The sequence below is a fragment of the Kosakonia sp. MUSA4 genome (genome assembly GCF_013085925.1).
GTDB classification, from domain to species: Bacteria; Pseudomonadota; Gammaproteobacteria; order Enterobacterales; family Enterobacteriaceae; genus Kosakonia; species Kosakonia sacchari_B.
Genome location: NZ_CP025697.1, coordinates 2603250 through 3064622 on the forward strand (window position 1 = coordinate 2603250; position 461373 = coordinate 3064622).

The 461373-nt window shown below is 54.2% G+C and carries 428 protein-coding genes, 3 tRNA genes, 2 other RNA genes, 7 pseudogenes and 1 other annotated feature (2 of these 441 running past the window's edge); of the genes and pseudogenes, 204 read left to right on the plus strand and 236 right to left on the minus strand.

Translation table 11 applies throughout. From position 1 onward, the window contains the following. The 3 genes from C0557_RS12340 to tehB all read right to left on the minus strand — a co-directional run. Positions 1-511, minus strand: the 5' portion of a protein-coding gene (locus C0557_RS12340; protein ID WP_208658655.1) for a NagC family transcriptional regulator. It extends 509 nt beyond the left edge of the window; the window shows 511 of its 1020 coding nt (coding positions 1-511); its start codon is at positions 509-511; the stop codon falls past the left edge of the window. A gap of 52 nt (positions 512-563) precedes the next feature. After that, on the minus strand, positions 564-2084 hold the full coding sequence (locus C0557_RS12345) for a nucleoside hydrolase-like domain-containing protein (protein WP_253073813.1): 1521 nt from the start codon (positions 2082-2084) through the stop codon (positions 564-566). A gap of 143 nt (positions 2085-2227) precedes the next feature. Beyond that, a complete protein-coding gene (gene tehB / locus C0557_RS12350) occupies positions 2228-2824 on the minus strand; it encodes a tellurite resistance methyltransferase TehB (protein WP_208658656.1) in 597 nt (198 codons plus the stop codon). 114 nt (positions 2825-2938) lie between these two features. On the opposite strand from tehB, the gene ydcK reads away from it, so the two are divergent. The 7 genes from ydcK (at position 2939) to C0557_RS12385 (ending at position 9719) form a co-directional block, all read left to right on the plus strand. Next, on the plus strand, positions 2939-3919 hold the full coding sequence (gene ydcK, locus C0557_RS12355) for a YdcK family protein (protein WP_208658657.1): 981 nt from the start codon (positions 2939-2941) through the stop codon (positions 3917-3919). A 228-nt stretch (positions 3920-4147) separates the two neighbouring features. After that, the gene (locus C0557_RS12360; RefSeq protein ID WP_208658658.1) at positions 4148-5758 is read left to right on the plus strand and encodes a glycoside hydrolase family 19 protein; all 1611 of its coding nucleotides are present in this window, start codon (positions 4148-4150) and stop codon (positions 5756-5758) included. 245 nt (positions 5759-6003) lie between these two features. Next, a complete protein-coding gene (locus C0557_RS12365) occupies positions 6004-6762 on the plus strand; it encodes an SDR family oxidoreductase (RefSeq protein ID WP_208658659.1) in 759 nt (252 codons plus the stop codon). A 106-nt stretch (positions 6763-6868) separates the two neighbouring features. Continuing rightward, positions 6869-7921 (plus strand): catalase family peroxidase, encoded by a 1053-nt coding sequence (locus C0557_RS12370; protein WP_208658660.1) that lies wholly within the window; start codon positions 6869-6871, stop codon positions 7919-7921. Next, positions 7921-8460 carry a cytochrome b gene (locus tag C0557_RS12375; RefSeq protein WP_208658661.1) on the plus strand — a complete coding sequence of 180 codons (540 nt, stop codon included), beginning with the start codon at positions 7921-7923 and terminating at the stop codon, positions 8458-8460. Before C0557_RS12370 ends, C0557_RS12375 begins: the two co-directional genes overlap by 1 nt. A 9-nt stretch (positions 8461-8469) precedes the next feature. Beyond that, on the plus strand, positions 8470-8976 hold the full coding sequence (locus C0557_RS12380) for an RNA polymerase sigma factor (protein WP_208658662.1): 507 nt from the start codon (positions 8470-8472) through the stop codon (positions 8974-8976). Then, the gene (locus C0557_RS12385; protein WP_074776544.1) at positions 8973-9719 is read left to right on the plus strand and encodes an anti-sigma factor; all 747 of its coding nucleotides are present in this window, start codon (positions 8973-8975) and stop codon (positions 9717-9719) included. Before C0557_RS12380 ends, C0557_RS12385 begins: the two co-directional genes overlap by 4 nt. On the opposite strand, the gene C0557_RS12390 is transcribed toward C0557_RS12385, so the two are convergent. Further along, entirely contained in the window at positions 9716-10243 is a 528-nt protein-coding gene (locus tag C0557_RS12390) for a nuclear transport factor 2 family protein (protein ID WP_208658663.1), read from the minus strand. The genes C0557_RS12385 and C0557_RS12390 overlap by 4 nt on opposite strands. A gap of 116 nt (positions 10244-10359) precedes the next feature. Here C0557_RS12390 and C0557_RS12395 point away from each other — a divergent pair, with 116 nt between their 5' ends. Next, positions 10360-11253: a LysR family transcriptional regulator gene (locus C0557_RS12395; RefSeq protein ID WP_208658664.1), complete on the plus strand. Its 894-nt coding sequence runs from the start codon at positions 10360-10362 to the stop codon at positions 11251-11253. Here the strand turns inward: C0557_RS12395 and rimL are convergent. After that, the gene (gene rimL / locus C0557_RS12400; protein WP_208658665.1) at positions 11250-11816 is read right to left on the minus strand and encodes a 50S ribosomal protein L7/L12-serine acetyltransferase; all 567 of its coding nucleotides are present in this window, start codon (positions 11814-11816) and stop codon (positions 11250-11252) included. The two genes, C0557_RS12395 and rimL, sit on opposite strands and share 4 nt — an antisense overlap. A 45-nt stretch (positions 11817-11861) precedes the next feature. Continuing rightward, positions 11862-13517, minus strand: coding sequence for a glucan biosynthesis protein D (locus C0557_RS12405; protein WP_208658666.1), 1656 nt, complete (start codon positions 13515-13517; stop codon positions 11862-11864). Between the two features lie 371 nt (positions 13518-13888). Here C0557_RS12405 and C0557_RS12410 point away from each other — a divergent pair, with 371 nt between their 5' ends. Beyond that, complete coding sequence (locus C0557_RS12410) at positions 13889-14914, plus strand: methyltransferase (protein ID WP_208658667.1); 1026 nt, start codon at positions 13889-13891, stop codon at positions 14912-14914. Between the two features lie 61 nt (positions 14915-14975). Here the strand turns inward: C0557_RS12410 and C0557_RS12415 are convergent, their stop codons facing one another. Both C0557_RS12415 and C0557_RS12420 read right to left on the minus strand, forming a co-directional pair. Further along, on the minus strand, positions 14976-15755 hold the full coding sequence (locus C0557_RS12415) for an ABC transporter substrate-binding protein (RefSeq protein WP_074776549.1): 780 nt from the start codon (positions 15753-15755) through the stop codon (positions 14976-14978). A gap of 12 nt (positions 15756-15767) precedes the next feature. Continuing rightward, positions 15768-16937 carry a pyridoxal phosphate-dependent aminotransferase gene (locus tag C0557_RS12420; RefSeq protein WP_208658668.1) on the minus strand — a complete coding sequence of 390 codons (1170 nt, stop codon included), beginning with the start codon at positions 16935-16937 and terminating at the stop codon, positions 15768-15770. Between the two features lie 111 nt (positions 16938-17048). Here C0557_RS12420 and C0557_RS12425 point away from each other — a divergent pair, with 111 nt between their 5' ends. Beyond that, positions 17049-17900, plus strand: a complete 852-nt coding sequence (locus tag C0557_RS12425; protein ID WP_208658669.1) for a LysR family transcriptional regulator — start codon at positions 17049-17051, stop codon at positions 17898-17900. On the opposite strand, the gene C0557_RS12430 is transcribed toward C0557_RS12425, so the two are convergent. Further along, positions 17887-19395: a carboxylesterase/lipase family protein gene (locus C0557_RS12430; RefSeq protein WP_208658670.1), complete on the minus strand. Its 1509-nt coding sequence runs from the start codon at positions 19393-19395 to the stop codon at positions 17887-17889. The genes C0557_RS12425 and C0557_RS12430 overlap by 14 nt on opposite strands. Before the next feature lie 45 nt (positions 19396-19440). Beyond that, positions 19441-20784, minus strand: a complete 1344-nt coding sequence (locus C0557_RS12435; RefSeq protein WP_208658671.1) for a VOC family protein — start codon at positions 20782-20784, stop codon at positions 19441-19443. 297 nt (positions 20785-21081) lie between these two features. Here C0557_RS12435 and C0557_RS12440 point away from each other — a divergent pair, with 297 nt between their 5' ends. From C0557_RS12440 to C0557_RS12455, 4 genes are all read left to right on the plus strand, one after another. Further along, positions 21082-22005: a LysR substrate-binding domain-containing protein gene (locus tag C0557_RS12440; RefSeq protein WP_074776554.1), complete on the plus strand. Its 924-nt coding sequence runs from the start codon at positions 21082-21084 to the stop codon at positions 22003-22005. Positions 22006-22144: 139 nt separating this feature from the next. After that, positions 22145-24442 (plus strand): FdhF/YdeP family oxidoreductase, encoded by a 2298-nt coding sequence (locus C0557_RS12445; protein ID WP_208658672.1) that lies wholly within the window; start codon positions 22145-22147, stop codon positions 24440-24442. 256 nt (positions 24443-24698) lie between these two features. Continuing rightward, positions 24699-27080 (plus strand): membrane-bound PQQ-dependent dehydrogenase, glucose/quinate/shikimate family, encoded by a 2382-nt coding sequence (locus C0557_RS12450; protein ID WP_208658673.1) that lies wholly within the window; start codon positions 24699-24701, stop codon positions 27078-27080. Between the two features lie 208 nt (positions 27081-27288). Then, positions 27289-27975 carry a DUF2076 domain-containing protein gene (locus C0557_RS12455; RefSeq protein ID WP_208658674.1) on the plus strand — a complete coding sequence of 229 codons (687 nt, stop codon included), beginning with the start codon at positions 27289-27291 and terminating at the stop codon, positions 27973-27975. Positions 27976-28028: 53 nt separating this feature from the next. Here the strand turns inward: C0557_RS12455 and C0557_RS12460 are convergent, their stop codons facing one another. The 3 genes from C0557_RS12460 to C0557_RS12470 all read right to left on the minus strand — a co-directional run bounded on the left by C0557_RS12460 (position 28029) and on the right by C0557_RS12470 (position 31294). After that, entirely contained in the window at positions 28029-29714 is a 1686-nt protein-coding gene (locus C0557_RS12460; RefSeq protein ID WP_208658675.1) for a methyl-accepting chemotaxis protein, read from the minus strand. Between the two features lie 153 nt (positions 29715-29867). Then, positions 29868-30986 carry an S-(hydroxymethyl)glutathione dehydrogenase/class III alcohol dehydrogenase gene (locus C0557_RS12465; RefSeq protein WP_007372008.1) on the minus strand — a complete coding sequence of 373 codons (1119 nt, stop codon included), beginning with the start codon at positions 30984-30986 and terminating at the stop codon, positions 29868-29870. A 32-nt stretch (positions 30987-31018) separates the two neighbouring features. Continuing rightward, positions 31019-31294: a metal/formaldehyde-sensitive transcriptional repressor gene (locus tag C0557_RS12470; protein ID WP_090120487.1), complete on the minus strand. Its 276-nt coding sequence runs from the start codon at positions 31292-31294 to the stop codon at positions 31019-31021. Positions 31295-31834: 540 nt separating this feature from the next. On the opposite strand from C0557_RS12470, the gene C0557_RS27665 reads away from it, so the two are divergent. Continuing rightward, positions 31835-31987, plus strand: a complete 153-nt coding sequence (locus C0557_RS27665; protein WP_371813256.1) for a transmembrane anchored protein — start codon at positions 31835-31837, stop codon at positions 31985-31987. Between the two features lie 81 nt (positions 31988-32068). Next, positions 32069-32533 carry a hypothetical protein gene (locus C0557_RS12475; RefSeq protein ID WP_208658676.1) on the plus strand — a complete coding sequence of 155 codons (465 nt, stop codon included), beginning with the start codon at positions 32069-32071 and terminating at the stop codon, positions 32531-32533. Positions 32534-32566: 33 nt separating this feature from the next. On the opposite strand, the gene C0557_RS12480 is transcribed toward C0557_RS12475, so the two are convergent. Both C0557_RS12480 and C0557_RS12485 read right to left on the minus strand, forming a co-directional pair. Next, positions 32567-33031, minus strand: coding sequence for a hypothetical protein (locus C0557_RS12480; protein ID WP_208658677.1), 465 nt, complete (start codon positions 33029-33031; stop codon positions 32567-32569). 193 nt (positions 33032-33224) lie between these two features. Beyond that, a pseudogene (locus C0557_RS12485) lies at positions 33225-33479 on the minus strand (DUF4113 domain-containing protein); the annotation flags it as partial. A gap of 186 nt (positions 33480-33665) precedes the next feature. Between C0557_RS12485 and C0557_RS12490 the strand changes: the two are divergent. Next, positions 33666-34625, plus strand: a complete 960-nt coding sequence (locus tag C0557_RS12490) for a glycosyltransferase (RefSeq protein ID WP_253073814.1) — start codon at positions 33666-33668, stop codon at positions 34623-34625. Between the two features lies 1 nt (position 34626). Here the strand turns inward: C0557_RS12490 and C0557_RS12495 are convergent, their stop codons facing one another. Together C0557_RS12495 and C0557_RS12500 are read right to left on the minus strand one after the other, a co-directional pair. Further along, positions 34627-34803, minus strand: a complete 177-nt coding sequence (locus C0557_RS12495; protein WP_208658679.1) for a hypothetical protein — start codon at positions 34801-34803, stop codon at positions 34627-34629. Positions 34804-35256: 453 nt separating this feature from the next. After that, positions 35257-35490: a hypothetical protein gene (locus C0557_RS12500; RefSeq protein ID WP_208658680.1), complete on the minus strand. Its 234-nt coding sequence runs from the start codon at positions 35488-35490 to the stop codon at positions 35257-35259. A gap of 233 nt (positions 35491-35723) precedes the next feature. Here C0557_RS12500 and C0557_RS12505 point away from each other — a divergent pair. Next, positions 35724-35951 (plus strand): annotated as a pseudogene (locus C0557_RS12505) (tyrosine-type recombinase/integrase); the annotation flags it as partial. 261 nt (positions 35952-36212) lie between these two features. Here C0557_RS12505 and C0557_RS12510 read toward each other — a convergent pair. From C0557_RS12510 to C0557_RS12540, 7 genes are all read right to left on the minus strand, one after another. Continuing rightward, complete coding sequence (locus tag C0557_RS12510) at positions 36213-37232, minus strand: C45 family peptidase (RefSeq protein ID WP_208658681.1); 1020 nt, start codon at positions 37230-37232, stop codon at positions 36213-36215. 19 nt (positions 37233-37251) lie between these two features. Beyond that, entirely contained in the window at positions 37252-37974 is a 723-nt protein-coding gene (glnQ, locus tag C0557_RS12515) for a glutamine ABC transporter ATP-binding protein GlnQ (RefSeq protein ID WP_208662928.1), read from the minus strand. Positions 37975-37976: 2 nt separating this feature from the next. Next, entirely contained in the window at positions 37977-38633 is a 657-nt protein-coding gene (gene glnP / locus C0557_RS12520; protein WP_208658682.1) for a glutamine ABC transporter permease GlnP, read from the minus strand. A 53-nt stretch (positions 38634-38686) separates the two neighbouring features. Then, entirely contained in the window at positions 38687-39439 is a 753-nt protein-coding gene (gene glnH / locus C0557_RS12525; protein WP_208658683.1) for a glutamine ABC transporter substrate-binding protein GlnH, read from the minus strand. 131 nt (positions 39440-39570) lie between these two features. Further along, positions 39571-40122, minus strand: coding sequence for a carboxymuconolactone decarboxylase family protein (locus tag C0557_RS12530; protein ID WP_208658684.1), 552 nt, complete (start codon positions 40120-40122; stop codon positions 39571-39573). Continuing rightward, a complete protein-coding gene (locus C0557_RS12535; RefSeq protein WP_208658685.1) occupies positions 40119-41462 on the minus strand; it encodes an aspartate aminotransferase family protein in 1344 nt (447 codons plus the stop codon). The genes C0557_RS12530 and C0557_RS12535 overlap by 4 nt, the downstream gene beginning before the upstream one ends. Positions 41463-41595: 133 nt before the next feature. After that, entirely contained in the window at positions 41596-42453 is an 858-nt protein-coding gene (locus tag C0557_RS12540) for a MurR/RpiR family transcriptional regulator (protein ID WP_208658686.1), read from the minus strand. Positions 42454-42959: 506 nt separating this feature from the next. On the opposite strand from C0557_RS12540, the gene C0557_RS12545 reads away from it, so the two are divergent. Further along, on the plus strand, positions 42960-43301 hold the full coding sequence (locus tag C0557_RS12545) for an anti-adapter protein iraM (RefSeq protein ID WP_208658687.1): 342 nt from the start codon (positions 42960-42962) through the stop codon (positions 43299-43301). 125 nt (positions 43302-43426) lie between these two features. Here the strand turns inward: C0557_RS12545 and C0557_RS12550 are convergent, their stop codons facing one another. Continuing rightward, positions 43427-44752: an MFS transporter gene (locus C0557_RS12550; protein WP_208658688.1), complete on the minus strand. Its 1326-nt coding sequence runs from the start codon at positions 44750-44752 to the stop codon at positions 43427-43429. A 221-nt stretch (positions 44753-44973) separates the two neighbouring features. Then, positions 44974-45504, minus strand: a complete 531-nt coding sequence (gene cybB / locus C0557_RS12555; RefSeq protein ID WP_208658689.1) for a cytochrome b561 — start codon at positions 45502-45504, stop codon at positions 44974-44976. A 187-nt stretch (positions 45505-45691) separates the two neighbouring features. Between cybB (C0557_RS12555) and gap (C0557_RS12560) the strand changes: the two genes are divergently transcribed. Together gap (C0557_RS12560) and C0557_RS12565 are read left to right on the plus strand one after the other, a co-directional pair. Next, a complete protein-coding gene (gene gap, locus C0557_RS12560; RefSeq protein WP_074776563.1) occupies positions 45692-46693 on the plus strand; it encodes a type I glyceraldehyde-3-phosphate dehydrogenase in 1002 nt (333 codons plus the stop codon). A gap of 89 nt (positions 46694-46782) precedes the next feature. Then, positions 46783-47709 carry an alpha/beta hydrolase gene (locus tag C0557_RS12565; RefSeq protein ID WP_208658690.1) on the plus strand — a complete coding sequence of 309 codons (927 nt, stop codon included), beginning with the start codon at positions 46783-46785 and terminating at the stop codon, positions 47707-47709. Between the two features lie 34 nt (positions 47710-47743). Here C0557_RS12565 and aldA read toward each other — a convergent pair whose 3' ends face one another. The 3 genes from aldA to C0557_RS12580 form a co-directional block, all read right to left on the minus strand. Then, complete coding sequence (gene aldA, locus C0557_RS12570) at positions 47744-49183, minus strand: aldehyde dehydrogenase (RefSeq protein WP_208658691.1); 1440 nt, start codon at positions 49181-49183, stop codon at positions 47744-47746. 199 nt (positions 49184-49382) lie between these two features. Then, the gene (locus C0557_RS12575) at positions 49383-50183 is read right to left on the minus strand and encodes a YdcF family protein (RefSeq protein WP_208658692.1); all 801 of its coding nucleotides are present in this window, start codon (positions 50181-50183) and stop codon (positions 49383-49385) included. Between the two features lie 271 nt (positions 50184-50454). Then, entirely contained in the window at positions 50455-51468 is a 1014-nt protein-coding gene (locus tag C0557_RS12580; protein WP_208658693.1) for a hypothetical protein, read from the minus strand. A gap of 800 nt (positions 51469-52268) precedes the next feature. On the opposite strand from C0557_RS12580, the gene C0557_RS12585 reads away from it, so the two are divergent. The 4 genes from C0557_RS12585 to C0557_RS12600 are packed head-to-tail and all read left to right on the plus strand — an operon-like array spanning position 52269 to position 57083. Continuing rightward, a complete protein-coding gene (locus tag C0557_RS12585; protein WP_208658694.1) occupies positions 52269-53921 on the plus strand; it encodes an MFS transporter in 1653 nt (550 codons plus the stop codon). A gap of 19 nt (positions 53922-53940) precedes the next feature. Then, positions 53941-55023: an HlyD family secretion protein gene (locus C0557_RS12590; protein WP_208658695.1), complete on the plus strand. Its 1083-nt coding sequence runs from the start codon at positions 53941-53943 to the stop codon at positions 55021-55023. After that, positions 55020-56396 carry an efflux transporter outer membrane subunit gene (locus tag C0557_RS12595; protein ID WP_208658696.1) on the plus strand — a complete coding sequence of 459 codons (1377 nt, stop codon included), beginning with the start codon at positions 55020-55022 and terminating at the stop codon, positions 56394-56396. Before C0557_RS12590 ends, C0557_RS12595 begins: the two co-directional genes overlap by 4 nt. 24 nt (positions 56397-56420) lie before the next feature. Further along, entirely contained in the window at positions 56421-57083 is a 663-nt protein-coding gene (locus C0557_RS12600) for an O-methyltransferase (RefSeq protein ID WP_208658697.1), read from the plus strand. A 93-nt stretch (positions 57084-57176) separates the two neighbouring features. Here C0557_RS12600 and hrpA read toward each other — a convergent pair whose 3' ends face one another. Further along, positions 57177-61079 carry an ATP-dependent RNA helicase HrpA gene (gene hrpA, locus C0557_RS12605; protein WP_208658698.1) on the minus strand — a complete coding sequence of 1301 codons (3903 nt, stop codon included), beginning with the start codon at positions 61077-61079 and terminating at the stop codon, positions 57177-57179. Positions 61080-61278: 199 nt separating this feature from the next. Between hrpA and azoR the strand changes: the two genes are divergently transcribed. Beyond that, complete coding sequence (azoR, locus tag C0557_RS12610) at positions 61279-61884, plus strand: FMN-dependent NADH-azoreductase (RefSeq protein WP_007371993.1); 606 nt, start codon at positions 61279-61281, stop codon at positions 61882-61884. Between the two features lie 44 nt (positions 61885-61928). Here the strand turns inward: azoR and C0557_RS12615 are convergent, their stop codons facing one another. Next, on the minus strand, positions 61929-62360 hold the full coding sequence (locus C0557_RS12615) for a MarR family winged helix-turn-helix transcriptional regulator (protein WP_074776573.1): 432 nt from the start codon (positions 62358-62360) through the stop codon (positions 61929-61931). Between the two features lie 236 nt (positions 62361-62596). On the opposite strand from C0557_RS12615, the gene C0557_RS12620 reads away from it, so the two are divergent. After that, on the plus strand, positions 62597-63511 hold the full coding sequence (locus tag C0557_RS12620; protein ID WP_208658699.1) for a LysR family transcriptional regulator: 915 nt from the start codon (positions 62597-62599) through the stop codon (positions 63509-63511). Here the strand turns inward: C0557_RS12620 and C0557_RS12625 are convergent. Genes C0557_RS12625 through C0557_RS12635 form a run of 3 tightly spaced genes read right to left on the minus strand, consistent with a single transcriptional unit; the run spans position 63471 to position 66647 of the window. Next, the gene (locus tag C0557_RS12625) at positions 63471-63809 is read right to left on the minus strand and encodes a YdbL family protein (RefSeq protein WP_074776575.1); all 339 of its coding nucleotides are present in this window, start codon (positions 63807-63809) and stop codon (positions 63471-63473) included. The genes C0557_RS12620 and C0557_RS12625 overlap by 41 nt on opposite strands. 10 nt (positions 63810-63819) lie before the next feature. Beyond that, positions 63820-64011 (minus strand): YnbE family lipoprotein, encoded by a 192-nt coding sequence (locus C0557_RS12630; protein ID WP_007371989.1) that lies wholly within the window; start codon positions 64009-64011, stop codon positions 63820-63822. Next, on the minus strand, positions 64008-66647 hold the full coding sequence (locus C0557_RS12635; protein WP_208658700.1) for a YdbH family protein: 2640 nt from the start codon (positions 66645-66647) through the stop codon (positions 64008-64010). The genes C0557_RS12630 and C0557_RS12635 overlap by 4 nt, the downstream gene beginning before the upstream one ends. A 171-nt stretch (positions 66648-66818) precedes the next feature. On the opposite strand from C0557_RS12635, the gene C0557_RS12640 reads away from it, so the two are divergent. From C0557_RS12640 to hslJ, 3 genes are all read left to right on the plus strand, one after another. Continuing rightward, on the plus strand, positions 66819-67004 hold the full coding sequence (locus C0557_RS12640) for a hypothetical protein (RefSeq protein ID WP_064566136.1): 186 nt from the start codon (positions 66819-66821) through the stop codon (positions 67002-67004). A 134-nt stretch (positions 67005-67138) separates the two neighbouring features. Further along, positions 67139-68128, plus strand: a complete 990-nt coding sequence (locus tag C0557_RS12645) for a 2-hydroxyacid dehydrogenase (protein ID WP_208658701.1) — start codon at positions 67139-67141, stop codon at positions 68126-68128. Positions 68129-68241: 113 nt separating this feature from the next. Then, complete coding sequence (gene hslJ, locus C0557_RS12650; protein ID WP_208658702.1) at positions 68242-68670, plus strand: heat shock protein HslJ; 429 nt, start codon at positions 68242-68244, stop codon at positions 68668-68670. Here hslJ and C0557_RS12655 read toward each other — a convergent pair. The 3 genes from C0557_RS12655 to cspA form a co-directional block, all read right to left on the minus strand. Beyond that, on the minus strand, positions 68664-68930 hold the full coding sequence (locus tag C0557_RS12655) for a DUF333 domain-containing protein (RefSeq protein ID WP_007371984.1): 267 nt from the start codon (positions 68928-68930) through the stop codon (positions 68664-68666). The two genes, hslJ and C0557_RS12655, sit on opposite strands and share 7 nt — an antisense overlap. Positions 68931-69782: 852 nt before the next feature. After that, a tRNA-Asp gene (locus C0557_RS12660) sits at positions 69783-69860 on the minus strand. Positions 69861-69874: 14 nt separating this feature from the next. Beyond that, entirely contained in the window at positions 69875-70087 is a 213-nt protein-coding gene (cspA, locus tag C0557_RS12665; protein ID WP_043953526.1) for an RNA chaperone/antiterminator CspA, read from the minus strand. 933 nt (positions 70088-71020) lie between these two features. Between cspA and nifJ the strand changes: the two genes are divergently transcribed. The 3 genes from nifJ to C0557_RS12680 all read left to right on the plus strand — a co-directional run bounded on the left by nifJ (position 71021) and on the right by C0557_RS12680 (position 75275). Continuing rightward, positions 71021-74545: a pyruvate:ferredoxin (flavodoxin) oxidoreductase gene (nifJ, locus tag C0557_RS12670; protein ID WP_208658703.1), complete on the plus strand. Its 3525-nt coding sequence runs from the start codon at positions 71021-71023 to the stop codon at positions 74543-74545. A gap of 121 nt (positions 74546-74666) precedes the next feature. After that, positions 74667-74879 (plus strand): KTSC domain-containing protein, encoded by a 213-nt coding sequence (locus C0557_RS12675; RefSeq protein ID WP_208658704.1) that lies wholly within the window; start codon positions 74667-74669, stop codon positions 74877-74879. A gap of 69 nt (positions 74880-74948) precedes the next feature. Further along, positions 74949-75275, plus strand: a complete 327-nt coding sequence (locus tag C0557_RS12680; protein WP_074776582.1) for an antibiotic biosynthesis monooxygenase — start codon at positions 74949-74951, stop codon at positions 75273-75275. 97 nt (positions 75276-75372) lie between these two features. On the opposite strand, the gene C0557_RS12685 is transcribed toward C0557_RS12680, so the two are convergent. Further along, positions 75373-76662: an AppA family phytase/histidine-type acid phosphatase gene (locus C0557_RS12685; RefSeq protein ID WP_208658705.1), complete on the minus strand. Its 1290-nt coding sequence runs from the start codon at positions 76660-76662 to the stop codon at positions 75373-75375. Positions 76663-77099: 437 nt separating this feature from the next. Here C0557_RS12685 and ttcA point away from each other — a divergent pair, with 437 nt between their 5' ends. Then, positions 77100-78035 (plus strand): tRNA 2-thiocytidine(32) synthetase TtcA, encoded by a 936-nt coding sequence (gene ttcA / locus C0557_RS12690; protein WP_208658706.1) that lies wholly within the window; start codon positions 77100-77102, stop codon positions 78033-78035. Positions 78036-78071: 36 nt separating this feature from the next. On the opposite strand, the gene dbpA is transcribed toward ttcA, so the two are convergent. The 4 genes from dbpA to C0557_RS12710 all read right to left on the minus strand — a co-directional run bounded on the left by dbpA (position 78072) and on the right by C0557_RS12710 (position 82221). Beyond that, the gene (gene dbpA, locus C0557_RS12695; protein WP_074776585.1) at positions 78072-79442 is read right to left on the minus strand and encodes an ATP-dependent RNA helicase DbpA; all 1371 of its coding nucleotides are present in this window, start codon (positions 79440-79442) and stop codon (positions 78072-78074) included. Positions 79443-79471: 29 nt separating this feature from the next. Beyond that, the gene (locus C0557_RS12700) at positions 79472-79639 is read right to left on the minus strand and encodes a hypothetical protein (protein WP_208658707.1); all 168 of its coding nucleotides are present in this window, start codon (positions 79637-79639) and stop codon (positions 79472-79474) included. Positions 79640-79911: 272 nt separating this feature from the next. Next, complete coding sequence (gene zntB / locus C0557_RS12705; RefSeq protein WP_208658708.1) at positions 79912-80895, minus strand: zinc transporter ZntB; 984 nt, start codon at positions 80893-80895, stop codon at positions 79912-79914. Between the two features lie 147 nt (positions 80896-81042). Beyond that, positions 81043-82221, minus strand: a complete 1179-nt coding sequence (locus C0557_RS12710; protein ID WP_208658709.1) for a methyl-accepting chemotaxis protein — start codon at positions 82219-82221, stop codon at positions 81043-81045. A gap of 452 nt (positions 82222-82673) precedes the next feature. On the opposite strand from C0557_RS12710, the gene C0557_RS12715 reads away from it, so the two are divergent. Both C0557_RS12715 and C0557_RS12720 read left to right on the plus strand, forming a co-directional pair. Further along, a complete protein-coding gene (locus C0557_RS12715; RefSeq protein ID WP_208658710.1) occupies positions 82674-84809 on the plus strand; it encodes a bifunctional diguanylate cyclase/phosphodiesterase in 2136 nt (711 codons plus the stop codon). Positions 84810-84905: 96 nt separating this feature from the next. After that, entirely contained in the window at positions 84906-86129 is a 1224-nt protein-coding gene (locus C0557_RS12720; RefSeq protein ID WP_208658711.1) for a sensor domain-containing diguanylate cyclase, read from the plus strand. Between the two features lie 52 nt (positions 86130-86181). On the opposite strand, the gene C0557_RS12725 is transcribed toward C0557_RS12720, so the two are convergent. Together C0557_RS12725 and C0557_RS12730 are read right to left on the minus strand one after the other, a co-directional pair. Continuing rightward, on the minus strand, positions 86182-86370 hold the full coding sequence (locus C0557_RS12725; protein WP_007371969.1) for a YdiH family protein: 189 nt from the start codon (positions 86368-86370) through the stop codon (positions 86182-86184). 427 nt (positions 86371-86797) lie between these two features. Further along, complete coding sequence (locus C0557_RS12730; RefSeq protein WP_208658712.1) at positions 86798-88414, minus strand: ABC transporter substrate-binding protein; 1617 nt, start codon at positions 88412-88414, stop codon at positions 86798-86800. 189 nt (positions 88415-88603) lie between these two features. On the opposite strand from C0557_RS12730, the gene mpaA reads away from it, so the two are divergent. Then, positions 88604-89317 carry a murein tripeptide amidase MpaA gene (gene mpaA / locus C0557_RS12735; RefSeq protein WP_074776591.1) on the plus strand — a complete coding sequence of 238 codons (714 nt, stop codon included), beginning with the start codon at positions 88604-88606 and terminating at the stop codon, positions 89315-89317. On the opposite strand, the gene ycjG is transcribed toward mpaA, so the two are convergent. Next, positions 89308-90273 carry an L-Ala-D/L-Glu epimerase gene (gene ycjG, locus C0557_RS12740; protein ID WP_074776592.1) on the minus strand — a complete coding sequence of 322 codons (966 nt, stop codon included), beginning with the start codon at positions 90271-90273 and terminating at the stop codon, positions 89308-89310. The genes mpaA and ycjG overlap by 10 nt on opposite strands. 116 nt (positions 90274-90389) lie before the next feature. Here ycjG and tpx point away from each other — a divergent pair, with 116 nt between their 5' ends. Beyond that, entirely contained in the window at positions 90390-90896 is a 507-nt protein-coding gene (tpx, locus tag C0557_RS12745; RefSeq protein WP_074776593.1) for a thiol peroxidase, read from the plus strand. 36 nt (positions 90897-90932) lie between these two features. Here tpx and tyrR read toward each other — a convergent pair whose 3' ends face one another. The 7 genes from tyrR to pspA all read right to left on the minus strand — a co-directional run bounded on the left by tyrR (position 90933) and on the right by pspA (position 96757). Then, on the minus strand, positions 90933-92474 hold the full coding sequence (gene tyrR / locus C0557_RS12750; protein ID WP_208658713.1) for a transcriptional regulator TyrR: 1542 nt from the start codon (positions 92472-92474) through the stop codon (positions 90933-90935). A 144-nt stretch (positions 92475-92618) separates the two neighbouring features. Then, a complete protein-coding gene (locus C0557_RS12755) occupies positions 92619-93668 on the minus strand; it encodes a YcjF family protein (RefSeq protein WP_208658714.1) in 1050 nt (349 codons plus the stop codon). Next, complete coding sequence (locus C0557_RS12760) at positions 93665-95170, minus strand: YcjX family protein (RefSeq protein WP_208662930.1); 1506 nt, start codon at positions 95168-95170, stop codon at positions 93665-93667. Before C0557_RS12760 ends, C0557_RS12755 begins: the two co-directional genes overlap by 4 nt. 40 nt (positions 95171-95210) lie before the next feature. After that, positions 95211-95447, minus strand: coding sequence for a phage shock protein PspD (gene pspD / locus C0557_RS12765; RefSeq protein ID WP_007371961.1), 237 nt, complete (start codon positions 95445-95447; stop codon positions 95211-95213). Between the two features lie 10 nt (positions 95448-95457). After that, entirely contained in the window at positions 95458-95817 is a 360-nt protein-coding gene (gene pspC, locus C0557_RS12770; RefSeq protein WP_043953511.1) for an envelope stress response membrane protein PspC, read from the minus strand. Further along, positions 95817-96038 carry an envelope stress response membrane protein PspB gene (gene pspB, locus C0557_RS12775; RefSeq protein ID WP_064566099.1) on the minus strand — a complete coding sequence of 74 codons (222 nt, stop codon included), beginning with the start codon at positions 96036-96038 and terminating at the stop codon, positions 95817-95819. Before pspB ends, pspC begins: the two co-directional genes overlap by 1 nt. A gap of 50 nt (positions 96039-96088) precedes the next feature. Continuing rightward, positions 96089-96757: a phage shock protein PspA gene (pspA, locus tag C0557_RS12780; protein ID WP_035885550.1), complete on the minus strand. Its 669-nt coding sequence runs from the start codon at positions 96755-96757 to the stop codon at positions 96089-96091. Positions 96758-96909: 152 nt separating this feature from the next. On the opposite strand from pspA, the gene pspF reads away from it, so the two are divergent. From pspF to pdeR, 10 genes are all read left to right on the plus strand, one after another. Continuing rightward, complete coding sequence (pspF, locus tag C0557_RS12785; RefSeq protein ID WP_208658715.1) at positions 96910-97896, plus strand: phage shock protein operon transcriptional activator; 987 nt, start codon at positions 96910-96912, stop codon at positions 97894-97896. Positions 97897-97994: 98 nt separating this feature from the next. Continuing rightward, positions 97995-99635 carry an ABC transporter substrate-binding protein SapA gene (sapA, locus tag C0557_RS12790; protein WP_074776597.1) on the plus strand — a complete coding sequence of 547 codons (1641 nt, stop codon included), beginning with the start codon at positions 97995-97997 and terminating at the stop codon, positions 99633-99635. Beyond that, positions 99632-100597 carry a putrescine export ABC transporter permease SapB gene (sapB, locus tag C0557_RS12795; protein WP_074776598.1) on the plus strand — a complete coding sequence of 322 codons (966 nt, stop codon included), beginning with the start codon at positions 99632-99634 and terminating at the stop codon, positions 100595-100597. Before sapA ends, sapB begins: the two co-directional genes overlap by 4 nt. Next, positions 100584-101474, plus strand: coding sequence for a putrescine export ABC transporter permease SapC (sapC, locus tag C0557_RS12800; protein ID WP_208658716.1), 891 nt, complete (start codon positions 100584-100586; stop codon positions 101472-101474). The genes sapB and sapC overlap by 14 nt, the downstream gene beginning before the upstream one ends. Next, a complete protein-coding gene (sapD, locus tag C0557_RS12805; protein ID WP_208658717.1) occupies positions 101474-102466 on the plus strand; it encodes a putrescine export ABC transporter ATP-binding protein SapD in 993 nt (330 codons plus the stop codon). Before sapC ends, sapD begins: the two co-directional genes overlap by 1 nt. Continuing rightward, positions 102466-103272 (plus strand): putrescine export ABC transporter ATP-binding protein SapF, encoded by an 807-nt coding sequence (sapF, locus tag C0557_RS12810; RefSeq protein ID WP_043956859.1) that lies wholly within the window; start codon positions 102466-102468, stop codon positions 103270-103272. Before sapD ends, sapF begins: the two co-directional genes overlap by 1 nt. Positions 103273-103394: 122 nt before the next feature. Beyond that, positions 103395-104183, plus strand: coding sequence for an enoyl-ACP reductase FabI (gene fabI, locus C0557_RS12815; protein ID WP_007371951.1), 789 nt, complete (start codon positions 103395-103397; stop codon positions 104181-104183). A gap of 179 nt (positions 104184-104362) precedes the next feature. Further along, positions 104363-105535, plus strand: a complete 1173-nt coding sequence (locus tag C0557_RS12820) for a CMD domain-containing protein (protein WP_208658718.1) — start codon at positions 104363-104365, stop codon at positions 105533-105535. Between the two features lie 122 nt (positions 105536-105657). Further along, complete coding sequence (locus tag C0557_RS12825) at positions 105658-107592, plus strand: exoribonuclease II (RefSeq protein ID WP_208658719.1); 1935 nt, start codon at positions 105658-105660, stop codon at positions 107590-107592. 296 nt (positions 107593-107888) lie between these two features. Continuing rightward, the gene (gene pdeR / locus C0557_RS12830; protein ID WP_208658720.1) at positions 107889-109880 is read left to right on the plus strand and encodes a cyclic di-GMP phosphodiesterase; all 1992 of its coding nucleotides are present in this window, start codon (positions 107889-107891) and stop codon (positions 109878-109880) included. Here pdeR and C0557_RS12835 read toward each other — a convergent pair. Beyond that, the gene (locus C0557_RS12835) at positions 109877-110746 is read right to left on the minus strand and encodes a crotonase/enoyl-CoA hydratase family protein (RefSeq protein ID WP_208658721.1); all 870 of its coding nucleotides are present in this window, start codon (positions 110744-110746) and stop codon (positions 109877-109879) included. The two genes, pdeR and C0557_RS12835, sit on opposite strands and share 4 nt — an antisense overlap. A 192-nt stretch (positions 110747-110938) precedes the next feature. Here C0557_RS12835 and C0557_RS12840 point away from each other — a divergent pair, with 192 nt between their 5' ends. From C0557_RS12840 to osmB, 3 genes are all read left to right on the plus strand, one after another. Continuing rightward, entirely contained in the window at positions 110939-111121 is a 183-nt protein-coding gene (locus tag C0557_RS12840; protein WP_007371946.1) for a hypothetical protein, read from the plus strand. Between the two features lie 87 nt (positions 111122-111208). Then, complete coding sequence (locus tag C0557_RS12845; protein WP_208658722.1) at positions 111209-111967, plus strand: DNA-binding transcriptional regulator YciT; 759 nt, start codon at positions 111209-111211, stop codon at positions 111965-111967. Positions 111968-112222: 255 nt separating this feature from the next. Beyond that, positions 112223-112441 (plus strand): osmotically-inducible lipoprotein OsmB, encoded by a 219-nt coding sequence (osmB, locus tag C0557_RS12850; protein WP_035885807.1) that lies wholly within the window; start codon positions 112223-112225, stop codon positions 112439-112441. Between the two features lie 107 nt (positions 112442-112548). Here osmB and yciH read toward each other — a convergent pair whose 3' ends face one another. From yciH to pgpB, 5 genes are all read right to left on the minus strand, one after another. Next, positions 112549-112875, minus strand: a complete 327-nt coding sequence (gene yciH / locus C0557_RS12855; RefSeq protein WP_208658723.1) for a stress response translation initiation inhibitor YciH — start codon at positions 112873-112875, stop codon at positions 112549-112551. Further along, a complete protein-coding gene (pyrF, locus tag C0557_RS12860) occupies positions 112875-113612 on the minus strand; it encodes an orotidine-5'-phosphate decarboxylase (RefSeq protein WP_208658724.1) in 738 nt (245 codons plus the stop codon). The genes yciH and pyrF overlap by 1 nt, the downstream gene beginning before the upstream one ends. A gap of 188 nt (positions 113613-113800) precedes the next feature. After that, positions 113801-114970 carry a lipopolysaccharide assembly protein LapB gene (lapB, locus tag C0557_RS12865; protein WP_074776608.1) on the minus strand — a complete coding sequence of 390 codons (1170 nt, stop codon included), beginning with the start codon at positions 114968-114970 and terminating at the stop codon, positions 113801-113803. A 6-nt stretch (positions 114971-114976) separates the two neighbouring features. After that, positions 114977-115285 (minus strand): LapA family protein, encoded by a 309-nt coding sequence (locus C0557_RS12870; protein ID WP_007371940.1) that lies wholly within the window; start codon positions 115283-115285, stop codon positions 114977-114979. A gap of 140 nt (positions 115286-115425) precedes the next feature. Continuing rightward, positions 115426-116190: a phosphatidylglycerophosphatase B gene (pgpB, locus tag C0557_RS12875; RefSeq protein WP_208658725.1), complete on the minus strand. Its 765-nt coding sequence runs from the start codon at positions 116188-116190 to the stop codon at positions 115426-115428. A gap of 196 nt (positions 116191-116386) precedes the next feature. On the opposite strand from pgpB, the gene ribA reads away from it, so the two are divergent. After that, positions 116387-116974 carry a GTP cyclohydrolase II gene (ribA, locus tag C0557_RS12880; RefSeq protein ID WP_007371938.1) on the plus strand — a complete coding sequence of 196 codons (588 nt, stop codon included), beginning with the start codon at positions 116387-116389 and terminating at the stop codon, positions 116972-116974. Positions 116975-117020: 46 nt separating this feature from the next. Here the strand turns inward: ribA and acnA are convergent, their stop codons facing one another. The 6 genes from acnA to topA all read right to left on the minus strand — a co-directional run bounded on the left by acnA (position 117021) and on the right by topA (position 124512). After that, positions 117021-119696, minus strand: a complete 2676-nt coding sequence (gene acnA, locus C0557_RS12885) for an aconitate hydratase AcnA (protein ID WP_208658726.1) — start codon at positions 119694-119696, stop codon at positions 117021-117023. 172 nt (positions 119697-119868) lie between these two features. Further along, a complete protein-coding gene (ymiC, locus tag C0557_RS27455) occupies positions 119869-119967 on the minus strand; it encodes a small membrane protein YmiC (protein WP_253073815.1) in 99 nt (32 codons plus the stop codon). 138 nt (positions 119968-120105) lie between these two features. Further along, complete coding sequence (locus C0557_RS12890) at positions 120106-120276, minus strand: hypothetical protein (protein ID WP_007371935.1); 171 nt, start codon at positions 120274-120276, stop codon at positions 120106-120108. 1 nt (position 120277) lies between these two features. Further along, positions 120278-120439: a YmiA family putative membrane protein gene (locus C0557_RS12895; RefSeq protein ID WP_072439810.1), complete on the minus strand. Its 162-nt coding sequence runs from the start codon at positions 120437-120439 to the stop codon at positions 120278-120280. A gap of 318 nt (positions 120440-120757) precedes the next feature. After that, positions 120758-121732, minus strand: coding sequence for an HTH-type transcriptional regulator CysB (cysB, locus tag C0557_RS12900; RefSeq protein ID WP_007371933.1), 975 nt, complete (start codon positions 121730-121732; stop codon positions 120758-120760). 182 nt (positions 121733-121914) lie between these two features. After that, positions 121915-124512, minus strand: coding sequence for a type I DNA topoisomerase (topA, locus tag C0557_RS12905; RefSeq protein WP_208658727.1), 2598 nt, complete (start codon positions 124510-124512; stop codon positions 121915-121917). A 395-nt stretch (positions 124513-124907) separates the two neighbouring features. Here topA and C0557_RS12910 point away from each other — a divergent pair, with 395 nt between their 5' ends. After that, positions 124908-125159: a YciN family protein gene (locus C0557_RS12910; protein ID WP_007371930.1), complete on the plus strand. Its 252-nt coding sequence runs from the start codon at positions 124908-124910 to the stop codon at positions 125157-125159. Between the two features lie 34 nt (positions 125160-125193). On the opposite strand, the gene sohB is transcribed toward C0557_RS12910, so the two are convergent. Beyond that, positions 125194-126240, minus strand: coding sequence for a protease SohB (sohB, locus tag C0557_RS12915; RefSeq protein ID WP_007371929.1), 1047 nt, complete (start codon positions 126238-126240; stop codon positions 125194-125196). A 224-nt stretch (positions 126241-126464) separates the two neighbouring features. Here sohB and C0557_RS12920 point away from each other — a divergent pair, with 224 nt between their 5' ends. Then, on the plus strand, positions 126465-127220 hold the full coding sequence (locus C0557_RS12920) for a YciK family oxidoreductase (RefSeq protein WP_074776613.1): 756 nt from the start codon (positions 126465-126467) through the stop codon (positions 127218-127220). Then, a complete protein-coding gene (cobO, locus tag C0557_RS12925; RefSeq protein ID WP_007371927.1) occupies positions 127217-127807 on the plus strand; it encodes a cob(I)yrinic acid a,c-diamide adenosyltransferase in 591 nt (196 codons plus the stop codon). Before C0557_RS12920 ends, cobO begins: the two co-directional genes overlap by 4 nt. A gap of 87 nt (positions 127808-127894) precedes the next feature. Here the strand turns inward: cobO and rluB are convergent, their stop codons facing one another. The 3 genes from rluB to rnm all read right to left on the minus strand — a co-directional run bounded on the left by rluB (position 127895) and on the right by rnm (position 130371). Beyond that, the gene (gene rluB, locus C0557_RS12930) at positions 127895-128773 is read right to left on the minus strand and encodes a 23S rRNA pseudouridine(2605) synthase RluB (RefSeq protein WP_007371926.1); all 879 of its coding nucleotides are present in this window, start codon (positions 128771-128773) and stop codon (positions 127895-127897) included. Between the two features lie 98 nt (positions 128774-128871). Beyond that, complete coding sequence (locus C0557_RS12935; protein ID WP_208658728.1) at positions 128872-129492, minus strand: L-threonylcarbamoyladenylate synthase; 621 nt, start codon at positions 129490-129492, stop codon at positions 128872-128874. Between the two features lie 18 nt (positions 129493-129510). Further along, positions 129511-130371 carry an RNase AM gene (rnm, locus tag C0557_RS12940; RefSeq protein WP_208658729.1) on the minus strand — a complete coding sequence of 287 codons (861 nt, stop codon included), beginning with the start codon at positions 130369-130371 and terminating at the stop codon, positions 129511-129513. Positions 130372-130532: 161 nt separating this feature from the next. Beyond that, positions 130533-130627 (plus strand) — a sequence feature (Trp leader region). 22 nt (positions 130628-130649) lie between these two features. On the opposite strand from rnm, the gene C0557_RS12945 reads away from it, so the two are divergent. The 5 genes from C0557_RS12945 to trpA are packed head-to-tail and all read left to right on the plus strand — an operon-like array spanning position 130650 to position 137184. Then, on the plus strand, positions 130650-132212 hold the full coding sequence (locus C0557_RS12945; protein WP_208658730.1) for an anthranilate synthase component 1: 1563 nt from the start codon (positions 130650-130652) through the stop codon (positions 132210-132212). Next, a complete protein-coding gene (gene trpD, locus C0557_RS12950; RefSeq protein ID WP_072439816.1) occupies positions 132212-133807 on the plus strand; it encodes a bifunctional anthranilate synthase glutamate amidotransferase component TrpG/anthranilate phosphoribosyltransferase TrpD in 1596 nt (531 codons plus the stop codon). Before C0557_RS12945 ends, trpD begins: the two co-directional genes overlap by 1 nt. A gap of 3 nt (positions 133808-133810) precedes the next feature. Further along, a complete protein-coding gene (gene trpCF / locus C0557_RS12955; protein ID WP_208658731.1) occupies positions 133811-135169 on the plus strand; it encodes a bifunctional indole-3-glycerol-phosphate synthase TrpC/phosphoribosylanthranilate isomerase TrpF in 1359 nt (452 codons plus the stop codon). A gap of 12 nt (positions 135170-135181) precedes the next feature. Continuing rightward, the gene (gene trpB, locus C0557_RS12960; protein ID WP_064566050.1) at positions 135182-136375 is read left to right on the plus strand and encodes a tryptophan synthase subunit beta; all 1194 of its coding nucleotides are present in this window, start codon (positions 135182-135184) and stop codon (positions 136373-136375) included. Further along, positions 136375-137184: a tryptophan synthase subunit alpha gene (trpA, locus tag C0557_RS12965; RefSeq protein ID WP_208658732.1), complete on the plus strand. Its 810-nt coding sequence runs from the start codon at positions 136375-136377 to the stop codon at positions 137182-137184. Before trpB ends, trpA begins: the two co-directional genes overlap by 1 nt. A gap of 20 nt (positions 137185-137204) precedes the next feature. On the opposite strand, the gene C0557_RS12970 is transcribed toward trpA, so the two are convergent. Continuing rightward, positions 137205-137669, minus strand: coding sequence for a MarR family winged helix-turn-helix transcriptional regulator (locus C0557_RS12970; RefSeq protein ID WP_208658733.1), 465 nt, complete (start codon positions 137667-137669; stop codon positions 137205-137207). Positions 137670-137743: 74 nt separating this feature from the next. On the opposite strand from C0557_RS12970, the gene C0557_RS12975 reads away from it, so the two are divergent. Further along, a complete protein-coding gene (locus C0557_RS12975) occupies positions 137744-138682 on the plus strand; it encodes a zinc-binding alcohol dehydrogenase family protein (RefSeq protein ID WP_208658734.1) in 939 nt (312 codons plus the stop codon). Between the two features lie 10 nt (positions 138683-138692). Then, complete coding sequence (locus tag C0557_RS12980) at positions 138693-139997, plus strand: chloride channel protein (protein WP_208658735.1); 1305 nt, start codon at positions 138693-138695, stop codon at positions 139995-139997. Positions 139998-140108: 111 nt separating this feature from the next. On the opposite strand, the gene ompW is transcribed toward C0557_RS12980, so the two are convergent. Further along, positions 140109-140744 (minus strand): outer membrane protein OmpW, encoded by a 636-nt coding sequence (ompW, locus tag C0557_RS12985; RefSeq protein WP_074776624.1) that lies wholly within the window; start codon positions 140742-140744, stop codon positions 140109-140111. Between the two features lie 280 nt (positions 140745-141024). Between ompW and C0557_RS12990 the strand changes: the two genes are divergently transcribed. The 4 genes from C0557_RS12990 to yciA all read left to right on the plus strand — a co-directional run bounded on the left by C0557_RS12990 (position 141025) and on the right by yciA (position 143288). Then, the gene (locus tag C0557_RS12990; RefSeq protein WP_208658736.1) at positions 141025-141429 is read left to right on the plus strand and encodes a YkgJ family cysteine cluster protein; all 405 of its coding nucleotides are present in this window, start codon (positions 141025-141027) and stop codon (positions 141427-141429) included. A gap of 24 nt (positions 141430-141453) precedes the next feature. Further along, positions 141454-142194, plus strand: a complete 741-nt coding sequence (locus C0557_RS12995; protein ID WP_035885517.1) for a YciC family protein — start codon at positions 141454-141456, stop codon at positions 142192-142194. 51 nt (positions 142195-142245) lie between these two features. Continuing rightward, positions 142246-142788: a septation protein A gene (locus C0557_RS13000; RefSeq protein WP_208658737.1), complete on the plus strand. Its 543-nt coding sequence runs from the start codon at positions 142246-142248 to the stop codon at positions 142786-142788. A 98-nt stretch (positions 142789-142886) separates the two neighbouring features. Continuing rightward, a complete protein-coding gene (gene yciA, locus C0557_RS13005; protein WP_074776628.1) occupies positions 142887-143288 on the plus strand; it encodes an acyl-CoA thioester hydrolase YciA in 402 nt (133 codons plus the stop codon). 26 nt (positions 143289-143314) lie between these two features. On the opposite strand, the gene tonB is transcribed toward yciA, so the two are convergent. Then, positions 143315-144034, minus strand: a complete 720-nt coding sequence (gene tonB / locus C0557_RS13010) for a TonB system transport protein TonB (RefSeq protein ID WP_208662932.1) — start codon at positions 144032-144034, stop codon at positions 143315-143317. Between the two features lie 219 nt (positions 144035-144253). On the opposite strand from tonB, the gene C0557_RS13015 reads away from it, so the two are divergent. After that, positions 144254-144550, plus strand: coding sequence for a YciI family protein (locus C0557_RS13015; protein ID WP_208658738.1), 297 nt, complete (start codon positions 144254-144256; stop codon positions 144548-144550). 45 nt (positions 144551-144595) lie between these two features. On the opposite strand, the gene C0557_RS13020 is transcribed toward C0557_RS13015, so the two are convergent. The 3 genes from C0557_RS13020 to C0557_RS13030 all read right to left on the minus strand — a co-directional run bounded on the left by C0557_RS13020 (position 144596) and on the right by C0557_RS13030 (position 145813). Continuing rightward, a complete protein-coding gene (locus C0557_RS13020) occupies positions 144596-144934 on the minus strand; it encodes an SMR family transporter (protein WP_043953473.1) in 339 nt (112 codons plus the stop codon). Positions 144935-144952: 18 nt separating this feature from the next. After that, complete coding sequence (locus C0557_RS13025; RefSeq protein ID WP_208658739.1) at positions 144953-145573, minus strand: LysE family translocator; 621 nt, start codon at positions 145571-145573, stop codon at positions 144953-144955. 66 nt (positions 145574-145639) lie between these two features. Then, positions 145640-145813, minus strand: a complete 174-nt coding sequence (locus C0557_RS13030; protein WP_208658740.1) for a YciY family protein — start codon at positions 145811-145813, stop codon at positions 145640-145642. Between the two features lie 139 nt (positions 145814-145952). Here C0557_RS13030 and cls point away from each other — a divergent pair, with 139 nt between their 5' ends. Together cls and C0557_RS13040 are read left to right on the plus strand one after the other, a co-directional pair. Further along, positions 145953-147413, plus strand: coding sequence for a cardiolipin synthase (cls, locus tag C0557_RS13035; protein WP_074780555.1), 1461 nt, complete (start codon positions 145953-145955; stop codon positions 147411-147413). 31 nt (positions 147414-147444) lie between these two features. Next, positions 147445-147774: an HI1450 family dsDNA-mimic protein gene (locus C0557_RS13040; RefSeq protein WP_007371902.1), complete on the plus strand. Its 330-nt coding sequence runs from the start codon at positions 147445-147447 to the stop codon at positions 147772-147774. A gap of 54 nt (positions 147775-147828) precedes the next feature. On the opposite strand, the gene oppF is transcribed toward C0557_RS13040, so the two are convergent. The 6 genes from oppF to C0557_RS13070 all read right to left on the minus strand — a co-directional run bounded on the left by oppF (position 147829) and on the right by C0557_RS13070 (position 154936). After that, complete coding sequence (oppF, locus tag C0557_RS13045; RefSeq protein ID WP_074780552.1) at positions 147829-148833, minus strand: murein tripeptide/oligopeptide ABC transporter ATP-binding protein OppF; 1005 nt, start codon at positions 148831-148833, stop codon at positions 147829-147831. Then, positions 148830-149843 (minus strand): ABC transporter ATP-binding protein, encoded by a 1014-nt coding sequence (locus tag C0557_RS13050; RefSeq protein ID WP_074780549.1) that lies wholly within the window; start codon positions 149841-149843, stop codon positions 148830-148832. The genes oppF and C0557_RS13050 overlap by 4 nt, the downstream gene beginning before the upstream one ends. Positions 149844-149854: 11 nt before the next feature. Next, positions 149855-150763 carry an oligopeptide ABC transporter permease OppC gene (gene oppC, locus C0557_RS13055; RefSeq protein WP_007371899.1) on the minus strand — a complete coding sequence of 303 codons (909 nt, stop codon included), beginning with the start codon at positions 150761-150763 and terminating at the stop codon, positions 149855-149857. Between the two features lie 14 nt (positions 150764-150777). After that, the gene (oppB, locus tag C0557_RS13060; RefSeq protein WP_007371898.1) at positions 150778-151698 is read right to left on the minus strand and encodes an oligopeptide ABC transporter permease OppB; all 921 of its coding nucleotides are present in this window, start codon (positions 151696-151698) and stop codon (positions 150778-150780) included. Between the two features lie 135 nt (positions 151699-151833). Beyond that, positions 151834-153465 (minus strand): oligopeptide ABC transporter substrate-binding protein OppA, encoded by a 1632-nt coding sequence (gene oppA / locus C0557_RS13065; RefSeq protein ID WP_208658741.1) that lies wholly within the window; start codon positions 153463-153465, stop codon positions 151834-151836. A gap of 826 nt (positions 153466-154291) precedes the next feature. Beyond that, on the minus strand, positions 154292-154936 hold the full coding sequence (locus C0557_RS13070; protein WP_007371895.1) for a YchE family NAAT transporter: 645 nt from the start codon (positions 154934-154936) through the stop codon (positions 154292-154294). Positions 154937-155413: 477 nt separating this feature from the next. On the opposite strand from C0557_RS13070, the gene adhE reads away from it, so the two are divergent. Next, positions 155414-158101: a bifunctional acetaldehyde-CoA/alcohol dehydrogenase gene (gene adhE, locus C0557_RS13075; RefSeq protein ID WP_074780541.1), complete on the plus strand. Its 2688-nt coding sequence runs from the start codon at positions 155414-155416 to the stop codon at positions 158099-158101. Between the two features lie 58 nt (positions 158102-158159). Here the strand turns inward: adhE and tdk are convergent, their stop codons facing one another. Next, positions 158160-158789, minus strand: a complete 630-nt coding sequence (gene tdk, locus C0557_RS13080; RefSeq protein WP_074780538.1) for a thymidine kinase — start codon at positions 158787-158789, stop codon at positions 158160-158162. Between the two features lie 536 nt (positions 158790-159325). Here tdk and hns point away from each other — a divergent pair. Further along, positions 159326-159739, plus strand: coding sequence for a histone-like nucleoid-structuring protein H-NS (gene hns, locus C0557_RS13085; RefSeq protein WP_074780535.1), 414 nt, complete (start codon positions 159326-159328; stop codon positions 159737-159739). 274 nt (positions 159740-160013) lie between these two features. On the opposite strand, the gene galU is transcribed toward hns, so the two are convergent. From galU to rssA, 3 genes are all read right to left on the minus strand, one after another. Further along, positions 160014-160925, minus strand: coding sequence for a UTP--glucose-1-phosphate uridylyltransferase GalU (galU, locus tag C0557_RS13090; protein ID WP_035885501.1), 912 nt, complete (start codon positions 160923-160925; stop codon positions 160014-160016). Positions 160926-161122: 197 nt separating this feature from the next. Further along, complete coding sequence (gene rssB, locus C0557_RS13095) at positions 161123-162136, minus strand: two-component system response regulator RssB (protein ID WP_208658742.1); 1014 nt, start codon at positions 162134-162136, stop codon at positions 161123-161125. An 88-nt stretch (positions 162137-162224) separates the two neighbouring features. Next, the gene (gene rssA / locus C0557_RS13100; protein WP_208658743.1) at positions 162225-163133 is read right to left on the minus strand and encodes a patatin-like phospholipase RssA; all 909 of its coding nucleotides are present in this window, start codon (positions 163131-163133) and stop codon (positions 162225-162227) included. 110 nt (positions 163134-163243) lie between these two features. Between rssA and C0557_RS13105 the strand changes: the two genes are divergently transcribed. From C0557_RS13105 to C0557_RS13130, 6 genes are all read left to right on the plus strand, one after another. Beyond that, complete coding sequence (locus C0557_RS13105; protein WP_208658744.1) at positions 163244-163702, plus strand: YchJ family protein; 459 nt, start codon at positions 163244-163246, stop codon at positions 163700-163702. Positions 163703-163750: 48 nt separating this feature from the next. Beyond that, entirely contained in the window at positions 163751-164593 is an 843-nt protein-coding gene (gene purU / locus C0557_RS13110; RefSeq protein WP_208658745.1) for a formyltetrahydrofolate deformylase, read from the plus strand. A 174-nt stretch (positions 164594-164767) separates the two neighbouring features. Then, positions 164768-164907: non-coding RNA, RtT sRNA (locus tag C0557_RS13115), on the plus strand. A gap of 26 nt (positions 164908-164933) precedes the next feature. Continuing rightward, a tRNA-Tyr gene (locus C0557_RS13120) sits at positions 164934-165018 on the plus strand. A 36-nt stretch (positions 165019-165054) separates the two neighbouring features. Next, a tRNA-Tyr gene (locus tag C0557_RS13125) sits at positions 165055-165139 on the plus strand. 45 nt (positions 165140-165184) lie between these two features. Beyond that, positions 165185-165316, plus strand: a non-coding RNA gene (locus C0557_RS13130) — RtT sRNA. Positions 165317-165375: 59 nt separating this feature from the next. Here the strand turns inward: C0557_RS13130 and C0557_RS13135 are convergent. Beyond that, positions 165376-165819 carry an Lrp/AsnC family transcriptional regulator gene (locus tag C0557_RS13135; protein WP_208658746.1) on the minus strand — a complete coding sequence of 148 codons (444 nt, stop codon included), beginning with the start codon at positions 165817-165819 and terminating at the stop codon, positions 165376-165378. Positions 165820-165928: 109 nt separating this feature from the next. Between C0557_RS13135 and C0557_RS13140 the strand changes: the two genes are divergently transcribed. Beyond that, on the plus strand, positions 165929-166813 hold the full coding sequence (locus C0557_RS13140) for a DMT family transporter (protein WP_208658747.1): 885 nt from the start codon (positions 165929-165931) through the stop codon (positions 166811-166813). A gap of 30 nt (positions 166814-166843) precedes the next feature. Here C0557_RS13140 and narI read toward each other — a convergent pair whose 3' ends face one another. The 6 genes from narI to C0557_RS13170 all read right to left on the minus strand — a co-directional run bounded on the left by narI (position 166844) and on the right by C0557_RS13170 (position 175684). Next, a complete protein-coding gene (gene narI, locus C0557_RS13145; protein WP_208658748.1) occupies positions 166844-167521 on the minus strand; it encodes a respiratory nitrate reductase subunit gamma in 678 nt (225 codons plus the stop codon). Further along, complete coding sequence (gene narJ, locus C0557_RS13150) at positions 167521-168231, minus strand: nitrate reductase molybdenum cofactor assembly chaperone (RefSeq protein WP_208658749.1); 711 nt, start codon at positions 168229-168231, stop codon at positions 167521-167523. The genes narI and narJ overlap by 1 nt, the downstream gene beginning before the upstream one ends. Next, positions 168228-169763, minus strand: a complete 1536-nt coding sequence (narH, locus tag C0557_RS13155) for a nitrate reductase subunit beta (protein WP_208658750.1) — start codon at positions 169761-169763, stop codon at positions 168228-168230. Before narH ends, narJ begins: the two co-directional genes overlap by 4 nt. Next, positions 169760-173503: a nitrate reductase subunit alpha gene (locus C0557_RS13160; RefSeq protein WP_208658751.1), complete on the minus strand. Its 3744-nt coding sequence runs from the start codon at positions 173501-173503 to the stop codon at positions 169760-169762. The genes narH and C0557_RS13160 overlap by 4 nt, the downstream gene beginning before the upstream one ends. A gap of 392 nt (positions 173504-173895) precedes the next feature. Next, positions 173896-175287 carry a NarK family nitrate/nitrite MFS transporter gene (locus C0557_RS13165; RefSeq protein ID WP_208658752.1) on the minus strand — a complete coding sequence of 464 codons (1392 nt, stop codon included), beginning with the start codon at positions 175285-175287 and terminating at the stop codon, positions 173896-173898. Then, positions 175223-175684, minus strand: a complete 462-nt coding sequence (locus C0557_RS13170) for a hypothetical protein (protein WP_208657066.1) — start codon at positions 175682-175684, stop codon at positions 175223-175225. The genes C0557_RS13165 and C0557_RS13170 overlap by 65 nt, the downstream gene beginning before the upstream one ends. Here C0557_RS13170 and narX point away from each other — a divergent pair. Both narX and narL read left to right on the plus strand, forming a co-directional pair. After that, positions 175596-177395, plus strand: a complete 1800-nt coding sequence (narX, locus tag C0557_RS13175) for a nitrate/nitrite two-component system sensor histidine kinase NarX (protein ID WP_208658753.1) — start codon at positions 175596-175598, stop codon at positions 177393-177395. The genes C0557_RS13170 and narX overlap by 89 nt on opposite strands. Then, positions 177388-178038: a two-component system response regulator NarL gene (narL, locus tag C0557_RS13180; RefSeq protein ID WP_035889835.1), complete on the plus strand. Its 651-nt coding sequence runs from the start codon at positions 177388-177390 to the stop codon at positions 178036-178038. The genes narX and narL overlap by 8 nt, the downstream gene beginning before the upstream one ends. A 3-nt stretch (positions 178039-178041) precedes the next feature. Here narL and C0557_RS13185 read toward each other — a convergent pair whose 3' ends face one another. After that, on the minus strand, positions 178042-179445 hold the full coding sequence (locus tag C0557_RS13185; RefSeq protein WP_208658754.1) for a YchO/YchP family invasin: 1404 nt from the start codon (positions 179443-179445) through the stop codon (positions 178042-178044). A 172-nt stretch (positions 179446-179617) separates the two neighbouring features. Between C0557_RS13185 and C0557_RS13190 the strand changes: the two genes are divergently transcribed. The 4 genes from C0557_RS13190 to C0557_RS13205 all read left to right on the plus strand — a co-directional run bounded on the left by C0557_RS13190 (position 179618) and on the right by C0557_RS13205 (position 182975). Beyond that, positions 179618-180169 carry a YbhB/YbcL family Raf kinase inhibitor-like protein gene (locus C0557_RS13190; RefSeq protein ID WP_208658755.1) on the plus strand — a complete coding sequence of 184 codons (552 nt, stop codon included), beginning with the start codon at positions 179618-179620 and terminating at the stop codon, positions 180167-180169. Between the two features lie 99 nt (positions 180170-180268). Beyond that, positions 180269-180622 (plus strand): DsrE/DsrF/TusD sulfur relay family protein, encoded by a 354-nt coding sequence (locus C0557_RS13195; RefSeq protein ID WP_007371869.1) that lies wholly within the window; start codon positions 180269-180271, stop codon positions 180620-180622. A 107-nt stretch (positions 180623-180729) separates the two neighbouring features. Continuing rightward, positions 180730-182514: a methyl-accepting chemotaxis protein gene (locus C0557_RS13200; protein ID WP_208658756.1), complete on the plus strand. Its 1785-nt coding sequence runs from the start codon at positions 180730-180732 to the stop codon at positions 182512-182514. A 215-nt stretch (positions 182515-182729) separates the two neighbouring features. Then, a complete protein-coding gene (locus C0557_RS13205) occupies positions 182730-182975 on the plus strand; it encodes a DUF1883 domain-containing protein (protein ID WP_208658757.1) in 246 nt (81 codons plus the stop codon). Between the two features lie 4 nt (positions 182976-182979). Here the strand turns inward: C0557_RS13205 and C0557_RS13210 are convergent, their stop codons facing one another. Beyond that, positions 182980-183678, minus strand: a complete 699-nt coding sequence (locus C0557_RS13210; protein ID WP_208658758.1) for a gamma-glutamylcyclotransferase — start codon at positions 183676-183678, stop codon at positions 182980-182982. A 172-nt stretch (positions 183679-183850) separates the two neighbouring features. Next, on the minus strand, positions 183851-184081 hold the full coding sequence (chaB, locus tag C0557_RS13215) for a putative cation transport regulator ChaB (RefSeq protein WP_043953447.1): 231 nt from the start codon (positions 184079-184081) through the stop codon (positions 183851-183853). A 275-nt stretch (positions 184082-184356) separates the two neighbouring features. Here chaB and chaA point away from each other — a divergent pair, with 275 nt between their 5' ends. Then, the gene (gene chaA, locus C0557_RS13220) at positions 184357-185457 is read left to right on the plus strand and encodes a sodium-potassium/proton antiporter ChaA (RefSeq protein ID WP_208658759.1); all 1101 of its coding nucleotides are present in this window, start codon (positions 184357-184359) and stop codon (positions 185455-185457) included. 52 nt (positions 185458-185509) lie between these two features. On the opposite strand, the gene kdsA is transcribed toward chaA, so the two are convergent. Genes kdsA through hemA form a run of 6 tightly spaced genes read right to left on the minus strand, consistent with a single transcriptional unit; the run spans position 185510 to position 190830 of the window. After that, positions 185510-186361 carry a 3-deoxy-8-phosphooctulonate synthase gene (gene kdsA, locus C0557_RS13225; RefSeq protein ID WP_208658760.1) on the minus strand — a complete coding sequence of 284 codons (852 nt, stop codon included), beginning with the start codon at positions 186359-186361 and terminating at the stop codon, positions 185510-185512. A gap of 36 nt (positions 186362-186397) precedes the next feature. After that, entirely contained in the window at positions 186398-187207 is an 810-nt protein-coding gene (sirB1, locus tag C0557_RS13230; RefSeq protein ID WP_064566004.1) for an invasion regulator SirB1, read from the minus strand. Between the two features lie 3 nt (positions 187208-187210). Then, entirely contained in the window at positions 187211-187603 is a 393-nt protein-coding gene (gene sirB2 / locus C0557_RS13235) for an invasion regulator SirB2 (RefSeq protein ID WP_074779097.1), read from the minus strand. Between the two features lie 6 nt (positions 187604-187609). After that, positions 187610-188449, minus strand: coding sequence for a peptide chain release factor N(5)-glutamine methyltransferase (prmC, locus tag C0557_RS13240; protein WP_208658761.1), 840 nt, complete (start codon positions 188447-188449; stop codon positions 187610-187612). Beyond that, on the minus strand, positions 188449-189531 hold the full coding sequence (prfA, locus tag C0557_RS13245) for a peptide chain release factor 1 (RefSeq protein ID WP_064566000.1): 1083 nt from the start codon (positions 189529-189531) through the stop codon (positions 188449-188451). The genes prmC and prfA overlap by 1 nt, the downstream gene beginning before the upstream one ends. Before the next feature lie 42 nt (positions 189532-189573). Continuing rightward, positions 189574-190830, minus strand: a complete 1257-nt coding sequence (hemA, locus tag C0557_RS13250; RefSeq protein WP_035889882.1) for a glutamyl-tRNA reductase — start codon at positions 190828-190830, stop codon at positions 189574-189576. Between the two features lie 201 nt (positions 190831-191031). On the opposite strand from hemA, the gene lolB reads away from it, so the two are divergent. The 4 genes from lolB (at position 191032) to dauA (ending at position 195376) form a co-directional block, all read left to right on the plus strand. Further along, positions 191032-191655: a lipoprotein insertase outer membrane protein LolB gene (gene lolB, locus C0557_RS13255; protein WP_007371857.1), complete on the plus strand. Its 624-nt coding sequence runs from the start codon at positions 191032-191034 to the stop codon at positions 191653-191655. Then, positions 191652-192518, plus strand: a complete 867-nt coding sequence (gene ispE, locus C0557_RS13260; RefSeq protein ID WP_208658762.1) for a 4-(cytidine 5'-diphospho)-2-C-methyl-D-erythritol kinase — start codon at positions 191652-191654, stop codon at positions 192516-192518. The genes lolB and ispE overlap by 4 nt, the downstream gene beginning before the upstream one ends. A 123-nt stretch (positions 192519-192641) precedes the next feature. Further along, a complete protein-coding gene (gene prs / locus C0557_RS13265; RefSeq protein WP_017457137.1) occupies positions 192642-193589 on the plus strand; it encodes a ribose-phosphate diphosphokinase in 948 nt (315 codons plus the stop codon). Between the two features lie 107 nt (positions 193590-193696). After that, on the plus strand, positions 193697-195376 hold the full coding sequence (gene dauA / locus C0557_RS13270) for a C4-dicarboxylic acid transporter DauA (protein ID WP_208658763.1): 1680 nt from the start codon (positions 193697-193699) through the stop codon (positions 195374-195376). Here dauA and C0557_RS13275 read toward each other — a convergent pair. Both C0557_RS13275 and ychH read right to left on the minus strand, forming a co-directional pair. Next, on the minus strand, positions 195345-195578 hold the full coding sequence (locus C0557_RS13275; protein WP_371813257.1) for a hypothetical protein: 234 nt from the start codon (positions 195576-195578) through the stop codon (positions 195345-195347). The genes dauA and C0557_RS13275 overlap by 32 nt on opposite strands. 111 nt (positions 195579-195689) lie before the next feature. Next, complete coding sequence (gene ychH, locus C0557_RS13280) at positions 195690-195965, minus strand: stress-induced protein YchH (RefSeq protein ID WP_043953438.1); 276 nt, start codon at positions 195963-195965, stop codon at positions 195690-195692. Between the two features lie 271 nt (positions 195966-196236). On the opposite strand from ychH, the gene pth reads away from it, so the two are divergent. From pth to C0557_RS13295, 3 genes and pseudogenes are all read left to right on the plus strand, one after another. Continuing rightward, a complete protein-coding gene (gene pth / locus C0557_RS13285; protein ID WP_007371851.1) occupies positions 196237-196821 on the plus strand; it encodes an aminoacyl-tRNA hydrolase in 585 nt (194 codons plus the stop codon). Between the two features lie 126 nt (positions 196822-196947). After that, positions 196948-198039, plus strand: coding sequence for a redox-regulated ATPase YchF (gene ychF / locus C0557_RS13290; RefSeq protein WP_043953437.1), 1092 nt, complete (start codon positions 196948-196950; stop codon positions 198037-198039). 214 nt (positions 198040-198253) lie between these two features. Further along, positions 198254-198940, plus strand: a pseudogene (locus C0557_RS13295) (tyrosine-type recombinase/integrase); the annotation flags it as partial. Positions 198941-199253: 313 nt separating this feature from the next. On the opposite strand, the gene C0557_RS13300 reads toward C0557_RS13295, so the two are convergent. Continuing rightward, positions 199254-199499: an Imm74 family immunity protein gene (locus C0557_RS13300; RefSeq protein ID WP_208658764.1), complete on the minus strand. Its 246-nt coding sequence runs from the start codon at positions 199497-199499 to the stop codon at positions 199254-199256. 406 nt (positions 199500-199905) lie between these two features. Then, complete coding sequence (locus C0557_RS13305) at positions 199906-200388, minus strand: RES family NAD+ phosphorylase (RefSeq protein ID WP_208658765.1); 483 nt, start codon at positions 200386-200388, stop codon at positions 199906-199908. A gap of 343 nt (positions 200389-200731) precedes the next feature. On the opposite strand from C0557_RS13305, the gene C0557_RS13310 reads away from it, so the two are divergent. The 5 genes from C0557_RS13310 (at position 200732) to C0557_RS13330 (ending at position 206282) form a co-directional block, all read left to right on the plus strand. Further along, positions 200732-200896 carry a Rid family hydrolase gene (locus tag C0557_RS13310; protein ID WP_371813266.1) on the plus strand — a complete coding sequence of 55 codons (165 nt, stop codon included), beginning with the start codon at positions 200732-200734 and terminating at the stop codon, positions 200894-200896. 253 nt (positions 200897-201149) lie between these two features. Further along, positions 201150-201938, plus strand: a complete 789-nt coding sequence (locus C0557_RS13315) for an IclR family transcriptional regulator (protein WP_208658766.1) — start codon at positions 201150-201152, stop codon at positions 201936-201938. A 4-nt stretch (positions 201939-201942) separates the two neighbouring features. Next, positions 201943-202848 (plus strand): dihydrodipicolinate synthase family protein, encoded by a 906-nt coding sequence (locus C0557_RS13320; RefSeq protein WP_208658767.1) that lies wholly within the window; start codon positions 201943-201945, stop codon positions 202846-202848. A 10-nt stretch (positions 202849-202858) separates the two neighbouring features. After that, positions 202859-204826 (plus strand): YjhG/YagF family D-xylonate dehydratase, encoded by a 1968-nt coding sequence (gene yjhG / locus C0557_RS13325; protein ID WP_208658768.1) that lies wholly within the window; start codon positions 202859-202861, stop codon positions 204824-204826. Positions 204827-204932: 106 nt separating this feature from the next. Further along, positions 204933-206282: a GntP family permease gene (locus tag C0557_RS13330; protein ID WP_208658769.1), complete on the plus strand. Its 1350-nt coding sequence runs from the start codon at positions 204933-204935 to the stop codon at positions 206280-206282. An 850-nt stretch (positions 206283-207132) separates the two neighbouring features. Here the strand turns inward: C0557_RS13330 and C0557_RS13335 are convergent. Further along, the gene (locus C0557_RS13335) at positions 207133-208077 is read right to left on the minus strand and encodes an MFS transporter (protein WP_208658770.1); all 945 of its coding nucleotides are present in this window, start codon (positions 208075-208077) and stop codon (positions 207133-207135) included. A 248-nt stretch (positions 208078-208325) separates the two neighbouring features. Here C0557_RS13335 and C0557_RS13340 point away from each other — a divergent pair, with 248 nt between their 5' ends. Beyond that, on the plus strand, positions 208326-208676 hold the full coding sequence (locus C0557_RS13340; RefSeq protein ID WP_253073816.1) for a DUF1304 domain-containing protein: 351 nt from the start codon (positions 208326-208328) through the stop codon (positions 208674-208676). A gap of 1 nt (position 208677) precedes the next feature. On the opposite strand, the pseudogene C0557_RS27460 reads toward C0557_RS13340, so the two are convergent. Both C0557_RS27460 and C0557_RS13350 read right to left on the minus strand, forming a co-directional pair. After that, positions 208678-208818, minus strand: a pseudogene (locus C0557_RS27460) (Arm DNA-binding domain-containing protein); the annotation flags it as partial. A gap of 431 nt (positions 208819-209249) precedes the next feature. Further along, positions 209250-209585: pseudogene (locus tag C0557_RS13350) on the minus strand (efflux RND transporter permease subunit); the annotation flags it as partial. A gap of 129 nt (positions 209586-209714) precedes the next feature. Here C0557_RS13350 and silR point away from each other — a divergent pair. The 4 genes from silR to C0557_RS13370 all read left to right on the plus strand — a co-directional run bounded on the left by silR (position 209715) and on the right by C0557_RS13370 (position 213041). After that, positions 209715-210395 carry a copper/silver response regulator transcription factor gene (silR, locus tag C0557_RS13355; RefSeq protein ID WP_208658772.1) on the plus strand — a complete coding sequence of 227 codons (681 nt, stop codon included), beginning with the start codon at positions 209715-209717 and terminating at the stop codon, positions 210393-210395. Beyond that, positions 210388-211863, plus strand: coding sequence for a Cu(+)/Ag(+) sensor histidine kinase (locus tag C0557_RS13360; protein ID WP_208658773.1), 1476 nt, complete (start codon positions 210388-210390; stop codon positions 211861-211863). The genes silR and C0557_RS13360 overlap by 8 nt, the downstream gene beginning before the upstream one ends. Before the next feature lie 251 nt (positions 211864-212114). Continuing rightward, positions 212115-212546, plus strand: a complete 432-nt coding sequence (locus tag C0557_RS13365; protein WP_074779062.1) for a copper-binding protein — start codon at positions 212115-212117, stop codon at positions 212544-212546. Positions 212547-212690: 144 nt separating this feature from the next. Next, a complete protein-coding gene (locus tag C0557_RS13370; protein ID WP_208658774.1) occupies positions 212691-213041 on the plus strand; it encodes a DUF305 domain-containing protein in 351 nt (116 codons plus the stop codon). Positions 213042-213334: 293 nt separating this feature from the next. On the opposite strand, the gene C0557_RS13375 is transcribed toward C0557_RS13370, so the two are convergent. Then, positions 213335-214231 (minus strand): LysR family transcriptional regulator, encoded by an 897-nt coding sequence (locus tag C0557_RS13375; RefSeq protein ID WP_208658775.1) that lies wholly within the window; start codon positions 214229-214231, stop codon positions 213335-213337. Positions 214232-214331: 100 nt separating this feature from the next. Between C0557_RS13375 and blaCAR the strand changes: the two genes are divergently transcribed. From blaCAR to C0557_RS13395, 4 genes are all read left to right on the plus strand, one after another. After that, positions 214332-215336 (plus strand): CAR family subclass B3 metallo-beta-lactamase, encoded by a 1005-nt coding sequence (gene blaCAR, locus C0557_RS13380; RefSeq protein WP_208658776.1) that lies wholly within the window; start codon positions 214332-214334, stop codon positions 215334-215336. A gap of 502 nt (positions 215337-215838) precedes the next feature. Continuing rightward, positions 215839-217017 (plus strand): CocE/NonD family hydrolase, encoded by a 1179-nt coding sequence (locus C0557_RS13385; protein ID WP_208658777.1) that lies wholly within the window; start codon positions 215839-215841, stop codon positions 217015-217017. A 276-nt stretch (positions 217018-217293) separates the two neighbouring features. Beyond that, complete coding sequence (locus C0557_RS13390; protein WP_208658778.1) at positions 217294-217683, plus strand: VOC family protein; 390 nt, start codon at positions 217294-217296, stop codon at positions 217681-217683. Positions 217684-218017: 334 nt separating this feature from the next. After that, the gene (locus tag C0557_RS13395; RefSeq protein WP_208658779.1) at positions 218018-218404 is read left to right on the plus strand and encodes a VOC family protein; all 387 of its coding nucleotides are present in this window, start codon (positions 218018-218020) and stop codon (positions 218402-218404) included. Positions 218405-218562: 158 nt separating this feature from the next. Here the strand turns inward: C0557_RS13395 and C0557_RS13400 are convergent, their stop codons facing one another. Then, positions 218563-219423: an AraC family transcriptional regulator gene (locus C0557_RS13400; RefSeq protein ID WP_208662934.1), complete on the minus strand. Its 861-nt coding sequence runs from the start codon at positions 219421-219423 to the stop codon at positions 218563-218565. 248 nt (positions 219424-219671) lie between these two features. On the opposite strand from C0557_RS13400, the gene C0557_RS13405 reads away from it, so the two are divergent. Further along, complete coding sequence (locus C0557_RS13405; protein ID WP_208658780.1) at positions 219672-220427, plus strand: SDR family NAD(P)-dependent oxidoreductase; 756 nt, start codon at positions 219672-219674, stop codon at positions 220425-220427. A 131-nt stretch (positions 220428-220558) separates the two neighbouring features. After that, positions 220559-221137: a YceI family protein gene (locus C0557_RS13410; RefSeq protein ID WP_208658781.1), complete on the plus strand. Its 579-nt coding sequence runs from the start codon at positions 220559-220561 to the stop codon at positions 221135-221137. Between the two features lie 46 nt (positions 221138-221183). Here C0557_RS13410 and C0557_RS13415 read toward each other — a convergent pair whose 3' ends face one another. Genes C0557_RS13415 through C0557_RS13430 form a run of 4 tightly spaced genes read right to left on the minus strand, consistent with a single transcriptional unit; the run spans position 221184 to position 223653 of the window. After that, positions 221184-221981 (minus strand): anti-sigma factor, encoded by a 798-nt coding sequence (locus C0557_RS13415; protein ID WP_208658782.1) that lies wholly within the window; start codon positions 221979-221981, stop codon positions 221184-221186. Continuing rightward, positions 221978-222493 carry a sigma-70 family RNA polymerase sigma factor gene (locus tag C0557_RS13420; RefSeq protein ID WP_208662936.1) on the minus strand — a complete coding sequence of 172 codons (516 nt, stop codon included), beginning with the start codon at positions 222491-222493 and terminating at the stop codon, positions 221978-221980. Before C0557_RS13420 ends, C0557_RS13415 begins: the two co-directional genes overlap by 4 nt. A gap of 22 nt (positions 222494-222515) precedes the next feature. Then, on the minus strand, positions 222516-223061 hold the full coding sequence (locus tag C0557_RS13425) for a tetratricopeptide repeat protein (protein WP_208658783.1): 546 nt from the start codon (positions 223059-223061) through the stop codon (positions 222516-222518). Positions 223062-223074: 13 nt separating this feature from the next. Next, positions 223075-223653 (minus strand): cytochrome b, encoded by a 579-nt coding sequence (locus C0557_RS13430; protein WP_208658784.1) that lies wholly within the window; start codon positions 223651-223653, stop codon positions 223075-223077. A gap of 267 nt (positions 223654-223920) precedes the next feature. Here C0557_RS13430 and C0557_RS13435 point away from each other — a divergent pair, with 267 nt between their 5' ends. Both C0557_RS13435 and C0557_RS13440 read left to right on the plus strand, forming a co-directional pair. Then, positions 223921-224403, plus strand: a complete 483-nt coding sequence (locus tag C0557_RS13435) for a glutathione peroxidase (protein WP_208658785.1) — start codon at positions 223921-223923, stop codon at positions 224401-224403. Positions 224404-224715: 312 nt separating this feature from the next. After that, positions 224716-225195, plus strand: coding sequence for an Rrf2 family transcriptional regulator (locus C0557_RS13440; RefSeq protein ID WP_208658786.1), 480 nt, complete (start codon positions 224716-224718; stop codon positions 225193-225195). Positions 225196-225259: 64 nt separating this feature from the next. Here the strand turns inward: C0557_RS13440 and oqxB are convergent, their stop codons facing one another. Both oqxB and C0557_RS13450 read right to left on the minus strand, forming a co-directional pair. Further along, entirely contained in the window at positions 225260-228415 is a 3156-nt protein-coding gene (gene oqxB, locus C0557_RS13445; protein ID WP_208658787.1) for a multidrug efflux RND transporter permease subunit OqxB, read from the minus strand. Positions 228416-228438: 23 nt separating this feature from the next. Next, on the minus strand, positions 228439-229614 hold the full coding sequence (locus C0557_RS13450; protein ID WP_208658788.1) for an efflux RND transporter periplasmic adaptor subunit: 1176 nt from the start codon (positions 229612-229614) through the stop codon (positions 228439-228441). Positions 229615-229946: 332 nt separating this feature from the next. Between C0557_RS13450 and C0557_RS13455 the strand changes: the two genes are divergently transcribed. Then, a complete protein-coding gene (locus tag C0557_RS13455; protein WP_208658789.1) occupies positions 229947-230309 on the plus strand; it encodes a helix-turn-helix domain-containing protein in 363 nt (120 codons plus the stop codon). Between the two features lie 88 nt (positions 230310-230397). Here the strand turns inward: C0557_RS13455 and C0557_RS13460 are convergent, their stop codons facing one another. The 3 genes from C0557_RS13460 to C0557_RS13470 all read right to left on the minus strand — a co-directional run bounded on the left by C0557_RS13460 (position 230398) and on the right by C0557_RS13470 (position 233423). After that, positions 230398-231738 carry a glycoside hydrolase family 28 protein gene (locus tag C0557_RS13460; RefSeq protein ID WP_253073817.1) on the minus strand — a complete coding sequence of 447 codons (1341 nt, stop codon included), beginning with the start codon at positions 231736-231738 and terminating at the stop codon, positions 230398-230400. 231 nt (positions 231739-231969) lie between these two features. Then, positions 231970-232347: a hypothetical protein gene (locus C0557_RS13465; protein WP_208658790.1), complete on the minus strand. Its 378-nt coding sequence runs from the start codon at positions 232345-232347 to the stop codon at positions 231970-231972. A 542-nt stretch (positions 232348-232889) separates the two neighbouring features. Next, complete coding sequence (locus tag C0557_RS13470; protein WP_208658791.1) at positions 232890-233423, minus strand: chorismate mutase; 534 nt, start codon at positions 233421-233423, stop codon at positions 232890-232892. A 552-nt stretch (positions 233424-233975) separates the two neighbouring features. Here C0557_RS13470 and C0557_RS13475 point away from each other — a divergent pair. The 8 genes from C0557_RS13475 to C0557_RS13510 all read left to right on the plus strand — a co-directional run bounded on the left by C0557_RS13475 (position 233976) and on the right by C0557_RS13510 (position 240590). Further along, positions 233976-234410, plus strand: a complete 435-nt coding sequence (locus C0557_RS13475; RefSeq protein WP_074779022.1) for a RidA family protein — start codon at positions 233976-233978, stop codon at positions 234408-234410. Positions 234411-234414: 4 nt separating this feature from the next. Beyond that, positions 234415-235089 carry a DUF1028 domain-containing protein gene (locus tag C0557_RS13480; protein WP_208658792.1) on the plus strand — a complete coding sequence of 225 codons (675 nt, stop codon included), beginning with the start codon at positions 234415-234417 and terminating at the stop codon, positions 235087-235089. Positions 235090-235104: 15 nt separating this feature from the next. Continuing rightward, positions 235105-236262, plus strand: coding sequence for an acetylornithine deacetylase (argE, locus tag C0557_RS13485; protein WP_208658793.1), 1158 nt, complete (start codon positions 235105-235107; stop codon positions 236260-236262). Positions 236263-236443: 181 nt separating this feature from the next. Continuing rightward, positions 236444-237592, plus strand: a complete 1149-nt coding sequence (locus C0557_RS13490; protein WP_208658794.1) for an ABC transporter ATP-binding protein — start codon at positions 236444-236446, stop codon at positions 237590-237592. 18 nt (positions 237593-237610) lie between these two features. Next, positions 237611-238594, plus strand: coding sequence for an NAD(P)H-quinone oxidoreductase (locus tag C0557_RS13495; protein ID WP_253073818.1), 984 nt, complete (start codon positions 237611-237613; stop codon positions 238592-238594). Beyond that, on the plus strand, positions 238591-239202 hold the full coding sequence (locus tag C0557_RS13500; RefSeq protein WP_208658796.1) for a glutathione S-transferase N-terminal domain-containing protein: 612 nt from the start codon (positions 238591-238593) through the stop codon (positions 239200-239202). Before C0557_RS13495 ends, C0557_RS13500 begins: the two co-directional genes overlap by 4 nt. Positions 239203-239214: 12 nt before the next feature. After that, a complete protein-coding gene (locus C0557_RS13505; protein ID WP_208658797.1) occupies positions 239215-239664 on the plus strand; it encodes a type II 3-dehydroquinate dehydratase in 450 nt (149 codons plus the stop codon). Then, positions 239661-240590 (plus strand): glyoxylate/hydroxypyruvate reductase A, encoded by a 930-nt coding sequence (locus C0557_RS13510; protein WP_253073819.1) that lies wholly within the window; start codon positions 239661-239663, stop codon positions 240588-240590. The genes C0557_RS13505 and C0557_RS13510 overlap by 4 nt, the downstream gene beginning before the upstream one ends. 59 nt (positions 240591-240649) lie before the next feature. On the opposite strand, the gene C0557_RS13515 is transcribed toward C0557_RS13510, so the two are convergent. Together C0557_RS13515 and C0557_RS13520 are read right to left on the minus strand one after the other, a co-directional pair. Next, the gene (locus C0557_RS13515) at positions 240650-241612 is read right to left on the minus strand and encodes a LysR family transcriptional regulator (RefSeq protein ID WP_007371825.1); all 963 of its coding nucleotides are present in this window, start codon (positions 241610-241612) and stop codon (positions 240650-240652) included. 74 nt (positions 241613-241686) lie between these two features. Continuing rightward, positions 241687-241860 carry a hypothetical protein gene (locus C0557_RS13520; RefSeq protein WP_208658798.1) on the minus strand — a complete coding sequence of 58 codons (174 nt, stop codon included), beginning with the start codon at positions 241858-241860 and terminating at the stop codon, positions 241687-241689. A gap of 95 nt (positions 241861-241955) precedes the next feature. Between C0557_RS13520 and C0557_RS13525 the strand changes: the two genes are divergently transcribed. The 6 genes from C0557_RS13525 to C0557_RS13550 all read left to right on the plus strand — a co-directional run bounded on the left by C0557_RS13525 (position 241956) and on the right by C0557_RS13550 (position 247926). After that, positions 241956-242987: a PotD/PotF family extracellular solute-binding protein gene (locus C0557_RS13525; RefSeq protein WP_208658799.1), complete on the plus strand. Its 1032-nt coding sequence runs from the start codon at positions 241956-241958 to the stop codon at positions 242985-242987. Positions 242988-243052: 65 nt separating this feature from the next. Then, the gene (locus C0557_RS13530; RefSeq protein ID WP_208658800.1) at positions 243053-243907 is read left to right on the plus strand and encodes an ABC transporter permease; all 855 of its coding nucleotides are present in this window, start codon (positions 243053-243055) and stop codon (positions 243905-243907) included. A 1-nt stretch (position 243908) separates the two neighbouring features. After that, positions 243909-244727, plus strand: a complete 819-nt coding sequence (locus tag C0557_RS13535) for an ABC transporter permease (protein ID WP_208658801.1) — start codon at positions 243909-243911, stop codon at positions 244725-244727. Positions 244728-244857: 130 nt separating this feature from the next. Beyond that, entirely contained in the window at positions 244858-246108 is a 1251-nt protein-coding gene (locus C0557_RS13540) for an NAD(P)/FAD-dependent oxidoreductase (RefSeq protein ID WP_208658802.1), read from the plus strand. Positions 246109-246180: 72 nt separating this feature from the next. Then, positions 246181-247329 carry an alpha-hydroxy acid oxidase gene (locus C0557_RS13545; RefSeq protein WP_208658803.1) on the plus strand — a complete coding sequence of 383 codons (1149 nt, stop codon included), beginning with the start codon at positions 246181-246183 and terminating at the stop codon, positions 247327-247329. Between the two features lie 57 nt (positions 247330-247386). Beyond that, entirely contained in the window at positions 247387-247926 is a 540-nt protein-coding gene (locus C0557_RS13550) for a DUF2058 domain-containing protein (RefSeq protein ID WP_208658804.1), read from the plus strand. Positions 247927-247934: 8 nt separating this feature from the next. Here the strand turns inward: C0557_RS13550 and C0557_RS13555 are convergent, their stop codons facing one another. Then, entirely contained in the window at positions 247935-248630 is a 696-nt protein-coding gene (locus tag C0557_RS13555) for an RluA family pseudouridine synthase (RefSeq protein ID WP_208658805.1), read from the minus strand. A gap of 249 nt (positions 248631-248879) precedes the next feature. Between C0557_RS13555 and C0557_RS13560 the strand changes: the two genes are divergently transcribed. Then, complete coding sequence (locus C0557_RS13560; RefSeq protein ID WP_208658806.1) at positions 248880-249356, plus strand: cold-shock protein; 477 nt, start codon at positions 248880-248882, stop codon at positions 249354-249356. A gap of 99 nt (positions 249357-249455) precedes the next feature. On the opposite strand, the gene cybB (C0557_RS13565) is transcribed toward C0557_RS13560, so the two are convergent. After that, positions 249456-249992, minus strand: coding sequence for a cytochrome b561 (gene cybB, locus C0557_RS13565; protein ID WP_208658807.1), 537 nt, complete (start codon positions 249990-249992; stop codon positions 249456-249458). 29 nt (positions 249993-250021) lie between these two features. Beyond that, positions 250022-250711, minus strand: a complete 690-nt coding sequence (locus tag C0557_RS13570) for a VIT family protein (RefSeq protein WP_208658808.1) — start codon at positions 250709-250711, stop codon at positions 250022-250024. A gap of 467 nt (positions 250712-251178) precedes the next feature. Between C0557_RS13570 and C0557_RS13575 the strand changes: the two genes are divergently transcribed. Then, positions 251179-252732, plus strand: coding sequence for a cyclic diguanylate phosphodiesterase (locus tag C0557_RS13575; protein ID WP_208662942.1), 1554 nt, complete (start codon positions 251179-251181; stop codon positions 252730-252732). 57 nt (positions 252733-252789) lie between these two features. Here C0557_RS13575 and C0557_RS13580 read toward each other — a convergent pair whose 3' ends face one another. Continuing rightward, complete coding sequence (locus tag C0557_RS13580; RefSeq protein ID WP_208658809.1) at positions 252790-253668, minus strand: AraC family transcriptional regulator; 879 nt, start codon at positions 253666-253668, stop codon at positions 252790-252792. A gap of 272 nt (positions 253669-253940) precedes the next feature. Here C0557_RS13580 and C0557_RS13585 point away from each other — a divergent pair, with 272 nt between their 5' ends. The 5 genes from C0557_RS13585 to C0557_RS13605 all read left to right on the plus strand — a co-directional run bounded on the left by C0557_RS13585 (position 253941) and on the right by C0557_RS13605 (position 257155). Further along, positions 253941-254339: a VOC family protein gene (locus C0557_RS13585; protein ID WP_074778979.1), complete on the plus strand. Its 399-nt coding sequence runs from the start codon at positions 253941-253943 to the stop codon at positions 254337-254339. 52 nt (positions 254340-254391) lie between these two features. After that, positions 254392-254787, plus strand: a complete 396-nt coding sequence (locus tag C0557_RS13590) for a VOC family protein (protein ID WP_208658810.1) — start codon at positions 254392-254394, stop codon at positions 254785-254787. A gap of 471 nt (positions 254788-255258) precedes the next feature. After that, positions 255259-255741 carry a hypothetical protein gene (locus tag C0557_RS13595; protein WP_208658811.1) on the plus strand — a complete coding sequence of 161 codons (483 nt, stop codon included), beginning with the start codon at positions 255259-255261 and terminating at the stop codon, positions 255739-255741. 50 nt (positions 255742-255791) lie between these two features. Continuing rightward, complete coding sequence (locus tag C0557_RS13600) at positions 255792-256409, plus strand: protein rhiA (protein WP_074778973.1); 618 nt, start codon at positions 255792-255794, stop codon at positions 256407-256409. Between the two features lie 89 nt (positions 256410-256498). After that, complete coding sequence (locus C0557_RS13605; RefSeq protein WP_208658812.1) at positions 256499-257155, plus strand: hypothetical protein; 657 nt, start codon at positions 256499-256501, stop codon at positions 257153-257155. A 46-nt stretch (positions 257156-257201) separates the two neighbouring features. Here C0557_RS13605 and urtE read toward each other — a convergent pair whose 3' ends face one another. The 8 genes from urtE to atzF all read right to left on the minus strand — a co-directional run bounded on the left by urtE (position 257202) and on the right by atzF (position 268887). Then, positions 257202-257900 carry an urea ABC transporter ATP-binding subunit UrtE gene (gene urtE / locus C0557_RS13610; RefSeq protein WP_208658813.1) on the minus strand — a complete coding sequence of 233 codons (699 nt, stop codon included), beginning with the start codon at positions 257898-257900 and terminating at the stop codon, positions 257202-257204. A gap of 1 nt (position 257901) precedes the next feature. Further along, positions 257902-258693, minus strand: a complete 792-nt coding sequence (gene urtD, locus C0557_RS13615; protein WP_208658814.1) for an urea ABC transporter ATP-binding protein UrtD — start codon at positions 258691-258693, stop codon at positions 257902-257904. Then, on the minus strand, positions 258686-259762 hold the full coding sequence (gene urtC, locus C0557_RS13620; RefSeq protein ID WP_208658815.1) for an urea ABC transporter permease subunit UrtC: 1077 nt from the start codon (positions 259760-259762) through the stop codon (positions 258686-258688). Before urtC ends, urtD begins: the two co-directional genes overlap by 8 nt. Then, complete coding sequence (gene urtB / locus C0557_RS13625; protein WP_208658816.1) at positions 259762-261336, minus strand: urea ABC transporter permease subunit UrtB; 1575 nt, start codon at positions 261334-261336, stop codon at positions 259762-259764. Before urtB ends, urtC begins: the two co-directional genes overlap by 1 nt. 93 nt (positions 261337-261429) lie before the next feature. Continuing rightward, positions 261430-262701, minus strand: coding sequence for an urea ABC transporter substrate-binding protein (gene urtA, locus C0557_RS13630; protein WP_208658817.1), 1272 nt, complete (start codon positions 262699-262701; stop codon positions 261430-261432). 65 nt (positions 262702-262766) lie between these two features. Continuing rightward, positions 262767-263468 (minus strand): GntR family transcriptional regulator, encoded by a 702-nt coding sequence (locus C0557_RS13635; RefSeq protein WP_208658818.1) that lies wholly within the window; start codon positions 263466-263468, stop codon positions 262767-262769. A 9-nt stretch (positions 263469-263477) separates the two neighbouring features. Then, positions 263478-267092: an urea carboxylase gene (gene uca, locus C0557_RS13640; protein ID WP_208658819.1), complete on the minus strand. Its 3615-nt coding sequence runs from the start codon at positions 267090-267092 to the stop codon at positions 263478-263480. Further along, a complete protein-coding gene (atzF, locus tag C0557_RS13645; RefSeq protein WP_208658820.1) occupies positions 267085-268887 on the minus strand; it encodes an allophanate hydrolase in 1803 nt (600 codons plus the stop codon). The genes uca and atzF overlap by 8 nt, the downstream gene beginning before the upstream one ends. Positions 268888-269171: 284 nt before the next feature. On the opposite strand from atzF, the gene C0557_RS13650 reads away from it, so the two are divergent. Next, positions 269172-270128 (plus strand): zinc-binding alcohol dehydrogenase family protein, encoded by a 957-nt coding sequence (locus C0557_RS13650; RefSeq protein WP_208658821.1) that lies wholly within the window; start codon positions 269172-269174, stop codon positions 270126-270128. Between the two features lie 54 nt (positions 270129-270182). Here C0557_RS13650 and C0557_RS13655 read toward each other — a convergent pair whose 3' ends face one another. The 4 genes from C0557_RS13655 to C0557_RS13670 all read right to left on the minus strand — a co-directional run bounded on the left by C0557_RS13655 (position 270183) and on the right by C0557_RS13670 (position 272484). Beyond that, complete coding sequence (locus C0557_RS13655; RefSeq protein WP_208658822.1) at positions 270183-270968, minus strand: DUF3750 domain-containing protein; 786 nt, start codon at positions 270966-270968, stop codon at positions 270183-270185. A 162-nt stretch (positions 270969-271130) separates the two neighbouring features. Continuing rightward, complete coding sequence (locus tag C0557_RS13660; RefSeq protein WP_208658823.1) at positions 271131-271577, minus strand: DUF421 domain-containing protein; 447 nt, start codon at positions 271575-271577, stop codon at positions 271131-271133. A gap of 9 nt (positions 271578-271586) precedes the next feature. After that, positions 271587-272087, minus strand: a complete 501-nt coding sequence (locus C0557_RS13665) for a hypothetical protein (RefSeq protein ID WP_208658824.1) — start codon at positions 272085-272087, stop codon at positions 271587-271589. Positions 272088-272160: 73 nt separating this feature from the next. Next, entirely contained in the window at positions 272161-272484 is a 324-nt protein-coding gene (locus tag C0557_RS13670; RefSeq protein WP_208658825.1) for a hypothetical protein, read from the minus strand. A gap of 159 nt (positions 272485-272643) precedes the next feature. Here C0557_RS13670 and C0557_RS13675 point away from each other — a divergent pair, with 159 nt between their 5' ends. Then, positions 272644-275034, plus strand: coding sequence for a phosphoketolase (locus C0557_RS13675; protein ID WP_208658826.1), 2391 nt, complete (start codon positions 272644-272646; stop codon positions 275032-275034). 36 nt (positions 275035-275070) lie between these two features. On the opposite strand, the gene C0557_RS13680 is transcribed toward C0557_RS13675, so the two are convergent. Then, the gene (locus tag C0557_RS13680; RefSeq protein WP_208658828.1) at positions 275071-275397 is read right to left on the minus strand and encodes a four-helix bundle copper-binding protein; all 327 of its coding nucleotides are present in this window, start codon (positions 275395-275397) and stop codon (positions 275071-275073) included. Between the two features lie 771 nt (positions 275398-276168). Between C0557_RS13680 and C0557_RS13685 the strand changes: the two genes are divergently transcribed. From C0557_RS13685 to C0557_RS13715, 7 genes and pseudogenes are all read left to right on the plus strand, one after another. Continuing rightward, positions 276169-276351: a general stress protein gene (locus tag C0557_RS13685; protein WP_064565899.1), complete on the plus strand. Its 183-nt coding sequence runs from the start codon at positions 276169-276171 to the stop codon at positions 276349-276351. Positions 276352-276450: 99 nt separating this feature from the next. Then, positions 276451-276945, plus strand: a complete 495-nt coding sequence (locus C0557_RS13690) for a ferritin-like domain-containing protein (RefSeq protein WP_208658831.1) — start codon at positions 276451-276453, stop codon at positions 276943-276945. Positions 276946-277023: 78 nt separating this feature from the next. Beyond that, on the plus strand, positions 277024-277530 hold the full coding sequence (locus C0557_RS13695; protein WP_208658833.1) for a ferritin-like domain-containing protein: 507 nt from the start codon (positions 277024-277026) through the stop codon (positions 277528-277530). Positions 277531-277551: 21 nt separating this feature from the next. Continuing rightward, positions 277552-278427 (plus strand): manganese catalase family protein, encoded by an 876-nt coding sequence (locus tag C0557_RS13700; protein ID WP_007371784.1) that lies wholly within the window; start codon positions 277552-277554, stop codon positions 278425-278427. Positions 278428-278492: 65 nt separating this feature from the next. Further along, a pseudogene (locus tag C0557_RS13705) lies at positions 278493-279893 on the plus strand (cytochrome ubiquinol oxidase subunit I). Then, the gene (gene cydB / locus C0557_RS13710) at positions 279893-280903 is read left to right on the plus strand and encodes a cytochrome d ubiquinol oxidase subunit II (RefSeq protein WP_208658835.1); all 1011 of its coding nucleotides are present in this window, start codon (positions 279893-279895) and stop codon (positions 280901-280903) included. The pseudogene C0557_RS13705 and the gene cydB overlap by 1 nt, the downstream one beginning before the upstream one ends. Continuing rightward, positions 280903-281028 (plus strand): DUF2474 family protein, encoded by a 126-nt coding sequence (locus C0557_RS13715; RefSeq protein WP_083416318.1) that lies wholly within the window; start codon positions 280903-280905, stop codon positions 281026-281028. Before cydB ends, C0557_RS13715 begins: the two co-directional genes overlap by 1 nt. A gap of 674 nt (positions 281029-281702) precedes the next feature. On the opposite strand, the gene C0557_RS13720 is transcribed toward C0557_RS13715, so the two are convergent. Then, positions 281703-282197 (minus strand): 2-oxo-tetronate isomerase, encoded by a 495-nt coding sequence (locus C0557_RS13720; RefSeq protein WP_208658837.1) that lies wholly within the window; start codon positions 282195-282197, stop codon positions 281703-281705. Between the two features lie 196 nt (positions 282198-282393). After that, on the minus strand, positions 282394-283302 hold the full coding sequence (locus C0557_RS13725) for an SDR family oxidoreductase (protein WP_208658839.1): 909 nt from the start codon (positions 283300-283302) through the stop codon (positions 282394-282396). A gap of 197 nt (positions 283303-283499) precedes the next feature. Here C0557_RS13725 and C0557_RS13730 point away from each other — a divergent pair, with 197 nt between their 5' ends. The 3 genes from C0557_RS13730 to C0557_RS13740 all read left to right on the plus strand — a co-directional run bounded on the left by C0557_RS13730 (position 283500) and on the right by C0557_RS13740 (position 287819). Next, entirely contained in the window at positions 283500-284825 is a 1326-nt protein-coding gene (locus C0557_RS13730; protein WP_208658841.1) for a sodium:proton antiporter, read from the plus strand. Between the two features lie 190 nt (positions 284826-285015). Next, positions 285016-286092, plus strand: coding sequence for an alpha/beta fold hydrolase (locus C0557_RS13735; RefSeq protein ID WP_208658843.1), 1077 nt, complete (start codon positions 285016-285018; stop codon positions 286090-286092). A 107-nt stretch (positions 286093-286199) separates the two neighbouring features. Continuing rightward, positions 286200-287819: a methyl-accepting chemotaxis protein gene (locus tag C0557_RS13740; RefSeq protein ID WP_208658845.1), complete on the plus strand. Its 1620-nt coding sequence runs from the start codon at positions 286200-286202 to the stop codon at positions 287817-287819. Positions 287820-287885: 66 nt separating this feature from the next. On the opposite strand, the gene C0557_RS13745 is transcribed toward C0557_RS13740, so the two are convergent. Genes C0557_RS13745 through C0557_RS13775 form a run of 7 tightly spaced genes read right to left on the minus strand, consistent with a single transcriptional unit; the run spans position 287886 to position 293886 of the window. Then, a complete protein-coding gene (locus C0557_RS13745; protein ID WP_208662944.1) occupies positions 287886-288731 on the minus strand; it encodes a DMT family transporter in 846 nt (281 codons plus the stop codon). A 5-nt stretch (positions 288732-288736) separates the two neighbouring features. Then, positions 288737-290104, minus strand: coding sequence for an amidase (locus C0557_RS13750; protein ID WP_208658847.1), 1368 nt, complete (start codon positions 290102-290104; stop codon positions 288737-288739). Then, on the minus strand, positions 290101-290313 hold the full coding sequence (locus tag C0557_RS13755; protein ID WP_152630228.1) for a hypothetical protein: 213 nt from the start codon (positions 290311-290313) through the stop codon (positions 290101-290103). The genes C0557_RS13750 and C0557_RS13755 overlap by 4 nt, the downstream gene beginning before the upstream one ends. 8 nt (positions 290314-290321) lie before the next feature. Then, on the minus strand, positions 290322-291344 hold the full coding sequence (locus C0557_RS13760) for an ABC transporter substrate-binding protein (protein ID WP_253073719.1): 1023 nt from the start codon (positions 291342-291344) through the stop codon (positions 290322-290324). Beyond that, the gene (locus C0557_RS13765; protein ID WP_208658849.1) at positions 291341-292183 is read right to left on the minus strand and encodes an ABC transporter permease; all 843 of its coding nucleotides are present in this window, start codon (positions 292181-292183) and stop codon (positions 291341-291343) included. The genes C0557_RS13760 and C0557_RS13765 overlap by 4 nt, the downstream gene beginning before the upstream one ends. A 10-nt stretch (positions 292184-292193) precedes the next feature. Then, positions 292194-292982, minus strand: coding sequence for an ABC transporter ATP-binding protein (locus C0557_RS13770; RefSeq protein ID WP_043953349.1), 789 nt, complete (start codon positions 292980-292982; stop codon positions 292194-292196). Beyond that, complete coding sequence (locus C0557_RS13775) at positions 292975-293886, minus strand: carbon-nitrogen hydrolase family protein (protein WP_208658851.1); 912 nt, start codon at positions 293884-293886, stop codon at positions 292975-292977. Before C0557_RS13775 ends, C0557_RS13770 begins: the two co-directional genes overlap by 8 nt. A gap of 131 nt (positions 293887-294017) precedes the next feature. On the opposite strand from C0557_RS13775, the gene C0557_RS13780 reads away from it, so the two are divergent. After that, positions 294018-294683, plus strand: coding sequence for a helix-turn-helix domain-containing protein (locus tag C0557_RS13780; RefSeq protein WP_074778913.1), 666 nt, complete (start codon positions 294018-294020; stop codon positions 294681-294683). A gap of 132 nt (positions 294684-294815) precedes the next feature. Beyond that, complete coding sequence (locus tag C0557_RS13785; RefSeq protein WP_208658853.1) at positions 294816-296201, plus strand: diguanylate cyclase; 1386 nt, start codon at positions 294816-294818, stop codon at positions 296199-296201. 25 nt (positions 296202-296226) lie between these two features. On the opposite strand, the gene C0557_RS13790 is transcribed toward C0557_RS13785, so the two are convergent. Beyond that, on the minus strand, positions 296227-297006 hold the full coding sequence (locus C0557_RS13790; RefSeq protein ID WP_074778911.1) for an acetoin reductase: 780 nt from the start codon (positions 297004-297006) through the stop codon (positions 296227-296229). A gap of 173 nt (positions 297007-297179) precedes the next feature. On the opposite strand from C0557_RS13790, the gene C0557_RS13795 reads away from it, so the two are divergent. Further along, a complete protein-coding gene (locus tag C0557_RS13795) occupies positions 297180-299888 on the plus strand; it encodes a LuxR C-terminal-related transcriptional regulator (RefSeq protein WP_208658855.1) in 2709 nt (902 codons plus the stop codon). Here C0557_RS13795 and C0557_RS13800 read toward each other — a convergent pair whose 3' ends face one another. The 5 genes from C0557_RS13800 to C0557_RS13820 all read right to left on the minus strand — a co-directional run bounded on the left by C0557_RS13800 (position 299889) and on the right by C0557_RS13820 (position 305440). Then, positions 299889-300869, minus strand: a complete 981-nt coding sequence (locus C0557_RS13800; RefSeq protein ID WP_371813267.1) for an alpha/beta fold hydrolase — start codon at positions 300867-300869, stop codon at positions 299889-299891. Positions 300870-300979: 110 nt separating this feature from the next. Further along, positions 300980-302215 (minus strand): MFS transporter, encoded by a 1236-nt coding sequence (locus C0557_RS13805; RefSeq protein ID WP_208658857.1) that lies wholly within the window; start codon positions 302213-302215, stop codon positions 300980-300982. A 19-nt stretch (positions 302216-302234) separates the two neighbouring features. Beyond that, positions 302235-303773 (minus strand): DHA2 family efflux MFS transporter permease subunit, encoded by a 1539-nt coding sequence (locus tag C0557_RS13810; protein ID WP_208658859.1) that lies wholly within the window; start codon positions 303771-303773, stop codon positions 302235-302237. Between the two features lie 10 nt (positions 303774-303783). Further along, positions 303784-304962 carry an efflux RND transporter periplasmic adaptor subunit gene (locus C0557_RS13815; RefSeq protein WP_074778903.1) on the minus strand — a complete coding sequence of 393 codons (1179 nt, stop codon included), beginning with the start codon at positions 304960-304962 and terminating at the stop codon, positions 303784-303786. 22 nt (positions 304963-304984) lie between these two features. Further along, positions 304985-305440, minus strand: coding sequence for a MarR family transcriptional regulator (locus C0557_RS13820; protein ID WP_208658862.1), 456 nt, complete (start codon positions 305438-305440; stop codon positions 304985-304987). A 554-nt stretch (positions 305441-305994) separates the two neighbouring features. On the opposite strand from C0557_RS13820, the gene tssB (C0557_RS13825) reads away from it, so the two are divergent. The 19 genes from tssB (C0557_RS13825) to katG all read left to right on the plus strand — a co-directional run bounded on the left by tssB (C0557_RS13825) (position 305995) and on the right by katG (position 329161). Next, the gene (gene tssB, locus C0557_RS13825; RefSeq protein WP_208658865.1) at positions 305995-306477 is read left to right on the plus strand and encodes a type VI secretion system contractile sheath small subunit; all 483 of its coding nucleotides are present in this window, start codon (positions 305995-305997) and stop codon (positions 306475-306477) included. Positions 306478-306479: 2 nt separating this feature from the next. Next, positions 306480-307961, plus strand: coding sequence for a type VI secretion system contractile sheath large subunit (gene tssC / locus C0557_RS13830; protein ID WP_074778899.1), 1482 nt, complete (start codon positions 306480-306482; stop codon positions 307959-307961). Between the two features lie 39 nt (positions 307962-308000). Beyond that, positions 308001-308483 carry a hypothetical protein gene (locus tag C0557_RS13835; protein WP_074778897.1) on the plus strand — a complete coding sequence of 161 codons (483 nt, stop codon included), beginning with the start codon at positions 308001-308003 and terminating at the stop codon, positions 308481-308483. 51 nt (positions 308484-308534) lie between these two features. After that, positions 308535-308957 carry a GPW/gp25 family protein gene (locus C0557_RS13840; RefSeq protein ID WP_208658867.1) on the plus strand — a complete coding sequence of 141 codons (423 nt, stop codon included), beginning with the start codon at positions 308535-308537 and terminating at the stop codon, positions 308955-308957. Further along, complete coding sequence (gene tssF, locus C0557_RS13845) at positions 308950-310749, plus strand: type VI secretion system baseplate subunit TssF (RefSeq protein WP_208658870.1); 1800 nt, start codon at positions 308950-308952, stop codon at positions 310747-310749. The genes C0557_RS13840 and tssF (C0557_RS13845) overlap by 8 nt, the downstream gene beginning before the upstream one ends. Further along, positions 310740-311681: a type VI secretion system baseplate subunit TssG gene (tssG, locus tag C0557_RS13850; protein ID WP_208658872.1), complete on the plus strand. Its 942-nt coding sequence runs from the start codon at positions 310740-310742 to the stop codon at positions 311679-311681. Before tssF (C0557_RS13845) ends, tssG (C0557_RS13850) begins: the two co-directional genes overlap by 10 nt. A gap of 14 nt (positions 311682-311695) precedes the next feature. After that, positions 311696-312733 carry a type VI secretion system Vgr family protein gene (locus C0557_RS27465; RefSeq protein ID WP_253073720.1) on the plus strand — a complete coding sequence of 346 codons (1038 nt, stop codon included), beginning with the start codon at positions 311696-311698 and terminating at the stop codon, positions 312731-312733. Then, positions 312721-313833, plus strand: coding sequence for a type VI secretion system Vgr family protein (locus C0557_RS27470; protein ID WP_253073721.1), 1113 nt, complete (start codon positions 312721-312723; stop codon positions 313831-313833). The genes C0557_RS27465 and C0557_RS27470 overlap by 13 nt, the downstream gene beginning before the upstream one ends. Positions 313834-313843: 10 nt before the next feature. Beyond that, positions 313844-314290, plus strand: a complete 447-nt coding sequence (locus tag C0557_RS13860; protein WP_208658874.1) for a hypothetical protein — start codon at positions 313844-313846, stop codon at positions 314288-314290. Continuing rightward, positions 314290-314589: a PAAR domain-containing protein gene (locus C0557_RS13865; protein ID WP_043953333.1), complete on the plus strand. Its 300-nt coding sequence runs from the start codon at positions 314290-314292 to the stop codon at positions 314587-314589. The genes C0557_RS13860 and C0557_RS13865 overlap by 1 nt, the downstream gene beginning before the upstream one ends. A 6-nt stretch (positions 314590-314595) precedes the next feature. Beyond that, positions 314596-315648 (plus strand): type VI secretion system protein TssA, encoded by a 1053-nt coding sequence (tssA, locus tag C0557_RS13870; RefSeq protein ID WP_208658876.1) that lies wholly within the window; start codon positions 314596-314598, stop codon positions 315646-315648. Further along, positions 315648-316277 (plus strand): type VI secretion system lipoprotein TssJ, encoded by a 630-nt coding sequence (tssJ, locus tag C0557_RS13875; protein ID WP_208658878.1) that lies wholly within the window; start codon positions 315648-315650, stop codon positions 316275-316277. Before tssA (C0557_RS13870) ends, tssJ (C0557_RS13875) begins: the two co-directional genes overlap by 1 nt. A 1-nt stretch (position 316278) precedes the next feature. Further along, on the plus strand, positions 316279-317640 hold the full coding sequence (gene tssK, locus C0557_RS13880) for a type VI secretion system baseplate subunit TssK (RefSeq protein ID WP_208658880.1): 1362 nt from the start codon (positions 316279-316281) through the stop codon (positions 317638-317640). Further along, positions 317637-318257: a DotU family type IV/VI secretion system protein gene (locus C0557_RS13885; protein WP_208658882.1), complete on the plus strand. Its 621-nt coding sequence runs from the start codon at positions 317637-317639 to the stop codon at positions 318255-318257. The genes tssK (C0557_RS13880) and C0557_RS13885 overlap by 4 nt, the downstream gene beginning before the upstream one ends. Positions 318258-318262: 5 nt before the next feature. Next, complete coding sequence (locus C0557_RS13890; protein WP_208658885.1) at positions 318263-321691, plus strand: type VI secretion protein IcmF/TssM N-terminal domain-containing protein; 3429 nt, start codon at positions 318263-318265, stop codon at positions 321689-321691. 19 nt (positions 321692-321710) lie between these two features. Beyond that, complete coding sequence (gene tssH / locus C0557_RS13895) at positions 321711-324221, plus strand: type VI secretion system ATPase TssH (RefSeq protein ID WP_208658887.1); 2511 nt, start codon at positions 321711-321713, stop codon at positions 324219-324221. A gap of 521 nt (positions 324222-324742) precedes the next feature. Further along, a complete protein-coding gene (locus C0557_RS13900) occupies positions 324743-325297 on the plus strand; it encodes a winged helix-turn-helix domain-containing protein (protein ID WP_074778873.1) in 555 nt (184 codons plus the stop codon). Between the two features lie 569 nt (positions 325298-325866). Further along, complete coding sequence (locus tag C0557_RS13905) at positions 325867-326655, plus strand: hypothetical protein (protein WP_208658889.1); 789 nt, start codon at positions 325867-325869, stop codon at positions 326653-326655. 322 nt (positions 326656-326977) lie between these two features. Further along, a complete protein-coding gene (katG, locus tag C0557_RS13910) occupies positions 326978-329161 on the plus strand; it encodes a catalase/peroxidase HPI (RefSeq protein WP_208658891.1) in 2184 nt (727 codons plus the stop codon). Positions 329162-329506: 345 nt separating this feature from the next. Here katG and C0557_RS13915 read toward each other — a convergent pair whose 3' ends face one another. After that, positions 329507-329716, minus strand: a complete 210-nt coding sequence (locus tag C0557_RS13915; protein WP_208657067.1) for a hypothetical protein — start codon at positions 329714-329716, stop codon at positions 329507-329509. 178 nt (positions 329717-329894) lie between these two features. Between C0557_RS13915 and C0557_RS13920 the strand changes: the two genes are divergently transcribed. Then, a complete protein-coding gene (locus tag C0557_RS13920) occupies positions 329895-330875 on the plus strand; it encodes a GlxA family transcriptional regulator (RefSeq protein ID WP_208658893.1) in 981 nt (326 codons plus the stop codon). Positions 330876-330953: 78 nt separating this feature from the next. After that, the gene (gene gap, locus C0557_RS13925) at positions 330954-331964 is read left to right on the plus strand and encodes a type I glyceraldehyde-3-phosphate dehydrogenase (protein ID WP_043953322.1); all 1011 of its coding nucleotides are present in this window, start codon (positions 330954-330956) and stop codon (positions 331962-331964) included. A 38-nt stretch (positions 331965-332002) separates the two neighbouring features. Here gap (C0557_RS13925) and C0557_RS13930 read toward each other — a convergent pair whose 3' ends face one another. Further along, on the minus strand, positions 332003-332356 hold the full coding sequence (locus tag C0557_RS13930) for a MerR family transcriptional regulator (RefSeq protein WP_007371738.1): 354 nt from the start codon (positions 332354-332356) through the stop codon (positions 332003-332005). Between the two features lie 83 nt (positions 332357-332439). Here C0557_RS13930 and C0557_RS13935 point away from each other — a divergent pair, with 83 nt between their 5' ends. Then, positions 332440-333324, plus strand: a complete 885-nt coding sequence (locus tag C0557_RS13935; RefSeq protein ID WP_208658896.1) for an alpha/beta fold hydrolase — start codon at positions 332440-332442, stop codon at positions 333322-333324. 40 nt (positions 333325-333364) lie between these two features. On the opposite strand, the gene adhP is transcribed toward C0557_RS13935, so the two are convergent. Together adhP and C0557_RS13945 are read right to left on the minus strand one after the other, a co-directional pair. Further along, on the minus strand, positions 333365-334396 hold the full coding sequence (gene adhP / locus C0557_RS13940; RefSeq protein ID WP_208658898.1) for an alcohol dehydrogenase AdhP: 1032 nt from the start codon (positions 334394-334396) through the stop codon (positions 333365-333367). 27 nt (positions 334397-334423) lie between these two features. Next, the gene (locus C0557_RS13945; RefSeq protein WP_208658900.1) at positions 334424-335944 is read right to left on the minus strand and encodes an aldehyde dehydrogenase family protein; all 1521 of its coding nucleotides are present in this window, start codon (positions 335942-335944) and stop codon (positions 334424-334426) included. A gap of 273 nt (positions 335945-336217) precedes the next feature. Between C0557_RS13945 and C0557_RS13950 the strand changes: the two genes are divergently transcribed. Then, positions 336218-337954, plus strand: coding sequence for a sigma-54-dependent Fis family transcriptional regulator (locus tag C0557_RS13950; RefSeq protein ID WP_208658902.1), 1737 nt, complete (start codon positions 336218-336220; stop codon positions 337952-337954). Positions 337955-337985: 31 nt separating this feature from the next. Here C0557_RS13950 and C0557_RS13955 read toward each other — a convergent pair whose 3' ends face one another. The 10 genes from C0557_RS13955 to C0557_RS14000 form a co-directional block, all read right to left on the minus strand. Further along, positions 337986-338789: a trypsin-like serine protease gene (locus tag C0557_RS13955; RefSeq protein WP_208658904.1), complete on the minus strand. Its 804-nt coding sequence runs from the start codon at positions 338787-338789 to the stop codon at positions 337986-337988. Positions 338790-339284: 495 nt separating this feature from the next. Next, complete coding sequence (locus tag C0557_RS27670) at positions 339285-340889, minus strand: sigma-54-dependent Fis family transcriptional regulator (RefSeq protein WP_208658907.1); 1605 nt, start codon at positions 340887-340889, stop codon at positions 339285-339287. A 172-nt stretch (positions 340890-341061) separates the two neighbouring features. Beyond that, positions 341062-341676: a Fe-only nitrogenase accessory AnfO family protein gene (locus C0557_RS13965; protein ID WP_208658909.1), complete on the minus strand. Its 615-nt coding sequence runs from the start codon at positions 341674-341676 to the stop codon at positions 341062-341064. A gap of 12 nt (positions 341677-341688) precedes the next feature. Beyond that, positions 341689-342183, minus strand: a complete 495-nt coding sequence (locus C0557_RS13970) for a pyridoxamine 5'-phosphate oxidase family protein (protein WP_208658911.1) — start codon at positions 342181-342183, stop codon at positions 341689-341691. Further along, positions 342180-342602: a hypothetical protein gene (locus C0557_RS13975; protein ID WP_208658913.1), complete on the minus strand. Its 423-nt coding sequence runs from the start codon at positions 342600-342602 to the stop codon at positions 342180-342182. The genes C0557_RS13970 and C0557_RS13975 overlap by 4 nt, the downstream gene beginning before the upstream one ends. A gap of 43 nt (positions 342603-342645) precedes the next feature. Then, a complete protein-coding gene (gene anfK, locus C0557_RS13980) occupies positions 342646-344034 on the minus strand; it encodes a Fe-only nitrogenase subunit beta (RefSeq protein ID WP_208658915.1) in 1389 nt (462 codons plus the stop codon). 11 nt (positions 344035-344045) lie between these two features. Then, entirely contained in the window at positions 344046-344390 is a 345-nt protein-coding gene (gene anfG, locus C0557_RS13985) for a Fe-only nitrogenase subunit delta (protein ID WP_208658917.1), read from the minus strand. Then, on the minus strand, positions 344387-345958 hold the full coding sequence (gene anfD / locus C0557_RS13990; RefSeq protein ID WP_208658919.1) for a nitrogenase iron-iron protein, alpha chain: 1572 nt from the start codon (positions 345956-345958) through the stop codon (positions 344387-344389). The genes anfG and anfD overlap by 4 nt, the downstream gene beginning before the upstream one ends. 48 nt (positions 345959-346006) lie before the next feature. Next, the gene (gene nifH, locus C0557_RS13995; protein ID WP_208658922.1) at positions 346007-346834 is read right to left on the minus strand and encodes a nitrogenase iron protein; all 828 of its coding nucleotides are present in this window, start codon (positions 346832-346834) and stop codon (positions 346007-346009) included. Positions 346835-347058: 224 nt separating this feature from the next. Next, entirely contained in the window at positions 347059-347757 is a 699-nt protein-coding gene (locus C0557_RS14000; protein WP_208658923.1) for a glutamine amidotransferase, read from the minus strand. Between the two features lie 408 nt (positions 347758-348165). Between C0557_RS14000 and C0557_RS14005 the strand changes: the two genes are divergently transcribed. After that, positions 348166-349515 carry an MFS transporter gene (locus C0557_RS14005; RefSeq protein WP_208658925.1) on the plus strand — a complete coding sequence of 450 codons (1350 nt, stop codon included), beginning with the start codon at positions 348166-348168 and terminating at the stop codon, positions 349513-349515. Positions 349516-349553: 38 nt separating this feature from the next. Here the strand turns inward: C0557_RS14005 and mqo are convergent, their stop codons facing one another. Both mqo and C0557_RS14015 read right to left on the minus strand, forming a co-directional pair. Next, positions 349554-351206, minus strand: a complete 1653-nt coding sequence (gene mqo / locus C0557_RS14010; protein WP_208658927.1) for a malate dehydrogenase (quinone) — start codon at positions 351204-351206, stop codon at positions 349554-349556. A 281-nt stretch (positions 351207-351487) separates the two neighbouring features. After that, complete coding sequence (locus C0557_RS14015; protein WP_208658929.1) at positions 351488-352402, minus strand: N-acetylmuramic acid 6-phosphate etherase; 915 nt, start codon at positions 352400-352402, stop codon at positions 351488-351490. Between the two features lie 178 nt (positions 352403-352580). On the opposite strand from C0557_RS14015, the gene C0557_RS14020 reads away from it, so the two are divergent. Together C0557_RS14020 and dcuR are read left to right on the plus strand one after the other, a co-directional pair. Next, complete coding sequence (locus C0557_RS14020) at positions 352581-354197, plus strand: sensor histidine kinase (protein WP_208658931.1); 1617 nt, start codon at positions 352581-352583, stop codon at positions 354195-354197. Continuing rightward, on the plus strand, positions 354194-354913 hold the full coding sequence (dcuR, locus tag C0557_RS14025) for a two-component system response regulator DcuR (protein WP_074777480.1): 720 nt from the start codon (positions 354194-354196) through the stop codon (positions 354911-354913). The genes C0557_RS14020 and dcuR overlap by 4 nt, the downstream gene beginning before the upstream one ends. Here the strand turns inward: dcuR and C0557_RS14030 are convergent. Together C0557_RS14030 and C0557_RS14035 are read right to left on the minus strand one after the other, a co-directional pair. Beyond that, on the minus strand, positions 354894-355856 hold the full coding sequence (locus C0557_RS14030; protein WP_208658933.1) for an FAD:protein FMN transferase: 963 nt from the start codon (positions 355854-355856) through the stop codon (positions 354894-354896). The genes dcuR and C0557_RS14030 overlap by 20 nt on opposite strands. A 156-nt stretch (positions 355857-356012) precedes the next feature. Then, positions 356013-358790: a flavocytochrome c gene (locus C0557_RS14035; RefSeq protein WP_208658935.1), complete on the minus strand. Its 2778-nt coding sequence runs from the start codon at positions 358788-358790 to the stop codon at positions 356013-356015. Between the two features lie 638 nt (positions 358791-359428). Between C0557_RS14035 and C0557_RS14040 the strand changes: the two genes are divergently transcribed. Together C0557_RS14040 and fumA are read left to right on the plus strand one after the other, a co-directional pair. Next, positions 359429-360940, plus strand: coding sequence for an anion permease (locus tag C0557_RS14040; protein WP_074777485.1), 1512 nt, complete (start codon positions 359429-359431; stop codon positions 360938-360940). Positions 360941-360991: 51 nt separating this feature from the next. Further along, the gene (gene fumA / locus C0557_RS14045; protein WP_208658937.1) at positions 360992-362641 is read left to right on the plus strand and encodes a class I fumarate hydratase FumA; all 1650 of its coding nucleotides are present in this window, start codon (positions 360992-360994) and stop codon (positions 362639-362641) included. A 291-nt stretch (positions 362642-362932) separates the two neighbouring features. Here fumA and C0557_RS14050 read toward each other — a convergent pair whose 3' ends face one another. The 23 genes from C0557_RS14050 to C0557_RS14160 form a co-directional block, all read right to left on the minus strand. Then, positions 362933-363193 (minus strand): hypothetical protein, encoded by a 261-nt coding sequence (locus C0557_RS14050; RefSeq protein WP_208658939.1) that lies wholly within the window; start codon positions 363191-363193, stop codon positions 362933-362935. 82 nt (positions 363194-363275) lie between these two features. Then, positions 363276-363455 (minus strand): hypothetical protein, encoded by a 180-nt coding sequence (locus C0557_RS14055; protein ID WP_208658941.1) that lies wholly within the window; start codon positions 363453-363455, stop codon positions 363276-363278. A 79-nt stretch (positions 363456-363534) separates the two neighbouring features. Continuing rightward, the gene (locus tag C0557_RS14060; RefSeq protein WP_208658943.1) at positions 363535-363837 is read right to left on the minus strand and encodes a hypothetical protein; all 303 of its coding nucleotides are present in this window, start codon (positions 363835-363837) and stop codon (positions 363535-363537) included. A gap of 131 nt (positions 363838-363968) precedes the next feature. Further along, positions 363969-364361 (minus strand): DUF4150 domain-containing protein, encoded by a 393-nt coding sequence (locus tag C0557_RS14065; protein ID WP_007371701.1) that lies wholly within the window; start codon positions 364359-364361, stop codon positions 363969-363971. Between the two features lie 9 nt (positions 364362-364370). After that, on the minus strand, positions 364371-364976 hold the full coding sequence (locus C0557_RS14070) for a DUF3540 domain-containing protein (RefSeq protein ID WP_208658945.1): 606 nt from the start codon (positions 364974-364976) through the stop codon (positions 364371-364373). Then, entirely contained in the window at positions 364973-366058 is a 1086-nt protein-coding gene (locus tag C0557_RS14075) for a pentapeptide repeat-containing protein (protein WP_208658947.1), read from the minus strand. Before C0557_RS14075 ends, C0557_RS14070 begins: the two co-directional genes overlap by 4 nt. Then, a complete protein-coding gene (locus C0557_RS14080) occupies positions 366055-368595 on the minus strand; it encodes a DUF2169 domain-containing protein (RefSeq protein ID WP_208658949.1) in 2541 nt (846 codons plus the stop codon). Before C0557_RS14080 ends, C0557_RS14075 begins: the two co-directional genes overlap by 4 nt. Before the next feature lie 223 nt (positions 368596-368818). Continuing rightward, positions 368819-369205, minus strand: a complete 387-nt coding sequence (locus tag C0557_RS14085; protein ID WP_208658952.1) for a DUF3592 domain-containing protein — start codon at positions 369203-369205, stop codon at positions 368819-368821. Between the two features lie 76 nt (positions 369206-369281). Next, positions 369282-369665: a hypothetical protein gene (locus C0557_RS14090; protein ID WP_208658955.1), complete on the minus strand. Its 384-nt coding sequence runs from the start codon at positions 369663-369665 to the stop codon at positions 369282-369284. 324 nt (positions 369666-369989) lie between these two features. Further along, complete coding sequence (locus C0557_RS14095) at positions 369990-370376, minus strand: DUF3592 domain-containing protein (RefSeq protein ID WP_253073722.1); 387 nt, start codon at positions 370374-370376, stop codon at positions 369990-369992. Between the two features lie 12 nt (positions 370377-370388). Further along, positions 370389-372617, minus strand: a complete 2229-nt coding sequence (locus tag C0557_RS14100; protein ID WP_208658957.1) for a type VI secretion system Vgr family protein — start codon at positions 372615-372617, stop codon at positions 370389-370391. Between the two features lie 58 nt (positions 372618-372675). Continuing rightward, entirely contained in the window at positions 372676-373056 is a 381-nt protein-coding gene (locus C0557_RS14105; protein ID WP_253073723.1) for a DcrB-related protein, read from the minus strand. Positions 373057-373205: 149 nt separating this feature from the next. Next, on the minus strand, positions 373206-374636 hold the full coding sequence (locus C0557_RS14110) for a protein kinase (RefSeq protein ID WP_208658959.1): 1431 nt from the start codon (positions 374634-374636) through the stop codon (positions 373206-373208). 26 nt (positions 374637-374662) lie between these two features. Continuing rightward, on the minus strand, positions 374663-377275 hold the full coding sequence (tssH, locus tag C0557_RS14115) for a type VI secretion system ATPase TssH (RefSeq protein WP_208658961.1): 2613 nt from the start codon (positions 377273-377275) through the stop codon (positions 374663-374665). A 44-nt stretch (positions 377276-377319) separates the two neighbouring features. Further along, positions 377320-378363, minus strand: a complete 1044-nt coding sequence (gene tssG, locus C0557_RS14120) for a type VI secretion system baseplate subunit TssG (protein ID WP_208658963.1) — start codon at positions 378361-378363, stop codon at positions 377320-377322. Then, a complete protein-coding gene (gene tssF / locus C0557_RS14125; protein ID WP_208658965.1) occupies positions 378360-380231 on the minus strand; it encodes a type VI secretion system baseplate subunit TssF in 1872 nt (623 codons plus the stop codon). Before tssF (C0557_RS14125) ends, tssG (C0557_RS14120) begins: the two co-directional genes overlap by 4 nt. 2 nt (positions 380232-380233) lie before the next feature. Continuing rightward, complete coding sequence (gene tssE / locus C0557_RS14130) at positions 380234-380803, minus strand: type VI secretion system baseplate subunit TssE (RefSeq protein ID WP_208658967.1); 570 nt, start codon at positions 380801-380803, stop codon at positions 380234-380236. Then, the gene (locus tag C0557_RS14135; RefSeq protein ID WP_208658970.1) at positions 380796-381608 is read right to left on the minus strand and encodes a type VI secretion system accessory protein TagJ; all 813 of its coding nucleotides are present in this window, start codon (positions 381606-381608) and stop codon (positions 380796-380798) included. Before C0557_RS14135 ends, tssE begins: the two co-directional genes overlap by 8 nt. Positions 381609-381617: 9 nt before the next feature. After that, entirely contained in the window at positions 381618-382607 is a 990-nt protein-coding gene (locus C0557_RS14140) for a hypothetical protein (RefSeq protein ID WP_208658972.1), read from the minus strand. Positions 382608-382627: 20 nt separating this feature from the next. Next, positions 382628-383422, minus strand: coding sequence for a PP2C family serine/threonine-protein phosphatase (locus C0557_RS14145; protein WP_007371684.1), 795 nt, complete (start codon positions 383420-383422; stop codon positions 382628-382630). Next, entirely contained in the window at positions 383419-385206 is a 1788-nt protein-coding gene (gene tagH / locus C0557_RS14150; RefSeq protein ID WP_208658974.1) for a type VI secretion system-associated FHA domain protein TagH, read from the minus strand. The genes C0557_RS14145 and tagH overlap by 4 nt, the downstream gene beginning before the upstream one ends. 523 nt (positions 385207-385729) lie before the next feature. Next, on the minus strand, positions 385730-386731 hold the full coding sequence (locus tag C0557_RS14155) for a hypothetical protein (RefSeq protein ID WP_074777529.1): 1002 nt from the start codon (positions 386729-386731) through the stop codon (positions 385730-385732). A gap of 291 nt (positions 386732-387022) precedes the next feature. Further along, positions 387023-387505 (minus strand): type VI secretion system tube protein Hcp, encoded by a 483-nt coding sequence (locus C0557_RS14160; protein WP_074777531.1) that lies wholly within the window; start codon positions 387503-387505, stop codon positions 387023-387025. Positions 387506-387768: 263 nt separating this feature from the next. Here C0557_RS14160 and C0557_RS14165 point away from each other — a divergent pair, with 263 nt between their 5' ends. Continuing rightward, positions 387769-387978, plus strand: a complete 210-nt coding sequence (locus C0557_RS14165; RefSeq protein WP_208658976.1) for a hypothetical protein — start codon at positions 387769-387771, stop codon at positions 387976-387978. Between the two features lie 143 nt (positions 387979-388121). On the opposite strand, the gene C0557_RS14170 is transcribed toward C0557_RS14165, so the two are convergent. From C0557_RS14170 to C0557_RS14220, 11 genes are all read right to left on the minus strand, one after another. Further along, positions 388122-388616 carry a T6SS effector amidase Tae4 family protein gene (locus C0557_RS14170; protein ID WP_074777535.1) on the minus strand — a complete coding sequence of 165 codons (495 nt, stop codon included), beginning with the start codon at positions 388614-388616 and terminating at the stop codon, positions 388122-388124. Next, a complete protein-coding gene (locus C0557_RS14175; protein ID WP_253073724.1) occupies positions 388613-389074 on the minus strand; it encodes a Rap1a/Tai family immunity protein in 462 nt (153 codons plus the stop codon). Before C0557_RS14175 ends, C0557_RS14170 begins: the two co-directional genes overlap by 4 nt. A 34-nt stretch (positions 389075-389108) precedes the next feature. Beyond that, positions 389109-390608: a type VI secretion system contractile sheath large subunit gene (gene tssC, locus C0557_RS14180; RefSeq protein WP_208658978.1), complete on the minus strand. Its 1500-nt coding sequence runs from the start codon at positions 390606-390608 to the stop codon at positions 389109-389111. Between the two features lie 3 nt (positions 390609-390611). Next, on the minus strand, positions 390612-391136 hold the full coding sequence (gene tssB, locus C0557_RS14185; RefSeq protein WP_007371675.1) for a type VI secretion system contractile sheath small subunit: 525 nt from the start codon (positions 391134-391136) through the stop codon (positions 390612-390614). A gap of 74 nt (positions 391137-391210) precedes the next feature. After that, positions 391211-392224 (minus strand): type VI secretion system protein TssA, encoded by a 1014-nt coding sequence (gene tssA, locus C0557_RS14190; RefSeq protein WP_208658981.1) that lies wholly within the window; start codon positions 392222-392224, stop codon positions 391211-391213. A gap of 11 nt (positions 392225-392235) precedes the next feature. Next, positions 392236-392943 (minus strand): type VI secretion system-associated protein TagF, encoded by a 708-nt coding sequence (gene tagF, locus C0557_RS14195; RefSeq protein WP_074777543.1) that lies wholly within the window; start codon positions 392941-392943, stop codon positions 392236-392238. A gap of 17 nt (positions 392944-392960) precedes the next feature. Then, positions 392961-396575, minus strand: coding sequence for a type VI secretion system membrane subunit TssM (gene tssM, locus C0557_RS14200; RefSeq protein ID WP_208658983.1), 3615 nt, complete (start codon positions 396573-396575; stop codon positions 392961-392963). A gap of 3 nt (positions 396576-396578) precedes the next feature. Next, positions 396579-397817 carry a DotU family type VI secretion system protein gene (locus C0557_RS14205; protein WP_208658986.1) on the minus strand — a complete coding sequence of 413 codons (1239 nt, stop codon included), beginning with the start codon at positions 397815-397817 and terminating at the stop codon, positions 396579-396581. 17 nt (positions 397818-397834) lie between these two features. Beyond that, on the minus strand, positions 397835-399178 hold the full coding sequence (gene tssK / locus C0557_RS14210) for a type VI secretion system baseplate subunit TssK (protein WP_074777548.1): 1344 nt from the start codon (positions 399176-399178) through the stop codon (positions 397835-397837). Between the two features lie 24 nt (positions 399179-399202). Further along, entirely contained in the window at positions 399203-399709 is a 507-nt protein-coding gene (tssJ, locus tag C0557_RS14215) for a type VI secretion system lipoprotein TssJ (protein WP_208658988.1), read from the minus strand. Positions 399710-399732: 23 nt separating this feature from the next. Beyond that, entirely contained in the window at positions 399733-400227 is a 495-nt protein-coding gene (locus C0557_RS14220) for a hypothetical protein (protein WP_074777550.1), read from the minus strand. 973 nt (positions 400228-401200) lie between these two features. Here C0557_RS14220 and C0557_RS14225 point away from each other — a divergent pair. Then, positions 401201-402901 (plus strand): alpha,alpha-trehalase, encoded by a 1701-nt coding sequence (locus tag C0557_RS14225; RefSeq protein ID WP_208658990.1) that lies wholly within the window; start codon positions 401201-401203, stop codon positions 402899-402901. A gap of 49 nt (positions 402902-402950) precedes the next feature. On the opposite strand, the gene C0557_RS14230 is transcribed toward C0557_RS14225, so the two are convergent. Next, positions 402951-403205 (minus strand): GlsB/YeaQ/YmgE family stress response membrane protein, encoded by a 255-nt coding sequence (locus tag C0557_RS14230; protein ID WP_090123783.1) that lies wholly within the window; start codon positions 403203-403205, stop codon positions 402951-402953. A gap of 210 nt (positions 403206-403415) precedes the next feature. Between C0557_RS14230 and C0557_RS14235 the strand changes: the two genes are divergently transcribed. Beyond that, on the plus strand, positions 403416-404147 hold the full coding sequence (locus C0557_RS14235; protein ID WP_074777556.1) for a flagellar brake protein: 732 nt from the start codon (positions 403416-403418) through the stop codon (positions 404145-404147). On the opposite strand, the gene emtA is transcribed toward C0557_RS14235, so the two are convergent. Next, positions 404148-404759 (minus strand): membrane-bound lytic murein transglycosylase EmtA, encoded by a 612-nt coding sequence (emtA, locus tag C0557_RS14240; protein WP_043956847.1) that lies wholly within the window; start codon positions 404757-404759, stop codon positions 404148-404150. A 101-nt stretch (positions 404760-404860) separates the two neighbouring features. On the opposite strand from emtA, the gene ldcA reads away from it, so the two are divergent. Both ldcA and C0557_RS14250 read left to right on the plus strand, forming a co-directional pair. Next, positions 404861-405772, plus strand: coding sequence for a muramoyltetrapeptide carboxypeptidase (ldcA, locus tag C0557_RS14245; protein WP_074777558.1), 912 nt, complete (start codon positions 404861-404863; stop codon positions 405770-405772). Between the two features lie 121 nt (positions 405773-405893). Continuing rightward, the gene (locus C0557_RS14250; protein WP_208658992.1) at positions 405894-407627 is read left to right on the plus strand and encodes a potassium/proton antiporter; all 1734 of its coding nucleotides are present in this window, start codon (positions 405894-405896) and stop codon (positions 407625-407627) included. A 15-nt stretch (positions 407628-407642) separates the two neighbouring features. Here C0557_RS14250 and dadX read toward each other — a convergent pair whose 3' ends face one another. Continuing rightward, the gene (gene dadX / locus C0557_RS14255) at positions 407643-408713 is read right to left on the minus strand and encodes a catabolic alanine racemase DadX (RefSeq protein WP_208662956.1); all 1071 of its coding nucleotides are present in this window, start codon (positions 408711-408713) and stop codon (positions 407643-407645) included. A gap of 18 nt (positions 408714-408731) precedes the next feature. Continuing rightward, the gene (locus C0557_RS14260) at positions 408732-410030 is read right to left on the minus strand and encodes a D-amino acid dehydrogenase (RefSeq protein ID WP_208658994.1); all 1299 of its coding nucleotides are present in this window, start codon (positions 410028-410030) and stop codon (positions 408732-408734) included. A 317-nt stretch (positions 410031-410347) separates the two neighbouring features. Between C0557_RS14260 and C0557_RS14265 the strand changes: the two genes are divergently transcribed. Continuing rightward, a complete protein-coding gene (locus C0557_RS14265) occupies positions 410348-411880 on the plus strand; it encodes a SpoVR family protein (protein WP_208658996.1) in 1533 nt (510 codons plus the stop codon). Positions 411881-411916: 36 nt separating this feature from the next. Here the strand turns inward: C0557_RS14265 and fadR are convergent, their stop codons facing one another. Further along, positions 411917-412636 carry a fatty acid metabolism transcriptional regulator FadR gene (gene fadR / locus C0557_RS14270; RefSeq protein ID WP_007371658.1) on the minus strand — a complete coding sequence of 240 codons (720 nt, stop codon included), beginning with the start codon at positions 412634-412636 and terminating at the stop codon, positions 411917-411919. 329 nt (positions 412637-412965) lie between these two features. On the opposite strand from fadR, the gene dsbB reads away from it, so the two are divergent. Further along, positions 412966-413496 (plus strand): disulfide bond formation protein DsbB, encoded by a 531-nt coding sequence (gene dsbB / locus C0557_RS14275; protein ID WP_208658998.1) that lies wholly within the window; start codon positions 412966-412968, stop codon positions 413494-413496. Between the two features lie 227 nt (positions 413497-413723). On the opposite strand, the gene C0557_RS14280 is transcribed toward dsbB, so the two are convergent. The 3 genes from C0557_RS14280 to C0557_RS14290 form a co-directional block, all read right to left on the minus strand. Beyond that, positions 413724-414170, minus strand: a complete 447-nt coding sequence (locus C0557_RS14280) for a YcgN family cysteine cluster protein (protein ID WP_007371656.1) — start codon at positions 414168-414170, stop codon at positions 413724-413726. 93 nt (positions 414171-414263) lie between these two features. Further along, entirely contained in the window at positions 414264-414923 is a 660-nt protein-coding gene (locus C0557_RS14285) for a fumarylacetoacetate hydrolase family protein (RefSeq protein ID WP_208659000.1), read from the minus strand. 145 nt (positions 414924-415068) lie between these two features. Further along, positions 415069-415344, minus strand: a complete 276-nt coding sequence (locus tag C0557_RS14290; protein WP_074777571.1) for a YcgL domain-containing protein — start codon at positions 415342-415344, stop codon at positions 415069-415071. Between the two features lie 122 nt (positions 415345-415466). Here C0557_RS14290 and minC point away from each other — a divergent pair, with 122 nt between their 5' ends. The 3 genes from minC to minE are packed head-to-tail and all read left to right on the plus strand — an operon-like array spanning position 415467 to position 417264. Further along, positions 415467-416159 (plus strand): septum site-determining protein MinC, encoded by a 693-nt coding sequence (minC, locus tag C0557_RS14295; protein ID WP_074777572.1) that lies wholly within the window; start codon positions 415467-415469, stop codon positions 416157-416159. 22 nt (positions 416160-416181) lie between these two features. Then, complete coding sequence (minD, locus tag C0557_RS14300; RefSeq protein WP_007371652.1) at positions 416182-416994, plus strand: septum site-determining protein MinD; 813 nt, start codon at positions 416182-416184, stop codon at positions 416992-416994. Between the two features lie 3 nt (positions 416995-416997). Beyond that, positions 416998-417264 carry a cell division topological specificity factor MinE gene (gene minE, locus C0557_RS14305; protein ID WP_007371651.1) on the plus strand — a complete coding sequence of 89 codons (267 nt, stop codon included), beginning with the start codon at positions 416998-417000 and terminating at the stop codon, positions 417262-417264. 88 nt (positions 417265-417352) lie between these two features. Here the strand turns inward: minE and rnd are convergent, their stop codons facing one another. The 5 genes from rnd to C0557_RS14330 all read right to left on the minus strand — a co-directional run bounded on the left by rnd (position 417353) and on the right by C0557_RS14330 (position 423734). Then, a complete protein-coding gene (gene rnd / locus C0557_RS14310) occupies positions 417353-418468 on the minus strand; it encodes a ribonuclease D (protein ID WP_208659002.1) in 1116 nt (371 codons plus the stop codon). 83 nt (positions 418469-418551) lie between these two features. Further along, a complete protein-coding gene (gene fadD, locus C0557_RS14315; protein ID WP_208659004.1) occupies positions 418552-420237 on the minus strand; it encodes a long-chain-fatty-acid--CoA ligase FadD in 1686 nt (561 codons plus the stop codon). Between the two features lie 205 nt (positions 420238-420442). After that, positions 420443-421033: a Slp family lipoprotein gene (locus tag C0557_RS14320; RefSeq protein WP_208659006.1), complete on the minus strand. Its 591-nt coding sequence runs from the start codon at positions 421031-421033 to the stop codon at positions 420443-420445. 36 nt (positions 421034-421069) lie between these two features. Then, positions 421070-421765, minus strand: a complete 696-nt coding sequence (tsaB, locus tag C0557_RS14325; RefSeq protein ID WP_074777581.1) for a tRNA (adenosine(37)-N6)-threonylcarbamoyltransferase complex dimerization subunit type 1 TsaB — start codon at positions 421763-421765, stop codon at positions 421070-421072. A 58-nt stretch (positions 421766-421823) separates the two neighbouring features. Beyond that, positions 421824-423734 (minus strand): ATP-dependent DNA helicase, encoded by a 1911-nt coding sequence (locus C0557_RS14330; protein WP_035887442.1) that lies wholly within the window; start codon positions 423732-423734, stop codon positions 421824-421826. 111 nt (positions 423735-423845) lie between these two features. Here C0557_RS14330 and C0557_RS14335 point away from each other — a divergent pair, with 111 nt between their 5' ends. Beyond that, on the plus strand, positions 423846-424190 hold the full coding sequence (locus tag C0557_RS14335; RefSeq protein ID WP_074777585.1) for a RidA family protein: 345 nt from the start codon (positions 423846-423848) through the stop codon (positions 424188-424190). On the opposite strand, the gene C0557_RS14340 is transcribed toward C0557_RS14335, so the two are convergent. Beyond that, positions 424191-424373 (minus strand): YoaH family protein, encoded by a 183-nt coding sequence (locus C0557_RS14340; protein WP_035887444.1) that lies wholly within the window; start codon positions 424371-424373, stop codon positions 424191-424193. An 81-nt stretch (positions 424374-424454) separates the two neighbouring features. Here C0557_RS14340 and pabB point away from each other — a divergent pair, with 81 nt between their 5' ends. The 4 genes from pabB to C0557_RS14360 all read left to right on the plus strand — a co-directional run bounded on the left by pabB (position 424455) and on the right by C0557_RS14360 (position 429683). Then, the gene (pabB, locus tag C0557_RS14345; RefSeq protein ID WP_208659009.1) at positions 424455-425807 is read left to right on the plus strand and encodes an aminodeoxychorismate synthase component 1; all 1353 of its coding nucleotides are present in this window, start codon (positions 424455-424457) and stop codon (positions 425805-425807) included. Between the two features lie 3 nt (positions 425808-425810). Then, the gene (locus C0557_RS14350; RefSeq protein WP_208659011.1) at positions 425811-426389 is read left to right on the plus strand and encodes a CoA pyrophosphatase; all 579 of its coding nucleotides are present in this window, start codon (positions 425811-425813) and stop codon (positions 426387-426389) included. Positions 426390-426562: 173 nt separating this feature from the next. After that, positions 426563-427927, plus strand: coding sequence for an L-serine ammonia-lyase (sdaA, locus tag C0557_RS14355; protein ID WP_074777589.1), 1365 nt, complete (start codon positions 426563-426565; stop codon positions 427925-427927). Positions 427928-428084: 157 nt separating this feature from the next. Continuing rightward, positions 428085-429683: an EAL domain-containing protein gene (locus C0557_RS14360; protein WP_208659013.1), complete on the plus strand. Its 1599-nt coding sequence runs from the start codon at positions 428085-428087 to the stop codon at positions 429681-429683. Positions 429684-429686: 3 nt separating this feature from the next. Here the strand turns inward: C0557_RS14360 and yoaE are convergent, their stop codons facing one another. After that, positions 429687-431246, minus strand: a complete 1560-nt coding sequence (gene yoaE, locus C0557_RS14365; RefSeq protein WP_208659015.1) for a TerC family protein — start codon at positions 431244-431246, stop codon at positions 429687-429689. Further along, positions 431234-431392, minus strand: a complete 159-nt coding sequence (locus C0557_RS27675) for a hypothetical protein (protein WP_371813135.1) — start codon at positions 431390-431392, stop codon at positions 431234-431236. Before C0557_RS27675 ends, yoaE begins: the two co-directional genes overlap by 13 nt. A gap of 313 nt (positions 431393-431705) precedes the next feature. Here C0557_RS27675 and manX point away from each other — a divergent pair, with 313 nt between their 5' ends. The 5 genes from manX (at position 431706) to mntP (ending at position 435858) form a co-directional block, all read left to right on the plus strand. After that, positions 431706-432668, plus strand: a complete 963-nt coding sequence (gene manX, locus C0557_RS14370) for a PTS mannose transporter subunit IIAB (RefSeq protein ID WP_208659016.1) — start codon at positions 431706-431708, stop codon at positions 432666-432668. A 63-nt stretch (positions 432669-432731) separates the two neighbouring features. Next, positions 432732-433532, plus strand: a complete 801-nt coding sequence (locus tag C0557_RS14375; protein WP_074777596.1) for a PTS mannose/fructose/sorbose transporter subunit IIC — start codon at positions 432732-432734, stop codon at positions 433530-433532. Between the two features lie 12 nt (positions 433533-433544). After that, a complete protein-coding gene (locus C0557_RS14380) occupies positions 433545-434396 on the plus strand; it encodes a PTS mannose transporter subunit IID (protein WP_074777598.1) in 852 nt (283 codons plus the stop codon). Between the two features lie 57 nt (positions 434397-434453). Further along, positions 434454-434912, plus strand: a complete 459-nt coding sequence (locus C0557_RS14385) for a DUF986 family protein (protein ID WP_208659018.1) — start codon at positions 434454-434456, stop codon at positions 434910-434912. A gap of 379 nt (positions 434913-435291) precedes the next feature. Further along, complete coding sequence (gene mntP / locus C0557_RS14390; RefSeq protein WP_074777600.1) at positions 435292-435858, plus strand: manganese efflux pump MntP; 567 nt, start codon at positions 435292-435294, stop codon at positions 435856-435858. On the opposite strand, the gene rlmA is transcribed toward mntP, so the two are convergent. From rlmA to mgrB, 6 genes and pseudogenes are all read right to left on the minus strand, one after another. After that, positions 435855-436670, minus strand: a complete 816-nt coding sequence (rlmA, locus tag C0557_RS14395; protein WP_208659021.1) for a 23S rRNA (guanine(745)-N(1))-methyltransferase — start codon at positions 436668-436670, stop codon at positions 435855-435857. The genes mntP and rlmA overlap by 4 nt on opposite strands. 141 nt (positions 436671-436811) lie before the next feature. Next, positions 436812-437021: a transcription antiterminator/RNA stability regulator CspE gene (cspE, locus tag C0557_RS14400; RefSeq protein WP_001062678.1), complete on the minus strand. Its 210-nt coding sequence runs from the start codon at positions 437019-437021 to the stop codon at positions 436812-436814. 12 nt (positions 437022-437033) lie between these two features. Beyond that, positions 437034-437175 (minus strand): annotated as a pseudogene (locus C0557_RS14405) (DUF2627 domain-containing protein). A gap of 511 nt (positions 437176-437686) precedes the next feature. Beyond that, positions 437687-438676 carry an MBL fold metallo-hydrolase gene (locus C0557_RS14410; protein ID WP_208659023.1) on the minus strand — a complete coding sequence of 330 codons (990 nt, stop codon included), beginning with the start codon at positions 438674-438676 and terminating at the stop codon, positions 437687-437689. A 17-nt stretch (positions 438677-438693) separates the two neighbouring features. Continuing rightward, positions 438694-438984: a YebO family protein gene (locus tag C0557_RS14415; RefSeq protein ID WP_208659025.1), complete on the minus strand. Its 291-nt coding sequence runs from the start codon at positions 438982-438984 to the stop codon at positions 438694-438696. Between the two features lie 74 nt (positions 438985-439058). Continuing rightward, positions 439059-439202, minus strand: a complete 144-nt coding sequence (mgrB, locus tag C0557_RS14420; RefSeq protein ID WP_007371630.1) for a PhoP/PhoQ regulator MgrB — start codon at positions 439200-439202, stop codon at positions 439059-439061. A gap of 161 nt (positions 439203-439363) precedes the next feature. On the opposite strand from mgrB, the gene C0557_RS14425 reads away from it, so the two are divergent. Beyond that, positions 439364-439603, plus strand: coding sequence for a YobH family protein (locus C0557_RS14425; protein ID WP_043953244.1), 240 nt, complete (start codon positions 439364-439366; stop codon positions 439601-439603). 45 nt (positions 439604-439648) lie between these two features. Here the strand turns inward: C0557_RS14425 and kdgR are convergent, their stop codons facing one another. After that, positions 439649-440440 carry a DNA-binding transcriptional regulator KdgR gene (gene kdgR / locus C0557_RS14430; RefSeq protein WP_208659027.1) on the minus strand — a complete coding sequence of 264 codons (792 nt, stop codon included), beginning with the start codon at positions 440438-440440 and terminating at the stop codon, positions 439649-439651. A gap of 202 nt (positions 440441-440642) precedes the next feature. Between kdgR and C0557_RS14435 the strand changes: the two genes are divergently transcribed. Beyond that, complete coding sequence (locus C0557_RS14435; protein WP_208659030.1) at positions 440643-442013, plus strand: MFS transporter; 1371 nt, start codon at positions 440643-440645, stop codon at positions 442011-442013. Between the two features lie 63 nt (positions 442014-442076). Here C0557_RS14435 and htpX read toward each other — a convergent pair whose 3' ends face one another. The 4 genes from htpX to C0557_RS14455 form a co-directional block, all read right to left on the minus strand. After that, positions 442077-442958 carry a protease HtpX gene (gene htpX / locus C0557_RS14440; RefSeq protein ID WP_074777612.1) on the minus strand — a complete coding sequence of 294 codons (882 nt, stop codon included), beginning with the start codon at positions 442956-442958 and terminating at the stop codon, positions 442077-442079. A 193-nt stretch (positions 442959-443151) separates the two neighbouring features. Next, positions 443152-445200, minus strand: a complete 2049-nt coding sequence (gene prc / locus C0557_RS14445; protein WP_208659032.1) for a carboxy terminal-processing peptidase — start codon at positions 445198-445200, stop codon at positions 443152-443154. 19 nt (positions 445201-445219) lie between these two features. Further along, on the minus strand, positions 445220-445906 hold the full coding sequence (proQ, locus tag C0557_RS14450; protein ID WP_074777616.1) for an RNA chaperone ProQ: 687 nt from the start codon (positions 445904-445906) through the stop codon (positions 445220-445222). Positions 445907-446002: 96 nt separating this feature from the next. Beyond that, entirely contained in the window at positions 446003-446500 is a 498-nt protein-coding gene (locus C0557_RS14455) for a GAF domain-containing protein (RefSeq protein ID WP_007371623.1), read from the minus strand. 132 nt (positions 446501-446632) lie between these two features. Here C0557_RS14455 and yebS point away from each other — a divergent pair, with 132 nt between their 5' ends. The 5 genes from yebS (at position 446633) to C0557_RS14480 (ending at position 452688) form a co-directional block, all read left to right on the plus strand. Continuing rightward, entirely contained in the window at positions 446633-447916 is a 1284-nt protein-coding gene (gene yebS, locus C0557_RS14460; protein ID WP_208659034.1) for a paraquat-inducible protein A, read from the plus strand. Continuing rightward, positions 447885-450518 (plus strand): PqiB family protein, encoded by a 2634-nt coding sequence (locus C0557_RS14465; RefSeq protein WP_208659036.1) that lies wholly within the window; start codon positions 447885-447887, stop codon positions 450516-450518. Before yebS ends, C0557_RS14465 begins: the two co-directional genes overlap by 32 nt. Before the next feature lie 78 nt (positions 450519-450596). Beyond that, on the plus strand, positions 450597-452036 hold the full coding sequence (gene rsmF / locus C0557_RS14470; RefSeq protein WP_217273261.1) for a 16S rRNA (cytosine(1407)-C(5))-methyltransferase RsmF: 1440 nt from the start codon (positions 450597-450599) through the stop codon (positions 452034-452036). Positions 452037-452150: 114 nt separating this feature from the next. Continuing rightward, the gene (locus C0557_RS14475; protein WP_007371619.1) at positions 452151-452390 is read left to right on the plus strand and encodes a YebV family protein; all 240 of its coding nucleotides are present in this window, start codon (positions 452151-452153) and stop codon (positions 452388-452390) included. A gap of 106 nt (positions 452391-452496) precedes the next feature. Further along, complete coding sequence (locus tag C0557_RS14480) at positions 452497-452688, plus strand: YebW family protein (RefSeq protein WP_007371618.1); 192 nt, start codon at positions 452497-452499, stop codon at positions 452686-452688. Here C0557_RS14480 and pphA read toward each other — a convergent pair whose 3' ends face one another. Next, positions 452689-453333, minus strand: a complete 645-nt coding sequence (pphA, locus tag C0557_RS14485; protein WP_208659041.1) for a protein-serine/threonine phosphatase — start codon at positions 453331-453333, stop codon at positions 452689-452691. A gap of 173 nt (positions 453334-453506) precedes the next feature. Between pphA and C0557_RS14490 the strand changes: the two genes are divergently transcribed. Beyond that, on the plus strand, positions 453507-454454 hold the full coding sequence (locus C0557_RS14490; protein ID WP_208659043.1) for a VirK/YbjX family protein: 948 nt from the start codon (positions 453507-453509) through the stop codon (positions 454452-454454). A gap of 86 nt (positions 454455-454540) precedes the next feature. Here C0557_RS14490 and C0557_RS14495 read toward each other — a convergent pair whose 3' ends face one another. Continuing rightward, a complete protein-coding gene (locus tag C0557_RS14495) occupies positions 454541-455575 on the minus strand; it encodes an NAD(P)-dependent alcohol dehydrogenase (RefSeq protein WP_217273262.1) in 1035 nt (344 codons plus the stop codon). 101 nt (positions 455576-455676) lie between these two features. Between C0557_RS14495 and C0557_RS14500 the strand changes: the two genes are divergently transcribed. Next, the gene (locus C0557_RS14500; RefSeq protein ID WP_208659047.1) at positions 455677-456588 is read left to right on the plus strand and encodes a LysR family transcriptional regulator; all 912 of its coding nucleotides are present in this window, start codon (positions 455677-455679) and stop codon (positions 456586-456588) included. A gap of 78 nt (positions 456589-456666) precedes the next feature. Here the strand turns inward: C0557_RS14500 and C0557_RS14505 are convergent, their stop codons facing one another. The 3 genes from C0557_RS14505 to C0557_RS14515 form a co-directional block, all read right to left on the minus strand. After that, complete coding sequence (locus C0557_RS14505; protein ID WP_208659049.1) at positions 456667-459723, minus strand: efflux RND transporter permease subunit; 3057 nt, start codon at positions 459721-459723, stop codon at positions 456667-456669. Further along, entirely contained in the window at positions 459720-460874 is a 1155-nt protein-coding gene (locus C0557_RS14510; RefSeq protein ID WP_208659051.1) for an efflux RND transporter periplasmic adaptor subunit, read from the minus strand. Before C0557_RS14510 ends, C0557_RS14505 begins: the two co-directional genes overlap by 4 nt. A gap of 93 nt (positions 460875-460967) precedes the next feature. After that, positions 460968-461373 carry the 3' portion of a cell wall metabolism sensor histidine kinase WalK gene (locus tag C0557_RS14515; RefSeq protein ID WP_208659053.1) on the minus strand. It continues 773 nt past the right edge of the window, so the window shows 406 of its 1179 coding nt (coding positions 774-1179); its start codon lies beyond the right edge, outside the window — the gene reads right to left on this strand; it ends in the stop codon at positions 460968-460970.

A 461373-nucleotide genomic window follows, 5' to 3' on the forward strand; every position in this document is an offset into this window, starting at 1 on the left:
GCGTCTCCAGCATCGCCATCAGATTGATATTGTTATCTGCGAACAGCGGGCAGTAACGCACCACACCGGTGAAATGCTCAATGCCACCCTGCAATGCCACGCTCACCACTTTCAGCGCCGTCCGCGGAATTTGTGCAACCTTGCACAACGCCCGGACGCCCTGCGCCAGAAAACCCACCAACTCATCCGGCGTCATCAGATCCGGCAGGGTGAAATCGTACACCGCGCAGTGTTCAAGCTGGGTGTTGTAGTCGTTGAGCGTGCCCTGAAAACTGCCTTTGCGCAGCATAATATTGACGCTGAACGCGCGGCCGGGTTTTACCGCCAGAAGCTGTTGCGGGCGGCCAAACGTTGCATCTTTGATTTCCCGCTCTTCAATCCACTGCGCTTCCAGCAACGGAGCAGTCAGTTTGGTGATGTACGCTTTGGTTACGCCAAGCCGCCGGGTCATCTCCGCCCGTGATTCGCTTTCGCTGTGCAGTATATTGAGGATCTGCTGTTTGTAATCCACGCCGTTTCGCCTCCGTGCCGGGTAGCCACACGCCACCCGGCTAATTAAGGCGTTATTTTACGGAAACAATGATACGGCGGTAAGAGGTCAGCGACGGTTTCCCGTTATCGGTCACCGCGAGGATCAGGTGTTCAGTCCCTGCCCGCTGCGCTTTCACTGCCACGCGTGGCTTGTTACCGTCCGCCAGTGTCAGCACCGCCGGCGCGTTGAGATTATCTTCGCCGCGACGCCCCTGCACATCACTCACCGCCACCGGCTGCGCGCTGGCCGAGCCTGCTTCCGGGTAGAGGAACCAGCGGTAGCTGAGTTTGTCGCCATCCGGATCTTTGCTGCCAGCGGCATCGAGCGTCAGCACATCGCCGGGTTTCGCCGTCAGGAAAATGGCCTGCTGGCCGTCCTCACCGTTCACCACCACCTGCGGATTATGGTTAGCGGCGGCGAAATCTTTGATGCTCCACGCCATACGCGCGGCGAAATCGTGCTGGAAGGCTTCGCGCCAGCGCCAGACCGTGGCCTGGTTTGAGGTGTACTGTTTACCGTCCACGCCGGTTACCGTATCCGCCGCATTCGGGTTGCCAGGGTAGAAATCTCCGCCGTTGCTCCAGATCGGATGCGGTTCATGCTGCGGCTGACGCACGATGTAGCGCCCGCCCCAGCCGCCCCAGCCGGGGTTGCGCTCGCTGTTCAGGCCATTGCGAATAAGCCCCAGATACGAAGGTGTATCGCCTTCCATAATGAACAGATATTGCAGGTAGCCTTTGCCCATCGGCCCCTGGTTACGGATGTTCTGATCCAGCCAGTGCTGGGAGACGGTAGTAAAATCCGCGCCCGGCGCGTTGCGGTAATATTTGTCACCGCTGATGCCGGTCCAGGTGGCGCGGGCGTAATCTTCGCCGTTCTGGCTGGAGGGATCGACAATGTAGGTGATTTCCGGGTAGTGTTCGCGCACCCAGAAACCGGCATCATCCTGATCGGAAATGGAATAGACCACCAGGTTACGCGTCAGCGCCTGCACTTTGTCAGCCGGTTGCTTTTTGGACAAATCTTTCAGTGCCTGCGCCAGCGTATTCGCGCCGCCCCACAACGTGATATAGAGCGGACGATTGGCGTCGGTGCTTTTCTCAATGGCCTGCACCAGCAGATCGGAACCCGCCGTGTTTTTCCCCTCACCGGTTGCCGCCATGCCATACGCTGCCAGCCCCGGCGCGACCACCTGCTCAAGCTGTTTAGCGGTCGGGAATCCGGCGGCATGTTTCAGCAAATTCGGCTGCACTTCGCCGTAATGGCCAAGCACCAGATCGATCATGTCGGTATGCACTTTTTCCCGCTGCCAGGTGGATGTGGTGGCCACCAGGCCTTCTACGTTCATCTCGTTGGAATAGAGTAAGAAACGCGTCAGCGACATCTGATCGTCCGGCTCGTTGCCAATATCCGTCAGCACAAAGACACGCGGTTTTTGCTGGTACGGCAGCACTTTTCCGGCCATCTGCGCGATGCTGGTTTCCGCCTGCGCCGGGAGCGCCATCGCGCCAGCCAGCGCCAGTAAAAGACTTTTTGTTATGTTGTTTAACACCTTAACTTCTCCTGTTTATGCCATCGCGAAAGTGTCACCAACATAGTTAACCAAGGAAACAAAGTAAAAAAAGAACGGCGATTTTGTGACGCAGATAAAAAATCGGATGACGCGGGCAGAGATTGCCCGCGAGCAGGACGGGATCAGGCAGGTTTGCGCGCCAGCATGGTGGCGAAACGCAGTTTAATGCGGTTGCCGTTGGCGTCGGTGCGGTGCAGTTCACCGACCTCTTCGTTGTATTTCAGCAGCTCCCAACCGGCGTAGTATTCGCGCAGTTCACCCTCTTTAAAGGCAAACGGGAAACCGACCGTGCACGGGAAATCCGCCGTATCCATCGCCGCCACAATCAGGTTATAACCGCCGGCTTTGGTGCAGCGCTGCATATTATTGATAAGCCCGGGAATGGTTTGCGCTTCGAGGAACATCAGCACCACGGTCGAGAGGATAAAATCGTATTCACCGTCGAATTGCAGGGTGTTTAAATCCGCCGCATCAATGTGCAGATTTTCCAGCCCTTCGGCATCGCGAATCGCTTTCAGGTTATTAAGGCTGTTCGGGTTTTTATCCCAGGCTGTCACCTCAAAACCCTGGCTTGCCAGCCACAGGCTGTTGCGGCCATTGCCACAGCCGAGATCCAGCGCCTTCCCCGGCTGGATGTATTTCAGGGCGTTCAGCACTTCGGAGTGCGTCGCGGTGAGTTCATATTTTTCCGTAAAGTAGTTTTCAGGGCGGGTCGTCATGATCAGTCAGTACCTTTAATGTGCATTTGGCATGCATTTTATGAATTTCATCCGCCGATAGCCAGCAGCAGAAAATTTGCTACGTTTAACTCAGGCTGACGGGAGATACGTAGCATGAATAAATATCGTCTCAGTGATGAGTCGCGCACATTTAGTTATCAGATTGGCGGCGAGAAAAAAACGGTCGCGCTGCGCCAGATTATTGCGCTGTGTGATTTTAATGACGTCACCGCGGGCAGTTATGGCGGCTGGGTCGATAAGGAAAATGTCGTCGATCAGCAAGGAAACTGCTGGATTTATGATGAAAACAGCATGGTTTTTCTCGGTAGCCGCATCAGTGGCAACGCGCGGATAACGCAGCCCTGCGTGATCTGCCATGAGGTGGTGATCAAAGATAACGCCTGGGTAGACGGCTGTGAAATCAGCCACGGCGCCGAATTAAGTGACAGCGTCACCGTACAGTTTTCGACCGTGCGCGGCGAGTGCCGTTTGCGCGGCAATGCGCGCATTCTGCACGGTTGCAATATTTTTGCCGCCAAAGGGTTAACGCCGGAACGCGAGCAGATCCTGCAAATTTACGACCGGGCCACCGTTAGCCACTCGCGCGTGGTGCATCAAGCACAAATCTATGGCGACGCTATCGTGAATTACGCCTTTATTGAACATCGGGCGGAAATTTTCGATTTTGCCCTGCTTGAAGGGAATGAACTGAACGACGTCTGGGTGTGTGACTGCGCCAAAGTTTACGGTAATGCAAAAGTGATCGCGGGCGCCGGAGACGATGAGATCCCGACGTTACGCTACAGCTCGCAGGTGGCGGAAAACGCCGTGGTAGAAGGCAATTGCGTGCTCAAACACCATGTGCTGGTTGGCGGCAATGCGCGGTTGAGCGGTGGTCCATTGCAACTCGATGAAAAGATTGTGGTTCAGGGCAACGCGCGCATTCACGGAAATGTGCTGATCGAGCATCAGGTGACGCTGAGCGACGATGCGGTTGTCGAAGCGCTGGAGGGCGAAAATATTCTGCTGCGCGGCCCGAAAGTCATCAATAGCGATCAGCGTATTACTCGCACGCCGCTGGCTGGCGCGATATAAATATTCCCCCGCCATTATTCCCGCTGGAAAGATAATTTCCCGGCGGGAAAAGAATTATCCATGAAGTGTAATGAAAATTCCCCCACGAAATAAAAATTGATCTACATCTAATGAACCCGCCGTTTATTTTGCTGAAATTCGTCGCGGAAAAACGATGACATTTCGCATTGCCTTTACTTATTTTTATTTTTAAAACCGTTGGCATTTCAAAATCATGGAGTGATTCTAATGAATCTTTTTAAGGGAAAGTTTGCTTTATCGCTTATTGCTACTGGAATTATTGTTTCCTGTAATGCATTTGCTTATCCGCAATATGACATCAGTAAAGCTTATATGGGCGGTGAAAAAGTTACCGATAATAAAATAGATTATGAAGCACAATGGTATGCCAACCCGGGCGAGAAACCGAGCCCGTCCGTGCAGAATACCTGGGAAAACGTCTGGAAAAAAATTGGCGAATCCACTGGCACCGATCCAGAGCCGGAACCTGAGCCGGATCCAGAACCGCAGCCGGATCCGACGCCGTCTGAGTACCCTCCTTTCCAGGCCGGTCACGCGTATAAGCAGGGCGATATCGTCAGCAACGCAGGTAAAGATTATGTCTGTAATGTCGCTAACTGGTGCAGCAGCAGCTCTGAGGTTTACATGCCGGGTACAGGCTGGGCGTGGGAAAGCGCCTGGTCTCTGCTGAACGGTACGCCGGAAGCGGGTTTAGAAGTCTCGCAGGCCGATCTGGACGCGAAGGAAGCGGAACTGACCGATTTCCCGCAACTGGTCGCGGTAAAAGATGCGCTGAAGACGCTGGACAACGCGCTGGTTGAAAAAATTCAGCCAGGTGCGGCCACAAACCCGGCGAACGTAAAACGCGTAGAGCAGTTGATCACCGCTGAAAAATGGGAAGTGTTCTTCCCGCATCGCGATCCGGCTTATACCTACGATAACTTCCTGAAAGCGGTAGGTAAATTCCCTGTGCTCTGCGGCGATCAAACCGATGGCAAAGATGCAGATGCCATCTGTAAAAAAACGCTGGCCACCATGTTCGCCCACTTCGTACAGGAAACCGGTGAACACGCGGCGCAAAGCAACGTGGCGCAGTGGCAGCAGGGTCTGCACTGGGTTCGTGAGATGGGCATGTCCGAAGGCTCTTATGATCAGTACACCGGCGCAACCTGCGATCCGACAACCTGGCAGGGAAAAGCCTGGCCTTGCGCGGAAGACGCAAACGGCAACAAGCTGAGCTACTTTGGCCGCGGCGCCAAGCAGTTGAGCTACAACTTCAACTATGGTCAGTTCTCCCAGGCGATGTATGGCGACGTCAATGTTCTGCTGAAACAGCCGCAACTGGTCGCTGATACCTGGCTGAACCTGGCAAGCGCCATCTTCTTCTACGTCCAGCCGCAGCCGCCAAAACCGAGCATGCAGGCGGTTATCGATGGTAGCTGGCAGCCGAACGATGCCGATAAAGCCAACGGTCTGGTACCGGGTTTCGGCGTGACGACGCAGATCATCAACGGCGGCGTTGAGTGCGGCGGCAGCACCGAGATTGCACAGTCGTTAAACCGCATCAGCTACTACCAGGAATTCGCCAAACAACTGGGCGTACCGGTACCGGCAAATGAAGTACTGGGCTGTAAAGGTATGAAGCAGTTCACTGAAACCGGCTCTGCGGCGCTGAATCTGTTCTGGGTGAAAGATGACAGCTATGTCGCCAGCAACCCGGGCGGTAAATCCTACGCCTGTAAACTGGTTAACTGGCAGGAAAATGACTTCAGCGCGTTGGTCAAAGGCGACTACACCCGCTGTGTTAAAGCCAGCTTCCCGGATATCGTGATCAAGTAATCCTCTCTGTGCCAGGCGGTGAATCTGCCTGGCACGCTCCTCTTGCCCGCTGCAAAAGTGCTGTTTATACTCAGCGGGCATTTCTTCCAGTGCCGTAGGCGTTACCGTCATCCAACGCGCCCGGGTTCCCAGGGTCTCAGCAGAGAAAACAGGGGCCACTATGGCGCGGCACTCGACAACTTTTCCCCTTAGCCCGTTGTGGCTGTCGTCGCCTTTCCGTTATTAATGGCTGGAGAGGATATTCTGTGAAAATTAACGGCAATACCATGCTGATCACCGGCGGCACTCGCGGCATTGGCCGTGCGCTGGCGCAAGCGTTCCATCAACGGGGCAATCAGGTGATTATCACCGGGCGTCGCCAGACGCTGATTGATGAGATGCTGCTTGAGAACCCCGGCATGGCCGGGTTTTGCCTGGATGTTGGCAATGACGCTCAGCTTGCCGCCCTGACGCAGTATGTCAGGGCGCACTTCCCCGGGCTGAATGTGCTGATCGCCAATGCCGGGATCTCGCAGACGGAGGATTTCACGCACGATAGCTGGAGCGCGGATGTGGCGCAGCAGATCGTCGATACCAACATTATGGGCGTGATCCGTACAACGGCGGCGCTGCTCCCCATAATCAAACAGCAGCCACAGGCAACATTGATGGCAACCAGTTCTGCACTGGCTTTCGTACCGCGCGCTGATTTCCCGACCTACTGCGCCAGTAAGGCCTTTTTGCACACCTGGCTGCTCTGCCTGCGCCATCAGCTTAAGCCCATTCCGCTGGAGGTTCTTGAACTCTCCCCGCCCTATGTGCAGACGACGTTAACCGGTCGCGAGCAGGCCACCGATCCGCGCGCCATGCCGCTGGCAGACTATATCAATGAAGTGATGCAGCTTCTTGAGCAGCAGGCGCATCCGGACGGCGAGATCCTGCTTGAGCGCGATAAACCCCGGCGCCGGGCGGAAAGAGAGGGAACTTTTGCGCAAATTTTTCAGGCCATGAACCCCGACGCTTAACCCCTTTTCGGCAATTTTTCGCTGACTAAACTTTTTTTTCACCAGGCGGGAATAAACCTCCCGCCTGTTCGTCTTATCTGCTCATTGTTAGCAGGATGAGCGAAAAATGACCCAGACTCCCTTTACTCCACGCCAGTTAATCACGCGCCTTGCCGTCATTGCACTGGTTCCACTGCTGTTGATCGTACTGTTTTTATGGGGCGGCGGCTGGTTGTCGCCGCAGCGGCTAACCTCCGACAAGCTGGTCGGCGTATTGCAACAAGCCGGTGGCGAGCATCCGGGGTTTCGCCGCAATCATGCCAAAGGCATTTGTGTGATCGGGCGTTTTATCTCTAACGGCAATGCCAGCGCACTTTCACGGGCGTCGGTATTTGCGCCGGGAGAAACACCGGTAACCGGACGTTTTGCCATTGCTGGCGGGAATCCCTCCGCACCGGATTACGCCGTGCCGGTTCGTAGCCTGGCGCTGGCCTTTCAACTGGCAAACGGTGAACAGTGGCGCAGCGGAATGAACGCCATGCCATTTTTCCCGGTTTCGACGGTAGAACAGTTTTATGAGCTACAAGTCGCTTCGCTACCGGACCCGGCAACCGGTAAACCGAATCCGGAAAAGTTCAAAGCGTTTGTGCAGAAAAACCCCGAGATTATGCCGTTTCTGGCGTGGGCAAAGCAGAACGTCCCCTCCTCAAGCTGGGCGAGCGATCGCTTTAACAGCCTGAATGCTTTCCGCTTTATCGACAACTCTGGCGCGTCGCATCTGGTGCGCTGGAGCGTGGTGCCGCACACCGCTTATCAGCCGATCGGCGCCGCGCAGAAAAACGATAACGATTTTCTGCAAAAGGATATCCAGCAGCGCCTGGCACAAGGGCCATTGCAGTGGGATCTGCTGATCACCGTGGCCGGGAAAGGCGATGACGGCAGCCGCGCATCGCAAGTCTGGCCCGCCGATCGCCAGACCATCAATGCCGGAACACTGGAGCTGAGCCAGGCCATTGCCCAGCAACAAGGTCCGTGCAATGACATCAATTATGATCCGCTGATCCTGCCTGATGGCATCGCCGCCTCTGACGATCCGTTACTGAATGCGCGTTCGGCGGCCTACGCCAAATCGTACAACGCGCGCACCCGCGAACAAGCCGCACAGACAGGAGCCCACTGATGAAACAGGTTGCTTATTTCCACCCGGCGCTGCGCGTCCTGCACTGGCTGATGGCGGCGGCGATCATCGCCATGCTGTTTATTGGCGTGCTGATGGTCTCCACCATCTCGTCGCTGCACAGTTTGCTGGTGTCGATTCATAAACCGCTGGGTATGATGATTCTCGTGCTGGTGATCGTGCGTTTGTGGCTGCGGTTTTATACTGCCACACCAGCGTTACCGGCTTCGCTGCCTGCCTGGCAGCGCGCAATGGCGCACCTCTCGCACTGGGCGCTCTATGGGATGATGCTGGCGCAACCGCTGATCGGCTGGGCAATGCTGTCGGCGGCAGGCTACCCTGTATCATTAGGTTCAGGCTTCGTTTTACCGCCCATTCTGCCGGTAAATAATGACTGGTACGCGATCCTGCGTCCGCTGCATTCTGTGGTGGCGCTGGCGCTATTTATTACGGTGATGCTGCATCTGGCCGCCGCCTTATTACACGCGTTGATACTGCGTGACGGGGTATTTGAAAGTATGTCCGGAACCCGCAAGCGATAAAGGCTATCTATGCAACTGACCGATAATCAAATTCGTCAGGTGATGCCGCATTTGCAGCGTTTTGCCCTGTGGCTGACCCGTAATCCGCACAGCGCGGAGGATCTGGTGCAAAGCTGCCTGACGAAAGCGTTGACGCGCAGGCCGGATAACGCCGGGGAGGAAAGCCTGCGCGCCTGGTTGTTCGCTATTCTCTACCGGCAATTTATTGACGGCGAGCGGCGACGCAAACGCTATATGAAGCTGCTCAGCTTTTTTACCGGCGAGGAAGCGCTTAGCGACTCGTCGGAGTCGCTGGCAATTGCCGACGATACGCTGGCGCTGTTCGCCACATTGCCCACCGAGTATCGAGTCATTCTGCTGCTGGTGAGCGTTGAAGGGCTGAGTTATAAAGAGGTGGCCGCTACGCTGGATATTCCGACCGGCACCGTAATGTCCCGCCTGTCGCGGGCACGCAAAATGTTGCATGAGAAATTAGAAGGTAAGGTAACACCGTTACCGCTGAGGAGATTGAAATGACGCTGCCACCTGATGAACACGATCTGCATGCCTGGATGGATGGCGAAACCGATGAAGCGACCTCAAAGCGGATTGAACACTATCTGGCGCAAAACCCGGCGGCTGCCGCACAAGTCGCGGGATGGCGGCGCGATGCGCAGCAGTTGCGCCAGGCAATGCAGCAGCAACACGTGCAACTGGAAAGCCCCGAACCGCACTATTTTCGTCGCCAGGTGCGGCAGCAACGCCAGTGGAAACTGGCGACAGCATTCGCGCTGGTGCTGGCGCTGAGCGTCGGCGGTTTTACTGGCTGGCAGATGAAAGAGTCGCAAATGTTGATGACCCATCAGCCGATGGAAGATGCGGTACAGGCTTATAAACTGTTTGATAATAGCGCCGTCACGCCGATGGATGTGGTTGCCACGCAGCAAACAGAACTCACCCGCTGGGTGTCGCGCTATTTCATTAACGGCCATCAGCCGCCGAACCTGGAGCAGTACGGCTTTACGCTGGTTGGCGGACGGTTGATTGCCACCGCGCAAGGACCCGCCGCGCTGATTATGTATCAGGGGCCGAGCGGCACGCGGGTTGGCTGGTATATCCGCCCGCTCAGCCCGGTGAAATTACCGCACGGCGAACGCCAGGCCGATGACGTTATGGCGCAGTACTGGAGTGATGAGCATTACAACTACGCGCTGGTGACGCCGATGAATTCCGCCGCCGTCAACGGGCTGCGTAAAGCGGTTTCGCAGGCGACCAGTTAGTTTTGCGACTTAAGAACGCTGGACAAACCGCGGGCTAACAGTTGACGCGGTGCGTCGCTGCCATCAACAGGAAGCAGCGTTCTGCTGCGTATTTTCCAGCGCCCGGTATGGCGTTCCAGCAGCCAGCGGTTAACCACAACCCGGTGGATACGATACCCGGTTGACGCGCCATGGTTGGCGAGTTCCCGACGCTCACCCTGCTTATCCAGCATGATGATCTGTAAATAAGAGGTCACGATGGCGCTGTCACCACGTAAGTCGATCAGCGGCAGGCCAGCGAAATGCGCCAGTCCTCCCCGAATCGCCTCTTCATGTTCCGGGCGCAGAATAAAGGCGGCGATCGCCTCCACGCCTTGAGCACCATCCAGGCTTTCGCCGCGATCAAATATCCCGTCCGGCATATAAATCGATGCGGTGTAATCGGCAAGTGCGGTATCTGCACTCGGCGGATGTGAGGCAATCAGTTCATAAATGGCTAATGTGTCTTCGATTCGCTGAAGTCGCTGCACAATCTCATCAGTCACGGTCGGTTTCTCCTGTTATGCACTGATAGCGACTATAACTGTTCTTATTCATTCTATAATCAGTACATTATTGCATGCAGTGATTAGCTGAACTTAACAATGGTGCCGGGGAACGGATGATCAGCAGCAGCGATTTTGTCGCGTTAAAAACATTTTTGATGGTGGCGGAACACCTAAACTTCCGGGCGGCTGCCGCGCAGTTGGGTCTCTCCACATCAGCCGTCAGCCAGCAGATCGCGGCACTGGAAGAGCGGTTGGGGCTGCGGCTGTTTAACCGCACAACGCGTTCCGTCAATCTCACCGATGATGGTCAGGCGCTCTATCAGCACACTGCGCCATTGCTGGAAAATCTGACGCAGGCGTTTGGCAGTGCGCAATCCCGCAGCCGCTCCCTGCGGGGAACGCTACGAATCCATGCTTTTCGCTCGGCGGCGCAGCGTTTCCTTGATCGAAAAGTCCCTGGCTTTTTGGCCACCTGGCCTGATGTGCGTATCGATATCACCACGCAGGATGCGCCGGTTGAACTGGTATCCGGCGGGTACGATCTTTCGCTACGGCTGGGCGAGGTGCTGGATCCGGGATTGGTTGCCGTTCCTGTCGGCGGCCACCTGCACCAGATTGTGGTCGCCTCTCCCACTTATCTGGCGTCACACGCGCCGATCCGCCACCCCCATGATTTGCGCCAGCACAACTGCATTGGCTGGCGCTGGCCTGGTGCCGCAATGCCTGCTGCCTGGCAATTTCAGGGGAACAACCAGACGCTGACGCTGCCGCTGTCGGGGAATCTGGTGGTGGACGATCGTGAACGCCAGTATCAGGCCGCCATCGCCGGGCTTGGTCTTGCGCAAGTCACCGCTGAGCGGGTTGAAGCGCACCTGGTTTCCGGTGCGCTGGTGCGGATTCTGACTGCGTGGGAAATGGAGTTTGACGGTTACTACCTGTGCTGGACGGCGGGGAAAACCATGTCTTCGACGATGCGTGCATTTATTGACTGGCTGCGCGCAGATTAAGCGCGCCGGCCGTTGACGATAATTTTTGCCCAGATATTCTGGTCGTCATACTGGCCGTTGAGAAATTCCGCCTGTTTCAGGCAGCCTTCCAGCGTAAAACCATTACGTTTCGCCACCTGATTACTGGCGTGATTCGCCACCCGGCATTTGATGACAAAGCGCCGCACATCGCCCCGGCGGGCATAAAACGCCATCAGTGCCTGCAACGCCTGCGACAAAATCCCCTGCCCCTGAGCCTCTTTATCCAGCCAGTAACCGATATAGGCCGTCTTGTTAAGCGGTTCGATGGAATTAAACGCCAGCACGCCCGTGACAACCTCATCAACAACGATCATAAAGGTCTTCGCGTAGCCACGCTGGTGCAGCAGCATGTTGCTCTGTAGCGTTTTACGGGTATCGTCCACCGTGCGCACATACTGCGGCCAGTCGAGAAACTGCTGCAAATGGTCGCGATTTTTCACGATCAACTGGTATAAATCATGCACAAAGCGTTCGTCTGCGGCCTGCAGGGCAATACGGTCGTTAACGGGAATGGTGGTATCTGAGTGATGTTCCGTTGCCATTACGCCTCCGGAAAGCATTCGCCCCCAAACGGGGGCGAAGGAAGATTAACGCATCACGCGGTCGTCAACGTAGTTACGCTTGTCCGCCGCGGGCGGGAAATATTGATACAGCCAGGTTTCACTGATGGCATCGCCCTGACAGCGCAGGAACATGCGCATCTCCACCGGATCGGTGGAATCATTGGTCGGATACCAGTCGAAGAGAATACGGTAACCGTCGAACGGTTCCACATACAGGATTTCAACCTGTTTCGCTTCGCCGCTGGAGAGCGTGATCACCGGCTCAATGCCTTTCGGTGCGGCCGCTTTCAGATCGCCGCCAACGAAATCGATGGCAAAACGACGCGCCCATTTCTCCGGATAATGCTCGCCCGGCGCCCAGCCTTCCGGGAAGCCGCCCATCCCGGTGCGGGTCGCGTAGACGCGCGCCAGCGGTGAACGTACCGGCGGCATCGCGCTCCAGTACAGACGATACTGGAAAGCAAACTCGTCACCCGCTTTCACCGGTTTTTCCGGCTGCCAGAAGCAGACAATGTTATCCAGCGTTTCGCCGGTCGTCGGGATCTCCATCAGGCTTACCGCTCCTTTGCCCCAGCGGTTGCGCGGCTCGACCCACAAACTTGGGCGTTTGTTATACCAGCCCATCACATCCTGATAGTGGGAGAAATCGCGATCCAGCTGCAACAGACCAAAGCCTTTCGGGTTTTCATCCTGGAAAGCGTTGAACTGCAATTTCTGCGGGTTATTCAGCGGGCGGCAGATCCACTCGCCGTTGCCGCGCCACATCGCTAAACGGTCAGAATCATGAATTTGCGGGTGAATGGTGTCGCACACGCGACGCTCATTGTTGCCGCAGCTGAACATACTGGTCATCGGCGCGATGCCGAGCTGTTTGATGTCTTTACGCGCGTACAGACGGTTATCCACCTCCATGATCACCTGGCTCTCTTCGCAGTGGATCACGAATTTGTAAGCCCCGGTGATACTCGCGCTGTCCAGCAGTGCATAGACGGTAAAGGTGGTATCAGACGGTTTCGCGGTTTCGAACCAGAAGGCGGTAAAGTCCGGGAACTCTTCCGGCTGATCGGTAAAGGTGTCAATGGCCACGCCGCGCGCGGAAAGGCCGTACTGGAAGGTGCTGTCCACCGCACGGAAATAGCTCGCGCCGAGGAACGAGACGATATCGCGGCGCGCCAGTTCCGGCGCTTTGAAGGCACGGAAACCGGCAAAACCGAGGTCGCTCTGGCCTTCCAGCTGTTTGGTATCCACGCCCGCATCGTGATAGTTGAACAGTTCCGGGCGGAAGTGAATTTCACGCGCCTGATGCGTTCCCTGATCCAGCGAGAACATGCGCACGCGGCGGCGGAAACCCATGCCGACGTGGAAGAACTGCACATCCAGTTGACGCCCGTCGACGTTATTCCACAGCGAATGCTGCGCATCGTACTGGATGCTGTTGTAAGCCTGCGGCGTCAGGTTTGCCAGCGTATTCGGCAATGCTTTCGGCGCACCGCCCCACGGCTGCTCCGACAGATCGTGCGCCATTGATTGCAGCACAGAGAAGTCAAAACGGCGGCTCTGCCCATCGGCAATATCCGTCTCTGCCGCAAACGCCGCGCGGGAGAAAAGAGATGCAACACCGGTGGTGCCGTAGGTGGCTGCAAGGGCCATGGATGCCTGAATAAATCGTCTGCGGTTCATGCCTGGTAACACGTCCTTCTGGTCGTAGAATGGCATTTCGCAATTGTGCGAAATAGCGACAAAAGCATTTCTTTATTGAACGCACACTCTAGACAAAATTCATTGAGAATCCAATTGTTGGCAGTTGAGAATTTACTCAAAACCGAAAATATTTCCTGTCGTTCGGATCAACCCGAAAAGGGTGTAAAGGTAATCCCCCACTTCTGTGTTCGCATTTTAGCGGGCAATAACCTGTACAGATTGTCCACTTCGCTGAACAGAGGCCGCGTTATCCACTTCCGGGCACAACGCCCACAGCTTATATACTTGAATCGCACAAATGGATTGTGCAGATGGCGATCGAAACGCTAATTGCTGAGAGGATTTCACGCATGTTAACCAAAGATGGACACGCATTTGCTTGTGAGAAAGAGGCGCTGGCTTTATTAGAGTTCTCAATGGGTTTTGTCTGGCAGGCTGCGCTACGCACGGCGGTTATTTTAGGCGTTGCCGAACAATTAACGGCAGAAGCGAAAACGGTGGAGCAACTTTCCGCCGCGCTGAATACTGACAGCGACCGGTTGCGACGTATTTTGCGCATTCTGGCATCGCGTGGTCTCTTTCACTGCGCAGAAAACGATGTTATTTCCCTGACGCCAATGGCGGAATTACTGCTCGAGGATCACCCCTGGTCATTACGTCATGCCATTCTGATGCTGACGGATAAAACCTTCTGGTGGCCCGCACTGGAACTGGCCGAGACGGTGCGCGGCGGCGATGCCTTCCACAGGCTTTTCGGCTGCGCATTTTATGATTACTGGGCGCAACAGGATCAAACGAATAACGTATTTCACCGCGGAATGTACTCAATGTCACGAGTTGAAAATGAAGTGCTGGTGCGCGCTTATGATTTTCCGCCCCAGGTAACCGTGGCGGATATTGCCGGAGGGTATGGCAATTTATTGCTTAATATATTGCGTCATAACCCAACCACGAAAGGTATTCTTTTTGACCGCGCCGAGGTATTAAGCGGGAATATTTTGCACCAGCTCAATGATAATTCCCGCTGGTCATTAATGGCGGGCAATTTTTTTGAAACCTGCCCGTCTGCAGATATTTACGTATTGAAGTACATTGTTATGGATTGGGTCAGCGAGAAGGCACTGCAAATATTGAAAAACTGTCGTAAGGCAATGCCTGCTCAGGGCAAAGTGCTGTTACTGGAGCCCTATATCGCCGCGACAGATAACGATCCCGGCAGTTACGCCGTGGATCTGCTGCTGCTCAGTAGTTTTGCCGGCGGGCAGGTCAGAACGCCGGAAGAACTCGACGCCCTCTTTTCGGCCGCCGGGTTAAAACTGAACCGCATTATCCGCACAAAGAGTTGGTTATCGATTATTGAAGCGGTCGCAGCGTAACGCGCAGAGAGAAAAGAGCCCCTGCCGGACATCAGGCGGCAGGGGCCAGAGTAGTAAAACGTTATTTTGCGCTCACGCTAACATCAATACCGGGGAAATATTTATCCGCCAGGCTTTTGATGGTGCCGTCAGCACGAACTTTATCAATGGCGGCATCAAGCTGTTTTTTCGTCGCATCGTCACCTTTGCGCAGCCCAAAACCGATGCCGCTACCGAGGATCGTATCGTCCGATACCGGTTTGCCGATAAAGCCAAACCCTTTCCCCTGCGGCTTGCTGAGGAAACCTGCCTGCCCCGCCGCCGACATCACCAGTGAGGCGTCAATACGGCCGTTCAGTAAATCTCCCCACGCCATATTCTGATCTTTATACGACACCACCGTGACACCGTGCTTTTCCCAGTGCTCTTTGGCGTAAGTTTCCTGAATGGAACCCTGTAACACGCCGATGGTTTTCCCTTTTAGCCCTTCCGCAGTAGCTTCCATCCCGTCGCCGCTTTTACCGACCAGTTGTGAAGGAATACGGTAGATTGGCTGCGTGAAATCGATGCTTTTACGCCGTTGTTCGGTGATGTTCATCGCCGAGTTAATGGCATCAAATTTTTTCGCCGTCAGCCCTGGGATCAGCGCATCAAACGAGGTTTCCACCCAACTGCACTTCAGCTGCGCGGCTTTACAAATGGCGTTACCCAGCTCGATATCAAACCCTTCCAGCTCGCCTGCGGCATTACGGCTCTCGAACGGCGGATATTCCGCCTCAACGCCGTAACGCAATTCTGTTGCCGCGAATGAAGAGAGTGAGCAGAGCAAACCCATACCCAGACAGAGTGCTTTTAGTTTCATTATTAACGCTCCTTAGCGTGGCTTAACACGACACAGGGCCTGCGCGCCTGCTCTTAATGTGGCCTCATCTTTGGCAAAAGAGAGGCGAATGAGTTTGTTATCTGTCCCGTCTGTATAAAACGCCGACAGCGGAATGGTGGCAACACCGTAATCAGTAATCAGGCGTTTGACCATCTCGCTGTCGCTCTCATCGCTGAACGCACTGTAATCCGCTAACAGGAAGAAAGAACCGGCGCTGGGTAACAGGCGGAACGGTGAATCAGCCAGCAGCGTTTGCAACAGATCGCGCTTGCGCTGATAAAACGACGACAGCATCAGCCAGCCTTGCGGATCGCGCATCTGCTCGGCAAACGCGTACTGCATCGGGGTATCGGCAGAGAACATCAAAAATTGATGTACCTTGCAGATTTCATCCATCAATTCGGCGGGGGCAACGCAGTAACCTACGCGCCAGCCGGTAACATGATAGGTCTTCCCGAAAGAAGAGACGATCACGCTGCGCTCCGCCAGTTGCGGGTGCGTCGCCATGCCGTGATGCGGTTCACCGTCAAATACCACGTGCTCGTACACCTCATCCGAGAGGATCACAATATCCGTATTGCGTGTTAAGGCGGCCAGTTGATCGAGGTCAGCGCGGGAGAAAACCTGCCCGCTGGGGTTGTGCGGCGTGTTAATGATGATCATCCGCGTGCGCGGCGTAATGGCGGCCCGTACTTCATCCCAGTTAACGGCGAAATCCGGCACCGTCAGCTTAATGGCAATCGGAGTGGCGCCCTGCAAACGAACAATCGGCGCATAGCTGTCAAACGACGGTTCAAAGTAGATCACTTCATCGCCCGGATGCACCAGCCCGCTAATGGCGGAGTACAAGCCCTGGCTGGCGCTGGCGGTGATCAACACTTCGCTGTCGACGTCGTAATCCGTGTGGTAGAGATCGGCAATTTTCTGCGCAATGCGCTCTTTCAGCGGACGCAGACCGGTCATCGGCGCGTACTGGTTGTGATTCTCCTGCATGGCGCGGGTAACACCGGCAACCAGTTGCGGATCGCAGGGGAAATTGGGCGCGCCCTGAGAGAGGTTAATCGCGTTGTGCTCGGCGGAAAGCTGGCCAATCACGGTAAAAATGGTGGTGCCGACATCAGGTAATTTGGAGCGGGTTCTCACCGGCGTGCGCAAAGTCATTGTTCATCCTTTCGCTAAAAAGTGCATAAGCATTCAAACCAAAAGTGCGCTGTCGCGACAATCGAATTGTTGTCATAATAGCCATGATAAAAACGCATAGCTGGAGTCGCCATGTCGTACCGAACCCTGCCGTTGAATGCCATTGACGCCTTTCTGGTCACCGCCCGCCATCTCAATTTGACGCACGCCGCGCGTGAGTTATGCCTGACGCAGGGCGCGGTTAGCCGCAAGATCGCCGCGCTGGAAAGCTGGTTTGGCTTTCCATTGTTTGAGCGCCACGCGCGCGGGCTGCGCTTATCCCCGCAGGGCAGCGCCCTGCTGCCGGAACTGCGCAGCGCCTTTGAACACCTGTTGATGGTTGCCGACCAGGCGCGCGCGCAGCAAACGGTGGTGCGGCTGAAGGCGCCGACCTGCGCCATGCGCTGGCTGGTGCCGAAGCTGTTGCACATTGAGCAGTGCTACCCGGAGTTGCAGATTGCGCTCACCACCACCACCGATCACACCATCAATTTCAAAACAGAACCTTATGACGCAGCGATTGTGTTCGGCACGCAGTTAAGCGCCGGGGATTTGCTGTTTGAAGAGGCGCTGACGCCGGTACTGAACAGTGCGCTGGCCGCAAGAATGCCGCTGGAGAAAGCGACGCTGCTGCATCCGACGCGGGATAAAACCGACTGGTCCCTGTGGCTGGCGAAGCAGCAGGATTTCCAGCCGGTTATGAGGAAAAATCAACACTTCGACACCATGGATCTGGCGATTACCGCCGCCATCCAGGGGCTGGGGATGGCCATTGCCGACGAGACAGTTGTGGCTGAGGATATCCGCGCCGGGCGGCTACAGCGGCCGTTTGCGCTGAGTATCAAGACCGGTGCCAGCTACCGGCTGGTCCTGCGCCAGTCGGGCAATAAAGCCGACGGGCTGGCGGCGTTTCGTGAGGGCTTGCTGGCGGCTAATCCAGCTTAACGTGGTGGCGCATCACCCGCCGGAAGAAGCTCAGACGCGCGCGCATAAAGCGATTAACCAGGCGAAATCCTGCATGTTTATTCAGTCCGATGCGCAGCAGTCTGTCGCGCCCGCGCACGCAGGCCAGCCAGTTCACCGGGCCGGAAAGCGATTCACAATGACGGCTGGCATGATGGGCAAACTGCACCCAGTAATCAGCAAGATGCGCGGCAAACGCCAGATCGCGTGGGTTAACGTAGCTGCGCGATGGCTCCGAAAGCATAAGATTGTCGAATACGTACGGTACTTCGTTACCGTGCCACGCGCCGTTGATGTAAGTGTCATGCGCCGCTTCCGCGACATAATCAAACCAGTAGCGCCAGCAGGGTTGCCGCACCCGCTGCTGCGCCTGCATCACCACCAGCCCGAGCGTGGTAAATGCCATATCGCGACACACCTGGCGGCCCAGCTCGGCATCGCCCTTCACGCCCGGATAAAGCAATTTAATCAGCCCTAACCCGAGGCGCTGCTCGCGGCGAATTTTCTCGATCTGTCCGGCGAGATCGACGCCAAACTCGGCCATCACGCTGGCTTCATCGCTGTTAGAGCCAATCATCACCGGCATCGGGTGCTGCCGTGCGGCAAAAAACACATCCAGCGTCGGTTCCGGCAGTACCTCGTCGCCGGCAATCGGCGCGGGGGCAATTTTCAGCGGCGCAACCAGCGGCCAGAACGCATCGGCCGGGATCGCCCGCAATTGCTCTGCACTGGCGTTTGGCAGGCCAAAATGGGCAGCAACCGCTTCACCTTTTGCCAGTGCCGCTTCCCGCGGCGTATCCGGCAAGGTATAGCTGCTCTGAATAATGCCTTTATGAAACAGCCCTTTTGCCAGTGGAGAAGCCATCAGCGCCATCACGCTGCGCGCCCCGGCCGATTCGCCAAACAGCGTAACGTTTTCCGCATCGCCGCCAAACGCGGCAATGTTCTCCTGCACCCAGCGCAAGGCGGCGATTTGATCGAGCAAACCGAAGTTATACGCGCGCTCGCCCTCTTCGGCTTCCAGTGCCGGATGGGCGAAAAAACCGAGATGGCCGAGCCGGTAATTGAGCGTCACCAGCACCACGCCGCGCGCGGCCAGCGCTTTGCCGTCGTACGGCGGCAGCCCGCCGGAACCCATGGTAAACCCGCCGCCGTGCAGCCAGACCATCACCGGCAGCGGTTTTTCGCGTTCGGCGGGCGACCAGACGTTAAGGTAGAGGCAATCTTCAGAGAATTGACCCGGATCGCCACCACCAATCTGCTGGCAAGACTCGCTGTTTTGCCAGCAGGCGGCAGAAAAACGGTCGGCGATGCGAACCCCTTGCCAGGGTTCCACCGGCTGCGGCGCGCGCCAGCGCAGCGGGCCAACGGGCGGCGCGGCAAACGGAATACCGCGCCAGACATCAAAGGCCGCTTCGCGACAGCCCAGCACGCTGCCGTGGTGGGTGTGCGCCAGCGGCGCGGAAGGATTTTCCATAACAATATCATCCAGAAATAACTGATTTCTGGCAGATTACCTGTTTTACAGCAGACCGCAACGTCGCTTGCTGCGCTCGGATGCCTCCTGATAGAGGGTAAATTCGTCGAGTACCGGGCAACCGAGCGCCGCTTCAAACTGCGCTTTGCTGGCGTTGCCGTGGCTGCGCGTCTGGGTTTCATTGCCGAGGTTGGACTGGAAGATCCCCGCCGCGCTGACCGGCAGAAAATCTTCATAGGTGATGGGCTGCGCCACTACCCAGCCGCGTTCGATCAGCGGTTGTGGATCGCCGCCGGGACGGATCGCCTGGCGATGCGCTTCGCCGGTCGGCGTCAACCGGTAGCGGAACCACGCCAGATCCTGCTTGCGTAACAACATTTCGCTGTCCGGGAAGGCTTTGAACACGTCCTGTAAATGCAACTGGTGCGTGAGATTGTCTTTGCCGGTGCCTGCCTCTGCCAATAACTGATCGTACAGCGCCCGCCCTTTTGGCGTCAGCGCCACGCCGCGCTGCTCGATTTCGCCGAAGCGCGCGGTATGCGTTCCCTGATGTTCACCGTTGAACAGCACCGGTTCATCCAGCGCTTTGAAGCTGGTTTGACGCAGTAAAATCGGCACATCACGGCGCGGCGGCCCTTCGATAAGGATCTTCGGCTCGATACCGTATTTCGGCATCAGCGCCTGCACACGATCAATATCCAGCGTGCGCGGCGTTAAGTGGTTGATATGGCAGCCAGGGAAACAGACCACATCGGCAATCAGCCGGTGCTCGTTGTGCAGCGCCTGGTACGTTTGCTCATCGACCGTGGCATGACGATGCCAGCGGAATGTCTCCAGCGCCTCCTGCACAAAAGCGTCGGCCTGCGGCGCGGTAAAACCGCCGTTCAGTTCATGCAGTTCAATCAACTGGCGGCAAGCCGGCGTAAAAATATCGCGCTTCGCCAGGATCGCCGCCGCTTTGTTGCGCAACGACTCGTTCTCTATCAACTCCAGCCGCAGCAGCGAGGTAAAAATGCGAAACGGATTGCGCGCCAGCGCGGCGTCATCCACCGGACGAAACGCGGTAGAGTGTACCGGTACACCCGCCTGCGACAGGTCGTAATAGCTCACCGGGTACATTCCCATAACGGCAAACATCCGCCGCAGCCAGGATAACTCTTCCGCAGTGCCCACCCGAATCGCGCCGTGGCGCTCAACATTAAGCCGCGCCAGCTCATCCGCATTGACCAGTTGTTCATGCAACCGGGGATTGTGTTCCAGAACGGCAAGGTTCACATCAGCAACCAGTTCCAGCAGCGTGCCGTATTGCGGAACTTCCTGCTGGTACATTGCCGACATGGCTTGTGAAAATTGTTCGCGTATCTCATCGGCCGTGATGTTGTAACCCATTTCATTTTCCTTCCTGTGTGCTCTCTTCTGGAGTGTAGGAAGCACATTCACACGCGTGATGGGAAATTTACAAAGTGTGATCGTGGCAGGAAACGGATGCCGCTGAAGCGCAAAAAACATAACGAAAAATTATGGAAATTGCCGAAGAAACCCATACAAAGTTGCTGGTTTCGTCACACTGCGCGGAAAATCTGTTTGTAACTCAAATAGATTAGATGTTAAGAATACTTTGCAATCAGGTTATCAAAATAAACAACTTTTCGTGTCACCGAATCCGCATAGTTTTTACATCATCTTATGGAAAAAAATGGTCTCTTTTCACAGCGCATTCGCCTGCGCCATTTACATACCTTCGTGGCTGTTGCTCAACAAGGAACTCTGGGGAGAGCGGCTGAAACCCTTAATTTAAGCCAGCCAGCGCTGTCGAAAACGCTGAATGAACTGGAACAACTGACCGGCAAGCGTCTGTTTGAACGCGGTCGCCTCGGCGCGCAGTTAACGCATGTCGGCGAGCAGTTTCTGACGCACGCGGTGCGGGTGCTGGATGCCGTCAATATTGCCGGGCAGTCGCTGGATCATAAAACGGAACAGAAAAGCGATCTGATCCGTATCGGCGCCCTGCCGACTGCCGCGCTGGGTATTTTGCCAGCGGTGATTGGCCAGCTGCATAAACAACAGCCGGATCTTAAGATTCAGGTCGCGACCGCCCATAACCCGATGCTGCTGGCCGGGCTGAAGTCCGGCGAGCTCGATCTGGGCATTGGCCGGATGTCAGATCCGGAGCTGATGAGCGGCCTTAATTACGAACTGCTGTTTCTGGAATCACTGAAACTGGTGGTGCGCCCAAATCATCCCCTGCTGCAAAGTACCATCACATTGAGCCGGGTACTGGAGTGGCCGGTGGTCGTTTTGCCGGAAGGCACCCCTCCGCGTGATAGTGCAGAAGAACTGCTGTCCAGCCAGGATTGCAAACTGCCCGCAGGCTGTATCGAGACGCTCTCCGCCTCGCTGTCGCGCCAGTTAACCGTCGGCTTTGACTACGTCTGGTTTGTGCCGTCGGGCGCGGTAAAAGATGATTTGCGTCTCGGCTCGCTGGTCGCTCTGCCGATTCCGCCGCTGGGAATCGGCGATCCGGTTGGCATTATCACGCGTGTTGATACGCCGCTGTCACCTGCTGCGCATACGCTTATCAGCACGATCCGTAAAATCATGCCGGGTTAACCCCCGGTACTTCATTGTTCTTCTTGTTGCGCAAATGGTAAACATCTCGTTAATTGTGTGATAAAAAGTGGTTGTTGATTAAGGGTTGTTGTTACACGAAATAGACTAACGCTGTAATAACCCGCATCCGGAAGAACCAATGAAATTTAAAACAGCGATTAAACCCTACCACGCCGCTGCCGGTGGTCTGGGCTCTCTGGAAGCCACCACTCGCTTCGTCATTGACAGCAAAAACGCCCTCAAAAATATGCGCAACTTGTTGCGCATGAACAAAGCACGGGGCTTCGACTGCCCCGGTTGCGCCTGGGGCGATGATAATAAAAGCACCTTCAGTTTCTGCGAAAACGGCGCGAAAGCGGTCACCTGGGAAGCCACCCGCCGCCAGATTGACGCCACGTTTTTTGCGCAACACAGCGTCAGCGCACTTAACCGCCAGAGTGATTACTTTCTTGAATATCAGGGGCGCCTGACCGAACCGCTGCGCTATAACCCGCAAACCGACCACTACGAACCGATTAACTGGGACGATGCGCTGGCGATGATCGGCGAACATATTCGGGCGATGGATAACCCCAACCAGCTTGAGCTGTACACCTCCGGGCGCGCCAGTAATGAAGCCTCTTACCTGTATCAGTTGTTTGGCCGCATGGTCGGTACGAACAACTTCCCGGACTGTTCCAATATGTGCCATGAAGCCAGCGGCGCCGGGCTAAAACGCAGCATTGGCGTCGGTAAAGGCACCATTCATCTGGTCGATTTTGATAAAGCGGACGCCATTTTTGTCTTCGGGCAAAACCCCGGCACCAACCATCCGCGCATGCTGCACAGCCTGCGTCACGCTGCCGATCGCGGCGCGCGAATTGTCACCTTTAACACCCTGCGCGAACGCGGCCTTGAGCGTTTTGCCGATCCGCAAAAGCCGCTGGAAGTGGTTACGCCAATGGCGGGAACCATTAGCTCTTCCTACTATCAGCCGAATCTCGGCGGTGATATGGCAGCGGTACGCGGGATCGCCAAAGCGTTGCTGGAAACCCAGCGTCAGCGCCTTGCTAACGGCGAAAGCAGCATCTTCGCAGATGACTTTATTGCTGAGCACACCCAGGGTATTGAGGCGTGGTTTGCACAAATCGATGTGACCGACTGGCAAACCATTGAGCAGCAATCTGGCCTCAGCCAGCAGCAGTTGCGTGATGCGGCGGCGGTCTGGCAGAGAGCAGAACGGGTAATCTGCACCTGGGCGATGGGCATTACCCAGCACAAACACTCGCTGGATACGGTACGGGAAATCACCAACCTGCAACTGCTCGGCGGCCATCTGGGTAAACCGGGCGCCGGGCTGTGTCCGGTGCGCGGTCACAGCAATGTGCAGGGCAACCGCACGATGGGGATCGATGAAAAACCGCCGCAGGCGCTGCTCGACAGCCTTGCCCGCCACTTCCATTTCGAACCGCCGCGCGAGCACGGTCACCATACGGTTGAAGCCATTCAGGCGATGCTGCGCGATGAAGTGAAAGTGCTGCTGGCGCTGGGCGGTAACCTTGCCTCTGCCGCGCCGGACACGCCGCTGACCTGCGAAGCGCTGCGCCGCTGCGGGCTAACGGTCTATATCAGTACCAAACTTAACCGCAGCCATTTAATGCCGGGTAAACAGTCGCTTATTCTGCCGACGCTGGGCCGCACCGAAGAGGATATGCAGGCTTCAGGCCGCCAGTTTGTCACTGTCGAAGACTCCTTCAGCATGGTGCATGCCTCCGAAGGGATCGGCAAACCGCTGGCGGCAACGCAGCGCTCGGAAACGGCAATTGTCGCCGGGATTGCCCATGCGACGTTAGGCACAGCGCAACTCGACTGGCTGGCGCTGGCCGCCGATTACAACCTGATTCGCGACCATATCGCCGCCACGATCCCCGGCTTTCAGAACTTCAATGCCCGTTGCGATGAACCCGGCGGTTTCTGGCTGGGTAATGCGGCAGCGGAGCTGCGTTTCAATACGCCATCCGCTAAAGCAGAATTCAGCGACGCGGCACTGCCTGACGCGGTCTGCCCGGAAATTGCCGCGCCGTTTGTGTTACAGACGTTACGCTCGCACGATCAGTACAACACCACCATTTATGGCCTCGATGATCGTTACCGTGGGGTTTATGGTCAGCGCGATGTGCTGTTTATGCACCCGGACGATATTGCTGCGCTCGGCCTGAGCGATGGCGATCGCGTCGATATTGAAACCCAGGCCACTGATGGCGTGGTTCGCCGCGTGGAGGATTTCCGCCTCGTCGCCTACGATATCCCGCGCGGCAACCTCGCGGCTTATTACCCGGAGACGAACCCACTGGTTCCTTTGACCCGCTTTGGCGACGGCACAGGGACACCAACCTCAAAATCGATCCCCGTTAGCGTCACTCCAGCGAAAACGCGCGCAACCCTGCGTATTGCCTGACTTTTTAGCCCGCGTCCTGCGGGCTTTTTACTCATTACCCGCCCCAACTTTTAACAACTTCGAATAATAATTTAACAGAATCATCATACTTTCGATTCACCATATGGTTCATTTATGTTTACAATGATGCTTCGTTTTATGACAAAGAAAGTAATTCAACCTTCATTCATAACTAAAACCCTATAAAAAATTATCCATTTGGTTCGGACGGTTGCCGTTTGCCGTTCCGTATAAGGATGGGTTTCAGGAGATAAACATGGCACCTGGTAATACACCACGCGGGATGGTAAGCGTTCTGAAGTGGTTGCTGGCCGTACTGATGATGGTTATCGGTCTGGCGATTGGCATTCTCGGTTATAAACTTGTCGCCGTCGGCGGCAGCTTCTACTTCCTGATCATGGGTATCGTGATGGTCGTGGCGGCAGGGTTGATTCTCACAAACCGCCCCAGCGGGATTCTGCTCTATGCACTGGCATTTATCGTTTCTCTTTTCTGGGCGGTAAGCGATGCAGGCTGGTCATTCTGGCCGTTGTTCTCGCGCCTGTTTACTTTCGGCGTGCTGGCCTTGCTGGCCGCGCTGCTGTGGCCGCTGCTGCGTGCGCAACAGCGCGCGACACCGCTGCGCAAATCCTCGTTCAGCCTGGCAGGTGTGCTGGCGGTACTGCTGTTGGTTAGCGCTGGCGGCATGTTCAAAACCTGGAATGTGATCGCGCCAACGGAAGCGATTCCGGTGAAACCTGTTGCCGCCGGGACAGCCCAGCAGGACTGGAAACACTGGGGCAACACCACTCACGGCGATCGCTTCGCCGCGCTGGATCAGATCAACAAGCAAAACGTTAACCAGTTGAAAGTGGCCTGGGTTGCGCACACGGGGGATATTCCGCAGAGCAACGGCTCTGGCGCGGAAGATCAGAATACGCCGCTACAGATTGGCGACACGCTGTATGTCTGTACGCCGTACAGCAAAGTGCTGGCGCTGGATGTGGATTCAGGCAAAGAGAAATGGCGCTACGATTCGAAAGCCACTGCGCCAAACTGGCAGCGCTGCCGTGGTCTGGGTTATTACGAAGAGAGCCAGGCGCTGGCGTCTGCGACGCAGAGTACCTCGCCTGTTGCCTGCCCGCGTCGTCTGTTCCTGCCCACCACCGATGCGCGCCTGATCGCGATTAATGCTGATAACGGCAAAGTCTGTGATGACTTCGGCGACCACGGCGTGGTCGATCTGGGCGTTGGCATGGGCGAAATCAAACCGGGTTACTACCAGCAAACCTCAACGCCGCTGGTCGCCGGGAATGTGGTCGTCGTCGGTGGCCGCGTGGCGGATAACTTCTCCACTGGCGAACCGCCGGGCGTGGTGCGTGCGTATGACGTGCACACCGGTAAACTGGCATGGGCGTGGGATCCGGGCAATCCGGCAATTACCGGCCTGCCGCCGGAAGGCCAGACCTATACGCGCGGTACGCCGAACGTCTGGTCTGCGATGTCGTATGACGCCAAACTGAACCTGATCTATCTGCCAACCGGCAACGCCACCCCGGATTTCTGGGCCGGTGAACGTACCGCGCTGGACGATAAATACAGCTCTTCGGTGGTGGCAGTCGATGCCACTACCGGTAAAGTACGCTGGCACTATCAGACCACGCACCACGATTTGTGGGACTTCGATCTGCCTTCGCAGCCAGCGCTGTTCGACCTGCCGGATGGCAAAGGCCACACCACGCCGGTACTGGTGCAGACCAGTAAACAGGGCATGATCTTTATGCTCAACCGTGAAACCGGCGAGCCGGTGGCAAAAGTGGAAGAGCGTCCGGTTCCGGCGGGCAACGTGCAGGGCGAGCGTTATTCACCGACGCAGCCTTACTCGGTTGGCATGCCGATGATTGGCAACCAGACGCTGAAAGAGTCGGATATGTGGGGGGCGACGCCGATCGATCTGCTGTTGTGCCGTATCGCCTTTAAATCGATGCGCCACCAGGGCGTCTTCACCCCGCCGGGTCTTGATCGTTCCCTGCAATTTCCTGGTTCGCTGGGCGGGATGAACTGGGGCAGCGTTTCGCTCGACCCGAACCATAACCTGATGTTTGTTAACGATATGCGTCTGGGGCTGGCGAACTATATGGTGCCGCGCGCGAACGTCGCGAAAAACGCCAGCGGCATCGAGATGGGGATTGTGCCGATGGACGGTACGCCGTTTGGCGCGATGCGCGAGCGTTTCCTCTCTCCGCTGGGTATTCCGTGCCAGCAACCGCCTTTCGGCACGATGTCTGCGGTCGATCTCTCTACCGGTAAGCTGGTGTGGCAGGTTCCGGTCGGTACCGTTGAGGATACCGGCCCGCTGGGCATCCGCATGCATATGCCGATTCCAATCGGTATGCCGACGCTGGGCGCGTCACTTTCCACCCAGTCCGGCCTGTTGTTCTTTGCCGGTACTCAGGATTTCTACCTGCGCGCATTTGATACCGCCAGCGGGAAAGAGATCTGGAAAGATCGCCTGCCGGTAGGCAGCCAGTCCGGCCCGATGACCTATGTGTCGCCGAAAACCGGTAAGCAATACATCATTATCAATGCGGGCGGTGCGCGTCAGTCACCGGATCGCGGCGACTACGTGATTGCTTATGCGCTGCCCGATAAGCAATAAGTGATGAACGATCGCCACCTCCTGGGGAGGTGGTTTAAGATTGATAGCGAAAAGGTCCGCTGATGCGGGTCTTTTTTTCGCCCTGAAAGCAGAGCGAGTTTCAGCCAACCTGCAACCAATCTTAAACAAACATTTCACTCGCCAGACACAGGTTGCCGCCGCTGATAAACTAGATGGTATCCCCCTTGGAGAGCGGAAGGTTATTGTCATGCAATATGAAGAACAGCAGCTTATCAACGGCCTTTTCGAACGGCTGAAACAGACCGGACAGCAAAACAGCCAACGGGATGCAGACGCAGAGCGTCAGATCGCGGAATTCGTCAGACAGCAGCCTGCGGCGCCCTACTATATGGCGCAATCGATTTTGATTCAGGAAGCGGCGCTGAAACGCCTGCAAGCCCGGGTTCAGGAGCTTGAAAGCGAATTAGCCGCGCAAAAAAGCAAACCTGCAACGGGCGGCAGTTTCCTCGGCGGCCTGTTTGGTGGCGGGAAAAGCAACCCGCAGCCGGACAACAGCTGGAATGCCCAGCCGCAACAGCCACCGGCACAGGATTATTCCCGGGCGGCAGCGCCAGCTTCGGCTCCCCGCAGCGGCGGTTTTATGGCTGGCGCACTGCAAACTGCCGCTGGCGTGGCCGGTGGCGTCGTGCTGGCCGAGATGCTGACCAGTATGTTCCATCAGTCGCGGCCGGAAGAGATCGTCAATATTATCGAAGAACCGGCAACGCCCGCCGGTGGTGAGCCGTTTGTCGGTAATCAATACGGCGACTTTAATAATATCTCTGATACCCGCTTCCTCAACCAGGACGATCCGTTCGGCAATAATAACGATGCCTGGCAGAACGACGATGTTGATGACAACGACTACAGCAATGATGACGACAGTTTTATTTAACGACTAGCTGAATAGAAAAAGAGGCCTTATGGCCTCTTTTCTTTTGCGGATTATCAGAAGGTTTCCCAGTTATCGCCATTTGCCAGCGCAGGACGCTGTGGTTTAAACGGTTTTGCCGTTGGCGAAGACGCGCTGTTCTGGCGCTGCGGCGCGGCACCGGTCAGGCGGAAAGCCCCTACCGCTTCGGTCAGGCGCGCGGCCTGCTCTTCCAGCGAGGCGGCAGCGGCAGATGCTTCTTCTACCAGCGAGGCGTTTTGTTGCGTGACGTTGTCCATCTCAGTGATCGCCTGGCTCACCTGAGTGATACCTTTGCTCTGCTCATCGGATGCCGCCGCAATTTCCAGCATGATATCGGTTACGCGTTTCACCGCCGTCACGATCTCTTCCATCGTTTCGCCCGCAGAAACCACTTCACCGGAACCTTGCTCAATCAGATTGACGGATTCACTGATCAGCGCTTCGATCTCTTTTGCCGCCTGCGCACTGCGGCTCGCCAGCGTACGCACTTCGCTGGCCACCACGGCAAAGCCGCGGCCCTGCTCACCGGCACGCGCCGCTTCTACGGCGGCGTTGAGCGCCAGGATATTGGTCTGGAAGGCAATGCTGTTGATCACCGCAGTAATTTCAGAGATTTTGCGTGAACTGGTGGTGATGTTGCCCATCGTCTGCACCACGCCGGAGACAATCTGCCCGCCTTTGGTCGCTTTGCCGGACGCGTCACGCGCCAGACCGCTGGCATGGTGTGCGTTGTCGGCGTTCTGTTTCACCGTCGCGGTCAGCTGTTCCATGCTGGCGGCAGTTTCTTCAATTGCCGCCGCCTGCTGCTCGGTGCGTGAAGAGAGATCGGTGTTACCGGCGGAGATTTCGCTGGTGCCACGATAGATCTCTTCCGCCCCCTGGCGAACCGTGGCGACTGTGGTAACCAGCGAGTGCTGCATCGCCTGCAAATCACTGCTCAGACGGCCAATCTCACTGCGACCAGTCGGTTCATCCGCAACGGTCAAATCACCGGAGGCAATGCGCGCGATACGTTGCGCCGCACGTTGCAGCGGGTTGATCACCACCCGGCGCAGCACGGTGAAGGTGATGACCGTCAACACCAGCGCAAACGCGAAGGCCGCGGCCATAAAAATAAGCCCTAACTGCGTACGGTTGTGCGCCAGCTCGGTCAGGTGCTCTGCGCGGTCGGTACGGATCTTAATCGCCTTCAGCAACACGGTGTTATATGCGGCATCAAGCTGGCGAGCCTGTTCGCTTTCATGGTTGATGATGGCTTCAAACATGCCGTTTTTCGCGTATTTCAGCATCGGCTGCATGCCTGCGGTGTAGGCGTTAAACAGGCGAGTCAGATCCTCATCCAGCGCAACGTCCTCCGGCGTTTTAACTTCGCGCGCCATATAGACCTTGAAGCCATCCTGCGATTGTTGAATACGTTTTTCCGCTTCCGCGACGTTATTTTTCATGTCGTCCATTTCGGCGATACGGCTTGCCGCGCCGGCATGGATCAGATTAAGACGAGCTGTACGTAAGTTGTTAGAACTGTTAGATAATCCCATGCGAACCTGGATTTCCTGCGTCACATCACGCTGATCGCGATCCGCTTGCATCAGAAAATATCCCGCCAGACCGGAGCTGAGCGCAAACAGCACCAGAATACCGCTGAGAATGGAGGAAAACAGGGGAACCAATCGAATATTGTGCATAAATCCAATGCTTTGCATTGCTGCTTTGTTATCCATGGCTATCGACTCTCATATTTGTCTAATGCATTCATCACGATGATATATATGCATCGGCAAAAATTGGATTTTTCTTATGGAGAAAAGCGCAACAGCGGTCACAGATTTGGACATTGGTAGCGCCAGCGGTTGCACCGCTGGCGTGAAGCGGCGTTAGTTATCGCCGAAATGGATAACGGTACGGATAGATTTACCTTCGTGCATCAGATCAAACGCGTCGTTGATCTGCTCCAGCGGCATGCGATGGGTAATGAACGGATCGAGACGAATTTTGCCCGCCATCGCATCTTCCACCATGCCCGGCAACTGGCTGCGTCCTTTCACACCGCCAAACGCGGAACCGCGCCATACGCGACCGGTCACCAGCTGGAACGGACGGGTGCTGATCTCCTGGCCCGCGCCCGCGACGCCGATGATCACGCTTTCGCCCCAGCCTTTATGGCAGCATTCAAGCGCAGAACGCATGACGTTGACGTTACCGATACATTCAAAGCTGAAATCAACGCCGCCGTCGGTCATCTCAACAATCACATCCTGAATCGGACGGTCGTGATCTTTCGGATTGATAAAGTCGGTTGCACCCATCTCTTTCGCCAGCGCGAATTTGTCCGGGTTGGTATCGATAGCCAGAATCCGCCCGGCTTTCGCCTGTACCGCACCCTGAATCGCCGCCAGACCGATACCGCCGAGCCCGAAGATCGCCACGGTATCGCCCTCTTTCACTTTCGCCGTGTTGTGCACAGCGCCAATACCGGTGGTGACACCGCAACCGAGCAGACAAACTTTATCCAGCGGTGCTTGCTCGTTCACTTTTGCCAGCGAGATTTCCGCGCATACGGTGTATTCGCTGAAGGTACTGGTCCCCATATAGTGGAAAATCGGCTCGCCGTTGTATGAGAAACGGGTGGTGCCGTCCGGCATCAGACCTTTGCCCTGCGTGGCGCGTACGGCCTGGCAGAGGTTGGTTTTACCGGATTTACAGAACTTACATTCGCCACATTCTGCGGTGTAGAGCGGAATAACGTGATCGCCCGGCTTCAGGCTGGTCACGCCCTCGCCGACTTCCACCACAATCCCGCCGCCTTCATGGCCGAGCACCGCCGGGAATACCCCTTCCGGATCGTCACCCGACAGCGTAAACGCGTCGGTATGGCACACACCGGTATGCGTGATACGCACCAGCACTTCGCCCTTTTTCGGCGGCGCAACGTCGATTTCGACGATTTTAAGCGGTTGACCCGGCCCGAAGGCAACGGCTGCACGTGATTTCATAAGTCTCTTCCTTTTTGTGAATACCCTGATGCTTATTTTAGATAAGAGCGCAAAAGATGACCGACTTCTGCCATGCGAACCGCACGCTGGTCCGCAGTGGTGTCGCCGTTGACCAGCTCATCTTTAAGGTGAATTTCAACCATTTCGCCCATCAGGCCGTTGGCTGCGCCGCGCACGGCGGCGATTTGCTGCAAAATGGCGATGCAGGGCTCGCCGCTTTCCAGCGCACGTTCCAGCGCATCGACCTGACCGCGGATGCGGCGCACCCGCGTCAAAACGCGTTTCTTGTCTTCTGGTGAATGGGGCATGTGACCTCCTGTATACTATAGGGGGGTATGGTAATAGCAATAACGTAACAGTGTAAACACTAAGTTTTATCCGGGTATCAGGAGCATGCTTTTTAGGGGGGGATGATACTATCAGCTATAAAGCGGTTTTTGCTGCTCCCGGTAGTGCAACGTACCAGGATGATACTGGAACATTATTCGCGCCAGTAGCGACGAAAATGGCAAATAGCCCAATAAACCACACCTATTAATATTTACACCGTTACGATAAACCTGTACCTGTTGTAAAACCTGCATCCACTCTTCGCTCAAGCATTGCTTAAGGTTTTTATTGGTGTGTTACCGTACTGTTTTTCCCGGAGTAATCAAGGGGGCCACAAAATATATGACTCGTGATAACAAATAGATCGGATTACTGTGCTGGAAGTTTTATTTCAGCGCGGCTATTGATATATATTATATTTACTATAACCATCACGGTTTATATTTTTATTTGTTCTTTGGATCTCAACGCGCTATTATTTTTTGCCGCCACAAGGTGGTTTCTATACGGATATCGAAATGAAAAAAGGATTAGCAATTCTGTTCGTATTACTTTCGCTCGGATCAGTAGCTCAGGCTTACGCAGGAAACTGTCAGAGCCCTGATGATCGTGCTGCCGATGGTTCCCGCTGTGGAGGTCGTTCTGCGGATTCCCGGCCCGGTGGCAAGTAAAAACATTCTACTAAACCCGGTCACTGTGCCGGGTTCTTCATACCTAAGCGACTATGTCAACCCTACAGGAAACGATGCTCAATGTTTGTTGATAAGCTGAAGTGCAGAACAGATTCTGAACTGATTTGCGCGTTATATGAAATTGTTGAGGAACTTGAACTGCGAAACCCAGGACGTCGATTCACTCCAGATGGTCACCTGGTCGGTAGTATTGGTGAAACTATTGCAGCAAGGCTATACGGCTTAACTCTTTATACAGCCAGCGCTGAAACTCATGATGCCCGGTCCCCTTGTGGAAAGGAAATCCAAATTAAGGTGACTCAAGTTGGCCGCACTTCACTGAGTTCTGAACCGGAACACCTCCTGGTACTGTATTTATCTAAAGATGGTAGTGTTAGCGAAATTTTTAATGGCCCCGGCAAACTGGCATGGAATGCGGCGGGGAAAATGCAGAAGAATGGACAACGCCCTATTTCAACTCGAAAGCTGAAAATTCTTGCTGAGAATATCGCTATTGCAGATAGGATTAGTATAGTGAAAAGTTAATACACATATCTATACGCACCACATGAAAGGAACTTAATGTATATCATTTTCGATGAAGCGCTTACGGATCTTCTTCGGTTCCGAAGGATAGCGCCCAGTAAGCAGTTTACAGAGAAGATTTACTACTATGCCTACCATAAACATAAATACTGACCAGACAGCACAGCCAATAAAAGCTATATCACTGGATGAATCACCAGATATAAATACGTTGTAAATTTGATATAAAAAAACCAATCCAACAACGATGCTCGAAATCCAGGTAATAACATTCCAAATATATCCAATAAAATCAGCCAATCGATTACCAAACCTGTCAGGATCAACTCGTTTTATCAGAAATGCCCTTACAGCCTCATTGTCTTTTGGATCTATACCCGCAGCACGAAGGACAGAAATACCTCTACGCTCTTGAGTCGATGTCTCGTAAACTCCGTAGCCAAACTGAATAGCAAACAACACGGCGTACACACCCAAGCTAGTTAAAAATAGAACCATGTTAAATCCCACTTATTGTTATTAATATAAACCTTAAAGTATCGGGATTTTAGCATGTGTTGCAATCTTCCTCTTCCTTTAATTTTATACTTGTCATTTTTCTTACAATCATTAATTAATAAAAATGTCAAATTAAGTACATTTTTTGCATAACGAATATTTCATATATTAAATTACGCACGCAATATTTCTATTACTTCACTATTAGAATATCAGCTAAGCGCGTTGTGTATCGCGGCGACAGCATGTTGCGCTTCATTTGCCACTGCGGTTGTATGCCCTGCCCCGCAAAGTACAACGTCCCGCGCCCGTTTTTTGCATTGACCTAATCCAGAACTTCCATCAATTTTTCGCTGTTAGCGCACAGCGCGTTGTCGTCAAAAAGATTGTTCTGTACAACACGATGACTGAAAAAAACGCCGCGCAATACACTATTTTTCTGGTATTTTAGTTGCTCAATCCATACCGTTAGCCACAATATATGTATTATTTATATTTTAAAATAAACAATTCGTGTATTTTATGACACGTTTTGGTTTGATTCATTTTGTTTGTGAATGCATAATAATTAGAAATGATACAAATTAAGTACATCTGGATGATGTATATAATTAAGGCCATGGAGAAGGGTCTAATGAACAACATAAAATTAAGTATCGTTGTCCCTTGCTATAATTCTAGTGATTTTATTTCTGAATGCATTCAGTCTATCCTCCCTCATTTAACTAATAGTATTGAGCTAATTATTGTTAATGATGGATCCACTGATAGCAGTTATGAAATAATTACTAATATAGTACAGAGTTATTGCAATATAAACGTTGAGATAATTAATCAGAGAAACCTTGGCCTCTCCGCTGCAAGAAATAAAGGCATAGCCGCCGCATCTGGCGAGTACATATCATTTTTAGATTCAGATGATTTTTATCATTCAGATTTCTGGAGCGAAATTTCACCTGTTATTGATGATTCAACAATCGATATCGTTGAATTCAATGCCGAACAGTACGAAGGTGACATATCAAACATTGTCGAGCATATTGATAGCGCGGCTTTTTCAGGAAAAACAGAGATTACAGCAATTGAAAAATTAACCCCAGCATTTAAGAGATGTAAATGGTACCCGTGGGCGAGAGTATACAAAACATCACTTTTTCGTGAAAACAACATCACTTTCCCTCATGGTCGCCTATATGAAGATATGAACACAATTCCGTTTATTTATCTCAAGAGCAGTGCCATTTATGGGATAAATAAATCACTCCTTTGGTATCGCCACCATAAAAAAAGCATTACTCAAACTTTCAGGCAAAAGGATTTATCTGATTTAGTCTATGCCGCTCAGTCACTTTCATTATTGGCGAAAGATAACCCAGCAATAAAACGCACACTATTTCCCACAATACAAAGAATATTTAATTTTATAAAATATACAATAATAAGAAATAAAGGCGCAAAACTCACCAACCAAGAGCAGAAGACTTTACGCCGGGCACTTCTTATTTTTATTAATTACTTCAGGGTATCGCGAAAAGCTCAGATACTAATGCTTCCGTTGTATCTCAATACTGTCGTGAGATTTAGAAAAAAGTAACTTACTTATCAAGGCTTTTACCGACACGGCCAAAAAAATCAGCATCACCTGTCGGAGTGCCAACCGCACCGATATGTACTATATGTACTTTAGTCCATTTAGACTGCCCTGCATGTCTAAAGCGAAACTCGGCATTACCGTTGCTATCAATTTTAATACTAACTTCGACATTTGCCATATAAACCCCAGCAGTATAAGATTTCTATAGGATGTATATTTATCTTACTGATTTTCAGAGCTCCATCTTGTTATTTCCGATATATGATATAGATTTCTGAATTTTTCTTCTGGACCGTAGAAAAGCGCTGGTATAGTTAATCCATCTTCATCGTCAAGACTTATCTGTTGCCTTGAGTTAAAACTTGCATGTCACACGTGTTCAAGATGGTGTCTGAACTGAGCGTGAAGCTCACGTTCGTCTTCAAGCGGAATGTTTTCAACTAACTCAAAATATCGAGTAACCATAACTAACCTCCTTCCTGGAGAAGAGTTATTTATTACATTATTTAGAATAAATGCAAGTGAAAATTTTCCGCATACATAACAGAACCACCACATAATGAAATTTAATATTAAGCCCCGGTAGATACCCAAGGCTTTAGTAGTTACATTGGTCATTAAATAAATGTGATTACAGTGACTCAAAGTACCAAATCAGATTGGATGAAATTTGATACTCTTGGTCTCTGGGAATTGGGTAATTAGAGTTTAATATTACCCACTCATAGGTGAGCTGTTCATTCGCTTTAGCTTCTTGTAATTGATAATGAATGATTCGTTGTGGTGGTGCCCCTTCCCCTACAGCATATACTTCATATTTGTTATCTTGACAGAGAATAGTAAACACCAATTTTGAGTAAGCCATGATTTGTTCCCTTTATCAGTGATAGGCATACCCATGCCTTATTTTAATCATGGTAAATATAAAAAGAAAAACAATAAAATTTTTAGCAATAACGAAATATATCGCATTTAAAATGTTATTTACCGCGATAATCATCTATTTCACGAATACTTAAAAAGTTTTCATTACCTTGTTCAATTATTGCGAGCAGCGGCTTAATCCACAGCACAGCCTAGCAATATGTCAACTCGCTGGCGGTAATCCGCAAAAGAACCCCCTACCAGACACGCCATACATTTGCATGCTGGGCGCTATCAGCCGGAGCCAATCCGGCATTCATTGCCAGCCAGTTAGGGCATGAAGATCCCGAGATGGTTTATCGTGTGTATTCGGCATGGATTAAGGAGTTTGATGGCGAGCAAGTAGAGCTTTTAAACAGCAGGCTGAACATCGCTCCCATTATGCCCCCAAAGCTGAAATAATTAGATAATATCAAATTAAAACAATAGGTTAAACGATGAATAATCTACTATGGGGGGGTATGGTAATCACAGTGACGTAACAGTGTAAACACTAAGTTTTATCCGGGTATCAACGAGTGAGCGATGGAGGGATTACCGGAAGGGAATGTTTGTCGAAATATACGTGTCACCAGAACCGATGAATTCGTTGGTTGTTATATATCCGCGACGCCGATCAATTCCACTTTTAAAGTAAAACCCCCGAATTATCGGGGGCCATGATTAACTTGTTTGTCCCTGAAACGCGGCAACGTCGCGATTAATGCCGAAGATTTGCCACCTGACGTGGTGCGCATCGAGGGTGAAAACCGCTGTGGCAAGGGTGTTTTCCTCATCCGGATCGTCGGCTGCCAGGCGGTAAATGGGCAGTGCGGCGTCATGCTTATCAGAGAGAATGGTTTTTGCCGCCGCAGCGTCAAACGGAGGTTGCCTCTCCAGCCACTGCGCCAGACGTCGCTGGCGCGACGCCGAGCTGTCCGTTACCACCTGCTCAACGTCAGCCAGTGCCGCATGCACCAAATGGTTGGCATGCCCGGTCACTGCCGTCAGCGGCATAACGGAACAGCCGCTACCCGTGGCCTCAACGCTGAACAGCCGCGTATCGCCCATCTGTCCCAGCGTATGGTGAAACGCACCCGCGCGCGGCGGCCCGGTAAGAATGGCGATCGCCTCATCAAGGGTGTTTGCATTCAGCGAGGCGCGGGCAAGGATCTGGCGCGGTAACCCGTGCGGGCGGTGCACTGCGCGGATGTTATTAACGGTGTTAACGATGCCTTTTTCGTTCACCGCAAAGGTGTGGCCGCAAATCGAACCCGGATAGGCAAAACTGGTAAAACCCAGACCACGCTCCGGGGTAATGGTGACCAGTGCGCAGTCATCACGTAACTGCGGAAAACCGTCTTCGTTGTGCGCGATAATCCGCTCGCCTGCGGCGTTTACCCCGGCCACTGTCGTACAGCCATCCGACGTTGAACGCACCAGATCGCCACGGCAGTTCCAGGCAAAGACCTGATCAATAGTGGCCTCCAGCCCCTGCGCCAGCCCTTCCAGCTCCAGCCAGATTTGCGGGTAATGCGTCTGCACCGCTGCACGCATTACCTGGGTCTGAGCGGATGACTGCATGGTCATCACCGTTTGCCACAGCGACGTGAGCGTCAGCTTCTGATGCCAGGCTTCACGGCCAAACTCTCCAAGGCGCAGGCCAATCTCAAACGGGGAACCACTGATGTCGATTTTTTTCATGCGATGAATTCACTTCTGTTCAGGAAACGTGCTGTAAAAATTCTTTCAGGCGCGGATTGCTACTGGCATTCAGCAGGATATCAGGCGGGCCGTCTTCAGCAATGGTTCCACCATCAATAAAAATCAACCGCGACGCCACATCGCGTGCAAAGCCAATCTCGTGCGTCACGATGACCATTGTCATCCCTTCATCCGCCAGTGAACGCATCACTTTCAATACTTCATGGCGCAACTCCGGATCGAGTGCAGAAGTTGGCTCATCAAACAGCATCATTTTCGGTTTCACCGCCAGCGCACGGGCAATAGCCACGCGTTGCTGCTGGCCGCCAGAAAGTTCAGAAGGATAGTGATCGGCACGTTCACGCAGCCCAACACGCTCCAGTAGCGCCAGCGCCTGTTTGCGGGCTGCCGCTTTACTCATTTTGCGCACGCGGACAGGCCCAAACATCACATTTTCCAGCGCCGTCAGGTGCGGAAACAGGTGAAATTGCTGAAACACCATCCCCGCTTCGCGGCGGATATCGCACTCGTTGACGTGGGGATCGGTCAGGTGCATCCCGGCAACCAGCAGGGTACCGGAGGAGATCTCTTCCAGTTTGTTGATGCAACGCAGCAGCGTCGATTTGCCTGAACCGGAAGGACCGATAATCACCACCACTTCACCGGCATCAATTTTCAGATTGATATCGTGCAGCACCTGTGTGGTGCCGAAATGTTTAGCGACCGCGCTAAATTCAACCATGCTCATAAAATATGGATCCTTTTCTCCAGTCGCTTCAGCAGGAAACTCAGGCACAGGGTGACGGCGAGGTAGATCAGTGCTACGGCTGTCCAGACTTCAAGGGCGCGGAAGTTTCCGGCGATGATCTCCTGGCCCTGACGCGTTAATTCCGCAACGCCGATAACAATAAACAACGAGGTGTCTTTAATGCTGATGATCCACTGGTTGCCCAGCGCCGGGATCATGCGGCGCAAAGCCAGCGGCATAATCACGTACCACAGCGTGGCGCGCTGCGATAATCCCATCGCCAGACTGGCTTCTTTAAACCCTTTATTGATGGACAAAATCGCGCCGCGCGTGATTTCCGCAATATACGCGCCGGAGTTAATAATAATGGTGACAATCGCAGCCGTAATTGGGTCGATGCGAATAGGCAGTACCATTGGCAAAGCAAAATAGATAAACATCACCTGAACCATAATTGGCGTGCCGCGAATCAGCTCAACGAAAATTAATGACACCGTTTTCGCAATACCGCCACCCAGTGCACGACAGGTTCCTGCCAGCAGACCAATAATAAAACCGCCCGCTAAACCAACCATTGAGATCAATATTGTCAGTTGCAGCCCCTGTAATAACAGCGGCAGCGATTCCCATATATATTTCGTTTCGAAATTCATAATGCGGTCAATTCACTCTCGGTTCAGGCCGGTATTACCCGGCCTGACGGGGGTTATTTAGGTTGTTTGTTAAACCATTTGAAATAAATTTTGCCATAGGTGCCATCCGCACGTAATGCCTGTAATGCGGCATCAACTTTCGGTGTCAGGCTGCTGTTTTTCTGCATTGCAAAACCATATTGCTGCGGCAGAACGCTGTCCGTTTCCCCGGTCGATTTCACCTTGCCACCACCGGCAGTTTTCACGTAGTACAGCACGTTCGGGGAGTCGTGAACTACCGCGTCCAGGTTGCCAGCCTGCAAGTCGAGATAGGCGTTATCGATGTTAGGGAATTCGACATAGTTGGCTTTATATTTGGATTTCATAAAACTTGCGGCTGCGGTGCCCTGCTTCAGCCCCACTTTTTTACCGGCCAGATCGCTGAATTTGGTGATGGAATTATCGCCGCTCTTCACCGCGATTAAGAGATCTGCATCGTAGTAACCCTGGCTGAAATCCACGACCTGTTTGCGGGCATCGGTGATGGTGATCCCGGCCATTGCCACATCCAGATTGCGCGATTGCAGCCCCGGAATTAAGCCACCGAAATCCATAGGACGCAATTCGTAGCTGACATTCATTTTCTTCGCAATGGCATCCCATAAATCGATATCAAAACCGACATATTTATCACCCTGCTTAAATTCAAAGGGAACAAAAGCCGTATCCACACCCACTAATAATTTCTCTTGTGCCATGACAGCAAAACTTGCCGAACAGGCTACCAGTGCCAGTGTAATCTTTAATTTTTTCAATAATGCAGACATAATAACCCTCAGCGTAATTAAGACAGCAAACAGGAGTTTTCACACAACACCATAAAATGATATTGTCGTTGAGAATAAAAACTGTATCCCTACATTCGCACGCGATATAAAAATGAATGCGTGCGAATTATTTATGCGGGAATAATAAAATCCCTGGTGTCGGGTACTGGCGTCTGCGCGCCGTTCATGATCATTGAAAGAAAGCTGTAATAACCGTTGATGCCAATCAGATCGACAACGCCCTTTTCACCCCACAGGTCGATGGCCTGTTGCCAGACCTCGTCGCTGACTTTTTTATGCTGATGCAACTGCTGGCAAAAGTGGTAAACCACCCATTCATCAGCCGCCAGCGCCTCGGGTAGACGTTGTTCATTAATGGCCTGCACCGCCTCTGCCGCGATCCCTTTTTCCCTGGCGATTGGCGCATGAATAGCCCATTCAACCGGCTGCGACCAGTGACGCGCAGTAAGCAGAATTGCCAGTTCCGACAACCGCTGCCCCAGTGCGCTACGGTAGCGCAGATACTCGCCCATCCGTTGCGCATGCGCCATCAGTTCCGGGCTGCGCAACAACGGTTCAAACGGCGGCAGCAGTGCACCGCGCGGGCCGTTGATAATCTCCTCCGCCAGCTGGCGTTGTTCATCGCTCCACTGCGGTTCCGACAATGCAGGTAAACGATTCATGGCTGGCGGCTCGCCAGTTTATGCGTCTCTTCGCTGATGACCTTGTGCAGAGTATCAACAACGAAATCGAGTTCTGAACGGCTGACAATAAACGGTGGTGCGATCAGGATATGATCGCCCAGTTGGCCATCAATAGTTCCGCCCATTGGATAGACCAGCAGCCCGTGCGCCATGCACTGCGCTTTGATAGCGGCATGCAGTTTCAGCGCCGGATCGAATGGCGTTTTGCGCGCTTTATCGCGTACCAGTTCCACACCGGCGAACAAACCTCGACCGCGCGTATCACCAACATACGGTAACTCGCCCAGCACGTCATGCAGCGCCTGCTGCAAATACGCGCCCTGCTGCTGCACCTGCTCCAGCAAATGATCCCGCTCGATAACCTGCTGCACTGCCAGTGCAGCCGCTGCCGCTGTCGGGTGGCAGATATAGGTGTGACCATGCTGGAACATTCCGCTACCGGCGCGCAGCGCGGCAACGATTTTCTCACTGACCAGCACTGCGCCAATGGGCTGGTAACCTCCGCCTAAACCTTTTGCGATGGTCACGATATCAGGGACAACGCCATCCTGCTCAAAGGCGTGCAGCGTGCCAGTACGCCCCATGCCGCACATCACCTCATCAGCGATATACAGAATGCCGTATTTATCACATAACCGACGAACGCCTTGCAGATAACCCGGCGTAGGCGGCGTTGCGCCGGTGGTTGCTCCCACCACCGTTTCGGCGCAAAAACCGATAATTTTTTCCGGCCCGGCTTGCAGAATTGCCGCTTCGAGTTCGCCAAGCAGGCGTTCAGTATATTGCTGCTGGCTTTCACCCGCCGCACGGTCGCGGTATTCATTACAGGCCGATACGCGCACTACATCCATCAGCAGTGGCGCGAACTGGCGGCGACGCCACTCGTTACCGCCGACGGCCAGCGCACCCAGCGTATTACCGTGGTAGCTTTGTTTACGGGCAATAAACAGCGTACGCTCCGGTTGCCCGACCTCAACAAAATACTGGCGCGCCAGCTTCAGTGCCGTTTCAACCGCTTCCGATCCGCCAGAGACAAAATAGGCGTAGTTCAGAGAACCGGGCGCGGTGCGAACGAGTTGCTCTGCCAGTTGTTCCACCGTATCACTGGTGAAAAAACTGGTGTGGGCATAGGCCAGTTGATCAATCTGCCGGTGCATTGCCGCCAGCACATCCGGGTGGGCGTGACCCAGACAAGAAACCGCTGCACCGCCGCAGGCATCCAGATAGCGTTTACCACTGGCATCTGTGATGTAAGCCCCTTGCGCACTGACCGCCACGGCTGGAGTGGTATGGAGGCTGCGGTGAATGATTTGACTCATGCTTTTCTTCCTGCTTTAAAAATCGCTTTCGCGTAAGTTGAAAGCATCTTGCAGGATCCATTTGAATCTCGTCAATGCAATAATGATTCAAATGCATTTCGTTTTCTTATGATGGAAGCAAATGAATCATTTATCAGGATTTACCGGGCATCACATACGCCCCGGAGCTTTGCAGATAACGTTCGGCGCTCTCAATTTTACTCACCGCCTCCCGGCCGTGGCGGGCAACCAGCATCGCCAGCAAACACTCGGCGACACCCATACCGGAAACCACCGAAGGGAAAAACGACGGGCTACTGAGTGAGAACAGCAATGTGCAATCCGCAGCCTGCGCCAGCGGCGAAACCGGTGAATCGGTGATGGCGATAATCCGTGCCCCGGCCTGCCTGGCCGCATTGAGAACGTCGAGGGACTCACGGGAATATGGCGCAAAGCTGGTCAATAACAGGCAATCTTCCGCCGTGATCTCGCGGGTGAACACTTCGATATTACTGGCCAGCCCGTCAATCAGCGACACATGGCGATTGAACAATCGGTAGACATAAAACAACGACCAGGCAATGGGAAAGCTGGCGCGGAAACCGCAAATATAGACCTGCTTCGCCTCATCCAGCAGCGTAACGGCTTGCTGCATGGACTGCTGATTCTCCGCCTGGGTGAACGCCAGATTGGCCTGATGCGCAAGGAATACCTCTTCGTACAGCGCGGGCTGCGTTCCTTTAGCGATCAACTTTTCAGCCTTAGATACATATGTATCATTTCGTAAGCCGAGATCGTCGATAAAAGCGCTTTTCAATTCCCCCCAACCGTTATAGCCCAAACGCTGCGCCAGCCGTAATAGCGTGGCGGGTTTCACGCTGGCTTCTGCGGCGAAGGCGCGCATGGATTGCACCACTAACTGGTTGGCGTTTTGCAGGGAAAATTCCGCCGCGCGCTGGAGTTCAGGCGACAGCAGGCTGAACTGGCTCACAATGTTTTCACGAAGATTCATAGCGTTTCGTCATCATCCGGAAGAGTGGCTGCGGCGGAAGCCCGGCCGCAGTAGTGGGTATATATAAACACAATTCGCCGTGATTGCACCAATCGTTGGCGGTTGCGGCAGCATCGTTCTGCGCAGTGGATAAATAAAAGCAGGAAATAAAGACTACCAGGCTCATTATTACGAACGCCAATGTATAACCGAATAAATAAACTGAAAATTCTGCTTTAATATATTATATAAGATAAACCATTGCACCGACGTTATCTTTTACCGGGTTTTAATTAACTGCGTTACAATATCATATTGCAACCAATTTACTGCAGATAAGTAATATGCAGATCACCCACAAAAAAAGCACTGACTTTGTTTTACATCAAGATTCAGGTGGGAACTTTATCAAATATATTTTTCCGCCAGCCGCACGCATTAAATACATTAATTTTAAGTATGTTCTTATTATATTATTTGTTAAGCTTTTCTTATTAGGAGATTAAATTAGCCGCAAGGAGCAAAATATGCGCTGGAATATTACGGAAATGCTGGTATCACCGACAACCAAAACTGCCTTCGCTCTGGCCCACAACACGCCAGAGCTGGCGGTGATTTTCTGGTATAAGGGTAATTATTTTTTACGCCCTGATAACATATTACATACGTACCAGGAACACTTCGTCGTGAATGGAAAAACATGTGACTTTAACATTATTCATACCCTTCCCTTTTACCCTTCCATCTGGCAAACACTTAAAAAAGGCTGTCACTGTCCGGGCAATGAGGATATTTCGTTAAGAACGTGTGAGCATCAAAAAATCTGCGAATTCGATCTTTGCCCCTACGGTATAAAAATGATCAAGTGATTATTTAGCAATTTAATTATTACCCCCGCAATCGAATAATGGTTATGGAGCGCGAACTGCTTCGCCCATCATATTCAACCACGCATGCATAAAAACCCCGGTGGAGGGTCTCACCGGGGCGATATTCAACGTTTCAGCGGCAACCCGGCCGTTTCCCGGGCGCGCAGCACAGTAAGGAACGTAATCAGCGCAGCGGCCATCACGTAAAAGGCCGGTGAGAATTTATCGCCAGTGCTGGTAATCAGCCACGCAGAAAACCATGGGGTGATGCCGCCGAAAAACGCGACTGCAAAGTTATAAGCAATGGACAAACCGCCGTAACGCACGCTGGTCGGAAACAGTTCCGCCATCGCTGCCGTACAGGCACCGTCGAAGGCAGCAATAAATGCGCCGAGCATCACCATCGCCAGCACTGCCGAAAGCACGTCTCCGTTCGCCATCACCATCATTGCCGGATAACTGAGCAGGATAAACCCGGCGCAGCCCGTCAGCATCAACGGCTTGCGGCCGTATTTATCCGACAGATAGCCCATAAATGGCACCAGCACCGCAACAGAAAAGAGCCCGATAGTGGTGATTGCATAGGCATTGAGTTTGGAAAAATGCAGCTCGGTCGCCAGATAACTCGGCATGAACGTTTGCAGCGTCCAGTGCCCGACAGCCTTGATCACCACAAAACCAACGCAGAACAGCAACGCGCCCCAGGCGGTGGTCACCGCTTTGCGCAGCGGTGCGCTGGAGGTCTGACCGCTTTTCATGGCGGCAATAAATTCCGGCGAATCTTCCAGATGTTTTCGCAGATATAGCCCCACCCAGCCCAGCGGCCCGGCAATCAGGAACGGGATACGCCAGCCCCAGTCGTTCATCGTGCTTTCGCCAAGTGTTGCGGTCAGCAGAAAGACCAGCCCGGAACCGACCACGAACGCCATAAAGCCAAAGTTATCGATCCAGCAGGTAAAGTAACCGCGGCGTTCTGTCGGTGCGTACTCTGCCAGGTAAGTTGTCGCCCCGGAGCTTTCGCCCCCGGCGGCGAAACCCTGCACCAGGCGCGTGATCACCAGCAGCACGGTGGCGGTGATCCCCACCTGATGATAAGTGGGCAGCAATCCCATCACGAATGTCGCCCCGGAGGTCAGCAGGATCACGGTCGCCAGCACTTTCTGCCGCCCTTTGCGATCGCCCAGCGAGCCGAAGAATAATCCGCCCAGCGGGCGCATAATAAAGCCCGCGCCAAATACCGCGAATGATGAGAGCAACGCGACGCTCGGATTGCCGGACTGAAAAAATTGCAGACCGATAATCGCTGCCAGCGTGCCGTACAAGCCGAAATCAAACCATTCCACAAAATGGCCGATCCCGGTGGCGAGTAGCACTTTGCGTAATTTGCGCGATCCGGCCACCTGATCCTTTTCGGCTACCCGATCGAAAGCGTCCTGTACAGGCTGTGTCATATCCCCTCCACTTATCAAAGTGTTTCTATAATAGATATACTATCTACACGGCTTGTACGAATTCAGCACAGCACAGATGGCGTAAAATGTGATTTCCGCCCTGCTTTTCTCGGCGAAAAACCCGGCAGGATCACATTTTTACGCCATAAAAAAGCCCCGCATCGCGGGGCGAAATACGTTCTTTTAGTCCGATAAGCTTAGCACTATCGGGCAAATAATCCTTAGTTGCGTTTTTTCGGCATCATCCGCAACAGCGTATTGTCTTTATAGAAGTAATGATGCACCAGCGCCGCCGCCGCATGCAGGCCAATCACAAAATAGCCCAGATTAGCCAGCAATTCGTGGTACTCCTTCAGCGTATCCACCCGATCAAAATTCGCTTCTGACGCATACGGCATCACCATGCCGAAGGCGATCCATGGCTCACCACGGTTGTACATCATCAGCAAGCCAATAACGGGCAGAACAATAAACAGCAGATAAATGACCAGATGGCCCAGATGCGCCAGCCCGGTCAGCATTGGCGAGGGTTTGGGCACAATCGGCGGCGTCGGGTTTTTTAGCCGCGCCAGCAAACGCGCGACCATCAGAACAAGGATAGAAATACCGCAGGAGACATGCACCATGTTAAACCACGGGCGGTAGCTGCGCGGCGCAAATCCGCGAAATTCCATGGCACAATAAGCGGTTATGATGAGCAGAAACACCAGCCAGTGAAGGGTGATTTGTACGGAAGAATATTTACTGCGCATGAGGCGATCCTGAAAAAATAACAGAACGCCAACATAGCCGTATTTCCTTAAAAATTCATTAACTTTTCCTCTTCAATATTCAGTCATTTACTCTTCGTTGCACGCGATTCATTTGCCCAACAATCCCCGCCAGGCTATCACTGAGGAGTGTAATAACGTGATCATGACCTAAAAAGCGGAGTGAATTATGAGCAAAATTGGCATCAATGGATTCGGGCGGATTGGACGTCTGGTACTGCGTCGTCTGCTGGAAACCAACAGCAGCGCGGAAGTTGTCGCAATTAACGATCTCACCTCACCAAAAGTGCTGGCCTACTTATTGAAGCATGATTCTAACTACGGCCCGTTCGGCTGGAGCGTGGATTTCACCGAAGATTCGCTGATCGTCAACGGTAAAAGCATCACTGTCTATGCCGAGAAAGAGGCGAAACATATTCCGTGGCGCAGCGCCGGCGCCGAGATCATCGTTGAATGTACCGGCTTCTATACCTCGGCTGAAAAATCACAGGCGCATCTGGAAGCCGGTGCGAAAAAAGTGCTCATCTCCGCGCCCGCCGGTGAGATGAAAACCGTGGTCTTTAACGTCAATGATGAAACCATCGATGCTGAGGACACCATTATTTCGGTCGCCTCCTGCACCACCAACTGCCTCGCGCCGATGGCCAAAGCGCTACAGGACAATTTCGGCATCAAAGCTGGCACCATGACCACCATTCACGCCTATACCGGCACGCAGGCGCTGGTCGATGGGCCGCGCGGCAAAGATCTGCGGGCCTCACGCGCAGCAGCGGAAAACATCATCCCGCACACCACCGGTGCGGCAAAAGCGATCGGTCTGGTGATCCCGGCGCTGAGCGGCAAACTGAAAGGCCATGCGCAGCGCGTTCCGGTGAAAACCGGCTCGGTAACCGAACTGGTATCGGTTCTCGAGAAGAAAGTCACCGTCGATGAGATCCATCTGGCACTGAAAAAAGCCACTGAAAATAATGAATCCTTCGGCTATACCGATGAAGAGATTGTTTCGTCCGATGTTATTGGCAGCCACTTTGGTTCGGTGTTCGATGCCACGCAGACAGAAATCACCGAAGTGGGCGATCTGCAACTGGTGAAAACCGTCTCCTGGTACGATAACGAGTACGGTTTTGTCACCCAGCTCGTGCGCGTACTGGAAAAATACCGCGCGCTTTAACATTCACATAGGCCGGATGACGCAACGGTTACCCGGCCTGCGCTGATTGCAGGCCGGATAAGCACAAGCGCCATCAGGCGAGGCGAGACATGAGAAATATCAGCCCGGAAGATTTATTGACGTTGATGAAGGTCGCAGTGCAGCACGCCAGTACATTTCCCGTCTGGCCGCAGGGAGAAGCGCCAGGCGCCGCCGCCAGCCCGGTGCGTTTTCAACTCGAAACGTTTCACACCGGCCCGACACCGTTTGACCGCTCAGTCACCGGCGTTCGCGCCCCGGAAATCACCGTTTACGCCCCGCAAAACCCCAACGGCGTCGGAATACTTATCACCCCAGGCGGTTCTTACCGACGGGTGGTACTGGATAAAGAAGGCAGCGCGCTGGCTCCCTGTTTCAATGCCAAAGGGTACACCCTGTTTGTGATGACCTACCGGCTTCCGGCAGATCAGCATGCAGAAGGCGCGGATGCGCCGCTGGCGGATATACAGCGCGCCATGCGCACGATCCGCGCCCGCGCCGGGGAGTGGCGGCTGGATCCCGCAAAGCTCGGCGTGATGGGCTTTTCCGCGGGCGGTCATGTCGCCGCCAGCCTCGGCACGCGCTATGACGAAGTGGTTTATCCACCGTCTGACGACATCGACCGCCAGAGCGCGCGTCCGGCGTTTATGGCGCTGGTTTATCCGGTTATCACCATGCAAGCCGAAATCGATCACCCGATATCCCGCCAGCAACTGCTTAGCGAATCACCGACTGACGAACAGATACGTCATTATTCCCCCGAACAGAATGTAAACAGCGAAACACCGCCGGTTTTCCTGCTGCATGCGGTGGACGATCCGGCGGTGAAAGTCGAGAACAGCCTGGTGATGTTTACCGCGCTGCGCCGTCTTGGCGTACCGGTAGAGATGCATCTGTTTGAGCAGGGAAAACACGGTTTTGGTATTCGTGATGCGCTGGGGCTGCCAGCCGCCGTCTGGCCGGAGCTGATGATGGCATGGATAGCGACGAAAGTGTAAAAGCGCCCCCGCGCCTGGCGGGGGCCACACATCATCAGGATTGCAGATAAACCATCTGCGTTTGCAGATATTCGTTCAGGCCGTGACGCCCATCCGCCCCGCCGATCCCGGACTTGCGCCACCCGGCATGGAAACCCTGCATCGCTTCAAAGTTCTCACGGTTAATATACGTTTCGCCGAATTTCAGCCCGCGCACGGCCTTCATCGCCGCATTCAGATCTTTGGTATAGACGGAAGAGGTCAGACCGTAATCGCTGTCATTGGCCATCGCCAGCGCGTCATCGAGCGTGTCGAATGCCACCACCGGCAGCACCGGGCCAAAGGTCTCTTCGTGCATGATCGCCATCTCCTGGCGGACATCCAGCAGCAGCGTCGGCGGATAGAAATAGCCTTTCCCCTCAGGCGCTTTGCCGCCCAGCACCACGCGCGCGCCTTCCGCCACCGCGCGTGACACTTTCTGCTCCACACGTTCCAGTGCGGCGGCGTTGATGAGCGGCCCCATGGCAATGTCGTTACGCTGCGCCGGATCGCCGAACTGCACCGCTTTCATTGCTTCCCCAAGACGGTTAACGAAACGGTCGTAAATGCCCTTCTGCACATACACCCGCTCGGCGCAGTTGCACACCTGACCGGTGTTGATAACGCGGGAATCAACGATCGCTTTCACCGCCAGCTCAAGATCCGCATCGTCCAGCACAATGGCTGGCGCTTTCCCGCCGAGTTCGAGGCACACTTTGGTGATATTTTTCGCCGCCGCCGCCATAATTTTCTCGCCTGCGCCAACGCTGCCGGTCATGCTGACCATCGCCACTTTCGGGTTGGCGGCCAGCTCCTGGCCGACGGTTTCGCCGCGCCCTAATACCAGGTTAAAGACCCCCTGTGGTAATCCGACATCATGTACGATTTTGGCAAACGCGACGGCGTTGTTCGGCGTGAATTCGCTGGGTTTAATCACAATGGTGTTGCCGGTAATCAGCGCGGGTGCCATTTTGCGGGCAATCAGGAAGAACGGGAAATTCCACGGCAAAATGCCGGTGGTCACGCCAAGGGCGCGCTTAAAGACAAAGATATTTTCATTCGGCCGGTCGCTTTGCAGGATCTCCCCTTCATAACGGCGCGCCCATTCGGCCATATAGTCGATGTAGTCGGCAGTAAAGGAGACTTCCACTTCAGCCAGCTGCTGAATTTTGCCGCCCTCGGCCACAATTAATGCGCTGATTTCATTCGCTTTCTCGCGAATGCCCGCCGCGATTTTGCGTAACCAGCCTGCGCGTTCTATTGCTGGCAATGCTTCCCAGGCGGGCTGGGCGCGTTCCGCCGCCGCAATCGCTTTACGCGCATCTTCCGCTGTGCCATCAGGAATGCGCGCCAGAACCTCTTCCGTCGCCGGATTGACGACATCGAGCCAGTTGTCGCCCTGCCAGCTGATGAATTGACCATCGATAAACATCGGGTGTTGCACGGGTGCCGTCATGACCTGCTCCTGTAGTAACATTGTTTTTAACAAGTGAACTTATTGTTAAAAATCTATCCCCGTGCGGGACATTGCTCAGGCGCTGCATTGGCTTTTGTGAGAGAACTCATAAAAAACGCCGCAAAATCGCAACAAATAAATTACAAGCGAGGGGGGAATAATGCCCGTTTGCCGCAGCTTTAGCACAAACGGGCATTTTTCACAGTGAACGGCTGGCGAGCGCGGCGGCAAGGGTCTCATCGGCAATCAGCACCTGCCAGGCCGCTTCCACTGCGGGAGGAAAATCAACGTGAACCAGGAAATCACGCCCTTTCGGCCCGTAGCCCGAGGCATCATCACGCAGGCGGGGAACTTCGCCCATCATCAGTGACAGATAGCGATCCACGGACCACAGCCCCTCCTGCTGCGGCTGGAAGGCCAGGCCTGCCGCCGTATTGCACAAGCGGGGCGTAAAACCCGGCCAGCTTAACCAGTGCGGCGCGTCGGTACATTGCTGGCTGACGCGGGCAAAAGTGGCAACGGTGCGGCGCTGCATGGTCGGGTCCTGCACCACCATTGCCGTTTTCGGTTTTATCCCCTGCGAAAGCAGCAAATCAACGCTGAAACGCGCATTTTCGCCGCAGTTTCTTGATTTATCTTCAATCAACAGCTGCGAATCATCAAGGTTCCAGAAGCGACGCCCGATATCCGCGATGATCGCCGCCTCACTGCGTCCGGTCGTTCGCAGCACGTTATAGCGGGGATGGCGCGCAATGGCGGCATACAGAAACGTTGTGGAGTGCCCCACGCCCCCCGTAACCAGCAGCGGCGTGTTCTGCGCCGCGGCCAGCGCGCACGCCGCATCGATGGTCGGCATTACCGCATTACCCGCGAGGATCACCACATCTGCACGCACCGGCGTGGGTTTACCGGCAAAATCATTTTGCGCCAGCCATTCACCCAGCGTATTCGCCGCTGCCAGCGTGGTTTCCGGCAAGGCGGGAAATGTTGTTATCTGCATCAAAACCTCCTTTGCTACACCCGTCAGAGACTAACGCCTCTGTTTGCCCTGAACAGGAGATCACTCCGAATCATCACCGGTTGCACGCAGTAGCGCCATTACAGCGTTTAATTATTTGCTCCGCGCGACGGCCGCTGCCTTGCTGTTCAGTGAGTTTTTTCAGCAGGGTTGAGCCGGTGAAGGGGGGATTCTCTCATACCTCCTTTTTAAGGGAAATGCCCCACTACGACCAGCGAACGCAGCATTATGACGGCAACCCATTCGTCAATAATCAAATGGCTTGTTTGACGCTTTCCTGGTAATAACGCACCGCGGCTTCAATCTGTTTTCTTCGGAAGCAATCAATGGAATTGCTATAGTTTATCTGTTTTACTGGCGAAATTTTCTTTACTTTAAAATCTGCGTGATGTTGAAGAAGCGTTTTACCATCACTTAGCAATTCATTCCTCTTCTCAGGAAGCATTAACTTCAATCTTGTCGAAGATTGAGCATGTTTATAATAATTCACATTTAATATCTGCTCCGTTTGTTTATTATCCAAAGAGCAACACGTGTCTTTGTTAAGATACTTTGCATTCTCAATATTAAATATGTGTTGAGCAATTAAAACAGGATCTTTTATGGCTCTTCTTGCAAAATGCAGACTGAAAAATTTGCAACCCAGTTCACTTTTCTGCACATCAGTATGAAGGTTCAACGCGGATAATCGCCCACTATTTTTAAATTCTTTAAACAAATCCTCCACAAAATCGCTGCCCCAACCCATTCCATCATCCAGTGAATCAATAGTAATCGCTGATATATTATTAAATTCATCTTTAAAGATGTCGATGTAAATAGCATGGTCGGCATCATAAAAAATGAATTGTTTTCTTCCGGTTGTGCAACATCTAATTTTATTAAAAATATCCGCGCCCTTAACGTCGTAACGCAGAGCACTTCCATTTTTGTTATTGACAACATTAACAACCAAAGGAAATATGTCTTTCTCCAACTCCTTTAAGATAACTAAAAAAGCCGAATCCGGAACTTTCGTTTGATTAAAAAGTATATTATTACTTGATGCCAGGTATGATTTTAACGCATGGACGCTCTCGGTTCCCGAACCGCAAAGATCTGGCATTGATTCCGCATCCGGTAGCATAAAATCAATGCGAGCCTCATATTTACTGTGGGCGTATTTAATGCGTTGAAATTCATTGCTGCGTATTTTTCTTTGTAACGAAGTCGATGGCTTCGCCAGGTCAAAACGTGAAGAACCTTTAGTGGCATTAAAAAGCGGCATATATCCAGACTCCTTATAAAATGAAAGAAAGGCGATCCTTGAGGCAACAGCACAGGAAGACCTGCTATTAACCTCGAGTAATTCTAGTGTACAACCTGGAAACTTCATGGGCTTCGAATTCAGGTGCGAAATACTGTATTCTGGTTTACGTAAATTGTATTCCATTACCTCATTAATTAATATTATTCTCACCAATATATTTCAGATATCTCTGCAGCGATAAAAACCTGATTAACTTAATGGCACACACATCATCAGATTATTCTAATATGGTATAAAATGCCTCAATATAATATTTATAATCCACACAAGAGACCCGCTCGGTATTTCACCACGCTAACTTTTAATAATACATGCCTGACAAATCACGCCTATTTCAATTTGCTTGCCCCCTCTTCTGACGGAAAATAATGCAATCAATGGAACGATTCGTCGCGTTACGATCCAGCAGGGAAATTATGCTCATTCAGTTCCTGTCCATCGAGAGAGGTCTGGTCCCTGCTACCGATGCCCGGTTGCACACGCGCTGTTCCATACGGCAAGGCAGGTTACCGTCATTTGTGACAGCGTCACCTTCAGTCGTTTATTTTTGTCACTTACGCAGATCGCCGTGCGAAGGTAATCTATATTTTTCTTATACACTTGCATCATCTTTATTTGCACCAGTAATATCATTAGCCCCCTAATCATTCAGTGAATGAAATGCTTTTCAGGGATAACTTTAAACTTCGCTGCCTTCAGCTACGCTCTCCCACATACGACAAAACGCAGGGAAACCTGCTTCGCGAGGTTAAGAAGTCATGCGTTTGCCGAAAAGCGATCCGTACACGCCGCGCGAATGGGCCGCTCACGAAAAGCCCATGCTGCTGGGCTCTCCCTCAACGCCTTACCACAGTACGCCGCGCCGTATTGCCTACGGTATTGTTGGCCTGCTGGTCTGTCTGACCGGCGCGCTCGGCAATGCCATGGTGACGGCCAACCTGCAAAACCTTCAGGGCACGTTCGCAGCCTGGTCAACGGAAATCGCCTGGCTGCCTGCGGTGTACGTAATGACCAACGCCTCTATCAACCTGTTGCTGGTAAAGTTCCGCCAGCAGTACGGGCTGCGTGCCTTTACGGAAGGGTTTCTGGTGCTGTATGTGCTGGTGACCTTTTTTCACCTGTTTATTAACGATCTCAGTTCGGCAATGTTCGTGCGCGCCGCGCACGGCATGGTTGCCGCCGCGCTCAGTTCGCTCGGCATTTATTACCAGATTCAGGCGTGGCCAGCGAAGCATCGTCTGAAAGCGTTAACCATTGGTATTACGGGGTCTTCACTGGCGATTCCGATGGCCCGCCTCTTCTCCAGCGAACTGCTGCAACTCAATGAGTGGCGCGGCCTTTACCTGTTTGAACTGGGGCTGGCGCTCATCTCCCTGGGCTGCGTGATCGCCCTGAAATTGCCGCCGGGGGATCGTAAAAAAGTGTTCGAAAAGAAGGATTTCATCACCTTCTTTCTGCTGGCGCCGGGCATGGCGCTGCTGTGCGCGGTGTTATCGCTGGGCCGCCTTGACTGGTGGTTCGAGGCGCCGTGGATCGGCTGGGCGCTGGCGGCTGCGGTGGTGCTGATCGTTGCCGCCATTGCGTTTGAGCATAACCGCAGTAACCCGCTGCTCAATATCCGCTGGCTCTCCAGCGGCAGTATTGTACGTTTGGGGCTGATTATGCTGTTGATCCGCATCGTGCTGGCAGAGCAGAACACCGGCGTTTTCGGCTGGCTGCAATATGTGGGATTGCAAAATGAGCAGATGACAAAACTGGCATGGTCGATCCTGGCGGGGATTGTCTGCGGCATTGTCGCCAGTTGCCTGACCATTAAGCCTCAGCGGCTGGCGTGGCCGATTGTCACCTCGCTGGTGTTAATGATTATCGCCTCGCTGATGGACAGCCACTCCACCAGTCTTACGCGGCCTAATCAGCTCATCATCAGCCAGTTTTTACTCGGTTTTGCCAGCGCCTTTTTTATTGCGCCAGCAATGCTCACAGGCATTGGCGGCGTGATAGCAGAGCCGCGGAACCTGGTCAGCTTTTCGGTGCTGTTCGGCATGAGCCAGAATATTGGCGGCCTGCTGGGTTCGGCAATCCTCGGTACGTTCCAGACATGGCGTGAGAAATACCACTCCAGCCTGCTGGCTGACCAGCTCACCACCCTGAATCCGCTGGTGAACGACCGGTTGCAGTTTTACAGCCAGATGTACCAGAGCATGCTCGGCGACAGTTCGCTGCTGAGCACCCAGGCCGTGACGCAACTGCAAACGGTCTCCACGCTGGAAGCCAACATTCTGGCCTACAACGATACCTATCTGCTGACGGCCAGTATCGCCGCCGCCACGCTGATCTGGATTTTATGGCGTTTGTTGCGCCTGAATATTACCGCACGCCTCGCCTTAAAGCGGGCGACTGGGACCAAATAATAATGTTACTGGAGTGTTTATGAGCCAGCAGGATGCCGCCAAAGAGCGCGCCAGCACCCGCAATAATGTTCGCATCGTTTCCCTCTTCACCGCCGCCGCCATTGGCCTTGTCGGTGTGCTGGTGATCCTCTACGCGTGGCAATTGCCGCCGTTCACCCGCCATACGGAATTTACCGACAACGCCTATGTGCGCGGGCAAACCACCTTTATCAGCCCGCAGGTCAATGGGTATATCACCGAGGTGCCGGTACAGGATTTTGTCTGGGTGAAGAAAGGCGATCTGATTATGCAGATCGACGATCGTATTTATCGCCAGCGGGTGGATCAGGCAAAAGCGACGCTGGCGATGAAAAAAGCCGCGCTGGCCAATAATCTTCAGCAACGTAAAAGCGCAGAAGCGGTGATTGAACGTAACAAAGCGGCGCTGGCCAGCGCCAAAGCGCAGGATCTGAAATCGCAGGCAGATTTAAAACGCGTTAAAGCCCTGACCGCAGACGGCTCGCTCTCGATTCGCGAGCGCGACGCGGCCCTGGCAACAGCGGCGCAAAACACGGCCAGTATTGCCCAGGCTGAAGCGACGCTGGAGATGTCGCGCCAGGATCTGCAAACCACGATCGTCAACCGCGCGTCGCTGCAAGCGGATGTGGAAAACGCCGGGGCGGCGCTGGAACTGGCGCAAATCGACCTGCAAAACACTCGCATTGTCGCCCCGCGCGACGGGCAACTGGGGCAGATCAGCGTGCGGCTTGGCGCGTATGTCACTGCCGGTACGCACCTCACCTCGCTGGTTCCGTCGCAGCGCTGGGTGATCGCTAATCTCAAAGAGACGCAACTGGCGGATGTCGTCGTCGGCCAGCCGGTACGTTTTACGGTGGATGCGCTCAATGGCCGCAGCTATCACGGCCGTGTCGAGAGCCTCTCTCCGGCAACGGGCGTGGAGTTCAGCGCCATCAGCCCGGATAACGCTACCGGTAATTTCGTTAAAATCGCCCAGCGTATTCCGGTGCGCATTCAGGTTGAGGGGAACGAAGATGACATTGCCCGCCTGCGTCCGGGGATGTCGGTACAGGTGTACATTGATACCGGGGAGCCGCAAAAATGAGGCGTCACCCGCTCTTTCTTGCTCTCGCCTTTACGCTGGCGGGTTGCCAGTCTGCGGATGTGCAACAGGCCCAACCGACGCTGCAAATCCCGGCTGCCTGGCGCAGCGCCAGCGGCCCGATTGGTAAAACGGATAGCGTCTGGTGGCGCAGTTTTCATGACAGCCAGCTTAACCGCTATGTTGATCAGGCGCTGCGCTATAACAGCGACGTGCTGATTGCCCGCGAACGGGTCAACGAGTACCAGGCACAGGTTTATGCCGCTAACAGCGCACTGTTCCCGGAACTTGATGCCGGGCTTTCCGGCACGCGCGCACGTTCGCAATCGGCCGCGACCGGTTTGCCGATTCACAGCACAGTTTATAAAGGCAGCCTGACGGCCAGCTATGATGTCGATATCTGGGGCGCGAACCGCAGCGCCGCGCGCGCGGCGGATGCCTCGCTGGAGGCACAAAAAGCGGCCGCGGCGGCCGCTGATTTGACCGTCGCCACCAATGTGGCTTCCGGTTATCTCACCCTGTTGTCGCTTGATGAACAGTTACGCGTCACGCAAGAAACACGCAAAGCCCGGCAAGAAGCGTGGAATCTTGCCCGTCGCCAGTACGAGACTGGCTATACTTCTCAACTGGAGTTGATGCAGGCGGATTCCGAACTGCGCGCCACCCGTGCGCAGGTGCCGGTGTTACAGCACCAGATAAACCAGCAGGAAAATGCCCTGAGTCTGTTGCTCGGCAGTAACCCTGGCGCGGTCAGCCGCAACACTTTTACGCAACTGACGCCGCTGAAACTGCCGTCACAATTACCCTCTTCGCTGTTAAACCGGCGTCCGGATATTGTGCAGGCACAGCGCCAGCTCGTCGCCGCCGATGCTTCGCTGGCCTCAAAGCAGGCGCAACTGCTGCCGTCGCTCAATCTGACGGCGACCGGCAGTATGCAGGACAGAACCCTGCCGGGCCTGCTCGATAACCCATTACGTTTGTGGAGCCTTGGCGGCAGTATTCTCGCCCCGTTGCTTAACCGCCAGGCGCTGAACGCACAAGTGGATGTCTCCATGTCGCAGCGGAATCAGGCGCTGTACAGCTACGAGAAAACCGTGCGTAACGCGTTTAAAGAGGTCAATGACAGTCTGGATGCCATCACCCGCCTTGGCGAGCAACTGGCCGAACTTGAGGGGCAGCAGCAGGTCGCGCAGGAGACGCTACGCATTGCGCAAAACCGTTACAACAATGGGTATTCCGCCTATCTGGATGTGCTGGATGCCCAGCGCACCTTGTACTCTGCGCAACTGAGTGCGGTGCAGGTGAAAAACAACCTGCTGCTGGCACAGATAGATCTCTACCGGGCACTGGGAGGTGGCTGGTCCGGAATTGAGTGAATTTTGATAATCAGGAGTGATGTTATGCAGCAGAAGTGGTCCGCAGTTGATGAATACTTAGCGCAAAAACTGATCCCGCAAGATGAGGTATTAGAGCAGGTGCTGGCGAATAACCAGCGCGCCGGGCTTCCGGCGATTGATGTCTCGCCGATGCAGGGGCAATTACTGGCGCTGTTAGTCCGCATGGTACGGGCAAGGCGAATTCTGGAAATCGGTACGCTTGGTGGCTACAGCACGCTATGGATGGCGCGCGAACTGCCGGTAAACGGTGAACTGTTAACCCTGGAAGCTGAGCCGCTGCATGCGGCGATTGCCCGCGAAAATCTGCATTTTGCCGGCGTGGCGAACCTGGTGACTGTCGCTGAAGGCCCGGCATTGCAGACGCTGGAGAATCTCGGCGAGCGCCAGCCGTTCGATCTGATCTTTATTGATGCCGATAAACCCAATAACCCCAGCTACCTGAAATGGGCGCTGCACTATTCTCGTCCCGGTACGTTGATTATTGGCGATAACGTGGTGCGCAACGGGGAAGTGACCAATCCGACCACCACCGACGCCAGCGTACAGGGCGTGCGGAAATTTATTGATCTGTTGGGCAATGATCCGCGCCTGACAGTGACGGCCATGCAGACCGTCGGCGTGAAGGGTTGGGACGGCTTTACGCTGGCGTGGGTAAACGCCATCTAGAAATGCCGGATGGCGGTTAACGCCTTATCCGGCCTACAAAAGCAAACCACAGGCCTGATAAGCGCAGCGCCATCAGGCTATTTCCGAACGCGCTCAGGCGCTGATTTGTTCCATCGCCTGCAAAATGCGCTTATCGGAGATGGGATAAGGTGTTCCGAGCTGCTGGGCGAAATAGCTGACGCGCAGCTCTTCTATCATCCAGCGGATCTCTTTCACATCATCATCATCGCGGCGCGCGGGCGGCAGCTTATTCAGCCACTGCTGCCACGCCTGCTGTGTCTGCTCTACTTTCAGCATCTGCGCGCGGTCACGATGCGGATCGACAGCCAGTTTCTCCAGCCGTCTCTCGATCGCCTGTAAATAGCGCAGCGTATCACCCAGACGGCGGAAACCGTTGCCGGTGACAAAACCGCGGTAAACCAGCCCGCCCATCTGCGCTTTGATATCCGACAGCCCCAGCGCCATGGTCATATCGACACGGCCTTTCAGACGCTTGTTGATATTGAACACTGCGGTGAGGATCTGCTCGACCTGTTTGGCGATCTCAACCACCGTTTCGTTCAGTTCGGCTCGCACTTTTTCATGCAGCGCGGCAAAACCCTCTTCTGTCCATACCGGGCCGCCCGCTTCATCGATCAGCTTATCAACGCCGCAGGAGATACAGTCATCAATCAGATCCAGCACTTTGCCGTACGGGTTAAAGTAGAGGCCCAGCTTGGCCTTGTTCGGCAATTTTTCATGCAGATATTTGATGGGCGACGGGATATTCAGCAGCAGCAGACGGCGGATACCGCGCCACATAGCCTGTTGTTGCTCCTGCGGATTATCGAACAGCTTGATCGCGACACTGTCACGTTCATCCACTAACGCCGGCCAGGCTTTCACCTTATAGTTGCCGCGCTTCTGCTCGTAGCTTTCCGCCAGCGTACCGAAACTCCAGATATGCAGCCCGCTCTGCTCGATGCCGTCATCGGCCACCGCAGACAGTGTTTCCTGCACTTTACCTTTCAGGCTCTCTTTCAGTTCCGCCAGCGACCGCCCTTCCAGCAGCTTCTTGTTTTTGTCATCCACCACGCGGAAGCTGATTTTCAGGTGATCGGGCACCTGATCCCAGTGCCAGTCATCGCGGTCAATGGTGACGCCAGTCATACGGCGTAATTCGCGCTCCAGCGCATCCAGCAGCGGCAGCTCCAACGGCGTAACGCGACCAAGAAAGGCTTCGGCATAATTCGGCGCCGGAACAAAATTGCGGCGCGTCGGTTTTGGCAGTGATTTGATCAGCGCAATTACCAGCTCGCGGCGCAGGCCGGGGATCTGCCATTCGAAACCGCTCTCGTCCACCTGGTTCAGCAACGGCAGCGGGATATGTACCGTCACGCCGTCAGCATCCGCGCCAGGCTCAAACTGATAGCTCAGCCGCAGCTTGAGGTTGCCCTGATGCCAGAAGTTCGGATAGTCGAGTTTGCTGACGTTCTCCGCGCCCTCTTTAATCAGCATGCTCTTTTCAAAGTTGAGCAAATCCGGCGTTTCGCGGCTGGCCTTTTTCCACCAGCTATCAAAGTGACGGGCCGAAATCACCTCGTGGCTGATGCGCTGGTCGTAAAACTCAAACAGCGTCTCGTCATCCACCAGAATGTCGCGGCGGCGGGATTTATGTTCCAGCGCTTCCACTTCAGCACGCAGTTTCAGGTTCTCGCGGAAAAAGGCGTGGCGGGTTTGCCAGTCACCTTCCACCAGCGCATGACGAATAAACAACTCGCGGCACAGCGCCGGATCGATCTGGCTGTAGTTCACCTTGCGCGCGGCGACAATCGGCAGCCCGTAAACGGTGACTTTTTCCGTCGCCATCACCGCGCCCTGCGCCCGCTCCCAGTGCGGCTCACTGTATGAACGTTTGATCAGATGCTGCGCAACCGGCTCCACCCACTCCGGATCGATGCGGGCAGCAATGCGTCCCCACAGACGGCTGGTTTCCACCAGCTCGGCGACCATTGTCCATTTTGGCGGCTTTTTAAATAAACCCGAGCCGGGGAAGATGGCGAACCGGGCATTGCGCGCGCCGGTATATTCCTGCTTTTCCGCATCTTTCATGCCGATATGCGACAACAGCCCGGTCAGCAGCGCGATGTGAATTTCGCGGTACTCCGCCGGTTCGCTGTTCACCGGAATGCCTAACTCTTTCACCACCTGGCGCAGTTGGGTGTAGATATCCTGCCATTCGCGCACGCGCAGATAGTTGAGGTAATCCACCCGGCACTGGCGACGGAACTGATTCGACGACAGCGCTTTTTGCTGCTCGCCGAGGTAGTTCCACAGGTTCACAAAGGCAAGGAAATCAGACTCTTTGTCGTGGAAGCGCTGATGTTTTTCATCCGACGCTTGCTTTTTATCCAGCGGCCGTTCGCGCGGATCCTGAATCGACAGCGCCGAGGTGATGATCATTGCTTCACGCACGCAGCCATGTTTCTGCGCTTCCAGCACCATACGCGCCAGACGCGGATCCACCGGCAGTTGTGAAAGCTGGCGGCCCAACGGCGTCAGTTTATAGGCGGTTTGCTGCTCATCGGTCGTAATGGCCCCCAGCTCTTCCAGCAGGCGCACGCCATCCTGAATATTGCGTTTATCCGGCGCTTCGACAAACGGGAATGCGGCGATATCGCCCAGCCCCAGCGCGGTCATTTGCAGAATGACCGACGCCAGGTTGGTACGCAGAATCTCCGGATCGGTAAATTCCGGGCGCGACAGGAAATCATCTTCCGAATAGAGACGAATACAGATCCCTTCCGAAACGCGTCCGCAGCGGCCTTTACGCTGGTTAGCGGAAGCCTGCGAAACCGGCTCGATCGGCAAACGCTGCACTTTGGTGCGATAACTGTAGCGGCTGATACGCGCCGTGCCTGGATCGATCACGTATTTGATGCCCGGCACGGTCAGCGAGGTTTCCGCCACGTTGGTCGCCAGCACGATGCGGCGCCCGCTGTGCAGCTGGAAAACGCGGTTCTGCTCGCTGTTCGACAAACGCGCATACAGCGGCAGGATCTCGGTATGGCGCAGATCGCGCTTGCTCAGCGCATCGGCAGTATCACGGATTTCACGCTCGCCGCTCATAAAGATCAGAATATCGCCCGCGCTTTCACGGCCGAGCTCATCAACCGCATCAAAAATCGCCTGTAGCTGATCGCGTTCCGTGTCATCCGCTTCTTCAACAATCGGACGATAACGCACTTCCACCGGATAAGTACGGCCGGAAACTTCAATGATTGGCGCATTATTGAAATGGCGCGAAAAACGCTCCGGATCGATCGTCGCAGAAGTGATGATGATTTTCAGGTCCGGGCGCTTCGGCAGCAGCTCGCGCAGGTAACCGAGCAGGAAATCGATGTTCAGGCTGCGTTCGTGCGCTTCATCGATGATGATGGTGTCGTACTGCATCAGCAGACGATCCTGCTGGATTTCCGCCAGCAGGATACCGTCGGTCATCAGTTTGACCATCGTGTTATCGCTGACATGATCGCTAAAACGGACTTTGTAACCGATGCAGCCGCCCGGTTCAGTTTTCAACTCTTCGGCAATACGGTTCGCCACGGTGCGCGCCGCCAGACGGCGCGGCTGCGTGTGGCCAATCAGGCCTTTCACGCCGCGCCCCAGCTCCATGCAAATTTTCGGTAACTGGGTCGTTTTACCGGAACCGGTCTCACCGGCGACGATCACCACCTGGTTATCGCGCACTGCTTCAAGAATGGCCTGTTTTTTCTGGCTGACCGGCAGGTTATCCGGGTAATCAATCTGCGGACGCGCCGCTTCGCGCAGCGCCACTTTTCCCGCCGCGTCGGCAATCTCCTGCGCCAGTTGCCGCAGCAGTGCCTGCTGAGATTCAGGATTTTTAACTTTCTTACTGCCGTGCAGACGGCGAGCGAAGCGTTGTCTGTCGCGCAACATCAGAGTGTCGAGACGCGGTAATAGATCGGAAATCGATAAGGTATGTTGTTCTGTCATAACGTTATTGGGCAGAGCACTGCCGGGAAACTGCGTAAGTTCTTAATGGACGTAGAATATCACAGCGTGGCACGGCTTGCCTTGTTCAAGAAATTCGAACATAGGATTCGATATATTGCGCTATTCATCGCAGAATTTTGTGCATACAGTGTCACGAATTACGGGGCGACCCCATATCAATACAAAAAAGGAACCACCCATGAGTAAAGTGTTAGTTCTTAAATCCAGTATTTTGGCAGGGTACTCACAGTCTGGTCAGTTGGCTGATTATTTCGTTGAACAGTGGAGCGCGAAACACGCCGGCGATCAAATCACCGTTCGCGATCTGGCTGCAAACCCGATTCCGGTGCTGGATGGCGAGCTGGTTGGCGCACTGCGTCCGAGCGATGCTCCGCTGACGCCGCGCCAGCAGGAGGCGCTGAAACTCTCCGATGAGCTGATTGCTGAATTGCAGGCTCATGATGTGATCGTGATTAATGCCCCGATGTACAACTTCAACATCCCGACACAGTTGAAAAACTACTTCGACCTGGTCGCTCGCGCTGGCGTGACCTTCCGTTACACCGAAGCAGGTCCGGAAGGCCTGGTGAAAGGCAAACGCGCGGTGATCCTCTCCAGCCGTGGCGGCATTCATAAAGACACCCCGTCTGACCTGGTTGCGCCGTACCTGAAATTGTTCCTCGGCTTTATCGGCATTACCGATGTGAACTTCGTGTTCGCTGAAGGCATTGCTTACGGCCCGGAAGTGGCTACCAAAGCGCAGACCGACGCCAAAGCGGCAATCGACAGCCTGGTCGCTGCATAAGATATTCCCCCTCTCACCGTCCAGTGGGAGGGTTTCTCCCCGCTCTACTCTGCCGTATAGCGCTTTGTTGCTGTCAGGATCGTTTGCAGTAACCCATCAAACTGTTCCATTTGCCCGGGAAAAATAGTGTGAAACAGCGGCTGTAGCGCCTGCTGGATCTCGTTATACATCGCCACGCCTTTATCGGTGATTTTGATGGCATATTTGCGCCGATCGCTGGTATTGACCGCCCGCACCAGCAGTTTCTGTTTCATAAGCTGTTTGATCAGCTCACCGACGCTGGGCTCCTTTAGCCCCATGCGCAGCGCGATTTCCCGTTGTGTCACAATCTGCGGTTCGTTACGAATACAGACGAGAAGCATCCAGCCATTAAAACCGATGTGGTTGTCTTTAATTTTTTGATCAATCAGCAGACGCAAATTATGCGACGCCAGGTACAACAGGTGTACACGCGATAAAAGCCCGGCATTGTCCATAAGGGATCCTGAAACCTGAAAAAAGCAGAACTGAGGAGTGGTGCCGGGTGCCTCCCGGTAGGCTACGTTTGATCCCGTAGCCTGCGCAGCAATGTTCTTCACGATCAAAAGCGCCCCGCCGCATAGGGGGATTCACCACGTTAATCAGGGCTGTACGCTAAGCAGATGGACAAGCCTATACTGGGCTAACTATAATGAAAATAGGCATTCCCTTATAAACTCTATAAATATTCATTATGTTTAACCCACAACTTTTACGTTCATTTAGCGCCCTGATTGAGGCCGGATCGTTTACCCGCGCAGCGGATAAGCTTAGCATTACCCAGGCGGCGGTCAGCCAGCATATTCGCCAGCTGGAACAACAAACCGGCCCGCTGATTTTGCGCGGGAAGCGGACGCTGGAGCTGACGCCGCAAGGCAACGCATTACGCGACTATTGCCAGGAGCTGGAACAGGCGGATAAGCGTTTGCAAAATCGTCTGGAAGATAAGGACAAAGCAGGCGGCGAAATCAGCGTGATATGCCCGAGCAGCATCGGGTTGCGCATCTACCCGCTGCTGCTCAATTTGCAGCAGCAGCAGCCCGAGCTGACCATCTGCCTGCGCGTGTCGCCCAATCACTCGGTGATTGCTGAAGTGCTGGCCTGCCGCTACGAGTTAGGGCTGGTTACGCAGCAACCGGATGACACACGTTTGACAGCGCATAAATTCACCGAAGAACCGCTTGAACTGGTGCTTCCCGCTGGCTGTACCGCCAATAGTTGGCAGGATCTGCAAAAGTTGGGGTTTATCAGCCATCCGGATGGACATGCGATGGCGACGCGGCTGCTCAGCCGCCGTTTCCCCGGCAATCCGGGAATGCAAAGCATCCGGGTGAGCGGTTTTATTAACCATATTGGTCTGATACCGGAACCCGTTTCGCGCAGGCTGGGCTTTACTGTGTTACCGCGCTATGCACGGCTGGCCTTTCCGCGCCAGGCGCTGTTGCAGGTTGACAACCATCCGGTCAACGTTGTCGATACGCTGTGGCTGATTCACCGCGCTGAGTGGCCGATAACGCAGCGGGCGGAACAGGCGCTGGCGTGGTTGCGCCAGCACCTCAGTGATGAAATCAATGCGCCGCTGACGATTTCTTCAGCCATTTACCGTTAATGCCCTGCACATATTCACCGGGCCGGGCGCGATCCACCAGTTTCTGACCCGCCATCTTCGCCACATCGTCAACGGGAATGTTGTTGCTATCGGCCAGTTGCTGGTAGCTTTCGGCACGCGCTTTGTTAATGCGATCCACCAGCGCCAGCGTCTCTTTATCGTGGCTTACCGGCGCGATGTAACCGGTTAAGGTTTCCCCCACCCGCCCTTGTGAACGGGCTTCATCCAGCGTCAATGCCTGCGCGGTTGTACTGGCGAGGCTCAGCGCCAGCAATGCCATCAGCAGTCGTTTTTTCATCATGATGGCCTCAGAACAGATCGCTGCGCGATTTCAGCAGGGTTTCGACATCTTTATCCACTTTGATGTGGATTTCATGCTCGATCTTCACATTCATATTGATGGTGATCGGCTCTTTCGGTGCCGCCACCTCGATGCGCGGCGTACAACCAGCCAGCAAGGTGGTGATTGCCAGCACCGGCACGGCTATCGGGGTTTTCATTGTTTTTCCTCACACTTTTCGCCCTTCGCACAGCGCGCCTGGGGAAGCGCGGCATGTTGCTCAAGCCATGACTGCAAATTGTCGCCAAAACGTAAACTGCGCCATAAGGTAAAGACGTTTTCCTCATGGGTATAGTTCAAATTCACGGTGCTGCTCTTGCCTTCAACATAACTGGTGCCACGAATAGCAGCCTGCATTTTTAACACGCCAAGATTATCCAGATCTATCTTTGTCCAGGAACGGGAAATTTCCATATAGCGCAACCAGTTGATAGCCGCACCCGCCGCCATATTGTCGTTCACCACCGCATCGGCAGTATCTTTGTCGATACGCAGCGTCATCGGGCCGGGGTTGTGCAGCCAGCCGTCCTTAATTATCCATTGCGGATTATCCAGCCATAGCGGCAGCGCGCCGTCAAATGGCCCGGAAAGCGCAAACTGCTTCGGATTCACCGCACTGACCAGTTCGCTGGATGAAATATGGTTGATGCGCACCAGCGCCGGATCGTGCTGTGGCATGCGCAACTGCTGCATGGTCACTTTACCGCCGAGCATATCAACGCTGACATCGCTCAGAATGAGCGGGTTTTCTTCGCTCCACGGCCAGGCGCCCTGCAAATCAGCGGTGATATTTTTGGCTGTCACCTGGTTAACAATTTCGCCAATGCGCAGCGATACCGGCCTGCGGGGACCCAGTTGCCAGGCGGCATTGCGGTAGCGGAAAGGCAATACAAAATCAACACCGCTGATTTCATTATCCGGCGTCCAGACGCTGCCGCTTTTCAGCACGCCGTGCCCGCCGGCTTCAAAACCTTGCCCGGCCGCCGCAGAAAACGCCACCTGAGCGTAGAGCGAGCCATTGAGCAGCTTCATCTTCCAGTCGGGTGGGATCAACGGCTGGAAAACGCTGAGCGACTGGCGCGGCCACCAGGCCTGCCCGCGCAATCTTTCGCCGTCCCAACGGCCATTCACCTGCACAGGGCCGATAGCATTGGCACTCAGGGCGCCTTTAAATTGAAAATCGGTGGGATTGGCACCATCGACGCTGAATTTGAGTTGCGAGGCGGGCAAATGGCCGCCGCCGCTAAAGGTCGTTTGCCCGGCATCCAGCGTCAGTGCGCCGCTGAACTGTGGCTTCTCCTCATCCCGCACCCATTTCACCGGGGCATCCAGCACCAGTCGGGGCGCGCTGATTTGCATGGTGCCGTACTGAAGTTGATCAAAACCGGTGGAAAGATTGGTCAGCGTGATGGTGTTGTCCTGCCACTCACCGTGACCGGCAACGTCCCAGCGCGCGTTCATCGGCGTAAAATGGCCATCCCCCCAGTAACGCCAGCGCCACTCGCCATTATCGGGCAAAAAACCCTGCGCCTGGCCGTCGAGATGCAGGCTAAAATCGCCCATCACATTCTCGTGCGCGCGGAGAATCGCCTGCAAACGGCCGTCGATGCCCTGCCGGGTCAGTTTTACGCCCGCCAGCGGCCAACGCACCTCATCAATATTCAGTGAATCGATCACCCGCCCGCGCGAACGCAGCAGCGCGCCGGGCGTAAAGGCCAGTTGCGGTTCAGCAAAACTGCCGCTCAGTTGCGCCGGTAATACGGCGTAAAACACCAGATCGCCCTGCTTCGCTTCTCCGGTCAGCTGCAGCGGCATGGCGCTGTCGGTCATGCTTAGCCGCCCCGGACCAATGGTCAGCACGGCGTTGCCTTTACCGGCTTCACCCTGCGTCAGTACGTTCAGCCGACCACTTATCTGCGCCTTATCCAGCCCCTGCTGCCAGTTGTCGATCTTCAACCCTACGCGCCCGCTCAGCGGAAAACCGGCATACGGCCAGTTCCAGCGGCCATCGCTGATGGCGAGCTGTTCGCCGGTCACCTGCCAGGGTAAGTCGAGCAGCGGATCGCTGCTGTCGCGTGACATAACAATCGTCTGCCCTTCGTTTTCGCGCCACTCCATATCAACATCCACCAGACCGGGTTGCTGTGGCAGCGTGAGCGTACTTTGCATATGGCCATTGACGGGCCATCCATCCGGGACGGCGGGCAGCGTAAATTCACCGCCGAGCGTGAATGGCGGCTGGTTATCAAACAGATGCAGCGCGAGTCGGTTAACGTTCAGCGCCTGCCCGTGCAGACGTGCGTCAAGCTGCACGCGCTCACCGTTGTAACTCAGTTGCTGAATTTCAGGTGTCAACGCCAGCGACAGTTTGCCGCCCCATGATTGCCACGGCGAGACGGTTAATCGCTCCACCGTAAGCCAGGTGTAAGGCAGCATCGCTTGCCATTCGCTCAGCGTTCGCGGCGCGGTTGATGGCGTGTCGTTTGCGGGTAACTTATTGAGACAGGCGCTATTGATCGTCAACGCGCCCGCGTGTAACTGCCAGCGGCTGGGACGGGTAAGTTCAGCATTCTGCAGCCACGCCAGTTGACAATCGTCAACCCAGTAACGCAGATCGGGAATTTTCAGTGAATGGCGGGTAAAGCGCGGGCGCTCTTCCAGTGCGATGCGCGTACCGGCAGGCAGCCAGATCCCGGCAAGCGTCGGCACCCATTGCGCCAGCGTCATCAGTAACGTTAGCGGCAACAGTATAAATAATAAAACCAGTGCGATGGCGGCTTTGTATTTACCCTTCATGGGTAGTTAATATCCTGATTTATCGTGTGATTAAGCCAGTTATGCCGGATATTGTGACATGTTTAACCGCCCTGTTAAAAGCGTGAGCCGCTTTAATCATAGTCTGGCTGTTGCATTTTCAGTAACAGAGGACGATATTGCTGCGAAATTATTACGCTATAGGTTTAAGGAATGTTCACTAAAGGTTCTCTGATCCGCGGTTGGTTCGCGGGCGCCACCATTTTCACCTGCTTCACGTTTGGTGATTATCTCAGTGCAAATGTGTTTCACGACTCGAAAATCCCATGGATTATCAGCGTGCTGCTGGCTTTTATCATTAACTGGAGCGCTAACAGCACTCTCAAGCAACTGCGCTAATCCTGTCGGCACTGCAGGCAGTTATACTGAAGCAGACACATTCATCAGGTCTATGATTATCAATAAAATTTGAAGGTTTACATAATAATTTTAAAAAGTGATAATGTAGGCAGGAAACCGTTGGAGAAAGCCTTATGAAACTCGCGATATATAGCACAAAGCAATACGATAAAAAGTATTTGCAGCAGGTTAACGAGCACTATGGCTACGAACTTGAATTTTTCGACTTTTTGTTAACGGAAAAGACCGCCAAAACCGCCAACGGCTGTGAAGGGGTCTGTATTTTCGTCAATGATGACGGTAGCCGCCCGGTACTGGAAGAGTTGAAAAAGCTGGGCGTGAAATTTATCGCGCTGCGCTGTGCCGGGTTCAACAACGTCGATCTTGATGCGGCCAAAGAGCTTGGGCTGCAGGTGGTGCGTGTGCCTGCCTACTCACCGGAAGCGGTGGCGGAACATGCGATTGGCATGATGATGACGCTCAACCGTCGTATTCATCGTGCTTATCAGCGTACCCGTGACGCCAACTTCTCGCTCGAAGGTCTGACTGGCTTTACGATGTATGGCAAAACGGCTGGCGTGATTGGCACCGGCAAAATCGGCGTTGCGGCGCTGCGTATCCTGAAGGGGTTCGGTATGCGCCTGCTGGCGTTTGATCCCTACCCGAGCGCGGCCGCGCTGGAACTGGGCGTGGAGTATGTGGATCTTGATACGCTGTTTTCCCAGGCCGACGTTATCTCCCTGCACTGTCCGCTGACGCCGGAAAACTTCCATTTACTGAACCGCACCGCGTTTGAACGCATGAAAGACGGCGTGATGATCATCAACACCAGCCGTGGCGGTCTGATCGATTCGCAGGCGGCGATTGATGCGCTGAAGACGCAGAAAATTGGCGCGCTCGGCATGGACGTGTATGAAAACGAACGCGATCTGTTCTTTGAAGACAAATCCAACGATGTGATCCAGGACGATGTCTTCCGTCGCCTGTCGGCGTGCCATAACGTGCTGTTCACCGGACACCAGGCGTTTCTGACCGCCGAGGCGTTGACCAGCATTTCTGAGACCACGCTGGAAAACCTGCGCCAGTTGCGTGACGGTGAAAGTTGCCCGAACGCGCTGTTCTAAGCGGTTTGTGCGGTTCCCCGGCCAAGGGAGCCGTTTTAAGATTAACGCCCAGTGACACCCAGGTTAACCCTGTTAAAATCCCCGCCCTTAATGGAAAATTCTTAGAGGAAGAGATGAAAAAAATTATCCCCTTAATTGCGTTGAGCGTTGCTCTTTCCGCCTGTGTCAGTTCCCGTACTGATACCCTTAAGCCGGAACAACTGGCTAACCAGCGCTTTGTACTGACTACTTTTAACGGCAAAGCAGTGACGGCATCTGACCAGGGCCCGGCGCCGGAAATCCGTTTCGACAAGGATCTGCGCGTCTCTGGCAAAATGTGCAACGGCTTTATGGGCCAGGGCAAACTCTCTGACGGCGCATTAACCGTCAAGCACATGGGCATGACCATGATGATGTGCGTAGATCCGCAGCGTAACGAGCTGGATCATACTATCCAGGCCATGCTGAATAATGGCGCGCAGATCGATTTGACCGGCGACCAGTTAACGCTGGCAACCGCATCGCAGACGTTGATTTATACCCGCGCGAATAACGCTCAGTAATTACCGCAGCTTCCGGTGGCAAGCGACTGTTCGCTACAGCGTTTGCCATTCGGCAATGCACACATTCCCACCATCGAACCGTCAAGCTGACGCGCGACAGATAACGATCCGCCAATCATTGCGCAATTTGCCTGACCGCTGTTTGACATCGCGGCCTTTATACCTGGCACAACGTGAGCAGCCGTAGCCTGTTGCACAGGTTCACTACTGCATGCCGAAAGCAATAAAACGGCGCACCCCACCCAAAACGCAGAACGCATCTCTTCTCTCCCTTTATTAAAGCGAAACCCAAGCATCATAGGCAGCACAATGCAATACGTCGAGAGCTGAAAGTCATCTTTATGCGCCGCAGAAACATTTTTTTGCGTTTTTATCGCCTGATGCAGGCAATAAATGGGTTGCCCCCTACCTCACCTGACATTTTCTGTCCTCACGGCAAGCCCTTTTCGAAGCCTTCCAGGCTGGCTCCTTGATGGAGATGGTAGCGGATCCGGTTGTAAGAATTCATGCAAAGGACCTCGCAGCCTGAAATAAAAAAACCTGCCCAGTGGCAGGTTGCTGATAGCGTGTTTTTATAAACAGGAAGAATTCAACTGTGGATCCTGCGGAAGAATTGCTCAGTCGATTCCCGGACGTGCTCATCAGGGTTCTCGGCAATATCCCCCTCTCCTGAAGAGTGTCGAACGTAGCTACTTTTTTGCCCGTGAAGCAAGGCAGGAGAAGAACCTGCATAGCCTGCAACTGAACAAAATGACAGAAACAGTAGAAACCATGCAGTTCTCAGCGTCTTACTCATCATTCATAATCCGTATGTTGTTGGCATTCAGAAACATAGTGGAGCAATGAAAGTAAAATGCTGTATGTAATATTTAAACGTATCCAGGAAGCTATGAACAATTACGTGGATTGAAACGTAATAATAAATCCACACACTACAGGATGCTTAATATTATTAACGTTCATGACTGTGTACTGTGAAAAGAAATTATTGTTTACACGTCTGGCCGACAGAATTTAATTGCGCGGTTTTTTATTTTGCTCTTATTTAAGAGATAGCCAAACGCTGAAAAAAAATAGCCCCGCCAAAGTGACAGGGCTATCTTATTTAAAATTGGGCCGCCATCGAGGACTCGAACCCCGACCCTACTTACTGATAAAGCAATGCTCTAGCCATGCTGAGCTAATGGCGGACTGGGAGTGCTATTTAAATTGCGAAAACATTCCCTGCTGACGGGCCTTTTTGCCCATCTTCAATCGTGAATTCTACTTTCTGACCTTCATTCAGCGTTTTAAAACCGCCGCTCTGAATAGCAGAAAAATGCACGAATACGTCTTTGCTGCCATTGTCAGGCGTGATGAAACCAAACCCTTTGGACTCATTAAACCATTTTACTAAACCAGTCATTTTGTTAGACATAAATATTTCCTCAATATACATAGAGCCTTTCGGCGAAAAGGGTTTTCGCACAGAATTAAATTATTAACGATAAGGAGGCTCAAAAAGAAGAATTATCTATAGATAACACTTGTGATGAGGACTGCTTTACTAAACCGCTTTATTACATCTGTGGAACAAACCTACCACTTATTAGTCACACATATCTCAATTTATAGCAAGCTTTATTTTAGATTAATAGCCCACGATGCAAGTGGTGCTACCGGTAAAATAACATCCAATGTTAGAGGAAATTCTGACAATTTCATCGAATATCCCAGCCATCATGGCGCTAAAATTCAACACTATGCTGCTATCTGGCCGTCCCCCCAACTTTACGCCAGGGTTACAGAACGTTTTACGCAAGATTAGTACCAGCAAAGTCAAGAGTGCTACTTACGGGAAAATAGCCGGCTGCATTTCAGTGTATTTTTCTGTGATAGTGCGACGTAACTGTGAATCGGTTAGCAGAAACATGACAGATCTGCTTTTTGTTCGAAGGGTACGGTTGACGGAGTGCGATACATTGAAAGATGCACAAAAAAATCTTTCGAACGCATAGTGCTGATGAGGAAAGCAAAACCTGAGCCCGATCCGCCGGAACGCAACGAATTCATTCACATGATAAATACTGGCCAGGCACATCAGATCAAATATCTCAGTTCTCTGGCTGTTTATACTGGATAAAGGCACGGCAAGCATATCGACCGCTGATACTTAATGCCACGTACGCGTATACCAGAGTTACATGGTTTGCTGATGGGCGACAACGTCCAGGGGAACGGGATGAATGAGCACAATGCAGATCAGCCAGACAGACTAAATTAAAAATGGCGTTCTGCTGCACCACATGATGGGAAGCGTCAGCACACAAAATTGTTGTAAATCTTATAATTAAGTAATGAGAGCATCCATATGATCACGATTGACGGTAATGGCGCAGTGGCCTCGGTGGCCTTTCGTACCAGTGAAGTTATCGCCATATATCCCATAACGCCCAGTTCAACGATGGCTGAGCAGGCTGATGCCTGGGCCGGTAACGGTCTGAAGAATGTCTGGGGCGACACGCCCCGCGTTGTTGAAATGCAGTCGGAAGCCGGGGCTATTGCAGCCGTCCACGGCGCACTGCAAACCGGGGCACTCTCAACCTCATTTACCTCATCGCAGGGGCTGCTGCTGATGATCCCGACGCTGTACAAACTGGCCGGGCAATTGACGCCCTTTGTACTGCACGTCGCAGCGCGTACCGTGGCTACCCATGCCCTCTCCATTTTTGGCGATCACTCCGATGTGATGGCGGTGCGCCAGACCGGCTGCGCCATGCTCGCTGCAGGTAGCGTGCAGGAAGCGCAGGATTTCGCGCTAATTTCGCATATTGCCACGCTGAAAAGCCGCGTGCCGTTCATTCACTTTTTTGATGGTTTCCGTACCTCGCACGAAATCAACAAGATTACGCCGCTGGCGGACGACACTATCCGCAATTTGCTGCCACAGCAGGAGATTGACGAACACCGCGCCCGCGCGCTGAACCCGGAGCATCCGGTCATTCGCGGCACATCGGCTAACCCGGACACTTACTTCCAGTCCCGCGAGGCGACCAACCCTTGGTACAACGCGGTTTACGCTCACGTCGAACAGGCAATGAACGATTTTGCCGAAGCCACCGGGCGCCGCTACAAACCGTTCGAATACTACGGCCATCCGCAGGCCGATCGCGTGATTGTGCTGATGGGTTCAGCGATTGGTACCTGCGAAGAGGTGGTAGATGAGTTGCTGACGCGCGGCGAGAAAGTCGGCGTGCTGAAAGTTCGCCTCTATCGCCCGTTCAGCGCCGCGCATCTGCTGGCGGTCCTGCCGGAAAGCGCGCGTACTGTTGCCGTGCTCGATCGCACCAAAGAGCCGGGCGCGCTGGCGGAACCGCTTTATCTTGATGTGATGACGGCACTGGCGGAAGCCTTTAATCATGGCGAACGGGAAACCCTGCCGCGTGTGATTGGCGGGCGCTATGGTTTATCGTCCAAAGAGTTTGGCCCGGAATGCGTGCTGGCGGTGTTTAACGAACTGCGCGCGGCAAAACCCAAACCGCGTTTTACTGTCGGTATCTACGACGACGTGACCAACCTCTCGCTGCCGCTGCCGGAAAATACCCTGCCGTCGCACGCGAAACTGGAAGCGCTATTTTACGGGCTGGGCAGCGATGGCAGCGTCTCGGCGACCAAAAACAATATCAAGATTATTGGCAACTCCACGCCGTGGTATGCGCAGGGTTATTTTGTCTATGACTCGAAAAAAGCGGGCGGCCTGACGGTTTCGCATTTGCGCGTCAGCGAAAGACCTATCAACTCTGCCTATCTGGTCTCGCAGGCGGATTTTGTCGGTTGCCATCAGTTGCAGTTTATCGATAAATACCAGATGGCTGAACGGCTGAAACCGGGCGGTATTTTCCTGCTCAATACGCCCTACAGCGCAGAGGAAGTGTGGTCGCGCCTGCCGCAGGAAGTTCAGGCGGTGCTGAATCAGAAAAAAGCCCGTATCTTTGTGGTCAACGCGGCGAAAATCGCCCGCGAATGCAGCCTCGGCGCGCGTATTAATACCGTTATGCAGATGGCGTTCTTCCATCTGACCAAGGTATTGCCGGGCGACAGCGCGCTGGCTGAATTGCAGGGCGCAATCGCCAAAAGCTACAGCAGCAAAGGTCAGGAACTGGTTGAGCGCAACTGGCAGGCGCTGGCGCTGGCGCGTGAATCACTGTTTGAAGTGCCGCTGGAGCCGGTCAACCCGCAGAGCGCGCACCGCCCGCCAGTGGTTTCCGATGCGGCGCCGGATTTCGTCAAAACCGTTACCGCCGCCATGCTGGCGGGCCTTGGCGATGCGCTGCCGGTCTCCGCCCTGCCGCCGGACGGCACCTGGCCGGTCGGCACCACCCGCTGGGAGAAACGCAATATTGCGGAAGAGATCCCGATCTGGAAAGAAGATCTCTGTACCCAGTGTAACCACTGTGTTGCTGCCTGCCCGCATTCGGCGATCCGCGCGAAAGTAGTTTCTCCGGCGGCGATGGCGGAGGCTCCCGCTACGCTCCATTCACTGGACGTGAAATCGCGCGATATGCGCGGGCAGAAATATGTCTTGCAGGTCGCGCCGGAGGATTGCACCGGCTGTAACCTGTGTGTTGAAGTCTGCCCGGCAAAAGATCGCCAGAACCCGGACATCAAGGCCATTAATATGATGTCGCGCCTTGAACATGTGGAAGAAGAGAAAGTGAATTATGACTTCTTCCTTGGCCTGCCGGAGATCGACCGCAGCACGCTGGAACGCATTGATATCCGTACTTCGCAACTGATCACCCCGCTGTTTGAATATTCCGGTGCCTGTTCCGGCTGCGGTGAAACGCCGTACATCAAACTTCTGACCCAGTTGTATGGCGACCGGATGATGATTGCCAACGCTACCGGCTGTTCCTCCATTTACGGCGGTAATCTGCCTTCAACGCCGTATACCACAGACGCCAACGGGCGCGGACCGGCGTGGGCGAACTCGCTGTTTGAAGATAACGCCGAGTTTGGCCTTGGCTTCCGTCTCAGCGTCGATCAGCACCGCCAGCGTGTGATGCGTCTGGTGAATCAATTTGCCGACCATATTCCGGCTGAACTGCTTGCCGCACTTCATCAGGAGGCCACGCCGGACGTTCGCCGGGAACAGGTTGCCGAACTGCGCAACGCACTGACCAATGTTGAGGATGCGCAGCAACTTCTGACCGATGCCGATGCGTTGGTTGAGAAATCGATCTGGCTGATTGGCGGCGATGGCTGGGCCTATGACATTGGTTTCGGCGGGCTGGATCATGTGATGAGTCTGAGCGAAAACGTCAATATTCTGGTGCTCGATACCCAGTGCTACTCCAACACCGGCGGCCAGGCATCAAAAGCCACGCCGCTGGGCGCGGTGACTAAATTTGGCGAACACGGTAAACGTAAAGCGCGCAAAGATCTGGGCGTCAGCATGATGATGTACGGACACGTTTATGTGGCGCAGATTTCCCTTGGCGCACAGTTGAACCAGACTGTGAAAGCTATTCAGGAAGCGGAAGCCTATCCGGGGCCATCGCTGATCATCGCTTACAGCCCGTGCGAAGAGCATGGCTACGACCTGGCGCTGAGCCACGATCAAATGCGTCAGCTGACCGCCACCGGTTTCTGGCCGCTCTACCGTTATGATCCGCGTCGCGAAGAGGAAGGCAAAATCCCGCTGGCGCTGGATTCACGTCCGCCTTCTGACGCGCTGGCGGAAACCCTGCTCAATGAGCAGCGCTTCCGTCGTCTGAATGCGCAGCAGCCGGAAGTGGCAGAGCAACTGTGGAAAGATGCCGCCGCCGACCTGCAAAAACGCTATGACTTCCTCGCGCAACTGGCCGGAAAAGCAGAGAAAAACCCAACAGAATAAGCGAACTGCCTAAAAAGCCACCGGTTAGCGCCGGTGGTTTTTTTAACGCACGGATTTCGCATGACACCATCCGCAAGCTACGTTAATAATCAGTTTTCCCGGGCGGCAAGGAGCGAACAGCATGCGATATCATCCCGTAACCTCATCACGCATTTCGTCCATTGGTTATGACAGCCGCAACCGCACGCTCGAAATCTGTTTTCACGATAAAAGCATTTATCAGTATCAGAACGTTCCGGAGCGGATCTTCACGGTGTTTCTGACCGTCGTCTCGAAAGGCCGCTTTTATGATGGCGTGATCAGGGGAAAATTTCCCGAAAAAAAAGTCGCCTGAACAGGTAGCTGCCCGCCGTTCTTATAATCTGCCAGGATACGATTTTTCACCCTTATTACGGAAACCGCAATGTCAAAAAACAGCCCCTCCACGCCCTATTACGCCGTGATTTTTACCTCCGTGCGCACAGCGGTTGATGACGGTTATGGTGCAATGTCCGATCGTATGATGGAACTGGCGGTTAACCAGCCGGGTTTTCTCGGTGTCGATTCTGCCCGTGAGGAAGTGGGCATTACCGTCTCATACTGGGATTCGCTTGACGCGATTAAAAACTGGAAAGCCAATGCGGAGCACGTGATGGCGCAGAAAACCGGACGGGAAAAGTGGTATCACTCCTTCACCACGCGCATTTGCAAGGTTGAAAAAGAGTATTCGTTTGCTGCGCCGCAGGAATAATCCATCGATTTTACTGCCCGACAACATGCCGGAGTGAAAAAACTGTCGGCGTTGCGGGCATGGGCGGTGGGGATATTTTTCGGTAACAGCCGCTTATTTATAAACCACAAGCAGGCACACGCACTGACTCAATCAGTGCTGAAAAACTTGCCAGCGAACACATTCCCTGCGCATTTTTTTCGTTGCATGCCGTGAGCTTCAGATCCACTTTACCGGGGGGATTTTCCAGCGATAGAGGCTGCATTTCTCGCATCTCCTGCTGTGTCTGATAAACAAACGAAACCTGAATCCAGTCGCTATTATCACTGAGCCGTTTCCATCTTTCGAAAACCAGCTCACCGCCTGGCGGAGTATTATCGGGCTGCGCGGGAAGCGACCAGTTAAGACCTAATGCCCCGCTAATATTAGCCAGATTGGTATCGTGCCCGGCAATAAATAACAAAGAAACCGGCAAGTTAATGCCATAGCTATTTTCGGCTGCCCCTTTCGTTACCAGCGCAGTGCGAATCAAATCAAGTAAGGGCGTTGCCCTGCTACGCGCCACTTCCGGCGTTCTTTGCAAAAGGTCAAACTGCGCGTTATGCAGACTTAATAACTCGCCCCATTCTTTCTCCCCCGCTATCCGTCCCCAGGCCACTTGTGGCATACCCTGAGCCTGCTGGAGCAGGAATATCTCTGTCAACGTTGAAGAAAGTCCCCATGCACCGGTTAACGAAGCATTATCCGGTGTGACGTTGAGTTTTGTGGGTAAGGCTCCGGTTAATGAGCAATCATTATTCTGCCCGGTTGATTTACATTTTTCTGACTGAGAGAAATTTAAAACCTTTTCCAGGGCCTGAAACGCAGGTTGGTATTGTTGTGTGTAGTGCCCAATATCGCCTCCGGCCCGGTTCAGAATCGCCTCTTTCACCTTGACGGTGTTGAATGAACATTTACCCGTTTTTATGGGGTTAAAAACAGGATCTGTTCGGGTCTGTTGTTGATAATGCACCGGGATATGGCACTCTGGCGCGAACCCGGTAAGAAATGCTTCACCGGTTTTACGCGTTCGTTGATCCGTATCGGCAATGACAGCGACCTGAGCAAACGAACAAGTTTTATCACCTTGCAGACCTTTCCCTGACAGCCTTAGACGCTGATACTTCCCCAACTCAGAAATAAGCAGCCCTCCACGCGGCGTCAGCCATCCTAAAGGCACGTCCCATTGCGGCCACTGATCAGGTGTGACGTCTTGCATAAGTGCGGTGGATTTTGTCGGTGCCCTTACGCCATGGCGGCTGAGGATAACCACGCGCTCCAGCGTCATTTCGCTCTTTCCCGAAGCAAGCGCTGGAACCGAACCGAATATCAGCGTTAAAAAAATGAAACGAACAATCAAGGTGTTCACTGCTTACATCTCCCTTGCTGTTAATAGATAACAGGATATTTCTTCCTGCCAGGACGATACAGGTTTGAGGAAGATCCTACGGACAGAAGACGGTAAAATGCATGATGTTTATATTCAGCGAACCAACAAAAGCGAACGAAAACCACACTATTCTTTATCCTGTGCAGGGGCAAGATGAAATGCGCTCGTAAAACGCGCTGGCATTCGTCGCCGGAATCCGTACCATACGCGCATACTTTTGCCTGCTGGCTTTTGAGTGCCGGCGCTAATCTGTATTTTATTGCCAGCCGGATGGGGCATAAAAACGCGCAAATGGCTTATGGAGCATGGACAGAGGTAATGAACCAGGATCGTGCTATCACGGGGAATGATCGGTTTTTCCTTGTGGATTTGGTTTGCCCACGTCGTGCTCCCGACGCTCCCAGAGAAAAGAAACAATGACCGAGAAACAAGAGATTACAAAGAAAGAGCAGTACAACCTCAACAAACTGCAAAAACGTCTGCGTCGTAACGTCGGCGAAGCCATTGCCGACTTCAATATGATTGAAGAAGGCGACCGCATTATGGTCTGCCTTTCCGGCGGCAAAGATAGCTACACGATGCTGGAAATTCTGCGCAACCTGCAACAGAGCGCGCCGGTCAATTTTTCGCTGGTGGCGGTCAACCTCGACCAGAAACAACCGGGTTTCCCGGAGCATATTCTGCCGCAGTATCTGGATTCGCTCGGCGTTGAGTACAAAATTGTGGAAGAGAACACTTACGGCATCGTGAAAGAGAAGATCCCGGAAGGCAAAACCACCTGTTCTCTCTGTTCTCGCCTGCGTCGTGGAATTCTCTATCGTACGGCGAGTGAACTGGGCGCGACCAAAATTGCACTGGGCCACCACCGCGACGACATTCTGCAAACGCTGTTTTTGAATATGTTCTACGGCGGGAAAATGAAAGGCATGCCGCCGAAGCTGATGAGCGATGACGGCAAACACATTGTGATCCGCCCGCTGGCTTACTGCCGCGAAAAAGATATTGAGCGTTTTTCACAAGCGAAAGGTTTCCCGATCATTCCGTGCAACCTGTGTGGTTCGCAGCCGAACCTGCAACGCCAGGTGATTGCCGATATGCTGCGTGACTGGGACAAACGTTATCCAGGGCGCATCGAAACCATGTTCAGCGCCATGCAGAACGTGGTGCCGTCGCATCTCAGCGACATCAATCTGTTTGATTTCAAAGGCATTACGCACGGTTCGGAAGTGGTTAACGGCGGCGATCTGGCGTTTGACCGCGAAGAGATCCCGTTGCAGCCGGCTGGCTGGCAGCCGGAAGAAGATGACGCGCAGCTCGATGAACTGCGTCTTAACGTCATTGAAGTGAAATAAATCACCGCCTCTCTGCTGCGTGCAGAGAGGCGGGTTTTACAACAGCCGTACGCGGCAGCTTTTGCCTTTAATCTTCCCGTTCTGTAACTGCTTCCACGCCTGACGCGCCACGCTCTGGCGAACAGCCACATACACATGCGACGGATGTACGGTGATTTTACCGATGTCTGCGCCATCCAGCCCCATATCGCCAGTCAGCGCGCCCAGCACATCGCCGGGACGCATTTTGGCTTTTTTACCGCCATCGATGCACAGCGTGGCCATTTCCGCTTCCAGCGGCACCACTTTGACGTTGGCCGGTGCGTTGCACCAGTTCAGCTTCAGTTGCAGCATTTCCGCGAGAATGTTGGCGCGCTGCGCCTCTTCCGGCGCACAGAAACTGATTGCCAGGCCGCTATTACCCGCGCGCGCAGTGCGTCCAATACGGTGTACGTGCACTTCCGGATCCCACGCCAGCTCGTAGTTCACCACCAGCTCCAGCGATTTAATGTCGAGACCGCGCGCCGCGACATCGGTCGCCACCAGCACGCGCGCGCTGCCGTTGGCAAAACGCACCAGCGTTTGATCGCGGTCGCGCTGTTCCAGATCGCCATGCAGCGCCAGTGCGTTCTGCCCTGCAGCGTTCAGCGCATCACACACTTCCTGGCAATCTTTTTTGGTATTACAGAACACCACGCAGGAAGCCGGACGGTGCTCGCTTAAGAGCTTTTGCAACAGTGCGGCTTTGCCCTGACGGGAAACCTCAAAGAACTGCTGTTCAACGGCGGGCAGCGCATCGACGCTATCGATTTCAATGGTTTCCGGGTCGCGCTGGACGCGGCCGCTGATGGCGGCAATCGCTTCCGGCCAGGTGGCGGAAAACAGCAGGGTCTGCCGCGAGGCTGGCGCAAAACGGATAACGTCATCAATCGCTTCGCTGAATCCCATGTCGAGCATACGATCGGCTTCGTCCATAACCAGCGTTTGCAGGCTATCCAGTGTAACGGTGTTTTTTTGCAGGTGATCGAGCAAACGCCCCGGCGTGGCAACAATAATGTGCGGCGCATGCTGTAATGAATCGCGCTGCGCGCCGAAAGGCTGGCCACCGCACAGGGTCAGCACTTTGATATTGGGCATATAGCGCGCCAGACGGCGTAACTCGCTGGCGACCTGATCGGCCAGCTCACGCGTCGGGCATAAAATCAGCGACTGCGTCTGAAAACGGCTGGCATCAATATGTTGCAATAAGCCCAGCCCAAATGCCGCCGTTTTGCCACTGCCTGTTTTTGCCTGCACGCGGACATCTTTTCCGGCGAGAATGGCAGGCAGCGCAGCGGCCTGGACGGGAGTCATAGAGAGATAGCCCAGATCGTTAAGATTCTCGATCTGGGCGGCGGGCAAAGCATTTAAGGTTGAAAAAGCGGTCACAATAAAGTCTCGCGATAAAAGGGCTGAGATCAGCAGGCGCGTATCCTCTCAGATCTGCCCTGTTTACGCGACATCTTAATGGGTTCTTCATCCGGCGGCGGGTCCGGCATCGGTTGCGGATGTGGAATGGGATCGGGAATCGGGATCGGATCGGTCGGAACCGGATCGCTGAGATGTGAGGAATTGCGTGTATTCATCATCGCCTCCTTTACGTGAGATACCTGTTAAGGGTAGACGCAGGTAAAAAAGAGGCAAAAAAAAGCCGACTCATTAAGTCGGCGTCGTACGAATCAATTGTGCTATGCAGTAATTCAAAAAAGGAAGTAAGACAATATGGAGCGCAACGCCCATCGCTTGACGTTGCATTCACCTGCGAGAGAAATATTGCCCTGAATAGGTATTGTGTTTATTGACCTCGCTCAAACTATCTGGCGTTTTTATGTTCAAAAAATGTTAAAAAAGTGAAATTTTACAGCCAGTTACTACGATGCAACCACCAGGTAACACCGCCGATCAGTACCACCAACATCACGCAGAAGATCGAAAAGCCAAATTGCCAGCCGCCTCCCGGAATGCCGCCCAGATTGACGCCAAACAAGCCGGTAAGAAAGGTACTCGGCAGAAAAACCATTGCCATCAACGACATGGTATAAGTTCGTCGCGCCAGAGACTCCTGCATCACCTGCGTAATCTCATCCGTCATCACTGCCGTACGGGCAATGCAGGCATCGATCTCATCCAGGCCGCGCCCGAGGCGATCGGCGATATCCTGCATCCGACGGCGCTGATCGTCGCTCATCCACGCCAGACGTTCACTGGCCAGCCGGGAAAAAACATCGCGCTGCGGCGCCATATAGCGGCGCATAACAATTAACTGTTTGCGCAGCAACGCCAGAATGCCCCGTGGCGGAATTTGCTGATCGAGCAGGTTATCTTCCAGATCGATAATCCTGTCGTGCAACGATTCAATAAATTCGCTGGCGTGATCGGTCAACGCATCGCAAACATCCACCAGCCAGCCGCCGCTATCCGTCGGACCGGAGCCCTCTTCCAGATCCCTGACCACATCATCCATCGCCATGACCTTCCGCTGACGCGTGGAGACAATCATCCGCGAATCCATGTATAACCGCACGGCCACGAGCTGGTCGGGGCGTTCATCGGTGCTGCCGTTAATACAGCGCAGCGTAATTAACGTTCCCTCGCCCAGCCGGTTTACGCGTGGGCGAGTACTTTCGCCGGAAAGCGCATCACGCGCGCTGTTCGGCAGCAACGGCGTTGAGGCCAGCCACTGCGCGCTCTCCTGATTGGTGTAATTCAGGTGCACCCAGCACGGTGTTTGTTCAGTAATAATGTCATCATCTTCGAGCGGCTTAACGCCGCCTTTTCCATCCAGCCGCCACGCAAAAACCGCATCCGGAACATTCACCCCGGAGCCTTTTAGTACTTCCACAGCGCCTCCAAAATCAGCAAGGTATTGCTGTCAGTCTAGCCGGATGAGAATCTTAAGCAATCATCACGCTGAATTTGTTAACAAATTCATGCAAACTGCAAATAAAAAACCCGGTTTCCCGGGCCTTGTTGTTCAGTGCGAATATCTTCAGAAAGAGTGCCAGTAATTTTCCTGATTACGCAAAACCGGCGTTTTGACGCGCTGGTGCTGTTTTTCTGGCGACAATACGGTCTGTGCTGTCGGAGCGCTCTCGATCAGACGAAATTTACCGGTCCGTTTTTGTAACTCCTCGACCTGATGTTTCAGCACGTCAGAGGAACCGGCAAGTTCATCAACCGTGGTGACGTTGCTCTGTGTCACTTTTTCCAGCTCCGCCAACGCCAGGGTGATCTGCGAAATACCTTTTTCCTGTTGCAGCGTCGTGACGGCAATTTCATCCATCAACTTACTGACCACGCTCGCGCCGGAAACAATATCGTGCATGTTTTGTTCTGCTTCATTCACCACTGTCGCGCCCTGCGTCACGTTATCTGTCGTTTCAGCAATCAGGGATTTGATATTTTTCGCCGCCTCAGCGCTGCGATGCGCAAGGCTACGCACCTCACCGGCCACTACGGAGAACCCCTTCCCGTGATCGCCTGCACGCGCCGCCTCTACCGCCGCATTGAGCGCCAGAATATTGGTCTGGAAAGCGATACCGTCAATAATCGAAATAATCTCCGTCATCTGATTGGCACATTCGGTAATTGACTGCATATTTTTCGCAACCTGCCCCATTAAATCGCCGCCTTTTAACGCACTGCTTGTCGCATCTTTCGCACGGATGCTGGCGATGCGCGTATTGTCGGCATTATTTTTGGTGGTGGAAGCCATCTGTTCCATGCTGGAGGCGGTCTGTACCAGCGCAGCGGATTGCTCCTCGGTTTTAACGGAGAGGTCAGCACTGCGCGCGGCCAGTTCAGCGGAAAGATCGAGGGCAGAATCCGAAGAGGCGCGAATTTCTCTGACTAAGGTAGCGATGCTGGCAGAAAGTGAGTTGATTCCAGGTATTAAGCGACCGGCGCAGTTATTTCCAAATTCAGGAATAACAATAGAAAGATTTCCCGAGGTTACCTCTTCTATGCTTTTTTTAACGGTATTAATCGGCGTCACTAAATATTGCGTCATATACAGCCAAAGTAATGCGAGCGAAGTAATGGAAACAACTGAAGTGGTCATAATCAGGGGGGCATTTTTTGAGAGAGTGATCACTAAAGCTTCCATGAGAATAAAAGAAGAAAGCAAAAATAAAATAATAAACGTCCTAACACTAATATGTCTTAACATAGTGATGCCCACCAAACAGCGGAAGAAGGTAAGATCGTTATAGCATTCGAAATATACTTTTACACGGCGAAATTGATACTGCGCAATGTTCACGGCTAAATGATATTAATTTAGATTAAGTCATGACATTCATCTACATAACAACCGAAATCACAATACAAGAAACCTGATAACTCGCTAAAGTAGGAATTCACCGCCCAAATATATCATATAAAACCAGAGTCACTCAGTGAGTCTCACAGCATATTTTTTCTTAATTTAATTTTAGCCTTGCTTAAATCATCCACTTTTTTTAAGTTCCTGCCATTAATGTCGATAAATAAAAGACGCTCCATCTTTATTAATTTGTCCTTGCAAAAAATAAACTCAGCGCAACCATTAAATTCATCAGGTTAGTTGCTAAAATTAGTGCCAGGATTACATATCAACTCTTTTGCCTGCGTGGATGACATATGCTTTATGTTTCGTGGGACCCTATTCTGGTCGGCATCTCTTTTTTGGTGGCATTCATTGCCTCATTTGTCGCACTGGATAGTGCAGGTAAAGTGCTGAACTCAGAACCTCGTAGCGCCCTGTTCTGGCGGATTTCTGGTGGAGCCACATTGGGCATGGGCATCTGGTCAATGCATTTTGTCGGTATGCTGGCGATGAAAATGCCGGTAATGATGCATTATGATTTTGAGTTAACCATCCTCTCATTTGTTATTGCTTTGCTGGCCTCCACGCTGTCGCTCAACATTGCCGTCAGCGGCCATACCTTACCGACAAGGCGCCTGATTTTCGCCACTCTCGTCCTCGGCAGCGGCGTGGTGTCGATGCATTATATCGGCATGGCGGCAATGATGAGTTTCGTCAGCATTTACTGGAACATCCCGCTGGTGGCGCTGTCGCTGCTGATTGCCATTGCCAGCGCCTGGGTCGCGCTGTGGCTGGCGTTCAGCCTGCGGCAAAATACGCATGGCGTCTTTATTAATCGCGTTTTTGCCTCGCTGGTGATGGGCATTGCCATTTGCGCCATGCACTATACCGGCATGAGCGCCGCAACCTTCAGTAATGATGGGCTCGGCATTATCGTACATAACGATGCGATACATATCATGAGCCGCGGCGTCGGTGAGCAAGGACTGTCGCTGTGGGTCGCCACTACGACGCTGGTGATTTTTGGCATCATGCTGTTTATCTCGATGATCGATTCGCAATTGCGAACAGCACGCCTGACCGACAGTTTGCGCCAGTTAAACCTGCAACTGGAGAAACAGGCGCATTATGATCCCCTCACCGGGCTGGCGAACCGTATTCAGCTCGATATTTTGCTGGATTCCTGCCTGAATCGCGCAGCAGAAGAGCAGACGACCTTCGCGCTGATTTATATGGATCTGGATCGCTTCAAGCTGGTGAATGATGCCTGGGGGCACCATATTGGCGACCGGCTGCTGGTCGCGGTGGCAGAACGGCTTTCAGCCTGCATTAATGACAAAATGTCGCTGGCCAGACTCGGCGGCGACGAATTTACGCTGCTGGTGCCGCAGACCAGCGAGGAAGAAGTTGACGCCCTGATTCGCCGCCTGATCGCCACCATTCAGCACCCTTTTTATGAATTAAGCCATGTCATCAATGTATCGCTTAGTGCCGGGGTGAGTTTTTATCCGGAGCACGGCGAAAACGCCCATGAGCTGAAGCTGAAAGCCGACACTGCCATGTACAGCGTTAAGCAGGAAGGTCGCAACGGCTGGGCGATTTATCACAGCGGAATGGCGCAGAAAACCGCCGATGCACCGCAGTTCTTGCAGGATTTGTCGCAGGCGCTAACGCGCAATCAGTTTGAACTCTGGTATCAACCGCAATATACCGCGCCCGAACAAACCCTTGCCGGATTCGAAGCCCTGCTGCGCTGGCGTCACCCGCAGCAGGGGGTTTTACTGCCGGCAACGTTTCTGCCGATGCTGGAAAAAACCGGGCTGATTATCTCTGTTGGTCAATGGGTGATTGAATCTGCCTGTCGCCAGTTACATTACTGGAATACCCAGGGTTTTCCCCACCTGACCCTGGCGATCAATCTCTCGCCCAGCCAGTTTGAACAGCATGATATTTATGAACAGGTCACTGATGCCTTGACCCGTTACCATGTCGACCCGACCCGCCTGACGCTGGAAATCACCGAGAACGCCGCGCTGAAAAACCTTGAGCGTAGCGTTCATCTGCTGACCCAGTTTGCGCAGTTGGGGATCACGGTGGCAATTGATGATTTTGGTACCGGCTATTCTAATATGCTGATGCTGAAAAAATTGCCTGCCACTGAACTCAAAATTGATAAAAGTTTTGTGAAAGATATTCGCGAAAATAGCCGCAACGTGAAAATCGTCTCGACGATAATCGACATTGCCCACTCGATGAATATGCGTGTGGTCGCCGAAGGAATTGAAACGGCAGAACAGCATGCGCTGCTCACCAATATGGGCTGTGCTTTTTTACAGGGTTTCCTGTTTGCCCGTCCGCAACCCGTCGAGAAGATTTCAGCGCTGCTTAAACATAAACCTTTCGCGTTGTCACTGGAATGTTCAGAGCCGTCACAAAAAAAACCTGCATAAGGCTCTACATTTCATGTGTGTTGCAATAAAGTTAGTACATTGCCGCAACGTCTGGCCAGCGGCGACATTGCAACCTGCGCGATAAGTGGAGTAGCCATGCTTAAATATCACCTGGATGCGCTGAATGTCCTCTCCACGCCGGTTTGGGTGGTCGCCCCTGACACGGAAACGTTGCTATTTTCTAACACTCAGGCGCAGAAGCTGGCTGCGGGTCGTTCATTGCGTGAAATGCGCAGTGGCCTCTTTTCTGCCGTTGCGCAGATCAGCCTCTCAATGTATTTACCCTGCCTGCAAAATCACGAAGATGTGGTCGAAATCTGGAGTATTTGCCCTTCCGGTGAAGAGAGTACGATCAGCTGCCGCGCCGTGCTGCGCGAATTTGAAACTGTCGGTGAAGTGCTCATTTTCGAAGGCATTTCCGGTGGCGCCGCTGCCGCCGCGTTAAAGGCCAGCCACTCCTCCTCTTACCAGCCGCGTAAGCAAGGGTTCTATGCCCGTTTTTTCTATACCACGTCAGCCCCAATGCTGCTTATCGATCCCGTCCGCGATGGCCTGATCGTGGATGCTAATCTCGCTGCTCTGCGTTTTTATGGTTACGATCATGAAGAGATGTGCAAAATGCATACATGGGAAATTAACACTATGGGGCGCAACGTCCTGCCGGTGATGTCAGAAATCGCCAGGCTGCCCGGTGGACATAAGCCGCTCAATTTTATTCATCAGTTGGCCGATGGCTCAACACGGCATGTGCAAACCTACGCCGGGCCAATTGAGATATACGGCGAACGGCTGATGTTATGCATTATTCATGATATTACCGAACAGAAGCGGCTCGAGCAGGAGCTGGAATACGCTGCGCACCGCGATGCTCTTACCGGGCTTTTGAACCGCCGTCAGTTTTATCACCTGACAGATCATGTTCTGCCGACCGTGCTCGACTTTTGCGTCTTGCTGGTCGATGCGGATTATTTCAAACATATTAACGATCAATTCGGTCATCAGTGCGGGGACGAAGTGCTGATCGAACTTGCACGCACGCTGGAAGCCAACAGCCGCAGTGGTGATTATGTCTTTCGCTGGGGCGGCGAAGAATTTTTACTGTTGTTGCCGCATACCCGCATAGATACCGCGCTGGACGTGGCGGAAGCCATCCGCCAGGCGGTAGTGAACATCGCCACGCCCGGTCTGCCTGGCTTTACCGTCAGTATTGGCGTCGCGCGCCATTTGCAAAATGAAAGCCTTGATGCCCTGTTCCGTCGCGTCGATGAAGCGCTTTATCGCGCAAAAAATAACGGTCGTAACCAGGTGCTTGCCGCCTGAATGGAGGCAAAAAAAAGCGCCCGCTTTCGGGCGCTGTGGCGTTATTACGGTATTAATGAATGCCCAACCGCCAGGCAAAATCGATCTCTTCTTTCAATTCTGTATGCGAAAGGGTCAGCAGATCCGCAAACTCCAGCCGGAGTCGTTTGAGTTTTTTGAGGTACTCGGCCGGTGTCATCGCGCTGCGATCGCGACGCAGATATTCGATAGCCAGTTGGGTTGGGTCTAATTCAGTCTCCATAACGTCCTCTGCGGTTATAAACACCTTTCTATTATACCACCGAATACTGTCTGTTTTTTGACCATAATCGTAAAAGAGTTGGGTTTCCCCGCGGAAAATGCCGCTTCGGCCGACCATACAAAAAAAGGGGTTGCGCCACTAAATGATAAAGATTATCTTTCTCAATACTGAATAGTTGAGTTAAACACTCAGGTATTCGGTACGACATTGCTCACATTGCTTCCAGTATTTTTCGCCCGCTCAATGTAGCGGGCTTTTTTTGCCCCTGCCCGAGAATGGTCATTCACATTCCCGCAACACTCCTTATTTCCTCCATTGTCCCTTCACATTCCTTAAGTAAAATTCTCAACACTCCTGCTAAGACAGGAATCATTCCGTAATCAATGAGTTTCCCCTTACTTCCCGTGACGTAAGGGGATTTTTTTTATTAATGTTTAATAATGTATAACGTGCGGCTGTATGCCACATCTTCCGGGTTGTTAATCGGATATCCCTTCAGCCATGGCTTAATCAAGCGCCCATTGGTGTACTGATAAATCGGCGCAATCGGCGCTTTTTCAGCAATAAGATGTTCCGCCGCGTTGTAGTCCACGTTACGCGCTTTGGCGCTGGTTTCCTGCGCCGCCTGTGCAATCACTTTGTCATAGCTTTCATCACTGAAGCGCGAAATATTGCTGCTGCTTCCGGATGTCAGTATCGACAGGAACGTGGACGGTTCGTTGTAATCCCCCACCCATGACGCGCGGATCACATCAAAATTGCCGCTGTTACGGCTGTCGATATAGGTTTTCCACTCCTGGTTTTGCAGCGTCACATCCGCGCCCAGACTCTGTCGCCACATTGAGGCCACCGCAATGGCAATCTTCTGGTGACTTTCCGAGCTGTTATACAGCAACCGGAGTTTAAGCGGCCGCTGCGGGCCGTAACCTGCCGCCTGCAACAGCGTCTTCGCCTGCGCGTTCAGTTCTGCCTGGCTCATCGATTCAAACTGTGAACGTTCCGGCGTGAAACCTGCCGTCACGTCCGGCGTTAAACGCCACGCGGGTTTCTCGCCGGTGCCCAGCACTTTTTGCGCGATCACCCGACGGTCGATCGTCATACTCAGCGCCAGACGCACGCGGGGATCGGACGTTGGACCTTTTTGCGTATTAAATGCGTAGTAATAGGTGCCCAGTTGCGGCGGCGTGTAGACCTGCCCCGGGATATCTTTCAACAATTTCTGGTAGAGGTTTTTCGGGAAAGATTCGGTAATGTCGACGCCATTCGCCAGATAACGTTTGGTGGCTGCGGACTCCTGGTTGATGGGCATAAACGTCACCTGGTTGATCACGGTTTTGCCGTCATCCCAGTAGTGCTTGTTGCGGCTGAGCACCAGCTTTTCGTTTACCACACGATCGCTCAGCACAAACGCGCCGTTACCGACCAGATGCCCTGGACGCGTCCAGTCTGCGCCGCTTTCAACGTTCGCTTTTTGTACCGGATAGAGCGCGAAGCTGGCCGCAAGACTCGGGAACCACGGTACGGGACGGGAAAGTTGCACCCGCAACGTGCGAGCATCCACCGCGCTGACGCCGAGCTTATCCGGCGTCGCTTTACCCTCGGTAATCTCCTGCGCATTAGCCAGCCCGGCCAGCGCCGCAAAGCTGGCAAAAGGCGAGGTCATTTTCGGATCCACCAGACGCTGCCAGCTATAAACGAAATCCTCTGCGGTCACCGGTGAACCATCAGACCAGCGGGCATTGTCGCGCAGGGTAAAAATCCAGATGCGATTATCATTGCTCTGCCATTTGCTGGCGACGCCGGGAATAATGTTGCCCTTCTCGTCCTGATTCACCAGACCTTCAAACAGGTCGCGCAGCACCTGAATCTCCGGCAGACCAACGGCTTTTGCAGGATCCAGCGAGGCGGGTTCGTCTTTCAGATGACGCACAACTTCCTGCGTTGCCGCCAGTTGCGTGCCTGGAGGAACGTCAGCAGCAAACGATACAGAAGAAAAACCGCACAGCCAGAGCGCGCAGCACAGCGTGGAAACTCGATGCGTCATGGGATCCCCTTTTGATGTGTCATTTCCCGGCAATAGAAGTGTAATTATTTGTTTTAACATACCGGAATGCAAACCTGGTCAGTCAAAAAATTGATGATGGACAGTAATTTACCCTGCGTGGCAAGATTTGCGTCACACCGATTTTTGCTCAACACTTGCTGTAAGCAAACGCCAGAACAGAGGAAGCTTATGCCTGTCACACGTCCACGTCCGCAGCGGGGCCGTTTTGCCCCCGGAAGCGAAGAGTTTGGCCGCTCACTGCTCGGCGCGCCGCTGATCTGGTTTCCGGCACCCGTCGCCACGCGCGAAAGCGGTTTGATCATCGCCGGAACGCACGGCGACGAAAACTCCTCGGTCGTTACGCTTTCCTGCGCCCTGCGCACGCTGAAGGCCGATCTGCGCCATCATCATGTGATCCTGGCGGTCAATCCGGACGGTTGTCAGCTTGGCCTGCGCGCGAACGCCAACGGCGTCGATCTCAACCGGAATTTTCCCGCCGCCAACTGGAAAGCAGGTGAAACGGTTTATCGCTGGAACAGCGCCGCCGATGAACGGGATGTGGTGTTACTGACCGGTGACGCGCCCGGTTCTGAACCGGAAACGCAGGCGTTATGCCAGTTGATTCATCGCATTCACCCGGCATGGGTGGTGACGTTTCATGATCCGCTGGCATGTGTGGAAGATCCGCAGGAAAGCGTGCTGGGTCAATGGTTGTCCAGCGCGCTATCCCTGCCACTGGTCACCAGTGTTGGTTACGAAACGCCCGGCTCTTTTGGAAGCTGGTGCGCGGATATCGGTCTGCACTGCATCACCGTTGAGTTTCCGCCAATCTCCGCCGACGAAGCGAGCGAAAAGTACCTCGCGGCGGTGACAGAATTACTGCACTGGGATCCTCAAAGATGAAGCGTGCCGGTGGTAAAGTGCAGTGCCGGTTCGACATCTACCGCCAGCCATGTCGGGCCATCCAGATCGGCGAAGCGCACGCGATTTGCCAGCGGTAATGCCGCGCTGATGGCGCGCGACGTGCAGATCATGCAGCCCAGCATCAGCGCAAAACCCTGCTTTGCGGCCTCGTCGGCCAGCGCCAGCGCTTCCGTCAGACCGCCGGTTTTATCCAGCTTGATGTTGACCATCTCGTAACGCCCGTGTAATGACGCCAGGCTTTCCCGCGTATGGCAACTCTCATCAGCGCAAATGGGCAACGGATGGATAAAGTTAGCCAGCATTTCGTCGGCCCCGGCCGGAAGCGGTTGTTCCAGCATTGCCACGCCCAAATCCGCCAGCAGTTGGCAGCGCGCCGCAAGGCCTTCGGCATGCCACGACTCGTTGGCATCGACAATCAGTGTCGCCGCGGGCGCAGCGGCGCGGATCGCCACCAGCCGCTCACTGATTAAGTGATCGTCAAGCTTCACTTTCAGCAACTGAGCGCCCTTCTCGCTGAGCGCCGCCGCGCTGGCCGCCATCTGCTCCGGCGTGCCGATCACCACAGTCTGCGCCGTGGTGACATTTTGCGGCAATGTAACGCCTGCATAGTGTGTCAGGGTCTGGTTCGCTTTGCGCGCCGCCAGATCCCAGAGCGCAGAATCCACGGCGTTGCGCGCAGCACCGGGCGGCAGGAGCGTTTGCAGCTCCTCGCGGCTGAGCCGGGTTTCCAGTTGCGGCACAATGGTGAGTATCTGCGCCATGACCGACGCTTCGCTCTCACCGTAACGCGGATACGGCGTACATTCACCCGAGGCTTTAATGCCATCTTCTTCCAGTTCAACCACCACCACGCGCGCTTCGCTGCGGGCGCCGCGCGAGATCACGAACGGAGTGTGCAGCGGCCAGGTTTCCTCATAAACTTTAACGTTGCGCATTCCTCTCTCCTCTGCCGCAATGTAAACCAGTATAGATATGAAAATTGGTTTGCCGTGGTCTCGGCGGATGGCATACACTAGCCCGGACGTTAACTATATGTAAACAGGAAGATATTATGTCACAACTCGTTCATTTTCAGGGCAACCCGGTTCCCGTTGCAGGCGCAATCCCGCAGGTTGGCGCACAAGCCAAACCGTTTACGCTTGTGGCTAAAGACCTGTCTGACGTCTCTCTCGCGCAGTTCGCGGGCAAACGCAAAGTACTGAACATTTTCCCGAGCATTGATACCGGTGTTTGCGCAGCTTCTGTCCGCAAATTCAACCAGTTAGCGACTGAAATTAGCAACACAGTGGTTCTGTGCATTTCTGCCGATCTGCCGTTTGCGCAATCCCGCTTCTGCGGCGCGGAAGGCCTGAGCAATGTGGTTACGCTGTCAACGCTGCGCAGCGCTGATTTCCTGGAAAACTACGGCGTGAGCATTTCTGAAGGCGCACTGAAAGGCCTGGCGGCACGCGCTGTCGTGGTACTTGATGAAAACGATAAGGTTATTTTCAGCCAGCTGGTCAATGAAATTACCACTGAGCCGGATTACACCGCGGCACTTGACGTACTGAAAGCCTGATATTTCGGCCCGGCAGCGAACGCTGCCGGGTTTTCTTTACTCTTCGTTTTTCTTCTGGCTTAAACCATATTCCCGCAGCTTATTGGCAATTGCCGTGTGCGATACGCCAAGCCTGCGCGCCAGTTTACGCGTACTGGGATAGTTGCGATAAAGCTGTGTCAGCACCGAACGTTCAAACCGGCTGGTGATGTCATCCAGCGAACCTTCCATTGCATCTTCACCCACTGCAACCGTAGCCGCGTCGTAATCCGGCAACAGAATATCCTGCGCGCGCAGTTCATAACCTTCCAGTTGCGTTAACGCGCGATAAATGGCGTTTTTCAACTGACGAACGTTACCCGGCCAGCTATAGCGATTCAGTAGCGGCGGCAGATCCTGCGATAATTTCGGCCGTGGTACGCCCTGCTCATCGGCGAAACGGGCAACAAACAGTTCCGTCAGCGGCATGATGTCCTGCGGGCGTTCGCGCAGCGGCGGCAGATTCAGCGTCAGGACATTCAGGCGATAATAGAGATCCTCGCGAAACAGCCCCTTCTGCACCAGCTCCACCAGGTTACGTTGCGTGGCGCATATCACTCTGACATCAACATGCACTTCATGATCTTCGCCAACGCGCCGGAAGGTACCATCGTTAAGGAAACGCAGCAGTTTGACCTGCATACGCGGCGACATTTCGCCAATTTCATCCAGCAGCACCGAGCCGCCGTTAGCCTGTTCAAAAAAGCCTTTTTTCCCTTCCGGCGCATGACCGAAAAGTTCGCTCTCGACCGATTCTTCCGGGATCGATGCGCAGTTCAGCGCCAGATACGGCTTCGCCGCTCGCGGGCTGGCAAGGTGGCAGGCATGTGCCAGCAGATCTTTTCCTGTACCGGTATCGCCAGTAATCAACAGCGGTGCGGTCAGTGTCGCCAGTTTGCGCGCCTGCTCGACAACATGCTTCATCTTCTGGCTGGCCGCGACAATCTGGCTGAAGGCGCTGGTATCCTGCGGGCTGATATTCTGTAACTGTCGCCCCATGCGCACGGTGGAACGCAGCATAACAACGGCACCGGTCAGCATCGGTTCGCCGGTTTCCCCTTCCAGGTGCACCGGGGTAATTTCCATCAGGAAGTTTTGTCCGCCGATCACCACATGTTCGCTATGCGAGTTATGCGGATTGCCCTCCAGCCAGCGCTGGAAGTTAAAACCGGGGATCAGTTGTGCGGCATTGTGGTTGCGTAATTTGTCGATATCCTGCGTGAAAAGCTGGCAACTGGCCGGGTTTGCCAGCTCAATTTTACTTTTCATGTCCAGCGACAGTACCGACTCCGGCAGTGCTTCCAGCAGCGCGCTCAGGGCGCGGTGCTCACGCTCAGACGGCATCCATGATACGGTGCGAACGTCAGTAACGCCGGGAATACGGCGAATTTCGGCCATCAGGCTACTGAAGGTATCGAACTGAAGCGCGGCGAAATTGAGGTAAATACGCCCGACCGGGTCAATTTCGATGCCGCGCAAATCAATGCCACGCAGCACCAGTAAATCGAGCAATTCACGTGTCAGACCAAGACGATCCTCGCAAAAGACTTCAAGACGCATGGGAATAACCACCCTTTTTTCATTCACGTATTAAAAGGATGATAAGACACTTCCTGGCTGGCAGGAAGATGTCTGTCAACAAATATTGACAGCCTGACGGAAAAAGCGGCAGTACGCTGTAAAGATAAGCGCGCAGCGCCGTTTTTACTCCGCAGGCCGCTTTTGCAGGGTCTCTTTAAGCTGACCAATCAACTGGCGACGGAAATCGCCGAGCCGGGGTTTATCATCATCCAGCCACGGCAAAGGGCGGCACAATTCCATGGCCTTAATTCCCAGACGCGCCGTCAGCAACCCGGCGCCAATTCCCTGTGCGGCGCGTGCCGAAAGCCGCGCCGCGAGATCCTGCGATACCCAGTCCATTCCCACTTCGCGCACCAGTTCGCTGGCACCGGCAAAGGCAATATTCAGCAGCACCAGGCGGAATAACCGCAAGCGGCTGTAATAGCCCAGTTCAATACCATAAAGCGTGGCGATACGATTGATCAGCCGCAGATTGCGCCAGGCGATAAACGCCATATCCACCAGCGCCAGCGGGCTGACTGCGATCATCAACGTCGATTCTGCCGCTGAACGGCTGATTTCGCGCCGCGCCTGCGCATCCAGCACCGGTTGCACCAGGTGCGCGTAGAGGCTGACAATTTCACGATCGCTTTGCGTTTCGTGAATGGCGGCATACCAGCGCTGCATTGCCGGATGTGCATGATCGATGCCCGCCTGCAGCGCCAGTTTTTCGCAAAACGCGCGGCCTTTCCCGGTGGCATGGCTGTGCAGCAAATCACGGGCTTCATCACGCTCCTGCGCTCGCTGGCGCAAACGCCAGAGCCGCCGCCATTCGCTGGCGACCGAACCGACACCGGCGCCGATGATCAACGCCCCGGCCGCACAGCCGCCGAGCGCGACCCAGTCCTGGGTCTGCCAGGCATTCATCGCCCACTGCACACCCTGACCGATGACGCTGACGCCAAACAGCGCCAGCCCGGCGCTGACCATTTTGCGCCACAGACTGCGCTTCGGGCGCAGCGCGGATTCCACGACAGCTTCCGCCTGCCCCTCAGCAGGCAAATCGTCGGTGATGAGCGGCGAGAATTTCTCCGCCTGTTGGGCGTCAAACGTTTGCGCACCTTTAAACTGCGCGTCGGTTTCCGCTTCCAGCGGCCCGGCGAAATCGATTCTTGGCTTTAGCGGCTCGCTCATCGCAATTTATCTCCAATTAAAAACTCCAGCGCGGCGTCGAGGCGAATATGCGGCAGCGGCGTATCCACATCCATCGCCTGCGGGCGAAAAGCTTCGAAACTGAAACCCTGCTTATCCCAGAACGCCTGCCCCGGCAGACGTGCGGGCACTTCACCCGGATAAAAGGTCAATGGCGTACCGTCACTCAGACGATGCCCGCGCAAGGCCGGGATTTTCTCGCCATTCACCTCAATGATACCGCTCTGCGTCGCCTGTACCGAGGCCAGCCCCATGCAATCCATGCTGATACCTTCAAAGGCTGCATTCTGCCAGGCATCCTGGATGAGCTGTTGCAGCAACGACACCATATTGGCGTGCTGATCGAGCGTCACGTGGTCGGCTTTGGTAGCGGCAAACAGCAATTTATCGATCACCGGCGAAAACAGACGGCGGAACAGCGTGCGTTGGCCATAATGGAAACTTTGCATCAGTTGAGTCAGCGCCAGCCGCATATCATTAAACGCCTGCGGACCGTTGTTCAGCGGTTGCAGACAATCCACCAGCACAATCTGGCGATCGAACTTCAAAAAGTGATGTTTGTAGAAACCTTTCACCACATGTTCGCAGTAATAGTTGTAGCGCTCGCGCAGCATCCCGGCATTGGTGTGTTTATCGGCCTGCGCCAGTTTCGTTTCGCCGTCGCCATCGACATCCGGCCACGGGAAGAATTGCAGCGCGGGCGCACCCGCCATATCGCCCGGCAGCACAAAGCGCCCCGGCTGAATAAAATGCAGGCCTTCACGTTTGCACTGATGGAGATAGTCCGTCCATGCGGCAGCAATTTCCGCCAGACGGTTCTCATCGGCTGGCGCAAGCGGATCGAGATCGGCGCACAACGCGCGCCATTTTTGCGACCACGCCTGGCGTTGCCCCTGTAACAGCCCGGTCATCTGTCGCGACCAGCTCAGGTAATCCTGCGCCAGCATCGGTAAATCCAGCAGCCACTCGCCGGGATAATCGACAATCTCCAGATAGAGCGTGGAGGTCTCTTTGAAATGGCGCAGCAGCGAATCCAGGTAATCCTGCGCCAGCATCGGTAAATCCAGCAGCCACTCGCCGGGATAATCGACAATCTCCAGATAGAGCGTGGAGGTCTCTTTGAAATGGCGCAGCAGCGAATCATTCGAGCGAAAACGCAGCGCAAGACGAATTTCGCTGACGCCGCGCGTTGGCGTCGGCCAGGCGGGCGGCGTGCCATAAAGCTGGGCCAGCCCTTCATCGTAGGTGAAACGAGGAATGCCAAAATCGCGCTGGGGGACGCGTTTCACGCCCAGCAACCGCTCTTCGCGCACGGCGCTCAGCAGCGGCAATCGCGCGCCAGCATGCAGGGTAAGAAGTTGATTGACCAGCGCCGTGATAAACGCGGTTTTTCCACTGCGGCTCAGGCCGGTAACTGCGAGGCGTAAATGCCTGTCCATGCCGCGGTTCACCAGCGCATTCAGTTCGTTCTTAATTCGATCCATCGCCATGCTGCATTGCCCTTAGGGTGAAGCCGTAAATCACTTATTTTACATGCCTCTCGGCCATAAAGCGGCGAGAAAATTTATCCGCTGCACGCTTCAGTAACGGTTCCAGCGCAAAGGCCAGCAGTACTCTTGCCGGACGGCGGGCCACGGATTTAACCGCCCAACCGGCGACGCCCGCCGGGCCATAACGCAGCGCGGTGAGCAAAACCAGCTTACCGGCAAATTTCAACCCCGGTTTGACATGCTGGCGTGCCTGTTGCCAGTGACGATTCATGATTTACCTCTTATAACTGACGGAAACGGCTGCGCAGCGAGAAGCTGTCGGAAGTGACATAGCGTTCCATCTGACGCAGGCGATGTTCCCCTTCCGCCAACTGCGCATCGACGGCATCAAGCAGTTCGCTGCTGGAGGGAACGCTTTCCCCTTCCGCGTAATTATCCGGCAGCGGATCGAGGACAAAAAACAGCACGATATAGGCGGCGACGACAAAGAAAAACAGGCCGAAAAACATCGCCAGGATCGCCAGAATACGCACCACTTTGACTTTGATATCCAGATACTGCGCAATACCGGCGCAGACACCGCCCAGTTTGCCGCGCTGCGGGATACGCCATAATTTCTTATTCAGATCTAACGTTGCCATCAGCGATCCCTCCAGTTCGGGTGCTCAGCATCAAGAATATCTTCCAGCGCCTGAATACGTTCACGCATCCGCGCGGCTTCGGCGGACAGTTGCTGGAGCCGCTGCTGCTCGTTCTGATTCAGATCGCCGCGCTGGCGATTGTTGTAATGCAGCCATAACCAGACAGGCAGAACAAACAGGATGAATAGCGTCAGCGGTATAGCCAGAAAAAGCGTGCTCATGTGTACTCCTTACAACAAGTGAGGCGGCATCTTCTGATACCGCCTTATTATTATTGGTTGTCTTGTTTCATTTTGGCTTTCAGTTGCGCCAGTTGCTCGCTGATTTCGTCATCCGCACGCAGTTCGGCAAATTGCTGATCCAGCGATTTTTGTTTACCAAAGCCGTGGCTTTCGGCTTCCGCTTCCATCTGATCGATACGACGTTCGAAGGATTCAAAACGCGCCATCGCCTCATCCAGTTTGCCGCTGTCCAGTTGACGGCGCACATCGCGCGAGGAACTGGCCGCCTGGTGGCGCAGGGTCAGCGCCTGCTGACGAGCACGGGTTTCGCTGAGTTTGTTTTCCAGCTCGCCAATCTCTTTTTTCATCCGCGCCAGACTCTCATCCACCAGCGTTACTTCCTGGCCCAGGGTCTCAATCAGCGCGGTGACTTTCTGTTTTTCAATCAGCGCCGCACGCGCCAGATCGTCTTTATCTTTACGCAGCGCCAGTTCGGCTTTCTCCTGCCACTCTTCCTGCTGGGCGGTGGCCTGCTCAATACGGCGCGTCAGCTGTTTCTTTTCTGCCAGCGCACGCGCTGAAGTTGAACGCACTTCAACCAGCGTATCTTCCATCTCCTGAATCATCAGGCGCACCAGTTTCTGCGGATCTTCCGCCTTTTCCAGCAGTGAGTTAATGTTGGCGTTCACGATGTCGGCAAAACGAGAAAAAATACCCATAATCAGTTCCTCTTCATTTCTGTAATCGGGCGTGGCCCTGCTACAGGCTTATTACAATCTTCGTGCCAGGTTTTTATTCGATTGATTTTAAAGAAGTTGAATAATTTTACCGCAGCGGTGTTTTCATTTAGAGTGGTTAATAAAACCAACTAATGGCGAATTTCATCATGTCAGAATACAAGGATAACCTGCTCGGTGAGGCCAATAGCTTTATCGAGGTGCTGGAACAGGTTTCGCGCCTTGCGCCGATCGATAAACCGGTACTGATCATCGGCGAGCGCGGCACCGGTAAAGAGTTAATTGCAAACCGTCTGCATTTCCTCTCCTCACGTTGGCAAGGGCCATTTATCTCGCTTAACTGCGCGGCGCTGAATGAAAATCTGCTGGATTCCGAATTGTTTGGCCACGAAGCCGGTGCCTTTACCGGCGCGCAGAAGCGCCATCCAGGCCGCTTTGAGCGTGCCGACGGCGGAACACTGTTTCTCGACGAACTGGCCACTGCGCCAATGCTGGTACAGGAAAAACTCCTGCGGGTCATTGAATATGGCGAACTCGAACGCGTGGGTGGCAGCCAGCCTTTGCAGGTGAATGTGCGGCTGGTCTGCGCCACCAATGCCGACCTGCCGCAGATGGTGCAGGACGGCACCTTCCGCGCCGATCTGCTCGACAGACTGGCCTTTGACGTGGTGCTGTTGCCGCCGCTGCGCCAGCGTCAGAGCGATATCATGCTGATGGCCGATCACTTTGCCATTCAGATGTGCCGCGAACTTAAGTTGCCGCTGTTTCCCGGTTTTACCGAACGTGCCCGCGATGTGCTGATGAATTACGCCTGGCCCGGAAATATTCGCGAGCTGAAAAACGTGGTGGAACGTTCAGTCTATCGCCATGGCCGCAGCGATGAGCCGCTGGATACCATCATTCTTGATCCCTTTAACCGTACGTTGACTGCGCCACAGGCTGAAGAGTCTGGCTCAGTCTCCCTGCCGCTGGATCTGCGTCAGTTTCAGCACCAGCAGGAAAAGCAGTTATTACAGCAGAGCCTGCAACAGGCGAAATTTAACCAAAAACGCGCGGCAGAATTGCTGGGACTGACCTATCACCAGCTACGGGCGCTGCTGAAAAAGCATCAAATAAGCTGAAATCGCCGACAATAACAGCAGTCGCTTGCAGACATTTGTACGAAGCCATCGCAAGTGCGATACACTTTGTTCATGAATTTAAACACGTTGAATACATCATGCGTCCGGTTCTCTCCTCTCTGCTGTTGACCGCAAGCCTGTTCGCAGGCGTCGCCCAGGCGGCAGTCACGCCTGCTCCGCTGGCGGATATTCGCGACAGCGGTTTTGTTTATTGCGTCAACGGCCAGGTCGATACCTTTAACCCGCAGAAAACCAGCAGCGGTTTGATTGTTGATACGCTGGCCGCGCAACTCTACGATCGCTTGCTGGACGTCGATCCCTATACTTACCGGCTGGTGCCGGAGCTGGCGGAAAGCTGGGAAGTGCTGGATAACGGCGCAACTTACCGTTTTCGTCTGCGCGATAACGTTGCCTTTCAGACCACGCCCTGGTTCACCCCGCACCGCGCATTAAATGCCGACGACGTGGTATTTACTTTTCAGCGTATCTTCAACCGCAACCATCCCTGGCATAACGTCAATGGCGATAGTTTTCCCTACTTTGACAGTTTGCAATTTGCCGATTCCGTCGACAGCGTGCGCAAGCTGGACAACCGCACCGTCGAGTTTCGCCTGAAAAAACCGGATGCCTCGTTTTTATGGCATCTGGCGACGCATTATGCCTCGGTGATGTCGGCGGAATACGCTGGCGAACTGGCGAAAAAAGATCGCCAGGAACTGATCGATCGCCAGCCGGTCGGCACCGGTCCCTATCAGCTTGATGAGTATCGCGCCGGGCAATATATTCGGTTACAACGTCACGAAAAATTCTGGCGTGGTAAACCGCTGATGCAGCAGGTGGTTGTCGATTTAGGCTCCGGCGGTACGGGCCGTTTATCAAAATTACTGACCGGCGAGTGCGATGTACTGGCGTGGCCAGCCGCCAGCCAGTTGACCATTCTGCGTGACGATCCGCGCCTGCGCCTGACGCTGCGTCCGGGGATGAACATAGCCTATCTGGCGTTTAATACCAACAAACCGCCGCTGAATAACCCGGAAGTGCGCCATGCGCTGGCGCTGTCGATCAATAACCAGCGTCTGATGCAGTCGATCTACTACGGCACAGCGGAAACGGCGGCGTCAATTCTGCCCCGTGCTTCCTGGGCTTATGATAATGAAGCCAAAATCACCGAATACAATCCGGATCAGGCGCGCGAACGGCTGAAAGCGCTGGGGCTGGAGAATCTCACATTACAACTGTGGGTGCCAACCAGCTCACAGCCCTGGAACCCCAGCCCACTGAAAACCGCCGAGCTTATCCAGGCCGATATGGCGCAGGTCGGCGTGAAAGTGGTGATCGTGCCGGTAGAAGGCCGTTTCCAGGAAGCGCGATTGATGGACATGAACCATGATTTAACCCTCACAGGCTGGGCGACGGACAGTAACGATCCGGACAGTTTCTTCCGCCCGCTGCTGAGTTGCGCGGCGATAAACTCGCAGACCAACTTTGCGCACTGGTGCCACCATGAATTTGACGATGTGTTGCAAAAAGCGCTTACTTCACAGCAACTTGCTGCGCGCATTGATGATTATGACGAAGCCCAGCAGATCCTCGCCCGCGAATTGCCGGTGCTGCCGCTGGCCTCCTCGCTGCGCTTGCAGGCGTATCGCTATGATATTAAAGGGCTGGTGCTGAGTCCGTTCGGCAGCGCCTCTTTTGCCGGTGTCTCGCGGGATAAACAAGAGGTGTCGAAGCCATGATTATCTTTACCTTGCGTCGTCTGCTGCTGCTGTTGGTGACCCTCTTTTTGCTGACGTTTGTCGGCTTCAGCCTGAGCTATTTCACGCCCCACGCGCCGCTGCAGGGCGCCTCGCTGTGGAACGCGTGGGTATTCTGGTTTAACGGCCTGCTGCACTGGGATTTTGGCGTATCAAGCATTAACGGCCAGCTTATTTCGGAACAGTTAAAAGAGGTGTTCCCCGCCACCATGGAACTCTGCCTGCTGGCTTTTGGTTCCGCGCTGGTGATCGGTATCCCGGTCGGGATGCTCGCCGGGGTGATGCGCAGTAAATGGCAGGACTCACTGATCAGCGCCATTGCGCTGCTCGGCTTTTCCATCCCGGTGTTCTGGCTGGCGCTGCTGCTGACGCTTTTCTTTTCGCTCAACCTTGGCTGGTTGCCGGTGTCCGGACGTTTCGATCTGCTCTATCAGGTAAAAACAGTCACCGGATTCTCACTGATTGATGCCTGGCTTTCAGACTCGCCGTGGCGCGATGAGATGATGGCAAGCGCTCTGCGCCATCTGGTATTGCCGGTCATGACGCTGGCGGTAGCGCCAACAACGGAAGTGATCCGCCTGATGCGGATCAGCACCATCGATGTGTTCGACAAAAATTACATTAAAGCAGCGGCAACGCGCGGCCTTTCACGCGTAACGATTTTGCGCCGCCATGTGCTGCACAATGCTCTGCCGCCGGTGATCCCGCGCCTTGGGCTGCAATTTTCCACCATGCTGACGCTGGCGATGATCACTGAAATGGTGTTCAGCTGGCCGGGCATTGGGCGCTGGTTGATTAATGCCATCCGCCAGCAGGATTACGCGGTGATTTCGGCCGGTGTGATGGTGATTGGCTCGCTGGTCATTATTGTCAACGTGCTGTCGGATATTCTGGGTGCGCTGGCGAACCCGTTGAAACATAAGGAATGGTATGCCTTACGATAGTGTTTACAGCGAAAAACGCCCGCCCGGCGCGCTGCGCACAGCCTGGCGTAAATTTTATGGCGATACCACCGCGATGATCGGTCTGTACGGCTGCGGCGCGCTGGCGCTGCTGTGTATTTTTGGCCACTGGTTCGCGCCTTATGGCATCGACCAGCAGTTCCTCGGTTATCAACTTTTACCGCCATCATGGTCGCGCTATGGCGATGTGTCGTTTTTCCTCGGCACGGACGACCTGGGCCGTGATGTGCTGAGCCGCCTGCTGAGCGGCGCAGCGCCAACGGTTGGCGGCGCGTTTATCGTCACGCTGGCTGCCACGCTGTGCGGGCTGGCGCTCGGCGTTTTTGCAGGCGCCACCCACGGGCTGCGTTCCGCCGTGCTGAACCATATTCTCGATACGCTGTTATCACTGCCGACGCTGCTGCTGGCCATTATTGTGGTGGCATTTGCCGGCCCGCATCTTGCTCATGCGATGTTCGCCGTCTGGCTGGCGCTGCTGCCGCGCATGGTGCGGTCGGTTTACAGCATGGTGCATGACGAACTGGAAAAAGAGTATGTGGTGGCCGCCCGGCTTGATGGCGCGTCAACGAGCAATATCCTCTGGTACGCCGTGCTGCCCAATATTACCGCCGGGATGGTGACGGAAATCACCCGCGCGCTGTCGATGGCGATTCTGGATATCGCTGCGCTGGGCTTTCTCGATCTCGGCGCGCAGCTCCCTTCACCGGAATGGGGCGCGATGCTCGGCGATGCGCTGGAACTGATTTATGTCGCGCCGTGGACCGTAATGCTACCGGGCGCGGCCATTATGATTAGCGTGCTGCTGGTTAACATCCTCGGCGACGGGATCCGTCGTGCGATCGCGGCGGGAGTCGAATAATGCCACTTCTTGATATCCGCAATCTGACTATTGAAGTGAAGACCGGCGATGACTGGGTTAAAGCCGTCGATCGCATCAGCCTGACGCTGGCAGAAGGTGAAATTCGCGGGCTGGTGGGCGAATCCGGTTCTGGTAAGAGCCTGATCGCAAAAGCGATTTGCGGCGTCACCAAAGATAACTGGCGCGTCACTGCCGATCGCATGCGCTTTGACGATATCGACCTGCTGCGTCTCTCGGCGCGCGAACGCCGCAAGCTGCTCGGCCATAACGTGTCGATGATTTTCCAGGAGCCGCAATCCTGTCTCGATCCCTCGGAGCGCGTCGGTAAGCAGTTGATGCAAAACATTCCCGGCTGGACGTGGAAAGGTCGCTGGTGGCAGCGCTTTGGCTGGCGCAAACGCCGGGCTATTGAGCTGTTGCACCGCGTCGGGATTAAAGATCACGAAGATGCGATGCGCAGTTTTCCCTACGAGCTGACCGAAGGCGAATGTCAGAAAGTGATGATCGCCATTGCGCTGGCTAACCAGCCGCGCCTGCTGATTGCCGACGAACCGACGAACGCGATGGAGCCGACGACCCAGGCGCAGATCTTCCGCCTGCTCGACCGTCTTAACCAGAACAACAACACCACCATTATGCTGATCAGCCACGATTTACAAATGCTCAGCAAATGGGCCGACCGCATTAATGTGATGTATTGCGGGCAAACGGTGGAAACTGCACCCAGCGAGGAGCTGGTGGTTACCCCGCACCATCCGTATACGCAGGCGCTGATCCGCGCGATTCCGGATTTTGGCAGCGCGATGCCGCATAAAAGCCGTCTCAACACCATGCCCGGCGCCATTCCGCTGCTTGAGCAACTGCCGATTGGTTGCCGCCTCGGGCCGCGCTGTCCGTATGCGCAGCGCAAATGCGTCGAAACACCGCGTCTGACCGGTGCGAGAAACCATCTTTATGCCTGCCACTTCCCGCTGAATATGGAGAGCGAATGATGGTTGAGACCTTGCTTGAAGTGCGTAACCTGAGCAAAACCTTCCGCTACCGTACCGGCTGGTTCCGCCGTCAAACCGTGGAAGCGGTTAAACCGTTAAGTTTTACCCTGCGCGAAAAGCAGACGCTGGCGATTATCGGCGAAAACGGTTCCGGGAAATCGACGCTGGCGAAAATGCTGGCGGGCATGGTGGAACCCTCTTCCGGCGAGCTGGTGATTGACGATCAGCCGCTGCATTACGGCGACTATACTTTCCGCAGCCAGCGCATTCGCATGATTTTTCAGGATCCCACAACATCGCTCAACCCGCGCCAGCGTTTGTCGCAAATTCTTGATTTCCCGCTACGTCTGAACACGGATCTGGAGCCGGAAGCGCGGCAAAAGCGCATTCTGGAGACGCTACGCATGGTGGGTTTGTTGCCGGATCATGTCAGCTATTACCCGTACATGCTGGCGCCAGGGCAAAAACAGCGCCTTGGCCTGGCGCGCGCGCTGATCCTGCGGCCGAAGGTGATCATCGCCGATGAAGCGCTGGCCTCACTGGATATGTCGATGCGTTCGCAGTTAATTAACCTGATGCTGGAATTGCAGGAAAAACAGGGTATCTCTTATATCTATGTCACCCAGCACATCGGGATGATGAAGCACATTAGCGACCAGGTGCTGGTTATGCATCAGGGCGAAGTGGTGGAGCGTGGCAGCACTGCTGATGTGCTGGCCTCTCCGCTGCATGATTTAACAAAACGTTTGATCGCCGGGCATTTTGGCGAAGCATTAACCGCTGATGCCTGGCGCCAGGACCGCTGATTGACGAGATTCAGTGGTCGGATTAACTCATTCGGCGACTCATGATAGAATCGCCGCGTTTTAACGACGAGCGCCCCACGAAGAGGACGTTCGCCACAACAATGAATATAAGGATTAAAGCTATGGGTTTTCTTTCCGGTAAGCGCATTCTGGTTACTGGCGTCGCCAGCAAACTCTCCATCGCATACGGCATCGCACAGGCAATGCATCGCGAAGGCGCTGAGCTGGCATTCACCTACCAGAACGACAAGCTGAAAGGCCGTGTTGAAGAGTTTGCCGCCCAGCTGGGTTCCAGCATTGTTCTGGAATGTGATGTTGCTAAGGATGAGAGCATCGACGCCCTGTTTGCGGACCTGGCGAAAGTCTGGCCGAAATTTGACGGTTTCGTTCACTCCATCGGCTTCGCTCCGGGCGATCAGCTGGACGGCGACTACGTCAACGCGGTAACCCGCGAAGGTTTTAAAATCGCACACGACATCAGCTCCTACAGCTTCGTGGCAATGGCTAAAGCCTGCCGCCAGATGCTGAATCCGGGCTCCGCGCTGCTGACGCTCTCCTACCTGGGCGCTGAGCGTGCGATCCCGAACTATAACGTAATGGGTCTGGCTAAAGCCTCTCTGGAAGCGAACGTGCGTTACATGGCGAATGCCATGGGCCCGGAAGGCGTGCGTGTTAACGGTATTTCCGCAGGTCCGATCCGTACGCTGGCGGCGTCCGGTATTAAAGACTTCCGTAAAATGCTGGCGCACTGCGAAGCGGTTACCCCGATTCGCCGCACTGTGACCATCGAGGACGTGGGCAACTCCGCTGCGTTCCTGTGCTCCGATCTCTCCGCCGGTATCTCCGGTGAAGTGGTTCACGTAGACGGTGGCTTTAACATCGCTGCGATGAACGAACTGGAAATCAAATAATTTCCCCTCGCCCCTTCTTCTGAAGGGGCTTTTCCTTCGATATGCCATTCTGATATTTATTATCACCTAACAATCTTTCATCCCGAACTTGCCATGCGCCAGGATAAAGCAGCAAAAAAGATCCGGCGTATAGACCTGACGTCGAATCCGGATCGCCACTTTCAGACCAAGGAACGACCATGGAACGACGCCGGACAGAAGGCAAAAACCACTGGTACCATGAGACCCAGTCGAGTGCCAGCCGTGCGCAGGCGCTACCGCTGGTTCCCGAAGCCGCCACGGTAAATGACCCTTTCCTGCTCGATATCGCCCTGCCTGAAGACCAGGCTGCCAATCTTGACGGTATTGTGACGCCCGCCCGTAAGCTCTACGCCCTGCTTTTCCCGCAGCGCGTGGTGGTTAATCGCCTGCGCACCTTCAGCACCTACGATCGCCTTAGCACAGCGCTTACTGTGGCGCAGGTTTTTGGTATTCAACGGTTATGCAATCACTATGCAGCGCGGCTCGCACCGCTGCCTGGCCCGGATTCTTCGCGGGAGAGTAACTATCGGCTGGCGCAAATCACGCAATTTGCCCGCCAGCTTGCCGCTTCACCGTCAGTGATTGACGCCCGCGCGCGGCAGCAACTGGAAGATGTCGGTTTAACGCAGTATGACGTGGTGGTGATCACGCAAATTATCGGCTTTGTCGCTTTCCAGGCCCGTGTATTAGCGATATTGCAGGCCGTTCTCGGCCAGCCTGTGCGCGTGATCCCTGGCATGGAGATACAGCAGGAAGCCGATGCTGCGCTGTTCGCTAACGCCGACATCACGTGGGAGCCCGCGATTGATGCCGTGGATTTGCGCATTGCTAACGCGCCGCAGATGGAGTCGCTGGCGCACTGGCAACCGCTGCCGGAATTGCGCCTGCTCGCCCCGCTGCTGGCGCATGAGCATTTGCAATTAAATGCGCTGGGCGAGATTTGCGACAAACTGACCAGAGCGACGCCGAATAAACAGCTCGCCGGGCTCGCCGCGCTCTATACCGCCCGCATTAATGGCAGCGTCGGTTGTTTTGCCGAAGCGCTACAGCGGACGCCGCAAGAGAAAGCGATGGAACACGCATTGCGTGGCGGCGAGCGCGAGGTTAATCGCGAAACGGCCGGGAATCCGCAAATCAGGGCATTGCTTCAGTCCGTGCAGCTGCTTACCTGCGCCGCCGACCGCTTCAGCCCACTGCATTTTTCGCTGCTTGTTGAGCAAGGTTTCAGCCGTCAGGCAGCGGTGAGTCTGCTGATGGGTTGCGCCCTGAACGGCTGGCTTAATCGCCTGAAAATCGCCCTCGGGCAAACCACCTTCCCTGAAACGAAATAACGCAGCGGCAGGCGGCTTCGCCGCCGCTTGCCCACACAGATTTTGCTGAAACAGCGCTTGCCGCAACCAGCAGAATCGCGTAAAACTGTCAGCCGCTCTTTTAGCCACGAAAATACATAACTATGTTTCAGGACAACCCGCTGCTAGCGCAGCTTAAACAGCAACTTCATTCCCAGACACCGCGCGCGGAAGGTGTTGTAAAAGGCACGGAAAAAGGCTTCGGATTTCTGGAAGTCGATGCGCAAAAAAGCTACTTCATTCCGCCGCCGCAGATGAAGAAAGTGATGCACGGCGACAAAATCATCGCCGTCATTCACAGCGACAAAGATCGCGAAAGCGCAGAACCTGAAGAGCTGGTCGAGCCGTTTCTGACCCGTTTTGTCGGTAAAGTGCAGAAGAAAGACGATCGTCTTTCCATCGTACCGGATCATCCGTTGCTAAAAGACGCCATTCCCTGCCGCGCGGCTCGCGGTGTGGAACATGATTTTAAAGAAGGCGACTGGGCCGTTGCGGAAATGCGTCGCCATCCACTCAAAGGCGATCGCGGCTTCTATGCCGAACTGACGCAGTTTATTACCTTTGCGGAAGACCATTTTGTTCCGTGGTGGGTCACCCTGGCGCGCCATAATCTGGAAAAAGAAGCGCCGGACGGCGTGGCGACGGAAATGCTTGATGATGGTCTGCAACGCGTCGATCTGACCGCGCTGGATTTCGTCACCATCGACAGCGCCAGCACGGAAGATATGGACGATGCGCTGTTTGTGGAAGAGACCGCCGACGGCAAGCTGCAACTGACCGTTGCTATCGCCGATCCTACTGCGTGGATTGCTGAAGGCAGCAAGCTGGATGATTCCGCCAAAGTGCGCGCGTTCACCAACTATCTGCCGGGCTTTAATATCCCGATGCTGCCGCGCGAACTCTCTGACGATCTCTGCTCCCTGCGCGCGAACGAAATTCGCCCTGCGCTGGTTTGCCGCATGACGCTGGATGACGAAGGTAGCATCGAAGAGAATATCGAATTCTTTGCCGCCACCATCGAATCGAAAGCCAAACTGGTTTACGACGAAGTGTCCGACTGGCTGGAAAATACCGGTTCATGGCAACCGGCGAATGACGCGATTGCCGCGCAGATCCGTCTGTTGCATCGCGTAAGCCAGCTTCGTTCGCAGTGGCGTCAGACCCACGCGCTGGTGTTCAAAGATCGCCCGGATTATCGCTTTGTGCTGGGTGAAAAAGGTGAAGTGCTGGATATCGTGGCCGAACCGCGCCGCATTGCGAACCGCATTGTTGAAGAAGCAATGATTGCTGCCAATATCTGCGCCGCCCGCGTTCTGCGTGACAAGCTGGGCTTCGGTATTTATAACGTGCATCTCGGTTTTGACCCGGCGAACAGCGAGCAACTGGCCGCTATGCTGAAAACCCATGGCATGCATGTCGATGCGGAAGAAGTGCTGACGCTGGAAGGTTTCTGCAAACTGCGTCGTGAACTGGATGCCCAACCGTCCGGCTTCCTCGACAGCCGTATTCGCCGCTTCCAGTCGTTTGCCGAGATCAGCGTGGCACCAGGCCCGCACTTCGGTCTTGGCCTCGAAGCGTATGCTACCTGGACTTCACCGATCCGTAAGTATGGCGATATGGTTAACCATCGTCTGCTGAAAGCGATTATTAAAGGTGAAACGCCGAAGCGTCCGCAGGACGAAACTACCGTGCAGATGGCTGAACGTCGCCGTCTGAATCGCATGGCGGAACGCGATGTTGGTGACTGGCTGTACGCCCGTTTCCTGCAGAACAAAGCCGGTACGGAAACCCGTTTTGCGGCCGAGATTATCGATGTCAGCCGTGGCGGTATGCGCGTGCGCCTGGTCGATAACGGCGCAGTCGCGTTTATTCCGGCCCCCTTCATTCACGCTGTGCGTGATGAGCTGGTTTGCAGCCAGGAAAACGGCACGGTGCAAATCAAAGGCGAAACAGCGTTTAAAGTGACGGATGTTATTGATGTCACTATCGCCGAAGTGCGCATGGAAACCCGCAGCATTATCGCGCGCCCGGCCCTGTAAAAACCTCACCAGCGGCTCCTTCCCCGTCGAAGGGGCCGTTTTTCGCTGCGATCCCTCCCGCATTTTTTTTCAATTCCTCCCAAAAACCGGTAAAAACAGCCACAATAAAACCAGGTCAACTTACTGTTTCGTCCCGATTTATACATTTTTCTCACCAGCGATGCTTATACCCGGACTCGCGTTAATGGCATATTCTAAGAAATACAACGCGTTCGTCCTGATTGCCCTTTAACCTGGGCGGTGCTCCGCCCGTAAAATGAGTACCCGTTGCGCTTTTAGGTGGGTTGGGAGATAGCATGAAAGACTCGCAGGAACAGAATCTGCTGTTTCGTTACCTGGGTTCGCATAGCCCATTCTGGCGATTGAGCGCCGATAGCAACGCCCTACACTTTGCCCCCGATGAAACTGCCGATATCAGCCAGGTGGTGCCTCTCACTGCTGAGCAGGCAGAACAGATCCGCGAAATGACGGTGATCACTTCCAGCTTAACCCTGCATATTTCCGTTTATGGTGAAGAGATGGTCATCCATCTGGTCGGGCGCAAAATTTCCCGCCGGGAATGGGCGGGTACCGCTTCAGCCTGGGACGATACTCAGTCTGTCGCCCGCGATCTGGTTCAGGGGCTCTCTTTTGCCGAACAGGTTGTTTCGGAAGCCAATTCAGTGATCGTGATCCTCGACCGCCTCGGCAATATTCAGCGCTTTAACCGGTTGAGCGAAGAATATACCGGCATGAAAGAGCAGGAAGTGATCGGGCAAAATGTCTTTAAGCTGTTTATGAGCCGCAGCGAAGCCGCCGCCTCAAAGCGCAATATCACGCAATTTTTTACGGAAGGTTCATCCTATGAGGTGGAACGCTGGGTTAAAACGCGCAAAGGCCAACGCTTGTTTCTGTTTCGTAATAAGTTCGTCCACAGCGGCAGCGGTAAAAACGAGATCTTCCTGATTTGCTCGGGTACCGATATTACCGAGGAGCGCCGGGCTCAGGAGCGATTGCGGGTGCTGGCGAATACTGACACCATCACCGGTTTACCTAACCGCAATGCCATTCATGAGATGATCAGCGACGCCATTGCCCACCGGGGCGATACGCAGGTCGGGATTGTGTATCTTGATTTAGATAACTTCAAAAAAGTCAACGACGCGTATGGCCACATGTTTGGCGATCAACTGTTACAGGCGGTTGCGCTGGCCATTTTGAGCTGCCTTGAAGAGGGCCAGGTGCTGGCAAGGCTCGGCGGCGATGAGTTTATCGTGCTGGGGACGAACACGTCTCAGAGCACTCTCGAAGCAATGGCTTCCCGCATCCTGACACGCCTGCGTCAGCCCTTCCGTATCGGGCTTATCGAAATTTACACAGGGTGTTCGCTGGGTATTGCGCTTGCACCCCAGCACGGTGCCGATCGCGAAAGTGTGATCCGCAATGCCGACACGGCGATGTATACCGCCAAAGAGAACGGTCGCGGGAAATTTTGCGTCTTCTCGCCGGAGATGAATCAGCGTGTTTTTGAATATATCTGGCTGGATACCAACCTGCGCCGGGCGCTGGAGAAAAACCAGCTGGTTATTCACTATCAACCCAAAGTGACCTGGCGCGGCGAAGTTCGCAGCCTGGAAGCGCTGGTGCGCTGGCAATCGCCGGAGCGTGGATTGATCCCACCGCTGGATTTTATTGCCTATGCGGAGGAGTCCGGGCTGATTGTTCCGCTCGGGCGATGGGTCATGCTGGAGGTGGTACGTCAGCTTGCGAAATGGCGAGACAAAGGGATCAATTTGCGCGTCGCGGTCAACGTTTCAGCGCGCCAACTCGCCGACCAGACGATTTTTAGCGACCTGAAACAGGCGCTTCACGACCTCAATTTTGAACACTGCCCTATTGATGTCGAACTGACCGAAAGCTGCCTGATTGAAAATGCCGAACTGGCGCTGTCGGTTATTCAGCAATTCAGCGCATTAGGCGCGCAGGTGCATCTGGATGATTTCGGCACCGGCTACTCGTCTCTGTCGCAGCTGGCGCGTTTTCCCCTCGACGCCATTAAGCTCGACCAATCTTTTGTCCGTGAAATTCATAAACAATCCGTTTCGCAATCGCTGGTGCGTGCGATTGTCGCCGTGGCGCAGGCGCTGAATTTGCAGGTGATTGCTGAAGGGGTAGAGAACGCAAAAGAAGACGCCTTTCTGACCAAGAACGGCGTCAGTGAGCGGCAGGGGTTTCTGTTTGCCAGGCCGATGCCCGCTGCCGCGTTTGAGCGCTGGTTTAAGCGCTATCAGGCGCGAAAGATGCGTTAGCTGGCGTCACGTAAGCTCACCGCAGTATGCCGGTTTTGCAGTTGCACCAGGCGTTCCATATAGGCGATATCTTTTGGCTGGACGCAAAACGCCGCATCAACCCAATCTTCCGTAATATCCATCAACTCGCTGCGCGGCAGTTGCAGTACCCGCTGCCGTGCACGTAGCATTGCGCGAACACCGTTCAGACGGGGCTGGAGCGTATCGATAAAAGTACGTACCGCCATAAATCCCTGCCCGACGTCAAAGGTCTGATCCACCAGCCCCTGTTGTTCGTACCACTCTGCGGTATGCGACTCACCTTTGTAGATCAGGTCTTCCGCCAGTTTCATGCCGGAACGGCGAGCGACCAGCGAATAGGCCCCCATACCGGGGAAAAGATTAAAGGCTATTTCCGGGAACCCCATACGCGCATCACGTTGCGCTAACAGAAAGTGGTGCGCCAGCGCCGCTTCGAAACCGCCACCGAGCGCGCTGCCTTCGACCATCGCCAGTGAAATCGCACCGGTGTCAAAGCCGCGTGACGCGGCATGGACACAGTCCACGCAGGCACGTGCATAGGCGCGTAACGCTTCGCGTCGTCCGTTTTTAATACATTCAACAAAGAATTGTAGATCTCCGCCGGTGTTGTACATACCGGGAACCAGCGAACCTGTTACCCAGAAATCCACTGCGAACCCTGCCCGTTTGACGAGCCAGGAGATATTCATGATCTCTTCAATCAATGCGTGGTTGAAGCAAGGGCGCGGCCTGGCGCGCAGCATCATCCACACGGTACGTCGCTCCTCCTCATAGTATCCAGAAAGTTGCGTAAAACGTTCATTATCAGTAAACAGTTTGCACGTAGCCTGGTTGATAACAGTCATTGCTTTATCCTCCGGTAAGAAAAGCGCATTGCGCGCACTGCAAGACTAATCCACGCCAGAACCGGGCTGCGTGTGGCATAATGAATATATGTTGAGTGTTTATAAGATTTTGAGATTTCGTTTTTTTTCTTCTCTTTTTACACTCTTTTCTGCATCATTAATTTATTCATTTTTCGATATATAGGTGAAGGTATGGCAGACATTGACCTTAAACTCCTTGCCGGCCGGATCGATACCGTTCTGGACATACTGGTTGCCGGAGATACACAATCTGCAATTCGCAATCTGGAGATCCTGAAAGCGGAGTTATTAGATCTCGACAATAACGACAAGGCCTCCTCTTCCGGCGCACCGAAAACGCCCTGGGAAATTTGATCTTTATTTTCACCATCACGCGGCAGCAGGATGCGATAGCCGCAGTGGTGATGTCCGAATTCAATCCCTGATTAAAACGACATGACTATGAATTCCCGACAACAAATAATTCTGCAAACGGTGATTGATAAAGGCCAGATGAGCGTCGCCGATCTGGCCCGCATGACCGGCGTTTCTGAAGTCACGATTCGTCAGGATCTGAATACGCTGGAGAAACAGAGCTACCTGCGCCGTACACACGGTTTTGCCGTACCGCTGGATAGTGATGATGTTGAAACGCGCATGATGAGTAACTACACCGTCAAGCGTGCGCTGGCGGATTTTGCCGCTTCTCTGGTTAGCCCCGGCGAAACCGTATTTATTGAAAACGGCAGCAGCAATGCGCTGCTCGCCCGTAAGTTAGGCGAACAGCGCGACATCACCATTATTACTGTCAGCAGCTATATTGCGCATCTGCTGAAAGAGTCGCTGTGCGATGTGATCCTGCTTGGCGGCATCTACCAGAAAAAGAGTGAAAGCATGGTTGGCCCGCTGACGCGACAGTACATTCAGCAGGTGCACTTCAGTAAAGCGTTTATCGGTATCGATGGCTGGCAGCCGGAAACGGGTTTTACCGGTCGGGATATGATGCGTACTGATGTCGTTAATGCGGTGCTGGAAAAAGGCAGCGAGGCGATTGTGCTTACCGATAGCTCCAAATTTGGCGTGATGCATCCTTATACGCTCGGCCCGGCTGAACGCTTCCAGCGGGTGATTACCGATGAAAAACTCTCTTCCGAAGCGCATCAACAACTTCGCCAGGCAAGCCTGATCGTTGATATTGTTAAACCCGGTATTACTGATTAATTTTCCGCCCGCGAAAGCGGGCTATCTTACTTATATCTGGGAATATTCCGACGCGTTGATTAAGACTTTTTACCTGTCTGACTTTCTGCCTGCGAGTAAAATTAATATTAGCGATATAACAGGAAGTGACTATCACTCACGTGATTGTATTACACCTGCGCAGCAAGGTTTCACGGAAGTGCTTTAAGGTGGGCTACAGCTTCTATACTTAAAGAGAACATTTTTCCGTGAATCGATAATTCAGGAGAAAGTATGATGATGTTAACAAGTAAAAAAATGGCCACCGCACTTCTCACCGTAACCCTGGCAATGTCCCTGAGCGCCTGCGGTCACTGGGATAAACGTTCTCGTAATACTGCCATCGGCGCAGGTGCGGGCGCGCTGGGTGGTGCTGTACTGACTGATGGTAGCACGCTGGGTACATTAGGTGGCGCGGCTGTCGGCGGTATTATTGGCCACCAGGTTGGTAAATAATTGGTCAGTGAAACGGCGACAACAAGAAAATAAATATACTTTCTTTTCAGGTCTGAGTTACGCAGTGTAAAAATAAGGCCGCGATTTACATCGCGGCCTTTCTGTTTTTATCCACCGGCAAGTTTGACTTTCATTCCTTTGGCTTCCAGCAGCGATTTTAATAAATCTCGCTTGTCTCCCTGGATCTCAATGACACCGTCTTTTACCGCACCGCCGCATCCGCATTTTTTCTTCAATTCAGCGGCCAGTTTCGCCAGTGTTTCATCATCAGAATCGATACCGGTGATCAGGCACACGCCTTTGCCTTTGCGTCCGCTGGTCTGACGTTGAATACGTACAATACCATCGCCTTTCGGGCGTGCGGCAGCTGCTTTGGGTTCGTCAATACGCCCGGTTTCCGTGGAATAAACCAGACGGCTGTTGTTGTCGCTCATTAAGCCCCCTTACCCAGCGAAACGTTGATGGCTTTCAGGGTTGCGGCGGGATCGGCAGATTGCGTAACCGGACGCCCAATCACCATATAGTCCACGCCCGCAAGCTGCGCCTCTTCCGGCGTCATAATACGGCGTTGATCGCCCGCAGCGCTGCCCAGAGGACGAATGCCCGGCGTCACCAGTTTAAACGCCTTACCCAGTTCGCTTTTGAAACGTACGGCTTCCTGAGCAGAGCAGACTACGCCATCAAGGCCACACTGCTGCGTCAGGCGCGCCAGACGCTCTGCATGCTCTGCCGGTGAAGTGTTGATGCCCAGATCCTGTAAATCGCTGGCTTCCATGCTGGTTAACACGGTCACGGCGATCAGCAGCGGCGCATCGGCGCCAAAAGAGGACAACGCCTCTTTCGCTGCCGTCATCATCCGCGCCCCACCCGAGGCGTGAACGTTAACCATCCACACACCGAGATCTGCCGCTGCTTTCACCGCATGCGCCGTGGTGTTAGGGATATCATGAAATTTCAGGTCGAGGAAAATATCAAAACCACGCTGTTGCAGATCGCGCACCAGTTGCGGCCCGAACAACGTAAACATCTCTTTGCCCACTTTCAGGCGGCAATCGCGGGGATCGATGCGGTCGACAAACGCCAGTGCTTTGTCGCGGTTATCGTAATCAAGTGCCACTACCACCGGGGAAGCAGTCACAGCGCGGGAAGTCGATAAAGGAGTAGATGTCATGATCAGACCTTCTGAAATGAGGCACCCGCACAGGCGCGAAGTGAATAAACGGCGTGCATTCTACCTGCGGGAGCCGGGAAATAACAGTTTCCATTTTTCACCTGCAGAGCGATGTTCCTGCGCAGGTCTGACAAATGGATGTTTAAATCCATTAGTATGTTGTAACTAAAATAAGGGCTTTTTAAAAATCACTGCCCGTCGAGGCCGCGAATAGGCTTAACCGTTGACCACGCCCGGCATGACGGACAGTGCCAGTAAATGGTAAATGCCGTAAAACCGCATTTATGGCAGCGGTAGCGCGGTTTACTGCGCACCTGCTCACCCACCATGTCGCGCAGCACCATCAGGCTCTCTTTCGCACGCCCTTCTTCTGCATCATGCAAATGATAATCGATAAGTTTGTGGAATACACGCATAGTCGGATGACGCTGTAGCTGTCGGGTAACGTAGCTCTGTGCAGCATCAGCCCCATCACGCTGCTCAATGATTTCTGCCAGCATCAGTTCCGCGGTAGCGCCAACGTTCTCTTCAACACAACGTTGTAGAAATGCTGCCCACTCGTTATTTTTGCCCAGTTGCTGATAGCAAGTCTGGAGCATATCCAGCGTTTCGCATACCAGATCTTTATCCTGCTCGATAACCCGCAACAGGGTTTCGACCGCTTTGCCGTACTCCCCGTTGCTCATAAACACCCGCCCCATCATGATGGAGACGCGCGGGCTATGGCGATCGGCTGCGGCGCCTTTTTTCAGCAGCCCCATCGCGCGATCCATATCTTCATTGCCCATCTGTTGCAGCGCCAGCTCACAGTAAAAATGGGCGATCTCGACGAGTTGCTTCTCTTTGCCGAGTTTCACCAGCCGCTCAGCCACATCAATCGCTTTCTGCCATTCACTGGTGGCCTGAAAAATTTGCAGCAATTGCTGTAACGCGTTGACGCGGAAATCCGTTTCATCGACCAGCTGCTTGAACATATCTTCGGCCCGGTCATACAGACCCGCCGCCATATAGTCACGGCCCAGTTGTTGCACGGCCAGCAGACGCTGGTCATAGGTGAGCGAAGCACTTTCCATCAGCGTTTGGTGTATGCGAATAGCGCGATCCACTTCACCGCGCGAGCGGAACAGGTTACCAAGGGTGAGATGAGCTTCGACGGTGCCGGTATCCTCTTTCAACATCTCGAGGAACAGGTCTACAGCCTTATCTTGCTGGTTGCTGAGTAACAGGTTAACCCCGGCCACATATTCACGTGAGAGCCGGTTAGCTTCATCCTGCTTTGTTTGTTGAGCATTTCTGCGCCCCATATACCAGCCGTAGGCAGCCGCGACAGGTAACAACAGAAACAGCAACTCCAGCATAAAATATTATTCCTTCACCGCCGCTGTGCCGGAGACAACCGGTACATCTGAGGCGGGAGCAAGCTGGTGCTCAAGTCTTTTGATCTTACGTTCCGCGCGGACCAGAGAGACACGCACGCGTAGCCAGAACAGGCCGCAAATCAGCCAGCCGATGATAAACCCGGCCGCAAACAGTACAGCCAGCAGCGTAGAAATGCGATATTCGCCCTGCGCGAGTAAATAATTGAATGTCACTTGCTGATCGTTTTGCGCACCAAGCGTAATCGATACGACAAAAATCGCTAATACCAGTAAGAAAATGAGTAAATATTTCACATTACATCCCGTTATGTGGTTCAGGCGATGAATTTCTATGCAACTGACTGCACGCAGCCTTATAACCTATCATTTTAGCGCCCATCGTGGAATGAAATTACATAATGCCAAATTCCGATTTGCGGGCGAAATATCGGAAATCAAGTCTCGCGATCTCTGGCGACAATTTCTGGCACCTCTTGCGCGGGCGGCGTTAATGGGCCGCACAGGCGCTGCGCCAGCCAGGTTGCCAGCGTAACCAGCAGCCAGGAAATCAGCGTTGCGACCACCAAATCGCGCGGCCAGTGCATGCCCAGCAATAAACGGCTGCCCATTACCCCGGTTGCCCATACTAGCAGGAAAACAATGGTCCATGTCCGTCTGCGCGGCCACAATAAACCCACGCCCAGCAACGCCCAACTGGCAGCAAACATGGTGTGCCCGGAAGGAAAGGCAAAACCGGTCTCTTTTTGCCAATGTTTACGTAAAAAACCAGGAATATCATGCTGCCCGGAGAGCTGCGATTTCACCAGTTCTCCCCGTGCTTTACGCTTTAAAGTGTAGAACTCATCCGTCGGGATATCGTGCGTTTTTTCCAGCCATAACACGAAAGGACGCGGCTCCTGAACCCGCTCTTTGACGAAGGATTTTAACCCCTGCCCAACCAGAATCGCGCATCCAAGAATCGCAAACAGCATCAGCGCCGCTTTCAGACGAAAACGCAGGCACCAGAGAAACCAGCCGCATAGCACCACGTGCGTAATAATCCCCCACGGCTGCGTCACCGTTTCGGTCAACCAGAAAAGGAAATGGAGCCACCATCGCGATTGTCCGGGCTGCCAACTCCAGCCGGAAATCCACACGGCCAGCGGCATCACCAATAAAATCGCCGCTCCCGCAGTTGTACGTTTTGCAATTGACAGCATGTCCTCTCCTTTCTGATAAGCGACTCAATCATAACCGAAATATAACATTCACGCTAAAAGCGACGTATTTGTGCGTTTAACCAGCAATGGAATGGTCACTTGTAGGTGTTATTCAGCGCATTGTGGCAAAATACACCTATACAGAAGGCCAACAGGCTAAAGGCGCGCAGTGCGCTAATATAATTCGGAGATTCACATGCAACTTAAACGTGTGGCAGAAGCCAAACTGCCAACCCCATGGGGCGACTTCCTGATGGTGGGTTTTGAAGAACTGGCTACCGGGCAAGATCACGTTGCTCTTGTTTTCGGCGATATTTCCGGGCAGTTGCCTGTCCTGGCGCGCGTGCATTCAGAATGTCTGACCGGTGACGCACTTTTCAGTTTGCGTTGTGACTGCGGTTTTCAGCTTGAAGCGGCCCTGAATCATATCGCCGAGGAAGGTCGCGGCGTGCTGCTTTACCATCGCCAGGAAGGTCGTAACATTGGCCTGCTGAATAAAATCCGCGCTTATGCGTTGCAGGATCAGGGCTACGATACCGTTGAGGCCAACCATCAACTGGGCTTCGCCGCCGATGAGCGCGATTTCACCCTGTGCGCCGATATGTTCAAACTGCTGGGCGTCGATGAAGTCCGCCTGCTGACCAATAACCCAAAGAAAGTGGAAATCCTGACCGAAGCCGGGATCAACATCGTGGAACGCGTACCGCTGATTGTCGGCCGCAACCCGAAAAACGAACACTATCTGGATACCAAAGCCGAAAAAATGGGGCATCTGCTGAAATAAGCTGCCGCCCTGAAGTAAAAAGGCCTGCGTTTGCAGGCCTTTTTGTTTAGTCCAGCATGTTGCGTATCACATAGTGCAAAATGCCGTCATTGCGGTAGTAAGTCAGCTCTGTCGATGTATCAATGCGGCAGCGGCATTCCAGCACTTCCTGCTTACCATCAGCGCGGGTTAGCGTTACCGCTAATGTTCCGCCCGGTTTGATATGCTCCAAATCCACAATGTCCAGTTTTTCCTCGCCGGTAAGTCCCAGCGTTTTGCGCGTAACGCCTTGCGGGAATTCCAGCGGCAAGATCCCCATACCGATCAGATTCGAGCGGTGAATACGCTCAAACGATTCGGCGATTACCACGCGAATTCCCAGCAGACGCGGCCCCTTGGCGGCCCAGTCGCGGCTGGAGCCTGAGCCATACTCTTTACCGGCAATCACCGCTAATGGCGTTTTCTCCTGCTGATAGCGCATCGCGGCATCATAGATGGAGATCACTTCACTGCCCGGTAAATGGCGAGTCATGCCCCCTTCCACGCCTGGCACCATTTCATTGCGGATACGAATATTGGCAAACGTGCCGCGCATCATGACTTCATGGTTGCCGCGCCGCGATCCGTACGAGTTAAAATCGCGACGCTCAACACCGTGGCTTTGCAGATAACGTCCAGCCGGGCTGTCCGCTTTGATAGTGCCCGCAGGCGAAATATGGTCGGTGGTGACGGAATCACCCAGCATGGCAAGGATCCGCGCGCCATGAATATCCTCCACCGGCTTCGGTTGCGCCGCCATATCATCAAAGAACGGCGACAAGCGAATATAGGTCGAATCGTTCTGCCAGCCGTACGTGTCTGAACGCTCAACCTGGATGGCTTTCCATTCCGGCGTACCTTCAAATACCTCGGCATACTCTTTGCGGAACATCTCCGTCGAGACCTGCTCAACGGCGCGCGCAATTTCGTTACTGGAGGGCCAGATATCTTTCAGGTAGACCGGATCGCCTTTCCGATCGTGCCCCAGAGGATCGGTAGCGAGGTTGATGTTCATGTTCCCCGCCAGCGCGTAAGCCACCACCAGCGGCGGAGACGCCAGCCAGTTGGTTTTCACCAGCGGATGAATGCGGCCTTCAAAGTTACGGTTGCCTGAAAGCACCGCACCAACCGTCAGATCGCCCGCGCGGATCGCCTGCTCAATCGGTTCCGGCAGCGGGCCAGAGTTACCGATACAGGTCGTACAGCCATAACCGACCAGGTTAAAACCCAGCTCGTCAAGGTAAGGCGTCAGGCGCGCCTGCGCCAGGTAATCGGAAACCACTTTCGAACCCGGTGCCAGTGAAGCTTTTACCCACGGCTGACGTTTCAGCCCAAGTGTGACGGCTTTCTTCGCCAGTAACCCGGCGGCCATCAGCACGCTGGGGTTTGAGGTATTCGTACAAGAAGTAATGGCCGCAATGACCACCGCGCCATCCGGCAATTGATATGAATGTCCATTGAGCACGTAGTCGACCGGTTTGCGATCTTTCTGCGCCGTATTCAGTTCCAGTTCAGAGCTGGCGGCAAAGGCTTTAGGCACATCGCTAAGCGCCACACGATCCTGTGGACGTTTGGGGCCAGCAAGGCTGGCCTCGACATCATGCATATTCAGTTCGAGTGTGCTGGTAAATACCGGTTCATCACCCGGGTTACGCCACATGCCCTGCGCTTTCGCGTAGGCTTCAACCAGCGCAACCTGCTCTTCGCTACGCCCGCTCAGACGCATATATTCAAGCGTTACGCCATCAATAGGAAAAAAACCGCAGGTGGCGCCATATTCCGGCGCCATATTAGCGATAGTAGCGCGATCGGCGAGCGGCAGCGAATCGAGTCCGTCACCATAAAATTCGACGAATTTCCCTACCACGCCATGTTTACGCAACATCTGCGTCACCGTCAGCACCAGGTCGGTGGCGGTAATGCCTTCACGCAGTTTGCCGGTCAGTTTAAAACCAACGACGTCAGGAATGAGCATTGAAACCGGCTGGCCGAGCATAGCGGCTTCCGCTTCAATCCCCCCAACGCCCCAGCCCAGCACGCCCAGGCCATTGATCATCGTGGTGTGAGAATCGGTACCGACCAGCGTGTCCGGATAAGCAACCCACTCTTTGTCCTGTAGTTCGCTCCACACGGCTTTGCCGAGGTATTCAAGGTTGACCTGGTGGCAAATACCAGTGCCAGGTGGTACGACGCTGAAGCGGCTGAAGGCTTGCTGGCCCCAGCGCAGGAAGACGTAACGCTCATGGTTACGCTCCATCTCCAGCCGGACATTCTCTTCGAACGCGTCATCGTCACCAAAATGGTCAACGGTGACTGAGTGGTCGATAACCAAATCAACCGGTGACAGCGGATTCACTTTGGCGGTATCACCACCGAGGCGTTTTACCGCTTCGCGCATGGCAGCAAGATCAACGACTGCGGGGACACCGGTGAAATCCTGCATCAGAACCCTGGCCGGGCGATAGGCAATTTCTCTGTCGGCATGGGCGGTACTTAGCCAGCCCGCCAGCGCACGGATATCCTCTTCAGTGACAGATTCCTCATCCTGCCAGCGCAGAAGATTTTCGAGTAGTACTTTGAGTGACTTGGGTAGACGCGCAATATCCCCAAGTTGTCTGGCGGCCAGCGGCAAGCTGTAGTAGTGGTAAGTTTTATTCTCTGCCTGCAATGTGTCCTTACTGGCTTCGCGTAGGGTCAACGACATGTGCTCCTCCTTACTTACAGGGATTGCGATACCCTGAGGATCTTCAGGGTCTGTATTAAAGATAACACAAACATATCGTAACGATTTGATAACAACCCAAATTGCTACAAACGGACAAATTTGCAGGCGGGGAAATTAAAAAAGCCCCGCAGTTGCGAGGCTTTTCAATTCATTACCGGAAGAGCATCCAGACAATCTGAGCCCAAAAAAGTATGGAAACAGAAAACACGGTGATCCACGACCAGTATTTCATTCGACAATCATTATTCATCAATAAATTACCAGAAAAACTATTCATTAAAACTGAGTCTTTACTCAATTCATTTATGCTGTGTATTAATTAAAGAGTACATAAGATCATATCAATGAATAGCGCGGATAATTTCCCACAATTATTCTGATGATATATTTATTGTTTTTTGGTGTCGTCTTCCGCGAAGGCATCAATAAAAGCTTGCTGCTGTGGCGTCAGTTTCCAGCATGCCGGAATAGAGGTCACAGTTTTGGTTTTCGCTTTCTGTGGTGTGTCACGAAGCTGACATACTTGCTTAACTGGTTCTAATCGACCCGCTATAGCCATTTTAACCCCAGAATTTCCAGATTAATAACGCGATAACCGCCCAAAATAAGGCAGAACCAAGAAATACCGCCAGCCAGGCTTTACGCTTGAGCTCAGGATCCCTTTTTGGCTCTTCACTTCCTGATGGCATTGCTAACCTCGTACAATCGACATCACTTATCATTTCGGGCACCAACAATAGGTACAATTAATCATGAGATGAGACAAATCCTAAAAGAACTTTAGCCGAAAATCCAGTGAATTTACTCACCATTTCCAAAGAAATATTTAATCTTTTGACCACAAATAAATTATTGAAGTAATAAATTTGCAGACCCGCAATTTAGTTTCTATTTTTGTCGCTAAATAGTGACAGTGTCTGCTTTGAGGGTGTGATTTCAATCACCGAGGAGGATTTTCGATAAGTCAGATGATGATAATAACGATTTAGCTTTAGTCAGAGTTAAGGGTATCTTTTCAGTCGAAAAGATACCCTCCGACATTATTTTTGCGGCAACTTAATATCTTTAAACATCGCTTCTATATCTTCATTAGAACGCAATGCCACGGCAGTATCGACCACATCGCGGGTTAAATGCGGCGCAAAGCGTTGAATAAAATCATACATATAGCTGCGTAAGAAGGTACTGCGACGGAAGCCAATTTTGGTTGTGCTGTGGCTGAAAATCTCATGTGCATCCAGCTTAACCAGATCCGGATCGGAGACCGGATCGACCGCCATACTGGCAATAACACCGACTCCCAGGCCAAGTCTTACATAAGTTTTAATAACGTCAGCATCGGTGGCAGTAAAGACAATACGTGGCGTTAACCCTGCGCGATTAAACGCGGTATCCAGCTCAGAGCGGCCCGTAAAACCAAAGGTGTACGTTACCAGCGGATATTGCGCCAGCTCGTCAATGGTGACCGATTGCTTTGAAGCCAGTGGATGGTCCGGCGTGACCACGATTGAACGATTCCAGTGATAGCACGGCAGCATGACCAGATCGTCATACAGATGCAACGCTTCGGTGGCAATGGCGAAGTCCGCATTCCCCTTCGAAACCGCTTCGGCAATTTGCGTGGGCGATCCCTGATGCATATGCAGGGAAACACGCGGATAACGCTCAATAAAGCCTTTGATCACGTTAGGCAGCGCATAACGCGCCTGGGTGTGCGTGGTGGCGACATACAGCGAGCCTTTATCGGGCCAGGTATGTTCCCCCGCCACCGATTTAATCGCATCCACTTTTGACAGAACTTCACGCGCAATGCGGATAATTTCCTGTCCGGCGGGCGTCACCTGGGTAAGATGCTTGCCGCTGCGGGCAAAAATTTGGATCCCCAGCTCATCTTCAAGCATGCGGACTTGCTTACTGATACCAGGCTGGGAAGTATAAAGCCCTTCCGCCGTTGAGGAGACATTGAGGTTGTGATTGACCACCTCAACGATATAACGAAGCTGCTGTAGTTTCATGACAGACCATCCGAAGTACGCAAACGGGTTATCGCTTAAGACGATTTCATAATAAAAAAACGGATTGCTATAACAACTATATCATTTATAGCTTCTGTGTATAGCAGCGAACAAAGAATAATAATGCAGGTATAAAAAAGGGCCGACAGAGCGGCCCTTTGGGGATAGGTGACTGAAGTCGCTTATTTTTTAGCTTCAGTCCACTTGTTATCAATGTAGAAAGCCGACCATCCGGTTGCTTTGCCCTCTTTTTCCGATGCCACATACTGCTGTTTGGTTTTACGGCTAAAGCGGACAATCGTTTTATTACCTTCCGGATCCTGCTGTGGCGCATCGGCCAGGTAACGCAATTTTTCCGGCAGACGATCGCGGAAGCGGTACAGTTCTTCCACCAACGGCGCACGCGTTTCACGCGATTTCGGGAAGGTATTGGCAGCGAGGAACACCCCGGCAGCACCATCACGCAGCACGAAATAGGCGTCGGATTTCTCGCAAGGCAGCTCCGGCAATGGCACCGGATCTTCCTTCGGTGGCGCAACTTCACCGTTACGCAGAATTTTACGCGTGTTTTTGCAATCGTCGTTGGTACATGCCATGTACTTACCAAAACGCCCCATTTTCAGGTGCATTTCAGAACCGCATTTCTCACACTCAACGATCGGACCGTCATACCCCTTGATGCGGAACTCGCCCTCTTCGATTTCGTAGCCATCACAGGTCGGGTTATTACCGCAGACATGCAATTTGCGCTTCGGATCGATGAGGTAGCTGTCCATCGCCGTGCCGCACTTCTGGCAACGACGTTTGGCGCGCAGCGCGTTGGTTTCCGCGTCATCGCCTTCCAGCACATTGAGCACTTCGTTTTCCGGCACCAGGTTAATGGTGGTTTTACAGCGCTCTTTTGGCGGCAGCGCATAGCCGGAACAGCCGAGGAACACGCCGGTACTGGCGGTACGAATCCCCATTTTACGGCCGCAGGTCGGACAGTCGATGCTGGTCAGCACCATCTGGTTCGGTCGCATCCCGCCGGCTTCCGGATCCTGTTCAGCTTGCTCAAGCTGGCGAGAAAAATCGCCAAAGAAGCTGTCCAGCACCTTCCGCCACTCGGCTTCATGGTTTGCGACGCGGTCAAGGCTGTCTTCCATCTGCGCGGTAAAGTCGTAGTTCATCAGCTCGCGGAAGTTCTCTTCCAGGCGATCGGTAACGATTTCACCCATTTTTTCCGCGTAAAAACGACGGTTTTCCACGCGCACATAGCCCCTGTCCTGAATGGTCGAAATGATCGACGCATAAGTGGACGGACGGCCAATGCCGCGTTTTTCAAGCTCTTTAACCAGCGAAGCTTCGCTGAAACGCGCTGGCGGCTTGGTAAAGTGTTGCGCCGGAGTCAGTTCGACGAGCGACAGTACATCACCTTTATTCACCGACGGCAGAGTGCGATCTTCATCGCCCTTGCGCAATGCCGGCATCACTTTTGTCCAGCCATCGAAGCGCAAAATACGCCCGCGCGCTTTGAGGCGGAAATCACCCGCGCCAACGGTCAGCGTCGTGGAATCGTACTGTGCAGGCGTCATCTGACAGGCGACAAACTGACGCCAGATAAGCTGATACAGCTTCTGTGCGTCGGTTTCCATATCCTTCAGCGACTCAGCCTGCACTGCGACATCGGAAGGACGAATCGCTTCGTGCGCTTCCTGGGAATTCTCTTTACTGGCGTACTGGTTAGCAGATTCCGGCAGGTATTTCTTACCGAAATTGTCGGTAATATATCCACGAACCATGCTGATCGCGTCCTGGCTCAGGTTGGTTGAGTCGGTACGCATGTAGGTGATGTAACCGGCTTCGTACAGACGCTGCGCCATCATCATGGTTTTCTTCACGCCAAAGCCGAGACGCGTACTGGCGGCCTGCTGCAACGTGGAGGTGATAAACGGCGCGCCCGGCTTGCTGCTGGTCGGTTTATCTTCCCGCTCCAGGACGGTGTAACGCGCTTTCTCCAGCAGGCTAACGGCGGCCATTGTCTGTTCGCGATTGACCGGACGGAACGCTTTGTCGCCTTGATGCGTCACCTGCAACGGCAATGCGTCGCCGCCAGGCGTTGCAGTAGCGGCATCAATTTCCCAGAACTCTTCCGGAACAAAGGCTTTGATTTCGCGTTCGCGCTCAACCACCAGACGGACAGCAACAGACTGCACGCGACCAGCAGAAAGGCCACGGGCAATTTTCTTCCACAGCAGCGGAGAAACCATGTAACCCACAACGCGATCCATAAAGCGGCGCGCCTGCTGGGCATTCACACGGTCAATATTCAGCTCACCCGGCGTTTCAAAAGCCTGGCGAATAGCATTCTTGGTGATTTCGTTAAACACTACGCGGCTGTAGCGTTTTTCATCACCGCCAATCACTTCCCGCAGGTGCCATGCAATGGCTTCCCCTTCGCGGTCAAGGTCGGTTGCGAGATAGATGTGGTCAGCTTTTTCAGCCAGCGATTTCAGTTCAGAAACCACCTTCTCTTTGCCTGGCAGCACTTCGTAATGTGCATCCCAGTTATGCCATGGGTCGATCCCCATGCGATTGACGAGAGCGCCGCGTTCATCCTTTTTAGGCTTCTTAGCCGTTTTGGTGGAGGCTGAGTCTGCGCTCTTTTTGGGTGCTGAGCCACTGGTCGGCAAATCACGGATATGACCAACACTGGATTTAACCACATAGTCATTACCCAGATATTTATTGATCGTTTTGGCTTTTGCCGGGGACTCAACGATAACGAGAGCTTTACCCATATTCACCTTTACCTAATTTAATTCTTCCAGGAATACGTCGACATTGCTTAACACCACCCGCGACGAACCTTCACTATTGCGGCGACAACCGGGGATATCAACCCCCATATCTCGCCAGGCGCGTCAAACGGAGCATTCAGGTGGCTGAGTTTACAAGCTTTTTCGCGTCAGGGTGATGTAGTACGACGGTGTTATGGTCGAATGTCAAGCAATTCTGTTGCCAGGTTGACGAAAGCGTCACACTGTACCTGATAAAATTTGTTACGCAACTTTATTAGCACGCAAAAACGAAACGCGCCAGCACAACAACAGGTCAAACCCTTTGCAAAAACAGGGAAAATTTGCTCCCTGTCCGGGCCAGCGGTAAACTTCAGAAAATTTTGAGGAGTAGAAAAATGACCGGTACATCTCAACCTATCGATCGCCAGACATTGCTGGAGCTGGCTAACAAGCTGATCCGTGAGCATGAAGATACGCTGGCAGGTATTGCCGCCACCGATGTTACCCAGCGCAATGGCGTGCTGGTGTTCAGCGGCGAGTACTATCTGGATGAGCAAGGTCTGCCGACGCCGAAAAGCACGGCAGTATTCAATATGTTCAAATACTTAGCGCATGAACTTTCTGAAAAGTATCATCTTATTGACTAAGTAAAAACGCGAGGCTTCTGGCCTCGCGTTTTGTTTACATCAGGGGTTTTTGCCCGCGCTGCCACCAGCGCATCAACAGATGGTCAATACTCTCTGTCGCACTGCCGGTAAACCGCTCCATCATTTTCTTGCGTTGCTGGTAGCGGACGCCGATAACTTCATGATTCTCATACAGGCTGAGCAGCAGTTCGTCGCTGGTGCCAATCTGATCAATCAAGCCCTTCTCCAGCGCCTGGGAGCCGTACCAGTGTTCACCGGTCGCCACGCTTTCAATATCCAGTGCCGGGCGCATCTGATGAACAAAATCTTTAAATAAGTCATGGGTTTCATTCAGACTTTCGCGGAATTTCTGTCGCCCTTCTTCGGTATTTTCACCCAGTAGCGTGAGCGTACGTTTAAACTGTCCGGCAGTGTGCAACTCAATATCGATCTCTTTGCCTTTCAGGAAACGGTTGAAGTTAGGGATCTGCGCCACCACGCCGATAGAGCCAATAATGGCGAAGGGAGCGGCAACAATTTTATCCGCCACGCAGGCCATCATATAACCGCCGCTGGCTGCCACTTTATCAACGGCGATGGTCAGCGGAATATGTCTGTCGCGCAGGCGCTGCAATTGAGAGGCCGCAAGACCGTAGCCGTGCACCACGCCGCCGGGGCTTTCAAGCCGCAGAACGACCTGATCCTGCGGTTTTGCCACGGTCAGCACGGCGGTAATTTCCTCGCGCAACCCGCTGACTTCGCCGGCGTCCATACTGCCTTTGAAATCCAGCACATAAACGCGTGATTTTCCTGAGTCAACGCTTTTCCCTGCTTTTGCTTTCGCTTTGGCTTCCTTTGCCTCCTGCTTCAGCTTTTTCTTCTGCGCTTTATGCCACTGTTTCTGCTGATGATCGTCCAGCAACGAAGCGGACATCTCCTCCTGCATCTCTTTATACTGCTCGCTCAAACGGGTAATTTTCAGTTCGCCCCGCTGGCGCTTGCGCTGCGTCAGATTGACAATAAGCACTGCTATCACCGCAATCGCCACTACCACGGTCGCGATCTTGGCCAAAAACAGACCATATTCAGACAGTAATTCCACGCGTACCACCTCGGTTACACCAATAAACAATGGCTCCAGTGTACATGAGCCGTCCGGGCGCGTCTCGCGCAAGCCCTGCACCAAATGTGCCATGTCGCTGAATTTTTTAACACTCTCTGGCTTAAAGGTTGCGCAACTCTCCGCCAGGCCGATTGAAATAGCCGGTCATTTAAGGCATAAAGCCAACATATGAGGTGATTACCGGCCCGGCCTGAGGAGGCAGTGTGCATTATCAGCCGCAACGCGATCTGCTAAACGACCGCATGATTCTTGTTACCGGCGCCAGTGACGGCATCGGTAAAGAGGCCGCCCTGACCTACGCTCGCCACGGCGCGAGCCTGATTTTGCTCGGACGCCAGGAAGCGAAATTACGCCAGGTCGCGCAGGCAATAAATGACGAAGGTCAGCAGGCCCAGTGGTTTACTCTGGATATGGCAACCTGTACGCCGGAAGAGTGCCAGCAGTTGGCGGCAACGATCGCAGCCGCCACGCCACGCCTTGATGGCGTACTGCACAACGCCGGTTTACTGGGCGATGTCTGCCCGATGAGCGAACAGGATCCCGCAACCTGGGATGCCGTTATGCAGGTCAACGTCAACGCAACGTTCTATCTTACGCAGGCACTTCTTCCTTTATTACTCAAATCAGACAGCGGTTCGCTGGTGTTTACCTCTTCCAGCGTGGGACGTCAGGGGCGCGCCAACTGGGGCGCTTACGCAGCGTCAAAATTCGCCACCGAGGGAATGATGCAGGTGCTGGCCGAAGAGTACCAGAACCGCCTGCGGGTCAACTGTATCAACCCGGGCGGCACGCGCACCAAAATGCGTGCCAGCGCCTTCCCGACAGAAGATCCACAAAAACTGAAAACCCCCGCCGATATTATGCCGCTCTATTTGTGGCTGATGGGCGATGACAGCCGACGTAAAACCGGGATGAGCTTTGACGCACAACCCGGACGTAAACCAGGGATCGCACAATGAGTGAAGAACGTTATCAGCAACGTCAACAGCGCGTAAAAGAACGCGTTGATGCCCGCGTGGCCGCCGCGCAGGACGAACGTGGAATTATTATTGTCTTCACCGGCAACGGCAAAGGCAAAACCACCGCGGCATTCGGCACCGCCACGCGCGCTGTCGGACATGGGAAAAAAGTCGGCGTGATCCAGTTTATTAAAGGGACCTGGCCAAATGGCGAACGTAACCTGCTGGAGCCATTGGGCGTGGAATTTCAGGTCATGGCGACCGGTTTTACCTGGGACACGCAAAATCGTGAAAGCGACACAGCGGCTTGTCTGGCGGTGTGGCAACACGCGGAGAGGATGCTGGCAGACCCTTCTCTGGACATGGTGCTGCTCGATGAGCTGACCTATATGGTGGCGTATGATTATTTGCCGCTGGAAACGGTGCTGAACGCGCTGCGCAACCGTCCGCCGATGCAAACGGTGATCGTTACGGGACGCGGCTGCCACCGGGATATTCTGGAACTGGCGGATACGGTCAGTGAGCTACGCCCGGTTAAACATGCTTTCGAAGCCGGTATCAAAGCGCAGATCGGTATTGATTATTAATGGTAAATCTTGCCTGGCGATGATGCAGGCCCGCTGACGAGTAATGTCAACGCAGGCAGTAAAAAAGGGGCTTTCGCCCCTTTTCTGTTAATCGTTTTTGTTACGCGTGCTGCCAGGACGGCGAGTACCGCCAGGCTGGCTGTGGCGCTTCACTGCACGACGGATCTGGTTTGCTTTCATGCGGCGACGATCTTTCTCTACCGCCACTTTTGATTGCGTTTCAACGTCCAGACCAACCAGCTCGCGCAAATAGTTGGTCTGCGCCAGATCCAGCTCCGTCCAGCCACCGCGCGGCAGGCCTTTCGGCAGCGGAATATCACCGTAACGTACGCGGATCAGGCGGCTAACCTGGACACCCACCGCTTCCCACAGGCGACGCACTTCGCGGTTACGCCCTTCGGTCAGGGTCACGTTGTACCACTGGTTAATCCCTTCACCACCGCTGAATTTGATGGTTTTAAACGCTGCCGGGCCGTCCTCCAGTTGCACACCGCGCGCGAGATCGCGCAGTTTCGCATCATCCACTTCACCAAATACGCGCACGGCGTATTCGCGTTCAACTTCACGGCTCGGATGCATCAGGCGGTTCGCCAGCTCGCCGTCGGTGGTGAACAGCAACAGACCGCAGGTATTGACGTCGAGACGACCAACAGCAATCCAGCGCGCACCGCGCAGTTTCGGTAGACGATCGAACACCGTCGGGCGGCCTTCAGGATCGTTGCGGGTACAGAGCTCGCCTTCGGGTTTGTAGTACGCCAGCACGCGACAAATCTGCTCAACGGACTCTTTCACCGAAATGAGATGACCATCGATACGAATTTTCAGCCCCGGCGTCACTTCAACGCGGTCGCCCAGGGTAGCGATTTTACCGTCCACGCTGACGCGGCCAGCTTCAATAATAGATTCGATCTCACGGCGGGAGCCGTGGCCAGCTCGCGCCAGCACTTTCTGTAGTTTTTCGCTCATAGAGCATCCTTAGGTGTCGCCTTCACAGGCGTCGAATAGGGTCATCAGTCCGGCGAAGCCGCTGCTGAAATGGCCGCGTAGTATAGCGGCTTGCGTCACTATAGGAAAGGCTTAACGTCACCAACGCCTTCGCGGAGCACCACCGGCGTGTCATCGGTTAAGTCTATCACGGTCGTTGGTTGCTGCCCGAGATAGCCGCCATGGATGATCAGATCAACGACTTTTTCCAGGCGATCTTTGATTTCATCAGGGTCCGATTCGGTAAAATCACTGCCCGGCAGCATTAATGACGTCGAGAGCATCGGCTCATTGAGTGCTTCCAGCAGCGCCAGCGCAATCGGATTCGACGGTACGCGCAGCCCGATGGTTTTGCGTTTTTCCTGCAATAAACGACGCGGCACCTCTTTTGTCCCTTTCAGGATAAAAGTGTAATTCCCGGGCGTATTGTTTTTAATCAGACGAAACGCCACGTTATCAACGAATGAATAGGTCGACAGCTCGGACAGATCGCGACACATCAGCGTGAAGTTGTGGCCATCCGGCAGATGACGGATGCGGCAAATCCGCTCCATCGCGCCTTTATCTTCGATTTTGCACCCCAGCGCATACCCGGAGTCGGTAGGATAAACAACCACACCGCCCTTACGCACGATCTCCACCGCCTGATTAATTAATCGCGGTTGTGGGTTTTCCGGATGAATATAAAAAAACTGACTCATACTTCCCTCTCTTACGTTTTACCGCGGCTGCTCCCATTTCAGCCAGACGCCTTCAACACCGGCCGGTAGCCAGAGTTTGCGCCCCAGTTCAATCCACGGGCAGGGCTGATGGAAATCCGATCCTTGTGATGCCAGCAAACCATACTGACGGGCATACACGGCGAGCTGTGCTCGTTCATTGGGAGCCTGCTGGCATTGAGCAACTTCCATCGCCTCTCCGCCGCGGTCAGCAAAATGCGCCAGCAGTCTTTTCAGCCATTTAGCAGAAAGGTTATAACGACCGGGATGGGCCAATACCGCCGTTCCGCCAGAATGATGAATGACTTCAATAGCTTGTTCTATTGTACACCACTGCGGCGGAACATATCCGGTTTTCCCGCGCGCAAGATATTTTTTAAAAACATCGGCGATGTTACTGGCCTTGCCCTGCTCAACCAGAAAGCGGGCAAAGTGACCACGCGTCACGCTCGCGCCCTGCGCCAGCCGCTGTGCGCCTTCCCACGCGCCGGGAATATGCGCTTTTTCCAGACGCTCGGCAATCAGTTGCGCACGCTGAATACGACGCGCGGACTGCTGCTGCAAAAATTGGCACATCGCCGGGTTTTCGATGTCGATATTCAGACCCACGATATGAATTTCATGATTTTCCCAGACGGTGGAGATTTCCACGCCACTAATTAATTCCAGCGCCAGCCCGGCGCGGGCAATTTCAGCCCGCGCCGCAGGGATGGCAGCGGTGGTATCGTGATCGGTAATGGCCAGCGTGCCCACGCGCATTTCTACCGCGCGATGTACCAGTTGTTCCGGAGAAAGCAAGCCGTCAGAGGCGCTGGTATGGCTATGCAGGTCATAAATAATGGCGTAATTCGTGTCGCTCAAAGCGGCTCCGTAGATTTATCAGAACATCTGTTTGCGCCCTATCATAACGGTTAGCCAACTTTTTCTGAAATCGAGGGTTGACTTTCTTTCACTGAACCAGTTAACTAGTACGCAAGTTCACACGACAAGGTATCGCAACAATGAATGCACATTTCTCTGTTACTCGCTGGTGGCGCACTCCCTGAACAGGGCTGTGAGATCACGTGCGCATTCAGCATACCGATACCCGGCCCGCTCACTCAGCGGGCTTTTTTTTGAACAAATTTATGAGAGCGACTATGCAAACGCAAAAACCAGCACTCGAACTTCTGACCAGCAACGCCGCATACCGCGACAATCCGACGGCGCTGTTCCACCAATTATGCGGCGATCGCCCGGCCACGCTGCTGCTGGAATCCGCCGATATCGACAGCAAGAATGATTTAAAAAGCCTGCTGCTGGTCGATAGCGCGCTGCGCATTACCGCGCTGGGTGACACTGTCACTATTAAGGCGCTCACCGCCAACGGCGCTTCTCTGCTAAATCTGCTTGATGCGGCGCTGCCTGCCGGGGTTGAGAACACCGTGCTGCCGGATGGCCGCGAATTGCGTTTCCCACCGGTCAGCACGCTGCTGGATGAAGACGCCCGCCTGTGCTCGCTCTCGGTATTTGACGCTTTTCGCCTGCTGCAAACGCTGGTGGATGTCCCGGCAGAGGAACGCGAAGCGATGTTTTTTGGCGGCTTGTTTGCCTATGACCTGGTCGCCGGTTTTGAAGATTTACCGCAGCTTTCCCACGATCGCCGCTGCCCGGATTACTGCTTCTATCTCGCGGAAACATTACTGGTGATCGACCACCAGAAAAAGCAGACGCGTATCCAGGCGAGCGTGTTCAGCCAGGATGCCAGCGAAAAAGCGCGCCTGGTTGAGCGTATTAATGTCCTGCGCCAGCAGCTGGATCTGCCTGCAGAGCCGCTGCCGGTGGAAACCGTTGCGCATATGCGTTGCGAGACCAATCAGAGCGATGAAGAGTACGGTGCCGTTGTACGGGAGATGCAGAAAGCGATTCGCAGCGGCGAAATTTTCCAGGTTGTCCCGTCGCGCCGCTTTACGCTGCCTTGCCCCTCGCCGCTGGCCGCTTATGAAGTGCTGAAAAAGAGCAACCCCAGCCCGTATATGTTTTTCATGCAGGACGATGATTTTGCCCTGTTCGGCGCATCGCCGGAAAGCTCACTGAAATATGACGCCAGCAACCGTCAGATTGAGATCTACCCCATCGCCGGAACGCGTCCGCGCGGTCGTCGCCCGGATGGTTCGCTGGATCGCGATCTCGACAGCCGTATCGAACTCGACATGCGTACCGATCACAAGGAACTTTCTGAGCACTTGATGCTGGTCGATCTGGCGCGTAACGATCTGGCGCGCATCTGTACGCCAGGCAGCCGTTATGTTGCCGACCTGACAAAAGTGGACCGTTATTCTTACGTTATGCACCTGGTTTCCCGCGTGGTGGGCGAACTGCGTCAGGATCTGGATGTGCTGCACGCCTATCGCGCCTGCATGAACATGGGAACACTTAGCGGCGCGCCGAAAGTCCGCGCCATGCAACTGATTGCCCGGGCCGAAGGCACGCGCCGCGGCAGCTATGGCGGCGCTGTCGGTTACTTCACCGCTCACGGCGATCTGGATACCTGCATTGTCATTCGTTCTGCGTGGGTTGAAGACGGTATTGCCACCGTTCAGGCTGGCGCCGGCGTGGTACTGGATTCTGTACCGCAGTCTGAAGCCGATGAAACCCGTAATAAAGCTCGCGCGGTTCTGCGCGCCATTGCCACCGCACACCACGCACAGGAGACGTTCTGATGGCTGACATTCTGCTGCTCGATAATATCGACTCTTTTACTTACAACCTGGCGGATCAGCTGCGTGCAAGCGGACATAATGTGGTGATTTATCGCAACCATGTACCCGCACAAACCTTAATCGACCGTCTGGCAACGATGCAAAATCCGGTGCTGATGCTGTCACCGGGACCGGGTGCGCCGTCGGAAGCGGGCTGTATGCCGGAACTGCTAACGCGTCTGCGCGGCAAGTTACCGATTATCGGTATCTGCCTTGGGCACCAGGCGATTGTCGAGGCCTACGGCGGCTATGTCGGCCAGGCCGGTGAAATCCTGCACGGCAAAGCCTCCAGTATTGAACATGATGGCCAGGCGATGTTTGCAGGTTTAAGCAATCCGCTGCCGGTAGCGCGTTACCATTCGCTGGTTGGCAGTAATATTCCCGCCGGATTGACCATCAATGCGCATTTCAACGGCATGGTGATGGCGGTACGTCACGACGCGGATCGCGTCTGCGGCTTCCAGTTCCATCCGGAATCGATCCTCACCACGCAGGGCGCGCGCCTGCTGGAGCAGACGCTGGCCTGGGCGTTGCAGAAACTGGAGCAGAGCAACACGCTGCAACCGATTCTGGAGAAACTATACCAGGCACAAACCCTCAGCCAGCAAGAGAGCCACCAGCTTTTCTCGGCGGTGGTGCGCGGCGAGCTGAAACCTGAACAACTGGCCGCAGCGCTGGTCAGCATGAAGATCCGCGGCGAGCACCCGAATGAAATTGCCGGTGCGGCTACGGCGCTGCTGGAAAATGCCGCGCCCTTCCCGCGCCCGGATTATCCGTTCGCGGATATCGTCGGCACCGGCGGCGATGGCAGCAACAGCATCAATATTTCCACCGCCAGCGCGTTTGTCGCTGCCGCGTGCGGGCTGAAGGTCGCTAAACATGGCAACCGCAGCGTTTCCAGCCGTTCAGGTTCATCCGATCTGCTGGCCGCATTTGGTATTAATCTGGATATGAATGCCGACAAATCGCGCAACGCGCTGGATGAACTTGGCGTCTGCTTCCTGTTTGCGCCGAAATACCACACCGGTTTCCGCCACGCGATGCCGGTACGCCAGCAGTTGAAAACCCGCACCCTGTTTAACGTGCTGGGGCCGCTCATCAACCCGGCGCATCCGCCACTGGCGTTGATTGGCGTTTACAGCCCGGAGCTGGTGCTGCCGATTGCGGAAACCCTGCGCGTTCTCGGTTATCAGCGCGCTGCCGTAGTCCATAGCGGCGGAATGGATGAAGTGTCATTACATGCGCCGACGCTGGTTGCGGAGCTAAATAACGGTGAAATTAAAAGTTACCAGTTAACTGCCGAAGACTTCGGCCTGACGCCTTATCACCAGGAACAGCTTGCGGGCGGCACGCCGGAAGAAAACCGTGACATTCTGACGCGCTTATTACAAGGTAAAGGCGAAACTGCTCATGAAGCCGCGGTGGCCGCCAACGTTGCGATGCTGATGCGCCTGCACGGCAACGAAGATTTGCGGGCCAACGCGCAGAAAGTACTGGATGTGCTGCACAGCGGAGCAGCCTACGACAAAGTCACCGCACTTGCGGCAAGAGGATAAAAGATGCAGACCGTTTTAGCGAAAATCGTCGCCGACAAAGCCGTATGGGTTGCGGCGCGGAAGGAGCAACAACCGCTGGCCAGCTTCCAGAACGACGTCGTGCCGAGTACGCGCAGCTTCTACGATGCCCTGCGAGGAACACGTACCGCCTTTATTCTGGAGTGCAAAAAAGCGTCACCGTCCAAAGGCGTTATCCGTAACGATTTCGATCCGGCGCGCATCGCCGACATTTATAAACATCACGCTTCAGCGATTTCCGTGCTGACCGATGAGAAATATTTTCAGGGCAGTTTCGATTTTCTGCCCATCGTCAGCGCCATCGCGCCGCAGCCGATCCTGTGCAAAGATTTTATTATCGACCCGTATCAGATCTATCTGGCGCGTAACTACCAGGCGGATGCCTGCCTGCTGATGCTGTCAGTGCTGGATGACGAGCAGTATCGCCAGCTTGCCGCCGTGGCGCACAGCCTGAAGATGGGCGTGCTGACTGAAGTGAGCAACGAAGAAGAGCTGCAACGCGCCATAGCGCTGGAAGCGAAAGTGGTTGGCATTAATAACCGCGATCTGCGCGATCTGTCGATTGATCTCAACCGTACCCGCCAGCTTGCGCCGCGTCTGGGTAGCAGCGTCACGGTGATCAGTGAGTCCGGCATTAATACCTACGCCCAGGTTCGCGAACTGAGCCACTTTGCCAATGGTTTCCTGATTGGTTCGGCGCTGATGTCGCATGACGATCTCGACGCCGCCGTGAAACGCGTGCTGCTCGGCGAGAACAAGGTTTGCGGATTGACGCGTGCCGAAGATGCGCGCGCCGCCCATGAAGCGGGCGCGATTTACGGTGGCTTGATTTTTGTCGCCTCCTCGCCGCGCGCCGTTTCCAATGAACAGGCGCAGGCGGTAATGCAGGGTGCGCCGCTGCAATATGTCGGCGTGTTCCGTAACGCCCCGGTTGAAGATGTGGTGGCGAAAGCGAAAGCGCTGGCACTCTCTGCGGTGCAGTTACACGGCAGCGAAGATCAGGCCTATATTGACGCTCTGCGCGCGGTATTGCCTGCACAGACGCAAATCTGGAAAGCGCTGAGCGTCAGCGACACCCTGCCGCCGCGCAACTTACAGCAGGTCGATAAATATGTCTTCGACAACGGCCAGGGCGGCAGCGGCCAAAGCTTCGACTGGTCACTGCTGGCCGGTGAACCGCTCGATAATGTGCTGCTGGCTGGCGGCCTGAGCGCAGATAATTGTGTGCAGGCGGCGAAAACCGGCTGTGCCGGACTCGATTTTAATTCAGGCGTGGAGTCGGAACCGGGTATTAAAGATGCCAGCAAACTGGCTTCGGTTTTCCGTACACTGCGTGCTTATTAAGGAAAGAAGAGAATGACGACACTATTGAACCCATGGTTTGGCGAGTTTGGCGGCATGTTTGTTCCACAGATCCTGATGCCTGCCCTGCGCCAGCTGGAAGAAGCGTTTGTCAGCGCGCAGAGCGATGCGGATTTTCAGCGCCAGTTTAACGATCTGCTGAAAAACTACGCCGGGCGTCCGACTGCGCTGACAAAATGCCAGAACCTGACGGCCGGTACCCGCACCACGCTGTATCTGAAACGTGAAGATCTGCTGCACGGCGGCGCGCACAAAACCAACCAGGTTCTCGGTCAGGCGCTGCTGGCAAAACGGATGGGCAAAACCGAAATCATCGCCGAAACCGGCGCGGGGCAACATGGCGTTGCATCAGCGCTGGCCAGCGCTCTGCTCGGCCTGAAGTGCCGCATCTATATGGGCGCAAAAGATGTTGAGCGCCAGTCGCCGAACGTCTTCCGTATGCGTCTGATGGGCGCAGAAGTGATCCCGGTACACAGCGGCTCTGCCACGCTGAAAGACGCCTGTAACGAAGCGCTGCGCGACTGGTCCGGCAGCTACGAAACCGCGCACTATATGCTCGGCACTGCCGCTGGCCCGCACCCATTCCCGACCATTGTGCGCGAATTTCAGCGCATGATCGGCGAAGAGACTAAAGCGCAAATCCTCGAAAAAGAGGGACGTCTGCCGGATGCGGTGATTGCCTGCGTCGGCGGCGGATCCAATGCTATTGGTATGTTTGCCGATTTTATCGATGAAACCGGCGTTGGCCTGATTGGCGTTGAACCGGCCGGTCACGGTATCGAAACCGGCGAACATGGCGCGCCGCTGAAGCACGGCCGCGTGGGCATCTATTTCGGCATGAAATCGCCGATGATGCAGACCGATGAAGGCCAGATTGAAGAGTCTTACTCTATCTCCGCCGGGCTGGATTTCCCGTCTGTCGGGCCGCAGCATGCGTATCTCAACAGCATTGGTCGCGCTGATTATGTGTCGATTACCGATGACGAAGCGCTGGACGCGTTTCAGATGCTGAGCCGCCATGAAGGGATTATTCCGGCGCTGGAATCTTCGCACGCCCTCGCCCACGCGCTGAAAATGATGCGCGAAAACCCGGATAAAGAGCAGTTGCTGGTGGTTAATCTCTCCGGCCGCGGCGATAAAGACATCTTCACCGTACATGACATTCTTAAAGCGCGAGGGGAAATCTGATGGAACGCTACGACAACCTGTTTAAACGGCTCGCCGACCGCAAAGAAGGCGCTTTCGTTCCCTTCGTTACGCTGGGCGATCCGTCGCCGGAACAGTCGCTGAAAATTGTCGATACATTGATCGAAGCTGGCGCGGACGCGCTGGAACTGGGGATCCCTTTCTCCGATCCGCTGGCCGACGGCCCGACGATTCAGAGTGCAACGCTGCGCGCTTTCGCCGCTGGCGTTACGCCGACCCAGTGCTTTGAAATGCTGGCGGCCATTCGCCAGAAGCATCCGACCATTCCGATTGGTCTGCTGATGTATGCCAACCTGGTGTTCAGCGGCGGCATTGATGAGTTTTATGCCAAATGCGAAAAAGTCGGCGTCGATTCAGTTCTGGTGGCCGACGTGCCCATTGAAGAGTCTGCACCTTTCCGTCAGGCGGCGATGCGCCACAATGTTGCGCCAATCTTTATCTGCCCGCCGAATGCTGATGATGAACTGCTGCGTCAGATTGCCTCTTATGGTCGCGGTTATACCTATTTGCTGTCGCGGGCAGGCGTGACCGGTGCGGAAAACCGTGCGGCGCTGCCGTTGCATCACCTGGTGGAAAAACTGCAGGAATACCACGCTGCGCCGCCGTTGCAGGGTTTTGGTATCTCTGCGCCGGATCAAGTCGCCGCTGCCGTGAACGCAGGCGCTGCGGGCGCGATTTCCGGCTCGGCGATTGTCAAAATCATCGAAAAAAATCTGCAAAACCCCACCGCGATGCTGGCTGAGCTGAAAGCGTTTGTTCAGAGCCTGAAAGCCGCTACGCTGCCGCGTTAATCCTGTTGCCGCCTGTTTTCTCAGGCGGCCTCTTGCTTCAGTAGTGTCTGCGCATATTTCTGCACCAGCCGGAACAGCGCCTGAACATCATCATGTTCCCAGCCGTCGAATGTCGCGTTCATCAACCGCTGCCGCGCGGCGTCAATTTTCATTGTCATCGCTTTACCTTCTTCGCTGATGGTGAGCTCGCTCACCCGTTTGTCCTGCGGCTGACTTTTTTTCACCACCAGCCCGGCCTGCTCCAGTTTTTTCACCTGGCGGCTTACCGTGGTGTAATCCCGTCCGACGCGGTTAGCCAGTTCAACCACGCCGATGGGGCCAAAACGTTCAACCGTCACCAGCAGCGGAAACAACACCTGATCAAGGGTGATATCCGCCGCGCGCATCAGCGCCATATCGCGTAGCGGATGATTCATCACGCCAATGATAGTGAGTAACGCGCGATGGAAATCATCGATGTCGTAATTAATATGTGCATTTTGCATATAAATTCCTGGTGGTGTAGAGTGGCAATCTCAATATGTGCATTTTACACATAAATCCTGACGGAGAGAATTCAATGTACGCAGCCCTTGTCCACCAGACTAATCAGCCCCCATGTTATGCCCGCTTCGCCATGCCTGAAGCCCGACAGGGCGAGTGCCTGATCACCGTTAACGCCGCTGCGATAAGTCATGTGGTGAAAAGCCGCGCATCAGGCCAGCATTACAGTTTTGACGGTACGTTACCCTTTGTGCCGGGTATTGATGGCGTCGGCACACGACCCGACGGCCAGCGGGTCTGGTTTGCCTTCCCGCGCTCGCCATGGGGCAGCATGGCAGAGTTTGCACCTGTCGCGGAACAGCACTGCATCCCTCTGGCGGACGAGCTGGACAGCATCAGCGCCGCGGCGATGGCCAATCCGGGTATGTCAGCCTGGGCCGCACTGGTAACCCGCGCGGGCCTCCGTCGCGGCGAAACGGTGTTGATTAATGGCGCAACGGGCAGCGCCGGGCAACTTGCAGTGCAGATTGCCCGCCACCTCGGCGCGGGGAAAATTATCGTCACCGGGCGTAACGCCGCAGTTTTGCACAGCCTTGGCGCGGATTACGCAATCAATCTGACGGATGAGAGCGAAGCGCTGCGCCAGCAATTCGCTAGCGCCTTTGCGACCCACGTCGATATCGTCGTGGATTACTTGTGGGGCAGTAGCGCAGAGCTGATTCTCGCCGCTGCCGCGAAGGCAAAATCACCCACCCGCTTTGTGCAGGTGGGTGCGCTTTCCGGGCAGGATATCCGTTTGTCCGGCGCCTGGCTGCGCGCAGCGCCGATCCAGATGATGGGTAGCGGCATCGGCAGTTTATCGTTACCTCAGTTGCTGCAAGCCACCGCAGAGATGTTCGCCGTGGCGGTACCGGCGCAACTGCGTATTGCCACCACGCCTGCGCCTCTGAGTGATGTTGAAACTGCCTGGCTGCGTGATGACAGCCAGAAAAGAACCGTCTTTGTCATCAACTAATGGTAACTCATTGTTAAAAGGTTCATATTTTCTGTGGAATAATGACCGCTACGCTGGTTACACAGAGACTGAATCGATGAGTGACACTCCTTCCTCCTGGCCACGGCGCTGGATAGCGCTGCTGCTGACTGGCCTGCTTTCCGGCGCGTCAGGCATGCTGATTGCGCTACTGCTGCATGCAATCCAGCATCTGGTGTTTGGTTACAGCCAGCAATCACTGATTGGCGGCGCGCCGTTTCTGCAAGGCGTTACCGATGCCAGTAACCTACGCCGTTTTGCCGCACTGACCGGTGCCGGAGTGATTGCCGGCTGCGGCTGGTGGTTGCTGGCGCGGTATGGCAAGCCGCGGGTAAGCATTACGGCGGCGCTTGGTGAAAAGGGTCGTCAGATGCCTGCGAACACCACAATCTGCCATGCCCTGTTACAGGTCGTGACGGTGGCAATGGGCTCGCCGCTGGGACGTGAAAGCGCACCGCGAGAAGTGGGCGCGCTGTTTGGCGGCAACATTGCCCGGCGTAGCGGCCTTAATGCGCAGGAAACCCGGCTGGTGATCGCCTGTGGTGCAGGAGCCGGGCTGGCTGCGGTTTATAACGTTCCGCTGGCCGGTGCGATTTTCACGCTGGAAGTGTTGCTGGTGACCATCGCCTGGGATGCGGTGATCGCCGCAACGGTCAGCTCCGCGCTGGCGGCATTTGTCGCCTCGCTGGTGCTGGGCAACGAGCGTCAGTACCAATTTATTGCGTCACCCGCACCAGTGTCATTAATCGTTTGGGCGGCGCTCTCCGGCCCGCTGTTCGGTTATGCCGCCTGCCAGTTTCGCCGCATGACGCGGCAAGCGCGCGGCCAGGCGAAAAGCAACTGGCAGATGCCGCTGTTCTGTATACTGGCCTTTGCCTGCCTGGGTTTGTTCTCCATCTGGTTTCCGCAACTGCCGGGCAACGGCCGCGGGCCGGTGCAGCTCAGTTTCGGCGGCGGTGTCACTCTGCCGCTGGCAGCCATGCTGATTGGTCTGAAAGTAGTGAGTATCTGGATGGTGCTACGCGGCGGCGCGGAGGGCGGCCTGCTGACGCCCGGTCTGGCGATTGGCGCACTGCTGGGCGCGCTGATGTATCTGCTTGTCGGCCCTTTCTTCCCCGGCGCCAGTATGGGGGAATTTGCTCTCACCGGCGGCGCCGCGTTTCTGGCGTCATCCATGCAGATGCCGCTAACCGCCATTGTCCTGCTGATGGAATTCACCGGCATGGACTTCAGCTTTTTTGTTCCTCTCACTCTGTGCGTGGCTGGCGCATATATGACGTGCCGCTACGTGGAGTGATCCCGACGCCTGAATTACCGATGCAGTGATTAAATGGATCTGGCGGAGTAAGAGCGGACGCAGAGAAAAACGGGGAAACTGGCCGCAAGCGGGGCCAGTTTCCAGCCGGACTCAAAAACGATAACCCGCAGAGAACATGAATACCCACGGATCCAGGCGAGTACTGACACTCTGCTGAGCGCCATTAGCTTTGAAACGCACGTCCGTATCGATATCCATATACCAGACCGACATATTGATTAACCAGTTGCGGTTGATCAGATAGTCCAGCCCTACTTGCCCTGCCGCACCCCATGAATCTTTCAGGCTCAGATCGGAAAGCCCGGCTGCTTTGCCGGTGTCGTTAAATTTTTCGTCAAAGAACGTGGTGTAGTTGATGCCCGCGCCAATGTACGGACGGAATTTGCTTTTCGAATCGCCAAAGTACCACTGCGCCATCAGCGAAGGCGGCAAATGATGCACGGTCGCGATGTCGCCCGTCGGGCCGGTGCCTACGTGGTGACGGAACGGCGTCGCAGCCAGCAGTTCAATACCCACATTGTCCGTTGCCATCCATGTCATCGTCACACCTAACTGGGTGTTATTGCTGACATTAAAACTACCAAGACTACCCAGAACATTATCCGAACCTGCCGTTGGACGGACAGTAGCGGAACCGGCACGAATAAAGAATTCGCCAGCATCATGCGCATACGCACCGCCGGAAAGCGAACTCAGGACTAATGCTGCCACAGCTAGTTTTTTCATATCCACTCCATGATTGAGGTTTTTATCGCGGCGTGAATATACCCACAATTGAGTACAAAGTGATCCAACCCAGATCACACTTAATCCCATAATTTAACATTCATTGATCTGAGATAATTTTCACCCTCATGACATCTCCTTAATTTTTGTATTTAAATCAATTTTCACCTTTTCAGGCATGAAAAATTTTCCCCCTTAGCCATCTTGTACGCCAGTCAGCGCAGAGATAATTTAGTGGTCTGACAATTCGTTTTAATACGTAGTGAAGTGCAGGTGTGCGATGAGCGATCTCAATCCGTGCATGTCGTGCGGAGCATGTTGTGCGTATTTTCGTGTCTCTTTTTACTGGGCTGAAGCGGATGACGCTGGCGGCCCTGTCCCGGCTCAACTTACAGAGCCAGTGACGCCCTTTTTACGCTGTATGGGCGGCACCAATCAGAAACAGATCCGCTGCGTGGCGCTGGAAGGTACTCCCGGCGAATCGGCCCGTTGCCGCATCTATGAAGGAAGACCGTCACCCTGCCGGGAATTTGCGATGTCAGGCGAGAATGGCGAAGTGAATGAAGCCTGCGATCGCGCCCGTGCGCGCTACGGATTAGCGCCTCTTTACAAAGATATGCTTTTCCATACAAGCCATGATGCTGCCACTGAGCCACTATTCGGGGTACAATCGCCGACAGTTTAATACCGCAATACTCAAGGAGAGTGCATGTCTATCACGGCGAAGTCCGTTTACCGTGACACGGGGAATTTTTTTCGTAATCAGTTGATTACCATTTTGCTGATTGCGCTGCTGTGCGCATTTATCACCGCCGTCATTGGGCACGCATTTTCGCCCACTGACGAACAACTCTCCATTTTAACGCAAGGGGATAACCTGGCGGGCAGCGTCGGTTTGTTTGAACTGGTACAAAACATGACGCCAGAGCAACAGCAGGTGCTGCTGCGCGCCTCGGCCGCATCGACCTTTTCCGGGCTTATCGGCAACGCAATACTGGCAGGCGGCGTTTTGCTGCTGATCCAGATGGTTTCAGCCGGTCAACGCGTCAGCGCGCTGCGCGCGATTGGTGCCAGCGCGCCGGTGCTGCCAAAGCTGTTTTTATTGATCCTGTTGACCACCTTTATGGTGCAGATCGGCATCATGTTTATCATTGTTCCGGGTGTGATTCTGGCGATTCTGCTCTCCTTCGCCCCCGTAATGCTGGTACAGGATAAAGTGGGGATTTTCGCCGCCATGCGCAGCAGTATGCGTCTGAGCTGGCGCAATATGCGGCTGGTGGCGCCGGCGGTCATAAGCTGGCTGCTGGCAAAAACAGTTCTGTTAATGTTCGCGCACAATTTCGCGGTTTTCACCCCGGAAGTGGGCGCAGTTATCGCGAATACAATCAGCAATTTGATCTCGGCGGCGCTGCTTATTTATCTGTTCCGCCTCTATATGCTGATGCGCTAATGATTGTTCCGGCAACCTTGTCAGGGTTGCCCCTGTTTATGGAATCGTAGAATGAAGCAGTTTCTTGATTTTCTTCCGCTGGCGCTCTTTTTCGCGGTTTACAAGCTTTACGATATTTTCGCCGCGACCAAAGTATTGATTATCGCTTCGGCCATCGTGTTGATTTATTGCTGGTTCCGTTACCGCAAAGTGGAAAAAGTAGCGTTAATCACGTTTGTGCTGGTCGCCGTGTTTGGCGGATTGACCATCAAATTCCACGACGTTGAGTTTATTAAGTGGAAAGTAACGGTGATTTACGGTCTGTTTGCCGTCGCGTTGCTGTTCAGCCAACTGGTAATGAAGAAAACCCTGATCCAGAGCATGCTCGGGAAAGAGCTGACGCTGCCTGCGACCGTCTGGTCACGGCTGAACATCGCCTGGGCGCTGTTCTTTATTGTTTGCGGGCTGGCGAATATCTATATTGCTTTCTGGCTACCGTTTGATGTTTGGGTCAATTTCAAAGTGTTTGGCCTGACGATTCTGACGCTGGTGTTTACCGTGCTCAGCGGTATTTACATCTACCGCCATATGCCGCAGCAGGATGATAACTCCTGAAAACTGAAGCCAGGCCAGCGCCTGGCTTTTTTCTTCCCGAACACCCCGTATTCGTAGTAGCATCCCGCCAGAAATCCCTCATCACAGAAGAGATAATAATGACCACCATTCAGGAGACTCCTCAGGGAGAACTTGTTTTACGCACATTAGCAATGCCAGCGGATACCAATGCTAACGGAGATATCTTCGGCGGCTGGTTGATGTCACAAATGGATATGGGGGGCGCAATCCTTGCAAAAGAGATTGCGCACGGACGCGTAGTAACCGTGCGGGTGGATGGCATGACCTTCCTCCGTCCGGTTGCCGTCGGCGACGTGGTGTGCTGTTATGCGCGCTGCGTGAAACGCGGGAATACTTCCGTCAGCATCAATATGGAAGTGTGGGTGAAAAAAGTCTCTTCTGAGCCAATTGGCCAGCGTTACAAAGCCACCGAAGCGCTGTTTATCTATGTCGCGGTTGATAAAGAAGGGAAACCTCGCCCGTTACCGCAGCAGCCATAAAAAAAGCCTCCTGACGGAGGCTTTTTTTATTCCATTGACGCCCCGCCGTTCAGGCGGAACACAACATTGACTATCAGCCCTGAACCTGGCTTACCGGCTTCGTAGCGCCATTTCCGCATGGCCGCTTTCACTTCACGCTCAAACATGTTTGCTGGCTGCGCAGACAGAACTTCAACATTCTCGACGCGACCATCGGCCGTAACGTCAAATTTCACCCGCACACGACCTTCAATACGCAGCGCCTGCGCACGGGCCGGATATTGCGGCTGGTTACGACTCAGCGCGCGCGGACCGGCCGGTACGGACGGCGCTGGCGTGGAGGACGCCGACGGTGTCGGATTCGCCACCGGGCGTGCTGGCGCGTTGTTGTTAAACGGTGATGCCGGATGCGGCTGTGCCGGTTTTACCTCCTGCTTCGGCTGCTCGACCTTTTTCTCCGGTTTTGGCTTCGGCTTAGGTTTCGGTTTTGGTTTTTCAATCACTACCGGGGCTTCTTTTGGCGGCTCCACTACCGGTTCCGGTTCGGGCTCTGGCTCCGGTTCGACAACAGGTTGTGGCGGTTGCACTACCTGCGGCGGTTCGAGTTCAGCCGGTGTTACCATCGTCACAGAGATAGGCTGTGCGGGTGCGGGCAATTCAACAACCTGATGTACCGATGTATAGAGCAGACCTGCCACGACGGCTCCGTGAATAGCTACGGACAACAGCGTCGGCCAGGGAAAGCGGCGAGGTAAATCAAGGGTCATTGAAGTCATAATCGTGTCAGTTAAAAAACCAGGGCTCAATTTTAAATGCAAATAGCAATCATATTCAACAAGCCATCGCATTCACCAATCATTTTCTCCGATGACCGGACAAAAAAGCCTCATTTTTTATAAGGATACTCATGTCAGAGCATCTTTACATTGCAGTCGAATTCCCTTTCACATACGGTATGCCTTTCTGATAAGTAAGGAGCTCTTCCCGTGCTTTACGTTATTTTTGCTGAAGATATTGCTGACTCGCTTGAGAAACGTTTATCCGTGCGCCCTGCTCACCTGGCGCGACTGCAACTGCTGCATGACGAAGGCCGTTTGCTGACGGCTGGCCCGATGCCAGCGGTGGACAGTAATGATCCTGGTGCCGCAGGTTTTACCGGTTCAACGGTGATTGCAGAGTTTGAATCGCTGGAAGTGGCAAAAGCCTGGGCGGATGCCGATCCTTATGTCGCTGCTGGCGTGTACCAGAACGTTATCGTTAAGCCGTTCAAGAAGGTTTTTTAAAACTTAAGGCCCGCCAAAGATGGCGGGCCCTTCTGGCTGCAATGATTAATGAGCAACACTTTTTGAAAAAAGATTAATGGTAACCACACCGGCAATAATCAGCCCCATACCCAACATTGCCGGAAGATCCAGTTTCTGGCCGTGAACCAACCAGCCGACAATCCCAATCAATACAATCCCTGCGCCAGACCAGATAGCATAAATAATGCCGGTCGGGATGGTGCGCATCGGAATCGTCAGGCACCAGAACGCGATGCAATAACCCGCAATGCTGATGATACTGGGCAACAGCCGGGTAAAGCTGTCTGACGATTTCAGTGCGGTGGTGGCAATGACTTCAACAACGATGGCGATACCAAGAAAAATGAGCGCTTCTTTATTCATTTTGTCCAACTATATCCGTTAACGCTTGCTCATGGCCAGGCGGGTGGCAAACAGCAGGAACACCATGCCGGTACTGCGATCCATCCAGCGTATCACTCTCTCTTTACGCAAGAATGACGACAGCGGGCGGGTCGCCGAAATTAATACCGTTGACCAGCAGGAGCCCAGCACAACATGAATCATTACCAGGCCGAATGTCCAGGCGATCAGCGGCTGCCCGTGCGGAATAAATTGCGGCAAAAAAGAGACGTAAAAGATGCCGACTTTAGGATTCAGCACATTACCCAGCATGCCTTTTATAAACCAGTTTTGCGCTTTAGTTTGCGCCCCATTGCCTGTAGCCAGTGAACCGCGCGGGCGTAGCAGCATATTCAGCCCCAACCAGCAGAGGTAGGCGGCGCCGCAATACTTCAGGATGTTATAAGCGAGTTCAGAAACCGCAATCAGCGCGCCAAGGCCGAAGGCGACCATCGCGCCCCAAATCAGGCATCCGGTATTGATACCCAGCGCGGCTTTGAATGCCTGCTTACGTCCTTCCACCGCCGCCGTACGCAGTATCAGCGCGGTATCAAGCCCGGGTGTTAACGTCAGCAGCGTGGCCGCAAAAGTAAATGCAAGAAGACTATCAATAACCGACATGCAGCCTCTCCTGTAGATAAAAGAAAGCCCTAAAACGACCGCGGGCACCTTATCGGTGCCCGGGTATCAAAGATCGTAAATGGCGAACAACAGCACATTACGATGGCGATTTACGCCGCATTTTCTGATGGTGTGGATGCGCATATTGCGGCGTGATTGCGCTTCCAGCCAGCGGGCTTTACGGCGGCTCATCTGCCGAAGCATACGCCAGCGCCCCACTTCCGTTCGACTACGCTTCATTTTTACAACTCTGAACAAAACAGAGAGGCCATTATAGTCCGTCGTTTTTCCCAGACCAGTGCTTTTCCGCGTTTTTATTTGCCAGATTAATGCGGATGCGTAAACTCATGAGATGTGGTTTTTAAAAGGATTTTTATCTATGTCCGCTTTTTACACCGTAATGAGTTGGCTGATTGTCTTAGGTTACTGGCTACTAATTGCTGGTGTAACCCTGCGTATTTTAATGAAACGGCGGGCGGTAACATCAGCGATGGCCTGGCTGTTAATTATCTATATTCTGCCACTGGTAGGGATTATCGCTTATCTCTCGCTGGGCGAATTACATCTCGGCAAACGCCGCGCCGAGCGCGCCCGCGCCATGTGGCCTTCTACCGCCAAATGGCTCAACGATTTAAAAAACTTTAACCGCATCTTTGCGCAGGAAAACAGCAGCGTTGCTTCGTCATTATTTAAATTGTGCGAACGGCGCCAGGGTATCGCGGGCGTAAAAGGCAACCAGTTGCAACTGCTGACTTCCAGCGATGATGTGATGCAGGCGCTGATCCGCGATATTCAGCTCGCCAGGCACAACATCGAGATGGTGTTCTACATCTGGCAGCCCGGCGGAATGGCCGATCAAGTGGCAGAATCGCTGATGGCCGCAGCACGACGCGGCGTGCACTGCCGTCTGTTACTCGACTCTGCGGGTAGCGTGGCATTCTTCCGTAGCCCCTGGGCCGCGATGATGCGCAATGCGGGCATCGAGGTAGTCGAGGCGCTGAAAGTAAATCTGATGCGCGTTTTTTTACGTCGTATGGATTTACGCCAGCACCGCAAGATTGTGCTCATCGATAACTATATTGCCTACACCGGCAGTATGAATATGGTTGATCCGCGCTTCTTCAAACAGGACGCTGGCGTCGGCCAGTGGGTCGATTTGATGGCGCGTATGGAAGGCCCGGTTGCCACGGCGATGGGCATCGTTTACTCCTGCGACTGGGAGATTGAGACCGGCAAGCGCATTCTGCCACCGCCGCCGGATGCCAATATCATGCCGTTTGAAGAAGCCAGCGGGCATACAATTCACACCATTGCCTCGGGGCCTGGGTTTCCGGAGGATTTGATTCACCAGGCATTGCTGACCGCCGTTTACGCCTCGCGTGAATACCTGATCATGACCACGCCCTATTTCGTACCCAGTGACGACTTGCTGCACGCTATTTGCACGGCGGCGCAGCGCGGCGTCGATGTGAGCATTATTCTGCCGCGCAAAAACGACTCGGTGCTGGTCGGTTGGGCCAGCCGCGCCTTCTTCACTGAGTTGCTGGCGGCCGGGGTGAAGATTTATCAGTTTGAAGGTGGCCTGTTGCACACCAAAAGCGTGCTGGTTGATGGCGAATTGAGCCTGATTGGCACCGTGAACCTTGATATGCGCAGTTTGTGGCTGAATTTTGAGATCACGCTGGTGATTGATGATGCCGGTTTTGGCGGCGATCTGGCGGCGGTGCAGGATGATTATATCTCCCGTTCCCGGTTACTTGATGCGCGCTTGTGGGTAAAACGCCCGTTCTGGCACCGGATTGCTGAACGACTGTTTTACTTCTTTAGTCCGTTGCTGTAAAACGTGCCCAACAGACATGAAGAGGTAAATCATGGAAATGGATCTGAACAATCGCCTGACCGAAGACGAAACGCTCGAACAGGCTTATGACATCTTCCTCGAACTGGCGGCGGACAACCTTGACCCGGCGGACATCATTCTTTTCAACCTGCAATTTGAAGAGCGTGGCGGCGCAGAGCTGTTTGATCCAGGCGAAGATTGGGCGGAGCATGTTGATTACGATTTAAACCCTGACTTCTTCGCTGAAGTGGTGATCGGGCTGGCAGACACCGACGGTGGAGAACTCAATGACATCTTCGCGCGCGTTCTGCTGTGCCGCGAGAAAGATCACAAACTTTGCCATATTCTGTGGCGCGAATAAGCTGCCGTGGAAGTAAAAAGGGCTGACAAATGTCAGCCCTTTTTTATGCATCGCTTATAACGGGTCGACTTTCAGGCAGGAGACCGCATGGCGGAAACTGCCTTCCAGTACCGGACGCGTCTGCGCGCATTCCGGCCCGGCAATCGGGCAACGGGTGCGGAAGACACAACCTGACGGTGGGTTAATCGGCGACGGTAAATCCCCTTCCAGCAACTGGATAGTTTTATTCTTTTCCAGATCCGGATCGGGAACCGGCACAGCCGACATCAGCGCTTTGGTGTACGGATGTAGCGGGTTCTGATACACCTCATCGTAAGTACCCAGCTCAACGGCGTGCCCGAGATACATCACCAGCACGCGATCGGAGATGTGCTTCACAACGGCCAGATCATGGGCGATAAAGATCAGTGACAGCCCCATTTCACGTTGCAGTTGTTGCAGCAGGTTCACCACCTGCGCCTGAATCGACACATCCAGTGCGGACACCGGCTCATCACAAATAATCAGCTTGGGTTCAAGGATCAGCGCGCGGGCAATACCAATACGCTGACACTGACCGCCGGAAAACTCATGCGGGTAGCGGTTGATCAAGTTCGGCAACAAACCGACCTTCATCATCATCGTTTTCACGCGATCGCGCACTTCCTGACGCGACATTTTCGGGTGATAGGTGCGCAACGGCTCGGCAATGATTTCCCCGATAGTCATACGCGGGTTCAGCGACGCCAGCGGATCCTGGAAAATCATCTGGATATCGCTGCGCACCTCGCGCCACTCTTCCGGTTTCATGCCCAGCAGATCTTTACCCAGCCAGGCCACTTTGCCGTCGGTGGCTTTTACCAGCCCGATAATGGCACGGGCAAACGTCGATTTACCGCAGCCAGATTCGCCCACCACGCCGAGGGTTTCACCTTCGTACAGACGCAGAGTGACGCCATCGACCGCTTTCAGGGTTTTGGCCGGTTGCCAGAACCACTGTTTGCCATCTTTGATATCGAAATGCACCTTCAGATCGGCGATTTCCAGCAGCACTTTTCTCTCTTCGGTCATCGCGTTCATACCAGTTCCTCTACCGACTTAAAGCAGGCGCGCAGGCGGCCCGGGGCAAACTGCTCCAGCGGTGGAGCACTGTTACAGATTTCCATCGCATGCGGGCAGCGCGGCTGGAACGGGCAGCCTTTCGGCAGACGCAGTAAGTTCGGCGGGTTACCTGGAATGGTCAACAGCGCTTCACCTTCCGCGTCCAGACGCGGCACGGCGTTCAGCAGGCCGATGGAGTAAGGATGAGACGGCTGGTAGAACACATCGCGCGCGTTGCCATATTCCATGGTGCGCCCGGCGTACATCACCAGCACTTTGTCACAGATACCGGCAACCACACCGAGGTCGTGGGTGATCATGATAATCGCGGTGTTGAATTCACGTTTCAGTTCATTCAGCAAAGTCATGATCTGCGCCTGCACGGTCACATCCAGCGCGGTAGTTGGCTCGTCGGCAATCAGCAGTTTAGGCCGGCACATCAACGCCATTGCGATCATCACACGCTGGCGCATGCCACCGGAAAACTCATGCGGATACATGCGCATGCGCTTACGCGCTTCCGGCATTTTCACCGCATCGAGCATTTTTACGGATTCTTCAAACGCTTCCGCTTTGCCCATGCCTTTGTGCAACATCAGGACTTCCATTAACTGCTCGCCAACCCGCATATACGGGTTCAACGAGGTCATTGGATCCTGGAAAATCATGGAGATCTGCTCGGCGCGCAGTTTGTTCAGCACCTGCTCCGGCAAATTGAGGATCTCTTTACCGTTAAACGTCGCAGAACCGCCAATGCGACCGTTAGCCGCCAGCAGCCCCATCAGCGCAAATGCAGTCTGCGATTTGCCGGAACCGGACTCACCAACGATACCCAGAGTTTCACCCGCACGCAGCGAGAAATTGAGATCGTTAACCGCCGTAACATCACCATCCGGTGTCTGGAAGGTGACCCGCAAATCTTTGACATCCAGCAGAAGGTCCGATTGCTGCCGCGTCGAGGACGCTAATGAGGTTTCAGTAATGCTCATGACAGCACTCCTTAACGATCTTTCGGGTCGAGGGCATCACGCAAGCCATCGCCGATAAAGTTAAAACAGAACAGGGTGACAACGAGGAAACCCGCCGGGAACAGCAGCAGCCACGGAGACACTTCCATTGAGTTGGCGCCATCGCTTAACAGCGCGCCCCAACTGCTCAGCGGCTCCTGCGTCCCCAACCCCAAGAAGCTGAGGAAGGACTCGAACAGGATCATGCTCGGCACCAGCAGCGACGCGTACACCACTACCACGCCCAGCACGTTTGGTACGATGTGACGCACCACGATATTCGCCGTAGAAACACCGCCAACCTGCGCCGCTTCGATAAACTCTTTACGCTTCAGGCTTAAGGTCTGACCGCGAACGATACGCGCCATATCCAGCCAGGAGACCATGCCGATCGCCACAAAAATGAGCAGAATATTTTGCCCAAAGAAAGTCACCAGCAAGATAACGAAGAACATAAACGGGAAGGAGTTGAGGATTTCCAGCAGACGCATCATGACGGAATCGGTCTTGCCGCCGAGGTAGCCGGAAAGCGATCCGTAAAGCGTACCGACCACAACTGCCACCAGCGCCGCAGCAATGCCGACCATCAGCGAGATACGTCCACCGATCGCTACGCGCACCAGCAGATCGCGCCCGGAGGAGTCGGTACCAAAATAGTGGCCGGACTCCATATCCGGCTGGCTCGACATCATGCCCCAGTCGGTATCGAAATAGGTGAATTGTGAAACCATTGGCGCCAGCGTCACAAACAGTGCGATCAGCAACAGCACAACCAGGCTGGCAACCGCCGCGCGGTTATGCATAAAGCGGCGGCGTGCATCCTGCCACAGACTACGTCCTTCGACTTCAAGTTTCTCACTGAAGTTTTCCAGCGCCTCGCTGTTTTTCTTACTTAACATCATGGCGAACTCCAGTGTTAATAACGGATCTTCGGATCGATAACGGCATACAGCACATCAACGATCGCGTTAAAGATAATGGTTAGCGCCCCAACAAGGATAGTCAGGCTCAGTACCAGCGAATAGTCACGGTTCAGCGCGCCGTTCACAAACAGTTGGCCAATACCCGGCAGACCATAAATGGTCTCGATAACCATTGAACCGGTAATAATACCGACAAACGCAGGCCCCATATAAGAGAGTACCGGCAACAGCGCAGGTTTCAGCGCATGGCGGAAGATAATGCGGCGCATCGGCAACCCTTTCGCCCGCGCGGTACGAATAAAGTTTGAGTGTAATACCTCAATCATTGAACCGCGCGTAATACGGGCGATGCTGGCGATATAGGCCAGAGAGAGCGCAACCATCGGCAGGATCATGAATTTCAGTGCACCGCCATTCCAGCCACCGGCGGGCAGCCATTTCAATATAATGGCGAAAATCATCACTAATAATGGCGCGACAACAAAACTGGGGATCACTACCCCGGTCATTGCCAGCCCCATCACCGTGTAGTCCCATTTCGTGTTCTGGTTTAACGCAGCAACAACGCCTGCAGTAACGCCAAAGACAATCGCGAGAATAAAGGCTGCCGCCCCTAATTTCGCTGAAACCGGGAAGCTGGCCGCAACCAGATCGTTTACGGTGTAGTCTTTGTATTTAAATGACGGTCCGAAATCGAAATGCGCCAGCTGTTTCAGATAGCTGAAATACTGCGTCGTGATCGGATCGTTTAAATGGTATTTCGCTTCAATATTCGCCATCACTTCCGGCGCAAGCGCACGTTCACCGGTAAAAGGACTGCCCGGTGCAAGACGCATCATAAAGAACGAAATCGTGATAAGGATGAAAAGCGTTGGGATCGCTTCAAGACAGCGACGTAGGATAAATTTCAACATTGCCCGTACCTTCTGGCCTGTGCCTTTTACACATTCGCTTCCAGACCGCAATTTAGCCGTCCGTGCATGATGTGTATTCTGTTGCGTAAAAAATAAGACACTGTGGGGCAGGTCGCCCTGCCCCACTCATTGCCATTAATGCTTGATAATATACAAGTTTTTAACGTAGATATTATCCATCGGGTCTTTACCGGTGTAGCCGCCAACCCAGGTTTTCACCAGACGGGCGTTCACGTAGTAGTACACCGGAACGATCGCCGAGTCTTTATCCAACTGCTGTTCAGCTTTGGAGTAAAGCTCAGTACGCTGCGCTTCGTCAGTGACTTTCAGCGTGTCGGCAATCAGCTTGTCAAACGCCGGGCTCTTATAGTGCGCGGTGTTGTTAGAGCTGTCGGACAGCATGGTATTCAGGAAGGAGGTCGGCTCGTTGTAGTCCGCACACCAGCCCGCACGTGCCACATCGAAGGTGCCCTGATGACGCGTGTCGAGGAAAGTTTTCCACTCCTGGTTTTCCAGCGTTACGTTAGCGCCAAGGTTTTTCTTCCAGATGGAAGCCACGGCGATCGCCAGTTTTTTATGCAGGTCAGACGTGTTGTACAGCAGGCTGAAGGAGAGCGGTTTGTCCGCAGTATAACCGGCTTCGGCCAGCAGTTTTTTCGCTTCGGCGTTACGCTGTTCCTGGGTCATTTTGAACCAGGCAGGTTCAGTCAGTTTTGCACCATCGGTATACGGCGGCGTGTAGCTGTATGCCGGCAGATCGCCCTGATTTTTCACTTTATTAACGATGATGTCGCGATCCAGCGCCAGTTTCAGGGCGGTACGAACACGAACGTCAGTGAATGGCGCTTTTTGGTTGTTGATTTCGTAGTAATAAGTACACAGGTACGGATCGACGTGTACTTCTTTAGGAATCTCTTTTTTCAGCTTCTGGAACAGTTCAATCGGCATGTTGTTGTAAGTCATGTCGATTTCGCCGCTGCGATAGCGGTTAACGTCTGTTACTTCAGAAGAGATCGGCAGGTAGGTAACCTGGTTGATCACCGTTTTAGCGTTATCCCAATAGTTGGTGTTACGCTCAAGAACAATACGTTCGTTGACTACCCAGTCTTTCAGTTTGTAAGCACCGTTGGTGACGATGTTGGCTGGCTGAGTCCATTTTTCACCGAATTTCTCAATAGCGGCTTTAGGCACAGCAGAAACTGACGGGTGAACCAGCAGTTTGTAGAAATAAGGAACCGGCTCGCTAAGCGTCACTTCAAAGGTATTGTCATCAATAGCTTTTACGCCGAGATCGGTGACGGGTTTTTTACCGGCGATAACGTCGTCGATATTAGCGATGTGGCCGTATTGCAGGTAGCTCGCATACGGAGAAGCCGTTTTCGGATCCGCCAGACGCTGCCAGCTGTAGACGAAATCGTGTGCCGTTACCGGCGTTCCGTCGGACCATTTTGCGTTTTTGCGCAGATGGAAGGTCCAGACTTTAAAATCTTTGTTTTCCCACTTCTCTGCAACACCGGCGGTCGGGTGGCCTTCAACGTCAGAGATCAGCAGACCTTCGAACAGATCGCGGCTAACGTTGGATTCAGGAACCCCTTCAATTTTGTGCGGGTCGAGAGATTGCACTTCAGAACCGTTATTACGGACCAGCGTCTGATTATCCGCCAGTTGAACACCTGCCGGAACGTCAGCAGCCATTGCCGCGTTGCCGGTAATTAGCGCAGCCAGAACTCCTGCTGCTACCAGACTTTTCTTTGTGATGATGGACATTGTGTTGATACTCCACTCATTATAATTACTGACGTTGACGTCAGCGTGTTTCATCCCCTGTGGGGGCCTGAAGAGCGCAGGAGCTTTTTGGCGCTATCAGACATCTTTTTACTGCTGCTATCACCGACTTTTTTATTACGGATCGCTCAAACGGCAATCTTACGTCGATTCGGTAAACTGCCTCCCCTGTCGAGACAGCTCTGATTCTGGCGATGGTCGTTATATGAAAACGATTCTCATCTATATTGTTTATCTTGCAAATTATAAGGAGCTAAATATAAGGGCGGAAAATATCAAATGCCTCACACTGCCGCCAATACAATTTGCAAATTTGTTAACCATTTCTCTTTCGCGACACAGCACGAGCCATGAAGCGCTGCATGCACAGCCTCCCTGTAAGTTTTTTATCTCTTTAAATCAAGAAGATAAGGGAGCATTACCACCATGTAATGCTTTTTTGCAGAAGCCGTATTACTTTGCACAAATAATCAACAATTGACTACTTTTTAGCACATTCATCTGCGGGAAGTCTGAAAGTACTAATATCATTTCAATTATGTCACGGCAAGCCCAATAGTATGGTGTGAAAGAAATAACAGCGTCAATTGCGCGAAATACGCGCAGGATCGATTCACATTACTTATAATTCGCTGATTGGGAACAGATTTTCTGATGAGTGTAAATTATTATATTTCGTGCTGCTTTGCGCATTCTTCATATCTTTTACTAATTTTTGACTTTTCCGGGCGGGTTCGTAGCGGCTGAATTTACCTGTTATATAAAGGAAGAGATAACAGTCAGCTCAGCCGTACTTAATAAAGGTGAATCAGTTCAGCAGACCGGGGAACAAGGATCTTATGCCGCCGACAATAAACTCAATGCCCAGCGCCATCAGTAGTAACCCCATAATACGCGTGATAACGTTGATGCCGGTTTGACCCAGTAAACGCACTAACCATGGCGCGATGCGGAACAATCCCCAAGAACAGAAGGCAAATAGCGCAATTGCCACAGTAAAACCGATTAAATGCACCAGGTTGTGATAGCGCGTCCCCCACACAATCGTGGAGCTGATGGCACCAGGCCCCGCCATCAAAGGTAATGCCAGCGGCACCACGCCAATACTTTCGCGAATCGCGGTTTCTGACTTCTCTTGTTTATTCTGTTTATCCTCGCCAAGTTTGCCGCTGATCATCGACATGGCAATGGTGACAACCAGAATGCCGCCGGCAATGCGGAACGAATCAATCGAGATGCCGAATAACTGCAAAATACCATTACCGAGAAATAAAGAAGTCCAGAGGATAATTGCCACTGAGACGTTTGCTGTAAGGTTGGTTTTATTTCGCGCCCCAACCATCTGATAACTGGTCATGCTGATAAAAACCGGAATGATGCCGACCGGGTTCACCAACGCAAAAAGGCCAATAAAAAATTTAAAATAAAGAGGTAAATCTATCAATGTTTGCACCGCTGTAAGCTCCGTAATGTCACCCTATATCAACTATATCGGCGTGGCAGGAAAATCCATGCAGAAGATACGCGTTTTCATGCCGCTGTTCATTAAGATTTGCAGAAAAATCATGCAATACAGCGCGTTACTCAGTTGTTGTAATTGTGATAATCTTACGGCGCGCCTGGCCAAATGCCATTAACATTTGATACAAACGCCCAAAACTGGCCTGCTGAAAGGTGTCAGCTTCGCTGAAACTTGACATAGATCACGCATTACTTACTCAGAAGTGGGTAATCTTGAATCCACGAAAAGAGAGCAAAATCGTCAATAAATGCGACTTTTCTGTTAAGGCTCTTTCAGTAAACCAGTAGTATTGGGTTGGCGTTAAGTCCTTGTTTTTCTGAACCTTATGCAACCTGCAGCCGGCCTGTCTATAATTTCACCCTGGACAGCTGGTTTACTAAAAGAGTTTAACATTATCAGGAGAGCATTATGGCTGTTACTAATGTCGCTGAACTTAACGCGCTCGTTGAACGAGTGAAAAAAGCCCAGCGTGAATATGCCAACTTTACTCAAGAGCAAGTAGATAAAATCTTCCGTGCCGCCGCCCTGGCAGCCGCAGATGCCCGAATCCCTCTCGCTAAAATGGCCGTTGCCGAATCGGGTATGGGTATCGTTGAAGATAAAGTGATTAAAAACCACTTCGCTTCTGAGTATATCTACAACGCCTATAAAGATGAGAAAACCTGTGGTGTGCTGTCTGAAGATGATACCTTCGGCACCATCACCATCGCGGAACCTATCGGCATCATCTGTGGTATCGTTCCGACCACTAACCCAACCTCTACTGCTATCTTCAAATCGCTGATTAGCCTGAAGACCCGTAACGCAATTATCTTCTCTCCACATCCGCGCGCTAAAGATGCCACTAACAAAGCCGCAGACATCGTTCTGCAGGCTGCGATTGCCGCTGGCGCGCCGAAAGATTTGATCGGCTGGATTGACCAGCCGTCTGTTGAATTATCCAACGCACTGATGCACCACCCTGACATTAACCTGATTCTGGCCACCGGTGGCCCGGGTATGGTTAAAGCGGCGTACAGTTCCGGTAAACCAGCAATTGGCGTAGGCGCAGGTAACACCCCGGTTGTTATCGACGAAACGGCCGATATCAAGCGTGCCGTCGCATCCGTATTGATGTCCAAAACCTTCGATAACGGCGTGATCTGCGCATCTGAACAATCTGTCGTTGTTGTCGATTCCGTGTATGACGCCGTTCGTGAACGTTTCGCCAGCCACGGTGGCTACCTGTTGCAGGGTAAAGAACTGAAAGCCGTTCAGGACATTATCCTGAAAAATGGCGCGCTGAACGCCGCTATCGTTGGTCAGCCAGCCTATAAAATTGCTGAACTTGCCGGCTTCACCGTTCCGGCCACGACCAAGATCCTGATTGGTGAAGTGAAAGTGGTTGATGAAAGTGAACCCTTTGCACATGAAAAACTCTCCCCGACGCTGGCAATGTACCGTGCGAAAGATTTCGAAGACGCGGTAGAAAAAGCTGAGAAACTGGTCGCCATGGGCGGTATCGGTCATACCTCCTGCCTGTATACCGACCAGGATAACCAGCCGGAGCGTGTCGCCTTCTTCGGTCAGAAGATGAAAACCGCCCGTATCCTGATCAACACCCCGGCATCACAGGGTGGTATCGGTGACCTGTATAACTTTAAACTCGCGCCTTCCCTGACTCTGGGTTGTGGTTCCTGGGGTGGTAACTCCATCTCCGAAAACGTTGGTCCGAAACACCTGATCAACAAGAAAACCGTTGCTAAGCGAGCTGAAAACATGTTGTGGCATAAACTTCCGAAATCTATCTACTTCCGCCGTGGCTCACTGCCCATCGCGCTGGATGAAGTGATTACTGATGGTCACAAACGCGCGCTTATCGTGACCGACCGTTTCCTCTTCAACAATGGCTACGCAGACCAGATCACCTCTGTGCTGAAAGCGGCTGGCGTGGAAACTGAAGTGTTCTTCGAAGTTGAAGCTGACCCGACACTGACCATCGTGCGTAAAGGTGCGGAACTGGCGAACTCCTTCAAACCGGACATCATCATCGCGCTTGGCGGTGGTTCCCCGATGGATGCCGCGAAAATCATGTGGGTGATGTATGAACACCCGGAAACCCATTTCGAAGAGCTGGCGCTGCGCTTTATGGACATCCGTAAACGTATCTACAAGTTCCCGAAAATGGGCGTGAAAGCGAAAATGGTCGCTGTCACCACCACTTCCGGTACCGGTTCTGAAGTGACGCCGTTTGCCGTGGTGACCGATGATGCAACCGGTCAGAAATACCCGCTGGCGGATTATGCACTGACCCCGGATATGGCCATTGTCGACGCCAACCTCGTAATGGAAATGCCGAAATCGCTGTGTGCTTTCGGTGGCCTGGACGCGGTGACGCACGCACTGGAAGCTTATGTGTCTGTCCTGGCTTCCGAATTCTCCGATGGTCAGGCGCTGCAGGCGCTGAAACTGTTGAAAGAAAACCTGCCGGCGTCTTACAACGAAGGTTCTAAAAACCCGGTAGCCCGTGAACGCGTTCACAGTGCAGCGACCATCGCCGGTATCGCGTTTGCGAACGCCTTCCTCGGCGTGTGTCACTCCATGGCGCACAAACTGGGCTCACAGTTCCACATTCCGCACGGTCTGGCTAACGCCCTGCTGATCTGTAACGTTATCCGCTACAACGCGAATGACAACCCGACCAAGCAAACGGCTTTCAGCCAGTACGATCGTCCGCAGGCGCGTCGCCGCTATGCTGAGATCGCCGATCACCTGGGCCTGAGCGCGCCTGGCGACCGTACCGCAGCGAAAATTGAAAAACTGCTGGCATGGCTGGAAAGCATGAAAGCTGAACTGGGTATTCCGAAATCTATCCGTGAAGCTGGCGTGCAGGAAGCAGATTTCCTTGCGAACGTGGATAAACTGTCTGAAGACGCATTTGATGACCAGTGCACCGGCGCTAACCCGCGTTACCCGCTGATCTCCGAACTGAAACAAATCCTGCTGGATACGTTCTATGGTCGTGAGTACAAAGAAGGTGATACGGCATCAGTGAAAGTTGAAGTGGCAGTACCACCGGCTGTAAAAGCAGATAAAAAAGCGAAGAAAACCGCCTAATTATCTCAGCTAATAAAAAAACCCGCTTCGGCGGGTTTTTTTATATCTGACATTAAACTCAACAATCGGACGTTGTTCCGCGTACCCGTTGCTGTATCGCCGTTAACGAACCTTCTGCAAGGGCTTCCTTGTAGTGTTTACGGCACACGGAGACATAGCGCTCATTACCGCCTATCACCACCTGCTCCCCTTCATTGTAGGGACGCCCGGCCTGATCCAGGCGCAGTACCATGCTGGCTTTACGTCCGCAGAAACAGATGGTTTTCAGTTCGACCAGTTTATCTGACCATGCGAGTAAATATTGGCTTCCCACGAACAGCTCGCCACGAAAATCTGTACGTAGCCCATAGCACAGTACCGGAATATCCAGTTGATCAACAACTTCGGACAATGCATAGACCTGTTCACGCGTTAAAAATTGGCTCTCATCCACCAGCACGCAATGTACCGCTTCACGCGTATGTTCAGCTTTTATCTCTTCGAATAATGCCGTGTGTTGATTAAACAAACGCGCAGGTGAGGATAATCCAATACGTGAACTTACCTTCCCTGCTCCGAAGCGATCGTCAATTTCAGCCGTGTACACAACCGAACGCATACCGCGTTCCTGATAATTGTACGAAGACTGTAGTAACGCTGTAGATTTCCCTGCATTCATTGCTGAATAGTAGAAATAAAGCTGTGCCATTGCGTGCAAAACCCCAATCAAAGTGTGTTATTCCGGCAGCGATTGTACCATATTTTATCCGGCTAACCCTGAGCCAGAGCTGATCCTGAGTAAATCTGGCCCGGTTATGGACTCATAGATATAAGGCAACTTTATGTAGTGGTTTGTTACTGCCTAAGAAACAGCAATTAGAAACCGAACCGTATACATACTATTTTTAATCAGAACATTCTGAGCTTATGGTTCGGAAATTATTAATAATTTAGAAGAAAAACCCCATCTGATGTCGTAATACACAAGGCTGTTATTTATCCATTGAGCCTATAACCCTTTCTGGATTAATCGAAAGCAGCGGCGATCCTGACGGTGAAGTTTGTCATCGGTATAAGCGCTGTTTTGTGCGATTCTTCAAGCTAAATTTAAGTTAGCGATATTTAAAAATCATCGAAATAAATGGGTATTTTGAATTCCTTACATTCTCAGCTATTGCACTGGTCAAATTAACGCTCTATTATTAGCCCAACAAACCACCCCAATATAAGTTTGAGATTACTACAATGAGCGAAGCACTTAAAATTCTGAACAACATCCGTACTCTTCGTGCGCAGGCAAGAGAATGCACTCTGGAAACGCTCGAAGAAATGCTGGAAAAATTAGAAGTTGTGGTAAATGAACGTCGCGAGGAAGAAAGCGCCGCCGCAGCTGAAGTTGAAGAACGTACGCGTAAACTTCAACAATACCGCGACATGTTGATGGCTGACGGTATTGACCCGAATGAATTGCTGAATAGTCTTTCTGCTGCTAAATCTGGCACAAAAGCTAAACGCGCAGCACGTCCGGCTAAATATAGCTACGTTGATGAAAACGGCGAAACTAAAACGTGGACTGGCCAGGGTCGTACTCCTGCTGTTATCAAAAAAGCGATGGACGAACAAGGCAAACAGCTCGACGATTTCCTGATCAGCGAGTAATCACGCCTGCTTCAGAAAAAATCCCGCCACCGGCGGGATTTTTTTTGATGAACCACACAATATCTTCACAAATATAGTGTATTGCCATCCCCGCTCAATACTTATGCTTGCCTTTTGTTTAAATTCTCAGCATCACGTTATTCTTTTTGTGCGCTTTGTTCTTACGAGAAGAAGTTAACGGATGTTTCACCTGGAAACACAAAAATAAAAAGGCCGGAGATAATCAGCGCATTGCACTATTGTCTCCGGCCTTATTAGGGCAACAGGAAGAAGATTATGCTTTTCCGGCGCCTACGGTATCTTCCAGCCAGGTTTTAAATTCTGCACCCAGAGAATTGTGACGGAGACCGTATTCTACGAACGCCTGCATATATCCCAGCTTATTACCACAATCGTGGCTCTTGCCTTTCATATGATAAGCTTCAACCGTTTCTTTTTCGATTAACATATCAATCGCATCGGTAAGCTGAATCTCATCACCCGCTCCCGGAGGCGTTTTCGCCAGCAGCGGCCAAATTTGCTCGCTGAGTACATAACGGCCTACCACGGCCAGATTGGACGGTGCAACGTCGGCTTTCGGTTTTTCCACTACGCCAACCATCGGCACGCTGTCGCCTGGATTTAACGTGGCACCTTTGCAGTCAACAACACCATAGGCGGTCACATCGGCAACCGGCTCAACCATAATCTGGCTGGCGCCCGTTTCGTCAAAACGTTTAATCATTTCAGCCAGGTTGTCCTGGGAAAGATCGGATTCAAATTCATCCAGAATAACGTCCGGAAGAATTACCGCGACTGGCTCATTGCCAACTACCGGATGCGCGCACAGTACCGCGTGCCCCAATCCTTTCGCCAGCCCCTGACGAACCTGCATAATAGTGACATGCGGCGGGCAAATGGACTGAACTTCTTCCAGCAGCTGACGTTTAACACGTTTTTCCAGCATGGCTTCCAGTTCGAAACTGGTATCGAAATGGTTTTCAATAGAGTTTTTGGATGAATGTGTAACCAGAACGATTTCCGTAATACCTGCAGCGATACATTCATTAACGACATACTGAATTAATGGCTTATCCACCAGCGGCAACATTTCTTTAGGAATTGCCTTGGTCGCTGGTAACATCCTGGTTCCCAATCCCGCTACCGGGATTACTGCTTTAGTCACTTTCGAATTTATTGCAGCCATTGAAATCTCCTGGACTGTTCAAACTATGAACATGTTCATGAATTAACTCGCGCCTGAGTATATCAGCACCCACCCATCAACCAGGTCTGAAAAGGACGCGCTTACATCTAATTAGGACAAATACGCATATTCTGCGGCGATAGTACCACCCGTTTAATCCGACGGGTAAATGTATCTGCAATGGATGACGCGATCGCTCATTCCGCGCTCAACATTAAGCGCAACCTTCCTCCAGCGCCCCATACCTGACATTGCCAGGAGTCACAGCGCTGGCTCAACTGATTAAGATAAGTATTACCCAATGTGCCAAGCGGAACACCGTTGCTAATTTGAATATGGTGATCGCCGGTATTTAACGATGCATTAAGCCCGGCTGAAACTAATATCAGGTTTTTAAGATCGCTGTGGTAATAGCCCACCAGCAGCGGAAATTGCCCCGGCAAATTTGCCTGGCGCAAAAGCTGATTCACCTGTTTAAGTAACGCTCCCATTTCGGGCAAACGCTGACGCTGATGCGACAGTTGCTCCTGCAACAGGCCGTTAAATAACGCCCGCAATAATAGCGCAGCCAGTACGCCGTTATTCCCGGCACGGGTAACATCCAGGCAGTAAAAGGCGAGATCCTGCGAAGAAATAGGTGCAATATCCAGTACCAGACCTGGATTTTCCGCTGAAACTAATTGGCGATAATTTACCCGGCACCCGGAAAGCACCTGCTGTACCGGCGGCTGAAGTTCCTGCAACAGATTGGCCGCCGCCTGCGGATTTCCTACCAGCGCGTCCCAGTCCTGGAACAAGCGTTCCTCTTCTTCGACGCGCGAGTTAAACATGTTGGGATAAATACAGGCAAAGATAGTTTCTTTAAGGCGGTTGAGATCTTTCACCGGTTTTAGCACCACGTCCTGCACACCAAGACGCAGCGCTTTAGCGATGTCAGCCATATTTTCTGTTGCGGAGATCACCAGCACCGGGGTCTGATCGCCCTGATTACGTAACGACTCGATCAGCATCAGGCCATTCATGCGCGGCATCGCAAGATCGCAAATCATCAAATCAGGCTTACATGTTGTCATCAACTCCAGCGCGTCCACGCCATCACCAGCAAGCAGCGTTGTCGCACCTAATGACAGGAGCCATGAATCCAGCAGCGAGCGGAAAACGGGCTCGTCTTCAACGATCAGTATTTGTTTTCCGGTTAACGGCTGCGTCATCTTTTCTCCCCTGCCTGACGATAGACTAATAGTGGCATGCTTCGCCAGGAATCGCCTGTCAGAATTTGCTGAACTCTTGTAAAAATAGTCACACTGATGTCCGCACCAGAGGCATCAATTCATCGATTTTCTTTTCAACCGCCAACTGACCAGCAGCAATGGCAGCGTCCGCACGGTGAAAGTCTAGCGTCGATATTTGCGGGCAAACAGGCTGTAGCAAAATATCAGGGGGATCGCCCGCCATACGGTTGCGCTTAAGCCGGTTCTCCAGCACCTGAATTGAGGTACTCATGATCTCCATCGCGGTTGGCGCTACCGGACGTTTGGGCGTAATGCGGCCCAGCCGCGCGCGCAGACGTTCATGCCACGCTAATGTCGCTCCGACGGCGCTTTCTGTTTCGTTTTGCGTGAGATTTAATGACATGAGATCCTGTTGCATCAAATGCGCATCATGCTGTAAATCAACAGCAATCACGACATCCGCACCTAACGCACGGGTCAATGAAATGGGAACCGGGTTAACTACCGCGCCATCAACCAGCCAGTAGCCATTATGCGCAACTGGCGACATAAGGCCAGGCATACTACAGGAAGCGCGTACTGCATGATGCAGATTGCCGCTGGTGAACCAGAGTTCACGCCCGGTACTCAGGTTGGTCGCCACTGCGCCAAATCGCTTTTCGCACTGGCTGAATTCAGTAAACGGCAAAATCTGGCGATATTGATTGAACACGCGCTCCCCACGGAGCAAACCACCACGCTGCCATGAGACATCCATCAACCGCAGCACATCCCAGTAGCTAAAGGCGCGCACCCACGATTCCAGCGCCGACAGCCGCCCGCAGGAATACGCTGCACCTACCAGAGATCCAATGGAACACCCTGCCACAATATCGATCTCAATGCCGGCACGCTCTAGGGCATTAATTACACCAATATGCGACCAGCCCCGAGCCGCGCCTGAACCGAGCGCCAAACCTATTTTTACCGTTCTCATTACGCTTGTTCTACTTCCCCCGGCTTACTGTAGCCACAACGCTACGGCTCAGTTAACATATTGCTACCCTGGCGCAAACGCGCCGCTTTTATTATTCCTGGAATGCTATTTTGTCTCAATCTTGCCCATGCGGTAGCGCTCTCGATTATAGCCTATGTTGTCAGCCTTATCTGTCTGGTACACAGGTTGCGCCGGATCCGTCACGCCTGATGCGCTCGCGTTACACCGCTTTTGTTCTTCATCAGACCGAATACCTGATCAAAACCTGGCATCTCTCTTGCGAAGCGCATGCGTTCCGCCAGCAAATTGAAGCCGGTTTTGCCGATACACACTGGCTGGGTCTGACGGTATTTGAGCATGCTGCTGGCGCTAATGACAACGAAGGCTATGTCAGTTTTGTGGCGCGCTTTCAGGAAAAGGGGAAGAATGGCGCGATAATCGAACGTTCCCGGTTCTTGAAGGAGAACGGCCAGTGGTATTATATCGACGGTACGCGTCCTCAGTTTGGCCGTAACGATCCCTGCCCTTGCGGGTCAGGTAAAAAATTCAAAAAGTGCTGCGGGCAATAAGCCAGGCATCACCTCATAGCAAACATCATCAACAGGATTTACCCGGCAATGCATTCATTACAACGTAAAATTTTGCGCACCATTTGCCCCGACCAGAAAGGCCTTATCGCGCGGATCACTAACATTTGTTACAAGCACGAACTGAACATTGTGCAGAATAATGAGTTTGTTGATCACCGCACCGGACGCTTTTTTATGCGTACCGAGCTGGAAGGTATTTTTAACGACGCTACGCTGTTGGCCGATCTTGATAGCGCGCTGCCGGAAGGCTCCATTCGCGAACTGAACCCTGCCGGTCGCCGCCGCGTGGTCATTCTGGTGACAAAAGAGGCGCATTGCCTCGGCGATCTGCTGATGAAAGCCAACTATGGCGGGCTGGATGTCGAGATTGCCGCCGTTATTGGTAACCACGATACGCTGCGTTCCCTGGTAGAGCGCTTCGACATTCCTTTCGAACTGGTAAGCCATGAAGGGCTGACCCGCGAAGCGCACGACGCACTGGTGGTGCAGGCGATTGAAGCCCACCAGCCCGATTACGTGGTGCTGGCGAAATACATGCGTGTGTTGACGCCGGAGTTTGTTTCTCGCTTCCCGAATAAAATCATCAATATTCACCACTCGTTCCTGCCTGCCTTTATCGGTGCCCGTCCTTATCATCAGGCTTATGAGCGCGGTGTGAAGATCATCGGAGCAACTGCGCACTATGTGAATGACAATCTGGACGAAGGCCCAATCATTATGCAGGACGTCATTCATGTGGATCACACCTATACAGCAGAAGATATGATGCGCGCCGGTCGTGATGTCGAGAAAAATGTTCTGAGCCGTGCGCTGTATCAGGTGCTGGCGCAACGCGTATTTGTATACGGTAACCGGACGATTATTCTTTAATCATTAATAAAATGAATTGCCTGCGTTTGCGCCATTACGTGCAAAAAGCAGGCAACCGATTCAGTTTTGGTATTTCAGCGCTTTACAGCGACGCGTCATTTGATATGATGCGCCGCGCTTCCCGAGATGGAAGCGGGCCAGTACAAAACCAGCTTTACCCCGTGGTGGGGTTCCCGAGCGATCATAAGGGAGCTGACTGCAAATCTGCCGTCATCGACTTCAAGGTTCGACTCGAGCGCCAGCGAGAGAGCGTTGCCATTGGCAACGACCCGAAGGGTGAGGAGCAACGCTCCGAATAATCCTTCCCTCTTGCATCATCACAGCAGTGTAGTAACCCCGTGGTGGGGTTCCCGAGCGGCCAAAGGGAGCAGACTGTAAATCTGCCGTCATCGACTTCGAAGGTTCGAATCCTTCCCCCACCACCATCTACTGCACATGCGTCAACAATAAGTATTACCCCTGGTGGGGTTCCCGAGCGGCCAAAGGGAGCAGACTGTAAATCTGCCGTCATCGACTTCGAAGGTTCGAATCCTTCCCCCACCACCATCTTCAAAGACACTTTCCCGGCTTTTATCCAGTGCAATACCCGCATATTTTGCCGATCGGGGAAGGTCGAGAACCTTCGATTAAGGTTCGACTCGAGCAACGCGAGAGCGCGTTGCCGCAGGCAACGACCCGCAGGGTGAGGCGCTTTAGCGCCGAATAATCCTTCCCCCACCACCATCTTNAAAGACACTTTCCCGGCTTTTATCCAGTGCAATACCCGCATATTTTGCCGATGGTCAGATTGGCGGTAATCGCCGTTTAACCGGTGAACTCTTCACTATTGACGTATTGCATTGTGCATACTCGGAAATCGTGTCGAGCAGCGCATCCAGTTGCTCGATGGAGCGTACAACCAGCCGCATAACGAAACAATCTTCTCCGGTGACCTTGTCACTTTCTATACACTCGGGCAACGCCTGAATCAGTTTATCCACTTTCTGCAACATACCGGGCAACGGCCTGACACGTACCAGCGCCTGTAAGCGATAATCCAGCGCCGCGAGATTTACCCGCGCGCCATATCCCTCTATTACGCCCCGCTCCTCCAGCCGTTTAACCCGCTCCGCCGTGCTGGGTGAAGTAAGCCCTACGCGGGCGCTAAGCACTTTTAACGACTGACGCGCATCTTGCGCCAGAGAGGCAAGAATGGCGCGATCGATGTCATCAATAACGTAATCCATACTTTTCACCTAATTTATAAAGGAATTAATCATACCTTACCTTATATCCTCACTGTAAAGCTGGCCGCTGATTTTCGACAATAAGCGCATCAACTTCAGGAGGTAATCGATGAAAACTATTCCAGAGGGCGCCTGGCAAATGAGCCTGGCAATGCTTATTTCCGGATCGATTGGCGCATTTGTCCTGCTCAGCGGGATGGCGGTGATTGATGTGGTTTTCTGGCGCTGCCTGATAGGCGCACTTACCCTTTTTCTGTTTATCCGCTTCAGCAAACAACCGCTAAGCCGCATCCCTCGTACAATCTTGCTTCTGGCCATTGCCGGGGGAGTTGCGCTGGTGATCAACTGGTTGCTGCTGTTCGCCGCTTACAGCCGTATTTCGATGGGGCTGGCGACGGTGGTCTACAACACGCAACCCTTTATGCTGGTGCTGATGAGTATGCTGCTCGGCGAACGCGTCACGCTGACAAAATGGGGATGGTTGCTGCTGGCCTTTTCCGACGTCGTGCTGTTGCTGCTTAGCGAATTGCGCCATCCGAATGCGCAATGGCTTAGCGGGATGGCGATGGCGTTAGGCGCCGCGTTTTTCTATGCCCTGACGGCAATGATTGCCCGGCGTTTACGCCAGTTACCGCCGCAACATATTGCGCTGATTCAGGTGCTGACCGGCGTAGTGATGCTGCTGCCGCTGGCGCATATTTCAGCCCCTGCCCAGCCTTTTTCATGGGCCATGGTATTGACGCTGGGGATCCTGCATACCGGCGTGATGTATCAACTGCTTTATAGCGCCATACAAAAACTCCCCACGCCGTTAATTGGCTCCCTGTCATTTATCTATCCGCTGGTGGCGATTGTTATCGACAATTTGTTGTTTGGCCACTCGCTCAGTCTCGTGCAAATGGCGGGTGGCGTGCTCATTCTGCTAGCGGCTGCAGGGAATAATCTTGGCTGGGGTGAACGGCGAAATGCCCCGGCGACGCTCACCTCACGGTAATAAAAAACCCCGCAAAGCGGGGTTTTGTCATTAGCGCCGAGCGCGAACAATCTGGTATTTCCGCGTCAGATACTCCACCGGCGCGCTCCAGATATGCACCAGGCGGGAGAACGGGAACAGCACAAACAGCGTCATTCCCAGCACCAAATGCAGGCGGTAAATAAAGGCAACGCCGTCAAGATGTGCAGAGGCTCCGCCATGGAAAGTGACCACAGCCTGCGCCCAGCCGACCAGTTTCATCATTTCGCTGCCATCCATATGCTGAGCAGAGAACGGAATAGTTAATAAGCCTAGCGTACATTGCACCATCAGCAGCGTCATAATCAGAATATCCGCCGTGGTCGAGGTCGCGCGGATGCGCGGATTGAACAGGCGGCGTTTCAGCAGCAGCAAACCACCCACCAGGCACATCACGCCGCTGGCACCGCCGCCGATCATCGCCATCTTCTGTTTCACTTCGATCGGCAGGAATGATTCATACATCCAGTGCGGCGTCAGCATCCCGAGGAAATGGCCCGCGAAGATGCCCAGAATACCCAGGTGGAACAGGTTCGAGGCAAGGTTCATCCCTTTGCGATCCAGCATCTGGCTGGAGCCTGCGCGCCAGCTGTATTGCCCATAGTCATAACGCAACCAGCTACCAATCAGGAAAATCGCACCGGCCATATAGGGATAGATGTCAAAGAAGAACATATTAAGGAAGTGCATTAGCGCTCTCCTCCTGTTGTGATATTCAGATATTGCGGTGCGACAGCCCCCGCAAATCGGCGCTGATGAGCAGTAATGTCAGAGTCGCCGCAGCCCTGTTCAGCAAAGAATTTCACCTGCTCCTCTTCCCACACGGCATCCAGCGCCTGCGGCGTATCATCGCGCGCTTCAGCGGCAATTTTTTCCGCCACTTGCGCGTTATCCACTGCCGTTTTGCTCAGCGAAAGCAGTGCCTCAAACAGCGTGGCGTAATGGCTTTCACGCTGCTGCAAACGCGCCTGTAACAGCGCCAGGATCGGCGCGATATCCTGCAAACCGCCAATCGCCTCCGCCGTAGGAAGCTGCGCCAGATACTCCAGATAGAGCGGCAGATGATCCGGCAGTTCGCGGCTGTCGAGCAGCAAACCGTGGCGCTCATATTGCGCCAGCAGATCGACCATCGCCTGGCCACGATCGCGGGATTCGCCGTGGACATGTTCAAACAGCAGCAACGACGTGGCGCGACCGCGATCAAACAGCTCGCTGTAAGTGGACTGCGCATCCAGCAGATCCTGCGTCGTTAAATCACGTAAAAAGATCCCGACCTGCTGCGCATCGGCTTTCGCCAGGTTTTCGCCGGAGGCCAGCGCATCAAACAGCTCCTGCTGATGCTGCCACAGGGCAGCATCGGGGTACTCCAGTAAACGGGAAATAACCACCAGTTCAATCATGGGTGCGGCTCCGTTTTGACTGTGACATCCACCGCATCAATGCGGCGACTGTTGAACAGGTTGAATTTACTGTCTGAACCGTGGCAACCGTCGCCGAAGCTGAAGCCACAACCGCTTTTCTCCGGGAACGCTTCACGCGCCAGCTCACGATGGCTGGACGGCACAACAAAACGGTCTTCGTAGTTGGCGATCGCCAGATAACGATACATCTCCTGCGCCTGCTCTTTCGACAGCCCAACTTCTTCCAGCGCGCGGGTATCTTCAATACCTTCAACCGCTTCCGCACGTTTAAAGTGGCGCATCGCCAGCATGCGTTTCAGCGCCAGCAGCACCGGTTCGGTGTCTCCTGCCGTCAGCAGGTTCGCCAGGTACTGCACCGGAATGCGCAGGCTCTCCACGTTCGGCAAAATGCCATTGCTGCCCAGTTCCCCCGCGTCGGCTGCGGACTGGATCGGCGACAGAGGCGGCACGTACCACACCATCGGCAGCGTGCGATATTCCGGATGCAGCGGCAGCGCCAGTTTCCAGTCCATCGCCATTTTGTAGACCGGGGATTTCTGCGCCGCATCAATCACGCTTTGCGGCACGCCATCGGCCAGTGCCTGCGCGATCACCGCCGGATCGTGCGGATCGAGGAACACATCAAGCTGGCGCTGGTACAGGTCTTTTTCGCTTTCGGTGCTGGCGGCGTTTTCAATCGCATCCGCGTCATACAGCAGCACGCCAAGGTAACGAATACGGCCCACGCAGGTTTCCGAACAAACGGTCGGCATACCCGCTTCAATACGCGGATAGCAGAAAATGCACTTCTCGGATTTGCCGCTCTTCCAGTTGAAGTAGATTTTTTTGTACGGGCAACCGGTGACGCACATACGCCAGCCGCGACATTTATCCTGATCGATCAGCACAATGCCGTCTTCTTCGCGTTTGTAGATCGCGCCGCTCGGACAGGTTGCAACGCACGCCGGGTTCAGACAGTGTTCGCACAGACGCGGCAAATACATCATGAAGGTGTTTTCGAACTGGCCGTACATCGCTTTTTGCAGGTTGGCGAAGTTCTGGTCTTTGCTCAGCTTGTCGAACTCACCGCCCAGATCGTCTTCCCAGTTCGGACCGGCGGTGATTTTGTTCATCCGCTGGCCGGTGATCAACGAGCGCGGACGTGCAATCGGCTGATGTTTGCTTTCCGGCGCGTTATGCAGATGCTGATAGTCAAAATCGAACGGTTCGTAGTAATCATCAATCTCCGGCAAATGCGGGTTGGCGAAGATCTTACCGAGCAGCAGCGCACGGTTGCCCATACGCGGTTGCAGTTTGCCGTTGATTTTGCGGATCCAGCCGCCCTTCCATTTTTCCTGGTTTTCCCAGTCGGTCGGGAAGCCGGTGCCCGGCTTGGTTTCGACGTTGTTGAACCACGCGTATTCCACGCCTTCGCGGCTGGTCCAGACGTTTTTACAGGTCACAGAACAGGTATGACAGCCGATGCATTTATCGAGATTCAGCACCATGCCGACTTGTGAACGAATTTTCATTTTGCGCTCTCCTGTACCTGGTCATTGCCTTCGCCATCCAACCAGTTGATATTTTTCATCTTACGCACCACCACAAACTCATCGCGGTTGGAACCGACCGTCCCGTAATAGTTGAAACCATAAGCCAGCTGGGCATAGCCGCCGATCATATGCGTCGGTTTCGGGGTAATACGGGTAACCGAGTTATGGATACCGCCGCGCTGGCCGGTAATTTCTGACCCCGGCAGATTCACGATACGTTCCTGCGCGTGGTACATCATGGTCATACCGGATGGCACACGCTGGCTCACCACCGCACGCGCAGTCAGCGCACCGTTGCTGTTGAACACTTCGATCCAGTCGTTATCCGCAATACCCATCTCTTTGGCATCAACATCGCTGAGCCATACCACCGGGCCGCCGCGACCCAGCGTCAGCATCAGCAAGTTATCGCTGTAAGTGGAGTGAATGCCCCATTTCTGGTGCGGAGTCAGGAAGTTGAGCGCTTTTTCCTTATAACCGTTTGGTTTCACGCCCATCACCTCTTTCACCGAACGGGTGTCAATCGGTGGACGGTAAACCAGCAGGCTTTCGCCGAAATCGCGCATCCATTGATGATCCTGATACAACTGCTGGCGACCGGAGAGCGTGCGCCATGGGATCAGCTCATGTACGTTGGTATAACCCGCGTTGTAAGAGACATGTTCATCTTCGAGGCCGGACCAGGTCGGGCTGGAGATAATTTTGCGCGGCTGCGCCTGGATATCGCGGAAACGAATCTTCTCGTCTTCTTTATTCAGCGCCAGGTGCGTATGGTCGCGACCGGTAAATTCACTGAGCGCTGCCCACGCTTTCACCGCCACGTTGCCGTTGGTTTCCGGTGCCAGCGTCAGGATCATCTCTGCTGCATCAATCGCCGTGTTCAACATCGGCTGGCCTTTTGCCGGGCCATCCGCTTTGGTGTAGTTGAGCTTACGCAGCAGATCCATTTCGCTCTGGGTGTTCCAGGCGATACCTTTGCCGCCGTTGCCGATTTTCTCCATCAATGGGCCAATCGAGGTAAAGCGTTCGTAGGTTGCCGGATAATCACGTTCGACCGGAATGATGTGCGGCGCGGTTTTACCCGGGATCAGATCGCATTCACCTTTTTTCCAGTCCTGCACGCCCAGCGGCTGCGCCAGTTCAGCGGCAGAATCGTGCTGGATCGGCAGCGTCACCACGTCAGTCTCTTTACCCAGATGGCCGACGCACAGTGCGGAGAAGGATTTGGCGATGCCTTTGTAAATCTCCCAGTCGCTTTTGGATTCCCATGCCGGATCGACAGCGGCAGAAAGCGGATGAATAAACGGATGCATATCCGAAGTATTCATGTCGTCTTTTTCATACCAGGTGGCCGTTGGCAGCACGATATCGGAATAGAGGCAGGTGCTCGACAGGCGGAAATCCAGCGTCACCACCAGATCCAGTTTGCCGTCGAGGCCGTTATCACGCCATTCCACCTCTTCCGGCTTCACGCCGCCCTGCTTACCAAGATCTTTGCCCTGGATACCGTGTTCGGTGCCCAGCAAATACTTGAGCATAAACTCATGACCTTTACCGGAAGAACCGAGCAGGTTGGAGCGCCAGATAAAGAGGTTACGCGGATGGTTTTTACCGTTTTCCGGCTGTTCCGCCGCAAAGCGCAAAGAACCGTCTTTCAGGGATTTCACCGTGTAATCCACCGCGCTCATTCCGGCTTTTTCCGCTTCGGCAGCGATGCGCAGCGGGTTGGTGCCTAACTGCGGCGCAGACGGCAGCCAGCCCATACGTTCAGCACGCACGTTAAAGTCGATCAGATGGCCGGTATAGCGCGATTTATCCGCCAGCGGCGAAAGGAATTCCTGCGCCGTTACCGTCTCATAACGCCACTGGCTGGAGTGGTTGTAGAAGTAAGAGGTGCTGTTCATATGGCGCGCCGGACGCTGCCAGTCGAGGGCGAATGCCAGCGGTTGCCAGCCGGTTTGCGGACGCAGTTTTTCCTGGCCAACATAGTGCGCCCAGCCGCCGCCGCTCTGCCCCACGCAGCCACAGAAGATCAGCATGTTGATAATGCCGCGATAGTTCATATCGAGGTGATACCAGTGGTTCATCCCGGCACCGATAATCACCATCGAACGACCATGGGTTTTGTCGGCATTATCGGCGAACTCGCGGGCGATGCGGATAATCTGCGCCTGCGATACACCGGTGATTTTCTCTGCCCACGCCGGTGTATAAGCTTTAATTTCGTCGTAACGGGTTGCGCAGTTTTCATCATCCAGACCGCGATCCAGACCGTAGTTGGCGAGCGTCAGATCGTAGACGGTCGCCACCAGCGCAGTAGAACCGTCTGCCAGTTGAATGCGTTTTACCGGCAGTTTGTGCAGCAGGATATTTTCCAGTGAAACGCCGCTGACATGTTCGCTGCTTTCGCCGCCGAAATACGGGAAACCAACCTGTGCCACATCGTCGTGTTTACCGAGCAGGCTCAGATTCAACTCCACGTCAGCGCCATTACCGCCGTCGCGTTGTTCAAGGTTCCATTTCCCTTTCTCACCCCAGCGGAAACCGATAGAGCCGTTCGGCGCGACCAGGTTGCCATCGTTATTAAGAGCGATGGTTTTCCATTCCGGGTTATTTTGCTGGCCCAGCGCATCCACCAGATCGGCAGCGCGCAACATACGACCGGCGGCGTAATAACCGTCGCGTTCCTCCAGCATCACCAGCATCGGCATATCGGTATAGCGACGCACATAATCGGTGAAATACTGGCTCGGTTTGTCCAGATGGAATTCACGCAACATGACATGGCCCATTGCCATCGCCATCGCGGCATCGGTGCCCTGTTTCGGTGCCAACCACAAATCACATAACTTGGCGATTTCAGCGTAATCCGGCGTCACAGCAACCGTTTTGGTGCCTTTGTAACGAACTTCGGTAAAGAAGTGCGCATCCGGAGTACGGGTTTGCGGCACGTTAGAACCCCAGGCGATGATGTAGCTGGAGTTGTACCAGTCAGCAGATTCCGGCACGTCAGTCTGCTCGCCCCATGTTTGCGGCGAGGCTGGCGGTAAATCGCAGTACCAGTCATAGAAGCTCAGGCAGGTGCCGCCGAGCAATGAAAGGTAACGCGCGCCGGAAGCATAAGAGACCATCGACATCGCCGGGATCGGCGAAAAGCCTGCCACGCGGTCCGGGCCGTAGGTTTTGACGGTATAAACGTTGGATGCCGCAATCAGCTCGTTCACTTCCTGCCAGGAAGAACGCACAAAACCGCCGCGACCGCGCGCCTGTTTAAAGCTTTTCGCTTTATCGGCATCTTCAATGATGGAAGCCCAGGCATTCACCGGATCGGTATGTTGCGCTTTCGCTTCGCGCCACAATTTAATCAGGCGTTTACGCATCAGCGGATATTTCAGGCGGTTAGCGCTGTAGAGATACCAGGAGTAACTCGCGCCGCGCGGGCAGCCACGCGGTTCATGGTTAGGCATATCCGGGCGGGTGCGCGGGTAATCTGTCTGTTGGGTTTCCCAGGTGACCAGCCCGTTTTTAACAAAGATCTGCCAGCTACAGGAACCAGTACAGTTCACGCCGTGGGTAGAGCGAACGATTTTGTCGTGCTGCCAGCGGCTACGGTATCCATCCTCCCAGTCCCGGTTGGTGTTTAAGAGCTGGCCGTGCCCGTCGGCAAAGGTTTCGCCTTTCTGTTTGAAGTAGCGAAACCGGTCCAGGAATTTACTCATCGGGGTTCTCCTGTTGGAGCCTGTATGGCTCTCTTGCTAAATCGACATTGCTGCATTTGCCGCGACGGTAACCCTCACAAAGACAAAGAGAATTGATGGCGATCAAGCCCTCAGAGCTTCCCGCAGGCAGCAAAAAAGAGAGTTACCTCCAAAGGGTTAGTAATTTCTATTTTTTAATTATCTGATAAATAATAATTTTTATGAAGTAAATGCAGAATTGTCTCTACTTTTCCAGCGTGCCAGGTATTAAGGGGTAGATGTTCTGCCTGGCTCCTTGCGCACGAGAGCTTCCGCAGCAGGCTGAAGTTAAATCTAACAGTATGTTGTAACTACAATATGAATAAAAAAAAGCGCGGCTTTCACCGCGCAACGATAATCAACAAGTTTTTATATTATTGTTTTTTACGCCCGTATATCGCCCAGGTGATCACAACACAGGCAATATAGAACACGAGAAATACTTTCATTGCGCCAGCCGGAGAGCCGGTTAATGCCAGGGAAGTCCCGAACGCTTTCGGGATGAAAAAGCCGCCAATCGCGCCGATTGCTGAGATAAACCCAAGCGCCGCCGCCGTTTCTGTTGCCGCTTCGCGCATGGCTTCACTCTCGTTGCCGCCGCGTTTTTGTACGCGTTCCATGGTCATTTTGCGGAAAATAACCGAGATCATCTGGAACGTAGAACCACTGCCCAGCCCCGCTGTCAGGAACAGCACCAGGAAGACGCAGAAGAAGGCAATAAAGCTACCGCCAGTCCCTTCTGTGGGTAAGGTCAGGAACAGCGCCGCGCTGAAAATGGCCATCACCACGAAGTTCACCAGCGTGACTCGTGTGCCGCCAAGGCGATCGGAGATCGCGCCGCCAGCCGAACGCGCCAGCGCGCCGATCAGTGGGCCGAAGAAAGCAAAATGCAGGATCTGTACATCCGGAAACTGCGTTTTCGACAGCATGGCAAAACCGGCTGAAAAACCGATAAACGAGCCGAATGTTGCCAGATAGAGGAAGCTCATAATCCACAAGTGGCTGCGTTTCAGCACCGGCAATTGCGCGCGCAGCGAGGCTTTAGAGGTCGCCAGTTCGTTCATGCCGAACCACGCCGCCAGCGTAAAGAAGGCCAGCAGCGGAACCCAGACCCAGGCCGCGTTTTCCAGATACAGCATTGAGCCGTCCGGCTGAGCCGCGCCCGTACCACCAAAAGCGGCAAAAATGGAAAAAGAGACAGCCAGCGGCGCAATCAATTGCATCACGCTAACGCCCAGATTGCCCAGCCCGCCGTTGATCCCCAGCGCGCCTCCCTGCTTCTGTTTCGGGAAGAAGAAGCTGATGTTCGCCATGCTGGAAGCAAAGTTCGCTCCGGCGAAACCGCACAGCAGCGAGATAACAATAAACGTACTAAAAGGCGTGGTCGGATCCTGCACGGCAAAACCGAGCCATACACAAGGAATAATCAAAATCCCGGTGCTGAAGGCCGTCCAGCGACGACCGCCGAACACCGGTACCATAAATGAGTACGGAACACGGAGCAGCGCGCCGGAAACAGAAGGCAGCGCCGTCAGCATAAAGAGCTGGTCGGTGGTAAACTTGAAGCCCACTTTTGGCAGGTTAACAGCGACGGCGCTGAACAGCATCCAGACGCAAAACGCCAGAAGCAGGCAAGGAACGGAAATCCACAAGTTACGGCTTGCAATCGCATGTCCCTGCTGTTGCCAGAAAGCCGGATCTTCAGGACGCCATTCGGTAATAACTCGTGATGACGAACCTTTTTCCGGGATGGATGAGTGCTGCATATACACCTCTGCTGATCGGTTTGATGCCTGCCACCATAGTTTTTGTAGCGCCAGGTAAGTTGATATAAATCAAAGGAAAAGCAGCACTTTCTACGCCTGAAAAATCACTATGCTCATTAGTGAGTAGCCATAACATACAAAAAAGGTGTGGTTTTTCACGGCCATCGCCGCTACCGCGCAGATTCTTCCCACGTTGGTCGACATACTGGCAATAAAGAGGTAATCCTTTAGAGGTATGGGTATACCCCAGGCGATAGCTGACAATACCGCCACCCGCAGCGCATGCGGTCAAGGAGCTTTCATCACTTATGCTAAAACGCCTCTTTTCTCCTATTTCGCTGGTTAACCAACTGGCGCTGCTGATGTTGCTGTCCACCGTGATCGGCGTGGCAGGCATGGCGATCTCCGGCTGGCTGGTACAGGGCGTTCAGGGCAGCGCACACGCTATCAATAAAGCCGGTTCTCTGCGCATGCAGAGTTATCGCCTGCTGTCAGCGATTCCGCTGCATGAAGACAAGCAGTATCTGTTTGATGAAATGGAACATACCGCATTCAGCCCGGAGCTGGCGCTGGCCGCGCAGCGTGATGGCCAACAGGCGCAGTTGGCAGAGTTGCAAAACTACTGGCACAGCATCGTGATCCCCGCTATCCGCCAGGCGCAACAGTCCAGTGAAGCCGCAGACACTATCGCCATCTTCGTTGGCAGGATTGATAAACTGGTGACGTCGTTCGATCGCAGCACAGAACAACGGATTGAACAGGTCGTCATCATGCAACATCTGATGGCGCTGTTGATGGCTCTGCTGCTGCTGTTTGCTGTCGTCTGGTTGCGCTCAAAACTGCTGCGCCCGTGGCACCAACTGCTGCAAATGGCGCGCGCCGTCAGCCAGCGCGATTTTACCCAGCGCGCCTCGATTAGCGGACGCAATGAAATGGCGACGCTTGGCGAGGCGTTGAATAACATGTCCGCTGAGCTGGCGGAAAGTTATGCGGTGCTCGAACAGCGTGTCAAAGAGAAGACCGCCGGGCTCGAGCAGAAAAACCAGATCCTGTCGTTTTTATGGCAGGCTAACCACCGCCTGCACTCACGCATTCCGCTGTGCGAACGCCTTTCGCCGGTGCTTAATGGCTTGCAGGATTTAACCCTGCTGCACGATATCGAACTGCGCGTCTACGACATGGAAGATGAGAACAACCATCAGGAATTTACCTGCCAGTCGGATGCCAGTTGCGATGATAAAGGCTGCCATTTGTGCCCGCGCGGTGTCACAACGCCGCATCCGGGTTCCGGAACAACGTTAAAATGGCGGCTGGCGGATGCCCATATGCAGTACGGTTTGCTGCTGGCGCAATTGCCGCCAGGCCGGCATTTAAGCCATGATCAGCAGCAACTGGTTGATACGCTGGTGGAACAAATAACTGCGACGCTGGCGCTCGACAGGCATCAGGACAAACAGCAGCAGCTACTGGTCATGGAAGAGCGCGCCACCATTGCCCGCGAGCTGCACGATTCAATCGCCCAATCCCTCTCCTGTATGAAGATGCAGGTCAGTTGCCTGCAAATGCAGGGCGATGCGTTACCGCAGAACAGCCAGCAGTTGTTGGGCCAGATCCGCAACGAGCTGAATACGTCCTGGGCGCAGTTACGCGAATTGCTTACCACCTTCCGCTTACAATTAACCGAACCAGGGCTGCGCCCGGCGCTGGAAGCCAGCTGCCAGGAGTACAGCGGCCGTTTCGGTTTCCAGGTGCGGCTCGACTATCAGCTTACACCCCGCCTGGTGCCGCCGCATCAGGCGATCCATCTGTTGCAAATTGCCCGCGAAGCGCTGAGCAATGCACTGAAACACTCCGGCGCAACCGCGGTCAGCGTCGCCGTAGAACAGCAAGAAAACCGGGTGATACTGCGCGTTACCGATAATGGTCGCGGTATTCAGGTCAATGCTGAAAGGACAAATCATTATGGCTTGATCATTATGCGTGACCGCGCGCAAAGCCTGCACGGCGATTGCCAGGTACGCCCCGTTGCTTCCGGCGGGACGGAGGTTATCGTTACGTTCATCCCTGAGACGTTTCTCTCATCCATGCAAGGAGATACCCATGAGTAACCCGCAACCGGCCACTATTTTGCTGATCGACGACCATCCGATGCTGCGAACCGGTGTGAAGCAGTTGATCGGCATGGCGCCCGACATCACCGTGGTCGGCGAGGCCAGTAACGGCGAACAAGGGATTGAACTGGCGGATGCGCTCGATCCAGACCTGATACTGCTGGATCTCAATATGCCTGGCATGAACGGACTGGAAACGCTCGATAAACTGCGCGAGAAATCGCTTTCCGGCCGGGTGGTGGTATTCAGCGTTTCCAACCACGAAGAAGATGTGGTGACCGCGCTGAAACGCGGCGCGGATGGCTACCTGCTGAAAGATATGGAGCCGGAAGATTTGCTGAAAGCGTTGCAGCAAGCCGCGGCGGGAGAGATGGTGCTCAGCGAAGCGCTCACCCCGGTGCTGGCGGCGAGCCTGCGCGCCAATCGCGCGACCAGCGATCGCGACATCAGCCAGCTCACACCACGCGAGCGCGATATTCTCAAGCTGATTGCGCAGGGGTTGCCGAATAAAATGATCGCCCGCCGTCTCGATATCACCGAGAGCACGGTCAAAGTCCACGTTAAACATATGCTGAAGAAAATGAAGCTGAAATCCCGCGTTGAAGCTGCGGTGTGGGTTCATCAGGAACGCATTTTCTGAACGTTACGGGGCTGGCAACGACCAGCCTGCGTTAGCGTTATCGTCCGTCATCGGCACCACCACCGGTTCGGTCAGTTTCAGCTCAATGGTATTCGACGCCACGCGCTGCCCTTTGTCATCTTCCACCAGCGCGGTGAGCGTCCAGTGATTGCTCGCCCCTTCAGCGCTATCCCAGCGCGGCATAATCAGCGTCCAGCCATCGGCACTGCGGCCATTCGCTGGCGGCGTCAGGCTAAGCGCCTGGGTATCGCCCTGCCAGCTAATCGAACGTACGCCATGCGTGCTGTTAATTTGCAGCTTCAGCGCTACGGTTTCGCCTGGCTGTAAATCCCACGGCGGCGTAGCGAGAAACACCGACAACGTTTTGCGCTGGCGATACTCATACACTGGCGTGCTGTTGCGCGTTGGGCTGTCGTAACGGCTGCCGCGCAGCGAACGGCTGGCGGCCACTTCGCTGGCTGAGAGTTGCTTCCACAGCGGGACGCCAAAGCGGTAGTTGAGCTTCAGACCTAAGTCATTCTGGCTAAGGCCGCTTTCGCCCTGGCGGTGTTCGGCGGTCAGCGTCACCAGTGGAACCGGGGTATAGTTGAGGCCCACTTTCACCGCTACCGGATTGCGATAACCGGTGCCGGTATCAAACAGATCCACACTATCACCGAAGTATTGCTCAACGCTGAGGCTGGTATTCAGCTGCTGCCAGAACGGCAACCGTGCCTGCGCCGTTACGTCGTAACCTCGCGCCATGCGCTGTTGCTGCGTGGCGGTTTGGTAATTCCAGCTGCCCACAGGCTGGTAGTAGTTGGCGGAGAAACGCAGATACTCTCCCCATGCCTCGGCGCCTAACCCGGCGCGGCTATAATTGTCATCCAGCAGCGTGTCATAAAAAGTGTTATAGCCGAGCAACCAGTCGCCCGCGATCCAGCGTTGACCCAGCCCGACATTGCCCACCAGCCCCTGGTCCTGCTGCGTCACCCCGAGCTGCCCCCAACTGAGGTAGCGGTTATTATCCTGCAGAGGCACAAACCAGTCGCCGTGGCTGCCGGTAAAACTGCCCTCATTATCGACCTTAAAATCGACATTGGCGCTGCCCCAGGGCGACAGCCAGGATTCCACTTTCTGATTCACCTCATCGCTTACCACATCGCGCAATTGCCCGAATGCAAACTGGCGCGCCTGCTCTCCCGCGGTCAGCCCGTTATCGGTCATGCTGGCTTCACCGAAGGCTTTGGCCATTTCCGCAACGTGTTTTTCCTGCGTGCCATTTTCTGGCGCCATGCCGAGATCCGGCAAACCATCGCCGTCATTATCGAAGGGATTTTCCGCTTGCTGAACGAAGCTATTTTGTGCGGCATCGACCACATCGCCCGCCAGCAGCAATATCAGGAGAGATGAAACCTTATAATTCATAACACCGTACAGCAATTTGCTGATAATAATCCGCCCAGTTTTATCGACATGAACCTATAAGTTTAACGGTGTTGCCCCTGCTTTGCAGAGAACGGCCAAATACCAGGAAAATCCTTACCCACCCGCTGCGTTGCAACTACAGTTAATGCACCAATGCTGAAAGAGAATCGCCATGAATTGTAAACTGCGTGGAGCGCTCTGTAGCGCGCTGCTGTTGTACGGCGTACAGGCATACGCAAATGAACGGTTTAACCTGCAATCCCCGGCTTTCGCCGACAATGCATTGATGGAGAAAAAATTCGCCGGTAACGCCAGCAACAACCCCAACTGCACCGGTGAAAATCAGTCACCTGCGCTGGTGTGGAGTAACGCGCCAGCCAGTACAAAAAGTTTCGCCCTGCTGGTTCACGATCCGGAAGGCGCGAACGGGCTGGGGGTGACGCATCTGGTGGCTTACAATATTTCGCCGTCAACGACCGGTTTTGCACCAAACGATCTGCGCGACGGCAAAAATTATACCGGCGGGAAAAACAGCCCCGGTAATCTGCGCTGGCATGGCCCCTGCCCACCGCCCGGCAGCGGCGCGCACCATTACACTTTTACGCTGATTGCCACCTCGCTGCCGCCAACCTTGCCGGAAGGGCTAACTCGCGAGGCGCTGTTAGATAAACTCAAAGGGCACGCGCTGGCCGCCAGCGGATTGATTGGCCGCTTCGGACAATAATTTGTGGTAAACCACTGATTCTGCGCTGTCGTCCTTTCACCGGGGACGGCGGCGCAGTAGCATAAGCCCCGTCTGCCCAATGTTATCGAAGGAGTGAAAATGCAAAAGATCGTCATTGTTGCCACCGGCGCGGCTTATGGTAGTGAATCGCTGTTCAGCAGTTTGCGGCTGGCAATCGCCCTCTGTGAAGAAGAGAGCGCGAAGCAACTGAAAGTGTTTTTAATGTCTGACGCGGTTACTGCCGGTCTGCGCGGGCAAAACCCGGCGGAAGGTTATAACCTGCAACAGATGCTGGAAATTTTGACCGCCCAGGGCGTGGTGGTGAAATTATGCAAAACCTGCACCGATGGACGCGGTATCACCGCCCTGCCGCTGGCGGATGGCGTCGAAATCGGCACGCTGGTGGAACTGGCGCACTGGACGGTGGCTGCGGATAAGGTATTAACTTTTTAATACCTCCGCGAGTTCAATACAATTTTCTTATGAATGACGTTCCGTCATCAAGTTTGCCTGTTGTGTTGCCGATAGCCACTTAAGACAACACAGCAGGTAAGATAATTATGTTTAGATCGATTAAATCCCGCATTATTGCGGCCACGGCGGGATGTCTCGCTATCGCTTTGCTTCTTAACACCGTTATTAACTATCAGGTCACTCGCCAGCATAACCAACAAACTCAGCAGGATATCCTCTCCAGCACCAGCGTCAGCCACAGCATTGCCATTGCCGACTGGGTCGCCGGTAAAATGGAGATCATCAACTCGCTGCAAAGCGTCGCCTTAACTGACGATCCGGTGCCCATTTTTACGCAGATGGCGCACGCTGGTGGCTTCACCAATGTGTATATCGGTTACGCCAGCAAAACGGCGAAATTCTCCGATCCGACCGGCGTACCCGCCGATTATGATCCGACGATCCGTCCGTGGTATCAGCAGGTGCTGAAAGCGGATGCGCCGGTGGTAACCGCACCGTATGTCGATGCGGGTAGCGGGAAACTGGTGGTCACGTTCGCCGTACCGGTGAAAGAGAACGGTACGTTGAAAGGCGTGGTCGCCGGTGATGTTTCGATGGACAGCGTGGTCGCTAACGTACGCGGCATCAAACCATCGCCCAACAGCAGCGGTTTGCTGCTGGACAGCGACGGCACGGTGATTGCCGCGAACAGCGATAACCTGACGCTCAAACCCTTCGCAGAAGCGCTCAGCGGGGTGAGTTTCGCCGAGTTGCGCGCCGGAAAAACCGTCGAAGGCCAGTACGCTGGCGTACAGAAGATACTACAAGCTACCCCGGTCAAAGGCACCCACTGGCTGCTGACCGTGGCGCTGGACAGCGCAGATTCCACCTCCGGTTTGCAGGCACAGCTCAAAGCGTCCGCCCTGTCGCTGGTCGTGCTGGTACTGGTTGCCGGTGGGGTCATGCACTGGTTAGTGTCGGCCATGCTTAAACGACTGCTGACGATTCGCGATGCGATGAATGCCATCAGTAGCGGCACCGACGATCTTTCCCAGCGTTTACCGGTGGATGGTCATGATGAAGTGACGCAAATCGCCCATGCCTTTAACGCCTTCAGCGATAAATTGTCGGTGGTGATGGTGAAACTGCGTGATTCCAGCCAATCCGTACAGCAGGCGGCGCAGGAAATTGCCGCGGGTAACCAGGATCTCTCAGGAAGGACTGAACAGGCGGCATCCAGCCTGCGCGAAACGGCCAGCGCTGTTGAGCAGATCACCGCGTCGGTCGCCCAGTCTACCGACGCTGCGGCGCAGGCGAATCAGCAGGCGCATGCGGCATCTGAAGCGGCATCCCGCGGCGGCCAGGTTGTGACACAGGCGATCACCACCATGCAATCCATTGAAACCGCTTCGGCGAAAATCGGCGACATCACCAGCGTGATTGACGGTATCGCCTTCCAGACGAATATTCTGGCGCTGAATGCCTCTGTTGAAGCGGCGCGCGCGGGCGAACAGGGACGCGGGTTTGCCGTGGTGGCCGGTGAAGTACGCAATCTGGCCAGCCGCAGCGCGCAGGCGGCGAAAGAGATCAAAACGCTGATTGATTCCACCACTGAAAGTGTCGCCACCGGTTCACGCTTTGTACGGCTGGCGGGCGACAGTATGACCGACATTGTTTCCAGCATCGACAGTGTGTCGGTGATCATGCGCGAGATCACCGTCGCCACCAGCGAGCAGATGAAGGGCATTCAGGAAATCAATCATGCGGTTATCGATCTTGACCGGATGGTGCAGCAAAACGCCGAGCTGGTGATCCAGTCCGCCGCCGCCGCAGGCGCGCTACGCTCGCAGGCCGGGGAGCTTGCTGAAACCGCCGGGCATTTCCGCATTTAATCTTCTTTCGGCGCATTTCACCCACGGTTTTATGCGCCGACCTCCCCCCTTGCCAGATAATGTAATTTTTGTTTAATCGCTACGTCATTATTTGATCAAAATCAGCATTCGTTATCCTTCACTTTGGTGTTATTGACTGAGTGAATTGTGAACAGAATCACGTGCGAGAAGTTTTCGTGGCGGAAAGCGTTGTTATAAAACTACGGGGTTGGAAAATGGCGGTGGTAAAAGCAAGTTTGAAATTATTTGGCGGGGATACAATTGTCGTTCGTTGTTCAGCAAATTGTCATATTCATCTGATGAGCGAGAAGAGCAACGCGGCGAATGTGGAGACCGATATTTTAAGCGTCCAGAACCGCGCAAGCGCCTATCTGGCGGTGCCTTACAGCGGGATCTGGAACGTGCTGATCGATAGCCACAGCCAGTCGCTGGAGCACTCAATCAGCTACGTTGCAGCATAATCGCTCAACAGACAAAACCAGGTTGCAGGTCCGGGCCTGGTTTTTCTCCCCCCAGCAAACCACGCACTCTCCCCACCAGCTCATTCAGGCAGTCATCGTGCATACCGAGTTTGATCAGTTCCTGTTCAAGCGAGAAAAGGTATTGCGCATTGGTGCCAAGCGGGCCGCTGGCGGAAGCAATCAACGGAGCGATAGTTTGCGCGCGGGTATCGGATTCGTAGAGCGGATGGCGTGGATCCATAATAAACACCAGCGCGTTAATAATGCGGCCATCGTCCAGCGCCAGCTTGCACCAGCTCGGCAAATAGCAGCCGGTGATCATTTCGCGTTTCCACAGCAGCGACAGTTCTTCCGTAAGCGTTTCCTGCGGCAGACGGTAAGCCACGCCAGTTGTGCGGCCGCCCTCTTTCAGCGCCAGCATGCGGCCAGGCTGACAGGCCGTTCCGCGACCTGCGGTTAAGCGCAGGCAAAAGGCGCGATGCCAGCCAACCAGCGTTCCGGTGCAGGACTCTTCAAATTCCAGCGCCGGGTTCCACATCAGCGAACCGTAGCCGAAAATCCACACTGGCCCCTCATCCGGACGACAAGCGAGCGTCGCTGCCAGCGATGCGGCTCGTTGTTCCGCCGACCATAACAGCGACTCCTCAATGTCGCCAAACGCCGTTTTACAATCGGCTGTTCGCAAGAAATCACGTGTTAACATCTTTTACCTCCGCCACTGCCTGCTTCCTTGCGACTGCTTTACTGCTGTCTTCCCGACAAATGCTGCTTTAAGCGCAGCTTACTACGCACGATATGCAATTCGCGGGCCGCTTGCAATAGCACCAACACATTGAATATGGCTATAAATGGCGAAGTGTAATTATTTCATTATGTTATTTCTTTTTGTGCCAGCGATCGTCATCGCCTTTTTCATAATCCTGTTTAACGGCCGACCAGGCAACGCGGTGCGCAGTCTCTTCGCGGCTGGCGTCATCGCGCCGATCGGCTTTGTCCTTGTACTGCTCCCAGGCGCTATTAAACGCCTCTTTATAAATTTCCTGCGCATGGGCAGGCAACACATGCTGGACACTGTCAGGAAGATCAGATTTCTCTTTATAGGGCATGTTGTAGCTCCTTTTGGGCTAAATAAATAAGCATGGTTGATAATTCCTGCGATCGCCACCACACCATGATTTATCACAAATAAAAAATCACATCACATTGTTATATCAACATAATTTTCATTAGACATCGTTTTTTATGGCATTAGAATAAAAAACGAAGCCAGACAGTAAAACTAAGTAAAAACCAGTCTGAAACTGGCGATTTTTTGCTATTTTAGGCCGCTGATAATTTTATCTATAATCCACATACACCTGCACTATGACGGAGCATCATAATGACAACAACGCACGAAGCGGTTAAAACCCGCCACAAGGAGACCTCCCTTATTTTCCCGGTGCTGGCGCTGGCCGTGCTGCTTTTCTGGGGAAGTTCGCAGTCATTGCCAGCGGTGATTGGCATCAATATTCTGGCGCTGGTCGGCATTCTTTCCAGCGCCTTTAGCGTGGTTCGCCATGCTGACGTACTCGCCCACCGCCTCGGCGAGCCCTATGGTTCGCTGATTCTGAGTCTTTCGGTGGTGATCCTCGAAGTGAGCCTGATTTCCGCGCTGATGGCGACAGGCGATGCGGCGCCAACGCTGATGCGCGACACGCTTTACTCTATCATCATGATTGTCACCGGCGGGCTGGTGGGGTTCTCGCTGCTGCTCGGCGGGGGTAAATTCGCCACCCAGTATATGAATCTGTTTGGCATCAAACAGTATCTCATTGCCCTGTTCCCGCTGGCGATTATTGTGCTGGTGTTCCCGATGGCGCTGCCGGAGGCCAATTTCACGATTGCTCAGTCGCTGCTGGTGGCGTTAATTTCGGCGGCGATGTACGGCGTGTTTTTGCTGATCCAGACCAAAACGCATCAGAGTCTATTTGTTTACGAGCATGAAGACGAGAGCGACGACGACGATCCGCATCACGGCAAACCGTCTGCACATGGCAATTTGTGGCATACCGTATGGCTGATCGTGCATCTGATTGCGGTGATTGCGGTGACCAAAATGAACGCGAAGCCGCTGGAAGCGCTGCTGACAGAGATGAATGCGCCGGTCGCGTTTACTGGTTTCCTGGTGGCGCTGCTGATCCTGTCGCCGGAAGGTCTGGGTGCGCTGAAAGCAGTGCTGAGTAATCAGGTTCAGCGCGCCATGAATCTGTTTTTTGGTTCGGTGCTGGCCACCATTTCCCTGACGGTGCCGGTCGTTACGCTGATCGCGTGGATCACCGGTAATCAGTTGGTGTTTGGCCTTGGCGCGCCGGAGATGATTGTGATGGTCTCCTCGCTGCTGCTGTGCCAGCTCTCCTTCTCGACCGGCCGTACTAATGTGCTGAACGGCGCGGCACATCTGGCGCTGTTTGCGGCTTATCTGATGACGATATTTGCCTGACGCCATTTTTCCTGGCCGGTAAAAAACCCCGCATTTGCGGGGTTTTGTTTTTTTACTCGGTGTCGAGTTCGTCGAAGCTTTTCACCAGATCGTCAATCGCTTTGATCTGCTTGAGGAACGGTTCGAGCTTATCCAGCGGCAGCGCGGACGGGCCATCGCATTTTGCGTTGTCCGGATCCGGGTGCGCTTCAATAAACAGACCCGCCAGACCGGTTGCCATCCCTGCGCGAGCCAGTTCAGTGACCTGCGCGCGGCGACCGCTGGAAGCCGCGCCAAACGGGTCGCGGCATTGCAGGGCGTGGGTGACGTCAAAAATCACCGGCGAGTTATTGGAGACTTTCTTCATCACGCCGAAACCGAGCATATCCACAACCAGGTTGTCATAACCGAAGTTGGCGCCGCGGTCGCAGAGGATCACTTTGTCATTGCCGCCTTCATGGAATTTATCCACGATATTGCCCATCTGGCCAGGGCTTACGAACTGCGGTTTTTTCACATTAATTACCGCGCCGGTTTTCGCCATCGCTTCCACCAGGTCGGTCTGGCGGGCGAGGAACGCCGGAAGCTGAATCACGTCAACCACATCCGCTACCGGCTGCGCCTGGGAAGCTTCATGCACGTCGGTGATCACTTTTACGCCAAAGGTCTGTTTCAGTTCCTGGAAAATTTTCATTCCCTCTTCCAGACCCGGCCCGCGATAGGACTTGATGGAAGAACGGTTGGCTTTATCAAAAGAGGCTTTGAACACATACGGAATGCCCAGTTTCTGGGTCACAGCCACGTAGTGTTCGCAAATGCGCATCGCCAGATCGCGGGATTCCAGCACGTTCATACCACCAAACAGCACAAACGGCAGGTCGTTCGCAACGTTAATGTCGCCAATGCTAACCACTTTTTGTTTCATAAAATCGCCTTATCAAGTGTGAATCGGAACTTACTTTTAATGCAGGGTAACCTGTTTGTGCGAAATCGTGTTGATTTGCGCGCGGATCATCTCGCTTATCGGATCCTCAGGACACTGCTCGACGAAGTAACTCAGGTCGTGCAGCGCCACATGATCGCAATCAAGCTGGGCGTAAATCAGCCCACGGTCACGGATTTCGTACGGATCTTCCGGATTAAACTGTAACAGCGCTTCACTGGCGCGCAATGCCAGCTCCATCTGCTGCTCTTCCATCAGCGCGGACTTTAAGGTATCCAGCAGTTTGCGGATCACTTCAGCGTTGTCGGCTTCATCCAGATCTTCGTTAAACAGCTCGGCGACCGGGCTGATATTGCCCTTCAGCCACACTTCGAGCGTATGTTCGTCCAGCGTGTCGCCATTAAACGGGTTAATGAGCCACATTTCGCCATCCAGCCACTCGGCACGCAGGATCAGCTGCGTCGGGAAAATGACCGGCGTCAGCGGGATGTCGAGACGCCCGGCGACCCACAATAAAATCGCCCCCAGCGAGACGGCGCTTCCCTGACGATTTTCCAGTACTTTATCCAGCCACAGTGCATCAGACAGGCGGTAAACCCCACGCGTGTCTTTAAAACCCCATTCGCCATAAAACAACTCAATGAGCTTTTCCAACTGCCAGTCCTGAGGCTTCGCCTGACTTATTTCTTCTCGCGCCAGGCTCAGCAGCCGCTCCAGCTCTTCATGCACGTACAGCGAAGGAAAATCATCGCGAATCAGCTCTGAAACAAGGATCATCCCGTCGCATAATGGCGCGTTGTTAAATTCGAAATCAGCTAACGACCTCATTTCTTACCCCAGTATCGGTACTTTTGTGGCGGCGAGTTTAATGATGATGTACAGCACCACCAGCCCCAGCATAAAGGCGATAAAACCCGTTTGCTGGCTGCGCGGACGATGTCGTCCCAGCGCGATAAAACCCAAAACGATGTAGATGATAACGCCAAACAACTTTTCAGTCAGCCATGCGCCTTTAACAGTAAAAGGTAAATAGCCCGTTACCCACATCAACCCGCCGCCGCTTAACAGCAACACGCTGTCGACCACATGCGGCACAACCCGCACCCAGCGGGCCTGCGCGCGTGGGTTGTTCGCCCAGCGCCACCAGTAGCGTAAAACGAACAGGCTAATGGTCAACGCAACGCAGGTCAAATGCAATGTAATCAGTACGTTAAAGGCACGCATCGCACATTACTCCTGTAAAGGTCGCTTTCCCAGCGTCAGCCGCTCATTACCGCCATAATCCCGGCAGGTTTCCACTTCCTGCCAGCCATATTGTGAAAACAGCGCACGCACCGCTGCGCCCTGCTGCCAGCCATGTTCCAGCAGCAGCCAGCCGCCCGGCAGCAGAAAGCGTCGCGCATCGCAAATGATGGTCTGTAAATCGGCGAGACCATGATCGGCCGCCACCAGCGCGCTCAGCGGTTCAAAACGGACATCGCCCTGCTCAAGATGCGGATCCTGCTCGTCAATATAGGGAGGATTGCTGACAATCATGGCGAACTGCTGCCCAGCAAGCGCACTGAACCAGCAACTTTGCCGGATCTCGACGTTGGTAATCGCCAGATGTTCCGCATTGCGTTGCGCCAGCGCCACCGCCTCAGCAACCACATCGACGGCAGTAACGTGGCAATCCGGCCGTTCGCTGGCCAGCGCCAGCGCGATCGCCCCGGTGCCGGTACCCAGATCGAGAATGCGACACGGCGAAGCGGGAAGACGGTTTAACGCCTGCTCGACCAGGCACTCCGTGTCCGGGCGCGGGATCAGCGTCGCCGGAGACACAAACAGCGGCAGCGACCAGAATTCACGCTCACCCACCAGATGCGCCACCGGTTCGCCAAGCGCACGGCGCGCCAGCAACGCATCCAGTTGCTGCTGCTGTTGCGCCGTAAGCACCGTTTCACCAAAAGCGAGAATAAAGGTGCGCGTTTTGCCGGTCACAAACCCCAGCAGAATTTCAGCGTCGCGGCGCGGGCTTTCGCTCGTCTGCAACTGGCTTATCGCCGCACGCAACCACTGTTGATAGTCCATTAGTCCTGCTCGGAAAGCGCTGCCAGTTGATCGGCCTGGTATTCCTGCACAATTGGCTCAATCAGCATATCGAGCTTGCCCTCCATCACCTCATCAAGACGATAGAGCGTTACGTTGATGCGGTGATCGGTAACGCGCCCCTGCGGAAAATTGTATGTGCGGTTGCGATCGCTGCGATCGCCGCTGCCCAGCAGATTGCGGCGGGTTGATGCTTCCGCCTGCTGGCGTTTCGCCATCTCTGCCGCGTGGATACGCGCGCCCAGCACCGACATCGCTTTGGCTTTGTTTTTATGCTGCGAACGTTCGTCCTGGCATTCGACGACAATTCCGGTCGGCAAGTGGGTAATACGGATTGCCGAGTCGGTGGTGTTAACGTGCTGGCCCCCTGCGCCGGAGGAGCGGAAAGTATCAATGCGCAGATCCGCCGGGTTGATATCCGGCAGTTCAGCTTCAGGCAGTTCCGGCATGACGGCAACCGTACAGGCTGAAGTATGAATACGCCCCTGCGATTCGGTCGCCGGGACGCGCTGCACGCGATGGCCGCCCGATTCAAACTTCAGACGACCGTAGACGCCTTCGCCGCTGATTTTGGCGATCACTTCTTTATAGCCGCCATGTTCGCCGTCGTTAGCGCTCATGATCTCCACGCGCCAGCGGCGGGCTTCCGCGTAGCGGCTGTACATGCGGAACAGATCGCCGGCAAATAATGCCGCTTCGTCACCGCCCGTACCCGCGCGCACTTCAACGAAGGCATTGCGTTCGTCATCCGGATCTTTCGGCAAGAGTAAAACCTGTAACTGCTGCTCCAGTTGTTCGCTTTTCTCTTTCGCATCGCGTAACTCTTCCTGCGCCATTTCGCGCATTTCCGGGTCGTCGAGCATCATCTGTGCCGTTTCAATATCTTCCTGAACCTGTTGCCAGTCAGTAAAACAGCGCGACACATCGCTTAGCTGCGCATATTCCCGCGACAGCGCGCGGAAACGATCCTGGTCGGCAATAGTTTGCGCATCACCCAGCAGCGCCTGAACTTCTTCATGGCGTTCATGCAGGGCTTCCAGTTTGGCAACGATAGAAGGCTTCATAGGCGTAAATGCACCTTTTAATAATCAGAGAGTGGTGTTGTGCTAATCCAGCCCGAGGCTGTTGCGCAAAGTATGCAGGCGCTCATCGTCCCCGTCACGGGCAGCCTGCTGAAGAGATTTGGTTGGGGCGTGGATCAGGCGGTTAGTCAGCTTCCACGCGAGGTCCTGCATGATAACCTGCGGATCGCCGCCCTGCTCCAGCGCAGCCAGCGCTTTGGCGGTCAGTTCATCGCGCACGGCTTCGGAATGGCTGCGGTATTCACGGATAGTCTCGCTGGCGCTTTGCGCGCGCAGCCATGACATAAATTCGCTGGTTTCCTGGGCGACGATGGTTTCCGCCTGCACCGCAGCGGCTTTACGCTGCGCCAGGTTGTGCTGAATGATGCTTTGCAGATCGTCGACGCTGTAGAGATAAGCGTTGGCCACTTTCCCCACTTCCGGCTCAACGTCGCGCGGTACGGCGATGTCCACCAGCAGCATCGGCTGATTGCGTCGCGCTTTCATCGCGCGCTCCACCATCCCTTTACCGATGATCGGCAGCGGGCTGGCGGTAGAACTGATAACAATATCAGCGTCTTTCAGACGCTCGTCGATTTCGCTCAGGGAGATAACATCCGCCCCGACTTCTTCCGCCAGCACCTGCGCGCGTTCACGCGTACGGTTAGCAATGATCATCTTCTGCACTTTGTGTTCGCGCAGATGGCGGGCAACCAGCTCAATGGTTTCGCCCGCGCCAACCAGTAAGACGGTGACGGTCGAGAGGGATTCAAAGATCTGCCGCGCCAGCGTACAGGCGGCAAAGGCGACTGACACGGCGCTGGCGCCAATATCGGTTTCCGTACGCACCCGTTTGGCCACGGAGAAGGATTTCTGGAACATGCGCTCCAGATCGCTGGCATTGCCGTGCCCGCGCTGCGAATCGGCGTAGGCTTTTTTCACCTGGCCGAGAATTTGCGGCTCGCCAAGCACCAGCGAATCCAGCCCGCTCGCCACGCGCATTAAATGGCTGACGGCGTCATTATCCTGATGCCAGTAAAGACTCTGGCGTACTTCCTCTTCGCTCAGGTGATGGTAATCACACAACCAGCGAACCAGCGCTTCACGCAGGTTTTCCCGCTCTTCGACGCTTAAATAAAGCTCGGTGCGGTTACAGGTTGAAAGCACCACACCACCCTGCACCATCGGCTGCGAGAGCAGGCTTTCCAGCGCCTGGTCAAGCGTATCCGGCGAAAATGCAATGCGTTCTCGCAGCGAAACGGGTGCCGTTTTGTGGTTGATGCCAAGAGCTAAAAGGGTCATGAGCGCGGGAATAGTACCAACGTTGATAAGGTTAGACTGCACGCATCATACAGGATGCGCACGGTCAATAAAAGAGAGACTCTCCTTTCGGAGTAATTGGTATTTTAATGATTTAAGACAACTTGAACGTAGACGCTGTTACAGTGCGGCGCTAGCATTAAGCCTAATCACCGCAACCTCTCTCAAGGATTTGTCATCGTTATGACTCTGTCGGACTTCCGCTTTATTCGCCTGCTGCCGCTGGCCAGCCTCGTTTTGACCGCCTGTACGCTCAACGCGCCCAAAGGGCCGGGGCAAAGCCCGGATTCGCCGCAGTGGCGTCAGCATCAGCAGCAGGTGCGCGCATTAAGCCAGTATCAGACGCGCGGTGCCTTCGCTTACCTGTCCGATCAGCAAAAAGTCTACGCCCGCTTCTTCTGGCAGCAGACCGGCGAAGATCGCTACCGTTTGTTGCTGACCAACCCGCTGGGCAGCACCGAACTGGAGCTGAACGCGCAGCCGGGCAATGTGCAACTGGTTGATAATAAAGGCCAACGCTATACCGCTGACGATGCCGAAGAGATGATCGGCAAACTGACCGGCATGCCTATCCCGCTCAATAGCCTGCGCCAGTGGATCCTCGGTCTGCCGGGCAATGCCACCGATTACAAACTTGACGATCAGTATCGCCTGAGCGAGCTGAACTACAGCCAGGGCGGTAAAAGCTGGAAAGTCGTTTATGGCGGATATGACAGCAAAACCCAGCCGGCAATGCCTGCAAATATGGAGCTGAGCGACGGTAGCCAGCGTATCAAGCTGAAGATGGATAACTGGATTGTAAAATGACAACCTGGCCCGCTCCGGCGAAACTGAACCTGTTTTTATACATTACCGGCCAGCGAGCTGACGGCTATCACACCTTACAGACGCTTTTTCAGTTTCTCGATTATGGCGATACGCTGACCATCGAACCGCGCAGCGACGGTGAAATTCGCCTGTTAACCCCGGTTGCCGGAGTGCCGGACGACGAGAACCTGATCGTGCGCGCGGCACGTTTGCTGATCAACCGCGCCCGTGAGACCGGGCGTTACACTGAAGGCAGCGGCGCCGATATTGCGATTGATAAACGTCTGCCAATGGGCGGCGGGCTGGGCGGCGGTTCATCAAATGCCGCGACCGTGCTGGTCGCGTTGAACCATTTATGGCGCTCCCAACTGAGCGTTGACGAGCTGGCGGCGCTTGGCCTGCAACTGGGCGCGGATGTCCCGGTATTTGTGCGCGGGCATGCGGCCTTTGCCGAGGGAATTGGCGAGATCCTGACGCCGGTTAATCCACCGGAGAAATGGTATCTGGTAGCGCATCCGGGCGTCAGCATTCCCACGCCGGTGATTTTCAAAGATCCCGAGTTGCCGAGAACGACGCCGAAGCGGTCAATCGAAACGTTGCTAAATTGTGAATTCGGCAACGATTGCGAGGTTATCGCAAGAAAACGTTTTCGCGAGGTTGATGCCGCGCTTTCCTGGCTGTTAGAATACGCGCCGTCGCGCCTGACTGGCACAGGAGCCTGTGTCTTTTCCGAATTTGACACCGAATCCGCCGCTCGTCAGGTGCTTGAGCAAGCCCCGGAATGGCTGCACGGTTTTGTCGCGCGAGGCGTCAACCTCTCGCCGCTAGCACAAACCATCGCCGGGCAAGCTGAGCTCCGGTGACAACGTCACATGTTCCAGACGTTGCATCGCGCTCTTTAATACACCGCATGGATAGAATTTCGCCCTGACCGCACATTCTGGCGTATTCTATCCACCACTGGACGCATGCCTGAGGTTCTTCTCGTGCCTGATATGAAGCTTTTTGCTGGTAACGCTACCCCGGAACTAGCACAACGTATTGCCAACCGCCTGTACACTTCTCTCGGCGACGCCGCTGTAGGTCGCTTTAGCGACGGCGAAGTCAGCGTACAAATTAATGAAAACGTACGCGGTGGTGATATTTTCATCATCCAGTCCACTTGTGCTCCCACAAACGACAACCTGATGGAACTGGTTGTCATGGTTGATGCGCTGCGTCGTGCTTCCGCAGGCCGTATCACCGCGGTCATCCCTTATTTCGGCTATGCCCGCCAGGATCGCCGCGTGCGTTCTGCCCGTGTGCCAATTACCGCAAAAGTCGTTGCAGACTTCCTTTCCAGCGTTGGCGTTGACCGCGTGTTGACCGTTGACCTGCATGCTGAACAGATTCAGGGCTTCTTCGATGTGCCGGTTGATAACGTGTTCGGTAGCCCGATCCTGCTCGAAGATATGCTGCAACTGAACCTGGACAACCCTATCGTGGTTTCTCCGGACATTGGCGGCGTGGTTCGCGCCCGTGCTATCGCCAAGCTGCTGAACGATACCGATATGGCGATCATCGACAAACGCCGTCCGCGCGCTAACGTCTCTCAGGTGATGCACATCATCGGCGACGTGGCTAACCGCGACTGCGTACTGGTTGACGATATGATCGATACCGGCGGTACGCTGTGCAAAGCAGCAGAAGCGCTGAAAGAGCGCGGCGCAAAACGCGTATTTGCTTACGCGACGCACCCGATTTTCTCTGGTAATGCGGTGAACAACCTGCGCAACTCTGTGATCGACGAAGTGGTAGTCTGCGACACCATTCCGCTGAGCGACGAGATCAAAGCGCTGCCGAACGTACGTACGCTGACGCTGTCTGGCATGCTGGCCGAAGCTATCCGTCGTATCAGCAACGAAGAATCTATTTCTGCGATGTTCGAACATTAATCGCTGCTGACCAGAAAACCCGCTGCGGCGGGTTTTTTTATCTTTGAATGTCATTTGTATGATTTATTAAGTCGTTATTAATTTCCACTCCAGGATGAAATAGCATCGTGAATAAATTTTTCACTCCACAAGTTCTGCCTTTCCGCGCGTTAATTGAGGCGTGCTGGAAAGAAAAATACACGATGGCTCGCTTTACCCGCGATCTCATCGCCGGTATCACCGTCGGGATTATCGCCATTCCCCTGTCGATGGCGCTGGCGATTGGCAGCGGCGTCGCGCCGCAATATGGCCTGTATACCTCGGCGATTGCCGGTATCGTTATCGCCCTGAGCGGCGGTTCACGCTACAGCGTTTCCGGCCCGACCGCCGCGTTTGTGGTGATCCTCTACCCGGTGTCACAACAGTTTGGCCTTGCGGGCCTGCTGGTTGCGACGTTGATGTCCGGGGTGTTCCTGATCCTCTTCGGTCTGGCGCGCTTTGGCCGGTTGATTGAATATATTCCGCTTTCCGTGACGCTCGGTTTTACCTCCGGTATTGGCATCACCATTGCCACGATGCAGCTGAAAGATTTTCTCGGACTGCATATGACGCATGTCCCGGAACATTACCTGCAAAAAGTTGGCGCGCTGGTGATGGCGCTGCCCACCATTAATTTTGGCGATGCGGCCATCGGCGTAACGACACTGGCGACGCTGGTTCTCTGGCCGCGCTTACGCATACGCTTGCCCGGCCATTTGCCTGCGCTGCTGGCAGGCTGCGCGGTTATGCTGGTGGTGAACCTGCTCGGCGGCCACGTTGCCACTATCGGTTCCCAGTTCCAGTACACGCTGGCAGATGGCACGCAAGGCAACGGTATCCCTCAGCTTTTGCCGCAACTGGTGCTGCCGTGGGATCTGCCGGGTTCGAATTTCACCCTGAGCTGGAATTCACTTCAGGCGATGCTGCCCGCCGCGTTTTCGATGGCCATGCTGGGTGCCATTGAATCGCTGCTCTGCGCGGTGGTGCTGGACGGGATGACCGGCACCAAACACAAAGCCAACAGCGAACTGATTGGCCAGGGCATGGGGAATATTATCGCGCCGTTCTTTGGCGGTATCACCGCGACGGCGGCAATTGCCCGCTCAGCCGCCAACGTGCGCGCGGGCGCCACTTCGCCTATTTCGGCCGTGATCCACGCGCTACTGGTGATCCTGGCGTTACTGGCGCTGGCCCCGCTCCTCTCCTGGCTGCCGCTGTCGGCGATGGCCGCGTTGCTGCTAATGGTGGCGTGGAATATGAGTGAAGCGCACAAAGTGATCGATCTGCTGCGCCGTGCGCCCGCCGATGACATTGTGGTGATGCTGATGTGTATGTCGCTGACGGTGCTGTTCGATATGGTTATCGCCATTAGCGTCGGGATTGTGCTGGCGTCGCTGCTGTTTATGCGCCGCATTGCGCGGATGACGCACCTGGCGGCGGTGAATGTCAGCGTGCCGGATGACGTGCTGGTGCTGCGTGTTATTGGCCCGCTGTTCTTTGCCGCGGCGGAAGGTGTGTTCAGCGATCTGGAAACCCGCATCGCCGGTAAGCGAATTGTCGTACTGAAGTGGGATGCCGTGCCAGTGCTCGATGCTGGCGGGCTGGATGCCTTCCGCCGTTTTGTTGCCCGCCTGCCGGAAGGTACCGAGCTGCGGGTCAGCAATCTGGAGTTTCAGCCGCTGCGCACGCTGGCGCGCGCCGGTGTGCAGCCCATCCCTGGCCGACTGGCTTTCTTCCCTAATCGCGACGCGGCATTAGCCGATCTGTAAACCGGATGCGGAATAGCGATTCCGCATCATCACCTCTATCGCCCGTTGTAGCCATTGCAGCACTTCGGGCGTCATCCATGTTCCCTTGTTCCTGCTGCATCGCAGTGCGAAACGTTTGCTGCGTCTGCGCATCCGTTCCGGCGTAAAACTGGAACAGCGCCATTCCCGCCCGCCGCGACAACGCTCCAGCCTGAATCAACATGACTTCCCCCTCTTCTCCACAGACCGGACTTTCAGGCCTGACGTTACGTGAGGGTCAAACAGAACACAAAAAAAACGGCTCGATCAGGAGCCGTTTTCGAAAAATTCGTCTTTAGCTGTGATGTTGCCGGTCACGGCGGCAGCGTTTGTCATAGTGGCGAACCCACCAGTATTTATCGCACACCTGCTCATGGCCTCCTACGCGGGCGCCTGCGAGCCAGAGAACAGCTCCGAGGAAGATACTCAGTACCGCGCCGTGCGCAAAAAATTGCGGCAGGTTAAGCTGCGGAAGCTGGTTTAAAATAGAGTAACCAACACCGACAACCATCACTACCAACCCCAACCCCATGAGCGCATTGCCGAGTAACGAAGCGTTTTTGCGTTTCATATGTCACCTCCGGAACGATGGGTTGGATGGGAAAACCCCAATCCTTGTGAACAAAGTATAGACAGCGCTCTTTTTGGCGGTTGCGGGCACGATCACAATTACATATGTTTGACTAACAAAAATTTACAAATAAACGATTGAACTGCTTGAATTTCGAATGATTGAGGTGAGCAATCATTATCATTTTTCACCTTATGCCGTGAGAATTTTGTCATCGCGCCCCGCACAACGTAAACTACGCGCCGGATATTGACCTGGTCAGGAATAAAAAGTGACGATTAAACTGATTGTCGGGCTGGCGAACCCTGGCGCTGAATACGCTGCGACACGCCACAATGCGGGCGCCTGGTATGTCGATTTACTGGCAGAGCGCGCGCGCGCACCGCTGCGCGATGAACCGAAATTCTTCGGTTATACCTCGCGCATTAATCTGGCGGGCGAAGATGTGCGTCTGCTGGTGCCGACCACCTTTATGAACCTGAGCGGCAAAGCGGTGGCGGCGATGGCGACTTTTTATCGCATCAACCCGGATGAAATCCTTGTCGCGCATGACGAGCTGGATCTGCCGCCAGGCGTGGCGAAGTTCAAACTGGGCGGCGGCCACGGCGGCCATAACGGCCTGAAAGACATCATCAGTAAGCTGGGGAATAACCCCAATTTTCACCGTTTGCGCGTAGGTATTGGCCATCCGGGGGATAAAAACAAAGTTGTCGGTTTTGTACTGGGCAAACCGCCGGTTTCTGAACAGAAGCTGATCGATGAAGCCGTTGACGAAGCGGCACGTTGTACAGAGATCTGGCTGAAGGACGGTTTAACCAAAGCCACCAACCGCCTGCACGCCTTTAAGGCACAGTAACCCCACTGCAACGGCAATTTTGCCGCGCGTTACATCGGTTACGTGTATAATAGGCAAAGTTATTCACTTTTCTACAATCCGTTTTACTCAACGGGTTGATTATCAAGAGATTAAGGTAATTACATCATGGGATTCAAATGCGGTATCGTTGGTCTGCCCAACGTAGGTAAATCCACCCTGTTCAACGCGCTCACCAAAGCAGGTATTGAAGCGGCAAACTTCCCCTTCTGTACTATTGAGCCGAACACCGGTGTCGTACCGATGCCCGATCCGCGTCTGGACAAACTTGCGGAAATCGTTAAGCCTCAGCGCATTCTGCCGACCACGATGGAATTTGTTGATATCGCCGGTCTGGTAAAGGGCGCGTCCAAAGGTGAAGGCCTGGGCAACCAGTTCCTGACCAACATCCGCGAAACCGAAGCCATCGGCCATGTCGTACGCTGCTTTGAAAACGACAACATCATCCACGTTGCCGGTAAAGTTGACCCGGCGGAAGATATCGACGTTATCAACACCGAACTGGCGCTGTCCGATCTGGAAACCTGCGAGCGCGCGATTCATCGCGTGTCCAAGAAAGCAAAAGGCGGCGATAAAGACGCGAAAGTGGAGCTGGCCGCGCTGGAAAAATGCCTGCCGCAGCTGGAAAACGCCGGTATGCTGCGCGCGCTGGATCTGAGCAAAGAAGAGAAAGAAGCGATTCGTTACCTGAGCTTCCTGACGCTGAAACCGACCATGTACATCGCTAACGTCAATGAAGACGGTTTCGAAAACAACCCGTATCTGGACCAGGTTCGCGCCATCGCGGAAAAAGAAGGTTCTGTGGTAGTACCGGTTTGTGCTGCGGTTGAAGCGGATATCGCCGAGCTGGATGACGAAGAGCGTGATGAGTTCATGGCCGAACTGGGTCTTGAAGAGCCGGGCCTGAACCGCGTGATCCGCGCTGGTTATGCCCTGCTGAACCTGCAAACCTACTTCACCGCCGGGGTGAAAGAAGTTCGCGCCTGGACAATTCCGGTTGGCGCAACGGCTCCGCAGGCTGCCGGTAAAATCCACACCGACTTCGAAAAAGGCTTTATCCGCGCGCAAACCATCGCTTATGAAGACTTTATTGCTTACAAAGGCGAGCAAGGTGCGAAAGAAGCCGGCAAAATGCGTGCAGAAGGCAAAGAGTACATCGTTAAAGATGGCGATGTGATGAACTTCCTGTTCAACGTCTAAATAAGTTTTGTTGTCTCATGAGGTGTCAGAACATCTCATGAAACTCACAAAACCCTCTAAAATCCACGCACTTGCGTGGATTTTTCATTCCATATTGTCTCATGTAATCTCATGAAAGCGCAGTCTAAAATGAGTACATAGATGAGCACGCTCCGTTTCCATCTTCATTTTAGGTGCGTGCAATGGCGGTATAAGAAACAGGCAAGGACCCGCTATGCTCACTGATACGCAATGCCGCACTGCCAGGCCGAAAGAAAAACTCTATCGACTCAATGACTTTAATGGTCTCTACCTCGAAGTGAAACCCAATGGCAAAAAGGCATGGCGCTATCGGTTTAAACTCAACGGTAAATCAAGCATGTTCACGTTGGGTGAGTATCCAGCGGTAAAGCTCGCCGAAGCTCGCGAGAAATGCGAGCAAGCGCGTAAACAAGTCGCAGATGGAGTTAGCCCGACACAGGCTCGTCAGTTAGATAAGATCCGCAAGGTCAATGACGCATCTAACACCTTTGAGCTGATTGCCAAAGAGTGGTTGCAGATGAAAGACTGGGCCGAAATCACCAAAATGCGACGATTGGATATGCTTGAACGTGTGGTTTTCCCTGTTATTGGCAAACTCCCTATCAGGGAAATCACACCGCACCATATTCTTAAAATTCTTCAGGAAACCGCTAAGCGCGGCGCTCCGACTGTTGCTGCTGAAGCCCGACGTACCATTTCATCGGTTTTCGAGTTGGCAGTGGCAACGCTCAGAGCTGACAGCGATCCTGTCTGGCCTGTACGCAAGGCGCTTCCGGCGAATAAGACACAGCACAAACAGCCATTGAACCCACAGCTAATCGGGAAGCTATTAAGCTGTTTTGATAACAGTCGCGGCTCATATCAGGTTAACTATTGCATTGACCTGCACCCGTTCATTAATACATCGTGATGCTAGCAGTGGAGTGCCTACTTTCATTATGAGAACAACTGCAAACTTCCGCTTCTCGCTCATAGCTGCCGGTTAAATCTCTCGCATTCATTATGAGAGATGACAGTCTCATCGCGGATTGACTGAATACCCTTGGCCGACGCCGAAATGATGAAAGCAGGCGGGTTTACCAGCAGTTCTGCACAAAGCTGCGCATCGAGGCCGGATTGTGCCTGTAATTATGCAGTTGTTCTCGCAACCGGTAGCCCAGTGTCAACCGCCCCTCCAGAACCTTTTGCACATACTAATGTTCAATTTCTAAGGTATGCCCCCCCTTGGAAAAATCGGCCTGAATATCAGCAATAACCATATCGATATCATCGCCAGTCATAACCTGACTTTGGTTAGGTGCATCCCAAAACCTCAAAGCCTCCTTGTACAACACAAAGCCAATTTTATCGTTACCGGGAAAGAACATCTCACCTTGAACGGTCACCGTTCTATCTCCAATTTTTACTTGGATATGACCCCGAGTGACTTCAAAAATCATAGTTTCCCCCTTACGTAAATAACTTTCTCGCCCATTCTTACAGGAGCAATAGTAATAATTTCTTCTACATTAGGATTTTTCATCAACGCAGACAACTCAGCTCTTTCCCAAACATTTTCAGGTCGCAGACTCTGCCCTAATACTGCACGCACCGTTTCTGAGACTCCATTGGCATACCCTGACTTGCTCACCGGTTATAGACATACGGCTTTGTCAGTAATGCCTCTATCGCTGCAAGAGTAACTGCGAGCTTCCGCTTCTCGCTCAGAGCGGACCTTCTGCTCAGTGAGTTAGTCCGCTCCGTGCCAGAGGCTGACCCTATCGTTTTTATTTCCCGGAAACGGTGGTGAGCATCGCATAAAGACTCCAGTTGCCTATTACGTACACGATTTGCAGTGATAATGACTTACTTAATAATATTTACATGAGACTGACTATTATTATTCCAGGAAAAAAGAACCAGATGCCAAAGCCCGGGAGCTTTTCGGGAAGGGTCAATTAAACCGTTTACACCAAGTGACTCCAGACGATTACGAACATTCCATGAACAGGGAATGCCGCCCTCATTCACAATTTCCTGCCATGGTGCAATCGCATCATTAAGGTCAATACCTGCGGCCAACACAGCATCTGCATTCCTCAAATCAAGAATTTTATCAGCTATGACCCTGACTTTTACAATGTCAAGATTGGCACTTCTGTTGGCATTGTGAGATTTCATTGCTGCCTCAACGCCTTCAGGGGATGAACTGAGGTAAAGAGTGGGTTGAATACTGTTTGAATAGCGGCCAGGAACTCTGGAGCCTGATAACGCAGATTTTCGATAGGCAGGATCTATTGCTCGATAAAAAACACCATCGATATCTGTAAGAAAATGAGTAAGATCCATAAATTTATCGCGTCTTTTCTTAGAAAATTAAGGATACACATTAGCTGGGTATGTGTCCGTTCTACAAGTCGGTGCCGACGTTCTCCAGTCATACAGAAGAGACTAACGACTAATCCATTAACATTTGCTTTTATCTCACAACAGCCTATTCAAGCTGGTTCAGGAAAAATGCAGTTAAATTATTTCCTGTAATTACAATTGAGATTTAACTTAATCAGTGATTAGTTAAACAAATCAGAAAACCGATACTGGAAAAACTCTAAAGCCGTGGCCAGTTTTAGTTGACCACTACAAAGAGACTCTTGCGGATGCAGGATGTACATTTGACGATTTGATCGACGCCATGGCCTTTCATACCGATCCAGAAAATCAGTTTCCAACCATTATGCAGGTGAAGCAGTCTATTTTTCCGCACCCTCCTTATCCAAACTGGACCGCAGTTGGCGTCAGCTGGCTTGCAGGATTCGACTTTGAAATTAAAGCATCGCCCGGATCCCCCGCACATTAGCCAGCAGTGAGCAATGAATCAAAGATCGAATATAACCTCAATTCCACTGGAGAGGTTACCCTGTCGTGACAACACGCCCTCTCTTGTTTTTCAACTATTCGTATTCGCCGAATATCAGTACGACAATTCCGTTATTCAAACTGCGTACAAGATCACATTGAATCACTTCATTATGGTTCAGCATGCTGAACAAGGCATATTTTCCACTTTGAATTACCGATAGGATTTATTCCATGAGCAAGGAGAAACTATTATGATTCGCAAAGGGTGTAATTCCTTAGTCCGAGCCGAAAAAATATTAACCCACATCGCATGGGTTGGCGTGGCAAGTTATATGGAGTTATTGAAAGAATTCCAGTACCCCAAAAGCAGCCTGCTTAATTTATTGAATGCGATGGTGGAATGCGGCTTCTTAATTAAAAACAAAAATGGCCACTATTCGCTGGGAATAAAAAACTACGAACTGGGTTGTCAGGCGCTACATCGTCAAAATATCTTTGAGGTGACGAAGCGGCCGATGCAGGAGTTGTCGCTGAAAAGCGGACTGGTCTGCCATCTGGGGGCGATGGAGAGCATTTCGGCTATCTATCTCGACAAGATCGAAAGCCCGGACTCGGTACCGACGAGCAAAAGCTGGATTGGCAAAAAACTCGAATTACATATTACCGCGTTGGGTAAGGCATTATTAGCCTGGAAAACACGGGAAGAGCTGGATTATTTCATAGAGGCTCTTACGTTAACCTCGCATACGCGTAATACATTTACCGATAAAAAATTATTCCTGGAAGAGTTACAAAAAACGCGGCTTCGGGGATGGGCTATAGATAACGAAGAATCGACCTATGGTGCGGTATGCTTAAGTATGCCGGTATTCAATATGTATAACCGGGTTAACTATGCAATCTCGCTTTCAGGCGATCCAGTGGTTTATTCAGAAAATAAGATCGAAAGCTATCTGGAATTACTGCGGAAATGCGCCGGACAAATATCATATGGGCTGGGATACAGAAACGAAAATGAGCATTTACGAAAAGGAAATTGAGGTAATGAAAAAATTCAGCGGCATTATTCCACCGGTATCCAGCACGTTTCATCGTGACGGAACCCTTGATAAAACGGCAATGCGCGAAGTTGCTGACTTCCTGATTAATAAAGGGGTAGACGGGCTGTTTTACCTGGGCACTGGCGGTGAATTTAGCCAGATGACTACCACCCAGCGCATGGCGCTCGCCGAAGAAGCCGTGGCCGTTGTCAACGGACGGGTACCGGTATTGATTGGCGTCGGTTCACCCTCCACCGACGAAGCGGTCAAACTGGCGAGACATGCACAAGCTTGCGGCGCTGATGGTATCGTCGCTATCAACCCCTACTACTGGAAAGTCGCGCCACAAAATCTTGATGACTATTACAAGCAGATTGCCCGTAGCGTCACCCTGCCGGTTATTCTGTACAACTTTCCGGATCTGACGGGCCAGGACTTAACTCCAGAGACCGTTAAGCGTCTGGCTCTGCAAAACGATAATATCGTCGGCATCAAAGACACTATCGACAGCGTCGGTCACCTGCGCACGATGATCAATACCATTAAAGCGGTGCGCCCGTCATTTTCTGTATTCTGCGGTTATGATGACCACTTACTGAACACGATGCTGCTGGGTGGTGACGGTGCGATAACCGCCAGTGCTAACTTTGCTCCGGAACTCTCCATCAGCATCTACCGCGCCTGCCGCGAAGGCGATCTTGCAACCGCCGCGACGCTGAATAAAAAGCTGCTGCAACTGCCCTCGATTTACGCCCTGGAAACACCGTTTGTCTCATTGATCAAATACAGCATGCAGTGTGTCGGGTTGCCGGTAGAGACTTATTGCTTGCCACCGATTCTTGAAGCATCAGAAGAAGCCAAAGATAAAGTCCGCGCGCTGCTTATCGCGCAGGGCATATTACCGGTCTGAGGAGAAGCCCATGTCTGTTCGAACTATTTTTGCTGACGAGTGTCACGATATCTACACCGTCAGAACACACGCCGATGGCCCGGACGGCGAACTACCATTAACCATGGAGATGCTTATCAACAGCCCGAGCGGGGATCTGTTCGGTATGACCATGAATGCCGGAATGGGCTGGTCTCCGGACGAGCTGGATCGGGACGGTATTTTACTACTCAGCACGCTCGGTGGTTTACGTGGTGCAGACGGTAAGCCCGTCGCGCTGGCGCTGCACCAGGGACACTACGAGTTGGATATCCAGATGAAAGCGGCGGCCGAGGTTATTAAAGCAAACCGCGCCCTGCCTTATGCCGTATATGTTTCCGATCCTTGTGACGGACGTACGCAAGGCACAACGGGTATGTTTGATTCGCTGCCATACCGTAATGACGCCTCAATGGTGATGCGCCGTCTAATTCGCTCTCTGCCCGGTGCGAAAGCTGTCATTGGTGTGGCGAGTTGTGACAAGGGGCTTCCGGCCACCATGATGGCACTCGCCGCACAGCCCGATATTGCGACCGTGCTGGTGCCCGGTGGTGCGACGCTGCCCGCAAAAGGCGGAGAAGACAACGGCAAGGTGCAGACCATCGGCGCACGCTTCGCTAATGGCGAATTATCACTGCAGGACGCACGCCGTGCGGGCTGTAAGGCCTGTGCCTCTTCCGGTGGCGGTTGTCAATTTTTGGGCACTGCCGGGACATCGCAGGTGGTGGCCGAAGGTCTGGGGCTGGCAATCCCGCACTCAGCCCTGGCACCTTCCGGCGAGCCTGTGTGGCAGGAGATTGCCAGAGCTTCCGCGCGAGCGGCGCTGAACCTGTGTAAAAAAGGCATCACCACCCGGGAAATTCTCACCGATAAAGCGATTGAAAATGCAATGGTGGTCCACGCGGCGTTCGGCGGTTCAACCAACCTGCTGTTGCACATCCCGGCAATTGCTCACCAGGCGGGTTGCCATATCCCAAGCGTTGACGACTGGATCCGCATCAACAAGCGCGTACCCCGCCTGGTGAGCGTACTGCCCAATGGTCCGGTTTATCATCCGACGGTTAATGCCTTCATGGCAGGCGGCGTTCCGGAAGTCATGTTGCATCTGCGCAGCCTCGGATTGTTGCATGAAGACGTTATGACCGTTACCGGCAGCACACTGAAGGAAAACCTCGACTGGTGGGAGCACTCCGAACGGCGTCGGCGGTTCAAGCAACTCCTGCTCGAACAGGAGCAAATCAAGGCCGACGAGGTAATCATGTCGCCGCAGCAAGCCCAAGAGCGCGGATTGACCTCAACTATCACCTTCCCGGTGGGCAATATTGCGCCAGAAGGATCGGTGATCAAATCCACTGCCATCGATCCCTCGGTGATTGATGATCAGGGTATCTATTACCATAAAGGTGTGGCGAAGGTTTATCTGTCCGAGAAAAGTGCGATTTACGATATCAAGCATGACAAGATCAAAGCGGGCGATATTCTGGTCATTATCGGCGTTGGTCCTTCCGGTACCGGGATGGAGGAGACTTACCAGGTGACCAGTGCCCTGAAACATCTGTCCTACGGTAAGCATGTTTCACTCATCACCGATGCGCGTTTCTCAGGCGTTTCCACTGGAGCATGCATCGGCCATGTGGGGCCAGAGGCGCTGGCTGGTGGCCCCATCGGTAAATTACGCACCGGGGATATCATTGAAATTAAAATTGATTGCCGCCAGCTCCAGGGCGAAGTCAATTTCCTCGGAACCCGTAACGATGAACACTTACCTTCACAGGAGGAGGCTACTGCAATATTAAACGCCAGACCCAGCCATCAGGATTTACTTCCCGATCCTGAACTGCCAGATGATACCCGGCTATGGGCAATGCTTCAGGCCGTTAGTGGCGGGACATGGACGGGTTGTATTTATGATGTAAATAAAATCGGCGCGGCTTTGCACGATTATATGAATAAAAACTGAAAGAAAAAATAAAAACATCCAGACACCTGAATTATCCGGCTACGCATTATTCGTTATTTGCGCAGCCGGATAATGATGGGTCGCTACCCTATTATGAGAGGACGTTATGCCACTTATTATCGTTGTGGCAGGGATTGCTTTACTCCTGCTTTTAACCATAAAAATTAAGCTCAATACGTTTGTTTCGTTAATTATTGTCTCGATTGCTGTCGCCATCGCCAGTGGTATGAATTTAAATAAAGTCGTTACCTCGGTTGAATCCGGGCTTGGCGGTACACTGGGCCATATTGGTTTGATATTTGGCTTCGGTGTCATGCTCGGTCGCTTGCTGGCCGATGCGGGCGGTGCACAGCGAATAGCGCTGACCATGCTGAATTATTTCGGGAAAAATAAACTTGACTGGGCGGTGGTTTCCTCGGCATTTATTATCGGTATTGCACTTTTTTTCGAAGTCGGCTTAATTCTTCTGATACCTATTTTATTCGCTATTGCCCGTGAAGCGAAAATATCGCCGATGTTTATGTGTGTGCCGATGCTGTCTGGTTTGCTGGTCGCACACGGTTTTTTACCCCCCCACCCCGGCCCGACAGTTATCGCCCGTGAATATGGCGCGGATGTAGGACTGGTACTGATATACGGTATCATTGTGGGCATCCCGACCTTTATTCTTTGCGGCCCGATATTGAATAAATTCTGCCAGCGCATTATTCCGGACGCCTTTAAAAAAGAGGGGAATATTGCCTCTCTCGGCGCGACCCGTCGGTTCAGCGAAAGCGAAATGCCTGGCTTTGGGATCAGTTTTCTCACGGCAATGTTGCCGGTGATCCTGATGGCAGTCGTCACCATCATCCAGATGACCCATGCCAAAAGCGCTGCTGATTCAGGCTTGTTCTACAACGTGATTCTGTTCCTGGGTAACTCGACGATCGCCATGCTGATTTCACTGCTGTTCGCGATCTATACCATGGGACTGGGCCGTGGGAAAACAATCCCGGACCTGATGGATTCCTGCGGAAAAGCAATTGCAGGAATTGCCGGTCTGCTTCTGATTATCGGTGGAGGCGGCGCATTCAAGCAGGTTCTCATCGACTCTGGCGTCGGTCAGTATATTTCCACCCTGGTTTCGGGCATGGATATTAACCCGATCCTGATGGCCTGGGGCGTGGCAGCATTCCTGCGTATTTGTCTGGGTTCAGCCACCGTCGCGGCGATCTCTACCTCAGGTCTGGTCATCCCGTTGTTGGCGGTACATCCCAATACAAATCTAGCCTTGATTACACTGGCGACCGGTGCCGGGTCCTGTATCTGTTCCCACGTCAACGACGCCAGTTTCTGGATGATTAAAGACTTTTTCGGTCTGACCACCAAAGAAACGCTGTTATCATGGACGCTAATGTCCACGCTGTTATCCATCAGTGGGCTGATCTTTATTCTGCTCGCCAGCTTTATTATATAACCACCGGGGCACTACGTTTGTCTGGCCTACAGGTTCGATTTCGTAGGCCGGATAAGACACCCACTCCTCCCGCAGGGCCGCTAGGAACAGGCTGCGCCCGTCGTTTCACTACCATCACGTCGCCTTAATATCAATGACAAATCGATACTTAACGTCCCCCTTAATGGAATGGAATGACTCTGAGGTGTCTGTTAAACCCGTGGCGATCCAGTGGCCATCAGTTGCACGCTGTCACCCTGCATGAAACGGGACCATGTTCTGCTCCTGTGTATGAAGGGGCACCCCTGTGGTGCCGTGACCGCCACACAGACGGGCAAACAGCTGAGCAAACAAGTGCGGACTCGAAGCCGCACGCGCCGCCGGAGCGGACTGAATGTCCCGCGCACGGCGGGGAATCGGTGAGCAGGCCGGCGGCAGCTTCGCTTGTTTGAGAAGCAGCCCGGCTACAGTGAGGGCACGGCACTTCCGGCCCGCAGCCGGACGGACGGCAGGACGGATGGCGGCAGAGAAGCGGAGCGCAGCGACAGCCTTATTCTGCGGACAGGAGATGTGCGTGAAAAACCCGGTTACCACGCTATTTTTATGGTTAATTAATGTTCAGTTAAGGTTCGTCTGCCAGAATAAGTGGGATAAAGAGCACAAGGTTCAGGTGCCACTGAGTTTATGTAGTCGGCAGGAGATGATGTCCCCTGCCCCTTTTTTCGTTTTCCTCTCTTCCTCAGCGCACTGCCTGCCGTTCCTCAGCTTTTAACGCTTTCAATCGCCATCTGAAGTACATCCCAGTTCAGTCCGATCGCGGCATCCTGGTTTTTCTGTGCCACTTTCATGGCCAGTCGTATCTGCTCATCTGTCAGGCTGGCATCGAGCGCGAGGAAATCCTCCCGCAGCCAGAACGTGCCGCAGCAGAGTGCATCTGCCGGGTAACGTGACAGCCGGTCACCCAGCCCGTCATTGGTGCGCCGATCGGCGTGGCTCCCATGGCAACAGCCACCCTCAGCGCCATCACCCGCCCGCGCATTACCGGCGCGGTTGAAAGCTGCATCAGGCTGTTCGTGGCATTGGTGAAAAACATGGCTGCAACCCCGGTGACGACAAGTGACGCCGCAAAAAAACCGTAATCAGGAGATAATGCAGCAGCGGCACAACCACATGCGAACGTACCGGCACTGACCACCAGATGGCGGAATTGAATGCGGTCATAACCCGCATTCAGTAACGCTCCCGCGATGGTTCCCGTGGCGATAACGGATGACAGAAAACCATAGCTGGCAGCATCAGCATGGAAGATCCTTATCCCCATAGAAGAGAGGAATATGGGGAAATTCAGACCAAATGTTCCGATAAAAAAAAGCATCAACAGAATCGCCATCAGATCCGGGCGCCCACGGACATAACGCAGGCCTTCGGTAAATGCGCCCTTGCGCCGCGATGCCCTGCCGGAAAGATTCAGCTCTGTTTTTCTCAGGAAAAAAAGTGAGGCCAGGATGCCCAGAAATGAGAAACCATTGATCAGAAAGCACCATCCGGTTCCGGCAGAGGCGATGAGCACGCCTGAAACCGCAGGGCCGATAAAACGTCCGGCATTAAAAAACATCGAGTTCAGCGCAACGGCATTGGAGAGATCGCTTTCGCCGACAAGTTCTGACACAAATGTCTGGCGAACCGGGGCATCAACCGCCGTCATAGTGCCGAAAAGAAAGGCGAACACATACAGATGCCACAGTTGAATCATCCCTCCCACCGTCATCAAGCCAAGCACGATCCCCAGTCCCCCCATCGCTCCCTGAGTGAACATCAGTAACTTCCGCTGGTTAACCGATCCCGGTCCAGGTGACTTCTCCGTTTACTATCAGTTCCCGATACTGTTTTTCGTAGATGTTCATTATTACCCGCTCCCTTGCTCAAATCTGTCGTCAGTCATATTGGCGATGAGGCAAAACGCGATGAGACGCGAAAAACGCATAATCCTCATCGTGCCCGCTGCGCCAGCCGCCACAATTATCTATACTCCACGTCACCTGCCCTTATCCAGTAAGGTATCCTGTGTTAGCTACTGTTCTCGTTGCGATTGTCGTCGCCATTCATCTGTACATTCTGGTGCTCGAAATGTTTTTGTGGGACACCAGAACAGGCCACAAAGCTTTTAATCTTAGCGCGGAGTTTGCACGCGACACCCGTGTGCTGGCCGCGAACCAGGGGCTGTATAACGGCTTTCTCGCGGCGGGGTTATGTTGGGGTTTATGGCTGGGTGCAAGCGGCGTCCCAGTTACCCTCTTTTTCCTGATCTGCGTGCTGATTGCCGGGGTTTTCGGTGCCTTAACAGCCAGCCGGAAAATACTCTTTGTGCAAGCGCTTCCGGCGCTGCTTGCTTTGATTGCCCTGCTGATGCAGTGAATTTCCCGTTGAAGCGATATTTCATGCGGCAGTATCTGGAACCGGAGGGAACAACCTCAAGATACAAACCAGCGCCATCCGACTGTTTGTAGGCTTTCTCTCTGGATTTAGCGGTATCGACTTGTCGAGCATTAAGCTTCATTGGGGGCATCTCCCAAAACCGAACACAGAATGCCCCCACTTATGCCCCCAACTGTGATTTGATTCCAGTTGAGTCCAGTTGATACCAAAAGATAAGGTACGGGCTAGAAACTAGCCGTATACGGGCTTTGAGTTGATTTCGGTAGACTTGGCAAAAGTTTGAAATGGTGCCGGTTATGGAATCGAACATACGAACTGCGCATTTCGAAAGCGAGCCATTTCCAAAATGAGTACAATCATGAGTACGAGAAAGACAAAACGATAAATAAAACAATAAATATCAATAAAATACAATACAAGTCACGGTTCAACGTCTAAATCACTTCTGTTGTTTCATGCGATCTCACACATCGCATGATCATCAACAATCCCCCGAAAATCCACGCCGTTGCGTGGATTTTTTCTTTTCGTGTGTCTCACGAAATCTCGCTACGGCGCGGCCAGAATCTTGTCGAGTTCGTCAATAATTTTGTCAATCGTCATACCGGGTCGCCACTGATCTTCAGGTTTAAGCTGAATCGTGGTTTCCACCATTTCGAGCGATGCGGAATCTGTTGCTGTCTCTGCTTTACCGGTCTTGCCAAAAACAGAGGCCATTTCAGGAACGGTTTTGATTAATTTATCCGTGGTCTGCAGGAGCGCAGCGGCCTCTGCCAGAGAGACGCCTGGCAAAGTCGACGGCATGTAAAGCAGGTCACCTTCATTGATCTTCGGCAGAAACTCACCGCCAATCTGACTCAGTGGCCAGATAACCGTGAAGATGGATAAGATCACTCTAACGAAGGCACTCTGTTTGGCTGGTGACAAGTTAATGACAATGTTGTCATTTTTACTTTAAGCCGTTGATAACGGACTTACGCTCACTAGAATGGCAGGGGAAGGCTTATAGGGGATAAGATGAAAATACTGATCGTTGAAGATGAAATCAAAACAGGTGAGTATCTCAGCAAGGGGCTTACCGAGGCCGGGTTCGTGGTTGATCACGCCGACAACGGTCTGACCGGATATCATCTCGCCATGACGGCAGAATACGATTTGCTGATTCTGGATATCATGCTCCCGGATGTGAATGGCTGGGATATTATACGTATGCTTCGTACAGCGGGTAAGGGTATGCCGGTGTTATTACTCTCTGCCCTCGGAACTATCGAGCATCGCGTCAAGGGGCTTGAACTCGGTGCAGATGATTATCTGGTTAAACCCTTTGCATTCGCCGAACTTCTGGCTCGTGTCAGAACCCTCCTGCGTCGTGGCAATACAGTGATATCTGAAAGCCAGTTTAAGGTTGCCGATCTGACGCTGGATCTGGTATCGAGAAAGGTTAACAGGGCGGGAAACCGTATTCTGTTGACCAGTAAGGAGTTCAGCTTACTGGAGTTTTTCATTCGTCATCAGGGAGAAGTGTTGCCCCGCTCTCTGATAGCATCCCAGGTCTGGGACATGAATTTTGATAGCGACACTAACGCGATTGACGTCGCGGTAAAGCGGCTTCGGGCTAAAATAGACAATGATTACGAGCCGAAACTGATCCAGACGGTCCGCGGCGTGGGCTACATGCTGGAGCTCCCGGATGCGTAACCAGCCCGCCAGACGCCCGTTCTCCCTTGCCCTGAGGCTGACTTTTTTTATCAGCCTGTCCACGATACTGGCTTTTATCGCGTTTACCTGGTTTATGCTGCATTCCGTTGAAAATCATTTTGCCGAGCAGGATGTCAGCGATCTGCAACAAATTAGCACCACGATGCAGCGTTTATTGCAATCCCCGGCGGATACCGATGAGAAAAAGATAAGTAAAATCAAGGAATCGATAGCCAGCTACCGCAACGTTGCCGTTCTGCTTCTTAATCCCCAGGGAGAGGTATTATTCAGTTCGGCACAAGGAACAGCATTACGCCCGGCTGTGAATACGGCAGACTTTAGCGAGCACAGCCGCGCACGGGATGTTTTTCTCTGGACTGTGGAGGCTCCTGCCCGGCCGATGCTCTCCTCCCCTGATATGAAAATGGAAACGTACAGGATAATCGCCTCATCAGGGGTAACGGCATTTCAGGGGAAAAGCCAGAACTACGTCATGCTTATCGGGCTCTCCATTAATTTTCATCTTCACTATCTTGATGCGCTTAAAAAGAATCTGGTTGCCATTGCCACTGTTATCAGCCTGCTCATTATTCTTATTATTCGGATTGCAGTTCGTCAGGGGCATCTGCCTCTGCGTAACGTCAGCAATGCGATTAAAAATATCACCTCTGAGAATCTTGATGCCAGGCTTGAACCATCACGCGTTCCCATTGAGCTTGAACAGCTGGTCATCTCTTTCAATCATATGATTGGAAAAATTGAGGATGTTTTTACCCGCCAGGCCAATTTCTCTGCAGATATCGCGCACGAAATCAGAACCCCGATCACCAATCTGGTGACGCAAACTGAAATTGCGCTGAGCCAGGACCGGACACAGAAGGAGCTCGAGGATGTCCTGTACTCCAGCCTGGAAGAGTACAACCGGATGACAAAGATGGTCAGCGATATGCTTTTCCTTGCACAGGCTGACAATAATCAGTTGATCTCAGACCGGGTAATATTTGATTTGAGTGCAGAGGTCATTAAAGTCTTTGATTTTTTCGAAGCCTGGGCGGAAGAACGCAACATCATGCTGAAGTTCAACGGTATACCCTGCCTGATAGAAGGCGATCCACAGATGTTCAGAAGAGCAATCAATAACCTGTTATCCAATGCCTTACGCTATACACCAGAAGGACAAGCGGTGACCGTCTCGATGAGAGAACAGGAAAACTATTGTGACCTCATAGTCGAAAATCCGGGAAAACCTATCCCTGAAGAACATTTGCCAAGACTGTTTGACCGCTTTTATCGGGTAGATCCATCCAGGCAGCGAAAAGGAGAAGGCAGCGGTATAGGTCTTGCCATTGTGAAATCAATCGTGACCGCACATCACGGAAAAGTCCGCGTGGAATCGGATGCTTACTCGACACGCTTCATATTATCAGTGCCAGGACTGGATATTATAAACCCGGCAAATCAGCATTGATGTTCAGGAATAAAAATGACAAAGATGTCATTAGGTTGTCACGCGGCAAACAGAGACCATTCGATATAATTAATACAACTTATCAGTAAGGCTGAATGACTTCATCAATACGGGTCATTAATAGTACGCCATGAGATGAATATACAGCCAGCCGTCCGAAAAATAAGGGCTGAGCAGTATCATTAGATTCTGAAACTGAAAGCATTGACCACAATTTCCGGACATTATTAATTCAGTAATGGAGAGTTACCATGAAAAATATCGTATTAGTATCTGTTTTAGGTCTTGGCGTAATTTCAACGGCCTGGGCCACTGACACCGTTAATATTCATGAGCGTGTCAATAATGCGCAGGCTCCGGCTCACCAGATGCAGTCGGCTTCGGTTCCTTCCGCGATCCAGGGCTTAGCGCCACAGATAGTCGATATGAATCAGCATGAACAGGCTATTATTGCTCATGAGACCATGAATAATGGCTCGGCTGATACACACCAGAAAAGGGTGGAAAATCACCAGAAGATGATGGGAACTCACTCCGCTAACGGTACTCGCCCGTCACTCTCCTTCGCGGCTATGGATGAACATGAAAGGGCTGCTGTTGCCCATGAAACCATGAAGAACGGTCAGTTCGGACCGCATCAGGCTATGGCCGAAGCTCACCGTCGAATGATCAAAGCCAGCTGAATTCAACTGTAATGAGCACGTTGTTACCTTTCCTTGATAGATTTTTTCTTGACCGAATATGTGGCTATAGTTTGCCCCCGCCAGGGGGCTTTTATCTCTCTCAGCTACAATTACCGGGTACGGAACTCACAAAGGATTTATTTTATGAAAATCAAAAACTCTCTTTTTGTTATATTAATGTTATCTCTACCAGCGATGTCCGCCGAACACTCAGCGATGAAAATGACTGATATGACATCATCGGCATCGTCGCAGGAATATATGACTGGTATGAACGACATGCATGAAAAAATGATGACAGCCTTTAAAGACCCTGATCCTGATAAAGCGTTTGCTAAAGGCATGATTCCGCATCATGAAGGTGCGATAGCAATGGCTGAAACCGAGCTCAAATATGGAAAAGATCCCGAAATGAGAAAGCTTGCGCAGGACATCATAAAAGCGCAGAAAGGTGAAATCGAGCAGATGAATAAATGGGTCAGCAATCATAAATAAATATTGCTGACAATCAAAACTCAGAGCAATCAAAATACATCCCTGAGCACAGAGCCCTGTTAATCGTAAAATAATCAAAACCCGATTTATTTCGGGTTTTTTATTTAAAATACATCTTAATTATCTACAATATTACATAGCTTATAAAATACCCGCCATGGTCGCAGAACAGCATAAGGCTATTCCATAACGTCTTCTTTCTGCATCGAAAAACCCCATGCAGCCCAAATCCCTTCTCCGTGTGTTACGGTTGCAAAATAGCGGGCCTGCTGGCTATCGTGACAAAAATCGCCCTAAGTACGGATGATATCGGTTAACAGGAAATCCAGCAGCGACCGGGTGGTTGCGGGTAAGTACTTACGCGAAGCATACACAGCACACACATCCAGTTGCGGTAATTGGTAGTCACGAAATAATGCGACCAATGCTCCGGATTGAATATCCGATGAGCATGTGAAGGCGGGTAAATGTACGATCCCTTTTCCGCTCAGCGCTGCAGAGAGCAGTACCATGGAATCATTTGCAGCAATGCTGCCTGAAACCTCCACTTCGATAACAGGCATGTTCGGCTCCCCCGACGAAGGAGTGAAGCGCCACGTGTTACCAAAACGGGTATGATTCAGGCAGTTGTGCTGGCGCAAGTCATCAGGATGATCGGGCTCGCCGCAACGGTCGAGATAGGCCGGAGCCGCGCAAACAACTGAAGGGCAGCGGGTCAGCAAACGTGAAATCATACCCGGTGCCGGCTCACTACCCACAATGATGGCCAGATCGACAGATCCCTCATTCAGGTTCACCGCATGATCTCCCAGCACCATTTCGACTGACGTTTTTGGAAACAGCTCAACATAACGGGTGATGGCACCCGCCAGATAAGACTGTCCGAACGAAATACTACTGGCCACGCGAATTAGCCCCTGAGGCTCGGTGTGTCTGCCTGCTGTGGCTAAATCAATATCTTCATTCAACGCAATGATTTGTCGGCAAAAAGAAAGAATATTGCAGCCGTCACTGGTCGGGCCGAGGCAGCGGCTGGTTCTGTGCAACAAGCGTACCCGGAGCTCGCTTTCGAGCGAAGCAATGTAGCGGGTTGCCATGGCACGTGAAATCTCCATCCTGTTTGCTGCAGCAGTCAGACTCCCCAGTTCGACCACATTGATGAAAACCTTCATGGCTGTCAGGCGGTCCATATTTCACCCTAATGTCCGTTTTATGCAACGTCTTATTGCTTTTTTGGCGGTATATCCGATCGAATGAAGCAACTATAGTACAAAGCCTGGTCAACCCACAATGGAATGCAACATGCTGAAAACCCGCTCTCTTTTACTTACCTTAATCCTGCTGATGGCCGGAGGGACTGCGAACGCTCAGATATCAGAAACCGCCGCAGCAGATGCAACGCCGATGGCAGGCTGTGGTCCGTCATCAACCATTAATGATTTGTTCACCGAGTTTGGAAGAACCGGGAAAATGCCAGCAGAGCTGGGCAAGTGGCTGAATAATGAAGAGATTCAGTCAATCCCCCCCTTTCAGGTTTTTGATAATGTTTACTATGTTGGAATATGCTGGGTATCGGCATGGCTGCTGAAAACAAGTGACGGCCTGGTTTTGATTGATACATTGTATGAGCCATACACCGACAGGCTCCTTGAAAATATCAAAAAACTCGGTTTTGATTCAGCAGATATCAAACTGGTGCTGGTAACCCACGGTCATTTTGACCACGCCGGGGGCATATCCCGCCTCAAAGCATTGACCAACGCGAAGATTGCCATGACCCGCGAAGGCTGGATCGAAGCACGTCAGGATGCCCAAAAATCGCAGGGTAAGCCAGGCGCATGGACCATGCCCTCTGCCGATGGCATTGAGATCAAGGATGGTGAAATACTGACCGTAGGCGATACAAGCATTCAGGCGTTCTCAACACCAGGACATACCTGGGGCACTGCATCATATGTGTTTGATGTTAAGGATGGTAATGAAACGTATAAAGCCATCACGGTGGGCGGTCTTGGTTTAAATGCAATAGACGGCCCACAACAGGTTGAGGCTTACATCCGTAGTATTGATCGCATCAAAAAAATGGTGAGCGATCCCCAACATCCGATAAGAGTGCATCTCACTTCACACCCTTTCAGCAATGGCATGATTGAAGCGGCAGCCCGCCTCAAAGAACGTCAGCCTGGTCAGCCTCATCCCATGGACGATGCCGCGGAGATTATCAAACAACTCGAACAGCTTCGTCTCGGTGCCAGCGAACGCCTGAAAGTTGAGCAGGCCAAAACGGCGAAGTAAGCCTGAGCGTTGACACTCAGTGTGTGGTGCTGTTTGCCCTGTTCAGACGAATTCCGGCCCTTTTCCACCTGTATGGGCCGGATTTCCTGCTGATATTTAATGTCCGTATTCTGGTGTAATCCCCCTGACATCTTGTATTCCTGTTTATAACGAAGAATGGATACAGTCGAACAGAGATGTCGTCTTTCCCATTGAGTTGGCAGGCAACTTTGTGCCAGGAGCGGACCTTATGGATATACAGACGAGGGGCAATAAGACCAGGAGGCTGACGCTACTCCTGTCAGATAGCTGTAGTACGATTGCGTGCAGAAATCTCATTTACACCTGTTTTACGTGCTGATATCAATCGAAAATATTTACTTACGTTAATGTACTTCATCTCACTTGGTGGATTAAGAATCTTAAGTCATTAATACAGTGGCATTGTCAGCATTAGCGTTTTTACCTGCCAGTACGCAACTGCAAAGCGGTATATCTCCAGGCCAATTAAGGATATCTTCTGATGTTCAGCCGTTTTATAACTCACTCAGCATCTTTCTTTTTGTCATTAACAGGCTTCATCATAAGTTTACCGGGGCACGCAGAATCTTTAACGGACACGGACGAATATCAACAGATAAGCGGGTTGATCAGGGAACCACTGACGCTGTCCGTCACTTTAAATAACGGCCAGCCTGCAATACTTGATGCTTTTGTCACACGGCCGGTTAGCAAGAAGCCTTTGCCGGTTGTGCTAATCACCAATGGAACTACCGGTACGGCCGAGTTTGACCGATGGACGCTTAACCCAAACCGTTATTCCTCAACAGCAATTGCGTTTGCACGTCACGGATATGCTGCGGTGGTTGTCCTGCGGCAGGGATATGGTCAGTCCAGTGGCGCGGCAGAATATACAGGACACTCATGCTTCCAGCCTTTTCATCTTCAGGCTGGAGAACAGGACGTCCAAAATATGGTTGCAGCGCTTGACGCCGTACGCCGGAACTCATGGGCATCCGCTGATAATGCGATGCTGGTTGGTATGTCCGCCGGTGGATTTGCTGTTATCGCAACGGGTGCAACAAATCCGCGAGGCGTAAAGGTGGTTATAAATTTTGATGGTGGTAGAGGGGCTATCGACGGGAAATCCCTTTGTGATAAGACAGGGCTAATGAAATCTTATGCACAATACGGAAAAACAGCGAAGCTCCCTTCGCTGTGGCTTTACGCAGAAAATGATAAGTCGTTTCCCCCGGATATAGGCAGAGAGATGTTTAATGCCTATCAGCAGAGTAAGAGCCCGGCCCACTTTATCGTCATGCCTCCTTATGGGAAGGATGGCCATGTCTTTATGGATTCTGCGCCGGAGAGTTTCTGGTGGAATACCGTTGCTACTTTTCTTGAGCAGTACCATCAGCCTTTTCAGGAGATAATCAAGCTTCCAGTCGTAAATCTCATTGAACCACCAGGCCTGAATGCTGCCGGAAAAAAATCCTTTTCCGAGTATGAAGCAACGCAGCGATATGAAAAAGCATTTGCTACCGATCCGGACGGGGACTGGGGCGCTGCATACTGGGCCAGGAACAATCAGGAAGCTGCCGCAACGGCACTTAGTATCTGTACAAAGCAACAACGGAAAGGGGCACCTAAATGCACTCTCTACGCTATCAACAATAATTACGCCTCAGAGATAACGCATTGAAATAAGCTGATATAACCGCGACCGTGGTGTTTGTGCGACATTAAGCTTCTTCCTTGCTTAGAGCATCCTTTCTTCTGGTACTATCCGTTAAATACCAAAAGCGGACCATACAAATATCTGTGCGAGAATCAATAGAGAACAAACATACCGGCTCTGCGAGGATCGTTTTACACAGGAAAAGAACAGACACAATCACCAGTTCTTATACCAAATCAAACTTCACCCGATGGTTGAATGTTTTACTGAATATTCTTCTTTGCTGACGGGAGTAAAAACATGATTGACCACACCGGATTCAACGTCATAAATCTTGAAGTCAGTAAGCAATTTTACACAAGTGTTCTTGCCAGTCTTGGTCATATTATCCGGCTTGAATTTCCGGGCAAGGCGGTAGGTTTTGGTCCCGCCCAACTCGATGAAGGGCGAGATCCTGGTGGTGCGTTCTGGTTAAAACAGGGCACTCCCTCCACACCCCGGATGCATCTTGCCTTCAATGCAAAAAACAAAGAGGAAGTTGAGGCATTCCACCGTGTCGCCCTCCAGGCCGGTGGAAAAGATAATGGTGCGCCGGGTTACAGGCCCCATTATCACCCTGGATATTACGCCGCGTTCATCCTTGATCCTGATGGGTACAACATAGAGGCGGTTTACCACGAGACGCGATAGTCGCTAATATACTTCCCCAATGCTGATAGACGATCCTGCGCACATATTCAGGCAGGATCGTCTGACGGGCGGTATCAGTTCAATAAAAGCGTTGGTCAATTGATGCGTTTGGCATAATTACTGCCTCTGTATCATGAAAATCACTTACATCATTTGCTGTATTTCCGTTCCTCGCTCGTAGCAGACCTTCCGCCGTGCCAGGCCGCTCAGTGCCAAAAGCAGACGTGCATAATTCGAGCAAGATTCATGGCTCTAACGGACAAATCAAAAAAGTTGTCGTATGTAAAATCAGACCAGATTTCGCAGCCTGAATACATTAAAAGGAATATCTGGGATGTTTACTCACATGCGCATTGCAAGGCCCGTTACGAACCTTGAACGATCTTTTCTGATGTACAGCTATGGATTAGGCCTGCAAAAAGTTTCTGAATTCACTGATCATGATGGTTTCAACGGCATAATGTTAGGCAACAAAGGTTTGGCCTGGCATATTGAAATGACAGTATGCCAGAACCATCCGGTACCACCTTCCCAGACAGAGGAAGATTTGCTCGTTCTGTATTATCCGGAAAAAGATGAATGGGAACAGACCTGCGCAAGGATGAGCGAGGCGGGTTTCAAAGAGGTAAATTCCTTTAATCCTTATTGGGATGTGAATGGAAAGACGTTTATTGATCCCGATAAGTACAGAGTTGTTATACAAAATAAGGCTTGGGTATAACCGATATTAGCCCTGACCTGCCCCCCATTGATTATCACATGCCAGTGTTAGTCCTACATCTGATACACAATGGCTTAAAGGACCGCTCTTCGCTGTGAGTTCAACGGGTCGATGCAACACTACCCTTAATCAAAGCGAACTATGCCGGGCTTCGCCGACTACTCACTTTCGCGCGCGTCACGGATGCTGCGAGCCGGTGGTTGGCCGAACATACGCGAATATTCACGGGTAAACTGCGTCACACTCTCATAGCCGACGCCGTGGGCAGCGGTGCTAACCGCAGCGCCTTGCGCAAGCATACGTCTGCGCGCTTCGACCAGGCGCAACTGTTTCTGAAATTGCAGAGGTGTGAGCGTAGTGACATTGCGAAAATGCGTATGGAATACCGAAATACTCATCCCCGCTGCGTCGGCCAGCGTTTTGATTCGCAACGGCTGATCATATTGAGTCCGAATAATCTCGACAGCCCGGGCGATCCGGCGAGCATGGCTATCCGTGTTTCCGAGGGCACGCACAGATTTGCCATATCGTCCGGAGAGCAGCCAGTAATGCAACTCGCGCACCAACTGGCGACCCAGCATCTTTAACGCGTGCGGTCTGTCGAGCAATTTCAGCAGTCGCAACGCAGCTTCTGCAACGTCCTCTTCGATCTGGTCAACCCTCACGGGCAAATCCGCAGTTGCCTCCAGTTTCCCCATATCGCCAACCAATTCGGTAATCACTGCGGCGTCAAGTTCCACGACCAGTGAATAATAGGGGGTGGCGGCGCTGGCGGTGATAACCTGGCTTACTGTCGGCACATCCACAGTCACCAGCAAAGACTCCCCCGCGCCAAAATCAAAAGTATGACTGCCCATCGTCACGCGCTTGCGCCCTTGCAGCACAAGTGCGACCAGCGGTTGAGTAATGGCGAACTGCAACAAGGAAGGTGCGCTCTCACTTAAAATGAATACCCCTGGAATCGGGGTTGTTGCCACACCTTCTTTATTGAGATGCGCGTCGGCATATTGCCGCGCCACCCGTAGCAGCGCCGCAGTCGTCTTTGCACCTTCAGACTCATCGGTGTCTACGCTGCATTCTTCAGATAATCGGCTCGTCGACATCATATTTTTAGGCTATTAAATGTGATTTGAGTGCTTACCAATATTAGTGCAGTTCTGGCTGAATAGAAATTTCAAAATTATCAGGCAAGTTTTCGCTATTATCGGGCAACCTAAAATGCTTTGTGCTGGTTACTATTTTATCTCCACTCATTAGGAGATATTTCATGACAACTATTTCTCTTGTGACCGGTGCCAGTCGGGGCCTTGGTCGAAATACTGCACTGAGCATTGCCCGCCATGGCGGCGATGTGATCATCACCTATCGTAATGGTAAAGCAGCAGCAGACGCAGTGGCGGCTGACATTCAGTCCCTTGGTCGTAAGGCAATTGCGCTTCAACTGGACGTGAGCAACGTGTCCTCCTTTCTCGATTTCGTGGCCGCCGTACGCGCAACATTGCAAGACAACTGGGGGCGCGATACGTTCGACCATCTGATCAATAACGCCGGGCATGGCGAAATGGCCGACTTCGCGGACACCACTGAGGAACAGTTTGACGCGCTCTTTGACGTTCACGTGAAGGGGGTATTTTTCCTGACGCAGTCACTTCTGCCGATGCTGGCCAATGGCGGACGGATCATCAATTTCTCATCGGGTCTGACTCGCGTATCGTTCCCCGGGTTCTCGGCCTACTCGGCGGCCAAAGGCGCGGTTGAAGTGCTCACCGTTTATATGGCGAAAGAGCTGGGCAGCCGCGGCATTACAGTCAATGCCATTGCTCCTGGCGCTATCGAAACGGACTTCCTGGGAGGGGCTGTACGTGACATTCCCGATTACAACAAAGCCTTTGCAGGTATGACGGCGCTTGGTCGCGTGGGACTACCTGACGATATCGGCCCGATGATTGCCAGCCTGTTGGGTGAGGATAACCGATGGGTCAACGGCCAGCGCATTGAAGTTTCCGGTGGACAGTCGATTTAATCGCTCGATAGATTCCGCTACGGGTGGAATCTATCGTTTCCCCGGTCTGTCATTGAACCACGACGATACGAGAATCGAATAAAAAACAGGGCTGGCACGTTTACACGCTAAACACATCAAGGACTATCACCATGACGCGTATCGTGCCTGCAATCACTCTCGGATTTTTAATCACTTCCTTTTCGTTATATGCCAGCCCGGCTAACTACAGTATCAACACGCAGAAAACGACGATTACCCTCTCCTGGCATGCCTTTGGGGATACGTCTGAGGCCAGACTGGGAGACGTGACCGGTGATATTGCACTCAATGCCGGAAACGACGAGGGCGACACTATCACTGTTTCCATTCCGGTGGCGACGCTGAAGGCGTCTAACCAACTGTTGACCTGGCAGATGAAAAGCACTCTTTTTTTTGACGCGGGACGCTATCCGAACATCACTTTCATCAGTAGCCGCGTGGTGGTACTGGGACAGGGCCATTTTCGTATTTTTGGCACACTGGCGGTTAAGAACGTCTCGCGCCCGGTCATTCTGGATGCCTTACTGATGGGGAAGAACGCCGGGCTCACCGGGGCTGAGAACATTTATCTGCATGCCTCAACGGCGATTTCACGCTCAGCATTCAATATGGACAGTTTCGCTGCGCTGGTAGATGACAAGGTGATAATCAATATTGATATTCAGGCCCGCCTGCATCAGGCCGTATAAACCTCTCCGGTAGCCAGTTAGCTGGCATACCGGCGTGTCTCTTTGGCTATGCAAGTGCAGCCTGCAACGTCAGTGCGTTTTGTTTCAGTTGGGCAGCAGGGTTACGGCCAATCAACACAAACTGGTAGCCGCTGGAATGCCACCAGACGAGATTCATCGTATGGCGCTGCTCTTGATTCAGTTCTGTGCTGGCTGGCTGGCGGTCCGGTGAAATACACAGCGCCATCGGGCCATAATCGGCATGCATCCAGGCGATTTGCGCAATCGAGGTGCTGTCATAGCGCAGCATACGCACCATTTTCAGCTCTGCCCCGTGCAGCACAAGTTGCTGCTCATTCGCCTGCAAACCTATGTCTTGTGCCGTACGCGCCAGCCCACGCTGCAATGCTGATGGGGAACTGTCTGCATCAAGCAACGTTTCTGCACTGTACAAAGACATATACTGTGCCTCAAGGTCACGAATTTTCTCGCTCTCACCCTGAGCCTTTGTTGCAGGCCGTGCGAAATAGCCCAGCCCTGAACCGATAACCAGAAAACTGAGCGAGGCCGCGATCAACGCGCGTCGGCTGACTCCCGTGGTCCCTGGAGTGGTTGCCGGTGGTTGGGCGAGCACATTGGCCAGTTGCGCCTCCAGGCGAGACTGCGGTGCCTCTTTTAGCAGGGGCGCGAAGGCGCGGGCAATGTCAGCCTGGTTGAGCCTTAACGCTTCGGTTCGTTCCGCCAGTTGTTGATCCTGACCGAGCGCGACCTCAAAGCGCTCTGCATCACTTGCCTGCATTTCGCCATCCAGCCAGGCGACTATCGCCTCATCGCTGTACGGCGCTGTAAATCTCATTGATTTCAATATCGCTTCTCCTGTACAGGGTGCGGCGCGTGAATAACCTGGGCGATTTTCGCCCTCGCCGTAGCCAGCCGGCTCATGATCGTGCCAATCGGGACAGACAATGTATCCGCAGCCTCCTGATAGGTAAAACCTTCAACATAGACTAAAAATACCGCATTGCGTTGTGCTTCCGGCAGAGCGCTCACGTACTGCATAATTTTCGCATAGTGCAGGCGAGCCTCATCCTGTTCATACGTATCCGGTGCCAGTAATTCATCGCTTTCGACGAACCCCTGCCCCATGCGCACCCGGCGAGCGCGCACCTCTGAAATCCAGATGGAATGCAGGATAGTGAATAACCAGCTGTCAATGCGTGTGCCGGGGGTAAACTGCGCGCTTTTTTCAAGCGCGCGGAGACAGGTAGACTGAACCAGTTCTTCGGCAACCTCACGGTTACGCGACAGAACCAGCCCATAGCGCCACAGGCGTGTCAGATGTTCAGCAAGATGCTGACGGACGTCACTGGTAGTGATTTTTTTATCCTCATACCATTACTCAGGATTCAGGATGGCCGTCAATAGCCGCCTGCAGATCCTTGTACTCTTCGCAACGATGGCCGCAAAGTGTGGCGATGGTTTCCAGTTGCGCTTTTGCCAGGTCAGGGCGCCCTTTCACCAGCCATGCTTCACCAAGGTATTCACGTACTTTGGCATAGGTCGGATCGAGTGCAATGGAACGTTGATAATAGCCGATACCTTCATCAGTACGGCCCAGCTTACGCGTGGCATAGCCCCGGTAATTCCAGGCCTCAGCAGTATCGCCATTTTTCAGCGTGTTGAGCAGATCCAGGGCCGCCTGATACTCCCCTTTTTTTGCCAGATGATAAGCATAACGGGTTTTATCTTCATCGCTGAGCTGGCTTGTTTTCTCGGGTACGCAGTGTTTCGTCGTGCTGTCATACACCTGCCCGGAGGGGCAATCCGGCGTTTTGCTGTTGGTATTATCGTCACCTGCGGCAAAAACCGGCGTGGAGAGCAGAACAAACACCACCGGCAGTAGACGTTGAAAAATGGCGGAAGGTAAAAACGAGAACAGGTTCATGGTGAACTCCGGGTTAACGAAAAGCACGGCCAGGCAGCATACGGCTCAGTACGCTGTCCCGTAACAGGTAGTGATGAAAAAGCGCGGCCAGAGCATGCACCAACGCCAGTGAAACCAACGCCCAGGCCACATTGCCGTGCCACTGAGCGAGGGTATGCCGTAGCGTTGGTGCAACCTGCACGCTGCCAGAGAGATCGAAAAGACCAAAAAACTGGAAGGGCTCCTGCTGCGACCAGCGGAAAAGAAACCCGAGCACGATTTGTGCGAAAAGAAGGAGATAAAGTGCGCCGTGCATGCCATGTGCAAGCAGTTTAGCCAGCCTTGCGCCTTCAACCGGCGGCATCGAAAACTGGCGAGAGTGCTGGCTGAATAGCCGCCATAGCGGCCGGATTACCATCACCAGTGCCAGTAGAATTCCGCAGGAGATATGAACGGCCTGCAACCCTTTTCTCAGTGGCGTCCCCCGCTCCAGTTGATCCCAGATATGTGCGCTGGCAAACAGGAAAATGACACAGGCTGCGGTGACCCAATGCAGTACCAGGGTAAAACTATCGTAGCGCTGTCGTGTTAACCGCGGCGTTGTTTCAGCCATAAATCAGACTCCATCAGTGTGTTGATGATGGGTAAACGCCACACCTTCTGGATCTATTCGATAAAAAATACTTTTTTTCGCTTTTTTATCCCGCAGCGCAGGTTAAAGGTCGCCTGTTTGTTGTTCTTTTCGTTCGGCTTTGCAAAGATGTCTCGCACACGATTCCAGACCTGCCACGCAATCAGGAACAGGATCTATTCTCCACAACCCATGCCCTGTGCTACGTGACCGTTGACGTCGAACGGGTTCTGCTTTGAGGATTCCGCTATGACTCCCTTTCATCAACTTACCGCCACCAGTCTGGGCGGCCAGCTTATCTCTATGGCCGACTACGCGGGTAAGGTGGTTCTGGTCGTGAATACCGCCAGCCATTGTGGCTTTACACCACAATACATCGGCCTTGAAGCGCTCTACAAAAAATACGCCGCCCGCGGTTTGGTGGTGCTGGGTTTCCCCTGCAACCAGTTCGGTAAACAGGAACCCGGCGGTGCCGACGACATCGCGCAGACCTGTCACATTAATTACGGTGTGAGCTTCCCGATGTTCGCGAAAGTCGAGGTCAACGGAACCGCAGCGCACCCGGTATTTCGTTATCTGAAAAACGAATTGCCCGGCGTGCTGGGTGGGCGAATCAAGTGGAACTTCACGAAGTTCCTGGTCGGACGCGATGGTAAACCGCTCAAGCGTTTTGCACCGTTTACCACCCCGGCGAAAATGGAAGCCGCAATCCTTGCGGCACTTGAAATCTGAGTGTTTGTCATTCGCCCCTTCAACGCAGGCTTGTTGAACGGTTTGATTTAAAAATTTCGCTTATGCGTTCGTTGACTGGGCTATATCTCAGTGGCGTTACGTTTGACAAACAGCACCGGGAAGTTGCGATCAAGAAAGTGCGCGGATTGATACGTTGCTCACATTCGGCGCGGACTGGAAACTCTTTTTTACGAGCCAGGTCAATCGTGACGGCTTCAAAAAAATTCCCGTATTTGTTATATTGTTGCTCATTGATTATTCACCTCTGCGGTGCCAAAAAGAATAAGATTCACCGCAACCCAGGATACAAAAATGTTAGATTACCGCTTCCCGACAGCTTTGCAGATGGTTCTCAGCGTAGCGATGGCGGAGCAATTAGGTGAACGTTCGACGAGTGCGATTCTGGCCTACGGTCTGGAAGCAAATCCGAGCTTTATCCGCAAATTAATGGTTCCACTCACGCGTGACGGCATTATTGTCTCAACGCTTGGCCGCAACGGTTCTATTCATCTTGGTCGCCCACCGGAACAGATCACCCTGCGCGATATCTATCTTTCCGTAATCGAAGATAAAAAACTGTGGGCGTTGCGTCCCGACGTACCGGCTCGCTGCGTGGTCAGCGCTAACGCCTGCTGGTATTTCAAATCTATCGCCAATGAAGCAGAGCAGGCTTCGTTACTGGTATTAGCGCAACATACCGTGGCAAGCGCGCTGGAAGAGGTCAAAAAAGCCGATACCAGCGGGTGCGATCCGCTGCCTGAACTTATCGCCCAGTATAAAAAAACATCTTAATTACTGACCTGTTGCAAAAAAAACCGCCTCACTGTGAAGGCGGTTTTTTGTTATCTGCAACAACTTACGCAGGTAAAACGTCCCTTTCCACTTTTTTGCCGCGCGTGACGAATTTACGCAGCGTAACGTAGAACACCGGCGTCAGGAACAGGCCAAACAGCGTCACGCCCAGCATACCGGAGAATACCGTGATCCCGGTGACGCCGCGCACTTCGGCCCCCGCGCCGTGGCCGAGGATCAGCGGAATCGTCCCGGCAATAAAGGCGATGGAAGTCATCACAATCGGGCGCAAACGCAGGCGGCAAGCCTCCAGCGCGGCTTCCATGATACCTTTCCCCTGAATTTCCAGTTCGCGGGCAAACTCAACGATCAGAATCGCGTTTTTACAGGCCAGCCCCATCAGAACCACCAGACCAACCTGCACAAACACGTTGTTATCGCCACCGGTCAACCAGACGCCAAACAGCGCGGACAGCATCGTCATCGGGACGATAAGGATCACCGCCAGCGGCAGCGTCCAGCTTTCATACAGCGCCGCCAGCACCAGGAACGCCAGCAGAACCGCAACCGGGAAGACGATCAGCGCCGTATTGCCCTGCGTGGCCTGCTGGAAGCTCAGATCCGTCCACTCGATATTCATCCCATTCGGCAGTATCTGCTTAGACATACCCTCCAGTTGCGTCATCGCCTGTGCGGAAGAGAGTACGCGAGGATCGGCATCACCAATGAGATCCGCGGCCGGATAACCATTGTAGCGAATCACCGGATCCGGCCCATAGGTGGTCGTGATCTTCACCATACTGCCAATCGGCACCATTTCGCCCTGATTATTACGGGTGCGCAAATTAGCAATATTTTCCACGCTGTCGCGGAATGGCCCGTCGGCCTGCGCCATTACGCGCCAGGTGCGCCCGAACTGGTTAAAATCGTTCACATAAGACGAGCCCAGATAAGTTTGCAGCGTACCGAAAAGGTCGGTCAGCGACACGCCCTGCGCTTTCGCCTTGTCACGATCGACCTGCACATCCAGTTGCGGAACGTTGGCCTGGTAGGTTGAGATCGGGAAATGCATCCCCGGCGTCTGCATAATCGCACCAGACATGGTGTTCACCGCACTTTGCAGCGCGCCATAGCCAAGACCGGCGCGATCCTGGATGTACAGCGAATAGCCAGAACCCTGACCCAGCCCTAAAATCGGCGGCGGCAAAATGGAGAAACCAAAGCCCTGCTGGATTTGCGCGATTTTCGCGTTGATCTCAGCGTTAATTTCCGCCGCAGAATGTTTACGCTGGTCGAACGGTTTCAGGCCAAAAAAGACCGTCCCGGTATTCGGCGTATTGGTGAACTGCAACGCATTAAGCCCAGGAAAGGCGACCGCATAATCCACGCCTTCGGTATTCATACCGATTTCGCTCATTTTGCGGATCACCGCATCGGTGCGCGCCAGCGAAGAACCTTCCGGCATTTTCACACCGCCAATTAAATAGAGCTTATCCTGAGTCGGAATAAACCCGCCGGGTACGGCTTTAAACATCACTCCCGCAGCACAGAGCAGCAGCACATAAACCACAAACACCGCACCACGTCGTCCGAGCGTTTTGCCAACCAGCCCCTGATAGCCGGTCGAGCTACGGTGGAAAAAGCGGTTAAACGGACGGAACAGCCAACCGAACAGACGATCAATAAGCCTGGTCGGGAAGTCTTTCGGTGCGCCGTGCGGCTTTAACAGCAGTGCTGCCAGCGCCGGAGAGAGTGTCAGCGAGTTGATGGCGGAGATCACCGTCGAAATCGCGATCGTCACCGCAAACTGTTTGTAGAACTGACCGGTCACCCCGGAGAGAAACGCCATCGGCACGAACACCGCGCACAGCACCAGCGCAATGGCGATAATCGGCCCGGACACTTCCCGCATCGCCTGATGCGCCGCCTGGAGAGGAACCAGCCCCTCTTCGATATTTCGCTCAACGTTTTCCACTACCACGATGGCGTCATCGACAACGATACCGATAGCCAATACCAGCCCGAACAGACTCAGGGTATTAAGCGAAAAACCAAGCAGGTAGAGAATGCTGAACGTTCCCACGACCGATACCGGCACCGCGATCAGCGGAATAATCGACGCGCGCCAGGTTTGCAGGAACAGAATCACCACCAGTACCACCAGCACCACCGCTTCCAGCAGCGTTTGCACAACCGCGCGAATGGAATCGCGAACGAAAACCGTCGGATCGTAAGGTGCCGCCCATTTCATATCTTCCGGGAAACGCGTGGCCAGTTCGTTCATCTTGGCGCGCACGGCGTTAGACAAATCGATGGCGTTCGCCCCCGGAGACTGGAAGATACCAATCCCGACCGCATCTTTATTGTTAAGCTGGGAACGCAGCGCATAGCTGCCGGAACCCATTTCTATACGCGCCACATCGCGCAGGCGTACCAGCGTGCCATCTTGCGCCGTTTTCAGAATAATGTTGCCAAACTCTTCTTCGGTGTGCAGACGTCCCTGGGCGTTAATCGAGATCAGGAAATCGCTCTCTTTCGGCAGCGGTTCTGCGCCAAGCTGCCCGGCGGAAACCTGGACGTTTTGCTCCTGCATTGCCGTCACCACATCCGAGGCAGTCAACCCGCGCGCCGCCACCTTATTGGGATCCAGCCAGATGCGCATCGCGTATTCGCCCGCGCCAAAAATCTGAATCTGGCCGACGCCAGGCAGACGCGCCAGCTCATCCTTTACTTTTAGCGTGGCGTAGTTACGCATATACAGTGAATCGTATTTACCGCCAGGAGAAAACAGATGTACCACCAGCGTGAGCGTCGGCGATTGTTTCTGGGTGGTAATACCCAAACGCCGCACATCTTCCGGCAGACGCGCCTCGGCCTGCGATACCCGGTTTTGCACCTGAACCTGTGCCTGATCGGGGTCAGTACCCGGGCGGAACGTTACGGTGGTCACCAGTACGCCGTCGGAGCCGGCGACGGATTTCATGTACATCATGTTCTCAACGCCGTTGATCGCTTCTTCCAGCGGCGTCGCCACGGTCTCTGCAATCACTTTCGGGTTGGCACCTGGATACTCCGCTCGCACCTGCACGCTTGGCGGTACGACGTCAGGATATTCGCTGACCGGCAACAGCGGGATGGCGATTAATCCTGTAATAAAAATCAGAATCGACAGTACCGCGGCGAAAATTGGCCTGTCGATAAAAAAGCGGGAAAAGTCCATGTGTCGGATTCTCAGGTAAGGGATCAGTTGAGGGCGGTGCTGACGGTCATGGCAACGGTTTTCGCGTTAACCGGCATACCCGGCATAAACACTTTTTGTAAACCATCGACGATGACTCTGTCGCCCGGGGTCAGCCCCTGCTGCACGATGCGCAAACCGTCTGCCAGACGACCCGGCGTAATATCGCGACGCTGCGCTTTACCCTCTTTATCAACGATATAAACATATTTGCGATCCTGATCGGTCAGCACCGCTTTGTCGTCAATAAGCGTGGCTTTGAATTCAGCGCTGCCCGGCAGGCGTACGCGGGCAAACAGTCCCGGCGTGAACTGACGCTGCGCGTTATCCAGCAGCGCGCGCATACGGATCGTACCGGTACTCGGCGTTAACTGATTATCCAGAAAATCCACTTTGCCCTGATGGGGGTAGCCCTCTTCGCCAACAAGGCCAATCTCAACCGGTAGCGCCAGGTGATTACTGGACGCCCCCTGCCCGCTGCGGGCGAGATTTTGATAGTGAAGGTAAGTTGACTCATCCACGTCAAAGTAGACGTAAACCGTCTTTTGCGACACCAGCGTGGTGAGCACGCTGGCGCTGTCACCCGCAGTGACCAGATTACCGCTGGTGATCAACGCACGGCTGGCGCGGCCATCGATAGGCGCGGTCACTTTGGTGAAATCCAGGTTAAGTTGCGCGGCGTCAACCGCCGCCTGCGCGGCGCGAATGTCGGCCAGCGCCTGGGCAGCGGCCGAACGGCGCTGCTCCCACTCTTCACGGGATACCAGGTTGGTATTGATCAACTTATCAGTACGGTTAGCCTCGCTTTGCGCCAGGCTGGCCTGTGTTTTGGCTCTCGCCAACGTCGCCTGCGCCTGTTCCAGCGCGGCGCGATAGGTTCTGTCATCAATCGTGAACAGCACCTCGCCCTTTTTCACCTCCTGGCCGTCGGTGTAATTCACTTTATCAATGTAGCCGGAGACGCGGGGGCGTAGCTGAACGCTTTCCACCGCTTCAATCCGACCGTTAAAGCTATCCCACTGACTAATGGATTTCACCACCACACTCGCTGCGCTGACGGCAGGAGCTTGTGGCACGGCATTTTGCGCAACACCTCTATCGCACCCGACGAGCAGTACGGAGAAGAACATCGCTCCCAGCGCATTCAGATGAAAGTTAACCCAAGGTTTATGCAGGCTCATTATTTTTATTCCGCTAATTGTAGCCGCCGGGCAAGACGCAGCAGGAGATGCCGCGCCACTTCCTTTGTCCGGGCTGGCTTAAGGCCATTTGTGTCGTTCATCGCCACAAAACTGTAACAGTTCCGAATACACTATCGCGGCGATTGTAGGAAGGCGCTTAACTAAGTGCAAGAATAATTGTTGCACTTTATGTGCTATTTGAGGCAAAGGTAAATGCCCCGTTTCGTACAGGGTTTTAAATGCAACAATAAAACTTGCAATTAATGCAAAAGCGGGCCACCTTTAAATGCAACAGATAAAGATGCTTTTAATAAGCGGCGTGAGGAAACAAGATGAACACTGGCGCATTTATTCACGATTTGCTCGACTGGATCGACAACAACCTTGAAAACCGTCTGGACATTGCCACCGTTTCCAGGCGTGCTGGCTATTCGAAATGGCACCTCCAGCGGATATTCAAAGAACATACTGGCTATCGTCTCGCCGAGTATATTCGCGCGCAAAAGCTGAAAAAATCGGTCGAGCGCTTAGCCCACAGCGACGAACCGATTTTGAACGTGGCGATGGCGTTAGGCTTTGACTCCCAGCAGTCCTTCAACCGCAGCTTCAAGCGTCAGTTTGGTCAGGCACCCGGCGCGTGGCGTCGCAGTATCGGCGGCCCTAAAACGCAAGCATTGTGCCAGCGATCAAACTAGTGCGTCGTTCAGGGAAATCGTCGGCCTGACAGCAGCAGGCCGCCCGGTGTGTCAGGTTTGACGTTTCATTAAACGCTTTCTGCGCTATTCATTTTACTGATGGCGCATCCGTCACGGGAAAGGGGATCCAGTTTTTTGCACAATCGACAGGAACAACCGATCGCTGTAACGAGACTTCTCCCGCAGGAACAGGCGAGACGCCGTCAGGGCCAATGCGGATCTGCGCCGCTTCGATGAGCCAGCGGGCCGCATTGCTGAAATAGACGCCGTTCAGGGCAAAATGCAAAGTATGAGCGGCATCATAACCGCGTAACACCAACTGCCCGCTTTCGCCGGAAATATGCGTCAGGGAAATATCACGGTAGAGGGGAATATTATTACCGATCGCGTGTGCGTCATATCGCGTATCAAAGTCGAGCGGCCGCCGATTCCCCCGCATACAAATATTTTCGTAGCGGATATCGCTGACAATTCCGCCCCGGCTGATGTCACTTTTGATGCGAAGCCCTGAGGTCGTACCGTCAAGCGTCAAATCACGCACCCGAATGTCGCTGACACCGCCCACCGTCTCGCTACCAATGGACATGCCGTGTCCCCAATAAAAATGGTTGTCCACTAACCGCACATGACGCGTGGGCCCACCGGCGCCAGCTTTAATCGCCACATTATCGTCACCGGTTCTGATGAAGCTGTGAGCAATCAGGATATTCTGCGACGAAACAGGATCGATGCCGTCGGTATTGCGGGCATTCGCGGGAGTATCAATACGTACGCCCCAGAAAGTCGCATCCCGGACATTTTTCAGGGTGACATGGAATCCAGGTGAATTTCGCAGCGTGATCCCGTGAAAAAGAATATTTGAGCCATCGTCTATTTCAATCAGGCGAGGCACATTCTGCGCCCCACCTTCTGTCTGCGCGCGGCGAGCCAGCTGCCACCAGGATTCATTCTCTCCTGTCATCCGCTCACCGCCCTGCCCATCAATCATCCCCTCCCCGACAATGCCGCCACCGTCGGTATGCTTAAAAAGAATAAAAGGCCGACAGCCATTGCCCTTGTGATCGAGGGTTCCACAGCGCCCATTTTTGTCGTAAACACGTGGGTCAGTATTTGCTGCCAGCATTGCGCCATGTGAAATCCAGAGTGTGACGCCAGATTTCATTATCAAAGGTCCACTGGAGAAACGACCCGCAAGGAGTTGTAAAGCCTCACCTTTGGGGCAGTTATTAATAGCCGACTGAAGTCGTTGTGTATCGTCACCTGCTGAATAAGCCTGCCGGGGAGCCAGTTTTGCGCAGATATGCGCGGGCAGTACAGGCTCAGACAAATCAGGGCTATCCTCGGCCAATATCGTCGCGCTGAACCCTGATACCAGGACGATGAACATACCAGCGATGATTACGTTCAAATGACAGCGAAGAATAAACATAATGATCCCAACATCAGAATTATTAAAGTATTGTAGCGCCGCCGCGATAAAAACATCTGGCGAATATGTATTCAGTTGAAGTGGTGTTTATGTTCGTTGAGAAAAAATATAATTTTTCGCTTCTTCATTTCTGCAATAGTCAGTGAACAGGCGTTCATCGATTAAATCGCGCTGGCTTTAGCAACCCGTACGTTTTTTTCTTTTTATTTCATGTAAAAGGGGAATCTATGCTTATTCATCACTTCCCGGATTTGTAAAAACCCGTCCTGATATGGCATCAAGAGCATTGACAGCATGCTTAACCTCTTCGAAATCATGATAAAACTGATTATTTAACGGCATGTATCGCAGAATCCCAAGACAATAGTTCAGCGCGTTTAACGCATTATGTATCGGGTAAAGACAAAGCATCGCGTTGCTGTCCAGACTGGTCCGGGTTAACAGGCGCACATCCTGTTCAATACCGGCCTTGATAACGTCCAGTTTACCGTGCAGCAAACGCAAGGTAACGGGCTCTTCGGGTTCCAGGATCAACACGTTAATCAAGCCAATGGCTTCTTTAAAGTTTTTAACGATAGAGTTAATAAAATTACGTGTTTCAGCTGCCATGTTCACTCCGTAAATAGTCATTAATGCCAACACTGTCACCGGCTATGGTTGATGTTATTATCCGGAGGCATAAAAAAGTAAACTGCATTGTAATATCGGTAAAAATCACCGTCGGGAATTCATCCGATGATGTTCTCACTTTCATTAGAGAAATTTAACATTATAAATTTAAATTTTACTGCAATAACGCGGTTAAATATCACCAGCGTATAGCGATAAATGGCTTTCAGTGACATAAAAAACCGGATATCACGTGAACCTGAAATATGACGAAATTGCGTCGATTTGCTTGGCAAATGAGAAAACAAAAGCGTTGTAACTGGAATCAGATAATGATGAATTATCGTTAATTTCCCGCACCTGAATTATCAGATTTGATATTGCCGCCAGCCGACCCTGTCGGGATTTAATCGTTGTGATGAAATAGGTTTTCGTGCCACACAGGCATTCAAAGCGTTAATCAAATCGCTCTGAATGATCAGTGGCTCGAAAATGTTTACCATCACCGACGCTGGATCGCCTGGCAGCGCAGCAGCGGTCTCCTACGCGGCACGCTGAATAAAACGCATGGTGTCCAGTAGATTATCCTTCTCTGCTTCAGTCAGATTCGGGGACGCGGTTTTCTCAGCCAGCCAGGCCCGCTCTGAATAAGAGAGTTGCCCCGTGCGAAGCCGCTGGCTGATGGTCATCAGCAGTTGCTTGTCCAGTTCATTGATACGCTGTCTGATTCCCTCAAGATCCCGTTGGGTGACAGATAAATCTGCTGGCGAAAACCCGTCTGCCAGATAGCGATACTGTATCGTTTTCCCCGCAGTCATTAACGCAGTGATGAACGACTCCACTGACTGCGGTTCCAGCCCGGCCTCTTGCGCAGTGTTTCGCGCCGCCGCCAACACCTTTTGTTCCCGCGCTAAATCCTCCACGGGTAAACGATACTTCGCCTTGTAAGCCGCAACATCTCTCATTATCTGCATGCGTTCGGTCAAGATTAACGCAAGGGCATTAAGACAAATGGAAGCCGATGCTCCCGCAAAAACGCTTCCTGACATGAGTAGAGTTGATGCGAAATTCTTCATAACCAGCCCTCAAAGTAAGGTGAGACACTTAATTTACCCGCGCACATATAACTAAAGATCACTATTTCGTTTCTGAATGTAAGCGCTTTGTTATAAGCAAAGCCAACTTTCTGTACCGCTCGTTATCTCGCAGCGCAGGCGGTTAGCAAGCTCTCCTTTCAGATACGCAATGACGTGATTAACACTGGCTGAACAAAAGCGCCTGCGGGAATCAGCGGCAAACCAGGCGCCTGCACACATCATTGACTTTTCATTAATTTAATTACGTTATTATTTCATCAAAGCGGCTTTAGGTAAGGAAATGTAACGCGCTGATATCCATGTAGATTCATCGACGGCCCGCAAGTCTGGTACGAGGCTGCGATTGAAAAGTGGAAAAAAACGTTACCGGGCCTTTAGGGCTGGGGCGCTCCGCCGTTTTATGATGGCAAAAGCAATGCGGGTCTGGAGGGGTGTTCGCATTTTCTAAACTAACGCCTCGGATTATTCTGTTTTGTTTGTTATGCCTGAGAAGGTATACCTTGCCAGGAATCCATTTCCAGGCAGGCAGACATGAGCACACATACCCGCATTCGCAAATTCAATACGAAAGAGACTTACCCAAATCAGTCACTTGATAACGATCTTTGTCAGGCCGTGCGCGCAGGCAATACCGTGTACGTTCGCGGCCAGATTGGTACTGATTTCGAAGGCAATCTCGTGGGGCTTGGCGATCCGGCGGCGCAGGCCGAGCAAGCGATGAAGAACGTTAAGCAACTGCTGGAAGAAGCGGGCAGCGATCTGTCACACATCGTTAAAACCACCACCTATATCATCGATCCCCGCTACCGCGAGCCGGTTTATCAGGTGGTTGGCAAATGGCTGAAAGGCGTATTTCCGATCTCAACCGGGCTGGTCATTTCTGCGCTTGGTCAGCCACAGTGGCTGATGGAAATTGATGTTATCGCGGTGATCCCGGACGACTGGCAGCCGCAATCAGGAGCCTAAAATCATGACGTTATCGATTATCGGACGCTGCGCGCAAACCGGCCAGATCGGCATTGCTATCAGCTCTTCCAGCATCGCGGTTGGCGCGCGCTGCCCCTGGCTGCGCAGCAAGGTCGGCGCGGTATCAACACAAAACATCACCTTACCGGCGCTGGGGCCGCGCATTCTGGATCGGTTACAGCAAGGCGACTCTGCCGAAACCGCACTGCAATTCGGGCTTGGCACGGATGAGTACTTCATGTACCGGCAGGTTACCGTGCTGACGGCCAGCGGTGAAAGCGCGTGCTACAGCGGTGAAAAGACGCTGGGCGTGAACAACGCGCTGCGTGGGGAGAACTGCGTGGCGGCGGGTAATCTGCTGGCAAATGCGGATGTCATTACCGCGATGGTCAACGCCTTCGAACAGCAGTCCGGGCATCTGGCAGACAGGCTCATTGCCGCGATGCAGGCGGGGCTGCAAGCAGGCGGGGAAGCCGGCCCGGTGCATTCGGCGGCGCTGTCGATTGTCGATTCGCCAGTCTGGCCGATTGTTGATTTGCGCGTCGACTGGACCGACGCCAACCCGATTGCTGAACTTAGCCAGCTCTGGCAGGCCTATAAACCGCAGATGCAGGACTATTTAACCCGCGCGCTCGATCCCCGCAGTGCGCCGGGTTACGGCGTGCCGGGCGACGAGTAACCGCAAGGAGATCCGATGATGAGCAGCCGCAAACTGCTGGAACAACTGGTGGCGTTTAACACCACCAGCCGCGAATCTAATCTGGCGCTGATCGATTTTGTTCGCCGCTACTTAACCGGGCTTGGCGTTGACTGCGAACTGATCCACAACGCCGAACGCAGCAAAGCGAATCTGTATGCCCGGCTTGGCCCGCCGGGTAGCGGCGGTGTGATGCTTTCGGGTCACAGCGACGTGGTGCCCGTTGACGGGCAGAGCTGGAGCGTTCCCCCCTTTGTGCTGACTGAGCGGGAAGGCAAACTGTACGGTCGCGGCACGGCGGACATGAAAGGCTTTATCGCCTGCATGCTGGCAGCCGTACCCTATTTTCTTGCGCAGCCGCTGGCGCAACCGCTGTATCTGGCCATTTCCTATGATGAGGAAGTGGGATGCCTTGGCGTGCGAACCCTGCTGGATGCGCTCTCCCGTCGCCCGGAAAAACCCGATATCTGCCTGATTGGCGAACCCACCGAGCTGCAACCCGTGCTCGGCCACAAAGGCAAGCTCGGTATGCGCTGTGAAGTACAGGGTGCCGCCTGTCATTCGGCCTACGCACCACAGGGGGTGAATGCCATCGAATATGCCGCAAAGCTTATCCACCAGCTTACGGTGATAGGCCAGCGGCTGGCTGCGCCGGAGCACCTGGATGCGCGTTTTGATCCGCCGTTTACCACTGTGCAAACGGGCGTTATTCAGGGCGGTCGGGCGCTAAATATCGTGCCTGCCGAATGTACGTTTGACTTCGAGGTACGCACATTGCCACAGGATGACGCACAGGAAGTGGCCCAGGAACTGGAACGTTACGCGCAGCGCGAACTCCTGCCGCAAATGCACGCCGTGAATAGCGACGCAGCGATCCGCTTTTATCCCATCAGCGGTTATCCCGGTTTGTACACCGCTGCGCAAAGCGCCGCTGCGCGGCTGCTTGCCCATCTCACCGGTTCTGAAGCATTCAGTACCGTCGCATTCGGTACGGAAGGCGGGTTGTTTCATCAGGCGGGTATCCCAAGCGTGGTCTGCGGGCCGGGCAGTATGGCGCAGGGCCATAAAGCGGATGAATTTATCACCGTCGAACAGATGGACGCCTGCGATGCCCTGCTACGTCGTCTTGCGACGTGGATGTGCCAAAAAGCATAACGTTGCCGTCCAACAACATCGCAGCGTAAACGCAGGGCGCGTCCTGGCCGCCCTGCATTTATCCACCCCACCCACTGCTTTAACTTTTCCAAATGCCAGCTTCAGGAAGCACTAACCGCGTGATGCGCGTTTAAGCCGTATGCTGGTAGTCAGTATTTGATAGCCCGTTTCTGGAGATTCCATGGTCAGTGCAGAAGTCACCACCTTCCCGCAGCCCGCAACGCTGCCCCCCGTCGCGCACAACGCTAACGTTGCCGTACGGCTTGATGGCGTACTGAAACGCTTTGGCGATGCCATCGCCCTACACAAAATTTCCCTGATGATTGAAGAAGGGGAATTTATTACGCTGCTCGGCCCTTCAGGCTGCGGTAAAACCACGCTGCTGAATCTGATGGCGGGTTTCGCCGAAGCGGATGGCGGCGAGATCTTTATTGATGGCGATCTGGTTACCGATATACCGCCCTGGCAGCGTGAAATCGGCATTGTCTTTCAGAACTACGCGCTGTTCCCGCATATGACGGTCGAAAAGAACGTGGGCTACGGCCTGCGTATGCGCGGTGTGCCGAAAGCCGAGATCGCTGAACGCGTTGAGCAGGCGCTGGCGCTGGTGAAACTTGCCGGTTATGGCCATCGCAAACCACGTGAACTTTCTGGTGGCCAGCAGCAGCGTGTGGCGCTGGCCCGCGCGCTGGTCATTCGCCCTAAAGTGCTGCTGCTGGATGAACCCTTCTCCGCGCTGGACAAAAACCTGCGCCTGTCAATGCAGGTTGAGTTGAAAGCGATTCAGCGCAAGCTGGGCGTCACCACCGTCTTCGTGACGCACGATCAGGGTGAAGCGCTGAGCATGAGCGATCGCGTGGTGGTGATGTCGGCAGGCCATGTACGCCAGATCGGCACGCCGGATGAGATTTATCGTCGTCCGCAGGATCCGTTTGTCGCGGGCTTTGTCGGTGATGTCAACATTCTGCCGGGGCGTTACGCCGGTCGCGATGGCGATGCAATCCTTGAGCTGGGCGGTAATGTGCTGCGTCTGCCCGCGGAGCGCGTCCATGCCACGATTGGCGAACGCCTTGATGTCTACGTCCGTCCGGAAAATATTCAGTTAGCCGCGCTTGGCCCGCATTCACTGTTTAGCGCCACGGTTATCGCCCATGTCTTTCAGGGCGATCATGTTGATGTCCATCTTGATGTGCCCGCGCTGGGTAGCGCCGCGCTGTTTGCGCGCCAGTCCGGCCTGAATTCGCTGACGCGCTGGCCCGTCGGCAGCCTGGTTGGCGTGAATGTTGATGACGAAGGCGTGTGCGCGTTTAGCACGGCGAACCTGGGATAAGCCGCGATGATACCTGAAATGATGAATGCCGTGATTGCCTGCCGCCCTGGCGGCCCGGAGGTGTTAGAACGCGTACAGCGCCCTGTGCCACAGCCTGGTGCGGGTGAAGTGCTGATTCGTGTTGCCAGTGCGGGGGTCAATCGCCCCGATATCCTGCAACGCAACGGCATGCCATTGCCGCCAGGAGTCACCGATGTGCTGGGGCTGGAAGTCTCCGGCACCGTGGTGGCACTGGGCGCGGGCGTTGAATTCCCCGCTGTGGGCTCGCCGGTCATGGCGCTACTCAATGGCGGCGGTTATGCGGACTACTGCGTGGCGCGTGCTGAACTCTGTTTACCGGTGCCGGAGACGCTGCCGCTCGCGCAGGCCGCAGGCGTGCCGGAAGCGGCATTTACCGTGTGGCATAACCTGTTTGAACTCGGGCGTTTGCAGCCGGGCGAAACCGTACTGATTCACGGTGCGGCGAGCGGCGTTGGCACATTTGCCATTCAATGCGCACAGGCATGCGGGGCGCGCGTAATTGCGACGGCGGGCGGTAGTGAAAAGAGCGCGGCGCTGCAACAACTCGGTGTATGGCGCGCCATCAACCGCCACAGCGAAGATTTCGTCGCCGTCGTGCTTGCCACAACCGAAGGACGCGGTGTCGATGTGGTGCTGGACAATGTCGGTGGCGATTACGTGGCGCGCAACCTGAGCGTGTTAGCGCCGGGCGGACGTCATGTCAGTCTTTCATTTATGCAGGGCGCGAAGATTGAACTCGATCTGCAACTGGTGATGCGTAAAGGGCTGAGCCTGACCTCTTCCACCCTGCGCCCCAAAAGCGTGGCCGAGAAAATGCGGCTGGCGCAGTGCATCAGCAAACATCTGCTGCCGCTGATCGCCGCAGGCAAAATCGCACCGACGCTGTATCAAACCTTGCCGTTAGCGCACGCCGCCGACGCTCATCGTATCCTTGAAGCCAACGCCAACATCGGCAAAGTGCTGCTGCAGGTGGCGTCATGATGCAACTCTTTTATGCCACCACGTCCGCTTATGTGCGCAAAGTGATGGTGTGCGCAACCGTACTGGGTCTGGTTGATGAGATGGAACGGCTGGATTCTGCCGCCCACCCGATCGAACGCGACGAACGTATCGCCGAGTTCAATCCGCTGGCAAAAGTACCGGCGCTGCGCACCGAAAACGGGATCTGTCTCTATGACAGCCGGGTCATTTGCGAATACCTCAATGCGCGGGCCGGAGGCGATTTGTTTCCCGAAAACGGTGATGCACGCTGGAGAAGCCTGGCGCGGCAGGCGCTGGGTGATGGAACCATTGATGCTGCATTGCTCGCACGTTACGAATTCAGTGCGCGTCCCCCTGAGAAGCAGTGGCAGAACTGGGCCGATGCGCAGCTGAAAAAAGTCGCCGCCGCACTGGCAGAGATCGAAGGCCAGGTCAGCGGTTTCAGCGATCAACCCAACGATATCGGGCTGATTGCCATTGGCTGTGCGCTCGGTTATCTCGACTTCCGCTTTGCCGGACTCAACTGGCGCGCCAGCCACCCGCTTACCGCCGCGTGGTTCGCCGTCTTCGATGCGCATCCGGCGATGGCCGCGACGCGCCCGTATTAATCAGGAGTGTGCATGTCACAGCAGATCTATTTTCTCAATGGGCCGAACGCCAATTTGTATGGGCTGGATAAAAACGGCACTTACGGCAGCGAAAGTTTTGTCAGCATTGAAGAGCGCTGTCAGCGCCGCGCCGCGTCACACGGTGTGATATTGCATTTTCGCCAGAGCAACCATGAGGGCGTACTGGTTGACTGGATTCAGGAAGCGCGCCAGAACGCCGTGGGGTTAATTATCAATGCGGCGGGTTTGACCTACAGTTCGGTGCCTATTCTTGATGCGTTGCTGATGTTTGATGGCCCGATTATTGAAACGCATATGAGCAACATCTGGCAGCGCGAGCCGTTCCGCCATCACTCGCTGGTGTCGAAAGCGGCAACCGGTGTGATTGCCGGGCTGGGCGCAGCCGGTTACGAGCTGGCGATTGATGCGCTGGTCAACCTGGTGGGAACGCGCGCTGCATGAGTACTTTAGTGTTTTACAGCGAATTCGACAGCTTCGAAGAGTGGTCCGATTTACTTGCCCCACATTTGCCCGGCGTGACGATTTGCCGCGCCGAAACGGTGCAAAACCCCGACGAGGTGCACTATGCGCTGGCATGGAAACCGCCGCATGGCTTCTTTGCGCCGTACCGCAATCTCAAACTGTTGGTGAATCTCGGCGCGGGCGTTGATTCGCTGGTGGGACGCGACGATCTGCCGGATATTCCGATCATTCGTCTCTCCGATCCGGATATGGCGCGCATGATGGCCGGGTACGTGCTGTTTGCCGTGCTGCGCTACGCGCGCGATATCCCGGCATTTGAGCGCGCGCAGCGTGAACAGCGCTGGCATTACCTGCATCCACGCAAACCTTCGGGCATCCGGGTCGGTGTGCTGGGCCTGGGGGAGCTGGGCGCGTATACGGCGCGGGAACTGGTACGCCAGGGATTCGACGTGCGCGGCTGGTCGCGTTCACCAAAAGCGATGGCGGGTATAAGGTGCAGCAGTGGCCTGGCGTCGCTGAATGATTTTCTCAGCCAGAGCGACATTCTGGTGGTCATGCTGCCGCTCACGCCGCACACCGCGGGTTTGCTCAGTGCAGAACGGCTGTCGCGCCTGCCGCATGGCGCGGCGTTCATTAATGTTTCGCGCGGGGCGATTGTCGATCAGGCGGCGCTGACGGACGCACTGCGCTCAGGGCAGATTGCTGAAGCCACGCTGGACGTGTTTGACCGCGAGCCGCTACCTTCCTGCGATCCGCTGTGGCAGATGGACAACGTGCTGATCACGCCGCATCTGGCCTCGGTTGCCATCCCTGCCAGCGCCGCACAGCAGGTGGCAGAAAACATCCAGCGCGCCGCACGCGGTGAATCGGTGACCAATCAGGTGTTCCCGGCGCGCGGGTATTAACCAATTTATGCCGCAATGTCTGGCAGGGATGCTGCCGACATTGCGCCGCCGGGCATCTGTCACGCCACCCGCACCACCTGCGGATCGAAATAGCTGGGTGCCGCCATGCCAGGAATATACTGGTCGGAGATAAAAACGCGGCAGCGCTCTGCGAAGGCGTTAACCACCATCGAGTGCTGGGTATGAGCGGCGGTCGCGTAACCGAGTTGCATCGCCCTGTTGGTCCCGGCCAGCCGTACGCGAATCAGGCGTTTGCCATCCTGGGAGAGATGCGCTTTCGGCCGCACGTTGGCGATACCAAACCCCACGCCGTTTGCCACCATCGCGCGCACCACTTCCATATTGCTGGAGCGCATTACCACATTCGGCGTCACGCCCGCCTCGCTAAACAGGCCAAGGAAATATTCACGGCTCCACGGCATATCCAGCAACACCATCGGCATCGTCGCCAGATCCTGAATGGTCACCGCCGATTGCGTCGCCAGTGGATGATGTTCCCCCACCATTACATACGGCGGCAACTGTGCCAGCGAGGTAAAGGCGATGTCGCTGGCGGGAACGAGATCATAGGTCAGCGCGATATCGATGTCGGCGGTGCGTAGCTGTTTCAGCAACTGTTCATGGTTGCCTTCGACAAGCGTAATGCGCACGCCGGGAAACGCGCGGCCAAAGCCGAACACCAGTTCGGGCGTCAGCATGGGCGCCAGCGTATCCAGACAGCCCACGCGCAGCGGGCCGCGCACATTGTTCATGGATTCCGAGGCGATAGTATAAAGATTCAGCATCTGCTCCAGAATGAGCTTCGCCTCTTTCAGAACCTGATGACCGATCGCCGTGAGCGAAACGCCCTGCGCGTGATGGCGCACAAAAAGCTGTACGCCCAGTTCAGATTCGATATGGGTGATAGCAGCAGAGATCGACGGCGATGAAACGTGGATACGTTCTGAGGCGCCAATGATGCTGCCCGCCTCTCCCGAGGCGACAAAATATTCCAGCTGACGCTGGGTAATGCGACTGAGCATGCAGGTTCTCCTGAGATCGCCGACGCGATCATGTCGCGTCAGTCATTCTAATAGTGCTTATTTTTATGCACTTATCATGCCAAACGACGAATAACAGCATAATCCCCTGGTTTTGTTGTGCCTTCCTTCCCTTCAGCCTTATCACTGGTTAAGAAAATCCGTTGCAAAGCAGCGCCTTTTTTAGCGTCAGAAATCCTGATGCAACGGCGAGGAAAAGGCTGTTTTACGCCATCAACTCCCCACGTCATTATCGATTTCACACCAGGGAACACCGTTTGCACCGTTCCGGCGCGTCGGGTTTCAGATTGCTACAACAGCCATTTCATAAGATGGGGATGAGAATATGTTGCGTAAGATTTGTGCCTTAACGTTGTTGACCACGTGCGTGCTCAGCGCAGGCAATGCGATGGCCGCTGACAAGCTGATTGTCAGCACCTGGGGCGGCGGTTTTAAAGATTTGATCGATCAAACCATTGCCAAAGAGTTCACCAAAGAGACCGGCGTAGAAGTGCAGTTTGTCACCGGCGGCACCATTGATCGCCTCAACAAAGCCAAGCTGGCGGGCGGTTCACCAGAAACTGACGTCACCTTTACCACCGCGCATGTGGGCTATCTGTACGCCAACTCTGGCCTGTTTGAAAAACTCGATATGAGCAAAATCCCGAACGCGGCAAACCTGGTGCAACAGGCGAAAGTCAGCCCTTATCACCTCGGCGTATGGGGCTACGTTTACACCATCGGTTATCGTCCGGACCTGGTGCCCAAAGGCGAAACCTTTACCAGCTGGAACGATCTGTGGAAACCCGAGCTGAAAGGCACGCTGGCGCTGCCAGACTGGGATCCGAGCCATATCATTGCGGTGGCTGCCAAACTCTCCGGCACCGATGCGGCGCACTGGCAGCAAGGCCAGGCGAAGCTGAAAGCGCTGATCCCGAATATCAAATCTTTCTATACCGATGATGCCAACAGCCAGCAACTGATCTCTACCGGCGAAACCCCGGTGCAAGTGATGCTGTCAATGAACGCCTACAACATGATGGCTGAAGGGGTGGACGTCAAACTGGCGATCCCCAAAGAGGGGGCGATTTTGGGCGTCGATACCATTGGTATCAACAAAGGCACCCAACATAGCGATCTCGCGTACAAGTTTATGAATATTGCGCTGAAGCCGGAAATTCAGGAGCAGGTGGCAAAGATTTATCACGGCAGCCCAACGGTAACCAACGCGCATATCGATCCTGAGCTGGCGAAACTGCCGGGCATGCTCACCACGCCTGCGCAGTGGAATGCCACCATCAATACCGATCCGCAGCTGCGCGCCGAGAAAACCGCAGAGTGGCGTCAGTGGTTCTCTGAAAACATCATGTCTCATTGATTTATCGGGCGACTTGCGGGTCGCCCGGGTTCTACCGGCAGCACATTACTCAGGCAGCAAGGTCTATGACGAGAAAACCGACATTTTTACCGTGGTTCATTATTCCCGCGACGCTCGCCGCCGTCGGGCTGGTTGTCGCGATGTTCGCGGTGATGCAGTTCAGCGTGCGCGCCTATATTCCCGGCTCGCTCGAGGTGGGCGGATTTACGCTGGCGAACTTCAAAGGCCTGTTCAAAAGCATCTATGCCGATGCGTTTATTAACACCGTCATGCTGAGCGCGAAAACCGCTATTTTCGGCCTGCTGATGAGTTACCCGCTGGCGTATGCGCTGGTGCGCACCCGCACCACGTGGATCAAATCCGCAATTTTGATTATTGCGATTACGCCGATGTTTCTCGGCGAAGTGGTACGCACCTATTCCTGGATTATTGTGCTGGGTAACAGCGGCTTCCTGAATAGTTTGCTGCTGGCGTTGGGCGTCATCTCCAGGCCGATTCAGTTTATGTTTACGCAAACCGGCGTGGTGCTGGCCCTGGTGCACGTGACCATGCCCATCATGGTGCTGATGCTGGCGACCGCGTTGTCGCACATTAACCCGGATTACGAGAAAGCCGCCGCCAGCCTGGGCGCAGGGCCGCTCCGTACCTTGCTGACCGTGACAATTCCCCTCTCAATTCCCGGCATTGTCTCCAGCCTCACGACCGCGTTTGCCTGGACCTTTAGCGCCTTTGCCACCCCGCAACTTATTGGCGGCGGACGCGTCAGCACCGTGGCGACCATGGTCTATCAACTGGGTTTCTCATCGATGAATTTCCCGTTTGCTGCCGCGCTGAGCATCGCCGGTTTGATCCTGACCATCCTGCTGCTGATGGCGCTCAAACGCATGACCCGATTCCTGCACGCGATGGGAGAGCATTGATATGACCCGTTCGATCAACGACAAACTGACTGTACTGGCGGGCCGCCTGCTGGTCGCCGCTATTCTGCTTTTTGTGATGCTGCCGACCATCGTGGTCGTTATCTCCTCGTTCAGCAGTACCGCCGTGTTGTTCTTCCCGCCGAAAGGCTGGTCGCTGCGCTGGTTCGAGCGCGCGGTGAATTACGATGATTTCCGTCACGGCTTCTACTCCGGGCTTATTGTCACCGCATGGGCATCGTCACTGGCGGTGATCATCGGCACCACGCTGGCGATTGCTATCGAACGCTATTCGTTTCCGTGCAAGCAGGTGCTGGAAGGGATTCTGCTGTCACCGCTGTTTATCCCGCACTTCACCATTGGCCTCGGCCTGCTGATGCTGGTGTCGCAACTCAACCTCGGGCGCGGTTATCCACTGGTGATTTTCTGCCATATCGTGCTGGTATTGCCGTTTGTGTTGCGCAGCGTTTATGTGTCGATAAAAAACCTTGAACAGCGCATTGAACTGGCGGCGGCAAGCCTTGGCGCATCGCCGTTGCGCGTGGTGTGGACCATCACCATACCGCTGATTTTGCCGGGCCTGTTTGGCGGCTGGCTGTTTGCCGCGATCCTCTCGTTTAACGAATTTACCGCGTCGTTGTTTATTACTACCCAGGCGACACAGACCTTACCGGTGGCGATGTACAACTATGTGCGTGAATTTGCTGACCCGACGCTGGCGGCCCTGTCGGTTATTTATATTGCCGTCACCGCCACCTTATTAATTATCACCAATAAGTATTTCGGCCTGGGGAAAATATTAAATGTTGAGAGCAGACATTAATTAACCGTGAATGAAGGCGCACTGGATTTTCCCGTGCGCTGCCTTTAAGACGCCTGATTATCATTAATACGACACCCGATTACGCTTCGCGATAAAACTATCGAGGGTCGCCTGGATTTAGGGATTCAACATGTCAGTAGAAAAAATGAATACCGTCATTGTCGGCGCAGGTCAGGCCGGTATTGCCATGAGCGAGCATCTGGCATTAATGGGCGTGCCGCACGTCGTACTGGAGCGCAGCCGCATCGCTGAGCGCTGGCGTTCTGAACGTTGGGATTCTCTGGTGGCGAATGGTCCGGCGTGGCACGACCGCTTCCCGTCGCTGAAATTCGACAATATTTCCCAGGAAGCGTTTCCGCCGAAAGAGCGCATGGCGCAATATTTTGAAGAGTATGCGAGGATGATTAACGCTCCCGTACGCACCGGCGTTGAGGTGCATCAGGTTGTGCGCCTGGCAGGGCGCAGCGGATTCAAAGTGGTGACCTCTGCCGGTGAATTTGAGGCCGACAATGTGGTGGCCGCCACCGGCCCGTTTCAGAAACCCTCTTTCCCGCAGATCGTGCCGGAAAGCGCAGGCGTGCAGCAGATTCACTCTTCCGTCTACAAAAATCCGCAGCAATTGCCCGCAGGCGGCGTGCTGGTGGTGGGCGCAGGCGCTTCCGGTACGCAAATTGCCGAAGAGTTGCGTAAAACGGGCCGGGACGTTTATCTGTCGGTCGGCGAACATTATCGCCCGCCGCGCACCTACCGCGACCGTGATTACTGCTGGTGGCTCGGCGCGCTTGGTCTGTGGGATGAAGTGAAAATAAAACCGAAAAAAGAGCACGTTGCCTTTGCGGTAAGCGGCTACGAAGGCGGTAAAACCGTCGATTTCCGTCGCCTGGCGCATATGGGCATTACGCTGGTGGGCATCACTCAAAGCTGGGATAACGGTGTCCTGAGCTTTGCCGAAGGCCTGGCGGAGAATATCGCTGCGGGCGATAACGCCTACTTTGACGTGCTGCGCGATGCGGATGCTTACATCGAACGCAACGGGCTGGATCTGCCCCCGGAGCCGCAGGCGTGGGAACTGCTGCCGGATCCGCCATGTTTGCTCAATCCGCTGGCACAATTAGATATTGCCGCAGCGGGTATTACCACCATTATCTGGGCGACGGGTTTTAAATTTGATTTCGGCTGGCTGCAAGTGGATGCCTTCGACGAAAAAGGTCTGCCATTCCATAAACGCGGTATTTCCGCCGAGCGCGGCATTTATTTTCTCGGCCTGCCCAATTTAGTAAACCGGGCATCATCGTTTATTTATGGTGTATGGCACGACGCGAAATATATTGCCGACCATATTGTTTTGCAGAACGCGTATACCGACTACGTTAAATCATAATTGTCTGCGTATTCTGCTTGTCATCAGTGGCTAAATCATCGTTATTTAGCCACACCGTCCTGGATAACCGACATGATCATCACCTGCATTGAAGATCTACGGCAACTGGCGCGTAAACGGGTGCCCAAAATGTTTTATGACTATGTGGATGCTGGCTCGTGGAGTGAATATAGCTATCGTGCCAATGAAGCTGATTTACGTCGCCTTGAGTTTCGCCAGCGCGTGGCGGTCGATATTGCCGCCCGCAGCACCGCCAGCGTGATGCTCGGACAGGCCGTTACCATGCCGGTGGCCATTGCCCCGACCGGGTTAACCGGCATGATCCATCCCGACGGCGAAATCCTTGCGGCGCGCGCAGCGAAAACGTTCGGCATCCCCTTTACGCTTTCGACCATGAGTATTTGTTCCATTGAAACCGTAGCCCAGGCCACGGATTACCATCCCTTCTGGTTCCAGCTCTACGTCATGCGCGATCGCCAGTTTGTCGCGAATCTTATCGATCGCGCGAAAGCCGCCAACTGCGGTGCGCTGGTCGTCACCATGGATCTTCAGGTATTTGGACAGCGCCATAAAGACATTAAAAATGGCCTCTCGACCCCGCCGAAAATGACGCTGCGCAACCTGCTGAATATTGCCAGCAAACCGCGCTGGTGCCGCAATATGCTCGCTACACGCAACCGTAACTTTGGCAATATTATCGGTCACGCCAGCGGCGTTAATAACATCGATGCCATGGTGGAGTGGACAGCGCAGCAGTTCGATCCGCGCCTCTGCTGGCAGGATATTGAGTGGATCAAACGGCGCTGGGGCGGCAAGCTGATCGTGAAGGGCATTATGGACGTGGAGGATGCGCGCCTGGCGGTAGCGGCAGGCGCGGATGCGCTGATTGTCTCTAATCACGGCGGCCGCCAGCTGGATGGCGTGTCGTCATCAAGTACCTTATTGCCAGAGATTGTCGCCGCCGTGGGTAACGATATTGAAGTCCATTTCGACGGCGGGATACGTTCCGGGCAGGATGTGCTGAAGGCGATTGCGCTGGGGGCGAAGGGAACCTATATCGGGCGCAGTATGCTGTATGGATTAGGGGCGATGGGCGAAGAAGGTGTCACCATGGCGCTCAATATCATTCGTAATGAATTCGATTTGTCGATGGCTTTTTGCGGCAAGACCCATGTGGCTGCGATTGATGCAGGGATCCTGCGGCGCAGGTTGTTTGACTGACTTGCCCCATTTGGCTGTTATAATCCCGCTAACACACCAACGGGTTTAATGACGACGATGACAAAACTTACCTTGCAAGAGCAGATGTTAAAAGCGGGATTAGTCACCAGCAAGAAAATGGCCAAAGTCCAGAGAACGGCGAAAAAGTCCCGCGTTCAGGCGCGTGAGGCCAGAGAAGCAGTAGAAGAAAATAAGAAAGCGCAACTTGAGCGTGATAAGCAGCTCAGCGAACAGCAAAAGCAGGCGGCGTTATCGAAAGAGTATAAAGCGCAGGTCAAGCAGCTTATTGAGATGAACCGCATCACAATAACGAAAGGCAATATCAGTTTTAACTTCACCGACAATAATGTGATTAAGAAAATAGAGGTTGATAAACTGACTCAGGCGCAGCTGATCAATGGCCGTCTCGCCATTGCCCGTCTGCTGTCCGACAACAGCGGTGATAGCCAGTACGCCATCATCCCGGCGGCTGTCGCCGATAAAATTGCCCAGCGCGATGCCAACTGTATTGTGCTGCACAGCGCGCTAACGCAGGAAGCCCAGGATGAAGACGATCCGTATGCCGACTTCAAAGTGCCCGATGATTTGATGTGGTAATTCACGTTTCAGAATGGGCTGTCATTACGGGCGTTGATCCGCGTGTTGCTAATGGGATGCACAAAATGCAACGCGCTGGCGTGCAGCATCAGCCGCGGCGCCCGTTCAGTTCCCGCCATCAGCCGACCGCCATACAGATCGCACCCCAGAATAGGATGTCCGAGGTGCTGGCAGTGGATGCGTAGCTGGTGCGTGCGCCCGGTTTCAGGAATAAGCTCTACGCGCGACAGCGGCACTAACCTGCCGTCTTCCTGCGTCTGGTAAAAACGCTCAATAACGCGAAAACGGGAACGCGCTGGCTTGCCACCGGTCGCACAAAGCGACATCAGCGGGAAGCACGCCGGGTCTTTGCCGATCGCCGCATCGATCACCCCTTCGTCGTCGTGCACGTGTCCGCAGAGTAATGCGCTGTAAACCTTGGTGACGCTGCGCTGGCTGAACTGCTGGCACAGCGCGGCATTAATGGCTTTATTGCGGGCAACCACCATCAACCCGGACGTGCCAAAATCGAGGCGGTGCACCAGCGTGCAGCCGGGGAATATCTGCACCAGCCGATAATGCACGGAATCGAGATTTTGCGGGTTTTTCCCCGACAGGCTGAGTAATCCGCTGGGTTTATTGATCAGCACCAGGTGCTCGTCCTGATAGAGCGTTTCAATAGTGTCGTGACACGGCGGGGCAATAAAAGTATCGATCGTAGACATCGGGCTGCCCGAATGGAGAGTGGCTGCGGATAATAACGGATTTTCACCGGACTGGCGAATCCGGAGGTATGTTTGAAGGGGCGCGACAGACGTTTTCCCCCTGCTGCTTCGCGTTCCGTGGCTTTCCTCACTCGCAGAGCAGAAATTTATCATTCACACTTAACCAGGCATGGCCTGCGCAGGCATTGTGCTTTACACTGCGCGCTGCAAAAAACTGAGTAGATAAACGATTAACCAGGTGGTACAGCGATGAACGGAACGATCACAACGTGGTTTAAAGATAAAGGTTTTGGCTTTATCAAAGATGAAAACGGCGAAAACCGTTATTTTCATGTGATTAAGGTCGCTAACCCTGAGCTAATTAAGAAAGATGCTGCGGTGACTTTCGAACCCACCACCAATAACAAGGGGTTATCGGCTTACGCGGTGAAAGTCATCCCTGACAGCAAATACATCTATATCGCGGGCGAACGTTTCAAGCTTACGTCGATCAAATCGTATCTGGTGTACAGCGAAGAAGTCCCTGCTGATACCCGTATCGATAAAGAAAATGCCGTGCTGTCTGTGGGTCTGCTGATGGGAAATATTAGGCCGAAAACCACCACCAAGCCGGATGAAATGCGCTCAGTGAAAAAACTGGCGATCGCCACCTTTCAGGGCACAACCTCTATTTTCTCGGAAGATGAAATCGACATTGATGCGACGGTGAAAATGCTTAAAGTCTGAGCAGCGCCGTTGCTCTGCTTTCTGTACCCCGCGCTGGCGTACCGGCAGCGCGGGCGATGAGCAAGAAGCGGCTTCTTTTCCCGTTCAGAGAAAAACAGGTTAATCCGGGCGCTTGCCTGGCATCATTCTCAGCAAGGTATTATCCCGCAGTATATAGTGGTGCAGCAGCGCTGCCGCCGCATGCAAGCCGATGATAAAATAGCCCGTATTAGCCAGTAATTCATGAACCTCTTTCAGGCTATGTTGCAGTACACTATTTTTTTCCGCCGCAACCGGCATGTTAATAAACAGGAAGCTCCACTCTTTCTGGCCGTAATAGAGCGATACCACCCCCAGCAGCGGCAGAAAAATAAACAGCGCATATAAAATAAAATGCACAACAGTGGCGCTAAGTTTTTGCCATTGTGGCAGAGCGGGAACGACCGGTGGTTCCGGGAAAATAAATCTAAATACCATTCTGACCAGCATCAGAATAAAGACACTGACGCCACACGTGTAATGGGTTATTGCCATCCAGTAACGGCCGACAGAATCTTTGGGGAAAATATCCCTGAATTCCATCGCGGCGTAGGCGATGACGATGAGTAATAAAACCAGCCAGTGTAGTGCTATCTGCCCACCTGAATATTTCTTCATTTTTTCTTTCCTGAGAATAAAACGATTATTTAAGCCAGCGCCTGTCCGGCGAGCGAACCCGCGCCCATTGACAAAGCCATTGCCATGGCGCTCCAGAAGGTGATTCTAATAATGGCTTTCACCGGCGGCGCTTTGCCGGCGACCGACGAGATATAGCCGAGGAGCGCCAGTGAAAAAAGGGTGGAAAGGATGACGAACAGCAAAACCCACGGTGCCGGCGTTAACCACGCCACCACAACCGGCAACACCGCGCCGGCAGAAAAACTGATGGCTGAAAAAATCGCGGCCTGTAGCGGCCGAGCTGAATTCGTCTCCGTCAGGCCCAGTTCTTCCCGGGCATGCGCCTCGAGCGCATCCTTTGCCATCAGTTGTTCCGCAACCTCGCGGGCAAGCGAAGGCGCCAGCCCCCGTTGCATATACAGTGATGTCAGTTCCTGTACCTCCCCATCATAATCCGTCGCCAGCTCCCTTTTTTCCTGGGCCAGCGCGGCCTTTTCGGTATCGGCTTGCGATGAGACAGAGACGTATTCTCCGGTCGCCATTGACATCGCACCTGCGACCAGCCCGGCAACGCCCGCCAGCAACACGCCGGAGGAGGAACTCCCCGCAGACGCAACCCCGAGAACAAGGCTGGCCGTTGACACAATGCCATCATTGGCTCCCAGTACTGCCGCCCGGAGCCACCCCACTCTTCCGATGCTGTGTAGTTCCAGATGCATGATTATGTTTTCCTGTTATCAGTGAGTGAATCTGCCCGGCATTACTGATATTAAAAAAATCGCGTTGAGAAGGTGTTAATTTATTATGTCAGCCTTAACACCACATTAAGAAGGAATGAGTAAAATCCAGGATCTGCTGATTTTTATTTCTCTGAACGCTGAAATGATAATAGCTATCATGCTCATTCATAAAAACCTCAATAAATTATCCCGTCAGCATTACCGTTATTTTTATTTTATCACTTATGCAGATTCTGACTGGCAATTTTCAGGTGCCTGTATTTATTGCTGAGGCTACTCACTCGCCGTCAAAGCGAATTGCCATTGTGGTGTTGTCAGCAAAAAAGAGACGTAAAGTTCGCCATAACGCTACGCGCCGTACGCTGGCGATTTCCGCTTCTCTCGACCATGCTTTTGTACTGACATTTTGACACGAGAAATCCACCCTTTCGCCCCAGGACACAATGATGCGCAATGCCCTTATTCCTCTCATCGCGGCAGTGCTTCTTTTTATTACCGGTGTTTTTATTCTTAATATGCAGCTCTGGTACTCCACCCGGGCAGACCGCCTTGAAGGAGCCAGATACGCGGTAAACAATATCAACAACATTCTTGATGAAGCTTCCCATGCCACCCGTCTCGCCGCTGACATCGTAGTGAGAGGATGCGATCCGGAAGGACAATTTCAGCTTGGCACTGAAGCCGCCCTGCAACCCCATCTGCGCACGATCCTGATTGTTAAAAACGGAGAAGTCTGGTGCTCATCGCTACCGGGAAATCGCGGGCTGTTGGCGCGCATTCCCAGAATGTCTAATGCCAGTCTGCTTCTCGCGCCGGCAGAGGATGCAGCAAACGAACAGCCATTTATGGTCTATCAGACGCGATTTGCTGCAAGCCGCGTGCTGGTCACCATCAGCGATCAGCATATTCGCGAGGCGCTGAATGCGCCGCTAGAGGGCGTGATTTACCGATTGCGCGTCGGGAATAATGTGATCGGCCTGTCAGGGGATATCGCAGCGCTTAACGCCAGCGCGCCCCCTTCGGGGCAACTCAATTCGAAAATGTATCCCTTCAGTATCATTTACAATCAACCTTCGCTGTTCAGCCTGCCCCGGCTCGTCTCGCTGGGGCCGGGCATCCTGATTTTCATCCTTTTCATCTCCTGCGCGACCGCCTACGCACTGGTTAAATACCTGAATAAAAATGCCACGCCCGCAGAGACGCTACGCCGGGCCATTACTAACGGTGAGATCGTGCCTTTTTACCAGCCGGTGGTGAATGGCAGGGAGGGAACCCTGCGCGGCGTCGAGGTGCTGGCGCGCTGGAAACACCCGCGATCCGGCTATATCCCGCCCGCATCATTTATCCCTTTAGCCGAAAAATCAGATCTGATCATACCGCTAACGCAAAGCCTGATGAGGCAGGTCGTGGCCCATATGAACGCCATTGCCCACCGGTTGCCGGAAGGTTTTCACATCGGTATTAACTTCAGCGCGTCCCATATTGCTTCAGCCGATTTTGTCGTGGAATGTCTGAAATTCAAAAAGAGTTTCAGCCACCCTGCGCTCAATCTGGTGATTGAAGTCACCGAGCGTGAGCCCTTAGACGTGGATGAAGATCTTGTGCAACGGCTGAATGCCCTGCATGAAAATGGGTTTGTTATCGCCCTGGATGATTTCGGTACTGGCTATTCAGGGCTTTCTTACCTACACGATCTGCATATCGATTACATTAAAATCGACCAGAGTTTCGTTGCCAGAGTGAATGCCGAACAGGACTCGACGCGGATTTTAGATTGCGTGCTGGATCTGGCGCGCAAACTCTCTTTAAGCATTGTCGCCGAAGGCGTCGAAACGAAAGAACAACTCGATTACCTGAATCAAAACAACATCACTTTCCTGCAAGGTTACTACTTCTATAAGCCGGTCAACTTCCAGGAGCTGATCAAAATTCTGCTGTCAAAACCCAGAGTGAAGGTGGCAGTAGATGATGCAACACGGCAAAAAGAGGATGTTCACTAGTGAGTTGAAATAAAAACCCCGTTGACCGGTACAGGTTATTTCTCGCCTGCGGAACCCTTATCTTTTCAGTATTCGCCGACGATCAACAGAAGGCGGTAAACCAAACAGCCGGGCATATTCGCGACTGAACTGCGTATGGCTTTGATAACCCACCGTTAACGCAATTGTCGTGAGGCTCGCGTTTGTGGTGCTCATTTTTTCACGCGCCCGCATCAGCCTTATCCGTTTTTGATACTGAACCGGGCTGAGGGCGGTAACCGCCAGGAAATGACGATGAAAGGCTGAAACGCTGAGTGCTGCCATTTCGGCCAGCGTTTCCACGCGCACAGCCTGCATATAGTTCTGTTTTATCCAGTTAATCACCGCATAAATACGCGACAGATGCGACTCTGGTCGCGCAATATCACGCAGCATCCAGCCAAGCGGCCCCTGTAACACGCGGAACAGGATTTCCCTTTCATAGGCGGGCGCCAGTGCCGGGATCGCATCCGGGGTACGCATCAGACGTAACATTCGCACCCAGGCATCCAGCAATTCCGGGGTCACTGGCGCAACGGAAAATCCCGAATGAAAGACCCCATCGGAGCCAGAATCAGGCAAGCAACGCTGTAAATCAGCAAGGATCCCGGGATCCGGCGTCAGGCTGACAGCCAGATAAGGCGCGCCGGTCTGCGCATCCGGAAAAACACGGCCAATGGCGGGCAAATCCACCGACATCACAAAATAGGTTGCGGGATCGTAGCGGTAGGTTCTGTCCCCTACTGACATGCTTTTCGAGCCCGTCAGAATCAGGTTGATCATGGGTTCATACACGCCAGACAACCGGTGCTCAGGGATCTCTCCCTGCACCATCGCAAGGCGTGGAATGCCGGTTTCAGTGCGTTGATTTTCCGCCAGCGAGGCCAGTTCACGCAATTCGTGTAATTGATTTTCCATTGCTGGTAAATAGCATGCCGTCAGATGAGCAACAAGACAAAAGCAGCATTAGGCAACTTTTAAAGAGGATCGCATCAGCATGAATCCCCTGTTCGGCGTACGCTTTGTCTGGTCATCGGACTGCGGGGCGTTTTATGGCGCATATTGTGTGCCGGTGAGCGCGTCGTTACAGCGTTATTTTAGCCAGCTATCACGGCGAGCAAGCCACCGGCACAGCCGTCAATCACCTTCAGGTTCTGGGCAGTTATATCATCTGACAACAGGAGCACAGCATGCTGGATCATCTGTTTATTACCGTCAGCGACATCGCGCGCTCGGTAGATTTTTATGAAAGGGTACTCCCTGTTCTGGACATTAACCGTCGCCATGATTATGACGGTAGAGAGGGGCCGCAGGGCCATCCAGATTTGAAAGGTTTTGGTGCGAATGGCCGTATCTTTTTCTGGTTACGCCAGGGTGAGCCATCCCCCAGCGCTGTCCATGTCGGTTTTGTTGCCCACTCAGAGGCACAGGTTAACCAGGCCTGGGTTGCCGCGCTGGCTGCCGGGGCGACGGAGATCCACCCGCCTGGCGCACAACATCACTATGACCCGCGCTATTACGCCGCGCAGGTTCGCGATCCTGATGGCTACAGCCTTGAATTTGTCTACAAAAGTTGGCAACACGCATAATGGGTGGCGCGGCAGGCTACGGCTTCCCCTTTTACACGCGCAGGAGAGAACCATGTCCGTCATTGATCACATTGAAATAGCCGTCAACGATGCCAGTGTATCCCGGCATTTCTACGAACAAGCACTCGCACCGCTGAAATTCCGGCTCATCATCGCCGTCGAACAGAGCCAAACGCGTACGGGAGGTTTACGTTACGGGCTCGGCCCAGGGCACTATCCGCGTCTGTGGCTACACGATAACGACAAACCGGGTGCAGCAGTACATATCGCCTTCGCCGCTCAAGACCGCTCTACGGTGGATAAATTCTGGGAGGCCGCATTGCAGGCAGGTGGGAAAAACAACGGTTCTCCCGGAATACGTTGCCATTACCATGAGTCGTACTACGCAGCCTATGTTTTTGATCCTGATGGCAATAATATCGAAGTTGTCTGTCAGACAACGCCCTGAATGCGGGAGGTTATCCCCCGCCAGTCCGAAATCGGCGCCCTTCGCGCAGGTATCTCCATCCAATGCGCGTTCCGACGTTCGGAAAGCGCATTGACTTTCCCCTTTGGTTAAAAGACGTCACGATATTGATCGTTGCCTTGCAAGAATGAACGCGAGAGGCAGATCGGTTAATGTCGAAAGACGCCTTTTTCGCATGATAATTCTGAAATAATAGCGCCACTGCCTTTGTGACTGCGCGCCTTTCGCCTTCGCCACGCCCCGCGTGTAATAGATTACGCGGCGTGTGCATTCGCCATAAAAGCTTTCAGCACGCACATATTATATATCGGGTAATCGTGCAACTACTCTTGTTGTACCCACGCGCTTTGCGGGGGAACACTTCCTCCGTGCTGCCATGGATATTCGCGGTTAATACTTTATCTCACAACTGTGGTAGCCCTTACGGAATAAGACCATCGGCATGAGGTAAATGTGAATAATACAATACACGATGTTTTATTACAGGATTATCCTTTGCTATTTTCCGGCTTGCCAGCAATAAGCTCTGAAAACGAAAGGGAGTTAGTGCAGTTCTGCGAACAGCATAAGGAACATGTTTTATCTGCGATGCCATGGGCGGCTTCAGAGATTGCAGGTACTTGCGGATTTAAATCCCTTTTTCAGCTCATTTCTCATCATGGCGGGCGAAAAATATATATCCCCAAGGATGCGTCAAAATTCTACAAATTATATGAGATTGAGATCCCCAAAAAACAGTATTCCCGGTTATGCAAATATGCTGATTCTGCCGGGAACATCGAAATGCCATCGGCATGGGGCGTATTTGTGGCTATTCGTCGCGCGGCCATGCAGATAGCGATGCAGGACCAGGTTTCACCGAAATCTTTAGTCAAAACGTTTGGTGTCACCATGAGGAGTATAAGGCTCATAAAATCACGAAATACCTATATGTAAGCAGGCAGTTGTCATCACGTTATTTTCACTCAATAAACAAGGTGGATATTATGTCTCAGCAATACACTGTCAATGTTACCAATAATTCAACGATTTTTGGCTCTTTCTGTATCTATCAGTCATTACCGGACATCAGTAATCCGAATATTATGTCATTGGCCTGGCTGACAAAATCGGCATTTCCCGGCACGTTGCTTTCTTTCGAGTGGGGAATTGACTACAGCTTTGTCTGGGACGATTCCGGGCCGCTGAATGTGGGCAGTGTATTCACGGCGTCGCAAAGCGTGCCCTGCGATCCTTCCGGCAATAATAATATCACGCTGATGTACAGCAACGGCGCTTACAATTTTAGCGGGCTGAATAATGGCGGGCGTAATGGCACATTATTTATTACCGGCCATGAAAGTATTAGCCCGGTTAATAGCGCCGCCGTCGGGATCGCCATGTCGGGCGCGGGAACATTTGTCCAGCCGGCGCAGCCGAATATGGATCTGGTATTTTCTGTTACGCCGACGTACTGGATCACTTATGGTAATTATATCCCCGGCCAGGTTATTCAGATCAGCGATATCAGCAATGCGCAGCAATTAACTTTCCCGATGGGTAGCTATGAACTTGATGTGACGCTGCAAAGAAATAATAGCTGGGTTGTCGCCAGCAACAGTTAAACGTTAATAACAGCGGGGAAAGGTGTGAGGCCATTATTTTATCCCTCACGCCCTTCCCTCTTTATAATTCCTTTCAGAAGGGGAATAAAATGGACAAAGAACAATATGACCGACAAAAAATTAATGAATTTCTCCAGTTGGTGAGCAATGAGGATGAAGTCATTACCTCTACCGGTGCCAGTGTCGTCAATATTAGCGGCACGCTTTATAACGTTGATGGCAGTACGGCGGATCCCAAAAGAGTGCCGGGATATAAAGATAAAAGCTGGAAGGATTTACTCATTGCGAAAGGCATTCCGTCAGGCAGCCCTTGCTATATTACCAACGCTGTTCCCGTGGGCACCAGCCATCCCGATTTTTCCGTCGGCGGTCATATGACGCCCTCCAGCGACGGAAATGTGCCTGTCGGCGGGAGCTGTTATTTAATGCCCGAGTGCCAGTGGCATAATAACAAAGCCCGTGACGGTATCGCGTTTTATCACAGCGAAACGGCAATGCTTCAGCTCACCGGCTATATGCAGGGCGAGCTGGCGGCCACATTCCAGATACGGCTACCGTGCAGCGAAGCCTTTGGCTTGCTGTACAACCTTGAAGGTGACTGGCAACATCAAAACTTCGCCACTAAAGCGGACGCAGAATATTTTCTCGCCCAGTTGAATGGCGGCCAGGAAGTGGAACACCACCTTTTCGAACGCTATATCCAGCTCCAGGGCCAGAACCAGCGGCTGAAGCTGGTCAAAGTCTGAGTAAACCGTTCCTGCCGACGGGATAACCGGCAGGAACGGCTACCCTTCAAATCGCCACCAGTTGTCTTACGCCCTGCGCTTCCATCTCATCGCCGCGCCCGCGCTGGATAATAGTGCCGCGCGACATCACCAGATACTGATCGGCCAGCTCGGCGGCAAAATCGTAAAACTGCTCCACCAGCAGAATGGCCATATCGCCGCGATTCGCCAGGCTGCGGATCACCGCGCCAATCTCCTTGATAACCGAGGGCTGAATACCTTCCGTCGGCTCATCGAGGATCAACAACTGCGGCTTGCAGGCCAGCGCCCGCCCGATGGCAAGCTGCTGCTGTTGCCCGCCGGAGAGATCGCCGCCCCGCCGCTGCTTCATCTCGCGCAGCACCGGGAAGAGATGGTAAATCTCGTCGGGCACGGTTTTCGCCTGGCGTCCCGAAAAGCGCGACAGTCCCATCAGCAGATTCTCTTCAACGGTCAGCCGGGGAAAAATCTCCCGTCCCTGTGGAACATACGCGATCCCCTGCTGCACCCGCTGGTGCGGCTTACTGTTATTGATCTGTTTGCCCTGCCAGTAAACCGTGCCGGACTTCGCCGGGATCAGCCCCATCAGGCACTTCAGCAGCGTGGTTTTCCCCACGCCGTTGCGCCCCAGCAGGCAGGTAATTTCACCCGGCGTGGTCTCGAACGATAAGCCGCGCAAAATGTGGCTGCCGCCGTAATACTGGTTTAACTCTTTCACCTGCAACATATTAGCGCCCCAGATAAACGTCGATAACCTGCTCGTTGGCCTGCACCTCGCGCAGCGAACCTTCCGCCAGCACCTGCCCCTGATGCAGCACGGTCACATAGTCGGCAATGGTTTCGACAAAGCCCATATCATGCTCCACCACCATCAGCGAGTGTTTGCCCGCCAGCGTGCGAAACAGCTCGGCAATATAATCCGTTTCGGCATCCGTCAGCCCGGCGGCGGGTTCATCCAGCAACAGCAAATGCGGCTCCTGAACCAGCAGCATGCCAATTTCCAGAAACTGTTTTTGCCCGTGGGAAAGCAGCCCGGACGGGCGATGTCGATGCTCCGTCAGCCGCAGCAACAGCAGTACTTCATCAATGCGATCCCGCTGCTCGCCGCTGAGCCTGGCGCGCAGGCTGGTCCACACTGACTTATCCATTTTCAGCGCAATTTCGAGGTTTTCCGTCACGCTCAGCGCTTCAAACACCGTGGGTTTCTGGAACTTACGCCCGATGCCCGCGCGGCTAATGTCCACCGGCGACATCCCGGTCAGATCGATGTTCTGATCGTAGGTTATGGTGCCGCTGTCCGGCCGCGTTTTACCGGTAATGATATCCATCAGCGTGGTTTTGCCTGCGCCGTTTGGCCCGATAACACAGCGCAGTTCCCCCACGCCAATCGACAGTGACAAATCCGTCAGCGCACGAAACGAATCAAACGTGACGTTGATGTTTTCCAGTTGCAGCACCGGATCGGTAGTTTCGCGATAGCGGTCCTGCAACTGCGGCTGGGTAAAGAGGGAATCAGTCATGCTTCCTCCGTTTGAGCAGGCCAATCACGCCGCGCGGCAGAAACAGCGTCACAAGGATAAACATCAGCCCCAGGAAAAAGAGCCACACGTCCGGGAACGCGACGGTAAACCAGCTCTTCGCGCCGTTCACGATCCCGGCACCGAGGATCGGCCCAATCAGCGAGCCGCGCCCGCCGAGCGCCACCCAAATCGCCGCTTCAATCGAGTTGGTCGGCGACATTTCGCTGGGGTTGATAATCCCCACCTGCGGCACATACAGCGCGCCAGCCAGCCCGCACAGCACAGCGGAAAGCGTCCAGACAAAAAGCTTGTAGCCTTTCGGATCGTAACCACAGAACATCAGCCGGTTTTCCGCGTCGCGCACGGCAGTGAGCACCCGGCCGAACTTGCTGCGTGTCAGCATCACGCCGATCGCCAGCGACCCCGCCAGCAGCAGCACCGTCGCCACAAACAGCGCGATGCGCGTCCCGGTCGCCGACACCGGGAAGCCGAGCAGCGTGGTAAAACCGGTAAAGCCGTTGTTGCCGCCAAAGCCGGTTTCGTTGCGAAAAAACAGCAGCATCCCGGCGTAGGTCAGCGCCTGAGTCATAATCGAGAAGTAGACATCTTTAATGCGCGAGCGAAAGGCGAAATAGCCGAACACCAGCGCCAGCAAACCCGGCACCAGGATCACCAGGCACAGCGCCCAGGCGAAATACTGCGTTCCGGCCCAGAACCACGGTAATTCCGTCCACGAAAGAAACGACATAAACGCCGGCAGCCCGTCACCGGCGGCCTGGCGCATCAGATACATCCCCATCGCATAACCGCCGAGGGCGAAAAACAAGCCGTGCCCCAGCGACAGCAGCCCCGCGTAGCCCCACACCAGATCCAGCGCCACCGCCACAATGGCGTAGCAGAGGATTTTGCCCATCAGCGTCAGCGTATAGGTGGAAATCGCCAGCGGATTTTCCGCCGGAAGCAGCGCGAAAAAGGGCTGGATCAGCAGCGCAGCCAGCAGCAGTGAAGCGAGCATGCAGGTCAGGCGCGGCGCGCGGCGGGCGATGGTTAACGTAATAGGTTGGCTCATCAGTCAATTACCCGCCCTTTGAATGCAAACAACCCTTGCGGTCGTTTCTGAATAAACAGCACGATCAACACCAGGATCGCGATCTTGCCCAGCACCGCGCCGATTTGCGGCTCAAGGACTTTGTTCAGCACGCCGAGGCCCAGCGCCGCCACGACCGTGCCCGCCAGTTGCCCGACGCCGCCCGTTACCACCACGAGGAAAGAGTCAATAATGTAGCCCTGCCCCAGTTCCGGGCCGACGTTACCCAGTTGCGACAGCGCCACCCCGCCCAACCCGGCAATACCGGAACCTAAACCGAAAGCCAGCATATCGACGCGCCCGGTCGGTACGCCGCAGCAATCCGCCATGCGACGGTTTTGCGTCACCGCCCGCACGTTCATTCCGAGGCGGGTTTTGTTCAGCAGCAGCCAGGTGAGGATCAGCACGCCGATAACAAACACAATCACCGCGATACGGTTCCACGGCAGCACCAGGTTCGGCAACACCGACCAGCCGCCGGAGAGCCACGCCGGATTAGCGACTTCCAGGTTCTGCGTACCAAACAGCACGCGCACCAGTTGAATCAGCATCAGGCTAATCCCCCAGGTGGCGAGCAGGGTTTCCAGCGGCCGCCCGTAAAGGTGGCGAATAATGGTGCGCTCCAGCAGCATGCCGATAATGGCGGTGATAAAGAACGCCACCGGCAGCGCCACCAGCGGGTAAATCGCCAGCCAGTCGGGGGCGAAGCGCTGAAACAGATCCTGCACCAGCCAGGTGGAGTACGCGCCCAGCATCAGCATTTCGCCGTGCGCCATATTAATCACGCCGAGCAAGCCGTAGGTGATCGCCAGCCCCAGCGCCGCCAGCAGCAGGATCGATCCGAGCGAAATCCCGCTGAACGCTTGTCCGAGCCAGTCGCCCCACTTCAGGCGTTGCTGTACCTGCTTCAGGCTGTCAGCGGCGGCCTGGCGCACCGCAGAGTCCGGCTCATTTTGCGGCTGCGTCAGACGTTGCAGGCTGGCCTGCACCTGTGGATCGCTGGCTTCGCCCAGCAGTTTCACCGCCTGCAAACGCCGTTCGGCGTGGCTGTCAGCAAGCTGTAAGTTCGCCACCGCAATAGCCAGCGCCGTATGCACGCCGTCGTTTTTCTCCGCCGCCAGCCGTGCGCTGAGAAACGGCAGTTGATCGGCCTGCGCGCTGTTTTGCAGCGTCAGCGCCGCGCGCAGACGGATGCTGTCGTCCGGGCTGACCAGTTGGTGCGTGGCCAGCGCGCTGGCCACCAGCCCGCGAATGCGGTTATTCATAAACACTTTTTTCGTCGCGCCCGCAGGCGCTGCGTCGCCTTCCAGCGCCGTCAGTTTGCCGTTCTGCTCGGTGAAGAGTTGACCATTCGTATCGGTGACTACCGTTTCGTCAGTCAGCGCTTGCAACAACGGCAGGCGCGATGCCTCCGGCGCGGCAGACCACTGCTGAAGCAGTTGCGCCTGCTGCGTGCGGCTGGCCTTGCCATAATCAGCGGCAGGCCCGGCCTGCGCCGTCGCGGTCATCAGCAGGCAGCCGAAAAGGAGAAAGCCCAAAGCCGGGAATATTTTCATCTGTCAGCGTCTTTTGATGGTTATCCGGCCTGGCCGGAACATTCAACCACTGTCAGGGGCAGAACGCCTGCCCCTGACACGTACCGCACGGGCTTATTTACCGCCGGTTTTGACCGGGTAATCCGGTTTTTTATCGTTGCCCGCAATGTACGGGCTCCACGGCTGGGCGCGGATCGGCTTATCGGTATTCCACACCACGTTGAACTGACCGTTCTCTTCGATTTCGCCAATCATCACCGGTTTGTGTAAGTGGTGGTTGGTGGCATCCATGGTCAGCGTAAAGCCGCTTGGCGCGGCGAAGCTCTGGCCTGCCATCGCCGCGCGGACTTTATCCACGTCGGTGGTGCCCGCTTTCTCAACCGCCTGCGCCCACATATGGATGCCGACGTAGGTCGCTTCCATCGGATCGTTGGTCACTACGGTATCGGCGTTCGGCAGTTTGTGCGCTTTGGCATACGCACGGTAATCCGCCACAAATTTGGTGTTCACCGGGTTGCTGACCGACTCAAAGTAGTTCCACGCCGCCAGATGGCCGACCAGCGGTTTGGTATCGATACCGCGCAGCTCCTCTTCGCCCACCGAGAAGGCCACCACCGGCACATCGGTCGCTTTGATGCCCTGGTTCGCCAGCTCTTTATAGAACGGCACGTTGGAGTCGCCGTTGATGGTGGAGATCACAGCGGTTTTGCCGCCTGCGGAGAATTTCTTGATATTGGCAACGATGGTCTGGTAATCGCTGTAACCAAACGGGGTATAGACTTCTTCAATGTCTTTATCCTGTACGCCTTTCGAGTGCAGGAAGGCGCGCAGAATTTTGTTGGTGGTGCGCGGGTAGACATAGTCAGTGCCGAGCAGGAAGAAGCGTTTTGCGCTGCCGCCATCTTCACTCATCATGTATTCCACCGCCGGGATCGCCTGCTGGTTTGGCGCCGCGCCGGTGTAGAACACGTTCGGCGACATCTCTTCCCCTTCATATTGCACCGGGTAGAACAGCAGGCCATTCAGCTCTTCAAACACCGGCAGCACCGATTTGCGCGAAACCGAGGTCCAGCAGCCAAAAACCACCGCGGCTTTATCCTGGGTCAGTAGTTGACGCGCTTTTTCCGCAAACAGCGGCCAGTTAGAGGCGGGATCGACCACCACTGGCTCCAGCTTTTTACCCAGCACGCCGCCTTTGGCGTTAATTTCATCAATGGTCATCAGCGCCATGTCTTTCAACGGCGTTTCGGAAATGGCCATGGTGCCGGAGAGGGAGTGCATGATCCCCACTTTGATGGTGTCTGCTGCGTATGCCTGTAACGACATGCCCATGCTCAAAAAAGTGGCTGACAGGGCAAAAGCTTTCAGTAAAGAACGTCTTTTCATTACAAAACCCCTAAATGATATTGAGTGATTAAAATTCCCCGCCGCGCGGCGGGGCGGAACCACGGCTACGGTGAAACGGGTTGTAAACTTGCCTGCTGGAGCATGTGTAAGGTGATTTTCCTGACCTCGGCTTTGCTCTGAGAAATGTGCCCGGTCAGAATGCGCTGCGCCTCCTCGGTGTGCTGTTTCAGGATCGCCTGTAAAATACGGGCATGTTCGTTGTAGGTCGCATCCACACGGTCATTGCGGGTGAAATCAAGATGGCGGATGATGCGCATCTTCTCGGTCAACTCCACATGTACCCGTACCATTTCACTGTTGCCGCTGGCGCGTACCAGCGTGGTGTGAAATTGCTCATCCTGCAGCGATAACGCTTTGCTCGGCTCCATGCGCGGCGCGTCAATCCAGAAGCTGACCAGCGGCGCCAGATGTTCTGAACAGATGCCCGGCGGCATGCCGCACAGGCGACGCACCGCTTCCCTTTCCAGCACGATACGAAAGTCGTACAGCGCCTCGAAATAATTGAAATCAAACGGTTTTACCTGCCAGCCGCTGCGCGAGTAAACCTGCACATACCCTTCATGTTCAAGCCAGAACAGCGCCTGACGCACCGGGGTACGGCTGGCGGACATCCGCTCGGAGATCTCGTTTTCGCTGAAATGCGCGCCCGGCATTAAGCGAAAATCAAAAATGTCGTTTTTCAGTTCGTGATAAATGCGCTCCGCCAGGCCGACGGCGCGTTTTTTATTGCCCTTCTCGCTCATCATCCGTCTCCTTTATTCCAGCCACAGCAGCGTGTCGCCGGGGCTGACCGGACGCCCCGGCTGGCAGGCAATGCGTTTAACCTTGCCGCTCTGCGGCGCGTTGATGGCCAGCTCCATCTTCATCGCTTCGACGATCACCAGCGGCTGGCCTTCCGTCACCGCATCGCCCGGCGCGACCAGTACTTTCCAGATGTTGCCGCTCATATCGGCGCATACCGGCAATGCGTCGTCATCCTCTACGATCGCTTCTGGCGGCAGGCTTTCCGTTACGCTGCTCTGATCGTCCAGGAGCCAGCGCTCCACTTCCGCTTCGAAGGCTTCGGCCTGGCGCGCGCGGAATTCGGCAATGTCGGCGGCGTGATCGCGCAGGAACTGCAAATGCTGCGGGAAATCAAACACCGTCTCTTCAATGCGGATGGTGGCGCGGCCTTCGCGGAAATCGTCACGCAACTGGGTGAGTTCCGCTTCGCTCACCGGGTAGAAGCGCACCTGGTCGAAGAAGTGCAGCAGCCACGGCTCGTCGGCGGCAAACTGCGCGTTTTTGAGGAACTTGTTCCAGATAGGCAGCGTGCGGCCCACCAGTTGATAACCACCGGGGGAATCCATGCCGTAGATGCACATGTACATCCCGCCGATCCCAACGGTACCTTCGGCGGTAAAGGTGCGCGCCGGGTTATATTTGGAACTCAGCAGACGATGGCGCGGATCGATCGGCACCGCGCAGGGCGCGCCGAGATAGACATCGCCCAGGCCTAAGATCAGATAGCTGGCGTCAAAAATCGTCGCCTTCACCGCGTCGCGGCTCGCCAGGCCGTTAATGCGCTGAATAAAGTCCACGTTGTTGGGCAACCACGGCGCTGTCGCGCGCACCGTGTCTTTGTAGCGGCTGACCGCATCCAGCGTGGCGCTGTCTTCAAACGCCATCGGCAGATGCACAATGCGTGACGGCACTTTCATCTGGCTGACATCACCAATGTGCGACTCCAGCTCCAGCAGCAGCGCCACCAGTTCCTGCTGGCTGATGGCGAGGCTGTCATAACGCACCTGCAAAGAACGCACGCCTGGCGACAGCTCTTTCACGCCCGGATGCGCCCGCTTGCGCAGTTGTTCCATCAACAGGTGAACGCGCAGACGCAGCGCCAGATCCAGCACGTTGTCGCCATACTCAATCAGAATGTAGTTATCCCCGGCCTGGCGATAGACAATCGCCGGTGCGCCAGCGGCGGCGGGCAGCGACACCAGCGCGGTGGCGGAAACCCCGTCGCGATCGGCAAGGGATGGCGTGGTGAATTCCGCCAGCGGGCTGGCGTGCAGCGTCTCAATGCTGCGCTCCTGCGCTTTTTCCCGCGCTACCGCCTCTTCTACGCTCATCGGGTAGAAGCGGATGCGATCGCCCGGTTTGACCTGCCCGACTTTCCACAACTCGGCTTTGGCGATGGTGACCGGGCAGACAAAACCGCCGAGGCTTGGGCCATCGCGGGTGAGGATCACCGGGAAGTCGCCGGTAAAGTTAATCGCGCCGATGGCGTATTCGCAGTCGTGAACGTTTGAGGGATGCAGACCAGCTTCGCCACCGTTGGGCCGCGTCCAGCCTGGTTTCGGCCCGACCAGCCGCACGCCGAGGCGGTTCGAGTTGTAATGCACCTGCCAGTCGCTGGCGAAAAACTCGTCAATCGCTTCCTGGGTAAAGAAATCCGGCGCGCCGTGCGGCCCATAGAGCACGCCGATGCGCCACAGTTCGCCATACTCCGGGATCAGCGACGGGCTTATCGCCTGTGGTTCGCTCACCGGCGCGGGCGTGGTGCAGGCGGCCAGTTGCGGGCGTGAAATCGGCAGCAGATCGGCGACTTTCAGCGTCCGTCCGGCGTGGCCGCCAAACTGCCCGAGCGCAAAGGTGGAACGGCTGCCAAGATATTGCGGCACATCAATGCCGTTACGTACCGCGAGGTAAGCGCGGCAGCCCACCTGCGCGCGACCATATGCCAGCGTCTGCCCGGCGTTAACGGTGATCGGTTGCCATAATGGCACCGCTTCGCCATCCAGCGTTGCCTGGCAATCGGCCCCGGTCAGGGCGATCACCGCCGCGCTGTGAAATTGCAGCACCGGGCCTTGCAGGGTGAACTCCAGCCCCGCCGCCGCGTCGTGGTTACCAACAATGCGGTTGGCGAGGCGGAAAGCAAAATCGTCCATCGGTCCGGAAGGCGGTACGCCGATATCCCAGTAACCGAGGCGGCCCGGATAATCCTGAACGCTGCTCCAGGTCCCCGGTTGCAGCACCTCAATTACCGCCGCGTGCGCTTCAACGCTGTCGAGCATCCGCGTCCACATGCTGCCATTGCAAAAGGCCTCGCTGGCGGTGATCTGGCGCAGATAATCAAGGTTCGTGGTAATGCCGTGCAGGCGGGTCGCGTCGAGCGCGGCCTGCAATTTTGCCAGCGCCTCTTCGCGGCTGGCGCCCTGCACAATCAGTTTGGCGATCATCGGATCGTAAAATGCCGACACTTCACTGCCGGTGATCACCCCGGTATCCACGCGCACACCTTGCGGGAAAGCAACTTCGGTTAATACGCCAGGGCTGGGCTGGAAGTTTTTCAGCGGGTTTTCGGCATAGATACGCACTTCGATGGCCGCGCCCTGCGGTGCCTGTTGCAGGCGCGCCCAGTCAATCGCTTCATCCGCCGCCACGCGCAGCATGCACTCGACCAGATCCAGCCCGGTTACGCACTCGGTGACCGGATGCTCCACCTGCAAACGGGTGTTGACCTCCAGAAAGTAGAACGCATCCCGTTGCGCGTCGTAGATAAATTCCACCGTGCCCGCGCTGCGGTAATTGACCAGTTTGCCAAGCTGTACGGCGGCGCTGAGCAATGCTTCACGGGTGGCGGCTGGCAGGTTCGGCGCCGGGGTTTCTTCCACCACTTTCTGGTTGCGGCGCTGCAATGAGCAGTCGCGCTCGCCGAGCGCCACCACATTGCCTTTGCCGTCGCCAAAGATCTGCACTTCAATATGCCGCGCGCGATCGATGCAGCGTTCGACAAACACCCCGGCATCACTAAAAAACTGTTCGCCCAGACGCCGCACGCTCTCCCAGGCGTCGCTGAGCGCCTGCGCATCGGCGCAGCGCGTCAGACCAATACCGCCGCCGCCCGCCGTGCTTTTCAGCATCACCGGATAGCCAATATTCGCTGCGGCTGCAAGCGCCGCTTCCAGCGAGTCGAGCAGCCCGGTGCCCGGCGTCATCGGCACGCCCGCCTCGGCGGCCAGCTCGCGCGCCCGGTGTTTCAGGCCAAACTCGCCAATCTGCTGCGCAGTCGGCCCGACAAAAACAATACCGGCCTGTTCGCAGGCGGCGGCAAACGGCAGGCTTTCCGACAAAAATCCGTAGCCCGGCCAGATAGCCTGCGCGCCCGTTTCCTGCGCCGCAGCGATGATCTTGTCGATGCGCAGGTAACTGTCGCTGGCCTTCTCGCCGCCGAGTGCCACGGCGACATCGGCCTGTTTAACATGTTCGGCATTTTTATCCGCGTCGGAATAGACCGCCACGCTTTTGATCCCCAGACGTTGCAGCGTGCGGATGGCGCGACAGGCAATTTCGCCCCGGTTGGCAATCAGTACGGTGTTAAACATGTTTGCTCTCCTGGCGGGCTATCCAGTTACGCCAGCCTTTAAATTCAGTAATGTCGGTGGCATCGTGCAGCGCTGCCGGTTCGCAGATAAACCCTTTCACCCAGCGTCCGTCGGCCAGCTCCAGCGAACCGATACCGAGCGGCGCGGGGATCTCCGCGACAAACTCGCCAAAACGCGCCAGCGGGATGTCCCACAGCTCCACCACAATGGCCGCGCCCTGCGCCTGGCGGGCAATGCCCGGCTTGGGCGGTGTGGTGTTTGCCAGCGCATACAGCCGGTAGCACGGCGCGGTTTCAGTGGCTTCGACAAACGCAGCATCGCGGGTGGTGAGCTGGAAGTTCAGCGGCATGCCGCGCAGATGCGCGCCCACTACGGCAACGCGAACATGGTGTTGAGAAACCGGTAATGCCGCCGCTGGCGGGATGAATGGCTGGCCGGTCGCGCCGAGCGGCAGCGCCAGTTGCTGCTGCCAGCGCAGGCCGAAATCCGCCAGCGCGCGGTCATGCCAGGCCGGGGCGATCAGCGTGATCCCGGCCGGTAAACCGTCGGCGCGAAATGGCGCTGGCAAGGCCAGCGCACAGAGATCCGCCAGGTTGGTAAAGTTGGTGTAGGTGCCGAACTGCGAGTTGAAGAGAATCGGCTCCTGCTTCATCTCTTCCAGCGTATGGATGGTGGGCGATGTCGGTACCACCAGCGCATCCACCTCGCTCAGGGCGTGCTGGATTTTTTGCGCCAGCTCTGCGCGCAGGTACTCCGCGTTAAAGGCATCCACCGCGCTGTAGTTCAGCCCGGCGGAAATAATGGTGTGCACGGTGGGGTCCATCTGCTCCGGGTGTTGCAGCATCTCGCCGACAGACGCGGTACGTTCCGCCACCCACGGCCCCTGATAAAGCTGCTCGGCGAGCTGGTAGAACGGCGAGAAATCGATGGGTTTCAACGTCGCGCCGCTGGCACGCAACGCCTCCAGCGCGCTCAGCCAGGCGGCTTCGGCCTGCGTATCGCCAAAGAAACGCAGCTCTGCCGGGATGGCGAAAACCGGGTTTTGCGCGATAGCCGCAGGCGCGGTTGCCGGGTTAACGCGCGAATAGGCATCTTCGATGTCTGCGCCGCCCGCCAGCGTCGCGATGTAAAACGCGTCTTCCACCGTCAGGGCAAACACCGACAGCGTGTCATTCAGGCGGCAGGCGGGCAGCACGCCGGTGGCGGAGAGCCAGCCTTTGGTCGGCTTCAGTCCGACAATATTGTTAAACCCGGCAGGCACGCGGCCCGAACCGGCAGTGTCAGTGCCAAAAGCAAACGGCACCAGTCCACGCGCCACCACGGAAGCGGAACCGGAACTGGAGCCGCCGCTGACATACGCCGGGTCAAAAGTGTTCGGCACTGCGCCGTAGGGTGAACGCGTGCCGACCAGCCCGGTGGCGAACTGATCGAGATTGGTTTTACCAATCACAATCGCTCCGGCCGCTTTCAACCGGGCGACAGCGGTAGCATCTCTCTTGGCGATAAATTCGAGCGCCGGGCACGCCGCCGTGGTTGGCCAGCCCGCCACATCCACATTGTCTTTGACGGCGAAAGGTACGCCGAACAGCGGAAACGCATCGGGATTATTACGGTACAGCGGCAGTAACGCATTAATTTGCGCCTGCAATTGCGCGTCGCTGGCGATCACCAGCCAGGCACTATCCTCAATGGATAAATCATCAATATGCGCTTTTAAAAGCGAATAAACCGACTCACTCTCCTGCCGGATGCGCTGCTGCCATGCAGCCAGTGTTTTTCCTGTCATTAACGCCATCGTTGAATTCCTGCTGGTATACAAGATGGAATTCAATCAGCAAGCGGCATGCCAGAAATTCAATGCGTTGTTTTTAAACTAAAAACATTATTTCCCGGGTGTTTTTCCAATAACCACCTGCACCCTTTCAGAACATCTGCGCGCAATGGCAGTGCAATTATTATTGGAAAAACAGATATCTATAACCAACATCAGAATATTCAGCTATGGCCGTATACAGCTATTCTTTGCCTGATTAGCCTATAAACCTGCGCGAGCCCTTTGCGTAATAGCGAGGAGAAAAGATGAAAGCCGCTGTCTATTTTCAGCCCGGAAAACCGGACGTATTGCACTATATCGATGTGCCGCAGCCGGTATGCGGCGCAGACGAGGTGTTGATTGAGGTTGAAGCGGTCGCCCTTGAAGGCGGCGATGTGATTAATCGCGCCACCGCCGCCCCTTCCCCGCAGGGCACTGTCCCCGGCTATTCGTCTGCGGGCACCATTGTGGCGGTGGGTAAAAATGTGCAAAACCGCCAGCCCGGCCAGCGCGTTGCCACCATCGCGCTCAGCGGTTCGCATGCCCAATACCGCGCCGCGCCCGCCGCATGGAGCTGGGTTATCCCCGATGGGCTGGATGTGGCGACCGCTGCCGCGATCCCGGTTAGCTTTGGCACCGCCGCCTGGGCGCTCTCTTCCCGCCTTCATCTGCAGGCGGGCGAAACGTTGCTGATCCAGGGCGGAGCGGGCGGCGTTGGCGTGGCCGCCATTCAACTGGCGAAAGCGCGCGGCGCGCGTGTGCTGGCGACACTTTCCGGTAGCGAGCGCGTGGCAAAACTTCGCGAACTGGGCCTCGATGTGGCCCTCGATTACCGCCAGCAGGATATTGTGGCGGAGGTGCAAACGCTCACCCAACAGCACGGCGTGGACAGCGTGCTGGATCTGGCAGGCTCCACGCTTGAACAGTCATTCGCCTGCCTGCGTGAAGGCGGAACCGTGGTGCTGGCCGGTAACGCCGGAGGCAGTACCCGCGCCGATTTAGCGGCGTTACAGCAGGCCAACCAGACGCTGAGCGGGCTGTTCTGGGGACGCGAACTGGCAAACGAACAGGCCAGAGCCTCTGTTGACGGGTTGCTGGCGCAGGCGCGTGATGGCGTGTTACGGGTGCTTATTGATCGCGAGTTTGCGCTACAGGATGTGGTGGAAGCCCACCGTTACGCCGAAGAGAACCGCGTGCTGGGGCGCATTATTCTGCGCCCCTGAAGGCCATTATTGCCGGCTGACGATACGCCAGATGCTGGCAGCGGAGCGCCGCGCTTACGGCACGCGTTCTGCGGTCTCTTTCTGCAAATTATCGCTGCCAAGGCCGCCGATAAACGGCAAACGCAGGCGCAGCGGCGTGAAACCCAGCCCGACATTCAGCCCCAGCAGATTGAGTTCAAACCCCTCTTCCGCCCCCAGCGTTACGCCTGCGACACCGAGCAGCGAGACCTGCACGCCGCGCCCGGAGGGCGGCAAGCCAATCGGATTGCGCAGTGAGCGGAAATCTTTGCCGAGCGCATTGGCGGGCAGATCCAGCTTCAGCGCCGGGACTTCGCGCCCGATATGCGCGAGAAACGTATTGCTGTTCGGCCCAGGCCAGGCGTGATAGGTCTGCGGCCACGGGTAAGAAGCAATCGCCGCTTCAATCTGCGGGATCATCGCTTCGGCCTGCGGGCCACGGTGATCGACCAGCAAGCGCGGCTGTGCGCCATACCAGTAGCCATCAGGAATATTGCTGTTACGCCGCACTTTATCGCCCGCGCCCCAGCTAATCACCTCGTAGCGGTTATAGTGCGTTTCCCCGGCGCGTTTGAAAATGATCCACGGATGCACCGCCACCGCGCCTTTCCAGCCCCAGGTGGGAGCAGCATAAACCTGCACGATGGCAAGTTGGGCATTTTTGCGCGCATCGGGCGCAATACCGGCAGAATCACGCCGGGCATCCCACCACCCTTGCTGCGTGCGCGTATCCCGCTGGTGCATCGCCTGGGCGAGGCTGACGGCAAGGGAGAGCAGCGTGATGCACAGCAGGCTCAGGAAAAAGGTTTTTATGACGATCATGGTGGCCTGCTATCAGACGGGAGAATTCAGCGTCTGCCCATTGTACTGGCGTTTTTTCGCCCAGCAAGACGCCGCCGCGCCTGCGGGCGGGAAAACAGGCCGAATAGCATAAAAATCCAAAACGCGGCGCAGCCCGGAAGGATAAATGAAGATTGTGCCTGCCTACCCCTCCACGGGAATAATGGAGATATGCCCGTTGCGTTCGAGAATGGCATAGCGGATTTTACTCAACTCGGTAATGCCCTGATTCTGTCGCGCTGCAACCAGAATATCATCGCAGGAGACATCCACTTTTTGCAGTTTATCAGCAAGGGGAATGCCATTTTCCACCAGGATAACCGGCGAACCATCAATGACCGACTCCGCGCCGGAGAGATATTTTTTCACCAGCCCGAACAAAATATCGACCGCCACCAGCGTAATAATGGTCAACATTGCGCCGGTAACGGAAAAGTCGTTGCCGAGGAGCGCCTGTTGCGTGGCCTCACTGATGATCAACAGCAGAATCAGGTCAAAACTGGTCATCTCTAATAACGCGCGGCGTCCCACCACTTTAAAAACCAGTAACAGGATTAAATAGATCGCCAACGCCCGCAGCACCATTTCCATTTTGTTCTCCTACGGATAAATGAACTGCCAGAACCGGATGCCCGGTTCGTCGTTAACGGCGACGGTATTCATCGATTTTCCCGGCGTGCCCGGCGTGGTATTCAGCCAGACCGTAAAGTCGCCGCTGCGGGTGATGTTGTTATAAACCAGATACAGCGTTTCTCCCCGGCTGTACATGCTGTCGGGCTGGGGCCAGACATTACCGTGTTGATAATTCTCATTAAACGCGCCACCGAGGCTGATGACATATTTCTTCGCCGCCTGGGTTTGCAGCGTGATTTTTAGCGTCAGGGCGTTTTGCAGACGCCCGAATCGCTCATAGTGGATTTTCAGCGTCTGCTGAGCATTACTTTTGTCTGCCGGGCTAAAATAGCCGCCGGAGAAAACGCCGCTCAGCGCGGCGATAATAATCGCCAGCAGCGCAAAAGCCCCGATGCGCCGAAACCCGGCTTCGAAATTCAGCGCCCAGGCGTTTTCAGACACGCCGGGCAACGTCTCGTCGTGTTTCATTATGTCCTCGATTTCCACAGATGAAGAGCACTATCCAGAAGCCTGGCAGCCAGGCTCGCTTTCGGTATCAGATTCAGGCGAAATCTTCGGATGGCCCATCCAGAGGGCGCAGCGGCGGGAAAATACGGGCAATTTCATCGGCAATATCAAATTCGGTTAAATTTTCTTCGGCAATCAGTAGCCAGGTCGAACCCTGTGGCGATTTCCATTCGGTAATAAAAAGCTGCGCGTCCGGGCGCAATTCGATTTTCTCCCCGCTGTCGCGCGTATAAAACTGCCCGGCGCGTTTATCGTTATCCGGCAGCGTTAACCAGAGCGCCGGGTAAACGCCGCGCCAGACTTCGCCGTGGTGCTCGCCGCCCAGAACCAGATATTCCTGCATCACTGTTTTCGCCATTGACATTCTCCAGCGGGTGAACATCTATCAAGCTTACAACATCGGCCAGAAATCACGTCCCGACGCCCCTCCTTAACATCTATGCCAGGCTTAAAGGGAACCCACTTTGACAGGAGCTCCCTCTTCTGACTTCATCGCAACCCTACAAAAGGAGAACGCATGACGGCATCTTCCCTTTCTGACCATGACATTCAGTTGATCAATCGCTACTGGCGAGCCGCGAATTACCTCTCCGTCGGACAAATTTACCTGATGGATAACCCCTTACTGCGCGAGCCCCTCAAGCCGGAACACATCAAGCCGCGCCTGCTGGGGCACTGGGGAACCACGCCCGGCCTTAACTTTATTTATGCCCATCTCAACCGCGCTATACGCCAGCGCGATCTCGATATGATCTATATCTGCGGTCCAGGGCATGGCGGGCCTGGCATGGTGGCGAATACGTGGCTTGAAGGCTCTTACAGCGACATTTACCCGCAGGTAAGCCAGGATGCGCAGGGGATGAAAAAATTGTTCCGCCAGTTCTCTTTTCCTGGCGGCATCCCCAGCCACGCCGCGCCGGAAACGCCCGGTTCCATTAATGAAGGCGGCGAGCTGGGTTACTCGCTGGCGCATGCGTTCGGCGCGGTATTTGATAACCCGTCGCTGATTGCCGCCTGTGTGATTGGCGATGGCGAAGCGGAAACCGGCCCGCTGGCCGCAAGCTGGCACGGGATTAAATTCCTCAATGCGGCGCGCGACGGTGCGGTGCTGCCGATTTTGCATCTTAACGGTTACAAGATTGCTAACCCGACGCTCCTCGGGCGCGCCAGCGATGAAGATCTGTTTCAACTGTTTCGCGGCTACGGGTATGAACCCCTGCTGGTCAGCGGCCATGAGCCGGAAAAAATGCATCGCGATATGGCGCAGGCGCTGGACAGCGCCCTTGGCCGCATTGCGGATTTTCAGCAGCAAGCGCGCAGCCAGCAGACGGCAGAGCGCTTGCCGCGCTGGCCGGTCATTCTGTTGCGCAGCCCGAAAGGCTGGACCGGTCCGCAAACTGTAGACGGCAAAAAGGTGGAGGATTTCTGGCGCGCGCATCAGGTGCCGGTCTCTTCTTGCCGGGAAAACGATGAACATCGCCAGATCCTGCAGCGCTGGATGCAAAGCTACCAGCCGGAGGATCTTTTTGATGAACATGGTCAGTTAAAGGCGGAACTGCGCGCGCTGGCACCGTCCGGTGATAAACGCATGGGCGCGTCGCCGTGGGCCAACGGCGGGCGTTTACGCCGCGAACTGGTGACACCGGCACTGCAATCGTACGCCGTGGAAGTCACGTCGCCCGGTGAAACTCAGGCGGAATCCACGGCGGCACTCGGTGCATATCTTGCAGGCATCTTCCGGGAAAATGCAGATAACTTCCGCCTTTTTGGCCCGGATGAAACAGCATCTAATCGCCTGAGTAAGGTGTTCGATGTCACCAGCCGCACATGGCAGGCAGCGCAAAAACCGTGGGATGAACAGCTTGCGCCCGATGGCCGGGTGATGGAGATCCTCAGCGAGCATCAGTGCCAGGGCTGGCTGGAAGGGTATCTGCTCACCGGGCGGCACGGCCTGTTTAACTGCTATGAAGCGTTTATTCATATTGTCGATTCGATGTTTAACCAGCATGCCAAATGGCTGAAAGTGACGCGCAAGTTGCCGTGGCGGGCGCCCATCTCCTCGCTGAATTATCTGCTCTCGTCCCATGTCTGGCGCCAGGATCACAATGGTTATAGCCATCAGGATCCCGGCTTTATCGATCACGTTGCCAACAAGAAAGCCGATATTGTGCGCATTTATCTGCCGCCGGATGCCAACACGCTGCTCTGCGTGGCGGATCACTGTCTGAAAACCTGGGATCGCATCAATGTGATTGTCGCCGGGAAACAGCCTGCGCCGCAGTGGCTGACGCTGGATGCCGCCGCAAAGCACTGCGCGGCCGGAATGGGGATCTGGTACTGGGCGGGCACGGTTGCGGAAGGCGAAACGCCGGATGTGGTGATGGCCTGTGCCGGTGACGTGCCCACCATGGAGACGCTCGCGGCGGTCGATCTGCTGCGCGAATTCCTGCCAGCGTTGCGCATTCAGGTGGTGAACGTCGTCGATTTAATGGCTTTACAAACCGACGATCAACACCCGCACGGCCTGAGCGAGCAAGCGTTTGATGCCCTTTTCACCGCCGATAAACCGGTCGTTTTCGCCTTCCACGGCTACCCCAGTTTGATCCACCGGTTGACCTACCTGCGCAACAACCACCGCAATTTCCACGTGCGCGGTTTTATGGAGGAAGGCACCACCACCACGCCGTTTGATATGACGGTGCTGAACGAACTGGATCGCTTTCATCTGGCACAGGAAGCGATATTACGCGTGCCGTCGCTCCAGGGGAAAGCTGACGAAATTCTTGATGTGTTACAGGAAAAGATCGCCGCCCATCATCGTTATGTCCGCGAATACGGTGAAGATCTGCCGGAAGTGCAGAACTGGAAATGGCCGTCACAGCAAGGCAGCGACGCTGCGCCGGAATAGTGATGCCGGGGCAACGCCACCGCGCTTATGCCCGCATCAGGCGGCCATTTGCAGACAGGCTTGCGCGCAGGTTCGACACGCCTGCGCGCACTGCTGGCAGTGATCATGCGGGTGCCTGCTGCACTCTTCAGCGCAGGATTTGCAGATATCCACGCACACCCGACACAGCGGTTGCAGATAGGCATTCTCCAGCGCCATAAACTGCCCCACCAGCCGACAGAGCGCCGCGCACTGAAGATCCAGTTTGATGCAGTCACGCATCATTGCCATATCCTCTTCATTCAGACAACTCGCGGCGCAATGCTCGCAGGCAATGGCGCATTGATAACAGGCATCGCTACAGGTTTTATGTTCGGTTTGCATAAATTCCTCCTTCTGTTGTCGAAGGTATTAAGTGTGAACGAAGGCTGCATTTACGCGAATTATTAATTTATCTGCACAGTAAAATGGCCTTCAGCCACAGAGGAAATATTTCCCATCAGCAGTGCCAGCCGACAAAAATAAACTAAAAACATTTAAAATCAATCTGTTAAAATTATAGCAAATAATTATTCACGCTGCGAAATAGTAACATTCATTAATGATGCAACTTAACCAGGACAATTCTGAGGGCGCTTTTCTTAATTATTAGCAGACTAATTCTGGTAGCGAATATGCACTTGCATGCCTTCAGGATCGGTCCGGATTTCCTGTTCCTGAAGGTTTTTTTATTGCGGCTTAATCCTGGACTCTTCCTCGCTGCCAAAAAACACGCCCCATCACAGCGTCCTCTCTCTTCCCTGTAAGATTCGTCTTAAAACGATTAACAAAACTTATTGATTTTCATTGCGGGATAATGCCAATGAGTAAACAAAAGTCACTATTTCGGCTATTTTGGCGTCATTTCAGGCATTTTGTAACTATGGTTACTATTCCATATCTATAAAAAATAGCCATAAGCTCTTTATCTGCAAAGATATATAACCGATACACCAAATCTGGAATATAGATTCAGTGACTAACTTTTCATCAAGCTAATTTTTTGCGCTTCGATTTGACTAATTATCGATAGCGACTAACTTTAATCACGAACACCGACGACATTGAGATGCAGAATATGTCGTTTATTTTAAACAACGAAACTGGAGAAATAACATGGCTGAACATCGTGGCGGTTCTGGTAATTTCGCAGAAGATCGTGATAAAGCATCCGAAGCTGGTCGTAAAGGTGGTCAACATAGCGGCGGTAATTTCAAAAATGATCCGCAGCGCGCATCTGAAGCCGGTAAAAAAGGCGGTCAAAATAGCCATGGCGGCGGCCGAAAATCAGGTGAGTGATTGATTAACACCTCGCTTCAAACATCGTAGTTATTAGTATTTTTACGGCGAGTCAAAATGGCTCGCCATTATTTTATCTTGCATGAAAGGTAATTCGCTATGCAGATTAATTCCCTTACCGATCTATTTATTCACTCCCTCTCTGATATTTACAGCGCAGAGAAGCAACTGACCCGCGCCCTCTCCAAACTGGCGCGCGAATCTTCAAGCAGCGAGTTGTCTGAGGCTTTCAAAAAGCACTATGAAGAAACCCAGGGGCAGATTGAGCGCCTCGATCAGTTGGTAGAAGCCGAGCCCAACATCAAGCTTAAGCGTATGAAATGTCACGCTATGGAAGGGTTGATCGATGAAGCTAATGAGGTCATTGAAGCCACGGAAAAAGGCAGCGTACGCGATGCCGGGCTGATTGCGGCAGCGCAAAAAGTGGAACATTACGAAATTGCCTCCTACGGTACACTTTGTACCCTCGCCAGTCAGTTAGGTCTGAAAAAGGCGCAGCAATTACTTGCTGAAACCTTAGAAGAAGAAAAAACCACCGATACGTTACTTACCAAAATAGCGACTTCAAGTATTAATCAGAAAGCGGGAAGCTAATAACCGCCAGCATATGTCATCCCTGATAATATTATTCTTCAGGGTCAATAAGACAGCCCCAAAAAAGAGGAATGTACTATGACACCGCAAGAAAATTATCATGACTGGCTACGCGATGCGCACGCCATGGAAAAACAAGCCGAATCGATGCTCAGCGCAATGAGCAGTCGCATCGATAATTATCCCGATCTGCGTGCAAGAATTGAGCAGCACTTAACTGAAACTCAAGGACAGATTAAAATCCTGGAAGATATTCTCGATCGTAACGATATTAACCGCTCATTAATGAAAGATGCCACCAGTAAAATGAGTGCGATGGGCCAGGCCGTCGGCGGTATGTTTTCTTCAGATGAAGTTGTCAAAAGCTCAATTAGCAGCTACGTATTCGAGCAATTTGAAATTGCCTGTTATACGTCATTAATTGCAGCGGCAGAAAAAGTCGGTGATATTGCCAGCATCGATATTTTCAAACAAATTCTCGCCGAGGAAAAAGCGATGGCGGAATGGGCATTTAATCATTTGCCCGACGTTACCGAACAATTTTTACTTCGCGATGCCGCTGCCGGTGTGGAAGCTAAAAAATAAAATAAAACATCAGGAGAATTTATGTTTCGACATGTAAAACAACTACAGTACACCGTACGCGTCAGTGAGCCAAACCCAGGGCTGGCGAACCTCTTACTGGAACAGTTCGGCGGCCCGCAAGGCGAGCTGGCGGCCGCCTGCCGCTATTTCACCCAGGGCCTGGGCGATGACGATGTGGGTCGCAAAGAGATGTTGATGGATATAGCCACCGAAGAATTAAGCCATCTGGAAATTATTGGAACTCTGGTCGGCATGCTGAATAAAGGCGCAAAAGGCGAACTGGCCGAAGGGACAGAAAAAGAAGCGGAACTTTATCGCTCTTTAACCGCCAATGGCAATGACAGCCATATTACCTCGCTGTTATATGGCGGCGGCCCTGCCCTGACGAATTCCGGCGGCGTGCCGTGGACGGCGGCTTATATTGATACCATTGGCGAAGTCACGGCGGATATGCGTTCCAATATTGCGGCGGAAGCGCGCGCGAAAATTATTTACGAACGGCTGATTAATGTCACGGACGATCCGGGCGTTAAAGATGCGCTGAGTTTCCTGATGACGCGCGAAGCGGCGCATCAGCTCTCCTTCGAGAAAGCGCTCTATTCCATTCGTAATAACTTTCCGCCAGGTAAATTGCCGCCCATCGAACAGTACAGCAATGTGTACTACAACATGTCCGAAGGCGACGATCCGCGCGGAAGCTGGAACAGCGACGAGAACTTCGACTATGTGGCCGATCCGCAGCCTGCCGTGGATGGCGGCGATGGTCTCGCCACGGTACAACTCAACGATAAACAGCGCGCGCTGGTGAAAGCGATGGCGAAGCGTACGCAATCCGATCCCGGTGTGGATCCGCTGACCGGCGCTGAACTGGGTAGCGGAGAGCCACAAGAGAAATAATACTTACTGATACCTGTCGTATTCACCCCTTCGTTTAGGGGTGTTTTTTTGTGGGGTAACCGGGCATGTTCGAATTCGATGCATTCCATCTGGCAAGGCTTCAGTTCGCCTTTACGGTCTCGTTTCACATTATTTTTCCCGCCATCACTATCGGGCTCGCCAGCTATCTGGTGGTGCTGGAAGGGTTATGGCTGAAAACCAAAAATCCCGACTGGCGCGCGATGTATCACTTCTGGCTAAAGATCTTCGCCGTCAACTTCGGCATGGGCGTGGTGTCCGGGCTGGTGATGGCCTATCAGTTCGGTACCAACTGGAGCGGTTTTTCCCAGTTTGCCGGCAGTATTACCGGGCCATTGCTCACCTATGAGGTGCTGACCGCCTTCTTCCTTGAGGCGGGTTTTCTCGGCGTGATGCTGTTTGGCTGGAATAAGGTGGGGCCAGGGCTGCACTTTTTTGCTACCTGCATGGTGGCGCTGGGCACGCTGATGTCCACGTTCTGGATCCTTGCCTCCAATAGCTGGATGCATACGCCGCAAGGGTTTGCCATTGAAAATGGGCAGGTGATCCCTGTTGACTGGTTTGCGGTCATTTTTAACCCCTCGTTCCCGTACCGTTTACTGCATATGACCATTGCCGCGTTCCTCAGCACTGCTCTCTTCGTTGGCGCTTCCGGTGCCTGGCACTTGCTGCACCGCAATGACACACCGGCAATCCGCAAGATGCTGTCGATGGCGATGTGGATGGCGCTGGCCGTCGCGCCGCTGCAGGCCTTTATTGGCGATATGCATGGTCTGAACACGCTGAAGCATCAGCCCGCGAAGATCGCCGCCATTGAGGGGCACTGGGAAAATCCGCCCGGCGAAGCTACGCCGTTGTTGCTGTTTGGCTTGCCGGATATGGCACAAGAGCGCACCCGATACGCGGTGTAAATCCCCTCTCTCGGCAGCCTGATCCTCACCCACTCGCTACATGAACAAGTGCCTGCGCTGAAAGATTTCCCGAAAGCGGATCGGCCCAACTCCACCATTGTCTTCTGGTCATTTCGTCTGATGGTCGGGATGGGGCTATTGATGATCGCGCTCGGCGTTGCCGCGTTGTGGTTACGTTTTCGCCAGCGGCTATATACATCGCGCCTTTTCCTGTACTTCGCGCTGTGCATGGGCCCGGCGGGGTTGATTGCCATTCTTGCCGGTTGGGTGACCACCGAAGTCGGGCGGCAACCCTGGGTCGTCTACGGGCTACTGCGCACGGCGGATGCGGTTTCCCTGCACAGCACCTTACAGATGAGCCTGAGCCTGCTGGCCTTTATCGTGGTGTACACCTCGGTCTTCGGCGTCGGCTACAGCTATATGGTGCGGTTGATTAAGAAAGGGCCGCAGCCCTGGGATGAACACGCAACAGACGGTAGACCGGCGCGCCCGCTCTCTGCGGCGGGTGAAAATTTGCAGGCGGAGGAGAAAAAATAATGGGCATCGATTTATCGCTGATCTGGTTTGTCATCATCGTCTTTGCCACGCTGATGTATATCGTGATGGACGGCTTCGATCTGGGCATCGGTATTCTCTTCCCGGCGATTCAGGATGGCGGCGAACGGGACATTATGGTGAACAGCGTCGCGCCGGTGTGGGATGGTAACGAAACCTGGCTGGTGCTCGGCGGCGCCGGGCTTTTCGGCGCGTTTCCTCTCGCTTATGCGGTAATCGCGGATGCGCTGGCCATCCCGCTAACATTCATGTTGATCGGTCTTATTTTTCGCGGCGTGGCGTTTGAGTTTCGTTTTAAAGCCACGCCGAATCACAAGCCGTTCTGGGATAAGTCCTTTCTCGCCGGATCGCTGCTGGCGACCTTTATGCAGGGCGTGGTGGTCGGCGCGGTGATCAACGGTTTTCCCGTCACCGGGCGCACCTTCAGCGGCGGTTCGCTCGACTGGCTGACGCCCTTTAACCTGTTCTGCGGCGTTGGGCTGGTGATCACTTATGGCCTGCTGGGCGCCAGTTGGCTGGTGATGAAAAGTGAAGGAAACCTGCAACAGAAAATGCGCGTTGTCGCCAGAACGCTGCTGCTGGCGCTGCTGCTGGTGATAGCCGCGATCAGCCTGTGGACGCCGCTTTCCCACGCGGCGATCGCCGAACGCTGGTTCAGCCGGCCGAATATCTGGTTCTTTGCCCCGGTTCCACTGCTGGTGATCCTCTTCAGCGTCTGGTTATGGCATACGCTGAGCAACGCGCAGTACCATATTTTGCCGTTCATTCTGACGCTGGGGCTGATTTTCCTCGGCTTTAGCGGGCTGGGCATCAGTATCTGGCCGCATATTATTCCACCGGATATCACGCTGTGGCAGGCCGCCGCGCCGCCGCAAAGCCAGGGCTTTATGCTGGTTGGCGCACTGCTGATTATTCCGGTGATCCTGGTTTACACCTTCTGGAGCTACTACGTGTTTCGCGGAAAAATCCAGCATGGCGCGGGGTATCACTGATGTCAAAACGTATCGCAGCGAAAATCATCTGGTTTGTTGGGCTGTGGTTTGCCAGCGTACTGGCGCTGTTTCTCGTCAGCGCTGTGCTCAGGCTGCTGATGTCCATGGCCGGGCTGCGCGCGTAAGGCAGCGCGGGAAGGTTTACTCAATCTTGCCGCTGAAAACGCGAAATCCCCAACTGTTATAAAGCAGCGTGATGGGTGCCTGTTCCACCCAGCAAACATCGCAGGTTTGCAGCGGCTCCAGCGCCAGGTGAGAGCAAACATGAGGTAGAGTCCTGTTACAGGCATCGAGAAAGTCGATCAGGGGGATTCCGCCGGGCCAATAAGGGCCTGGCCGTCGTAAATTACGGTACATTTTTGCAGGCTCATTTTGCTTCCTCAGACCCATCCTCTACGCCCGTTCCCGTCTGCGGGGAAACGTTCACCTTCCGCGTACGTACGCGGCGAGTTTTTACATGACGTATCGATGATGTTTAAAAATAGCCGCGACAACATGGCGGCCAAAATGTCAGGCGGTCATCGCCTTATCCAGAGATATTTAGGTATTTTCTTATGTCGTTAAAAAAGGCCACGCGTGTGGCCCTGTTCACGATTATTTTTTTGGCGGAACGGGTTTTTTATCGCCGGATTCCGGTGCTTCACGGGGATCGTCTTTTTCAACCTGTAACATGGTTACCTCCTCATTATTTGCGCAGATTTTTCACTATAGCCAGGTACGGAAAAAAACAACCAGGCGGCAGCAGGCAGAGTATATTTCCCGCTGCGCTTGTTTTATTTCAGTAGGCGCTATTCAGCATTTAGTCCGATTCGGCTAATAAGCGAATTAATCTGCCGAGAGCATAATTAGTGGCCTCTTTGATATTCGCTTCGCTGTCGCCGGTAAACTGTTTCACCCGGGTATGAACGCTGTTGTCGGCAAGCTGCCAGGCAAACCAGATCGTGCCCGCTGGCGTGCCATCTTCGCCGCCGTCCGGCCCGGCGTAGCCGCTGACCGCAATACCGATATGCGCCTGCGACTGGCGCACGGCACCCGCCGCCATCTCGATAACGGCCTGTTCGCTTACCGCCGTGTGCGCGGTAAGGGTTTCGCGACTGACGCCAAGCATGATCATCTTGGCTTCATCGGTAAAGGTCACAAACCCGCTGCCATAGAACGCCGGGGTATTCTCCGCTGCGCATAACGACGAGGCGATCATCCCGCCGGTGCAGGACTCCGCCGTCGCCAGTTGCAGCTTTTTTTCCGTTAACAACCGCCCCAGTTCATTGGCAATAGATAACGAAGGTGTGGTCATCAAATCGCTCTCCAGAGTAAAGGCGCAAACGGCGCTGCGCCTGGTGAAGAATCAAACGGTGGCTTTTTCCGCATTCATGCCGGGCACGAGGATCACTTTGCGGCACGCTGACGATGCCGCCACGCCGCACCGGCGATACATTGCCGCAGTGCTTTCACTGGCGATCCTCCTGACATTGATAAAAGAGGGCTGCGCGTTACACGGTTCCCGTACCACCGTCAGAACACCAGACCTGGCCTGACGCATAGCTGTTTTCAGACGAAGCCAGGGTGACATACAGCGGCGCAATCTCTGCCGGCTGGCCTGGGCGGCCGAGCGGCGCGGAAGCGCCAAACTGCTCGATTTTTTCCTGCGGCTGCCCGCCGCAACATTGCAGCACCGTCCAGTATGGGCCAGGCGCAACGGCGTTCACACGGATCCCTTTCGGCCCCAGTTGTTTGGCGAGAGATTTGGTAAACGTCGCGATAGCGGCTTTGGTCTGGGCGTAATCGAGCAGTATTTCGCTCGGTTCGTACGCCTGAACGGAGGTGGTATTAATAATCGCCGCGCCGCGGGACATCTTTTTCAGCGCGGCTTTCGTTATCCAGAACATGGCGTAGACGTTGGTTTTGAACGTGTCATCAAACGCTTCGGTGGTCAGATCTTCTATCGATTCACAGAACTGCTGACGCCCGGCGTTATTCACCAGCAGATCCAGCCCGCCTAAGGCTTCGCTGGCCTGTTCCACTAATTGCTGGCAGAACGTTTCATCGCGGATATCGCCAGGGATCGCCACCGCCTTGCGCCCGGCTTCTTTGATCAGGGCCATCACTTCCCGCGCATCTTCCTCTTCCGCTGGCAGATAGTTGATGGCCACATCGGCGCCTTCGCGGGCAAAGGCAATCGCAACCGCGCGGCCAATACCGGAATCACCCCCGGTGATCAGCGCCTTACGGCCATTCAGTCGACCACTGCCCTGGTAGCTTTTTTCACCGTGGTCGGGACGCGGCTCCATTTTCCCGGCAAGGCCCGGGAACGGCTGTTTTTGATGTGGAAATGGCGGAACCGGGTAGTTTTCGGTATTAGTCTGATTTGTGGTGTGCTTCGGGTTATTTATGCTATCCATTCGCTTACCTCTCAATGTTTAATTACCACGAACATAAAGGGTAGAACAAAAATAGCGATGGATGAAAATAACGAAGCTGAAAATAATATTGCACTATTCACGACACCTAATTTACCGCCTCGCTTTGCAATATTCTGGAATATCGTCTCTTCAGCGTCTATACCCTTTTAAATAGCTAAACGACACAGTGGAGAGATATGGGATATTTGGCGTGGACGGCAGCAACCGGTTGTTTATTATTATTGATGTCACTCTCTTATGGCTGGATAAGCCGTGCACCGGTGTCGGTTTTTGGCCTTTATCTTCTGGTGGGTATTGCCTGCGGCCCGTGGGTATTTAATATCCTCAATATTGATATTGCCGCACACGCCACGCTGACCAGCCGGGTGACGGAAATCGCCATGGCGGCTTCGCTGTTTATTACCGGGCTAAAAATTCGCCTGCCGCTGACGTCGCCTTACTGGAAGATGGGGATCAAACTGGCGCTGCCCGGCATGTTGCTCACCATCGGCGGAATGATGCTGGCCGCCCATTTCATGGCCGATCTCTCCTGGCCGCTGTCGCTGGCGCTTGCCGCGATCCTCGCCCCGACCGATCCGGTGCTGGCAAGCCTGGTCTCCATCAACGACGCCAGGGATGGCGACCAGCTGCGAATCGCTCTCTCCAGCGAAGCCGGGCTGAATGACGGCACCGCTCTGCCTTTTCTGATGCTGGCGCTGATCTGGCATCGGGCGGGCGGCAGTATCAGCACCGACGAGTGGCTTAGCTGGCTGAGCATCGATCTGGTCTGGGCGCTGGTGGGCGGGCTGGCGATCGGTTTTTTGCTGGGGCGCAGCATTGGGCTTATCGCCACCCGCTCCCGACATGCCCAGGGCGAAGTGGCGCCCAGCGATTTTGTCGCGCTATCGCTGATCTGTCTCAGTTTTGCCCTTGCCATGGCCGCCAGCGCGTCTGGTTTTCTGGCCGCGTTTGCCGCCGGGGTTGGACTGCGCAGCGCCGAAGTCAGCGTGCAGAAAAGGCATCCGAACCAGAAAGACGCTGAGCACGACTTACCGGCAGAAATGCAGGTCAATCCCCACGCACGCCACGCACTGGAAGAACATAACCCGATCAAATCGGTGGGGCTGGTGATTGGCGATGCGCTCTCCTTTGGCGATACGGTTGAGCGGATATTTGCGGCGGTGCTGGTGATTATTCTGGGCGTCACGCTGGCGCAGCACTGGGATATGCCCGCCCTGCTGATGGCTTTCATGCTGTTTGTCATTATTCGACCGCTGTCGGTGCTACTGCTGACCTGGCGTTCGGGCGAGTCGCTGTTTCACCGTCTGAGCCTCGGATGGCTGGGAATTCGCGGCATCGGCAGCCTGAATTACATTGCGTATGCGTATATGCACGGGTTAGACAGCGCCCACGCGGGCGAACTAGCGGATATCGCCATTACGATAGTGACCTTCAGCGTGCTGATCCACGGCATATCGGTCACTCCGTTGCTGACGCTGCGCCACAAGCGGGAGCAGGAGTAAGGCACCGCTGCCACCCTATGAACCAGATGCATCTTACATAAGAGAAACTGTATTAAAAACGTCTCGTTAAAAAGCAAAAAAAGAGGACAGAATATTATTTTCCGGTGATGTTCTTGATATTCATTGGGATTTATCTGAATTGAATCTACTATCGAATTCCCGGAACCTGCACATACTAAAGAGTTATTTTATGTTCTTTCGCATAATATCAGGAACGACGCTCGCCATTCTGTTAGCTTTATCACCTTTATCTCACGCAGCAAATTCTGCACCCACCGTTCAGGAAGGCGACTGGGTCGCCAACGAATTCACCTTTAATAGCGGTGAAAAACTCAACGATCTGCGTATTCATTACTACACGCTCGGCGATCGCAGCAAACCTGCGGTATTACTTCTGCACGGAACGAACCAGCCGATTAAAGCGTTGCTGGCGCCAGGATTTGCCGGTGAGTTATTTACGCCCGGCGCGGCGCTCGACAGCAGTAAATATTTCATCATCATCCCGGAAAGTATTGGCTCGGGGAAATCCTCCAAACCGTCAGATGGTTTGCGCATGAACTTTCCGCACTACGATTATGACGATATGGTGGCCGCGCAATATCGCTTAATTAAAGAAGGACTCGGTATTTCGCATTTGCGCCTGGTAATGGGTTATTCGATGGGTGGTATGCAGACCTGGCTGTGGGGAGAAAAATACCCGACGATGATGGATGCGCTGGTGCCGATGGCCTCGCAGCCCAACGAGCTTTCTGGCCGTAACTGGATGATGCGACGCATGTTAATTGAGTCGATCAAAGCCGATCCGGCCTGGGCGCAGGGTAATTACCAGCAGCAACCGCCTGCGCTGAAGACCGCCAATATTATGTTCAGTATTGCCACCACCGGCGGCACGCTGAATTACCAGCATAAAGCACCAACCCGCGCGCTGGCCGATAAACTGGTGGATGAACGCCTCGCCGCGCCGGTCACTGCGGATGCCAACGACTTTATTTATATCTGGAGTTCCTCGGCGAACTATAACGCGTTACCGGCGTTAAACCGTATTACCGCGCCGATGCTGATCATTAACTCCGCCGATGATGAACGTAATCCGGTAGAAACCGGGATCCTCAGCGGCGAGCTCCACAAAATAAAACAGGCTGAGCTTTTTCTTATTCCGGCCAGCGTGGAAACCAGCGGCCACGGCACCATGATGTCGGCAAAATTTTACCGCGACAAATTGCGCGCTTTTTTGGCCGCCACACCTGCACGGCAGGATAAAAAATAATCTCTTCACCTCAGGAAGTGACGCACGTTGCTTCCTGATTTTTCGCATAACAACGTTATTTTCACCCCTCTTTTCTTTTTTCATTCATCGGTAACAGGGAAAACGCTATGTTTCGTCGAATAAAGATCCGTACTGCTCTTAGCATGATGATATTTTCACTGACGGCCTTATTACTGTTCGTGGGTATTCTGGGATTGGTGGCAGTGCAATCCGGGAATAAATCCTTTGCCCGCGTCGATACGGAAGTCTTGCCCGGTCTGGTTGCCTTAAATGAAAGCTCCGAGCTATTACTGCGTGGCCGTCTGGATTTACGCTTGTATGAATCGCTGGTCGGTAATGGCGAAACAGAGAAAGCCAACGTGGCGCTGGATCGCGCACGCGGCAAAATTGATAGCGCCAGCGGCAAATGGCAGGAGTACCTTAAATATCCGCAATCGGCTGAAGAGCAAGTTATCGCCAATGAGATGGCCATCAGCCGCGCCGCGCTGATGAATGAATTTATCGATCCGGCCTTTGCGGCGCTGAAAGCGGGCAAACTTGACGAATACCGCCAGCGCGCCGGGAAATCAACCGCGCTGTATGCTGCATTTGATAAGGCCTCCAAATCGCTGGTGGCGTTTAAAATTAAAAGCATTGACCGCGCCTATGATGACTCCAACAACCGCGTTACACGCATGGCGTTTGTTCTCTACTTCTCGATTGCCTGTGCGCTGGTACTGGCGGGCCTGGCCTGGTCGGTGATGACCAATCTGATTGTCAAACCGCTCAATAACGTGATTACCGTGTTTGACCGTATTGCCGAAGGCGATTTGCGCGCGCGCATTAATATTGCCGGGAAAAATGAAATCGCCCAGCTTTTCGCCGCCGTACAGCGTATGCGTGATGGTCTGGAGAATATGGTGCGCATGGTGCGTAACGGTACGGATGCCATCGGCTCCGGCGTGGAAGAGATTGCTTCCGGCAATATCGATCTCTCCAGCCGTACCGAGCAGCAGGCCGCCTCGCTGGATGAAACCGCCTCCAGCATGGAGCAGATTATGGCGACGGTAAAAAATAACGAAGACAACACACGCAAAGCGAACGAACTGTCGCAAAAAGCATCGAACACCGCTTCGCGTGGCGCAACTGTGGTCTCGGAAGTGGTTTCTACCATGACTGCAATCGAAAAAAGCTCCGCACAAATTGGCGATATTGTCGGTGTGATTGATGGAATTGCCTTCCAGACCAACCTGCTGGCGCTGAACGCCGCCGTCGAAGCGGCCCGCGCCGGGGAAGCCGGACGCGGCTTCGCGGTGGTGGCATCGGAAGTCCGCGTGCTGGCGCAGCGCAGCGCCACGGCCGCGAAAGAGATTGGCACGATGATCAGTGATTCGCTCAGCCGCATTGAACAGGGTTCCGGTCTGGTGAAAGAAGCTGGCGCGACGATGAACGAAGTGATGGTCGATGTGAAAAAAGTGGTCGAGATCATGGATGAGGTGATGCTGGCTTCCGGCGAGCAGACGCGCGGTATTTCGCAGATAAATATCGCCATTCACCAGATGGACGGCGTCACGCAGCAGAACGCCTCGCTGGTTTCCGAAGTCGCAACCGCCGCAAGTTCCCTGCAACAGCAGGTGGTGAATTTGCAGCAGTCTGTCACCCGTTTCCTCGTCGATGACGCGTCGATGCAGTCAGGAAGTGGCCGCCACGGCGGACCGCAGGAGATGACGCTGGCTAACGCCAATTAATGAAGTTTGCCACAAGGTAAACCGACAACATCCACGCTACGGCGTGGATGTTTTTCGCCCCACTTATCAGCCGCGCCGGCGCAAAATACTCAACAGTATCCCGCCGACAATCAGCGCTGCGCCGGAGAGTTTGACCGGATCGAGACTTTCCCCCAGTACCAGACCGCCCATCACCACCGCCAGTGCCGGGCTGAGCAGCGACCACGGCAGGATCTGGTTGACCGGATAGCGTTTCACCAGCCAGTACCATAACGAGTAGGCAATCAACGACGAGCCAAACGCGCTGTAGAGCACGCCGAGCCAGCCGCGCCAGCCTGCGGCCATCAGCAGCGTGAGCTGATCGGTTTCGCAAAGCCACGAACTGAACCCTGCCAAAGGAATGGCGAAGAGCGATAACCAGCCGGTCATCGCCAGCGCGGGCGGTGGGCTGGCGCGTTTAACAATGATATTGGTACAGGCCCAGCCCGCGGCGCTGATCAGCAATAAAATCGGCCCTTTCCACGAACTGAGCGCCGGGCTGCCGGAGAGCACCATCACGCCGAGCAGCGCCAGACCGACGCCGCACAGTTGCCGCCAGCCGAGCGGCTCTTTCAGCACGATCGCCGCCAGCACCATGGCGGCGGGGGTTCCCATTTGCACCAGCACCGCTGCGCTGCCCGCGTCGGTATAGCGCATCCCCAGCATCAGCAGCGCAAAATGGATAAAGCCAAAGGTAAATGCCAGCAGGATCAACAGCGGCACCTGCTGCACGCGAATCGGGTTGAACGGCACCAGCACGGCGGCCACCACCATAAAGCGCAGCGCCAGCATTAACAGCGGCGGCAACTCCATCATGCCGATTTTCATTGCCACCACGTTGAAGGCCCAGCCGTTGACGACCAGTAGCAGAATCAGTCCATCGCTCAGGCTGATATTTTTCAACGGGCGACCATCAGCGGCGTGCGGGTGTGGTAATCGCTCTCCTGTTGAAAACGGGCGGCCAGCGCCAGCAACCGCCCTTCGCTGCCGTCCGGGCCGATCAACTGCAAGCCTACCGGCAACCCGTCCCGGTCAAAACCGGCCGGGAAACTCAGGGCTGGCAGCGCGCAAAGGCTGGCGATGGCGTTAAAACGCATATTCCCGGTCAGCACACTCTCTTGCTGACCGCCAATGTCTACCAGCTCCTGCCCTTTTAACGGCGCAGTAAACGGGAGCGTCGGCACCAGAATGACATCCAGTTCGCGAAACGCAGCAAGCACCTGCTCGCGCAGCAGGGTGCGATAACGCTGCGCCTGCAAATACTCCACGGCGCTGATGCCCAGCCCGGTTTGCAGCAGCAGGCGCACATCGTCGCCATAATCCTGCGGGCGCTCCTGCAACCAGCGGCTGTGTAGCGCGGCGGGTTCTGCGAGATTGATCAGCACCAGCGCATTTACCGCTTCCTCCAGCCCGCTCAACGCCACGTTTTCGCAGCGCGCCCCGGTATCGCTCAGCCAGTGAGTAAACGCCTGATACGCCTGAGCGACATCCGGATGCACCGTCTCGCTGTAAGCCCCCAGCAGGCCAACCCGCAAGCCGCGCAGGCTGGCCGGAATAGCCACGGCTTTTTCACCGGTGAGCGCGCTGTAAACGCGGGCGCAGTCGCTCGCCCACGGCGCGAGCGGGCCAACGGTATCCAGGCTTGCCGCCAGCGGAAAAACGCCGTCCGTTGCAATGCGTCCCACGCCCGGACGTAGCCCGGTTACGCCGTTCATCGAGGCCGGTAAACGTATCGAACCGCCGGTATCCGTACCGAGGGTTGCCAGCGCGCTGCGCACCGCTGCCGCCACGCCGGAGCCACCGCTGGAACCAGCGGGAATGCGTCGGCTGTCCCAGGCGTTGGCGCTGGCGCCGTAGTGCGGATTATTGGTGGTGCCGCCCCAGGCAAACTCATGCATGTTGGTGGTGCCGATGAGAATCGCCCCGGCCTGTTTCAGGCGCTTAACCACGCTGGCATCCTGCTGCGCGATATTGCCCGCCAGAATGCGGCTGCCGGCATGCATCTCTTCGCCCGCCACCGCAATGTTGGCTTTCACCGCCACGGGAATACCGTGCAGCGGCCCGGCGTCGTAACCGTGCTCCAGTTGCGTCTGGCTGGCGGCGGCCAGCGCACGCGCCTGTTCCGCCCAGATGGCGTTGTAAGCGTTAAGCTCGCGCGTTTGCGCTTCACGGGCAAGGCAGGCTTCGAGCAGCTCCGGCACGCTGAACTCGCCGGCGCGTAAACGCCGGGCGGTTTCATCAATCGAAAAACGCAGCAACGTACTCATTTTTCGTGCTCCTGGCTCACCGGCGGGTGCAAAGGAGAAACCCACACGGTGGCCGGTTGCAGCAGTGGTGAAAAGTGCTGCAAAGCAAAATGATGGATCGCGGTTGCCCTGGTGTGGCACGCTTCGAGCAGCGGCGCTATCTGTGCCGCATCGGTTTGTGTGTACTGCTGAATCAACAGTAAACGCGGTGTGGTGTGCGAGTCCATCATCGTGCTCCTTACAAATTACCCATGGCGTCTACCGCTTGTTTGGCTTTTTCAGCGAGTGCGGTATTAACGTTGTTTTGATATGACGTGGCATCGGACGGATACGCTTTAATGTTTTTCGCGTACAGCGCGATGTTCATGTTGTTATCCCACGCCTTTTGCGACACCAGCACATTCTCCGGGTAGCCTTTGGCGTCGATCTCACGTTGTACGGCGGCTTTCACCGTTGATTCCGGCAAGTTGGGGAAGTATTTCCGCGCCACCTGGACTGCCGCATCCGGATGGCGATAGATAAAGCGCGATGCCTGCTCAAACGCGGTCACCACGCCCTGTGCTGCCTGCGGGTTTTTATCAATCCACGACTGCGTTGTCGTCAGGCTGGAGAAGGCAAACGGATACCATGACGGGTTTGCCGGGAAAGAGTATGTGACGTGCAAGCCGTTTTGCTGTTCCGCCATGGTCACCTGCGGTTCTGCGGCCAGCGCATAGTCGGCGCGACCGGCGGCCACCGCCGGGATTTCGTTACCAATCGCCACATGTACCAGTTTTACGTCTTTCAGGTTTTGCTGTTTGATGAGGTAGCTCATAAACGCCCAGGTAGTGTCGGGCTGCGGGCTGGTCACCACGCGTTTGCCGGATAAGTGCGACAAGTTGTCCTGCAATGAGGTGGCATCTTTGCCAAATACAAAGATGGTCGGCGCGTTCTGCACACCGGCAACCACCACGCCATTACCGCCATTTTCACGGCTCTTCGGCACGAAGACCGGATCCTGAATCGACAGATCCGCCGAGCCGCCAATCACCGCCGCCCATGACTGTGCGCCACCGCCGCCGGTGCTGATTTTCACCGCCACGCCCTGCTGTTTGAAAAAGCCCTGCTCCTGCGCCACATACAGCGGCAGATAGAGCAACGACTGGAAAGCCTGGTTGATACGGACCGGCGTTTCCGCCGCCAGCGCGCTGTGACTGAAGGTTGCCGCCAGCAACGGTACGGCGACAGCGAGAGTGCGATACATAGCATGTTTCTTCATCATTTCTTGTCCCACGAGAGAATAAGGCGTTCGATGAACGCAACCAGAGCGTTGAAGCACAGCATCATCAGCATGACCAGCACGATCCCGGCCAGCACAATGTTCATACCAAAGTTGGAACTGCCCAGCAGGATCATGTGGCCGACGCCGCTGTCCGACGAGATGTACTCGCCGACAATCGCGCCCACCAGCGCAAACCCCACATTCAGACGCAAGCCAGAGAGCACCCACAGCATGGCAGAGGGCACCACCAGCTTGATAAAAATGGTGCCGCGCCCGGCATTAAAAGAGCGCAGCAGATTGATCAAATCGGGATCGGTGCGTAGCGCGCCTTTGTATGACGTGGTCAGCGAAACCACCACGCAGGAGAAGGCCACAATCACCACTTTCGACAACATTTCGGTGCCGAACCAGATAATGGTGATGGGCGCAATCGCCAGCACCGGGATCGCGCCAATGGCGGCGATAAACGGCGCGGCGAGATCGGAGATAAAGCGCGAATACCACAGTAATAAGCCGAGAATCGACCCGCCAATCGCTCCGACGGCAAAGCCGATAATGGTCTCCAGCGCAGTGACCTTAATGTCCCCCAGCATTTCGCCAGAGTGGAAGCGTTCGACCAGCACTTGCCACACCTGCGACGGGCTGGAAAAGAGAAACGGGTTGATCTGCCCGCTGCGCACGCCCGCTTCCCAGCCGCCGAGCAGCAGCGCGACAATCGCCACTTGCAGGGTAATCAGCGTGTAGCGCCGGGCGTTAAGCGAGCGGAAAAAACTTTCGCGGGGGCCACGACGGCCTGAGCCGGCGACTGTCTCCCGGGGAGAAACGCTGTTCATTGCCATAGGGTCCTCATCATTCATTGATGGATGCGGGCTGCGTGCCGATGCTGCGCCAGATCCGCTCGTAATAGTCGTTAAAACGTGGCGAGAGTCTGCGCTCGGGGATCGCCAGACTGTCGGTCTCAAGATCGATAGCGATCTCCTGCACGATTTCGCCCGGATGCGCTTTCATCACATACACGCGATCCGACAGCGTGACCGCCTCTTCGATATCGTGGGTGATAAAAATCACCGTCTTCTGCTGCTGTTTCACCACGCTCAGCAGCTCGGATTCGAGGGCAATTTTCAACGGATAATCCAGCGCCTTGTAGGCTTCATCCATCAGAATGATTTCCGGCTGCGTCACCATCGTGCGCATCAGCGCCACGCGCTGGCGCATACCGCCGGAAAGCTGCGACGGGTATTTCTTCTCGTAGCCTTCCATGTGGTACAGCTCGAACAGGGTTCTGGCACGCTCGCGCGCTTCCCGTTTGGGCATGCCCTGCACTTCCAGGCCGAGGATCACGTTGTCGATCACCGTGCGCCACGGAAACAGCAGATCTTTTTGCAGCACGTAGCCCAGTTCCGGCGATGGCGCGCCGGTGGTTTCCCGATTCTTCAGCAAAATGCTGCCGCTGTCCGGCGTCAGCAGGCCGGTAATAATGTTAAACAGCGTTGACTTGCCGCAGCCGCTGGGGCCGACAAAAGAGACAAATTCGTTGCGGTTCGCGTGAAAGTGCAAATCCTGCAAAATGGTGGTGCGACCGCCGCCGGGCGTGGCGTAACTTTTACGAATACCGATGGCTTCCAGGACCTTACTCATGCTGACCTCCGCTGGCGTGGCGGTTATGCACTGTCAGGGGTGAAGGCGGTGCATTCACCGGTACATAATCTTTTAAGAAGTGATACCCGAGATAAGCGGTGCTGCGGGCGCGACGTATGGCCCCGCCAATATCGACGTTTGCCAGCGCCATCCCTTCCTGCGTACCGCTGTCCGCCACGATGTTGCCCAGCGGATCGATAATGCGGCTGTGGCCGTGATAGAGCAGATTGCCGTGGCGACCGCAGAGATTGGATTCAATCATCCAGCACTGGTTTTCCAGCGCCCTGACCCGGCCAAACAGCGTGTAGCTCTCCACCATTGGGTCGGCGTCCCCGGCGCTACCGTCGCCGCCATAACCCCAGGCGGTTGGCATGATCATGATGTCGGCACCTTTGAGCGCCAGCTCGCGGGTGCTCTCCGGGAAAACCTTGTCGTAGCAAATCAGCATGCCGATGCGCCCGAGCGGCGTGTTAAAGACCGGGAAATCGTCGCCGGGGTAATAGACGTGTTTTTCATCACCGGGTTGGTGCACTTTGCGATAGACGCCAATCACGCCATCTGGCCCCAGTAATACGGCGCTGTTAAACAGCACTTCCGCATGCTGCGGATGGCGCTCGGTCATGCCGAACACCACAAGCAGATTGAGCCGCTTTGCCTGCTCGACCAGCAGGCGAATGCTTTCGCTGGTGCCGATGGTTTCCGCCTGTTCAAATTGCCAGGCCACCGTATCGGCATCCCATGCCAGCGTATCGCGCAGATAGCCTTGCAGGATCTGTTCCGGGAATACCACCAGTTGTGCGCTGTGCGATGCGGCATTCTCCATCCAGCGCAGGAGATTGCTCAGGTTTTGCGCCTTGTCGTAGCAGGCGGGCAGCGTAATGCTGGCGATTGTGATGTCTGCCATCGTCGTCTCCACTTTTTTTTCTTAAACTGCATTTCTGGTCACAGAATTACCAATATATTTTTCTTATAAGAAAATTTTTCTCGAATGTGAGAATATGCAGCTATCACCCGATATCACACAGGGAGTTGAGGATGAAAACGCCCAGACAACATGAAACTTCAGGGCTCGGTGCGGCGCTGACTAATGAGAAAGATTTTGGCCTGCGCATTAAAGCGATTCGTATCACCCGCGATATGACGCTCGAACAGGTGGCCGAAGTAAGCAGCGTCTCTATTTCCACCCTGTCGAAAATTGAAAAAGGCCAGGTTTCCGCCTCGTTTGACACCATTGCCAAGATCGCCGGGGCGTTTGATTACTCGCTGGCGGAGCTGTTTACCGATAACCCGCGCCCTGTGGAATCTGCCCCGCCAGCGGTACAGGCGCGACGCACCTATACCCGCGCTGGTGAAGGGTTATCCTTTGCCAATCCGTGGTTTCGCTACGATGTGCATGCCACCGAGTTGCTGATTAAAGGCATGATCCCGGTGGTGATGGAGATTGAAACCCGCGAGGTGCCGCCAAAAGAAGCCTGGTCTGAGCATGAAGGAGAAGAGTTTATCTACGTGCTGGAAGGTGAAGTGACGCTGCACACCTCCTGGTACGCGCCGCTGACGCTGCAAGTGGGCGACAGCGCGTATATCGACAGCACGATGCCGCACACCTTTGTGGCGCAGGGCACCGCTACCGCGAAACTTATTTCTATCTGCCTTGCGGAAAAACTGGAGTTCTCCAATACCCAGGGCGTGAAGAATCCCTGACGGCGACCGGCACGTTCTGCCAGCGCCGCAATGCGCGACAGAGCCGCCGGACCGCTTTTTGCTTGACCTTGCCCCGGTGCCTGCCCGTACTATCAGCGCCATACATCATCAAAATTAATGGTTGGCATACACATGGAACAGGTTGAACACAGTGATAATGCGTTGCTGCTGAGCGAGTGGCAGGATCTGCTGAACCAGACTTCACCGCAGGTTCACGACATTTTGACTGCGCTCAGCGATGAGGAAATCCGTCATCTGGTGACCGCTTTTTATGACTACATGCTTTCGCATCCTGAAAGTGAACTGTTTTTGAATACCGATCAGGTCAACTCGCGGCTCAGCCACAGTATGTTCCACTGGTTGCGCAGCGTGCTCGGCAGCGCCGGTGAAGATCTGCCGCAACTGTTAGAGAATCAGCGGGCCATCGGCATTGTGCATGCGCGCATTGGCTTACCGCTGGATCTGGTGGCGCGCGGCGCGCGTAAGCTCAAGAATGAGCTTTATCGTCTGCTTCAGGCCAAAGCGACCATTCCGGCTTCGCTGCTCAGCGACACCCTCTGTTTCAGTAGCCTGGCGATGGATACCGCCATCGAAGCGATGACGGTATCCTGGTCGCCGGGCTATCAAAACTCCATGCAGGCGCAGGAGCAGTATCGCCTGTTATCCATTTATGATGACGTGAACGTTGAACGCGAACGACAGATTAACGCGCTGACCAGCTGGGAAAATCAGTTTATCTACAATATCGCTACCGGCTTACCGGCGGCAGACATTATCACCTTGTCGGCGTCGGAATTTGGCATGTGGCTGGCGCATAAGGGCCGTTATTTGCTGGGTAATCGGGAGATGCTGACCAGCATTGATGAGCTGATTAAACAGGCGGACGATCGGCTGGCGCGGATGCGGGCCAGCGAAAAACAGACGGCGGAGTCGCGCCTGAGCCTGTTACAGGCCATCCGGCAGCTTACCGGGCAGATCCATCGTCTGCTTGCGGCGATGTTCGACGCGCTGGTGGAGCTGGAGAACGGCAAAGATCCGCTGACGCAACTGTTTAACCGCCGCTTTATTCCGACCATTATGCGACGGGAAATCTCGCTGGCGTTGAATGTGCGTAAACCCTTTGTGCTGGCGATGCTCGACATCGATTATTTCAAGAAAATCAATGACAGCTTCGGCCACAACGCGGGCGATATTACGCTGAAAAGCGTGGCGGCGGTGATTTTTGACCACTTCCGCAGCAGCGATTATGTGTTCCGCTATGGCGGCGAGGAGTTTATGGTGCTGCTGGTGGAATCGGATCTGTCGCAGGCGTCCATTATGCTGGAAACTTTACGCACAAAAATCGCCGGGCTGGCGATTGAAGTCGCCCCCGGTAAACCTATTTCCGTCACCGTCAGTATCGGCCTGGCTGAATTTGATTATCACCCGGATTACAAACGGTTAATTGAGAAAGCGGATCGCGCGCTGTACGTGGCTAAAAGCCACGGGCGCAACCGGCTGGAAACGAGCCGGAACTGAGTATTGCCCGTTCCGGCTCTTTCACTTAACGGTAAACAATACCGCCATCAATCAGGATCGACTGCCCGGTGACATAATCGGAATCCGGGCCAGCCAGATAAGAGACCAGGCTTGCGACATCATCCGGCGTTTCGGCGCGGCCAAGCGCGATACCGCCAACGTATTTGTTCCAGGTTTCGCCAATCGCGGCGCCGGTGATTTCTGAGAAGCGTTTATCGATTTCCGTCCACATGCCCGTGCCGACAATCCCCGGACAATAAGCATTTACCGTGATCCCACGGCTGGCATACTCTTTCGCCGCCGTTTGCGTTAGCGCGCGAACAGCAAATTTCGTCGCGGAGTAGATGCCAAGCAGCGCAAAACCGTCATGCCCGGCAATAGAACAGGCATTGATAATTTTCCCTTTCTGCTTACGGTCGATAAATTTCTTCGCCGCCGCCTGAATGCCCCACAGCGTTCCCTGCACGTTGATCCGCATGATGCGATCAACCTCTTCCGGCGTCACATCGGCCAGTGCCTGCACCTGCGCGATACCAGCGTTGTTAACGATAATATCGAAGCCGCCAAGCTTGCTTTCCGCCTGGTTGACGGCCTCATACACCTGCTCGCGATCGGCGATATCCGCCACGAAAGTGGCAACCTGACGTCCCAGCGCTTTAACCTCTGCGGCAACCGCGTCCAGCCCTTCGCGTTTAACATCAACCAGCATCAGCGACGCGCCATCCTTTGCCAGACGCAAAGCAATACCCCGGCCAATTCCCTGACCCGCGCCGGTGACCAGAGCAACTTTATTTTCGATAGCCATAATCTCTACTTACCTCATCCTGATTAACGGTTATTCTGCCCGCTGGCGCACAGTCTGATGGGCAAAAAGGCCTGACTATGCACCGGTGGTGGATGGTTATTTACTCTATAGACACGAACAGAGATGGCCTACCCCCTCTGATGGGGGGGAAGCACAGGGCGAGAGAGGGAGACATGGCGTTTTTATCCTCAACCAGGGATCTACCCGCAGTGCAGACGCACGATGAACCGTTCCGTTTCGCCCGCGCGTTACCGCTGATCCTCACCAAGCTCACGCCGCCGCGCTCGCCGGGCGCGTTAGTGCAGCGTGACCGGCTGTTACAGCAGCTTGATGGCGCTTCTTCCCGTACCCTGACGCTGGTGCGCGCCGCGGCCGGGTTTGGCAAAACGACGCTGCTGGCGCAGTGGTATCATCGCCGCCAACAGCGGGGCGACAGCATCGCCTGGCTGAGCCTTGAAGAGGATGACAACTCGCCGCTGCTGTTTATGCGTTATGTGCAGGAGGCGTTACGCCCGCTCAGCCAGCAGGAAAAAACCTCACCCTCTCCGGTGTTCCCCGGCGAACTCGCTGATGATTTAGCCCACTTCTGCGCCACGCTGGTTAACCTGTTGCACACGCAGCCGCGCCCGTTGTACCTCATACTTGACGATTACCAGAACATTCAGCACCCGGAGATCCATGCCGGGATACGCTGGCTGCTGGCCCATGCGCCCGCCTGCCTGCATCTGATTTTAGGCAGCCGTTGTCCGCCGCCATGGGCGCTCAGCCGCCTGCAAATCGAGGATCAACTGCTGGAGATCGACGATGACGCGCTGCGCTTTACCCACGAGGAAGCTCACGCCTGGTTTTCCGCGACCAGCGCAACACCGGTAAAGAAAGAGATGCTTCACCGCTTAATTTCGGTCACGGAAGGCTGGATTGCGGGCATGAAAATGGCCGCGCTTGCCCCGCACGGTCACACCAATAACGAGGGGAGCCTGCGGGCCAGTTCCCGATCAGTTTCGCGCTATCTGGATGAAGTCGTCTTCGCCCCGCTATCGGCTGAGGTGTTTGATTTTCTGCTGCGAACATCCCTGCTCAATCGTCTTCATCCGGCATTGTGCGATGCCGTAACCGGTCTGCATAACGGCGAGGAGATGCTCGCCTGGATAGCCGGTCGCAACCTGTTTCTCTCCACGCTCGATGACGAGGGATTCTGGTTTCGTTACCACCCGCTAATGCGCGATGCATTATTAACGCGTTTACAGCGTCATGGGCAGGAAGCGGTGAGTTTACTGCATGAACGAGCCAGCACCTGGTTTGCCGCCCAACAGCTGTGGGCTGAAGCCATCCGCCATACGCTCGCCGCCGGTAAACCGATGACCCGCCATGCGGTTGCCGGGGCGCAATCGCTGGCTGAAGAGGGCGATATCGATACCATGGTGCGCTGGATGCGCTATCTGCCTGCGGACGTGACGCCCGCGCGCATCGAACTGCAAATCAACCTTGCATGGGCGCTGGCGCACTATTTCCGCTTTGACGATGCGCGCCAGTTGCTGGATGAACTCGACGCGCTGGCGGCAAAAAACCCGGCGCTGGCCCGCCCTGCCCGCATCAAATTACGCGTGGTGCGGGCGATTTGCGAAGCCTTTGCCGAAAATATTGCCGCCAGTCTTGCTATTGTGGAGCCGCTGTTGCAGGCAGTGCCCTGCAGCGATATCTGGGTAGATGGCCTGGTGTGCAATATTCTCAGCTACGGCTACCTTGTCGCTTCACGCCCGCAGCAGGCGCTGGCTGTTCATCAGCGTGTCGCCATTGCGCAAGCGCCCCTGCGCAACCTGTTTGTGGAGGTCTATCGCGCTTTCGTGATGGCGCAGGCCTGTCTGCGCCAGGGGGATTTAACGCAGGCTGAACAACTGGCTTCCCGCACGCTGAGCCATGCGGAACAGCATACCGGCACAAATTCCAGCAGCAGCGCAACGCTGGCGCCGGTGCTGGCAGAAATCGCCTGGGAACAGGGAAGCGATGAGCGTATCGAAGATCTGTTGACCCTGCGGCGGCAAACCATTGATGACGTCTGCCCGCCGGACGGTCTGAGCAGCTGCTACCGTGTGCTGGCACGTTATGCGCAGCAAAACAACCAGCACCATGAAGCGCAGGCGCTGCTACAGCATGCTGAACAACTGGCTGAGCGACGCGGCTGGTTGCGCATCCGCGCGTTGCTGCTCGCTGAGCGGCTGGCGCTTTATCTGCTGGCCGGTCATCACAATGCCGCCGAAAGTGTGCTGGCACAGTTGCTACAGATTCGCGCGGCGGATCCTCATCAACAAACGCTTATCGACAGGTACAGCGCCATCAGCCAGTGCCGGATGCAGATGGCGAGCGGAGAACCGCTGGTGGCAGCAAGGTTACTTCACGCGCAGGTGGAGGCGCTTGAACAGTGCGGTGAATGGCTTAGTGCTGTGCGCTTACGCTTGCTGGAAGCCATTGCCCTGTTCCGCGGTGGAGAAATCGCGCAGGCGGCCGCGGTGGGTTTACCGGCACTGCAAAGCGCAGTGGCGAAAAATTTGCGCCGCAGCCTGCAAGACCTCGGCCCGGATCTTGCCCTGTGGCTGGCTCACCTGAACAAGCAGCCCGCGCAGGATGCGGCCATCCGCACGCTGCTTAACCAGCTAAGCGCGATGCTGCCCGCCTCCGCAACCGCAGGACTGCGGTTAACGGAGCGCGAACAGCAAACGTTGTGCTTAATTGCCGATGGCCATTCCAACAAACAGATCGCCCGCTCGCTGGGGATTTCTGTGGAAACCGTCAAATGGCACCTGAAACAGCTGTATGAAAAGTTGCAGGTGAAGGGGCGCATTCAGGCGGTCAATCAGGCGCGTAAACAACAACTGTTACGCTGACTACTGGCGAAGGGCTTCCAGCAGCGCCTGGTTAAAACGCGCCGGTTCTTCCATCTGCGGCGCGTGGCCCAGCCCGTCAAACTCAATCAGCTTCGCGCCTGGAATGGCTTTCGCCGCTGCTTTACCGAGCTGTGCATAGTGGCCCAGCTTCGCTTTCACCGCCGGTGGCGCAATGTCGCTGCCAATGGCCGTGGTATCCGCCGTGCCAATCATTAATGTGGTTGGCGTTTGCAGATCTTTAAACTCATAGAACACCGGCTGGGTAAAGATCATGTCGTAGATCAGCGCCGAGTTCCATGCCACCCGCTCATGCCCAGGCCCTTTATTCAGCCCTGCCAGCATCGTCACCCAGCGCTCGTATTCCGCTTTCCAGCGCCCGACGTAGTAGGTTTTCAGTTCATATTCACGGATACTCGCCGCCGAGAGTTTCAGCTCTCGCTGGTACCATTGGTCCACCGTGCGATACGGCACGCCAAGCGCTTTCCAGTCTTCCAGACCGATCGGGTTCACCAGCACCAGTTGTTCAACGGCTTGCGGATACATCAGCGCATAGCGCGTCGCCAGCATTCCCCCGGTGGAATGGCCAACGATCACCGCACGGGAAATACCCAGTCTTTGCAGTAACGCGTGGGTGTTGTCGGCTAATTGCTGGAAAGTGTACTGATAATGCGCGGGTTTGCTGGAGGTGCAAAAGCCGACCTGATCCGGCGCGATAACCCGGTAACCCTGCTGGCTCAGCGCCGCGATCGTGTTTTCCCAGGTGGCGCCGCAAAAATTCTTGCCGTGCAGCAGCACCACCGCCCTGCCGTTGCTTTTGCCGACCGGCGCAACATCCATATAGCCCATTTGCAAGTTCTCGCCCTGCGAAGTAAAGGCGAACGTTTGCTTAGGATACGGATAGGCAAAACCTTCCAGTTGCGCGCCGTACGACGGTGTGTCGTCCGCGCTGGCATAGCCGGTATACAGCGCTGCGAGCAGCATCAGCGGCAGACATTTTTTCATTCCAGATTTCACGATGGTTCCTCCTTGAAAAGAGAGCAAAAAAGAAAGCATAGCCTGCTTTCGCCCGGCGTGGGCAAATGCGCCAGCGGCTATGCTGCATTGCTCTCCAGCCGCTGGCGATGACGCAGGCCAGGGAACATCTTCATCCACAGCGCCACCACCAGCAGCGTGCCGATACCGCCCAGCGCCGCAGCGGGCACCGCGCCGAGCCACGCGGCGAGCATCCCGGATTCAAATTCGCCAAGCTGGTTAGAGGTGTTGATAAAGATCGAGTTCACCGCATTGACCCGCCCGCGCATCTCATCCGGAGTATCAAGTTGCACCAGCGAACCGCGGATCACCATGCTCACCATATCGCAGCCGCCGAGGGCGAACAGCGCCAGCAGCGACAGCCACATCAGGTTTGAAAACGCAAACACCAGCGTCGCCACGCCAAACCCGGCAACGCTCAGAAACATGATCATGCCGACGTTGCGCGTCAGCGTTCGGTGGCTGAGCCAGAAGCCCACCAGCAGCGCCCCGACCGCAGGCGCGCTGCGCAGCAAACCCAGCCCCAGCGGCCCGGTATGCAGTACATCGTGAGCGAAAATGGGCAGCAGTGCCGTCGCCCCGCCCAATAACACGGCGAACAGATCGAGGGAGATCACGCCCAGCACATCCGGACGGTTGCGGATAAAATTCACCCCGGCGAACAGCGATGAAAGCGTGGCCGGGGTGCGTTTCGGCTGCGCCTGTTCATAGCGCAGCGTGATCACCAGCAGCAGCGACACCAGATACAGCCCCGCCGTGGCGGTGTACACCACATCCGCGCCCGCAGCATAGAGAAACCCGCCCAGCGCCGGGCCGACAATCTGCGCCGCCTGGCCGGAAACCGCATTGGCGGCGGTGGCGCGGGGTAAAATCGAGGCCGGAACCAGCGCCGGCAGCATCGAAATCATCGACGGTGATTCGACGGTTTTGGCGCAGGAGATAATAAAAATCAGCAGCAGGATCACCCCGACGCTGGCGTCGCCTTGCCACGTCAGCCAGGCCAGCGCCGCAATCGCCAGCCATTCGCAAATCTGCCCGATCAGCACCACGCGGCGCCGGTCAAACTGATCGGCGATGTGCCCGGCAGGCAGCGCCAGCGTGACCGAAGGAACAAACTGCACCAGACCAATCATCCCCAGCCAGAAGGCGCTTTGCGTCTGGGAATAGATCTGCCAGCCGACAATGATGGATAACATCTGAAAACCAAAGCTGGAACTGGTTCGCGCCAGCCAGAACGCCACAAACGAACGGTGCTGCAATAAACGACCATCACTGCCAGGTAATACGGGTGCCATAGTTTATCTCATCTTATTATTAATGCCCTGCCGCGGGTGGCGCGCCAGACGCGCCGGAACGCACAAACGGCGGGCGGGCAAACCAAATCAACACCATCAGCACCATGAAACCCCAGCCCAGCAGCCAGAAATAGTCGATGGTCGACATCATATAGGCCTGCTGCTCGATGGTTTTATCGACGGACGCAAGGTGCTGCTGCGTCACACCGCCCATCTTTTGCAGGTAGTCCATTGCCGCCGGGTTATAGGTGGTGACGCTCTCGGTGAGGTTAGCATGGTGATAAACCTCACGCCGCGACCAAATCCAGGTGGTGAGCGACGAGGCGAAAGAACCGCCGAGCACGCGGAAAAAAGTCGCCAGCCCGGAACCTTCCGCCACTTCAGCACCGCTCAAATTCGACAGCACAATGGTGGTGATCGGCATAAAGAAGAAGGCCACGCCGATGCCCATAAACATCTGCACTTCGGCAATGGTGCGAAAATCGACACTGGTATTGAACTGCGCGCGCAGCAAACATGATATGCCCATCGTCAGGAACGACAGCGTGGCAAGGAAGCGCAGATCCACTTTGTGCGCATAGCGACCGATAAATGGCGTCAGCAACAGCGGTAAAAACCCCATCGGCGCAGCAGCCAGCCCGGCCCAGATGGCGGTGTAGCCCATCTGGGTTTGCAGCCACTGCGGCAGAATAATGTTGATGGCGAAAAATGCCGCATAGCCAAGCGTCAGCGTTGCCGTACCGATGGCGAAGTTACGATCCTTAAACAGCCGCAGGTTCACAATCGGGTGCGTTTCCCCCAGTTCCCAAATGACAAACGAGACCAGCGCAATCGCCGAGATAACTGACATGACGATAATTTCCGGCGCGTTGAACCAGTCAAGATCGTTGCCTTTGTCGAGCACCACCTGCAACAGGCCAACGCCGAGAACCAGCAGCGCAATGCCAATATAATCAATCGGCGCGGTGGTGGTGGTCTCTTCCCTCGCGCGGAGCTGGCTCCAGACGGTAATGGCGGCGAAAATCCCGATCGGCACGTTGATATAAAAGATCCACGGCCACGAGTAGTTATCCGTTATCCAGCCACCGGTGATCGGGCCGACAATCGGCGCCACGACGGTCACCATCGACAGCAGCGCCAGCGCCATACTGCGTTTGCTGGTCGGGAAAATGACCAGCAATAGCGTCTGGCACATCGGGAACATCGGCCCGGCGAAAAAGCCCTGCAGGGCGCGGAAAATAATCAATTCGGTCATGCTGTGGGCAAAACCGCAGAGGAACGAGGTCAGAGTAAAGAGCGCCACCGAACCGACAAACAGCTTAAGCTGGCCGAAACGTCGGGTGAACCAGCCGGTCAGCGGCAGTGCAATGGCGTTGCACACCGCAAACGAGGTGATCACCCAGGTGCCCTGATCCGAGCTGACGCCGAGATTACCGGCGATGGTCGGCAGCGCCACGTTGGCGATGGTGGTATCCAGCACCTGCATAAACGTTGCCAGCGACAGCGCAATCGTCGCCAGCAGCAGGCTGGGAGGCGTAAACGCCGACTTATCTTGCATAACGTCTCTCTTAGCGGGCGCTGGACGCTACCGCCTGGCTGTTGTCATGAAGAATTTTCGCCACCAGTTGATCGGCATTTTGCAGCGCGTTCTGGTACACGTCAGTGGTAAAGCGCGGCGCGGCAACGGTCTCCTGCGGCAGCAGATGACCGTCCGTATCACGGATATCCACGCGGGCGAACATCGACAGCCCAACGCGCAGCGGGTGTTTCTGCATATCGTGCGGATCGAGCGTGATGCGCACCGGCAGACGCTGGACAATTTTGATCCAGTTACCGCTGGCGTTCTGCGCGGGCAGCAGCGAGAAGGCGCTGCCGGTACCAATACCCAGGCTCTCAATCACCCCGTGGTATTCAACGTTATCGCCATAGAGATCGGCGGTCAGCGTCACTTTCTGCCCCAGCCGCATGGTCTCCATCTGGCTCTCTTTAAAGTTGGCATCCACCCAGACCTGATCCAGCGGCACAATCGACATCAACGTGGTGCCGGAATCAACCCGCATGCCAAGCTGCACCGCGCGTTTGGCAACAAAGCCGCTCACCGGCGCAACAATGGTGCTGCGGGCATTATCAAGGTAGCGCTGGCGCAGCGTGGCGACCGCGCTTTTGATTTCCGGGTGGCTGTCGATCACCGTGTCATCGACCATCGCCAGATTGGTGGTTAACGCCTGTTGCGCCGCCACCAAGTCGCTTTTCGCGGTGGTCACCGCATCGCGGTAATGCGCCAGATCTTCAGCGGCAATCGCCCCGCTGGCGAAAATCTTTTGCCGACGCGCATAGTCATTTTGCGCGGTTTGCAGCGTTACCTGTTTCGCTTCGACCTGTGCGCGATAGTTATCGGCGGTGCTGTAAAGCCCGCGCACCTGGCGCACGGTACTGGCAAGGTTGGCTTCCGCCTGTTGCAGGGCGATTTCCGTATCGCTCGGATCGAGCAGCACCAGCGGCTGCCCTTTTTCTACGTAATCACCTTCATCCACGGTAACTTGCGTGACGGTGCCGGCGATTTGCGGCGTCAGCGTCACCAGGTTGGCGTTAACGTAAGCGTCATCGGTCGTTTCGTAATAGCGGGCATACAAAAAGTACCAGGCCAGACATCCTGCGGCGATAACCAGCAGAATGAGGAACAGAATAGCGAAGTTGCGCTTACGTTTGCCCGGCGCACGTTCGGCTTGTGCAGATGAAGTTTGCATCGTGAATACCTTATTGGACAGCTTAGCGATGTGGGCGAGTTGCCTCGTCCGGCAACATTTTTATCAGTAAATCGACCAGCAATCGGGCCTCTTCGGGTGTCAGGCGGCTGGTCAGCGAACTGAGAATCGAGGCCAGCGCCTCATTCTGGAAACGTTCGCAGATCTGCAGCCCTTTTTCGGTCAGGGCCAGGATCACCTGGCGTTTATCCTCCGGATTGGTGTTGCGCACGATCAGATCGCGTTTCACCATCCGTTCCAGCATGCGGCTCATTGCCCCGGCATCCATCAGCAAGTTTTTGCTCACTTCAATCGGGCTGTTAAAGCCTTTGTAGATACTGATCAGCACCTTGAACTGCGCAGCGGTGATATCCGTCGAGGAAAAATACTGACTGATAAGCTGGTCTTTAAACTGGTTCGCCAGATGAATCAGTAAGCCAAGATGCAGTTTGGGAATGGGGGTATCCGTCGTGTCCGTCATGATGTTTGCCTGGTCAGTAATTACAAATGAAACTACTGACCAGGCAATTAACTGTCAATGGATTGTCAAGATAAGCGCACATTTTGTCAGTCCGTCGGCAGCGGAAAGCACGCTGCGCAGAGGTTCTACACGCGCATACCGCAGGCATCGACCAGGCAAGACAATCAAATAAGGTATCAAGCGTAATAACAGTCCAATTGCCAGGATGATTATTTCAACCTGTAATTGGAACGGTTATTTAAAGTTCTTCGCTGAATTACATATATTATGTTTCTCCATAAACAAAATTAAAAACACTGCCGATCGATCAATTTGTGATAATGTAATACTCATACTGCAAACAATAATAAGCTTTAGCCCCGCTGTATAAAAATATCTCAAATATTATTCAGAAAACCTATTTCTTGAATATTCCCATTCGCTCTTAATTAAGAGCATAAATATAGCGACAAACTACAACCTGAAGTAACTTATAAACGTATGTTTGAGCACAGCACCAGTGACAGCTTAATTGCATGGTTAATTAAGTTAGACGTCATTATTTGGAGGATAACATGAGCAACACTCAACACAAATTAGATAAAGCCCGTCCGCCGCGGGTACAAATAACCTATGATGTCGAGATTGGTGATGCCCAGACGGCAAAAGAATTACCTTTAGTTCTTGGCGTTATGGGCGATTTCACCAATACCGAAACTGAACTGCGCGATCGTAAATTCCTGCACGTTGATAAAGATAATTTCAACGAAATCATGTCGTCGATGAAACCGGTCGCTGAATTTTTAGTCGACAGCGCATTGCCCGCTCAGGAAGGAAAAATGGCCGTGTCATTAACTTTCCAGAATATGGATGATTTTTCGCCAGATAATATTGTTCAGCAAGTAGAACCGCTGCGCAAATTGATGGAACTGCGTGAACAATTATCAGATTTACGTAATCGCGCCGCCAGTAATGAGCGTTTAAAAACGCAGCTGGCAGAAATAGCCATGCAGCAGAATAAACAAACAGAGCAGACAGATAACCCGGCAGAGGAATAAAAATGGATAGTGAACTGGCGGTAGGCACTGTTGCTGAAACATCATTCAGTGATGATTTTCTCAATCAGGTAATCGATAATACAAAAGCAATTCGTCGTGAATCCGATCGCGACCGGATGAAAACACAGCTTAATAATTTTCTTGCCGAAGTGACAGCAGGAACAGTGATTGTTTCCAGCGATCTGATTGGCAGTATCGAACAGCGAATTTCAGCCATTGATGAACTGCTTTCCAGTCAGGTAAGTTTAATTATTCATGCCCCTGAATTTCAGAAAAAAGAGTCTTCATGGCGTGGCCTGCATAAACTGGTGCAGACCAGCGTAACGGAAAATACGCAAGTCCGGGTTTTGCAATGTACTAAACAAGAATTGATAAAAGATTTTAAATCGGCCAGCGATTTCGATCAGTCAATGTTGTTTAAATGCGTCTATGAAAGCGAATACGGTACTTTTGGCGGTACACCATTTTCGTCCTTTATTGGCGATTTCGAATTTGATAACACGCCACAAGATATTAATTTGCTGGAACAGATTTCCCACGTCGCGGCAGCGGCCCACGCTCCTTTCCTGAGCGCGATTGCGCCGGGCATGCTGTCGATGCAGGATTTTTCCGAGCTGCCTCGCCCACGGGATATGGCGAAATTGTTTGAGACCACGGATTATGCGCGCTGGCGTTCATTCCGCCAGAACGATGATAGCCGTTATATTGGCCTCACCTTACCCCGCGTGCTGGGGCGTATGCCCTACGGCAGTAAAACCATCCCGGCGGAAACCTTTAGCTTCGAAGAACAGATCAATGAAAACGAAAGCGGCAGCGATTATCTGTGGATGAATTCTGCCTGGGAGCTGGCAGGCAAGATCGTTGAATCCTTTGAAGAGTATGGCTGGTGCGCATCCATTCGCGGCGTCGAAGGGGGTGGCCTGGTGCAATCATTGCCGGCGTATAACTACACCTCAATCAGCGGTGAAAGGACCATGCAATGCCCTACGCAGGTCGCGATTTCAGATCGCCGGGAAAAAGAGCTTTCCGATCTCGGTTTTATTCCGCTGGTGCATTGCAAAGGAACCGACTACGCGGCGTTTTTTGCCGTTCAGTCAGCCAATAAACCGCGTTTATATAACTCTGACCAGGCGAATGCGAATGCGCGTTTGTCGAGCCAGCTGCCCTATATTCTGGCCACGTCGCGGTTTGCCCATTATTTGAAATCCATCGTTCGCGATAAGGTCGGCAGTTTTATGTCGCGCAGCGAGTGCGAAGAATATTTACAGAAGTGGATTATGCAATATGTCGTGGCCTCCGATAACGCAGGCCCGGAAACGAAAGCACGCTATCCCCTGCGTGAAGCCCAAATAGACGTTGTTGAAGTCCCTGGTTTTCCCGGGACTTATCGCGCAATCGCATGGTTAAAACCTCATTTTCAACTTGAGGGTTTAAGTATGTCTTTACGCCTTGTAGCCGATTTACCGTCTGCTGCCGGTGCGTAATTTATTTTTCATCGTTTCATTATTAATAAAGGATTAGATATGGCTAAACTCCAGGACTGTCAATTCATCGAAATTAAAATTGACAACAAACCCGTTAAAGGTGCATCAACGGAAACTGCTTATAAAGACTGGATCGAAGGGTATGCTCCGATGGGTATCACCACGTATTCCGGCCCTGACGGTACCTATTTTGATTCAACTCATGTTTCCTTATTAGTCACCAAGGAAAGCAGCAACTTTTTTGAGCAGTATTTAAAACGCGGTTATAAAAATATTACTATCACTGTCGTACACCGCGGCTCCGACGAATACTCGGCGAACTATGAAATTCAGCGTATCACCTACACTGATTGTAAGGTCCAGAGTCTTCGCTACGAAATGCGTGACAAATTATTTATGGATATTACTTTCACCTTTGAAGGCGAAGTTGATCTCACCATTAACGTGCCGAATGCCGCAGAATCCGGCCTGGATAAAATCGGGCCGATTAAATACGACATTCCGACAAAAGCGCTTAAATAACAGCGTACACCGGCTGCTGCAGGCAGCCGGTTTTTTCCAGGAAGCGCATTGATGATACATTCATTACTCTTAACACTCAGTGACAATCACCCTCTTCGTGAAGAAGATGATTATCAGTGCGAAGCGCTTTCGCATCACCAATTACTGACAGAATTAAACATGTGTTTAAGCTCTCGCGCGCGCTATCCCGGTATTGAGGAGATTCCCCTTATTAACACTTCGGTATTGAATTTTGGTATCGATGAGTCATTTCAGCAAACTAACGAACTGACTCCCCGGCGCAATATTATGGAACAGCGACTAAAAACAACCATTGCCCGTTTTGAGCCGCGCCTGACGCAGGTTTCTATCACCAGCACCCAGGTCAAACCGGAACACATTAAATTTGAAGTACAGGCAAATTATTTAAATAAGCACTTAACCATCAGGCTTATCTGGAATGATGATACGGGAGTATTTTATTTCGATGAATAGTTTACTTTCTTATTATCAGAAAGAACTGAACTTCTTAAAAAAGCATGGCCGCGTTTTCGCTGAACGCTTTCCCAAAATAGCCCGTCGACTTGGCATGATCGAGGGGGAGTCCGCCGATCCGCATGTCAGCCGATTGATTGAATCTTTTGCCTTATTAACGTCGCGTATTCATCAGCGACTGGATGAGGATATGCCTGAAGTGGTCGAGGCGCTTATTGCTTCATTGGCCCCCCAGTTCCTGCGTCCGCTGCCCTCAACCTGCATTGTTATGATGGAGCCCGATCCCGCACGCAGCGGTATCAGCGGCAAAAACATTCTTGCGCCGGGTACCGCGCTATTTACCCGCAATACCGCCCCGCTGCCCTGCCAGTTTCAAACCATCTACCCGGTTACGCTACTGCCGCTTAGCATCGAGACGGCAAGGCTGCATTTTGACAGCGATATCCTGAACTGGAAGTTACGCTTGCAGTTTCGGGTCTGGCCGGGCGGCGCGATCGGTGCCGAGAAGATCCGCATCTATCTGCACGGCCAGAACAATGCGGTCAACCTGCTTTATACGGTGCTTTGTTCAGAACTTCAGAGCCTTGGCCTGTCGCAGGGGGAAAACAGCGTAGCGCTGCCCGCCACGGCGATCGCCCCGGTGGGTTTTGAGGCGGAAGATGCGCTGCTTACGCGGGATCCCCGCATTGCGCCAATCCATATTCTGCTGCTGGATTACTTTTATTTTCCGCAGAAATTCTCTTTTATTGACCTGCAATTGCCGGAAGGTTTTACCGCCAGCGGTAATGAAAGTTTTGAAATTCAGGCCGTTATCAGGCGCAACCGATTGACGAAAAAACTGGAAAAAATGGCTGATATTGTCGATGCCAGCTTTTTCCGCCTGTTCTGTTCTCCCGCCGTGAATTTGTTTACGCAACGCGCAGAACCACTCACGCTCAACGACGCTACCGTCGAGCATCCGGTCATTCCGGATAACCGCTATCCGGGGCTGATTAGCGTCTGGTCAATCGACACCGTTACCGTGCAGCGTAAAACCGAAGGGCACATCGATCACTGGCCGGTACGTTCACTGCTTGAAAGCCACCTGTACGCAGACAGTACGGACAACGCCGGGCTGCACTGGCAGAGCGCCCACCGGGAAGTGCATGGCCCACGCGGCGTGGAGCCGACCTGTTTTATTGCCTTCAGTAAAAGCCCGCCCGGCCCGGTTTCAACACTCGCAGAAGTGGTGACCATTACCATGCGCTGTAGCAACCATACGTTGCCGCATCAGTTGTCGTATGGTCATCCTGACGGTGATTTTGATGCCGACGCCGCGGTTGCCGCGTTGAAGACGATTGCGCTGACCCATCCGACGCGTCCGCTTAATCCCCCGGAAAAGAGCGCGCAACGCTGGCGTTTTCTGGCGCAACTGTCGCTCAATCATCAGTTGCTGACCGGCGAACGCGGCGCCCAACAGTTGGCAGAGATGTTGTCGCTGTATAACCGTGACGTACAGCCAGGAAAAACGCCGTTATTCATGTTGATACAGTCGCTGGAGTGCCAGCCCGTTACCCGTCGGCTGATAAAAAACGATCCGCACTCGCTGGCTCGCGGCATCAATGTGCGGGTGACGTTTCGCCATCAGGCGCTGAATGAACCTGACTATTACCTGTTTTGCGCCTTGCTGGATCGCCTGCTGGCGCTGTATGCCCCGGTCAATAGCTTTATCCGGCTCGCCACCTGCATTGAGCAGGAAGCAGAAACGCTGCACCAGTGGCCGGTGCGCGCCGGGAGGCTGTCATGGCTTTGATCCCGCTTATCAGCAAATTCAATTTTTATCAGCAAATTCGCCTGCTGCTGCGCACGCTGCGGGATGGCGAAAAAACCGATGAAACATTGCTGGATGAAACGCTGCATCTGACATCAACCCTTTCGCTCAATGCGCCAGAAGGTGATGTGGAGTCGCTGTCTCAGGCAGCGCCCGACCAACCGCTGACGCTAACGGCTTTTCATCATGGTCTGACTGGCGCAATGGGCGCGCTGCCTGCGGTGTATACCGAGTGGCTGATTGAGCGCCAGTACCGTTACAGCGACGGCAGCGCCAGGGCTTTTTTCGATCTTTTTGGCCACCGGCTCTACTGCCTGGACTATCTCGCCTGGCAAAAAAACCATTTATACGCGCTCGCTGAATCTACAGGTTCCTCGCCGCTCAACATGGCCATCCTCGCACTTACCGGCCTGACGAATGAAGCGCCCGTCCCGGCGATGGCGAACCACGCCGCGTTATTTGCCGCGCCCGTGCGTTCAATGGTCAATCTGGAGCGCTGGCTGAGTCAGCTTTTTGCTGTCCCGGCGCAGGTGATCCCGTTTACCGGCGGCTGGCGCAGCGTGAGCGATGAGGAGCGCTGCCAGCTCGGCAATCCTCAACACAGGCTGGAAACCGCGCCAATGCTGGGCGCCGCGCGTCGGGAGGTGCATGCGCATTTTGATGTCTTGCTCGGCCCGATGTCTGCGGAGTCTTCCCGCCGTTTTATTCCGCAGGGCGCAGCCTGGCAGGATCTCTGGGCGCGTATACGCGACTACGTCGGCCCGGTAATGGACTTCTCGGTTTCCTTACTGATCGGTCGTTCCTCTCCCGGTTCCAGCCCGCTGGGAATGCGCGCTTTAGGGGTGGATTTTTGTCTTGGCAGCAGTGCGGGGACTTATCTGCATAAAGTGCAGAAGCCTGCCCCGGACTTTTAAACAGGATTATGGGTATGTCGATTATTGAAAAAAGCAAAGAGCAACAACACCATTTTATCGGCTGGAACGGCGACCTCGCCGGTTCGCTGCTGCTGGTCTCACTTCGCGGGCAGGAATCGCTCTCCTCGCCGTACCAATACGAACTGCGTTCGCTGACCAAACTGAAGGAGGCAGATCTGGCGCGCTGGCATGGCGAAGCAGTTTCCTGCCGCATCGGCGACGGCAGTCAGTCGCTGCCGCAGCGCCATCTGCACGGCGTCATAACCCGCATTCGTTATGCGCAACGCACCGGGGATGAGGCGGAATGCATTTTCACGCTCGAACCGACACTCTCGCTGCTGCAAATGGGTCGCATGATGCGCATCTGGCAAAACACCAGCGTGCCGGATCTGGTCAGTACCCTGCTCAAAAGTTACGGCATCAACGATGTCGAGGTGCAGTTGCATGGTACGTATCCGAAGCGAGAGTACTGCGTGCAGTATCGTGAGTCGGCATTGCGTTTTATCGAGCGAATTTTGCAGGAAGAAGGGATCTACTACTTTTTCCGCCACAGCGCAGCGGCTCATACCTTAGTGCTGGCCGATCATCCAGCCAGCCATACCAACATTGGCGGAGAGAAACTCGCCTGGCACCATCAGGGCGAAATCATCACCGGCGGCACTATCGATAGCTGGGAGGCCAGCGTGGCGTTGCTGCCGGCAAGCGTGGCGATTCAGGGATTCAATATGCCGCAAACCGCGGCGATTGATGATCTGAAAAGCGCCCGCAGTGCAGATAAATCCATCTCCTCCGTGACGTTTACCGATATCACGCCGCAGGGTGAACGCGAGCTGATTACCCGCCAGGCCCAAACGGTGATGGCGGCGAAAGAAGCCAATATTCGCCACTTTGCTGCGACGGCGAATGCCCACTGGTTGAGTTGCGGCGAAATCTTCACGCTGAGCGGCCATCCTTCCGGTGACAAGGCGTACAACATCCAGCGCCTGGACTTGAAGCGGTCAATAACTTTGACGACAACAGCAGTGCCTGCTTTTGCCAGTTGCAGGCGGTAACGAACGATCAACCCTGGGTGCCAGCCGATAACCATCCGCTGCCGGAGATCCCTGGCGTGCTGACAGCAACCGTCGTCGGGCCGGCTTCAGAAGAGATCCACGCCGATGAATATGGCCGCATCAAGATCCAGTTTCCGTGGGACAAAGAAAACCCCAATGACGATACCTGCTCCTGCTGGGTGCAAGTGGTACAGCCGTGGAGCGGCGCGAATTTCGGTGCGCAGTTTCTTCCACGCGTCGGCTGTGAAGTGTTGGTCAGCTTTGTGCAGGGACATCCCGATTTCCCGGTGGTCATCGGCACAGTGCATAACGGCCAGAATAAGCCGCCCTTCGCCCTTCCCGCCGGGAAAAACGAGAGCGGTTTTGTGTCACGCAGCACGCCCAAAGGCAGCGTCGATGAGGGCCATCGCCTGAGTTTCAACGATAAAAAAGGCGAAGAGTTGCTGACCATCATTGCGCAAAAGGATCTCGCGCTGACGGTGAAAAATGATGCCACCAGCACCATCGCCGCCAACCGCAGCACCGAGCTGACTAAGGGCAACGATCTGTTGGTGCTGAAAGAAGGCGATATGAGCGTCACGCTGGAAAAAGGCAACTGGCAACAGCGCGTGACGGGCAATGCCAGCGCAGAGGTAAAGGACGGTGATTACACGCTCAGCGTTACCGGCAATGCCACCACTGAAGTGAAAGACGGCGAGTACAAACTCAGCGTCGCCGGTAATACCACCACCGAAGTGAAAGACGGCGAGTACAAACTCAGCGTCGCCGGTAATACCACCACCGAAGTGAAAGACGGTAACTACAAGCTCAGCGTGGCGGGCAATAACACCACCGAGCTGAAGAGCGGCAACTACATGCTCAGCGTGAGCGGCGGCAGCGGCGGTATCAAAACGGATAAAGCGCTGACCTTCGAATCCACACAAGGTATCGAGCTGAAAGTGGGCAGCAACAAAATCAGCCTCTCGCCCAGCGGCATTACGATTAACGGCACCCTGCTCACCCTTGAAGCGAAAGCCACGGCAGAGCTTAAAGGCGCAATGGCCACGGTGTCCGGCAGCGGGATGACGCAGGTTTCAGGCGGCATTATTAACATCGGCTAAGGAGAGCACCATGGCATCCGTTGAATTATCCCACCAACAACAGCTTGCATGCGGCAACTGGGAAGAAGCCCTGCAACAGTGGCGCCTGCAATATGACTTCAAAACGGTCGTCAGCCAATTGACCGCTCTGATTCGGCGCTTTGCCAGCACGGAGGCGCTGCCGCTGCTGGATGATATCGCCCGCTACGGCCGTCAACCCGACGAAACACTGCGCTGGCGCATCTTTGAACAGGCGAAGGAGCTGGGTTTTAACACGCCAGCAGGTGCCCTTGCTTTGTCGCTGTTCTGGTCGCAGGGAAGTATGAGCCCGCCGGATCTCGAGCCGGTTTATCCCGATCCGCAACTGAGCCAGCAAATCCTGAATTGTGCGCTGGTCATGTCAGCCTGCCAGCTCTCGGAGTCTCCGACGGAGGGCGTGCGCCTGCTGTTTTCTCACATTGCTGACGGAGGTCTGTGATGGCTCAGCCTGCGGCCCGTGTCTCTGATATGCATACCTGCCCAATGGTGACGCCCGGCGTTCCGCCGATCCCGCATGTCGGCGGGCCTATCATGCCGCCTGGCGTTCCTACGGTGCTGATTGGTGGTCTTCCCGCCGCTACCGTCGGCTCAATGGCGACCTGCGTCGGGCCTGTCGACAGCATCGTGATGGGCAGTGTCAAAGTGCTGATCGGCAAAAAACCGGCCGCACGCATGGGCGATAGCTGCGCGCATGGCGGCGTGATTGTCGCCGGATGCCCCAAAGTTCTGATCGGATAAGCGAACATGACCCTTGTTGCCGATATCGCGCCCCTGTTGGCGCCAATCAGCCCGGAAAATCCTGCCGGGGAAAATCTGGAATATGAACTGCTGTTTGACACCATCCGCAGCGCGCGTGAAAGCGATCCGGACTACTTGCCCGAAGGCGACTGGTCAGTGAGCGAACCCCGCAAAGCGGACTGGAATAAAGTGCGGACGCTGAGTGAAAAAGCCCTCACGGAGCAAAGCAAAGATCTGCAACTGGCGTGCTGGCTTGTGGAGTCGCGCTGCCATTTGCAGGGGCTTGCCGGGCTGTGCTCGGGCATCGATTTTCTTTGCGCCTTCCTGCAACAGTTCTGGTTTCAGTGCTGGCCTTCGCTTGAGGAAGATGGCGTTTCAGCGCGCCGCAGCCGACTGTCGCGCCTCGATCGCGACATCAGTATGCAGCTTTTTCGCCAGCCGTTGCTGGCGCAAGAGATGACTTCGCTGGCGACATGGCGGGAGATTCAGGCGTTCGAACAAAAAGTTACCAGCCACCCGGAGAGCCGCGAGGAGTTAATAGAGCAGAAAGGCGATCTGTCGATGAGCAGTTTCGATCGGCTGGCGACGCAATTTTCTGCCCATGACATCAGCCAACAGCTTGCGCTTACGGAACAACTGAGCGCTGCACTGCGGCAATGCGAGGCATGTTATGCCTCGTTGAGTGAGGACCAGGAAGGCGATGTCTTTGTGCTGATCCGCCAGACCTTAGCGGAAGTGACCGACTATCTGCAACGCCTGGCGCAACGGGCAATGCCGCTGGCTACCGATGCGCCTGCAGATAGTACAGAAAACACACCGCTCGCCACGGCGTCGCCCTTCGCCACCTCACAAGTGATGAACCGTGAGTTAGCCATCAGCCAGATGCTGGCTATCGGCGCCTGGTTTCGCCAGACCGAACCCTCCAGCCCGGTGCCCTTTCTGATGGAACGCGCCGCCCGCTGGGCAAACATGACGCTGACCGAATGGCTGGAAGAGATGCTTACCGACGATACCAGCCTGCATGCCATCCATAATGTATTAACAGGACAGACCCAATAATGCCGGGAAAACATACCCTTATCATTGCTTTTTGCGCTGCGCTGCTCAGCGGGTGCGCAGAGGAAAACCCAGCGCCCGCCACAAAACAGCAGGCCATTGACCAGGTTGCTGCGCCCTTTGCCCAGGGCGCAATCACGCTGGCGATTCAAACCGACCCGGATTTGAATGCGGTGCATGACATCGCCAATAGCTGCACGTTACTGGTTATCCAAGCGCAACACGCCAATACGCTGAGCAAACTGCTCTCTAACCCTTTCGCTTTAAAGAGCCTGTTCAGCGCCGCGGGCGCGCAGGATGAGATCTTAAAAGTTGACCGCTACGCCGCCATGCCGGGACAACGCACGACGCTGCATATCGACCGCAGCGAGAATACCCGTTACCTCGCGGTGGTTGCCGGTTATTACCCGTTCCCGCAAAAGCAGCATATGGCGCTCATCCGCATTCCCGTCACTACCGAAAGCTCCGGCTGGTGGACGCCGCGCTGGCAGGCGCAACTGGCACCGGTAACGCTAACCCTTCATCTCGGTAGCAACAGCATGACGCAGTTTACCGGCGCGGAACGTGAGCCGCTGCGCCTGCAAAATGCAGCGCCCGCACCGGCACCCTCCCCTGCCAGCCAAGGAAGCTGATATGTATCCGGAACTTCAGCAGATTTACTGGTATTCGGGCGTTTATCTACAGCCGCAACATTTGCAGTCTGTCGATCTGCATCACCACTACATGCTGTCGCGCCATCGCCAACTGGCGCAGCCGTGGAACGTTGGGCTAATTGAGTCGGTGTTTAACCCGGAAACGCTGGTTGATTTCACGCTAAAAATTGAACACCTGAAGGCGCTGTTACCTTCCGGGGATTATCTGGAATTTCCTGGCAACTGCAGCCTGCAGCCGCGCCAGTTTCGCCAGGCATGGAAACAGCTGGAGAAACCGTTAACCCTGTGGCTGGCGCTGCGCCGTTTCGACCCAGGCCACGTGAATGTCGGCGACTCGCCAAACAGCCGCTGGTTTAAAGCGCCGGAAGAAGGCGTGATGAAAGATGTCTACTTCGACGGGCCGGAGTGCAGCGTCTCGCGCATTCTTTATAACGTACAGATCCTCACCGACAGCGAGAAAGAGGCGGTAGTGGATTGTGAATTTATTCCCCTTCTGCGGCTGCGCTATGACACCGATCGGGTGATCCCTGACGCCAGTTTTTGTCCTCCGCTGGTCAGCCTTGGCAGCACGCCGGTGCTGAAAAATCTGCTGGACGGTCTGTATGCCGAGCTGGCAAACCGTGCTTATAAACTCGAAGAGTACAAACGCCCGGAACAGAGCAATACCGCCCAGCGCGGTGATATGACGCAACTGTTAGTGATGCGCTCGCTTAACCGGGTTCTGCCGTTGCTGCACCACTACTGCCGTACGCCGGGCATGCATCCGTGGCCTGTCTACGGTCTGCTGGCGCAACTGGTTGGCGAACTCTCCAGTTTCAGCGATCGCTGTTCATTTAATGGTGAATGGGCCGGTGAGACGATGCGTCTGTTGCCGTATGACCACTATGACCTTTATGCCTGTTTCGCCAGCGCGAAAACCCTTCTGCTTTCACTGCTGAATAATCTGGCACTGGAAGATAACGTCTGGATCACCTTCGTACCCACCAGCCAGCGCATCTTTATCGGCGATTTGTCGCCACTCGCCGGACAACAGAGCGACAGCGTGTTGCTGCGGCTGCGTTCAGAGCAGCAACTCCCCGGCACAACCGAAAGCAGCGGTTTCAAAGTGGCGCCGGGTTCGGCGATCGGCAAGCTGATTCAACATGCGCTACCGGGGATTGCCGCTACGGCGCTGAATCCCGCACCGCGTGGCGTGCCGCAGAGCAAAAACGCGGTCTATTACCAACTGAACCGGCAGGACGATCTGTGGAAGAAGATCGACCAGCAGCAGAGACTGGCCTTTTACTGGGATGACGCGCCCGACGATCTGCAAGTCCAGGCCGTCTTTATGGGGGTGTCATGAGCGAGCTTCTTGATGGCTATCTGCCGGTCTTCAGGCAGGTACTGGAGATGATTGCAGAACCCACATCGTTTACCGATTACGCCGAAGCGCGGCAAGCGTGCCTTGTCCGGCTGGAGCAGGCAATGCAGCGAGCCTGCCAACAGGATGCCAGCGAAGAGGAGAAAGCGGCCGCGCAGTTTGCGGTTATCGCCTGGATCGATGAAACGGTGCTCTGTTCCTCCTTGCCGTGGCGCGAGCGCTGGCAGAGTGAATTATTACAGCGTAAGTATCTGAATATCACCGTCGCCGGAGAGCGATTCTTTACCTGTCTGGCGCAGCTTGAGCCTGCCTGGCATCAGGCGCGAAAGGTCTTTCTCTTCTGTCTGCAAAATGGTTTTCACGGTCAGTACAGCACGCCCGAGGATGACGAGCCATTGCAGGAGATCATTACAGAGCAGCGTGCGCTGTGCCTGCCGGCATCATGGTTAAGCTGGCCAAACGACAGCGCGATCACGCCCGCTACATGCGGACAAACCGTCGCCACGCCGCTGCATAAACGCCTGCTGCTGCGGACAACCGTAACCCTGTTGCTGCTGTACGGGTTTTTACTTTTGCTTCTTTATCACTACACAAACTGACCTCTATGTTTAAGAAATTAGCCTGTTTTACTGGCTGGCTGGCTGTACTGTGCCTGTCGCTGATATTCAGTTTTATGCTCGGCCTGTGGCAAGGATGGGGCACGCCGGGGATCCTGCTGCTGTGGCTGCTGGTGATGGTGCTGGCCGCGCTGCTGTGGCACTCGCTCCCCGAGTTATTGCTGCTTATCAGGGGGAAAAAAGGCCGCCGCTGGTTCACAAAATACCGCTTATCGCGCCGGGAATATGTGCTGTTTAATCACTGGAAAGCGGGTGCCTCGGTCATCAAACGCATTAAACGTCGGCGCACGCATCTTCCGTGGTATTTACTGGTCGGCGAACGCTGTGGCAAAAGTACGCTGCTGGCCAGCGCAGGGTTGCCCCGTTTTTATGGTGATAGCGCCGACGGCATCACCGCCCCGACCCGCACGCTGCGGTGGTGGTTTTTCCGTGATCTGTGCGTGCTCGATCTGTCGAGCAATTTTTTAAACGGTGCTGCCGCCTTCCGTCAGGCCTGGAGCAAACTGGCCCGCTGGTGCACGCACATGCCCGCGCCTGGCGGCATCATCATAGCGTTGCCGATGAGCCAGTTAATGCGTGGCGATCTCAGCCAATTGCATACGCTGGCCCGCCAGCAACGTAGCCTTATCGAACCGCTGGTCCGGCACTATGGCGAACGCTTGCCACTCTATGTGTTAGTCACCCAGTGCGATAAGTTCCCTGGTTTCAGTTTGTGGCAGCATCAACTTTCTGACGCCCAACGCCAGCAAGCGCTGGGTTATACATGGAGCGTACCGCCGCATATTGATGGCCAGGACGACACCACATTGCAGCCGCTATTCACGCGTCTGCACGAAGGCTTTTCTCTCGTGCGGCTGAGTATGGCGCGCCCGGCCACACTCAGCGCGCCTGAGTACAATGCCCTGCTGGATTTCCCGGAAGCGTTCGCCCGGCTGGAACCCGCCCTGCGCTACACGCTGGCCGCTCTGTGCGAAGCCAACGCCTATTTCAGCCCGGCCACGCTGAAGAGCATCTGGTTTTGCGCCGCCGAACCGCAGGTGGAGAATCAGGGTCGCCGCACCAGCGTTTTCATCCAGGATCTGTTGACCCGCCACCTCCCGGCATTGAGTTTAAAAAGAAGCGGACTGCGCTGGTATCAGCGTTCATTCGGCAGAACATGCTGCTACACCGCAATCGGTGTCTGCGCCCTCTGGCTGGCGATAAGCGCCAGCATGAGCGCCATGCGCTTGCACTCCGGGCTGGCTGAATTAGCGCCGGATAAGCTGGCGGCGTTTGTTGCCGCAGACGAGCAACATGCAACACTGGCGCTGCCCTGGTTGCCGTTTATGCCCTTATTCAGCCAGCAACAACGCGACGCTGAAACGTTGCTTGCCCGCATTCCAGTGACGGCGCGCCCTGCCCGGCAGACGCTGGAAGCGTATCAGCAACGCGCCCTTAACGCGTCGCCCGCGCAACAGCGGCACGACATTTTGCAACTGGCCGCGGCGGTCACGCGCTGGCGACAAATGCAGCACGGCACGCCGCTGGATACGCTCGCCGAAGCCGCGCCGATCAGCGACGAGCTGACGCAAAATGTCTATCCGCCGACGCTATCGCCGCTGACCCGGCTAGCGCTGGAGCGTTATTACATTCAGCGTCCCTATGGCGAACGCTGGTTGCAGAACGCACAACGGGTGCTGGAAAATCTGGTCAATCACGATCTGTCACTACGCTGGTTACAGGCCCCGGACGCCGCATTTCCGCCGCTGCACGCAGCAACATTCTGGCCAGCATTACCCGATTCACTTGCTCTCGACGGGAGATGGACGCAGGCCGGTGAAGCCACAGTGAATCAATGGATGGCAGAGATTGAAGCCGCTGCCGGTCGCACTGAACCGATTTTTCAGCCATTGCGCGACAGCTGGCAGGAAGCGAGGCAGCAGGCATGGCGTCACTATCTGATCGACATAACGGCGCACCTTTCACCAGATGAAACAGGCACGGCGTCGCGCCGCCAGCTGATGGCTATCAGCCAGAATCAAAGCCCGGCGATGCGCTTTGCTACCCGCATTGTTGACGAGCTTGAGGCCATTCCGCCGGAACACGCGCAGCCCTGGCTGGCCACGCTGCGTGACGTTCAGACGCTCGCCCGCGCGGGCGATGGCGCCGCGCTGCTGCAACGCACCGAGCGGCTCAACAAACAACTGCGTCTGTCGCTGGCCGCGTGGTTTCAGGGCAAAACTCGAACGGCCACGGCTGCCACGGCGCAATCTGCCCAACAGGCATGGCTCGACTGGCAAAAATCCCGAAACAGCGCCGTTAATGCGGCAGTAGCGCAGGAGAAACCAGGTGATACGTTAACGCGCGGGCTTTTTACCCCCGGGCAACAAAAACCAGACACCAACCCGCTGAGCACTCTCCTGCCGGCACTTGCCACCTTGCAGGAACGCGTTTCGCCCGATGAGAACGATGCAGATGTCGCGGCGGTGTGGCGGCTGTATCAGGATGATGCCCGCACGCTACTGGCGAACGCGATGGCCAGCAGCGCGTGTTGGTTGAATGCGCAATGGAAAAGCAGCGTGATCTGGCCACTGGGGAAAAATGCCGAAAAACGCAGCTACGAAGAGCAACAAACACTGAGCCAGCAACTGGTGGGCAATTTTCTGCGCGGCCCGGCGAAGCCCATGCTGTCGGTGGACAATAATGGTCTTCGCGCCGCCGGTTTTGCTGGCATGACGCTGCCTTTAACGGCGGAATTTAGTCAGTTTCTCCGTAACGCCTTCCCCGCGGATATTCTTCAGGATCTGCCGCAACGCACCGCCACCCAAGTCCAGGATCGGAAAGCAACGTTGCAGGCCAAAGTCGCGGCGCTTGAGTTGCAACAAAGCAAACTCGAAAAACAGGTTGTGAAAACGACTGTTACCAGCCTGCCAGCCACCATCGCCGAAGGCGCGCAGGTGATCCCAACCGGAACGCAATTGTTGCTGAACTGCCAGAAAGGCGACCAGGTACTCAGCAGTATGAATTTTGCCGACAAGGCCGATTTCACCTGGCAGCCGGGCCAGTGCCGCGGTGTAACGCTAAGCGTTCAGTTTCCTGATTTTGTCGCGGTCGATCAGATTAATGGCGACGATGCCTGGCCGTGGTTTGTCAGCCTGTTCTCTTCAGGAGAAACGCTGATCGAAAGCAGTGATTTCGGTGACAGCGCAGAGTTGCTTAAGCGATTAGGCATTAAACAGATCCTCGTTCGTTTTGCCATGTCCAACACTCAACCCCTTGAGGAGACGTGGCAAAGCTGGAAAACGAACGCCGATGAAATCAGTTCCCTTACTCAACAAATCAGCGATCTCAACGAGCAGTCAGCGTATCCGCAACCTGACGAGTTAGCGGCGCACGCGCTTTCTGGTTTGCCCGACGAAATCACACAGTGTCAGTAACACCATTGAAGGTACTTTTATGAGCCATCATTTAAAACCAATAATTAAGAAGCTTTCCGCTGAGGGACGAGCGGTACTTGACACCGCCGTCAGCCATGCGGTTTCTCTGCAACATACAGAAGTGACGCCAGAACATTTACTGATGGCAATACTGCGCCAGCAAAGCCCCTTGATCGAGCAACTGGGATTGCAGAGCGGGTTGCCAGTCAGCCGGTTGTTTGATGCATTACAGCAGGAGCTTCAGCACCAGCGGCCGCAACAAAACGCCGCCCCACACTTTTCCGTCGGGCTGACCGAGTGGTTTATTGCGGGCTGGTTATTGGCAAGCAGCCACTGGGGACAATCGCAACTGACGCCCGCCGCGCTGCTGGCCGCGTTATTCGATGACGGCAATGCGTTACGGCTCGCCGCCCCGGTGGAAAAAGCATTGCAATGCGATCGCCCCAAAGCGATGGCGTTGCTGCAAAACATCTATGTGCCTGCGCCTGCTCGCGACGAACAGCCAGCGGCCAGTACATCCGCGCTGCAAAAATACACGCGCAATCTCAGTGAACTGGCGCGTAAAGGCGAACTGGATCCGGTTCTGGGCCGCGAATCCGAACTGCGCCAGATGGTGGATATTCTGTTACGCCGCCGCCAGAACAACCCGATTCTTACCGGTGAGCCAGGCGTCGGGAAAACCGCGCTTGCCGAAGCGCTGGCGATGCGTATTGTCGCAGGCACCTTTCCCCAGATGCTGGAATCAACAGAGATACTGACGCTGGATCTGGGGTTGTTACAGGCCGGAGCGAGCGTGAAAGGTGAGTTTGAAAACCGCCTTCAGCAGTTGCTGAAAGAGGTCGCCCGCGCGCCCGTGCCGATTATTTTATTTATTGATGAAGCGCATACGCTCATTGGCGCTGGAGGATCCGCCGGACAAAGCGATGCGGCTAACTTACTCAAACCCGCGCTGGCGCGCGGTGAGTTGCGAATTATTGCCGCCACAACCTGGGTGGAATATAAAAAATATTTCGAGAAAGATGCCGCGCTGGCGCGCCGCTTTCAGCTTATTAAAGTGGCGGAGCCGGATACGGATAAGGCCACGACGATGTTACGCGCGATGGCACCGGCCATGTCCCGACATCACGGCATTCCCATCCTCGAAAGCGCCATCCATGCCGCTATCTCCCTCTCCAGCCGCTACATTGCCGAACGCCAGCTTCCCGACAAATCGGTGAGTTTGCTGGATACCGCCTGCACCCGCGTGGCGATATCACAAACTCAGGAACCGAAAGAAATTGAGGCAATCTGCGTGCAACTGCGCGCCATTGAATGCGAGATTGCCGCACTGAAACGAGAAAACAGTGCGCCAGAGCGGCAGGTAAAACTTCGTCAGCAGGCCACGACTTTGCAGGGCTCTCTCGATTCACTGCGCCAGGAATGGGAGCGGCAAACGCTGCTGGTGCAACAGTTGCAGCAGAGCCAGGATGCCGAAGAAATTGCGCAGATGCGTGAAACGCTGGCTGCATGTCACCAGCAGCATGCGATGGTGTTTGAGTGCGTGGATGCCGCCTGCGTGGCGGACGTGGTTGCAGACTGGACCGGTATCCCGCTTGGACACATGCTGGAGCAGGAGCACCAGCAACTGGATTCCCTGTGCGAACGGCTTGAACAACGGATTATTGGGCAAAGACATGCCCTCAAACATATCACTCAACAAATTCGCATCAGCCGCGCCGGGCTTGCCGATCCGCAAAAACCCACCGGCGTTTACATGCTGGCCGGTCCCTCCGGAATCGGCAAAACCGAAACGTCGCTGGCGCTGGCAGAACTGCTGTATGGCGGGGAAAAAAGCATGGTGACCATTAATATGTCCGAGTACCAGGAAGCTCACTCTGTTTCGGGGCTGAAAGGTTCACCGCCAGGCTATGTGGGTTACGGTCAGGGCGGTGTCCTTACCGAAGCCGTGCGCCGTAATCCCTACTGTGTAGTCTTGCTGGATGAAGTGGAAAAAGCGCATCCGGACGTCATGGAGCTGTTCTATCAAATTTTCGATAAAGGCATCATCGAAGACGCAGAAGGACAGATGATTAATTTCCGTAACACGCTGATTATTATGACGTCTAATCTGGCCAGCGCGGCGCTGATTAGCGCCTGGGAAAAAGGCAAAACGTCGCCGGAAGCGTTGTGCAATATTATTCGCCCTGAGTTTGAACGCGTCTTCAGCCCGGCGTTGATGGGACGTATGACGCTGATCCCTTACCTGCCCTTGCAGCCGCTGGAGCTGGCGCAGATCATCGAATTGAAGCTTCAGCACCTGTGCCGCCGTTATCAGACCGCAACAGAAAGCGACTCACGCCCAGGCTGGACAAATAAAGTGGTTAACTGGGTGGCAAAACGCTGTCAGGTACAGCAAAGTGGCGCGCGCGATATTGACCAGATATTGACCTCACATTTATTACCGATTCTGGCTGACCATGCGTTAACCTCAGCGGCAAAAAATGAAGTGAAAATTGATATCCTCAAAGACCAGGTGGCGTTGAAAGTATAACGACTAACGTTAAATTTGTTTCGCCCTGTAATGAAAGTCCAGCGTCAGGATCGTTTCGCAGAGGTTTTGTCGCTGGCTTTTGATTTATGTTTTATACTGATTCCATTCAGCAAGTTTGCGTAACAGATTCATATAATAAAACATAAAAATCATGAATGGATTGGAACATTATACATTTAATATTTTATCAAAAGTAATTTAATTCTTTCAAACTCGGATAAGAAAAAACAAAAAACCAGATTAAAAACTACCATCAAAAACTCAGAATAATAAATAAATCATTCAGGCGAAATAATCCTGGATTGACATTCATCTAATTTATATTATTCATGAAAATATCTGGAAAAACACATTACATAATAATACAAGCAATTGATTTATAAAATATTTATTTATACCAACATATAAATATGTGAGATAAGAATCTTATTAAGATGAAATATTTTTAAATTTATTGCCCTGGCAATGTATGCTTATGCTTATCGAAAGTGAATTCAATAAATAACCAAAAGGGGAATTAAATGAACTCGCATATATATCGCATTAACAATGAAGTTGACTTTAATATAACTGAACGCACTCTGTGTCGATGTGATATGTACTTGCCACCAGCATTATTGACTAAACCTGCCTCTAAATGTCTTGAGCTTTTAATAACAAAGAAGCCCGGAGAGATTGTTACGCATAACGAACTCTATGATTATGCGTGGGAAAAGCGCACCAAGGAGACATCTCCCAACACCTTATATCAAACGATATTCCAGATCAGAAGAATAATTGCGACAACCTTTAACACTAAAGAGCAATTCATTTTAACGCTGCCGCGAGAGGGATTTTACTTTAATCCGGCGATGAAAATCGAACCACTGGAATACAAAGCAAAGCACCCGGATAACTACCTTGCCAGAAATTTGAAATTTGCGTTACATACCGCCAACCAGGAATCTGAAATTCACGCCCAGCTTAATACGTTGCATCAGATTCTCCTTGATGTATGCGATAAGGTCAGTTTTATCGAAAAACTCACCCGCACTGAACACGAAAACAAAACGCCAACCGGCTACTTTTTAAAGTAACTAACCGGTTATAAGCGGAGGTTGTTCAACATCGCGCTGCAAAAAGGGTAGCAATGAAAAACAAGGCATAACACAATCACTTCAAAAATAACGAAAACAGCACTTATTCTAAATTAAGTACATCTGCATCACTTTTAGTTTTTGTTCGTATGATGAGTATTTCTTTGTCGGTAATGTTACGAAACGTATCTCGCATTGCCGGCCAGTTATAACAGGTAATCACTGCCAGAACTTGACTCTCGTCCCCTGAACAATCGTGTCACGCCTGGAAAAGCAATGTACCCGGAAGGAAAGTATTTGATTCAATCTATCTGTCTATCCAGACGATTATTACAGTATTATTAAACCTCCCCATATCAATTCCTGCCTTATGAATAAACCTTAGCACTTAATTAAGACAGATATTATGGTGTTCATTTGCAAACATTCATAAACTACAACTATGATTAATAAACATTATCGTGATTCAACTGAAAAACGATGATCTGTGCATAACTCGCACATGTTGTATATCGCTATCGACGATTTACAACTTTCTTCTTTTAACTCAAAAAATTTCCGAGGCGCGCATGCGAATATTAGGGAAAAACATCAAATCCAATATATTTAATGATTCATTTTTTATTCTTGAGGACTGGAATAAAATTTACAGAAAAACTCTGGCCATACAGCACACCTCTTCAGCAAGGAAAAATGCACATCAGGATAAATTAATTTTAATCCACACGCTGCGTTTTATAACGGACAACAACTCACCTTTTCTTAACGATAAAGCAGAAGATCTGTTTGCCACATGGGATATCATTAGCACCTCGCTGACTCGTTTACAATCGTCCATGTATGACCGTAACCAATGGGCCGATGTAGGGCTTATTCTTGCCGTTCCGCCGCAGAATATCATTGGCACATTTCATAAAGATGTCTGTTTTCCCAACCATGCAGGAAATACCAGCGGGGAAACAAAAAATAGCTACGCGCTCAGTGAAAGTTATTTTAAAGGCGCCAGTAGAAAACCGAACGATCCAAAGATGAAGAAGTATCTAAAAAGTGCGATGCCTGACAAAACTTATGCCACCATGATGAGCCCGGAGAGTCTGATGGCCAAATCGAACGGCATAAAGCATAACGAAGTACTGATCGTGGGTAAAAAGGATGTCAATACCTATGCTGAGTTCCCTCCCACCGACAGAGTTAAAGTTTGTGGCATCTATTTCCAGTATGAAAGAGGCCAGCAACATAAACTTCAGCAGTATCAAAAAAACAGAGAATTAATTGAAAAATTAAAACAACATAACCCCGATCTGCCTGTTATCGAACATTCCGTCTGGGGCGGTGAGTTTTCCGCTTTTTCACGGTAAGTCCTTTCCCCCACCTTTCATCATAGTCTTTGGCGGAGCCTCTCCGCCCGTTTCTCTCTGCTCCAGCCGTTCTGTTAACTGGCGATAATCTGCGCTTCCCTCTCCTTTTATGGGTATCGATCAAACAAGGCACAAAAAAACCGGATCAAGCGTAGTGCGATTGCTAAGGTTGATGAGGCAGTTATAAATTTATGTGACGTTTGTCGATTTTTTATGCATTAAAAGAAAGGTATTAGCTATCAAATCTGTAGATTTATTCAAGTACCTTTTACAGGAAGCAGTGTATATCGTAACGGCATTACACAAGCAAATGGAGCCAGATATGAGCACGTCAGACGAACAATCCCTCTCTTCAGCCGTCGAGAAATGCCCTTTCCATGATAAAGCCAGCAAGCAGAGCACGGCCGGGGCCACCAGCAACCGCGACTGGTGGCCGAACCAACTGCGCGTCGATTTGCTGAACCAGCACTCTAACCGCTCCAATCCGCTGGGTGAATCCTTTAACTACCGCGAAGAGTTTAAAAAACTCGATTATTCCGCACTGAAAGCTGATATCCGTAGCGTGTTGACCGATTCGCAATCCTGGTGGCCTGCCGACTGGGGCAGTTACATCGGGCTGTTTATTCGCATGGCCTGGCACAGCGCCGGGACGTACCGTACCGTTGATGGCCGTGGCGGTTCCGGACGCGGTCAGCAGCGCTTTGCACCGCTGAACTCCTGGCCGGATAACGTCAGCCTTGATAAAGCGCGCCGTCTGCTGTGGCCGGTAAAACAGAAATATGGCCAGAAAATCTCGTGGGCCGATTTGATCATTCTGGCGGGGAACGTGGCGCTGGAAAATGCCGGTTTCCGCACCTTCGGTTTTGGCGCGGGCCGCGAAGATGTCTGGGAACCGGATTTCGACGTGGACTGGGGTAACGAGAAAGAGTGGTTGAGCCATCGTCATCCGGAAAGCCTGGCGCAGGCCGCGATTGGCGCTACCGAAATGGGGCTGATTTACGTCAACCCGGAAGGCCCGAACGCCAGCGGCGAACCCGTTTCCGCTGCCTCGGCAATTCGCGCCACCTTCGGTAATATGGGGATGAACGATGAAGAGACCGTCGCGCTGATCGCCGGTGGTCATACGCTGGGTAAAACCCACGGTGCGGCAAAACCGGACGACTACGTAGGCCCGGAACCGGAAGCCGCGCCGCTGGAAGCGCAGGGCTTTGGCTGGATGAGCAGCTACGGCAGCGGCGCAGGCGCTGATGCTATTACCTCCGGGCTGGAAGTGGCATGGACACAAACGCCAACCCAGTGGAGCAACTACTTCTTCGAGAACCTGTTCAAATACGAGTGGGTCCAGACCCGCAGCCCGGGTGGCGCTCTCCAGTTTGAAGCCGTCGATGCGCCGGAAATCATCCCGGACCCGTTTGATCCGGCGAAAAAACGTAAACCCACCATGCTGGTTACCGACCTGACGCTGCGTTTTGACCCGGAATTCGAGAAAATTTCCCGTCGCTTCCTGAACGATCCGCAGGCATTTAACGAAGCCTTTGCCCGCGCATGGTTCAAACTGACGCACCGTGATATGGGGCCAAAATCCCGTTACATCGGACCAGAAGTTCCGCATGAAGATCTGATTTGGCAGGATCCGTTACCGGCCGCCACTTATCACCCTGACGACGCAGATATCGCCAACCTGAAAGCGGATATCGCCGCATCGGGCCTGTCGGTCAGCGATCTGGTTTCGGTGGCCTGGGCTTCCGCTTCCACCTTCCGTGGCGGCGATAAACGCGGCGGTGCTAACGGCGCGCGTCTTGCGCTTGCCCCGCAAAACGGCTGGGAAGTGAATGCCCGCGCAGTGCAAGCCTTACCGGTACTGCAACGCATTCAGCAGACGTCGGCAAAAGCCTCGCTGGCCGATATCATTGTGCTGGCCGGTGTGGTTGGCGTTGAGCAGGCGGCGGCTTCGGCGGGTGTCCAGGTGAACGTACCGTTTACACCGGGACGCGTTGATGCGCGTCAGGATCAAACGGATGTTGAGTCCTTCAATCTGATGGAGCCGCTGTCCGATGGTTTCCGTAACTATCGCCGCGTGTGGGATGGTGTGAGCACCGAAACCCTGCTGATTGATAAAGCGCAGCAACTGACGCTGACCGCGCCGGAACTGACAGCGCTTGTCGGCGGGCTGCGTGTTCTGGGCGCTAACTACGATGACAGCAAACACGGCGTCTTTACCGATCGTGTTGGGGTGCTGAGCACCGACTTCTTCGTCAACCTGCTGGATATGCGCACCGCATGGAAAGCTACCGACGAAAAAGCGGAGCTGTTTGAAGGCCGCGATCGTCAGAGCGGTGAGCTGCGCTACACGGCAACGCGCGCCGATCTGGTCTTCGGCTCCAACTCGGTCCTGCGCGCGCTGGCAGAGGTTTACGCCAGCAGCGATGCGAAACAGAAATTTGTCATCGATTTCGTTGCCGCGTGGACGAAAGTGATGAATCTGGACCGCTTCGACCTGCAATAAACCGCGCTGCGGCAAACAACACACCTGCGGGATCAAACCCGCAGGTTTTTTTATGCCTGCCCGCTAATTTGGTGACAGTGTCACCTTCAAATGTAAGCAAAAAAAATCCCGGTATGGATACCGGGGAAACTGTTGATAACGAGTTTTACTGACCGCGCTCCGCGATCAAAGAGTAATAACTGATGAAGCCAGACACCGCGGGAAGTCCCCTTCGGGGCAGGCTTGCGCCATTAAACGGCAGGAATGTAACGCAGAGATGACGGCGGGGTTTCAGGAAAAATAAGTACCAGGGCGACACCATTATTTATGTCACCCAAAACGGGCCTGCAAAAATAGAGTTAAAAATCAGTCAGAAGTTGAGGTCTCTTCTTGATCGCGCCTGAGTACAAAATGGTTATTATGGCGGGTAATTTTTGCGCCGCTGTCGCCATAATTCGCAGAAAGCATGAAGAAGGCATCGGCATCGACATCAAATGCCAGCTCCACCTCCGTCTGCTTACCAGAGGTAATCATTTGATATGCCTGCTTTAAGTTATACGCTTTTGCAATTGCCATGGATAAATCCTCGCGTGAGATGCGACCGATAAAAATCCTGTACTGTAGTTATAGTAGCGATTTGGAAATTCGTTTGCTTCTCATTAACGGCCTTTCAGATTTGGCTCAGGGCCAGCCATGGTGCTTAAAATTCCGTTCGCATCTTGACTTATAATGTGGCAAGTGTACTTTTCAGGACATGAAGAGATTCCTGATTATTGTTCCCGATGGCGGCATGTTATTCGAAGCTGCCGGTATTGCCGACATTCTGATGCAGGCCAATCGCCTGCATGCCGATGAAACCCAACAGCCGCGTTACCGGGTGAGCATCGCCACCACACAGCCGCACCAGGTGATCCACGGCCAGTCTGGCCTGAATCTGCTGGCCGATTTCCGTCTGCCGGAGCTGGACCCGCGCGAGCCGTGGGATACCATCATGATCACCGGACGCGGAAACAATGAAGAGGAAGGCACCGCCGTCGTTGACTGGCTGCGTCTTGCCGCTCCCCATGCCGACAGAGTGGCTTCCATCTGCGGCGGTGCGATGCTGCTGGCGGAAACCGGGTTGCTTGACGGTCGGCGCGCCACCACCCACTGGCGGCTGCTCGAAACCATGCAGTCGCGCTATCCGCTGGTCAAAGTCGAAAGCGGCCCACTCTATATTCAGGATGGGCCGATATGGACTTCCGGCGGCGTCAGCTCCGGTTTTGACCTGACGCTGGCGCTGGTCGAAGAGGATTATGGTTTCACCCTCGCCCGCGACGTCGCACAGGATATGGTGATGTATTTGCGTCGTCCCGGCGGCCAGTTACAGTTTAGCCGTTACCATCTGCAACAGACGGAGAATATTGGACCGGTCAGCGAGTTACAAAGCTGGATCCTGGAAAACCTGACCGACGATCTCTCGGTCGAAAAACTTGCCGAACGTGTGGCGATGAGCCCGCGCAATTTCACCCGCGTCTTTACCCGTGAAACCGGCGTCCCGCCGGCGCGTTATGTTGCCGAAGCGCGGCTTGCCGCTGCACGACATCGCCTGGAGCAAACCCGCGAAACGCTGGAGAGCGTGGCCGCTGCCACGGGTTTCGGCACCAGCATCAACTTGCGCCGCATCTTTGAACGTCAACTGCACCTTACCCCCGGCGAGTATCGCCAGCGCTTCCACTGCCGAAAAATGGCGTAAAGTGATCCTTATCCGTCCTTTACGCCAAAACGCTGCCGCTCTAAAGTGACTCCAGACACGAAAAAGAAGGAGTCAATCATGGTTAAGGTCGGCATTAACGGTTTTGGCAGGATCGGGCGCAACGTACTGCGCGCCGCGCTCGGTAACCCAGAGATTCAAATCGTCGCGATCAACGATCTGACGGACAGCAAAACCCTCGCCCATCTGCTGAAACACGATTCACTGCTCGGCACGCTGCCGGTTCCGGTTGAAGCAGGCGAAGGCCAGTTGTTTGTCGATGGCAACGCGGTGCGCGTTTTCAGTGAACGCGATCCGGCGAATATTCCGTGGCGCGATGTCGGTGTGGAAATTGTGATTGAAGCCACCGGATTCTTTACCGATCGCGAAAAAGCTGCGGTACATATCAGCCACGGCGGCGCAAAACGGGTGATTATCTCCGCGCCGGGGAAAAATGATGACCTGACAATCGTGCTCGGCGTGAACGACACGCAGTACGATCCGACGCGTCATTTCGTGGTCAGCAACGGCAGTTGCACCACCAACGGGCTGGCGCCTGCCGCCCAGGTACTGCACCAGAACTTTGGTATTGAACACGGGTTGATGAACACCACCCACGCTTACACCAACAGCCAGGCGCTGCACGACCAGCCGGAAAAAGATCTGCGCGGCGCGCGTGCTGCGGCGCTCTCCATCGTGCCCTACTCCAGCGGCGCGGCGAAAGCGCTCGGTAAAGTGATCCCGGAACTGGACGGACGGCTGACCGGTTATTCGCTACGCGTACCGGTACCGGTGGTGTCGATCGTCGACTTGACGGTGACGCTAAAACGCGATGTGACCGTGGAAGAAGTGAATGACGCTTTCCGCAAAGCCGCCGCCAACGGGCCGCTGAAAGGCATTCTCGGCTACAGCGATGAGCCGCTGGTTTCCAGTGATTATCAGGGCGATCCGCGCTCTTCCATCATCGACGGCCTGTCGACGCTGGTGATTGGCGGCAATCTGGTGAAAATCCTCGCCTGGTACGATAACGAGTGGGGCTTCTCCAACCGGCTGGTGGACCTGACGAAACTGATGGCGCAGCGCGGTTTATAATCCGTCGCACTCAACAAACCACGCTACGGCGTGGTTTTTTATTGCTCGTCGCTGCCGCTCAGCGCGGCAAGCAACTGTGCGCGGCGCTGCTCAAGAGTGGCGATTTGCGCTTCAATGCGACCGAGGCGTTTACGCTGCAATTCACGGGTTTGCGGGCAAAATGCGGCGCCTTCCGTGCTGCGCATGCATTCCGGGAAGGTGGCGATTTCCGCCAGGCTAAACCCGGTAGCAATCAATTGCTGGATCTGACGCACCTGCCCGACCACCTGCGCAGAAAAGTACCGATAGCCATTACAGGCCCGCGTAGAACATAACAGCCCATACCGATCATAGTGACGAATAGAGCGCACGCTGACGCCCGTTTGCCGGGCGAGTTCGCCAATCGATAGCATTTTTTCTCCTCGTTTGCTGCTTGACTCTGACACCAGTGTAAAGGTTGAGGATAGCCACGTAACGTTAACCGGAGGAACATTTTATGCTGTTATCGCGTGGCCATTACCTTGCCTTCATCCTGCTGCTGTTTTGCGCCTCACTGTACGCGCAGGATAAACACTATACCGTCGTCTCGTCAGACGGCGTACCACTGGCTGTGCAGGAAACCGGCGCAGCAGACGGTCAGACCATCATCTTTATTCACGGGCTGTTAGGCAGCCACCTTAACTGGGAGAAACAGTGGCAGGATCCCGCCCTGCAGCGCTTTCGCCTGATCAGTTTCGACCTGCGCGGCCATGGCTTATCCGGCAAACCGGAACAAGCAACAGCTTATACCGAAAGCCGTCGCTGGGCGGATGATGTTGCAGCCGTGATCAAAGGCAGCGGCGCAAACAAGCCGCTTCTGGTGGGCTGGTCGCTGGGTGGCGCTGTCAACAGCCACTATCTGGCGGCCTATGGTGATAAGCAGATTGCTGGCGTGTTATATGTCGATGGCGTGGTAGAACTTACACCAGAGCAAATACCGGCTCACCCGCAGGTTTATCAGGATATGGTGTCAGCGGATCTGAAAACCCATCTGGCGGGTGAGCGGGATTTCTTGCGTCTGTGCTTCCACCAGCAACCCGATACCGCCACGTTTGAGCGTCTGCTGGCTAACGCTGCGCTGGCCTCGTGGACAATGCAACGCGCGGTGCCGCAAATGAAAGTGTCACTTGCGCAGGGGCTGGGCAAAGCAAAAGTACCGGTACTGTTTATTTACGGGGAAAAAGATCAACTGGTGAACCCGCAAGCTTCACTGGCGCGGGCCAGAAGCGTAAACCCACATATACGTACGCTGCTGTACGCCGATTCGGGACACGCTCCCTTTTTAGAAGCGCCGCAGCGTTTCAACCGCGATCTGGCGGCATTTGCCGACTCACTCCAGTAACAAAACGGGGCATAGCGCCCCGTTTTTTATCACTACACCATTACAACGACATATCCACCACGATGCGGCCGGTTATTTTCCCGGCGCGCATCCGATCAAAGATGCTGTTGATGTTCTCCAGCGGTTCAACGGCAATTTCCGCATGCACTTTATTGCGCCCGGCAAAATCCAGCGCCTCTTGCAGATCTTTGCGCGTCCCCACGATGGAGCCGCGCACGGTGATGCCATCCAGCACCATATCGAAGATCGAGAGGTCGAATTTACCCGGCGGCAGCCCGTTCAGCACCATCGTCCCGCCACGGCGCATCATGGTGGTTGCCTGTTCAAACGCTTTTGGTGATACCGCCGTGACCAGCACGCCGTGCGCGCCGCCAAACTCGGCGTGGAAACGTTTGCCGGGATCCTCTTCCCGCCCATTGACCACCACCGAGGCGCCGAGCCGACGGGCAAATTCGAGCTTGCCATCGTCAATGTCCACCGCCGCCACATTCATCCCCATCGCCACGGCATACTGGATCGCCAGATGACCGAGACCGCCGATCCCGGAGACAACCACCCATTCACCGGCACGGGCTTCCGTCATCTTCAGCCCTTTGTAAACCGTTACCCCGGCGCAGAGGATGGGCGCAATCGCATGGAATTCGACGTTATCCGGCAGGATGCCGACATAGTTAGCGTCCGCCAGGCAATATTCGGCAAAAGTGCCGTTTACCGAATAACCGGAGTTCTGTTGCCCGTGGCACAGCGTCTCCCAGCCACTCAGGCAGTGTTCGCAGTGCCCGCAGGCAGAGTAAAGCCACGGCACGCCAACCCGATCGCCCTCTTTCACATGCGTCACGCCCGGCCCCACTGCGACGACGTGACCAACGCCTTCGTGGCCGGGAATAAACGGCGGATTCGGTTTCACCGGCCAGTCGCCTTCTGCGGCATGTAAATCGGTATGGCAAACGCCGGTCGCCTCGATCTTAACCAGAATTTTGCCCGGCACTACCGCAGGCACCATCACCTCTTCAATCACCAGCGGTTGCCCGAATGCTTTAACCACTGCCGCTTTCATCGTTTTCAGTTGCATATCTTTGCCTCGTCCTGATGAGATGGATTAATACAGACCCAGTGGCGTTCCGCTGTAGCTGACCAGCAGGTTTTTAATCTGCTGGTAATGACTCAGCGCCAGCTTGTGCGTTTCACGCCCAACGCCCGAATTTTTGTACCCGCCAAAAGCCGCATGTGCCGGATAGAGGTGGTAACAGTTGGTCCACACGCGCCCGGCTTTGATGCCGCGCCCCATGCGCCATGCGCGGTTGATATCCAGCGTCCACACCCCGGCGCCAAGGCCGAATTCGGTATCGTTAGCGATACACAGCGCTTCAGCTTCATCTTTGAAAGTGGTGATCCCGAGCACCGGCCCGAAAATTTCCTCCTGAAAACAGCGCATGCCGTTATGGCCTTTAATCAACGTCGGTTGAATATAGAAGCCGTTTTGCAGGCTATCCCCGTGCTTGATCAGCTCGCCGCCGGTGATGATTTCGCCCCCTTCTTCGCGGGCAATGTTGATATAGGAAAGGATTTTGTCGTACTGCTCCTGCGAAGCCTGCGCGCCAATCATTGTCTCGGTATCAAAGGGGTCGCCTTTGCGAATGTTTTCCATACGCGCCAGCACTTTTTCCACGAACTGCGGATAGATGGATTCCTGCACCAGCACGCGGGACGGACAGGTACAGACTTCACCCTGGTTAAAGAAGCCCAGCACGACGCCTTCGACAGCTTTATCGATAAATTCAGCGTCGCCATTCAGCACATCTTCAAAGTAAATATTGGGTGATTTACCGCCCAGCTCGACGGTGCTGGGAATAATGTTTTCCGCCGCGCAGGAGAGGATGTGGCGGCCAATCGGCGTCGAGCCGGTAAAAGCAATTTTCTCAATGCGTTTGCTGCGCGCCAGCGGTTCGCCCGCTTCCGTACCAAAACCATGCACCACGTTGAGCACGCCTTTTGGCAGCAGATCGCCAATCAGCTCCATCAGCACGCAGATGCCGAGCGGCGTTTGTTCCGCAGGTTTCAGCACCACGCAGTTACCCGCCGCCAGCGCAGGCGCCAGTTTCCAGGCCGCCATCAAAATCGGGAAGTTCCACGGAATGATCTGCCCGACCACGCCGAGCGGTTCATAGATATGATAAGCCACCGTATTGCTGTCGATTTCGGCGGCTGTGCCTTCCTGCGCCCGGATGCAACCGGCAAAGTAGCGGAAGTGATCAACCGCCAGCGGAATATCCGCCCCCATCGTTTCGCGGATGGGTTTCCCGTTGTCCCATGTTTCTGTTAACGCCAACACTTCCAGATTGGCTTCAATGCGGTCTGCAATCGCCAGCAGCACATTCGAACGTTCCTGCACGCTGGTTTTTCCCCAGGCGTCGGCGGCAGCATGCGCTGCATCCAGAGCCTTCTCTATATCCACCGCGCCCGAACGCGGGAATTCGGCAATCACCTGTCCGGTTACCGGCGAGGTATTGGTAAACCAGCCGCCCTCTACCGGGTCTACAAATTTTCCGTCGATATAGTTGCCATAACGCTGTTTAAAAGAGACTTTCGCGCCATCAAGGCCAGGGTGAGCGTATTTCATCAGATGTTCCTCTTTTATTATCGGTACAGGTGAGGCGTCTCGCGCCAGGGCGGACAGAGGAACATAAGCACTTCTTATGCCAGATTGCTGCTGCCATAAGGGTAATTGGATTTTCTTTTTTAAAAACAAGGAATAACAGGAAGGATGTAAAGATCTACCGTACCAAACGGAAAAAAATGACGAGCAGCGAGTACAGGAATTGTGTCGCACGTCGCTACACACGAGACACTCTTATGCTACACAAATGTAACATTGTAATCGCCGGAGAGTAACATGCCGACACGCGTAGACGCTTTGCCAACCACCCGTTCCGGTCTGCCTTGCCAGTTGCAGGATTCCTGGCAACGTAGCCTTAACTATGGGCTGGCACGGGATGATGACACCCAGCCGTGGGTGGCTAACGCGATGCTGAAAGATGCGCGTGCGGAAAATGGCTGGGTGAAACACCTGGTTGCGCCTCTGCTGGCGCGGCTGCGGCCGGAGCTGAACAAACACCCGTCGATTATGGTGATGTCCGACGCGACCGGGCTGGTGCTGGAAACGCACGGCAACAGCGATTTTCTGCACAAAGCGCAGCGCTATGCGCTGTCGCCCGGCAATCTGTGGGGCGAACATGCGCGCGGCACCAACGCTATCGGCACCGCGCTGGCGCTCCAGCAGCATTGTGAAGTGGCTGGCGGTGAACACTATCTGAGCCGTAACGCCGGGTTATTCTGCTCAGCCGCGCCGGTGTTCCGCCCCGACGGCCTGGTTGCCGGAGTGCTGGATCTTTCTACTCCGGCGATGACACCGCGCCACGATGCAGCCGCATTGATCCGCCGCACGATATGCCAGATAGAACACGCCTGGGCCACCAGCGCGCTGGGTGCTAATCGCTGGTTATTAAGCCTGCATCATGATGAAAAAATCCTCGGCACGGCGCAGGAGCTGCTGCTGATTTTTGACGATCGCACCCTGCTCGGTGCCAATAAGCTGGCGATGGATGCTTTCGCCCTGACCAGCGGCCATTTTGGCGCACTTGAGCTGGATGCGCTGTTTCCCGGCCTTGAGCTACGCGCCGGTGAAACGGTGCTGGAAACCGGTACTCACCAGCGTTTCTATGCCCGCCAGACGCTGCCAGCCCGCCGTTTTAGCGGACGCGGCAGCGCGCAGCAGACCGATCAGCACGGTATCGAAAAAGAGAAAGCGCTGCGCATTGTGAATGCCGGGATTGCGTTGTGCATAACCGGTGAAACCGGCTCTGGTAAAGAGTATCTGGCGCGCGAGTTGTACAGCCGCAGCCAGTGGCATTCGGGCAATTTCGTCGCCATCAACTGTGCCGCATTACCTGAACATCTGATTGAATCAGAGCTGTTCGGCTATGTTCCCGGCGCCTTTACCGGCGCCAGCCCGAAAGGGTATATCGGCAAATGCCGCGAAGCGGATGGCGGCGTGCTGTTTCTTGATGAGATCGGCGATATGCCGCTGGCGCTGCAAACCCGCCTGTTGCGCGTGTTGCAGGAGAAAAAAGTGACACCGCTGGGTGCCAATACCAGTTGGGATGTGAATTTCGCCCTGATCTGTGCAACACATCAGGATCTGGCCGCGCGGGTGCAGGCAGGCACGTTTCGCGAGGATCTGCTGTACCGCATTCAGGAGTTTCATCTGCGCATTCCGCCGCTGCGTGAATGGCAACATAAAGAGGGATTTATCCACAAATTGTGGCGCGAACTGGGTGCCGCCAGCCGTCGGTTGACGTTAAGCGATGAGGTGGTGAACACGCTCGCGCACCGGCCGTGGCCGGGCAATGTGCGTCAGTTGTTAAGCCAGTTGCGGGTATTAATGGCGCTGGCAGAAGATGGCGATCGGATTATGCTCGCCGATCTGCCCGGCGAAATCCACGCCGTGCCAGCGCAGCAACGACCCAGCGACGAACAGTGCGCCATTGCGCAAGCGCAGGGGAATATGAGCCTTGCGGCGAAAAAACTCGGCATTTCGCGCAGCACCCTGTATCGACGGCTGGCAAAATAGTATGGCCGAAACGGCCATACTATTCAGTCATTTACTCTACCGCCGTCGCTTTGATCCACTCGGCAAATTTGCTCACGCGGGTGAACTGCTCTGCCGGGGCAATTAAGCTACGGGAAACCAGGCCCACGACATAGCGGTTGCCGTTGTAATCGGCATACAGCGGGCCGCCGGAATCACCGCCCGCCGTGCCGCTACCTGCGCAGACGTGGAAAGCCGGATCCTGGTTGGTTGCCGGGTAGCCCGCCGGAACGTCGGTGCACATCTTATCCGGCAGAGCGACCAGCGTTTTTTTATTCAGCACATTCGGGCGCACACCATTTGCATTATCGCCAAAACCCACTGCCGTCAGCGGAATATTGGTCAGTGCGGCAGGCGGATCCTGTTCCGGGTCTAAACCGGCCAGCGTGGCGAAATTGCTGCTGTTCGCCGCACGGGACAGCTTAATCAGCGCAAGATCGTTTTTCGCCGTGCCGCCAAGCGTGGTGGTGTCATAGTCAGGATGGATCACCACTTTCTCGATGGAAACCTGGTCTTTCTTCACCAGCGGGGTGTAGCTTTCCATCCCCACCATGATACTCGCCGTGCTGGTATCAAAATGCGAAACACAGTGCGCCGCCGTAACCGCCCAGCGGGAGTTAACCAGCACGCCGCCGCAGACATGGCCCGCCACCGTCGTTCCCTGGCTGATGGTAATAAAATCAGGGAATTCACCGGCTATTGCCGTCGATCCGTTGACAATACGCGCAGCAGCCTCGCTGGCGGCAGCCGTTTGCATGGTCGCCATCGGCACGATAAACGCCGCCGCTAATGCAACGGCAATCAGTTTTGCTTTCACTATTAAATCTCCAGGATGAAAAGCCGCGCCAGCATCCGTAATTCCATCGGCGCGATCAATTGAAATCATTCAGTGTAAAATACCTGTTTATTCCCGAACAAAAATAAACAAAGAAAAACACAGTCCGTGAAATATATAAACCAACGATCCTTCTGTAAATACAGACAGTTTTCTTATTTGCGGGAATATTCTGTAGCCAGAATATTTTTAGTCATGGCGCGTGGTGCGCAGCTTAACAGACTGACACATCAGGCGTGGTTGCCGGCTGGATAAAACTGACGTGTAATCAGCAGGATGAAAAGCAAAAAAAAACCGTACTGACGGGATGAATAACGTCAGTACGGCAAGTTAAAAAATGCAGGTACTAAACTGTGCATATTCTCAAAGAGAAAGAGAAAGACAAAGATAGGCACGGGATGAAATATACTTATCGAGCGCTTAAAAGTAAATAGAGACACTTTTCCTTCTGCCCTGGAATATTCTGCATGGTTATTCTCAGGCGTGGCCCCGATAGTGTTTATAATTGAGTTGATATTTTTCCAGACGTAATCCCAGCGCTCGCCGGGTCATATTCAGATAGCTGGCCGCGCGCGAGACATTGCCCTGAAATTTCGCCAGCGCTTCGGTGATGAGATCGTATTCCACCCGCGCCAGGCGCGCTTCCAGCCCTTCCTGTTCCGTCAGATGGTCGATAATAGGTTGTAGATGAATGGGTAGATGATAACTGTGAATAAACCCCTCATCCGCCAGCAATACCGCCCGTTCCATCACATTCTCCAGCTCGCGCACATTGCCCGGCCACGTATAGCTAAGCAGCATATTCAATGCTGGGGTGGCAATGGTCGGCACTTCCACGCCCTGCTCGCTGGCAAAGCGGGCGTTGAAATGGTCAGCAAGGATCAAAATGTCGCTTCCCCGTTCGCGCAGCGGAGGAATGGTGATGGGAAACACATTTAAGCGATAGTAGAGATCCTCACGAAAGGTGCCCTGCCCGACCATTTCACTCAAATCCCGGTGCGTTGCCGCAAGAATGCGCACATTGACGCTCAGGGTTTCATTGCTGCCTACCCGCTCGAAACTGCGCTCCTGGATCACCCGCAACAATTTGGATTGCGCAGACAGCGATAACTCCCCCACTTCATCAAGAAACAACGTCCCGCCATCCGCTTCTTCGAACCGCCCGGCGCGCCGGGAGATGGCACCGGTAAATGCGCCCTTTTCGTGGCCAAACAGTTCGCTTTCAATCACGCTCTCTGGCAGCGACGCACAGTTAAAGCGGATAAACGGCCCGCCCGCGCAGTGGCTGTTCTGGTGAATGGCGGTAGCAACACGTTCTTTACCGACGCCGCTTTCACCAAGGATCAACACGGTGGTACGCGCATGGCTGACTTTATCAATCAGCCGGTAGACCTGCTGCATGGTGCGGGAGTTGCCAATAATATTGGTCGGTTTGAATTTTTCCCCGCCGTGTAGCGCCGTGTGCGTCTGCACTATTTTCTGCTGCGCGCGCTCCAGCAGATGCAACTCCACGGCCTGCGCAATAATGGCGGCAATCACTCGTAACACTTCAAGATCGAGAAAACGGAGCTGCTCGTTATGATAAACCCGCTCGATGCCAATGGTGCCCATCACTTTCAGCCCGCGAATAATCGGCACGCAAATAAAGGAGTGTTGTCCGTCGCGCTGGCGATCCCAACTGCCGGTGCGGTTTAAAAACAACGGATCGTCAGCAATGTGCGGCACGATAATCGGCTGACGTGTTTCAATCACTTTGCCGGTGATCCCCTCACCCGGCGCATAAACGCCCTTTTCAACCTCTTCCGGCGACAAACCATAGCTCTCATGAATAAAAATTTGATCGCAACTGGCGTCATACAGGGTGATCATCGCCCGTTGAACCTGCAAATGTTTTTGCATCAACTCCAGCACCAGCTTCAGCGTGCTGGCTAAACTGCCGCCTGCGCTGACCACTTTGCTCACTTCCGAGAGCAGCGGCATCAGTTCAGAGCGGCACTCGCCCAATCGGCAACTGAATGACAGCGCGCCTGTCAGCACCGGCGACAGGGTGTTCGCCGCAACGGCGGTTTTTTCATAGCGCATGATGCATCTCCCGGTGACTCCTCCTGAACAGGCAAACAGTGCAAAATCAACGCCAGCACGAGATGGCAAAGTTCATGTGTAATCTATTGATTATTCAAGTCAAAAAAATACGCATTTCACCACGCCCCCCAAAAAGTGTTCCCCGGCGAACACTTTTGTCGTGTTACCGACATCAGGACGCCGTTTTTGTCACCACTACCCGCAAGTTGCCATCGTCCAGCGGCGTGCTGTGATAAATAAGGTGATAATCCGCAAGGCGGGCAAACCATTTCGGCACATGGTCACACAGCAGTTCCAGCCGGGTGAACTCCTCGCGACCGAGCAGCGGTATCAGCAACAGCTTCGCGGTGTGCGTGTCATCGGCCCCGGCCTGTCGTGCTGCGATCAGATCGACATAAAATTCGCCGGGTTCAGCGCCTGGATGGACAAACGCCTGCGGCGGCGGCATCTCCGGTTCCGGCGCGACAGGCTGCTGCTGCGCAATGGTATCCAGCGCCCGTTCCGGCGCACCCGTACACTGCCATAAGGTCAATCCCAGACCATCGAACCAGGCGCGCGGCGCGCCGTGTACGTCGCGGGTGACAAAATGGTGGCAGGCCGGAAGCTGCGCCAGCATCGCCAGCGTCCGTTCGCGAAACACATCAAGCGAAGTACAGGACGACAAATCGAAAGCAACTTGTTGCACAATCTGCCAGCGCCCGTTATCGAGGGAAAACAGCGTCACCGTACCGGGCGCGGTGAGCGGCGCCACCTGGCCTTGCGGGCCGAGAAAAACCGCAATATTCATCTTTCCTCCGGGCTAGTGGCCGTGTTGTTTCCCCTTCATCGAGGTAATGTCAATGCGGATAACCTGGGTAGCTTTCAGGTTGGCGGCAGGAAAGTGGAACGTTTTATCGCTGAAACGCGCCATCAGCCGATGCAGCATGGTGACCTTTTCCGTCTCGTCATCGACAAAATGGGTTTTGCCGACGCCAATCACCGTGCGGTGACGCGCCTCAAAGTTGCAGGCCAGGTCGTCTTCGATGATCCCGCCGTACTCGGAAACCGCAAAGCAGATGTTGGGGTTTTGCCGCATGATGTCGATTTTGCTGCCAGCACGTGCCGAGTGAAACCACAATGCTGTGCCATCCCAGACATAAAACACCGGCAGCAGAAACGGTATATCCGCGCTGGCCAGCGCGATATACATTACCCTTCCGGCCTGCAAAATCGCATCCAGCGCCTGCGGATCGGTGAGCTCCCGCTCATCGCGACGCATCTCGCCGTGCGGGTGCATCAGTGTCTCCTGATTCATGGTTTCTCCTCGTGCAGACGCCGTTGCTCGCTGGCAATCAGCGCATCCAGCGACTGACAAACGCTGAGAATGCGCACTTTGTCGTGCTCATCTGGTGTACCGTGGTGATAGTCATCCACCGAACAGATACCGAAAATGCTGTCCAGCGACAAAATGCCATCGCGCAGTGAGTCGCTAAACGCGCTCTTTTGCGCGGCGCTCGCCAGCAGACTGCGGTAGTTATGGTTAAAGGGCATATCGCCGTGCAAGGAGCAGAGCGCAATCAGATAGCACTCCACGGCGATGGCCGCGACGTTAAATACCAGGCTCGCGGAACGGTTTTGCGCCGCCAGCAGACTGGCGCGGCGATGGTAACCTTTCGCATAGTCGTAACAGCGGATAAAACGCTGTTCATCGGTCTCAAACAGGAGTTGTGCCATGGTTTTCTCCAGCCGGGGCGAACCCCGGCGTTCAGGTCAGGCATTACCAGACATTGAGGATCCACTCTTTATTTTTCTTGTATTCCATATCGGTAAACAGCGTGTTCGCCATCTGCTCCGCCAGCCAGATAGCCCCGGCGTAGCCGACCACCGGATGGCGATAGTGTCCGGCACGGTCGTAGGTAGGAAAGCCCACGCGCACCATCGGGATCTGGTTATCAATGGCGGTAAAACGCCCTTTCGAGTGACCGAGGATCAGATCCAGCTCCAGCTCACCGTCTGTAATGCGTTTTTCCATCTCCCACAGATCGGCGTTGGTGACAATCTCCATCTTGTACTCCACCTGTTGCTGCAAGGCCTGAATGCGCGGGTCATCGGCATAAGTGGCGTTGTCATCGCCCAGTAACAGCAGCACCGGTTTCATCTCCAGGTCGAGGCAGAATTCCGCTAGCCCCACCACCAGATCCGGGTTGCCATAGATCGCCACCTTTTTATCGGCGAGGAACATATGCACCAGGTCGGTCAGTGCATCGAGAGCAATACCGCGCTCACGCACCAGCGATTCCGGGATCGGTTTGCCGGTGAGGGTTTTCAGGTTGTGCAGGAAAGTGTCGGTATTGCGAATGCCAATCGGCGTCGGGCCAATCAGCGCCGGGACGTCAAACTTCTCTTCCAGATAACGCGCCGCTTTTGCCCCTTCGTAGCGGTTAAGTGCAATCGTGGCGCTGGCGTTCGCCGTACCGGTAAGATCGGCAATGGTGGTGTTGCCGTGCGAAACCGTATTGCCGGACGGCATCAGCGGCGAGTCAAAGGCTTCGATTTCAAACAGCACCGTGGCATCAATCGACATCTCATCCAGCAGGTGTTTTAACGCCGTTACGTCGCCAGGGTTAACCCAGCCGGTAATCAGGTTGATCTTGCCGTTCGGCTCGCTTTTACGGGCGAAATACTTAACGATATCGCGCACCGCCACGTCGTAACCACTGATCATACTGCCGACAAAACTCGGCGTATGAATCGGAATCAGATGCACTTCGCGCCCGGCGTATTTCTCTTGCAGCAGGCCATTGTTGAGCTTTCGCACCACGCCATCGACATCATCACCAATGACCTCGGTCGAACAGGTGGTGATAATCGGGATCACTTTGACATGCGGGTAACGCATCAGCAGCACATCCACCGCCTGCTCCACGCGATCCAGTGCGCCAAATACCGCGCCATCTTCATGCACCGAGGAAGAGGCAATTTCGAAGCTCTCTTTCAGATGCTGGGAGATCAGCAGACGCACGAACATCACGCATCCCTGCCCGCCATGCACAATACCGATACAATCTTTAATACCAATGCTGACATACTGCGCCCCGGCGGGCTGGCAGGTAAAAATCGGGTTGATAACCCCGGTGCGATTTTTCGCTTTTAATTCACAAGACATGCTCGCCCCCTTTAGTAGCGCTGGTCGGTCAGTTCGGCATTCAGCGAACCGGTAATGGTCAGGTAATCCAGCCGCTGGTGCAGCGCCTCAATCAATGCGCCAATCTCCGCTGTCTTCATGCTTTGCAGCCAGCTAAAGCGGGTACGGTACGCATCAGCCAGCACCACGGCGTCGGCCCAGTAACAACGGTCAGCAGGATTTGCCAGCTCGACCTCCTCGCCACACAACAACTGACGAGTTTTCCCCAGCACGCCTTCGTTCTGCTTCTCACGGTCCCAGGTGCGGGAGTGAAACTGCCACAGACAGTGCTTCATGATGTAATCCACCATCAGTTCTACTTGTTCATCCTGCGTCATACGGCCTCCTGACGGCGGGCAGCATCGGCGGAAAAATCCGGGTATTCGCGCTGGCGCAACTTGCTGACGCTGTCGAAGCCGCCACTGTATTCGCGCAGTTCGCTGTTGTTGCGTACGGCTTCATCAAGACCGGCATCCGACAACATACGAGCTGTCGCGAAGCCCTGGCCGACCGGAATCGCCTGCTGGCTGATATCGAGCTGCGCCAGTTGATGGATCGGGGAATAGATCGCGTTGTAAATATCGCGGGCGAAACGTACCCAGCCTTCAAACCCTTTGTACGGCCCGTTGTGGTATGCATGGGCGTTGAGGTACGGCACGCGGATTTTCTTCGCCACTTCGCCAGGGCGTTTCCCGGTGAAAATGACATCCGGCTTCAGTTTGTACATCGCCTCCAGCGACTCCAGTTCGTTCGGGTCGTCAATAGCCAGCGCACCAGGTTCGCAACGGGCGATGCCTTTTTCCATGTCGCCCTGATGGCCGAACTTGGTATAGACCGACACCACTTCCACGCCCATCTCCGCGTGGATCACATGCGCCCAGTGCCACAGTTTGGAGCCGCCAGGCCACAGGCACACTTTTTTGCCTTTCAGGCGTTCTTTGTACCAGTCCAGTTCCGGTTTCCAGCGGGCAATCTCTTCATCAATAATCGCCTGCGCCCGATCTTCAATGCCGAAAAACAAGCCGATTTTGCGCAGCGATTCGGCGAGCGGGCCGAAGCCAAAACCGTCGATGTCGAGACGCGGTATGCCGTAACGCACCCGCAGTTCGTTGCAGATATATTCCGCTGAACGTGCGCACTCCAGCACATTCAGATGGGCTTTATGCATCGCCCGCAGGTCGTCATAGGAGCCGTTGCCGGTAAAAGTCGACAGCACCTGAATCCCCATGCGTTTGAAATAATCGACCATCACTTCCTGGTCGCCCTGGATGTTATATTCACCAACATAGTTGATGACATAATCGCTGGTGATTGTCGGTTCAACCGTGCCGACTTTTTGGTTTATCCATGCGATATTAATTTTATGGTGACCGCCCGACTGACTTGGGCCAGCAAATCCTGGAGAGTTACAGACGAAAATATCCACATCCGGGCGTTCATCCATGACTTCCTGCGCAATGGCGGCAATATCATCACCGATTAATGCCGAGGCGCAGGTTTGATAAATGGTCATCCGTTTAATATCTGGATGCGCATCAAAGGCTTCGATGATATTGTTCTTGAGAACTTTCTCAGCACCAAAAACAATATGCTTCTCTTTCATATCGGTGGCGAACGTATATTTAAGCTGGAAGTTATCGTTATCGCTGATATAACGTTTTGTCTGCCAGGTGTCGTATGTACAACCGACCGGGCCGTGACTGATATGAATCACGTCTTTCATTGGCGTGCCGATAACATGCTTCGCACCACAATAGGCACAACCGCGTTCGGAAATCGTCCCCGGAATGGTATTTAAATACCCCAGCGGCAGCGCGGAGGTGATATCTTCATCCGCGCCTTTAACGACGGCATGCTGTTTACGCTCGGGAATACATTTACTGCAATCAAACTCATGATACGGCATAATTAATCCCCCTTCCGGGAATGACTTGCTATAAAATAACCGGACGAATTAATCGCTCAGACCATATTTAACAACCATTTTTTCCAGTTGATCCATGGTCAGCGGATGCGGGATCACCAGGTCGGTATTTTCAATGATCTTGCGTCCCAACTCGCGGTATTCCTGCGCCTGGTTCGCTTCCGGGTCAAATTCGGTGACGGTTTTCTTGTTGAATTCCGCTTTCTGTACGATGTTGTCACGCGGCACAAAGTGAATCATTTTGGTGCCGATCGCCGCGGTAAACTCTTCCAGAAACTCTTTTTCGCCGTCTACATTGCGGCTGTTGCAGATAATACCGCCGAGGCGGACACCGCTCTGCTTGGCATATTTAACCAAACCTTTACAGATATTATTTGCCGCATAAATCGCCATCATTTCACCGGACGCAACGATATAAACCTCCTGTGCTTTACCGTCGCGGATGGGCATGGCAAAACCACCGCACACTACGTCACCGAGCACGTCAAAAAAGATAAAATCAAGATCTTCGGCGTAGGCTTTATTATCTTCCATCAGATCGATGGCGGTAATAACACCACGACCTGCGCACCCCACGCCTGGCTCCGGACCACCGGATTCAACGCAGCGGATATTAAAGACGCCGGTTTTCACTACCATTTCATTGGTAATTTTTTCAGCACCCTGATCGCGCAAAACATCCATTAAGGTCTCTTGCGGTTTCCCGCCAAGAATAAGACGTGTGGAGTCGGCTTTTGGATCGCAGCCATGAATAAACACTTTTTTACCGTGGAACCAGGCCAACGCCGCCGCCGTATTTTGCGTGGTCGTTGACTTGCCGATTCCCCCTTTGCCATAAATAGCCAGCTTGCGTGTCATGATATTTCCTCCAGATGAACAACATTGCGAAAGTGTGTTGCAAAAGTCAGGAGGAAATTGCAAAGCCGGGGCCAGATTAGATAACGGTCAAAAAAAACAGGGCTGTTGCTTGATATTATTAAGATTATTTTTTTATCGCCCGGATGACGGGCGAAATATTGGAGGGAAAAGTGTTCCGCGGCGAACTTTCCCGCGAACAGAACGTTCGCGGAAGTTAAATTTCACTACCCCGCGAGCGGCGTTAACCAGCGGCTAATCACCTGCGAAAGCGCGTGAGCCAGCGCTGGGCTGTATTGCGCGGCCTGCTCGCGAAGCTGGCGCGGATCGATACCAGCATGACTCAGCTCACTGGCGTGGCCCACCAGCCAGCCTTCAAGCCCAATGGCGCTCACCTCTGGATGAAACTGCAATGCCAGCGCATGCGGCGCATAGAGAAAGGCCTGGTTATCGCAGACCGCGCTGCGTGCCAGATGGCTCGCCCCTTGCGGGATGGCAAACCGGTCGCCGTGCCAGTGCAGCACCGGCAGATCCGCCAGCGGCGCCAGCAGATCGCTGTGTTCTCCGGCAGAGAGAGTCAGTGGCGCATAGCCAATTTCCGTCACGCCCATTGGCGCAACCTCCGCCTCCAGCGCCCGCGCGATGAGCTGCGCGCCAAGACAAATACCGAGTACCGGTTTGCCGTGCGCCAGCCGCTGACGAATATGGCGCAGCTCTTCGCTGAGGAAGGGATAAATCGCTTGCTGATACGCGCCGATCGGCCCGCCCAGCACCACCAGCAGATCGGCGGCCTGCGGATCAAGATGGGCAAATGACTCAACCGGTGTGTCGATATAGCGACATTCGTAACCGAGAGAATGCAGCGTATCGGCCAGCGTGCCTAAATCTTCAAAGGGAACATGACGGAAAGCGACAGCCGTTTTCATTACCACTCCTTACAGGTTAAAGGCGGGAAGAAAACCATCGTCAGCCGGAAGCCCAGGGTTGTCAATGCGGATGGCGTTGCTATTACCAGGGCAAAAACGCAGTAGCGATCGCGTTTTTTATTTTTTATGCGCTATTTTTTGTGATCAACTTCAAACAAAAAAGATATAACGTACAGAAAAGCAAAAAGAATCGGCTTTGTTATGCAAATGCACATTGTCTGTCCCTGGCGATACTCCTAATCTTTGCCTGATGAATAATGATCGGTAAAATCATTGTCACACTAACGGAGTAAATAAATAGCATAAGACGTTTCTGCAATGTTAATAGTGAATGCACTTCAGTAACACCTGCTGGAATGAATTCATATTAACATTTTTAGATTTCATTTAAGTTTAAGGTGGTTTCTCATGAGTCAAGTTAATAATCTTGAGGGCGTTCTGCACGCCAAAAAAACGAATGTCAGATGGCATATCGTTATTATCCTCTTTATTATTACTGCGGTGAGCGTCGGTGACCGTTCGACGCTGGCGATTGCCGGTAAAGATATGTCTGCTGCGCTTGGCATTAACCCCGGCCAGATGGGCTGGGTATTCTCCGCATTCGCCTGGGCCTACTGCCTGGCGCAGATTCCCGGCGGCTGGCTGCTTGACCGTTTCGGGTCGAAAAAAGTTTATCTTTGCGGCCTTTGCATGTGGTCAATCTTCACGCTGCTGCAAGGCTGTGTGGAGATTTTTCACGGCTTCGGCGCAATTATTTGCTTTACCCTTTTGCTGTTTCTTGTCGGTTTGTTTGAAGCGCCCGTGATGCCAGGCAACAGCCGTTTTGTTGCGGCCTGGTTCCCGTCAAAAGAGCGCGCCACCGCCGCGGCAATATTTAACTCCGCGCAATATTTCGCCACGGCTATTTTCGCGCCAATTATGGGCTGGCTGACGCTCAATTATGGCTGGCAATCTATTTTTATATTTATGGGTACGCTGGGGATCGTTATTACTTTTGCCGCGGCGAAAGTGGTACATAATCCATTAAATCATCCGCGTGTTAATAGCGAAGAAATTGAGTACATTCGCCAGGGCGGCGCGCTGGTGGATATGGATCAGAGCAAAGTTAAAACCGGCCCAACGTTTGACTTTAGTGCATTTAAACAATTAATCACCAACCGCATGCTGCTCGGCGTTTATCTGGGCCAGTACTGTATTAACGTTTTAACTTTCTTCTTTATTACCTGGTTTCCGCTTTATCTGGCGATGGAAAAAGGGCTGGATATCAAAACCGTCGGCTTTATCGCCGCGATCCCGGCTATTTGCGGCTTCCTCGGCGGCCTGACGGGCGGTGTGATCTCTGACCGCATTCTGCGCATCACCCAATCATTGTCGATTGCCCGTAAAACGCCCATTGTGCTCGGCATGCTGCTCTCGATGGTGATGGTGTTCTGTAACTATGTGGACTCGATTTACCTGGTGGTTTTCTTTATGTCGCTGGCTTTCCTCGGGAAAGGCATTGGCGCGTTGGGTTGGGCGGTGATGTCGGATACCGCGCCAAAAGAGATGGCCGGCGTGGCGGGCGGTTTCTTTAACCTGTGCGGTAACTTCGCCGGGATTATCTCGCCGGTGGTGATTGGCTACATCGTGAAAGCGACCGGCCATTTTGAGTGGGCGCTGGTGTTCGTGGCCGTTCATGCGCTGATTGCCATCTTCAGCTTCGTGGTAATTGTCGGCCCGATCAAACGTATCGAACTGAACAAGGCAAAAGCGCAGTAAGCTGCGCGAAAAAAGCCCCTCGCAAGGGGCTTTTGTCTTTACAGCGCCATGTCGTGTTGCGGCGCGTTTTCCGTTGTTGGCGCGGCCGGTTTCGCTTCCGGCGCTGCACTCTCTGGCATCTGAATCACCGGCGGTTTCACCAGTTGCAGCGTTGCGGCGGTGTCATCCCACACTTTCTGCGTCAGCGCCACGTTGCCGTTCATCTCCTGGCCGTAGCTCGGCACGATTTCCCGGATCTTGCTCTGCCATTCCGCTGAGTTGAACTGCTGCGGGAACATCTTCTTGATAACGTTCAGCGTAATCGGCGCAGCGGTAGACGCGCCCGGCGACGCGCCCAGCAGCGCAGAAATGGTTTTCTGCTGATCGACCACCACTTCCGTGCCCAGCTTCAGCACGCCGCCCTTCTCTTCATCTTTCTTGATGATCTGTACGCGCTGACCGGCCTGAATCAGTTTCCAGTCCTCTTTACGCGCCTGCGGGTAGTACTCTTTCAGCGCCGCAAAACGATCGTCATCGCTCAGCATTACCTGACCGACCAGGTATTTCACCAGGTCAAAGTTGTCGAGGCCTACGTGAGTCATCGGCATAAAGTTGCTGGTGGTGGTCGTGCTCAGCAGATCGAAGAACGAACCGTTTTTCAGGAACTTGGTAGAGAAAGTGGCGAATGGCCCGAACAGCACCACGCGTTTGCCATCGATAAAGCGGGCATCAATATGCGGCACCGACATCGGCGGCGCGCCCACAGAAGCCTGGCCGTACACTTTTTGCAGATGCTGGCTGGTGATCGCCGGGTTTTCGGTCATCAGGAAGGAACCGCCGACCGGGAAGCCTGCGTAGTTATCCGCTTCCGGAATACCGGTTTTTTGCAGCAGTTTCAGCGCGCCGCCGCCAGCACCGATAAAGACATATTTCGCATCAATGGTGTGCTCGTTGCCGCTTTTCACATCTTTGATGGTGACATGCCAGGAGTTGTCGGCATTACGTTTAAAGTCGGTCACTTCAGAGGACGTTTGCAGGGAGAAATTGCTGCTCTTTTTCAGGCTGCTGACCAGCTGGCGGGTAATTTCGCCGTAGTTCACATCCGTCCCCACTGGCGTCCAGGTGGCGGCCACTTTCTGATTCGGATCGCGCCCTTCCATCACCAGCGGTGCCCACTGTTTAATTTGCTGATGGTCGGTGGAGAATTTCATGCCCTGGAATAACGTGGTTTGCTGTAAAGCCGCATAACGTTTTGCCAGATAATCGACGTTATCACCCCAGACAAAACTCATGTGCGGGGTGGAATTAATAAAGTTGTGCGGATTATTTAATACGCCGCGTTTAACCTGCGCCGACCAGAATTGGCGGGAAATCATAAACTGCTCGTTAATTTCCAGCGCTTTGCTGACATCAATAGAACCGTCCGCACGCTGCGGCGTATAGTTCAGTTCCATATTGGCGGAGTGACCTGTCCCGGCGTTATTCCAGCCGTTTGACGACTCCAGTGCGACAGCGTCGAGTTTCTCGACCATCACCTGTTTCCACTCCGGCTGTAATTCCTGCAGCCAGGTTCCCAGAGAAGCGCTCATGATGCCGCCGCCAATCAGCAGGAAGTCAGTTTTCTGATTCTCTTCCGCCCAGGCACTGGTCGCGGAACTGACGAGCAGCGCAACGGCGCTCAGCGATATAATTGTCTTTTTAATTGCAGGCATATTGATTAGGTTACATAGCAAGTGTGATTTGTGAAAACCGATATTAACGCATCTTTACGTTATTTTAAAATATCATTCACAACTTCATTAAATACCCGCATCAATAGCTAACCACTTTTTTAAGTTAAAAAAAGCAGTGACATAAAGTGTGTGGAATTAATATCGCGACGATTTATTTTAAAGCGCAGAAATATCAAGCCGATTTTCGCCAGATAATAAATTATGCTGTGAAAAATAAATGCGGAAAAACCCGCCAGCGCAGCGTCTGGCGGGCGGTAATATCAGGCTTCCACCAGATGCGGTTTCGCTTCCTGCAGGGCAATACGCAGGCTCTGGTGATTTTCCGCCAGCAAATCCTGCGCCTTCGCGTTGTTCAGGCCGGTCAGTTGCATCAGAATCGCCGTACGGCAGTCATTATCGCTGGCGGCGAGCGCGCTTTTCGCCTGTTCGCGGTTGCACTGCGTCGCCGCCATCACCAGCGCGATTTGCCGCTCGATCCAGTGCGTATTGTCCGGCTTAAGGTCAACGCGCAAATTGCTGTAGACTCGCCCGGTGCGGACAGCCAGCCCGCTCGCCAGCATATTGAGGATCTGCTGCTGCGCCAGGCGCGCTTTCGGTTCGTTAAAACCGGCAATCACTTCCGCGCCCGTTTCCGGCGCTATCACGATATCCGCCATCTGCGCGGCTTCACTCTCCCGGGAGTGGCTGAGCAGCGCAATGCACGCGCCAACTGACCAGGCATGGCGCAGCGCGCCCCACATCCACGGCGTTTTCCCGCTGACCGACAGCGCCACCAGCATGTCCTGATGGCCAAAGCGGATCGCCTGGAGATCGGCAACGCCCAGCGCGTAGTTCGCCGCCGCTTTTTCCTGATCCTGCCTTTTTGCCTCCGCGCCGCCTGCCATCAGCCCAATGAGCTGTGGGTGTGCGTCCGGCGCGAAATCCGCAACCATCTGTAACGCGGCGCGCCCGGACGCCCCCGCGCCCACAATCACCACCCGACCGCCGCGGTTTAGCGTGGCGCTGGCGTTATCCACCAGCCGGGCGATCTCCGGTAAACAGGCCCCTGTCGCCCTGGCGACCGCCTGGTCTTCGCGGTTGATGAGCGCCAGCATATCCTGCGTTGCCAGCCTGTCGATATCGGCTGTCTCTGTGTGGCGACGTTCCATTACTGAACCGTTTGGCTTATTGCTCATACCCTGCTCCTTCTGAATGGTTCCACACACACTATAAGGTTATTTATTTGTTATACCTGCGAATGAGGTCACGCTTCCCGCCCCGGATTGGGCACTTTTCCTTTTTTCACACGGCTTTATGAAATCGTCGCCATCGGTGATAATAAGATTCTTATTAAGAGAGAGAATCAGATCTGGCATGAGTGACTTAGCGCCTGCGGCGATAAAACCGCGCAAACGTCCGATGAAGCTCGGCACCACGGTGACATTGATGGTGTGCAGCGTCACCGGCTCAGTGTTACTGCTGGCGTTTGCCCTGTGGTTTTGGCAAATCAGCAACGCCACGCGCGATGGGGTGAAAGAGACGGCGCTGGCAGTGGCCCGCACGCTGGCTGACGCGCCGGAGATCAAACGCGGTCTGCTGTTGCCGCCGGACAGCAACGTGATTCAGCCGCTGGCTTCGGCGGTAACCGCGCGCAATGACCTGCTCTACGCCATCGTTACCAATATGCAGGGGATTCGTTATTCGCATCCGAATGCCGCAATCATCGGGCAGAGTTTTATCGGCGATGACCTGCAGCCCGCGCTGCATGGCAAAGAGAATGTGGCGGTGAACCGCGGTACGCTGGCACCGGCGCTGCGCGTATTTACGCCGGTTTATGACAACCGCTATCGGCAAATTGGCGTGGTGGTGGTCGGCATTTCACTCAGCAAAGTGCAGGATCAGGTAAACCGCAGCCGCTGGGCGGTGATGTGGACGCTGCTGTTCAGCGCGCTGATTGGCTATCTTGGTATCTGGCAACTGGTGCGGGTGCTGAAACGTATTCTGCTGGGGCTGGAACCGTACGAAATCTCCGCGCAGTTTAAGCAGCGCCAGGCAATGTTACAGTCGCTTAAAGAAGGGGTGATTGCGGTGGATGCCGACGGGCGCGTTACGCTGCTTAATCACGCCGCGCGACAGATGCTGTTGACCAATGCCGCCGATGGCGTTGCCGGGCACGCGCCGCTGCTGGCCGATCTGCTGGAGGTGTTGAAAACCGGGGTGCCGATTCAGGATCGTGAACTGGGCTGTAATGGCCTGCTGTTGCTGTGCAATACCGTGCCAGTGCGCAGCCAGAACACGATTATCGGTGCTATCAGCACGTTCCGTGATAAAACAGAAGTCAGCCAGTTGTTACAACGGCTGGACGGGATGGTGAACTATGTTGACGCCCTGCGCACCACCTCCCATGAATTTATGAATAAATTGCATGTGATCCTCGGCCTGCTGAATATGAAGCGTTATGACAAGCTGGAGGATTATGTGCTGCAAACGGCACAGAATTATCAGACCGATATCGGCGCCATTCAGCACCGGATTAAATCGCCGGTGGTCGCCGGTTTTCTGTTAGGTAAGCTCAACCGGGCGAAAGAGCGCGGTGTGACCCTGACGCTGGCTGATGAAAGCCTGGTTCCGGATAATCCGAACGAAAAACAGGTAACCGTGCTGGTAACAGTGCTCGGTAACTTGATAGAAAACGCGCTTGATGCGTTAAGCCAGCAAGTGGAGGGCGAAGTCAGCCTGCTGCTGCATTATCAGGATGGCTGGCTTGTCGGCGAGGTCAGCGACGATGGTCCTGGCATTGCCCCGGACAACATTGATGTTATTTTCCGGAAAGGTTTTTCGACCAAAGGCGATAACCGTGGCGTTGGGCTATTTCTTGCCAGTCAGCAGCTTACCGAGCTGGGCGGAACCCTGACCGTTGAATCAGAACCCGGCGTATTTACCCAATTTTTTGTCCATCTCCCCTGGGATAGTGAAAGGAAGACAGCGTGATAAATGTATTAATTGTTGACGATGATGCCATGGTGGCAGAACTGAACCGCATGTATGTGACGCAGATTGCCGGCTTTCAGTGCTGCGGAACTGCGTCGTCGCTGCATCAGGCTGAGGAGATGATTAAAGATCCGCTGCGCAATATCGATCTGGTGCTGCTGGACGTGTATATGCAACAAGACAGCGGGCTGGATCTGCTGCCAATTATTCGCGCCAGCGGGCGCGCTATCGGCGTCATTATGATTACGTCATCTGCCGATGCCGCCACCATTCAGACTTCACTGCACTACGGTGTGGTCGATTATTTAATTAAACCGTTCCAGTTCCCGCGTTTCGAAGAGGCGCTTACCACGTGGCGCGAAAAGCGCAAGCTGATGGATGCGCGCCCTTACTATGAGCAATCGGATGTGGATCGCCTGCTGCACGGCGGCGCACCGGAAGTGGCTGACACGCGCCGTCTGCCAAAAGGGCTGACCGCGCAAACCCTGCGCACCATTTGTCAGTGGATTGACGCCCATCCGGGTATCGAGTTTTCAACCGATGAACTGGCAAATGCGGTCAATATTTCCCGCGTATCCTGCCGTAAGTACCTGATTTGGCTGGCGCAGATTAACATTCTCTACACCACCATTCACTATGGCGCCACCGGGCGACCGGTTTACCGCTATCAGTTGATTGCTGAACAGTACAGCCTGCTTAAGCAGTACAGTCAGTAAGCCGGTAGCTGTCATCGAGCGGCGTGAAGCGGAACTGACGCCGCGATGAGAGGGTAATGTCGCGGTTTTTGCTGACAAAAATCGCTTCAATATCCTGCCGCTGGCGCAGCAATGCGCAGCCCTTTTCAACACCCAGCCCAAACAGCAGCGTGGTCCAGATATCGCCATCGAGGGAGTCGGTGGAAATCACGGTCACGCTATCGAGTTCGTTATTCAGCGGATAGCCGCTGCGCGGATCGAGGATATGGTGCCATAGTTTGCCGTCCTGCTCGAAATAGCGCTCATAGGTGCCGGATGTCACCACCGATTTATTCACCACTTCAATCGAACCCACCAGCGCATCGGCAGCGGCGAAGGGCTTTTTCACACCGATGGTCCAGCCGCCCTGCGGCGATCCCAGCGTTTGTACATTGCCACCGAGGTTGATCAGCCCGTCGCTGACGCCCTGCTGATGCAGGTAGTCGCGCACCCGATCGGCGATAAACCCTTTTGCAATGGCACCCAGATCGATCTCCATGCCTGGCTGCGCCAGAAACACACTGGCGGCGGCATCATCAAGCACAACATCCTGCGGGCGCGTGATGCGCAGCCGCGCGGCAATCTCATCCGCCGCCGGAACAGAATCGCCCTTAAAACCGATGCGCCACAGTTTCACCAGCGGGCCAATCGCCAGGTTAAACGCGCTGTCCGGCAACTGGCTGGCGGCTTTGGCGCATTTGATCAGTTCATACACCGGGCGACTGACGACGACCGGATGACGCCCGGCGGCGTGGTTGATATCCATTACCTGCGAATCGGCGCGGTTAACGGTAAAGAGGTCTTCGTACTGTTTGATAAGCGAAAAAACGCGCGACGCGAGCGCGTCATCGTGGGAGAAGAGTTTCAGCAGGATGGGCGAGCCCATCAGCACCGCAGAATAGCTCCAGACACGGTTATCAGACATCGCACTCTCCTTCATTGACGGGGGGACCGGCTAACAGGCTTGCCAGCGGGGAAGATTTACGCAATCCATCTGCAACAAAGCCGCCACCCGGTAATAGTACCTGATGACGGCTCTGATTATCAGTGCTGTGAATAGCCGGTCGCCCGGCTACCGCGTTTAACGACGTTTGGCGCGAACCGCCGCCTGATGCCCCGCCAGCGAACCGAAGATGATGATATCCGCAACCGCGTTACCGCCGATACGGTTACCGCCGTGGATACCGCCAACCACTTCACCCGCCGCATACGCGCCCGGAATGACCTGCTGTTCAGTATCCAGCACTTCCGTTTCGGTGTTGATGGTCACACCGCCCATGGTGTGGTGTACGCCTGGCGCAATCTGAATGGCGTGGAACGGGCCTTCGTTAATCGGCGCACGCAGCGCGGTGGTACGACCGAAATCTTCATCGTGCTGTTTTTCGACAAAGCCATTGTAACGTTCAAGCGTGGCAAGGAACGCATGATGGTCGATGCCCAGTTTGTCCGCCAGTTCACGCGGCGAGCTGGCGCTGGTCACCAGGCCTTTTGCGATGTACTCGTCGGCCGCTTTGTTTTTCGCTCTGACATGCTCATCGAACACGATGTAAGCGTAATGTTCCGGCAGCGCGATAATTGCCGCTGAGACTTTATCGCGGGTCGACATCTCATTGTAGAAGCGTTTGCCCTGCTGGCTGACCAGAATCGCGCCGCCGCCGCGAATCGACTCAGAAACAAGATAGGAAGTTTTCTGTTCAACGGTCGGGTGGATCTGGATTTCGCCCATATCCACGGTTCCGGCACCCAGACGTTCCAGCAGTGCGATACCGCCGCCGGTTGCGCCTTTATGGTTGGTGGTGACAAAACCTTCCAGATCCGGACGGTATTTCACGACCATCGCGCTGTTGGCGCTGAAGCCGCCGGTCGCCACAATCACGCTTTTCGCCTGCACGTTCAGGGTTTCCTGCTCGTCATTCAGCAGACGCACGCCGCGCACTTCACCCTCAGTGAACAGAATTTCTTCGACAGACGTATCCAGCATCACATCGATACCGCGTTTCGTGACGTTACGCACCAGGCCGCTGATCAGGTAACCGCCGACGGCCGATCCGTCACGCGGACGGTGCGTACGGTCGATACTCATCCCGCCAGTTGTGGTGATGTCGTTCAGCATGATGCCGCGACGCGCCAGCCATTCGATCGCTTCCGGCGCATTTTCCACAAAGCGGCGCAGCAGTTCCGGATTGTTTTTGTCACCGCCGCCTTTCAGCGTTTCAGCGAAGAACAGCTCTTTGCTGTCCTGGATGCCTTTTACGCGCTGGAAGCGGGTTTCTGCCGCGTTCATCCCGGCAGAGGCTTTAATAGTGTTACCGCCGATGGTCGGCATTTTCTCAACGATCAGCACGCTCGCGCCTTCGTCGTGCGCCTGAATGGCAGCCGCCAGACCTGCGCCGCCACTGCCGACGACCACGACATCATAATTTTTCACTGCCGTGACATCGCCGCCCTCTTCGGCCACGCGCGCTTTGCTGGATTTCAGCATCGCTTTCGACACCGCTTTTTTCACCGCTTCGCTCTGGCTGGTCGCGCCGGAGATAGCATCGACATGCGGCGAATTGGCATCGAGGATGCGATCGCGGATCTCTTCAAAGCTGCTGGTGAACTCTACGCTTTGCGGCGCAGAGGCCAGTTCGATACCGGTAATACGATCGGTTTCCAGGCTAACGTTAATCACCATTTCGCTGGTGTCGTCCTGTACCGTTTCAACGAACAGACCCGGTTTAAATTTCGCTTCGCCCATGCTCATGTCGCGGATCATCGCTTCCACCAGCGAGAAGCGCCACAGCGGTTCCGGAATATTCAGCGCTTCACGCTGAGTGCTGTCGATAAACAGTTCGAGGTTTTCACCCTTGGCGATGCGTGCCGCCCAGTCCGGATAAGCGATACAGGCACGACCCACGGCGATCAGATCGTAACCGTGATCCAGCCCCTGCTCTGCCTCAGCCGCGTTAACCACACCGCCCACGCCCATCACCGGAACCTGCGCCAGTACGTCAGAGCGCATCGCGCAATATTTATCAATCAGCGGCGTCGGATCGCTGGTGTCATTAATGGAAGGACGCAGCGCCGCGCCAACAGAGAAGTGCAGGTAATCGACACCGCGCGCCGCCAGTTTTTCCAGCAGGAACATGGTGTCATCAAAGCGGATCCCGGGAACTTCCAGCTCTTCCGGCGAGAAGCGGTAACCAATAATAAAGGCATCATCCGCGTACTGACGCGCCATTTTGTGGGTGATATCCAGCACCGCCAGCGGGAATTTCGCGCGGTTATCGCGGCTGCCGCCCCACTCGTCGTCACGCTGGTTCGAGTTCGGTGAGAAGAATTGCTGGATCAGGTAGGTGTTGGCGCCGTGGATTTCCACGCCATCAAAACCGGCCTGAATGGCGCGGCGTACCGCTTCACCAAATTTCACCACCATCGCTTCCACTTCCGCCGTGGTCATCGCCACCGGCGTGGCGGCACCGTCACGCGGAGCGGCAATCGCGCTTGGCGCAATCGGCGTGCGACCGCCAATCAGTTTCGGCTCGACCATGCGGCCGCCGTGGTAAATTTGCAGGATCGCTTTAGAGCCTTCCGCTTTGATGGCTTCGGCGATTTTTGCCAGACCAGCAATTTTTTCGTCGTTATCAATACCAATTGCGCCGGGGAATGCGAGCCCCAGATCGTCAACAAAACAACACTCTACGATAATTGTCCCAATGCTACCGGCACGTACACGATAATATTCAACCAGTTCACTGGTGACAGTACCATCGTAATAACCGGTGCAGGTGGTCATCGGAGCCATTAACAAACGGTTTTTCAGTTCTACGCCGTTTGGTAATGTAAAGGGGCTGAGGATGCGCTCGTTGCTGGTCATATTTAACTCCAAATCTAAATTTATAAACTTTGAATTCGGTGACGGATTTATTTTTTATTTTCGTTTGGAAATCCATTTGTCGTGTATTTAATATACCTCTAATTCTACTTACAAAATTAATTACGTTAGTTAAAAAACTATTTAACCACCTTAATAACAGCACTACCTCTACTGTATTATCAATTTTAAATAATGCATTCACATCATATTAATTACCGGTAACATTGTGATTACTTAATCAACGGAGCAAAGCGTATCCAAAAGCCAAACAAGAACCTTGTTATCAATAAGTTAACCAAGAAAAATCGATAAATGAGATTTATTATCAGCACCAATATTTAACAATTGAGATGTTTCTCACAGAATAACCACATACTGCTATGTGGGTATTGAAAATATATAAAAAAAACCTATGGCGCTTGCGTTTTTTTGATCTCAATCAAGAGCATTAGCGAGTGGAAGCGCAATATATAAAAACAGAAACTTTCTTAATTTAATGCAGATAAAGATGCGTTAGAAAAAACCCGGCAGAATATGAAAAGTCACAATAAAGAACTAAAGTAACTTATGTAAGTAAATAAAGTGACGTTGAAATCTGCTACCGACCCCGAATTTTTAACTACTTGTAGATGCTCACTATGAAAGAGAAAACGACAACACCGCCGTCTGCCAGTGCAGCCAGTGCGAAAGGCGGAAATAAAAACCGCCTGATTATGATGGCGCTGCCGATTATCGTCGCAGTGCTCCTGCTATTTGTTCCGGTGCCGGAGGGCTTACCGCCTTTCGCGTGGCACTACTTCGCTATCTTTGTCGGCGTGATCGTCGGTTTGATCTTCGAACCGCTGCCGGGTGCCGTTATCGGTTTGACCGGCGTGGTGGTCATCGCGCTGTGCAGTCAGTGGCTGCTGTTTAGCCCTGAGCAGTTAGCCGATCCGAAATTCAAGCTCGCAGGCCAGTCCTTTAAATGGGCGGTGAGCGGTTTCGGTAACTCTACCGTCTGGCTGATCTTCGGCGCCTTTATGTTCGCCGCTGGTTACGATAAAACGCAGTTCGGTCGCCGCCTGGCGCTGATTCTGGTGAAATACCTTGGCCGCCGCAGCCTGACGCTCGGTTACGCTATCACCTTCGCCGATCTGCTGCTGGCACCGTTCACACCGTCTAACACCGCGCGCAGCGGGGGCACTATCTACCCGATTATTGCCAACCTGCCGCCGCTGTACGGTTCAAAACCGAACGATCCGAGCGCACGCCGCATTGGTTCCTATCTGATGTGGGTTGCCATCACCGCCGCCTGTATCACCAGTTCTATGTTCCTCTCCGCTCTGGCGCCGAACCTGCTGGCGCTGGCGCTGGTGAAAAGCATCGTCGGGATTAACATCTCCTGGGGGACCTGGTTTATCGCCTTCCTGCCGCTCGGCGTGCTGCTGATTCTGACCATGCCGCTGCTGGCTTACCTGTTCTACCCGCCAGAAGTCAAAGTGAATGATGAAGTACCGCTGTGGGCGAGCCGCGAGCTGGAAAAACTGGGCAAAATGTCCCGTAATGAAATCCTGCTGCTGGTGTTTGTCTGCTGTGCGCTGCTGATGTGGATCTTCGCTGCCGACTTTATTGAACCGGCTCTGGCTGCCTTACTGGTTGTGGTCCTGATGCTGTGGACCGGCGTACTGACCTGGAACGACATTACCAGCAACAAACCGGCCTGGAACACCTTCGTGTGGTTTGCCACCCTGGTTGCGCTGGCCGATGGCCTCTCCTCCACCGGTTTCATTGCCTGGCTGGGTAAAGAAGGCGGCCTGCTGATGGCGGGTATCTCTCCGGGGATGGCAACTATCGCCCTGCTGCTGGCGTTCTACCTGCTGCACTATCTGTTTGCCAGCACCACGGCGCACACCACTGCTCTGCTGCCGGCGATGCTGACTATTGCCGCCACCATTCCGGGCATCAATATGGAAGTGGTTGTACTGGTTCTGTGTACCTCTCTGGGTGTGATGGGCATCATCACGCCGTACGGTACTGGCCCGAGCCCGATTTACTACGGTAGCGGTTACCTGCCGACCAAAGACTACTGGCGTCTGGGCACCATCTTCGGTGCGATCTTCCTCGCCGCCCTGCTGTTGATTGGTTATCCGTGGATTACCATGATGTTCTGATTCACAACCGCCGGGTTTTCCCGGCGGTTTATTTTTATGGAGTAATGAGCTATGTCGAACAAACCTTTTGTATATCAGGATCCGTTCCCGCTGGCGAAAGACAATACGGAATATTATCTGCTGAGCCGTGAACACGTTTCTGTCGCCGACTTTGACGGCCAGGAAGTCTTAAAAGTGGAACCCGAAGCGCTGACGCTGCTGGCGCAACAAGCTTTCCACGATGCCTCTTTCCTGCTGCGCACTTCCCACCAGAAACAGGTTGCGGCCATTCTGACTGACCCGGAAGCGAGCGAAAACGACAAATACGTGGCGTTGCAGTTCCTGCGTAACTCCGAAATCGCCGCCAAGGGCGTGCTGCCGACCTGCCAGGACACCGGCACGGCCATCATTATGGGTAAAAAAGGCCAGCGCGTATGGACCGGCGGCGGCGATGAAGCGGCGCTGGCTCGCGGTGTGTATAACACTTACACCGAAGATAACCTGCGCTATTCACAGAACGCGCCGCTGGATATGTACAAAGAAGTGAATACCGGCACCAACCTGCCGGCACAGATCGATCTCTACAGCGTGGATGGCAATGAGTATAAGTTCCTTTGCATCGCCAAAGGCGGCGGCTCAGCGAACAAAACCTATCTCTACCAGGAAACCAAGGCGCTGATCACCCCGGCAAAACTGAAAAACTACCTGGTTGAGAAGATGCGCTCTCTCGGCACGGCAGCCTGCCCGCCGTACCACATTGCGTTTGTTATTGGCGGCACTTCTGCTGAATCCACGCTGAAAACCGTGAAGCTGGCATCAACCCGTTACTATGATGGTCTGCCGACCGAAGGTAACGAGCACGGCCAGGCGTTCCGCGATGTGCAACTGGAACAGGAACTGATGCAGGAAGCGCAGAACCTCGGTCTCGGCGCACAATTTGGTGGCAAATACTTCGCCCACGACATCCGCGTGATCCGTCTGCCGCGTCACGGCGCATCCTGCCCGATCGGCATGGGTGTCTCCTGCTCCGCTGACCGTAATATCAAAGCGAAGATCAACCGCGAAGGTATCTGGATTGAGAAAATGGAGCACAATCCGGGGCAGTATATTCCGGAAGCCATGCGCCAGCAGGGCGAAGGCAATGTGGCGAAAATCAATCTGAATCAGCCGATGAAAGATATCCTGGCGCAGCTTTCTGCATTCCCGGTATCGACTCGTCTGTCGCTGAACGGCACCATCATCGTGGCGCGTGATATTGCCCATGCCAAACTGAAAGAGCTGATCGACAACGGCGAAGAACTGCCGCAGTACGTGAAAGATCACCCGATCTATTACGCAGGCCCGGCAAAAACGCCTGAAGGTTATGCTTCCGGTTCTCTCGGCCCAACCACCGCAGGGCGTATGGATTCCTACGTGGATCTGCTGCAATCCCACGGCGCGAGCATGATCATGCTGGCGAAAGGCAACCGCAGCCAGCAAGTGACCGATGCCTGTGCCAAACACGGCGGTTTCTATCTGGGAAGTATTGGCGGCCCGGCTGCGGTACTGGCGCAGCAGAGCATTAAGAGCCTCGAATGCGTGGCTTACCCGGAACTGGGTATGGAAGCGATCTGGAAGATTGAAGTGGAGAACTTCCCAGCGTTTATTCTGGTGGATGACAAAGGTAACGACTTCTTCCAGCAGATCCAGAACAAACAGTGCGCAGGCTGTAGCCAGCGTTAAGATGTGAAAACACCCGGCCGGGAAAACCGCCGGGTGTTTTTTTAGGAGATCGGCCCAGGGCTTTGCTCCACATATCAAAAATCGGTGAATATCACCCGCTCGCGAGATCTGATTTACATCCAGGCATGAAAAACCGGCATATAAACCAGTTTTTTATAAAAAAAGATAGTATAAATAAAAAGAGATATACCAACGCCAGAGACTGAAAGATAACACCTTATAATTCATCATCGCCCCCGGCCGACTGCTTTTATGGATATGACCTCGACAATTATTATTTATCTGAAATGTTTAACGTACTATTTTAACGTCCGAAACTTCCCGGTTAGAAAATGAGCCCCAGTCTTTCCTGATGTTCTCAGCAAGTTTCTTTAAATATTCGACATCCTCTTTATGAGTAACTTCATCATCTGTTAATAAAAAATATTTACTAACATCAAAATGTGAATTTGGATAATAATTAGGTATTAATACTGAAAGTATCCATTTGTCAGCCGACCTGAGCAACTCAAAATCACCTCGTTGTGAACAGACAACATATACTTTCACCATCAACTTCCTTATTACGCCAAAAAACAATACCAAGTTTCAGTTGTAAATATCGCATTGTCATTTAACTAGACGCGAAAAACCATCAGACAAGATCGTCAAATTCTTTTTTACTTAATTCTCTTGATTGAAAAGAATTATAATTTGCGCGAATATTTTCAGAAATACTTTTAACGTAATCAACATCTAACGGTTTAACTATCTCATCAAACGAAAACAAAAAAAATCTCGCCACATCAATTTTATAATCACCTTCGGTCAACATTACCTTTAAAATAAATTCGTCATCTTTTTTTTGATAAAGTGTAAAATCCCACGGGTTTACTGATATTTTTTTAGGTTAGTCATAACATTTCTCCTGTAACTATATCTTTAACTATAAAATCCCTACCGTTAATCATGCCTTCTGTATTAACAACAGCCTCTAAGTCTCCCTTAGGTAGTTTTCCACCAGGTAACCACTCGCTATTCGCTCCCCACTCTTTTCCTGATGGCACTCGAGGAGAATATAGTTCCGTTGGTTTAAACTCAACCATTACCAGACTATCATTGCTTAATTGTTCCTCTGGTATACCTAGTTTAGAAGCGATAAGTTTTGGATCTCCATTAGCATCTCCGATGATTTTCGTTGCATTATCCTTAGTCAACACAAACTCCGTTCTTCCTGCATCTGGCTTACCTATCCCATACTCTTCGTATGAGCTACGGGTTACAATTCGCGAAGCTCCATCTTTAAAAGAAGCCACATGTTTTTGTATGTAACTTTTAGGCAAATATGTTACGGAGCCAGCATCAGCACTTTGAACTGGCTGGGGACAATGCGCATGCCGATGGCATTGGTCGAGTTTTGCAGGCTTACGCTGGTTAAGCGTGTCGCTGGCGTGCCTTTGAGCAGCACGGTGAATGCGCCAGTCAGATGGCGCGATGGACCCATTACCGTGCCGGAAGCAACGCCGGTTGCCACACCGGGATTATCGCCATTCGTCAGCGGTGTTACCGTCGCCATATTGTGCGCGGGCATCCCCATAAACAGAATGTTAAGGGCGTTCGGAATAGCGGTCGGCCCCAGCGCGATATCCGGATAGGGAATCGGTGTGGGAGCAGGCATCGGGGTCAGGCAGACATCCGGAAACGCAAGATCGACCCCCATCAACTGGCAATTGGCAAACATGTTCCCTCCTTACCCCATATGGATCTGTTCAGAATCGACTTTGGTGATCGCTTTCGAGGTGATCACCGTATTTTGTGCATGCAGGCGCAGATAATCTTCCGCTTTCATATCGAGTTGCCCGGCGCGGACATGCTCGGTCTGGCGCGTATGGCGAAAAAGCTGCTGGCTGAGCTGCGTGACGCTCTGCCAGACCGACTCCGCGCGTTTCCCCACAATGCGCGACAGCGATACCCAGGCCGAGATTTTTTCGCCGCTGTAGTTCATCTCGCTGATATGGCAATCGCCTTGTAGCGCATTGATATTCAATGCCTCGCTGCTCAGGCTTAACGCGCCCTGGCTTGTGATATGCAAATCGCCCGGCACGCTGAGTTCAGCACTATTCGGGTTGAGCCGCTCCAGTACTGCAAGCAACCACATCTGGTTTTCGACCGCGCTAATCAGTACGGTATCACCTGCTTGTGGCGCAATGACGCAGCTTACTGCCCGGCGGCAGTGCCAGCCGCGCCCTTCACTTTCGACCATCAGGCTGCCGTCATCGAAGCAGTGGGTCACAAGCGCTGCGAATTGCCCGGACGGGATCGCCGCCGTAAGCAGTTGATGGTTGATATTGTTCATAGAAGGTCTCCGTAGATTTTGCTGTGGCGTTCGGCGCTCCAGGCTTCCGCCGCCAGTAACTCTTCGTCGTGTTCGAGGATGCCTTTGCGATCGGCAAAGCGCGCGTTGTCTTGCCGGGCACGATGAAAGCGCGTGCGGGAGAACGCTGCGCCGCGAAAATCGGCTTCACGCACATCGGCAAAAGAAAAATCAGCGTAGGTAAAATCGCACAAGGTAAATTCCGTTCGCCGTGCTGCAATCTGTTGCAGGATGCTCTGGAAAAAGCGGCTCTGTTTAAAACTTGCCTGGTTGAGTGTCGCGCCGACAAAAATAGCCTGATCAAATAAACTGCTTTGGGCGTTCGCACCGCTCAAGTCAGCTTCCATAAACAGCGCCTGCGTCGCGTTGACATTGCACAGTTGCGCCTGTTTTAGCGATGCGCCTTTAAAGTTACATTGCGTAAGCTGCGCGCCGGTAAAATCTGCGCCATCCAGTTGGTTATCGGTAAACTGGCAGCCGATAAACTGCTGCTGTGCATAGCGTTTCCCGCGCTGGTCGCAGTTAAAAAAGACCGACCGCTCAAACTGGCTCCCCTGCAAATCTGTTTCGCGGAGATCGATGCAAAACCAGGTTGTCATCAGGTTCTGGCAATCAGTCAGTGCTGCGCCACCCAGCGGGCTTTCATAAAAGGTGGAGCGTTCCAGCGCCGAGCCAGTGAACAGGCTGTTTACCAGGGAGCAGCGCATAAATTGACTGGCGTCACTGGTCGAGCGGGAAAAATCGCTGTTGGCAAGGTTGCACTCATTAAACACACAGTGCGTTAAGGTCGTACCGCTGGCGTTAATACCCGGCATGTCGCACTGGTTAAAGATGGTCTCATCCAGTTGCGCCCCGGCAATGTTCACCCCGCGAAATATACATTCGGTAAAGATGCTCTCTTTCAGGTTCGCCCCTTGCAGATTCGCACCCTGTAGTGAAACCTCCTGAAAGATACCGCCAGAGAGATCGCATCCTCGCAGGTCTATACCATCGAGGCTCAGTTCGATGATGGCTTCGCCGCCCTTCACTTTCTGCTGTAATTGCGCCGCAGTTAATGTGCTCATATCACCTCTCCATCACGCTTCGGCAGCGTTTTTACCCGTTTGGTATAAGCGCCGTGAAAGTGTGTTTCTTCACTGGTAATGGATTGCGATAAATCAGCACGAAACAGATTCGCATAGCTGAGATCGGCACCTTCAAGGCGGCTCTTTTGCAACATGGCCCCCATCAGATTGGCTTCGTTAAAACGCGCATGGCGAAAATCGGTACGTATAAACAGGCTGCCCGTGAGCGTCGCACCGCTGAAGTCAGCATTTTCACACTGTGCTTCGCTGAAATCGCTGTTATCCAGCGTGGCCCGCCGAAAATGCGCCCGCGTCAGCAGCGCCTGGCGGAAGTTACTCTGTTTCAGATGCGCGCCGCTGAAATCTGCACCCGCCAGCGTGCCGCCCGACGCGACGGCGCAGGTAATCAGCGCGGCATGGGCAAAGTGAGCGTGTTCAAGCTGGCTCTCCACCCAGGAGCAGCTATCAAGCTGGGCATGAGCAAAGGTCGCCCTGAGAAGTTCACACTTGATAAAGCTGGTTTTTGTCATCGCCGCGTGGCTGAAGTCGGGCTGCGGCAGCACCAGTTCCATAAAGACACAGTTATCCAGCGTGGCATGCTGAAACAGGCACTGGCTGAATCCCGTCTCTCGCAGCAGCACATTGCTGATACGGGCATGGCTGAAATCGCAGGCCTCGAACAGGGCGCCGCCCATTTCCGTCTCAGTAAATTGCGCCCCGTGAAAATCCGTCTGTCGGCACTGCGCCAGCGCGAGGCTAGCATGATCCAACTGGCATTCACGCAGGGATGCGTTTTGCAAATCAGCACGCGCCAGCATCGCCTGAGTCAAGTTCGCGCCATCAAGCTGGCAACCGCTGAGATTGGCACATTCGAGTAACGTCTTGTGAAAGTTTGCGCCGCGTAGATCCATGCCGGAAAAATCCGCTCCGGTCAGATCGAGGCCGCTGAAATCGCCGCCCTGCGCCACGGTGCGTTCCGCCCGCTGGCGGATAATCATCGCAATATCGCCCGTCAGTTTGATGGCCGGCGGTTGCTGGGCTGCGGACATCAGATACATCTGGTGCAGCGCTTCCCGGCTTTCAGCCAGCTTCTTCTCACTCAGTTGGGAGGCGTTACGAGCCAGCAGCTCCTGCATTCGATGCATTGATTCCGGCCCGCGGACGCCGCTGTCGCCGCCTGCGGCATCCGCGTAGCGCGCTTCCATCTCAGCTTTACGCGCTTCGGCCTGCTGCTGCATGTTGGCAGCTTTTCGATCCATCTCTTCAATAAACTCGGGCAGTTCATCAAGTCTTGGCAGCGCAGTTTCGTCACTCTCTTTCAGAATGTCACTGACATCACTGCCCTGCGCTTCCAGCCTTGCGCGGTGCTGCTCGCGCAATTGCAGCGCACGGGCGTTCTGGTTTTCACGCATCGGGCTGTGATTTTCCTGCACTTCGTTATCGATCCAGGCGCCGATAACCTCTTCTGGCAGCAGATCTTTCTCGCGAAAGGCAAACAGCGCGCCTTTTTCTTTGTCGAGGCGCTGAGTGAGCACTTTGCGGTAGTGGTTAACTGAGCGTATTGCGCCGTTTTTTTCCAGCGCGGGCATCAGATGCAGCACGTCAGCAGCATCATCTTCGTTTATTCGCTGATTGCCCTGCCAGATGAGCACCATCTGCTCCAGGTGCGGGAAAAACCATACAGTGGTGGCGCGCAGGGCAATCTCTTCAAACAGGATTTCGTCCCCCCGCTGACGCTGGATAAAGCAGCGCGCCTGCCAGGGCGGTAATGCGCCTTCCTGAACAGGTTTTTGCGGATGCATATTCCAGATGCGCCAGGCGGCCTGCGGCGGCAGTGAATCACGATCTTCCCACCACTGATCGGGGCTGGCGGCGTTAAACACGCGCCAGTCTATATCGGGAGCAAAACCAGGGAAATCATGTTGCAGCCAGCGAGCATCATAGTTTTTACCCATCCGGCGAAAACGGCGCGGCCACAGCAGATCCAGCGGGCCAAAGCTCGCTGGTTCAGGCTTCTCACGGGGTGAAACCATGCGCTGTTGCAACGCTTCAATGTTGGGCAGGCGGCGATACTGCGTGCCGTTGTGAGTCTCCGTCACAGCCCCGACGCCGTGCGGGTTTTCATCATACCCAGCGCCGCCAAAAGCCCGGCTCCAGTCGAGGCGCATCTGTTCAAACGGCTGCGGCGCTGTCGGCCGCGAACCCGCCCAGTAGCGATCGCCGGTGACAGCCAGTGTTTTAACCAGCTTATCGACTTCGATGCGTACCGCACAGGTCGTTTTATCCTGATGATGCTGTGTGTAGGCATAGCCCGTGGCGAGAAATTCAGCGCGCGCTTTCGGAATGGCCATATCCAATACTCCGCCGCTGGTTTGTAACTCGCTGGCAGCCAGTTGCCACAATTCAACTTCAGGCCGCAATTTTGGCGAGGCACTCATATCGGCGAGTGCCATAACAGAAACACCCAGGTGATTTTGTCCCTGCAGGCGAAATGGACGATTTAATACGCTCAGTCGCAGCGGTTTAATAATCTTCATAAAACATCCTTTGGAAGATTAAGCATAGTGTTGGAGCGGTAAATGTTTTTATTTCAGTACGTCTGGAAGATTGTATCTGAATGGGGCTTGCAGTATTGCCTGCTCATTAATTAATTTGCATCGTCGGTGGCTTATGCAAACTGCTGGCGGTGCTATACAGCAAAAATGCCAGCGCGAATTGAGTCATTATCGACCGGTTCCCAATTCATACTGGCATCTTTATTTATTGACCAAGTACTAGCGGCTTGTCATAAATAGCGATTTTCTTTGGATCCTTCGGATCATATTTTATCGTCGTGCCATTACCTTCTTTAAACTGCTCGATTTCTTTAAAGGTCAAGGCCTTCATTGTTGTCGCCTCAACCAGATCTTGCTCTTCCGTCTTAAATCTGAGTGTTAATTTATACACCGGTTTATTCCCGTCCCAACTGCTTGTTTGCTCGGTGTGAATAATATCAGCGTTAACGGCAACCCCATTTTTCAATACCGCATCCTGCGAAAAGCCGTCTTTAAGATAGGGATAAAGCGTGGTGTAAAGAAATCTCGCGATGGGAAAGACACCAAAGACAAGTGCAATAACGACCATTGATATGATAAAAACAGCATCCATTTCTATACTCATTCAAATAAAAACGCGGATCAAATAACGCAGAGTCGATTAATTTTACCTGGCTAATTCCCACTTATCAATTCGCAAGCAGTGGTCGATCGTTATCGTCTCTGACAAAAACAATTTTCTTGCCGTCTTTATCCGTTTTAGCCTGATAGGTATTACCGACCTGCCACGCATCAAGAGTGATTAACATAACGGTTTCTTTATGTTTTTCGATCAACCATGATTTGTTATTCATTGGCTCAACAACCCGCAACTCCATTTCAACAACAGGGTTATTATTAATGAATAAACCTGTTTGTTTCATCGATAAAATTTTCACATTCACATCAATCCCTTGCTGAATGTAAGATTGTTCTCGCACTTGCGTATTGCGAATCATTCGGTGTGCCACATAATAAGCGCCAAAGATAATAACAAATGTTAAAACAGCATTAACAATACTAAAGATAGACATTATCTCGCCATATCTCCGCAGAAAGGACATTTTATGATGACTTTCTCATATATAAGATTGAGTAAAATAAATATTATTACTGTGTTACCAGATTCACTGAGAGGGATCATAAACAACATCTATGAGCGCTATGTTCTGCGGAGAATCACCGCTGAACTTAACAATCACAGGTAACCCTTCTTTCAATTCCCCAATGTCTGATACCTTGACAACTGCAGCTGCCTCATAATTTTTCTCACTTTCAATAGTGGCTTCAAAGGTAAAAATAAATTATGTTCATTTTAATCTACAGCAACATATTTATTATAAAAAAAGAAATAATACCTAATCGCCAAGAATCAGCGGTTTATCATAAAATGCAATCTTACCAGGATCTTTGGGGTCATATTTTATTGTCGTACCATTGCCAGGCTTATATTTTTCAATCTCCTCAAAACTTAACGCTTTCTGTAGACTTGATTCCATATCCCGCCCATCTACAGTTTTATAATGAAATGTAATTTGATAGATCGGTTTATTTCCGCCCCATGAACTTGTCTGCTGCGCCGCTATAATATCAGCATTAACTGCAATGCCTATTTTAGCCACCCGACTCTCGACAAACCCACTTTTAACCGTCGGGATAATATCAGTAATAATAACCCGACCAAAAGCAATAACGCCGATAATGATAAGCAGACCACTACCCCAAGAATATATCATATCAAACATTCTCAACTCCATTTAAACAAGAAGGGTCAATGCTTTAGAGCTCCAGTGAACGCCTCCGGAGGTGATAAAGCAACCTATTGTTTTTAACTCCATTGCGGAATTTTTCTTTTCGAATGATTTATGTGAAAAAGAAATTGGCGTAATGCTAGCATATGTTTGGGCATAACTAAGACTAAGCCCTTTAAATGTTGCAGCGTAAAGTTCACTTTTAGTATGTTCTTTAATATATGTCAGTGCGCTATGAGCATAAGAATGTTTGTTAGCATCAGTCGTTTCAAATGTTGGAGACTCGATCATCACTTTTGTTCCACTTGTAATCTTTATTAAACCTGGACTATAAATGCTAATTTCTCCACTATTAACATTTTGTGTCCAATTCCCATCATTAACATTTACTGACAGGCCCCCCGCAGCAATGGTTGTCTCCTGACCGCTATCATATTTTTCTGTTAGCTTGTCGGTGACATGGTGCAATTCAGTCCCTTCAATATTGGTCGTGCGTCCACCTTTTATCGTTACGGTATCACCACCACTGGTGATATTCAGCGTACGACCATTCTTAATGGTTTCCGTGTGGCCATTATTGAACGTTGTGCTTTCTGCATCATCCACGGTAGTGGTGCGTTTTGCGCGGTAGTAGAACGTGCCGTCACCAGTGACATCATCTTTCTGCTCTTTCAGGATCGTGGTGGTGCGGTTGCCATCAACATTCACCGTCTTATCATTCTCGACTGACACTTTCATGTCTTTTTCAGAATGAAGCTCAACGGATTCACTGCCGGGACGATCCTCAAAGAACAAGTAGCTGGCGTTATCTTTATTGCCATCTTTACTGCGGGTCATAAAGCCCATGCGGGTGGAGTCATCCGGCAACGACCACGGCGGCATGCTGGCTTCGTTATAGACGCGCCCGGTGATGATCGGCCGGTCCGGATCGCCGTTGATAAAGTCGATCACCACTTCGTCGCCGACGCGCGGGATTTGTACCCCGCCAAACCCCTGGCCTGCCCAGGCGCTGGAGACCCGCACCCAGCAGGAGCTGGTGTCATCCCCCTTCGCCTGCCGGTCCCAGTGAAACTTCACCTTCACCCGGCCATATCTGTCCGTCCAGATGCTCTCCCCCTGCGGGCCGACCACTTTCGCCGTCTGCGGGCCGTAGGTGCGCGGCCACGCCGTCACCGCCGCCGGGCGGTACACCACCGACGACGGAATAACCGTAAAGTCGATGCGGTGCTCCGTTTCCCCGTCGCTGCCGCTGGCGTAGCGGTTCTCTTCAAAAAAGTAGGTCGCGGCGGTGGTCAGGTAGTCGCCGTTATCGCTGAAAAAGGGCGCGTTATACAGCGTGAAGGTGCTGCCCGGCGCCACGCCCATCGCCGTGGCCGTGCCCTGAATCTGCTGGTGCTCCACCTGCCAGCGCTCCTGGCGGATGCGCGCGTAAAACTCGCCGTGGCCGTGCTCGACAAAACGTCCCGGCCAGTCATACACGTCAATGCTCCCCGGCTGCGGCGACGAAGGGTTCTGCCGCGCCTGGAACAGCCACGCATTCGGCTTGCGGAAATCATAGTCATCCAGGCTGTAAATGCCCGGCGTGACGCTGTCCTCCAGCGCCCACTGGCTGATGCCCTCTTCATCCGTGCTGCCGCCGGACGGCGTCTGGTGGTAGGGAATGGTTTCGTAACCGGGGAAGGGTTTAAATTCGGAGGCGGCGTCGGTCAGCACCAGCGTGTGTCTGTCGGCTTCATGCCTGAAGTGGTAGGCAATTCCCTCCAGCTCCATCAGGCGGCTGATGAAGTCGAAGCTGCTCTCCTGGTACTGCACGCAGTAATCCCAGACGCGGTAACTGCCGGTCAGCCGGTCCTCCAGGTTCACCTGGTATTCGCCGAGCAGCGTTTTCACAATCTGCGGTACCGTCTGCCCCTGGAAGATGCGCAGGTTGCGGTCGCGCTTCATCGGCCACACATCCGGTTCGGCCGTCAGCTGGTACACCGCGTAGCGCGTGCCCGACAGCTCCGTCGCGCTCACCGCCACGCGGGTCACTTTCCCGTTGAAGTAACGCGTGCCCGTCTGCGTCGGGACCGTCACCGTCACCGGCTGGCCCAGCAGCCTGCTGCGGTCGATGCGCGCATCCGTCCCCAGTACCGTCAGCGCCAGCGTAAACGGCTCCGACAGCGCCTCGCGCCCGGAGAGTTTCCAGAAAAGCAGCCCCTCAACGGGCAGCCTGACCGATATTCTGTTCACCATAACGTAGCATCCGTAATTAAGTTTATCTCAGCGATAATAACTGCATCACTGATATGTTTTATTTTGCGCGATGAAATTTAATGCTCTGGATTATTTCCTGGTATTGTTTTTGATGATATTCACTGAATTCACCTGGACAGGTGCCTACATAGCTGACCATCTTTTTCCCGGCGACCGCATCATCCAGTAAAATTAGCGTCTGACGCTGATAAATAACGCGGTTATCATTTTTGAATTGATAAAAAAGTTCAACGGCGGGATAACCATCCACTTCCAGCATTTGTGAAGATTCAAGATGAAAATCTGTGAGAGTTATTTCCAGCTCACGTGCTTTTTTTGCGGCGACGGTATGAACTTTATCATCGGGTTGAGCACTGGTTCGAGACACGACAAACGTAAATTCACTGTCACCGTTATTGCTGTGTGTTAATAAATTCATGGCTCTGTCTTTTTTAATATGTCGGGCGATACAACCGTAACGATCGATACAGGACGACATCACATTATTTGTAATGCGAAAGAGATGTGGGGGAGATAATTCTCCCCGCGTTTTGCCGGGCACAATATTACCCGGCGAAATAGTGTTGATTAAGGTTGTGGATTAATTAACCAGGTGCCCGGTTTAGCAATGGTGATGGTCTGGCTGCGGCTCTGACCATTTCCCTGCAGGAGCACTTCGTAACGACCGGGTTGCAGTTTCAGTGAGGCAAACCCATTGGTCGCCGGAGAAACCGACTGTGCTTCGCCATTGAGGCTCAGTTTTTCGCCCTCTTTCATGCGCACAAAAAGTTGCGCGACCGGCGTCTGGCTGGCCACTGGTGCTGCGGTCTGCGCGGGTGGCGGCGTCTGTACGGCAGGCGCTTCCCGCACAGTCTGCTGTACTGGCGGCGCAGGTTGTTCTTCCGGCGTCACGCTGGCGGTTTGCGCCGCGGCATCTTCCGGCGCTGAACTGCCGCCGAACAACATTGCCCCGGCGACAATGCCGACAATCACGCCTGCCGCCACCAGGCCTGGCAATTTGTAGCGCTGCCAGCCCGGCGCCGCCGGTTTTTCTTCTGCCTCTTCAACCGGTACCAGCATGGTGCCAGGCTGTTTAATGCTCAACACATCCCCCAGCCCGGCAACCGGCATCTCAATCAGCGCAGCGAACTCATCCACGGTCTGCGGACGATCTTCCATCTTCAACGCCAGCGCGCGATCCACCGCCTGCAACAGCGAAGGGGTGTACCCTGGCAGGTTGCGCTGCGTCAGCGGCATATAGGTGTCCTGAATGCTGCGCACCACGCTGACCGGCGGCGGCGAACCGATAATCAGCGTATGCAGCACCGCGCCGAGGGCGTAAATATCGGTCCACGGCCCCTGCTCGCTTTCGTTGTCGTCGGTGTATTGTTCGATCGGCGCATAGCCCGGACGCAGCATGGTTTCCGTTTCGTCCGAAACCGAACCAATACTGCGGCGCGCGGAGCCGAAATCGAGCAGTACGGGCAAGTCGTTATCCTGGATCTGGATGTTATCCAGCGAGATATCGCGGTGCAGATACCCTTCGTCATGGATGGTTTTGATGGCACCCAGCAGCATCGGCAGCATGCGGCGGATCCACGCTTCGTTAATCAGCGTTGGGTTTTTCTCGCGCAGGCGGGAAAGCGTGGTGCCGCTGTAGAACACCGTGCCCATATAAGCGGTATCGTTCTGCACCCAAAAACGCAGCACGTGCAGCAGGTTCGGGTGGTTAAAACGCGCCAGCAGACGCGCTTCCTGGATAAAACTGTTCAGCCCGGCGGTAAAAGCTTTGCTGAAACGCTCGCTGCGCAGCACCAGCGTCATGTCGTCGTTGCGTACAGCCAGTGAAGAGGGCATAAACTCTTTAATCGCGATGGTGCGTTCAAGCTGATGATCCCAGGCGCGATAGACGATGCCAAAACCACCGCCGCCAATCACTTCTTTAATTTCGAACTCGTTGAAGCGATATCCTGGCGGCAGTGCGTTCGGTACACTCCGGTTGTTATCGTGATCCGTCATAGTGGAAAACTCTCTTGATAATGGCTTTACGCCGCAAACTGACAGTGAAACTCACCCTGCTCGAGCGTGACACGTAAGCGCTTATATTGCTCGTCCCGCGCGCTGGCGTCGAGTAATAGCTGGCTCATCATCGGCAGCAAAGTGTTCGTAAGGATGGCGTCCACCATACGGCCGCCTGATTCAACTTCGGTACAGCGCGCCACAATCTGTCCGACCACGCTGTCATCGATTTCCGAGACAATGCCGTGGTTCTCCTCCAGACGGCGCTGAATGCGCTTAAGCTGCAAACGCACAATCTGCGCCAGCATCTCGTCGCTGAGCGGGAAATAAGGCACCACCAGCAAACGCCCGAGCAACGCGGGCGGGAAAACCTGCAGCAGCGGCGGACGCAGCGCATCGCGCAGCGCGTCCGGTTCCGGCATCAGTTCCGGATCGGCGCACATGCCGGTAATCAACTCGGTGCCAACATTCGAGGTCAGAATGATGATGGTATTGCGAAAATCGATATGGCGGCCTTCGCCATCTTCCATCCAGCCTTTATCAAACACCTGGAAGAAGATTTCATGCACGTCCGGATGCGCTTTTTCGATCTCATCCAGCAGCACCACGCTGTATGGGCGACGGCGCACGGCTTCGGTTAACACGCCGCCTTCACCATAACCAACGTAGCCCGGAGGCGCGCCTTTCAGCGTCGAGACGGTGTGCGCTTCCTGGAACTCGCTCATATTGATGGTGATAACGTTCTGCTCGCCGCCATACAGCGATTCCGCCAGCGCCAGCGCAGTTTCGGTTTTACCCACGCCGGAAGGGCCGCAGAGCATAAACACGCCGACCGGTTTGTTCGGATCGTCGAGGCGGGCGCGCGAGGTGCGCACGCGTTTGGCGATCAACTCCAGACCATGACGCTGGCCGATCACGCGCTCATTCAGCGTATCCGCCAGCTTCAGCACCGCATCGATTTCATTTTTCACCATCCGTCCCAGCGGAATGCCGGTCCAGTCGGATACCACCGCCGCCACCACGTTGGCATCAACCGAGGTGAACAGCAGCGGCGCGTCGCCCTGCAATGTTTTAAGCGCCAGTTGCTGCTGCGCCAGCGAATCACGTAAACCGGCCAACTCTTCTTCCGCCGCGGTGTGCAACTGCGCACGCAGCGCGATGATGGCATCCACCAGCGCCTGCTCCTGCTGCCAGCGCTGCGTCAGTTCATCGCGCAGTTGCTCCTGCTGTTGACGCGCGGCGGTTAATTTCTCTACCCGTCCGCTGTCGCCTGCCGCCATTTTCGCTTCGCGGTTGGCAATCTCAATCTCCACCTCCAGCGCGGCAATGCGGTGCAGGCAATCTTCCAGTTGTGGCGGCGGCGCGCTCTGGCTGACGGCGACGCGGGCGCAGGCCGTATCGAGCAACGCCACGGCTTTATCCGGTAACTGACGCGCCGGAATGTAGCGGTGAGAGAGCTTCACGGCGGCAACGACCGCTTCATCAAGCAGCAACACGCGATGGTGTTTCTCCAGCGCGGAAACCGTGCTGCGCAGCATTAATACCGCTTTTTCTTCATCCGGCTCGGCAACCTGTACGGTCTGGAAGCGGCGGGTTAATGCCGGATCTTTCTCAATGTATTTTTTATATTCCGCCCAGGTGGTCGCGCCGATGGTACGCAACTGTCCGCGCGCCAGCGCCGGTTTCAGCAGGTTGGCGGCATCGCCGGTGCCCTGCTGGCCGCCTGCGCCAATCAGGGTGTGAATTTCGTCGATAAACAGAATGATCGGCGTCGGGCTGGATTGCACTTCGTTGATCAACGCCTGCAGCCGCGCTTCGAACTCGCCTTTCATGCCCGCACCCGCCTGCAACATGCCGATATCCAGCAGCCACAGTTGCACGTTCGCCAGCGGTTCCGGCACATCGCCTGCGGCAATGCGCAGCGCTAATCCTTCCACTACCGCCGTTTTTCCGACCCCGGCTTCGCCGGTTAACAGCGGGTTGTTCTGACGGCGACGCATCAAAATATCGACCATCTGGCGGATCTCTTCGTCGCGGCCCACCACCGGATCGATTTTGCCGTCGCGCGCTCTGGCGGTCAGATCCTGGCCGTATTGCGCCAGCGTGCCCTGCTGTTGCGGCGCAGCGGCGGTATCGCCAACGGCGGTTGCCGTCTGCTGCGTCTCTTTACTGTTGGCGAAAATCGCTTCGAAGTTGTCGAGCAGTGCATCGGCGCTCACCCGCTCAAACTGCGACGAAATGCCTTTCAGCACGGTCGCCAGGCTCCAGGTTTTCAGGATCCCCGCCAGCAGATGGCCGCCGCGAATGCGCGTCACGCCAAATTTCAGCGAACCGTAAACCCACGCCCGCTCAACGGCGGTATCAATGTGTTCCGAGAGATCGGAGACAGAGCTCGCGCCGCGCGGCAGTTTATCGAGCGCGGCAACGATATCCCGCGTCAGCGCCTCTTCATTCAGCGAAAAGTGGCGGATCACCTGTTGCAGGTCGCCATCCGACTGTTGCATCAACTGGTGCAGCCAGTGAACCAGTTCGACGTAGGGGTTGCCACGCAGTTTGCAAAACGCGGTGGCGCTTTCCAGCGAGGTAAATAACAGCGTATCGAGTTTGCCGAACAGGACGGCGCGGCTAATTTCCGACATTGTAAATTCCGTTAGTTGTCACGTCAGATGAATAAGACGAAAGGTTATCCTTCCGGGCTGAATACCAAATCTCCGCGCGGTTGCGGCTGCGGCTGAGCGCCAAGCCAGGCGCTGTAACCCAGGCGACCTGCACCGCCAAGCGTGGCGCCAGCAACATCTTCATGGCGCAGGATCACGCGCAGCGCCCACTCATATTCGATGCCCAGGTACTGGCGCACCCAGTCGCGCATCTCGGTCACGGCTTTTTCACCGGGCAAGAAACGCCGGTAAGTTTCGGCGGTCAGCGGGCCAATTTCGATGCGAAACTTATGGCTCACATCGCGCACGGCTTTACCCAGAAAGGCCGACTGTCCAAGGCGTGGCGCATGGCGACCGCCCTGCAAACGCGCGCGTTCGCGTTCGCTTAGCGGCATCCACTGCGGCACGTTTTCGACGATGGACACCGGCACATTGAAATAGCAGCGCAGGATCTTCTCCAGCCCTTCTGGATCGCGTCCGTTGCGCGTCAGATGCCCGGCCAGCGCAAAACGCGCATGCGGGCTGAGGCTGCCTTTTTCCAGTTGCCCCGGTTGCCCCATGCCGATTAGCGAAGCGATGTACTGCTCAAAGCGTTTGTTGTCGCCCCGGTCGAGCGACACCGTCGGCTGCGCATCGGCCCATGCGCGATAAAACAGCAGCGACAGCCGGTGGTGAAACAGATCGGCAAAGGCGCTGAGGCTCTCGTCCTGGTGATGATCGATGCGTTCGCGGGCATATTCCGTCAAATGGATCGGCAGCGGACCGTTCGGGCCGAACAGCCCGAAACTGAGAATGGAGATATCATACAGCGGCGAACCGTCGCGCTTACGCACGTCGGCAAGGGTCGAGGGCGCAAAGCCCAGCGACGGTTTTTGCCCGATGCGCACCGATTCGAAACGCGGCAGCGGCGCGCGCCCGAGCGGGTAACGTTCCCCGCCGCGGGCGTCAATACGCCGCAGCAGGCTGAACAGATCGTAGCGCCACGGCGTGGCCATCACGTTCTGCCAGAATGCCTCCGGCAGCGAACTGGCGCGAACAATCTGCGGCGCGCTGGTTGGGGCTTCGCTCATATCAGCGCCCTCTTGCCCATGCGCGGCGGCCAGTAGCCGATTTCACCGCGCTGCTGGCTTTTCAGGGTGAACTCGGTAAAGCTGTTCATGCCCACCAGTCGGGCGAAAACGCGCTCCAGCACGCTGCCGAACAGCCACGGGCTGAAGCCGGAAAACGCCTGCTCATCAACCGTCAGCGTAATGCCAATGCCGCGAGCAAACACGATCGGCCCCGGCTCCGGCACGCGACGGTGTACCGGTTCCAGCACGCAGTGGCGCACGCCGTCGATCTGGCGCGCCACCGGCGCTTCCGCCAGCCGCGTGTACAGGCCCAGAAGCTGGCGCAGCGCGGCCGCACCTTCACCCTCGTCACCGTCCATCAGGCTGAGATAGTTCATCTGTAGCTGGCTGATCAACCGCCAGGTGCTTAACCCCTCCGCCAGCGCCGGTCGCGGCGGCGTCGGGCCTTTACGCAGGTGCAGGGATTTCACCGGCAGCGAATCCGGCATCACGAACTGCCCCATATCCTGCTGCAACATCAGCGGTAAGTCGCGGCTGGTACACAGCACTTCCGCGGTGATGTAGCGTAAATCTTCGCGCCACGGCGCATGCTGCTCATCGACCAGCGAGGCAAAGACTTCGGAACCGATATAGCCGGTACGGGTACCGTAGCGCTGCGCATGTTCCGATAACGCACGCTGCTCGCGGCGCACGGAGAAGTAAGCGCCATAGTTGCCTTCATCCTGGCTCCAGCTACTCCAGAACGGGCGAAACGTCTGCTCATCGCGCTGACCATCGACGCTGGCGTGGATTTTACGCACCGCGTAGATTTCGTAATCGAGCGGGCGAATGTTATCCACCACCAGGTGGTATTCGTGCTGGTTTTCGCTCAGTTTTTGCCTTTCGGCCACTTTCGGGAACAGGTTAATCACCGGCGTGCAGTGCAGCGCAAGGTGGTTTTTATCCACCACCCGCTCCAGTTGCCCATCGGCTTTATCCAGCAGAATGATGATATCGAACGAGGTGGCATCGCCGCTTTGCACCACCATCGAACGCAGCCCCTGAAGGCTAATAAACAGAAAACGCTGCGGGAAGGCGAAATACTCCTGCAACAGACGGTAGCCGTCGAAGTTGCGCAGATCGTCCGGCAGCAGCGACTGGCTGGCGGCAAAGCCTTCTTGCTGCAATGCGTCATCGGCCAGCACCTGCAACGGCGCACCGGCGCTGTTGGCCTGGCAAACAATGCCCACCTGATGGCCCATCAGCAGTTCCAGCAGTTTCAGCGCCTGCATATCCGGGCCGCTGAGGAACAGTTCCAGGCGATCGAAATCGAGATGGCCGAGGTTGACCGGGCCGTCGCAGCTCACACGAACTCGCAGCGCGCTTTGCGCCCCGCGCTGGCTCAGACCAACGTTCGCCAGCGGCAGATCGGCAGGTACGCCGCCCAGTTCCACCTGGCTGATTTTCAGCGGTAACAGCGTGACATCATGGGCGGTGGTATAGCTACAGGTGACGCCGTTCTTCTTCATCACCTGGCTGTCCATCATGGTGCCGCGCGGCACCACAAAGCCGTTGCTCAGATCCCCTTTCGCGCTGTCCGGCGTCAGCTCCGCAATCGCCATCGACGGCGTCGGCGCGAGATAGTTGGGCGCCACCATCTCCAGCAGACGCTGGGAGAAGCGGGGAAATTCGGCGTCCATTTTCAGTTGCACGCGGGAGGTCAGGAAAGCAAAGCCCTCCATCAGGCGTTCGACATACGGATCGGCAACGTCCATGCCGCGCATGCCGAGGCGTCCGGCCACTTTCGGATAGCGCCCGGCAAACTCCTGGCCCATTTCGCGCAGCCAGGCCAGTTCGCGGTTGTAGTAGTCCAGTAATTTGCTGTCCATGATTACCCCGCGTCTTTCAGTTCGAAATGCCCGTTTTCCAGATCCACATCCGTGCGGAACAGAAACTCCAGCGGATACGGCACGCACCACAAGCGCCCTTTGATCTCAATCGACAGCACGTTGTGCAGATCCAGCGACTGGGTATCGGAGATGCAGCGAACCTGTAAGCCCTGCGGCAAAATGCGCGGTTCAAAATACAAAATCGCGTTGGTCAGCTTGCGCTGAATATCCTGCCATTCGATGTCCGACATCCGCTTGCCCGCCAGCGGCGACACGCCAAAATTGACCACCGAGCGGCGCACTTCGTCAAAGCCGCTCAGATCCTGCTGCGCTTCGTTGTTGATGGTATTGAACAACCACTGCAAATCACGCAGCACGTGGCGTCGCAGCGTGGAATGGGAGACCAGATTACTGTTCAGCGCCTCCTGAACTTTGTCCGGTGCGTCATCGGTAAGGCGATCGAGCAGCGACGGCTGCATTTTGTCGCGCGCGCCGACGGTCTCTTTGCCGCGTCGCGAGCGCCAGCCGCTGCGCAGCAGATCGCTCTCTTCATCGTGGGCGGAATTACTCATCTGCAACGGCCGTGTCGAAACTCAGCGTGACCAGATCGAGCAGCGAGAACTCGTCGCTGTCGTTGAGCCAGACTTTTTGCCCCTGGCCCAGGAAGTGCGGCGCATCGCCCGGTAACGCCTGCCACTCGGTGACGCGGGCGAGTTTAAAGCGATCTTCGGCTTCGCTATCCAGCGGATAACGCGCCGGGATCTGGCACACCTGTTCGCTGCCATCCTGCAAACGCACCAGCGTATGGCGCCACACCAGGTCGGTGACGCTGGCTGGCGGCTGAAACTGCATAGCGGCAATCGCGCTGAACGGCAGCCAGAAATAGCGGCCGTTAACGATCGCTTCGCAGACCGGGCCAAAACGGCAGTCGCCATCCATCAGCCAGTCGAAAGTATGCGTTTCGCCATCCTGAGTGGTTAACTGGCCGGGGTTCGCCTCGGCGTTCTCCAGCGCGGCTTCGCGGTGCGCGCCAGGTTCAGTGGCTTCCGGGTCCAGCGCGCTGACCATCGACGCCAGCCACGGCCACTGTTGATCTGGCGTGACCGGACGGGCGCGGCCAGCCATCACGTCGGCACGCTGGCGTTCACCGTTGATGGCCTGCTCCAGCAGCGTCACCGTCGGTTGCGCCTGCGGTTTCAGCGCCTGCCAGCTTTTCAGTTGCGCCAGCGCGCGCGGCCAGTTGCCGTCGAGACAGAGAAGCTGGGCAAAAGCCGCACGCAGATCGGCATCGCCTGGCTGGGTGCGGATGCGGCTTTCCAGCCGGGCAAGGCTCTCATGCAGGGACTCGCCCGCCAGTTGTTGCAACAAGGTGTTCATCGCCGCTCCTTAGTTCAGGGTCTTGTAAGTCCCGACCGCCGGATCGCGCAGCTGCGGGTGCAACGAATCGATCAGCAGAATATTAAGGTGCGTACCCGGTTCGAACCACGGCGTCCAGGCTTTACGCACTTCATCAAGGCGCGCCTGCAAACGGCTGGCATCGCTGGCGACATCGCGGGAGATTTCCACCGCCACCGTGCCGTTCGCCTGCCAGCCGTTGAGGCTGTTAACGTAGGGCAGGATCATCCAGCTCTGCGCCAGGCTGCCTTCGCTGACGACCATGCGTTCGTTGTTAACGGTGGTGATCAGCAGACGATCGGCGTCAACGCTGTCGCTCAGGCCGCTCACCGGGAAACCGTGAACAAAGGTCATGGTGATCTTTTTCTCGCTGCCGTTGCTGATCTGCGTCACTTCGCTGCGCCCGTTCAGCCAGCCGCCCTTCTCACATTTGCCATCCTCTTTCGCCGGAATAAACAGCGCTGGCGCGCTGGCATCGCCCTGCCAGAAGGTGCGCAGATGGCAGCCGTCCTGCAGGGTAAATTCCTGCCACGGCGTACGGTTAGCGGCCGGGGAGAGATCTTCAGCGCGCTCAGTCGGCGGCGTCAGGGTGGCGGATGTGGAAGTGGAGGCAGTTGAAGTTGCGCCCGTCGAGGTGACGACCGGTGCCCACTCTTTCGCTTTATCGGCCGTCCCTTCAGCCAGCGTCGCGCCCTGAGGATCGGTCAATTTCCAGTGCACCTGCGTCAGCGTGCCGCACTGGTTTTCCAGCAGTGCGCCAAGACGCGGTAGAAAGTTGTTCAGTACGGCTGGTTTTTTATCGCCGCTGGCGACAATACGCAGCGGCAATGTTTTGCTGCACCAGCTTTTCGGCGTGTTATCCGCGATGTTATCGATCCAGACATCCAGTTTTTGCGAAGGCGATTGCACGATGCGGTAGTTTTCTGCCTGTACGCTGCCACACACCGCCAGCAGAGCCAAACCCGGTAGCCAAAGTTTCATAAAAGTCCTTGTAAGCTGTATCAATCACGAAGAGGGAAAAACTGGGCGGCTTCAGAGAGCGTATGCAGTAGCGTCGTCTCCTGAGGTGTGCCCATCCACACCGCTACGGCGCTATAGTTATCCTGCTGGGTCTGCGCCCCGACACTGTTTTTCAGCAGGATTTGATTCATCAGCGTCAGCCACTCGTCCGGCGTATTCACCATATGCAGCGACTGTTGCATCTGCTCTTCACTGACGCCGTGCCAGAAGCCATCGGTACAGAGCAAAAAGGCATCGCCATCTTCAATCGGCACCACATCGCTGTAGCTTGGCTCGCGTTCATCTTCACCAAGACCCAGCGCGAAGTAGAGCAAGTTACCGTTGATGCCTTCGGTCTGATGCCCGGCATCTTTCATCTGCTGCACCAGGCTGTGGTCGGTGGTGACATGATAAAGCCAGCCGCGACGAAAGAGATACAGGCGGCTGTCGCCCGCGTGCGCCCAGTAGGCAAGCTGATAATCGCGGTCGATAAACAGGCTGACCATGGTCGTGCCCATGCGGTGATAATCCTGCACTGCTTTCTGCTCTTCGCGGATAGCGCGGTTAGCATCGTTGACGTACTGCCGAATGTACTGGGCATTCAGGTGCTCATCGCCATCAAACCGGCTAATGATGGTATTACGTGCCAGTGCGGCCGCTACGTCGCCGCCGGGTAACCCGGCGATGCCGTCACATACCACAAAGCAGGCGGCACGTTCGCCGATGTTCTCCCCGGTCTGATCCTGATTACTGGCACGTTCGCCCTGTCGGGATATGGAAGCCGTGCTGATATTCATTCTTCCGATCCGCTTTGTGAGTCTTTGTACTGGTTAACCTCCATGTCATAAGCGTGGAGGAACGCTTCGCCAAACAGGGTATGGAAGTCATCATCAATTTCACCCGCCGTTTGCGCGTAAGTACGTACAAAGTAGTCCCACAGGGCGGCTTTACGGTTCGAGAGCATGCCAAGACGCGCGGTGGCGCCGTCGCGTTTGGCATCATCTTCCAGTTGTTCCGGGTTAAACGACTGCAACATCGCGGCGATAATCGCGCGGATACCGGAAATCATGCCCAACTGGTGCGCCTGTAAGTCGATCAGCGCATCGCGCACCGACTTTTTCGGCGGCATAAAGCCAGGCATCCGCGTACCAAACATCTGCATCAGCACGGTTTTGCCCGATGGCAGCAGCTTGAACGGGTTGTTGGCGTCATCCAGCACCATTGTCATATCGGCTTTAACGCCGCGTTTCAGAATCGAGCGCGAGGACAACAGCGCAACGGTGCCCTGGGAGAACATGCTCAGCATCTGGCCGAGCTGACGCATGTTCTCTTTATCAAACTGCGGCACCGGCTGCATATCGCCAAGCCCCATACCTTCCAGTAACGCATCCAGCAGCTCGCCTTTCAGCACATCGCTACTGTCGCCATTGCCGACGGCTGGCGCGCTTCGCAATTCGTTGTTGCTCTGGAGCGGATCGATACGCAGACGCCCTTTCGGCGTTTGCGCCGCGCTGCGCTGTACCGCTTGCGGCGTCGGCAGCGTGATACCCGCATAATCCTGCGGCTCCGACACCGGTTCCGGCTCATCATCGACGAACAGCGGCGTGCCGCTGAGATCTTCCGCGCGCAGTTCGGTGATGATCGGCTGCGGCTGTTGCGGCGGCGTCGCGCTGTGCGGATCGGTGATGATTGGCTCGGCGGGTTTCGCCGGAACAATCTCATCGGCATGCGCCAGCGGCACTGCGCCGCTTAACAGTCCAAGCGGATCGTCGCTGCGTGCCGCCGACGTGCTGCCGCCGCCAAACAGCGCCAGCGGATCCAGTTCATCCGCTTCCGGCGCAGGTTTTTGCGCGGTACGCTCAACCGGCGGCACCAGCGTGGATGGCGTGGCGTCGTTAAAGATGCTGTCATTTTTAAAGAGCTGTTCATCGTTAAACAGCTGATCGGAGGCGAGCGTTTTCGGCGTCACCAGCGGCTCGTTGTTATTCAACAGTGAGAGCGGATCTTCCGGGTTACGCTCCGGCTCTTTCGGCGCGGCAAAGGGGTTAAGATTTTGCGCTTCCGGCGTTTTCGCCCGGTTGCTGGAGATGCTGTCGGAGATGGAGAACTCCTGCATCAGGCTGTCCCAGATTTCCGTGGGCACTGACGCCGGGGCGTTTTCCGCTGCGCTTTTCGGCACCGGGGCGGGTGCCGGTTTGGCCACTTGCGGCTGAACGTGCTTCGGATACATCTCCTCCGCCATACGGCTTACCGGCTGCGTATCCTGAATCAGCTCGGTCACTTCGATACGGTATTCATCAATGCCCAGAATATCGCCATCCTGCAATTCGACCTGACGGCCACGTTCCAGGGGAATATCATTCAGCACTACGCGGGTCACATTGCCGCGATTGGTGATGCGACACTCGCCATTACCGGCGATATGAACAATCGCCTGTAAGCGAGAAATGGAGCGGTCGTTATCCGGCAGCACCAGGTTGTTATCAGTGCCGCGGCCGATAGTGCCGCCAGGCGGATAAAAGTCGCAGCGGCTTTGCGGCGGCTGATGACCGGGTTTACTGGTAATAATCGTGAATCGCATAGCATATTCCTGCTGGAGTTATGTGCACTCAAACGGCGCCGTTTTCCATAAAGCGGCTGCGTTTGAATACCGCCAAATTAGGCATTCTAAAATCGTTTCCGACAAAGATATTATCAGCCGTAAAGATAAATAAAAATTAACATCTCGCAAAGCCAGAACCCTGTAATTGTATGTTGGATCATATACAACCTATGAAGTCTGAGTATCCAGCCCATTTTTTCTTGAGGTAATTGTTGGATATAGGCATACGCTTCAGGCTGGACATTGCGATCTGGCGCGAATTTCATTTTTACGCCTTTGTACAATCTGACGAAATAAATAATTTTATGATGATTCAGTAACGAGCCAAAAAAAGATGAGTAATTTGTAACCAGATCCAGATCAAATCCGTTACTTCTGTATTCAGTCAATAATTCGTTGTACGAAACTTCATGCCTTTTGAAATATCGCGACGTTACCACTGTCATGATCAATAACAACAAAATAAATAATATATTGAGAATAATCAGTGCCAACTGCATTGTCATAATACTTTATCCACAATAAATTCTGCACTTTTACCTGCTACAGTCCCCGCAACTTCGCCTGTCAGATACCCGCCCACAGCGGCACCAACAATTGAGCAGGCCAGATAGCCTAATCCACCGCTCATAACGCCAAGTGCAACACAAACAGCACCAGCAGCCAGTGAGCCCATTGTACCACCATAAATGCCGCCAGCTATACTTGCGCCAAACTTGCTATATTCCTTTACCGCCACCTTAACACATTCATTTTCACGACCAGCGGTGCAAGCATGGTAAACCTCATTAGTGGAATTCATACCTGCGAAACCGATAGCAACCCACCCACCCATCTTCATGAAACGAGCCGATTTTGCGGCGTTCTCAATCCAGGTGGAATAGCCTTTGATGCCACCGACTCCCGCAGTCGTCCACTCATGTACGATCGAACGGCTGGAAAGCCCGAGTGCATGTCGTAAATCTTCGTATGGTTTTAATTTTAATGCTAATCGGGATAACTTATTCAGAAGCTGGCTAAGTTCTCCGAAGAGACGTTTTCTTTCTACAACGAATTGTTCTCCAATCAAAGCCCCGCTCGTTCTGAACTGGTTCTGATACGCCGTTTCGATCGCTTTTAATTTAGATCCTATTTCTTTGAAATAGCGCTCGCCTGCATCACCTGCCACGCCCAATGATTTATCCATAATGTTAGTAAGGGCGGCAATCGTTGCATAGTTACGATTAAAAAAATCAGCCTCATCATTGCTCAGGCTATTCAGCACATTATTCACTTTTGTTTTTGCCAGACATAACTGCCCCAGCATCATTTTATTTTCTGATTGCGGGTCAGCAATAATGAGCATTTGTCCAGGTTTTAACCACGGCGTGTCCCCGTTTATCTGCATAAAATAGCGAGCAGCTTCGCTTTGTGGATTGCTATATAGCAGTCGGGCCTGAAAATCTAATGTGCCGGGTTGTTGAACAACGGTATAACCGGGAGCAATAGTGCGTTGTGCGCTCATTGCTGTATTCCTTATCTCATATCTTTCGCACGATTTACTGCTCAAACAGGCCGTCTCTATAAAGCGGCTGCGTTTGAATACCAGGACGGTTTCCAGTTGCAGACTCTTTCTTAGAACCTATTTCGTTACTACACGCATTCATTATTTCTGGCAATGCACCATAAACTCGCCCTGCGTGGAGTGGATCGAGGAATAACTTTTTTGTCAGACATCAGATACAACATCTTTGAGATACAGGCACAGAGTCGGTGCTCTGTGCCTGCCGTAATGCGCGTCAAAAAGAGAGCAGCATTACGCTTCTTTGTTTTCCTTGATGTTCCAGCCAGCACTGGTTTCAGCACCTTTACCGCCGGAAGAGGACTGCTCCCAGTACTGCTGTTTCACTTTCGCAGCCTGGAATGCATAGGTCACACCCACGGTGTCGCCGTTATCCGCACCGGTGTACTGAACAGACGTCACCAGCACATCTTCCAGCGTGATACGTGCGTATTCAACCTGCTGGCCACCGGCTTTGCAGACGGAAAGCTCAACCTTGGACAGGTGCTTACCGCTGGCGCAGTGTTTCAGGACAGCCGTCGTGGATTTATCAATGAGTGCATTTACGTGAAGGTCGTTGAAATTGACTTTACCGGCACCGCCGCCACCGCCAACACTCATATTTCCTGGCTGTGAAGCGCCCCAGGAAAAAGATGTGATATCAGTCCAGCCGGTGTGGTTAGAGTCTTTAGATTCACCCGTAACTCCATCGACCTTCAGAAACATATCAATAGCCATAATATTTACTCTTCGTTAATGATAAATATTGCTTTCGAAAAAGCGCTTATATGGCAAACGGGTAAGCATGGGGCCGAATAAAACCGTCCATATTTTACCTCTGCCTCGTTGCTGTACAGCCGGGGGCTGTACAGTTTTTCACTTTCCCGCGTATTGCAGGAAATTGAAAACTCGTCATTGTTGTTGTCCGCCTGGCACTAGACAACGCTGACAGCGCTACCTAAAATCCCCCTTTATCTTCTATTAACCTGGATGGTCAGAAAATGAAAAAGGGGATTGTGCTGTTATTTATCTGCTTTTTCGCGGTCATCGGCATCTACACTTTCATTGATATTATTCAGTCAGTGTCTAACGTCGCCCGCTATGAAACTTTCACACTTGCCGCCTCAGGAACTCTCTTCGGCAAGGCGGTATTTTTACTCGTCGTGATTGTTGCTTTTATCCTTTCCATTAAGTTTTATCGGAAAAATTAAATCTTCGATTTTATTTTTTCCGCGACGGCGTAAATAGCGATGGATGCGGCAACAATAGCAACCAGTAAAAACAATCCTTTGTCTTCCCTTCAGCGATGTTTTTTGGTGAATTCACAGGTCAACTCCTTGTACGCCACCAACTGTTATTTTAATTCCCAAAACCAGATTTCCTGACAATACGGATAACAGTCTGAGTTACAGAGAAAAGAGTTGCTGGTCAGCGGTTCCAGCATGTCGATATGCCCCCCACCGTAACCCTCAATTTTATTAAAGAATACCACACCCCGGCGCTTTAAAAGTGCTCGCCCGCCCTGGACTTTATCAGTGTAGATTTCTGCCTTACCAAAAACATCGGCCCGATTTAATTGGTCAGCCAGCAATTTGGCGCCCATTTCAAATTTCTTACCTTTATATGGGCCACTTTTTATTGTAAAACGTCCGGTAAATTCAATGTTACATTTCAGCAGAGCCAAACTCATTCTTACGGCACAGGTATTCTTATATTGTTCGCCTTGCCTTATTAAATCGGCATAATCATAGCCAATTTCTGAAAATAAAACTTCGGGAGCAACATATCCTGCACGGGTATCATTTGATGAGTAATGCTGTTTTTTTAATTGCTCGTATAACGGTCTCATTTTTGGCTCCCTTTTTTGCAAGGCAGAAATTCCGTCATCGACTCAACAATAAAGTTGGCGGCAGATTGCTTACGCTGTTCAGTGCTCAGCTTTGCCAGACGCGAGAAAACGTACTCATGGGCAGAACCCGGCAGTATCTTCTTATACCCACACCACGCTTTCCCTTCCGTTGCATCCAACACGCCGAGAAAGTACATATCCGCTTTGATACGTTCGCGCTCGTTACCTTTATTGTTCCAGGCATTAAAAAAACGTTCGGCAGTCAGATTCACATCGTGCCCGGTTAACAGAGACGGATCGCGTGGAAATACAGAGGTATCATCTTCCGGCAATGATTGAGCCCGGGGGTATTGATAAGTTTGTGTTTCTGCTAAAACCAGGGTTGAGAAAACCAGCAGACCGCTAACAGCTATTCGGTATAGATTCATCGCATATCCTTCTGTCATGAAATCCTTCATGCCGCAGGCACACCCTGCCTGCGGCACCTTCTGCTTACGCCTCTTTGGTTTTCAGCGATGGCAGTTTTGACACCAGACGCAGCGACACGGTCAGACCTTCCAGCTGGTAGTGCGGACGCAGGAAGAATTTTGCTGCGTAGTAGCCTGGGTTGTCCTCGATCTCCTGCACCTGCACTTCGGCCGCTGCCAGCGGTTTACGCGCTTTGGTTTCCTGCGAGGAGTTGGCCGGGTCGCCGTCAACGTAGTTCATCACCCAATCGTTCAGCCAGCGTTCCATTTCGTCGCGCTCGCGGAAGGAGCCGATTTTGTCGCGCACAATACACTTCAGGTAGTGCGCAAAACGGCAGCAGGCGAAGAGATACGGCAGACGGGAAGCCAGACGCGCGTTGGCGGTGGCATCAACATCGTGGTATTCGGTCGGTTTTTGCAGCGACTGCGCGCCGATAAAGGCAGCGAAGTCAGAGTTTTTACGGTGGATCAGCGGCATAAAGCCGTTTTTCGCCAGTTCCGCTTCACGGCGATCGCTGATGGCAATCTCGGTCGGGCATTTCATGTCCACGCCGCCATCGTCGCTCGGGAAGGTGTGGCACGGCAGATTTTCCACCGCCCCGCCGGATTCAACACCGCGAATCGAAGTGCACCAGCCGTACTCTTTAAAGGAGCGGTTGATGTTGGTCGCCATCGCGTAAGCGGCGTTGGCCCAAGTGTAGTTGTTGTGGTTCGCGCCGTCGGTCTCTTCTTCAAAATCGAAGCTATCCACCGGGTTAGTACGAATGCCGTACGGCAGACGGGAGAGGAAACGCGGCATTACCAGACCTAAGTAACGGGCATCTTCCGATTCACGCAGTGAACGCCAGGCGGCGTATTCGGTGTTCTGGAAGATTTTCGTCAGATCGCGCGGGTTCGCCAGCTCCTGCCAGGATTCCATCTGCATCACGCTTGGCGCAGTGCCGGTGATAAACGGGCAGTGCGCCGCCGCGCCGATACGCGCCATCTCGCCGAGCAGCTCAACATCCTGCGGACTGTGGTCGAAGTAGTAATCGCCCACCAGGCAGCCAAACGGTTCGCCGCCGAACTGACCGTACTCTTCTTCGTAGATTTTTTTGAAGATCGGACTCTGATCCCAGCCGACGCCTTTAAAACGCTTCAGGTTACGGCCCAGTTCCTGCTTGGAGATGCTCATAAAGCGGATCTTCAGCATCTCATCCGTTTCCGTGTTATTCACCAGATGGCTGAGTCCGCGCCAGGCGCTCTCCAGCTTCTGAAACTCTTCATGGTGGATAATCTGGTTAATCTGCTGCGACAGTTTCTCATCGATACCGGCAATCAGGTTCTGAATGGTGCGGTAGGTGTCGTTGGAGAAGGTCACGGTATTTTCCAGCGCCTGCTGCGCCAGCGTTTTCACCGCGCTTTCTACCGCAGAACGCGCCTGGTCGGTTTTCGGGCGGAACTCTTTGTTCAGCAGCGAGCTAAATTCATCCTGACTAAAGGCCTGGGCGCCCTGCTGTTCATGTTGTTGCGAAGGATTGCTCATGGTTTACTCCTCTTTGCCTTGCGCGTTCTCGTCGCTGTTCGGCAACTGGCTAAGGGATTTCAGCAGCGTCGGATCCTGCAACACTTTGGCGATCAGCTCTTCCGCGCCGTTTTTCCCGTCCATATAGGTCAGCAGGTTGGAAAGTTGCGTGCGGGCTTCCAGCAGTTTGTTCAGCGGCTCGACTTTGCGGGCGATGGCATCCGGCAGGAAGTCATCCATGCTGTCGAAGGTGAGATCGACGTTCAACCGGCCTTCACCCGTCAGCGTGTTATCCACGTTGAAGGCGACGCGCGGTTTCAGCGCTTTCATACGCTCATCGAAGTTGTCGACATCGATCTCGAGGAATTTACGCTCCTCAATAGACGGTAAGTTCTCCACCGGTTTCCCGACCAGATCCGCCATAACGCCCATCACAAACGGAAGCTGGATTTTGCGCTCTGCGCCGTAAACTTCCACGTCGTACTCAATCTGTACGCGCGGCGCGCGGTTGCGGGCGATAAATTTTTGACCACTGTTACTTATTGGCATGATGTTCTCCATCGAATATGCGCGGTGAAGGTTTGACGGCCGGCGACGCGCCTGTCGTCATAACACGGTACGCGTCACTCCTGACGCCCAAAGATGTTTTGCAACTGGCTTACGCCGTCGGGCGCCAGATCGCGAATAATTTCCATAAAATCGAGTTCGATTAATCGCTGTACGCGATCGATCATCAGCGGTGCCGGGTGGCTCGGTTCATGCTGAGTAAAGTATTGCTTCACTTTCTCCAGCATCAACTGTGCGTCGGCGCGCGTCGTGACCTGCGCCGTGCGCCAGTCGGCGTGCGCCGCGAGCGGTGCGGCAACCGCCTGCGGTGCCGTTTTTTTTTGCTCCTCCCCTGCGGACGGCGCTGGCTGCTCATCGCCACGGGAAGCGCGGCTTGCTCCGGCAATCATGCTGACCGTTTTCAGTAACTGTTCCATTTCCGGCACCCCGCTTTCGCCCAGTTGTTCCAGCAGCCATGTACGGATGGTTTGCAGGCGCCCTTCAATCTGCCCGATAGCTTCAATACCGGGCTGGCCGCCGCGTACCAGTTCATCAATCAAACGCACCCGACCGCCCGGGTAACCCGCGCATTCGGTTTTGCTGCCATCCAGCAGCGCCTGCGCATCGCGCACGTTCAGCTCATCACCATTGCTGCGTAACAGTATCGACTGGCGCAGCGTGGTGGTGAGCGCGGATTTGTCGCTCAGCGCAGCCAGCGCATTAATGCGATAAAAGGGATCGAATTCACCGCCATCGGTAAGCGACGGCCAGAGCTGATCCCAGTACAGCGCCAGCGCCTGGCCCAGCAGCAGCAAACCGTCTGCGTAGCCTTCCAGCCCGCGGCGGCGCGTCCATGCATGGGTCAGCGCCAGCATAACGCGAATATCTTTCGTGCGTTCCAGCAGCGAGGTGGCCAGTTTTTCCACGCGGTTCCAGTCGGCGGGTTCGGCAGGAATGATCGTGCTGCCGAACTGCTGCTCGGCTTTACCGAGGCTGGCCTGCTCCATCGCCTGGAAGTCGGCGTCATACTCCAGATTCTCGCCGCACGGCTGCTCCGGCGTGACCGGAGCCAGTAAAGAGTCAATCGTCATCCGCAACCTGCTTATTCAAACATCGGTGGGTAAAGACCGTGGCGACCGGGTCTTGCGCCCCCCGCCGGGTCAAACAGCAGCGTAAAGAGCTGCCCGGTAAAATTGCCGCTGTGTACGTGTGTATAAAGCGGATAGCCGTCGCTGCGGTTGGTCCACCAGAAACTGATCTGGCGCGACGGGTCAAAACATTCGGCGGCCTGATTCCAGCCAATGGTCGATTCGCCGTCGCCTTCGTAACCGATCACATCAAGAATTTCCGAGCGCGACTCCGGCGCAACCAGCTGCACGGGAGGAATAGAGAGTAGCGCCTGGTCGAGCTGTTCCGGCGAGTAGCCATTACGGATTGCGTGCAGCAGCGTGCGACCCAGTTGCTGATACCAGTCGCCCGCCTGCGCCAGATGGCGCGGCGTCCACTCCAACGGGTTAATCGCCATTAGCGCGCAAATCGGATACTGGCGTCCGACGCTGTCGCGACCCGGCAGCAGACAGCCCATCTGCACTTGCTGCCCGCCAAGCATGGGCGGGACAACAAAATTCCACACCGGCGCATTGCCGAACTGGCGATCGCTGGCGCGCTGTTCTTCTTTTTGCCAGTTCATCAACCCCACCTGGAACCAGTGGGACCACTGCCGTTGCAGCGCATCGGGAAAGCGGCGCTGTAAAAAATCACCGGCACTCGGCAGTTTTCCGTACCAGCTAATTGCTGAAGTCATCGTCATTGGCGTTCCTTTGCAGTTCAAGGACATGCGAAACGGGGAAGCTGGAACGGGTTGCGGATGCTGTTAGGCGCAAACTCCAGCGTCACCTGATGCCCGTCAACGGTGAATGTCGCCTGGCGGCTAAGGCTGCTACTGCCGGGGCTGACGCGGGCTTTATCGAAAAAGCGATTCAGTGCCCACGCTCCGTTGGTGACCAGCGTCGCGGTGGTGCCGCTGGCCAGACCGAGTTGCATCCGCACCTGGTTGGTTCCGCCCGATCCCGGCCAGTTAACGATTTGTACCGCCTGCGGCCCGTGGCTGTAACGCAGGATTTGCCCGTCCACATCCAGCGTCATGGTCAGGATGGTGTTATCCATACGCACCGTGCGCACGGTGGTACGAAACGACGGCGTGGTGCTGCCATTGGCAAAGAAAGCATCGCGGACAGACTGCGCCTGCTGGAACGGCACCAGCACACCTTCGCTGCCCGGCAGCGTTTTGCCGTCGATACCCGGCATAAAGCGCCAGGTGGATTGCGTGGTATCGACTTTATTGGTCAGGTTATCGCGAAAGAAGGTATCCATCAGACCGGTGCCCGGCGCGAACATGCGCGCCAGATCGTCCGGCGTCACTTCACTGCTGGCTGAGCGCACCAGCGGATAACGCCCGGCGATGGCCTGACGGCAGAAACTGCCCACTTCAACGCTGATACGCTTGCGAACATTTTCCAGATCCCGGCGCTGTGTATCGCTGCTGGCTCCTACGGCCATGTTGCTGAACATGGTTTGCAGGCCGCCAGGCAGACGTCCGGCGCTGGCCTGTAAACGGCTGATCGCTTCACCACCCGGCGGAGGCATCCCGCTGTTGGCAGCATCCTGAACGGCGGTCAGATAACGGTACAGCTCATCAACCTGCTTGAGAAAATCATCAAAGACGATGGTTTTTCCGCCCTTTTCCAGCGGCTGCGCCAGTTCGATAATCGGTGCAAAGTGCTCGGTGACGCGCTGTTCCGGTGTCTGGCTGACTGCGGCATTGGTGGTTTCTGCTGCGCCATCGTGGTTGCTGAACAGAGTTTCCAGCATCTGCGTACCACGGTTAGTGCTGCCAGCGCTTTTCGCTTTTTCAGCGTCTTCCGGCTCATCCCGCGTCAGTTTCAGTTGCTGACTCAGGTTGAGCACCAGCCGACGCAGCGGTGAGTTGTTGCCGGAGAGCAAGCGCGCCGTATTGATGCGCTGATTCAGATCGGCACTGTTATTCAGCTGAATGTCGCTTAAAAAGCTGTCCCACAGGGCGATAAAGTCGCGGGCGTAGAGCTGGCGCACCGCGTTATCCGTCTGCTGTTTATCTTCCGGCTGCGTGGTCGCGCCCAGTACCCAGCTATCATCTTCATGCAGGGAAGCGGTGACCGGTGCGATCTTTGCGTTGAAGGTATTCCAGTAGCCGTCCGGCGTGTACAGCCCTGGCAGACCTTCGCTCACTGGCTTGCCGCTTTTACGCGAAAAGACCAGCTCGCTTTGTGGCCCGCCCAGTGAAGCCAGCGAAACCGGCTTCAGGTTGTCATCATGTTCCAGCAGACGTTTCAGACGGCCATAAACGCGCGTGGAGAGCGGCTGCTGGTTAATCATTGCCTGCTCGCGGCTGATTAACGCCTCATCTTTGGCGTACGGCGACGACTGAATTTGCGGCTCCAGCAGTTGCGTCAGATGCCATTCAAGCTGGCGGATCTGCGCTTTGGTGACGTTCTGCGGCAGATTGCGCTCCAGATTGAGCATCACCCACGAATGCAGGAACTTACCGTCGTAATGTTTCGGCTGATAGAGCATCTGGTAGGCTTTCAGCGCCTCGTAGCTGTATTCCACATCGCTGCCGTTATCGTTGCGCAGCCAGGTGGTAATGCGCATCGCCACTTCCGGTAACAGCATCTGTTGCAGCGCTTTCTGGTACAGCGTCTGTGAGGCATCAGCCACATCATTACCGCGATACAATCCCATACGACGGGTGATCGGCGGATTGTTGATGTCGAACGCGTCACTCTGCGGCAGCGCGGAAAGCCCGTTCAGCAGCGGCAGCATGGCAAACAGATCGCCCTGCTGGCGGCTGCGCAGCGCTTTGATCTCCTGATCCAGCGCCGGCACTTTGGCCTGCACTTCATCAAGGTAATCTTTGTTATTGCCGTAGCTGGTCAGCCACAAGGCGCTGATAATAATCAGCAGCGCCAGCAACGCCGCATAACCGGACCAGATCACCGCCCGGCTGCGTAGCTCCCACCAGCGGTTTTGTCCGGCAATCCCCGCTTCCTGGAAGATGACGTTTTGCAGCACATGTTTGATAAAGAAGCTCTGCCCTTTTCCGCCCGGTACCGGCGCCTCTTTACTCACCGAATCCCAGTTATCCCCGGCTTTCCCCTGCGGCAGCGAGAGCGCCCGGCTGAGTTCGCCCATTACGCGGTCGAAAGGCAGGCCTTCCTGCGTGCCGCTGGCGAAGTAGATACCGCGCGGCGAGAATTCGGTTTCGAAGTTAGAGCGGGCAAACAGCGTGTTCAGGTAGTCAGAGAGCAGCGGGCGAAGTGCGGCGAACTCCTGCGGAAACAGGAAACATTCCGCGCGCGCCTGCACATCGCTTTCCCGCAACAGCGTATCCGGCAGCGCCGCATCCAGCCGCTGCTGTAACAGGGCAAATTCCTGCAGAAAACTGCCCTGCAAGTCAAAATCCGCCAGCCTGGCTTTTTCCCACGGGAAGGTGAAACCCCAGATCTGGTCGCGCTGCGCTTTGTCAAAACCGGCAAAATAGGCGCGAAAACCTTTCAGCAAGTCGGCTTTGGTTACCAGCACGTAAACCGGGAAACGAATGCCCAACTGTTCATGCAACTCGGTCAGGCGCTGGCGTAAATTGAGCGCCTGTTCGCGGGAGGCTTCTGCGGATTGCGTCAGCAGATCGGCGATGCTGATCGTTACAATCACACCGTTTATCGGCTGGCGACGACGGTATTTTTGCAGCAGACCGAGGAATTTCGCCCATTCGCTGGCGTCCTGAACCTGCTCGCTCTCCTGCGTGGTATAACGACCGGCGGTATCCAGCAGCACCGCTTCGTTGGTGAACCACCAGTCGCAGTTACGCGTTCCGCCGATGCCGCGCAGCGCGGTTTTACCAAAGCGATCCGCCAGCGGGAATTGCAGGCCGGAGTTCACCAGCGCAGTGGTTTTCCCGGAACCCGGCGCGCCAATGATCACGTACCACGGTAACTGATACAGATACTGAGTGCTGAAGCGCTGCGTCCACAGTCCGCGCTGGCCCGGCTGGTTAAAGTGGGCTTTTTTCAGTACCTGTGCGGCCTCTTCAAAGCGCTCATTGAGTATCTGATCTTCACTGTTCAGGCGTTTGCGCTCAACCGGATCTTTGGCTTCTTCGCTTTTCAGGTTGTCCATCAGCTTGCGGTTGAGCCAGGCATTATAGAGGCGCGGCACAATGTGGCTGTGAACCCAAATCAGGTACATCACCGCAATGGTGATCATGCGGTTTTGCTCTGACTCAAGCGGGCGGGAGTCGACGACGGAGAGCAGCGGGCCGATCATCCAGATCACGGCAGCCAGCCCCGTCACGCCAAGGAAACCCCACAAAATGCGGTTGGTCAGCAATGAAAGCAACATATTCATCCTTTAGTTTCCTTGCGGCAGTCCGTTCAGCTCGGCGGCCGTATTTTCCGGCGACACCAGCAAAGTAATCTCTACGCGGCGGTTGCGGGCGCGGTTTTCCGGCGTGTTATTCGGCGCGATCGGGTTCATCTCCCCTCGCCCTTCCGCTTTCACGCGTTCCGGCTGCGACAGATGTTTTTGCAGCAGCGACTGCACCGAGCGCGCACGCTCCAGAGAGAGCTCATAGTTAGAGGCGAATCGCGCGCTGCGGATCGGCACGTTATCGCTAAAGCCGACCACCAGAATGCGGCCGCTGACATTGTTCATCGCCTGGGCGACACGGTCGATCACCGGTTCATAGCTGTCACGCGCCACCGTCGAACCGGAGGCAAACAACCCATCGCCTTTTAAGGTCACCACGCTGCGATCGGCTTCATCGCGCACCGCCACCAGCCCTTGCTGAATTTCCGGGCGCAGGAAGGCGCGCAGATTAAGCACTGGCGGCGCACTCACCGCTGGCTGGGCAATGGTCGCTTCCGGCAGTTGTGTCTGATAGATTTTCGCCAGCACCGGGCTGGTGCTGTCGCCAAGCCGCCAGTTGAGCACGATATAGAACAGACAGGCGAGGAAGCCCGCCAGCCCGACGCAGGCCCATAATGGGATCACCGGACGCCAGAGTTTGCGCATCACCGGTTGATCTTCCGGGTGCGGCGAAAGCGGCGGCGGATAGTTACCACGCACGCCACGGATCATCTGCCACAGGCGCTGCTTGATGGTTTCCAGCTGCGTACGGCCGTTGTCCATTACCCGGTAGCGACCTTCAAAGCCAAGCAGCAGGCAGAAGTTGATCAACTCCAGCAACGCGATGTGCTCGCGCGGGTTTTGCGACAGCCGCGCCAGTAGCTGGAAGAACTTCTCCCCGCCCCAGGTTTCGTTGTGGAATGTCACCAGCAGGCCGCTGCCGGACCAGACACCTCGGCTGCCCCACGGCGTCAGCGCTGCGGCTTCATCCAGCGCGGTACAGAGGCAGTAGCGCGCGCCCACGATCACCTCGTAGGCCAGCCCGGATTGCTGGCAGCGCACTTCAAAACGGCGGATCTCATCAATTAAATGCTGACGCAAACCACTTTGATCGTCATGGGAGACCGAATAGCGGATTTGCGGTATCGCATTAAGTAGCGGGTTTGCCGCTGCGACCAAAGGATTGTTACCACTGGCTCCTGCCAGAGCGGCATCACTGCCGGCGGCGTTTTGTTCCTGCATATTGTGCGCTCGCTCTCTTATTCAGTCGGGCTACGGATGGCCCAAAACTCCATATCAAGACCCGGGAATTCGCCCGCCAGATGCAGTGCGAAAGCCCCCGATTTCTCCATTTCGTTCCAGAGTTCGCCGCCTTTTTCCAGCTCGAAATAGTTGTAACCGGCATGCCACGGAATTTGCGGCGGCGCGACCGGCATGGCGCGCAGCATCATGCCAGGCAACTGGAGCTGTACCAGATCGCGGATTTTGGTGACCGGGGCGACTTTCATCTGCGCCGGGAAATGGGTTTGCAGAATTTCGCCCGGCACGCTGGCCTTGACCGCCAGCACAAAGCCAAACTCGCGCGCCATGCTGGTATTCGGCAGCGTGGCGACATTCAGGCCGTGAGTGCGTTCGGTGAGCGGAAGCTGGATAGCGTGCTCTTCCATCACCAGCGACAGCCCCTGGCGCAGCATCAATTGCAGTTTGCTGAAGCAGCCCGCGAGGTCGTCATGGTTATAAACCGGCAGCGTCTCTTCCGGCGAACGCGCTGCTGTCCAGGTCGCCAGCTCTGTGGCAAACGGCAGCCAGCTACGCCACAGATCTTCCGGGTGGATCATCGGCAGCGTTTTCAGATGCGCCACCTCACCAACGTGGTGATTGATCAGCGCCAGCAGCGTGAATTCCACCATTTCAGAGGTATTAAAACGCCCCGGCTGACGCAGACGCTGGCCGATTTGCTGGCTGCGCTGCAGCAGCAAACTTTGTAGATCTTTGAGCGCGCCATACAGCAGCGGATTATTGATGGCATTAAGTACCGGCGGGATATAATGCGTATCGAGGCGAACGTGATTATCGTTACGCTTCTCCAGTACGTGAACCACGCCGATAGCCGTCCATTCGGCGCTCAGATCTTTTTCCAGCATCAGTTTCAGACGCAAGCGACCAAACTGCACGGCAGCCGGTCCGACGGACATGGCGTTGTCATCATCCACTTCGCTTTCCCAGGTGACGTAACGCGCCAGCGAATCTTTCTCTTCGCTGAAAATAACTTCGTCACGCCCGCCGCGTCGCGCCGGTAACGCCAGCACCACGCGCTCATTACTGGTGTTGTCCGGGATAGCCAGCGGCGCAGGCGCCTGGCGTGCGTCGTGGAAAGAGAAAAACGTGCCGTCCGGCAGTAAACCACTGGCAGAGCTCAGGGCGATACAGCCCTGACGCAACATCGCGTCATCCAGTTCAAGATCCAGGTAGCCCCAAAGGTACGGGCGTTGCAGGGTTCCCCACTCGCGAATGTGATGTTGCAGGTAACTTTCCGCACGCTGAAAATGATGAGGACGCAGAAACATACCTTCGGTCCATATGACCTTTTCTGCTTTATTCATACTGTTTTCCTGTTTAGGCTGGCGCTATTTGGAAATGACGCGAATTCCGTTGATGTCGAGGAAAAGATTCGCTTCCAGTTCGTCCTCAGAGGATTTCCAGAATTCGTAGAAGTGGCTCTCGCCCTGCACCGGAAGCGGCAGGGAGATACGCCATTTCTTGCCATCCAGTGCCTGATATTCCGCGATCACGCCAATGTAACGCGCCTCCGGCGCGCTTTTGCCACTGAGCGTTTTCGACAACTGACCGGGCATCAGGAAAAATTCATCACTGTTGAGCAGGTTGGCGCCCAGCACGCTGTCAGCGTTATTTTGCAGCGACCAGAAATCGGCAGACATAAACGTGGCGTCCGATTTCAACAGCAGAACCCTGACTTTAAGAGGAGCGGACTCATTGATTTGCGGATGAGCCCTGAACTGAAGGTTATAGCTGGTAGGTACGCTGTGTGAAGAAGATCCACAACCGCTGGCCAGGGTGGCCAGCACAAAGAAAAACACCAGACAGAACTGGCGCACAACAGCATTATTATTCATATCTGGCACTCGTCACGGCTGGATTAATCGATGATCCAGGTTCCTGAGTTAGCGTTTTTGCAGGCTTTGCCGCTGCCATCTACCGTCACGCAAGTCTGTTTTTTCGGCGCAACTCTGCGACGGCGGTCTTCACGCAGCGTTTTGTCGTACAGCTCGCTTTTCACCACGGCGCGCATCGGCACATAGCCAATCAGCTCTTCTTTCCCTTCATCGGCCAGCGCCATCCAGAAGTGCTCTACCTGTCCCAGAACAACATAGGTTTTACCGGCTTCAAGCTGGCGGATCACTTTACCGCCGAAATCCGGTTTGCTCATCACGGAAGCCGGATAGAGCGCGCGATAGTTTTGGTTAACGGGGGTAAATTCGGTTGGAGCAAGGACTGCATAACGGTGAGTTAAGGTAACGCCATTCACTTCACTGGTAACAATGGTGTCGTCGCCTGGAGCCGGTTTCGGTGGCGCTTTACACCCGCTAACGCCAAAGACAAAAAGAAGAGCCAAGACCATTCGCATGTTCATAGAGTTTTTTCCATTGCAAATATATTACTGTGTTGACCTGGAGCGTTTCGGAAAGTAGCAGTTAAATCGCTCTAAATAACTTCATCCTTTTCCATCAAAACGCCGTGATAATGAATAAAAGGCATAGCTACCGCACGAGCCTGCACAAAGCAAGGCCGCAATATTATTACTTTTCATTGACTATCATGACACGATTTTACAGATCGGATTATTCAATTCAATATGATCTCCGACCTGTTGAAATAGGATTATTTAATTTTTTTGCAAATTAGGACAATTCTCAAGAAAAAATTTCACTTGAGGAGAGAATTATTAAAGATAGCAGTCCATCACGCCAGGTTATTAAAATACAAATCTATAACCTACTGAAATTAAATAGATAATACCTATCATTCTTTTCTTAGCATATACTGAAAATAATGTGATAAGAGTAATCCTAAAATCATAAATATACGAATAAATACTACAATATCTGGTAGCCTTAATTCCAGATAAAAGGCAGGGTTTAAGAGCTTTTACGCCCTATTTCGGATTCTTTTGTCAGTATTGAAGAAATATATTGAGCAACGCGCCTCTATTTGCCGGACGCACATAGTCACGCACAAAACTATTTCATAGAGGTATCGTGTATTGTTTTGAGCAGGAACATTCTTTGTATGAAATGGTTTAGTGATACTTAATGCTTTTGAACTCACATTAAATGAAACCTTTCAGCTATGTTGATTTGCCGCAATATTGTCCATTTTTTACTTCCCGGCATATTTGATCGCTAAAAAATAACCCAGCCGTATTGATCAACTTTCGTCACACTTCTGCGGAAAAAAACCGCATTTTCGTCGTTACCAGACGGGGAAATAGTCTGGAATCGTGCAAAATGCCAAACGGAGCACGCGATTTATCTGATATTCGACTAAGGTTTGGACAAGATTGATGTCAGCGGTGCCGTGATGCGCCAGCTCAAGGAGAATGATTGATGATAAAACCTGTTATGCGCCAGCCGCGTTCGCTGTTGCTGGCAATGCACGTCGTTTTAGGTGGAGCACTACTTGCTGTGGTTCCCCAGGCGCTGTCCGCAGATGCCCCGAATGCACAACAATCCCCGGATATCCTGCTCGGCCCGCTGTTTAATGATGTGCAAAGCGCCAAACTCTTTCCCGATCAAAAAACCTTTGCAGACGCCGTCCCCAAAGGCGATCCGCTGATGATCCTGGCGGATTACCGTATGCAGCGTAACCAGACAAGCTTCGATTTGCGCCACTTCGTCGATGTTAACTTTACCTTACCGAAAGAAGGCGAGGCCTATGTTCCACCTGAAGGGCAGAGCCTGCGCGAGCATATCGACGGCTTGTGGCCCGTGCTGACACGTACAACCGATAGCGCCGGTAAGTGGGATTCCCTGCTACCGCTGCCAAAACCCTATGTTGTGCCTGGCGGTCGTTTCCGCGAAGTCTATTACTGGGACAGCTACTTTACGATGCTGGGCCTCGCCGAAAGCGGACACTGGGACAAGATCAACGATATGGTGACCAATTTCGCGCACGAAATTGATACCTGGGGACATATTCCCAACGGCAACCGCACCTACTACCTCAGCCGTTCGCAGCCGCCATTTTTCGCCTTAATGGTCGAACTGTTGGCCACCCATGATGGCGATGAGGCGCTGAAAACCTGGCTGCCGCAGATGGAAAAAGAGTATCGCTACTGGATGGAAGGCGTCGATAGCCTGCAACCGGGCCAGGCCAGCCAGCGCGTGGTGAAACTGAATGACGGAACCGTGTTAAACCGTTACTGGGACGACCGCGATACGCCGCGTCCGGAATCGTGGCTTGATGATGTCACGACGGCGAAAAATAACCCCAACCGCCCTGCTACGGAGATCTATCGCGATTTGCGTTCCGCTGCTGCCTCAGGCTGGGATTTCAGCTCGCGCTGGATGGATAACCCGCAGCAGCTCGGTACCATTCGTACCACCAGCATTGTGCCTGTGGATCTGAACGCGTTGATGTTCAAAATGGAAAAAATGCTTGCCCGCGGCTATCAGGTTTCCGGTGATGCCGCAAAGGCCACCCAGTATGAAGCTCTTGCCACCGCGCGGCAGAAAGGCATTGAAGCCAATCTGTGGAATGAAAAAGAGGGCTGGTACGCGGATTACGATCTGAAAACCCATAAAGTCAGAAACCAGCTCACGGCAGCGGCGCTCTTCCCGCTGTTTGTCAACGCGGCAGCGAAGGATCGTGCGGATAAAGTGGCTGCCGCCACGCAGGCGCGGCTGCTGAAACCCGGCGGTATCACCACCACCACCGTGAATAGCGGGCAACAGTGGGATGCGCCTAACGGCTGGGCACCGCTGCAATGGGTTGCCGCCGAGGGGCTGCAAAATTACCAGCATCAGAAACTTTCGCAGGAGGTGAGCTGGCGTTTTCTGACCAATGTTCAGCACACCTACGACCGCGAGAAAAAACTGGTGGAAAAATATGATGTCAGCACCACCGGTACGGGCGGCGGTGGCGGCGAGTATCCGCTGCAGGACGGCTTTGGCTGGACTAACGGCGTCACGCTGAAAATGCTGGATCTGGTGTGCCCGAAAGAGAAACCCTGCGACAGCGTACCGCAAACACAACCTGCGCCCGCCTCGCAACAACCTGCGCCTGCCGAACAAAAAGCCGCGCAGTAAACATGAAAAAGGCCGCAGTAATTGCGGCCTTTTTACTGAAGCGGAAGTTTTAATCTCTGCGCAACAGCCTGAATACCGCCAGCACGACGATGGCACCGACGACCGCAACAAGGAAGCTGTGCAGATTAAAGCCGGTGATATCGCCGCCAAAACCAAACGTTGTAGCCAGCCAGCCCCCTACAACCGCCCCCACAATCCCCAGAATACAAGTCAGAATAAATCCGCCACCATCCCGTCCGGGCATGATTAATTTAGCAATAACGCCAGCGATCAAACCAAAAAGGATCCACGCGAGAATGCCCATTTTACTCTCTCCTTCTGCTTGTTTCGTTTACACGCACGCACCACAACGGCGGCGCATTAGCTACAGTATAGTTGTCGGCGACAAAACTTTTTCATCTCACAGACTTAATCCCACTCTCCGGGGAAAATTTTTGCAGTATTTGTATTAAGTTCTCTCTGAAATTGCCGATAACCCAACGACGGTGTGTCAGTCATCAAGGAGCCATTCGGCGTGAGCAATTACAGTGAGCAGTTCCTGAAACAAAATCCTCTGGCCGTACTGGGTGTTTTGCGCGATCTGCAAAAAAGCCAGGTGCCTGTCTGCATTACCTGGGGCAGTGGTCAGTTCATCAGTAAGATACTGGAAGTCAATCCGGAAGAGCTGGTGATGGATTTTGGTAGCCAGGAGTATGAGAACAACGCAGTGCAGCGTGCCGGGAAAGTGACCATTACCGCTGAAACACAAGGCGCCAAAGTTGAGTTTACACTGCCCGGGCTCGCAGCCGGTGATTTCCAGGCGCTGCCGGCATTTATTACCTCGCTGCCGGATTCGCTGTGGTTTATTCAGCGCCGTGAATATTTCCGCATCAGCGCCCCGCTCCATCCGGCTTATTTTTGTAAAGCGTTGATGCCGGACAAAAGCGAGATCCGCTTTCGCCTGTTCGACCTCTCATTGGGGGGGATGGGCGCCCTGCTGGATGGCGAATTACCCGCAGCACTGCAACCGGGCATGCGCTTTTCGCAGGTGGAACTGGATATGGCGTCCTGGGGGCAGTTTTATTTTGACGCACAGCTGATTGCCATCGGCGAGCGCAAAGTGGTGGACGGGAAAAACAGCACCATCGTTACGCCACGCCTGAGCTTCCGCTTTCTGAATGTCAGCCCCGGCGTTGAGCGCGAGCTCCAGCGCATTATCTTCGCCCTGGAGCGCGAGGCGCGCGAACGCGCCAGCCGGGTGCGCTGATTACATCGCATCCATCGCTTTTTGTACTTTCCAGATATAGCGCGGCGCTTGCGGCGCGGGGTGTTTCTCCGCCACGTGCTTCAGAAAAGCGTCAGCGCTCAAATCATTGATCTCGTCAATCGCTTCGCCGCGATCCGACGAGAATGTCCGCAGCAATGCCCCGGCGCCGTTTACGTAGGAGACCACCAGCGCGTACTGCATCACCTGCTGGTCGCGGATCCCGGCCAGCGGCCCGTGTTCGAGAATGCTTAAATAGGCCGCGCCCATGGAAATATTGCGTTCGGGATTTTTCAGTTCGCTGCTGGAGGGTTGACCGCTCCAGCCCATATAGCGGTAGACTTCACGTCCGGCGGTTGACGCTTTCAGTTGCATCAGCCCCACCGCATTGGATTTACTCACCAGGTTCGGGTTTCCCCCGGATTCCACGGCAATCATCGCCGTCAGCAACCGTGGGCTGACACCCCACGCCGCGCCCGCCTTTTCGGTGATCGGCATCCATTGCATCGCCCGTTTCACCGGCACTTCCGGATTCCAGTCCGGCTGGCGGTAATCCTGTCTTGAACTACATCCGGCCAAAAGTACCACTAAAAAAGCAAACCATCTTAATTTCACGCCAACACATCCTTCTTCGAGGTGCTCATCACTGCGGATGACAACGATACAGGTTAGCGGCATGATAACTGTTTCCCTATAGATGTCAGCAAGGAAATGCCATGCCCACCATCCATTTGATTGCCCCTTCCGGTTATTGCATTAATCAGCACGCGGCGGCACTTGCCGTCGAACGTCTGACGCAGCAGGGGCATCACATTGCCAATCCATCCGTCATCACCCGGCGCAGCGAGCGGTTTGCCGGCAGCGATAAAGAGCGTCTGGCCGACATCAACGCACTGGCAACCCTGGCGGGCAACAATACGATTGTGATGGCGGTGCGCGGCGGCTATGGCGCCAGCCGTTTGCTGGCTGATATTGACTGGCAGGGCATCGCGGCGCGTCAGCAACAGCAACCGCTGCTGATTTGCGGCCACAGTGATTTTACGGCGATCCAGCTTGGCCTGCTGGCAACCGGCAAGGTGATTACTTTTAGCGGGCCAATGCTGGCGGGTAATTTTGGCGCAGACACGCTGGATGCATTCACGCAGGAGCACTTCTGGCGCGCGCTGACCAGCCCGACCTTCAGCATCGAGTGGAACGGCGTTGGCCCGCAATGCCATGTTGAAGGCACGCTGTGGGGCGGGAATCTGGCGATGGTGACTTCACTTATCGGCACGCCGTGGTTGCCGTCAATCCCGGGCGGCATTCTGGTGGTGGAAGATATTAATGAGCATCCTTATCGCGTTGAGCGCATGCTTTTGCAACTGCTGCACGCCGGTATTCTGGCGCAGCAACAGGCGCTCATTCTCGGTAGTTTCTCCCACGCCCAACCTAACGATTACGATGCGGGCTACAATCTTACAAAGATGGTGGATTACCTGCGTTCGCAGCTGACTATCCCGGTCATTAGCGGTCTGGCCTTCGGTCACGAGCCGCAAACGGTGACTCTGCCGTTAGGCGCGTCTGCCCAACTGCAACATACTGATAAAACACGCCTGACGCTGACCGGTCATCCTGTGATCTCCGGGTAAAAAAAGTGCTTAATGTTCTTATTAAAACACTGTTTCTGCCGTTATTATGAATTGAAGTTACCAACCCTGGGTTTCTGGCCCGGGGGATTCCCACTGGCGAGGATTAAGGAGAAGCACCACATTGGACGCTGAGGCGATAATTAGTCTGTTTATTATGGGTTCTGTTCTTGTAACCTGTAGCATCTTATTGAGTTCTTTCTCTTCCCGCCTTGGTATCCCTATCCTGGTCATTTTCCTGGTCATCGGTATGTTAGCCGGCATTGACGGTATCGGCGGGATCCCGTTCGATAACTACCCGCTGGCTTATATGGTCAGTAACCTCGCGCTGGCGATTATTTTGCTGGATGGCGGCATGCGAACCCGCGCCAGCTCCTTTCGCGTCGCGCTCGGCCCTGCGCTTTCGCTCGCCACTGTCGGTGTGCTGGTCACCTCCAGTCTTACCGGCATGATGGCCGCGTGGTTGTTCAAACTCAATCTGATGGAAGGGCTGCTGATTGGCGCGATTGTCGGTTCCACCGATGCGGCGGCGGTGTTCTCGCTGCTGGGAGGCAAAGGGCTGAACGAGCGCGTTGGCTCCACGCTGGAGATTGAGTCGGGCAGTAACGATCCGATGGCCGTCTTCCTGACCATCACGCTGATTGAGATGATCCAGAAGCACAAAGCCGATCTTGATGTGATGTTCCTGGTGCATATCGTGCAGGAGTTTGGTCTCGGTATTCTGCTGGGCGGCGCGGGCGGCTACCTGCTGCAACAGATGATCAACCGTATCGCCCTGCCGCCGGGTCTCTACCCGCTGCTGGCGCTCAGCGGCGGTATTCTGGTTTTTTCCCTGACGACGGCCCTGCACGGCAGCGGTATTCTGGCCGTTTATTTATGTGGTTTTGTGCTGGGCAACCGGCCGATCCGCAATCGTTACGGGATTCTGCAAAACTTCGATGGCCTGGCCTGGCTGGCGCAAATCGCCATGTTCCTCGTGCTGGGCCTGCTGGTCACGCCGTCCGATCTGCTGCCGATTGCCGTCTCTGCCCTGATCCTCTCCGCATGGATGATTTTTATCGCCCGTCCGCTGTCGGTGTTCGCCAGCCTGCTGCCGTTTCGTGGTTTCAATCTGCGTGAGCGCGTGTTTATCAGTTGGGTGGGGCTGCGCGGCGCCGTGCCGATTATTCTCGCCACCTTCCCGATGATGGCCGGGCTGGATAATGCGCGGCTGTTCTTCAACGTTGCCTTCTTCGTGGTGCTGATCTCGCTGCTGTTCCAGGGAACCTCGCTCACCTGGGCGGCGAAAAAAGCCAAAGTGGTGGTGCCGCCGGTCGGTTGGCCCGTTTCTCGCGTGGGGCTGGATATTCACCCGGATAATCCCTTCGAGCAGTTCGTCTACCAGCTCAGCGCCGATAAATGGTGCGTGGGCGCGGCGCTGCGTGATTTGCACATGCCGGAAGAGACGCGCATTGCGGCGCTGTTTCGCGGTAACAGCCTGTTGCATCCGACCGGCAGTACGCGGTTGCGGGAAGGCGATGTGCTGTGTGTCATTGGTCGCGAGCGGGATCTGCCAGCGCTCGGCAAGCTGTTTAGCCAGTCGCCGCCGGTCGCGCTGGATCAGCGTTTCTTTGGTGATTTTATCCTCGAAGCCGATGCCAAATTTGCCGACGTGGCACTGATTTACGGCCTGGAGGAAGGGCTTGAGCACCGCGATAACCAGCAAACGCTGGGCGATATTGTTCAGCAACTGTTGGGTGCAGCACCGGTGGTGGGTGACCAGGTTGAGTTTGCCGGAATGATCTGGACGGTGGCCGAAAAAGCCGACAACGCGGTGTTAAAAGTGGGCGTCAGAGTGGCAGAAGACGAGGCGGAATAACCGCCTCGCAGTAAGTTACACCGTCACAACAGGCACGCGCGGCGCCAGTGCGCACATCAGTTCGTACCCAACCGTGCCAGCCGCCGCAGCGACTTCATCGATTTTTATCTCCTTGCCCCACAGTTCGACTGGCGTACCGATACCAGCCTGCGGGCAAGGCGTTAAATCAACGGTAAGCATATCCATCGAAATTGCGCCGACCGTTGCGGTGCGGATCCCATCGACCAGTACCGGCGTGCCGGAAGGCGCAATGCGCGGATAACCATCGGCATAACCGCAGGCCACCACACCGATACGCTGCTCCTCACTGGCGCGATAGCGGCAACCATAGCCGACCGTTTCGCCCGCTTTCAGCGTTTGCACCGCGATAATTTCACTGCTGAGCGTCATCACCGGCCGGATACCGCTGTTGGCGACATCCTGCCACTGACCGGAAGGCGATGCGCCATACAGCACAATGCCCGGACGCACCCAGTCGAAATGCGCTTCAGGATGCCATAACGTCGCCGCAGAATTGGACAACGATCGCGGCGCATCCAGCCCTTCCGCCGCCTGCGCAATACGCGCCATCGGCCCGGCGATGCCGTCCGGGTGTTCGGCTTCGGCAAAGTGCGACATCAGGGTAATGCTGCTTACGTTGTTCATCGCCCGCAGCTGCTGCCACACGGTATGCACGCGATCCGGCATAAAGCCAAGGCGATTCATGCCGCTGTTAATCTTCAGATAGATATCCAGCGGCGCTTGCAGTTGCGCATTTTGTAGCGCTTTAATCTGCCAGTTGCTGTGCAGGCTGGTGGTCAGCCGGTATTTATCGAATAGCGGTAACTCATCGGCGTGAAAAAAACCTTCCAGCATCAGAATCGGCCCTTTCCAGCCGCGTTCACGCAGCAAAATGGCCTCTTCGAGATTCAGCATCGCAAAACCATCCGTGCTGGCAAGCGAACGCCAGACGCGATCGATACCGTGACCGTATGCATTCGCCTTGACCACTGACCAGACCTTCGCTGTCGGCGCAGCCCGACGCACGACCTGTAAGTTATTGCCCAACGCCTGTAAGTCCAGCGTGGCCAGAATCGGACGAGACATCATTTTTCCTTATATTTATCAGTTATGAGCGCCATGCAGATGCTGCGCGCGCGCCGGGGTAAAGCCGGGTAAATAGCGGGCGATGGCGAGATCGTCCGCCGCAATAGCAGGCGTTTTGCCGGACATTAAATCACTGAGCAACTGACCGGAACCGCAGGCCATGGTCCAGCCCAGCGTACCGTGACCAGTGTTGAGCCACAGATTTTTATACGGCGTACGGCCAACAACCGGCGTACCATCCGGCGTCATTGGGCGCAGGCCGGTCCAGAATGTCGCCTCTTCAACGCGACCACCGCGCGGAAAGAGATCGCGCACCACCATTTCCAGCGTTTCGCGACGCGGTTGCAGCAGCTCGGTGTTGAAACCGACAATTTCCGCCATGCCGCCGACACGAATGCGCTGATCAAACCGCGTAATGGCGATTTTGTAAGTTTCGTCGAGGATAGTGGAAACCGGCGCGCCGTCTTCCTGCGCAACAGGGATCGTCAGCGAGTAGCCTTTCAGCGGATATACCGGAATATCAACAATGCCTTTCAGCAGCCCGGTTGACCAGGAGCCGAAGGCCATCACATACGCATCGGCTTTTACCACCTCTTCGCCGCACTTCACGCCATAGATGTTTTCGCCTTCATACAGCAGACGATCCACCGGCGTATTGAAGCGAAAGACCACCCCGGCCTGCTCTGCCATGCTGGCAAGTTGTTGGGTAAAAAGCTGGCAGTCGCCGGTTTCATCGTTCGGTAAACGCAGGCCGCCGGTTAATTTGTGCGCCACTTCCGCCAGCGCAGGCTCTACCTCAGCCAGACGCGCGGATTCCAGCAACTGGTAAGGAACGCCTGCATCCTGTAACACGGCAATGTCGCGGGTGGCGTTTTCATACTGTGCGGCGGTGCGAAAGAGCTGCAAGGTGCCGCCCTGCCGCCCTTCATACTGAATACCGGTGGTTTCACGTAGCAGCTTCAGGCAGTCGCGGCTGTACTCTGCCAGCCGCACCATACGCCCTTTGTTCTCTGCATAGTGCCGGGCGTCGCAGTTGCGCAGCATCTGCCACATCCATTTCAGCTGCGATGAGGTGCCGTCAAGGCTGATAGCAAGCGGGGCATGGCGCTGGAACATCCATTTGATGGCCTTCAGCGGCACACCCGGCGCGGCCCAGGGAGCGGCATAACCGGGAGAAATCTGCCCGGCATTACCGGCGCTGGTTTCCTGTGCCGGACCCGGCTGGCGGTCAATCACCGTGACATCATGACCCGCCTGACGCAAATACCAGGCACTGGCGACGCCCACAACGCCGCTTCCCAATACAACAACTCGCATATCCCTCTCCTGTGAGTAAAGCACGATCGTCTAATTACAAATTGATAACCCAGATGAAAATATTATTCAACATATGGCTTTTTTATGGTGACACTCCTCACAGCTTCGCCGTATCACAAGGCCTGCGATTATTTAGCATCTCCTGCTGTGCGACATTTCGCCGCAGTATAAAATTTTGCAAAAGCGGTTATTAAGACCTGTGGCAGGTTCAAAATTCGCGAACAAAAAAGTGCCCTGCCGTACAGAATTGATTGCGTGTTCTATGCTTGAAATGAGACGCTCCATACAGAGAGTGTTCTAACAATGAGGGCGCGCTAATGGCTACGATTGACTCAATGAATAAGGACTCTATTCGTCTGAGTGATGGACCCGACTGGACTTTTGATCTACTGGATGTCTATCTGGCCGAAATCGACCGGGTGGCAAAACTTTATCGGCTGGATACCTACCCGCATCAGATTGAAGTCATTACTTCAGAACAGATGATGGATGCCTACTCCAGCGTCGGTATGCCGATCAACTACCCTCACTGGTCGTTTGGTAAGAAATTCATTGAAACCGAACGGCTCTATAAACACGGGCAACAGGGGCTGGCTTACGAGATCGTCATTAACTCCAACCCGTGTATCGCTTATCTGATGGAAGAAAATACCATCACCATGCAAGCGCTGGTGATGGCGCATGCCTGCTATGGGCACAACTCTTTCTTTAAGAATAACTACCTGTTCCGTAGCTGGACCGACGCCAGTTCCATTGTCGATTACCTTATTTTCGCGCGGAAATACATTACCGACTGCGAAGAGCGGTACGGCGTCGATGAAGTCGAAAAGCTGCTCGACTCGTGCCATGCGTTGATGAACTACGGGGTGGATCGCTACAAACGCCCGCAAAAAATCTCGTTGCAGGAGGAGAAAGCCCGGCAGAAAAGCCGCGAGGAGTATCTGCAAAGCCAGGTGAATATGCTGTGGCGTACGTTGCCGAAACGCGAAGAGGAGCGAACCATCGCCGAAACGCGCCGCTATCCGTCTGAGCCGCAGGAAAACCTGCTCTATTTTATGGAGAAGAACGCGCCGTTGCTGGAGTCATGGCAGCGTGAGATCCTGCGCATCGTGCGTAAAGTCAGCCAGTATTTCTACCCGCAAAAACAGACGCAGGTGATGAATGAAGGCTGGGCGACTTTCTGGCATTACACCATCCTCAACCATCTCTATGATGAAGGGAAAGTGACCGACCGCTTTATGCTGGAATTCCTGCACAGTCACACCAACGTTGTGTTCCAGCCCCCTTATAACAGCCCGTGGTACAGCGGTATTAACCCGTATGCGCTTGGCTTCGCCATGTTCCAGGATATTAAGCGTATTTGCCAGTCGCCAACGGACGAAGACCGCTACTGGTTCCCGGATATTGCCGGTTCCGACTGGCTGGAAACGCTGCATTTCGCCATGCGTGATTTTAAAGATGAAAGCTTCATTAGCCAGTTTATGTCGCCGAAGATCATGCGTGATTTTCGCTTCTTTACCGTGCTGGATGACGATCGCAATAACTACCTGGAGATCGCGGCAATCCATAATGAAGAGGGATACCGGGAAATTCGCTCCCGCCTGTCGTCGCAGTACAACCTCAGCAATCTGGAGCCCAACATTCAGGTCTGGAATGTCGATCTGCGCGGCGATCGCTCATTAACGCTGCGTTATATTCCGCATAACCGCGCACCGCTGGATAAAGGCCGTCGGGAAGTACTGAAACACGTGCATCGCCTGTGGGGATTTGATGTGCTGCTGGAGCAGCAAAATGAAGATGGCAGCGTGGAACTGCTGGAAAGATGCCCACCTCGCCAGAATAGCCTGTAACGAAAAAACCCTCTGTTCGCAGAGGGTTTTTTTTGCTTAACGAACCTGCAACGCTAAATCGCCAGGCATCGTTTTTTGCATGCGATGCCAGATTTCACCGCTTTCATGGCCGTAACGACGCACCAGCTCATAGACTTTTTCGTACTGCGCCTGTTCGCACACTTCAGCAAGCTGGTGATAAAACCCCAGCGCCAGGCTGCGGGCTTCCGGGCTGGAGAAGTAATGACGCCCGATGCGGGTGTACAGCCCCTTCATGCCGTTGAGAATCAGCCCATAGATCGGGTTGCCGGAGGCAAACGCCAGCCCACGGAAAACGTTGTAATCCAGATCGGCGAACGCATCGGCGTGATCTTCCACCTCGCGCGCTTTGGCCAATACCTGCAACGCTTGATCCGGATGCAGACGGAATGCCGTACGAATAAAGATTGTTGAGATATTGGTACGCACCGACAGCAAATTATCGATCAGTTGAGGAACGCTTTCGTGATCCAGACGCGCCAGTGTTTCGAGAATATTCAGCCCCGATGTTTCCCAGAAGTTATTCACTTTCGTGGGTTTGCCGTGCTGAATAGTCAACCAGCCATCACGTGCCAGACGCTGCAACACTTCGCGCAACGTGGTACGAGTGACGCCGATCAGTTCAGAGAGTTCGCGTTCAGCCGGAAGAATCGATCCTGGCGGAAAGCGACTATTCCAGATACTTTCGATAATGTATTCTTCCGCGAAACCCGCCGGGCTCTGCGCCTTAATGACCATAGACAAATTTCCATTACACAGCTAAGCAAAGGACACTCATCATACCAGACCCCGTCCGGGGCAGGTAGCGTACAGCAGGAAGAAAAAAAGGGATCGCATCTCCATTTTCGTGATTTTACAAGGCTTAACCCTGCACTCAGCATGCCTTTCATTTGAAACAAACCAGAATCTATCAATATTTTGTTTCGTGCAAAATAACAGCAAGTTTATTCCCAATTTGACATTCCGCATGATAAACATTCGATTACGTATTATTTTGATGCCTGCTAGTGGCCTCGACAATGATTTCGTTTACACTGCGGTGTCTACGCATCTCCAGGGAAAAGATTATGTTGCGATATTTAAATGAGTGCTCGCGTGGGCGCGGTGCCTGGATTCTTATGGCACTTACTGCGTTTGCACTTGAAATGGTCGCGCTGTGGTTCCAGCATGTGATGCTGCTGAAACCCTGCGTGCTTTGTATTTATGAACGTTGTGCGCTATTTGGCGTGATGGGCGCAGGTATTGTGGGTGCCATTGCACCTAAAACGCCGCTCCGCTATGTCGCTCTGGTTATCTGGATTTACAGCGCTATTCGCGGTATCCAGCTCGCCTGGGAGCATACGATGATTCAGTTACACCCTTCGCCGTTTATGACCTGCGATTTCGCCGCGCGTTTTCCTGAGTGGCTGCCGCTCAATAAATGGCTGCCGCAAGTGTTTGTTGCTACAGGTGATTGTGCAGAACGTCAGTGGGAGTTTCTGACGCTGGACATGCCGCAATGGCTGCTGGGTATTTTTGCTGCTTATCTGATTGTTGCGCTGCTGGTACTGATTGCCCAGCCGTTCAAACCGAAAAAACGCGATCTGTTCGGTCGCTAAAAAAACGCTCCTTCGGGAGCGTTTTTTTTATGCCTCACTGCATTACTTGCCTTAACAGGGAAAGCGCATCTGGCGCTTCGCTTCAGATTTAATTGACTGCGTACGCCATTAATTTCACTGAATATCTCTGGCGATATTTCGACGATATATAAAACGTGAAGGTGAAGCGCCGTTAATTGCAGCTTAATAAATTAACGCTTTATTTTCGTGACAGAGACTTCGGCAGATCAATCCGCCCATTCTGGTTTATTGAGGATATGATCCTGCCAGTCCTGGACTTCCGATTCTTTCACCGCAATATGCCGTACCGAGATACGCTCCGCATGCATCGCCGCTTTCGAACCGGTACGCAGCGGATGCCACAGCGGTAGCGATTTCCCTTCAGCCAGCAGACGGTAAGCGCAGCTCGGCGGCAGCCATTCGAAGGTGGGCAGATTTTCACGCGTCAGCTTAATGCAGTCCGGTTCATACTCGAAGCGCCGTTCGTAGTTGCGGCACTGGCAGGTTTTGATATTCAACTGACGGCAGGCCACGTTGGTGAAGTAGATTTCGTCGGTGTCTTCATCCATCAGTTTATGCAGGCAGCACTGACCGCAGCCGTCGCACAGCGATTCCCACTCCGCGTCGGTCATTTGTTCGAGGGTTTTGCTTTGCCAGAAAGGGGTGTCGCTCATGATGAAATCCGCCATTGAAATCCAGGGTGCACCTTATAACCAGTCTGGCATGCGGATGCAAGTTTTGCCGCCGGATTAAGGCGGCAAATCGCCTTACAGAACGCGGGTCGACAGAGAAAAACCGTTGAAACTGACTTCCAGCTCGTCGCCGCTGTGCAGCGGGCCAACGCCGTCCGGCGTACCGGTCAGGATCACATCCCCCGCTTTCAGCGTAAAAAAGCGGCTCATATAAGCGATCAGCGGCACGATTTTGTGGATCATGTCCGCCGTGGTGCCCTGCTGGCGCGCTTCACCGTTGATTTTCAGCCCGAGCGGCGTATTTTGCGGATCGCTGGTAAATTCCGCCGCCGGAATGAAACCGGAGATCGGGCAGGAGTTATCAAAGCCTTTGGCTTTTTCCCACGGTTGCCCCGCTTTCTTCATTTTGCCTTGCAGATCGCGCAGCGTAAGATCGAGCGCAACGCCGTACCCTGCAATCGCTTTTTTGACGTGCTCTTCCGTTGCCTGGCGCAATGTGGCGCCAATCAGCACGGCAAGTTCTACTTCGTGATGTACCGAGCCAAAATCCTGCGGCAGAGCCAGCGGCTGGCGGATATCGCACAGCGCGGTTTCCGGTTTGATAAACAGCACCGGCTCTTCAGGGGTGGCGCTCCCCATCTCCTGAATATGTTTCGCATAGTTGCTGCCAACGCAAACCACTTTACTCACCGGGTAATCCAGCAGCGCACCCTGCCAGTTATGATGTTGATACATGTTTTTCCCCTAAGTAACACATTGAACATGAGCGAAAAATGACTATCCGCGCCGCCTGACGGTTTGTCAAATCTCAATATGTTACGGCTTTTGCCGCAAGGAAAATAAGCAGCGGCAGAAAATTCTGCCGCTGTGGGAGAGGAGATTATTGTTTGTCGTTATCAGCAAGATGCTGTTTGAGTAAATTTTCCGGCGGCGGCGGTAATTGCAAATAATAGCCCTGAGTGGTCAGTGCTTCTTTTACTTTTTCCAAATCGGCGCCGACCAGTTTTTTACGCCCGTCGAGGGGTAAAATCATTGCCAGCTGCGGTTGACCAAAGCTTTGCATTAAGGTCTCCGGCACGCGGGAAAAATCGTCTCTTTTTTCGACATACAGATAAGTCTGATCGCGTCGGGTACTTCGGTAGATCACACAAAACATACTTTTACTCGGAATTAGCGGGTGGTTACTTGCCTGAATATAATAGTGACTATAACATGCCTGATAGTCTTCGGAATATTGCTCCGTGTGCGAGCAATAATAGCAAAATGAGTAAGGTCAGGATGTCAAACACGCCCATCGAGCTAAAAGGCAGTAGTTTTACCTTATCAGTGGTTCACTTGCATGATGCAAAACCCGAGGTTATTCGTCAGGCGTTAGAAGACAAAATCGCTCAGGCTCCTGCTTTTCTACAACATGCCCCCGTGGTTGTTAATGTCTCTGCGCTGGAAGGCCCGGTTAACTGGCCCCAGTTACAAAAGACTATTGCCGCATCCGGGCTGCGCGTTGTCGGCATCAGCGGTTGTAAAGATACCGAATTGAAAGCAGAAATCGAACGCGCCGGGCTTCCCTTACTGACAGAAGGCAAAGAGAAAGCGCCGCGTCAGGTCAGCGCCCCGGAACCCGCGCCGGTTGTTACTCCGGTCACAAAAACACGCCTGGTTGATATGCCAGTTCGTTCCGGTCAGCGCATTTATGCACCACACTGTGATCTGATTGTGACCAGCCACGTTAGCGCAGGCGCAGAGTTAATTGCCGACGGCAATATCCACGTCTACGGCATGATGCGCGGCCGCGCGCTGGCGGGTGCCAGCGGCGATAAAGAAGCACAAATATTTTGCACACATCTCACGCCGGAGCTGGTTTCCATTGCGGGAGAATACTGGCTGAGCGATAAAATCCCGGCCGAATTTTATGGCAAAGCAGCGCGTTTGCAGTTAATTAACGACGCTTTGACAATTCAACCCTTAAATTAAGCCCTTTTAACAAGGAACTCCTATGGCACGCATTATTGTTGTTACTTCGGGTAAAGGGGGCGTTGGCAAGACCACCTCCAGCGCGGCCATCGCTACTGGTTTAGCCCAGAAGGGCAAAAAGACCGTAGTTATCGATTTCGATATTGGGCTGCGTAACCTTGACCTGATCATGGGTTGCGAGCGCCGCGTTGTGTACGATTTCGTGAACGTCATTCAGGGCGATGCCACGCTGAACCAGGCGCTGATTAAAGATAAGCGCACGGAAAATCTCTATATTCTCCCGGCGTCGCAGACCCGCGACAAAGACGCCCTCACCCGCGACGGCGTGGATAAAGTGCTCGAAGACCTGAAGAAAATGGACTTCGATTTTATCGTCTGCGACTCCCCGGCGGGCATCGAAACCGGTGCGCTGATGGCGCTCTATTTCGCCGATGAAGCGATCATTACCACTAACCCGGAAGTCTCGTCTGTACGCGACTCTGACCGTATCCTCGGCATTCTGGCTTCCAAGTCTCGCCGCGCGGAAAATGGTGAAGAGCCGATTAAAGAACATCTGCTGCTGACGCGCTATAACCCCGGTCGTGTGAACCGTGGCGACATGTTGAGCATGGAAGATGTGCTGGAAATTCTGCGTATCAAACTGGTTGGCGTGATCCCGGAAGATCAATCCGTGCTGCGCGCATCGAACCAGGGTGAGCCTGTGATTCTGGATACCAACGCTGACGCCGGTAAAGCGTATGCCGATGCCGTCGATCGTCTGCTGGGAGAAGAACGCCCTTTCCGCTTCATCGAAGAAGAGAAGAAAGGTTTCCTCAAACGCCTGTTCGGAGGATAAGCTATGGCATTACTCGACTTTTTTCTCTCCAGAAAAAAGAATACCGCCAGCATTGCGAAAGAGCGCCTGCAAATTATTGTTGCGGAACGTCGTCGTAGTGACGCGGAACCCCATTATTTACCGCAGCTCAAGCGGGATATTCTGGAAGTGATCTGCAAGTACGTGCAAATCGATCCGGAAATGGTAACCGTGCAGCTGGAACAAAAAGGGGACGATATTTCCATTCTGGAACTTAACGTTACCCTGCCGGAAACGGAAGAAACGAAATAAAGCTCCCGTTTTCCGGGCATTAAAAAAGGCAGAAGAAATTCTGCCTTTTTTGTTTATTTCAGCGAAACACTGTAATTATTTACAGCTATTAATTCGGGTATTCCGCTAATAATGTTTTCAGTTGATCGGCCATCAATTCCCCGCGCCAGCCGCTGATTAATTCCGGCAACGTATTCTGCGGTTTTAGCTTCCAGTGCCAGTTCAGTAACTGATTAATTTGCCGACGGGAAGCCAGCAGCTCAACGCTGATATTGTGGCTTTCGCTGATAGTCTGCACCAGCGCTTTGATCGCTTTGAATGCTTTACGATAACCCGGCATATCCATCAGATTGAGCAGCGGCTCCGGCAACTCCTCTTCCGGCAGCTCCTGAGCCTGCGCAACCAGCGCCAGCAGCGTTTTGCCGTGGAAACGGATCTCACTGCCGGAAAGGCCGATACTGTCCAGTTCGCCCATGCTGGAAGGCATATAGCGCGCCACCGCCCACATGTTCTCTTCGCGCACCACAAAATTAACCGCCAGATCGCGCTCACGGGCTTTACGCAGACGCCAGTCTGCCAGCAGACGCAGGCAGGCCAGCTGGCGCGTACGAAGCTGCCAGGCGTTGCCAATCTCGCGCCACGCCTCTTCCGGGGCCAGCACTTCCTGGCGACGCTGCATCATCAGGCGACACTCATCCAGCGCCGCTTCCAGCCGCCCGGCCGCGCGGGTTTCCGCCATCAACTTGTCGGCGATCGGCAGCAGATACCAGACGTCAGCGGCGGCATAATCGCACTGGCGCTCCGTCAGCGGCCGCGCCAGCCAGTCGGTGCGGGATTCGCTTTTATCAATCGTCAGACCGGTAAACTCTTCCACCATCGCGGCAAATCCCCATGACAGCGGACGGCCGCAAAATGCGGCGAGGATCTGGGTATCAATCATCGGCTGCGGCTGCACGCCGAATGCGTTGAGGAACACTTCCAGATCTTCACTGCCGGCATGCAGGTATTTGATTACCTGCGTGTTGATCAGCAGATCGCGAAACGGCGCCCACTCGGTAATGGTCAGCGGATCGATCAGTGCCGTATGTTCACCATCAAAAAGCTGGATCAGACCGAGTTGCGGATAGTAGGTACGGGTACGGACAAATTCGGTATCCAGGGCAATGGCCGGGAACGCGCTGGCGGCTTCACACAGCGTAGCCAGGCCGTCATTCGTCGTTATCATCTGGTAATTCAAATCATCATCTCTTTAGTTTGCGCCCATAAAAAACGCCGGCTTAACCGGCGTTCAGGCGACTAACGCATAGCTCAGGCTTCATTGTCCACTTTGGCACGCGCTTCGTCACGCAATTCTCGCCGCAGGATCTTGCCAACGTTCGATTTTGGCAGTTCATTGCGGAATTCGACCAGCTTCGGCACTTTATATCCGGTGAGCTGGCGGCGGCAGAAGGCGATTAATGCATCTTCGCTCAGCGACGCATCTTTTTTCACTACGAAGATCTTCACCGCTTCGCCGCTATTTTCGGACGGAACCCCTACGGCGGCAACTTCCTGCACCCCGGCATGCTGCATGACCACATCTTCGATTTCATTCGGATAGACGTTAAAGCCGGAGACGAGGATCATATCTTTCTTGCGATCGACAATGCGCAGGAACCCCTCTTCATCCATCACCGCAATATCACCGGTATGCAGCCAGCCGTCATGGATAATTTCATCCGTGGCATCCGGGCGCTGCCAGTAACCCAGCATCACCTGCGGCCCTTTTACGCACAGCTCGCCAGGCTCGCCCGGCGGCACTTCGTTGTTGTTGTCGTCTACCAGTTTGGCTTCAGTCGACGGCACCGGCAGGCCAATGCTGCCGCTGTGATAATCGATATCATGCGGGTTGACGCTCACCAGCGGCGCACATTCCGTCAGGCCGTAGCCTTCAAGCAGATACTGCCCGGTCAGTTTCACCCAGCGATCGGCAACGGCCTGTTGCACCGGCATACCGCCGCCAGCGGAAAGATGCAGCGAGGAGAAATCCAGCGAGCGGAACTCTTCATTGTTCAGCAGCGCGTTAAAGAGTGTGTTCACGCCGGTCATTGCGGTGAACGGATATTTGCTCAGCTCTTTGACCAGCCCCGGAATGTCGCGCGGATTGGTGATTAGCAGGTTCTGCCCGCCCAGTTCAATAAACAGCAGGCAGTTCATGGTCAGCGCGAAGATGTGATACAGCGGTAGCGCTGTGACGACCAGCTCTTTGCCGCGGTGCAACAGCGGCCCGTAAGTTGCGTTGACCTGCTCCAGGTTCGCCAGCATGTTGCGATGCGTGAGCATCGCCCCTTTTGCGACACCGGTTGTACCACCGGTATATTGCAGAAACGCCAGATCCCCGGCGACGACTTCCGGCTTAACGTACTGCATGCGATAACCGGTTTGCAGCGCGCGGCGGAAAGAGATGGCATCCGGCAGGTGATACTTCGGTACCAGACGTTTCACATATTTGACGACAAAGTTCACCAGCGTGCCTTTCGCCGGAGAGAGCTGATCGCCCATGCGGGTCAGAATGACGTGACGTACCTGCGTCTTCTCAACGATCTTTTCCAGGGTGTGCGCAAAGTTGGAGACAATCACAATCGCGGAAGAACCGCTGTCATTCAGTTGATGCTCAAGTTCACGCGGGGTGTAAAGCGGATTCACGTTCACCACAATCATGCCCGCGCGCAAAATGCCGAACAGCGCGACCGGATATTGCAGCAGGTTTGGCATCATCAACGCGACGCGATCACCCTTTTTCAGCCCCAGGCCTTGCTGTAAATAAGCGGCAAACGCCCGGCTACGCTCTTCCAGCTTGCGGAAGGTCATCACCTCGCCCATGTTGATGAAGGCGGGTTGATCGGCGTAACGCGCGACGGAGTGTTCAAAAAGTTCTACCAGGGATTGATAACGGTCGGGGTTGATCTCCGCCGGAACATCGGCGGGGTAACGGTTAAGCCAAACCTTCTTCAATGCATCACCTCTGAAATGAGTATTTCTGGTCATCACAACCCCATTTAATAAACAAGCTGTTAACATAATATTAACTCAGCGTACCAGTTTATTAATTAAGCGAACTGAAGGTTGCGAAGCCCGTCACTAATTATTTTTGTTATACACAGCCACAGACAGAAACAGCGGCTTAGCCGCTGTCTCATTTATTCAATAAAACAAGAGATTACTCTGTCACGATGGTCTCTACACGGGCGGGTTCTGGCGGGTACCAGCCCCAGCCAGGATAACCTGTTCGCCATCCGTGTCGGCCAGGCGGCCCCCAAAACCACGGATCTATCGGTTGAGCCGGCATCATCACTTGTTGAGTCAGATGCCAGCGTTTATAGCCGGTCGCCTGCATCACCATAAATTTGTATGGGGCGTTGCCGATTTTACCATCCGCAGTGCCGGTAATCGGTCCAACCACTGTGACCAGTTGATTGCGGAAATCAACCGGATCGAGGAAGCCGTTTACCTCCGCATAAATTCGCCCGACTGATGGTTCGCCCAGTACCGGGCGGGCACCGCTGTCGAGCGGTACGGAGGCGATCTCCAGACGGGTTTTCCCCTGCTGGTTCTGGATATCAACGACTTTGCCGCCGAAGCGGGCTTCCTGGCCGACGTACAGCGACGGCGCATTCATCACCCGGACTAAATCGTCCTGCGGCGTGGGACTGGTTCCTTTAATCGCGTCAGGCACAGAAACACAACCACTCAACACCGCCGTTGCCAGCCCTGCCAGCAACCAGCGCATAACTCTCTTTTGACCCGCCATGATGCGACTCCTTCACTCAGTTGTTATTACTGAGATTCATTCCCGGCCAGGAAGTTTCTTCCATGCCACTTCGTTACGTAAATAAACCGGTTCAGCGTGCTCCACGGCAACGGTTTTCTGTGCGGCGAACAGTTGTTGCGCAAGCGGCAGCATATCTTCTGCAGTCGGCAGCAGGATTTCGCCGTCTGTCAGCGTCAGCGCATTACCGTTGCCCATCTCCGGCCATGCCGGCCAACCGGTACCGACCGTTGCCCACTGGCCATCAAGCTGCTGAAGGCGTTCGCTCACCGCTTCCGGTTTGAGCACCGCTTCCGTCTCTTCGCCGTGCCAGACGCCCTGCTCGTCACGCTGGTATTCCGCCCAATAGACTTCCCCCATACGTGCATCAATCGCAGCAAGTACGCGGGTTGCGCCAGTTTTACGCCATGCGCCCTGCGCCATTGTTGCCAGCGTTGAAACGCCAATCATCGGCAGTTCTGCGCCCAGCGCAAGACCCTGCGCAATGCCAATACCAATACGCACGCCGGTAAAACTCCCCGGCCCGCGGCCAAAGGCCAGCGCATCAAGTTGCGTCAGTTTAAGATCGGCGTCACCCAGCACATCCCTGACCAGCGGCAGGATGCGTTGGGTATGTTCACGTGGGCAAAGTTCGAAATGAGCGAAGGTAGTACCATCGTTCCACAGGGCGACAGAACAGGCTTCTGTGGCGGTATCAATAGCCAGAATTCGCATGGGTATAGCGGTCCATGAAAAACAAAATGGCGCGCATCTTACCACAGTCCCCGGCAAATTACTGCGCCGGGCGCGCAGCAAGAAATTCAACGGCGCGGCGAATATCGCGCGTGCGCGGCGCGGGCGGCAGGCTGGCAAGGAACACCGCGCCGTAGGGCCGCATCACCAGGCGGTTATCGCAAATCACCAGCACGCCGCGATCGTCGATGTCGCGGATCAGACGCCCGACGCCCTGTTTCAGCGTAATGACCGCATCCGGCAGTTGCACCTCATCGAACGGATCGCCGCCGCGCAGACGGCAATCTTCCATGCGCGCTTTTAACAGCGGATCTTCCGGCGAGGTAAACGGCAGTTTATCGATGATCACCAGCGACAGCGTATCGCCGCGCACATCCACGCCTTCCCAGAAACTGCTGGTCGCCACCAGCAGCGCGTTACCGGCGCTGACGAACTGTTGCAGCAACTGGCCTTTACTGGTTTCCCCCTGCAACAGCACCGGCAGGCTCATCGTGGCGCGGAACTGCTCTGCCAGTTCACGCATCATGGCGTGCGACGTACAGAGCATAAAACAGCGGCCATTGTTGGCTTCAATCATTGGGCGCAGCATGGCCGCCAGTTGCCGGGCTGAGCCAGGCTGGTTGGTCTGCGGCAGATTGCGCGGCACGCACAGTAGCGCCTGATGCTGATAATCGAAAGGACTCGGCAGCAGCAGCGATTCCGCCTCGTCGATCCCGAGACGCGCCGTAAAGTGATGCAGATCGTCATTCACGGAAAGCGTCGCCGACGTGAAAATCCAGCTCCCCTTTTTCTGCGCCATCACCTCTTTGAACTTATCCGCCACCGTCAATGGCGTCAGCGCAAGGGTGAAGTTGCGCGAGGTGCATTCATACCAGTAGCTGTAACCGGGTTGATTAATTTCTTTCAGACGCTTGAGCCGCGCGCGGTAAGTGGTCGCCCGCTCAAAAGCGGCATCAAGCAACGCCGAGCGCCCAAGGGAGAGTTTCGCCACGTCGTAGCACAGTTCCAGCGCATCATCGAGCAGCAGTAGCGCGCGCTGGATATTGGCATCGGCCAGCAATTCACGCAGGTTGCCGCGATAGCCGGGCTCACCAAGTTGCAGGCGGAAATCCTGCGTGCTTTGCGCCAGCCGGTCGGCGCACTTTTGCAGCTGCGCGGTATCTTTTAATTCGGTGCGATAAGCAATGGTGAAATCTTTCGCCAGATCCAGTAACTGGCGGCTGGAGAGCGACTGACCAAAATACTGGCTGGCGATGTCCGGGAGCTGGTGCGCTTCGTCAAAAATCATCACGTCAGCCTCCGGGATAAGCTCACCGAAGCCGCTCTCTTTCACCACCATATCGGCGAGAAACAGATGGTGGTTCACCACCACCACGTCAGCATCCATCGCCTTTTTGCGCGCTTTAACCACAAAGCAATCTTTGTACATCGGGCAATCGCTGCCCAGACAGTTGTCGTTGGTGCTGGTGACCAGCGGCCAGGCCTGCGAATCCTCAGCTACGCTGACGCAGGTGCTGATATCGCCATCGGTAGTCTGGTTTGACCAGGAGCGCAGAAGAATTACATCGCTCAGGGTTTGTACCGGCAGATCGCCACCGGCCAGCGCCTGCTGTTCCAGGCGTTCAATACAGAGGTAGTTGGAGCGGCCTTTCAGCAGTGCGGTACGCCCGGTGAATTCCAGCGCGTTGGCTACCGTGGGCAGATCGCGGCTGTAGAGCTGATCCTGCAACGCTTTTGAACCGGTGGAGATAATGACTTTTTTACCGGCGCGTAAGGCGGGTGCGAGATAGGCGTACGTTTTCCCGGTGCCGGTACCGGCTTCTACCACCAGCGGCTGGGTATTGTCGATGGCCTGCATCACGGCGTGCGCCATCTGGCGCTGCGGTTCACGCGGTTTGAATCCCGGTATCGCTTTGGCCAGTTGGCCGTCTGTTGCAAAATCGTCCGTCACACTACCCCCTGGTTAAATCGACAGTGATTATGTCAGGGTGGGCGGATTTACGCCAGCCGGGTTTTTGTGGCACTCTTGCCCGCGACTGTATGGAAAATAAGAAGGTGTATTATGACAATTGTGCGTATTGACGCGGCGGATCGCTGGTCTGATGTGGTGATCCACAACCAGACCCTTTATTACACCGGAGTGCCGGAAAATCTGGACGCCGATGCGTTTGAGCAGACAGCAAATACGCTGGCGCAAATCGATGCCGTGCTGGCAAAACAAGGCAGCGACAAATCACGCATCCTCGATGCCACTATTTTTCTGCCCGATGGCAACGATTTCGCCGCGATGAATAAAGCGTGGGACGCGTGGGTTGTTGCGGGCCATGCGCCCGTGCGCTGCACCGTGCAGGCAAAGTTGATGAACCCGCGCTATAAAGTGGAAATCAAAATCATCGCCGCGCTGTAATTACTCGTCCTCTTCGTCTTCAAAGCGCGCCACGATCCGTTCGCCCGTGTGGCTGGCGCGCAACTCTTCTGCAACCTGCGTAATCGCCTGGCCGCTGCTCATGCCGCCGGCCATTAACTCCTGGATACGCTCCACGGCTTTTTGCTGCTGCTCGTGGCTGAGGGAAGGTAAACCTGCAAACATCGTGAACTCCTGCTAAATTATTGGCGCTAATTATTTCATGCGTCCGCATAATTCACCAGCCGAAGACGCAGATGAGGATCAATGAAGACGTTATCCCCCGCCGTTATTACGTTACCGTGGCGCCACGACGCAGCCGAATACTACTTTGCGCGCCTTAGTCAGCAGCCCTGGGCGATGTTGCTGCACTCCGGTCTCGCCGAGCATCCGCATAACCGTTTCGATATTCTGGTTGCCGATCCGCTAACCACGATCACGACCCGCGGAGAAATAACCTCACTTAACGGTAGGCATGAAAGCCGCAGCGATCCATTGCAATTGCTGCAACAACAGCTGGAGGCGCACAATCTGCGTCCGGCACACAACCCGGATTTGCCCTTTCAGGGCGGTGCGCTCGGCCTGTTTGGCTACGACTTAGGCCGCCGCTTCGAAAAACTGCCGCAGCGGGCGCAGGCGGATATTACCTTGCCTGATATGGCCGTTGGCATTTATGACTGGGCGCTGGTCGTTGACCACCGGTTGCAGCGGGTTACTCTGCTGAGCCATACCGATGTCAATGCCCGTCTGGCCTGGTTGCAGGCGCAACGCGCGCCGCAGCAGGACGATTTCCGGCTGACGTCACCGTGGCAGGCAAATATGAGCCGCGCCGAATACGGTGAAAAATTTCGCCAGGTGCAGGAGTGGCTGCACAGCGGCGACTGTTACCAGGTTAACCTCGCTCAACGCTTTCAGGCACGCTATACGGGCGATGAGTGGCAGGCATTTACCCGCCTTAACCGCGAAAACCGCGCACCATTCAGTGCATTTTTACGCCTGCCGCAGGGCGCCATATTAAGCCTTTCTCCGGAACGTTTTATTCGTCTTGACGGCTCGCACATTGAGACGCGGCCGATCAAAGGTACGCTGCCAAGGCTTGCCGATCCACAAGCGGATGCACAACAGGCGCAGAAACTCGCCGCCTCGCCGAAAGATCGCGCCGAGAATCTGATGATCGTCGATTTGATGCGTAATGATATTGGTCGCGTGGCGACGCCGGGTTCGGTGCGCGTGCCGGAGTTGTTTGTCGTCGAAGCCTTCCCCGCCGTCCATCACCTTGTCAGTACCGTCACGGCAGAGCTGCCGGAGGATCGCCACGCTTGCGATCTGCTGCGGGCAGCATTCCCTGGCGGCTCGATTACCGGCGCACCCAAAGTGCGCGCCATGGAAATTATTGATGTCCTGGAGCCACAGCGACGTAATGCCTGGTGCGGCAGCATTGGTTATCTGAGCTTTTGCGGCAACATGGACACCAGCATTACCATCCGTACGTTAACCGCCTGCGACGGGCAAATATACTGCTCTGCGGGCGGTGGGATTGTCGCCGACAGCCAGGAAGAAGCGGAGTATCAGGAAACTTTTGATAAAGTTAATCGTATCCTGCGACAACTGGAGAGATGATTCGTGGAGCAAGTGGCTTTAACTCTGGATGATTTTTTATCACGCTTTCAACTGTTACGTCCCCAGCTCAATCCGGCGGTGATGAATACCCGCCAGGCCGCCGTGCTGGTACCGGTGGTGCGGCGCCAGCAGCCAGGCCTGCTGCTGACGCAGCGCTCGCCGCTGCTGCGTAAACATGCCGGTCAGGTCGCTTTTCCCGGTGGCGCGGTCGACAGTACCGATGCATCGCTGATTGCCGCCGCGCTGCGGGAAGCGCAGGAAGAGGTGGCAATTCCTCCCGATGCGGTGGAAGTCATCGGCGTTCTGCCGCCGGTCGATAGCGTCACAGGCTTTCAGGTCACACCGGTGGTGGGCATTATTCCGCCAGATCTTCACTACCATGCCAGCGAAGATGAAGTGGCGGCGGTTTTCGAAATGCCGCTGGCCGAAGCGCTGCGGCTTGGACGCTACCATCCGCTCGACATCCATCGCCACGGTAACGCACATCGCGTGTGGCTCTCCTGGTATCAGCATTATTTTGTCTGGGGCATGACGGCCGGAATTATTCGTTCGCTGGCGCTGCAAATTGGCCGCAAGCCTTGACTATACTTTACGCATAACATTTTTGTGACAGTGTGCGCGCTATTAGTAATATCAGGGTTAGCCATTAGTTTAATTCATGTGAATAGTTAAGCTGACGGCGGGCATCCCTCTTACACTATGCGCAGTTATTACATCGTTACTGGAACGCCGGTAACCCTGTCAGGAGCGTTAATGTGATTAGTATATTCGACATGTTTAAGGTGGGGATTGGTCCCTCATCTTCCCACACTGTTGGCCCGATGAAGGCCGGGAAGCAGTTCGTCGATGATCTGGTCGAAAAAGGATTGCTGGAAAGCGTTACCCGCGTTGCGGTGGACGTTTACGGCTCACTCTCCCTCACCGGGAAAGGCCACCATACCGATATCGCCATTATTATGGGCCTCGCAGGTAATGAACCTGCCACCGTCGATATCGACGCGATCCCCACGTTTATCCGCGACGTAGAGACTCGTGGTCGTCTGCTGCTGGCGCAAGGCCGCCACGAAGTGGATTTCCCGCAGGATGACGGCATGCGTTTTCACAGCGATAACCTCTCGCTACATGAAAACGGTATGCGCATCTCAGCGTGGAATGGCGATAACGTGGTGTACAGCAAAACCTACTATTCCATTGGCGGCGGTTTTATCGTCGATGAAGAGCATTTTGGTCAGGAGACGGTCAGCGCCGTCAATGTGCCATATCCCTTCAAATCCGCCACTCAGATGCTGGAGTATTGCAAAGAGACGGGCTTGTCCCTCTCCGGCATGGTGATGCAGAACGAACTGGCACTGCACTCGAAAAAAGAGATCGAAGACTATTTCGGCAATGTGTGGGCAACCATGCGCGCCTGTATCGATCGCGGCATGAACACCGAAGGCGTGCTGCCTGGGCCGCTGCGCGTACCGCGCCGGGCTTCCGCGCTGCGCCGTCTGCTGGTCGCCAGCGATAAACTCTCCCACGATCCGATGAATGTGGTCGACTGGGTGAACATGTTCGCGCTGGCGGTGAACGAAGAGAACGCTGCCGGGGGCCGCGTGGTGACTGCGCCGACAAATGGCGCCTGCGGTATCGTGCCTGCCGTGCTGGCCTATTACGATCACTTTATTGAATCCGTTAGCCCGGATATCTACATCCGTTACTTCCTCGCCGCAGGCGCTATCGGTACGCTCTACAAAATGAACGCCTCCATTTCCGGGGCGGAAGTCGGTTGTCAGGGCGAAGTTGGCGTAGCCTGTTCCATGGCGGCGGCGGGTCTGGCTGAACTGCTCGGCGCCAGCCCGGAGCAGGTTTGCGTGGCGGCGGAAATCGGTATGGAACACAACCTTGGTCTGACCTGCGATCCGGTCGCCGGGCAAGTACAGGTTCCCTGTATTGAGCGAAACGCGATTGCCTCCGTGAAAGCGATCAACGCCACCAGAATGGCGATGCGCCGCACCAGCGCGCCGCGCGTCTCCCTCGATAAGGTGATAGAAACGATGTACGAGACCGGCAAGGATATGAACGCCAAATACCGTGAAACGTCACGCGGCGGTCTGGCCATCAAAGTACAGTGTGATTAAATAATTCCGCGCCGTTCAACTGAACGGCGTTTTTTTGCGCGCTATTGCGCCAGTGGAATGATATTTCTCCGATTTGTCGTCGCTAAGTTAATTCCCCACTACACTTTCTGTATCCTGGCAAGGATTTCACGTCGGGGAGCTCACAGGCGACAATGGCATGCAGACGGCTCAACGGATCATTAAAAGATATCGACGGCGGCGCACTATTGTCTCCGTGTCGGTTGCTATTGTCGCACTTATTTTTACGCTGGCTTTCCGTTTTATTTCGGAGCGGAATTTAAATCATCAACGTATTACCGCCTTTACCCAACATGCTGTAAACACGTTTGATCAATTATTACTGCCGCTGGCGACAGGCCGCTATACGTTGATTCCACTGGTTGGTCAACCCTGCGCCAGCGTGCATTTGCAATTACGCAAACAGGCGGCCAGCCTGCAAACCGTGCGTGCTGTCGCGTTGATCAAAGACGGCATTCTTTATTGCTCCAGTATTTTTGGTTACCGCGATGTGCCAATAAAACAGGTGCAATCGTTCCTTCCCACCCGGGAACCTCTGTTGATGCTCTCAACGGACAAGACATTGCTGAAGGGTCGCCCGGTGCTGATTATGTGGTATCCCACCTCTGAAGACGGGCAGGATGGCGTCATTGAAGCAGTCAATATCGATCTGCTGAGCGATTTAGTGCTGGAACCGCAGGCGCCGCTGATCACGCACGCTGTGCTGAGCGTAAGCGGCAAACATCTGGTGCATGGCAAAGGCATCATGACCACTTTGCCACCGCTGGGTGATGAAAGAGCGTACCAGCGCGTATCAACGAATTTCCCTTTCAGCGTCAGCGTCAGCGGGCCGGGCGCGGCGAAACTCGCATTATTACATCTGCCGTCACAGTTGCCGCTGGCGCTGATGATGAGTCTGCTGACCGGCTTTATCGCCTGGTTTGCCACCGCCAGCCGCATGAGTTTTTCCCGCGAGATCAACCTTGGGATTGCCGGACGCGAATTTGAACTGTTCTGTCAGCCGTTGCTGAAAGCGCGCACATTAGAGTGCGATGGCGTAGAGATCTTGCTGCGCTGGCATAACCCGCGCCAGGGTTGGATTTCGCCGGAAGTGTTTATTTCGATAGCGGAAGAACATAACCTGATCGCGCCGCTGACCCGCTACGTACTGACGGAGATTCAGCAGCAACTGCATTTTTTCCCCGACGATGTCCATTTCCATATTGGTATTAATGCGGCCCCGAGCCATTTACGCAACGGCGAACTGCTGCGGGACTTAAATCAGCTCTGGTTTAATCACCACCCAATGCAGCAATTAATTATCGAACTGACGGAACGCGATGTGCTATTCGAAATGGATTCGCGAATGGTGCAGGACCTTCGGCGCCGGGGGGTAAAAATTGCGATAGATGATTTTGGCACCGGCAACAGTTCGTTGGCCTGGCTGGAGCAGTTACACCCCGACGTGCTGAAAATTGATAAATCCTTCACCAAAACCATCGGCACCGATGCCATTAATTCAACGGTCACCGATATGATCATTGCGTTAGGGCAGAGGCTGAATATTGAACTGGTGGCCGAAGGGGTTGAAACCCCGCTACAAGCGCAGCATCTGCGACAGCAGGGGGTGAATACATTGCAGGGTTTTCTCTATGCCGAGCCAATGCCCATCAAGGCATTCCCGGCGTGGCTGGCGGGGCACAGGGAGACCCCGTCAACGCGGCAAAACGGTCATGCTTTGCCTTTCACGCCGGGCTGAGGATCACTCCTCTTCGTCGTGTTCCGACTGCTCTTTAACAATGCGTACCAGATCCACACGATAGTCGTTGGCTTCGACGACGGTGATGTGTAACGGCGCGATTTCCAGCACTTCGCCCGCCGGTGGGATTTGCCCTTTGGCGGAGATAACCAGACCGGCCACTGTCGCGACATCCTCGTCGTCATTGACCAGGTTATCAATGCCGAGCGTATGTTGTAACGCATGTAAATCGGTGGTGCCTTTCACCAGCCAGCCGTCGCCATCGGCCACGATTTCCGGCGTTTCATCCGCATCAGGGAACTCCCCGGCAATCGCTTCCAGCACGTCCAGCGGCGTGACCAGCCCCTGCACCATACCAAACTCGTTCGTTACAATCACAAAGCTGCCGCGCGCCCGGCGCAACACAGCCAGCAGTTTGATAGGATCCAGCGTTTCCGGCACCACAATGGCCGGGCTGGCCGCAGCGATAGCGGCGACATCAGCCCCCTCTTCCAGCGCCACCAGCATCTCTTTCGCGCGAACAATACCGATCACTTCATCCAGCTCGCCACGGCATACCGGGAACAGGCTGTGCGGTGACGAGAGCAGTTGCTGACGGATCTGATCGACACTCAGGCTGGCATCCACCCAACTGATATCGCCGCGCGGCGTCATGATACTGCGCAGCGAACGGGACGCCAGCGTCAACACGCCGTTGATCATATAGCGTTCTTCTTCAGCAAATGCGCCGTCCGGCACCGGTACCGTGGCCTGGCTATCGGTTTCGATTTGCGGGCTTGCCTGGCGACGACCACCCATCAGACGCAAAATGGCATCTGCTGTACGCGCACGCAGCGGTAAATTCGACTGATGGCGAATAAAGTTACGTCGGGCAACCTGGTTGAAAAATTCAATGATGATGGAGAAACCAATCGCCGCGTACAAATAGCCTTTCGGAATATGGAAACCAAAGCCTTCGGCCACCAGACTCAGGCCGATCATCAGCAGGAAGCTCAGACAGAGCACGACGACCGTCGGATGCTGGTTAACAAAACGCGTTAGCGGTTTCGATGCCAGCAGCATGACCGCCATAGCGATAACGACTGCCGCCATCATGACCGGCAGATGGTTCACCATACCGACAGCGGTGATCACGGCATCCAGCGAGAAAACGGCATCAAGAATAACAATTTGCAGGACCACCACCCAGAAACTGGCATAGCCTTTTCCGTGCCCGCCATCATGTTCGCGGTTTTCCAGCCGTTCATGCAGTTCCGTTGTGGCTTTGAACAGCAGGAACACACCACCAAATAGCATGATCAAATCGCGACCGGAGAAGTTGAAACTCCCCACGGAGAAAAGCGGTTGGGTCAGCGTCACCATCCATGAAATCAGCGACAACAGGCCAAGGCGCATGACCAGCGCGAGCGACAGACCGAGCAGGCGTGCTTTATCACGCTGTTTGGGCGGTAGTTTGTCGGCAAGGATGGCAATAAACACCAGGTTATCAATACCCAGTACGATTTCCAGAACAACCAGCGTTAACAATCCCGCCCATATCGAGGGATCCATTAAGAATTCCATGACAGGCTCCTGCAACAAGCGTGACGCAATGATGTGCGAGTATGCACAGGCGTGATGGCATTGAACATATTAGGAAAGTGGCGGAAAACGCCGGAATGCGCGGCACTGAAAGGCCTAAAGGTGAACTGACGTCGGTGACGGTCCATACGGTGGGCTACAGCCCTTTACTCCTGACTAATTAAACGAACGGTAAACATAACAGAGAGCATTTATTGTTGGCAAAGATTTACCAGACTTTGCAAATTATGTGGATATTTTGCGCTCCGAATTTTCATGTACACGAAACCTAAATTACGGATCTTCATCACATAAATTATTTTTTCACTATCTAAAATAATTCACGACGGAAATTAGTCTTTTGCTTTTAACCCTTATATCTGAATCGATTCGGTTTACCGGGACAGATTCCACAATACATCAATTAGTGGTGTGTTAACGACAAGAAGAAGGAGGTAGCAAGTGACCATTGCTATTGTTATAGGCACACATGGTTGGGCCGCGGAACAACTGCTGAAAACCGCCGAAATGCTGCTGGGCGAGCAGGAGAACGTCGGTTGGATTGATTTCGTTCCCGGTGAAAATGCGGAAACGTTAATCGAAAAGTACAACGCGCAACTGGAGAAACTGGAAACCAGCAAGGGCGTGCTATTTCTCGTCGATACATGGGGCGGTAGTCCGTTTAACGCTGCCAGCCGTATTGTCGTCGATAAAGAGCATTACGAGGTCATTGCCGGCGTGAACGTTCCGATGCTGGTGGAAACACTGATGGCCAGGGACGATAACCCGACCTTCGACGAACTGGTAGCGTTAGCCGTCGAAACAGGACGTGAGGGGGTGAAAGCCCTGAAAGCGCAACCTGTTGAAAAACCAACTCCTGCTCCTGCGGCGGCAAAAGCAGCAGCGCCTGCGAAGCCAATGGGTCCGAATGATTACATGGTTATCGGCCTTGCGCGCATCGATGACCGTCTGATCCACGGCCAGGTGGCAACTCGCTGGACCAAAGAGACCAATGTCACGCGCATTATCGTCGTCAGCGATGAAGTGGCAGCGGATACCGTACGTAAAACCCTGTTAACCCAGGTTGCCCCTCCCGGCGTAACTGCGCATGTCGTGGATGTCGCCAAAATGCTGCGCGTCTACAACAACCCAAAATATGCGGGTGAACGCGTCATGCTGTTATTCACTAACCCGACTGATGTGGAACGCGTTGTTGAAGGCGGCGTGAAAATCACCAGCGTCAATATTGGCGGTATGGCGTATCGCCAGGGCAAAACCCAGGTGAACAACGCTGTTTCGGTCGATGAGAAAGATATCGCAGCATTCAAAAAACTGAACGAACGCGGCATCGAACTGGAAGTCCGTAAAGTTTCAAACGATCCGAAACTGAAAATGATGGATTTGATCAGCAAAGTGGCGAACTAACCGCGGCGGCCTGATTAACTCAGTTTTCACATTTACGTCTGATTTAGCTATAGGAGAAGTACAATGGAGATTACCACTCTTCAGATTGTGCTGGTGTTCGTGGTTGCATGTATCGCCGGTATGGAGTCGATACTGGACGAATTCCAGTTCCACCGTCCGTTGGTGGCATGTACGCTGGTGGGTATCGTCCTGGGTGATATGAAAACCGGTATCATCATCGGTGGTACCCTGGAAATGATCGCGCTGGGCTGGATGAACATCGGTGCCGCAGTTGCCCCTGATGCCGCGCTGGCGTCGATCATTTCTACCATTCTGGTCATTGGCGGACATCAAAGTATCGGTGCCGGTATCGCGCTGGCCATCCCGCTGGCCGCTGCGGGCCAGGTGTTGACCATTATCGTTCGTACTATCACCGTAGGCTTCCAGCATGCGGCGGATAAGGCGGCTGAAAACGGCAACCTGACCGCGCTCTCGTGGATCCACGTCTCTTCCCTGTTCCTGCAAGCCATGCGTATCGCCATTCCGGCGGTGATTGTCGCCATCTCTGTCGGCACCAGCGAAGTGCAGAGCATGCTGAACGCCATTCCTGAAGTGGTGACCAGCGGTCTGAATATCGCCGGCGGCATGATTGTGGTGGTAGGTTATGCGATGGTCATCAACATGATGCGCGCAGGCTACCTGATGCCATTCTTCTACCTCGGCTTTGTAACCGCCGCCTTTACCAATTTCAACCTGGTATCGCTGGGTGTTATCGGTGCGGTAATGGCGATTCTCTACATTCAGCTCAGCCCGAAATATAACCGCTCCGCAGGTGGCTCTGCTCCGGCGGCGGGTAATAACGATCTTGATAACGAACTGGATTAACAGGTGAACGACATGGTTGATATGACTAAAACTCCGACTGAGAAAAAACTCACCCAGAGTGACATTCGTGGTGTGTTCATTCGTTCTAACCTGTTCCAGGGTTCATGGAACTTCGAACGTATGCAGGCGCTGGGCTTCTGTTTCTCAATGGTACCGGCCATTAAACGCCTTTACCCTGAGAATAACGAAGCGCGCCGTCAGGCAATTAAGCGCCACCTCGAATTCTTCAACACCCATCCGTACGTGGCCGCGCCGGTACTCGGCGTTACGCTGGCAATGGAAGAGCAGCGTGCTAATGGCGCGGAGATCGACGATGGCGCGATCAACGGTATTAAAGTGGGTCTGATGGGACCGCTGGCCGGTGTGGGCGACCCGATCTTCTGGGGAACTGTACGTCCGGTATTTGCTGCACTGGGCGCGGGTATTGCCATGAGCGGCAGCCTGCTCGGGCCATTGCTGTTCTTTGTCCTCTTTAATATTGTCCGCCTGGCGACACGCTATTACGGCGTGGCGTACGGTTACCGTAAAGGTATCGACATCGTTAAAGATATGGGTGGCGGCTTCCTGCAGAAACTGACCGAGGGGGCCTCAATCCTCGGCCTGTTTGTCATGGGCGCCCTGGTGAACAAGTGGACACACGTTAACATTCCGCTGGTTGTGTCGGAGATCACCGACCAGACCGGTAAAACGACGGTGACAACCGTACAGACCATTCTCGACCAGTTGATGCCGGGCCTGGTGCCTCTGCTGTTAACCTTCGCCTGTATGTGGCTGCTGCGTAAGAAAGTAAACCCGCTGTGGATTATCGTCGGGTTCTTTATCATCGGGATTGTAGGTTACGCGATTGGCCTGTTGGGCCTGTAACCGGGTATGTGTTAACCGGGGGCTTACCGCCCCCGGTTTTTATTTTAAGGAGGAACAATGACCGTTACGGATAGCGTTCTGCTGGCGTTTGTCGCCGCCCTTTTTGCTTTCGCCATCTATGACGAATTCGTTATGCCGCGTCGTCAGGGCGCATCACTGCTGACCGTTCCCCTGCTGCGCAGAAGCCGCACTGATGGCGCTATTTTCGTCGGTTTGCTGGCGATTCTGATTTATAACAATACGATTAATGGCGGTTCCTCTTTAACGCTGTGGTTATTATCTGCGCTGGCATTGCTCGGTATTTATCTTTTTTGTATCCGCGCACCGAAAATCATCTTTAAAGAGCGTGGTTTTTTCTTTGCCAATGCATGGATTGAATATAACCGTATTAAAGAGATGAATTTATCGGAAGATGGTGTGCTGGTAATGCAATTAGAGCAGCGACGCTTGCTTATCCGTGTGCGAAATATCGACGACCTCGAGAAAATTTATAAAGTTATTGTTAATACTCAATAAGTTAAGATATAGCAAACCCTATATTTACCCGCATAAAAAATAAGCTAATGTATAGCCATTGCTATATTTCTGGGGAAAATGTACTTATATTTATTAACGTTACTTTTACCTATAAATCTAAATGCAAATCGTTATCAACTAGTTATCTGAATTATATTTTTCGGTTGTTGTTTTATATTCTCAAAATATGTTAAGGTGCGTCCGTCGTTGGGGAGTAGCCGATTTCTGCTTATCCGGAAATGTACGTGTCAACATACTCGTTGCAAAACGTGGCGCGTACGGACTGAATCTGTTTCAGTCAGGCGAGACCATTGGCACATTAACTGCTGTTTACTGGGGGCAGTGATGTGTTTATGGAATTCCCGGTCAGGACGTCACGATGAATCTCTCCGCCACTATTCTTCTCGCCTTTGGCATGTCCATGGATGCTTTTGCTGCTTCCATCGGCAAAGGCGCGACGCTGCATAAACCTAAATTCTCTGAAGCACTGCGCACGGGTCTTATTTTCGGCACCATTGAAACGCTGACGCCGCTCATCGGCTGGGGCCTCGGTATGCTGGCCACCCAGTTTGTGCTGGAGTGGAACCACTGGATCGCGTTTGTGCTGCTGGTGTTTCTTGGCGGGCGCATGATTATTGAAGGCGTACGCGGCGATGACAGTTGCGAAGCGGAAACGCCGCATCGTCATGGTTTCTGGCTGCTGGTTACGACCGCCATTGCCACCAGTCTGGACGCAATGGCTGTTGGTGTCGGTCTGGCTTTCCTGCAGGTTAATATTATCGCCACCGCGCTGGCAATTGGTTGTGCAACGCTGATTATGTCGACGCTCGGGATGATGGTTGGTCGTTTTATCGGCCCGCTGCTGGGCAAACGGGCCGAAATTCTTGGCGGTATTGTGCTGATCGGTATTGGCGCACAGATTCTGTGGAGCCACTTCGCCGGTTAATCTTCCCGCTGTAAGCAGTGAATACTGAAATCCGTCTGGCAGCGGAAGCGTTCCATTGCCGCTAATTTTTCCCAGACTTCCGGTTTCGCCCGCCATGCAAAGGGCGTCATCTGTAGTAAAGACACCGCTTCCTGACCGGTAAGGCTCATCTCATAAGCCAGCGCGCGGGTTTCTACGACTTTAAACCCCTCTATTGCACCCACGTTTTCAGCATGCAGTTTTACGTCGTCGTAGATTAACCCTTTCAGTTCCAGCAAATGACGAGGCCCGGGAGCAGCGGTAATAACTACACCACCGGCCTTGATTACACGCGCCAGTTCTTCCGCTTTACAGGGGGCATAAATGCGAACCAGTGCATCTATGCTCTTATCTTCAAACGGCAGACGATGGCTGGAAGCTACACAAAACATAACCTGCGGGTAGCGTTTTGCCGCCGCGCGGATCGCGGCTTTGGAGACATCCAGCCCAAACGTTTTTGCACCGTGGTGTTGGGCTATAGCAGCAAAAGTCTGAGTGTAATACCCTTCCCCACAGCCAATATCCAGTATCGCGTCGGCCTGCTCTGGCAATCTGGCCTGTAACAGAACGCCGATGGCATCCCGCAGCGGCTGATAGTGTCCTGCATCCAGAAATGCACGACGCGCCTGCATCATCTCCGCGCTATCGCCGGGATCGCGGGAACGTTTATGCTGTACCGGCAACAGATTCACATAACCTTCTTTCGCCAGATCGAACTGATGACGCTGTGGACAAACAAAGGCGCTCTCGCGACGCTGTAAAGGCGAGTGACAGAGCGGGCAACTGAAAGGCATAAAAACTCCGGAGGGTATTTCTTAAAGGGCGAAAGTGTACCTCCATTTGCCGCACGAGGAAATTAAAAAGCCCCGCACAAGTGCGAGGCTTTATGGCTGACTTTAACGCGCAAAGCGCGTACAAGCTCAGAGGTGTCGAAATCAGATAGCAGTTACGTTAACTGCAGCCGGGCCTTTCTGACCGTCCTGAATTTCAAACTCAACGTTCTGGCCTTCAGCCAGAGTTTTGAAGCCGTTACCCTGGATTGCAGAGAAATGTACGAATACATCTTTGCTGCCGTCTGCCGGAGTAATGAAACCAAAACCTTTAGACTCGTTGAACCACTTAACTTGACCTTTAATCTTTGCCATTTGCAAAATTCCTTAATGTATATACTTCGCCCGCAGGCATTGACTGAGAAAACTGAGACATTACTGCTTGAGGCACTAATATAAGGTTCGGCAGAGAAGCTGTATTCAACGAAACGTGTTTACTCAGGACTTCTTTACTGAAAATGCCACACATAAACAGAACTGTACCTCGATTGACCCAAAACGTGTTATCACACAATATGTAAATTATGGCAAGCCATTTTTAAACATGTCTGGATCCGCCGCACAAATTCTAAGGTTATCAAAGCTTCTTCTGCACTTTTATGCATTACAATGAACGCTATAACAGTCGCCAGGCCTCAATCCTCATGCATCGACAATAGCTGATTTTTCACCATTGCTCAACAGGTTCCATGCGTTCAAGCAAGCCACAATATGTCTATGCATATAGCGTATATGGTAAGAACTTTTTACGCATAGTTATGCTTTTTTAGCATCCAGGAAGATTCTTAAACTATTAAGACAACAGAGGAAACTATTTCCCCTGGTTTACTCTGGATAGTTGTTGTGCAAATAAGCTTTGCCCTGCACCAAAATAATGAATTTATGATGACATTGCCTCATAAAAATGCAATAAAAACGTTTCGATAAAAATAAAACCATGTTATTTGAAAACACAATACTTTTGGAACGAAGCGGGTGTATTAACCGAGGGATAAATACTGACCGATTTTCAGGATTCTAAAGTTATCATTATCCGTTGCCGCTTCGCTTAATGATAGTTGCAATTTCTTCACCGGCTGATCCAGGGATTCATCAGCCAGTTCAAACACGCCCCAATGGACTGGAAATGCCAGCGGACTGCCCAATTGTTGCCATAACGCGACAGCACTTTGTGGATCCATATGGTTGATCGACATAAACCAGCGCGGCGCATAGGCGCCTACCGGTAATGCGACAACATCCAGCGCGCCTAAACGCTGCGGAATAGTGAGCAGCTCCGGAGTGTATCCCATATCGCCAGCAAACCAGAACCGCCCTTCTGCTGATTCAACCACCCAACCGCACCATAATGAACGATTGCGGTCCCATAATGTTCGCATGCTCCAATGTTGTGCAGGCACCGCCGTGTAGACCATTCCCTGAAATATCACACTTTGCCACCAGTCCAGTTCCGTTACATACCTTGCGCCCAGGCGGCGGATCAGCGCGCCCAATCCTAGCGGGACGAAGAACTGCACGTCAGGGAAACGGCGCAATAACGCGCGCAGCGTCCACGTATCCAGATGATCATAATGATTGTGGGAAATCAGGATCGCATCCAGTTGTGGAACATCTGCAATGGCAAGCGCAAGCGGTGTACGCCGCTGCGGGCCAGCAAAACGGACGGGAGAAGCACGGCGGGAGAAAACAGGATCGGTGAGCAGGTATTGCCCCTGAAGGCGTAACAAAATGCTGGCATGGCCCAGCCACCACAACCCGTCGCTGTCGCCAGTAATTTCCGTTTTCTGCCACCACTGCTCGATAAAACGGTCATAGCCATCAGCGGGAGGACGGGGAAGCCCGGCGGCCTTGCGCTCATTGCGCCAGCGCTTAACGTCACCGGGTTGATGTTCGACGGGCGTCGTATTGATGAACCCATCAGGGGAGTGATGAGAAAGTGCAGGATTATACCAGGGGTTTTTCCAGACCATCTCACCCTCCTGCGCTGTTAGCGTTCAGCCACCAGACGGATGAAATCCTCATCCTCTTCTTTTTCCTGCGCTTTAGCAGGCGCAGTTTGCGGTTCTTTTTCGGGCTCGTTGGATTCACACAGACGGCGCAACAATGCATTTTGCCGTTTTTGCTGATCCAGCAGCGCTTCAAGCAGCTCAATCTGCTCATTTGTACGCGAGCTGGCGCGATTGATAAAGAACCACAGAACCAGCCCGACCAGCAGAACCACCACAGAAACAACAATAGACGCAATATTAAGCGCGCCCGAATTTATAACTTCGTTCATTTCACCACCTCAATGTTGACGCGACATTTTACCACTGGCGTCAAGGAAGGAAATCATTCACTGAGAAATTACCATTACCAGGGGATGAATTTGTTGACGATGCAGATGCCGCTGAAAAATTGTACATCCTGATCGCACATCACGTTAAGCATTTGAGTCCAGAGCAGCAGGCAGCCTACCAGCACGACAATCAGGATCAGCCACTTATATTTTCTCACTCCACTCTCCAGTACATTGTCAGGTGTAACCAGGTTAGCATGGCAACATTAAACCGCGACTAACTGTATCTCTATTCGCAATTTTTCGGAATGCATGACTTGTTTCAGTCAGTGAATCAGGTAGCTTTAAGATATGATTTAGTGTGAAGCAAGGAGCTGATATGCGAACACTTATTCGCGCCGTTATCGTTGTAGCACTGCTGTGGATTGGGCTTCTGCTGAGCGGTTATGGGGTGCTGATTGGCAGTAATGAAAATGCTGGTGGGCTGGGATTACAATGTAAATATGTAACAGCGCGTGGCACCAGTACCGCACAATATGTACATTCGGACAATGGTTTTTTCGGGCTGGCAAATTGCCCTCTGATCCGTAAAAGCGACACCGTTATCGACAACGGCTAGTGTCGAAACAAAAAAACCGCCGATATGGCGGTTTTTTTTCGTCTGTCAGAACGGATACTGGTTATAACCCATCTGTTCGGAAATCTTGCGGGCAGCCTGATGAAGCATGGCCACGTATTCATGCAGCCGCTCTTCAGAGAAACGCAGCGTCGGGAAAGAGATACTCAGACCAGCGATGACCACGCCAAAACGGTCGAAAACCGGTACGCCAATGCAACGCAGGCCTTCTTCCTGTTCCTCATTATCTTCGCCGTAGCCTTGTTCACGCACAACATCCAGCAACGGCAGGAGATCTTCAGTGCTGGTAATCGTACGATCGGTGCTGCGCTTGTATTCAACCCCTGCAAGGATCTGCGTAACCTCTTCACGATCGCGCCACGCCAGCAGCACTTTACCGATAGCGGTACTGTACAACGGGTTGCGGCGACCAATGCGCGAGTACATACGCAAGTTATACATCGAATCAATTTTATGGATGTAAACAATGCTGTCCTCATCGAGTGCGCCCAGGTGAATGGTCTCTTTCGTCAGACGAGAGAGTTCACGCATCTGGATATCCGCACTGCGGATCAGATCCACGTTTTGTAACGCACGTGCGCCCAGTTCGAACAACTTAAGCGTCAGAGAATATTTTTCAGACTCCCCTTCCTGCGCAACATAACCCAATGATTTCATTGTTTGCAAAAAGCGATAGACGGTGCTTTTCGACATCATGACACGCTGCGATAGCTCGGTGATGCCGATTTCACGCTCTTCGCCGAGCGCCTGCAGAATGCCAAATACCTTCAATACTGAAGAGACAGAATCTGGCTGCTTGTCCAAATCTGCGATAGCCATTAATCACCTCATCGCGTGTGTTTTATAAAATTCAGAATCGGTTTTTATTATAAATTCGTCGCTCAGTCGCCGCAATGCACGTTTGTCAACTTCGTTACAATTCTGCGACATAAAGCCCGTTACAAATCTGCGACATAAAGCCGGAATACAGATGATAGAATCATTATACAAATAACTGTGTGACATTAACCCTGAAATTAATATGGATAAATCTTCTCTGGACGGACTCCCCGTCCCGCTGCGCTATGGCGCAGTGTTGACCATTATTATTGGTATTGCAATGGCAGTGCTTGATGGGGCTATTGCCAACGTCGCGTTACCAACCATCGCACGCGATCTCAACGCTTCACCCGCAAGTTCTATCTGGATTGTTAACGCTTACCAGATTGCGATCGTGGTCTCCCTGCTCACACTCTCTTTTCTCGGCGACATGTTTGGTTACCGTCGGGTCTATCAGTGTGGTCTGGTACTCTTCACTCTCACTTCACTGCTCTGCGCACTCTCTGACTCATTACTGACATTAACGCTGGCGCGCGTGGCGCAAGGGTTTGGCGGCGCGGCGCTGATGAGCGTGAATACCGCGCTCATTCGTCTCATCTACCCGCACCGTAGCCTCGGGCGCGGTATGGGTATTAACTCTTTTGTGGTCGCGGTTTCATCGGCGGCCGGGCCGACAATCGCCGCCGCCATTCTCTCCGTGGCTTCCTGGCAGTGGTTATTCCTGATTAACGTGCCGCTCGGCATTATTGCTCTATTGCTGGCAATGAAATTCTTACCACCTAATGCAGCGCGCACTTCAAAGCCCAAATTTGATCTGCCAAGCGCTGTAATGAATGCATTAACATTTGGCTTACTGATTACCGCGCTGAGCAGTTTTGCTCAGGGGCAATCAAACACACTCGTGGTGGCCGAAATTGTTGCGTTGTTGATCATTGGCGGGTTCTTTGTACGCCGACAACTGCGGCTGCCGGTGCCACTTCTGCCAGTCGACTTACTGCGCATTCCACTTTTTTCGCTCTCTATCGGCACGTCGGTCTGCTCGTTCTGTGCGCAGATGCTGGCGCTGGTGTCCCTGCCCTTCTTTTTGCAAACCGTACTTGGGCGTAGTGAAGTCGAAACCGGCCTGTTGCTGACGCCATGGCCGCTGGCAACGATGGTTATGGCGCCGCTGGCTGGTTATCTGATTGAGCGCGTGCATGCCGGGTTACTGGGGGCTTTAGGGCTGGTGATGATGGCATGCGGGCTGTTCGCGCTTGCGCTTCTCCCGGGATCACCGGCAGATATCGATATCATCTGGCGTATGGCGCTGTGCGGTGCCGGTTTTGGTCTGTTCCAGTCGCCAAACAACCACACCATTATCACCGCTGCGCCGCGTCAGCGCAGCGGTGGCGCCAGTGGGATGCTCGGTACGGCACGCTTGCTGGGGCAAAGCTCCGGCGCCGCGCTGGTGGCATTAATGTTCAATATGTTTAACACCCACGGCACGCATGTTTCATTGTTGCTGGCAGGGACGCTGGCTACCGTAGCGGCCATCATCAGCGGACTGCGGATCTCGCAGCCGAAAACAGAGTAATTAATTACCAGGGATGATAAAAAAGCGCGCCAGTTGGCGCGCTTTGTATTTTCTGCCGCTACGTTATTTCAGGTACTCACCAGAACGCAGCGCTTCAATACGTTTGTCCAGCGGTGGGTGCGTCATGAACAGCTCGCTCAGCGATTTAGATTTACCGTTGATGCAAAACGCCATCATGCTGCTCGCCTCCTGCGGCTCATAACTGGTTTTCAGACGCTGCAACGCAGCAATCATTTTCTCGCGGCCAACCAGTTTTGCAGAACCGGCATCGGCATGGAACTCGCGATAGCGGGAGAACCACATAGTAATAATGCTGGCCAGAATACCGAACACCAGCTCCAGTACGGTCGCAACCACGAAGTAGATCATCGGGTTACCGTTGCTCTCTTCGCCATCATCGCGATTGCCGCTAAGGAACCCGGCTGCAACCTGCGCGATAATACGCGAAATGAAGATCACGAAGGTATTCACGATCCCTTGAATCAGCGTCATTGTGACCATATCACCGTTGGCAATATGGCTGATTTCGTGGGCAATCACCGCTTCGGCTTCGTCGCGGCTCATGTTCTGCAACAACCCGGTGCTGACTGCCACCAGCGAAGCATCACGGCGCGCGCCGGTCGCAAAGGCGTTAATATCCGGTGCATGATAAATAGCGACCTGAGGCATGGCGATGCCCGCCTGGCGAGATTGTTGCGCCACGGTATCCATCAACCAGCGTTCCATATCGTTACGCGGCTGTTCGATCACTTCACCACCCACAGATTTCAGCGCCATCCATTTCGACATCAACAGCGAAATGAACGAACCGCCAAAACCAAACAGCAGCGCCATAATCATCAAGCCCTGAACGCTGCTCGACTGAATGCCCGTCAGGCTAAGCACCAGGCCGAACACCAACATCACGGCCAGGTTAGTCAACAGGAAGAGCGCGATTCGCATCATAATTTTCTTTTAACCTCAACTTAACAAAACGCACAATGCGGTTACCCACATCGTATGGGTATACGCGCCATTTTCAAGCATCAGGGTGTCGTAAGTCACCAGAAAGACACAACTTTACATTTTGTAGCATAATGCTTACGCCAGGAAAGAGGTGTTAAAAAAACAGGCACAATTTCTTGTGCCTGTGTGGGGATTACTTCGCGGGGGCGGGGTCTTCCGCTGGCCGATCTTTTTCCTGATGAGCCAGGTCAAGCGCGATGTGTACCGTCTCGTCGAGGTACGGATCCGGCTCCTGATAATCCTTCGGCAGATCATCCAGTTTTTTCAGCAACGGCTTACCTTCACGCTTGAAGCGATCGTTGAGGCGCGAAAGACGAATTGCATCATCTTCGGCATTCTCTTTCTCACGCTGCGCCAGATTGAGCGATACGATATTGCGTTTATCTTTCAGGGCATTGAAACGCGCAATGTCCTTCATGATGTACTGGAACTCAGGATCTTTCGCAATACGCTCTTCATGTTCCTTCAGCAGCGTCGGTCCGAACGGTTTCAAATCACCGGACTTCACAAAGGTGGCAGCATTGATGCTGTCCCACGGCAGTGCATTGTCTTCGAATTTTTCCCCGGTCTCCGTCACCTGCGTGCCGGTCGGCATAATAATATCCGGCGTCACGCCTTTGCGCTGCGTACTGCCACCGTTAACGCGATAGAATTTCTGGATGGTGTATTGCACCGAACCCAGCGCCGGCCACTCAGGACGCAGCATCTGATCGTAAATACGGTTAAGCGAGCGGTACTGCTGAACGGTGCCTTTGCCGAAGGTCGGTTCGCCAACAATCAACGCGCGACCATAATCCTGCATCGCCGCCGCAAAGATTTCCGATGCCGAGGCGCTAAAGCGGTCAACCAGCACCACCAGCGGGCCTTTATAGTAGACCACGCCGTCCGTATCGCTGTCTTCGCGCACTTTGCCGTTATTATCACGCACCTGCACAACCGGGCCGGACGGAATAAACAGACCGGAAAGCGATACCGCTTCAGTCAGCGCGCCGCCGCCATTGCTGCGCAAATCGATAACCACGCTGCTGACGTTCTGTTTTTCCAGTTTTTGCAGTTGCGCTTTAACATCATCAGTCAGCCCAACGTAAAAGCCCGGAATATCCAGTACGCCGACTTTCTCTTTGCCGACCGTCTTCACGGACATTTTCACCGCACGGTCTTCCAGACGAATGCGTTCGCGCGTCAGCGTTACAATGCGCGTCTTCGTCCCCTTACCTGCCGGCAAGATTTCGAGGCGTACTTTGCTGCCTTTTGGCCCTTTGATCAGCGCCACCACATCATCGAGACGCCAGCCAATGACATCGACCATGTTCTGCCCGGTCTGGCCGACACCAACAATACGGTCGCCAACGGTAATCGCTTTGCTTTTCGCCGCCGGACCGCCCGCCACCATCGAGTTGATCACGGTGTAATCATCGTCGCCCTGCAACACTGCGCCAATACCTTCAAGCGAGAGGCTCATCTCAGTATTGAATTGCTCAGTATTACGCGGTGAGAGGTAATTGGTATGCGGATCGATTTCACGGGCGAATGAGGTCATTGCCAGCGAGAACACATCTTCGCTATTGGTCTGCGCCAGACGGCGAATCGCAAATTTATAGCGGCGAGTCAGCGTCTCACGGATCTCTTTATCATCTTTCCCGGTGAGTTTCAGGCTCAGCTCATCATACTTAACTTTGCTGTCCCACAGCGCGTTCAGCTCCGCCTCATCTTTCGGCCACGGCGCTTTACTGCGGTCTAAGTTGAAGGTGTCGTTGCCGCTGAAATCCATCGGACGTTCCAGTACTTTCAGCGCGTACTGATAACGTTCAAATCGACGCTTTTGCGCCAGATTATACAGGTCGTAGAAAACGTCCAGTTTTCCACTGCGCAGCTCATCGCCGAGCAGGCCTTTCTTTTGCGAAAACTGCTCAACATCGCTGGCCAGCAGCACATTGTGGCTGTAGTCGAGCAGGTTGAGGTAACGGGTAAAGATCTTCGCGGAGAAAGCTTGATCCAAATCGAACTGGCGGTAGTGAGAACGGGTGAAACGTGAGGTAACCCGTTCACTCACCGTCGCGTGCTGAGTCTCTTCCTTCAAAACCGGAATTTGATCGGCACGGGTGATATCTTCCACAGCCAACGCATGGCCTGTTACGAATAACAGACCCGCTAACGCTGTGCGCTTAAACAAAGTGTTCATGCCAGGCCAGGCCTCCGTTTCAGAACAATAAATGTTCTGCGCGTACGATCATCGACATACCCGAACTAAGCTGTACGCGAACGCCATCTTTGGTGATTTCCAGCACCGTAGCATCCATCGCATTGTTCCCCGCTTTCACCTTCAGGTTCTGGCCCACGCTCAGTACAGATAAATCTGAAACAGGAGTATGGCGCTCTTCCTGCTGCGGCGCCCGTGGCGTTTTCGCGACAGGTTTGTCAGTGCGAGGTTTGCGCTCGGCGCCCTCTTTACGACGCGGAGCCGGACGGGCTTTGCGTTCGCGACGCGGTGCGTCTTCCTGACCGGCAGCAGCGGCAGCTTCTCGTTTTTTAGCTTGCTGTTCAGCGCGTTGCGCCTGAACACGCGCTTTGGCTTCTTCAAGCTGCTTGCGAGCGTGCTCTACGTGCTGCTCATCCAGCACGCCGCAGGCGTTGCCGTCGAGATCGACGCGAGCCGCGCCGGCTTTGATACCGTAAAGGTAACGCCAGCTTGAAGTATAAAGACGTAAAGCGGAACGAAGTTGGGTTTTGCTGAGATTCATCTCACCCTCAACGCGCTCAACCAAATCCTGAAAAATACCGATTTTCAGGGGACGTGCTTCACCTTCAGCACTGAAACAGTGAGGAAAGCGTTCGGCCAAAAAAGCGATAACTTCTTTACTGCTATTCAACTTAGGTTGATTTTCCATGAAATTTCCTGATTACAACGGACGTTGCCAACAAGCGCAGGCATGAACAGGCGTCATTATAATGACGCATTCAGTAAATGCTACGTTATCCGCTGATTATCCTGCGACGGTGGCGAAGATTTTTTGATAATCGGTCGCCGCGAGGACATTTTCCAGATGTGAAACCAGCTCGCTGAGCCCTTGTTCGTCCTCAGCCGTGAAGCGAGAGAAGACGACGCTATCGATATCCAGTACGCCAATAATCTGGTTGTTCACCGTGACAGGCAGTACGATTTCGGCGTTACTGGCGGCATCACAAGCTATGTGTCCGTCAAATTGATGAACATCTTCCACGCGCTGCACACGCGCTTGCGCCACTGCCGTTCCACAAACGCCCCGGCCTACCGGGATACGAACGCAGGCGATCTTGCCCTGGAACGGCCCTAACACCAGCGTGTCGCCTTCCAACAGGTAAAAACCGGCCCAGTTCACGCCTTCAAGACGTTCAAACAACAGCGCGCTGGTATTCGCCAGCGTAGCTAAAAAACTGGTCTCACCTGCCATTAACGCCTGAAAATCGCGATTAAGATCCGCGTAAAATTCTGTTTTGTTCATTACCTGACCATTTTGCTGTCTAACTTTGAGAAACTGCTTAGCCTATTAAAATAAGCATTAAATGCGTTGATGCTCAAGATGTTCCATTCATGAGTTAAGATAGTTTTATTCAAACCTTTTCTGAAGCATGCAATGGCTCTCAAGATACAACGCATCACACCTGCCAAAAAAATTGCCGTTCATCAGGTCGGTGAAGCTCTGCCACGCGCACATTATCAGCGCTGCCCGCAATGTGATACGCTTTTTGCGTTACCGGTTATGAAGTCGCACCAAAGCGCATTTTGCCCCTGCTGTGATGCGAAAGTCCGCGACGGTCGCGACTGGTCATTAACCCGTCTCGGCGCAATGGCCATCACGATGATCTTGCTGATGCCCTTTGCCTGGGGCGAACCGCTGCTGCATCTCTACTTACTCGGTGTGCGTATCGATGCCAACCTGCTGCAGGGGATCTGGCAAATGACCATGCAAGGCTCGCCGCTCACCGCTGCCATGGTGCTTTTTTGCAGCGTTGGCGCGCCGCTGGTACTGGTAACCGCCATCGCCTATTTATGGCTGGGCAACATTCTGGGAATGAACCTGCGCCCGGTGCTATTAATGCTGGAGAGGCTCAAAGAGTGGGTCATGCTGGATATCTATCTGGTCGGCGTCGGCGTCGCCTCGATCAAAGTGCAGGATTACGCCTTCCTGCAGCCAGGCATTGGGCTGTTTGCTTTTGGCTCTCTGGTCGTTCTCAGCATCATGACCTTAATCCATCTCAATGTGGAGCAACTCTGGGAGCGCTTCTACCCTCAACGGCCCGCAAAGCGGCCGGATCCGAAGCTGGAAGTGTGCCTGGGCTGCCATTTCACCGGTTTTCCTGATATCCGGGGGCGCTGCCCACGCTGCCACATTCCGCTCATCCATCGACGCAAGCAGAGCCTGCAAAAGTGCTGGGCGTCGCTGATTGCCTCTTTTATTTTGCTGTTCCCGGCCAACCTGCTGCCGATTTCAATAATTTACGTGAATGGTTCTCGTCAGGAGGATACCATTCTCTCCGGCATTATTTCGCTCGCTCACAGCAATGTCGCGGTGGCCGGCGTGGTATTTATCGCCAGTATTCTGGTGCCGTTTACCAAGGTGATTGTGCTGTTTACACTGCTTGTCAGCATCCATTTTAAATTTGAACAGGGGTTACGCACTCGCATTCTGTTACTGCGCTTCGTGACGTGGATTGGGCGCTGGTCGATGCTCGATCTGTTTGTCATTTCATTGATGATGTCACTGATTAATCGCGACCAGCTACTCGCTTTTACCATGGGACCAGCCGCGTTTTATTTCGGCGCGGCGGTAATTTTGACTATTCTTGCTGTGGAATGGCTGGACAGCCGCTTACTTTGGGATGCACATGAGTCAGGAAACCCCCGCTTCGCCGACTGAAGCGCGAATTAAAACGAAACGGCGCATTTCGCCGTTCTGGCTGTTACCGGTTATCGCGCTGTTGATTGCAGGCTGGCTTATCTGGAGCAGCTACGAAGATCGCGGCAATACCATCACCATCGATTTTATGTCGGCTGACGGCATCGTCGTCGGGCGCACGCCAGTGCGCTATCAGGGCGTCGAGGTTGGGACTGTCCAGGACATTCGTCTCAGCGACGACCTGAAAAAAATCGAAGTGCGCGCCAGTATCAAATCGAATATGAAGGATGCGCTGCGCAGCGAAACGCAATTCTGGCTGGTCACGCCCAAAGCCTCGCTGGCGGGGATTTCCGGCCTCGATGCGCTGGTCGGCGGCAACTATATCGGCATGATGCCAGGCAAGGGCGACCCGCAGGATCATTTCACCGCGCTGGATACGCAGCCGAAATACCGGCTGAACAATGGCGAGTTGATGATCCATCTGCATGCGCCGGATCTCGGGGCGCTGAACAGCGGTTCGCTGGTCTATTTCCGCAAAATCCCGGTCGGCCGCGTTTACGACTATTCGATCAACACCAATAAACAGGGCGTCACAATCGATGTGCTGATCGAGCGTCGCTTCACTAATCTGGTGAAAAAAGGCAGCCGCTTCTGGAATGTCTCCGGCGTGAAAGCCGATGTCGGCCTGAGCGGCGCGAAAGTGCAGCTTGAAAGCCTGGCGGCGCTGGTCAATGGCGCGATTGCTTTTGACTCTCCGGATGAATCACAACCTGCGGTTCAGGATGATGAGTACGGCTTATATGAAGATTTAGCGCACAGCCAGCGCGGCGTACTGGTGAAGCTCGACCTGCCCGGCGGCCAGGGGCTGAAGGCCGGATCGACGCCGCTGATGTATCAGGGGTTGGAAGTGGGTCAGTTGACCAAAATCGACCTCAATCCGGGAGGGACGGTCACTGGTGAAATGACCGTCGATCCGAGCGTTGTTAATTTGCTGCGCGACAATACGCGTATCGAAATGCGCAATCCCAAAATTTCCCTCAGCGATACCAATCTCAGTTCGCTGCTGACCGGCAGTACGCTGGAGCTGATACCGGGCGAAGGCCAGCCGCGCAATCAATTTGTCGTGCTGCCAGCGGATAAAAACCTGTTGCAGGAGCCGGGAGTGATTACCCTGACGCTTACCGCGCCGGAAAGCTATGGCATCGATGCCGGACAGCCGCTGGTGCTGCATGGTGTCAAAGTCGGCCAGGTGCTGGAGCGTAAACTGACGAATCAGGGCGTAACCTTTGCCATCGCTATCGATCCGCAATATGGCGACCTGGTCCACGGCGACAGTAAATTCGTAGTGAACAGCCGCATCGATGTCAAAGTCGGGCTGGATGGCGTTGAGTTTCTCGCTGCCAGCGCCAACGAATGGGTGAACGGTGGCATCCGCATTCTGCCCGGCGTGAAAGGCGAAATGAAAAAGAGCTATCCGCTGTTTGCTAACCTCGATAAAGCGCTGGAAAACAGCCTCGGCGATCTTCCCACCACGACCCTGACGCTGACGGCGGATACCCTGCCGGACGTCCAGGCCGGATCGGTCGTTCTCTACCGCAAGTTTGAAGTGGGTGAAGTGATCACCGTGCGCCCGCGCGCCAATGCCTTTGATATCGATCTGCATATCAAACCGGAATATCGTGATTTGCTGACCAGCAACAGCGTCTTCTGGGCAGAAGGTGGTGCGAAAGTGCAGCTTAACGGCAGCGGGCTGACGGTTCAGGCTTCGCCCCTTTCACGCGCTATCAAAGGCGCCATCAGCTTTGACAACCTGAGCGGCGCGAACCGGGAACTGAAAAAAGGCGAGAAGCGCCAGCTTTACGCCTCGGAAACCGCGGCCCGCGCCGTCGGCGGGCAAATCACGTTGCATGCCTATGATGCCGGGAAACTCGCGGCGGGTATGCCGATCCGTTATCTGGGCATCGATATCGGCCAGGTCCAGGAGCTGCACCTGATCACCGATAAAAACGAAGTGCAAGCCAGTGCAGTACTCTATCCGGAATATGTACGCAACTTTGCGCGCAACGGCTCGCGTTTTTCAGTGATCACGCCACAAATATCGGCGGCGGGCGTCGAACATCTGGATACGTTGTTGCAGCCTTATATCAACGTCGAACCGGGCCGGGGCAATATGCGCCGCGACTTTGAAATTTCAGAAGCGACGATCACCGACTCCCGCTATCTCGATGGGCTGAACATTATCGTTGAAGCGCCAGAAGTAGGCTCAATGAATATCGGCACACCGGTGCTGTTCCGCGGAATCGAGGTAGGTACGGTGACCGGAATGACGCTGGGCACCTTGTCGGATCGCGTGATGGTGGCCATGCGCATCAGCAAAAACTATCAGCATCTGGTGCGTAACAACACGGTATTCTGGCTGGCTTCCGGTTATACGCTGGATTTCGGCCTGGTCGGCGGCGTCGTCAAAACCGGGACCTTCAATCAGTTCATTCGCGGCGGTATTGCTTTCGCCACGCCGCCGGAAACGCCGCTGGCGCCGAAAGCGCAGCCGGGTAAACACTTCCTGCTGCTGGAAAGCGAACCGAAAGAGTGGCGCGAATGGGGCACCGCCCTTCCCCGCTAACCCTGCCTGCTCCGGCGTGTTTGCGCCGGAGCCTTTATGCTACACTGCGCGCCTGTTTTTCTCCTTGTGGTGCGCCCCGTGGCTCAAAACGCTGTCTACCTTCCTGACGAATTTCTCGCGCAAATGCGCCTGGCAATGCCAGAACATCTCTCTTTCGATGAGTTCATCGCTGCCTGCCAGCGCCCGCTGCGCCGCAGTATTCGCGTTAACACGCTGAAAATCCCGGTCGCCGATTTTCTCACCCTTGTCGCCCCTTATGGCTGGCAACTGACGCCGGTACCGTGGTGCAAGGAAGGGTTCTGGATCGAGCGCGATGATGAAGAGGCGCTGCCGCTGGGCAGTACCGCTGAGCACCTGAGCGGGATGTTTTATATTCAGGAAGCCAGCTCAATGTTGCCGGTTGCCGCGCTGTTTGCCGATGGCGAAATGCCGCAACGCGTGATGGATGTAGCCGCCGCACCTGGCTCCAAAACCACGCAGATCGCCGCGCGAATGAATAATTCCGGCGCCATCCTTGCCAACGAATTTTCCGCCAGCCGCGTCAAAGTGTTGCATGCCAATATCAGCCGCAACGGCATCCGCAATGTGGCCCTGACCCACTTTGATGGCCGCGTATTTGGCCCTGCGCTGCCGGAGATGTTCGACGCTATTCTGCTTGATGCGCCCTGCTCCGGCGAAGGTGTGGTGCGTAAAGATGCGGATGCGCTGAAAAACTGGTCCGTCGCCAGCAATCTGGACATTGCAGCCACGCAGCGTGAACTGATCGATAGCGCTTTTCACGCGCTGCGCCCCGGCGGTACGCTGGTCTATTCCACCTGTACGCTCAACCGCGACGAAAATGAAGCCATCTGCCACTGGTTGCGGGAACAGTACCCGGACGCCGTCGAATTTCTGCCGCTGGATGGACTGTTTGCCGATGCCGCTCGCGCTTTAACCGCGGAAGGTTTCCTGCACGTATTCCCGCAAATTTACGACTGCGAAGGCTTTTTTGTCGCCCGTTTGCGTAAAACAGCGGCGGTAGAGCCTTTGCCTGCGCCGACCTACAAAGTGGGTAATTTTCCCTTCACGCCGTTGAAAGCAAAAGAGGCGGCGCAGGTCGCAACGGCCGCCGCTGCCGTCGGCTTACGCTGGGACGAAAACCTGCGCCTGTGGCAGCGTGATAAAGAACTGTGGCTGTTTCCAATAGAAATTGAGCCGTTAATCGGCAAAGTCCGCTTCTCGCGCATTGGCCTGCGTCTGGCGGAAACGCACAACAAAGGGTATCGCTGGCAGCACGAAGCGGTGATTGCGCTGGCGGGCCAGGATAACCCGCTGGCGTTTTCGCTGACGCTGGCCGAGGCGGAAGAGTGGTATCGCGGGCGCGATATTTACCCGCAAACCCTGCCCGTGCGTGACGATGTGATTGTCACTTTCCAGGGGCAACCGCTGGGTCTGGCGAAAAAAGTGGGATCGCGGCTGAAGAACAGTTATCCGCGTGAACTGGTGCGTGATGGCCGATTGTTTGCCAGCAATGCGTGACGGCGCACAAAAAAATCGCACCTTCTGACTGGCATCTTTCTCCGTGTTGTACCAGGCTCAAATTTGGGCGACCACACTGGTCGTACCACATTTCAACGTTCAACGGAGAGCATTATGACGAAAACCAGCGTGCGCATTGGCGCATTCGAAATCGATGATGCCGAGTTGCAGGGAGAGAACCAGGGGGAGCGAACGTTACATATCCCCTGTAGTTCCGATCCGGATTTATGCATGCAACTTGATGCCTGGGACGCGGACACCAGCATTCCCGCGCTCCTTAACGGCGAACATTCGGTCCTTTATCGCGAGCATTACGATCAACAATCTGATACCTGGGTTATGCGCCTTGCCTGATCCAATGGAAACCCGTCCGTAAGACGGGTTATTTACCTGCCTGATTTCCCCTGCCTGAATTCATCCCCTACACTTATCGTTACGTTGTACGGAACTGAGGGATGGAATGTTCGCGCTGGTCTTATTCGTTTGCTACCTGGACGGAGGGTGTGACGACATCGTAGTCGATGTGTTTAATACGGAGCAGCAGTGCCTTGTTGCCATGGACAATCAACGCATACGCTATGGCGGCTGTTTTCCCGTCGAAGAGTTTATTGATGGTTTCTGGCATCCGGCCAATGAATTCAGCGATTTTTAGCTACTGCAACTGCACCAGCGTTAACTCACCGCCAAAGACGGCACCCGTGTCGATGTAGTGCTGGTTTTGCCTGTCAACGCGCGCTTTCAGCGGCGTATGACCAAACCAGAAATGATCGGCTCCCGCAATACGCTGCCCTTTTCCTGCCAGCCACTGGTTGAGCCTGTCGCGTCGCCACAGAACCGATTCGCCGTCCACAGCCTGTTCCCATTGGTACTCTTCAGCCGGGTAATCCGCATGCGCGATGACATTCACCGCGCCGCCGCAGCGTATCTCCAGAATATAAGGCAATTCCGCGCAGGTGCGCAGCGCGGCCAGCGCTTCTTGCTGTTCCGCCTCGCTGAGGGCGCTAAACCAGCTACCGCCATTGAGTTGCCACATCGCCATATCGCCAAAACGCAGGGCATCAATCGCCATCTGCTCATGATTACCGCGCACGGTCTTAAACCACTGTTTTTTGAGCAGCGCCAGGCAGCGCAGGCTATCCGGCCCGCGATCGATTAAATCCCCCACGCACACCAGCAGATCCTGGTATGGTTCAAACTGGCGCGCGCGCAGCGCCTGCATTAAACGCTGGTGGCAACCGTGCAGATCGCCGACCAGCCAGATATGCCGCCAGCGCTCTCCATCAAGACGTTGATACATAATTCCCCCCCCTTTTATGAGTATAGGAAAATCCTTGACAGATGGAATAATAATCACACAAAGCCTGTTAATTAAATAAAGGTTAAATGAAAGAGAAATAAAACAAAGGCGCCTATTAATTTGTATTTTCCAGGCCTCTAAAATATCAATACATTATTTAGAGGCCACTCACCGTGTCGAATATTAGTCAATCAACAATACTTAAACCAAATAATAATTCACACATTATTGGCGATCTGGTGAGTGGCCGCCTTGTGCCCGGCCCGATCTGGAAAAAGCGCGAGTATCGCCTTAAGTTTCTGCTGCGTTCGCTGCTGTTTTGGTCGGCCACCAACCGCATGCTTAATGCGCTTTCCCGCCGCCCGGATTTCGATCGGCTGCTGGCGACGCAAATCACACTGCCGAGTAAATCGCACCGTCAGTATCTGACGCGCGGTTTACATGCCGCGCAGCGTGCCGATGCCATTATCAACCACTACCACTGGCTTGATAACAACGTATCACCGCGACTGGCCGCCGCCCTCAGCGCGACAGAACCCACACAGATTATTGATTTTACCGGGAAAGATGATGCGCATTTCACGGTATATGCTTCTAACGCCAGCAAAGCGGAGCGCGAAGGGGAAAGTACACTCTGGTTGTGCGATGGCGACAATACGTTACTGGCCAGCGCGACGTTCAGCGTTATCAGCGAAAAGGGGCAGCAAATTCTGGTCATTGGCGGTCTGCAAGGCCCGCGCAAAGAGGTCAGCCATGAGGTGATTAAGCTGGCGACCCGCGCCTGCCACGGCGTATTCCCGAAAAAAATCGCCCTTGAAGTACTGAGCCAGCTCGCCACGCTGACCGGCGTTTCGGCAATTTATGGCGTAAGTGATAACGGACATGTCTTCCGCGCGCTGCGTTATCGTCTGAGCAAAGGACGACATTTTCATGCCAGCTATGATGAATTTTGGGCGTCGATTGAAGGGGTAAAAGATAATGCCTGGCGCTGGCGTTTACCGCTGATTTTTTCACGTAAGTCGCTGGAAAGTATCGCCAGTAAAAAACGCGCGGAATATCGCCGTCGTTTTGAATTACTGGATGATGTGACAGAAAAAATGCATGCGCTGATGCTGAAATAAATATAAACGGGCGATAAATTACCCTACCCGTTTATATTTTTTACAACAAAAATATTATTGCCGAATAATAATTCCGCAAGGCGCGATCACCCGATTGTCTTATTTTCCATGGTGATGATTATCTTGCCTGACGGCCCACGTTCCAGATGCGCCAGCGCCGCTGGCAGTGCTTCCAGCGGATAAAGCTGGTCTATCACCGGGGCAAATTCCTGTTGGTCGACGGCAGCGCAGAGATCTTCAAGCGCCCGCCGGTGGCCGGTGCCAATGCCATAAATATGCAGATCTTTAAACAGCAACGGTTCCAGCGGCGAAGAGACCTCGAAACCCGCCAGCGCGCCAATCAGATAAATTTTTCCGCCCACCGCCGCCATTGCGGCGGACTGACCCAGATGGCTGCCGCCGACAAGCTCCAGCACGTGATCCACCCCACGATCGGCGGTTAAGGCCAGTACCGTTGCCACCACATCCTGCTGGCGATCGATCACCTCATCCGCGCCCCACTGTTTCGCCTGTTCACATTTGCTGCTTCGGGTCACCAGCAAGGTGCGTGCCCCTTTCATGCGGGCAATCTGCAGTGCGGCGAGTGCCACGCCGCCGGTTCCCTCGATCAGCACCGTTTCACCGCGCTGAATGTTGCCGCGTTCGACCAGCGCGAACCAGGCGGTGAGCGTCGCGCAAGGTAAAGTGCTGGCTTGCAGATGATCGAGAGAAACCGGTTTGCGTACCAGCCAGCTCTCTTTCATCACCACATACTCCGCCAGCACGCCCGGCCAGAATCCGCCCAGCGTCCGGTAAGCCATTTCACGCGCGTTACCCGGCCGCGGCCCATCCTGCCACTCCGGCGTAAAGACAGAAATCACCTCATCGCCAGGCACAAAGCGGGTCACATTCGCGCCGGTTGCCACCACGCAACCGGAAAGATCGGAACCGGGGGTAAAGGGAAAACGCAGAGGCAAACCGCGCCCATTTTCAATGACCATCAGGTCCCGATGATTGAGGGCTACCGCCATCACGTTTACCAGCACTTCATCCGCTGCGGGCTGTGGCCGGGCAACATGATTCAGCGCTAACGCGTCTCGCCCTGTCTGATTCATTTCCCAGCGTTTCATGGTCTGCATCACTTCTTTTCCTCGGTTATTAATCTGTTTTGCATTCTGACAGCGCCGGGATTGCGAATTAATACCTTATAATCCGCATGAACTGGTGAATGAGGGGCAACAATGTGAAAGGAACCGAATACACGGAACTGGTCGCTTTTCTGGCGGTCGCCGAGGAGAAAAACTTCCGCCGCGCCGCCGGGAGACTCGGGCTATCACCGTCCGCGGTGAGTCATACCATTCGCGCGCTTGAAACCCGGCTACAGGTTCGCCTGTTCAATCGCACCACGCGCAGCGTTTCACCGACGCAAGCCGGGCTGGATTTTATTGCCCGACTCTCTGCGCCGATGCAGGCGCTGGAGAGCGCCGTTGAAGCCGTCAGCGAAACGGGTCCGGCGCTGCGGGGCAAGCTGCGCATCAATCTGTCACGTCTGGCCGCGCAGCGAGCCATTCTGCCGAAGCTGCAACGGTTCATGTCGCTTTATCCCGGCATCCAACTTGATTTGGTCATTGATGATCATCTTGAAGATGTGGTGGCCGCCGGGTTTGATGCCGGGATCCGCACCGGAGACCGCGTGCCAAAAGACATGATTGCAGTGCGCATGACCGACGATCTGCAAATGGTGATTGTCGCCGCGCCCACCTGTTTCCGCGAGCAGCCTCCTCCCACGCGGCCTGAAGCCCTCAACCAGTATCGCCTGATTAATTATCGCTGGAGCGAGAATGGCGCGCAGTATCGCTGGAAACTGCAACGCGGTAATGAAAAGGTCGAGGTTGCTGTCGATGCAGCATTAACCGTCAACGATATCAATGTGCAGCTGGCTGCCGCTGAATCAGGCATCGGGCTGGCACTCCTGGAACAGCAGCAAGTCCATGCCGCCATCGACACGGGAACGCTGATTCACGTTCTGCCGCAGTGGCATAAACATGAAGAGGGGTTCTTTCTTTACGATCCGCGCAACGCTTTCATGGCACCGGCAATGCGCTTGCTGATCGATTTTTTCCGCCTGGATATCGGCTCACGGCCGCGCGGCTGAACGGGAGCGGCAAAGCTCCCGCCTGGCACGTGCGGGCTTTCAGCTATCGGCCAGATTTTCCCTGAGAGCCTGAATAGACTAATGGTCTGCGGCTTTATGCCAACTCAGCAGCAGGCTGAAGGCGGCGGGTAACACGGTCAGCGTGACCAGCGTGGCCACAATCAGCCCGCCGATAATCGCGTAGGCCATCGGCCCCCAGAAAACCTGATGTGAGATAGGGATCATCCCGAGGATCGCGGCGCAGGCGGTCAACATAATGGGCCGCGCCCGGTGCTCCGTCGCCGCCACAATGGCTTCGTTTGCGGCCATCCCCTGCGCCAGATTGCTGTCCACTTCGCTTATTAAAATCACCGCGTTGCGAATAATCATCCCCGCCAGCGCAATCACCCCCAGCAATGCCACAAAGCCCATCGGCGTTCCCGTCGGCAGCATCGCCAGCACAATCCCCGGCAGACCAAACGGGGCCATCAGCAGCGCCAGAAGCATGCGGGAAAAACGTTGCAACTGGAGCATTAACAACGTCAGCATGACAATGAGCGTCACCGGTAGCACGGCGTACACCGAGCGGTTCCCTTTATCAGATTCAGCCGCTGTCCCGCCTTCTTCGATGCGGTATCCGGCAGGCAGTTGCGCGCGCAGTTTATCCACTGTCGGACGCAGGCCAGCCGACACACTTTCTGCACGCACGCCGGGTGCCAGATCGGTCTGCACCGTGATAAAGGGCAGACGCTGGCGACGCCAGATAACCGGATCGTCCACGCCCCAGGCCAGCGTGGCGACTTCGCTGAGCGGAATTTTTGTGCCCTTTGCTGTCGGTAACATCAACGTCGACAGCGTGCCAAAATCCAGCCGTTCACGATCGTTGCCGCGCAACACCACCCCGACCAGGCGATCGTTATCCCGCACCGTGGTCACCGTGCTGCCGGACCAGACGGTATTCAGCATTTGCGCGATGCTTTCTGATGAAACCCCTGCCGCCCGCGCTGCCGTCTGGTTGACCTGAAGCGTAATTGTCCTCTCCGGCTCGCCAGCGGTCAGGTTCACTTCGCGTGTCAGTGATGAAGTGCCTATTTCTGCCGCCAGGCGATGTGCAAGCCGTTGCACCTGCGCATAATCCGGCCCGCTCACCCGGTATTTCACCGGCCAGCCAACGGGCGGCCCTAACTCCAGCGGCGAAACGCGGGTTGTCAGATCGGCGAACTGGCTGGCCAGCAGCGTCGTCAATTGCTGGTGCAGGCGATCCCTCGCCGCCAGATTTTTCGCCACCACCACCAGTTGCGCGGTGTTTTCATTATCCAGCAGCACATCCATCGGCAGATAAAAACGTACTGCGCCGGAACCGACATACGTGGTGTAGCGATCGATATCCGCATTCCCCTTGAGCGCCTTCTCCAGGCGTTCCGCTTGCCGCTCCATTTCCGGCTGAGAGGCATTCGCTGGCAGAGACAGGCTGACCAGCAGCTCCGGGCGATCCGAGGCCGGGAAGAACTCTCCCTGCATCCAGCGTGTACCGATCGCTGCCAGCGCCAGTGCGGCAACGGCAATCACCAGAGTCGATAAGCGGTGGCGCAGCACACACGCCAGCAAAGCCCGATATGCACGTGCCAGCCGTCCTGCGCCGCGTTCGCGCCCGTTGATGTGGGCTGGCAGCAACCAGGCGCCTGTCAGCGGCGAGAAGAGTATGGCGACCACCCACGAGCAGAGTAAGGCCATCAATACCACCGCAAACAACGAGAAGCAGTATTCTCCGGCGCTGCTGGCGGCAAAGCCAACGGGGATAAAACCGGCGATCATCACCAGCGTTCCGGTGAGCATAGGAAACGCCGTGGTTTTGAATGCATAGGTAGCGGCGCTTTTGCGCGACTCGCCAGCCTCCAGCCGCGCAACCATGGTTTCCACGGTGATCATCGCGTCATCCACCAGCAGCCCCAGCGCAATGATCAGCGCGCCCAGAGAAATGCGCTGCAACCCGATTCCGGCCAGCATCATCCCGGCAAAAGTCATCGCCAGTACCAGCGGTATCGCAGCGGCAACCACCAGCCCCGCACGCATTCCCAGCGAAACAAAAGAGACCGCAAGCACAATCAGCACGGCCTCAACCAGCACCCGGACAAAGCCGCTGACCGCGTCGCTCACCACCGCCGACTGGTCTGCCACTTTCACCATCTCAATGCCATGGGGCAACTGCGCCGCAACCTCTGCCATTCTTGCGTTCAATGCCTGGCCGAAACGCAGCATATTGCCGGTGGCGGCCATCGAAATGGCCAACCCGATCGCAGGCTGGCCGTTGACGCGAAACACCGGCGCAGGCGGCTCGGCAATCTGGCGGCTCACGGTGGCAATATCGGTCAGCGGAATATAGCGGTCGTTGATGTGCAGGGTGATCGCCCGTAGGCTCTCCTCGCTGGTCAGCGCGCCGCTGACGCGCAGCGCGACATTATCTTTGCCGGTACGAAGCGTTCCGGCCGGTTCGACGGCATTTTGCGCCGCCAGTGCATCGCTCACCTGCTGGATATCCAGCCCCATTCCTGCCAGTTGCCGGGGCGAAAAGGCAATCACTATCTGTTCCTGCTGTTCACCCAGCAGGGTCATTTTGCCCATATCCGGAAGCGACGTCAGGCCGCGGCGGATCACCTCCACACGATCGCGCAGTTCACGTGCGCTATAGCCCTCCGCCGTGAAGCCATAAAGGGTGCCAAAGGTGTCATCAAACTCATCATTCACCGCCGGACCTTGTGCGCTCTGAGGCAGCGAAGAGGCAATGTCCTGCATCTTTTTGCGGATCTGATACCAGATATCCGGCACCTGCCGCGGCGGCGTATCGTCGCGCAGATTGACATAGATAACGGTGCTGCCAGCCCGGGTTTCGCTTTCGATATAATCCAGCCAAGGGATCTCCTGGAGTTTCTTCTCCAGCACATCGGTAACAAGCCGCGTGGTATCCGCAACCGTGGCGCCAGGCCACTGTGCCGACACCACCGCCGTTTTGATGGTGAAGGCCGGATCTTCATTACGCGGCAGATTTTCGTAGCACAGCACGCCGGTCGCGATAATGAGCAGCATAAAAAAGCTTACCAGTTGCTGATGTGCCAGCGCCCAGGCAGAAAGGTTAAAGCGCGGTTCAACAGGCTTCATGGCTGCGGCTCCCCGGCAATGACCGGTTCACCGGCGCGCAGTTTGCTGACGCCTGCGGTGATGATTTTGTCGCCGACGCCCACGCCTGAAGCAATCACGGCGGATGTTGCAGAGTAACCGGCAAGCGTGACCGCGCGTAATTGCGCCTGTCCGCGCCCATCGATAATAAACACCGCCGGTTGCTCGCCAAGGCGGCTGAGTGCTGACGCCGGTACGGTATAGCCGCCAGGCATCGCTGACGGTATCTCAACGGTCGCGCTGGCTCCCAGCGCCATTGCCGCAGGCGGCGCCTCTAAAGTCACCCTGACCTGCCAGGTGCGGGTCTGCGGATCGGCCTGCGGGCTGATATCACGCAATTTTCCGCTGGCGCGGATAGCCGGGTTTGCCAGCAAAGCCACCGGAAACCGCAGCGCGTTTGCCGATGACGCCGGCAAACACTGCGGATCGGCGATATCAAAAACCACATCGCGCGCATCGCTGGTCGCCAGCGTGAAGATCGTCTGCCCTGCGCTGACCACCTGCCCCGCTGAGGCGCTGACGCGCGTGATGATCCCATCGGCAGGCGCGGTCAGTTGCGTCCAGGCCAGATTGTCCTGCGCAGTGTGCAACGCAGCGATACTGCTTTTCAGGCGGGATGCGGCCGCCTGCCAGTCGGCAAGAGCGCTATCAAGCTGGGTGCGGGCGATAGCTCCGGAAGGCATGAGCTTCTGCATCCGGCTCAGGTTAAGTGCCGCAACGCGTTCGGCGGCGCGGGCGCTTTCCACATCGGCGGTGGCGCTGGTCAGTTGGTTTTTTCCGGTCTCACTTTCAATTGCGGCAAGCACCTGCCCGGCATGCACCCGATCGCCAATATCAACCAGCCGGCTGACCATTCGCCCGTCGAGGCGAAAAGCCAGCGCCGTTTCATCATGGGCGCGGATCTCCCCGGTGCGCACCGTCAGCGGATGTGCGGATGCCGCCCCGATAATCTGATAACGAACGGGTCTTGGCGGCGCGGGTTTTTCGGTCTGTTTCTCTCCGCATCCCGTCAACAACGGCAGTGCCGCCGCGAGAAGCAGCAGCGGAAGCAGAGAAAAGAGGGAAACCGTGCGTGCAACAGTAAAAAGATGATGCAGGCTCTGACGCAGATAATCGCTAAATTGTTCTGACATAACGCCACTCCGAATCGGTAATGGCGTTATTGAATCCGGCTTGCGTCGAGATTCGTTCCAGTTTTCGTCAAGAATCCATCAAGAGCGGGTGAATTACCCTGCCGCGTCCGTGGGAAGCGAGATGCTGACTTTCAGGCCGCCTTTTTCCGGTAATGAAGCGCTGATGCTACCGCCATGCGCGTGGCAAATGGCGCGAGCAATGGAAAGCCCAAGGCCGCTGCCACCGGAATGTCGCGCCCGCGATGTTTCTGCGCGGGTGAAGCGCTCAAACATCAGCGGCAGAAAATCCGCCGTCACGCCCGGCCCGTCATCCTCAAAATCAATCTGGTAGAGGTTATGCTGTGGCTGAAGAACGATGGATAAATGGCCGTCCCGCCGACCATAGCGCAGCGCATTTTCCATCAGGACGGTAAAAACCTGCCCCAGGCGGAACGCGTCACCGATAAACATCGAAGGCGCACTTGCGGTAACGGTAATCGTCAGACCGGCGCTATCGGCC

What these genes read in the sequence shown, in the direction of transcription:
- C0557_RS13930 (WP_007371738.1), bottom strand. Translation starts at nt 332,356, where the DNA reads ATGCTATCGATTGGCGAACTCGCCCGGCAAACGGGCGTCAGCGTGCGC.
- cydB (WP_208658835.1), top strand. Translation starts at nt 279,893, where the DNA reads ATGGGCATCGATTTATCGCTGATCTGGTTTGTCATCATCGTCTTTGCC.
- ribA (WP_007371938.1), top strand. Translation starts at nt 116,387, where the DNA reads ATGCAACTTAAACGTGTGGCAGAAGCCAAACTGCCAACCCCATGGGGC.
- minD (WP_007371652.1), top strand. Translation starts at nt 416,182, where the DNA reads ATGGCACGCATTATTGTTGTTACTTCGGGTAAAGGGGGCGTTGGCAAG.
- cspE (WP_001062678.1), bottom strand. Translation starts at nt 437,021, where the DNA reads ATGGCAAAGATTAAAGGTCAAGTTAAGTGGTTCAACGAGTCTAAAGGT.
- sapF (WP_043956859.1), top strand. Translation starts at nt 102,466, where the DNA reads ATGGTTGAGACCTTGCTTGAAGTGCGTAACCTGAGCAAAACCTTCCGC.
- rssA (WP_208658743.1), bottom strand. Translation starts at nt 163,133, where the DNA reads ATGAGAACGGTAAAAATAGGTTTGGCGCTCGGTTCAGGCGCGGCTCGG.
- aldA (WP_208658691.1), bottom strand. Translation starts at nt 49,183, where the DNA reads ATGACGGCACCCGTGCAACACCCGATGTTTATCGATGGTCAATTCATC.
- C0557_RS14480 (WP_007371618.1), top strand. Translation starts at nt 452,497, where the DNA reads ATGTTCGCGCTGGTCTTATTCGTTTGCTACCTGGACGGAGGGTGTGAC.
- tssF (WP_208658965.1), bottom strand. Translation starts at nt 380,231, where the DNA reads ATGGACAGCAAATTACTGGACTACTACAACCGCGAACTGGCCTGGCTG.
- C0557_RS13570 (WP_208658808.1), bottom strand. Translation starts at nt 250,711, where the DNA reads ATGCATCTGGAACTACACAGCATCGGAAGAGTGGGGTGGCTCCGGGCG.
- C0557_RS13360 (WP_208658773.1), top strand. Translation starts at nt 210,388, where the DNA reads ATGCGTAACCAGCCCGCCAGACGCCCGTTCTCCCTTGCCCTGAGGCTG.
- trpB (WP_064566050.1), top strand. Translation starts at nt 135,182, where the DNA reads ATGACGACACTATTGAACCCATGGTTTGGCGAGTTTGGCGGCATGTTT.
- C0557_RS13920 (WP_208658893.1), top strand. Translation starts at nt 329,895, where the DNA reads ATGAAGAGATTCCTGATTATTGTTCCCGATGGCGGCATGTTATTCGAA.
- C0557_RS13550 (WP_208658804.1), top strand. Translation starts at nt 247,387, where the DNA reads ATGACAAAACTTACCTTGCAAGAGCAGATGTTAAAAGCGGGATTAGTC.
- C0557_RS13365 (WP_074779062.1), top strand. Translation starts at nt 212,115, where the DNA reads ATGAAAAATATCGTATTAGTATCTGTTTTAGGTCTTGGCGTAATTTCA.
- ispE (WP_208658762.1), top strand. Translation starts at nt 191,652, where the DNA reads ATGACAACCTGGCCCGCTCCGGCGAAACTGAACCTGTTTTTATACATT.
- C0557_RS13525 (WP_208658799.1), top strand. Translation starts at nt 241,956, where the DNA reads ATGTTGCGTAAGATTTGTGCCTTAACGTTGTTGACCACGTGCGTGCTC.
- C0557_RS14160 (WP_074777531.1), bottom strand. Translation starts at nt 387,505, where the DNA reads ATGGCTATTGATATGTTTCTGAAGGTCGATGGAGTTACGGGTGAATCT.
- C0557_RS12440 (WP_074776554.1), top strand. Translation starts at nt 21,082, where the DNA reads ATGGAAAAAAATGGTCTCTTTTCACAGCGCATTCGCCTGCGCCATTTA.
- C0557_RS13450 (WP_208658788.1), bottom strand. Translation starts at nt 229,614, where the DNA reads ATGAGCCTGCATAAACCTTGGGTTAACTTTCATCTGAATGCGCTGGGA.
- dadX (WP_208662956.1), bottom strand. Translation starts at nt 408,713, where the DNA reads ATGTCTCGTCCGATTCTGGCCACGCTGGACTTACAGGCGTTGGGCAAT.
- tssH (WP_208658961.1), bottom strand. Translation starts at nt 377,275, where the DNA reads ATGTCGGAAATTAGCCGCGCCGTCCTGTTCGGCAAACTCGATACGCTG.
- C0557_RS13390 (WP_208658778.1), top strand. Translation starts at nt 217,294, where the DNA reads ATGATTGACCACACCGGATTCAACGTCATAAATCTTGAAGTCAGTAAG.
- rluB (WP_007371926.1), bottom strand. Translation starts at nt 128,773, where the DNA reads ATGAGCGAAAAACTACAGAAAGTGCTGGCGCGAGCTGGCCACGGCTCC.
- tssA (WP_208658981.1), bottom strand. Translation starts at nt 392,224, where the DNA reads ATGACGATTGACTCTTTACTGGCTCCGGTCACGCCGGAGCAGCCGTGC.
- C0557_RS27675 (WP_371813135.1), bottom strand. Translation starts at nt 431,392, where the DNA reads ATGGACCGTCACCGACGTCAGTTCACCTTTAGGCCTTTCAGTGCCGCG.
- tssG (WP_208658963.1), bottom strand. Translation starts at nt 378,363, where the DNA reads ATGAGCGAAGCCCCAACCAGCGCGCCGCAGATTGTTCGCGCCAGTTCG.
- C0557_RS12575 (WP_208658692.1), bottom strand. Translation starts at nt 50,183, where the DNA reads ATGCAGATAACAACATTTCCCGCCTTGCCGGAAACCACGCTGGCAGCG.
- C0557_RS14435 (WP_208659030.1), top strand. Translation starts at nt 440,643, where the DNA reads ATGGATAAATCTTCTCTGGACGGACTCCCCGTCCCGCTGCGCTATGGC.
- C0557_RS12465 (WP_007372008.1), bottom strand. Translation starts at nt 30,986, where the DNA reads ATGAAATCACGTGCAGCCGTTGCCTTCGGGCCGGGTCAACCGCTTAAA.
- acnA (WP_208658726.1), bottom strand. Translation starts at nt 119,696, where the DNA reads ATGTCGTTGACCCTACGCGAAGCCAGTAAGGACACATTGCAGGCAGAG.
- C0557_RS13170 (WP_208657066.1), bottom strand. Translation starts at nt 175,684, where the DNA reads ATGCCTGCCACGCCGATCACGGTGGACAGCAACATCAGCAGCGCCAGT.
- C0557_RS14285 (WP_208659000.1), bottom strand. Translation starts at nt 414,923, where the DNA reads ATGTATCAACATCATAACTGGCAGGGTGCGCTGCTGGATTACCCGGTG.
- tssA (WP_208658876.1), top strand. Translation starts at nt 314,596, where the DNA reads ATGACCCTTGTTGCCGATATCGCGCCCCTGTTGGCGCCAATCAGCCCG.
- sapC (WP_208658716.1), top strand. Translation starts at nt 100,584, where the DNA reads ATGCCTTACGATAGTGTTTACAGCGAAAAACGCCCGCCCGGCGCGCTG.
- pphA (WP_208659041.1), bottom strand. Translation starts at nt 453,333, where the DNA reads ATGTATCAACGTCTTGATGGAGAGCGCTGGCGGCATATCTGGCTGGTC.
- C0557_RS12975 (WP_208658734.1), top strand. Translation starts at nt 137,744, where the DNA reads ATGTACGCAGCCCTTGTCCACCAGACTAATCAGCCCCCATGTTATGCC.
- C0557_RS13765 (WP_208658849.1), bottom strand. Translation starts at nt 292,183, where the DNA reads ATGGCAATGAACAGCGTTTCTCCCCGGGAGACAGTCGCCGGCTCAGGC.
- narH (WP_208658750.1), bottom strand. Translation starts at nt 169,763, where the DNA reads ATGAAAATTCGTTCACAAGTCGGCATGGTGCTGAATCTCGATAAATGC.
- C0557_RS13135 (WP_208658746.1), bottom strand. Translation starts at nt 165,819, where the DNA reads ATGGATTACGTTATTGATGACATCGATCGCGCCATTCTTGCCTCTCTG.
- C0557_RS27465 (WP_253073720.1), top strand. Translation starts at nt 311,696, where the DNA reads ATGTCGATTATTGAAAAAAGCAAAGAGCAACAACACCATTTTATCGGC.
- C0557_RS12540 (WP_208658686.1), bottom strand. Translation starts at nt 42,453, where the DNA reads ATGAATCTTCGTGAAAACATTGTGAGCCAGTTCAGCCTGCTGTCGCCT.
- kdsA (WP_208658760.1), bottom strand. Translation starts at nt 186,361, where the DNA reads ATGAAACAAAAAGTGGTTAGCATTGGCGACATTAACGTTGCGAACGAC.
- C0557_RS13945 (WP_208658900.1), bottom strand. Translation starts at nt 335,944, where the DNA reads ATGAAATACGCTCACCCTGGCCTTGATGGCGCGAAAGTCTCTTTTAAA.
- C0557_RS14155 (WP_074777529.1), bottom strand. Translation starts at nt 386,731, where the DNA reads ATGAGCGCACAACGCACTATTGCTCCCGGTTATACCGTTGTTCAACAA.
- C0557_RS12405 (WP_208658666.1), bottom strand. Translation starts at nt 13,517, where the DNA reads ATGAACCGCAGACGATTTATTCAGGCATCCATGGCCCTTGCAGCCACC.
- C0557_RS12655 (WP_007371984.1), bottom strand. Translation starts at nt 68,930, where the DNA reads ATGCGTTCTGCGTTTTGGGTGGGGTGCGCCGTTTTATTGCTTTCGGCA.
- C0557_RS12550 (WP_208658688.1), bottom strand. Translation starts at nt 44,752, where the DNA reads ATGACACAGCCTGTACAGGACGCTTTCGATCGGGTAGCCGAAAAGGAT.
- C0557_RS12820 (WP_208658718.1), top strand. Translation starts at nt 104,363, where the DNA reads ATGGAACGACGCCGGACAGAAGGCAAAAACCACTGGTACCATGAGACC.
- C0557_RS14505 (WP_208659049.1), bottom strand. Translation starts at nt 459,723, where the DNA reads ATGAAGCCTGTTGAACCGCGCTTTAACCTTTCTGCCTGGGCGCTGGCA.
- cybB (WP_208658807.1), bottom strand. Translation starts at nt 249,992, where the DNA reads ATGAAGAAATATTCAGGTGGGCAGATAGCACTACACTGGCTGGTTTTA.
- C0557_RS13660 (WP_208658823.1), bottom strand. Translation starts at nt 271,577, where the DNA reads ATGGAAATGGTGCTGCGGGCGTTGGCGATCTATTTAATCCTGTTACTG.
- C0557_RS14015 (WP_208658929.1), bottom strand. Translation starts at nt 352,402, where the DNA reads ATGAGCAATAAGCCAAACGGTTCAGTAATGGAACGTCGCCACACAGAG.
- C0557_RS13665 (WP_208658824.1), bottom strand. Translation starts at nt 272,087, where the DNA reads ATGAAACACGACGAGACGTTGCCCGGCGTGTCTGAAAACGCCTGGGCG.
- C0557_RS12990 (WP_208658736.1), top strand. Translation starts at nt 141,025, where the DNA reads ATGAGCGATCTCAATCCGTGCATGTCGTGCGGAGCATGTTGTGCGTAT.
- C0557_RS13720 (WP_208658837.1), bottom strand. Translation starts at nt 282,197, where the DNA reads ATGACCACACCTTCGTTATCTATTGCCAATGAACTGGGGCGGTTGTTA.
- C0557_RS12415 (WP_074776549.1), bottom strand. Translation starts at nt 15,755, where the DNA reads ATGAAACTAAAAGCACTCTGTCTGGGTATGGGTTTGCTCTGCTCACTC.
- C0557_RS13440 (WP_208658786.1), top strand. Translation starts at nt 224,716, where the DNA reads ATGTTAGATTACCGCTTCCCGACAGCTTTGCAGATGGTTCTCAGCGTA.
- proQ (WP_074777616.1), bottom strand. Translation starts at nt 445,906, where the DNA reads ATGGAAAATCAACCTAAGTTGAATAGCAGTAAAGAAGTTATCGCTTTT.
- C0557_RS12500 (WP_208658680.1), bottom strand. Translation starts at nt 35,490, where the DNA reads ATGGCTTACTCAAAATTGGTGTTTACTATTCTCTGTCAAGATAACAAA.
- C0557_RS13430 (WP_208658784.1), bottom strand. Translation starts at nt 223,653, where the DNA reads ATGGCTGAAACAACGCCGCGGTTAACACGACAGCGCTACGATAGTTTT.
- C0557_RS14100 (WP_208658957.1), bottom strand. Translation starts at nt 372,617, where the DNA reads ATGGTGAACAGAATATCGGTCAGGCTGCCCGTTGAGGGGCTGCTTTTC.
- C0557_RS13480 (WP_208658792.1), top strand. Translation starts at nt 234,415, where the DNA reads ATGACGTTATCGATTATCGGACGCTGCGCGCAAACCGGCCAGATCGGC.
- nifH (WP_208658922.1), bottom strand. Translation starts at nt 346,834, where the DNA reads ATGACACGCAAGCTGGCTATTTATGGCAAAGGGGGAATCGGCAAGTCA.
- C0557_RS13410 (WP_208658781.1), top strand. Translation starts at nt 220,559, where the DNA reads ATGACGCGTATCGTGCCTGCAATCACTCTCGGATTTTTAATCACTTCC.
- C0557_RS12445 (WP_208658672.1), top strand. Translation starts at nt 22,145, where the DNA reads ATGAAATTTAAAACAGCGATTAAACCCTACCACGCCGCTGCCGGTGGT.
- anfG (WP_208658917.1), bottom strand. Translation starts at nt 344,390, where the DNA reads ATGACGCAGGATGAACAAGTAGAACTGATGGTGGATTACATCATGAAG.
- rlmA (WP_208659021.1), bottom strand. Translation starts at nt 436,670, where the DNA reads ATGCCTTTCAGTTGCCCGCTCTGTCACTCGCCTTTACAGCGTCGCGAG.
- uca (WP_208658819.1), bottom strand. Translation starts at nt 267,092, where the DNA reads ATGTTTAACACCGTACTGATTGCCAACCGGGGCGAAATTGCCTGTCGC.
- C0557_RS13460 (WP_253073817.1), bottom strand. Translation starts at nt 231,738, where the DNA reads ATGTTTATTCTTCGCTGTCATTTGAACGTAATCATCGCTGGTATGTTC.
- C0557_RS13455 (WP_208658789.1), top strand. Translation starts at nt 229,947, where the DNA reads ATGAACACTGGCGCATTTATTCACGATTTGCTCGACTGGATCGACAAC.
- ydcK (WP_208658657.1), top strand. Translation starts at nt 2,939, where the DNA reads ATGAATAAATATCGTCTCAGTGATGAGTCGCGCACATTTAGTTATCAG.
- C0557_RS12730 (WP_208658712.1), bottom strand. Translation starts at nt 88,414, where the DNA reads ATGACGCATCGAGTTTCCACGCTGTGCTGCGCGCTCTGGCTGTGCGGT.
- C0557_RS14165 (WP_208658976.1), top strand. Translation starts at nt 387,769, where the DNA reads ATGAAAAAGGGGATTGTGCTGTTATTTATCTGCTTTTTCGCGGTCATC.
- C0557_RS12435 (WP_208658671.1), bottom strand. Translation starts at nt 20,784, where the DNA reads ATGGGTTACAACATCACGGCCGATGAGATACGCGAACAATTTTCACAA.
- C0557_RS12490 (WP_253073814.1), top strand. Translation starts at nt 33,666, where the DNA reads ATGAACAACATAAAATTAAGTATCGTTGTCCCTTGCTATAATTCTAGT.
- atzF (WP_208658820.1), bottom strand. Translation starts at nt 268,887, where the DNA reads ATGGCGTTAATGACAGGAAAAACACTGGCTGCATGGCAGCAGCGCATC.
- hemA (WP_035889882.1), bottom strand. Translation starts at nt 190,830, where the DNA reads ATGACCCTTTTAGCTCTTGGCATCAACCACAAAACGGCACCCGTTTCG.
- C0557_RS14205 (WP_208658986.1), bottom strand. Translation starts at nt 397,817, where the DNA reads ATGCAGGAACAAAACGCCGCCGGCAGTGATGCCGCTCTGGCAGGAGCC.
- C0557_RS12535 (WP_208658685.1), bottom strand. Translation starts at nt 41,462, where the DNA reads ATGAGTCAAATCATTCACCGCAGCCTCCATACCACTCCAGCCGTGGCG.
- C0557_RS12645 (WP_208658701.1), top strand. Translation starts at nt 67,139, where the DNA reads ATGAAACTCGCGATATATAGCACAAAGCAATACGATAAAAAGTATTTG.
- C0557_RS13395 (WP_208658779.1), top strand. Translation starts at nt 218,018, where the DNA reads ATGTTTACTCACATGCGCATTGCAAGGCCCGTTACGAACCTTGAACGA.
- C0557_RS13025 (WP_208658739.1), bottom strand. Translation starts at nt 145,573, where the DNA reads ATGTCGGTTATTGATAGTCTTCTTGCATTTACTTTTGCGGCCACGCTG.
- urtC (WP_208658815.1), bottom strand. Translation starts at nt 259,762, where the DNA reads ATGAGCCAACCTATTACGTTAACCATCGCCCGCCGCGCGCCGCGCCTG.
- pspC (WP_043953511.1), bottom strand. Translation starts at nt 95,817, where the DNA reads ATGGCAACGTTAGATCTGAATAAGAAATTATGGCGTATCCCGCAGCGC.
- C0557_RS13750 (WP_208658847.1), bottom strand. Translation starts at nt 290,104, where the DNA reads ATGAGTACGTTGCTGCGTTTTTCGATTGATGAAACCGCCCGGCGTTTA.
- C0557_RS14260 (WP_208658994.1), bottom strand. Translation starts at nt 410,030, where the DNA reads ATGCGAGTTGTTGTATTGGGAAGCGGCGTTGTGGGCGTCGCCAGTGCC.
- ompW (WP_074776624.1), bottom strand. Translation starts at nt 140,744, where the DNA reads ATGAAAAAACTAGCTGTGGCAGCATTAGTCCTGAGTTCGCTTTCCGGC.
- tyrR (WP_208658713.1), bottom strand. Translation starts at nt 92,474, where the DNA reads ATGCGTCTTGAAGTCTTTTGCGAGGATCGTCTTGGTCTGACACGTGAA.
- C0557_RS12720 (WP_208658711.1), top strand. Translation starts at nt 84,906, where the DNA reads ATGCTTAAATATCACCTGGATGCGCTGAATGTCCTCTCCACGCCGGTT.
- tssJ (WP_208658878.1), top strand. Translation starts at nt 315,648, where the DNA reads ATGCCGGGAAAACATACCCTTATCATTGCTTTTTGCGCTGCGCTGCTC.
- C0557_RS13140 (WP_208658747.1), top strand. Translation starts at nt 165,929, where the DNA reads ATGAAAACTATTCCAGAGGGCGCCTGGCAAATGAGCCTGGCAATGCTT.
- C0557_RS13760 (WP_253073719.1), bottom strand. Translation starts at nt 291,344, where the DNA reads ATGATGAAGAAACATGCTATGTATCGCACTCTCGCTGTCGCCGTACCG.
- tsaB (WP_074777581.1), bottom strand. Translation starts at nt 421,765, where the DNA reads ATGCGAATTCTGGCTATTGATACCGCCACAGAAGCCTGTTCTGTCGCC.
- C0557_RS12755 (WP_208658714.1), bottom strand. Translation starts at nt 93,668, where the DNA reads ATGAGCGAGCCGCTAAAGCCAAGAATCGATTTCGCCGGGCCGCTGGAA.
- C0557_RS14145 (WP_007371684.1), bottom strand. Translation starts at nt 383,422, where the DNA reads ATGAATATCAGCACGGCTTCCATATCCCGACAGGGCGAACGTGCCAGT.
- C0557_RS14065 (WP_007371701.1), bottom strand. Translation starts at nt 364,361, where the DNA reads ATGTTTGCCAATTGCCAGTTGATGGGGGTCGATCTTGCGTTTCCGGAT.
- tssE (WP_208658967.1), bottom strand. Translation starts at nt 380,803, where the DNA reads ATGAGTAATTCCGCCCACGATGAAGAGAGCGATCTGCTGCGCAGCGGC.
- C0557_RS13820 (WP_208658862.1), bottom strand. Translation starts at nt 305,440, where the DNA reads ATGACGGACACGACGGATACCCCCATTCCCAAACTGCATCTTGGCTTA.
- C0557_RS13740 (WP_208658845.1), top strand. Translation starts at nt 286,200, where the DNA reads ATGTTTCGTCGAATAAAGATCCGTACTGCTCTTAGCATGATGATATTT.
- C0557_RS12825 (WP_208658719.1), top strand. Translation starts at nt 105,658, where the DNA reads ATGTTTCAGGACAACCCGCTGCTAGCGCAGCTTAAACAGCAACTTCAT.
- C0557_RS12580 (WP_208658693.1), bottom strand. Translation starts at nt 51,468, where the DNA reads ATGCCGCTTTTTAATGCCACTAAAGGTTCTTCACGTTTTGACCTGGCG.
- C0557_RS12615 (WP_074776573.1), bottom strand. Translation starts at nt 62,360, where the DNA reads ATGGACAATGCCGGGCTTTTATCGCGTGTACACCTGTTGTACCTGGCG.
- tssC (WP_208658978.1), bottom strand. Translation starts at nt 390,608, where the DNA reads ATGAGCAATCCTTCGCAACAACATGAACAGCAGGGCGCCCAGGCCTTT.
- C0557_RS13310 (WP_371813266.1), top strand. Translation starts at nt 200,732, where the DNA reads ATGGCCTTTCATACCGATCCAGAAAATCAGTTTCCAACCATTATGCAG.
- C0557_RS13490 (WP_208658794.1), top strand. Translation starts at nt 236,444, where the DNA reads ATGGTCAGTGCAGAAGTCACCACCTTCCCGCAGCCCGCAACGCTGCCC.
- C0557_RS13775 (WP_208658851.1), bottom strand. Translation starts at nt 293,886, where the DNA reads ATGGCAGACATCACAATCGCCAGCATTACGCTGCCCGCCTGCTACGAC.
- argE (WP_208658793.1), top strand. Translation starts at nt 235,105, where the DNA reads ATGATGAGCAGCCGCAAACTGCTGGAACAACTGGTGGCGTTTAACACC.
- C0557_RS12970 (WP_208658733.1), bottom strand. Translation starts at nt 137,669, where the DNA reads ATGCAAAATGCACATATTAATTACGACATCGATGATTTCCATCGCGCG.
- oppA (WP_208658741.1), bottom strand. Translation starts at nt 153,465, where the DNA reads ATGTCCATCATCACAAAGAAAAGTCTGGTAGCAGCAGGAGTTCTGGCT.
- mpaA (WP_074776591.1), top strand. Translation starts at nt 88,604, where the DNA reads ATGCCTGTCACACGTCCACGTCCGCAGCGGGGCCGTTTTGCCCCCGGA.
- C0557_RS12530 (WP_208658684.1), bottom strand. Translation starts at nt 40,122, where the DNA reads ATGAATCGTTTACCTGCATTGTCGGAACCGCAGTGGAGCGATGAACAA.
- lolB (WP_007371857.1), top strand. Translation starts at nt 191,032, where the DNA reads ATGACTCTGTCGGACTTCCGCTTTATTCGCCTGCTGCCGCTGGCCAGC.
- C0557_RS14040 (WP_074777485.1), top strand. Translation starts at nt 359,429, where the DNA reads ATGAAAGAGAAAACGACAACACCGCCGTCTGCCAGTGCAGCCAGTGCG.
- C0557_RS12470 (WP_090120487.1), bottom strand. Translation starts at nt 31,294, where the DNA reads ATGCCCCATTCACCAGAAGACAAGAAACGCGTTTTGACGCGGGTGCGC.
- C0557_RS13545 (WP_208658803.1), top strand. Translation starts at nt 246,181, where the DNA reads ATGATCATCACCTGCATTGAAGATCTACGGCAACTGGCGCGTAAACGG.
- ychH (WP_043953438.1), bottom strand. Translation starts at nt 195,965, where the DNA reads ATGAAACGCAAAAACGCTTCGTTACTCGGCAATGCGCTCATGGGGTTG.
- C0557_RS13540 (WP_208658802.1), top strand. Translation starts at nt 244,858, where the DNA reads ATGTCAGTAGAAAAAATGAATACCGTCATTGTCGGCGCAGGTCAGGCC.
- C0557_RS14005 (WP_208658925.1), top strand. Translation starts at nt 348,166, where the DNA reads ATGAGTCAAGTTAATAATCTTGAGGGCGTTCTGCACGCCAAAAAAACG.
- hrpA (WP_208658698.1), bottom strand. Translation starts at nt 61,079, where the DNA reads ATGACAGAACAACATACCTTATCGATTTCCGATCTATTACCGCGTCTC.
- C0557_RS14000 (WP_208658923.1), bottom strand. Translation starts at nt 347,757, where the DNA reads ATGAAAACGGCTGTCGCTTTCCGTCATGTTCCCTTTGAAGATTTAGGC.
- C0557_RS13535 (WP_208658801.1), top strand. Translation starts at nt 243,909, where the DNA reads ATGACCCGTTCGATCAACGACAAACTGACTGTACTGGCGGGCCGCCTG.
- yoaE (WP_208659015.1), bottom strand. Translation starts at nt 431,246, where the DNA reads ATGGAATTCTTAATGGATCCCTCGATATGGGCGGGATTGTTAACGCTG.
- prmC (WP_208658761.1), bottom strand. Translation starts at nt 188,449, where the DNA reads ATGGACTATCAACAGTGGTTGCGTGCGGCGATAAGCCAGTTGCAGACG.
- C0557_RS12710 (WP_208658709.1), bottom strand. Translation starts at nt 82,221, where the DNA reads ATGTTAAGACATATTAGTGTTAGGACGTTTATTATTTTATTTTTGCTT.
- C0557_RS13315 (WP_208658766.1), top strand. Translation starts at nt 201,150, where the DNA reads ATGATTCGCAAAGGGTGTAATTCCTTAGTCCGAGCCGAAAAAATATTA.
- yciA (WP_074776628.1), top strand. Translation starts at nt 142,887, where the DNA reads ATGACCACCATTCAGGAGACTCCTCAGGGAGAACTTGTTTTACGCACA.
- C0557_RS13165 (WP_208658752.1), bottom strand. Translation starts at nt 175,287, where the DNA reads ATGCAGCACTCATCCATCCCGGAAAAAGGTTCGTCATCACGAGTTATT.
- adhP (WP_208658898.1), bottom strand. Translation starts at nt 334,396, where the DNA reads ATGCAACTGAAAACGATGAAAGCGGCAGTGGTTAAAGCATTCGGGCAA.
- oppF (WP_074780552.1), bottom strand. Translation starts at nt 148,833, where the DNA reads ATGAACGCGATGACCGAAGAGAGAAAAGTGCTGCTGGAAATCGCCGAT.
- C0557_RS12495 (WP_208658679.1), bottom strand. Translation starts at nt 34,803, where the DNA reads ATGGCAAATGTCGAAGTTAGTATTAAAATTGATAGCAACGGTAATGCC.
- C0557_RS13580 (WP_208658809.1), bottom strand. Translation starts at nt 253,668, where the DNA reads ATGGAAAATCAATTACACGAATTGCGTGAACTGGCCTCGCTGGCGGAA.
- C0557_RS14110 (WP_208658959.1), bottom strand. Translation starts at nt 374,636, where the DNA reads ATGACGGATCACGATAACAACCGGAGTGTACCGAACGCACTGCCGCCA.
- oqxB (WP_208658787.1), bottom strand. Translation starts at nt 228,415, where the DNA reads ATGGACTTTTCCCGCTTTTTTATCGACAGGCCAATTTTCGCCGCGGTA.
- yebS (WP_208659034.1), top strand. Translation starts at nt 446,633, where the DNA reads ATGGCTCTCAAGATACAACGCATCACACCTGCCAAAAAAATTGCCGTT.
- C0557_RS14070 (WP_208658945.1), bottom strand. Translation starts at nt 364,976, where the DNA reads ATGAACAATATCAACCATCAACTGCTTACGGCGGCGATCCCGTCCGGG.
- tssG (WP_208658872.1), top strand. Translation starts at nt 310,740, where the DNA reads ATGGCTTTGATCCCGCTTATCAGCAAATTCAATTTTTATCAGCAAATT.
- C0557_RS13655 (WP_208658822.1), bottom strand. Translation starts at nt 270,968, where the DNA reads ATGATCGTCATAAAAACCTTTTTCCTGAGCCTGCTGTGCATCACGCTG.
- C0557_RS14475 (WP_007371619.1), top strand. Translation starts at nt 452,151, where the DNA reads ATGACGAAAACCAGCGTGCGCATTGGCGCATTCGAAATCGATGATGCC.
- C0557_RS13590 (WP_208658810.1), top strand. Translation starts at nt 254,392, where the DNA reads ATGTCCGTCATTGATCACATTGAAATAGCCGTCAACGATGCCAGTGTA.
- pspD (WP_007371961.1), bottom strand. Translation starts at nt 95,447, where the DNA reads ATGAATCGTCACTGGCAACAGGCACGCCAGCATGTCAAACCGGGGTTG.
- C0557_RS12995 (WP_035885517.1), top strand. Translation starts at nt 141,454, where the DNA reads ATGTCTATCACGGCGAAGTCCGTTTACCGTGACACGGGGAATTTTTTT.
- C0557_RS14035 (WP_208658935.1), bottom strand. Translation starts at nt 358,790, where the DNA reads ATGACCAGCAACGAGCGCATCCTCAGCCCCTTTACATTACCAAACGGC.
- azoR (WP_007371993.1), top strand. Translation starts at nt 61,279, where the DNA reads ATGAGTAAAGTGTTAGTTCTTAAATCCAGTATTTTGGCAGGGTACTCA.
- topA (WP_208658727.1), bottom strand. Translation starts at nt 124,512, where the DNA reads ATGGGTAAAGCTCTCGTTATCGTTGAGTCCCCGGCAAAAGCCAAAACG.
- C0557_RS13000 (WP_208658737.1), top strand. Translation starts at nt 142,246, where the DNA reads ATGAAGCAGTTTCTTGATTTTCTTCCGCTGGCGCTCTTTTTCGCGGTT.
- minE (WP_007371651.1), top strand. Translation starts at nt 416,998, where the DNA reads ATGGCATTACTCGACTTTTTTCTCTCCAGAAAAAAGAATACCGCCAGC.
- pgpB (WP_208658725.1), bottom strand. Translation starts at nt 116,190, where the DNA reads ATGCTGTCAATTGCAAAACGTACAACTGCGGGAGCGGCGATTTTATTG.
- C0557_RS12370 (WP_208658660.1), top strand. Translation starts at nt 6,869, where the DNA reads ATGACCCAGACTCCCTTTACTCCACGCCAGTTAATCACGCGCCTTGCC.
- C0557_RS14265 (WP_208658996.1), top strand. Translation starts at nt 410,348, where the DNA reads ATGGCTACGATTGACTCAATGAATAAGGACTCTATTCGTCTGAGTGAT.
- C0557_RS12420 (WP_208658668.1), bottom strand. Translation starts at nt 16,937, where the DNA reads ATGACTTTGCGCACGCCGGTGAGAACCCGCTCCAAATTACCTGATGTC.
- C0557_RS13915 (WP_208657067.1), bottom strand. Translation starts at nt 329,716, where the DNA reads ATGGCAATTGCAAAAGCGTATAACTTAAAGCAGGCATATCAAATGATT.
- C0557_RS12630 (WP_007371989.1), bottom strand. Translation starts at nt 64,011, where the DNA reads ATGAAAACCCCGATAGCCGTGCCGGTGCTGGCAATCACCACCTTGCTG.
- tssH (WP_208658887.1), top strand. Translation starts at nt 321,711, where the DNA reads ATGAGCCATCATTTAAAACCAATAATTAAGAAGCTTTCCGCTGAGGGA.
- C0557_RS13905 (WP_208658889.1), top strand. Translation starts at nt 325,867, where the DNA reads ATGCGAATATTAGGGAAAAACATCAAATCCAATATATTTAATGATTCA.
- C0557_RS14085 (WP_208658952.1), bottom strand. Translation starts at nt 369,205, where the DNA reads ATGGATGCTGTTTTTATCATATCAATGGTCGTTATTGCACTTGTCTTT.
- C0557_RS13210 (WP_208658758.1), bottom strand. Translation starts at nt 183,678, where the DNA reads ATGTTAACACGTGATTTCTTGCGAACAGCCGATTGTAAAACGGCGTTT.
- tssK (WP_208658880.1), top strand. Translation starts at nt 316,279, where the DNA reads ATGTATCCGGAACTTCAGCAGATTTACTGGTATTCGGGCGTTTATCTA.
- C0557_RS14095 (WP_253073722.1), bottom strand. Translation starts at nt 370,376, where the DNA reads ATGTTTGATATGATATATTCTTGGGGTAGTGGTCTGCTTATCATTATC.
- C0557_RS12835 (WP_208658721.1), bottom strand. Translation starts at nt 110,746, where the DNA reads ATGACTGTTATCAACCAGGCTACGTGCAAACTGTTTACTGATAATGAA.
- C0557_RS14135 (WP_208658970.1), bottom strand. Translation starts at nt 381,608, where the DNA reads ATGAACACCTTGTTGCAACAACTGGCGGGCGAGTCCCTGCATGAGAGC.
- yjhG (WP_208658768.1), top strand. Translation starts at nt 202,859, where the DNA reads ATGTCTGTTCGAACTATTTTTGCTGACGAGTGTCACGATATCTACACC.
- hslJ (WP_208658702.1), top strand. Translation starts at nt 68,242, where the DNA reads ATGAAAAAAATTATCCCCTTAATTGCGTTGAGCGTTGCTCTTTCCGCC.
- C0557_RS13725 (WP_208658839.1), bottom strand. Translation starts at nt 283,302, where the DNA reads ATGGATAGCATAAATAACCCGAAGCACACCACAAATCAGACTAATACC.
- C0557_RS12935 (WP_208658728.1), bottom strand. Translation starts at nt 129,492, where the DNA reads ATGAGTCAGTTTTTTTATATTCATCCGGAAAACCCACAACCGCGATTA.
- C0557_RS14320 (WP_208659006.1), bottom strand. Translation starts at nt 421,033, where the DNA reads ATGGCGGGTCAAAAGAGAGTTATGCGCTGGTTGCTGGCAGGGCTGGCA.
- C0557_RS12545 (WP_208658687.1), top strand. Translation starts at nt 42,960, where the DNA reads ATGCGCTGGAATATTACGGAAATGCTGGTATCACCGACAACCAAAACT.
- C0557_RS12760 (WP_208662930.1), bottom strand. Translation starts at nt 95,170, where the DNA reads ATGGATCGAATTAAGAACGAACTGAATGCGCTGGTGAACCGCGGCATG.
- C0557_RS14080 (WP_208658949.1), bottom strand. Translation starts at nt 368,595, where the DNA reads ATGAAGATTATTAAACCGCTGCGACTGAGCGTATTAAATCGTCCATTT.
- mqo (WP_208658927.1), bottom strand. Translation starts at nt 351,206, where the DNA reads ATGCCTGCAATTAAAAAGACAATTATATCGCTGAGCGCCGTTGCGCTG.
- C0557_RS13780 (WP_074778913.1), top strand. Translation starts at nt 294,018, where the DNA reads ATGAAAACGCCCAGACAACATGAAACTTCAGGGCTCGGTGCGGCGCTG.
- C0557_RS13700 (WP_007371784.1), top strand. Translation starts at nt 277,552, where the DNA reads ATGTTTCGACATGTAAAACAACTACAGTACACCGTACGCGTCAGTGAG.
- tdk (WP_074780538.1), bottom strand. Translation starts at nt 158,789, where the DNA reads ATGGCACAGCTTTATTTCTACTATTCAGCAATGAATGCAGGGAAATCT.
- C0557_RS12360 (WP_208658658.1), top strand. Translation starts at nt 4,148, where the DNA reads ATGAATCTTTTTAAGGGAAAGTTTGCTTTATCGCTTATTGCTACTGGA.
- tssB (WP_208658865.1), top strand. Translation starts at nt 305,995, where the DNA reads ATGAGCAACACTCAACACAAATTAGATAAAGCCCGTCCGCCGCGGGTA.
- yciH (WP_208658723.1), bottom strand. Translation starts at nt 112,875, where the DNA reads ATGAGCGACAACAACAGCCGTCTGGTTTATTCCACGGAAACCGGGCGT.
- C0557_RS13205 (WP_208658757.1), top strand. Translation starts at nt 182,730, where the DNA reads ATGGCGGTGGTAAAAGCAAGTTTGAAATTATTTGGCGGGGATACAATT.
- C0557_RS14055 (WP_208658941.1), bottom strand. Translation starts at nt 363,455, where the DNA reads ATGTTGACCGAAGGTGATTATAAAATTGATGTGGCGAGATTTTTTTTG.
- C0557_RS13510 (WP_253073819.1), top strand. Translation starts at nt 239,661, where the DNA reads ATGAGTACTTTAGTGTTTTACAGCGAATTCGACAGCTTCGAAGAGTGG.
- glnQ (WP_208662928.1), bottom strand. Translation starts at nt 37,974, where the DNA reads ATGGTTGAATTTAGCGCGGTCGCTAAACATTTCGGCACCACACAGGTG.
- minC (WP_074777572.1), top strand. Translation starts at nt 415,467, where the DNA reads ATGTCAAACACGCCCATCGAGCTAAAAGGCAGTAGTTTTACCTTATCA.
- C0557_RS13840 (WP_208658867.1), top strand. Translation starts at nt 308,535, where the DNA reads ATGATACATTCATTACTCTTAACACTCAGTGACAATCACCCTCTTCGT.
- tagF (WP_074777543.1), bottom strand. Translation starts at nt 392,943, where the DNA reads ATGACGATGACTTCAGCAATTAGCTGGTACGGAAAACTGCCGAGTGCC.
- C0557_RS14090 (WP_208658955.1), bottom strand. Translation starts at nt 369,665, where the DNA reads ATGTCTATCTTTAGTATTGTTAATGCTGTTTTAACATTTGTTATTATC.
- pabB (WP_208659009.1), top strand. Translation starts at nt 424,455, where the DNA reads ATGAAGACGTTATCCCCCGCCGTTATTACGTTACCGTGGCGCCACGAC.
- ymiC (WP_253073815.1), bottom strand. Translation starts at nt 119,967, where the DNA reads ATGAATAATGATTGTCGAATGAAATACTGGTCGTGGATCACCGTGTTT.
- C0557_RS13605 (WP_208658812.1), top strand. Translation starts at nt 256,499, where the DNA reads ATGGACAAAGAACAATATGACCGACAAAAAATTAATGAATTTCTCCAG.
- ycjG (WP_074776592.1), bottom strand. Translation starts at nt 90,273, where the DNA reads ATGCGCAACGTTAAAGTTTATGAGGAAACCTGGCCGCTGCACACTCCG.
- pspB (WP_064566099.1), bottom strand. Translation starts at nt 96,038, where the DNA reads ATGAGCACGCTTTTTCTGGCTATACCGCTGACGCTATTCATCCTGTTT.
- C0557_RS13650 (WP_208658821.1), top strand. Translation starts at nt 269,172, where the DNA reads ATGAAAGCCGCTGTCTATTTTCAGCCCGGAAAACCGGACGTATTGCAC.
- cysB (WP_007371933.1), bottom strand. Translation starts at nt 121,732, where the DNA reads ATGAAACTACAGCAGCTTCGTTATATCGTTGAGGTGGTCAATCACAAC.
- pyrF (WP_208658724.1), bottom strand. Translation starts at nt 113,612, where the DNA reads ATGACATCTACTCCTTTATCGACTTCCCGCGCTGTGACTGCTTCCCCG.
- C0557_RS13435 (WP_208658785.1), top strand. Translation starts at nt 223,921, where the DNA reads ATGACTCCCTTTCATCAACTTACCGCCACCAGTCTGGGCGGCCAGCTT.
- C0557_RS13495 (WP_253073818.1), top strand. Translation starts at nt 237,611, where the DNA reads ATGATGAATGCCGTGATTGCCTGCCGCCCTGGCGGCCCGGAGGTGTTA.
- C0557_RS13975 (WP_208658913.1), bottom strand. Translation starts at nt 342,602, where the DNA reads ATGGCACAACTCCTGTTTGAGACCGATGAACAGCGTTTTATCCGCTGT.
- urtA (WP_208658817.1), bottom strand. Translation starts at nt 262,701, where the DNA reads ATGAAAAGACGTTCTTTACTGAAAGCTTTTGCCCTGTCAGCCACTTTT.
- C0557_RS12475 (WP_208658676.1), top strand. Translation starts at nt 32,069, where the DNA reads ATGTTTGTTGATAAGCTGAAGTGCAGAACAGATTCTGAACTGATTTGC.
- cspA (WP_043953526.1), bottom strand. Translation starts at nt 70,087, where the DNA reads ATGTCTAACAAAATGACTGGTTTAGTAAAATGGTTTAATGAGTCCAAA.
- pspF (WP_208658715.1), top strand. Translation starts at nt 96,910, where the DNA reads ATGGCGAATTTCATCATGTCAGAATACAAGGATAACCTGCTCGGTGAG.
- C0557_RS13320 (WP_208658767.1), top strand. Translation starts at nt 201,943, where the DNA reads ATGAAAAAATTCAGCGGCATTATTCCACCGGTATCCAGCACGTTTCAT.
- C0557_RS13810 (WP_208658859.1), bottom strand. Translation starts at nt 303,773, where the DNA reads ATGCAAGATAAGTCGGCGTTTACGCCTCCCAGCCTGCTGCTGGCGACG.
- C0557_RS13770 (WP_043953349.1), bottom strand. Translation starts at nt 292,982, where the DNA reads ATGAGTAAGGTCCTGGAAGCCATCGGTATTCGTAAAAGTTACGCCACG.
- C0557_RS13465 (WP_208658790.1), bottom strand. Translation starts at nt 232,347, where the DNA reads ATGGCAGCTGAAACACGTAATTTTATTAACTCTATCGTTAAAAACTTT.
- C0557_RS13680 (WP_208658828.1), bottom strand. Translation starts at nt 275,397, where the DNA reads ATGCAAACCGAACATAAAACCTGTAGCGATGCCTGTTATCAATGCGCC.
- rnd (WP_208659002.1), bottom strand. Translation starts at nt 418,468, where the DNA reads ATGATAACGACGAATGACGGCCTGGCTACGCTGTGTGAAGCCGCCAGC.
- glnP (WP_208658682.1), bottom strand. Translation starts at nt 38,633, where the DNA reads ATGAATTTCGAAACGAAATATATATGGGAATCGCTGCCGCTGTTATTA.
- C0557_RS14335 (WP_074777585.1), top strand. Translation starts at nt 423,846, where the DNA reads ATGACAATTGTGCGTATTGACGCGGCGGATCGCTGGTCTGATGTGGTG.
- tssJ (WP_208658988.1), bottom strand. Translation starts at nt 399,709, where the DNA reads ATGAATAATAATGCTGTTGTGCGCCAGTTCTGTCTGGTGTTTTTCTTT.
- C0557_RS12590 (WP_208658695.1), top strand. Translation starts at nt 53,941, where the DNA reads ATGAGCCAGCAGGATGCCGCCAAAGAGCGCGCCAGCACCCGCAATAAT.
- C0557_RS12910 (WP_007371930.1), top strand. Translation starts at nt 124,908, where the DNA reads ATGACCGGTACATCTCAACCTATCGATCGCCAGACATTGCTGGAGCTG.
- galU (WP_035885501.1), bottom strand. Translation starts at nt 160,925, where the DNA reads ATGGCTGCAATAAATTCGAAAGTGACTAAAGCAGTAATCCCGGTAGCG.
- C0557_RS13515 (WP_007371825.1), bottom strand. Translation starts at nt 241,612, where the DNA reads ATGCTCAGTCGCATTACCCAGCGTCAGCTGGAATATTTTGTCGCCTCG.
- C0557_RS14050 (WP_208658939.1), bottom strand. Translation starts at nt 363,193, where the DNA reads ATGGTGAAAGTATATGTTGTCTGTTCACAACGAGGTGATTTTGAGTTG.
- trpCF (WP_208658731.1), top strand. Translation starts at nt 133,811, where the DNA reads ATGCAGACCGTTTTAGCGAAAATCGTCGCCGACAAAGCCGTATGGGTT.
- glnH (WP_208658683.1), bottom strand. Translation starts at nt 39,439, where the DNA reads ATGTCTGCATTATTGAAAAAATTAAAGATTACACTGGCACTGGTAGCC.
- C0557_RS13375 (WP_208658775.1), bottom strand. Translation starts at nt 214,231, where the DNA reads ATGGACCGCCTGACAGCCATGAAGGTTTTCATCAATGTGGTCGAACTG.
- C0557_RS12395 (WP_208658664.1), top strand. Translation starts at nt 10,360, where the DNA reads ATGATCAGCAGCAGCGATTTTGTCGCGTTAAAAACATTTTTGATGGTG.
- C0557_RS13860 (WP_208658874.1), top strand. Translation starts at nt 313,844, where the DNA reads ATGGCATCCGTTGAATTATCCCACCAACAACAGCTTGCATGCGGCAAC.
- tssF (WP_208658870.1), top strand. Translation starts at nt 308,950, where the DNA reads ATGAATAGTTTACTTTCTTATTATCAGAAAGAACTGAACTTCTTAAAA.
- C0557_RS14230 (WP_090123783.1), bottom strand. Translation starts at nt 403,205, where the DNA reads ATGGGCATTCTCGCGTGGATCCTTTTTGGTTTGATCGCTGGCGTTATT.
- C0557_RS13865 (WP_043953333.1), top strand. Translation starts at nt 314,290, where the DNA reads ATGGCTCAGCCTGCGGCCCGTGTCTCTGATATGCATACCTGCCCAATG.
- C0557_RS12640 (WP_064566136.1), top strand. Translation starts at nt 66,819, where the DNA reads ATGTTCACTAAAGGTTCTCTGATCCGCGGTTGGTTCGCGGGCGCCACC.
- C0557_RS13600 (WP_074778973.1), top strand. Translation starts at nt 255,792, where the DNA reads ATGTCTCAGCAATACACTGTCAATGTTACCAATAATTCAACGATTTTT.
- C0557_RS13500 (WP_208658796.1), top strand. Translation starts at nt 238,591, where the DNA reads ATGATGCAACTCTTTTATGCCACCACGTCCGCTTATGTGCGCAAAGTG.
- oppC (WP_007371899.1), bottom strand. Translation starts at nt 150,763, where the DNA reads ATGATGTTAAGTAAGAAAAACAGCGAGGCGCTGGAAAACTTCAGTGAG.
- C0557_RS13635 (WP_208658818.1), bottom strand. Translation starts at nt 263,468, where the DNA reads ATGATGAGCGAGAAGGGCAATAAAAAACGCGCCGTCGGCCTGGCGGAG.
- dsbB (WP_208658998.1), top strand. Translation starts at nt 412,966, where the DNA reads ATGTTGCGATATTTAAATGAGTGCTCGCGTGGGCGCGGTGCCTGGATT.
- sirB2 (WP_074779097.1), bottom strand. Translation starts at nt 187,603, where the DNA reads ATGCGTGCCTTTAACGTACTGATTACATTGCATTTGACCTGCGTTGCG.
- C0557_RS14280 (WP_007371656.1), bottom strand. Translation starts at nt 414,170, where the DNA reads ATGAGCGACACCCCTTTCTGGCAAAGCAAAACCCTCGAACAAATGACC.
- C0557_RS13275 (WP_371813257.1), bottom strand. Translation starts at nt 195,578, where the DNA reads ATGTTGATTCAGGCTGGAGCGTTGTCGCGGCGGGCGGGAATGGCGCTG.
- C0557_RS13530 (WP_208658800.1), top strand. Translation starts at nt 243,053, where the DNA reads ATGACGAGAAAACCGACATTTTTACCGTGGTTCATTATTCCCGCGACG.
- C0557_RS13890 (WP_208658885.1), top strand. Translation starts at nt 318,263, where the DNA reads ATGTTTAAGAAATTAGCCTGTTTTACTGGCTGGCTGGCTGTACTGTGC.
- C0557_RS12375 (WP_208658661.1), top strand. Translation starts at nt 7,921, where the DNA reads ATGAAACAGGTTGCTTATTTCCACCCGGCGCTGCGCGTCCTGCACTGG.
- prfA (WP_064566000.1), bottom strand. Translation starts at nt 189,531, where the DNA reads ATGAAGCCTTCTATCGTTGCCAAACTGGAAGCCCTGCATGAACGCCAT.
- urtE (WP_208658813.1), bottom strand. Translation starts at nt 257,900, where the DNA reads ATGTTGCAGGTGAAAGAGTTAAACCAGTATTACGGCGGCAGCCACATT.
- C0557_RS14385 (WP_208659018.1), top strand. Translation starts at nt 434,454, where the DNA reads ATGACCGTTACGGATAGCGTTCTGCTGGCGTTTGTCGCCGCCCTTTTT.
- C0557_RS13675 (WP_208658826.1), top strand. Translation starts at nt 272,644, where the DNA reads ATGACGGCATCTTCCCTTTCTGACCATGACATTCAGTTGATCAATCGC.
- C0557_RS13965 (WP_208658909.1), bottom strand. Translation starts at nt 341,676, where the DNA reads ATGAATATTGCGGTTTTTCTCGGCCCGCAAGGCCAGGTGGCGCCGCTC.
- rimL (WP_208658665.1), bottom strand. Translation starts at nt 11,816, where the DNA reads ATGGCAACGGAACATCACTCAGATACCACCATTCCCGTTAACGACCGT.
- tssM (WP_208658983.1), bottom strand. Translation starts at nt 396,575, where the DNA reads ATGAATATGTTGCTTTCATTGCTGACCAACCGCATTTTGTGGGGTTTC.
- tonB (WP_208662932.1), bottom strand. Translation starts at nt 144,034, where the DNA reads ATGACCCTTGATTTACCTCGCCGCTTTCCCTGGCCGACGCTGTTGTCC.
- C0557_RS13685 (WP_064565899.1), top strand. Translation starts at nt 276,169, where the DNA reads ATGGCTGAACATCGTGGCGGTTCTGGTAATTTCGCAGAAGATCGTGAT.
- C0557_RS14075 (WP_208658947.1), bottom strand. Translation starts at nt 366,058, where the DNA reads ATGAGCACATTAACTGCGGCGCAATTACAGCAGAAAGTGAAGGGCGGC.
- C0557_RS14410 (WP_208659023.1), bottom strand. Translation starts at nt 438,676, where the DNA reads ATGGTCTGGAAAAACCCCTGGTATAATCCTGCACTTTCTCATCACTCC.
- C0557_RS14375 (WP_074777596.1), top strand. Translation starts at nt 432,732, where the DNA reads ATGGAGATTACCACTCTTCAGATTGTGCTGGTGTTCGTGGTTGCATGT.
- adhE (WP_074780541.1), top strand. Translation starts at nt 155,414, where the DNA reads ATGGCTGTTACTAATGTCGCTGAACTTAACGCGCTCGTTGAACGAGTG.
- C0557_RS13795 (WP_208658855.1), top strand. Translation starts at nt 297,180, where the DNA reads ATGGCGTTTTTATCCTCAACCAGGGATCTACCCGCAGTGCAGACGCAC.
- C0557_RS13950 (WP_208658902.1), top strand. Translation starts at nt 336,218, where the DNA reads ATGCCGACACGCGTAGACGCTTTGCCAACCACCCGTTCCGGTCTGCCT.
- C0557_RS14510 (WP_208659051.1), bottom strand. Translation starts at nt 460,874, where the DNA reads ATGTCAGAACAATTTAGCGATTATCTGCGTCAGAGCCTGCATCATCTT.
- C0557_RS13335 (WP_208658770.1), bottom strand. Translation starts at nt 208,077, where the DNA reads ATGTTCACTCAGGGAGCGATGGGGGGACTGGGGATCGTGCTTGGCTTG.
- purU (WP_208658745.1), top strand. Translation starts at nt 163,751, where the DNA reads ATGCATTCATTACAACGTAAAATTTTGCGCACCATTTGCCCCGACCAG.
- C0557_RS14465 (WP_208659036.1), top strand. Translation starts at nt 447,885, where the DNA reads ATGAGTCAGGAAACCCCCGCTTCGCCGACTGAAGCGCGAATTAAAACG.
- C0557_RS12595 (WP_208658696.1), top strand. Translation starts at nt 55,020, where the DNA reads ATGAGGCGTCACCCGCTCTTTCTTGCTCTCGCCTTTACGCTGGCGGGT.
- tagH (WP_208658974.1), bottom strand. Translation starts at nt 385,206, where the DNA reads ATGCGATTCACGATTATTACCAGTAAACCCGGTCATCAGCCGCCGCAA.
- C0557_RS12680 (WP_074776582.1), top strand. Translation starts at nt 74,949, where the DNA reads ATGTCAAAAAACAGCCCCTCCACGCCCTATTACGCCGTGATTTTTACC.
- tssK (WP_074777548.1), bottom strand. Translation starts at nt 399,178, where the DNA reads ATGAATAAAGCAGAAAAGGTCATATGGACCGAAGGTATGTTTCTGCGT.
- anfD (WP_208658919.1), bottom strand. Translation starts at nt 345,958, where the DNA reads ATGCCGTATCATGAGTTTGATTGCAGTAAATGTATTCCCGAGCGTAAA.
- C0557_RS27670 (WP_208658907.1), bottom strand. Translation starts at nt 340,889, where the DNA reads ATGCGCTATGAAAAAACCGCCGTTGCGGCGAACACCCTGTCGCCGGTG.
- C0557_RS14225 (WP_208658990.1), top strand. Translation starts at nt 401,201, where the DNA reads ATGATAAAACCTGTTATGCGCCAGCCGCGTTCGCTGTTGCTGGCAATG.
- C0557_RS13160 (WP_208658751.1), bottom strand. Translation starts at nt 173,503, where the DNA reads ATGAGTAAATTCCTGGACCGGTTTCGCTACTTCAAACAGAAAGGCGAA.
- C0557_RS12425 (WP_208658669.1), top strand. Translation starts at nt 17,049, where the DNA reads ATGTCGTACCGAACCCTGCCGTTGAATGCCATTGACGCCTTTCTGGTC.
- fumA (WP_208658937.1), top strand. Translation starts at nt 360,992, where the DNA reads ATGTCGAACAAACCTTTTGTATATCAGGATCCGTTCCCGCTGGCGAAA.
- sapB (WP_074776598.1), top strand. Translation starts at nt 99,632, where the DNA reads ATGATTATCTTTACCTTGCGTCGTCTGCTGCTGCTGTTGGTGACCCTC.
- C0557_RS13785 (WP_208658853.1), top strand. Translation starts at nt 294,816, where the DNA reads ATGGAACAGGTTGAACACAGTGATAATGCGTTGCTGCTGAGCGAGTGG.
- trpD (WP_072439816.1), top strand. Translation starts at nt 132,212, where the DNA reads ATGGCTGACATTCTGCTGCTCGATAATATCGACTCTTTTACTTACAAC.
- C0557_RS13020 (WP_043953473.1), bottom strand. Translation starts at nt 144,934, where the DNA reads ATGAATAAAGAAGCGCTCATTTTTCTTGGTATCGCCATCGTTGTTGAA.
- C0557_RS13815 (WP_074778903.1), bottom strand. Translation starts at nt 304,962, where the DNA reads ATGCAAACTTCATCTGCACAAGCCGAACGTGCGCCGGGCAAACGTAAG.
- C0557_RS14290 (WP_074777571.1), bottom strand. Translation starts at nt 415,344, where the DNA reads ATGTTTTGTGTGATCTACCGAAGTACCCGACGCGATCAGACTTATCTG.
- C0557_RS14030 (WP_208658933.1), bottom strand. Translation starts at nt 355,856, where the DNA reads ATGTCTGATAACCGTGTCTGGAGCTATTCTGCGGTGCTGATGGGCTCG.
- gap (WP_043953322.1), top strand. Translation starts at nt 330,954, where the DNA reads ATGGTTAAGGTCGGCATTAACGGTTTTGGCAGGATCGGGCGCAACGTA.
- C0557_RS13425 (WP_208658783.1), bottom strand. Translation starts at nt 223,061, where the DNA reads ATGAACCTGTTCTCGTTTTTACCTTCCGCCATTTTTCAACGTCTACTG.
- C0557_RS13735 (WP_208658843.1), top strand. Translation starts at nt 285,016, where the DNA reads ATGTTCTTTCGCATAATATCAGGAACGACGCTCGCCATTCTGTTAGCT.
- blaCAR (WP_208658776.1), top strand. Translation starts at nt 214,332, where the DNA reads ATGGAATGCAACATGCTGAAAACCCGCTCTCTTTTACTTACCTTAATC.
- C0557_RS13305 (WP_208658765.1), bottom strand. Translation starts at nt 200,388, where the DNA reads ATGGATCTTACTCATTTTCTTACAGATATCGATGGTGTTTTTTATCGA.
- C0557_RS13885 (WP_208658882.1), top strand. Translation starts at nt 317,637, where the DNA reads ATGAGCGAGCTTCTTGATGGCTATCTGCCGGTCTTCAGGCAGGTACTG.
- htpX (WP_074777612.1), bottom strand. Translation starts at nt 442,958, where the DNA reads ATGATGCGAATCGCGCTCTTCCTGTTGACTAACCTGGCCGTGATGTTG.
- C0557_RS12510 (WP_208658681.1), bottom strand. Translation starts at nt 37,232, where the DNA reads ATGAAAAAAATCGACATCAGTGGTTCCCCGTTTGAGATTGGCCTGCGC.
- pspA (WP_035885550.1), bottom strand. Translation starts at nt 96,757, where the DNA reads ATGGGTATTTTTTCTCGTTTTGCCGACATCGTGAACGCCAACATTAAC.
- anfK (WP_208658915.1), bottom strand. Translation starts at nt 344,034, where the DNA reads ATGTCTTGTGAATTAAAAGCGAAAAATCGCACCGGGGTTATCAACCCG.
- C0557_RS12480 (WP_208658677.1), bottom strand. Translation starts at nt 33,031, where the DNA reads ATGGTTCTATTTTTAACTAGCTTGGGTGTGTACGCCGTGTTGTTTGCT.
- C0557_RS13300 (WP_208658764.1), bottom strand. Translation starts at nt 199,499, where the DNA reads ATGATTTTTGAAGTCACTCGGGGTCATATCCAAGTAAAAATTGGAGAT.
- C0557_RS13575 (WP_208662942.1), top strand. Translation starts at nt 251,179, where the DNA reads ATGCGCAATGCCCTTATTCCTCTCATCGCGGCAGTGCTTCTTTTTATT.
- C0557_RS12450 (WP_208658673.1), top strand. Translation starts at nt 24,699, where the DNA reads ATGGCACCTGGTAATACACCACGCGGGATGGTAAGCGTTCTGAAGTGG.
- urtD (WP_208658814.1), bottom strand. Translation starts at nt 258,693, where the DNA reads ATGACTGATTCCCTCTTTACCCAGCCGCAGTTGCAGGACCGCTATCGC.
- C0557_RS13585 (WP_074778979.1), top strand. Translation starts at nt 253,941, where the DNA reads ATGCTGGATCATCTGTTTATTACCGTCAGCGACATCGCGCGCTCGGTA.
- C0557_RS13935 (WP_208658896.1), top strand. Translation starts at nt 332,440, where the DNA reads ATGCTGTTATCGCGTGGCCATTACCTTGCCTTCATCCTGCTGCTGTTT.
- C0557_RS13050 (WP_074780549.1), bottom strand. Translation starts at nt 149,843, where the DNA reads ATGAGCATTACTGAAACCTCATTAGCGTCCTCGACGCGGCAGCAATCG.
- C0557_RS12585 (WP_208658694.1), top strand. Translation starts at nt 52,269, where the DNA reads ATGCGTTTGCCGAAAAGCGATCCGTACACGCCGCGCGAATGGGCCGCT.
- oppB (WP_007371898.1), bottom strand. Translation starts at nt 151,698, where the DNA reads ATGTTGAAATTTATCCTACGTCGCTGTCTTGAAGCGATCCCAACGCTT.
- C0557_RS14425 (WP_043953244.1), top strand. Translation starts at nt 439,364, where the DNA reads ATGCGAACACTTATTCGCGCCGTTATCGTTGTAGCACTGCTGTGGATT.
- narL (WP_035889835.1), top strand. Translation starts at nt 177,388, where the DNA reads ATGAGTAACCCGCAACCGGCCACTATTTTGCTGATCGACGACCATCCG.
- C0557_RS12635 (WP_208658700.1), bottom strand. Translation starts at nt 66,647, where the DNA reads ATGAAGGGTAAATACAAAGCCGCCATCGCACTGGTTTTATTATTTATA.
- C0557_RS13370 (WP_208658774.1), top strand. Translation starts at nt 212,691, where the DNA reads ATGAAAATCAAAAACTCTCTTTTTGTTATATTAATGTTATCTCTACCA.
- C0557_RS12460 (WP_208658675.1), bottom strand. Translation starts at nt 29,714, where the DNA reads ATGGATAACAAAGCAGCAATGCAAAGCATTGGATTTATGCACAATATT.
- C0557_RS14340 (WP_035887444.1), bottom strand. Translation starts at nt 424,373, where the DNA reads ATGTTTGCAGGTTTACCTTCCCTCAGCCACGAGCAGCAGCAAAAAGCC.
- ychF (WP_043953437.1), top strand. Translation starts at nt 196,948, where the DNA reads ATGGGATTCAAATGCGGTATCGTTGGTCTGCCCAACGTAGGTAAATCC.
- ttcA (WP_208658706.1), top strand. Translation starts at nt 77,100, where the DNA reads ATGACCGAGAAACAAGAGATTACAAAGAAAGAGCAGTACAACCTCAAC.
- C0557_RS13755 (WP_152630228.1), bottom strand. Translation starts at nt 290,313, where the DNA reads ATGATGGACTCGCACACCACACCGCGTTTACTGTTGATTCAGCAGTAC.
- C0557_RS13405 (WP_208658780.1), top strand. Translation starts at nt 219,672, where the DNA reads ATGACAACTATTTCTCTTGTGACCGGTGCCAGTCGGGGCCTTGGTCGA.
- kdgR (WP_208659027.1), bottom strand. Translation starts at nt 440,440, where the DNA reads ATGGCTATCGCAGATTTGGACAAGCAGCCAGATTCTGTCTCTTCAGTA.
- tssC (WP_074778899.1), top strand. Translation starts at nt 306,480, where the DNA reads ATGGATAGTGAACTGGCGGTAGGCACTGTTGCTGAAACATCATTCAGT.
- C0557_RS14140 (WP_208658972.1), bottom strand. Translation starts at nt 382,607, where the DNA reads ATGAAACTTTGGCTACCGGGTTTGGCTCTGCTGGCGGTGTGTGGCAGC.
- C0557_RS13900 (WP_074778873.1), top strand. Translation starts at nt 324,743, where the DNA reads ATGAACTCGCATATATATCGCATTAACAATGAAGTTGACTTTAATATA.
- C0557_RS14415 (WP_208659025.1), bottom strand. Translation starts at nt 438,984, where the DNA reads ATGAACGAAGTTATAAATTCGGGCGCGCTTAATATTGCGTCTATTGTT.
- C0557_RS13470 (WP_208658791.1), bottom strand. Translation starts at nt 233,423, where the DNA reads ATGAAGAATTTCGCATCAACTCTACTCATGTCAGGAAGCGTTTTTGCG.
- cobO (WP_007371927.1), top strand. Translation starts at nt 127,217, where the DNA reads ATGAGTGAAGAACGTTATCAGCAACGTCAACAGCGCGTAAAAGAACGC.
- C0557_RS13330 (WP_208658769.1), top strand. Translation starts at nt 204,933, where the DNA reads ATGCCACTTATTATCGTTGTGGCAGGGATTGCTTTACTCCTGCTTTTA.
- C0557_RS12845 (WP_208658722.1), top strand. Translation starts at nt 111,209, where the DNA reads ATGAATTCCCGACAACAAATAATTCTGCAAACGGTGATTGATAAAGGC.
- fabI (WP_007371951.1), top strand. Translation starts at nt 103,395, where the DNA reads ATGGGTTTTCTTTCCGGTAAGCGCATTCTGGTTACTGGCGTCGCCAGC.
- sapA (WP_074776597.1), top strand. Translation starts at nt 97,995, where the DNA reads ATGCGTCCGGTTCTCTCCTCTCTGCTGTTGACCGCAAGCCTGTTCGCA.
- mntP (WP_074777600.1), top strand. Translation starts at nt 435,292, where the DNA reads ATGAATCTCTCCGCCACTATTCTTCTCGCCTTTGGCATGTCCATGGAT.
- C0557_RS27665 (WP_371813256.1), top strand. Translation starts at nt 31,835, where the DNA reads ATGAAAAAAGGATTAGCAATTCTGTTCGTATTACTTTCGCTCGGATCA.
- C0557_RS13835 (WP_074778897.1), top strand. Translation starts at nt 308,001, where the DNA reads ATGGCTAAACTCCAGGACTGTCAATTCATCGAAATTAAAATTGACAAC.
- tehB (WP_208658656.1), bottom strand. Translation starts at nt 2,824, where the DNA reads ATGACGACCCGCCCTGAAAACTACTTTACGGAAAAATATGAACTCACC.
- cls (WP_074780555.1), top strand. Translation starts at nt 145,953, where the DNA reads ATGTCCGCTTTTTACACCGTAATGAGTTGGCTGATTGTCTTAGGTTAC.
- C0557_RS14455 (WP_007371623.1), bottom strand. Translation starts at nt 446,500, where the DNA reads ATGAACAAAACAGAATTTTACGCGGATCTTAATCGCGATTTTCAGGCG.
- tssB (WP_007371675.1), bottom strand. Translation starts at nt 391,136, where the DNA reads ATGCCAATAAGTAACAGTGGTCAAAAATTTATCGCCCGCAACCGCGCG.
- C0557_RS14380 (WP_074777598.1), top strand. Translation starts at nt 433,545, where the DNA reads ATGGTTGATATGACTAAAACTCCGACTGAGAAAAAACTCACCCAGAGT.
- C0557_RS12455 (WP_208658674.1), top strand. Translation starts at nt 27,289, where the DNA reads ATGCAATATGAAGAACAGCAGCTTATCAACGGCCTTTTCGAACGGCTG.
- C0557_RS12625 (WP_074776575.1), bottom strand. Translation starts at nt 63,809, where the DNA reads ATGAAAAAACGACTGCTGATGGCATTGCTGGCGCTGAGCCTCGCCAGT.
- hns (WP_074780535.1), top strand. Translation starts at nt 159,326, where the DNA reads ATGAGCGAAGCACTTAAAATTCTGAACAACATCCGTACTCTTCGTGCG.
- gap (WP_074776563.1), top strand. Translation starts at nt 45,692, where the DNA reads ATGAGCAAAATTGGCATCAATGGATTCGGGCGGATTGGACGTCTGGTA.
- C0557_RS12890 (WP_007371935.1), bottom strand. Translation starts at nt 120,276, where the DNA reads ATGGCTATAGCGGGTCGATTAGAACCAGTTAAGCAAGTATGTCAGCTT.
- C0557_RS13030 (WP_208658740.1), bottom strand. Translation starts at nt 145,813, where the DNA reads ATGAAGCGTAGTCGAACGGAAGTGGGGCGCTGGCGTATGCTTCGGCAG.
- tpx (WP_074776593.1), top strand. Translation starts at nt 90,390, where the DNA reads ATGTCACAACTCGTTCATTTTCAGGGCAACCCGGTTCCCGTTGCAGGC.
- C0557_RS13190 (WP_208658755.1), top strand. Translation starts at nt 179,618, where the DNA reads ATGAATTGTAAACTGCGTGGAGCGCTCTGTAGCGCGCTGCTGTTGTAC.
- C0557_RS12700 (WP_208658707.1), bottom strand. Translation starts at nt 79,639, where the DNA reads ATGAATACACGCAATTCCTCACATCTCAGCGATCCGGTTCCGACCGAT.
- C0557_RS13040 (WP_007371902.1), top strand. Translation starts at nt 147,445, where the DNA reads ATGGAAATGGATCTGAACAATCGCCTGACCGAAGACGAAACGCTCGAA.
- C0557_RS13670 (WP_208658825.1), bottom strand. Translation starts at nt 272,484, where the DNA reads ATGGCGAAAACAGTGATGCAGGAATATCTGGTTCTGGGCGGCGAGCAC.
- chaA (WP_208658759.1), top strand. Translation starts at nt 184,357, where the DNA reads ATGACAACAACGCACGAAGCGGTTAAAACCCGCCACAAGGAGACCTCC.
- C0557_RS14360 (WP_208659013.1), top strand. Translation starts at nt 428,085, where the DNA reads ATGCAGACGGCTCAACGGATCATTAAAAGATATCGACGGCGGCGCACT.
- fadR (WP_007371658.1), bottom strand. Translation starts at nt 412,636, where the DNA reads ATGGTCATTAAGGCGCAGAGCCCGGCGGGTTTCGCGGAAGAATACATT.
- narJ (WP_208658749.1), bottom strand. Translation starts at nt 168,231, where the DNA reads ATGATTGAACTGGTGGTTATTTCCCGTTTACTGGAGTACCCCGATGCT.
- chaB (WP_043953447.1), bottom strand. Translation starts at nt 184,081, where the DNA reads ATGCCCTATAAAGAGAAATCTGATCTTCCTGACAGTGTCCAGCATGTG.
- C0557_RS14020 (WP_208658931.1), top strand. Translation starts at nt 352,581, where the DNA reads ATGAGTGACTTAGCGCCTGCGGCGATAAAACCGCGCAAACGTCCGATG.
- trpA (WP_208658732.1), top strand. Translation starts at nt 136,375, where the DNA reads ATGGAACGCTACGACAACCTGTTTAAACGGCTCGCCGACCGCAAAGAA.
- C0557_RS12895 (WP_072439810.1), bottom strand. Translation starts at nt 120,439, where the DNA reads ATGATAAGTGATGTCGATTGTACGAGGTTAGCAATGCCATCAGGAAGT.
- C0557_RS14105 (WP_253073723.1), bottom strand. Translation starts at nt 373,056, where the DNA reads ATGAATTTATTAACACACAGCAATAACGGTGACAGTGAATTTACGTTT.
- C0557_RS12565 (WP_208658690.1), top strand. Translation starts at nt 46,783, where the DNA reads ATGAGAAATATCAGCCCGGAAGATTTATTGACGTTGATGAAGGTCGCA.
- prc (WP_208659032.1), bottom strand. Translation starts at nt 445,200, where the DNA reads ATGAACACTTTGTTTAAGCGCACAGCGTTAGCGGGTCTGTTATTCGTA.
- osmB (WP_035885807.1), top strand. Translation starts at nt 112,223, where the DNA reads ATGATGTTAACAAGTAAAAAAATGGCCACCGCACTTCTCACCGTAACC.
- katG (WP_208658891.1), top strand. Translation starts at nt 326,978, where the DNA reads ATGAGCACGTCAGACGAACAATCCCTCTCTTCAGCCGTCGAGAAATGC.
- cybB (WP_208658689.1), bottom strand. Translation starts at nt 45,504, where the DNA reads ATGCGCAGTAAATATTCTTCCGTACAAATCACCCTTCACTGGCTGGTG.
- nifJ (WP_208658703.1), top strand. Translation starts at nt 71,021, where the DNA reads ATGATCACGATTGACGGTAATGGCGCAGTGGCCTCGGTGGCCTTTCGT.
- C0557_RS12380 (WP_208658662.1), top strand. Translation starts at nt 8,470, where the DNA reads ATGCAACTGACCGATAATCAAATTCGTCAGGTGATGCCGCATTTGCAG.
- C0557_RS12385 (WP_074776544.1), top strand. Translation starts at nt 8,973, where the DNA reads ATGACGCTGCCACCTGATGAACACGATCTGCATGCCTGGATGGATGGC.
- C0557_RS14220 (WP_074777550.1), bottom strand. Translation starts at nt 400,227, where the DNA reads ATGAACATGCGAATGGTCTTGGCTCTTCTTTTTGTCTTTGGCGTTAGC.
- C0557_RS14175 (WP_253073724.1), bottom strand. Translation starts at nt 389,074, where the DNA reads ATGAAGGATTTCATGACAGAAGGATATGCGATGAATCTATACCGAATA.
- C0557_RS13715 (WP_083416318.1), top strand. Translation starts at nt 280,903, where the DNA reads ATGTCAAAACGTATCGCAGCGAAAATCATCTGGTTTGTTGGGCTGTGG.
- ldcA (WP_074777558.1), top strand. Translation starts at nt 404,861, where the DNA reads ATGCCCACCATCCATTTGATTGCCCCTTCCGGTTATTGCATTAATCAG.
- C0557_RS13185 (WP_208658754.1), bottom strand. Translation starts at nt 179,445, where the DNA reads ATGAATTATAAGGTTTCATCTCTCCTGATATTGCTGCTGGCGGGCGAT.
- C0557_RS13800 (WP_371813267.1), bottom strand. Translation starts at nt 300,869, where the DNA reads ATGCTGCTCGCAGCGCTGTATACCGGCTATGCCAGCGCGGACGACACA.
- C0557_RS13695 (WP_208658833.1), top strand. Translation starts at nt 277,024, where the DNA reads ATGACACCGCAAGAAAATTATCATGACTGGCTACGCGATGCGCACGCC.
- C0557_RS13520 (WP_208658798.1), bottom strand. Translation starts at nt 241,860, where the DNA reads ATGACGTGGGGAGTTGATGGCGTAAAACAGCCTTTTCCTCGCCGTTGC.
- urtB (WP_208658816.1), bottom strand. Translation starts at nt 261,336, where the DNA reads ATGAAAATATTCCCGGCTTTGGGCTTTCTCCTTTTCGGCTGCCTGCTG.
- C0557_RS12430 (WP_208658670.1), bottom strand. Translation starts at nt 19,395, where the DNA reads ATGGAAAATCCTTCCGCGCCGCTGGCGCACACCCACCACGGCAGCGTG.
- C0557_RS13560 (WP_208658806.1), top strand. Translation starts at nt 248,880, where the DNA reads ATGAACGGAACGATCACAACGTGGTTTAAAGATAAAGGTTTTGGCTTT.
- C0557_RS13730 (WP_208658841.1), top strand. Translation starts at nt 283,500, where the DNA reads ATGGGATATTTGGCGTGGACGGCAGCAACCGGTTGTTTATTATTATTG.
- C0557_RS13555 (WP_208658805.1), bottom strand. Translation starts at nt 248,630, where the DNA reads ATGTCTACGATCGATACTTTTATTGCCCCGCCGTGTCACGACACTATT.
- C0557_RS12675 (WP_208658704.1), top strand. Translation starts at nt 74,667, where the DNA reads ATGCGATATCATCCCGTAACCTCATCACGCATTTCGTCCATTGGTTAT.
- C0557_RS13385 (WP_208658777.1), top strand. Translation starts at nt 215,839, where the DNA reads ATGTTCAGCCGTTTTATAACTCACTCAGCATCTTTCTTTTTGTCATTA.
- C0557_RS13690 (WP_208658831.1), top strand. Translation starts at nt 276,451, where the DNA reads ATGCAGATTAATTCCCTTACCGATCTATTTATTCACTCCCTCTCTGAT.
- C0557_RS13805 (WP_208658857.1), bottom strand. Translation starts at nt 302,215, where the DNA reads ATGGCACCCGTATTACCTGGCAGTGATGGTCGTTTATTGCAGCACCGT.
- C0557_RS14170 (WP_074777535.1), bottom strand. Translation starts at nt 388,616, where the DNA reads ATGAGACCGTTATACGAGCAATTAAAAAAACAGCATTACTCATCAAAT.
- C0557_RS12945 (WP_208658730.1), top strand. Translation starts at nt 130,650, where the DNA reads ATGCAAACGCAAAAACCAGCACTCGAACTTCTGACCAGCAACGCCGCA.
- narX (WP_208658753.1), top strand. Translation starts at nt 175,596, where the DNA reads ATGCTAAAACGCCTCTTTTCTCCTATTTCGCTGGTTAACCAACTGGCG.
- C0557_RS12715 (WP_208658710.1), top strand. Translation starts at nt 82,674, where the DNA reads ATGCTTTATGTTTCGTGGGACCCTATTCTGGTCGGCATCTCTTTTTTG.
- C0557_RS13200 (WP_208658756.1), top strand. Translation starts at nt 180,730, where the DNA reads ATGTTTAGATCGATTAAATCCCGCATTATTGCGGCCACGGCGGGATGT.
- C0557_RS13475 (WP_074779022.1), top strand. Translation starts at nt 233,976, where the DNA reads ATGAGCACACATACCCGCATTCGCAAATTCAATACGAAAGAGACTTAC.
- sirB1 (WP_064566004.1), bottom strand. Translation starts at nt 187,207, where the DNA reads ATGAGGTCGTTAGCTGATTTCGAATTTAACAACGCGCCATTATGCGAC.
- C0557_RS12410 (WP_208658667.1), top strand. Translation starts at nt 13,889, where the DNA reads ATGTTAACCAAAGATGGACACGCATTTGCTTGTGAGAAAGAGGCGCTG.
- C0557_RS13505 (WP_208658797.1), top strand. Translation starts at nt 239,215, where the DNA reads ATGTCACAGCAGATCTATTTTCTCAATGGGCCGAACGCCAATTTGTAT.
- narI (WP_208658748.1), bottom strand. Translation starts at nt 167,521, where the DNA reads ATGCACTTCCTTAATATGTTCTTCTTTGACATCTATCCCTATATGGCC.
- C0557_RS13970 (WP_208658911.1), bottom strand. Translation starts at nt 342,183, where the DNA reads ATGAATCAGGAGACACTGATGCACCCGCACGGCGAGATGCGTCGCGAT.
- C0557_RS13195 (WP_007371869.1), top strand. Translation starts at nt 180,269, where the DNA reads ATGCAAAAGATCGTCATTGTTGCCACCGGCGCGGCTTATGGTAGTGAA.
- C0557_RS12600 (WP_208658697.1), top strand. Translation starts at nt 56,421, where the DNA reads ATGCAGCAGAAGTGGTCCGCAGTTGATGAATACTTAGCGCAAAAACTG.
- silR (WP_208658772.1), top strand. Translation starts at nt 209,715, where the DNA reads ATGAAAATACTGATCGTTGAAGATGAAATCAAAACAGGTGAGTATCTC.
- C0557_RS13790 (WP_074778911.1), bottom strand. Translation starts at nt 297,006, where the DNA reads ATGGCTATCGAAAATAAAGTTGCTCTGGTCACCGGCGCGGGTCAGGGA.
- C0557_RS12620 (WP_208658699.1), top strand. Translation starts at nt 62,597, where the DNA reads ATGTTTAACCCACAACTTTTACGTTCATTTAGCGCCCTGATTGAGGCC.
- C0557_RS12840 (WP_007371946.1), top strand. Translation starts at nt 110,939, where the DNA reads ATGGCAGACATTGACCTTAAACTCCTTGCCGGCCGGATCGATACCGTT.
- lapB (WP_074776608.1), bottom strand. Translation starts at nt 114,970, where the DNA reads ATGCTGGAGTTGCTGTTTCTGTTGTTACCTGTCGCGGCTGCCTACGGC.
- C0557_RS12725 (WP_007371969.1), bottom strand. Translation starts at nt 86,370, where the DNA reads ATGGAGACTGAATTAGACCCAACCCAACTGGCTATCGAATATCTGCGT.
- sapD (WP_208658717.1), top strand. Translation starts at nt 101,474, where the DNA reads ATGCCACTTCTTGATATCCGCAATCTGACTATTGAAGTGAAGACCGGC.
- rssB (WP_208658742.1), bottom strand. Translation starts at nt 162,136, where the DNA reads ATGACGCAGCCGTTAACCGGAAAACAAATACTGATCGTTGAAGACGAG.
- pdeR (WP_208658720.1), top strand. Translation starts at nt 107,889, where the DNA reads ATGAAAGACTCGCAGGAACAGAATCTGCTGTTTCGTTACCTGGGTTCG.